375 protein-coding genes, 4 tRNA genes, 3 rRNA genes and 7 pseudogenes (2 of these 389 only partly in view) are annotated in these 461,373 nt (G+C 40.1%); 171 read left to right on the top strand and 218 right to left on the bottom strand.

Going from position 1 to position 461,373, the window contains the following annotated elements:
• The 5 genes from pabB to ABIS04_RS08765 form a co-directional block, all read left to right on the top strand.
• Window positions 1-369 carry the end of an aminodeoxychorismate synthase component I gene (gene pabB / locus ABIS04_RS08785; protein WP_350433207.1) on the top strand. The gene continues 1,062 nt to the left of window position 1, outside the view, so the window shows 369 of its 1,431 coding nt (coding positions 1,063-1,431); its start codon lies beyond the left edge, outside the window; its stop codon occupies window positions 367-369.
• Window positions 370-563: 194 nt separating this feature from the next.
• The gene (locus ABIS04_RS08780; RefSeq protein WP_350433206.1) at window positions 564-1,247 is read left to right on the top strand and encodes a glutathione S-transferase family protein; all 684 of its coding nucleotides are present in this window, start codon (window positions 564-566) and stop codon (window positions 1,245-1,247) included.
• 364 nt (window positions 1,248-1,611) lie between these two features.
• Complete coding sequence (locus ABIS04_RS08775) at window positions 1,612-3,333, top strand: phospho-sugar mutase (RefSeq protein ID WP_350433205.1); 1,722 nt, start codon at window positions 1,612-1,614, stop codon at window positions 3,331-3,333.
• 247 nt (window positions 3,334-3,580) lie between these two features.
• A complete protein-coding gene (locus ABIS04_RS08770) occupies window positions 3,581-5,974 on the top strand; it encodes a TonB-dependent siderophore receptor (protein WP_140234094.1) in 2,394 nt (797 codons plus the stop codon).
• Between the two features lie 265 nt (window positions 5,975-6,239).
• Entirely contained in the window at window positions 6,240-7,301 is a 1,062-nt protein-coding gene (locus ABIS04_RS08765) for an NAD(P)H-hydrate dehydratase (RefSeq protein ID WP_350433204.1), read from the top strand.
• A 253-nt stretch (window positions 7,302-7,554) separates the two neighbouring features.
• On the opposite strand, the gene ABIS04_RS08760 is transcribed toward ABIS04_RS08765, so the two are convergent.
• The 6 genes from ABIS04_RS08760 to malQ form a co-directional block, all read right to left on the bottom strand.
• Window positions 7,555-9,258, bottom strand: a complete 1,704-nt coding sequence (locus ABIS04_RS08760) for a glycogen/starch synthase (protein ID WP_350433203.1) — start codon at window positions 9,256-9,258, stop codon at window positions 7,555-7,557.
• A 9-nt stretch (window positions 9,259-9,267) separates the two neighbouring features.
• The gene (glgC, locus tag ABIS04_RS08755) at window positions 9,268-10,530 is read right to left on the bottom strand and encodes a glucose-1-phosphate adenylyltransferase (RefSeq protein WP_137220809.1); all 1,263 of its coding nucleotides are present in this window, start codon (window positions 10,528-10,530) and stop codon (window positions 9,268-9,270) included.
• A gap of 88 nt (window positions 10,531-10,618) precedes the next feature.
• Window positions 10,619-13,081: a glycogen/starch/alpha-glucan phosphorylase gene (locus ABIS04_RS08750; RefSeq protein WP_350433414.1), complete on the bottom strand. Its 2,463-nt coding sequence runs from the start codon at window positions 13,079-13,081 to the stop codon at window positions 10,619-10,621.
• Window positions 13,082-13,155: 74 nt separating this feature from the next.
• Window positions 13,156-15,255: a glycogen debranching protein GlgX gene (gene glgX / locus ABIS04_RS08745; RefSeq protein ID WP_137220813.1), complete on the bottom strand. Its 2,100-nt coding sequence runs from the start codon at window positions 15,253-15,255 to the stop codon at window positions 13,156-13,158.
• Window positions 15,256-15,296: 41 nt separating this feature from the next.
• A complete protein-coding gene (gene glgB / locus ABIS04_RS08740; protein ID WP_350433202.1) occupies window positions 15,297-17,531 on the bottom strand; it encodes a 1,4-alpha-glucan branching protein GlgB in 2,235 nt (744 codons plus the stop codon).
• A 58-nt stretch (window positions 17,532-17,589) separates the two neighbouring features.
• Window positions 17,590-19,776 carry a 4-alpha-glucanotransferase gene (gene malQ / locus ABIS04_RS08735; protein WP_350433201.1) on the bottom strand — a complete coding sequence of 729 codons (2,187 nt, stop codon included), beginning with the start codon at window positions 19,774-19,776 and terminating at the stop codon, window positions 17,590-17,592.
• A 497-nt stretch (window positions 19,777-20,273) separates the two neighbouring features.
• Here malQ and ABIS04_RS08730 point away from each other — a divergent pair, with 497 nt between their 5' ends.
• Complete coding sequence (locus ABIS04_RS08730; protein ID WP_350433200.1) at window positions 20,274-20,852, top strand: CoA pyrophosphatase; 579 nt, start codon at window positions 20,274-20,276, stop codon at window positions 20,850-20,852.
• Window positions 20,853-20,922: 70 nt separating this feature from the next.
• On the opposite strand, the gene ABIS04_RS08725 is transcribed toward ABIS04_RS08730, so the two are convergent.
• Complete coding sequence (locus tag ABIS04_RS08725) at window positions 20,923-21,258, bottom strand: hypothetical protein (protein WP_350433199.1); 336 nt, start codon at window positions 21,256-21,258, stop codon at window positions 20,923-20,925.
• A 180-nt stretch (window positions 21,259-21,438) separates the two neighbouring features.
• Between ABIS04_RS08725 and asnS the strand changes: the two genes are divergently transcribed.
• Both asnS and ABIS04_RS08715 read left to right on the top strand, forming a co-directional pair.
• Window positions 21,439-22,839, top strand: coding sequence for an asparagine--tRNA ligase (asnS, locus tag ABIS04_RS08720; protein WP_137220823.1), 1,401 nt, complete (start codon window positions 21,439-21,441; stop codon window positions 22,837-22,839).
• 446 nt (window positions 22,840-23,285) lie between these two features.
• Window positions 23,286-24,902, top strand: coding sequence for a methyl-accepting chemotaxis protein (locus ABIS04_RS08715; protein ID WP_140234085.1), 1,617 nt, complete (start codon window positions 23,286-23,288; stop codon window positions 24,900-24,902).
• Between the two features lie 233 nt (window positions 24,903-25,135).
• Here ABIS04_RS08715 and ABIS04_RS08710 read toward each other — a convergent pair whose 3' ends face one another.
• Entirely contained in the window at window positions 25,136-25,561 is a 426-nt protein-coding gene (locus tag ABIS04_RS08710; RefSeq protein ID WP_137220827.1) for an Hsp20/alpha crystallin family protein, read from the bottom strand.
• A 167-nt stretch (window positions 25,562-25,728) separates the two neighbouring features.
• Between ABIS04_RS08710 and ABIS04_RS08705 the strand changes: the two genes are divergently transcribed.
• The 3 genes from ABIS04_RS08705 (at window position 25,729) to ABIS04_RS08695 (ending at window position 29,002) form a co-directional block, all read left to right on the top strand.
• Window positions 25,729-25,908: a hypothetical protein gene (locus ABIS04_RS08705; protein WP_137220829.1), complete on the top strand. Its 180-nt coding sequence runs from the start codon at window positions 25,729-25,731 to the stop codon at window positions 25,906-25,908.
• A gap of 490 nt (window positions 25,909-26,398) precedes the next feature.
• Window positions 26,399-28,282, top strand: coding sequence for a DUF294 nucleotidyltransferase-like domain-containing protein (locus tag ABIS04_RS08700; RefSeq protein WP_350433198.1), 1,884 nt, complete (start codon window positions 26,399-26,401; stop codon window positions 28,280-28,282).
• A 3-nt stretch (window positions 28,283-28,285) separates the two neighbouring features.
• Window positions 28,286-29,002 carry a 3'-5' exonuclease gene (locus ABIS04_RS08695; protein ID WP_137220833.1) on the top strand — a complete coding sequence of 239 codons (717 nt, stop codon included), beginning with the start codon at window positions 28,286-28,288 and terminating at the stop codon, window positions 29,000-29,002.
• A gap of 75 nt (window positions 29,003-29,077) precedes the next feature.
• On the opposite strand, the gene ABIS04_RS08690 is transcribed toward ABIS04_RS08695, so the two are convergent.
• Window positions 29,078-30,658, bottom strand: coding sequence for a BCCT family transporter (locus tag ABIS04_RS08690; protein WP_350433197.1), 1,581 nt, complete (start codon window positions 30,656-30,658; stop codon window positions 29,078-29,080).
• Window positions 30,659-31,114: 456 nt separating this feature from the next.
• Here ABIS04_RS08690 and ABIS04_RS08685 point away from each other — a divergent pair, with 456 nt between their 5' ends.
• The 4 genes from ABIS04_RS08685 to ABIS04_RS08670 are packed head-to-tail and all read left to right on the top strand — an operon-like array spanning window position 31,115 to window position 34,740.
• Complete coding sequence (locus ABIS04_RS08685) at window positions 31,115-31,768, top strand: TetR/AcrR family transcriptional regulator (protein ID WP_350433196.1); 654 nt, start codon at window positions 31,115-31,117, stop codon at window positions 31,766-31,768.
• Entirely contained in the window at window positions 31,768-32,709 is a 942-nt protein-coding gene (locus tag ABIS04_RS08680; RefSeq protein WP_350433195.1) for an HlyD family efflux transporter periplasmic adaptor subunit, read from the top strand. Before ABIS04_RS08685 ends, ABIS04_RS08680 begins: the two co-directional genes overlap by 1 nt.
• Window positions 32,706-33,623: an ABC transporter ATP-binding protein gene (locus ABIS04_RS08675; protein WP_350433194.1), complete on the top strand. Its 918-nt coding sequence runs from the start codon at window positions 32,706-32,708 to the stop codon at window positions 33,621-33,623. Before ABIS04_RS08680 ends, ABIS04_RS08675 begins: the two co-directional genes overlap by 4 nt.
• Window positions 33,613-34,740: an ABC transporter permease gene (locus ABIS04_RS08670; RefSeq protein ID WP_350433193.1), complete on the top strand. Its 1,128-nt coding sequence runs from the start codon at window positions 33,613-33,615 to the stop codon at window positions 34,738-34,740. Before ABIS04_RS08675 ends, ABIS04_RS08670 begins: the two co-directional genes overlap by 11 nt.
• A gap of 438 nt (window positions 34,741-35,178) precedes the next feature.
• On the opposite strand, the gene ABIS04_RS08665 is transcribed toward ABIS04_RS08670, so the two are convergent.
• On the bottom strand, window positions 35,179-35,499 hold the full coding sequence (locus tag ABIS04_RS08665) for a chaperone modulator CbpM (protein WP_254693697.1): 321 nt from the start codon (window positions 35,497-35,499) through the stop codon (window positions 35,179-35,181).
• Complete coding sequence (locus ABIS04_RS08660) at window positions 35,499-36,446, bottom strand: DnaJ C-terminal domain-containing protein (protein WP_137220845.1); 948 nt, start codon at window positions 36,444-36,446, stop codon at window positions 35,499-35,501. The genes ABIS04_RS08665 and ABIS04_RS08660 overlap by 1 nt, the downstream gene beginning before the upstream one ends.
• Before the next feature lie 643 nt (window positions 36,447-37,089).
• Between ABIS04_RS08660 and ABIS04_RS08655 the strand changes: the two genes are divergently transcribed.
• The 3 genes from ABIS04_RS08655 to ABIS04_RS08645 are packed head-to-tail and all read left to right on the top strand — an operon-like array spanning window position 37,090 to window position 40,305.
• A complete protein-coding gene (locus ABIS04_RS08655; RefSeq protein ID WP_350433192.1) occupies window positions 37,090-38,391 on the top strand; it encodes an efflux RND transporter periplasmic adaptor subunit in 1,302 nt (433 codons plus the stop codon).
• Window positions 38,384-39,100 (top strand): ABC transporter ATP-binding protein, encoded by a 717-nt coding sequence (locus ABIS04_RS08650; RefSeq protein WP_240778464.1) that lies wholly within the window; start codon window positions 38,384-38,386, stop codon window positions 39,098-39,100. Before ABIS04_RS08655 ends, ABIS04_RS08650 begins: the two co-directional genes overlap by 8 nt.
• Entirely contained in the window at window positions 39,100-40,305 is a 1,206-nt protein-coding gene (locus tag ABIS04_RS08645) for an ABC transporter permease (RefSeq protein ID WP_350433191.1), read from the top strand. The genes ABIS04_RS08650 and ABIS04_RS08645 overlap by 1 nt, the downstream gene beginning before the upstream one ends.
• 19 nt (window positions 40,306-40,324) lie before the next feature.
• Here ABIS04_RS08645 and ABIS04_RS08640 read toward each other — a convergent pair whose 3' ends face one another.
• From ABIS04_RS08640 to ABIS04_RS08600, 9 genes are all read right to left on the bottom strand, one after another.
• Entirely contained in the window at window positions 40,325-42,175 is a 1,851-nt protein-coding gene (locus ABIS04_RS08640; RefSeq protein WP_350433190.1) for a bifunctional diguanylate cyclase/phosphodiesterase, read from the bottom strand.
• A 1-nt stretch (window position 42,176) separates the two neighbouring features.
• Entirely contained in the window at window positions 42,177-43,322 is a 1,146-nt protein-coding gene (locus tag ABIS04_RS08635; protein WP_350433189.1) for an FIST C-terminal domain-containing protein, read from the bottom strand.
• 591 nt (window positions 43,323-43,913) lie between these two features.
• Entirely contained in the window at window positions 43,914-45,539 is a 1,626-nt protein-coding gene (locus tag ABIS04_RS08630) for a methyl-accepting chemotaxis protein (RefSeq protein WP_350433188.1), read from the bottom strand.
• Window positions 45,540-46,039: 500 nt separating this feature from the next.
• Window positions 46,040-46,279: a hypothetical protein gene (locus tag ABIS04_RS08625; RefSeq protein WP_350433187.1), complete on the bottom strand. Its 240-nt coding sequence runs from the start codon at window positions 46,277-46,279 to the stop codon at window positions 46,040-46,042.
• A gap of 32 nt (window positions 46,280-46,311) precedes the next feature.
• The gene (locus tag ABIS04_RS08620) at window positions 46,312-47,049 is read right to left on the bottom strand and encodes a DNA-binding protein (RefSeq protein WP_350433186.1); all 738 of its coding nucleotides are present in this window, start codon (window positions 47,047-47,049) and stop codon (window positions 46,312-46,314) included.
• A 134-nt stretch (window positions 47,050-47,183) separates the two neighbouring features.
• Window positions 47,184-47,723 carry a core component of ECF transporter gene (locus ABIS04_RS08615; RefSeq protein ID WP_137220863.1) on the bottom strand — a complete coding sequence of 180 codons (540 nt, stop codon included), beginning with the start codon at window positions 47,721-47,723 and terminating at the stop codon, window positions 47,184-47,186.
• Entirely contained in the window at window positions 47,716-48,402 is a 687-nt protein-coding gene (locus tag ABIS04_RS08610; RefSeq protein WP_350433185.1) for an energy-coupling factor transporter transmembrane component T, read from the bottom strand. Before ABIS04_RS08610 ends, ABIS04_RS08615 begins: the two co-directional genes overlap by 8 nt.
• Window positions 48,392-49,768, bottom strand: a complete 1,377-nt coding sequence (locus ABIS04_RS08605; protein ID WP_350433413.1) for an ABC transporter ATP-binding protein — start codon at window positions 49,766-49,768, stop codon at window positions 48,392-48,394. The genes ABIS04_RS08610 and ABIS04_RS08605 overlap by 11 nt, the downstream gene beginning before the upstream one ends.
• 1 nt (window position 49,769) lies before the next feature.
• Complete coding sequence (locus tag ABIS04_RS08600) at window positions 49,770-51,722, bottom strand: TonB-dependent receptor (protein ID WP_350433184.1); 1,953 nt, start codon at window positions 51,720-51,722, stop codon at window positions 49,770-49,772.
• A 1,093-nt stretch (window positions 51,723-52,815) separates the two neighbouring features.
• Here ABIS04_RS08600 and ABIS04_RS08595 point away from each other — a divergent pair.
• From ABIS04_RS08595 to ABIS04_RS08585, 3 genes are read left to right on the top strand one after another with little or no spacing between them, the layout of a single operon-like run.
• Window positions 52,816-53,610, top strand: a complete 795-nt coding sequence (locus tag ABIS04_RS08595; protein WP_350433183.1) for a polyphosphate polymerase domain-containing protein — start codon at window positions 52,816-52,818, stop codon at window positions 53,608-53,610.
• 1 nt (window position 53,611) lies between these two features.
• A complete protein-coding gene (locus ABIS04_RS08590; RefSeq protein WP_350433182.1) occupies window positions 53,612-54,238 on the top strand; it encodes a DUF4956 domain-containing protein in 627 nt (208 codons plus the stop codon).
• On the top strand, window positions 54,235-55,314 hold the full coding sequence (locus ABIS04_RS08585; protein WP_350433181.1) for a porin: 1,080 nt from the start codon (window positions 54,235-54,237) through the stop codon (window positions 55,312-55,314). Before ABIS04_RS08590 ends, ABIS04_RS08585 begins: the two co-directional genes overlap by 4 nt.
• A gap of 165 nt (window positions 55,315-55,479) precedes the next feature.
• Here the strand turns inward: ABIS04_RS08585 and ABIS04_RS08580 are convergent, their stop codons facing one another.
• The 5 genes from ABIS04_RS08580 to ABIS04_RS08560 all read right to left on the bottom strand — a co-directional run bounded on the left by ABIS04_RS08580 (window position 55,480) and on the right by ABIS04_RS08560 (window position 61,101).
• Window positions 55,480-57,153 (bottom strand): methyl-accepting chemotaxis protein, encoded by a 1,674-nt coding sequence (locus ABIS04_RS08580; protein WP_350433180.1) that lies wholly within the window; start codon window positions 57,151-57,153, stop codon window positions 55,480-55,482.
• 375 nt (window positions 57,154-57,528) lie between these two features.
• Window positions 57,529-59,211 carry an AarF/UbiB family protein gene (locus ABIS04_RS08575; protein ID WP_350433179.1) on the bottom strand — a complete coding sequence of 561 codons (1,683 nt, stop codon included), beginning with the start codon at window positions 59,209-59,211 and terminating at the stop codon, window positions 57,529-57,531.
• A gap of 11 nt (window positions 59,212-59,222) precedes the next feature.
• A complete protein-coding gene (locus ABIS04_RS08570) occupies window positions 59,223-59,906 on the bottom strand; it encodes a DUF6781 family protein (RefSeq protein ID WP_350433178.1) in 684 nt (227 codons plus the stop codon).
• A 107-nt stretch (window positions 59,907-60,013) separates the two neighbouring features.
• Window positions 60,014-60,361 (bottom strand): carboxymuconolactone decarboxylase family protein, encoded by a 348-nt coding sequence (locus ABIS04_RS08565; RefSeq protein ID WP_350433177.1) that lies wholly within the window; start codon window positions 60,359-60,361, stop codon window positions 60,014-60,016.
• Between the two features lie 239 nt (window positions 60,362-60,600).
• A complete protein-coding gene (locus ABIS04_RS08560; RefSeq protein WP_350433176.1) occupies window positions 60,601-61,101 on the bottom strand; it encodes a YgjV family protein in 501 nt (166 codons plus the stop codon).
• A gap of 558 nt (window positions 61,102-61,659) precedes the next feature.
• On the opposite strand from ABIS04_RS08560, the gene ABIS04_RS08555 reads away from it, so the two are divergent.
• Window positions 61,660-63,129: a capsule assembly Wzi family protein gene (locus tag ABIS04_RS08555; protein ID WP_350433175.1), complete on the top strand. Its 1,470-nt coding sequence runs from the start codon at window positions 61,660-61,662 to the stop codon at window positions 63,127-63,129.
• 245 nt (window positions 63,130-63,374) lie between these two features.
• Complete coding sequence (locus ABIS04_RS08550; RefSeq protein ID WP_350433174.1) at window positions 63,375-63,914, top strand: NAD(P)H-dependent oxidoreductase; 540 nt, start codon at window positions 63,375-63,377, stop codon at window positions 63,912-63,914.
• A 274-nt stretch (window positions 63,915-64,188) separates the two neighbouring features.
• Here the strand turns inward: ABIS04_RS08550 and ABIS04_RS08545 are convergent, their stop codons facing one another.
• Window positions 64,189-65,442, bottom strand: a complete 1,254-nt coding sequence (locus tag ABIS04_RS08545) for a YeeE/YedE family protein (protein WP_350433173.1) — start codon at window positions 65,440-65,442, stop codon at window positions 64,189-64,191.
• A gap of 792 nt (window positions 65,443-66,234) precedes the next feature.
• Here ABIS04_RS08545 and ABIS04_RS08540 point away from each other — a divergent pair.
• The gene (locus ABIS04_RS08540) at window positions 66,235-67,167 is read left to right on the top strand and encodes a dihydroorotate oxidase (RefSeq protein ID WP_350433172.1); all 933 of its coding nucleotides are present in this window, start codon (window positions 66,235-66,237) and stop codon (window positions 67,165-67,167) included.
• 413 nt (window positions 67,168-67,580) lie between these two features.
• Here the strand turns inward: ABIS04_RS08540 and ABIS04_RS08535 are convergent.
• From ABIS04_RS08535 to ABIS04_RS08520, 4 genes and pseudogenes are all read right to left on the bottom strand, one after another.
• Window positions 67,581-68,048: pseudogene (locus ABIS04_RS08535) on the bottom strand (transposase); the annotation flags it as partial.
• Window positions 68,049-68,501: 453 nt separating this feature from the next.
• Window positions 68,502-68,906 (bottom strand): DUF4279 domain-containing protein, encoded by a 405-nt coding sequence (locus ABIS04_RS08530; protein ID WP_350433171.1) that lies wholly within the window; start codon window positions 68,904-68,906, stop codon window positions 68,502-68,504.
• 1,240 nt (window positions 68,907-70,146) lie between these two features.
• Window positions 70,147-71,529 carry a site-specific integrase gene (locus ABIS04_RS08525; RefSeq protein WP_350433170.1) on the bottom strand — a complete coding sequence of 461 codons (1,383 nt, stop codon included), beginning with the start codon at window positions 71,527-71,529 and terminating at the stop codon, window positions 70,147-70,149.
• 160 nt (window positions 71,530-71,689) lie between these two features.
• Window positions 71,690-71,779 (bottom strand) — tRNA-Ser (locus ABIS04_RS08520).
• 316 nt (window positions 71,780-72,095) lie between these two features.
• On the opposite strand from ABIS04_RS08520, the gene punR reads away from it, so the two are divergent.
• From punR to ABIS04_RS08490, 6 genes are all read left to right on the top strand, one after another.
• Window positions 72,096-72,998: a DNA-binding transcriptional activator PunR gene (gene punR, locus ABIS04_RS08515; protein WP_140234059.1), complete on the top strand. Its 903-nt coding sequence runs from the start codon at window positions 72,096-72,098 to the stop codon at window positions 72,996-72,998.
• 202 nt (window positions 72,999-73,200) lie between these two features.
• Window positions 73,201-73,860, top strand: coding sequence for a Bax inhibitor-1/YccA family protein (locus ABIS04_RS08510; protein WP_350433169.1), 660 nt, complete (start codon window positions 73,201-73,203; stop codon window positions 73,858-73,860).
• Window positions 73,861-73,925: 65 nt separating this feature from the next.
• Window positions 73,926-74,315 carry a sulfurtransferase complex subunit TusD gene (gene tusD / locus ABIS04_RS08505; RefSeq protein WP_140234057.1) on the top strand — a complete coding sequence of 130 codons (390 nt, stop codon included), beginning with the start codon at window positions 73,926-73,928 and terminating at the stop codon, window positions 74,313-74,315.
• A gap of 19 nt (window positions 74,316-74,334) precedes the next feature.
• Window positions 74,335-74,691, top strand: coding sequence for a sulfurtransferase complex subunit TusC (gene tusC, locus ABIS04_RS08500; protein ID WP_350433168.1), 357 nt, complete (start codon window positions 74,335-74,337; stop codon window positions 74,689-74,691).
• Window positions 74,688-74,996: a sulfurtransferase complex subunit TusB gene (gene tusB / locus ABIS04_RS08495; protein WP_350433167.1), complete on the top strand. Its 309-nt coding sequence runs from the start codon at window positions 74,688-74,690 to the stop codon at window positions 74,994-74,996. The genes tusC and tusB overlap by 4 nt, the downstream gene beginning before the upstream one ends.
• Window positions 74,990-75,328, top strand: coding sequence for a TusE/DsrC/DsvC family sulfur relay protein (locus ABIS04_RS08490; protein ID WP_350433166.1), 339 nt, complete (start codon window positions 74,990-74,992; stop codon window positions 75,326-75,328). Before tusB ends, ABIS04_RS08490 begins: the two co-directional genes overlap by 7 nt.
• 453 nt (window positions 75,329-75,781) lie before the next feature.
• Here the strand turns inward: ABIS04_RS08490 and serS are convergent, their stop codons facing one another.
• The 6 genes from serS to lrp all read right to left on the bottom strand — a co-directional run bounded on the left by serS (window position 75,782) and on the right by lrp (window position 82,825).
• The gene (serS, locus tag ABIS04_RS08485; RefSeq protein WP_350433165.1) at window positions 75,782-77,068 is read right to left on the bottom strand and encodes a serine--tRNA ligase; all 1,287 of its coding nucleotides are present in this window, start codon (window positions 77,066-77,068) and stop codon (window positions 75,782-75,784) included.
• An 18-nt stretch (window positions 77,069-77,086) separates the two neighbouring features.
• Complete coding sequence (gene crcB, locus ABIS04_RS08480) at window positions 77,087-77,461, bottom strand: fluoride efflux transporter CrcB (protein ID WP_137220902.1); 375 nt, start codon at window positions 77,459-77,461, stop codon at window positions 77,087-77,089.
• Window positions 77,454-78,785: a replication-associated recombination protein A gene (locus ABIS04_RS08475; RefSeq protein ID WP_350433164.1), complete on the bottom strand. Its 1,332-nt coding sequence runs from the start codon at window positions 78,783-78,785 to the stop codon at window positions 77,454-77,456. Before ABIS04_RS08475 ends, crcB begins: the two co-directional genes overlap by 8 nt.
• 8 nt (window positions 78,786-78,793) lie before the next feature.
• The gene (gene lolA / locus ABIS04_RS08470) at window positions 78,794-79,438 is read right to left on the bottom strand and encodes an outer membrane lipoprotein chaperone LolA (RefSeq protein WP_350433412.1); all 645 of its coding nucleotides are present in this window, start codon (window positions 79,436-79,438) and stop codon (window positions 78,794-78,796) included.
• A gap of 8 nt (window positions 79,439-79,446) precedes the next feature.
• On the bottom strand, window positions 79,447-82,056 hold the full coding sequence (locus ABIS04_RS08465; RefSeq protein WP_137220906.1) for a DNA translocase FtsK: 2,610 nt from the start codon (window positions 82,054-82,056) through the stop codon (window positions 79,447-79,449).
• A gap of 271 nt (window positions 82,057-82,327) precedes the next feature.
• Window positions 82,328-82,825: a leucine-responsive transcriptional regulator Lrp gene (lrp, locus tag ABIS04_RS08460; protein WP_140234050.1), complete on the bottom strand. Its 498-nt coding sequence runs from the start codon at window positions 82,823-82,825 to the stop codon at window positions 82,328-82,330.
• A gap of 178 nt (window positions 82,826-83,003) precedes the next feature.
• On the opposite strand from lrp, the gene ald reads away from it, so the two are divergent.
• On the top strand, window positions 83,004-84,119 hold the full coding sequence (ald, locus tag ABIS04_RS08455) for an alanine dehydrogenase (protein ID WP_350433163.1): 1,116 nt from the start codon (window positions 83,004-83,006) through the stop codon (window positions 84,117-84,119).
• A gap of 161 nt (window positions 84,120-84,280) precedes the next feature.
• On the opposite strand, the gene ABIS04_RS08450 is transcribed toward ald, so the two are convergent.
• The 3 genes from ABIS04_RS08450 to ABIS04_RS08440 form a co-directional block, all read right to left on the bottom strand.
• Window positions 84,281-85,495 (bottom strand): RsmB/NOP family class I SAM-dependent RNA methyltransferase, encoded by a 1,215-nt coding sequence (locus ABIS04_RS08450; RefSeq protein WP_350433162.1) that lies wholly within the window; start codon window positions 85,493-85,495, stop codon window positions 84,281-84,283.
• A 285-nt stretch (window positions 85,496-85,780) separates the two neighbouring features.
• Window positions 85,781-87,046: a sugar MFS transporter gene (locus tag ABIS04_RS08445; protein ID WP_350433161.1), complete on the bottom strand. Its 1,266-nt coding sequence runs from the start codon at window positions 87,044-87,046 to the stop codon at window positions 85,781-85,783.
• A gap of 101 nt (window positions 87,047-87,147) precedes the next feature.
• Window positions 87,148-88,791: an alpha-glucosidase family protein gene (locus ABIS04_RS08440; RefSeq protein WP_350433160.1), complete on the bottom strand. Its 1,644-nt coding sequence runs from the start codon at window positions 88,789-88,791 to the stop codon at window positions 87,148-87,150.
• A 505-nt stretch (window positions 88,792-89,296) separates the two neighbouring features.
• Between ABIS04_RS08440 and ABIS04_RS08435 the strand changes: the two genes are divergently transcribed.
• The 4 genes from ABIS04_RS08435 to ABIS04_RS08420 all read left to right on the top strand — a co-directional run bounded on the left by ABIS04_RS08435 (window position 89,297) and on the right by ABIS04_RS08420 (window position 97,854).
• On the top strand, window positions 89,297-92,017 hold the full coding sequence (locus ABIS04_RS08435; RefSeq protein WP_350433159.1) for a TonB-dependent receptor: 2,721 nt from the start codon (window positions 89,297-89,299) through the stop codon (window positions 92,015-92,017).
• A gap of 107 nt (window positions 92,018-92,124) precedes the next feature.
• Window positions 92,125-93,708 (top strand): tryptophan halogenase family protein, encoded by a 1,584-nt coding sequence (locus ABIS04_RS08430; protein WP_350433158.1) that lies wholly within the window; start codon window positions 92,125-92,127, stop codon window positions 93,706-93,708.
• Between the two features lie 125 nt (window positions 93,709-93,833).
• Window positions 93,834-95,747, top strand: a complete 1,914-nt coding sequence (locus ABIS04_RS08425) for a glycoside hydrolase family 13 protein (RefSeq protein ID WP_350433157.1) — start codon at window positions 93,834-93,836, stop codon at window positions 95,745-95,747.
• Between the two features lie 103 nt (window positions 95,748-95,850).
• Window positions 95,851-97,854, top strand: a complete 2,004-nt coding sequence (locus ABIS04_RS08420) for an alpha-amylase family glycosyl hydrolase (RefSeq protein ID WP_350433156.1) — start codon at window positions 95,851-95,853, stop codon at window positions 97,852-97,854.
• Window positions 97,855-98,032: 178 nt separating this feature from the next.
• On the opposite strand, the gene ABIS04_RS08415 is transcribed toward ABIS04_RS08420, so the two are convergent.
• The 4 genes from ABIS04_RS08415 to ABIS04_RS08400 all read right to left on the bottom strand — a co-directional run bounded on the left by ABIS04_RS08415 (window position 98,033) and on the right by ABIS04_RS08400 (window position 101,550).
• Window positions 98,033-99,346, bottom strand: coding sequence for a coproporphyrinogen III oxidase family protein (locus tag ABIS04_RS08415; RefSeq protein WP_350433155.1), 1,314 nt, complete (start codon window positions 99,344-99,346; stop codon window positions 98,033-98,035).
• A gap of 606 nt (window positions 99,347-99,952) precedes the next feature.
• Window positions 99,953-100,195, bottom strand: a complete 243-nt coding sequence (locus ABIS04_RS08410; RefSeq protein WP_137220928.1) for a YecH family metal-binding protein — start codon at window positions 100,193-100,195, stop codon at window positions 99,953-99,955.
• Window positions 100,196-100,478: 283 nt separating this feature from the next.
• Window positions 100,479-100,667: a hypothetical protein gene (locus ABIS04_RS08405; protein ID WP_350433154.1), complete on the bottom strand. Its 189-nt coding sequence runs from the start codon at window positions 100,665-100,667 to the stop codon at window positions 100,479-100,481.
• Between the two features lie 25 nt (window positions 100,668-100,692).
• A complete protein-coding gene (locus ABIS04_RS08400) occupies window positions 100,693-101,550 on the bottom strand; it encodes an STAS/SEC14 domain-containing protein (RefSeq protein ID WP_350433153.1) in 858 nt (285 codons plus the stop codon).
• Between the two features lie 620 nt (window positions 101,551-102,170).
• On the opposite strand from ABIS04_RS08400, the gene ABIS04_RS08395 reads away from it, so the two are divergent.
• The 4 genes and pseudogenes from ABIS04_RS08395 (at window position 102,171) to ABIS04_RS08380 (ending at window position 106,319) form a co-directional block, all read left to right on the top strand.
• Entirely contained in the window at window positions 102,171-103,364 is a 1,194-nt protein-coding gene (locus tag ABIS04_RS08395) for an MFS transporter (protein WP_350433152.1), read from the top strand.
• A 315-nt stretch (window positions 103,365-103,679) separates the two neighbouring features.
• Window positions 103,680-104,309 (top strand): annotated as a pseudogene (locus tag ABIS04_RS08390) (protein-L-isoaspartate(D-aspartate) O-methyltransferase); the annotation flags it as partial.
• Between the two features lie 45 nt (window positions 104,310-104,354).
• A complete protein-coding gene (locus ABIS04_RS08385; protein ID WP_350433411.1) occupies window positions 104,355-105,665 on the top strand; it encodes an erythromycin esterase family protein in 1,311 nt (436 codons plus the stop codon).
• Between the two features lie 219 nt (window positions 105,666-105,884).
• Window positions 105,885-106,319, top strand: coding sequence for a hypothetical protein (locus ABIS04_RS08380; RefSeq protein ID WP_350433151.1), 435 nt, complete (start codon window positions 105,885-105,887; stop codon window positions 106,317-106,319).
• Between the two features lie 116 nt (window positions 106,320-106,435).
• On the opposite strand, the gene ABIS04_RS08375 is transcribed toward ABIS04_RS08380, so the two are convergent.
• The gene (locus ABIS04_RS08375) at window positions 106,436-106,900 is read right to left on the bottom strand and encodes a GNAT family N-acetyltransferase (protein ID WP_350433150.1); all 465 of its coding nucleotides are present in this window, start codon (window positions 106,898-106,900) and stop codon (window positions 106,436-106,438) included.
• Between the two features lie 295 nt (window positions 106,901-107,195).
• Between ABIS04_RS08375 and trmY the strand changes: the two genes are divergently transcribed.
• The 6 genes from trmY to ABIS04_RS08345 all read left to right on the top strand — a co-directional run bounded on the left by trmY (window position 107,196) and on the right by ABIS04_RS08345 (window position 115,683).
• Window positions 107,196-107,792, top strand: coding sequence for a tRNA (pseudouridine(54)-N(1))-methyltransferase TrmY (trmY, locus tag ABIS04_RS08370; protein WP_350433149.1), 597 nt, complete (start codon window positions 107,196-107,198; stop codon window positions 107,790-107,792).
• Between the two features lie 154 nt (window positions 107,793-107,946).
• On the top strand, window positions 107,947-108,144 hold the full coding sequence (locus tag ABIS04_RS08365; RefSeq protein WP_350433148.1) for a CPXCG motif-containing cysteine-rich protein: 198 nt from the start codon (window positions 107,947-107,949) through the stop codon (window positions 108,142-108,144).
• Window positions 108,145-108,547: 403 nt separating this feature from the next.
• Window positions 108,548-110,533, top strand: a complete 1,986-nt coding sequence (locus ABIS04_RS08360; RefSeq protein ID WP_350433410.1) for a glycoside hydrolase family 97 protein — start codon at window positions 108,548-108,550, stop codon at window positions 110,531-110,533.
• A 501-nt stretch (window positions 110,534-111,034) separates the two neighbouring features.
• Window positions 111,035-112,594 (top strand): MFS transporter, encoded by a 1,560-nt coding sequence (locus ABIS04_RS08355; protein ID WP_350433147.1) that lies wholly within the window; start codon window positions 111,035-111,037, stop codon window positions 112,592-112,594.
• Window positions 112,595-112,651: 57 nt separating this feature from the next.
• Window positions 112,652-115,114, top strand: a complete 2,463-nt coding sequence (locus ABIS04_RS08350; RefSeq protein ID WP_350433146.1) for a glucan 1,4-alpha-glucosidase — start codon at window positions 112,652-112,654, stop codon at window positions 115,112-115,114.
• Between the two features lie 173 nt (window positions 115,115-115,287).
• A complete protein-coding gene (locus tag ABIS04_RS08345; protein ID WP_350433145.1) occupies window positions 115,288-115,683 on the top strand; it encodes a DUF805 domain-containing protein in 396 nt (131 codons plus the stop codon).
• A gap of 102 nt (window positions 115,684-115,785) precedes the next feature.
• Here the strand turns inward: ABIS04_RS08345 and ABIS04_RS08340 are convergent, their stop codons facing one another.
• From ABIS04_RS08340 to ABIS04_RS08330, 3 genes are all read right to left on the bottom strand, one after another.
• Entirely contained in the window at window positions 115,786-116,718 is a 933-nt protein-coding gene (locus tag ABIS04_RS08340; RefSeq protein ID WP_350433144.1) for a DUF808 domain-containing protein, read from the bottom strand.
• 147 nt (window positions 116,719-116,865) lie between these two features.
• Window positions 116,866-117,903 carry a LacI family DNA-binding transcriptional regulator gene (locus ABIS04_RS08335; RefSeq protein WP_350433143.1) on the bottom strand — a complete coding sequence of 346 codons (1,038 nt, stop codon included), beginning with the start codon at window positions 117,901-117,903 and terminating at the stop codon, window positions 116,866-116,868.
• A gap of 85 nt (window positions 117,904-117,988) precedes the next feature.
• Entirely contained in the window at window positions 117,989-118,699 is a 711-nt protein-coding gene (locus ABIS04_RS08330) for a DUF3334 family protein (RefSeq protein WP_350433142.1), read from the bottom strand.
• Between the two features lie 277 nt (window positions 118,700-118,976).
• Here ABIS04_RS08330 and ABIS04_RS08325 point away from each other — a divergent pair, with 277 nt between their 5' ends.
• From ABIS04_RS08325 to ABIS04_RS08265, 13 genes are all read left to right on the top strand, one after another.
• Complete coding sequence (locus tag ABIS04_RS08325; protein ID WP_350433141.1) at window positions 118,977-120,593, top strand: methyl-accepting chemotaxis protein; 1,617 nt, start codon at window positions 118,977-118,979, stop codon at window positions 120,591-120,593.
• Between the two features lie 386 nt (window positions 120,594-120,979).
• Window positions 120,980-121,237, top strand: coding sequence for an HPr family phosphocarrier protein (locus ABIS04_RS08320; protein ID WP_350433140.1), 258 nt, complete (start codon window positions 120,980-120,982; stop codon window positions 121,235-121,237).
• 12 nt (window positions 121,238-121,249) lie between these two features.
• Window positions 121,250-122,983: a phosphoenolpyruvate--protein phosphotransferase gene (gene ptsP / locus ABIS04_RS08315; protein ID WP_140234029.1), complete on the top strand. Its 1,734-nt coding sequence runs from the start codon at window positions 121,250-121,252 to the stop codon at window positions 122,981-122,983.
• Window positions 122,984-123,052: 69 nt separating this feature from the next.
• A complete protein-coding gene (crr, locus tag ABIS04_RS08310; RefSeq protein WP_137220963.1) occupies window positions 123,053-123,562 on the top strand; it encodes a PTS glucose transporter subunit IIA in 510 nt (169 codons plus the stop codon).
• A gap of 275 nt (window positions 123,563-123,837) precedes the next feature.
• Window positions 123,838-124,179: an ArsC family reductase gene (locus ABIS04_RS08305; protein WP_140234028.1), complete on the top strand. Its 342-nt coding sequence runs from the start codon at window positions 123,838-123,840 to the stop codon at window positions 124,177-124,179.
• Entirely contained in the window at window positions 124,179-125,312 is a 1,134-nt protein-coding gene (gene dapE / locus ABIS04_RS08300) for a succinyl-diaminopimelate desuccinylase (RefSeq protein WP_371833622.1), read from the top strand. Before ABIS04_RS08305 ends, dapE begins: the two co-directional genes overlap by 1 nt.
• Window positions 125,303-126,031 carry a M15 family metallopeptidase gene (locus tag ABIS04_RS08295; protein ID WP_350433138.1) on the top strand — a complete coding sequence of 243 codons (729 nt, stop codon included), beginning with the start codon at window positions 125,303-125,305 and terminating at the stop codon, window positions 126,029-126,031. Before dapE ends, ABIS04_RS08295 begins: the two co-directional genes overlap by 10 nt.
• 16 nt (window positions 126,032-126,047) lie before the next feature.
• On the top strand, window positions 126,048-126,896 hold the full coding sequence (locus tag ABIS04_RS08290; protein WP_350433137.1) for an alpha/beta hydrolase: 849 nt from the start codon (window positions 126,048-126,050) through the stop codon (window positions 126,894-126,896).
• A gap of 107 nt (window positions 126,897-127,003) precedes the next feature.
• Window positions 127,004-127,621, top strand: coding sequence for a carbonate dehydratase (can, locus tag ABIS04_RS08285; RefSeq protein WP_137220974.1), 618 nt, complete (start codon window positions 127,004-127,006; stop codon window positions 127,619-127,621).
• Between the two features lie 200 nt (window positions 127,622-127,821).
• Window positions 127,822-129,006, top strand: coding sequence for an 8-amino-3,8-dideoxy-alpha-D-manno-octulosonate transaminase KdnA (kdnA, locus tag ABIS04_RS08280; protein ID WP_137220976.1), 1,185 nt, complete (start codon window positions 127,822-127,824; stop codon window positions 129,004-129,006).
• A gap of 72 nt (window positions 129,007-129,078) precedes the next feature.
• Window positions 129,079-130,149 carry a 3-deoxy-alpha-D-manno-octulosonate 8-oxidase KdnB gene (kdnB, locus tag ABIS04_RS08275; protein ID WP_137220978.1) on the top strand — a complete coding sequence of 357 codons (1,071 nt, stop codon included), beginning with the start codon at window positions 129,079-129,081 and terminating at the stop codon, window positions 130,147-130,149.
• Between the two features lie 87 nt (window positions 130,150-130,236).
• Window positions 130,237-130,974 carry an 8-amino-3,8-dideoxy-manno-octulosonate cytidylyltransferase KdsB gene (gene kdsB / locus ABIS04_RS08270; protein ID WP_137220980.1) on the top strand — a complete coding sequence of 246 codons (738 nt, stop codon included), beginning with the start codon at window positions 130,237-130,239 and terminating at the stop codon, window positions 130,972-130,974.
• Between the two features lie 74 nt (window positions 130,975-131,048).
• A complete protein-coding gene (locus ABIS04_RS08265) occupies window positions 131,049-131,285 on the top strand; it encodes a DUF2897 family protein (protein WP_137220982.1) in 237 nt (78 codons plus the stop codon).
• Between the two features lie 228 nt (window positions 131,286-131,513).
• On the opposite strand, the gene ABIS04_RS08260 is transcribed toward ABIS04_RS08265, so the two are convergent.
• The gene (locus ABIS04_RS08260; protein WP_137220984.1) at window positions 131,514-132,596 is read right to left on the bottom strand and encodes an AI-2E family transporter; all 1,083 of its coding nucleotides are present in this window, start codon (window positions 132,594-132,596) and stop codon (window positions 131,514-131,516) included.
• A gap of 32 nt (window positions 132,597-132,628) precedes the next feature.
• Window positions 132,629-132,844 carry a sulfurtransferase TusA family protein gene (locus tag ABIS04_RS08255; RefSeq protein WP_137220986.1) on the bottom strand — a complete coding sequence of 72 codons (216 nt, stop codon included), beginning with the start codon at window positions 132,842-132,844 and terminating at the stop codon, window positions 132,629-132,631.
• Between the two features lie 163 nt (window positions 132,845-133,007).
• Here ABIS04_RS08255 and ABIS04_RS08250 point away from each other — a divergent pair, with 163 nt between their 5' ends.
• The 3 genes from ABIS04_RS08250 (at window position 133,008) to ABIS04_RS08240 (ending at window position 135,281) form a co-directional block, all read left to right on the top strand.
• Window positions 133,008-134,441: a M48 family metalloprotease gene (locus ABIS04_RS08250; protein WP_240778494.1), complete on the top strand. Its 1,434-nt coding sequence runs from the start codon at window positions 133,008-133,010 to the stop codon at window positions 134,439-134,441.
• A gap of 97 nt (window positions 134,442-134,538) precedes the next feature.
• On the top strand, window positions 134,539-134,895 hold the full coding sequence (gene arsC / locus ABIS04_RS08245; protein ID WP_350433136.1) for an arsenate reductase (glutaredoxin): 357 nt from the start codon (window positions 134,539-134,541) through the stop codon (window positions 134,893-134,895).
• A gap of 11 nt (window positions 134,896-134,906) precedes the next feature.
• Window positions 134,907-135,281: a DUF2069 domain-containing protein gene (locus tag ABIS04_RS08240; RefSeq protein WP_140234021.1), complete on the top strand. Its 375-nt coding sequence runs from the start codon at window positions 134,907-134,909 to the stop codon at window positions 135,279-135,281.
• A gap of 89 nt (window positions 135,282-135,370) precedes the next feature.
• Here the strand turns inward: ABIS04_RS08240 and hda are convergent, their stop codons facing one another.
• Window positions 135,371-136,081, bottom strand: coding sequence for a DnaA inactivator Hda (gene hda, locus ABIS04_RS08235; protein WP_137220996.1), 711 nt, complete (start codon window positions 136,079-136,081; stop codon window positions 135,371-135,373).
• A gap of 153 nt (window positions 136,082-136,234) precedes the next feature.
• A complete protein-coding gene (locus tag ABIS04_RS08230) occupies window positions 136,235-137,332 on the bottom strand; it encodes a DUF2066 domain-containing protein (RefSeq protein WP_140234019.1) in 1,098 nt (365 codons plus the stop codon).
• Window positions 137,333-137,583: 251 nt separating this feature from the next.
• Between ABIS04_RS08230 and ABIS04_RS08225 the strand changes: the two genes are divergently transcribed.
• Window positions 137,584-138,813, top strand: coding sequence for a uracil-xanthine permease family protein (locus tag ABIS04_RS08225; RefSeq protein ID WP_350433135.1), 1,230 nt, complete (start codon window positions 137,584-137,586; stop codon window positions 138,811-138,813).
• Window positions 138,814-138,913: 100 nt separating this feature from the next.
• Here ABIS04_RS08225 and grxD read toward each other — a convergent pair whose 3' ends face one another.
• Window positions 138,914-139,255, bottom strand: a complete 342-nt coding sequence (gene grxD, locus ABIS04_RS08220; protein ID WP_011637214.1) for a Grx4 family monothiol glutaredoxin — start codon at window positions 139,253-139,255, stop codon at window positions 138,914-138,916.
• A gap of 235 nt (window positions 139,256-139,490) precedes the next feature.
• On the opposite strand from grxD, the gene sodB reads away from it, so the two are divergent.
• Window positions 139,491-140,075: a superoxide dismutase [Fe] gene (gene sodB, locus ABIS04_RS08215; protein WP_350433134.1), complete on the top strand. Its 585-nt coding sequence runs from the start codon at window positions 139,491-139,493 to the stop codon at window positions 140,073-140,075.
• 300 nt (window positions 140,076-140,375) lie between these two features.
• Here sodB and fadR read toward each other — a convergent pair whose 3' ends face one another.
• A complete protein-coding gene (gene fadR, locus ABIS04_RS08210; protein WP_137227283.1) occupies window positions 140,376-141,095 on the bottom strand; it encodes a fatty acid metabolism transcriptional regulator FadR in 720 nt (239 codons plus the stop codon).
• A gap of 585 nt (window positions 141,096-141,680) precedes the next feature.
• On the opposite strand from fadR, the gene nhaB reads away from it, so the two are divergent.
• Complete coding sequence (nhaB, locus tag ABIS04_RS08205) at window positions 141,681-143,273, top strand: sodium/proton antiporter NhaB (protein WP_137221004.1); 1,593 nt, start codon at window positions 141,681-141,683, stop codon at window positions 143,271-143,273.
• Window positions 143,274-143,432: 159 nt separating this feature from the next.
• Complete coding sequence (dsbB, locus tag ABIS04_RS08200) at window positions 143,433-143,942, top strand: disulfide bond formation protein DsbB (protein ID WP_350433133.1); 510 nt, start codon at window positions 143,433-143,435, stop codon at window positions 143,940-143,942.
• A gap of 93 nt (window positions 143,943-144,035) precedes the next feature.
• Here dsbB and ABIS04_RS08195 read toward each other — a convergent pair whose 3' ends face one another.
• The 3 genes from ABIS04_RS08195 to ABIS04_RS08185 are packed head-to-tail and all read right to left on the bottom strand — an operon-like array spanning window position 144,036 to window position 145,820.
• Window positions 144,036-144,482: a YcgN family cysteine cluster protein gene (locus tag ABIS04_RS08195; protein WP_140234016.1), complete on the bottom strand. Its 447-nt coding sequence runs from the start codon at window positions 144,480-144,482 to the stop codon at window positions 144,036-144,038.
• A 59-nt stretch (window positions 144,483-144,541) separates the two neighbouring features.
• Window positions 144,542-145,510 carry a lytic murein transglycosylase gene (locus tag ABIS04_RS08190; protein WP_350433132.1) on the bottom strand — a complete coding sequence of 323 codons (969 nt, stop codon included), beginning with the start codon at window positions 145,508-145,510 and terminating at the stop codon, window positions 144,542-144,544.
• A 31-nt stretch (window positions 145,511-145,541) separates the two neighbouring features.
• Window positions 145,542-145,820, bottom strand: coding sequence for a YcgL domain-containing protein (locus ABIS04_RS08185; RefSeq protein ID WP_137221013.1), 279 nt, complete (start codon window positions 145,818-145,820; stop codon window positions 145,542-145,544).
• A gap of 118 nt (window positions 145,821-145,938) precedes the next feature.
• Between ABIS04_RS08185 and minC the strand changes: the two genes are divergently transcribed.
• Genes minC through minE form a run of 3 tightly spaced genes read left to right on the top strand, consistent with a single transcriptional unit; the run spans window position 145,939 to window position 147,704 of the window.
• Window positions 145,939-146,604 carry a septum site-determining protein MinC gene (minC, locus tag ABIS04_RS08180; protein WP_137221015.1) on the top strand — a complete coding sequence of 222 codons (666 nt, stop codon included), beginning with the start codon at window positions 145,939-145,941 and terminating at the stop codon, window positions 146,602-146,604.
• A 27-nt stretch (window positions 146,605-146,631) separates the two neighbouring features.
• On the top strand, window positions 146,632-147,441 hold the full coding sequence (gene minD / locus ABIS04_RS08175) for a septum site-determining protein MinD (protein ID WP_137221017.1): 810 nt from the start codon (window positions 146,632-146,634) through the stop codon (window positions 147,439-147,441).
• A 2-nt stretch (window positions 147,442-147,443) separates the two neighbouring features.
• The gene (gene minE / locus ABIS04_RS08170) at window positions 147,444-147,704 is read left to right on the top strand and encodes a cell division topological specificity factor MinE (RefSeq protein WP_011637201.1); all 261 of its coding nucleotides are present in this window, start codon (window positions 147,444-147,446) and stop codon (window positions 147,702-147,704) included.
• A gap of 99 nt (window positions 147,705-147,803) precedes the next feature.
• On the opposite strand, the gene rnd is transcribed toward minE, so the two are convergent.
• The 13 genes from rnd to ABIS04_RS08105 form a co-directional block, all read right to left on the bottom strand.
• A complete protein-coding gene (gene rnd / locus ABIS04_RS08165) occupies window positions 147,804-148,916 on the bottom strand; it encodes a ribonuclease D (RefSeq protein ID WP_350433131.1) in 1,113 nt (370 codons plus the stop codon).
• Window positions 148,917-149,004: 88 nt separating this feature from the next.
• Window positions 149,005-150,678, bottom strand: coding sequence for a long-chain-fatty-acid--CoA ligase FadD (gene fadD / locus ABIS04_RS08160; RefSeq protein WP_350433130.1), 1,674 nt, complete (start codon window positions 150,676-150,678; stop codon window positions 149,005-149,007).
• A 204-nt stretch (window positions 150,679-150,882) separates the two neighbouring features.
• Window positions 150,883-151,767, bottom strand: a complete 885-nt coding sequence (locus ABIS04_RS08155; RefSeq protein WP_140234013.1) for an alpha/beta hydrolase — start codon at window positions 151,765-151,767, stop codon at window positions 150,883-150,885.
• Window positions 151,768-151,787: 20 nt separating this feature from the next.
• Complete coding sequence (locus ABIS04_RS08150; protein WP_137221024.1) at window positions 151,788-152,657, bottom strand: class I SAM-dependent methyltransferase; 870 nt, start codon at window positions 152,655-152,657, stop codon at window positions 151,788-151,790.
• The gene (locus ABIS04_RS08145; protein WP_350433129.1) at window positions 152,654-153,331 is read right to left on the bottom strand and encodes a M50 family metallopeptidase; all 678 of its coding nucleotides are present in this window, start codon (window positions 153,329-153,331) and stop codon (window positions 152,654-152,656) included. Before ABIS04_RS08145 ends, ABIS04_RS08150 begins: the two co-directional genes overlap by 4 nt.
• Complete coding sequence (locus tag ABIS04_RS08140) at window positions 153,324-153,653, bottom strand: hypothetical protein (RefSeq protein WP_350433128.1); 330 nt, start codon at window positions 153,651-153,653, stop codon at window positions 153,324-153,326. The genes ABIS04_RS08145 and ABIS04_RS08140 overlap by 8 nt, the downstream gene beginning before the upstream one ends.
• Window positions 153,654-153,712: 59 nt before the next feature.
• Window positions 153,713-154,414 (bottom strand): tRNA (adenosine(37)-N6)-threonylcarbamoyltransferase complex dimerization subunit type 1 TsaB, encoded by a 702-nt coding sequence (gene tsaB / locus ABIS04_RS08135; protein ID WP_137221030.1) that lies wholly within the window; start codon window positions 154,412-154,414, stop codon window positions 153,713-153,715.
• A gap of 71 nt (window positions 154,415-154,485) precedes the next feature.
• Window positions 154,486-156,411 (bottom strand): ATP-dependent DNA helicase, encoded by a 1,926-nt coding sequence (locus ABIS04_RS08130; RefSeq protein WP_350433127.1) that lies wholly within the window; start codon window positions 156,409-156,411, stop codon window positions 154,486-154,488.
• Window positions 156,412-156,636: 225 nt separating this feature from the next.
• On the bottom strand, window positions 156,637-157,164 hold the full coding sequence (locus ABIS04_RS08125; protein ID WP_350433126.1) for a hypothetical protein: 528 nt from the start codon (window positions 157,162-157,164) through the stop codon (window positions 156,637-156,639).
• 34 nt (window positions 157,165-157,198) lie between these two features.
• Complete coding sequence (locus tag ABIS04_RS08120) at window positions 157,199-158,218, bottom strand: YHYH protein (RefSeq protein WP_137221036.1); 1,020 nt, start codon at window positions 158,216-158,218, stop codon at window positions 157,199-157,201.
• Between the two features lie 515 nt (window positions 158,219-158,733).
• The gene (locus tag ABIS04_RS08115) at window positions 158,734-158,964 is read right to left on the bottom strand and encodes a thioredoxin family protein (RefSeq protein WP_137221038.1); all 231 of its coding nucleotides are present in this window, start codon (window positions 158,962-158,964) and stop codon (window positions 158,734-158,736) included.
• 41 nt (window positions 158,965-159,005) lie between these two features.
• The gene (locus tag ABIS04_RS08110; protein WP_350433125.1) at window positions 159,006-160,007 is read right to left on the bottom strand and encodes a permease; all 1,002 of its coding nucleotides are present in this window, start codon (window positions 160,005-160,007) and stop codon (window positions 159,006-159,008) included.
• A gap of 371 nt (window positions 160,008-160,378) precedes the next feature.
• Complete coding sequence (locus tag ABIS04_RS08105) at window positions 160,379-160,741, bottom strand: Fis family transcriptional regulator (RefSeq protein WP_350433124.1); 363 nt, start codon at window positions 160,739-160,741, stop codon at window positions 160,379-160,381.
• A 187-nt stretch (window positions 160,742-160,928) separates the two neighbouring features.
• Between ABIS04_RS08105 and ABIS04_RS08100 the strand changes: the two genes are divergently transcribed.
• Window positions 160,929-162,272, top strand: coding sequence for a hypothetical protein (locus tag ABIS04_RS08100; protein ID WP_350433123.1), 1,344 nt, complete (start codon window positions 160,929-160,931; stop codon window positions 162,270-162,272).
• On the opposite strand, the gene ABIS04_RS08095 is transcribed toward ABIS04_RS08100, so the two are convergent.
• Window positions 162,259-163,161 carry a diguanylate cyclase domain-containing protein gene (locus ABIS04_RS08095; protein WP_350433122.1) on the bottom strand — a complete coding sequence of 301 codons (903 nt, stop codon included), beginning with the start codon at window positions 163,159-163,161 and terminating at the stop codon, window positions 162,259-162,261. The genes ABIS04_RS08100 and ABIS04_RS08095 overlap by 14 nt on opposite strands.
• A gap of 823 nt (window positions 163,162-163,984) precedes the next feature.
• Between ABIS04_RS08095 and hisG the strand changes: the two genes are divergently transcribed.
• The 8 genes from hisG to hisIE all read left to right on the top strand — a co-directional run bounded on the left by hisG (window position 163,985) and on the right by hisIE (window position 171,354).
• On the top strand, window positions 163,985-164,884 hold the full coding sequence (hisG, locus tag ABIS04_RS08090) for an ATP phosphoribosyltransferase (RefSeq protein ID WP_350433121.1): 900 nt from the start codon (window positions 163,985-163,987) through the stop codon (window positions 164,882-164,884).
• 5 nt (window positions 164,885-164,889) lie between these two features.
• On the top strand, window positions 164,890-166,176 hold the full coding sequence (gene hisD, locus ABIS04_RS08085; RefSeq protein WP_350433120.1) for a histidinol dehydrogenase: 1,287 nt from the start codon (window positions 164,890-164,892) through the stop codon (window positions 166,174-166,176).
• Window positions 166,177-166,256: 80 nt separating this feature from the next.
• Window positions 166,257-167,345 carry a histidinol-phosphate transaminase gene (hisC, locus tag ABIS04_RS08080; protein ID WP_350433119.1) on the top strand — a complete coding sequence of 363 codons (1,089 nt, stop codon included), beginning with the start codon at window positions 166,257-166,259 and terminating at the stop codon, window positions 167,343-167,345.
• A gap of 96 nt (window positions 167,346-167,441) precedes the next feature.
• Complete coding sequence (hisB, locus tag ABIS04_RS08075; RefSeq protein ID WP_350433118.1) at window positions 167,442-168,509, top strand: bifunctional histidinol-phosphatase/imidazoleglycerol-phosphate dehydratase HisB; 1,068 nt, start codon at window positions 167,442-167,444, stop codon at window positions 168,507-168,509.
• A gap of 9 nt (window positions 168,510-168,518) precedes the next feature.
• Window positions 168,519-169,181, top strand: coding sequence for an imidazole glycerol phosphate synthase subunit HisH (hisH, locus tag ABIS04_RS08070; RefSeq protein WP_137221056.1), 663 nt, complete (start codon window positions 168,519-168,521; stop codon window positions 169,179-169,181).
• Window positions 169,178-169,915 (top strand): 1-(5-phosphoribosyl)-5-[(5-phosphoribosylamino)methylideneamino]imidazole-4-carboxamide isomerase, encoded by a 738-nt coding sequence (gene hisA, locus ABIS04_RS08065; RefSeq protein WP_350433117.1) that lies wholly within the window; start codon window positions 169,178-169,180, stop codon window positions 169,913-169,915. Before hisH ends, hisA begins: the two co-directional genes overlap by 4 nt.
• On the top strand, window positions 169,897-170,670 hold the full coding sequence (hisF, locus tag ABIS04_RS08060) for an imidazole glycerol phosphate synthase subunit HisF (RefSeq protein WP_350433116.1): 774 nt from the start codon (window positions 169,897-169,899) through the stop codon (window positions 170,668-170,670). The genes hisA and hisF overlap by 19 nt, the downstream gene beginning before the upstream one ends.
• A 57-nt stretch (window positions 170,671-170,727) precedes the next feature.
• On the top strand, window positions 170,728-171,354 hold the full coding sequence (hisIE, locus tag ABIS04_RS08055) for a bifunctional phosphoribosyl-AMP cyclohydrolase/phosphoribosyl-ATP diphosphatase HisIE (protein ID WP_137221062.1): 627 nt from the start codon (window positions 170,728-170,730) through the stop codon (window positions 171,352-171,354).
• Between the two features lie 105 nt (window positions 171,355-171,459).
• Here hisIE and lpxM read toward each other — a convergent pair whose 3' ends face one another.
• The 12 genes from lpxM to speA form a co-directional block, all read right to left on the bottom strand.
• Entirely contained in the window at window positions 171,460-172,395 is a 936-nt protein-coding gene (gene lpxM, locus ABIS04_RS08050) for a lauroyl-Kdo(2)-lipid IV(A) myristoyltransferase (protein ID WP_140233999.1), read from the bottom strand.
• A gap of 319 nt (window positions 172,396-172,714) precedes the next feature.
• The gene (ihfA, locus tag ABIS04_RS08045; protein WP_137221066.1) at window positions 172,715-173,014 is read right to left on the bottom strand and encodes an integration host factor subunit alpha; all 300 of its coding nucleotides are present in this window, start codon (window positions 173,012-173,014) and stop codon (window positions 172,715-172,717) included.
• A 3-nt stretch (window positions 173,015-173,017) separates the two neighbouring features.
• Window positions 173,018-175,405, bottom strand: a complete 2,388-nt coding sequence (pheT, locus tag ABIS04_RS08040) for a phenylalanine--tRNA ligase subunit beta (RefSeq protein ID WP_350433115.1) — start codon at window positions 175,403-175,405, stop codon at window positions 173,018-173,020.
• Window positions 175,406-175,420: 15 nt separating this feature from the next.
• Complete coding sequence (gene pheS, locus ABIS04_RS08035) at window positions 175,421-176,404, bottom strand: phenylalanine--tRNA ligase subunit alpha (RefSeq protein WP_137221070.1); 984 nt, start codon at window positions 176,402-176,404, stop codon at window positions 175,421-175,423.
• A 597-nt stretch (window positions 176,405-177,001) separates the two neighbouring features.
• Window positions 177,002-177,889 (bottom strand): RimK/LysX family protein, encoded by an 888-nt coding sequence (locus ABIS04_RS08030; protein ID WP_137221072.1) that lies wholly within the window; start codon window positions 177,887-177,889, stop codon window positions 177,002-177,004.
• Between the two features lie 53 nt (window positions 177,890-177,942).
• Window positions 177,943-178,293: a DUF3802 family protein gene (locus tag ABIS04_RS08025; protein WP_137221074.1), complete on the bottom strand. Its 351-nt coding sequence runs from the start codon at window positions 178,291-178,293 to the stop codon at window positions 177,943-177,945.
• Window positions 178,294-178,375: 82 nt separating this feature from the next.
• Window positions 178,376-178,951, bottom strand: a complete 576-nt coding sequence (locus ABIS04_RS08020) for a YceI family protein (RefSeq protein WP_137227284.1) — start codon at window positions 178,949-178,951, stop codon at window positions 178,376-178,378.
• Window positions 178,952-179,001: 50 nt separating this feature from the next.
• Entirely contained in the window at window positions 179,002-179,499 is a 498-nt protein-coding gene (locus ABIS04_RS08015; RefSeq protein WP_137227285.1) for a YaiI/YqxD family protein, read from the bottom strand.
• Window positions 179,499-180,137, bottom strand: a complete 639-nt coding sequence (pdxH, locus tag ABIS04_RS08010; RefSeq protein ID WP_140233997.1) for a pyridoxamine 5'-phosphate oxidase — start codon at window positions 180,135-180,137, stop codon at window positions 179,499-179,501. The genes ABIS04_RS08015 and pdxH overlap by 1 nt, the downstream gene beginning before the upstream one ends.
• Window positions 180,138-180,239: 102 nt before the next feature.
• Window positions 180,240-180,368 carry a hypothetical protein gene (locus tag ABIS04_RS08005; protein WP_254693798.1) on the bottom strand — a complete coding sequence of 43 codons (129 nt, stop codon included), beginning with the start codon at window positions 180,366-180,368 and terminating at the stop codon, window positions 180,240-180,242.
• Between the two features lie 252 nt (window positions 180,369-180,620).
• Complete coding sequence (locus tag ABIS04_RS08000; RefSeq protein WP_350433114.1) at window positions 180,621-181,550, bottom strand: adenosylmethionine decarboxylase; 930 nt, start codon at window positions 181,548-181,550, stop codon at window positions 180,621-180,623.
• Between the two features lie 246 nt (window positions 181,551-181,796).
• Window positions 181,797-183,707: a biosynthetic arginine decarboxylase gene (speA, locus tag ABIS04_RS07995; protein WP_137221078.1), complete on the bottom strand. Its 1,911-nt coding sequence runs from the start codon at window positions 183,705-183,707 to the stop codon at window positions 181,797-181,799.
• Window positions 183,708-184,292: 585 nt separating this feature from the next.
• On the opposite strand from speA, the gene ABIS04_RS07990 reads away from it, so the two are divergent.
• The 4 genes from ABIS04_RS07990 (at window position 184,293) to ABIS04_RS07975 (ending at window position 187,652) form a co-directional block, all read left to right on the top strand.
• Window positions 184,293-185,126 carry a S1 RNA-binding domain-containing protein gene (locus ABIS04_RS07990; protein WP_140233995.1) on the top strand — a complete coding sequence of 278 codons (834 nt, stop codon included), beginning with the start codon at window positions 184,293-184,295 and terminating at the stop codon, window positions 185,124-185,126.
• Window positions 185,127-185,233: 107 nt separating this feature from the next.
• Window positions 185,234-185,887: a YceH family protein gene (locus ABIS04_RS07985; RefSeq protein WP_137221082.1), complete on the top strand. Its 654-nt coding sequence runs from the start codon at window positions 185,234-185,236 to the stop codon at window positions 185,885-185,887.
• A gap of 35 nt (window positions 185,888-185,922) precedes the next feature.
• Window positions 185,923-186,756, top strand: a complete 834-nt coding sequence (locus ABIS04_RS07980) for an ABC transporter permease (protein WP_137221085.1) — start codon at window positions 185,923-185,925, stop codon at window positions 186,754-186,756.
• Window positions 186,753-187,652, top strand: a complete 900-nt coding sequence (locus ABIS04_RS07975; RefSeq protein ID WP_137221086.1) for an ABC transporter ATP-binding protein — start codon at window positions 186,753-186,755, stop codon at window positions 187,650-187,652. Before ABIS04_RS07980 ends, ABIS04_RS07975 begins: the two co-directional genes overlap by 4 nt.
• 834 nt (window positions 187,653-188,486) lie before the next feature.
• Here ABIS04_RS07975 and ABIS04_RS07970 read toward each other — a convergent pair.
• From ABIS04_RS07970 to ABIS04_RS07960, 3 genes are all read right to left on the bottom strand, one after another.
• Window positions 188,487-188,693: a cold-shock protein gene (locus ABIS04_RS07970; protein ID WP_011637160.1), complete on the bottom strand. Its 207-nt coding sequence runs from the start codon at window positions 188,691-188,693 to the stop codon at window positions 188,487-188,489.
• Window positions 188,694-188,950: 257 nt separating this feature from the next.
• Window positions 188,951-189,772, bottom strand: a complete 822-nt coding sequence (gene rlmA / locus ABIS04_RS07965; protein ID WP_350433113.1) for a 23S rRNA (guanine(745)-N(1))-methyltransferase — start codon at window positions 189,770-189,772, stop codon at window positions 188,951-188,953.
• A gap of 24 nt (window positions 189,773-189,796) precedes the next feature.
• Window positions 189,797-190,603, bottom strand: coding sequence for a hypothetical protein (locus tag ABIS04_RS07960; RefSeq protein ID WP_350433112.1), 807 nt, complete (start codon window positions 190,601-190,603; stop codon window positions 189,797-189,799).
• A 164-nt stretch (window positions 190,604-190,767) separates the two neighbouring features.
• Here ABIS04_RS07960 and sbcB point away from each other — a divergent pair, with 164 nt between their 5' ends.
• From sbcB to ABIS04_RS07935, 5 genes are all read left to right on the top strand, one after another.
• Window positions 190,768-192,183, top strand: a complete 1,416-nt coding sequence (gene sbcB, locus ABIS04_RS07955) for an exodeoxyribonuclease I (protein ID WP_137221092.1) — start codon at window positions 190,768-190,770, stop codon at window positions 192,181-192,183.
• Between the two features lie 45 nt (window positions 192,184-192,228).
• Window positions 192,229-193,125: a cytidine deaminase gene (gene cdd / locus ABIS04_RS07950; protein ID WP_137221094.1), complete on the top strand. Its 897-nt coding sequence runs from the start codon at window positions 192,229-192,231 to the stop codon at window positions 193,123-193,125.
• 410 nt (window positions 193,126-193,535) lie between these two features.
• Window positions 193,536-196,706: a YdbH domain-containing protein gene (locus tag ABIS04_RS07945; protein WP_350433111.1), complete on the top strand. Its 3,171-nt coding sequence runs from the start codon at window positions 193,536-193,538 to the stop codon at window positions 196,704-196,706.
• A gap of 63 nt (window positions 196,707-196,769) precedes the next feature.
• Window positions 196,770-196,928, top strand: coding sequence for a YnbE family lipoprotein (locus ABIS04_RS07940; RefSeq protein WP_137227286.1), 159 nt, complete (start codon window positions 196,770-196,772; stop codon window positions 196,926-196,928).
• A gap of 14 nt (window positions 196,929-196,942) precedes the next feature.
• Window positions 196,943-197,275, top strand: coding sequence for a YdbL family protein (locus ABIS04_RS07935; protein ID WP_350433110.1), 333 nt, complete (start codon window positions 196,943-196,945; stop codon window positions 197,273-197,275).
• Window positions 197,276-197,324: 49 nt separating this feature from the next.
• Here ABIS04_RS07935 and ABIS04_RS07930 read toward each other — a convergent pair whose 3' ends face one another.
• The 4 genes from ABIS04_RS07930 to ABIS04_RS07915 all read right to left on the bottom strand — a co-directional run bounded on the left by ABIS04_RS07930 (window position 197,325) and on the right by ABIS04_RS07915 (window position 201,122).
• Window positions 197,325-197,729 carry a hypothetical protein gene (locus ABIS04_RS07930; RefSeq protein ID WP_140233989.1) on the bottom strand — a complete coding sequence of 135 codons (405 nt, stop codon included), beginning with the start codon at window positions 197,727-197,729 and terminating at the stop codon, window positions 197,325-197,327.
• 19 nt (window positions 197,730-197,748) lie between these two features.
• Complete coding sequence (locus ABIS04_RS07925) at window positions 197,749-198,369, bottom strand: GNAT family N-acetyltransferase (RefSeq protein WP_140233988.1); 621 nt, start codon at window positions 198,367-198,369, stop codon at window positions 197,749-197,751.
• Window positions 198,370-198,542: 173 nt separating this feature from the next.
• Entirely contained in the window at window positions 198,543-199,166 is a 624-nt protein-coding gene (locus tag ABIS04_RS07920; protein WP_137221104.1) for a 2OG-Fe(II) oxygenase, read from the bottom strand.
• 216 nt (window positions 199,167-199,382) lie between these two features.
• Window positions 199,383-201,122, bottom strand: coding sequence for a SulP family inorganic anion transporter (locus ABIS04_RS07915; protein ID WP_350433409.1), 1,740 nt, complete (start codon window positions 201,120-201,122; stop codon window positions 199,383-199,385).
• 421 nt (window positions 201,123-201,543) lie between these two features.
• Here ABIS04_RS07915 and ABIS04_RS07910 point away from each other — a divergent pair, with 421 nt between their 5' ends.
• The 3 genes from ABIS04_RS07910 to ilvN all read left to right on the top strand — a co-directional run bounded on the left by ABIS04_RS07910 (window position 201,544) and on the right by ilvN (window position 205,371).
• A complete protein-coding gene (locus ABIS04_RS07910; RefSeq protein ID WP_137227287.1) occupies window positions 201,544-202,713 on the top strand; it encodes a multidrug effflux MFS transporter in 1,170 nt (389 codons plus the stop codon).
• Window positions 202,714-203,158: 445 nt separating this feature from the next.
• On the top strand, window positions 203,159-204,877 hold the full coding sequence (locus ABIS04_RS07905; RefSeq protein WP_137221108.1) for an acetolactate synthase 3 large subunit: 1,719 nt from the start codon (window positions 203,159-203,161) through the stop codon (window positions 204,875-204,877).
• Window positions 204,877-205,371 (top strand): acetolactate synthase small subunit, encoded by a 495-nt coding sequence (gene ilvN, locus ABIS04_RS07900; protein ID WP_350433408.1) that lies wholly within the window; start codon window positions 204,877-204,879, stop codon window positions 205,369-205,371. The genes ABIS04_RS07905 and ilvN overlap by 1 nt, the downstream gene beginning before the upstream one ends.
• A 245-nt stretch (window positions 205,372-205,616) precedes the next feature.
• On the opposite strand, the gene ABIS04_RS07895 is transcribed toward ilvN, so the two are convergent.
• From ABIS04_RS07895 to ABIS04_RS07880, 4 genes are all read right to left on the bottom strand, one after another.
• A complete protein-coding gene (locus ABIS04_RS07895) occupies window positions 205,617-206,243 on the bottom strand; it encodes a class GN sortase (protein ID WP_137221110.1) in 627 nt (208 codons plus the stop codon).
• Between the two features lie 14 nt (window positions 206,244-206,257).
• Entirely contained in the window at window positions 206,258-208,426 is a 2,169-nt protein-coding gene (locus ABIS04_RS07890; RefSeq protein WP_350433109.1) for a marine proteobacterial sortase target protein, read from the bottom strand.
• An 88-nt stretch (window positions 208,427-208,514) separates the two neighbouring features.
• Window positions 208,515-209,276, bottom strand: a complete 762-nt coding sequence (gene pdsO, locus ABIS04_RS07885) for a sortase-associated OmpA-like protein PdsO (protein ID WP_350433108.1) — start codon at window positions 209,274-209,276, stop codon at window positions 208,515-208,517.
• Between the two features lie 23 nt (window positions 209,277-209,299).
• A complete protein-coding gene (locus ABIS04_RS07880) occupies window positions 209,300-209,488 on the bottom strand; it encodes a hypothetical protein (RefSeq protein WP_350433107.1) in 189 nt (62 codons plus the stop codon).
• A gap of 36 nt (window positions 209,489-209,524) precedes the next feature.
• Here ABIS04_RS07880 and pdsR point away from each other — a divergent pair, with 36 nt between their 5' ends.
• The 4 genes from pdsR (at window position 209,525) to ABIS04_RS07860 (ending at window position 214,242) form a co-directional block, all read left to right on the top strand.
• Window positions 209,525-210,214 (top strand): proteobacterial dedicated sortase system response regulator, encoded by a 690-nt coding sequence (gene pdsR / locus ABIS04_RS07875; RefSeq protein WP_140233985.1) that lies wholly within the window; start codon window positions 209,525-209,527, stop codon window positions 210,212-210,214.
• 3 nt (window positions 210,215-210,217) lie between these two features.
• Window positions 210,218-212,389 carry a proteobacterial dedicated sortase system histidine kinase gene (pdsS, locus tag ABIS04_RS07870; RefSeq protein ID WP_350433106.1) on the top strand — a complete coding sequence of 724 codons (2,172 nt, stop codon included), beginning with the start codon at window positions 210,218-210,220 and terminating at the stop codon, window positions 212,387-212,389.
• Between the two features lie 156 nt (window positions 212,390-212,545).
• Window positions 212,546-213,736, top strand: a complete 1,191-nt coding sequence (locus ABIS04_RS07865; protein WP_350433105.1) for a cystathionine beta-lyase — start codon at window positions 212,546-212,548, stop codon at window positions 213,734-213,736.
• An 80-nt stretch (window positions 213,737-213,816) separates the two neighbouring features.
• Complete coding sequence (locus ABIS04_RS07860) at window positions 213,817-214,242, top strand: hypothetical protein (protein ID WP_350433104.1); 426 nt, start codon at window positions 213,817-213,819, stop codon at window positions 214,240-214,242.
• Between the two features lie 550 nt (window positions 214,243-214,792).
• Here ABIS04_RS07860 and ABIS04_RS07855 read toward each other — a convergent pair.
• Together ABIS04_RS07855 and ABIS04_RS07850 are read right to left on the bottom strand one after the other, a co-directional pair.
• Entirely contained in the window at window positions 214,793-215,647 is an 855-nt protein-coding gene (locus tag ABIS04_RS07855) for a hypothetical protein (RefSeq protein WP_350433103.1), read from the bottom strand.
• Window positions 215,648-215,872: 225 nt separating this feature from the next.
• Window positions 215,873-216,271, bottom strand: a complete 399-nt coding sequence (locus ABIS04_RS07850) for an NAD(P)H-dependent oxidoreductase (RefSeq protein ID WP_350433407.1) — start codon at window positions 216,269-216,271, stop codon at window positions 215,873-215,875.
• 45 nt (window positions 216,272-216,316) lie between these two features.
• On the opposite strand from ABIS04_RS07850, the gene ABIS04_RS07845 reads away from it, so the two are divergent.
• Both ABIS04_RS07845 and ABIS04_RS07840 read left to right on the top strand, forming a co-directional pair.
• Window positions 216,317-216,505 carry a LysR substrate-binding domain-containing protein gene (locus ABIS04_RS07845; RefSeq protein WP_350433406.1) on the top strand — a complete coding sequence of 63 codons (189 nt, stop codon included), beginning with the start codon at window positions 216,317-216,319 and terminating at the stop codon, window positions 216,503-216,505.
• A 107-nt stretch (window positions 216,506-216,612) separates the two neighbouring features.
• Complete coding sequence (locus ABIS04_RS07840) at window positions 216,613-216,810, top strand: hypothetical protein (protein WP_350433102.1); 198 nt, start codon at window positions 216,613-216,615, stop codon at window positions 216,808-216,810.
• A gap of 125 nt (window positions 216,811-216,935) precedes the next feature.
• Here the strand turns inward: ABIS04_RS07840 and ABIS04_RS07835 are convergent, their stop codons facing one another.
• From ABIS04_RS07835 to aguA, 4 genes are all read right to left on the bottom strand, one after another.
• Window positions 216,936-217,619 (bottom strand): class I SAM-dependent methyltransferase, encoded by a 684-nt coding sequence (locus ABIS04_RS07835; RefSeq protein ID WP_350433101.1) that lies wholly within the window; start codon window positions 217,617-217,619, stop codon window positions 216,936-216,938.
• A gap of 1,000 nt (window positions 217,620-218,619) precedes the next feature.
• Window positions 218,620-220,296: an AMP-binding protein gene (locus ABIS04_RS07830; protein ID WP_350433100.1), complete on the bottom strand. Its 1,677-nt coding sequence runs from the start codon at window positions 220,294-220,296 to the stop codon at window positions 218,620-218,622.
• Between the two features lie 537 nt (window positions 220,297-220,833).
• The gene (locus ABIS04_RS07825) at window positions 220,834-222,543 is read right to left on the bottom strand and encodes an amidase (protein ID WP_350433099.1); all 1,710 of its coding nucleotides are present in this window, start codon (window positions 222,541-222,543) and stop codon (window positions 220,834-220,836) included.
• 80 nt (window positions 222,544-222,623) lie between these two features.
• Window positions 222,624-223,736 (bottom strand): agmatine deiminase, encoded by a 1,113-nt coding sequence (gene aguA, locus ABIS04_RS07820; protein ID WP_350433098.1) that lies wholly within the window; start codon window positions 223,734-223,736, stop codon window positions 222,624-222,626.
• A 265-nt stretch (window positions 223,737-224,001) separates the two neighbouring features.
• On the opposite strand from aguA, the pseudogene ABIS04_RS07815 reads away from it, so the two are divergent.
• Window positions 224,002-224,130, top strand: a pseudogene (locus ABIS04_RS07815) (IS110 family transposase); the annotation flags it as partial.
• Between the two features lie 71 nt (window positions 224,131-224,201).
• Here ABIS04_RS07815 and ABIS04_RS07810 read toward each other — a convergent pair.
• Both ABIS04_RS07810 and ABIS04_RS07805 read right to left on the bottom strand, forming a co-directional pair.
• Window positions 224,202-225,335: an HNH endonuclease gene (locus tag ABIS04_RS07810; protein ID WP_350433097.1), complete on the bottom strand. Its 1,134-nt coding sequence runs from the start codon at window positions 225,333-225,335 to the stop codon at window positions 224,202-224,204.
• 261 nt (window positions 225,336-225,596) lie between these two features.
• Window positions 225,597-226,067, bottom strand: a pseudogene (locus ABIS04_RS07805) (transposase); the annotation flags it as partial.
• A gap of 349 nt (window positions 226,068-226,416) precedes the next feature.
• Between ABIS04_RS07805 and ABIS04_RS07800 the strand changes: the two are divergent.
• Both ABIS04_RS07800 and ABIS04_RS07795 read left to right on the top strand, forming a co-directional pair.
• Window positions 226,417-227,163, top strand: a complete 747-nt coding sequence (locus ABIS04_RS07800) for an HAD-IIA family hydrolase (protein ID WP_350433096.1) — start codon at window positions 226,417-226,419, stop codon at window positions 227,161-227,163.
• Between the two features lie 158 nt (window positions 227,164-227,321).
• The gene (locus ABIS04_RS07795) at window positions 227,322-228,980 is read left to right on the top strand and encodes a M28 family metallopeptidase (RefSeq protein ID WP_350433095.1); all 1,659 of its coding nucleotides are present in this window, start codon (window positions 227,322-227,324) and stop codon (window positions 228,978-228,980) included.
• 119 nt (window positions 228,981-229,099) lie between these two features.
• On the opposite strand, the gene ABIS04_RS07790 is transcribed toward ABIS04_RS07795, so the two are convergent.
• Entirely contained in the window at window positions 229,100-229,498 is a 399-nt protein-coding gene (locus ABIS04_RS07790; RefSeq protein ID WP_350433405.1) for an ACT domain-containing protein, read from the bottom strand.
• Between the two features lie 444 nt (window positions 229,499-229,942).
• On the opposite strand from ABIS04_RS07790, the gene asnB reads away from it, so the two are divergent.
• Entirely contained in the window at window positions 229,943-231,607 is a 1,665-nt protein-coding gene (gene asnB, locus ABIS04_RS07785; protein ID WP_137221149.1) for an asparagine synthase B, read from the top strand.
• A gap of 113 nt (window positions 231,608-231,720) precedes the next feature.
• Entirely contained in the window at window positions 231,721-232,239 is a 519-nt protein-coding gene (locus tag ABIS04_RS07780) for a GNAT family N-acetyltransferase (RefSeq protein WP_350433094.1), read from the top strand.
• A gap of 3 nt (window positions 232,240-232,242) precedes the next feature.
• On the opposite strand, the gene ABIS04_RS07775 is transcribed toward ABIS04_RS07780, so the two are convergent.
• The 4 genes from ABIS04_RS07775 to ABIS04_RS07760 form a co-directional block, all read right to left on the bottom strand.
• A complete protein-coding gene (locus ABIS04_RS07775) occupies window positions 232,243-232,446 on the bottom strand; it encodes a DUF1289 domain-containing protein (protein WP_137221153.1) in 204 nt (67 codons plus the stop codon).
• Window positions 232,421-232,771, bottom strand: coding sequence for a VOC family protein (locus tag ABIS04_RS07770; RefSeq protein ID WP_350433093.1), 351 nt, complete (start codon window positions 232,769-232,771; stop codon window positions 232,421-232,423). The genes ABIS04_RS07775 and ABIS04_RS07770 overlap by 26 nt, the downstream gene beginning before the upstream one ends.
• A gap of 233 nt (window positions 232,772-233,004) precedes the next feature.
• Complete coding sequence (locus tag ABIS04_RS07765) at window positions 233,005-233,706, bottom strand: DUF445 domain-containing protein (protein WP_137221157.1); 702 nt, start codon at window positions 233,704-233,706, stop codon at window positions 233,005-233,007.
• Window positions 233,707-234,157: 451 nt separating this feature from the next.
• The gene (locus ABIS04_RS07760; RefSeq protein ID WP_350433092.1) at window positions 234,158-234,517 is read right to left on the bottom strand and encodes a GNAT family N-acetyltransferase; all 360 of its coding nucleotides are present in this window, start codon (window positions 234,515-234,517) and stop codon (window positions 234,158-234,160) included.
• A 291-nt stretch (window positions 234,518-234,808) separates the two neighbouring features.
• On the opposite strand from ABIS04_RS07760, the gene ABIS04_RS07755 reads away from it, so the two are divergent.
• The 4 genes from ABIS04_RS07755 to ABIS04_RS07740 all read left to right on the top strand — a co-directional run bounded on the left by ABIS04_RS07755 (window position 234,809) and on the right by ABIS04_RS07740 (window position 239,569).
• The gene (locus tag ABIS04_RS07755) at window positions 234,809-238,060 is read left to right on the top strand and encodes a DUF748 domain-containing protein (RefSeq protein ID WP_350433091.1); all 3,252 of its coding nucleotides are present in this window, start codon (window positions 234,809-234,811) and stop codon (window positions 238,058-238,060) included.
• A gap of 120 nt (window positions 238,061-238,180) precedes the next feature.
• A complete protein-coding gene (locus ABIS04_RS07750) occupies window positions 238,181-238,537 on the top strand; it encodes a glutathione S-transferase N-terminal domain-containing protein (RefSeq protein WP_350433090.1) in 357 nt (118 codons plus the stop codon).
• 171 nt (window positions 238,538-238,708) lie between these two features.
• Window positions 238,709-239,155, top strand: a complete 447-nt coding sequence (locus tag ABIS04_RS07745) for a hypothetical protein (protein ID WP_350433089.1) — start codon at window positions 238,709-238,711, stop codon at window positions 239,153-239,155.
• Window positions 239,156-239,371: 216 nt separating this feature from the next.
• Entirely contained in the window at window positions 239,372-239,569 is a 198-nt protein-coding gene (locus ABIS04_RS07740) for a DUF2986 domain-containing protein (RefSeq protein ID WP_350433088.1), read from the top strand.
• Window positions 239,570-239,682: 113 nt separating this feature from the next.
• Here ABIS04_RS07740 and ABIS04_RS07735 read toward each other — a convergent pair whose 3' ends face one another.
• Window positions 239,683-241,173 carry an MATE family efflux transporter gene (locus tag ABIS04_RS07735; protein ID WP_350433087.1) on the bottom strand — a complete coding sequence of 497 codons (1,491 nt, stop codon included), beginning with the start codon at window positions 241,171-241,173 and terminating at the stop codon, window positions 239,683-239,685.
• Window positions 241,174-241,216: 43 nt separating this feature from the next.
• Window positions 241,217-242,047, bottom strand: a complete 831-nt coding sequence (locus ABIS04_RS07730; RefSeq protein ID WP_350433086.1) for an ion transporter — start codon at window positions 242,045-242,047, stop codon at window positions 241,217-241,219.
• A 199-nt stretch (window positions 242,048-242,246) separates the two neighbouring features.
• Between ABIS04_RS07730 and ABIS04_RS07725 the strand changes: the two genes are divergently transcribed.
• On the top strand, window positions 242,247-242,717 hold the full coding sequence (locus ABIS04_RS07725; protein WP_350433404.1) for a L,D-transpeptidase family protein: 471 nt from the start codon (window positions 242,247-242,249) through the stop codon (window positions 242,715-242,717).
• A gap of 52 nt (window positions 242,718-242,769) precedes the next feature.
• Window positions 242,770-243,333, top strand: coding sequence for a VOC family protein (locus ABIS04_RS07720; protein WP_350433085.1), 564 nt, complete (start codon window positions 242,770-242,772; stop codon window positions 243,331-243,333).
• A 64-nt stretch (window positions 243,334-243,397) separates the two neighbouring features.
• On the opposite strand, the gene ABIS04_RS07715 is transcribed toward ABIS04_RS07720, so the two are convergent.
• Window positions 243,398-244,609, bottom strand: coding sequence for a YbfB/YjiJ family MFS transporter (locus ABIS04_RS07715; protein WP_350433084.1), 1,212 nt, complete (start codon window positions 244,607-244,609; stop codon window positions 243,398-243,400).
• A 101-nt stretch (window positions 244,610-244,710) separates the two neighbouring features.
• Between ABIS04_RS07715 and ABIS04_RS07710 the strand changes: the two genes are divergently transcribed.
• The 4 genes from ABIS04_RS07710 (at window position 244,711) to ABIS04_RS07695 (ending at window position 249,121) form a co-directional block, all read left to right on the top strand.
• Window positions 244,711-245,544, top strand: coding sequence for a LysR family transcriptional regulator (locus ABIS04_RS07710; protein WP_350433083.1), 834 nt, complete (start codon window positions 244,711-244,713; stop codon window positions 245,542-245,544).
• A 330-nt stretch (window positions 245,545-245,874) separates the two neighbouring features.
• Entirely contained in the window at window positions 245,875-247,383 is a 1,509-nt protein-coding gene (gene norV, locus ABIS04_RS07705; protein WP_350433082.1) for an anaerobic nitric oxide reductase flavorubredoxin, read from the top strand.
• A complete protein-coding gene (norW, locus tag ABIS04_RS07700) occupies window positions 247,380-248,525 on the top strand; it encodes an NADH:flavorubredoxin reductase NorW (protein WP_350433081.1) in 1,146 nt (381 codons plus the stop codon). The genes norV and norW overlap by 4 nt, the downstream gene beginning before the upstream one ends.
• A 260-nt stretch (window positions 248,526-248,785) precedes the next feature.
• Window positions 248,786-249,121: a DUF1971 domain-containing protein gene (locus ABIS04_RS07695; protein WP_350433080.1), complete on the top strand. Its 336-nt coding sequence runs from the start codon at window positions 248,786-248,788 to the stop codon at window positions 249,119-249,121.
• Between the two features lie 361 nt (window positions 249,122-249,482).
• Here ABIS04_RS07695 and eno read toward each other — a convergent pair whose 3' ends face one another.
• A complete protein-coding gene (gene eno, locus ABIS04_RS07690) occupies window positions 249,483-250,760 on the bottom strand; it encodes a phosphopyruvate hydratase (RefSeq protein ID WP_350433079.1) in 1,278 nt (425 codons plus the stop codon).
• Between the two features lie 373 nt (window positions 250,761-251,133).
• Complete coding sequence (locus tag ABIS04_RS07685) at window positions 251,134-251,979, bottom strand: endonuclease/exonuclease/phosphatase family protein (protein WP_350433403.1); 846 nt, start codon at window positions 251,977-251,979, stop codon at window positions 251,134-251,136.
• Window positions 251,980-252,252: 273 nt separating this feature from the next.
• On the opposite strand from ABIS04_RS07685, the gene cls reads away from it, so the two are divergent.
• Entirely contained in the window at window positions 252,253-253,707 is a 1,455-nt protein-coding gene (cls, locus tag ABIS04_RS07680) for a cardiolipin synthase (protein ID WP_137221190.1), read from the top strand.
• Between the two features lie 330 nt (window positions 253,708-254,037).
• Here the strand turns inward: cls and ABIS04_RS07675 are convergent, their stop codons facing one another.
• From ABIS04_RS07675 to ABIS04_RS07655, 5 genes are all read right to left on the bottom strand, one after another.
• Window positions 254,038-255,636: a PepSY-associated TM helix domain-containing protein gene (locus tag ABIS04_RS07675; protein ID WP_350433078.1), complete on the bottom strand. Its 1,599-nt coding sequence runs from the start codon at window positions 255,634-255,636 to the stop codon at window positions 254,038-254,040.
• The gene (locus ABIS04_RS07670) at window positions 255,633-255,932 is read right to left on the bottom strand and encodes a hypothetical protein (RefSeq protein ID WP_350433077.1); all 300 of its coding nucleotides are present in this window, start codon (window positions 255,930-255,932) and stop codon (window positions 255,633-255,635) included. Before ABIS04_RS07670 ends, ABIS04_RS07675 begins: the two co-directional genes overlap by 4 nt.
• Window positions 255,933-256,384: 452 nt before the next feature.
• Window positions 256,385-258,520 carry a TonB-dependent siderophore receptor gene (locus ABIS04_RS07665; protein WP_350433076.1) on the bottom strand — a complete coding sequence of 712 codons (2,136 nt, stop codon included), beginning with the start codon at window positions 258,518-258,520 and terminating at the stop codon, window positions 256,385-256,387.
• A 786-nt stretch (window positions 258,521-259,306) separates the two neighbouring features.
• Window positions 259,307-259,972 (bottom strand): DUF3047 domain-containing protein, encoded by a 666-nt coding sequence (locus ABIS04_RS07660; protein WP_350433075.1) that lies wholly within the window; start codon window positions 259,970-259,972, stop codon window positions 259,307-259,309.
• Between the two features lie 117 nt (window positions 259,973-260,089).
• The gene (locus ABIS04_RS07655; protein WP_350433074.1) at window positions 260,090-260,494 is read right to left on the bottom strand and encodes a GFA family protein; all 405 of its coding nucleotides are present in this window, start codon (window positions 260,492-260,494) and stop codon (window positions 260,090-260,092) included.
• A 377-nt stretch (window positions 260,495-260,871) separates the two neighbouring features.
• Between ABIS04_RS07655 and ABIS04_RS07650 the strand changes: the two genes are divergently transcribed.
• Entirely contained in the window at window positions 260,872-262,944 is a 2,073-nt protein-coding gene (locus ABIS04_RS07650) for a S9 family peptidase (RefSeq protein WP_350433073.1), read from the top strand.
• Between the two features lie 84 nt (window positions 262,945-263,028).
• On the opposite strand, the gene ABIS04_RS07645 is transcribed toward ABIS04_RS07650, so the two are convergent.
• The 4 genes from ABIS04_RS07645 to ABIS04_RS07630 all read right to left on the bottom strand — a co-directional run bounded on the left by ABIS04_RS07645 (window position 263,029) and on the right by ABIS04_RS07630 (window position 267,818).
• Window positions 263,029-263,850 (bottom strand): M23 family metallopeptidase, encoded by an 822-nt coding sequence (locus ABIS04_RS07645; protein WP_240778491.1) that lies wholly within the window; start codon window positions 263,848-263,850, stop codon window positions 263,029-263,031.
• Between the two features lie 126 nt (window positions 263,851-263,976).
• Window positions 263,977-264,849: a 6-carboxytetrahydropterin synthase gene (locus tag ABIS04_RS07640; protein WP_137221200.1), complete on the bottom strand. Its 873-nt coding sequence runs from the start codon at window positions 264,847-264,849 to the stop codon at window positions 263,977-263,979.
• A 762-nt stretch (window positions 264,850-265,611) separates the two neighbouring features.
• A complete protein-coding gene (locus ABIS04_RS07635) occupies window positions 265,612-266,316 on the bottom strand; it encodes a response regulator (protein ID WP_137221202.1) in 705 nt (234 codons plus the stop codon).
• Between the two features lie 2 nt (window positions 266,317-266,318).
• Window positions 266,319-267,818 (bottom strand): ATP-binding protein, encoded by a 1,500-nt coding sequence (locus ABIS04_RS07630; RefSeq protein ID WP_350433072.1) that lies wholly within the window; start codon window positions 267,816-267,818, stop codon window positions 266,319-266,321.
• 151 nt (window positions 267,819-267,969) lie between these two features.
• On the opposite strand from ABIS04_RS07630, the gene ABIS04_RS07625 reads away from it, so the two are divergent.
• The gene (locus ABIS04_RS07625; protein ID WP_137221205.1) at window positions 267,970-268,227 is read left to right on the top strand and encodes a hypothetical protein; all 258 of its coding nucleotides are present in this window, start codon (window positions 267,970-267,972) and stop codon (window positions 268,225-268,227) included.
• A 126-nt stretch (window positions 268,228-268,353) separates the two neighbouring features.
• Entirely contained in the window at window positions 268,354-268,719 is a 366-nt protein-coding gene (locus ABIS04_RS07620; RefSeq protein ID WP_137221207.1) for a hypothetical protein, read from the top strand.
• A gap of 85 nt (window positions 268,720-268,804) precedes the next feature.
• On the opposite strand, the gene ABIS04_RS07615 is transcribed toward ABIS04_RS07620, so the two are convergent.
• Entirely contained in the window at window positions 268,805-271,297 is a 2,493-nt protein-coding gene (locus tag ABIS04_RS07615; protein WP_350433071.1) for an EAL domain-containing protein, read from the bottom strand.
• Between the two features lie 225 nt (window positions 271,298-271,522).
• Window positions 271,523-272,386 (bottom strand): protease HtpX, encoded by an 864-nt coding sequence (gene htpX, locus ABIS04_RS07610; protein WP_350433070.1) that lies wholly within the window; start codon window positions 272,384-272,386, stop codon window positions 271,523-271,525.
• 267 nt (window positions 272,387-272,653) lie between these two features.
• On the opposite strand from htpX, the gene pepE reads away from it, so the two are divergent.
• Window positions 272,654-273,361, top strand: a complete 708-nt coding sequence (gene pepE, locus ABIS04_RS07605; RefSeq protein ID WP_350433069.1) for a dipeptidase PepE — start codon at window positions 272,654-272,656, stop codon at window positions 273,359-273,361.
• Window positions 273,362-273,458: 97 nt separating this feature from the next.
• Here the strand turns inward: pepE and ABIS04_RS07600 are convergent, their stop codons facing one another.
• On the bottom strand, window positions 273,459-273,881 hold the full coding sequence (locus tag ABIS04_RS07600; RefSeq protein ID WP_350433068.1) for a VOC family protein: 423 nt from the start codon (window positions 273,879-273,881) through the stop codon (window positions 273,459-273,461).
• Window positions 273,882-273,980: 99 nt separating this feature from the next.
• On the opposite strand from ABIS04_RS07600, the gene soxR reads away from it, so the two are divergent.
• A complete protein-coding gene (gene soxR, locus ABIS04_RS07595) occupies window positions 273,981-274,424 on the top strand; it encodes a redox-sensitive transcriptional activator SoxR (RefSeq protein ID WP_350433067.1) in 444 nt (147 codons plus the stop codon).
• A 416-nt stretch (window positions 274,425-274,840) separates the two neighbouring features.
• On the opposite strand, the gene ABIS04_RS07590 is transcribed toward soxR, so the two are convergent.
• Complete coding sequence (locus ABIS04_RS07590; RefSeq protein WP_137221220.1) at window positions 274,841-275,287, bottom strand: Hsp20 family protein; 447 nt, start codon at window positions 275,285-275,287, stop codon at window positions 274,841-274,843.
• A gap of 370 nt (window positions 275,288-275,657) precedes the next feature.
• On the opposite strand from ABIS04_RS07590, the gene ABIS04_RS07585 reads away from it, so the two are divergent.
• Window positions 275,658-275,888 carry a phage shock protein B gene (locus ABIS04_RS07585; protein ID WP_137221222.1) on the top strand — a complete coding sequence of 77 codons (231 nt, stop codon included), beginning with the start codon at window positions 275,658-275,660 and terminating at the stop codon, window positions 275,886-275,888.
• Window positions 275,889-275,972: 84 nt separating this feature from the next.
• Here the strand turns inward: ABIS04_RS07585 and ABIS04_RS07580 are convergent, their stop codons facing one another.
• The 4 genes from ABIS04_RS07580 to ABIS04_RS07565 all read right to left on the bottom strand — a co-directional run bounded on the left by ABIS04_RS07580 (window position 275,973) and on the right by ABIS04_RS07565 (window position 281,680).
• Window positions 275,973-277,097, bottom strand: a complete 1,125-nt coding sequence (locus ABIS04_RS07580) for an ABC transporter permease (RefSeq protein ID WP_140233938.1) — start codon at window positions 277,095-277,097, stop codon at window positions 275,973-275,975.
• A gap of 3 nt (window positions 277,098-277,100) precedes the next feature.
• Window positions 277,101-279,857, bottom strand: a complete 2,757-nt coding sequence (gene rbbA, locus ABIS04_RS07575) for a ribosome-associated ATPase/putative transporter RbbA (protein ID WP_350433066.1) — start codon at window positions 279,855-279,857, stop codon at window positions 277,101-277,103.
• 15 nt (window positions 279,858-279,872) lie between these two features.
• The gene (locus tag ABIS04_RS07570; RefSeq protein WP_140233936.1) at window positions 279,873-280,898 is read right to left on the bottom strand and encodes an HlyD family secretion protein; all 1,026 of its coding nucleotides are present in this window, start codon (window positions 280,896-280,898) and stop codon (window positions 279,873-279,875) included.
• A 539-nt stretch (window positions 280,899-281,437) separates the two neighbouring features.
• On the bottom strand, window positions 281,438-281,680 hold the full coding sequence (locus ABIS04_RS07565; protein ID WP_350433065.1) for a hypothetical protein: 243 nt from the start codon (window positions 281,678-281,680) through the stop codon (window positions 281,438-281,440).
• Window positions 281,681-281,756: 76 nt separating this feature from the next.
• Here ABIS04_RS07565 and ABIS04_RS07560 point away from each other — a divergent pair.
• Window positions 281,757-282,040: pseudogene (locus tag ABIS04_RS07560) on the top strand (transposase); the annotation flags it as partial.
• 115 nt (window positions 282,041-282,155) lie between these two features.
• Here the strand turns inward: ABIS04_RS07560 and rrf are convergent.
• The 6 genes from rrf to gmhB all read right to left on the bottom strand — a co-directional run bounded on the left by rrf (window position 282,156) and on the right by gmhB (window position 289,110).
• A 5S ribosomal RNA gene (rrf, locus tag ABIS04_RS07555) occupies window positions 282,156-282,271 on the bottom strand.
• Window positions 282,272-282,468: 197 nt separating this feature from the next.
• Window positions 282,469-285,373, bottom strand: a 23S ribosomal RNA gene (locus tag ABIS04_RS07550).
• Between the two features lie 352 nt (window positions 285,374-285,725).
• Window positions 285,726-285,801: transfer RNA gene (locus ABIS04_RS07545), tRNA-Ala, on the bottom strand.
• A gap of 136 nt (window positions 285,802-285,937) precedes the next feature.
• A tRNA-Ile gene (locus tag ABIS04_RS07540) sits at window positions 285,938-286,014 on the bottom strand.
• 216 nt (window positions 286,015-286,230) lie between these two features.
• Window positions 286,231-287,779: ribosomal RNA gene (locus ABIS04_RS07535) — 16S ribosomal RNA — on the bottom strand.
• Together the 16S, 23S and 5S rRNA genes with 2 tRNA genes alongside form the textbook arrangement of a ribosomal RNA operon.
• 770 nt (window positions 287,780-288,549) lie before the next feature.
• Window positions 288,550-289,110, bottom strand: a complete 561-nt coding sequence (gmhB, locus tag ABIS04_RS07530) for a D-glycero-beta-D-manno-heptose 1,7-bisphosphate 7-phosphatase (RefSeq protein ID WP_350433064.1) — start codon at window positions 289,108-289,110, stop codon at window positions 288,550-288,552.
• A 201-nt stretch (window positions 289,111-289,311) separates the two neighbouring features.
• Here gmhB and ABIS04_RS07525 point away from each other — a divergent pair, with 201 nt between their 5' ends.
• Entirely contained in the window at window positions 289,312-289,986 is a 675-nt protein-coding gene (locus ABIS04_RS07525; protein ID WP_350433063.1) for a GntR family transcriptional regulator, read from the top strand.
• 148 nt (window positions 289,987-290,134) lie between these two features.
• Complete coding sequence (locus ABIS04_RS07520; RefSeq protein ID WP_350433062.1) at window positions 290,135-291,217, top strand: ketoacyl-ACP synthase III; 1,083 nt, start codon at window positions 290,135-290,137, stop codon at window positions 291,215-291,217.
• 54 nt (window positions 291,218-291,271) lie between these two features.
• Here ABIS04_RS07520 and ABIS04_RS07515 read toward each other — a convergent pair whose 3' ends face one another.
• From ABIS04_RS07515 to ABIS04_RS07500, 4 genes are all read right to left on the bottom strand, one after another.
• Window positions 291,272-291,961: an exonuclease domain-containing protein gene (locus tag ABIS04_RS07515; RefSeq protein ID WP_137221240.1), complete on the bottom strand. Its 690-nt coding sequence runs from the start codon at window positions 291,959-291,961 to the stop codon at window positions 291,272-291,274.
• Window positions 291,961-293,808, bottom strand: a complete 1,848-nt coding sequence (locus ABIS04_RS07510; protein WP_140233933.1) for a DUF294 nucleotidyltransferase-like domain-containing protein — start codon at window positions 293,806-293,808, stop codon at window positions 291,961-291,963. Before ABIS04_RS07510 ends, ABIS04_RS07515 begins: the two co-directional genes overlap by 1 nt.
• Before the next feature lie 133 nt (window positions 293,809-293,941).
• Complete coding sequence (locus ABIS04_RS07505; RefSeq protein WP_350433061.1) at window positions 293,942-295,660, bottom strand: sodium:solute symporter family protein; 1,719 nt, start codon at window positions 295,658-295,660, stop codon at window positions 293,942-293,944.
• Between the two features lie 12 nt (window positions 295,661-295,672).
• Window positions 295,673-295,939, bottom strand: coding sequence for a DUF4212 domain-containing protein (locus ABIS04_RS07500; protein WP_188921825.1), 267 nt, complete (start codon window positions 295,937-295,939; stop codon window positions 295,673-295,675).
• 688 nt (window positions 295,940-296,627) lie between these two features.
• On the opposite strand from ABIS04_RS07500, the pseudogene ABIS04_RS07495 reads away from it, so the two are divergent.
• Window positions 296,628-297,083: pseudogene (locus tag ABIS04_RS07495) on the top strand (GGDEF domain-containing protein).
• Between the two features lie 9 nt (window positions 297,084-297,092).
• On the opposite strand, the gene ABIS04_RS07490 reads toward ABIS04_RS07495, so the two are convergent.
• Window positions 297,093-298,562 (bottom strand): alpha/beta fold hydrolase, encoded by a 1,470-nt coding sequence (locus ABIS04_RS07490; RefSeq protein WP_350433060.1) that lies wholly within the window; start codon window positions 298,560-298,562, stop codon window positions 297,093-297,095.
• Window positions 298,563-298,665: 103 nt separating this feature from the next.
• On the opposite strand from ABIS04_RS07490, the gene ABIS04_RS07485 reads away from it, so the two are divergent.
• Complete coding sequence (locus tag ABIS04_RS07485; protein WP_350433059.1) at window positions 298,666-299,250, top strand: DUF6942 family protein; 585 nt, start codon at window positions 298,666-298,668, stop codon at window positions 299,248-299,250.
• Here ABIS04_RS07485 and nadE read toward each other — a convergent pair.
• The 6 genes from nadE to recR all read right to left on the bottom strand — a co-directional run bounded on the left by nadE (window position 299,237) and on the right by recR (window position 306,290).
• A complete protein-coding gene (gene nadE / locus ABIS04_RS07480) occupies window positions 299,237-300,067 on the bottom strand; it encodes an ammonia-dependent NAD(+) synthetase (RefSeq protein WP_350433058.1) in 831 nt (276 codons plus the stop codon). The two genes, ABIS04_RS07485 and nadE, sit on opposite strands and share 14 nt — an antisense overlap.
• 115 nt (window positions 300,068-300,182) lie before the next feature.
• Window positions 300,183-301,487: an inosine/guanosine kinase gene (locus ABIS04_RS07475; RefSeq protein ID WP_137221250.1), complete on the bottom strand. Its 1,305-nt coding sequence runs from the start codon at window positions 301,485-301,487 to the stop codon at window positions 300,183-300,185.
• 298 nt (window positions 301,488-301,785) lie between these two features.
• Entirely contained in the window at window positions 301,786-302,430 is a 645-nt protein-coding gene (adk, locus tag ABIS04_RS07470; protein ID WP_137221252.1) for an adenylate kinase, read from the bottom strand.
• A 136-nt stretch (window positions 302,431-302,566) separates the two neighbouring features.
• The gene (locus ABIS04_RS07465) at window positions 302,567-303,430 is read right to left on the bottom strand and encodes a tetratricopeptide repeat protein (RefSeq protein ID WP_137221254.1); all 864 of its coding nucleotides are present in this window, start codon (window positions 303,428-303,430) and stop codon (window positions 302,567-302,569) included.
• Window positions 303,431-303,496: 66 nt separating this feature from the next.
• Window positions 303,497-305,410: a molecular chaperone HtpG gene (gene htpG / locus ABIS04_RS07460; RefSeq protein WP_140233928.1), complete on the bottom strand. Its 1,914-nt coding sequence runs from the start codon at window positions 305,408-305,410 to the stop codon at window positions 303,497-303,499.
• Window positions 305,411-305,690: 280 nt separating this feature from the next.
• On the bottom strand, window positions 305,691-306,290 hold the full coding sequence (gene recR, locus ABIS04_RS07455) for a recombination mediator RecR (protein ID WP_140233927.1): 600 nt from the start codon (window positions 306,288-306,290) through the stop codon (window positions 305,691-305,693).
• Between the two features lie 525 nt (window positions 306,291-306,815).
• On the opposite strand from recR, the gene ABIS04_RS07450 reads away from it, so the two are divergent.
• Window positions 306,816-307,667 carry a GGDEF domain-containing protein gene (locus tag ABIS04_RS07450; protein WP_350433057.1) on the top strand — a complete coding sequence of 284 codons (852 nt, stop codon included), beginning with the start codon at window positions 306,816-306,818 and terminating at the stop codon, window positions 307,665-307,667.
• Window positions 307,668-307,882: 215 nt separating this feature from the next.
• Here ABIS04_RS07450 and ABIS04_RS07445 read toward each other — a convergent pair whose 3' ends face one another.
• The 9 genes from ABIS04_RS07445 to ABIS04_RS07405 all read right to left on the bottom strand — a co-directional run bounded on the left by ABIS04_RS07445 (window position 307,883) and on the right by ABIS04_RS07405 (window position 315,852).
• On the bottom strand, window positions 307,883-308,116 hold the full coding sequence (locus tag ABIS04_RS07445) for a helix-turn-helix transcriptional regulator (RefSeq protein WP_137221262.1): 234 nt from the start codon (window positions 308,114-308,116) through the stop codon (window positions 307,883-307,885).
• Window positions 308,109-308,606 carry a hypothetical protein gene (locus ABIS04_RS07440; protein ID WP_350433056.1) on the bottom strand — a complete coding sequence of 166 codons (498 nt, stop codon included), beginning with the start codon at window positions 308,604-308,606 and terminating at the stop codon, window positions 308,109-308,111. The genes ABIS04_RS07445 and ABIS04_RS07440 overlap by 8 nt, the downstream gene beginning before the upstream one ends.
• 258 nt (window positions 308,607-308,864) lie before the next feature.
• Entirely contained in the window at window positions 308,865-309,197 is a 333-nt protein-coding gene (locus tag ABIS04_RS07435; protein WP_011637860.1) for a YbaB/EbfC family nucleoid-associated protein, read from the bottom strand.
• 143 nt (window positions 309,198-309,340) lie between these two features.
• Entirely contained in the window at window positions 309,341-312,178 is a 2,838-nt protein-coding gene (dnaX, locus tag ABIS04_RS07430) for a DNA polymerase III subunit gamma/tau (protein WP_350433055.1), read from the bottom strand.
• 150 nt (window positions 312,179-312,328) lie between these two features.
• Window positions 312,329-312,880 carry an adenine phosphoribosyltransferase gene (gene apt / locus ABIS04_RS07425; RefSeq protein WP_137221268.1) on the bottom strand — a complete coding sequence of 184 codons (552 nt, stop codon included), beginning with the start codon at window positions 312,878-312,880 and terminating at the stop codon, window positions 312,329-312,331.
• A gap of 134 nt (window positions 312,881-313,014) precedes the next feature.
• Window positions 313,015-313,380, bottom strand: a complete 366-nt coding sequence (locus tag ABIS04_RS07420; RefSeq protein ID WP_137221270.1) for a YbaN family protein — start codon at window positions 313,378-313,380, stop codon at window positions 313,015-313,017.
• 362 nt (window positions 313,381-313,742) lie between these two features.
• Window positions 313,743-314,504, bottom strand: coding sequence for a DUF2063 domain-containing protein (locus ABIS04_RS07415; protein WP_140233924.1), 762 nt, complete (start codon window positions 314,502-314,504; stop codon window positions 313,743-313,745).
• A complete protein-coding gene (locus ABIS04_RS07410; protein WP_350433054.1) occupies window positions 314,504-315,361 on the bottom strand; it encodes a DUF692 domain-containing protein in 858 nt (285 codons plus the stop codon). Before ABIS04_RS07410 ends, ABIS04_RS07415 begins: the two co-directional genes overlap by 1 nt.
• A gap of 125 nt (window positions 315,362-315,486) precedes the next feature.
• Window positions 315,487-315,852: a hypothetical protein gene (locus tag ABIS04_RS07405; protein ID WP_350433053.1), complete on the bottom strand. Its 366-nt coding sequence runs from the start codon at window positions 315,850-315,852 to the stop codon at window positions 315,487-315,489.
• 327 nt (window positions 315,853-316,179) lie between these two features.
• On the opposite strand from ABIS04_RS07405, the gene dusC reads away from it, so the two are divergent.
• The gene (gene dusC / locus ABIS04_RS07400; RefSeq protein WP_350433052.1) at window positions 316,180-317,130 is read left to right on the top strand and encodes a tRNA dihydrouridine(16) synthase DusC; all 951 of its coding nucleotides are present in this window, start codon (window positions 316,180-316,182) and stop codon (window positions 317,128-317,130) included.
• A 375-nt stretch (window positions 317,131-317,505) separates the two neighbouring features.
• Entirely contained in the window at window positions 317,506-317,877 is a 372-nt protein-coding gene (locus tag ABIS04_RS07395) for a TraR/DksA C4-type zinc finger protein (RefSeq protein WP_350433051.1), read from the top strand.
• 195 nt (window positions 317,878-318,072) lie between these two features.
• On the opposite strand, the gene ABIS04_RS07390 is transcribed toward ABIS04_RS07395, so the two are convergent.
• The 13 genes from ABIS04_RS07390 to trmJ all read right to left on the bottom strand — a co-directional run bounded on the left by ABIS04_RS07390 (window position 318,073) and on the right by trmJ (window position 334,514).
• Entirely contained in the window at window positions 318,073-320,712 is a 2,640-nt protein-coding gene (locus ABIS04_RS07390; RefSeq protein ID WP_350433050.1) for a TonB-dependent receptor, read from the bottom strand.
• A 1,603-nt stretch (window positions 320,713-322,315) separates the two neighbouring features.
• Window positions 322,316-324,835, bottom strand: coding sequence for a TonB-dependent receptor (locus tag ABIS04_RS07385; RefSeq protein WP_350433049.1), 2,520 nt, complete (start codon window positions 324,833-324,835; stop codon window positions 322,316-322,318).
• A gap of 809 nt (window positions 324,836-325,644) precedes the next feature.
• Window positions 325,645-326,076: a nucleoside-diphosphate kinase gene (gene ndk, locus ABIS04_RS07380; protein WP_137221284.1), complete on the bottom strand. Its 432-nt coding sequence runs from the start codon at window positions 326,074-326,076 to the stop codon at window positions 325,645-325,647.
• A gap of 174 nt (window positions 326,077-326,250) precedes the next feature.
• Window positions 326,251-327,147 carry a 30S ribosomal protein S6--L-glutamate ligase gene (gene rimK, locus ABIS04_RS07375; RefSeq protein WP_137221286.1) on the bottom strand — a complete coding sequence of 299 codons (897 nt, stop codon included), beginning with the start codon at window positions 327,145-327,147 and terminating at the stop codon, window positions 326,251-326,253.
• Between the two features lie 170 nt (window positions 327,148-327,317).
• Complete coding sequence (gene fdx, locus ABIS04_RS07370) at window positions 327,318-327,653, bottom strand: ISC system 2Fe-2S type ferredoxin (RefSeq protein WP_137221288.1); 336 nt, start codon at window positions 327,651-327,653, stop codon at window positions 327,318-327,320.
• 8 nt (window positions 327,654-327,661) lie between these two features.
• Entirely contained in the window at window positions 327,662-329,521 is a 1,860-nt protein-coding gene (hscA, locus tag ABIS04_RS07365; protein WP_350433048.1) for a Fe-S protein assembly chaperone HscA, read from the bottom strand.
• A gap of 68 nt (window positions 329,522-329,589) precedes the next feature.
• Window positions 329,590-330,114, bottom strand: a complete 525-nt coding sequence (gene hscB, locus ABIS04_RS07360) for a co-chaperone HscB (RefSeq protein WP_140233917.1) — start codon at window positions 330,112-330,114, stop codon at window positions 329,590-329,592.
• Window positions 330,115-330,169: 55 nt separating this feature from the next.
• Window positions 330,170-330,493, bottom strand: a complete 324-nt coding sequence (iscA, locus tag ABIS04_RS07355; RefSeq protein ID WP_137221294.1) for an iron-sulfur cluster assembly protein IscA — start codon at window positions 330,491-330,493, stop codon at window positions 330,170-330,172.
• Between the two features lie 14 nt (window positions 330,494-330,507).
• The gene (iscU, locus tag ABIS04_RS07350) at window positions 330,508-330,891 is read right to left on the bottom strand and encodes a Fe-S cluster assembly scaffold IscU (RefSeq protein ID WP_137221296.1); all 384 of its coding nucleotides are present in this window, start codon (window positions 330,889-330,891) and stop codon (window positions 330,508-330,510) included.
• 72 nt (window positions 330,892-330,963) lie between these two features.
• Entirely contained in the window at window positions 330,964-332,178 is a 1,215-nt protein-coding gene (locus ABIS04_RS07345; protein ID WP_137221298.1) for an IscS subfamily cysteine desulfurase, read from the bottom strand.
• Between the two features lie 82 nt (window positions 332,179-332,260).
• Complete coding sequence (gene iscR, locus ABIS04_RS07340) at window positions 332,261-332,722, bottom strand: Fe-S cluster assembly transcriptional regulator IscR (protein WP_137221300.1); 462 nt, start codon at window positions 332,720-332,722, stop codon at window positions 332,261-332,263.
• A gap of 232 nt (window positions 332,723-332,954) precedes the next feature.
• A complete protein-coding gene (gene cysE, locus ABIS04_RS07335; protein ID WP_137221302.1) occupies window positions 332,955-333,776 on the bottom strand; it encodes a serine O-acetyltransferase in 822 nt (273 codons plus the stop codon).
• A gap of 21 nt (window positions 333,777-333,797) precedes the next feature.
• Window positions 333,798-334,514 carry a tRNA (cytosine(32)/uridine(32)-2'-O)-methyltransferase TrmJ gene (gene trmJ, locus ABIS04_RS07330; protein ID WP_140233916.1) on the bottom strand — a complete coding sequence of 239 codons (717 nt, stop codon included), beginning with the start codon at window positions 334,512-334,514 and terminating at the stop codon, window positions 333,798-333,800.
• Between the two features lie 150 nt (window positions 334,515-334,664).
• Here trmJ and suhB point away from each other — a divergent pair, with 150 nt between their 5' ends.
• The 9 genes from suhB (at window position 334,665) to ABIS04_RS07285 (ending at window position 342,702) form a co-directional block, all read left to right on the top strand.
• Window positions 334,665-335,468 carry an inositol-1-monophosphatase gene (gene suhB, locus ABIS04_RS07325; RefSeq protein WP_140233915.1) on the top strand — a complete coding sequence of 268 codons (804 nt, stop codon included), beginning with the start codon at window positions 334,665-334,667 and terminating at the stop codon, window positions 335,466-335,468.
• 300 nt (window positions 335,469-335,768) lie between these two features.
• The gene (locus ABIS04_RS07320; protein WP_137221308.1) at window positions 335,769-336,173 is read left to right on the top strand and encodes a phosphate-starvation-inducible protein PsiE; all 405 of its coding nucleotides are present in this window, start codon (window positions 335,769-335,771) and stop codon (window positions 336,171-336,173) included.
• A gap of 240 nt (window positions 336,174-336,413) precedes the next feature.
• Window positions 336,414-336,716, top strand: coding sequence for a PilZ domain-containing protein (locus ABIS04_RS07315; RefSeq protein WP_140233914.1), 303 nt, complete (start codon window positions 336,414-336,416; stop codon window positions 336,714-336,716).
• A gap of 99 nt (window positions 336,717-336,815) precedes the next feature.
• The gene (locus ABIS04_RS07310; RefSeq protein WP_140233913.1) at window positions 336,816-337,484 is read left to right on the top strand and encodes an AAA family ATPase; all 669 of its coding nucleotides are present in this window, start codon (window positions 336,816-336,818) and stop codon (window positions 337,482-337,484) included.
• Window positions 337,471-337,821, top strand: coding sequence for a replication protein RepA (locus tag ABIS04_RS07305; RefSeq protein ID WP_140233912.1), 351 nt, complete (start codon window positions 337,471-337,473; stop codon window positions 337,819-337,821). Before ABIS04_RS07310 ends, ABIS04_RS07305 begins: the two co-directional genes overlap by 14 nt.
• A 393-nt stretch (window positions 337,822-338,214) precedes the next feature.
• Window positions 338,215-339,891 carry a sensor histidine kinase gene (locus ABIS04_RS07300; protein WP_350433047.1) on the top strand — a complete coding sequence of 559 codons (1,677 nt, stop codon included), beginning with the start codon at window positions 338,215-338,217 and terminating at the stop codon, window positions 339,889-339,891.
• Window positions 339,888-340,598 carry a two-component system response regulator BtsR gene (btsR, locus tag ABIS04_RS07295; protein ID WP_350433046.1) on the top strand — a complete coding sequence of 237 codons (711 nt, stop codon included), beginning with the start codon at window positions 339,888-339,890 and terminating at the stop codon, window positions 340,596-340,598. Before ABIS04_RS07300 ends, btsR begins: the two co-directional genes overlap by 4 nt.
• Window positions 340,599-340,771: 173 nt before the next feature.
• Complete coding sequence (locus tag ABIS04_RS07290) at window positions 340,772-342,235, top strand: carbon starvation protein A (RefSeq protein ID WP_350433045.1); 1,464 nt, start codon at window positions 340,772-340,774, stop codon at window positions 342,233-342,235.
• 110 nt (window positions 342,236-342,345) lie between these two features.
• Entirely contained in the window at window positions 342,346-342,702 is a 357-nt protein-coding gene (locus tag ABIS04_RS07285) for a VF530 family DNA-binding protein (RefSeq protein ID WP_140233908.1), read from the top strand.
• Window positions 342,703-342,807: 105 nt separating this feature from the next.
• On the opposite strand, the gene ABIS04_RS07280 is transcribed toward ABIS04_RS07285, so the two are convergent.
• The 3 genes from ABIS04_RS07280 to ABIS04_RS07270 are packed head-to-tail and all read right to left on the bottom strand — an operon-like array spanning window position 342,808 to window position 344,775.
• Complete coding sequence (locus ABIS04_RS07280; protein ID WP_350433044.1) at window positions 342,808-343,746, bottom strand: hypothetical protein; 939 nt, start codon at window positions 343,744-343,746, stop codon at window positions 342,808-342,810.
• Between the two features lie 26 nt (window positions 343,747-343,772).
• Window positions 343,773-344,381 (bottom strand): GTP cyclohydrolase II, encoded by a 609-nt coding sequence (gene ribA / locus ABIS04_RS07275; protein ID WP_350433043.1) that lies wholly within the window; start codon window positions 344,379-344,381, stop codon window positions 343,773-343,775.
• Window positions 344,382-344,418: 37 nt separating this feature from the next.
• Entirely contained in the window at window positions 344,419-344,775 is a 357-nt protein-coding gene (locus tag ABIS04_RS07270; RefSeq protein ID WP_140233906.1) for a YibL family ribosome-associated protein, read from the bottom strand.
• A gap of 444 nt (window positions 344,776-345,219) precedes the next feature.
• Between ABIS04_RS07270 and ABIS04_RS07265 the strand changes: the two genes are divergently transcribed.
• Window positions 345,220-347,667 carry a TonB-dependent receptor gene (locus tag ABIS04_RS07265; protein WP_350433042.1) on the top strand — a complete coding sequence of 816 codons (2,448 nt, stop codon included), beginning with the start codon at window positions 345,220-345,222 and terminating at the stop codon, window positions 347,665-347,667.
• Window positions 347,668-347,758: 91 nt separating this feature from the next.
• Here ABIS04_RS07265 and nrdG read toward each other — a convergent pair whose 3' ends face one another.
• The 3 genes from nrdG to rssA all read right to left on the bottom strand — a co-directional run bounded on the left by nrdG (window position 347,759) and on the right by rssA (window position 351,902).
• Window positions 347,759-348,238, bottom strand: a complete 480-nt coding sequence (nrdG, locus tag ABIS04_RS07260; RefSeq protein ID WP_350433041.1) for an anaerobic ribonucleoside-triphosphate reductase-activating protein — start codon at window positions 348,236-348,238, stop codon at window positions 347,759-347,761.
• Complete coding sequence (gene nrdD / locus ABIS04_RS07255) at window positions 348,238-350,355, bottom strand: anaerobic ribonucleoside-triphosphate reductase (RefSeq protein ID WP_350433040.1); 2,118 nt, start codon at window positions 350,353-350,355, stop codon at window positions 348,238-348,240. Before nrdD ends, nrdG begins: the two co-directional genes overlap by 1 nt.
• 602 nt (window positions 350,356-350,957) lie before the next feature.
• Window positions 350,958-351,902, bottom strand: coding sequence for a patatin-like phospholipase RssA (rssA, locus tag ABIS04_RS07250; RefSeq protein ID WP_350433039.1), 945 nt, complete (start codon window positions 351,900-351,902; stop codon window positions 350,958-350,960).
• Between the two features lie 186 nt (window positions 351,903-352,088).
• Here rssA and ABIS04_RS07245 point away from each other — a divergent pair, with 186 nt between their 5' ends.
• The 3 genes from ABIS04_RS07245 (at window position 352,089) to ABIS04_RS07235 (ending at window position 354,726) form a co-directional block, all read left to right on the top strand.
• Window positions 352,089-353,444, top strand: a complete 1,356-nt coding sequence (locus tag ABIS04_RS07245; RefSeq protein ID WP_137221336.1) for a DEAD/DEAH box helicase — start codon at window positions 352,089-352,091, stop codon at window positions 353,442-353,444.
• A 120-nt stretch (window positions 353,445-353,564) separates the two neighbouring features.
• Window positions 353,565-354,002 (top strand): DUF3010 family protein, encoded by a 438-nt coding sequence (locus ABIS04_RS07240; RefSeq protein WP_137227296.1) that lies wholly within the window; start codon window positions 353,565-353,567, stop codon window positions 354,000-354,002.
• A 121-nt stretch (window positions 354,003-354,123) separates the two neighbouring features.
• Window positions 354,124-354,726, top strand: coding sequence for a YgjP-like metallopeptidase domain-containing protein (locus ABIS04_RS07235; RefSeq protein ID WP_140235544.1), 603 nt, complete (start codon window positions 354,124-354,126; stop codon window positions 354,724-354,726).
• Between the two features lies 1 nt (window position 354,727).
• Here ABIS04_RS07235 and ABIS04_RS07230 read toward each other — a convergent pair whose 3' ends face one another.
• The 3 genes from ABIS04_RS07230 to ABIS04_RS07220 form a co-directional block, all read right to left on the bottom strand.
• Window positions 354,728-355,105 carry a VOC family protein gene (locus tag ABIS04_RS07230; RefSeq protein ID WP_350433038.1) on the bottom strand — a complete coding sequence of 126 codons (378 nt, stop codon included), beginning with the start codon at window positions 355,103-355,105 and terminating at the stop codon, window positions 354,728-354,730.
• A 290-nt stretch (window positions 355,106-355,395) separates the two neighbouring features.
• Window positions 355,396-356,493: an OpgC domain-containing protein gene (gene opgC, locus ABIS04_RS07225; protein ID WP_350433037.1), complete on the bottom strand. Its 1,098-nt coding sequence runs from the start codon at window positions 356,491-356,493 to the stop codon at window positions 355,396-355,398.
• Between the two features lie 199 nt (window positions 356,494-356,692).
• Window positions 356,693-357,070: a GNAT family N-acetyltransferase gene (locus ABIS04_RS07220; protein WP_350433036.1), complete on the bottom strand. Its 378-nt coding sequence runs from the start codon at window positions 357,068-357,070 to the stop codon at window positions 356,693-356,695.
• Window positions 357,071-357,264: 194 nt separating this feature from the next.
• Here ABIS04_RS07220 and yedF point away from each other — a divergent pair, with 194 nt between their 5' ends.
• From yedF to ABIS04_RS07205, 3 genes are read left to right on the top strand one after another with little or no spacing between them, the layout of a single operon-like run.
• Window positions 357,265-357,624 (top strand): sulfurtransferase-like selenium metabolism protein YedF, encoded by a 360-nt coding sequence (yedF, locus tag ABIS04_RS07215; protein WP_350433035.1) that lies wholly within the window; start codon window positions 357,265-357,267, stop codon window positions 357,622-357,624.
• Complete coding sequence (locus ABIS04_RS07210; protein WP_350433034.1) at window positions 357,624-358,742, top strand: aminotransferase class V-fold PLP-dependent enzyme; 1,119 nt, start codon at window positions 357,624-357,626, stop codon at window positions 358,740-358,742. The genes yedF and ABIS04_RS07210 overlap by 1 nt, the downstream gene beginning before the upstream one ends.
• On the top strand, window positions 358,735-358,962 hold the full coding sequence (locus ABIS04_RS07205; protein ID WP_350433033.1) for a DUF3343 domain-containing protein: 228 nt from the start codon (window positions 358,735-358,737) through the stop codon (window positions 358,960-358,962). The genes ABIS04_RS07210 and ABIS04_RS07205 overlap by 8 nt, the downstream gene beginning before the upstream one ends.
• 353 nt (window positions 358,963-359,315) lie before the next feature.
• Here ABIS04_RS07205 and ABIS04_RS07200 read toward each other — a convergent pair whose 3' ends face one another.
• The 6 genes from ABIS04_RS07200 to ABIS04_RS07175 form a co-directional block, all read right to left on the bottom strand.
• Window positions 359,316-360,293 (bottom strand): transposase, encoded by a 978-nt coding sequence (locus tag ABIS04_RS07200; RefSeq protein WP_350433032.1) that lies wholly within the window; start codon window positions 360,291-360,293, stop codon window positions 359,316-359,318.
• A gap of 349 nt (window positions 360,294-360,642) precedes the next feature.
• Window positions 360,643-361,002: a hypothetical protein gene (locus tag ABIS04_RS07195; protein WP_350433031.1), complete on the bottom strand. Its 360-nt coding sequence runs from the start codon at window positions 361,000-361,002 to the stop codon at window positions 360,643-360,645.
• Window positions 361,002-361,856, bottom strand: a complete 855-nt coding sequence (locus ABIS04_RS07190; RefSeq protein ID WP_350433030.1) for an RHS repeat-associated core domain-containing protein — start codon at window positions 361,854-361,856, stop codon at window positions 361,002-361,004. The genes ABIS04_RS07195 and ABIS04_RS07190 overlap by 1 nt, the downstream gene beginning before the upstream one ends.
• Before the next feature lie 342 nt (window positions 361,857-362,198).
• A complete protein-coding gene (locus ABIS04_RS07185; RefSeq protein ID WP_350433029.1) occupies window positions 362,199-362,543 on the bottom strand; it encodes a hypothetical protein in 345 nt (114 codons plus the stop codon).
• The gene (locus ABIS04_RS07180) at window positions 362,543-363,163 is read right to left on the bottom strand and encodes an RHS repeat-associated core domain-containing protein (protein WP_350433028.1); all 621 of its coding nucleotides are present in this window, start codon (window positions 363,161-363,163) and stop codon (window positions 362,543-362,545) included. The genes ABIS04_RS07185 and ABIS04_RS07180 overlap by 1 nt, the downstream gene beginning before the upstream one ends.
• Window positions 363,117-363,374 carry a hypothetical protein gene (locus tag ABIS04_RS07175; protein WP_350433027.1) on the bottom strand — a complete coding sequence of 86 codons (258 nt, stop codon included), beginning with the start codon at window positions 363,372-363,374 and terminating at the stop codon, window positions 363,117-363,119. Before ABIS04_RS07175 ends, ABIS04_RS07180 begins: the two co-directional genes overlap by 47 nt.
• A gap of 274 nt (window positions 363,375-363,648) precedes the next feature.
• On the opposite strand from ABIS04_RS07175, the gene ABIS04_RS07170 reads away from it, so the two are divergent.
• Window positions 363,649-364,692, top strand: a complete 1,044-nt coding sequence (locus ABIS04_RS07170) for an IS110 family transposase (protein ID WP_350433026.1) — start codon at window positions 363,649-363,651, stop codon at window positions 364,690-364,692.
• 760 nt (window positions 364,693-365,452) lie between these two features.
• Here the strand turns inward: ABIS04_RS07170 and ABIS04_RS07165 are convergent.
• The 9 genes and pseudogenes from ABIS04_RS07165 to ABIS04_RS07125 form a co-directional block, all read right to left on the bottom strand.
• Window positions 365,453-366,355 (bottom strand): RHS repeat-associated core domain-containing protein, encoded by a 903-nt coding sequence (locus tag ABIS04_RS07165; RefSeq protein WP_350433025.1) that lies wholly within the window; start codon window positions 366,353-366,355, stop codon window positions 365,453-365,455.
• Window positions 366,356-366,759: 404 nt separating this feature from the next.
• Window positions 366,760-367,737, bottom strand: coding sequence for a transposase (locus tag ABIS04_RS07160; RefSeq protein ID WP_350433024.1), 978 nt, complete (start codon window positions 367,735-367,737; stop codon window positions 366,760-366,762).
• A 243-nt stretch (window positions 367,738-367,980) separates the two neighbouring features.
• Window positions 367,981-368,109: pseudogene (locus tag ABIS04_RS07155) on the bottom strand (transposase); the annotation flags it as partial.
• A 400-nt stretch (window positions 368,110-368,509) separates the two neighbouring features.
• Window positions 368,510-369,286 carry an RHS repeat-associated core domain-containing protein gene (locus ABIS04_RS07150; RefSeq protein ID WP_350433023.1) on the bottom strand — a complete coding sequence of 259 codons (777 nt, stop codon included), beginning with the start codon at window positions 369,284-369,286 and terminating at the stop codon, window positions 368,510-368,512.
• Window positions 369,283-373,527 carry a hypothetical protein gene (locus ABIS04_RS07145; protein WP_350433022.1) on the bottom strand — a complete coding sequence of 1,415 codons (4,245 nt, stop codon included), beginning with the start codon at window positions 373,525-373,527 and terminating at the stop codon, window positions 369,283-369,285. Before ABIS04_RS07145 ends, ABIS04_RS07150 begins: the two co-directional genes overlap by 4 nt.
• 537 nt (window positions 373,528-374,064) lie before the next feature.
• Window positions 374,065-375,339 carry a peptidoglycan DD-metalloendopeptidase family protein gene (locus ABIS04_RS07140; RefSeq protein WP_140235543.1) on the bottom strand — a complete coding sequence of 425 codons (1,275 nt, stop codon included), beginning with the start codon at window positions 375,337-375,339 and terminating at the stop codon, window positions 374,065-374,067.
• Window positions 375,340-375,658: 319 nt separating this feature from the next.
• Window positions 375,659-379,357, bottom strand: coding sequence for an AAA family ATPase (locus ABIS04_RS07135; RefSeq protein WP_350433021.1), 3,699 nt, complete (start codon window positions 379,355-379,357; stop codon window positions 375,659-375,661).
• On the bottom strand, window positions 379,354-380,733 hold the full coding sequence (gene sbcD, locus ABIS04_RS07130) for an exonuclease subunit SbcD (RefSeq protein ID WP_350433020.1): 1,380 nt from the start codon (window positions 380,731-380,733) through the stop codon (window positions 379,354-379,356). Before sbcD ends, ABIS04_RS07135 begins: the two co-directional genes overlap by 4 nt.
• Window positions 380,734-380,806: 73 nt before the next feature.
• Entirely contained in the window at window positions 380,807-381,568 is a 762-nt protein-coding gene (locus ABIS04_RS07125) for a TSUP family transporter (protein ID WP_140233887.1), read from the bottom strand.
• 277 nt (window positions 381,569-381,845) lie between these two features.
• On the opposite strand from ABIS04_RS07125, the gene ABIS04_RS07120 reads away from it, so the two are divergent.
• Window positions 381,846-382,523, top strand: a complete 678-nt coding sequence (locus tag ABIS04_RS07120; protein WP_350433019.1) for an SDR family NAD(P)-dependent oxidoreductase — start codon at window positions 381,846-381,848, stop codon at window positions 382,521-382,523.
• An 82-nt stretch (window positions 382,524-382,605) separates the two neighbouring features.
• Here ABIS04_RS07120 and ABIS04_RS07115 read toward each other — a convergent pair whose 3' ends face one another.
• Complete coding sequence (locus tag ABIS04_RS07115) at window positions 382,606-382,809, bottom strand: hypothetical protein (RefSeq protein ID WP_140233885.1); 204 nt, start codon at window positions 382,807-382,809, stop codon at window positions 382,606-382,608.
• A 97-nt stretch (window positions 382,810-382,906) separates the two neighbouring features.
• Between ABIS04_RS07115 and ABIS04_RS07110 the strand changes: the two genes are divergently transcribed.
• Window positions 382,907-383,113, top strand: a complete 207-nt coding sequence (locus tag ABIS04_RS07110) for a hypothetical protein (RefSeq protein ID WP_137221371.1) — start codon at window positions 382,907-382,909, stop codon at window positions 383,111-383,113.
• 86 nt (window positions 383,114-383,199) lie between these two features.
• On the opposite strand, the gene ABIS04_RS07105 is transcribed toward ABIS04_RS07110, so the two are convergent.
• The 8 genes from ABIS04_RS07105 to smc form a co-directional block, all read right to left on the bottom strand.
• The gene (locus ABIS04_RS07105; protein WP_137221373.1) at window positions 383,200-383,592 is read right to left on the bottom strand and encodes a ribonuclease E inhibitor RraB; all 393 of its coding nucleotides are present in this window, start codon (window positions 383,590-383,592) and stop codon (window positions 383,200-383,202) included.
• An 11-nt stretch (window positions 383,593-383,603) separates the two neighbouring features.
• The gene (locus ABIS04_RS07100; protein ID WP_140233883.1) at window positions 383,604-383,837 is read right to left on the bottom strand and encodes an RNA-binding S4 domain-containing protein; all 234 of its coding nucleotides are present in this window, start codon (window positions 383,835-383,837) and stop codon (window positions 383,604-383,606) included.
• A 50-nt stretch (window positions 383,838-383,887) separates the two neighbouring features.
• Window positions 383,888-384,694, bottom strand: coding sequence for an SDR family oxidoreductase (locus tag ABIS04_RS07095; RefSeq protein WP_350433018.1), 807 nt, complete (start codon window positions 384,692-384,694; stop codon window positions 383,888-383,890).
• A gap of 40 nt (window positions 384,695-384,734) precedes the next feature.
• On the bottom strand, window positions 384,735-385,934 hold the full coding sequence (locus ABIS04_RS07090; RefSeq protein WP_350433017.1) for an HD domain-containing phosphohydrolase: 1,200 nt from the start codon (window positions 385,932-385,934) through the stop codon (window positions 384,735-384,737).
• A gap of 166 nt (window positions 385,935-386,100) precedes the next feature.
• Window positions 386,101-386,616 carry a DUF2919 domain-containing protein gene (locus ABIS04_RS07085; RefSeq protein WP_140233880.1) on the bottom strand — a complete coding sequence of 172 codons (516 nt, stop codon included), beginning with the start codon at window positions 386,614-386,616 and terminating at the stop codon, window positions 386,101-386,103.
• Window positions 386,617-386,667: 51 nt separating this feature from the next.
• Window positions 386,668-388,683 carry an NAD-dependent DNA ligase LigA gene (ligA, locus tag ABIS04_RS07080; RefSeq protein ID WP_350433016.1) on the bottom strand — a complete coding sequence of 672 codons (2,016 nt, stop codon included), beginning with the start codon at window positions 388,681-388,683 and terminating at the stop codon, window positions 386,668-386,670.
• A gap of 101 nt (window positions 388,684-388,784) precedes the next feature.
• A complete protein-coding gene (gene zipA / locus ABIS04_RS07075; RefSeq protein ID WP_350433015.1) occupies window positions 388,785-389,834 on the bottom strand; it encodes a cell division protein ZipA in 1,050 nt (349 codons plus the stop codon).
• 21 nt (window positions 389,835-389,855) lie between these two features.
• Window positions 389,856-393,284, bottom strand: a complete 3,429-nt coding sequence (gene smc / locus ABIS04_RS07070) for a chromosome segregation protein SMC (RefSeq protein WP_350433014.1) — start codon at window positions 393,282-393,284, stop codon at window positions 389,856-389,858.
• A gap of 160 nt (window positions 393,285-393,444) precedes the next feature.
• Here smc and cysZ point away from each other — a divergent pair, with 160 nt between their 5' ends.
• Window positions 393,445-394,218 carry a sulfate transporter CysZ gene (gene cysZ, locus ABIS04_RS07065; protein ID WP_350433013.1) on the top strand — a complete coding sequence of 258 codons (774 nt, stop codon included), beginning with the start codon at window positions 393,445-393,447 and terminating at the stop codon, window positions 394,216-394,218.
• A gap of 170 nt (window positions 394,219-394,388) precedes the next feature.
• The gene (locus ABIS04_RS07060) at window positions 394,389-396,734 is read left to right on the top strand and encodes a DUF5916 domain-containing protein (protein ID WP_350433012.1); all 2,346 of its coding nucleotides are present in this window, start codon (window positions 394,389-394,391) and stop codon (window positions 396,732-396,734) included.
• 257 nt (window positions 396,735-396,991) lie between these two features.
• On the opposite strand, the gene ABIS04_RS07055 is transcribed toward ABIS04_RS07060, so the two are convergent.
• Entirely contained in the window at window positions 396,992-398,113 is a 1,122-nt protein-coding gene (locus ABIS04_RS07055; protein ID WP_140233875.1) for a beta-ketoacyl-ACP synthase III, read from the bottom strand.
• A gap of 385 nt (window positions 398,114-398,498) precedes the next feature.
• Here ABIS04_RS07055 and cysK point away from each other — a divergent pair, with 385 nt between their 5' ends.
• The 4 genes from cysK (at window position 398,499) to pflA (ending at window position 407,388) form a co-directional block, all read left to right on the top strand.
• Window positions 398,499-399,464 (top strand): cysteine synthase A, encoded by a 966-nt coding sequence (gene cysK, locus ABIS04_RS07050; protein ID WP_140233874.1) that lies wholly within the window; start codon window positions 398,499-398,501, stop codon window positions 399,462-399,464.
• Between the two features lie 804 nt (window positions 399,465-400,268).
• Complete coding sequence (locus ABIS04_RS07045; protein WP_350433011.1) at window positions 400,269-403,136, top strand: TonB-dependent receptor; 2,868 nt, start codon at window positions 400,269-400,271, stop codon at window positions 403,134-403,136.
• A 1,155-nt stretch (window positions 403,137-404,291) separates the two neighbouring features.
• Entirely contained in the window at window positions 404,292-406,574 is a 2,283-nt protein-coding gene (gene pflB, locus ABIS04_RS07040; protein WP_350433010.1) for a formate C-acetyltransferase, read from the top strand.
• 76 nt (window positions 406,575-406,650) lie between these two features.
• The gene (pflA, locus tag ABIS04_RS07035) at window positions 406,651-407,388 is read left to right on the top strand and encodes a pyruvate formate lyase 1-activating protein (RefSeq protein WP_350433009.1); all 738 of its coding nucleotides are present in this window, start codon (window positions 406,651-406,653) and stop codon (window positions 407,386-407,388) included.
• 53 nt (window positions 407,389-407,441) lie between these two features.
• On the opposite strand, the gene yfbV is transcribed toward pflA, so the two are convergent.
• Entirely contained in the window at window positions 407,442-407,879 is a 438-nt protein-coding gene (gene yfbV, locus ABIS04_RS07030; RefSeq protein WP_371833621.1) for a terminus macrodomain insulation protein YfbV, read from the bottom strand.
• Between the two features lie 226 nt (window positions 407,880-408,105).
• On the opposite strand from yfbV, the gene ackA reads away from it, so the two are divergent.
• Both ackA and pta read left to right on the top strand, forming a co-directional pair.
• The gene (gene ackA, locus ABIS04_RS07025; protein WP_137221403.1) at window positions 408,106-409,332 is read left to right on the top strand and encodes an acetate kinase; all 1,227 of its coding nucleotides are present in this window, start codon (window positions 408,106-408,108) and stop codon (window positions 409,330-409,332) included.
• A gap of 38 nt (window positions 409,333-409,370) precedes the next feature.
• Window positions 409,371-411,518: a phosphate acetyltransferase gene (gene pta, locus ABIS04_RS07020; protein WP_137221405.1), complete on the top strand. Its 2,148-nt coding sequence runs from the start codon at window positions 409,371-409,373 to the stop codon at window positions 411,516-411,518.
• Between the two features lie 238 nt (window positions 411,519-411,756).
• Here pta and topA read toward each other — a convergent pair whose 3' ends face one another.
• On the bottom strand, window positions 411,757-414,393 hold the full coding sequence (gene topA, locus ABIS04_RS07015) for a type I DNA topoisomerase (RefSeq protein WP_350433007.1): 2,637 nt from the start codon (window positions 414,391-414,393) through the stop codon (window positions 411,757-411,759).
• 382 nt (window positions 414,394-414,775) lie between these two features.
• Here topA and astB point away from each other — a divergent pair, with 382 nt between their 5' ends.
• Window positions 414,776-416,110 (top strand): N-succinylarginine dihydrolase, encoded by a 1,335-nt coding sequence (gene astB / locus ABIS04_RS07010; RefSeq protein WP_350433006.1) that lies wholly within the window; start codon window positions 414,776-414,778, stop codon window positions 416,108-416,110.
• A gap of 115 nt (window positions 416,111-416,225) precedes the next feature.
• Here the strand turns inward: astB and ABIS04_RS07005 are convergent, their stop codons facing one another.
• Window positions 416,226-418,766, bottom strand: coding sequence for a hypothetical protein (locus ABIS04_RS07005; protein WP_350433005.1), 2,541 nt, complete (start codon window positions 418,764-418,766; stop codon window positions 416,226-416,228).
• Window positions 418,767-418,976: 210 nt separating this feature from the next.
• On the opposite strand from ABIS04_RS07005, the gene ABIS04_RS07000 reads away from it, so the two are divergent.
• Together ABIS04_RS07000 and ABIS04_RS06995 are read left to right on the top strand one after the other, a co-directional pair.
• Entirely contained in the window at window positions 418,977-420,302 is a 1,326-nt protein-coding gene (locus tag ABIS04_RS07000) for a dicarboxylate/amino acid:cation symporter (protein WP_140233868.1), read from the top strand.
• Window positions 420,303-420,461: 159 nt separating this feature from the next.
• Window positions 420,462-421,142: a LysE family transporter gene (locus ABIS04_RS06995; RefSeq protein WP_350433004.1), complete on the top strand. Its 681-nt coding sequence runs from the start codon at window positions 420,462-420,464 to the stop codon at window positions 421,140-421,142.
• A gap of 105 nt (window positions 421,143-421,247) precedes the next feature.
• Here the strand turns inward: ABIS04_RS06995 and ABIS04_RS06990 are convergent, their stop codons facing one another.
• From ABIS04_RS06990 to ABIS04_RS06975, 4 genes are all read right to left on the bottom strand, one after another.
• The gene (locus ABIS04_RS06990) at window positions 421,248-422,765 is read right to left on the bottom strand and encodes an ABC transporter permease (protein WP_350433003.1); all 1,518 of its coding nucleotides are present in this window, start codon (window positions 422,763-422,765) and stop codon (window positions 421,248-421,250) included.
• Window positions 422,766-422,837: 72 nt separating this feature from the next.
• Entirely contained in the window at window positions 422,838-423,515 is a 678-nt protein-coding gene (locus tag ABIS04_RS06985; RefSeq protein WP_350433002.1) for an ATP-binding cassette domain-containing protein, read from the bottom strand.
• Entirely contained in the window at window positions 423,515-424,369 is an 855-nt protein-coding gene (locus ABIS04_RS06980) for a putative selenate ABC transporter substrate-binding protein (protein WP_137221420.1), read from the bottom strand. Before ABIS04_RS06980 ends, ABIS04_RS06985 begins: the two co-directional genes overlap by 1 nt.
• Before the next feature lie 319 nt (window positions 424,370-424,688).
• A complete protein-coding gene (locus tag ABIS04_RS06975; RefSeq protein ID WP_350433001.1) occupies window positions 424,689-425,384 on the bottom strand; it encodes a 2OG-Fe(II) oxygenase in 696 nt (231 codons plus the stop codon).
• 116 nt (window positions 425,385-425,500) lie between these two features.
• Between ABIS04_RS06975 and ABIS04_RS06970 the strand changes: the two genes are divergently transcribed.
• Complete coding sequence (locus tag ABIS04_RS06970) at window positions 425,501-426,751, top strand: DUF3391 domain-containing protein (RefSeq protein ID WP_350433000.1); 1,251 nt, start codon at window positions 425,501-425,503, stop codon at window positions 426,749-426,751.
• A gap of 287 nt (window positions 426,752-427,038) precedes the next feature.
• Here ABIS04_RS06970 and corA read toward each other — a convergent pair whose 3' ends face one another.
• Both corA and yejK read right to left on the bottom strand, forming a co-directional pair.
• A complete protein-coding gene (gene corA / locus ABIS04_RS06965; RefSeq protein WP_137221426.1) occupies window positions 427,039-427,986 on the bottom strand; it encodes a magnesium/cobalt transporter CorA in 948 nt (315 codons plus the stop codon).
• Between the two features lie 459 nt (window positions 427,987-428,445).
• Complete coding sequence (gene yejK / locus ABIS04_RS06960; RefSeq protein WP_137221428.1) at window positions 428,446-429,474, bottom strand: nucleoid-associated protein YejK; 1,029 nt, start codon at window positions 429,472-429,474, stop codon at window positions 428,446-428,448.
• Window positions 429,475-429,657: 183 nt separating this feature from the next.
• Between yejK and ABIS04_RS06955 the strand changes: the two genes are divergently transcribed.
• The 3 genes from ABIS04_RS06955 to ABIS04_RS06945 all read left to right on the top strand — a co-directional run bounded on the left by ABIS04_RS06955 (window position 429,658) and on the right by ABIS04_RS06945 (window position 432,111).
• Window positions 429,658-429,870, top strand: a complete 213-nt coding sequence (locus tag ABIS04_RS06955) for a YejL family protein (RefSeq protein ID WP_137221430.1) — start codon at window positions 429,658-429,660, stop codon at window positions 429,868-429,870.
• An 83-nt stretch (window positions 429,871-429,953) separates the two neighbouring features.
• Window positions 429,954-431,753, top strand: a complete 1,800-nt coding sequence (locus ABIS04_RS06950) for a DUF3413 domain-containing protein (protein ID WP_350432999.1) — start codon at window positions 429,954-429,956, stop codon at window positions 431,751-431,753.
• 281 nt (window positions 431,754-432,034) lie between these two features.
• Window positions 432,035-432,111, top strand: a tRNA-Pro gene (locus tag ABIS04_RS06945).
• Between the two features lie 278 nt (window positions 432,112-432,389).
• On the opposite strand, the gene ABIS04_RS06940 is transcribed toward ABIS04_RS06945, so the two are convergent.
• The 5 genes from ABIS04_RS06940 to ABIS04_RS06920 all read right to left on the bottom strand — a co-directional run bounded on the left by ABIS04_RS06940 (window position 432,390) and on the right by ABIS04_RS06920 (window position 438,642).
• Window positions 432,390-434,456, bottom strand: coding sequence for a methyl-accepting chemotaxis protein (locus ABIS04_RS06940; protein WP_350432998.1), 2,067 nt, complete (start codon window positions 434,454-434,456; stop codon window positions 432,390-432,392).
• 538 nt (window positions 434,457-434,994) lie between these two features.
• The gene (locus ABIS04_RS06935) at window positions 434,995-435,399 is read right to left on the bottom strand and encodes a DUF1801 domain-containing protein (RefSeq protein WP_140233857.1); all 405 of its coding nucleotides are present in this window, start codon (window positions 435,397-435,399) and stop codon (window positions 434,995-434,997) included.
• Window positions 435,400-435,602: 203 nt separating this feature from the next.
• Window positions 435,603-436,109, bottom strand: coding sequence for a GNAT family N-acetyltransferase (locus ABIS04_RS06930; protein ID WP_137221434.1), 507 nt, complete (start codon window positions 436,107-436,109; stop codon window positions 435,603-435,605).
• 174 nt (window positions 436,110-436,283) lie between these two features.
• Window positions 436,284-436,688: a CBS domain-containing protein gene (locus ABIS04_RS06925; protein WP_350432997.1), complete on the bottom strand. Its 405-nt coding sequence runs from the start codon at window positions 436,686-436,688 to the stop codon at window positions 436,284-436,286.
• Window positions 436,689-436,935: 247 nt separating this feature from the next.
• Entirely contained in the window at window positions 436,936-438,642 is a 1,707-nt protein-coding gene (locus ABIS04_RS06920) for an AMP-binding protein (protein WP_350432996.1), read from the bottom strand.
• 494 nt (window positions 438,643-439,136) lie between these two features.
• Here ABIS04_RS06920 and ABIS04_RS06915 point away from each other — a divergent pair, with 494 nt between their 5' ends.
• The 4 genes from ABIS04_RS06915 to ABIS04_RS06900 all read left to right on the top strand — a co-directional run bounded on the left by ABIS04_RS06915 (window position 439,137) and on the right by ABIS04_RS06900 (window position 445,314).
• A complete protein-coding gene (locus ABIS04_RS06915; protein ID WP_350432995.1) occupies window positions 439,137-442,469 on the top strand; it encodes an MHYT domain-containing protein in 3,333 nt (1,110 codons plus the stop codon).
• Between the two features lie 14 nt (window positions 442,470-442,483).
• Complete coding sequence (locus ABIS04_RS06910) at window positions 442,484-443,479, top strand: two-component system response regulator (protein WP_206194448.1); 996 nt, start codon at window positions 442,484-442,486, stop codon at window positions 443,477-443,479.
• A gap of 117 nt (window positions 443,480-443,596) precedes the next feature.
• On the top strand, window positions 443,597-444,802 hold the full coding sequence (locus ABIS04_RS06905; protein ID WP_350432994.1) for an MFS transporter: 1,206 nt from the start codon (window positions 443,597-443,599) through the stop codon (window positions 444,800-444,802).
• A gap of 335 nt (window positions 444,803-445,137) precedes the next feature.
• Window positions 445,138-445,314 (top strand): DUF6435 family protein, encoded by a 177-nt coding sequence (locus tag ABIS04_RS06900; protein ID WP_350432993.1) that lies wholly within the window; start codon window positions 445,138-445,140, stop codon window positions 445,312-445,314.
• A gap of 34 nt (window positions 445,315-445,348) precedes the next feature.
• Here ABIS04_RS06900 and ABIS04_RS06895 read toward each other — a convergent pair whose 3' ends face one another.
• A complete protein-coding gene (locus tag ABIS04_RS06895) occupies window positions 445,349-445,798 on the bottom strand; it encodes a lysozyme inhibitor LprI family protein (protein WP_350432992.1) in 450 nt (149 codons plus the stop codon).
• A 389-nt stretch (window positions 445,799-446,187) separates the two neighbouring features.
• Between ABIS04_RS06895 and ABIS04_RS06890 the strand changes: the two genes are divergently transcribed.
• Window positions 446,188-446,517: a hypothetical protein gene (locus ABIS04_RS06890; RefSeq protein WP_350432991.1), complete on the top strand. Its 330-nt coding sequence runs from the start codon at window positions 446,188-446,190 to the stop codon at window positions 446,515-446,517.
• A 37-nt stretch (window positions 446,518-446,554) separates the two neighbouring features.
• Here the strand turns inward: ABIS04_RS06890 and msrQ are convergent, their stop codons facing one another.
• Together msrQ and msrP are read right to left on the bottom strand one after the other, a co-directional pair.
• A complete protein-coding gene (msrQ, locus tag ABIS04_RS06885; RefSeq protein ID WP_350432990.1) occupies window positions 446,555-447,160 on the bottom strand; it encodes a protein-methionine-sulfoxide reductase heme-binding subunit MsrQ in 606 nt (201 codons plus the stop codon).
• Complete coding sequence (gene msrP, locus ABIS04_RS06880) at window positions 447,160-448,197, bottom strand: protein-methionine-sulfoxide reductase catalytic subunit MsrP (RefSeq protein ID WP_350432989.1); 1,038 nt, start codon at window positions 448,195-448,197, stop codon at window positions 447,160-447,162. The genes msrQ and msrP overlap by 1 nt, the downstream gene beginning before the upstream one ends.
• Before the next feature lie 309 nt (window positions 448,198-448,506).
• Between msrP and rmuC the strand changes: the two genes are divergently transcribed.
• The 7 genes from rmuC to ABIS04_RS06845 all read left to right on the top strand — a co-directional run.
• Complete coding sequence (gene rmuC, locus ABIS04_RS06875) at window positions 448,507-450,000, top strand: DNA recombination protein RmuC (protein WP_350433402.1); 1,494 nt, start codon at window positions 448,507-448,509, stop codon at window positions 449,998-450,000.
• Between the two features lie 113 nt (window positions 450,001-450,113).
• Window positions 450,114-452,042: a transglycosylase SLT domain-containing protein gene (locus ABIS04_RS06870; protein ID WP_350432988.1), complete on the top strand. Its 1,929-nt coding sequence runs from the start codon at window positions 450,114-450,116 to the stop codon at window positions 452,040-452,042.
• A 278-nt stretch (window positions 452,043-452,320) separates the two neighbouring features.
• On the top strand, window positions 452,321-453,232 hold the full coding sequence (locus tag ABIS04_RS06865) for a MoxR family ATPase (RefSeq protein ID WP_350432987.1): 912 nt from the start codon (window positions 452,321-452,323) through the stop codon (window positions 453,230-453,232).
• Window positions 453,233-453,246: 14 nt separating this feature from the next.
• Window positions 453,247-454,365, top strand: a complete 1,119-nt coding sequence (locus ABIS04_RS06860) for a DUF58 domain-containing protein (RefSeq protein ID WP_350432986.1) — start codon at window positions 453,247-453,249, stop codon at window positions 454,363-454,365.
• A complete protein-coding gene (locus ABIS04_RS06855; RefSeq protein ID WP_350432985.1) occupies window positions 454,362-456,425 on the top strand; it encodes a DUF3488 and transglutaminase-like domain-containing protein in 2,064 nt (687 codons plus the stop codon). The genes ABIS04_RS06860 and ABIS04_RS06855 overlap by 4 nt, the downstream gene beginning before the upstream one ends.
• Window positions 456,426-456,528: 103 nt before the next feature.
• Window positions 456,529-460,320 carry an exodeoxyribonuclease V subunit gamma gene (gene recC / locus ABIS04_RS06850; RefSeq protein ID WP_350432984.1) on the top strand — a complete coding sequence of 1,264 codons (3,792 nt, stop codon included), beginning with the start codon at window positions 456,529-456,531 and terminating at the stop codon, window positions 460,318-460,320.
• Window positions 460,320-461,373, top strand: partial view of a UvrD-helicase domain-containing protein gene (locus tag ABIS04_RS06845; RefSeq protein ID WP_350432983.1) — the 5' portion only. The gene runs 2,744 nt beyond the window's last position; the window shows 1,054 of its 3,798 coding nt (coding positions 1-1,054); the start codon lies at window positions 460,320-460,322; the stop codon falls past the right edge of the window. Before recC ends, ABIS04_RS06845 begins: the two co-directional genes overlap by 1 nt.

Genomic DNA, 461,373 nt, shown 5'->3' with positions numbered 1-461,373 from the left:
CATCATTTAGTCAGTACCGTTACCGCCACATTAGCGGACCATAAAACCGGATTTGATTTACTTAACGCCGCTTTCCCTGGTGGCTCCATTACCGGAGCACCCAAAGTTCGCGCAATGGAAATTATTGAAGAATTAGAGCCATCACGACGCAACCTATATTGCGGTAGCATCGGCTATATCAGCCAAAACGGTAATATGGATACCAGCATTACTATTCGTACTTTAGTGACTGAAAACCAGCGTATATATTGCTGGGCTGGCGGCGGCATTGTGGCCGATTCAAATGGTGATGCTGAATATCAGGAAAGTTTTGATAAAGTCAGTAAAATATTGCCTTTATTGGCTGAACTTAATCAACCGGATAATTAATTCGGTTTATCTTCATGCTAACAATCCTGATATGACTTCCCCCCACCTGTGGACTAACAACAACCCTAACGAAACAGCACAAAATTTATATTATTAGATGCTACAGCAACTTTTATTTGAACGGATGCTCAAAACTTATTGAGCATCCGTTCAAAACCTGTTTAAATACACTTCTTACAGAATAAGGAGTTAACATGCTTAAATTTTATTTCCATCCTGGCCCTAACCCGATGAAAGTTGCTTTGTTTCTTGCTGAAACGGGTTTACCTTTCGAACTTGTTCCAGTTGATACCCTTAAAGGTGAGCAACATACCGCTGAGTTTAAAGCGATTAACCCTAACGCCAAAACCCCTGCCATTGAAGACAATGGTGTAAGAGTGTTCGATTCAAACGCCATTTTGTTATACCTAGCTGACAAAACAGGCAAGTTAGCATCAACACCAGAAAACCGTGGAGAACTGCTATCATGGTTAATGTTTATTGCTACTGGTTTAGGGCCCTATTCTGGTCAATGCGTCCACTTTACTCACCACGCACCTGAAAAAATTGACTATGCAGCAAACCGTTATCGACGAGAAACACAACGTCATTATGATGTACTCGATGCGCATCTTAATAACCGTGACTTTATTGTTGGTGATGAACTAAGCATTGTCGATATTGCAGCATGGGGTTGGGTTGATCGTATTGGTTTTGTATTAGGTGAAGATGCTCTAGCAACTTACCCTAATGTGCAACGCTGGTTTAATAACATCAACAGCCGTCCTTCGGTGGAACAAGCCAGAAATATGGGTAAAGATATTGAATTCAAGTCAGAATTTGATGACGTCGCCAAACGAGCATTCTTTCCACAAAATTATGCTGTAGCAAATAAATAGATAGATAGATTACCTGCACAATATCATCCAACACAAGGCTTGTGGATTAGACTCACAAGCCTTGTTTCTATTATTTAGACTGTAATTTTAGGTAAAGAACTTAAACTAATAAGCTATTACTCGACATATTTCATTACAGTTTGGAAATTCATCCAATCTCTTCTAATGATAACAAACAAGTTCAATATCGATGTTTTCTCATTACAACTCGTTGCTTATACGCTTATATTATTCATCACGCATGTAGACTTAATGTAAATCTTGAGTACGAATTGTAATTTTTATCCATTTTAAGACGAATTTACTTGTTCTAATCACTGAAACTTTCTACTGTTATTGAAAATGATTATCAGTGAGGTTACTCATGAATACCCATCTTCAGCACCAAATCAACCAATGGCTTAATAACGATCCAGACCCTAAAACTCGCTCACAACTGCAAATCCTTATTGATACCAACAATGAGGCGGAGTTAACTACACGCTTTTCTGGCCGTTTAGCCTTTGGTACTGCAGGGCTTCGTGGTGAAGTGGGTGTTGGCCCTATGGCAATGAATCGTTTGGTTATCCGTCAAACCACTGCGGGTCTAGGCGCCTACCTTCTCGATCAAATAGACAACGCTGCCGAGCGCGGTGTGGTAATTGGCTACGATGGCCGCCACGATTCATTAAGCTTCGCCCATGATGCTGCCAGTGTATTAACGGCGATGGGCATAACAGTACGTTTGACCCACAAAGTGGCCGCCACGCCTTTGGTCGCTTTTGGGGTAAAACATTTTAAAGCTGCCGCAGGTATTGTGGTAACCGCGAGTCATAACCCGCCTCAATACAACGGCTATAAGGTGTATTGGGAAAATGGCGCACAAATTATTCCCCCACATGATAGCGGAATTGCAGCACAAATTGCCCGAGCAGCAACCCAAGCGAACCCGTTTTTAGATCTAGATGATGCCATCTCACAACAAAAGCTGACTTGGTTACAAGACGATTTTTACCAAACGTATCGTCAAGGGGTATTTGATGCCAAAGAGCTACAACAACGCAGCGGGCAAGATAACGTCAGTTTGGCTTACACAGCAATGCACGGCGTTGGTGCCGACATGGCTGAAGCGGTATTAAAGGATGCTGGGTTTACTCAAGTCTATTCGGTAATGGTTCAACGTGAACCCGATGGTGATTTCCCGACAGTAAACTTCCCCAACCCTGAAGAAAAAGGCGCTATGGATTTAGTCATTGCAGAAGCAAAGAAGCACAATGCCACGCTTGCTTGCGCCAATGATCCAGATGCTGACCGTTTTGCCGTTGCGGTTCGTACTGAAGATGGACAATATAAAATGCTCACTGGCGATCAAGTTGGTGTGCTCTTTGGCCATTACTTACTCAGCCACGCGCCCAAAAATCAACGATTGACGGGGACAACGATTGTTTCATCGAGTCTATTATCTAAAATAGCCACTGAGTTTGGCACCCAAAGCTATACCACTCTAACGGGCTTTAAATGGCTAATGAACGTTGGCATTGCCAAAAACCAAGCAGACAATCAGTTTTTATTCGCTTATGAAGAAGCACTCGGTTACACCATAGGTAACTTGGTGTGGGATAAAGATGGTTTATCGGCCTTAGTTGCTTTTGCACAGTTAACCGCAGAACTTACCTCCCAAGGCCAAACCATTTGGGACAGACTAGAGCAGATTTATCGCCAACACGGATTTCACCTTAACGCTCAAGTGAGTATTGCGCTTAAGGCAGATACACCTAATATAGGTGCGTATTTACGTGAGCACCCACCGTTAAAAATTGGTGAGTATCCTGTGGTATCAACCGACGATTTAAAAAGCCTTCAACGTACTGCCGCCGACGGTAGCAAACAAAGCATTGATTTACCCAGCAGCGATGTATTGATTTATGCCTTAGAAGGTGGCGCACGCGTTATCGTTCGTCCATCGGGTACAGAACCTAAAATTAAATGCTATTACGAAGTCGTAGAAACCATGATGCCAACAGATACTTGGGCATCGGCACAAGAACGCGCACAACAAGCTATGACCACCTTTATAGAATCTCATCAAGCTAGTTTGCCAAGTTAACTGACTAGCCAAACAATACCCACTGTTTCACAATCAAAATGTTAAACGCCTGTTATCATTAACAGGCGTTTGTTTTTACATATAGTCAATTGTGAATAAGTTGAGTGCATTTTATTATTTAACTAGACCAGAGTGTCATGAGATATGACCGATTGAACTAACTAACCCCCTATTAAAGCCATCTATACGCCTACAAAAATGACTATAATGTTACAACATTTATTATAACGTTATCGCAGGATTGCTAATGTATAAAAGTATCGTATCTTTGGCCGTTGTTGCCAGTATTTCAGCCCCAGTAGCTTTTGCTGCAGAGGAAGGTCAAAACCTAGAACGTATTCAAGTTATCGGTTCACGTATCGCGCTTCGTACAGCGACAGATAGCCCTACGCCGGTAGACATTATTACTTCTGAGCAACTTGAAGCCACAGGTATTACTGAAACAGCTAAAGCATTACAATTTGCTGCGCCAAGTTACAGCTTCCCATTTTCATCCATTACCGACGGTAGCGATGCAGTTCGTCCTGCAAGTTTACGTGGCATGTCACCTGATCACACATTAGTGTTGGTTAACGGTAAACGTCGTCATGGTTCTGCGTTAGTTCACTTATCGGGCACTGTCGGTAAAGGTTCGTCTAACGTCGATTTAAATGCTATTCCAATGACATCAATTAAACGTATTGAAATTCTACGTGACGGCGCATCTGCATTATACGGTTCTGATGCCATTGCCGGCGTGATTAACGTGGTATTAAAAGACAGCGATCATGGCGGGAGCATCGCAACACAAATAGGCCAAACCTATGAAGGTGACGGCGAGCAAGTCCGTATTGGTGTTAACCAAGGTTTTAGCATTAGCGATGATGGTTTTGTGAACGTATCGTTAGAAGCCCATCAGAAAAACTCAACTAACCGTGCTGGTTTAGATACTCGTCAACAATATCCAACATTAGCAGACGGCAGCCTAGACCCACGAGAAGACACATTTAATCGTAAAAATCACCACGTAGGTGACAGCGATTATGAAAACTACGGTTTATTCGTTAATGCTGAACAAGCCACTACCGACACCAGTAAAGTATATGCATTTGGTGGGATCAGTAAGCGTACTTCAACATCTGGCGCATTTTATCGCCGTGCACTAGATTCGCGTAACGTACTTGAAGTGTATCCAGACGGTTATTTACCACAAATTAGCCCAGAAATTATCGATTATTCATTTTTAATGGGTTATGACGTTGAAGTAGGCAAATGGAACATTGATGCTTCTGCAGGTTATGGCAGTAACAGCTTTGAATACAAGGTTGAAAACACCATTAACGCTTCGCTAGGCCCAGACAGTCCAACCAGTTTTGATGCTGGTACCTTGTCTAACAGCGAATTGAACCTAAACATTGATGCTTCGACTTATTACGACTTTTATAATGATTCAGATTTAATGGTCGCTACAGGTTTAACCTTCCGTCAAAGCGGTTATCAAATAGAAGCAGGCCAAGAAGAATCATACATTCAAGGCGACTATGAAGGTAAGTCTGGTGGTAGCCAAGGGTTCGGTGGTTTTACTAAAGAGTCTGAAGTTGACGAAGACCGTACAAACACAGGTGTATATGTTGAGCTAGAAAACCAACTAACTGATGATTTTTATTGGGCTGCAGCTGTACGTTACGAAGACTATTCTGACTTTGGTGGCAACACGAGTTGGAAATTATCCGGCCGTTATAACCTAACAGATACCGTAGCATTTCGTATCACTACAGATACCGGTTTCCGTGCACCAAGTGTACAGCAACTATACTTCACAAACGTGTCGACCTTTTTTGATCCAGACCCAGTCACAGGCGAATTTATTCCACGTGAATCAGGTACCTTTAATCAATTGTCTCCAATTAAACAAGCATTGAATATTCCTGATTTGAAACCTGAAATATCGCACTCTATCAGTGCTGGTATAGTATATAGCGGTGACAATGGCTTTAATGCAACATTAGATGCATATCAAATTAATGTCGATGACCGCATTATTTTATCGGGTTCTGTTGACCAAGAAAGCTCACCGGTTATTGCTGCTGCACTTGCAGGCACTAACGCTGAATCTGCGCGATTCTTTATGAACGCAGTGGATACCCAAACCCAAGGTGTCGATTTAGTGATGACCCAAGACTTTGATTTAGGTCAGTTTGGTGATGTGATGGCGAACCTTGCTTATTCATACAAAGAAACCGAAATTAAGTCCGTTAACTTGCCAACTCTCTTGAATGGTTTAGAAGATGAATTGTTTGATCGTGTCGAAGAAATTCGTATGACTGAAGCGACATCAAAGCATTCGGGCAACATAGGTTTTACCCATAAGTACGATGACTTTACGACGAACTTACGTTTTAGCTACTTTGGTGACTACACAATAGGCTATTCATCGAGTGAAGTTAACTATGATGCTAAGTGGACAACCGACATCAGTACCCGTTACCAAGCCACTGACTCATTAGCGGTAACGCTAGGGGTTCAAAACTTGTTTGATACTTACCCAGAGAAACGTCCTGAAGATAATAACTTCAATGGCATATTTGTGTATCCGTTAACTAACACACCATTTGGTTTTAACGGCGGTTACTACTACTTAGATCTACGTTATACCTACTAATCTTGTAAAACTGTTTTTTACTACACAGCAACGATATTGTGGCTCCAATACAAGCCACAATATCGTTCATTTAATGATTAGCTCTTATGATTAACACTTATGGCTAATCAATCGTAATTCAACTTCATTTCACTCATCTATTTTACATATCATCACAGCTTGTTACCTATTCTACAAATCGGTCATTATTTGCTTGTTTTCGAGTAGATCATAGGCGATGCTGATCATTAGAGTTCCCCGCAAGAATAGTCTGATTGGAGTGAATATGGACATGCTGACGCTTGATTATATTAAAACACTACTGCCAACACGACCTGATGAAAGCCACAAAATGACCTTTGGTAATGTACTGAACATTGCTGGGTCGATCAATTATCGCGGCGCAGCATATTTATCAAGTATGGCAGCCCTACGAGTCGGTGCAGGCTATGTATCATTAGCCAGTAGTTCATGTGTATGTAACAGTATTACAGCACAAACGCCCAATATTGTGACCATTCCATTGGTGACACAAACGGCGTTAATGTCCTCCGCTATAACTTCTACTGCAAAAATAATGAGTAAACTAGATCAATATGAACATACTGATCCAGAAGCTATTTCTGTTGATGCCGTAAAACAATTATGGGTTAAATTACAGCAAACGAGTGTTGTCTCTGTGGGATCAGGACTAAGCTTAATGGGGACAGATGATCAACCGAGATCGCCAAACGAACCACAAAATGATTCAGACCCGCAGGTACAGCAAGACAATCTCCAACTGAAGGGGAATTTTGATTTTTTCTGTCATCTCATGAAGGCTATTGAAACCAGTGTTACCACACTTATTCTTGATGCTGATGGTATTAACTTTTACGCCAAAATGATTCACTCTCCCAACGACGAGACATTACCGTCATTTAAACTTCCCACTCAAAGCGTACTCACTCCTCATCCAAAAGAATTATCGCGTTTGCTGGCGGTGGATGTCACTGATATACAGCAGCAACGTGAACATTACGCGACGTTAGCAGCGACAAAGTTTGGTGCTGTTGTCGTATTGAAAGGACATCAAACCGTTATTACTGATGGCCAGCAAACCTTTATCAATTCCACAGGCAACAGTGTGTTGGCCAAAGCGGGAACCGGTGATGTGTTAACGGGAATGATTGCAGGATTTTGTGCTCAAGGAATGGCACCACTAGAAGCAGCTTGTTTAAGTGTGTATTTACATGGTTTAGCCGGCGACTTAGTTAGCAAGCAACAAAATTGTTATAGCTTATTGGCATCTGATCTGCTCGAATACATTCCTAAAGCGATACAGCTTGTGTTACAAAAAACAGCTTAACCAACCGCTTAACACGAGTTTGAATTAACCAATCTTTTAACCTGAGTTGGAATTAACGATAAAAAAACCAATCAACTTTGATTGGTTTTAATTGAATAGCCTAGTTAACTGACACTCTTATTAACTGAACACTCTTATTAACTGAACACTCTTATTAACTGCATGGCCTTCTTTATAGAGCAAAGTCTGCAGTTAACCGTCATAAGCTATCAAGATTATTTTTTTAACTTAAATGATCTGATTTCATGGGTATTTAATGGCTAACATACAGCTTTTCAATATACTGTTTGGCGACAACATCCCAAGTGAATCGTTGTTTGGCTGCGTTTTGTTTCACCTGTTGCCAAGTCTCGCTACCATACAATTTAATCACTTGGTTAAAACGATCAACTAAGGCTTGGCTTTGTGCTGCCAGCGTTTCACCATTAAATATCCAACCAGTAGTATTATCTTCTATTGTATCGTTCAAGCCGCCTACCCCATGTACCAGACACGGTTGCCCTTTGCGCATAGCGAGCATTTGACTGATCCCACAAGGCTCGAATGAACTGGGCATCAAAAACAAACTACCACACTGATAAAGCTCCTCAGCTAATACGTCATCATAACCATGTAAAAATACAAAGTTACTATAACGTACTGCAATAGCTTGCAGTACGTTAGCAATATGCTCATCGCCGCTGCCTAGCAACATAAATACACCGCCGGGTTGTTGCCGTTTAAGTGATTCTAATATCGCCTCTAACACCGTTTTAGCCGAAAATTGACCTTGAGGGTCGTTAAATGGCTGTAATAGAATCAACATTTTCTGTTCTGTTAAACGGCCAACATAAGTCACTAGAAAGCGATCTCCTTCGCGTTCAACTTGGCGTAATTCCGGAAAAATGGAGTCCATTAACAGCACATGTTTATACTGGCCAATTCGCGCGATGGCAATGGAATCGATAGCACTGAACTGAGTCGTTTTAGCTTGCCATTTGATAATGGTATTTTCAGCTTGCAACAATAACTCGGCATGGCTTGCTATATTGGCTAAAGGCTCAGAAACAGCATTTTTGTAGACACAGCCATTAATTATACCGATTAAATTATTTTGCTTAACTTTAGTCGCCAAATCATTTTCTAATCCTTCACCACCAAAAAAGCCTTTTTGATGATCGGACGGTATTAATACTTCACGAGCATAAGTGGGTGAAACTAAATGCACTTTATCGCTCAGTACAATACCCATTCTCATCGGGTTAACACAGTTATTATAGCGGGGGTCGAAAATACTCTCATCAGCAATTGAGTTTAATTTGCCCATGTATTGTGGAAACCAATGGCTAAATGAAGAATCGCTCCCAGAAAATGGCCTGATCCCCTGCAGTGCCAAATTGTGGATAGTAAATACACAAGGCAAAGCCTTAAGCGCAGAAAACTCTTTCACACAACTGCGAAGCATTGCCACCATTGCAGTGTGCCAATCATGCAGATGTAACACGTCAACACGCGGCAATAATTCTTTTACAAGGCTGGTGGCAACACAAAGAGAAAACAGGGCAAATTTTGTCGCATCTTCCGCAAAGGGTCTGTCGGCAGAGCCATTACAATACACTTGGCCTTGATGATTAAACAATGGATGATCAAATAAATATATTTGCGCCACTGAATCGTCAACAATATCTTGCTGCACTACAGCTATATCATCTTTGTGTTGTGGTCTTGGCATCCGATAAACCACCACGGTATGATGGTCACCTTCAAACTCAACCTCAATATCAACCATATGAACGGCACGGTATTCTTGAGCCAAAAAACCGTAATTAGGCATAGCAACATCAGCTATCACACCACATTTAGCTAATGCTGGGGGCAAATCACGAATAACATCCGCCATGCCACCTACCTTCGCGCCGTGCAGTGCATCATTTTCTGCTGCCACCAGCAATACTCGTTTTACACTCAATTGCGTCATTAATGCTCCTTATTCATAGCCAACAGGTAACCCCAGCATTTTACGTGTCACTAGAGTAATGCCTTTTTCGGATACCCTAAATCCTCTAGCCCTGTCATGATCGTGATTATAGCCAATCACCATTCCTTCAGGGATGATACAGCCACGATCGATAATGGCATTCTGGATTTTACAATTTTTTAATACCACTACATCAGGTAATAATACCGTGTCTTTTACAAACGAATACGAACATATCCGTACTTCGTCAAACAATACGCAACGTTTTACTTTTGCACCTGAAATAATACAGCCACCAGAAACAATAGAATCGACTGCCATTCCGCGCCTATCGTCATCATCAAATACAAATTTGGCTGGCGGTAACTGGGCTTGATAAGTCCAAATTGGCCACTTAGCATCATAAAGGTTTAACGGCGGTGTGGGTGACACTAATTCCATATTGGCTTCAAAATATGAATCTATTGTGCCAACATCCCGCCAATATGCTGGTTGTCCATCAACGGAACTGTCGAAAGGAAATGCAAACACTTTATGATTATCAATAATGGCCGGGATAATATCTTTACCAAAATCTCGGTTTGAGTTTTCGTTATCAGAATCTTTTTTCAACTGATCAAACAAAAACTTAGTATTAAATACATAATTCCCCATAGAAGCTAAACATTTGTGCTTATCATTAGGTGTGGGTTTAGGCTTGGTAGGCTTTTCTTCAAAGCCAATCACTCGATTAGTATTATCGACTTGTAGCACACCAAAAGCACCTGCTGCCTCTGCAATGGGGGTTTCAAAACAACATACGGTCATATCTGCGCCAGACTCCGTATGGGCAGCTAGCAAGCCCGCGTAATCCATACGGTAAATATGATCGCCAGATAAGACAATCACATACTTAGGGACTTCCTGACGAATAATATCGATATTTTGAAATACTGCATCAGCGGTGCCTTCATACCAGTTACCTGATGTTTGTTGTGATGCCGGTAATATTTCAACCGACTCTCCTAACTCCTTTTTAAAATGTCCCCAACCACGAGAAATATGCCGAATTAATGAATGTGACTTATATTGTGTCACCACCCCCACTCGACGTATTCCAGAATTAATACAGTTAGACAATGGAAAATCGATAATCCGGTATTTACCGCCAAAGTATAATGCTGGTTTAGCTCGCCAGTCGGTTAATTCATGCAAACGAGAACCTCGTCCTCCCGCTAGAATAAGCGCATAGGTATCACGAGTTAAATTGCTAATATAACGTATATCACTCATAAGCAGCTCCAATTATCGATTGAAAATAGCCATGAATAACCATTGCTCCATGGCCTACTTTAAGCGGCATTACGCCGCTATCCCTGTATTACTTTTTCATCCAAATTTCATCGCGGTAACCCGCTATAGTGTTGTCGCTTGAAAAACGCCCGCTAGCTGCGGTGTTTTTAATACTCATTTGTTGCCAGCTATCTTGATCAAGATAAGTCTTTGCCACTAGATCTTGTGTTAGGCAATAGCTGTCGAAATCGGCGGCGGTCATCCATTGATCATGGGGATCGACAATCGAATTAATAATATGGTCAAAAATACCCGGTTCTTCTAAATTGAAGTGACCGCTTTTTAGCATATTCATGACTCCGCTCAGAGCTTTAGATTGTTCGATAATTTGTTGAGGATTGTAATTAATTCGAGTCTGGCTGACTTGGCTAGCGTCTAATCCAAATAGGAAAAAGTTTTCTTTGCCTACCTCTTCAAGCATCTCGATATTAGCGCCATCTAACGTTCCAATCGTTAACGCGCCATTCATCATAAATTTCATGTTACCGGTGCCAGACGCTTCTTTACCTGCTGTGGATATTTGTTCAGATAAATCAGTACCCGGACAGATTTTTTCCATCGCGCTGACATTGTAGTTAGGTAAAAATGCCATGCGTAAATACGGTGTCACGTTAGGGTCAGAATTAATCATATGAGCAACATTATTTGCCAGCTTAATAATTTGTTTAGCCATGGCATACCCAGGGGCAGCTTTACCGCCAATTAATACACAGCGTGGCGCTATATTTTGTGTATCCCCATTGAGGATACGGCGATATAAATGGATAACATGTAAAATATTCAGTAATTGGCGTTTGTATTCATGAATACGTTTAACTTGCACATCAAACATCATCTTAGGGTCAAATTCGACGCCACATTGTTGTTTAACAAATTTGGTTAATACTTGTTTGTTTTCATACTTTATTTGCGCCCAATCTTTTACAAATGCCTTGTCATTAATAAAGGCATTTAACCCAGTAAGGAGAGATAAATCGTTAATCCATTTATCGCCTAATTGACGGCTAATTAAAGACGCTAATTTAGGGTTACAAAATGCTAACCAACGCCTAGGGGTTACACCATTAGTTTTGTTATTAAACTTGTTGGGCCATAATTGATAAAAGTTATTAAATAACCCCTCTTTGAGTAACTGAGTATGTAATCCTGCAACACCATTGACAGAAAAGCTGGCAACGATGGCTAAATAAGCCATGCGAATATGCTGTTCGCCACCCTCTTCAATAATCGACATCTCGGTAAGTTTTTGAATATCTTCAGGCCATTTATGTGCCACGACTTCTAAAAAGCGCGCATTTATTTCTAAAATGATTTCAACAATGCGAGGCAACATATTTTTCATCATGGGCACAGACCAACGCTCTAATGCTTCAGGCAATAGTGTGTGATTGGTATATGCCATACATTGAGTGGTGATCTTCCATGCTTCATCCCATCCCAGTCCATATTGGTCAAGCAACAGTCGCATTAACTCCGGCACCGCAATACTTGGATGAGTATCGTTAAGCTGCATCACGTTATAGGTACTAAATTGACTAAAATCTTTACCAAATTTGCGTACGTAGCGCGCTAACAAGTCCTGCAAACTGGCTGAAGACAAGAAGTATTGCTGCTTTAAACGTAATTCTTTGCCATTAACACTGGCGTCATTGGGATACAACACCATAGTGATTTGTTCAGCCAAATTTTTAGTGGCTACAGCTTCGGTATAATCACCTTCATTAAATTCAGATAAATCGAACTCATCGTTAGCTTCAGCCTTCCACAATCGTAATGTATTAATACGCTTATTTTTAAACCCTGGGATAGGCATATCGTAAGGAATAGCTAATACATTTTGGGTATTCACCCACACATGATGTCGATTTCCCGGCTTATTGACATGGGTTTCGGTATGACCGTAAAAAGGCACAGATACACTGTGATTAGAAATACGGACTTCCCATGGATTGCCATTACGTAACCAACGGTCTGGACGTTCCACCTGATATCCATCGATAATTTTTTGCACAAACATGCCGTATTGGTAACGAATACCATAGCCCGTAACTGGTAAATCTAAACTGGCACAACTGTCTAAAAAGCAAGCTGCTAGACGACCTAATCCGCCATTACCTAAGCCCGCATCATGCTCAACTTGTTCCATGTCTTCTAAATTGGTGGAATATTCAGTCAGTATTTTTTCTGCCTCTTCAGTCATGTCTAAACTTAATAATGCATTGCCTAATGCTCGTCCCATCAAAAACTCAAGCGACAAGTAAGCAATTTGTTTTTCTGGGTATTGATTGTCTTTTAATCGTGTTTGACGCCAATTTTCGAGCATTTGCTCCTTAACACTGAGTGCCAAGGCGTTAAATAATTCATGTTTATCATGTTCATCTCGACACAACTCATAATGAATATGTCTGGCTAATGATATCGATAAGCCGTCACAAGGTTCGCTAACCGAACAATTCGGGTGGTCAGCTAAAATTTCGGCTGCAACATTCATATGATTATTGCTTTTTGTGCCACTTACGCTGGCATTGGTGTTATCGACATTGGCGTTATCTTTCGCTGTAGTCATCAATTGCTCCTTGTAAATTCGGTATGAAATAACATTAAACTGTGGCTCATTAAATTCACTTGTTGGTTATCATCAACCACAGGCTCACAGTCTTGGGTATGTAATAAACACTGCCAATTTTGAAGATGGGGTAACTGTGGCAGAATAAAAGAATTGGTTAACTCACCTGCATTTATCATTAATAGCAACGCCTCAGTACTATCTTCAATCTCGCCTACATCTGCATGGCCTAAGTTACCGGTTATAATGACACTCAAGGTGCGGATTTGGTGTTCACCCCAATGTGATTTAGTCATAGGTTCACCTTGGCGATTAAACCAAGCTAAGCCATTGTCAAATAAGGCTTCTGGTTTATGAATAAACGCTTGATGGCACAACATCGGAAAACGTTTTCGCAAACTAATCAACTGAGCAGTGAAATTAACCAAAGGCCAATCTATTTTCTGCCAATCAAACCAACCTATTGGATTATCTTGGCAATACGCGTTGTTATTACCTTGCTGGGTTTGGCTAGACTCGTCTCCGGCCAATAACATCGGTACCCCTTGAGACAATAATAAGCAGGTTAATAAATTGCGTTTTTGCCGAGAACGAATGGCATTAATAATGGCATCGTCACATTCACCTTCAATACCATAATTGCTACTGCAGTTCTCTTGATGACCATCACGATTATCTTCACCATTAGCCAAGTTGTGGCGGTCGTGATAAGTGACAAGATCATGCAAGCTAAAGCCATCATGACTGGTAATAAAATTAATACTGGCTGCTGGCCCACGGCCGTTATGTTCAAAGAAGTCACTTGAACCATGGAAACGTTTGGCAAATTCAGGTAATAAACCACTGTCTCCACGCCAAAAACGGCGCATAGCGTCACGATAGCGATCATTCCACTCACTGAATGCCACCGGATAATTACCTAACTGATATCCACCAGGACCGATATCCCACGGCTCTGCAATTAACTTAACTTTACACAACACAGGATCTTGAGTTATTGCATCAAAAAAACCACTTCCAGGATCAAAGCCATAAGCTTCTCGGCCGAGGCAACTGGCTAAATCAAATCTAAATCCGTCAACGCCCATCACCTCAACCCAGTAACGAAGAGAATCCATGACTAACATCAACACTTGGGGATGATTCAAATTAAAAGTGTTACCGCAGCCAGTATCATTAATGTTGAAACGTTTTTCATTAGGCAATAACCGATAGTAACTCGCATTGTCAATGCCACGGAAACTGAAAGTTGGTCCCAAATGGTTTCCTTCCGCAGTATGGTTAAACACCACATCGAGGATAACTTCAATCCCAGCATTGTGGAGCTTTGAGACCATTTGTCTAAATTCTGATATATCACCCTCAGCAGTTAAATAACCCGAATGCGGCGCCATAAAAGCTATGCTGTTATACCCCCAATAATTAGTCAGGCCTTTTTCAATCAAAAAAGCTTCATCAAAAAAGTCATGCACGGGTAATAATTCGACCGCGGTGATGCCTAATTTTTGCAAGTATTCAATGATTGGTTGGCTGCCAAGCCCTGAAAAAGTGCCTTGTTGTGACAAACTGACATCGGGGTTTTGTTTTGTAAAACCCTTAACGTGGGTTTCAAATAAAATGCTTCTCGCAAGGCTAATATTAAGTGGTGCAATAGGAATATCATTAATAAATCCGCAATCGACAACCTGACATTTAGGCATGTATGGGGCGCTGTCTCTGATGTCAAATGACAAATCTTCATCCTTTGAATCAAAGTCATAGCCATAAAGCGCAGGATGATATGTCACCTCGCCGACTAATTTTTTTGCATAGGGATCGAGGAGTAATTTGTTATGATTAAAACGATGACCCAGTTCTGGTTGGTAGGGCCCATAGACACGGTATCCGTAGAGTAGTCCTGCTTGAGCACCGGATAAATGACAGTGCCAAATTTGTCGTGTTTGACCGCACATAATATAGTGCGCCGCCTCAACTTTTCCTGAGGAATCAAATATACACAACACCACTTTGGATGCATGCGCCGAAAATAACGAGAAATTAACCCCGTCGTCGTCAATTGTCGCGCCAAGTGGGTAAGCATAACCGCTGGTCATATCCATAACATGCCCTTATAAAATAAAAATCTGTTATCTTCGCCAATTTACGCTATTGGGTCGTCTAGACCTGCTTGTTCAGGTATCCACAAACTGCAGCCTAATGGCGGTACTGTTATCACTATACTTTGGGGCATTCCTTGCCAAGGTGTAGCGTGTGCTTTATAAATGCCATCATTGACCACATGACTGCCACCATAATGACGATGGTCGCTATTGAGACTTTCTATGTAGGGTTCGTCAGTTGGCACCCCGACTCTAAAATCGTGATAAACCTGTGGCGACATATTGACAACAATCACTACCGGTTGCTGTTTATCGTTGCCAAATCTGCAAAACACGAGAATATTATTATCGGCATCATTACAGTCGAGCCATTGAAAGCCGTCGCTATGATGATCGCGTTGATATAGTGCTGGATGCTGTTGGTAAAATTGGTTGAGATCGCGAACCCAATCTTGTACCCCTTGATGTGGCGCATATTGTAATAAATGCCAATCAAGGCTCTGGTTATGATTCCATTCATTGCGTTGCGCAAACTCATTGCCCATAAAGATCAACTTTTTACCTGGGTGCGCCCACATGAATCCATAATAGGCGCGTAAGGTGGCGAATTTTTGCCAATCATCACCAGGGATTTTATGCAGCAACGACCCCTTACCGTGTACGACTTCATCATGACTTAACGATAAAATAAACTGTTCGGTAAAAGCGTAAACTAAACTAAATGTCAGTTCACTGTGATGGTAACGTCGATAAAGAGGGTCGCAGCTGATATAACGCAGGGTGTCGTTCATCCAGCCCATATTCCATTTAAATCCAAACCCTAAACCATTATTGCTGGTTGCTTGTGTCACTCCAGGCCACGCCGTAGATTCTTCAGCAATCATATTAATGCCAGGGAAGCATTGATACATACGTGCATTTAACTCTTGTAAAAAACTGATAGCTTGAAGGTTTTCTCGGCCGCCAAATTCATTAGGGAGCCATTGGTCAGGGTTACGACTGTAATCGAGGTACAACATTGACGACACAGCATCAAGACGCAAACCATCAAAATGAAATTCATACAACCAGTAATAAGCATTACTGTATAAAAAACTACGGACTTCCGCGCGACCATAATTATAAATTAACGTATCCCAGTCAGGTTGCTCACCTTTACGGGGATCTTGATGCTCATACAAACAAGTACCATCAAATCGAGCCAATCCATGAGGATCCTTAGGAAAATGTGCAGGCACCCAATCAAGTAACACCGCAATATTCTGTTGATGGCAAGCATCAATGAAGGCTTTAAGGCCGTTGGCATCACCAAAGCGATAAGTAGGTGCAAATAACCCCACAGGTTGATAGCCCCAAGATCCATCAAATGGGTATTCGCTAATGGGCATTAATTGCAAATGAGTAAAACCCATCTCTTTGATGTATGGCACTAGCTCGGCAATGAGTTGTGGATATTCGATATAATCTTGGCCGTCTTCACCAGTACGTCGCCATGAGCCTAATTGCACTTCATATATGGACATAGGCTCTACATGTGGCTGATGACTAGCACGCTCTATTAACCATTGACTGTCTTGCCAATCATAGCTTTCTTGCACAGGTATTTTTGATGCATTTTGAGGTGATGATTGCATTGAAACCGCATAGGGATCGGACTTAATGATCTCATTGCCATTGGTATCGCAAATTGAGTACTTATAATGTTGGCCAGCTTCAACATCAGCAATGAAAATATCCCACAATCCACTAGCGGGGTGGCGACGTAATATATGACGTTGCTTATTCCATAAATTAAAATCACCGATCACTGACACCAGTTTGGCATTAGGAGCCCAAACACAAAAATGAACGCCTGTTACACCATGATGTTCTCGCCAATTAGCCCCTTGAAAATGATAGGTTTGCAGTTGGCTACCCTCACCAAATAGGTATACATCATCCGGATTCAATAAACTGTCAAATTGATAGGGGTCATGGATTAATTGTTCACATAACGGATATTGCACCCGTAATAAATAATTAAATGGTTTAACTCTGCGTCCCATTTTTCCAGCAAAAAGCCCCTGAGAATTAACTTGCTCAAGGCTGGCCACTTTACGAGAATCTTTAACGCTCACAACATCAACACTAAGCGCGCCAGGCAATAAACAACGAACCACTAAACCTTTAGCATCATTAGTACTGTGCATTCCAAGCAAGGAAAACACATCTGTGTATTCACCATTTAATAAGGCAATTTCACTACCTTGTTCAAAATACAGAGTCTCTACAGTCATATTCATTGATCCATTAATGAGCACGTTTATCGGAAGTAGATGGGGTACGCCGCCACAACTACTTGGTGGATTGTCTGGCTAATTTTATGGCATTAAGGCGCTGTTCCACCTTAGGGCTTTGGGACATTTGTTTGATTGATAGCGGTAATCTGCGCTGCCAATTTGGGAATTCTTTCCAAGTGCCTGGAATGTTTACCGCGTGCTTATCGGCGACCAAGTCACTTAATTGCACACTGAACATTTGCGAATTTCCTTTAGCGGCGACACTGATCCAAGCCAACAACACCTTGTCGAAATCTAATTGTTCTAATGATGCTGTTTGTTGTGGCAGTTCGAACGCGTGTTCGCGGATCAGTAAATCAATCAATTGCTGTTTATATTGCTGTCTCTGAGTAATAACGTGTTGCAACTTTTCATCAGTTTCAATCAAGTCAAGTTGACGCCTTAAGCGTAAATCAGCCCCAGTCCACCAGGCAGCAAGTGTGCATACATCATGATTAGCTAACATCATTAAGCTTTGGCGCTTATAATCTTGTGGTGACTTAAAACCATCATAATGTCGACAGAAATAGAATAATTCGTTTGAGAATATACCCGCATCACGTAAACGAGACACGATTTCTGGCGGCACTATGCCTAAATCTTCTCCGATAACAATACAGCGTGCACGCTGGCTTTCTAAACAAATAATCGCTAATAAGGTGTCCAACGGATAATATACATAACAACCATTACCGAGCACTTTCTCTAGTGGCCACCACCATAAACGCAGTAACCCCATAACATGATCAATCCTCAATGCACCGCAACTTTGCATATTGCTGCGAATTAATTGCACAAAATGACTAAAATCATTTTGCTTCAATTTAACCGGATCGACAGGAGTTAAGCCCCAGTTTTGCCCATGTTCGGCAAAAGGATCTGGAGGGGCTCCAATGCTAGCATTGGCACAAAACAAATCGGCATTGGCACTAATTTCGGCCCCATGACTCACCGCTCCCACGGCTAAATCACGTATGAGGCCAATACTCATACCACACTGTTTAGCATTAAGCTGACAAGCTTGTAATTGTTCATTAGCAACAAACTGTAAATACAAATAAAAACCTGCATCATAAGTGAAATATTTAGATGCTAACTTTATTTCCAGTTCAACAAACTGCATTAACGCTGCTTTATCTTGCTCTATAAAATACGAATACGCCTTAAACCTCGGGGTTTCACACTTTACGTGTTGCGAACAAAAAATTTGATACAACCTTTCAAAAGCTGCGTATTTAAGACTTTGTACTTCTTCATAATTAATTAAATTAGCCTGGTTAAGTACAAACTTTTTTTGTTGCCATTTTTGTGATAATAACTCGCCATTAAGCGCCTTATATTCATAAACAGCTTCAATTTGTATATACAATGGGTTTAACCGACGACGGTCAGTTGGGCTATAAGGACTTGGGTTTTCTGGTTGACCGATATCCAAAGCATGCAGAGGATTAAGAAGAATAAAATCTGCACCTGCTTGGGCGGCATAATCAATCAACTCAGCCAGATTACCAAAATCCCCAATCCCCCACTGGCTTTCGTTTCGAATTGCATACAGTTGAGCATTTAACCCCCAAGTTTGCTTGCTGCTTGTTGCTGTCTGCGCAAAACAACCTTGATAAGCCATAGACGGCGCAATCATCAATTGGCCTTGTAAAATCTCTGTTCGTGCGGGGTCATTTAAAAACGTAATCTTAACTTGATAATAACCGTTCTGAAATTTCGATTGATCAAGCGCTAGCTGATATTGGCAATAACGTAGATTATTGACAATATATTCACCAGTGATAACACAATCGCTTAAATCTGCATTAACTGTAACAGTGTCAATGTGATCACCACTAATGGTCACCATAAAAGAAAATGAATAATTATCTGGCAGATAGATATCAACATGTGGTTTATCGATATGACACCACTGAAACTTATGCAACGGCATCAACCAAGGTAATACATCAAGCTGTTCTATTCTGGAAGCAATCTGTTGATCTGATAAACAGTGTTGCATCAAGGCTTCTGCCGTTAATGCTGGTTGATTAGCTTGCTGTAGATCGGTTTGTTGATGTTGTTGATAAAATGAAGGTTCCAATAACATCGTCGTTAAAATACCCTGCCTGTCCTTAGCAGGAATGTGGACATGATTACCGACACAATCGATAAACTCTGCTCCTACGCCTTGCAAATACAGTAACTTCTCCAGTTCCATATTTGTCGCCCTCGCGTTAATTAACTGCGTTAATTCCAGCAGTTAACATGCCAGTTAATCATAACAAATTGAATACAGATTAATGGCAATAAAATGACAATAACTATTTATTTAAAATCAGTCGGTTATCATTATCGTTAAACTTGGAATGTTTGTTCAATATGAATATATTAAGACCATTTGACGCACCATGAACTGACATAGATCACAAAATGGTGCACTTAAGCAGACTAAGTCACTAAAAAATCTAACCTAACTGGTAGCGTAAATGTTAATGAATAAATGACACATAAAGCGTCTTTCAAGAACCATGACGATCCTATACATTTCTTTTAGCCTGACGCTGTCACTGCTAAGATTAATCTTACTGAAGCGAAATGTTATAGAGATTGATATCTATCATTGACTTGTTTCATGTGTGATACATTGAGTTGTGAGATGTTGTTAATCTTACAAGATAGCCTCTGTATTACCATCCGTTGGATACGAAGACCATAATGAATAAACACGAATTCACTTTACGTTATAATCTACATCGTTTGGGCTCTACAATTCCATCAGCCCCGCCATCGTATATCGGTCGACAAGCTGCGGTGTTAATACCCGTGATTGAAGTAAAGCAACAACTGCACCTTATTTTAACGAAACGCCCAATGCATTTACGTCACCATCCAGGACAAATTAGCTTCCCAGGTGGCAAAGTTGAGCCAGAAGATATTAATGCCATTTATACTGCACTGCGCGAAGCCCACGAAGAAATTGGTTTATCACCGGAAAATGTTGATGTGTTAGGCGTATTTCCACCCCATAAAACCTTTACAGGCTTTGAGATCACCCCGGTCGTCGCAATGGTAAAACACCCTTTTGAGTTAGTGCTCGATCCCGGTGAAGTGGAAGATTGTTTCTTAGTACCATTGAATTTTTTTATTGAGAGAGGTAATCATCATAAGTTAAGTTATTACCGCTATGGCGCACATTATCAAGTGCACTTTATGCCATTTGAAGACAAATTTATTTGGGGCGTAACAGCCGCCATCATTGATTTGCTGTGCCGTCATGTCGAAGTAAATGAATGAGCAAACACAGCAAGCTCGACTTCATAAACCATTTAGCCAAAACTAATCTCGACAATTTTCACTGTGTAAATTAGACCACATAGCGGATATATAAACCTGCAGACAACGATACTAACAATAGCAATGGTATATTGACCCAAAAACCTATTCGCGTAGTTGTTTTAGCATAAAAATTAACTAACAAATTTAAAAAGCTAATACCTGCACACCACCAAATTAAATACTCTAACTTAATGGTTAATTCGGGATCCCAGTTTAATCGCACCGACACCCCTTTACTTAAAAAATACCCAACTGCGCGATCAGGCCGAGCTTCGCCAAAAATAATCAACGCATAAATGGCTAAGCTCCAGCCTAATAACGACAAAATGGTCAACACCACTTGTATAATTCCTAACCGAGACATGGCATTTCCTTAATAAACGGGACAATAAAAGGCTAATTAGCCATATATTTAACCGACTTAACTAAAAGTATCATAATAATCACCATAGAATAGCGTTTTCAGCTTGAGAAAAGCCACCAGCAAGGTAAGATAAAGCCCAAATTTATATTTATATTCGATACGTTGGAGAAAAAAGCAACAATGAGCATTGCATCTGTCGCTTCTGTATTTAAAGGTGAACACGCCGTTGGTTCGCAAGTCACTGTCCGTGGTTGGGTAAGAACTCGTCGAGATTCAAAAGCGGGTATTTCTTTCTTAGCCGTGTATGACGGTTCATGTTTCGACCCTATTCAAGGTGTCGTGCCAAATAGCCTAGCCAATTACAATGACGATGTATTGAAATTGACTGCTGGCTGCTCTGTCGTTATGACGGGTGAAGTGGTTGCCTCTCCTGGTGCTGGTCAAGCATTTGAATTACAAGTATCTGAAATCCTAGTCACGGGTTTTGTTGACGATCCAGATACTTACCCAATGTCGGCCAAACGCCACTCGATTGAACATTTACGTGAACTGGCACATTTACGTCCTCGCACCAACATTATTGGTGCTGTTGCCCGTGTACGTAACTGTTTATCACAAGCCATTCACCGCTTCTATCATGAAGAAGGGTTTATTTGGGTATCGACCCCATTAATTACTGCATCTGATTGTGAAGGTGCTGGTGAAATGTTCCGCGTCTCAACATTAGACATGGAAAATTTACCTCGCACGGCCGATGGTAAAGTTGATTATGATAAAGACTTCTTCGGTAAAGAATCATTCTTGACTGTATCGGGTCAGTTAAACGCAGAAACCTATGCTTGTGCATTGTCTAAAGTATATACCTTTGGGCCAACATTCCGTGCAGAAAACTCAAACACCACTCGCCACCTTGCAGAATTCTGGATGGTTGAGCCTGAAGTGGCATTTGCCACATTGGATGATGCCGCTGAGTTAGCTGAAAAAATGCTCAAGTACGCCTTTAAAGCCGTACTTGAAGAACGCATGGATGATTTAAGCTTCTTTAACGAACGTGTTGATAAAACCGTTATCGAACGTTTGCAATCATTCGTTAGCAGTGATTTTGCCCAAGTAGATTACACTGATGCGGTTGAAATCCTTAAAAACTGTGGTAAGAAGTTTGAATTCGCAGTTGAATGGGGTATTGATTTACAATCTGAGCACGAACGCTATTTAGCAGAAGAGCATTTTAAAGCGCCTGTTGTCGTTAAAAACTATCCTAAAGACATTAAAGCTTTCTATATGCGCTTAAACGATGATGGTAAGACTGTTGCCGCGATGGACGTATTAGCACCAGGTATTGGTGAAATTATCGGTGGCGCACAGCGTGAAGAGCGTTTAGACGTACTTGATATGCGTTTAGCTGAAATGGATTTAAGCCAAGAAGATTACTGGTGGTATCGTGACCTACGCCGTTATGGCACAGTGCCACATTCTGGTTTCGGTTTAGGTTTTGAGCGTTTAGTGTCATACGTGACTGGCGTTAACAACATTCGTGATGTTATCCCCTTCCCTCGCGCACCTCGCTCAGCAAGTTTCTAATCATTTAAATAACAAACTTTTAAACGCGCCAATTGGCGCGTTTTTTATTGAAACTTTTTCGATTACTGACATATAGAATATTTTCTTTTTTATCATCCATTACTCACCCAACAGATCAAAACAATTTAGTCATTTTTATGTCCCACCTTAGAATATGTAAGTGTTGGTTTATTTACTGACTACAACTAAAAGTTGATTTTTCAATAAAAACAGTCACAATTAACCAACATAAAAGCTACCGATAAACAACCAAAGACAAACCTAAAAACATCCAAACAACAACATTTTAGGGTATAAAAATAACAACAATCTTCGCCCTACAAATAAAACTACTCTTTAATTAGACATAGGTTCAAAAAATCAACGCTGTTAAATGACAATAATTATATAACACGATATTCTCTTTACATTGCATGACATCATTTTATTTACGTTAAGGGTTATTTATGAATATAAAGTTCTCCATCAAGAGAATGCTCCAAATTACCATTGTACTAACGTTAACGTCACTAATGGTGTTGGCTTTGATAATGAGTGTTCAACAAGAGCGTATACATGTAAATATTGAAAAAGAAGAGCTACAAGTTCATGCAATATTTGCATTAAAAGATACTCGTTATTATGTCGTGCAAATACAACAATTTCTAACCGATGTGGGGGCAACCAAAAGTGATGAAGCTAAGTCTGAAGCACTTGAAAGCAAGAGCGGAGCCCTACAACAGATTGATGAGTTAATTAAATACGCTCCAGAATTTGCAGTGCAGGCACAAAATATTAAACGCCAAGTCAATTTATTGTACGATTCTGGTATAAGAATGGCCGACGCCTATTTAACCCAAGGTACTGAAGCGGGTAACGCATTAATGAAAGACGCTGGTGGCTTTGATGACTCTGCGGGAGAATTAGCAGAAAACTTAGATTTATTGGCTCAAGAACTGGATCAACAATTTGTTTCAACGGTAAATGAAACTCTTATTGCAACAACTTCGGCTTCGAGGGTGCAATTATGGGGAAGCATTGGCCTCGGGTTATTTATTGTGATAATGATGATAATTCTTTATCAACGTATTTTAACTCCACTTAACAAACTTGATGAATCAATGCGCAATGTGGCATCTGGAGCAAAGGATCTAACCGTAAAGTTAGACGATAGTAGTGATGATGAAATTGCTAAAGTGGCATCGAGCTTCAATGTGTTCGTGGCGAACATTCGTGAGTTGATCATTGATTTTAATGGCAACACACAACAATTAGGCACAACAAGTGTACAGTTAGCATCTGCTAGTAATGAAACCTTAAATGGTATGCAACGACTACAAAGTGAAACAGAACAAGTCGCCACGGCAATGAATCAAATGCAAGCAACCGTCATTGAAGTTGCAAACAATGCCGAGTTAGCCGCCCAAGCAGCACATGATTCAGATGCACAAGCGCTACAAGGCGACAAGGTTGTTCGCCAAACCATCGATTCAATTGATCATCTAGCAAAAGGTGTGGAACAAGCCGCGAGTGCACTCTATAAATTAGAAAGCGATACTAATAATATTGGCACTATTTTGGACGTTATTCGTGGTATTTCAGACCAAACCAATCTACTGGCGTTAAATGCTGCAATTGAAGCCGCACGTGCCGGAGAACAAGGCCGTGGCTTTGCCGTTGTTGCCGATGAAGTTCGCACCTTAGCTCAGCGCACTCAAGATTCAACCAATCAGATTCAAGAAATGATTGGTCGATTGCAAACAGGTGTAAAAGGCGCTGTAACCGTTATGGAAGCAAGTAGCCAACAAGCTAAAAATAGCACTGAGCAAGCAGCTCAGGCGGGTGAAGCACTGACTAAAATTACCCAATCTGTTGCTACCATTGCCAATATGGCGACTCAAATTGCAACTGCGGCGGAAGAGCAAACGGCAGTGAGTGATGAAATTAATCGTAACATTGTTAATATTAGTGATGAAACTCGCTTAACCGTTGCCAATGCCGAACAGTCACATACTGCGAGTGTTCAAGTTGACCAATTATCTCAACAATTAAAAGCACAGATAGGCCAATTTAAAACCCAATAAAAAACTATTTGATGATTAAACGTTAACAAAAAGCCCGCTAAATTAGCGGGCTTTTTAATCGCTATCAATAATGATTTATGCGACCACTACATGTATAAAGTTGATATATCTATTATTTGAGTTATTGCTTTATAAAACGTTTTATTAACCATTTTATTAAATATAGATGGTTAATACATTTCTAAGCTTTACCTCATTAATTTATTTTATAGCAACAATTTATACTGGCTTTGTTATTGAATGGGGATTAGTTTAGTTTCAGCTTTTTTCCCACCAAGTTTAGGCACTTTCAATTGAAGCACACCATTTTTAAATGAGGCTTTTATATCGGCTTCACTTGGTTTGCCATCTAAAGTGAAACGGCGGACATATTGACCTGTACGACGTTCTTTTCTGATCACTTGCCCGTGGTCTTTTACTTCATTATCTTCGGCTGTCGATGCCTCAATGGTTAGTACATCGCCATCAAGTGAAACATGAATATCCTTTTTATCTACACCCGGTAAGTCGGCGGTAATATCATAATGATCCTCATTATCATTAATATTTACCCGAGGACTAAAAAAATCTACATCCTTTTCACCCTCAACAGTGGGAGCATAAAAGTTGCCAAAAAAGTCTGTCACATCAAAAAGTGAATTTTTAGGAATTAAGTTCATAACAAAATCTCCTTACATCTTTAAATCTGCTAGTAAAATTGATTGATTCTGGCTTTACGTACAACCAAAATCTCAACCTACCCAACAATTTTAGCGCTCACATAACGAGCATCACTTGATCAAGATCAATTATCCTGATTGTTTTAATATGTCTTTTATAGACGTTTTTGATTAGGGCCTATTATGTAAACGAAGACGATGTTCTGGGCGTTATATGCCAAGAAATACTCGAAGAACCTGTAAAAGTCGATAATGAAGAACCAATGGAAGATTTTAAGTTAGAAGACTTGCCCCCCATTTCACCAGATGATCTGCTTGTAGGCCACCTTCCAGCGATTATGGCTTGAGATTTCCCTATACCTGTTGTGGATTTTAAGGCGATTTACAAGGTCAGGTTTCACGAGCTCATTTGGCCGAGGTATTATATGATTTTAATAGCGATACTGTCGACGACAGCGAGAACGAAGAAGCTGACAAAGACAACTCTAATTGTGAGGCAATGAAAAAGATAAGGATAAAAACTAATAGACATTTTTCAATATAAACAACCAATGCAGAGGGGTTATCTCAAGCTTAATATGAACCACATTATTTTTTTAAAAGTGACTGTTTTTCTAAATCAATCTTTAAAGCACCGTTAACAATATTAATAAAAACCATTTATAATCAATGACTTTTATTATTATCAATTGTAAACATCGCACAATCAATCAATACCAAATCAAAGGTAAAATATTCGCCTGTAATTATAGCTGCACATATTGCAGCTATAACTCGTATAATGTCTGTATAGCTATACACAAAAGCTCCAGTCAATACACATTAGCAGGCCTATTAATGTCAGCCGAATTACTCGAGATTCAAAGTTTTATTGCTCAGTATGCCCCTTTTGATCAACTTCCCGAAAAAGCGATACTTGAAGTGGCTCAAAGCGTTGAGATTTCATATTACCAAACAGATAGTATGATTATTAATTTTAATGACAAAATTAAAGAACTGTACATGATCCGCAGTGGCGTCGTAGAACTATTTAGACGTAAAGGTGAACTGTATAATCGTCTTGATCAAGGTCAGTTATTTGGACAAATGGGCCTGTTGACCAATAACAAAGTGCGTTTCCCAGCCAAAGCGGTCAAAGATACGCTTGTTTATTGTATTCCAGAGTCTGTATTCAATGATTTATGTGAGCAATATGATGATTTCGCTGATTTTGTAGAAGTGGAAGATACCACCCGTTTAAAGCAGGCGGTAAAAGGTAACACCGATGATCCCAATGCACTAACCACCTCAAAAGTTAAAACATTACTGACCAGAGAACCACTTATTCTTCCCTGTAGTAGCACTATTCAAGCTGTTGCTAAGACAATGGCTGAAGAGAACATTTCTGCCGTATTAATTAATGATCCCAATATAGATGATCCTATGGAAAACAGTTTTGTTGGTATTATTACTGAACATGACCTCTGCTCTAAGGTCGTAGCTGCTGGGATAAATGTTGATAGTCCTATTTCACAGGTCATGTCGACAAATTTAATCTATCTTGATCATAACGCTTATATTTTTGAAGCTATGTTACTCATGTTACGTCATAACATTGATCATCTGCCTATTATCAAAAATAAAAAACCCATTGGTCTGATTGAAGTTGCTGATATTATTCGTTACGAATCTCAAAATAGTCTGTTGTTTGTCAGCAGTATTTTCCAGCAAAAAAGTAGTGAGGATTTAGTACTGCTTTCTAGCCAGTTAAAAAACTGTTTTGTTCGAATGGTAAATGAAGACGCAAATTCTCATATGGTCGGACGGGCAATGTCTGAAATCGGCCGTAACTTTAAGCAGCGTTTATTAGAACTTGCAGAAGAAAAGTTCGGCCCGCCACCTGTGCCCTACTGTTTTTTAGCGCTCGGTTCGATGGCTCGTGATGAACAGCTCATGGTTACCGATCAAGACAATGCCATTATTCTAGATAATAGTTATCAAGTAGCATTGCATGGTGAGTATTTTGAAAAATTAGCCGATTTTGTTTGTGATGGTTTGGCCGCTTGCGGTTACAGTTACTGCACCGGTGATATTATGGCCAGTAACCCTGAGTACCGTAAAACCCGCTCCGAGTGGGAAGCGTGTTTTGGTGACTGGATAGACAATCCGAATCCTCAAGCGTTATTAAACTGCTCTATTTTCTTTGATCTAACGGGTGTATATGGCCGTATAAAATGGGCTAAGCAGTTAAATGCATTCATCCGCAAGAAAACTAAGAAAAACAACCGATTTTTAGCCTGTCTGGCCCATAATGCCCTTAATCGTAAACCTCCTTTGGGATTTTTTAAAGATTTTGTGATGGAAAAAGATGGCCGTCATAATAACTCGATTAATTTAAAACGCCGTGGAACAGCACCATTGGCAGATCTTATTCGAGTACACGCTTTGGCAATTGGTTCGTTATCACAAAACTCCTTTGAACGTTTAGAAGATATCATCGAAGCGGGTATTTTGCCCACATCAAAGGGCGAAGATTTACAGCATGCGATGGAGCTTATCTCTTTGGTGCGGTTGCGCCATCAGTCCTCTGATATAGAATCTGGAATCGAGCCTGATAATAATATCGAGCCGGAAAGCATGTCTAATTTTGAAAGAAGAAATCTTAAAGATGCTTTCTTAGTATTAAGCAATGCACAAAACTTTTTAAAATATCGGTATACGTCCAACAACATTAAAGGTTAACTCATGAATAACTTCAGTAACCAGGAGATTTTAAACTGGGAAGCCTTTCTAAAATTACAAGCAAAAAATAGTAAAGATCGACGCTTATGTGATTTTTATAATGTCGGAACCTATCAAAATGATACGCCATTAAGCGATATTGAATTTGTGGCATTGGATTTTGAAACCACAGGCTTAGATTCACAACAAAACAGTATTATTAGTATTGGATTAGTACCCTTTAATATACAGCGTATTTTTTGCAGTAAAGCAAAAGAATGGTATCTCAATCCGCAGGATAAATTACAAGAAGACTCGATTATTATCCACGGTATCACCCACTCTGATTTAAAAGGTGCACCCAATCTATTGCTGATATTGGAACAGTTGTTAGATGAACTCGCGGGAAAAGTCGTTGTAGTGCATTTTCGGCATATAGAACGTGACTTTCTTGATCACACTCTACGCTTGTTGATTGATGAAGGAATTATCTTTCCGGTTGTTGATACGATGCAGATAGAGGCTAATGTACAACGAGAGAAATCAAAGGGACTGTTTAACTTCTTTAAAAGAAGGCGCCCTGCGTCGATCCGTCTTGCTAATAGTCGTGAACGCTACAACTTACCCGCTTACTCATCACACGATGCCTTAACCGATGCAATTGCTACCGCAGAATTGTTTCAAGCACAAATTAAGTATCATTTCAGTCCAGATACTGCGATTAGAAAATTGTGGCTATAAATACTACCTCCATAAGATTAATTCTTAAAAAAAAGCCGATGAATAAATCATCGGCTTTTTAATACAAGTATAAATCTATCTTTTATTATGTTTTTCGGTGCGCATACCCATCAACAAACTGACACACATTACCAATAGAATAATGGTAAACGGTAGCCCAGTCGAAATAGCACCTGCTTGCAGTGCCTCAATAGCTTGAGTACCACCAACCCATAATAAAACCGCTGCAATTGCACCTTCTATAACGGCCCAAAAAATACGTTGTGGGATTGGAGCATCAATTTTACCGCCAGCAGTAATACTGTCGATAACGAGCGAGCCAGAATCTGAAGAGGTTATAAAGAACACCAGCACCAGTAGCACAGCTAGCATTGATAACAAATTACCTAATGGCAAGGCATCAAACATCTGGAACATAGCAAGCGGAACTTCAGTTAAGCCCTTACTGCCTAATGTACCAACATTATTGATAACTTGGTCAATGGCAACACCACCAAATACAGACATCCATAAAATAGTGACCACTGTTGGTACTATTAATACTGTGGCAAGAAACTCACGTACAGTACGACCGCGAGAAATACGCGCAATAAACATACCTACAAATGGTGACCATGAAATCCACCATGCCCAATAGAAGACAGTCCAGCCGTGCATCCAAGCTTCGTCTTCACGACCAATTGGATTACTTAATGGAATAATATTCTTAATATAACCCATTACTGTGGTCGGAATTGTTCCCATGGAAACAGCGAAAGTAACCAGTGCAACAAATATGAGCAAAGCAAAAGCAAGGAACATATTGATATTACTGATGACTTTAACACCACCTTCAAGGCCACGTACTACCGAAATTACTGCCAGCAAGGTTACCACCACAATAATAGTGATTTGCAAGGTGAGATCACCTTCAATACCAAACACATGCTGGAATCCTGCGGCGGCTTGCTGGGCACCTAAACCTAATGAAGTTGCTAGACCAAACAATGTGGCTAATACGGCTAGAATATCAATGATATGTCCAGGCCAACCCCAAGTGCGATCGCCTAATATTGGATAAAAAGCAGATCGAATAGAAAGCGGCAAACCTTTGTTATAAGCAAAGAAAGCCATAGACAATGCAACCACAGCATAAATGGACCAAGGGTGTAATCCCCAATGGAACATAGTTGCACCAAGTGCAAGCTCGGCAGCCTCAGGTGTATTAGCGGCCACATTAAGTGGAGTTTCATACCAACCGGTGTAATACGCTAAGGGTTCTGCAACCCCCCAAAACATCAAACCAATGCCCATGCCAGCAGCGAACAGCATTGCTATCCAAGAAAGTCTTGAGTAATCCGCTTTTGCGTCATCACCACCTAAACGTATTTTACCGAAAGGCGACACGATTAATGCCAAACAAAAAACCACAAAAATATTGGCAGACCACATAAATAGGCTGTCAAAGGTGCCTATAATCTGCCATTTCAAACCATCTAAAAACGTTTTAGATGTTGCTGGATCGATAATTAATAATGCAATTATAAACGCAGCGATTAAGCCTGCACTAATCCCAAAAACGGCGTTATGTATATCAAAGCCCCATTTTTGAATGTTATCCTGCCCAACAGTATAATCGGTATTATCTATACTGTATTTGTCCTTATTCATTTTCATATAACCTCGTTTAGAGCGACCTTGCCCTTTTAATTTGACAGTCGTTTCAATTTCACTGGCTGATTTTAACAAAATAAGCTAAATATTTCAGGATTTTTTAATCATTAACTTTAATTTAAAATAACAAAAATAAATAATAAACAAACATTTATATGTTAGAACATGATAAGCAAGCCAATTGAGCCATTGTAAATAAGTCAACGCCTTATGTTTACCTTCCGCCAACAATGAAAATATTCAATGCACAACATAGATTTTATTTCTCAATGGCTTTCAGTTTATTCTGCCAATCAATAAAACTGCTTAATATTTATCCTAGTTAATCGCCAAACTATAGTCTGTATCATATTAATTCGGTGTAATTCCTCATCGGATATTACTTTGTGGAATTAATGTCCTATTCTCTTTGCCAGTATTTGTTATTATTCATCAACAGATGAATTAATGGCATTAAACATGGCCGATAAACCGGGAAGACCTAAAGGGGTAACACAAACTCGTGCGGCGCTCATCGATGCTGCAAAAGAGTGTTTTCTACACAACAGCTATGAGCGAGTCTCTATCCGAGAACTAGCACGGCGGGCTAGTGTCGATGCCGCGATGATCCGTTACTACTTTGACTCCAAAGCCGGCTTATTTGAAACCATGGTCAGAGAAACGGTTGCCCCAGTTGCAAGTGCATTTAAACAGAATTTACATAAACAATCTGAATCTCCCGAAGAATTAATGGTTGCTTATTATCAAATAATGGAAAAAACACCTGCATTACCCCGATTACTATTCCAAGCATTAAATCAACAGTCTAGTAGCGAAGCATTCAAGATAGTATCTGATGTTATTGGTGAGATGCTTGGTTATGCCGATGATTGGATTAACGCATTAGCTGAACAACAAAAACTCAATCCGAATCTCGACCCACAATGGGTTCGTTTAAGTTTTATTAGTTTAATGGTGTTTCCATTAATTGCGCCCAAAGTGATACTCGAAGAGTTAAATTTACCACTCAGCCAATCAATGTTCGATACTCTGCTTACTCATAATATAAAAGTAATGAGTCAAGGATTATTCCAAGGCACATCAGTTCAATGTTCAGATTCAGGAGTTCAATAATGAAAAACCTTTTATTGATATTACCGATAATGGCTCTATTTACCGGATGTTCTGGTGAAGAAGGTGAAATCGCGATGGGACTGATTGAACGAGATCGAATAATACTTTCAGCACCTGTTTCAGAGCAAATTCGCACTATTGCTGTTGCAGAAGGACAGACGGTAAAGTCAGGTGATTTATTAATTCAACTTGATCCCCGGCACGCGCAATTGCTAATTGATCAACGACAAGCCTTACTTGTTCAAGCACAAGCAAAACTAAATCAATTACAAACAGGGGCTCGTTTAGAGCAACTTGCCGCAGCCAATGCAGCAATGCTTGCTGTACAGGCTCAAGCCCAAGATGCAGAAAGAAGCTACGTTCGAATGAAAGATCTTTGGATAAAAAAATTGGTGGCAAAATCTGAATATGATTCAGCCAAAGCCCTAAAAGATCAAACAGCCGCACAGTTAAATCAAGCAAAACAACAATGGTTAGAACTTAAAAATGGCACTCGTAGCGAAGAAATAGCACAAGCGCAAGCGCAAACTGACGCAGCGCTAGCATCATTGGCCGATGCACGACAATCATTAGCAGATCTAAGTATCATCGCGCCAAAGTCAGGTGTTGTAGACGTTTTACCCTGGAAGCTTGGCGATCGCGTTGCAGCCAATGTTCAATTAATAACACTCTTGGCCAGTGATCGTCTTTATGCCCGAGTGTATTTACCGGCAACGGCTCTTGGTAAAATAAACCAAGGTGACGCGGTGCAAGTATGGATTGACGGCCACAAACAACCTGTCACAGGAAAAGTACATAACATCAGAAGTACCCCAGCCTTCACACCTTATTTTGCACTTAATGAACGAGATCGTGCCCGGTTAATGTATTTAACTGAGATAGACTTGCCTGCTTATAAACACTTAGCAACAGGGATTGGCGTAGAGGTTCGTTTACCATGAATGAATCCTCTTATGTAATCGAAACTCAAGGACTCACCCGTCGTTTTGGTGATTTAGTCGCGGTAGACTCCCTGAATTTACAGGTGCCGAAAGGGTGTATTTATGGTTTTCTCGGCCCCAATGGTTGTGGTAAATCAACATTAATTAGGATGTTAACTGGCTTATTGAGACCCAGTTCTGGCGAAGCAACTGTTTTAGGATTATCACTACAAGGGAATGAAGAGTTACTCAAAAGCAGAATTGGCTATATGACTCAGAAATTTTCGCTGTATGACAATTTGACAGTATTAGAAAATATGCGCTTTGTTGCGTCTATTTATGGGGTGAAAGATAAATCTCGAATAGCAACATTACTGGCCCAATATGATCTTGAACCACAACAAAAACAATTAGCTGGAACCATGAGCGGCGGCCAAAAACAACGATTGGCACTTGCTTGCGCCATTATGCATCGTCCTGAATTACTCTTTCTTGATGAACCCACTTCAGCCGTAGACCCACAAAACCGTCGTGATTTTTGGGAACACCTGTTCGACCTCAGTGAAAATGGCACCACAATTTTAGTTTCAACCCACTATATGGATGAAGCAGAACGCTGCCATCAATTAGCCATTTTGGAAAATGGTATCAAACGAGCAGACGGAACACCGCGTGAGTTAATGCAATCCATGGGAGCCACGGTTATCGAAGTGACAGGCAATGATTTAAGGGCGTTAAAACAAAAACTAACTTACATAAAAGCGGTTATTTCCGCATCCCAATCTGGCACTCGGTTAAGGGTACTAATAGATGACTCCATAGCAGACCCCATTAAATTGCTGAGCCCTGTATGTCAGCAATATAAGCTTGAAATAGTTAGACCGAGTCTTGAAGATGTGTTCGTCACCAGTACTGGAGGTCGACATGTGGGGTAGATTAATTGCCATTGTCGTTAAAGAATTGAAACAGCTGTCAAGAGACCGAATGACTTTTGGCATGATAGTCATGATCCCTTTGCTGCAATTAGTATTATTTGGTTATGCCATCAATACCGATGTTCGTCATGTGCCCGCAGGTATTATCGACATGAGTCAAACGACCTATAGTCGAGCCATTACTCAGACTGTGGTAGCTACACAAGCAGTTGATTTTGTACATCAATACTACTCTATAAAGGAAGCCGAGAAAGCCATTACCAACGGAGAAGTCAAAGCAGTGCTCTATTTACCCGTTGATTTACCTCAACGACTGTTGATCCATCCCTCTTATGATTCAAAACGAGAATCATCACAAATAACTCGTCCGGTGGGGCAATGGTTATTGGATGGCTCGGATACTATGGTTGCCTCAACAATTAGAGCACTGAGAACCTTACCATTGAACGAAGTGGCTAACCGTGCAACTGTTATGAGCATACCGACATTCGAAGTAGTCGAATACTTTAACCCTGAGCAACGTTCAGCAGTTAATATTGTCCCGGGGTTACTGGCTATTATCTTAACGATGACCATGATTATGTTTACCTCCGCAGCTATTGTTCGAGAGCGGGAGTTGGGTAACATGGAGTTTTTAATTGTCACTCCAGTACATCCTCTGGAGCTGATGTTGGGTAAAATAATCCCATATATTTTAGTCGGATTAATCCAAGTTGCGATTATTCTCAGTGCTGGACATTGGATATTTTCAGTTCCCGTTCGCGGTGGCCTAGATTCTTTGTTGCTTGCTTCATTTTTGTTCATTTGTGCCAGTTTGGCTTTAGGATTGGTCATTAGCACCATAGTGAATACTCAGCTTCAAGCGATGCAATTGACCATTTTTGTATTAATGCCATCCATTTTGTTATCTGGCTTTATGTTTCCGTATGAAGCGATGCCCATTGGAGCCCAATGGGCAGCAGAAATGCTACCTGCAACTCATTTCATTCGTATGGTTAGAGGAATAGTGCTTCGTGAGGCTGAAGTGACATCATTAGGTAAGGATGCATTGTGGTTACTCGGCTTTACCTGCGTTGGCGTGTTGTTAGCGGCTAAACGGTTCAATAAACATTTGTAAACGTCATACACTATTGTAGCGGTTAACTAAATAAAACAGAGTCAGACTCAATGTTGATTTGGTTTTCAATATTGAGTTTGATTCAAGTAAACCTGCGGGAGTAAGAAATTACGGAGTAAGATTCAACCCTAAAGATTTAGCCTAACACTTTGAAATAGAATGATTATTTAACGAAAAACATCCATTTAACCAAAATAGTAGAACAACAATTCTGACTTATGTCTATCACGTTACCGATGACTGATTTTTGCTTCATTATGGTTTTTATTTAATACCAAAAAAACAGCTACAAATTCATCTTGAAAGATAAACGGGCGATAATAATGAACAAATGAACAAATGAACACGCTATTCAATATTGAGAGCACACTTGCAAACCGGACAATCATCGCTCAAACACCTAGATTTATTAGATGCTTAATTCTAAACAATATGTCGCTATGCTTTAAATCGTTTTAGTTGCTGTTTTAGCATTAATACTTGTCGTTCTAATTGTTCTCTTTCATCGAGTAATTGTAGAATTAACGCGGTATCTCCCCAATCGAGCGCAAGATCACGCTGAATTCGGGTCGCTTTTTGTACTACAAGCAAATTTTCCACACTAAATTGCCATTGTGCTAATTCAACGCCCTCAAATGGAATCGCGATACAGTGCTCTACAAGTTCAAGCAGCAATGCAGAACTAATATCACTGCACTCACACAGTTCATCGCTACTTAACCAACGGTCTTGTTCGCTTATATTAATTTGCAGCATCATTATTTACTCCAACTGTCACGTGGGTCGAATGTTGTTTTTTCGGCTAATTCAGTCCACAATTTTTTGCTTGTATCATCTGTTGATTTAGGAACAACAATCTTGAGTACCGCATATAAATCACCATGCGCTTTTTTGCTCAGTAACCCTTTACCTTTTATGCGCAAGCGTTGTCCTGATTGACTATTTACCGGAATACTAACTTGAATATTACCCGTTAAAGTCGGGATTTTTAGTTTAGTACCCAGCACCGCTTCCCATGGTGCAATGGGCACAACAATACTCAAATCTTTACCATCAACATCAAATAAAGGATGCGGCGCATAGCGAATTTGTAAATACAGATCGCCATTATCAGCTTTAGTTTGTCCGGCTCCACCCTGTCCTTTAAGGCGAATACGTTCACCATTAGCAACACCAGCAGGAATTTTAACTTTTAAGGATTTAGGTTGCTCAACAATATGACCTCGGGCATCACGCTGTTGCAAAGTAAACGACACGGGTTTGAGTGTGTCTACTAAGGTTTCTTCTAGAAACATCGGGAATTCCATTTCCACATCTTGACCTTTTGCACGTCTAGTTTGGCTACTACGTTGCTGGCCACCTTGCTCAAAACCTGTGTGTCGTCCACCGAAAATTGAATTAAAAAAGTCAGAAAACTCTTGATCCGTTTGTGGATCGTTTTGTTGACCCCAACCTTGACCAGCACTGCCCCTGCTTTGGCTTCTATTTAGGTGATGATGACGCAATTCGTCATATTGTGCACGCTCTTCACTATTGTGCAAAACCTCATAGGCTTCACCAATTTCTTTAAATTTTTCTTCTGCTTCAGGATGTTTACTTACATCTGGATGATACTTAACAGCGAGTTTTTTATAGGCTTTTTTTATCGTTTTATCATCAGCATCAGGTTCAACACCTAATATAGTGTAATAGTCTTTAAAATTCATTTTGTCTCCTAAAGAAACAAGTTTGTAATGGGTAATCAGACTGTCTAGGACTAATCAACATTATCTAACCAACATAAATAAGTTTAGTCCTTGAGATAAATAATACGCTTGATCTTGATCAAATCTACTACATTATATTAAGTTTAGTAAATAAGCATTATGTAAACCAAAAAACGATATATTCTTACTATAAAATGCCACAAGAGCAAAAATATTCTGTTGATTAAAAAGATAAAAAATACTTTCAACACATTTATATGTCTACGTATATGTCTACGGTTTCGGCTTTAATATTACGCTTGCTCATTAAAGTCTGCCATAGGACTATCGATTTATTATTTGATGCTTATTTGACACGATAAGTCCCTTTGTATCCTATCTCGCGATATAAAATGCATTTAAAAATACTGTTAACAACATCACTCTAGCTAGCATATGCTTTGAAAATGAGCGAATACTCGTCATGTTTATTAATCATGACTAATTTGCCTTGATATATCTCATTAAATTGACTGAGATCACATTGCTTGTCCAGCTAACCATTACACTATTTAAATAGCAGTCCTCGAGTATGTCGAGGACAATTGTCTAACGTAAAGGACCCCTGCCTTGATATATATTCTAATAATAAAAGGTGCATGACATGGCACCAGAGAGGCAAAAGCCGATAACTACACAGGGTAATGATATTCGTCAAACTCTGGGACTTGATCAATCTAATGGAAAGAAAAAATCCGTTAAAAAATGGTTTTGGGGCACTGGGGTCATTGTTGTTATCGCTATTCTAGTATGGCAAATGTGGAGTAGTAGTCAGTCACAAACGCTGCAATATAAAACAGCCAATGTCAGCCGTGGATCTTTAAGTATTACTGTTACGGCTACAGGTACACTACAACCCGTCAATCAAGTTGAAGTTGGCTCAGAAATTTCTGGTACGATTAAAACTGTATTGGTGGATTTTAACGATTACGTTAAAAAGGGCCAAATACTTGCCAACATGAACACAGACCAGTTGCAGACCAAAGTTAATCAAGCAAAAGCATATCTTGATTCGGCTAAAGCACAGGTTAAACAAGTAGAAGCAACTATTTTAGAAACTCACAAAGCCCTAATTCGTTACCGAGAACTGGTAAATAAAGGCTTGTATTCAATACAAGAGTTGGACATATCACAAGCGTCGTATGATCGAGCGATCGCGAACCTTACCAGTGCTAAAGCATTAGTAGCTCAATCTCAAGCAGCTTTAGATGCAGAATTAACAACTCTGGCGAAAGCCACCATACACTCACCCATTGATGGCATTGTATTAATTCGTGATGTTGAGCCTGGCCAAACAATGGCCGCTTCTTTTCAAACACCAGTCATGTTTACATTGGCCGAAAACCTCGCTCAAATGGAATTACATGTCGACGTAGATGAAGCTGACGTAGGCCAAATTATGGTTGGCCAAGAAGCATCGTTTACCGTTGATGCTTATGCCGATAAAAATTTCCCTGCCACAATCACAGATATCCATTTTGCTTCGCAAACTATTGACGGAGTAGTGACTTATGAAACGGTTCTCAGTGTTGACAATTCAGCATTATTACTGCGCCCAGGAATGACGGCAACAGCAGATATTTTGGTTAAAAAAATTGAAAATGCATTATTGGTACCTAATGCTGCATTACGTTTTAAACCGTCAAAAGAAGATAACAAAACCACTAACCAAGGAGGCTTTATGAAAAATATAATGCCTCGACCTCCGAGTATTTCCAAGACTCAAGTTGATACCAATGACATTGAAAAAGATCAGCAGCAAGTGTGGACACTGCGTGATAACCAACCGGTAGCGATTAATGTTTCAACGGGGTCAACCAATGGAATCAATACCGAAATCACCAGTGGCGATATTCTCGACGAGATGCCATTGATCATCGATACTGTCAGTAATCAAAGTGAATAATTCAATCGCTAGTCAACACCCTCTTATTGAACTCAGGGGGGTAAGTAAGATTTATGGCACTGGCCAAGCCGAGATGCAGGCTTTGGCTGGGGTGAATTTAACCATTGAGCGTGGTGATTTTGTTGCAGTGATGGGACCCAGTGGTTCAGGAAAATCAACATGTATGAATGTATTGGGCTGCCTAGATACCCCCACGGCAGGCCAATATCTGTTTGATGGTATAGATGTCGGTTCACTAAGCCGCGATCAATTGGCGCTTCTAAGGCGTAATTACCTTGGATTTATCTTTCAGGGATTCAACTTACTCAACAGAACCTCTGCATTAGAAAATGTCGAATTACCGTTAATTTATCGCGGTTTGCCAGCCGGCGAACGTCGTGAGCGTGCGTTAAACGCACTAAATATAGTGGGGTTGAGTGGTTGGGAACATCATACACCAGGTGAATTATCAGGTGGCCAACAGCAACGGGTTGCCATCGCTAGAGCTATAGTCACTCAACCATCAGTATTATTAGCCGACGAACCCACCGGCAATCTAGACTCTTCACGTAGCCGAGAAATTATGGAGCTACTTAGTAGGTTTAATCTCGAACAAGGTATTACCATTGTTATGGTAACTCATGAGCCAGACATGGCGGCATTTGCCAAACGTCAGATCCATTTTATCGATGGCCACGTTGTCAAAGATGATAGCAGAGGGGCACGCTAATGTTATGGAATGCTGTGTTACTGGCAATGAGAGAAATACGCCGTAACCTTATGCGCTCATTCCTCACTGTATTAGGTATTGTGATAGGTGTTGCTGCGGTAATCATTATGGTTACCATTGGCGGCGGCGCCACTTTACAGGTAACAGAACAAGTCGCCAGCCTTGGCAGTAATTTGTTATTGGTCTCACCAGGTCAGAGAATGGGCATGGGCCAACGCTCATCGGCATCAGCATTTCACTTAGCAGACGCTGAAGCAATTGCTCGAGATATCAGCAATATCAGTGCCGTCGCCCCTTCGTCATCTCAGGGTGCAACTGTGGTTTACGGTAATGAAAACTGGAGTACCAGCATTATGGGCTCCACCAATCAATTTTTCGTTGCTGGTAACTGGGTTTTCGAGTCAGGACGAGCATTTACCCAAAGTGAATTACGTGCAGGTAAAGCCATATGCGTTATCGGAGAAAGCGTTCGTAAACAACTGTTTGGTGAACAAAATCCATTAGGCCAAAAAATACGATTAGAAAAATTCTCATGTGAAATTATAGGGTTATTGAATGCCAAAGGACAGTCAACCATGGGTTCAGATCAAGACGATTTAGTGGTGATCCCCCTACGCACTTTTCAGCGCCGTTTAGCCGGTAACCAAGATATTAAACTTATTCAAATTTCGGTTAACGATGGCGAATCGACCCAAAAAGTAAAACAGGCCATTGGTGAATTATTGCGTGAACGCCGCCATATAGCGAGTAACGAAGAAGACGACTTTACCGTTATGGACATGAAAGAAATATCCAATATGCTAAGTGGTATCACAAAAGTATTAACCACTTTACTCGGTGCTGTTGCGGCAGTGAGTTTACTTGTTGGTGGTATTGGTATTATGAATATCATGCTGGTATCGGTCACCGAACGCACACGGGAAATAGGTATTCGTCTTGCCATTGGTGCTATGGAGCGAGAAGTGCTATTACAGTTTTTAGTAGAAGCTGTAATGCTGTCTTCATTAGGTGGAATTATTGGTATCGTATTGGCATTAATTGGATCTGTTGCGCTGGCGAACTTAATGCATATTCCCTTTGTCTTCAATCTAAGTATTGTGGTGGTGTCTTTCCTATTCTCAGCGGCTGTAGGTGTTATTTTTGGATACTTCCCTGCCCGTAAAGCCGCACAATTGGATCCTATAGAAGCCTTGCGCCATGAGTAAAGATGTAGAGACCAAATTTTTATTTTAACGTGTACTGCTCTGTGACTAACAAAAAGAAGTCATTTATTGATATTGGCTTATAGTAGAAATATCCCTGAAAAGCCTTACATCCCAAGGCTTTTAGAGTATTAACTTCGGCTTCTGTTTCTACTCCCTCTGCAATAAGGTCTAAATTAAACGTTCGCGCAATTAACATGGTGGCTTCAACAATGGCACGGCTATCATCGCGTTTATCGATAAGGGTAACAAAACTTCTATCAATTTTAATTTTATCCACGGGTAAGTGTTTAAGATAACTTAACGAGGAATATCCTGTTCCAAAATCATCAATGGATACTTCAAAGCCTATCTTTTTTAAAGCCGTTATTTTATCGACAGCCAAGTCGACATCTTCTAACATGGCACTTTCTGTTAATTCCAACTCTATATTACAAACGGTTATTTGATGTTTATTAATAATGGCAGTGATACGTTCAATCAAATCAGCTTGATAAAATTGTTTTGCACTTAAGTTTATTGCCAACGTTATTGGTTTTGTCAATGAAAGTGCCTGAAGATATTTTATACATAAGCAAGCCTGTTCAAATATCCATTCCCCAAGTGGAATAATGAAACCCGTCTTTTCTGCAATACCAATAAATTCCGTCGGAGCAATATTGCCAAGCTCAGAATGATTCCATCGAATTAATAATTCGGCCCCAATAATGTGACCATTATCGTCAACTTGAGGTTGTGCCACCATAAAGAAGTCATTTTGAGTCAATGCCTTACGCATATCGGTATCGAGTAAATATCGACGCCGAGTTTGTTTCTCCATATCTTGCTGATAAAAGACAGCACAAGTTCCCGTCGCAGCCTTGGCTTTTGACATGGCTAAGTCACCCTGCATAAACACAGTATAGGCATCACTGCTGTTTGCAGAAAAATAGGTAACACCAATGCTAGCATTCACATCAATACTGCGCTTATCAATAAGATAGTTTGTGGTAAAACATTGATTAATTTGCCTGAGAAACTCATCAATATATATTTTAAGATTTAACTGACTAGGGCACAAAATAACAAATTCATCACCGGAAAAACGTCCTAAAATTTCATGCTGTTTACAAATAAGTTGTAATCGTTGAGCCACTTGGCAAAGCAAATCATCACCAACGTGGTGCCCAAGAGAATCATTAATATCCCTAAATCCATCTAAATCGATATAAATTAAGGCTCCAGAAAATGCATTGCTACTACATTGTTCTATCTGTTGATTAAGCTCATTAATTAAACGGGTTCGATTAGGTAAACCTGTCAACTCATCATGAAATGCAATATAGGTTAGTTGATGCTCTGCTTGTTTTCGGCGCTCAACTTCATTAACCATCTGTGTGTGCTGTAAAGAAGACCTACATGCGTAAAAAAGATCTTTTACCGCTGGGGTAATAGCATTGATGACCTGAGGAGGCAATGATTTATCAGTGCGCTCAAGTACAAAAATGGCTTGATTGGAGAAGGCAAAAATATGATAAAAAGTATTCTGATGTATTATCTGCTTACTAACAACATAATCTGTAGGCTGTGTTCGAAATATTTGCTTAAAAAACAGGTTGATGGCAGAAACTTGTTCGGGATTACATGCCGTAATACTTGGCATACTTATCCTTCCCCAATCGTTGCAAACAACTTCCTCAGTGGTAAACAAATCGCCGGCTAATTTCCTTGGAATGTATAAATAAGCCGCCTTAACCGATAAACGACGAATACAAGTTTCCATATACTTTCGGCACAATGACCTAAAATCAGTATTAGCATTAAGACTTCGGGTAATTTCATACTGTATTGAAACAAGTTCTAATGTCGCTAGATTGGATGTAGAGTCACTCATGTTACATCCCTCCAAGCACAATCGTCTTATTCAAGAATTGAATTGCACCCTGGTTAGAATTTTTTATTTCCCCAATCGACAGCACGCCAACAATAATATTTCCACCAGCAAATTGGTTATTAATCGCGTCAAGTTCCAACTGGTAATCACTTTGTAAGTGAAATGCTCGAGAAATACAGTCAATTAAAAATACATGGCGTATTTTATCGGTTTTATTCGGGGATAATTTAGCTGCGAATTGGGCACCAGCATCACTGGCAGCAGAAATTAATACCTCTTTCGTAGCATGGAGTATATAAACCAAACTATTTTCAGCGACATTACCAACACAAACTAGGCTATTTTCATTAACTGACATAATGTCCCTGACTAAATATTCTTCGTCTAATTGCTTCAATCCAAAAGGATAACAGTGAAGATATTTATTTATATTTTCTTTGGTAATATCGATACCACTAAGTAAAGATATCGCTTCACTAAATATCTCAACAGCAGGTTGATAATTCAAACTATGGATAACATTTTCATAAGCTTCAGTAACAAGGTAGGGACCTGCAATCTTTGGTAAATCATGCTTACCGACTACTTGAATTTTGTAGGAGTTCGATAAACAAAATATAATAGCGGCATTTCTGAAACACCCCTGCTCATCGGCAATGCTCATATTAAAACGGTTATCAATATCGCCAACACCGGCACCAATTAAGGTTCTGTCACTCCCCAGTTTTTCATAAACGGTAGCAATGAATGGTTCAACAGCATGGCTTAACCCATCAACAAATATGAAAGCAGAACCGAAACTGCCGTTATCGGCCACAAACTGCTGCAGTTGATGACATAACACATCATGACTAGCTGCAATATTAGGAATAATTAAACTTGTTATAGGGTCTTTGAAACCAATGACGAGTACTCCCCGATAGCTATAATGGTTTCCGTATACTACCCCTGGAATGATACAGGCATTCAAGGGCACAGACGTTACTGCAGCAAGGTTAGGTATCGATTCGATTCGCACTGTTGACTGGCTGGCAATTAAAACGACGATATACTTTGCATCAGCACTTATTGAACGCTCTATGAGTTCCACGACATTTTCTTCTGTCGCATCGTCACAAAACTCTATGTTGGTAAACATCATTGTCATTATTTATCTGAGATCCCTATCATCAAATACACAACTAATCATAGTCGATAACAAAATAAATTTACTAATTAAAATAACTTATTGAGGGATACATCACATTAAACTGTTATTGATTCTGCAAAGCAATAAAGACTGTTATCTCATATGGTTGAATTATTCCAACGCCCAAACTAATTTAACCGCTCAGTGTCTTTGTTAATCATGCTTACACTACCTAGTATGACATCCATTTAGGTATCGTCATTACATCGATAAAGCATTGCGCTCACCCGATGTTTTCTTCTATATATTAAATGTTAACACTGACAGATTATTCAAAAGCCAATATCATTAAGGTTTCGACCGATGCATGATCGCATTAATATTATAATTAACTGCACTCACAAAAATTAACCATAACGTTAAAATAGTACTGATAAAATTATTCAACTTTCATCCAGTTTCAGCTTGGTTTGAAAATTAATATAAATGTCATTTATAAAGTTTTTTTATGGATTATTTGTTGAGAGGGTATAAATTCAAGCGGATTATTGTTAATACAGACAGATACCGAAAATGGTGTCTGTCTGCTTAGTGCTAACTGCGTTAAGCCTAGGTTCTAAATTGTTTGACGTTTAATTCTAACGTTTGAGCTAACTCTTCAAGTTGATGACTAGCTGCAGTAATTTTACTCGCCTCTTGCTGAGCCAACGATGAAGATTGGGTGATTTGACTAAAGTTTTGGTTTATTTCAGCGGCAACCACCGATTGCTGTTCAGCGGCAGTAGCAATTTGTGTGTTCATATCACTTATCTTTATGACAGAAACGTTGATTGCGGTTAACGATTCGCCAGCACATTTGGCCTGTTCCACGCTGGTATTGGCTTGATTTTTACCTTCATCCATAACCGTAACTGCTTTAACAGAACTGGTGCGCATATTTTCAATAACGACTTGAATTTGGCGAGTTGATTCTTGTGTACGTTGGGCAAGATTACGCACTTCGTCAGCAACAACAGCAAAGCCACGCCCCTGCTCCCCAGCCCGAGCAGCTTCAATAGCGGCATTCAATGCCAATAAATTTGTTTGTTCAGAAATAGCCTGTATTACATCTAACACAGAGCCAATCTGTTGGCTGTCTTGAGATAATAAATTAATGATATCTGCAGCTTCGCTAACTTTTATAGCTAACAAATTAATATCGGCTTGGGTTTTACTCACTTCAAGCTGACCAGCGTTAAATTCATTGGTTGCCGTTTGCGCTAACATTGCAGCTTCACTAGTGTGACTAGCAACTTCTGCCACTGTAGCCGACATTTGCGTAATAGCTGCAGCACCTTGATCAGTTGCTAGTTTTTGATTATTAATTAAATGCTCATTTTGTTTCGCCGTTTGGTATAAATCTTTAGACGATGATAATAATTTACTCGCGGCTGTCATTGAATTTTTGGTAATTTCAGCCAAATTAACGGCTAAGTCTTGTACTGCGCATAGAATACTATTGGGTGTTGTAACGTCTATTTTAACAGTAAGGTCGCCTGCGGCAATTTGTTGGATTACTTTCGCGGCATACTCTGGTTCACCACCAATAATATTTTTTAGTTGCTTTACAGAAGTGAAAGCAACGATGCTGCCTATAATTAATGCTATGACGGTAACAACAAGCATGACCGACTGGAAGCTAGTAGTTTGCTCTCTTGCAGCAGAAACTTGGTGTTGAATTTGTGATTCTTGATAATCAATGAGTTTATTGACTCTTTTTAACCAGTCGCTATATAAAGGAGAAACTGTCGTCAACAAATATTCCGCTGCCGCTTCATTACGATTTGTATTAATCATATCAAGCAAGGTAGAAGTTGAGGTTAAAGTAGTGATTTCAATTTCTTTGATGTTTTGTAACAGCGTTAACTCTTCATCATTGTGTTGCACGTTTTCATACATGCTATCGAGCTTTTTTGCCGCTATTTGGTAATAATTATTCAAGCGGACTATATCGTCCTGATGCTTCTTCGATAAACCTTTATTATTAACTAAAACAGAATCTCGAATTGAAATTGCTCTATCATGTACACTACCCCTAAAATTAATCGCTTGGCGCTGCTCAACAGCAGATTGCTCTGATAATTTGGTTAAATTGTTATCTGCGATACTAATTTTCACCAAACCAAACAAGGTTATACCAACCATAATTACCAGTAAGGTTGCAAACCCAAAGTACAAACGACTTATTATTCTCATTGTAAAAACCTTTGTATGTGATGATATTTTATCAATATATGTTACCAAACTTGGCTAAACGACATTGGTAGCCTAATGTGTTGTATTTATTAAATAAGAACTTCGAAAAAAACCAGATCAGATGTATTGTCAACCAAGCTTAGTTCATAATGATTTAATTGGAATTTTATTTTAAAGCTCTGCGATAATAGAGAAATTACCATTCCAACCCAACATTTTTTGCTGATATGTTTAACGGAGCATCAAAAACTTGGTCGGTAAGCTTAATGAACTCAGATACAGATGTATACTGTTAAGATACTAAATTGATAGATAATATTAGTCTATTTAATAAACAAACAAGAAATAATCGAGATTCCAGACAAACACAATTGAATCAAAATGGCTATTTCGGTTTTACAAAAATAGCCATTTGGATTCTATCTATTAGTGGTTTAAATAAATGAAAAAAATAGTGGTGACTGAAATAAAGAAGATGGTATTGAATACAGCATTTATCATTATTTAATGAGACCTTTATTTAATGCAACACATTCAAAGCTAGTCATTGTCCATCGGCGATATTGACAGTTATAACAAGAACGCAGTTCATCATCAATTTGTTCATCTTCATCATCAGCAGCAAAAAAATGACATAGCAGTGCCACTGCTCTAGCCTTGCCATATTGTCCTAATCCCGTCCGAAAAATCCATTGGGTTCCATTTTGCTCAAATTCCTTTCGGACTGATATTGGGTCCATTTTTATACCTCCCCCAGTGTCAGGATAGTTGTTCAATAATGTTGTAAAACTTGTTTACTGGCATTGCACCACACATTAGCGTCTCGATTAACTAACAATACGAACTTATGATTAAGATAAACCGCTTTCACTTTGCCTTTAAGTTGGACCGTCTCATCAAACTTGAGCTGATACTCATCCGTGCTCATAACCGCATCAAGACCTGTTTTTGAAAGAATATCAGCCACGCTTAATTCATGTGGAACCTCATCAGACTGCCCGAGTTTAATTTTTCCTTTAACGCGTCCATCATTGCCCAACAAACGTAAACCTAATCCGGCTAAAGCACCAATAATACCCTGGCCCGTTCCGCCATGTTCCGTCAAACTTATGTTCTGTTGCTCGGCCAATGCATAAGCCGTGGCTTTAGTGATAACTTCTGATTTAGCTTTACGGCCAAAGTCTATCAGCGCAGATGCATCAAATACGGAGCCAGTGTCAAGAATGGCAATCCCAGGGTCTGCTGCAGGTGCAGATTCAGCGACTAAATGAGCGACTGCAAGCTTAAGAATTTCATCTTGTGGTAATGGTGAACACAAATGAAAACACATAGCACTGTTGTGGGATGTATAGGGAATATCAGGATGTACAAACAACTGATGACGAGTGATAAAAGATGCTTTCCCACCTGAAACATCAGCAAGCATTTGTGCTATTTCTTCGGCAATTTCACCAGTGCCTTTAGTGCCTATATCATCGGTATCGTCGATACAAATCAGCCAGTTTTTCATTTTATATCCTGAATTTTGTTAATAACTCTATAGTATTTTTTCTTCTTAATTCGGGCTAAAAGATGAAATTTAGGAGCCGAAATCAGAATGTTTCACTGATTTGATATCAAACAGTTCTTTGTCCAGAATTAACGTTATCTATCTGTTTTTAGTAAATCATGAGCTTTCAGCCTAGCGAGTACCGGAGGCACCAATAATGCTCCCAATATGGCAAAGAAACCGCCTTGCAATATACTGATACCCCATTGAATGAACATTACATCCAGTGCCATTCCAGCAAGCATGTTAGCCAGTGCCACTTTCCCAGCCCAGGCAATACAGCCTGAAATTCCTAGAATCACACAGCGCCAATGAATATTCATACTCAATGGTAAAAGTAGCGCAACTAAATCCATGCTGATGGCGGGTAATATAAACTTCAAAAGGATCAACGGGCCTCCTTTACCAACACCCAGAGCCATGGCGACGAATCCCGCAATAGCACCACAGGCCGTAATACTTCCGAAACGGCCTAACACCCCATAACATATTAAATAGAAAAAGCTGGTTAAAAACATAGTATGCCCAGACAAACCAATATTCAGCCTTAGCAACCCAGTTAATGCAACCAGCAATGTGGCACAAAAACCTACAAATAGAGAGTCTTGGAGACTCAAAGAACGTTTATTATTCATCGTTTTCTCTAGGTGAATGCCAATGTGTTGGTCGTGGATGTTGACCAAAATGACGACTGTGTGCCGCTACTGCCATTTGGTGTGATAACTTTAATAACAGGATCAATGCAGGAAAGAGCACACAATAAACTAGCTCAGACCAATTTTTGGGGTTACGCAGTGCCTTGGGTGTGATACGCGCACCTCGTAGACACTGGATTTGATATATCTCGCGGATTTCATCTAACATATAAGGCAGTAGACTTAATGAGGCTGCGACCACAAAAGCCCATTTTTTGGGTAAAAATGAACTCAGCACTTCGCCAATGCGCTCTGGCGCAGCAGTAATACATAGCCACCAACTAGGAATGGTTGCCAATACAATGCGTACCACTACCACAGAACCATCAATTAAAGATTCAACACCATAAAGTATTAAATACAAACCCAGAGTGATGATCAGTTGGATTAAAGCAAGTTTGACCACGCCCCATATATTGCCGCGACATAACACCCCATGAACGACTAATAGTCCATTGATCCCGACTAGAAATAACAATAAAGATGTAGGTAGAACAAAAGCACAAGCAGATAGCACGCACACCAATAATAATGATAATGCACAACTCACGGTTTCCCGTCGTTCAGGATCCCATGTGTTAAACCATTGGACACGACCCAATCGGCCTCTAGCCTTCATTTTTATATCCCATTTCAATGATCTCCTCTTTAAACTGACCTTCACGCAAGCCAAATTGCCGAGAAACAACATGATGCTTAATGCTTCTATGACTACTCAGTAAAATAGTACTTCCTTGAGACTGCAGACGTTCAAGTAAGTACCACACTTTGCTGTAGTAATATTTATCCATTCCTGCCAGAGGATCATCTAATAACAATACCTTAGGCTGTAAACATGCTAACGATGCAAGGGCAATAATATGCTGTTGACCATATGACAATGTATGTGGTGACAAATTAGATAATGCAGTTAATTCAAGTTCCTCCAGCATTTTAGTCGCACGAATTTGGGGAAGATCAAACCGCTTTAAGCTAAATTGCATTTCAGCTAACACATTAGTTTCAAATAACTGTCTACTCGGCCTTTGCATTAAAAAACCCAGTTCAGATCCATAAATTCCAAGCTTTGGAGTCCGTTCTAAAACAGTTACAGGCAATTGTTGTCTTAAATTAAGTACGCCTGCTAGCGCTCTCAATAAGCTTGTTTTTCCCGAGCCATTATCCCCAATTAAGCTAACGATTTCTCCTGCATGTAATGTGAAGCCTTGTGGACAGGTAAATAACGCGGAACTACCATCAAATCTAAATTCAAACGCTTCAGCACTAATAACCACATCATGTTTCGTTTGATCATTCTCCACCTTTTTGCTTTGTTGCAAGTCGAGATGTGGTTGAAGATCATTGTTGACGGTATAAATACCTTCGGATAAACCCCCGTCTTCAAACTGCCAATAATATTGAATAATGTCAGCGAACGCATGAGGGTTGTGCTCTACCAACACAAGAGCCATACCATCTTGGATAAGATTGTGCAGTACAGCCAAAAGCTCACTTACCCCCTTGTCGTCTAATTGAGCCCAAGGCTCATCTAGCAAGAGTAAATTAGGTTCGCATACCAACTGAGAAGCCATTATAAGACGATATTTTTGACCAAGCGAAAGAGTGTTCACTTTAGTATCAAGGCGCATATGTAAACCCACACGTCTTAACGCTAATTGAACTTTCGGTAACATGTCCTTAGCAGGAACACCAATATTTTCCAGAGTAAATGCCACTTCGGCACCCACAGTATTGCGTAATAGTTGGGTTTGCGGGTCTTGAGTCACAAGACCCGCAAGAAGTTGAGGATTAGACCAAATGTCACCGTCATGTGGATGATTGAGCACACCTGCAAGCAAATTTAATAAACTAGACTTACCCGATCCTGTTGGACCGCTCACGCAATGGCATTGACCACGACTAATCACCAAGTTGATATTTTGCAATACCTTTGGTAAATGGTTCCCATAGCTAACGCTAACATTCTTTAGCTCAAGTAATTTAATCTTATATCTGCCAGTTCACGCCAACAAAGACCTGACGTCCCGCTTGAGGTAAAGACTCACTCTGATAATAATTCTCATCAAATAAGTTAGTAGAACGTATGTATAGCTCTAGCTTTTCATTAATGAGTGGATAAGCTAGATTAATATCAACTAATGTATAATTATCAAGGGATTGTTGTTGATATTGAGTTTTACCATCAATTTTCACCTTGGCTGCATATACTTGATCTAATATACGCTCTACATTTAAATTCATCTTAAGTTCAAACGGAAGCTCATAGTTTACTTGCCAACGAAGTTGGTGACGGGGGCGGTACTGTAATGAATCTAACGTATCATCATCTGCCATCTCCTCTGAATCAAGGAAGCTATATGAAAAACTTAAATCTAACTTATCAATGCTATTGTTATTAATTTGAAAATCAATCCCTTTAAATTTATAACGATCCATGTTTTGATAAAAATCATCGTTATCTTTAGCGATATAATTTTTAGCATCGGTGTAATAACCATAAAGTGAAAAATCCGTATCTGCAGGCAAATTCTGTTCTAAGCCAAGCTCTACGTGTTTAGACTCTTCTGCTTCTAAGTCACTATTACCAGCGGATAATGAATACAGATTTTCCATCGATGGGAAACGAACTTTACGGGCAACACTTAAACTTAAACGTGAATCTTTCGCAACTTGCCAATAACTCGATGCCATAGCTGAATAGTTATCATCAGTACTGTCTGAGTTATCTAGAGAATGAAAACTTGCACCTAATGTAAAACCATATTGCCTTTCAGAATGATATTGATACTCTGCAGCTGCTGTATATAGCCAAGCAGAATCATCTATGTTGTCCGGATCATCAATCGCAATCGTTGATTCCCAGCTTTGTTTTTCCGCAATAACAGACGTTGTCAATAAACCGACATTTTTCAAATCAGTAATCAGCTGTAAATTAATACCTTGCACAACTGAACTACTATCTTGGGTTTCTTTTAAATCTAGGTAGGTTTCATCTTTGTAAGACGCTTCTAACATATCGGTTTGATTGTGATAACCAAAGCCACGAATAATAAAAGTATCGTTAAATTCATGAGCTAGACCTAACTGTAAAGTATGTTCATCAAAATCATCAACACGTTCAAACTTCACACTTCCAGTACCTGTACCATCACGAGAAGGTTTGCCCCAATCGCCATTACGAAATGCCATATTGGTAATAAGTTGGGTTTTGTCAGATAACCAATAACTTCCTTGAGCATAAACGTTGGTGACTTCTTTATCTGAATTTTCACGCAAGTTATCGTCTTGATATTCTGTAGCTTCAAAATCATCTGACATTGGGTAAGCATCAGTTTGTTGTCGACTTACACTCATTAACCCCTGCCAATCATCACCTGAACCAGCGGCACTAATATCACCATTAAAGGTATCATTTTCACCTGATTCTAGGCGGCCTGATAACGCTGGTGCTGCATTGCCCTGCTTAGTAATAATATTAATAACACCACCAGCACCACTTGGCCCATAAAGTACCGATGTTGGACCTACAGATACTTCTATTGATGCAATTTGGCTGGTAGGAATAACGCTAGGATTAAATTGCCCGTCACCGGCACTGCTCATTGGCACACCATTAACAAGTAATGTTACATGACGACTTTTAAAACCTCGGATATCAACTCTTGGTGTACCATCTCCGCCCACACGAATGTAAACCCCAGGCACATTCTTTAGAACCTGTTCTAACGTTTGAGCTCCTGTAGCTCGGATCTCTTCATCATTGATGCTCCAATGAGTCGTAGCCATATCTCTGGGTTGACCACCGTCACCATGAACAACAATGACTTCATTGATATTAAGTAAAGGATCACGGCTAATTTCATCAGCCTGTACTGTAAAACAAAGTCCAATAGCCAAGGTTACAGTTGAAAGTTTAAAAGTAGTTTTCCTAGAGATCATATTAGTACTGCCATGTATATAATTTAATGATTAATCTATTTTAATACGTTATATAACAACTTCAATTGTAGCGATTATCGATATCGACTTAGATCTAATATTTTCTAAATACGTGATCACTACCTTGCACCCGACTAACCTATCATTAAATAAAAATCTGTGAGATATGTTTCATTTTTCATTAGTATTACGGTGTATTAACCATGTTATTAATAATGTAAATAAAAATGAAAATAGTTTTATTTACATTGTTAACATTAAAGCTGAGTAGCTAATTGATTAAAATATCTTATTTAAATATAAGTCTAGGATGTATTCCATTATTAAAAAGACCTTTAAGGATTATAAATAGAACAGTCAATAAATGACCCCGTATTGATTTTTAAATTAATAAAAAGTCAAACTAACGCTTTCATAAACTGTATTATAATTGTTGTATAAAAATGGTAAAGCAACGAAAAATAATCAAACAGGCTCATCAATATATAACGGTTATAATAGCTGTTACTGGAATAAAAAATGCTGATTGCAATCAATATAGCAGAAAGTTGTGATACTAAAGTAACCCACAAAATCGGGCTGTCTATGCTTACGATACTGACGTTGTTAACTGTGTTAATTTTATTGGTGTTTTTGTTGCCAATGTCGAGTAATAACAGTAACTCAATTTCTCTTTAGCGCCATTTTACCTCGATTGATTATACTGCTCACGTTTAAATTTAGCTCGCGAGTCAAAAAATCAATATAAGTTAAGTATTTACTCTCACACAGTCAATCGAGTTCCATTCTTACAATGACTAAGCACAACAAAGAATGCGATAGCACTATCATTTATCACTTTCTACAAGCTATCTCCACACTTCCCTCATCCTTTCTGCACAATCTATTTGTATGATTTAAATCAGATAACGGTTTCTTATCAAGCTATCGGGTAAAAGCTTAACTACATAAGGAAGGTAAATGTTTAATAGACAAGATAACAACACTCTACAAAATTTTCCCGTATGTGATGATCAATACCGTATTAAATGCGCTAGCGACCGGACAAACCTCAGCATAAAAAATCCAACACGGTTACAGGTAAACAACACTAATGAAAACTGATAACCATACCATCGAGCAATTGCTGACGACATATGAAGGACACAGTCTTGCCGATCTACATCATGCTAATTTGCAAGATAGAGTAGATTCTAAATTTATCTTACCGCTAGATGTTTTACCTGATCTACTCAAAGCGGCTCGCTCTCATTACAGCGTCTTACAAATCAATGGCAAACGTACGGCAAACTACTTCAACCAATACTTTGATACACAGGAGATGAATTTCTACAAAGATCACCACAATGGCAAGTTAAACCGCTTTAAAGTTCGTAAGCGTACTTATTTAGACACGGATACCCAATTCCTAGAAGTAAAATTTAAAAACAATCATAAAAGAACCATCAAAAGCCGTGTCCGTTGCGACGAAAGTATCCAGTGCGATGATGATAACCAATCATTTATTCGTAAACATCTTGGTGTCAATTTTGACGATTTAAGCGTGTCTCAACAAGGTGGCTATGAGCGTATTGCACTAGCCAATGAGGCCATCCCTGAACGCCTTACTATAGACTATAACCTCTGGTATCAGTCTTCTAATGGAGTGGAGCGCATTGAACTCGATGGTTTTTTTATCGTCGAGCTAAAGCAAAAAAAATATTCAAAAAATTCTCCATTTTATCAGATGATACCTACCCATAATTTTTCCCCTATCTCTTTCAGTAAATACTGCATCGGCTGTGTACTGCTTTATCAACAAGGAATTAAATATAACCGTTTTAAACCCACTCTGATGAAACTGTCCTCTTTAAACCAACAACATCATACTGCGCCATGGAGTTATTGATATGACCGAAATTACGTCTGATTTTCTTGTTCTATTTTTAGTGAATTTTATTTCCATCGTTATACTTTGCTACGGTTGCTATTACCGTATTAATAAGAACGCTAACGTGGCCGGATCCTTCGTTTTATTTGGCATTGGTATATTTTTAATCACGTTCTTGCTACACGGCATCGACATGTCGATGGAATTTGCTTTTGGTTTGTTTGCCGTGTTCGGCATGCTGCGCTATCGCACGGATACCATCTCCATAAAAGAGATGACTTACCTGTTTTTGGTTACTGCCATTGCACTGTTATCTGCTGTCAGTAAACTGCCTATATTAGAGTTGTTTTCAATCAATGGATCTTTGTGTTTTATTGCTTTTCTGGTCGATACCCGCTTTTTTCAAGGGCACAATCAAATACAGCGGATCTCATACGAACGTATCGATAATATTAAGCCTCAAAATAGGGCGCTATTGCTGGCCGATCTGCGTGAACGCACTGGTTTGCAAGTTACCAGCGTAGATATCGAACATATCGACTTTCTCAGAGATACCGCTGAGCTCATCGTGCACTACACTCCGTCCGATATACTACAGAAAGATCATGCCTCCATTCCTAGCAGCAAAATGGAGACGCACTCATGAAAAAACTCATATCTTATTTAACGCCAACATTATTGTTGTTGGCATCCAGTAGCTCAGCAGCCGATTACCCTGAATTCAAATGGGGAAGCTATATCATGCTCGATCATGATCAATTCTCAGATCTTTTCCTAGAAGATGATGAATCTGATAATTACGGGTCAGATGTGCGTCGGGCGCGATTAAGCACAAAAATCAAATTTAGTGACAACTGGAAAAGTAAATTTCAAGTTGATCTGTCTGATGGTGACTCTGTAGAGATTAAGGATGCCTATCTTCAATACCAAGGCTGGGACTGGGCGACTATTACAGTGGGTAAACAAAAAGAGCCCTTTGGTTTAGAGAAACTCACCGGCTCTCGTAATACCTTTATGATAGAGCGCAGTATGGTCACTGAAGCTCTGGCACCAGGACGCAGTGTTGGAGCTAATCTAAGCGGTAAAGAAGGTAACGTTAATTGGGATATTGGCTATTTTCAAGACGAGGATTCTGCAGATAACTATGGGGTTACGGGTAGACTGACATGGGCTCTAGTCGATCCCGATGATAACTTCATCCATCTTGGTGCCGCGTTAAGCGAACGCCGCTTAGGGGGCGATGAATTTCGGATTAATGAACCGTTAGAGGTTTATTCCAGTGATTCATTACTAGAAGGGACCCGACTAAACGCAGATGATGAATCGCTTGCGGGTATTGAATTGATGTGGCAGTACCAAGGCTTTGTCTCCATGGCGGAGTGGATACAAGCTGATATTGACGATCCTACAAAAGGACCCCATCACTATGAAGGTGGCTACTATCAAATGAGCTATCCCCTATCGGGTAAAAATCGCCACTACAAAAATGGCAAACTCAGCAGCATTAAAGCTAATAACGACTGGGAGCTTACTTGGCGACTGAGCCAGTTTAACTTAATAGAAGAAAACAGTAAGGCTCAAACCTTCTCCGTTGGTGTTAACTATCTGGTCAACGAAAATTTAATGTTCAAGGTCAACTATATTAGAGCCAAACTCGAAGATGATGGAGAGACATATAACGCTGACAATGCCTTTTCCCTCCGTGCTCAATATAGTTTTTAAATCGTGAACCTAAATAGGCATTTAGGGTTATCGTTGTCGATATTTAGTCGCACTTTCTCATATTTGGTCATATTTACACATTTAATGCAAAAAGCCATATCATTACCCATGATATGGCTTTTTGCTTCATTTTTACCCCAGTAAGAATTACCGAGCCAATCAATATTAGGTTTTAAAGTGTCCTACAAGTTCATTCAATTGACTGCCTGAGATTGCTAATGAAGAACTAATGGTTGCGGCTTTTTCTAGATCATCATTCAGTTCAAAGACAATCTCTTGAATATGAGTCAGATTTTTGGTGATATCCTCGGCCACGACACTTTGTTCTTCAGCTGCCGTTGCTGTTTGCATCCCCATATCATGAATTTCACCTACAACGTTTTGTATGTCAGATAATCGAGTTTGTATTATTGAAGAGTCATGAACCGCTTGCTCACCACGGTGTTGACTTGCAGACATGGTTGTCACGGCTTCTTTAACACCAATTTGTAAATTAGTTAGCATCTGATTAATTTCTTGAGTACTGGCTTGTGTTCGGCTTGCAAGAGTACGGACTTCATCGGCAACAACTGCAAAGCCTCTGCCTTGCTCGCCCGCTCTGGCGGCTTCAATCGCGGCATTCAGTGCCAAAAGATTTGTTTGTTCTGCAATACTACCAATGACGTCAGTAACACCGGTAATACGATCCGTTTGTTCACTTAATGATTTAATCGCATCAGAGGTCGTATTCACCTCTGACACAAGCTGATTAATACTATCAATCGCTTTTAGCACTTCTTGTTGAGCGCTACTTATCTCATTATTTGCAGAGCTAATGGCATCTGAGGTTGTATTGGTATTATTTGCCACTTCCCTTGCTGTCGCTGCCATCTCGGTAATCGCCGAGACGACTTTTTCTGTTTCTTGGCTGTGTATATGCATCGTTTTTACTGAGTTTTTGGTTTGTAAGTCGAGACTCTTTGCCGCTTGTTGTACTGAAACCGAACTATTTTTTACCTCTGTTATAATCGGTTGTAAGGTATCCATAAACTGGTTGAAAGCATCACCAAGTTCGGCAATTTCATCTTTACCTTGAGTTTGCAGGCGGCCAGTTAAATCACCATTACCATGTGCGATTTCATTGAGTTTATCGAGCATCGAACTTAATGGAATAAGAGAACGATTGACGACAAAAATAACGGTACTTGCAGTAATAACGAGTCCCAGAATGGCAATCATAATCGCAAAGCTTAAATCTTCAGTCAGTAAGGCTTGCCTCTTTTCAATATATATAGTGACTTGGTCATTAACGTCGTCGACATAGATACCCGTACCCAATACCCAATCCCATTTATCTAAGTATTCGGCATAGCCTAGTTTTGGTGCTTGCGCATTAATGGACGGTTTATTCCATGAGAAATCGAGGAATCCGTCGCCCTTGGTTGCAGCATCAATTAACCCTGCTATTACAGGCACACCATTTTCATCTTTTAGAGCATATAAATTTTTGCCTTCTAGTTCTGGCTTTACGGCGTGGAGAGTATTAACCCCTTTTGAATCATAAGCGAAAAAATAACCATCATCGGCAAAGCGCATATTTTTAAGAATTAGCTTGGCTTGCTCTTTATTATTACCGTTCACATCGGTGTCATAAAGAGCCTTTATGGCAGTTCGTCCCATGCGCAAATTGGCTTTGAGGAAGGTTTGATTTCTTGCCACCAACTCTTTTTTATAATCAATGGCTTGATTCTCAAGATCTGTAATTCCGTTTAAGTAAAAAGTGATTGTGACAAGTAAGGTAATAAGGATCAGTGGCAGCATTGTTAACAGAAGTAGCTTTCCACGACTTTTAAAGTCCATTTTTATTTCTCCAATATAAAGATCTACTTATCTATATAGGCTATATTCCTCAAAATTCCATGTTTTTTGTATTATTTTTAGTTCCTTATCGATTTCTAATCATTTTAATATTTATGATTCATATGCTGTTGTATATTTAAAAACATCTAATGACGCTTTGCTGAGACTAAAATAATTACAGAAATTCAATCGCTAATATGAGTAGAGTTAAATACCAACATTAGTCAGGCATTTTACCAATGAAAGGGATTTTTGATGGCTATAGAGTGATGTGTAAATACAGGATAAAAATCCTTGATGAGGTTAATGTAAAATAGTTACAAAACGACAATTATGCAAGGCTATGTTTATCTATGGGTATGAGTAATAATCTGCTTACCTCCAGCGTCCACTAGACCAAATAGAGAATAACAACCATATTCCACCAACCACAGCCCCCATAAATCCGAGTATGCCAAATAATGGCAAGCCAAATAACGTCGGACCTCCGTCAACGGTCATCACAATAGAAGAACCAATAATCATCGCCGCGACCACATTACCGACGGCCACTCTGCTAGCGGCACGATCAAGTTGATTGCCAAAGGTTTTTAAACGCGTGACATCAACATGTAACTGGAATCTGCCACTACGCGCGGAACGTAATAGTTGTTGTAAATCTTGCGGTAATCCGGTTATCAACTCAGTGGTGTCGACAATAGCTTGCCAACCTCTCTTCGCCATTGCATCTGGTGCATTTCGTTCTAACATTAGCTGGCGTAATAACGGCTTTGCTTCCGTCACCATATTAAAGTCAGGGTCTAACTGCAAAGCAACACCTTCGAGAGCTATCAATGCTTTAATCAATATAATGATATCCGGGGGTAAGCTAAGTCCATGTTCTCTAAGCAGTGACATCAACTCAGTAAGCATCATGCTCAAATGGAAGTTTTTTAACGACACACCATGATATTTATCAACAAACTCTTCTACTTCAAAAGTAAGACTTTCACAATTGAGCGGAGGATCGCCAGCCCACCCCAGCAATACATCAACAACACGAGGAGCATCAATCTCAACCATGCTATGTAAAAGTTGTACAACTTGATGTCGGCGATCCATAGACAATCGTCCAACCATACCAAAATCAATAAATGCGATGCGATTTTCAGGCAGATAAAAAATATTACCTTGATGAGGATCCGCATGATAAAAACCATCAATCAGAATCATTTTCAACGCAGCTTGACCGCCATACTTAGCTAACAGTTTTCTATCTAACCCAGCCTTCTCCACTGCTGCGATATTTCTTCCAGGGATGCCATCAATAAACTCTTGAACATTGACACGTTCACTGCACCACGACCAATATACTTTAGGAATAACAATATTTGGATCACCAATGAAATTTTTGCCCATCCTTTCAGCATTACGACACTCAGCTAATAAATCCAATTCACGCCGTAAAGAGTGGGTAAATTGACGTACCACCTCACGGGGTCTAAAACGTCGTAAAGCCGTTGACTCTGACTCCATTAGCTCAGCAATGCGGGCAAGTAAACGTAAATCTGCTTCCATTATCGGTCGGATCCCCGGTCTGCGAACCTTAATAATCACCTCAGTCCCATCTTGTAAGCGAGCTCGATGAACCTGTGCAATAGATGCGGCGGCAAAAGGTGTCGGATCAAATTCTGCAAAAGCTTCTTGCGGGCTGCATCCTAGATCTTGTTGAAGTTGTTTATTGATTAACTCAAATGGCACTGGGGGAGCTTGATTCTGTAATTTTTCAAATTCAGTCGTCCATTCAGGCGGAAACAGATCAGAGCGAGTGGCAAGAATTTGTCCTAGCTTAATAAAGGTAGGCCCCATCTCGGTCAATGCATGGCAAAATCTGACTGGAGATTCTAAATTGGTGATATCCGAAGTATGCTTCCAATTCAGCGCTTTACCTGCACCATTAAACATATTCGCCAAGCCAAGTCTACGCAAAACATCACCGAAACCATAGCGGATTAAGACCGAAGCAAGTTCATTCAGTCGGCCAATATCTCGTGCAGTACTTAAGGTCTCCAACAGCATGGCGCACCTATCTATTTATGTTTATTGTCTGAAGACTTGGACGCTAGCTTCTCATCCAACTTTTGTGCAATCGCGTCAAGAAAACCGGCTGCTGCGTAAGCAAGGTTGCTGGTTACTTTCGATGCAGAATCGACTCCGGCTGAAACGGTTTCGCTTAATCTCTCACTAAGTTGATAATTTAACAGTTTTGCAGTTTCTGTTGCTTTTTGACCAATTGCAGTGCCACTTAAGCGACCATGACGAACCAAATCATTGAGGGTTTCTGATACCGTCTCACTTGTCTCTTTAGCAACGTCTTTCAACGTATCTAAATACATGGTTTCAAGTTCACTTAGGTCATTAATGGCGTGCTGTAAATCTTGTTTACTGAATTTTTTTACGTGTGAGCTGGCTTCTTCAACGGCTAATTTGGATGCCTCTGCGGCAGAGCATAAGGCATCATCAAGACCCGCTACAGCATTTGCCAACTTGTCCTGACCTTCACGTCCATGAATACTAGCTCCTAAACCCGCGCCTTTCACCACGCTGCTGGTAACCTGAGTAATCTCATCAAGATCTAATTTACCATCGCTCAATGCTTTAAGGGTAATACGACGAACGTTTTCTCTAATATTAAGATCAGCCTCAACCGTTTCCTTAATAGCATCTTCAAGATGTTGACGATTACTTTTTGTATCATTTGTCACTGTATCCATTACGATTCTCCTATACAAAGTCAAACGGCTCGGCAAATCACTATATAAACGTTAATATTGTCGTTGTTGTTCTTACTTTCTAAGTGTTAGTGAATGCTAGGTTTAGGTTATAGCCCTTGCTCTTGATATTGACTAACAGCTTGCATGGCTTCAATGCCGTACATCAAAGAGGGACCACCACCCATAAGTATCGCTACACCCACGGTTTCGGCTACTTCCTCTTTACTGGCTCCAGCGTGCAAAGCGTCATGTACATGAAAGGTAATACACCCTTCACATCTAACCGTTATCGCAATACCAAGGGCAATGAGTTCTTTGGTTTTACTGTCTAATGCTCCGGGAGCAATAGATGCCTTATGTAATTCAGAAAATCCTTTCATGGTCTGAGGAATAGCCACCCCGAGTTTATCCATCCAGGTACTGAGTTCTTTATAGCGTTCGGGATAATTTGTCATAGGTTTGCCTCATGTTGTGTTGGCAGTGAATTAATCAGCTAGCTAACCGTTAAATAAAATAACGCTCACCTAATAAATCTAAGTCAAATATTTCAATGAAACCTTGACGTACCTCAATGATGTAGTGAATAGCGGACAACAAACACACACTTAATTAGTACCACTTAATAGAATTTTTATCGATGAGTAGTCCTATGCTTGAATTTTCTCCTAGAAATATATGTCCGACTATTTATGCTCTATGAAGACAATTTCATGCCATAAAAACGGTAGTAACCCACTAGATTGCTGCAGATAAATAATGATTCCATCATCACTGCCATTGGCGAACCAGCGAGCACATGATTAACCAACCATAAACTAATTCCCACCATCATGATTTGTCTGAGTCTTTGATCACTTTTAGAAAATGAAGCAATAGTTTGCAACGAACCACCAGCAAAACTGAACAAACTGGTTAATCCACCAAAAGTGACTACTGTTAACACTAAATTAGCCGCAAGAAACAAAAACATCAGATGTTTAGAGTAACTAAATATTGTTACGATATAACGAATTGCAGCAAGCAACATAAGTGCAGATGCAGTCCATTGGGCTAACAATGCAAAATGAATGCTGGTGAGCAATACCGAAACCGATAAACAAGTAACAATCATGCGCTTTTGTTTAAATTGAAATGACATCAGGTCAAAGCAAATGGCAATTACAATTAGCAACTGCGATATCATAAATACAGACATAGAAACCTATTAAGAAACCCATTTCGAGTTCAAACTTACTGACGACAACATAGTGAAAACACAACTAAAACATACAGATAAAATGTCAGATTGTAATAGTATTCAAAGATTAAATCGTGAGTAACACCACAATTTAGTATTAAAAAGTTCAGGAGAGAAATTGATTATAGGGTTTCATTAGCAATTGAGCTAGGCTGGTAAAACTCGCATTTATCTAAAAATAAAAAGCCAATCATTTTAATTATGCGCGTCAATGCACGACCTTCCCCCATAGCTTAATCATTCCACACAAAAGGCTTTACTGACGGCAGATAAACAACATCGGTAATATTGTGAGACATCTAAAAAAGTATCGTTTAGCTAAGTATTGCTAACTTCACATACCATTGAGAGCAGATGATGATAAACGAAATAAATGCTTAAATATCAGCTCGATTTGACACAAACCATAAAAATTCACTTCATTATTAGATTTAATATTCGATAGACTGTTATCATTAATGATAACAGTCTATTTTTTAATATTTGATGCAACGCATTCATCTACAAGAGTACATAATGAAGTTAAAAATACTAGCAGGGATAGCATTACTCAGCAGCTTTTCTACTCAAGCAGCATGGTGGATAGAACCCACGGACTTAGCTCTTCGCGCCGACATTCAACTTTTAGCCGATACTGGCATTATTCTACAACCTGTAACCACATTCCCCTTAATGTGGTCTGGTGTTAAATCTGATCTTGATAATGCAGCCAAAAGCCCAATGACAGCGTATCAACAAAATGCTTTTGATAGAGTCATGCAAGCCTACAATACAGATCATCAAGCAATGAATCTTAGTGCACGTTTGACTGGTGCCAGCGATCAAGCTCGCTTCATTGGCTACGGTAATGATTATCGCGATAAAGCTGAAGTTGAGTTTGCCGCAGAAGTCACTCAAGACTGGTTTAGTGGCCGTTTAGCCGTTAGCTATCATTATGATGCTATAGATGGCAATGAATCACGCCTTGATAATAGTTTTGCCGCGGTAAAACTCGGAAACTGGATCGTCACGGGTGGTGCTGTTCAAAAGTATTGGGGCCCAGGCTGGGATACAGGATTAATACAAACCACAAATGCCCGTCCGATCCCCGGCATTACGCTAACTAGAAACAATAGCAACGCATTTGAAACACCTTGGCTTAATTGGATTGGCCCATGGACCTTTACCACCAGCTTTAGTCAAATGGAGAGCGGCCGTTATGTACCCGACGCTAAGCATTGGGGCGCTCGTGGTACGTTGAAACCAATATCTAAGCTAGAAGTCGGTTTTTCTTGGACGATGCAATGGGGCGGTGAAGGTTATGGTAATAGCTTATCAGATTGGTGGGATGGATTAGCCAATGGCGGTGTTGTTGAGTCTGATGAAGTTAATGGTCAAGAAAACTTGCTCGCAGGGTATGATTTCAGGTGGTCGGACACTGCATGGGGCGTGCCATACGGAATTTATTATGAACGTATCCATGAAGATTATAATCATGGAACAAAACGCCTAATTAACGCCTCTAATCTGGGCGGCGTTGATGTGTATATTGAAGACATGAACACGCGTTTTTTTGCTGAATATTCTGATACAGCCGCATCATGTGGTTTAAGTTCAGATGTTTACAACTGTATGTATGAGCATGGATTTTACCAAGATGGCTATCGTTATTACGACAAAAGCATAGGCAGTACCTATGATAATGACTCTAGAGTTGTGGTTATAGGCGGTATTACTCATCTTGAACATGACCAAAACGTAACCACTAAATTCCGCTACGCAAAACTTAACTTTGATGGTGTTGATACAGGTAGCCCAACAGGCGGTAATCCTGTATCGCCAGGTCGATATGAATGCCTATATCAATTAGATACTAGCTATCATCGCCCATTTTACCAAGGAAAGTTAACTTTAGGCGGCACGGTTAGTTACAGTGAATATCCTGAAATTGATACTAGTAGCGATTGGGAAACCACGGTTTACGCCGGTTGGGAGCGAGATTTCTAAGCAAACTTAATGCAAATAATATTAGTGCCTAAAAAAACCATCGTTTGATGGTTTTTTTATTAATTTATTCGCCCCGCCTAAGGATAAATTGCACAGCTACAATGATGAACCTATGACCTATTTGACAGGTACCTCATTTTATCAAAGACCCCGATTGCAATGTGGTTGAATTTATAAAATATAAAGGTTTAAATCAGCTATGACAAAATCGATTTAATACGACTTAACTAACCAAAGGCAATAAAATGAAAATTTTAGCATTCGCAGCAAGCAGCAGTCGTCAATCAATTAACAAGAAACTGGCTCAATACGCTGCTAATCAAGCAGCAAAATTGGTTGAAGGCGCTGAAGTCGAAATGTTAGATATCAATGATTATGAAATACCGTTATTCAGTGAAGATAGAGAAAAAGAGTTAGGTAAACCTGCACTTGCTCAAGCCTTTTTCGACAAAATTGGCAGTGCTGATGCCATCATTATCTCATTTGCAGAGCACAACGGTTCTTATACGGCTGCTTATAAAAACTTGTTTGATTGGACCTCACGAATTGATCAAAAAGTGTTTCAAGGAAAACCAACATTATTGCTATCAACGTCTCCAGGACCCGGTGGTGCGGGGAGCGTTTTAGCCGCCGCGACAGGTTCTGCACCTTTCTTTGCAGCTGAAGTAAAAGGGTCAATGTCAGTACCGAATTTTTATCAGAATTTTAATGCTGAAACAGGTGAATTAACCGATCCTGAACTGTCAGCTGAACTCACCCAAGCGGTCAATCAGTTGCTAAGTTAACAGTGAGTTGACTGTAAACAGTTAACCGTTAACGCTGTATTATTGCCGCAGCGTTATCGGTTAACGGTCATTTTTTCTGATCATTTATTCCAATTCAGAAGGTTGCAAATGTCATGTTAATTCTTGGGTCTTTAGTTTGGTAAGTAGCACAGCGCAACCGTTCTATGCTACATATTAATCTTCACATTTCACACAAAGGCATAAAAAGATCGTTTATTAATTACCCCCCTTTATCAGTTTCAAATTAGAAATCCACACGGCACAGAAATCGATGTTATTTGATCAGTGAATGATGAAGTTTATTACCTAAAACACCCCCTGAAAGTAAAAATACCAAGTAAATCCAGCCGGATAATGAAAGATTAGCAATGGGTGTGAATAAGGCGCCAACATTACAACCGTTGGCAAAACGAGTACCGAAGCCCATCAGTAACCCTCCTAAAGCAAAAAGGGCAAATTGTTTTGCAGAATGATTGATTTTAAATGAGAATGAAAATTTACCCATCAGCAGAACAGCAATTAATGTCCCCACCATAATGGCAAAATTCTGCACTGAAATACTATGCTCGAAAAACGGAGTAGTAAACATACCGGCAGGTCGATAAGTAAAGTCAGCAATATCATTTGCACCCATGCCAAAAACCATTAACACTTTACCAAACCAGATGCCGAAGGGTGTTGATGCCCCCCACCCTGCACCCGTTGAGACCATCATAATACCGAAGATCAAAGATATCACCAGCGCCGCTGTTTTCATTTCCCATAGATTACCAATCCATCTATGATAGGTTTCAACACTAAATAAAGTAAAATGCTGCTGAGTATGTTTTTGGGGTATTTCTTGACGTGCAGTTTCACCGACAACACCCAAGAATGTCCCTTTCGCATGACGGTAATTTTGATATTTTTTAGCGAAAAAAACCACGATCAAAGCAAAAGCGATGCTCACTAGAATTGAAATAAAATAGCCGTTCAAAGGCCCCCAGGTAAATAGATCCGGCAGGAATACCCCTTTCCCAGCAAAACTACTGGAAGAGAATGACGTGGTTGTTATCCATGTTTGTGTCGCCTGCAATGGAAAACCAAAAAACACCCCAGCACCAAAAAAAAATAATGTCGTCAATGCACGCGGAATATCGCTCACCAATTCAACCATCACCCCCGTCGCACAGCAGCTTGAAAGACTCATTCCGGCACCAAACATGACGCCCCCCAGCACTAAGCCCAGGTTTATAGGGTTTACCCATAAATTATAGCTGCCGGGATTGGCATTCAGGAGTAAACCCGCATTAATAATGGCGGTAATAACAAACATAAACATTAATGTCTGCAACAATTGCGTTGAACCGCGGCGATACGCACGGTTAACACTGCCGGCAAAACCTATAGACCCCTTTGTTAAGGCAAAACCAAGGCTTAAACCGAACAATAAACGCAAAAAGAGCGATGAACTGTCAAGGAGCACTGCCCCTAAAAGGAGAGAAGATATGGCGATAATAATGCCAAATGAAGCTTGTTTTTTATCCATGGTGCTAATCCAGAAGAAATGAAAAGTAGGCATTCATACACTGCGCATTTTTGAGTTGGTATGAAATGAACCGTGGATTATTCTCTTGCAGTGGTTATAAGTCCAACCCTTCTTTATAACTTATTGGTCTATATTCATCGGTATATTTATATTGAATAATAAACCGACTGCAAAAAATCAATAATGATTGATTGTGGTTAGTACAATTTTGTTAATAAAAAAGCGTAACCTTACGGGCTTAGTGAAACATGAGGAGCTTCTACTGAATAATCAGATTGTGTCTTAACAATGCCATATATGGCATATTATCAGTCACATTGATCAATTAACTTTATTTGCAAATAGACGTTAGAAGCCTCTTTTAGAGAGAAATTCTATAGCCTCACCGCCCAAATCAGGTGTAACTTAAAATTGCCCCTCATAATTTTACTAAGCTAACGATTGTCTATTTTGGTCTGGCCATCTTTAAGTAGCATTTAGGAAGCATAAATAAAGCGTAGATTACTGCCTGTTATTTGACCAACTATTGTGGGTAGCCATACTAATCTGTTCTGAAGCAGTTGTATTTTACCTGCTAGGTAATGACAAAGCCCGTAACTTCCTGATCTGGTCAAGTTAACACTATTACAAATTTATTGTCTCTTTTGCTTCTTTCTTGTTTCTAATCAAAGTCTCTATTGTCTTGCTGAATAAACTATGACGCAATTTGACGGTGAATCTTTCTATAAGCTCTTATCACCACAAAGCGGTCGTATTGTTTTATCCATACTAATTCAGTCAAGAGGACGCTTCATGAACATCGATTTATCCACTCAAATTGCAGGAATACCGCTAGAAAGTTATTTGATGAATGCCTCTGGCCCTAAATGTACCACTTGGGATGAACTGCAAACCATTGCTCAATCAGCTTCAGCAGCAGTGGTAACAAAATCTTGCACTATTAAACCTCGCGAAGGAAACCCTGAACCTAGATATAAAGATTTACCTTTAGGTTCTATCCAATCAATGGGGTTACCTAACTTAGGTTACAAAGCCTATTTAGAAATGATTCCACAATTAAAAGCGCTAGGTAAACCTGTCATCGTCAGCGTTTCAGGTTTCAGTGTTGAAGACAATATTGAAATGGTCAGTGCTTTTCAAAATAGTGATGTTGATTTAATTGAAGTTAACTTCTCTTGCCCTAACATCCCGGGTAAAGCACAGGTCGCCTATGATTTTGAGCAAACTGATAAAGCCCTTGCTGCCATTACAGCACTAGGCAATAAACCGATTGGGATTAAATTAGCCCCTTATTTTGATATGTCACACTTTATTGCAGTGGCCAATATCATTAAAAAATATCCAGTTAAATTCATTACCTGCATAAACTCTATTGGTAATACTTTAGTGATTGACCCGTATACAGAACAACCGATTATCAAACCTAAGGGTGGTTTTGGTGGCTTATGTGGCGATTACATTAAACCTATCGGTTTGGCCAATGTCCGTGCCTTTCGTGAATTACTCGATGATGATGTGCAAATCATTGGTGTTGGCGGCATTAAAACCGGTATTGATGCATTTGAATATTTATTAGCGGGTGCAGATGCTGTGCAAATAGCCACCTGTTTTGAAAAAGAAGGCGAAAGCTGTTTTGAGCGAATTGAAACTGAGCTTGCTGAGTTTATGCAATCTAAAAACTACTTCAAAATTGCCGATGCTAAGGGCAAACTAAAACCACTATAACCACCCACTTTAGCAAATCAATTTACATCCAATAGCCAGTTCATTTGTTCTGGCTATTTTTATGGCCAATAGCAATTGCGAAAAGCTAATACCAATAACTAAAGTTAGTAAATATAGCCAATAACTATCGCCAACATCCCCCATTGCTTAGAACCGAAAACAAAATCACCCAATTTTTGAAAAATAACATAACTCGCTTTCATGGCTTTGGCGAGGGTTAAGATTGATGTGATTAACTCATCGGCTTTTATCGATACGACTATAGCGTAACGCTAAATAACTGGTTTATCTCTCATTTGAAGAATTCGGCACAGCAGAGAACCTTTTTAATATTCCAGTATAAGAATAATTGTCATTTAATTGGGGATGATGACTTAGGCACACAACCAGCGCTGGCAGTTCGATGCACCTTGTCATCGCTTTCGCTCTAGATGTTCGCAATATTCCGTTAATGCAGGTAAAGCCCCTACTGCACCTTTGAATAATGACCCAAACTCGGTAGTGATTTTTAGCCAGTTGTCGGCTGGAATATCTTGGCTAGTTGAGCTAATTGCACCGCGTTTATCTTCTCGAATAATTCGCCCGGTATCTTCCACCAGCACAATATAGTCTTTAACGTTGAACATCAGTCCATTAGGCATATCCTGACGCTCATTACCAACAAAAGGCAATAACGCTGCTGGTTGCTCACCTTTTATCGCTGAGGTTAGTCGCCGTTGAATACTGGTGTAGTCTGAGGTTTCTGGGGTGGCTGCCATCTTGGCGCGAATAGGGTTTAAATCGACATAAGCCAAACAACTCAGAACAGCGGCTTCGTCAAGTAACGCTTGGGATTTAAACCGTCCTTCCCAAAATCTGCCTGTGCACTTATCTTCTTTATTGACCATTACACTATCTTTCAGCCAATAAACGGTCATATCTTCCAATAAGTTTTTTATTGTATCTTGCGGAGGGATAGCTTGCTTGTAACAAAGAGGAACCTAGGGTTTAAATCCCTATCTTTCACCAAATGAAAAAGCCTCATCATTTCTGATGAGGCTTTTTCATTGAATGTGGCGGAGGGATAGCTTGCTTGTAACAAAGAGGAACCCTTGGGTTCAAAGTCCTATCTTTCGCTCAAACAAAAAGGCCTTATCTTTCGATAAGGCCTTTTTGTTTGAATGTGGCGGAGGGATAGGGATTTGAACCCAAGAAACCAGCCACAAAATAAAACTAAAATTCATTGTAATCAATAACTAATCGAAAAATCACATCTCAGATTGTGAACATTCGTAGTCGATATATGACATTTAAATATTTATTGGTTAGATTGTCAAGAAAGTCATAGTCTCTTGTTATGCAGATTCTTCGTCAAAGTACATATCCCAAGATATACTCAGATTTAACGCAACAAGCCTACTCATTAAATCTACTTTCATCGACGGACCTCCTTGACCATTAGAATCCCAAAAACAAAATATATCTGTTGAACAATTTAATTGATCGAAATTATTCATAACCTCCGATTTACCCTGAAGCTTATTAATAATTATCTCAAGGTGTTCCACATTATCGGTTGAGTTGGATAAATTTTTAGTGGAATAAGCCCAAGAGTTTAATTCACGTTCGTGTTTATATTTTGAATCGGGATTAATCGATTTAACCTTTGTAGGATTAAAACCAATTAGTTCTGTAATTTGTTCAGGCGACACCTCTGAAGAAAAAATTCTTAATGTCGCATACGTTAATGTACATGCCATAGTTTGAGTTTATCTTATCTGTATAACGTTTTAGTATTTATGCGTTGCGCTGTTTGCAAGGCATAAATCGCTTGTTGGACTTGGCCGATGCCTAGTCCATATTAATTGGCATGCTTCATGCTATAGGAATTTGCTTTTTTTGATGCTGGCTATGGGATACAGAGCAGTTTTAGTCTGTTGATATTGAGTAGCAGGTAAGTTTTTCATTGAAATTCCTTTTCATCATATTTTTCTATCTTACATCTTTAAGCCTAACGGTTTCAATGAGGATTATGTACTCAATTGAAGCCTCATTGGGCTCCGCGCAGCGGCTTAGTTCAACAGCTTATTGAAGGGCTTGCGCTGTAAAGCCAGTCCCTTAACTTATTGATTAATAACATCCTACATTTGCTATCTTATTGAAGTAAAGCAATTAATTGTGCCTAACAGACAAAAACAAACCGAGCTTGCGCGTAAAGTAGAGTTTGTGGTCACCGCCAGAAAAATTAAAAGCATTAATATCAGACGATTACGATTTTTCTATTTTCAATACGATACAACTAAAGAACGACTTTTATTCGTTTTTTAGCGTAAATCGATGGAACACCATTATAACTGTACATAAAAACAGTGCGTACCACATAAAAGTGTACATATTGATTTTATCTTTCACGCTTTTGATTTCTTCACATGCGCAGCATGTGGCTGTTGGGGTTAAGGGGTTTCCCCTTGCCCGAGCAACTATCCGACCTTTTGGGAACCAAAAGTGGGATAGTTGCGCACCGGGTTACGTACTAGCCCCACTTATTTAGTGGGCAGCTTTGGCTTCGCACTCACTGAGTGCGAAGCGATTTAAATTGCATTATTTACGTGAAAAGTTACGTGAAATTAACGCGAAAAAGGTGAAAATTCGATTTCTCAGCAAGATTTACTATCGATTTACGCCCGTAGGATTTGATAAGTTCGTCTGAGAAATGATGTCGCGGGTACGTTTCATCATTTCTCAGGCTGGTTATTGGTTCTGTGAGAGCAAATTTGGCGTATAAAGTCACTCAGGATTGACTGACTACTGTCATTTGCTCCATCCTACGGTGACCCATTAAGTCAAAAAAACGCTCATACAAATCAGTTTCCTCAATCCTACGGGCGAAAATTAGCACCAAAAGTGTAGAAACATACCGCTAGTGACCGACTAAGCGGTATGTCGTGCCTAATACCGCATCGACAAGTGTTCCCCTTGACCCCTTTTCAATCAAACGCTTTATATGGGTTGTAACAAATTCAACGCGTACTCAACTTTATCTACCATTGGCTTGAGTGTTTTGACATCATATTGCTTACCGTATCGCCCATAGGTGATGTTGTGATAAGCGTGTCCAACAAGCTGTGCCACCATCGATTCTTCAATTTGTAGTTGTTTAAGCTCATCAATAAAGGTGTGACGGAATGAATAGGCTCTAGGTCGTTTACCTGCAATAAAGTGTAGTTGGTCGAGTAATTTGCCAAATTCACGGCAAAACTTATGTGACCAAACACCATCGCTACTGGGTTGATAATGAAATAACGGACAGCTTGTTAACTGGCCGCTTTTTAACGGACTATTTTTTATGTGATAGCTTTTTGATGTTCGGTCAGTAATGGTGTGAACGAAATCTATAAAACCGAGTTCTATCAATTTTTGATGCAGCGGAACGGTTCGTTTTGACTGTGCGGTCTTGAGTTGTTGGCTCATGCCATCATTGGTGACGTGAATGACGTTGATACCATCGATGACGGTTATATCATTGCTGTGTAGTTGACAGGCTTCAGAAGGTCGTAAACCGTGATACAGCATCAATAGCGTTATCCATTTAAAGTCTTGGCTTTTGTCGATAAAGTCTTGTGATTGCAGTACGTGTTTTAATTGCTCAGGCTGCCAACGCTGACGCGCTAAATCATGCCCTGCTTGGTTGCTTGGCTTGGACAGTTTCACTTCATCAAATGGGTTAGCGCTGGTGTAACGCATCAGTTTGCACCATTTAAAGAACTGCGACACCGCCGCCAGGTAGTCTTTATTGCTTTTGTGGGTTCGGCCTTCTTCAAGTAAACAATCCTTGTATTCCATCGCCTCAGCGCTCGTTATGTCGAATACATCATCTAGATGGGTTCGCTCAATAAAGTGGCCTATACGTTGATTTAGCTGCTTTACCGTTAACACTGAGACAGACTGCTTTTGTTTAGACGCAATAAATTTAATTAGTGCATCCGTCAATGTGATGTTAGCGACTGAATTTGTTTGCTTTTTACTATCCGAACAATTTGAAAAAGCCAAGTTTGTTGATGAGGGATAATTGTCATATGTCGCACTCTTATGGGCTAATTGCGTTGGCCGAGTGGGCATAAACTGGGTAATTTCCCGCACTGGCTTGGCGTTATCATCAAGCGTATCTGATACCCCAACAAAGCCTACACGGGCATCATTAATCAATTGATTAACGTGTGCTTTAAATACATCTGGCTGTGATTGTGGCGTTAAGCTACTGATTAATGGTCGTAAGATACCCGCAACCACAAGGTTACGTCCAATAGCGATTGAGCGCTGTTTAGTGAGTAAGGATACTTTGATGTCGGCAGCGAAGCCTTTATCACGTAGAGAAGCAGGCAACACCATGCGGGTGTAATAGGTACAATTTGTGGCTCAGCTTTTATCTACAAATGCGGGTACATATGTCTCAGTCATCCGTTTTGGGTCTGAGAATATGATTTTTCAAATGCTAGAAAGCAAAAAAGCCATTGATTATCAATGGCTTTTTTGCTTTAGAATGTGGCGGAGGGATAGGGATTTGAACCCTAGAACGGGATAAACCGTTGCCGGTTTTCAAGACCGGTGCATTCGACCACTCTGCCATCCCTCCGAGCGGGCGAATAATATGCCAATGACTGTTTTGTGTAAAGGGTAAAATGCAAATATTTTGTTAAGTGGTGATTAAACACGCAAGTTAACGGCGATTGCGGTATCGAGGTACTGTATTCCTTATGGTTAAGCATCCACAACTTGCGAAGCGCTAAAACGAGTTCGATGATAGTCGAATATAGCTAATCAACTTAAGGTGAGCATTTTTACCATTAAAAATGCTATTAAAGCGCCGATAATGGTGACTTTGCTTGATTTGATTAGGCTTAATGTTTACCTTTACAGCAAGTAATTTTGCCAATGCCAAGGATAGCGAGATGCTTTCAGAACAAGCATTCGAAATGATAGATATTGTTGCCCGTGTGGGCAGTTTTACCGCCGCAGCCAATAAGTTGAATAAAGTGCCCTCTGCGGTGAGTTATGCCATTAAACAAATTGAAGATGATTTAGGGGTAATACTGTTTGAGCGCCACCATCGTAGTGTCAGTTTAACTCCTGCGGGTGAACATTTTGTCGCGCAGTCGCGCGAGATCATGACCAAACTAAATAACATTAAACGAGATACTCAAAAAGTTGCCAATGGCTGGCGTCCTTCGCTGTCAATTGCAATTGACAACATGGTTCGTGCTGACAAAATTAGTGGCTTAATTGCTGATTTTTATCGCCATTTTACCGATATCGAATTGATAATACGCTTAGAAGTGTATAACGGTGTGTGGGAAGCATTGTCCACAGGCAAGAGCGATATCGCCATAGGGGCAACCTCAAGCATTCCAGTGGGTGGCACCTTTAAGTCGCGTGATATGGGGATGATCCAGTGGTCATTTTTAGTCGGTAAAAATCACCCGTTAGCCAAAGCAGAACATGCGTTAACAGATGAAGAGTTATTACAATATCCGTCAATATGCTTGCAAGATACTGCTCATAATATTGCCCATAGACCAAATTGGTTGTTGAATAATCAACGCAGAATTGTGGTACCCGATTGGATCAGAGCGATAAATTGTTTCAGAGAAGGCTTAGGTGTGGGCTATATGCCATATCATTTGGCTGATATTTTTATTAAAGCCGGTGCGCTGATAGAAAAACAGCTCGCCACACCAAAGCAAGACACCGCCTGCTGTTTGGCATGGAATAATGCCAATATGACCCCAGCTATGCAGTGGGTGATTGATCACCTAGGCGATACCGAAAAATTAAAAAAAGAATGGCTTAGTTAATTTAACAACTTAAATATGTTTTTGTTAATAACATTACTTATACAAGCGTTTATGTTAAATTAGCGACTATTAAGATGATGTTTGTTATGAATTAATTTTTGTTTAATGTACATTGCTTACCCTATAAAAAAGGATTTAGCTTCAGAGTGAAAAATATTTTTTCTCGTTGAGCAAATCATTGAGTTAACACCTGGAGACGATAATGAATCAACAATCTGTAATATCACCCAGTCTATCGACGACCGAAGTCAATAAACTGTTAAAAAACACTTACATGCTTCTTGCGATGACATTGGCTTTTTCTGCTGTAACCGCGGGTTTAGCTATGGCTATCAACCTTGGGCCGATGATGTCTTTAGGCTTATCGCTAGGTAGCTTAGTGTTATTATTTGTCACCCTAAAAAAAGCCGACAGTGCTGCAGCTATATTTTGGGTATTTGCTTTTACAGGCATGCAAGGCGCGTCGCTCGGTTATATTCTTAACCATTATGCTGGTATGGCAAATGGTCCTGGCTTAATTATGCAGGCGTTAGGCTTAACTTCTATCATTTTCGTGTCGCTTTCAGCGTATGCGCTAACCACTAAGAAAGACTTCTCATTTATGGGCGGCTTCTTATTTGCGGGTTTATTAGTAATGATCGGTGCTATGGTCATCAATATATTCGTTGGTAGCTCAATATTATTTATGGCAATGAATGCCGGTATTGCATTGTTAATGACTGGCTTTATTCTATATGACACCAGTCGTATCGTGAATGGCGGCGAAACAAACTACGTTCGTGCGACGATTTCATTGTACTTAGACTTTTTAAACTTGTTCATAAGCCTGTTACATTTAATGGGTATTGGCAGCGACGATTAATCGTCGATAGAGTTCATCGGTAAATTACGTTAAAATGACCCTACATTAGGGTCATTTTTTTTATAATGAGCAAATTCATCATTCAAGTAAACGGCAGCGTTTATGGCTCTACAGCCAGTTTTCGCGCGTTATCATTTTGCCAAAGCGCATTAGCTAATGGCCATCAAATTATCAACGTCTTTTTCTATCAAGATGGCGTAACCAACAGTAACGCCCTCACCTGTCCTGCATCTGACGAAATTGATATGCATTCCAATTGGCGATCATTGTCATCACAACATTCAATACCACTAACCAATTGTGTGTCAGCGGCTCTGCGGCGCGGCATATTGTCTGCACCAGATGCGGTTGAGAATGGTAAACCACAATGGAATAGCAGCGAAACGTTTACAATGGGCGGTTTAGGTGAATTAGTGGTTGGTATTGAACAAGCAGATAGATTGATTAGCTTTTAAGGTATGAGTGGAATAGACGATGAAATCACTGGTGATTATTTTTAGGCATGCCCCTTTTGGCGCCACAAGTACACGTGAAGGGTTAGATTTTGCCATGCTTAGCGCAAGCTTCGAGCAACAAGTGAGTCTGGTATTTACCAATGAAGCTGTATTACATTTACTGGCAGGGCAAACGCCCGAACAGGCTGGGTCTAAAGATTATGTGTCGGCGTTTAAAGCGTTATCTCTTTATGATATTGATACCGTTTTAGTGTGTGCAGTATCTATGACCACATTAGGGCTACAACCCGATGATCTTAGTATTCCCGCTACAGTGGTCACACCAGAGGTGATAACCCAAACCTTGCAAGCGGCCGATGAGGTGTTAGTATTTTGATATTACATCATATCCAAACGTCTGCAATGACCGACGACGCCTTAACTACGTGCCTACGGTATATGCACCCTACAGACAGTGTTTTATTGTCTAGCGATGCGGTGAATTGTTTATTACAAACCCAGTGGCAACAAGCTTTAACAGACGTAAAGCTGTTTGTGTTACAAGATGATGTTGTAGCAAGAGGCTTAGTTGATCGCTTGATGATTATCTTTGCCAATAACACAACCAGCAGTTTTGATATTATTGATTATTCACAATTTGTTGAGCAATCTTTGTTACACGATAAGGTGATCACTTGGTAAAATTTTTTGAATTTAATGGCCAGAAAATTGAAACTGATCATCAAGGTTATTTAAAGAATGTATCAGACTGGCAAGAGTCAATGGCCGTTGTTATTGCAGCAACGGAGAATATTGAGTTAACCGAACAACACTGGGAAGTTATCCGTTTTGTGCGTGATTTTTATCTTGAGTACAAAACTAGCCCAGCCATTCGAGTATTGGTTAAAGCTATTGGTCAACGTTTAGGGGCAGATAAAGGTAATTCTAAATATTTGTATACCTTGTTTCCAATTGGACCTGCTAAGCAAGCGACCAAAATTGCCGGTTTACCTAAACCAGCAAAATGCTTATAACGCAGAAAACTTACAAAAAATCCCGCTTAAGGTACCTTAAGCGGGATTTTTTATGACTTATCAAATTTAATAACCCATTTGGGGTTATTTGGGAAAAATATTTTCTAGTACTATAAATGCTGCTTGAGCTAATTCAATAATTACCAATGAGAGAAAGAAAAAGATAACTAATGAATAGAGAAGCCTACGATTATCACGCCGACTTGAAGCCATGACTGGTTGTACCAATCCTTATAAATAAGTGATCGACTTAGAGTGTCACACCATTTTCAATACAATGTAGAATTAATATGCATGATGCGCTCTAGCATGCTTGGTTGCAACACCTATTTACGCCTTACAATATTAATAAATTACCATCAACACATCTGACTTTTACCACAAAGTGTTAAAAAGCTAGCCGCAACCAATATGGAATACGACTAGCAAAAATGCAATTTGCAAATAATACTATTAGCCAATCACACTTAACCCGCCCATGTATGGACGTAAAACGCTTGGTACTGTAATGGTGCCATCTTGATTTTGATAATTTTCAAGTACAGCCACTAATGTACGGCCGACCGCTAAACCAGAACCATTTAAGGTGTGCAATAAAGCAGGCTTGTTATCGATTTTACTGCGATATCTAGCTTGCATTCTACGCGCTTGGAAATCTTTCATGTTTGAACAAGATGAAATTTCACGGTAAGTATTTTGCGCCGGTAACCATACTTCAATATCAAAGGTTTTGCTTGAGCCAAAGCCCATATCACCAGTACATAACACCATAGTGCGGTATGGTAAATCTAACAACTGCAATACTCTTTCTGCATTGGCAGTAATGTCGTCTAGGGCTTGCATTGAATTATCTGGGTGAGCAATTTGTACTAATTCTACTTTGTCAAATTGATGCTGGCGGATCAAACCACGGGTATCACGACCATAAGAGCCCGCTTCACTTCTAAAACATGACGTTAAGGCTGTCATTTTCATTGGCAGTTCGCTTTCATCCACTATCATGTCGCGCACGTAGTTAGTTAACGGCACTTCAGCGGTTGGAATAAGTGAAAGACCTTGGCCTTCTTCTGTAGCAGGTTTAGTGTGGAATAAGTCTTCACCAAACTTAGGTAATTGCCCTGTGCCCAACAAGCTTTCTTCATTAACCAATAACGGCACATAGCATTCAGTATAACCATGTTCAGTGGTGTGCAGGTCTAACATAAACTGGCCAATGGCACGATTTAAACGGGCAATTTGCCCCCGCATAACAATAAAGCGTGAACCGGTAATTTTTACCGCGCTTTTAAAATCTAATCCGCCTAACGCTTCACCAAGATCGAGATGATCTTTGACTTCAAAATCGAATTCCTTAGGTGTGCCCCAACGACGTACTTCAACATTGTCATTTTCATCTGCACCAATGGGTACTGATTCATCTGGCAAATTTGGCATGCTCATCGCTAAGCTTTGAATTTGTTGTAACAACTCTGCCAGCTCAGCTTTTTTAGCATCTAGCTGTGCACCTAAATCACCCACTTGCGCCATAATCGAACTAGTATCTTCGCCGCGTGCTTTAGCTTGACCAATCGACTTCGATATCGCATTACGCGACGCTTGTAAGTCTTCTGTAGCAACCTGAAGCGATTTACGCTTTTCTTCAAGCTTGGTCAAATTATCGACATCAAGAATAAAGCCACGAGTGGCTAAACGCTCAGCGGTGATTTCAAGTTCATTACGCAAAAATTTTGGATCTAGCATGTTGTTAATTCTTTTAAGTTAAACGCGAGAAAGTATAAGTTGTTGACCTAAATACACCATAAAGAGACATAAGGTGACATTCAACAACACATTTAAAATAGCTTTAAACCATAAGCCTTCTTGCAATAGCAATAAGGTTTCATTTGAGAAAGTCGAAAACGTGGTTAACGCGCCTAATAGGCCTATGCCGACAAGCGATTTTATTTCAGGGCTAACATGACTCAGCTGCCCTAATGTATAAACGGCGCCCATTAAAAACGATCCCAATAGATTGACTAACAGTGTACCAAAAGGAAAACTGCTTCCAAATAGCTGGATCATAAAAATTGACAAAAGATAGCGTAAAACTGCACCAATTGAGCCTCCTAATGCAACGAGCAACACATTAATCATAGCGTTTGTCCTCACTTTGCTGATCAAGCAGGCTCAATTGTGCCATTTTGTCTTGAATGCGTTTCTCAAAACCTCTATTAGTGGGCTGATAAAATTGGCTATGTTGTAATGACTCAGGGAAGTAATTTTCACCTGCGGCATAAGCAGCCGGCTCATTATGTGCATATCGATATTCTTTACCAAAACCGATTTCTTTCATCAATTTGGTTGGCGCATTACGCAGATGATTAGGAACGGGTTCGTGTCCCGTTTGTTTGGCTAACTCTCTAGCTTGGTTAAATGCGCTATAAACGGCATTACTTTTGGGCGCACTGGCCATGTATAAAACAGCTTGTGCAATAGCACGTTCACCTTCGGCAGGGCCTATGCGGTGATAACAATCCCACGCGTTTAATGCAACCGTCATGGCAACGGGATCGGCATTACCAATGTCTTCTGAGGCTATAGCCAGTAATCGACGTGCAACATACAAAGCATCGCCACCACCTTCTAAAATTCGGCAATACCAGTACAAAGCGGCATCGGGTGCTGAGCCCCGTACTGACTTATGCACGGCTGAAATTAAATCGTAAAATTGATCACCATTTTTATCGTAACCCGCAGCTTGATGTCCAGCGACTTGAGTGAGCATTTCGGTGGTAAATTCGCCGCCATCGCTGACTAAATCACTCATGAGTTCCAGCAAGTTAAGCGCTTTACGAGCATCGCCATCGCTAATATCTGCAAGCTGCTTAGTGACATCGGCAGGTAGTGTTAACTGGCGTTTGCCTAAACCGCGTTCAACATCGGTTAATGCTTGAGTGACAATTAAACTAATTTCGTCTGAGGTTAAGCGATTAATAAGGTAAACACGCGCCCGAGATAATAAGGCGTTATTGATTTCAAATGAGGGGTTTTCGGTGGTTGCACCAATAAAAATAACCGTACCATCTTCAATAAAGGGTAGAAAAGCATCTTGCTGGCTTTTATTAAAACGGTGGACTTCGTCAACAAATAATAAGGTACGTTGACCACGACTTTGAGCGATAGCTTTTGCTTGTTCTATTGCTGCACGAATGTCTTTTACACCCGATGTGACCGCGGATATACGTTCAACATGGGCGTTGGCATAATGAGCAATTAATTCTGCTAAAGTTGTTTTTCCTGTCCCTGGCGGCCCCCACAGCAACATTGAATGTGCGCGGTTAGCTTCCAGAGCTTTACGCAGTGGCTGACCTTCACCCAACAAATGTGCCTGACCGATATATTCGCTAATGTCTCTTGGGCGCATGCGAGCAGCCAAGGGGCGAAAGTCTGGGGCAAAATCAAAACCTAAATTAGCCATCAAACAACCTAGTTAGTTTGCTTTAAACGTTGATCGTCTATATCAACGTTATCAGGCACGGCAAACTTAAAGATATCGGCTTCGTTATCTTTTACTAAGCGCTGCTGAGTTAATGTAAATTGGCTCAAGTTTCCTTGTTCATCAGTTAAGTTAAATTTAACTAATTGATCCGCGTCGAAACACACACTTACCGCAACCACATTGCTATTGAGCTTTTTAGGTTGGATATCAAAACAATGTAATGTGCCTTTAACGTCTTGCTTGATAACTGAGTATTTAGCCCATGTCGCTTCATCTCGATGAACCAATAAAGCCATTGGTGATGCATCGACCGCTTGGGCCACATCCATCACAGTGACTTCTTCGGCAAAGGGATTAAAAATCCACAAATTAGCACCGTCAGCCACAATCAATGACTCATCTGGCTGAGTTAAATGCCAGTAAAATTGATTAGGATACGCAAGCGCAAATACACCGCTTCCGATTTGAATGGGCTTATTGTTTATGTCTGTCACTTGCTGGGCAAATGTCGCATGTAAGCTATCAATCTTTGATAACTTGGCGCGTAATTCGGTTGCGTCATCAGCCGTAGCGGCAAAACAACTTAAACTTGTGGTCAATAATAGACTTAATACCGCAAAACGTTTGTTCATCATTACCATTAATTCCTCGGTGGTGGCGGAGCTAACACTTCACGATTACCATTGTGGCCTTGGGCTGTCACAATACCTTGGCTTTCCATCATTTCAATAATACGGGCGGCGCGATTGTAACCAATTTTAAATTTACGTTGCACGCTAGAAATTGAACCACGGCGAGTTTCGGTCACAAATGCCACGGCATCATCATATAAAGCGTCCAACTCTTCTTCGCTGTCTGAGGTTTCACCAGGTAACAACACCTGTTCACCATCGGTAGCGCCATTAAGAATTTCTTCAACATATTGCGGCTTACCACGAGCGCACCAGTCTGCAACAACTTTATGAACTTCGTGATCATCAATAAATGCCCCGTGAACACGATTTGGCAAACCCGTACCCGGTGGCAAATACAACATATCACCCATTCCTAACAGCGTTTCTGCGCCCTGTTGATCAAGGATAGTACGAGAATCAATACGTGACGATACTTGGAAAGCTATACGAGTCGGAATATTGGCTTTAATCAAACCAGTGATCACATCAACTGATGGACGTTGTGTTGCTAATATTAAGTGAATACCTGCCGCTCGAGCTTTTTGCGCGATACGGGCTATCAGTTCTTCTACTTTTTTACCTACGATCATGATCATGTCTGCAAATTCGTCGACAACAACCACAATAGAAGGCAGTTTTTCTAACGGCGGCGCATCGTCTAACATGCTTTCTGACGACTTCCATAATGGATCGGGAATGTACTCGCCTTTGGCTGCCGCTTCTTTAATTTTTATGTTGTAACCTTTAAGGTTACGCACCCCTAATGCCGACATTAGTTTATATCTGCGTTCCATTTCGCCTACACACCAGCGCAGTGCATTGGCCGCTTCTTTCATGTCGGTAACAACTTCACACAATAAATGTGGAATACCTTCATACACAGACAATTCAAGCATTTTAGGGTCAATCATAATAAAACGAACATCATCAGGGCCCGATTTATACAGTAAACTGGTGATCATCGCGTTCACACCCACCGACTTACCAGAACCTGTGGTTCCTGCAACCAATAGATGCGGCATTTTGCCTAAATCAACCACGACTGGATCGCCAGCAATGTCTTGGCCTAACACCATTGACAAGCTTGATTTACTTTCTTTAAAGGCTGCTGAATCTAGTACATCACGCATAAAGACTGTTTCACGAAATTTATTAGGTAACTCTAGGCCTACGTAGGCTTTACCTGGAATGACTTCAACAACGCGCACGTTTTCGGACAATAATGAACGAGCCAAATCTTTGGATAAATTAGTGATTTTAGACGCTTTAACCCCTGGCGCTAATTCAAGTTCAAAACGGGTAATAACAGGCCCAGGGTACACCCCTACTACATTGGCGATAATGTTAAAATCTGCCAATTTAAGTTCAACTAACCGAGCTACCTGATCTAACTCTGCTTCACTAATAGGGTTTTTCTTACGATCAGGAACATCGAGTAAGGTAATGCTGGGGAGTGGATCCATCTTTTGACGTACTTGTGGGCTTTGCCCATCAATCACCACAACGCCATCAACAATCTTGACTTCTTTTTTAGGCTGTTTTTGTGCGACTAAAGCGCCAGTTGAATGAGGTTTAGCAAAGGCTTCATCAAATGAATCGTCAGTTAAATCTGGGTTATTGATAGCGCCGTCATTGATGTCCTGGTCATCAATATTGACATCATCTTTACTGGCTATCCAAGGTGCAAATGGTGCTTCATCGTTATCAAGTTGCATCGACGGCTCTTGGCGCTCATCAATATCATCGACATCAAGCTCTTGGTCATCAATGTCTGAAACTATGATATCTTCTGTCGGTTTTGCTTTACGACTAAAAAAGCGGCGTTTCTTTTCAGCAATTGCAGGAATGTCCACAGCGGGTTCAACGTCTATTGACGGTTGATCATGTTGATCGATTTCATCACGACGCTGGGTAAACTTATCCACTAATGACATAAAACCTTTAGTGTCTTCGGTTTCACGTTCATGTTTAAATAATTGCGGTAGCGACCATAATTTTTTGGCACACCAAATAGCCCCTAACCCCGTTAACTCTATAATGGTTAACCAACTAATACCGGTAGCTAAGGTAAAGCCGGCACCAATAAAACACATTAATAATAATGTGGTACCTAACTTATTAAAGTAGGGCAACATTGCCTGACTGATCACATCACCAGCAACACCACCAGCAGAAAAAACAAACATATTATCGGCATTCATACTGAACAGCGCAGCCAAAGCCAACAACATGAGAATAAAGCCAATGATTCTTAACCCAACAGAAAAAAAGTCTATTTCGAATAAGCGATGTGCACGATTAAAAATAAACCAGCCTGTAGTGGCAATAATAATGGGAATTAAAAAGGCCATAAAACCAAAAAAATAAAACAGCACATCAGCGGTCCATGCGCCAACGGCACCGGTCCAATTGTGGATTTCACCTTGAAAATGCGACTGACTCCAGCCCGGATCATTCGGGTTAAAACTGGACAGCGCCAATAGAATGTAGGTTGCAACCATGCAACAAAGAATTAAACCACCTTCAAGTAACCGTTGTAGGCCACTGAGTGTTCTTAGACTATTTTCCTGAGTCAAACGAAAACATCCATAAAAGAGTGAAAAATAAGGAGTAATATAACAGAATATCACTGTATTTGCAGTGATTATGCACCTTGATTATATGAAGCTCAATCGATTGTTATGTCGAATTAATCCTAAAACTCAAAAGCATTACAAATAAATCTATACTTGGTTAGTTTTTCAGCACAAGCAATACAAAACAAAAATGGTGAATATGACTTCCAACAACGGAAGATAATTCACCATTCAGGGTTTGCTGGTTTGGCTGGTATTGCAGCCGAAGTCATTAACCTAAATTGTACAACGCAACTTTACTGGTTTGTTTAACCTCTTCCATTACAACATAAGTACGAGTATCTGATATTGAAGGAAGTTTAAGTAGGGTTTCACCTAATAAACGCCGATATGCCGACATATCTGACACTCTTGTTTTTAATAAATAATCAAAATCACCAGAGACTAAATGACATTCTTGAATATCATCAAGCAATTGAACCGCGCGGTTGAATCGGTCAAATATATCAGGAGTATCACGATTAAGGGTAATCTCTACAAACACTAATAACGATGCACCAAGAAAATGTGGGTTAACCGTTGCGGTATAGCCTGTAATAAACTTCTGTTTTTCTAGTCTTTTCACTCTTTCTAAACAGGGTGTAGGGCTTAATCCTACTCGTTTTGATAGTTCAACATTTGAAATACGACCATCCGTTTGCAGCTCATTCAAAATGTTACGATCAATGCGGTCTAAATCTTTCACTGAAAAGCTTTTATTATTTGCCATATATTTAACCTTGTTTTATCCATAAAACAATATTTAACTCTATTATTTTAGAAACTATAGCAGCATAATCTACTAAAGCAACACTATACTAGAGTTACCTGAAGGTAACACGATCAGGTCACAATTTATAACAACTAAACCCACCTGAGTGGGTTTTATTTCAATCGAGGCTCAAAAAATGATTATTGGTGTTCCAACAGAAATCAAAAACCATGAATACCGTGTAGGTATGGTTCCTTCAAGCGTTCGCGAATTGACCAATAAAGGTCACGATGTATTTATTCAATCAGAAGCGGGTTTAGGTATTGGATTTACAGATCAAGACTATATTGACGCAGGCGCCTCGATTTTAGCAACAGCTGCTGAAGTGTTTGTAAAGTCGGAGATGATAGTTAAAGTTAAAGAGCCACTTGCAATTGAACGTTCAATGTTACGTCAAGACCAAATTCTGTTTACTTATTTGCATCTTGCACCAGATTTACCACAAACAAAAGATTTAATCAGTAGCGGTGCTGTGTGTATTGCTTATGAAACAGTCACTGATGACCGTGGTGGATTACCCCTACTCGCTCCAATGTCAGAAGTAGCAGGCCGCATGTCGATTCAAGCGGGTGCCCGCGCACTTGAAAAATCATTGGGTGGCCGTGGTATGTTACTTGGTGGTGTTCCTGGTGTTGAGCCAGCAAAAGTTGTGATTATCGGCGGCGGTATGGTTGGTACTAACGCAGCACAAATGGCTGTTGGTATGGGTGCCGACGTAGTGGTATTAGACCGAAGCATTGATGCTTTACGCCGTTTAAATGTTCAATTTGGTTCTGCAGTTAAAGCGATTTACTCAACAGCTGATGCGATTGAACGCCATGTGTTAGAAGCCGATCTTGTTATTGGTGGTGTATTAGTCCCAGGTGCTGCTGCGCCAAAATTGGTGACTAAAGACATGATTAAGCGTATGAAACCAGGTAGTGCGATTGTTGACGTTGCTATTGACCAAGGTGGTTGTGTTGAAACATCACACGCTACTACTCACCAAGACCCAACGTTTATTGTTGATGACGTAGTACATTACTGCGTAGCTAACATGCCAGGTGCTGTTGCGCGAACGTCTACATTCGCATTAAACAATGCCACTCTACCTTATATTATTAAGTTAGCTAACTTAGGTTACAAACAGGCATTATTAAATGACAAACATTTATTAAATGGCTTAAACGTTATCCACGGTAAGATAGTTTGTAAAGAAGTAGCTGAAGCATTAAATCTTGAGTTCACTGAACCTACAAGCATGCTTAACTAATTTCAGGTCGAGATAATAAATACCTATCTAGATTGACAAAAATGCCGCATATTTAATGCGGCATTTTTATTTGAGTAAACATTACATGCTCAGAGATAATATTGACAATAATTAGAAAATCATCTTATTACAAAGCATAAAAACCAAAGTCTATATAACGTTTATTCAGATAGACGTTCCATTTTGGCCAAATAGAAACCATCAAATCCACGCTCTGACACCAAGATATTTTCATCTTCGATAAGGGTAAACTGCGGATTTTCTGCTAGAAATGCATCGATTTGATTACGATTCTCTTCTGGCATAATGGAGCAAGTTGCATAAATTAATATGCCTCCTACTTTGACCATGCGACTGTAGCTTTGCAAAATATGCTTTTGCAGTTCAACCAATATTGGCAAACGCTCTGGGGTATCACGCCATTTTGAATCTGGGTTTCGTTTTAATACCCCAAGCCCTGAACAAGGCACGTCTAACAACACTCGATCAGCAGAAAACTTAAGGCGTTTAATGGTTTTTGAACTGGCAATAATACGTGTTTCAACGTTATGTGCACCAGCACGTTTAGCACGGGTTTTAAGGTTATCGAGTTTCCATTGCTCTATATCCATGGCTAATAAACGGCCCTTACCTTGCATTTGTGCTGCAATATGTAATGTTTTACCACCCGCGCCAGCACAAGCATCAACAACACGCATACCCGGTTTAGCATCCACTGCATTAGCAACTAACTGCGAACCAGCATCTTGTTGTTCAAACCAGCCATCTTTAAATGCATCTGTACGGAACAATGCTGAGTCTGATGTCACCTCAACCGCAGAGGCTACATCACTTAACGGTACAGAGGTTACGCCTTCTTTTTGCAGACGAGCAATCAGTTTTTCTCGATCACATTTAAGTTCATTCACACGTAGATAACGCTTAGGTTGCTCAGCAAGTGCTGCGCGTTCAGCAGGCCACTTATCACCAAGTTGAGCTTGCCCAAGTTCATCCAACCATTGTGGACAGCCATCCCACAACACTGGATCAGCCTTTGCGAGTTCAAGGTTAGCATCAAACACGGCTTGTTCAACTTGCAACGAATACTGCATTTTAGGTAAATCTAAGCCGTGAAAAATATGCCAGCCATTGAGTAGTTTAGATCCTAAACGATCAAATTCTTCTGGTTTAATATCAACCAGAAAACAATATAAATTTAAACGACGTAAAATATCGCCAGTGACTTGGGTGATCCGAGCTTGTTCTGATGGATTAAGGGTTAAACCAGAAAAATGCTCTGAATAGGCTCTATCTAATGGTTTTCCTCGGGTTAACACCATAGTGAGTACATTTAATACTAACTCTGATGAACTGCCTGACAGCGGATAAGTCAACATGGGCTCTCTCATAATATTACGGTCAATTTAAAAACGTGCTGATCATAGGGATTAACGCTGCTGATAGCAAGGCAATATCGGCCTTTAGTCCCCACAGCTACTGCTTAAAATAGATAAAAATTGGTCTATATACAGTTTTATGTGACCAAGGTATTGAGACATCAAAAAGTCAGTGATGTACTGATTATTAAATCGTCGTTGTTAGCGTAACAGTTTTAAGATGACACAAAAAAGCGGCCCGAAAGCCGCTGATCATTAGAATTAAAATATATTGTCAATACGGGACTACATTCTTGAGCCTTTAGCACCATAAAATAAAATAAACGCGTAACACACAACGGGTAAAATAAACGCTATTTGCAGGCCCATACTATCAGCCATCACCCCCTGTAATAACGGTACAATTGCGCCGCCAACAATGGCTAAACATAATATACCGCTACCTTGTGATGTGTGTGGTCCTAAATCTCGCAGTGCTAAGCTAAAGATGGTTGGGAACATAATAGAATTAAACAGTCCTACAGCCAAGATTGACCACATGGCCACGGCACCTGTACTGTTCATTGCCACAAGCACCAGTGCAGCTGCAACCAAAGCGTTAAACGCTAACATGGTTCCTGCTGGGATTTTTTGCATAATCACAGAACCAACAAAGCGACCTATCATCGCCCCGCCCCAATAATAGGTAATGTATTTAGCCGCATCAGCTTCTTGTAAGCCTGCCACATTTTGTTCGCCTAAAAAGCTCACTAAAAAACTGCCAATAGACACTTCAGCGCCAACATAAACAAAAATACCAATCGCGCCCAATACCAAATGAATGCTTTGTAAGGCGCTGGTTTTGCCATTATGAGTGACCACACCACTATCAGAATTATCATTGTGTTCAGCAATTGTAGGTAAATTCAATTTAGAAAATATCAATGCAAGTAAACCTAGCATCCCGGCCAGAATAAGGTATGGAAGCTTAACCACTTCAGCTTCGGCTTGTGCATGACTCAGTCCATCAACGGCACCAGAGGCGACCGACAAGATCAACACTGCGCCAAAGTAAGGTGCAACCGTAGTGCCTAATGCGTTAAATGCTTGAGTTAGGTTTAAACGACTAGATGCTGTTTCAACTGAGCCCAAGGCATTCACAAAGGGATTAGCTGCCACTTGAAGAATAGTGATCCCAGATGCTAATACAAATAAGGCCCCGAGAAACAATCCATAAGTAGCAAAGGCTGCTGCAGGATAAAACAGTAGACAACCAATGCAGGCAATAACCAATCCTGTCACGATACCTTTTTGATAACCTAATTTTTTAACCAACTTACCCGCAGGTAATGAAACTAAAAAGTACGCCCCAAAGAAGCAAAATTGAATCAACATAGCTTCGGTATAATTTAATGAGAACACCGCTTTTAAATGCGGGATCAAAATGTCGTTTAAACAGGTAATAAATCCCCACATGAAAAACAGTGACGTCAACGACACTAGTGCAAATCGGTAATTACCATTGCCTCCAGTAGCCGTTGTTTGATGTGTACTTTGCATTGCTGAAGCCATAAGGTGCTCTCTTCTTGTTAGTTATTGTTAGCTGTTTTTATTTACGGTATTTCGGATTTTTATAATGATTTAAAAAAACCGAAATACCTTAGTATTTCGGCTTAGTCATATAAATTTGTAAGCAATCCATAAAAGCTGGCAAAACTTGGTAGCACTATAGTTTCCGGATGTTGCTTATCTTGTAAGCCACAGGTTAACCCATGACCTTGTAAAATCGAAGATAATGTTAGCTCATCTAATTCAAAGGTTTGTTGATTATTAGACAAGTTAAACAGGACTAACATTTGTTGCTGACCTTTGCTGCGGATAAACGCAAGTACATCAGGATGACTATCAACAAAGTTAATATCACCGTCAATCAACAAATTTTGCTGTTTGCGCCACTGTAAAAAATGCCGGTAACTGTTCAGTATTGAATCTTGATCGGCTTCTTGTACATCAACAGCACTATTATTGTGTGCAGGATCTATCGGTAACCAAGGTGTTGCTTCACTAAAACCCGCATTAGGTACATCTTTTTCCCAAGGCATGGGTGTTCTACAACCATCACGGCCTTTAAACATCGGCCAAAAAGCAATACCAAATGGGTCTTGTAACTGATTAAACTCAATCGATGCTTCGGTTAAGCCTAATTCTTCGCCTTGATAACTGCACACACTGCCACGTAGTGAAAATAACATCGCGTTGAGCATTTTTATCATCGTTGTGTTAGTACTGTCTTTCCCCCAACGGGAAGCAACCCGTTTCACATCATGATTACCTATGGCCCAACATGGCCAACCATCACCAATACTGGCTTCAAGTTCTTCAACCGTTTGGCGAATATAAGCCGCATTAAAATCATCAGTTAATAGTTCAAAACTGTACGCCATATGCAAACGGTCATCGCCCTGAGTATATTCCGCCATGGTGGCTAATGAGTCTTCTGATGACACTTCACCTAAAGTGACAGCACCTGGGTAACGATTAACTAATGCTCGCAGTTGTTCTATAAAGACAACCGTTTGCGGTCGAGTATTGTTGTAATAATGATATTGGTAGGCATAAGGGTTATCTTCACTAAAGCCGCGACCTTGACGCTTATCTTTGGGTTTTGCTGGGTTATCACGCAATTTTTCGTCGTGATAACAGAAAGTAATCGCATCAAGACGGAAACCATCCACACCTTTTTTAAGCCAAAACTCAACATTGTCTAATACCGCTTGGCGTACTTCTGGGCAATAGAAATTAATATCAGGTTGGCTTTTAAGAAAGTTATGTAAATAATATTGCTGACGCCGAGGTTCCCATTCCCATGCACAACCACCAAAAATGGCCAACCAATTATTAGGCGCACTGCCATCATCTTTCGGGTCGGCCCATACATACCAATCTGCTTTATCATTATCACGACTTTGGCGACTTTGCTCAAACCAAGCATGTTGATCTGAGGTGTGGCTTAACACTTGGTCAATCACCACTTTAATATTTAATTGATGAGCTTTGTCGATAAGTTGATCAAAGTCGGCCATGGTGCCAAACATTGGATCAATTTCAAGATAATCACTAATGTCATAACCGAAATCTTTCATTGGCGATTTAAAAAAAGGTGAAATCCAAATCGCATCTACATTTAGGCTGGCAATATAATCAAGTTTATTGATAATGCCCTGTAAATCACCGACACCGTCACCATTAGAATCTAATAAGCTACGGGGGTAGACTTGATATATCACTCCGCCGCGCCACCAAGTTACCTGATCCATTACTTCCCCTTAGAATTAAGCCAACCCAAAAATTAATCGGTGAGTTACCTTGATGTTGCGACTGAGTAACAGCCATCCGTTATTTTGTATTACCCCGAGGATACGTGAATAAGGAAATCCGGTTCAATACACCTGCATACGTATGCAAAGAAATCATTAGCTGAACGCACATGAAAAATACAAATAATATCTCATAAATACAATAAACTAACTGTGATATCGAGCATCTTTAAGTTGTTTCAAATTTGTAAAATTCAGCTAATAATTAGCGCTTAATAACGTTGAATACGTATGCATAATATTGTCGGCAAAACAGTACTGGGAGTAGTATCGTCACTGTTGCGCAACAATTTGGTCATAACTTCAGCACTTATGCAGTCACTTATAAAGTTAATTAAGCATGCTGAGGAAAAACACAAAAAAGACTGTAACCAAAAATTCAAAAGGACACTAACACTCGACCTGAACATCTAGGTGTTAAGTATCCACAAAAGGGGAAAGATGAATGTTGCTATTTAAACCGAGCCTACTTACGCTGGCGTTAGTTGCCGCAGGTGCAAGCATGAGTGCTTATGCCGCTGATGACATTAACATTACAGAAGCTGCCGACGAAAATATTGAAGTGGTAAAAGTCACTGGTATTCGTCGCAGCTTACAAGAATCACAATCACTAAAGATGTCTTCGTCATCCATTGTTGAAGCCATTTCTGCTGAAGATATTGGTAAATTACCTGATGTCAGTATTGCAGAATCACTTGCTCGCCTACCCGGTGTATCCGCACAGCGTTTAGATGGACGCGCCAACGTTATCTCTATCCGTGGCTTAGGTCCTGATTTTACTACAGCGACGTTAAACGGTCGCGAACAAGCCTCGGTTAACGACAACCGTGGTGTTGAGTTTGACCAATACCCTTCTGAATTATTAAATCGTGTTGTGGTGTATAAGACCCCTGATGCTTCTGTAATGGCTCAAGCCATCGGCGGCACGGTAGATATGCAAACCATTAGCCCGCTAACCCATGGTGAGCAAACTATTGCCATGTCATTGCGCGGAGAAATGAACGATTTAGGTTCATTAAACAGTGGTTCTAGCGACACTGGTTATCGTGGCAGCATTTCATACATCGACCAGTTTGCAGACGACACTATCGGTATTGCGTTAGGTTATGCCCGCATGATGTCACCAAACCAAGAAGAACGCTGGCAAGCCTGGGGTTACCCAGAAAATGATGCTGGTGACAGTGTATTAGGTGGCGCAAAACCGTTTGTGCGTTCAAGCGAATTAGAACGTGATGGCGTGTTATCCGTTTTCGAATATGCACCTAACGATAAATTTACTTCGGTAGTCGATGTGTATTACACCAAGTTTACTGATGACCAACGTTTACGTGGTATCGAAATCCCTGCCGCTTGGGGTACTAATGGTGGCGTAACATCCACTGCTACTGAAGATGGTTTAGTGACTCAAGGAACCATTATTGGTGCCGAAGTTGTTATCCGAAACGATGTCAATAAGCGTGATGCCGAATCACTTTCAATTGGTTGGAACAATAAGTACACCATCAATGACAGCTGGAGCATTGAAGCCGATATCGCTTTATCAAAAGCTGAACGTACTGATATTGGTATGGAAAGTTACACAGGCACAGGCCGTGGAACAGGTGTTGGTGCCGTTGATGATCTTGGTTTTAACTACAATGGTAATGGCGGCTATGACTTCACTCATGATCTTAATTATGCTGATCCTAATCTGATTAAGTTAGGCGATCCACTCGGTTGGGGTAGCCCGCTTGGTGCCAATACTCAAGATGGTTTTATTAATAAACCAGAAATTGATGATGAATTAACATCATTCCGTTTAAGTGCAGAATACGTGTTTGACCAAGGTGATGTGCGCAGCGTCGAGTTTGGTGTTAACCGCACTAATCGCGATAAAAGCAAGTTAGACAAAGGTTATTACCTAACGTTAGCGGGTTATGACGGTACTGATAACTACTTAGAATCTGTACCAGAACAGTATTTGTTATCACCAACCTCACTCGACTTTTTCGGCATGGGCGACGTACTAAGTTATGACTCATTAGCGTTTTATAACGACGGGGGTTATACCGAAACAGACGTTGCAGATGTCGATTTATCACGTGCAACCAACTCTTGGTCTGTTACAGAAGAGGTCTCTACCTTTTTTGTTAAAGCAAACTTAGAATCTGAGTTATTTGGTTTACCTTTGATAGGTAATATTGGCTTGCAAGCCGTCTATACAGATCAAAGTTCAGACGGCACTGCAGCTAAAGTTGAAAATAATATTGTTGAGTTACTTCCTCGTACCGCAGGCGATACATATCTTGAATGGTTACCAAGTATTAACTTAGGTTTTGAAGTTGCCGATGGCCAAATGCTACGCTTTGCCGCAGCACGTACCTTAACCCGTGCGCGTATGGATAAAATGAACGCTAACGTAAACTTTAGCTACAACGAAAATCCAAACGACGGTGTTAATTGGTCTGGTGGTGCAGGTAACCCTGAACTACGCCCATGGTTAGCACGTCAATATGACATCAGCTACGAAAACTACTTCAGTGATCAAGGTTATTTCTCATTGGCGGTTTTCTATAAAGACTTAGAAAACTACGTTTATGATCAGCAAACTAACTTTGACTTCAGCACTATTTTGCCACAAAACCCAGGTGACAACCCAATTGGTAATGTCAGCCAACCTCTTAACGGTAATGGTGGTTATGTACAAGGTATTGAAGCCTCGCTATCTATCGACTTCGGTATTTTTGTTGAGCAATTAAGTGGCTTTGGTACCATCTTAAGTGGTTCGTACAACGACAGTGAAGTAAAAGAAACGGCTGACAGTGATCCAACAACGCTACCAGGCCTTTCAGAAAAAACCTTCAATGCGACGGTTTACTATGAAAACTCTGGTTTTGAAGCACGTATCAGCTCACGCTATCGTAGTGACTTCTTAGGTGAAGTCACTAAAATCAGCCTACAACGTGAAAACGTTAACATTAAAGCTGAAACGGTTGTTGATGCACAAATTGGGTATGACTTTACTGAAAGCGGTATCGATGCGTTATACGGTTTATCGGTACAGTTCCAAGTAAACAACTTAACCAACGAGCCATTTACCTCTTACACAGGTGATGATCAACGTTTAGTCCGTGATTATCAAAACTACGGTCGTAACTTTATGTTAGGCGCAAACTACAAGTTCTAATGGGCTTGTAGAATGAAGTAAATCGACTAAAAGCCTCTGTAACCTTTTACAGGGGCTTTTTTATAATATCTACAATAACGTTTATCAGTGCGACAAAGGCGATAGCAATGAATCAAAATAACATTAAAAACATTGTCATTGTAGGCGGCGGTACCTCAGGCTGGATGACCGCTGCCATGCTCATAAAACTGTTTAAATCCCAACTCAATATCACCCTTATCGAATCCGACGCTATAGGCACCATTGGTGTGGGCGAAGCCACTATTCCGCCATTACAGATTTTTAATAGTGTATTGGGGATCAGTGAAAGCGACTTTATAAAAGCAACCCAAGCAACCTATAAATTAGGTATTGAGTTTGAAAACTGGTATCAACAAGGCGATGCTTATATGCACGCTTTCGGCAATATTGGTCGTGACTTAGGGTTTACTGCATTCCACCATTATTGGTTAAGCTCGCGAGCAAATAATGTAAAAACCAATGGTTCAGAAACCAATAGCCCTCATGCCAAATATCCAGAAATAAATCGTTCACAAGTCGAAGGCAGCCAATACAATCCAAATGAATTTTGGCAATACTCACTTAATTATCAAGCAGCTAAACACAATAAATTTCAACCGATTCAAACTATTTCACAAGCTCAAATGAGTGGTATTACTCATGCTTATCATTTTGATGCCAACTTATACGCCAACTTGCTACATCAATACAGTGATCAGCGCGGCGTAACGCGAGTTGAAGGCACGATTGCCAGCACCGAACTTACCATCGATGGCAATATTGAAACGGTTACCTTACAAAATGGCCAAAGTATCCGCGGCGACTTATTTATTGATTGTTCAGGATTTTCGGCGATCTTAATTGGCCAAGCTCTGGGTGTGGATTATGAAAACTGGCAACATTGGTTACCGTGCGATAGCGCATATGCTGTGCCTTGCGAAAGCGTATCGCCCATTATTCCCTACACTAAAGCAATAGCACACGATACTGGTTGGCAATGGCGTATCCCGCTGCAACATCGGACGGGTAATGGCATTGTGTATAGCAGTCAATTTATGACAGACGAGCAAGCAAAGCAGTTATTGCTGACAAACTTAGATGGAAAATCGTTAGCCGAACCACGTAAAATTAACTTTCAAACTGGTAGACGCACCAAGCAATGGCACAAAAACTGTGTTGCTATTGGCTTATCGAGTGGTTTTTTAGAACCATTAGAGTCCACCAGCTTACATTTAGTCCAATCGGCTATCATTCGTTTGACCAAATTATTTCCACAAAACGGTATTACCCTTCAGCACATTGATGAGTTTAACCGCCAATCACAAACTGAGTTTGAACAAATTCGCGACTTTATTATTTTGCACTATCACCTTAATGCAAAACAATCTGCCGACGGTGAACACGGTTTATGGCAGCAATGTCGCGACATGGACATTCCCGAAAGCTTGCAACGTAGAATCGATTTATTCAAATCGACTGCAACGGTTTTCAGGCATCAAGATGAATTATTTACCGAAGCGGCATGGGTACAGGTGATGTTAGGACAAGGCATTACGCCAACAGATTTCCATCCCCTTACCCAAGCGGTTAGACAAATTGATCTCAACGACTACTTAGCCAATATCCGTAAAGTCATTGCCAGTACCGTTGACCAGATGTCTAGTCATGAAGACTATATTGCAGCTCTTTAATAAATTGCTGTAATAGACTGATTTTAAATATATTTAACGACTTAATGTAAGCTATTGGCTCAAGCTGTTAATTTAGTAAGCCAATAATAAAACTAATAACAATAAATACTATAGGATGATCAACTATGTCATTACCTTGCTCACCCCAAACCTGCCAGCACCGCGTAAGCAAGCTAGTATCAAGCTTATTATTCGGTTTTGCCCTTAGCACTTGCGCCATGTCGGTGAGTGCTGCCCTCAGCGTAGAGCCCATGTCATGGTGGACAGGGATGCAACAAACCCAGTTACAACTGTTGATTACTGGGGATAATATTCGCGACACCCAAGTGAAATTAATCAAGGCTCAAGGTGTCACCCTTAGCAGCATCGATAAAACAGACAGCAATGACCATTTATTTGTTAATTTAGATTTAAGCCAAGCCACACCACAACAGCTTACCTTGGGTTTATTTAAAGACGATCAATTGCTCGAGCAATTTGACTATGCACTACAAGCCCGCAAAAAAGGCTCTCGTGATCGTCAAGGATTTAGCAATAAAGATGTGATTTATTTAATCACTCCAGACCGTTTTGCTAATGGCAATCCAGATAATGACAACCATCCCGATATGCTTGAACAAGCTAATCGTGGTTTTGATGGTGGCCGTCATGGTGGTGATATTATGGGGATCCGCAAAGCGCTGCCCTACTTATATGACTTAGGCGTTACTCAGTTATGGATTAATCCTTTGCTTGAAAACAACCAACAAAAATATTCATATCATGGCTATTCCACCACCAATTTTTATAAAATTGATCCACGCTTTGGCAGTAATCAAGAATATCAAGCCTTAGTGGAAGAAGCACAAACCTTTGGCATTGGCATAATCCAAGATGTCGTAGTTAATCACATGGGGTCTGGTCATCAATGGATAACCAGTATGCCAAGCAGCACTTGGATAAATGACCAATCTCGTTGGCTAAAAGATCCAATCGATGTTAGTTACTCAAGCCACAGACGCACCACGGTACAAGACCCTTATGCTGTTAGCGCAGATATTAGCAACTTCAGTGATGGCTGGTTTGACGTCACTATGCCAGATTTAAATCAACGCGATCCCCACATGGCTACCTACCTAATCCAAAATAGCATTTGGTGGGTTGAATATGCAGGATTAAGTGGCATTAGGGAAGATACCTATTCATACGCGGATAAACATTTCCTTAGCGATTGGTCAAAAGCCATTATGAATGAATATCCTCATTTTAATATTGTGGGTGAAGAGTGGACGGCTAATCCTGTTACGGTTAGTTATTGGCAAACAGGTAAACAAAATACCGATGGCTATCAGTCATTTGTACCCAGCATGATGGATTTTCCAGTATATGAAGCCCTAATATCGAGCTTAACCGACAAAGAACAGTGGGAGTCAGGTTTCATTAAACTTTATCAAATGCTGGCAAATGATTTAGTTTATTCCAACCCAAGCAATTTAGTGTTATTTGAAGGCAATCACGATACCAATCGTATCTACAGCTTAATGAACAACGATATTGAACTGTATAAAATGGCCATGGCCTATGTGCTTACCAGTAACCGTATTCCACAAATATTTTACGGGTCAGAAATACTAATGCAAAGCCCAACAGGAAAACGTAACGACGGTGCTGTGCGTGCCGACTTTCCTGGTGGATGGCCGCAAGACAGCGTCAATGTCTTTAGTCATCAAGGTTTAAATGCAGATCAAAAACAAGCGTTGAATTTTATGCGAACGCTGTTGAATTACCGTAAAACCTCGCAAGCGATACAGCAAGGAGACTTACATCATTTTGTACCTAAAGACGGTATTTACGTACAAAGTCGTCATTTTGGTGATGAAACCTTATTAATTGTTTACAACAAAAATGAACAAGCTGTTGAACTTGACCTAAGCCGTTTTACCGAAGTCTTTAACGGCAATACTCAAGGCATCGACATCATTAACAAACAAGCACAAGCACTGAATCAACCGCTAAAACTGGCACAAAAAGGCGTAACAATATTGGCACTTAGTCATTAAGGCCAGCGCAGTGTGAGTCAATCATAATGAATTGACTCGCACTGAATGTTTAAGCTAACCCCGTTGCCTTAAGGCTCAATAATTAGAATAATAACGAGAACCCATGCGATTACTTTTACCTGTTTTTTCATTGCTTAACCCCAACCCTCTAACCTGTGCTATTGGTTTAAGCATCAGCATAACAATCAGTGGGTGCCATCCTGCGAACACATCAACACAGTCGATGAAGTCGATGAAGTCGGCATCAGTAGAGTCCACTCATCAACAGCCAGATATCAACACAGATGAAAACAACAAAGCCATCAACACAATAACCAAACCTGTGGTTTATCAGGTGTTCACTCGCCTGTATGGCAACACCAATACCAGCAACAAACCATGGGGCACTATTGCAGATAACGGTGTAGGCAAATTCAGCGATTTTACTGATGTAGCATTACAAGATATTAAGTCACTTGGCACCACCCATGTTTGGTATACCGGCGTACCACACCATGCATTAATCAATGATTACACGGCTTATGGTATTAGTAATGATGATCCTGATGTGGTAAAAGGCCGCGCGGGCTCACCATATGCGGTAAAAGACTACTACAACGTCAATCCTGATCTGGCTGACAATCCGGCTAATCGTTTGGCCGAATTTGAAGCCTTAATCGCCCGCACTCATGCCAATGGCATGCAAGTGATTATCGATATCGTACCTAACCATGTTGCACGGAATTATCATTCTATTTCAGCACCTAAAGGCGAGTCAGACTTTGGCGCCAACGATGATAAGACTCAGGTCTATAGCAGGCACAACAATTTCTATTATGTGGTGGGTGAAGACTTTCAAGTCCCAGATGCGTCAAAGGGTTATCAACCTCTAGGTGGTGAAACACATCCCCTCAAAGACGGTCAATTTCATGAGTCACCTGCCAAGTGGACCGGCAATGGTTCGCGCTTAGCCAAACCTGACATCAATGATTGGTACGAAACAGTCAAAATTAATTATGGAGTGAAACCTGATGGTAACCATGACTTCCCTGCACTGCCTAATGTTTATGCTAATAAAACCGCAGCCGATCATTTAGCCTTTTGGCAAGCACAAGCGGCCGATGATATCCCAGATTCATGGCGTAAGTTTGAGCACATTGCCCAGTATTGGCTAACCAAAGGCGTCGATGGATTTCGCTACGACATGGCTGAAATGGTACCGGTAGAATTTTGGAGCTATCTTAACAGCCACATTAAACACACTAACCCAGATGCGTTTATTTTAGCTGAAGTGTATAACCCCAATTTATATCGCAATTATATTCACTTAGGTAAAATGGATTACTTGTATGACAAAGTTGATTTGTACGACACCTTAAAAGCCATTATGCAGGGTAAAGCAAGCACGGCAACCATTGCGACAGAACAAGCCAAAGTCAGTGACATAGACCAGCATATGCTGCACTTTTTAGAAAACCACGACGAACAACGTATTAACACTGCAGACTTTGCAGGTAATTCACGCAATTCCCTGCCAGCAATGCTGATATCAACCACCTTAAGCCGTTCGCCTACCTTATTATATTTCGGCCAAGATGTTGGCGAGCCAGGCGCTGAAAATGCAGGCTTTGGTCAAGCTACTCGAACAAGTATTTTTGATTATGTTGGCGTACCTGCACATCAACGTTGGATGAATAACGGTAAGTTCGATGGCGGTCAATCAACCGCTGATGAGAAAGCCCTGCGCGCATATTATCAAACGCTATTAAATCTAAGCCACACAGCATCAGCTCTCAGCGGTAACTATATGGAATTAGATAGCTTTCAACGCCAAAAACAGGTTGTTGGGTATGACGACAATGTATTCGCTTTCAGTCGTTTTAACACTGATCAACAGTTGATCATTGTCAGTAATTTCAGTCAAAGCCAAAGCAAACAATTTACCCTTAAGTTACCAAAAACATTAAAACAAACTTGGCATCTTACCGGAAATGCAAAACTGACAGATTTGTTAAAAAACGTTCAACTCGGTCAACAACTTATACTTAATCAAGATGGCAGTGTCAGTGTTGATATTAAATTGGCCCCATTGCAATCTGTCATTCTTGAAGTGATGAATAAGGGATAACGTCGACACTCAAAAACCTTACGTCGATAAAAATTATTTCAAGCTACAATTTAGAGAATGACTTATAGTGCTATTTGCATCATTAGCCGATGTTGCAATTAACACAAACGAAACAGTTAATTAAAAGCCACAGAAATCATCTGTGGCTTTTTGATAATATTAATTGATCGCGCGTATTCTATGCTCTCACCAAGGTGTCTATTGTATTGATTGGTAACTCTCTGGCTTGTTCGCGTAAATAGTCCATTCCAGATAAAAATCCTGAGAACATTTTAAGCGCAATAAACTGCCCTTCATCGGTGGTAATGTAATTATCACCTTGTTTTCTGAGCGCCCCTGCTGAAATTAAAAAGCTCATTTCTAATGGAAATGCCTGCCATAAAGACTTACCAGTATGGGCTTTACACTGTTGATTATCCAGTAAGCCATAGCCCATCATCATCATAAAATAATGTTGTGATAGTGCTTTATATTGTAATGGCTTGGTATAACAGGTACCAGATAGTCCGGTGTTAATGCGATCAATATAATCTGGAATATCAAAACTAGAGATCCTAAATTGTTCACCAAATCGACCAAAAGCGCCAGATCCAACGCCGAAGCAGTCTTCGCCATCAAGTACGTATTTATTTTCAACAGGCTGACCAAAATTACGACTAAAGGTCCACGGAAACTCCATCACATAATGCTCAGCCAATGCTGCTTTTACCGCCAGAAATTGAGGCCATAACGCTTCGGGTTCGCCAGCAAGACAACCAGCTTTTTTACGATTTTTTCCAATACCGAGCGTTAATGGATACGTGGTGATTTGATCCGGGTGTAACCGAATGGCTTGTGCTAAATCAATCGCTACTGCCTCAGGTGTTTGAACTTTAAAGCCATACATCATGTCAATGTTGACCGTAGGTATTATCTCGATAGCACGACTGACATACTCAGCTTGTTGTAACCCACTGCCAAATTTTTCAAAGCGACCAACCATTTTTAAAATATTATCGTCAAAGCTTTGTATTCCAATAGACATACGGTCGACCAAACCTTTGAGTAAATGCGGATTACCTTCTTTAAAATAAATGGGATCGCTTTCACAAGTGACCTCACGCACTGTTGTTAATGACTTAATGAGCTCAATGGTTTCGATTAATTCATCTTCTAAAATAGTCGTGGTTCCACCACCGATATACACCCGATTAAAACGAAAGCCTTGGGTTATAACTTGCCTAATTTCTTGTCTCAGTGCCTTGAAGTATTCTCTGGCTAGAGATTCCTTAAATTTGATTTTATGAAATGAGCAATAGCGGCACAATGTATGACAGAAAGGAATATGGATATACAGCGTTTCAATGGGGTTGTCTGGCACACTAAGCTGCTGTAATTCATCAATTGCGACAGCATCATTCAAATTTAAGGAATGCCTTATGGTTTGACCCATAACCCAATCTAGGCTATTGGTCGCAATATTCAATCTTGAGGATGAAAGGAATTTATTCATGAGTTAGCCTTAATGTTAACAATATAGCCAATGGCATGCGTTTTTAAGTAACAAACCATGTCTGGCTTTTGCACAACGATGTAAATAACGATTAATAAAAGACGAAGAGTAAATGGCTACTTAATCGATAAATGTCTACAAAAGCATGCAGTTAAACAGAAATATTTTGGGCGATGTAATAAATCAATATCTAAATGTAAAATCACACCTACACCCTTCTCTACACAATACGAGTCTTCTTCTTACTAAAGTTTGACATTGATCACATAGTGAATTGTAAATGATGATGGATATTATTTATTCATCATTAATGACAGTCATTTACCCTCACGAAAAAATCAAGTGTATTGAATGAAAGTCATAACTAGGACTAAAGTTAAATAACCTCATAAAGTTCAAATAGGGCTAGTTACACTGGACTGATGACTAGATCCAAATAATGTGTAGATGTGAGCATAATGTTGCAGATTATTAGCGCTTCTATAGAAATGGTAAATGTGACCTAGGTTTTGAGTCCCAAATGATTTTTTAAGCTTGTAAATAATGTTGCATTAGACCTAATTAAATTAAACTAGGTCTGCGCTACATTGTGTCACTGTGAATGATTTAGTGATTACAGATTTTATCTTCAGCAGTGGTAATGCCGCCTTCACTCGGGATGAACTTACCTTTACCTTCTAAAAACTCAATAAGCATTTCAGCATCCATCTCGGTTGCAGAACAAGTATGATAACGAGTATCAGCACCAAACTCAGAATGCATCATAGTCTTAAGATCTTGCTTTGTTAACGCAGAGCCATGGGTTAGCATCATTTCCATTACTTTATGGCCGTGTACTGATTCAGACATTATATCTCCAATTAAGGTGTAAATATTTTATACTTTATAACTTATTATTTTTTTGTAAATACAGATCTTATCCACAAAATCTGAAAATACCTTTTTCGGTACCAGTATTAACATTAATATGACCCGCCCTCACAACTAGTCTATAAGGAATAAAGTAGTACAAAATCAATAATCAACTTAACAAAGTTGAATTAACAAATAGACAATAAAATCAACCGCCATGCAGATATAAAAATGCAGCTGCAGCTATTTCTATTAAATGACCTTTTTCACAGTTTCGGCTTTATTGGCTTTTTTCAATGCCTGCTATTGCAGAATGAATTGCTTTTAATATAAGCCTATCAGCTTCCACTGTGTCATTTTCAGGCACATCCCACGCCATAATTTCACGATATTTTTCGACGACTTTACGTATATCTTCAGTGATATTGTCTTGGTAACGTTCAATTTCTATATTTTGTACATCAGACATATGAATACTCCTTAGCTGTAATAAGTTAGAACACAGACTCTTGAACCGGAACGATTAATATTTCACAACGACTATGATTTTGAACATAATGTGGCACTGAGCCCAATAACTTGTTTATGCCTTTTTTCTTTTTTGCCCCAAAAATGGCTAAATCAACATGTCGTGCTTCCAAAAATGACACAATGCCATAATTTACCTCACCACAAATTACTTTGGCCTCAATGGGAAAATCTGCATCTAGATCATTTACAAAAGCTTTCATCTGAAACTGAGCTGCATCAATACCTTGTTTATTTTGTTCTTCGATGATGTTTAGATCAACAAAGTTGTTACCCACTGGATCACCATAGAGTGTGTAAGGGATAACTTCTTGAACAACATTTAACAATGTTAATGACGCTTGATAGTATTTAGCGAGTTCAATTGCACGTTTACATGCATGTTTTGAATACAAGGAAAAGTCAACCGCAACCACAATATTTTGATAAGGTTGCAATTGTTCTGCAGACTTTTCAAACTCTTGTCTTTCACGCAACCAATCCCAAGCATCTTGCAGGTTTTCTCGGTCAAAATAACGCACTTCACTGGATAGTAAGAAAGGCTTGGCGATAAAAGCCATCCAATATTCCCATGACTTATCGCCAACCATCGCTATGCGTTCAAAATCACTAAGATGCTTCATACCAAACTTAAAATCATCTACGGCGGCATCTAAATCCCAACCTGAAAAATTATCAAACTCAAAAAGTAATGAGATTTTACCTAATCGTTTAATTTGAGTTTCTAGTTGGGGTAAAAATTTCTGGTAATCTTCAAGAGTTAATTTACCAGAAGCTCGCACAGCGATGGTATTGCCATCAAATACAGGTATAAATTGCAACATGGAATTTTCCTTCTATTTATGGATAGTTCACATCGAGAATCATGTTAAAACATACTGCTCGTTAGGGTCTGTTGATCTTTGCAGGTTAAATTTTGTTCGAGATAAAAACGTTTTAATCGAGGCGAGCGAGTTGCTGCCTAGCAATCTAAGCTAAATTCGCTCAACAAAGAGTAAAGCGTTTTTAGCCGAACCCTTCGGGCAGCGTTTGTTGGTCATTTTTACTGCGTTATCGACTTTTTATGTAGAATAACTACACCACAAAGTCTCTGCCTTGTACAAATGACCAACAACTCGCTGCAAAAACAACCTTGAAAGATCAACAGGCCCTAATCTCATTTTAAAACCTTTTTTTATACTGCTTATTGATCAATGACATCATTTTATAATTCAATTCCGTCTATTTTTTATACTCATCAATTACAATTTATTACTTGTTGTTATCTGTATTTCAATCCCATACATAGTGCTATATTTGAATCAATGATAACAATCTAAAACCATTGACGATTAGGTTCGCTATTCAAGGAATACTGATCTTATTGTGTCTTTGATGACTTGTCGGTCAAAGTAGGTATATAAAGATTTATCGTACAATTCACGAGGATGATAATTCAACGACTATGCGGCATATTAACAACAACATCATCTATCTCGGGTGGGTCAGTTTTTTTACTGATTTCGCATCGTCTATGGTCACAACGCTACTGCCTTTATATGTTGTTTATATCCTCAACGAAGGCGTCGATAAGTTAGGCATTATTATCGCTGCGGCAAGCTTTATCTCTTATTTCTTTAGAATATTATTTGGTTATCTAAGTGACCGTTTTACGCTAGTGAAACCTTTGGTCGTAAGCGGTTATTTTATCTCCGCACTTACCAAGCCAATGTTGGCATTGACGCAGGGTTATCTAGGAGTAGCAATCATCCGTGGCGTAGAGCGTATGGGTAAAGCCGTCCGCAGCGCCCCCAAAGATGCATTAATCAGCGCCTTCAGTGAAACAAATAGCTCCGGCAAAACCTTTGGCTTTCACAAAACAATGGATATCGCAGGAGAACTTGGCGGCGCTATCTGTATTTTCCTCATCTTCACGTGGTTTACACTGGATAAAGACAGCATTCGACTAATATTCGCCGCCACTTTGATCCCAGGTCTCATGGCCAGCGCTATTGCGTTATTTTTGGTCAAAGATATTCCTGTTTCAATTAAAGCTAAAGATGAAAAACGCAAAGCGGTAATCAATCAACAAGACATGCGCTTATTGCCTTTGATTATCATTTATTTTGCTTCCCTATTTTTTATATTGAGTGATCAGTTTCTGATCATTAAAGTTAAAGAAGCGGGTTATTCCATCTCCACTATTCCCTTATTTATCATCACCCTGACGTTAACGCAAACCTTATTCAGTTATTATAGCGGTGTCATAACGGACAAAATTGGCAACCATAAAATGCTGTTAATTGCCTTTGTATTTGGCACCCTATCCATCCTAGCCTTATGGCAAGAATGTTTATGGCTGTGTTTTATTTTATTGGGAATGTTTACGGTTATGTCACTCAATACAATCAGAGCCTATATATCACAATATGCTATTAGCAAAGCTTTTGTATATGGCATCTTCTATGGTGGTGTTGCATTAACCAGTTCGCTCGGAGCCATTATGGTTGGCCAATTGTGGACACAATTTGGATTTGAAACGGTTATCCTATTTTCGCTTTCTGGCATGACCATACTTTTGTTGGTACTGGCTTTTTGGATTTGGAAGAAACCAACTTATAAACATGAAAATAATCCTATTACTTCTTTCAATATATAACCCTCACGGTTACTCATATGATCTGGAAATCCTTGGCAGACAACGCAAATACATTATTTTTAGTTAAATGATCCATCTACATTAAGATGGAGTTTATCTTGGTTCCTCGTTCATGCATGAAAATAACTAAAAGTAACTCAAAACGACTAAAACGGTTAAATATTAGTCAACCAATTGGGTTGGCAGTGTTAATGATTATGCTTTGATTTCACTAAACCTGCCTATTTTATACACTAATCTTTATCGGGTTAAAGCAACTGATATAGTTAATTATCAATGGTAAAAATTGACTAGTTAACATTAGGAGAATCAACAATGAATAGATTCGAAAGCCTAAGAAAACAAATGATAGATTATCAGTTAGAGGCTCGTGGTTTACACGACCAAGCGGTACTAGATGCCGTCAACGCTGTACCACGAGAGAATTTTGTACCTACAGAACTGGTTGAGTTTGCTTATAGTGACTCCCCACTCCCTATTGAGGCTGGACAAACAATCTCGCAGCCTTATATCGTTGCCCTCATGACTGCGGCACTAGAATTACAAGGCGATGAACGCGTACTTGAAGTAGGGACCGGTTCCGGTTATGCAGCAGCCATTTTAGCGGAAATAGCTGATTACGTGTATACCATTGAGCGACATAAAATTCTTGCCGATTCAGCACGTATCAGACTGAAAGACCTCGACTACAAAAATGTCCAAGTGTTATATGGCGACGGCACGCTGGGTTGGCCAGAGCACGCTCCTTTTGATGCCATTATAGTGGCTGCTGGGGGACCAGAGGTTCCCGAAACACTTAAACAACAACTCGCTATCGGTGGACGTTTGGTCATTCCAGTAGGTACTAATTTACACTCGCTGTCATTGCTTCGCATTCGACGGATTAGTAAAGATGAATATCAACAAGAAAACTTAGGAAGTGTGCGGTTTGTTCCTTTAATTGGTGCTGCTGGTTGGGAAGATGAAGCAGCAACGAAACCTACACAAAATATGTCCGAAGCAAGCTTGCCCGAATTGATTTATCAATCTAGCGAACATTTTGCCCGTATTGATGATGTTAATCTGGATAATTTAATGACACGCATCGGTGATAGCCAGGTGGTATTACTCGGTGAAGCGTCACATGGTACTGCCGAATTTTACGAAATGCGGGCACGTATCACACAAGAACTCATCGAAAAGAAAGGCTTTACCATTGTTGCGGTAGAGGCCGACTGGCCAGATGCGGCACATTTAGATCACTATATACACGGAACAGAGCCCGACCCTTTACTTGAAAGCAAACCATTTTCTCGCTTCCCAACATGGATGTGGGCAAATCATTCTGTACTGGAATTTAGTCATTGGTTAAAAGCGCACAATAAAAAAACTAAGCAATCTACTCATCAAGTGGGTTTTTATGGTCTGGATCTTTACAGCCTATTTAGTTCTATCGAAGCCGTATTGAACTACCTAGACAAAGTAGACCCTAAAACAGCAGAGGTGGCTCGAGTGCGTTATGGCTGCCTAATGCCATGGGCAAGTGATCCCGGTATGTATGGACAAGTCACCATGACCAAGCAATACAGAGAATGTGAAACAGATGTTATTGCCACTCTGAAGGATTTATTGCATAAACGCATGGAATATTCGCAAGCCGATGGAGAGCTGTTCTTTAATGCTGAACAAAATGCCCGTCTTGTAACCGATGCTGAACGTTATTATCGCACCATGTATTATGCCGAAAATAGCTCATGGAATCAGCGCGACCAGCATATGTTTGACACCCTACAATCGGTTATTAAGTTTAGAGGGCCACAATCAAAAGCCGTGATTTGGGAACATAATTCACATGTTGGCGATGCAAGAGCGACACAAATGAGTGCCCGTGGAGAGTTAAATATAGGCCAACTTGCAAGACAAGAATATGGTGACAAAGCCTATAATATCGGCTTTGGCACTGACCATGGAACGGTAGCCGCCGCCTCTGAATGGGGTGGACCGATGGAAATAAAACAAGTACAAGCCTCACACATCGACAGTTATGAACGCCTTTGTCATGAAGTCGCTACCGATAACTTCTTGCTGCCCTTACGCAAACCTCTCAAGGAAATGACACGTCAAAAATTGCTTGCCGAACGACTCGAACGTGCCATTGGGGTGATTTATCGTCCTGAAACCGAACTACAAAGCCATTATTTTTATGCGTCATTACCGAATCAGTTTGATGAATACATCTGGTTCGATGAAACCCGTGCAGTTGAACCATTGGCAAAAGAAACGCTGCAAGGCATGCCCGATACTTTCCCATTTGGCCTTTAGCCACTAATGATGGTGATAATAGATAAATGAATAGCAAACCCGTTTGCTTGTTTGGTTAAAGGTAATACAAAGCCCCAATGGAATGGGGCTTATAAAAATAATAACTGTTAATGAGATTAACCAATAACTCGCGGCAAAAAATCTCGAAAGTTAAACCTGCCCTTAAGCCTTTTGTATCAAGGCCGATATAAGTATTATCTTCTTGTAAAAGGCTTAACAATGAATGTCTCTGGCTTAGGCTCAACCAATTCGATTACTGATAATCTGCAAAAAGCAGAGGTCAGATTAACATCTGATTCTACTCCATCAAACTCGTCAGGTGCTCAGGTTACACAATCTGATACTGTGTCTATTTCAGACGAAGGTCACAAAAAGCTATCCACAGAACTCGGTGCCACTATGCATAAAAATGCCTCCACCGCCGAAGCTCAACAAAGTGAACAAGCTGATACCCGCACCGACAATGAAAAAAAGATTGATAAACTTAAAGAGCAAATAAAAGAGTTACAAGAGCAACGTCGAGAGCTTTTGGGTGATAATTCACAAGAAACGCTAGATAAGCTTAAAATGATCGATAATCAAATTATGATGCTCAATACACAGCTATTGGCCTTACTTGAAGTACAAAAACAAGCCGAAACGCCTTCCTCATAACGTATTGACATCATGTACTTGTTCATTGTTAAGTTAGGTGAAAAAGTCTGTAGATAGCTAAACCAAGACTTAAAATCATAGAAAAAGCCGTGTAACAGCTTCTGATTTACCAGTGGTTATAAATACTTTCGCATAGGAATACAATCCAAAGTAATCCCTTTAGGTGAATGATAAGTCGACACTTCATCCCCCACAAAACCACAAGCATGATAAAATCCTGCGGCATTAAGCGTGGATTCAAGTTGTAATAAGTCCAGATCATTTTCTAACGCAAGCCTTTCGAGAAATGCCAACATCAATTTAGCCGCCCCTAGTCCAAAACAGTCAGGATCGACAAAAACTGCATCAATCATGCCGGTTTTGAGGTTCACTTTGCCACAACCGATAACGTTATCATCCAGTGTTGAAACGTAAAAAGACTCAACAATATCATCGCTCAAAGTTTGTGAAATATCACCTTGAGTCCATAACGCCAATTGCTCTGAACTGTAAAACCCTGAGCATTTTTCAATAATAGCTCGGTTTCTCATGGTGTAAATCGCTTGAACATCAGTATTTAATGCTTTTCTAATAATAATCATAAATCCCCATAGACCAGTGATTTCATGAAATGAGATTTATTGGTTTGAACACCAACATTAACTTTTGCCTAAACGACTAACGACAGCATAAGGTGTAATCATAAGTTCAACAAACTGATTAAATTATTCTGCTATCCAATATATTCTGTATTATGAAAAATAAACTAATAGATTAAACGCGTTACACGCAAGCACAAAACTGTGATAATACCCAAATGTCATGGGCAATGGCTAACTAATTAACCAACTTAGTTTTCATTTTAATTGACACCCATTTTCCACATTAGGATTTACAATGCGCGCTTTTGTCGTTCGAGCCAGAGCTGCTCCAGTTGATAGTCAGCAATTTTTGGCGGGTATAGGCCATGAGGCTCACACTGAAATTTTAGCTCATACCTTAATGAATACTATTTTTGTCGCCCAATCTCATCGTGACGATGTGGTGGTGTATTTAGTGCTAGAAAGTACCCAAGATTATTCACGCACAATCTGCTTTCGTTCCAGTGAGCTAGGTCATATCGGCGGATTTCACGAGCAAAATCTTACTAATAAAATTGCCAAAGCATTAACAGCATCAAAGGGCATGACTAAAGAACAATTGCGTGAAGTTGAGCCTGGCATTACGGTGCGCACTGTGAGTTTTGAAAAGTTAATCCAAGAGCTAGCCGAAGATTATCAGCTGTATATGTTAGAGAAAAAAGGCACCCCAGTGCGAGATATTGAGTTTGCTGCCAATCCTTGTTTTCTACTGACTGATCATATCCCAATGCCTAAAAAGAGCTTTAACAGCTTAAAACGTCTCGGCACCCAACACATTAATTTGGGCCCTAGAATGTTGTTCGCATCACAGTGCGTGGTGTTGATCCACAATGAGTTAGATATGAGATTGTAGTCAAAATGGCCTGCAGTTATTCACTAGAATATGGCATGGTCGATTTTGTTGTTTTTATGGCCTACGGCCAATAACATCATTAATTGCTTGTCGCCAACAATCCTGAGTGTTCATGTTAATTTCATGTATTTAAGTAAACGAGGAGAATGTTGAATTGAACCAATTAACAGAAAAGCTTATAGATTGCCCTTATTGCGGTGAAACGCTCGAAATTCTCATTGATTCGTCCGACATGGGACAGCAGTACATTGAAGATTGCCAAGTATGTTGTAAACCGATTAATTTCTTGGTTTCTGAAAGTATTAATGGCGAGCTTACTGTGAGTGTTTATAGTGAAGATGAAGCATTTTAATCAATAATAAAATGATGTATTTTCCCGTTTTAAATGCCACGTTGAGCTGTAACATTAAACTTAACTGACACACTATTAAATTAGCTTTCAAGAAAAATGCTTTCATACCCTTTTCCCTAAAACAAGTTAATCTAAACTTTCAGTAACTATCTGATTCAAAATATAACTGTAGCGGTCATTCATTAGCTCATTATTAGAGTTTACCTTCTGAATACGTATGCAGATCTTTGCTGTAAAATCTAAAAGCGTCATATATTGCTTGTTGAAAAGATAAAATAATAAACAACAAGGATTTTGTATGGTGCGCGTTAACTCAACAGCCTCAACAGCTCATGTAAACTTTATTCCCAATATTATCGTGTTGTCTAGTGCAATAGCATTTGCAACGCTTACCGTCCCTAGCATGGTGCAAGCTAAAACGGTTAATGTTGAATCCCCAGACAAACACATCAACATCAGTTTGACTGACGACAATGGTCGTCCTGAATATCAAATACAATTTAACGGTAAAACCGTGATCAACCCGAGTAAACTTGGCTTGGTGTTTCAACAGTTAGGTGAATTTGGCGTAGATTTCAGCATACAAAACGTCACCAACAATAGTATTGATCAGACCTGGCAACAACCTTGGGGTGAGCGTGAAAATATACGCGACCATTACAATCGCATCGTCGCAACCCTGAGTAACGGCAAAGTCGATTTTGATATTGAATTTAAAGCCTTTAATGACGGTATTGGTTTTCGTTACCTAGTACCTAAGCAAACTGGGCTCGCCAACACACCCAAACTCGATATTACCGAGGAATTAACTGAATTTTCAATACCCGACCCACAACACACAACCACATGGTGGATCCCCGGTCGCGGCTGGAACCGATACGAATATTTATACCGTACAACTTCGCTTGATAAAATCGACAGAGCCCACACGCCAATGACCTTCAGAACAGTAGACGGCGTACATTTAAGTATTCATGAAGCTGCCCTCACCGACTATGCCGCTATGGTGCTTAATCAAGGTCGCGATGGAATTTTACATGCCGATTTAACGCCTTGGTCTGACGGTATTCGCGTTAAGACTCAACCTGGCTTTTCAACACCTTGGCGTACGATTCAAATCGCTAAAGATGCCCCAAGCTTACTTAATTCAGACCTGATCCTTAATCTTAATGAACCGAACAAATTAGGAGATGTGTCTTGGGTGCAACCAGGTAAGTACGTTGGGATTTGGTGGGGAATGCACCTCAATGAAAACACCTGGGGAAGCGGCCCTAAGCATGGCGCAACCACTAGCGAAACCAAGCGTTATATGGATTTTGCCGCCCAATATGGGTTTGATGGGGTATTGGTTGAAGGTTGGAATGAAGGTTGGGATGGTAGTTGGTTCGATAACGGCGACGTGTTTAGCTTTACCCAAGCCTACCCTGACTTTGATATAGATGAAGTGACGCAATACGGAGACAGTAAAAATGTCCGATTAATTGGCCATCATGAAACCTCTGGTTCAGTCACTAATTACCGAAATCAAATGAGTGATGCTTATGATTTATATCAAAAACATGGCGTGACTCAAGTGAAAACCGGTTACGTAGCAGACGGTGGCAATATAAAGCGTGTAGATGAAAATGGCATTATTAGGCATGAATGGCACGACGGCCAATTTATGGTTAACGAATACCTACACAGTGTAACTGAGGCGGCAAAACGCAGCATTAGCATTAATACCCACGAACCGATTAAAGACACAGGCTTGCGCCGTACTTACCCTAACTGGATTGCCCGTGAAGGTGCCAGAGGCCAGGAGTTTAATGCATGGGGAAGCCCACCTAATAACCCAGAACACACCGCAATATTACCGTACACTCGCATGTTAGCCGGACCGATGGATTTTACTCCGGGGATTTTTAATTTAGCACCACAAGGTTTAGATGCCGAAAACCGCGTACAAACCACGTTAACAAAACAGTTAGCGCTTTACGTCGTGTTATACAGCCCAATTCAAATGGCGGCAGATTTACCACGTAACTATGTACAACACTTAGATGCATTTCAATTTATTCAAGATGTACCGACAGATTGGAGCAACAGTATCGCCCTTGCGGGTGAAATTGGCGATTACGTTGCCGTGACCCGCAAACAACGTGGTACTGAAGATTGGTATTTAGGTGCACTCACTGACGAAAAATCACGCGAACTGACGATCAAACTCGACTTTTTAACGCCAGGAAAACGTTATCAAGCGCAAATATACCGTGACGGCAGTAAGGCTAATTGGTTAACAAATCCCTATGATTATGTTATTGAATCTAAAAATGTCACCGCAAAAGACAGCCTAGATTTATCGTTGGCAGCCAGTGGCGGTACCGCAATTCGTTTTAAAGCGCTATAAAAAGATCAACCCGCAAAATGTTACGCAAACGTTTGCGTTAGGTTACTAAAAAAGCATGAATACGTATGTATTCAGTTGTACCCACAACGAGCTCGAGGATAGGATATACCCACGCTATTTCATCTGTGATTGCAGGACGAAATAGTTTAGGTTGTTGCTGATGTGTCTTCGACCATGGAGACCAGCAGTTTTTAAGTACCTTCATTGGCTCCGTATTTCTTAACTGCCATCATAAAATATATGATCACAGTTAACAGTGAAAAAGTGAAGGTCCTGGCGAATACCCGTCTTAGGGAGATGAGTATTCGCTATTTTTTTAGCTATTGCTGACTCAATTGTTAAGGCCATTTACTAATAGATTAGCGGTAAACCTTTTGACTAAAGCAGGTAGCCTAAAACTGCTTATCTAAAACAACTGAACCAAAACCAGCAAGACTTGCATTAGTATTAAAATCAAAATTAAAAGAAGTAAGCCCAACGACTTACCAAAAAGGATGTCACATGTCTGCCAATAATCATAAAAACGTCACCCAACAACCGCAACTGAATTTTTGGCAAATTTTCAATATGTGTTTTGGCTTTTTGGGGATCCAATTTGGTTTCGCACTTCAAAATGCCAACGTTAGTCGTATATTTCAAACTTTAGGTGCATCTATTGATGATATTCCCATTTTATGGATTGCCGCACCGCTCACGGGGCTCATCGTACAACCTATTATTGGTTACTTAAGTGACAATACTTGGAATAGCCTTGGCCGTCGTCGCCCCTATTTTTTAATTGGTGCAGTATTAACCACATTGTCACTCTTTATCATGCCGCACTCGCCGACTTTATGGATTGCTGCGGGTATGTTGTGGATTATGGATGCGTCGATCAATATTGCCATGGAGCCATTTCGTGCTTTTGTTGGCGATAATCTACCAAAAAACCAACGGACCCAAGGCTATGCAATGCAAAGCTTTTTCATTGGTATTGGCGCGGTGGTGGCATCGGCCTTGCCATATATTTTAACCAATGTATTTGATGTGGAAAACACCGCACCAGCGGGCGAAATTGCAGACTCTGTGCGCTATGCATTTTACTTTGGTGGCGCGGTACTAATGCTAACCGTAGGTTGGACCATTATTTCAACCAAAGAATATTCTCCAGAGCAACTTGCTGAATTTCATCAACAAGACACCACTGACACACAAGACACTAACGTCAATACGCGTACAGCCAAACAATATCAAAATGGCGCGATTATATGGATGGCGATTGGCGCCATTTTCACCCTCGCAATTGTTAGCCTGGATCTAGATAAGCAACTTTATATTTTAAGTTTGGGCATTTTTACCTTCGGACCGCTGCAACTTTACTGTTCGCGTAAGTTAGCAAAACTGTCAAACAGCAACACTGAATCATCAGCAACTCGCGACAGATTAGGCATGACGTTTAATGTTGTCGATGATTTGTTTCATATGCCCAAAGCCATGCGTCAGCTAGCACTGGTGCAGTTTTTTGCTTGGTTTGCCCTATTTGCTATGTGGATTTACACCACAGCGGCCGTTACTTCATACCATTACGGCACCACTGATGTAGTATCCCAAGCCTATAATGACGGTGCAGATTGGGTCGGTATGTTGTTCGCGTCGTATAACGGCTTTGCTGCAATTGCTGCGATTATTATTCCGTTTCTAGCCAAGGCCGTCGGCATTAAACTCACCCATACCATCAACATGTTTATTGGCGGTGTGGGTCTCATCAGCTTTATGTTTATTGAAAACCCTAACTTGTTATGGATACCTATGATTGGCGTCGGTTTTGCTTGGGCATCTATTTTATCGGTTCCTTACGCCATGTTATCTGGTGTATTACCCCCGAAAAAAATGGGCGTTTACATGGGGATTTTTAACTTCTTCATCGTAATTCCACAGCTATTAGCGGCCAGTATTCTTGGCTTATTGCTTAAGGTATTTTTTGATGGACAACCAATTTACGCTTTAGTATTAGGCGGGATATTTATGATGTTGTCGGGCATTGCGGTGCTATTTGTAGATCAAGACAAGCAAACACAATAACGATTACCAGTCTTTGTCACTGGTAACTAGATTGAGATTACTATTTTGGGGAATTCCATGTTAAAACCACATTTACTCAGCCATCGCAGCATCATAGCGAAAGCTGTTACGACCAGCATGATGGCTCTAGCCTTAAGTGCGTGCACACCTGTTGATAGTCAAGTAAACACACAAGCTCAAATTGTTAGCGTTGCAACAGGTGCACCAGGCATAGAACCTACTTGGGCTTTCTCAGGAAAAACTGGCATAGGTACATCTTACGAGCCCTATGTTAACGGCCATTATCAAGACACCGCGGCAAACCCGGTCAGTAAAGTATGGTTTTCGATTGCTCAAGGCGTATTAACCGAAACCATGTTTGGCCTTATTCACAATGCCCAGCTTAAAGAGCTGCAATTTATTATCTCTGGCAATGGCTTTGTCGATACTGAAAAAGACAATACTATCAGCACTATTGAATATTTAGATACTGATGATATGGGACGACCATTATCGCTAGCTTATAAAGTCATTAATAAAGATGTTGAAGGTAAATACCAAATAGAAAAACATATATTTACCGATCCCGATAGAAGTAGCTTGATGATGAAAGTCACCTTTACTGCTTTTGAGGCTGGCATTACACCACACCTTTATGTCAATCCGCACATTGATAACAGTGGCGCCAATGACATTGCTAGTGTTGAAGGCCAATCGCTAGTGGCTTACACAAGTGACACTAATTCAACGGTAATGATTGTTAAAACAGATGTCGATTTTGTCGCCGCTAGCGCTGGGTTCGTCGGCACATCAGATGGTATTGTCGATTTACAAGATAACGGTAAACTTGATTCTTATTTCCAAACCACTAGCGACACCAATCAAGGCGGCAACGTCGCGCTAACGGCACAATACCCTACCCTTGCCAATGCTAATGATAACCTAAGCTTTAATTTGGTGATCGGTTTTGGTAAAGACAAAGCAAGCAGCTTAGCCACCACTCAAGCCACATTAGATGCGGGTTATGACGCCGTTAAACAAGCATATTTAGGCGACGATAAACATCTTGGCTGGAAAGATTACTTAGCCTCGCTGAAGCCATTAAATGACATGAGTACCAACACTACAGATAACGGTAAATTACTCTATGTCAGCGCCTTAGTGTTAAAAGCTCAAGAAGATAAAACCCATGCTGGGGCGTTAATCGCATCACTTTCAAATCCTTGGGGCGACACGGTGTCAGCTAAAGTAGGCAGTACAGGCTATAAAGCGGTATGGCCACGTGATTTTTACCAATGTGCAATGGCATTTCTAGCCATGGGCGATATTCAAACACCAAAAGTGGCTTTTGAATATTTAAAGCAGGTTCAAGTTCAACAACAAACACCTGGTTTTGCCGGTACTCCTGGATGGTTTTTACAGAAAACTCATGTCGATGGTGAAATTGAATGGGTTGGCGTGCAGTTAGACCAAACCGCTATGCCAATCATGCTCGGTTGGAAACTTTGGCAAGCTGGTGTGCTTAGCGATGCAGAAATAACCAAATGGTACAACGACATGCTTAAACCAGCTGCTGACTTTTTAGTTAAAGGTGGCAACGTAAAACTGGATTGGAATGACACTAAAATCACTCCTCCAAGTACTCAACAAGAGCGCTGGGAAGAACAAGCCGGATTCTCTCCATCCACAACTGCAGCCGTAATTGCCGGTTTAGTGGCTGCCAGTGATATTGGAGTGCTAGCGAAAGATGAACAAGCGCCTAAATATGCCGATTTAGCACGTAAGCTACAACGTCAGCTCGAAACAACGATGGTCACCACCACAGGCTTATTAGGTCAAACAGATGCCAAAGGTAAAGTTGCACCTTACTATGTGCGCATTAGCCCAAATGGTAACCCTAATAACACCGACAAGCTCATCGATAACAATGGTAAACCTGGTTTAGATCAGCGTTTGATCCTCGATGGTGGTTTTTTAGAATTAGTCCGTTATGGTGTGGTTAACGCCCAAGACCCTGTTATTAAAAACAGCGTCATGCTAATAGACAGGCAAGGTCTTGAAGATAACTTACGCGTTAAATACCAATTTACCGCCAAAGATGGCAGTAAATTTCCAGGTTATCGTCGTTATGGTAATGATGGCTACGGTGAAGACACTGTCACCGGACTTAGTTATGCAGAAAAAGGCAATACTGAACATCAGCGTGGACGAGTTTGGCCATTTTTTACTGGCGAGCGCGGACATTACGAATTAGCCCTAGCCAACGCCAACGGTACATTATCCGCCGACAGCAAACACAAACTTATCAATACCTATGTTCAAGGCATGGAAACCTTTGCCAACCAAGGGTTAATGTTACCAGAACAAGCTTGGGATGGTGTCGGTAATGCCACTCGCTATGACTACAAAATGGGCCAAGGGACTAACTCAGCCACCCCACTGGCTTGGACCCATGCGGAATACGTTAAATTGGTACGTTCAATGACCGACGAACAAGTGTGGGACTTTTACCCGGTTGTACAACAAACACTCGCTAAATAGCACTGTATTAATCGCAGTATATTGATGGCACTGTTATTAGCTTGTTCAATAAGCCGTTGTGACTCACAACGGCTTTATTTTTTGTGTGTATTCTGAAACAAAATCTTGTTAATTCAACACTATCTTGTTACTAATACCGCAGATTAAACAAGGTTAACGTTAAGGAATAACGAATGGATTGGTATTTAAAAGTTTTAAAACAGTATTTTGATTTTAGTGGCCGAGCACGTCGTAAAGAATACTGGATGTTTGTATTGATCAGTACAATCATTAGTATTTTACTGACTTTGGTTGATATGGGCGTTGGTTTATACAGTGATATTTATGGTGCAGGCTTACTTAGCTCTGTTTATTCACTGGCGATATTAATCCCAAGTTTAGCGGTGAGCGTACGCCGATTACACGACACAGATCATTCTGGTTGGTGGTTGTTACTAATATGTATTCCATTACTCGGAGCATTAATTATTTTAGTGGTAATTTGCTTTAACAGTAAAGATGATAACGAATATGGCCCAAACCCAAAGGCGATGCCTAACCCAGAAAATAATGATAACTTAGCGATTTAAACTTAAGCTACCTATTAATATCGTTATCAAGGGTATTATTGCTAAAAAGAGCATAGTCACTGACTATGCTCTTTTTGTTATTACAGCTTAGTGGATAATAATTTAGGTTTTGGATGGCATCAATTTCATCACACCATTCATAACTAGCACAGCCAACCCACCAGCAACAACACCAAATAATGCATTGAGCACACTTGGGGTTAACATGCCTAGAAAACCTCCTACGACATTGATTTGATTGACTGCAGTTTGCGCATGTTCAATCCATTCAAACACCACATGAATACCGTGGGTCAAAATGCCGCCTCCCACCATAAACATCGCAATAGTGCCGACAAAGGTGAGGATTTTCATTAAATAAGGTGCTGCAGATATCAACCCTAATCCTATTTTATGGCCTATTCCGCTTGGCTTACGTTTCGCGAGATATAAACCAAGATCGTCAATTTTAACTATACCGGCCACTAAGCCATAAACTCCCACCGTGATAACAACAGCAATCACCGATAAAGTTAAAAACTGAGCCAATAAATCCATGTGGGCTGCCACACCTAAACTGATAGCAATAATTTCAGCGGATAAGACAAAGTCGGTACGAATTGCCCCTTTGATTTTTTCTTTCTCAAAAGCAGCTAAGTCTTCTATATCTGCTTTTGCTTTGGCTACCACGGCGTCGTCATCAATCTCGGCGCTACGTTTATGAGTAAGTGAATGATAGACTTTTTCAAAGCCCTCATAACATAAGAATAAACCACCAAACATCAATAAAGGCGTTATAGCCCATGGAATAAATGCACTGATTAGCATGGCCATTGGCACTAAAATCACTTTATTTTTAAAAGAGCCCTTAGCGACTGCAAACACCACTGGAAGTTCACGTTCAGAGGCAACACCAGACACTTGTTGCGCATTTAACGCTAAATCGTCTCCTAGCACCCCAGCCGTTTTACGGGCCGCCACTTTGCTCATTGCCGCGACATCATCCAAAATAGTCGCAATATCATCTAATAGGGTTAATAAACTAGCGCCTGCCATAAATAGTTTTATCCTTAAAAACAATCTTATCAATATGATTGAGATACATTATCTATCTCAAGCTTTGACTCACTAAACCAAGGTGATTTTTTGTTACACCTTTTGTTCAATATTAATCTATAACATCATCAATCAGTCATATCGGTACTAATTATTATCAGTGGGTGTGCCACAAGAATGACGGATAACAAGATTAGTTTGAATTAATCGTGGGCTAACCTCTTGACCGCGAATCAATTTGAGCACACTTTCGACTAAAATTTCACCAGCAAATCGAGTATCTTGTTTAACGGTAGTGAGCGCTGGGTTTGCAAAGCTGGCGATTGGAATATCATCATAACCTACAACAGCAACCTGCTCGGGAACCAATACACCACGTTGTTTAAGCGCTCGAATAGCGCCAATAGCAATCAAATCACTGGCAGTAAAAATGGCATCAAATGCAACGCCTTTATCTAACAGCTCATTAGCCGCCTCATATCCCGATGCCTCAGTGTTAATGGCATCGTACTGCAGTTGTTTATCTTCATTAATCGCGACTTTTATTAACGCATCGATATGGCCTAAATAACGGTCTCTGAACTCTGGACTTCTACTTGATGAGTCACCTAAGAAGGCAATCTGTTTACGCCCTAACTTTAGTAAATGTTCAGTGGCAATGAAGCCACCTTGATGATTGTCGCAACCAATCGATAATACCGCTTTATTATTGTGCTCTGCGCCCCAAATAACAAAATGAGTACTTTGTTCAATCAGTTTATCAAGCTTATGGGCATAGTCTACATAGTCGCCATAGCCCAGCAAAATAATGCCATCGGCCTTGTTACTGTCTTCATAGTCAGCATGCCAGTCACTGGAGAGCTGTTGAAATGATACGAGTAAATCATATCCTTGCTGAGCTGTCGCACGAGTAATTGAACCTAGCATTGATAAGAAAAAAGGATTAATCATTGAATCATCGTTTGTCGGATCTTCACAAATTAGCAGGGCTATTGTTTGACTATTCTGCATCCGCAAATTACTGGCATTTTTGTCGACTTTATAATTAAGCTCTTTTGCAATGACTTGAATACGCTGGCGGGTTTCTAAATTGACCAACGGGCTGTTTCTTAGCGCGCGAGACACAGTCGATTGAGACACTCCTGCACGGTAAGCTATATCAATAGAAGTCGCTTTAGATGTCATTGTTATAGTTAGCCCTTTATTTTTTCTCGTTGCCACTAAAAGTAAACCACCAAATCAACTAGTGAAAATGGTGGTATTACTGTGATTATAGGCCTAATTGGTTGAGCAAGTCATCTGAATCATCTACAACAAGGCCTTTTACATTAGGATCATTTAACACATCTTTTGTTTTATCGGTTTTGGCTTGCGATGGTTGACCGTGAGTTTCGATTAACGAATCAAGGTCAAATTCTTCATCAACTTCAAAATCTGCTGAGCGAATAAATTCGGTTTTATCCATAGCAAATTCAAGATAAAAAATATGATTATTTTCAGTCTTAAATGATACTCGTCTTGCGACGGCATTATCGAGGTTAGTATCAACTGAAATAGTTAGCTCTTTATTAATAACCAGCATTTTAGGCTGACTTTGGCTAATTGATGTTTGTAATTCTTTAGATATTTTGCCAATAAAATCACCTAAAATTTGGTTCATTAATTCGCCCATCACATTACTGACATCATCTGAAGTATGCGAAAAGGCTAATTCTGTTTCTGGCATTCCCATGTTGATCATATAACGACGGTAAATCTCAATCGCTGATGCTGCGGAAAAGTTAATTACCACTAAACCAGAAAAACCGCCATCGAAAATAGAGAAACAAGACAAATCCGGTTTTAAACGCGTTCGAGAAATACTTTGAACCATGCCAGCATGACTAATTTGACTTGCACTAGTGCTTGACAGCACATGAGAAACGGAATGACAAAGTTTAAGCAAAATATCATCATTGTTGACGGTTAAAGATGCATTCATAGTGATGTTACCTTTTTCATTATTTGACCTAATCTTGCGGGTAAAACAAAAAAAAATCAAAATTAAAACAATCGATTAGCATGTTAATTAATCAATCAATCCAAATATTTCACTAATCAACTGATAATCAATAGCTTTTACATTCTGGATACATTTGACTCACAAATGTAAAAATGTGTAGTCTGCTCACAAAAGCAAGCCATTGGACTTACGTTATTTTATATCTCAGATATAATTTACTTACGTTTTGTATGGATACATTAAATTAGGATTAATAATGATTAAATTATTAAGGCGCTTAACAATTTTCAAGCGTTTATTCATTATGTTAGCTTTGGCTGCTATAGGCACTGTTGTTTTCGGTTCGTTTTCGATTAAAGAACAATACAATCATTTAATTGAAGAAAAATTTAAACAGATTTCAGGGCAAGTCAAGCAATTAAGCAGCACACTTGATGCTTTCAATTTAGCCAAGCCAAATGCTACGTCCGAAGAATTAAGCCTGTTTGCTAGTCACATTCAAGTCAGTGACAATCAGGGATTTATCATTGTCGACAGTCAACATAACATTATTGTCAATCCATTAAATCAAAGCTCTATAGGTAAACCTGTAGGCAATTTAACAAAATCAAATGATTCAGATTCTTATCAACAATTAATTGCTACCGCCAAAAACAACCAAAATGCGCAAGCCGAATTCTCTTTTGTCGATCAGCAAAATCAATCCCAGACAGTATTAGTTGCAGCACAGCAGTATCCAGCACAAAACTGGACCATAATGACACAGTCGAATGTTCACGATGTCAATCAGAGTATGACCGAGATCATCATTGATATCTTTATTATCATGATGGTGATTGCTGTTCCTATTTTTGTATTCTTTTTATTACTGAATCATTCCATCACTCAGCCTCTCAAGATCACCATTGATGCAATGGAACAAATCGCTAAAGGAGAAGGTGATCTTACTCAGCGTTTGTCTACAGAAGGCAATGATGAAGTGGCGGCATTGGCAAATGCATTCAATGATTTCGTGATTAAAATTGCCAACATGGTGGCCACATTACAGCCACTTGGGCATACATTAAGCGATGAAGCAGTGCATTTATTAGATACCGTTAAATCGTCGAATAAAAGTGCCAACCAAATACACAGTGAAACCCAAAGTGTTGCTGCCGCGATTAACCAAATGCTATCGACCAGTCAAGAAATGGCTCGAAATACTCAGGATGCTGCAGACGGAGCGGCTAATGTGAAACATCAAGCAGAACAAAATCACAAATTGATGCAGCAAACCGTTGAACAAACAGAAAGCTTAGTCGACGAATTACATCAAGCAGAAACAGTATCGCTAACATTGAGCCATTCATCAGCTGAGATTGGTAGTATTCTTGATGTGATTGGCAGCATTGCAGATCAAACTAACCTTCTCGCACTTAATGCCGCTATTGAAGCAGCAAGAGCTGGTGAACATGGTCGAGGATTTGCTGTTGTGGCTGATGAAGTGCGTGCGCTGGCCAACAGAACTCAGTCTTCAACCAATGAAATTAATAAAATTATTAGTCAGATCCAGACAGGCATTAAATCAGTAATGGACAGTATTGCCCATACACAAAACCAATCAGGTCAGTTGCAATCAAAAGCAGTACAATCTAGCGATGCAATTATCGAAATCTTAGCGCTTATTGATAATATTAGTGGTATGACAACACAACTTGCTAGTGCCACTGAAGAACAAGCATTAGTAACCGAAGATATTAACAAAAACATTAATACCATTTCTGAACTAACTGAGTTGTCGTTAGCGGCTAACGAAACCCACAGTCATGCGGCCCAATCACTACAAACAGTTAGCGTAGATATGAGCCAGACACTAGGACAATTTAAAATATAATGCTAACCAACACTTTCTACGTTTAGGCTAAGTCCTAGGCGTAGAAAGTGTAATTACCTTCCTATAACACTTCTATATATCTTCTAATATTATTATTAGTCAATGTTGGCTCATTGACTAGAAAATGCTCTTGGAACGATTTCGAATAGAACATCACTTTTAGCCATTATCACTTTAGGGTATATTAAGCCCGTCAGGTTAAATATCTGAGCACTAATCTGAATCCTATAACGTATTATTCAAGCGTAAGTGACAGCACGTTGTTGCACTAAACAATTGAAATTAAAATGTTAATTAGATGAATATTGATACCAAACTGATCCATTATCAAAACATAATGGATCAGTTACGTAGTTAGTTGTCATTCATTACAGAGTATGTTGTCTATGTATCAAAAAACGGTCACTATTGTTGCTCCACACGGTATTCACACTCGTCCAGCGGCATTACTGGTTAAAGAGGCCAAAGAATTTGATTGTGACATTATAATCGAATGTAATGGTAAACAAGCCAGTGCCAAAAGTTTATTTAAATTACAAACCTTAGGTTTATATCAAGGTGTATCCGTTACGATATTAGCCTCTGGGGAACATGCCGAAGCGGCCGTTGATAAAATTGCCTCACTATTGATTACCCTCTGCTAATAGGATAACTGTATGTCAATCAATGGAATAGTTGTTTCTGCAGGTATCGCATTTGGTAAAGCACTGACGATTACGACTCAACTACCACCACTGGATTTTAAACTGCTATCTTCTGAAAAAATTAACCTCGAGCAGCAGCAACTCACACAGGCTATAAACAATCTAATTGCTCATTTACGCCACTGTCAACATCACCTGTGTCCAGATTGTGATCATTTCCAATTAATTGATAGCGACATTATGTTGCTTGAAGATGAAGAGCTTCAGCAACAACTATATCTCCATATTAGCCAATTTAGAGTGGGGGCAGCGGTTGCAGTTGATCGCATTTTTAATCAACATGCAGCAAAAATGTCAGCACTAGACGACCCCTATTTAGCCAATCGAAGTGACGATATTATCTGTTTGGCAAAACGCCTTACCAGTGCATTACATGGTCATTTACAATGGGATTTATCTACTCTCACCGAAGACACTATCTTACTGGCAGATGATTTAACTCCTGCAGAATTTGCCATATTGCCACTAACCCACATAACAGGAGTTATCCTCGAATCTGGCGGCCTCACCAGCCATACTGCTATTCTCGCTCGGGCTGCAGGTATTCCAGCATTACTCAATTATCAATTTTCACAATCTAAAAACACCATTAAAGATAACACTCAGCTTATTCTTGATGGTATATCGGGTGAGCTACATATTGCTCCATCATCTGAGCTTTTTGACCAATTAAAACAAAAACAACAACAAGAATTACAGCGTCGCCAAGCATTGATGATCTATAAAGACAAACCCAGTCAAACTCTTGATGGTCATCGGGTTACTTTGCTGGCTAATGTGGGCAATCTAAATGAAATATCTCATATCACTGATGTGGGGGCCCAAGGTATTGGTCTATTCCGTACTGAATTTTTGCTGATGAATGCCAAGGCATTGCCTGATGAACAGCAGCAATACAAACTCTATTGCGATGCTGTGCATAGCTTAGAAGGCAATGTACTCACAATCAGAACGTTTGATATTGGTGCAGATAAAGAGATCCCTTGCTTAACCCAAGATAATGAAGATAACCCAGCACTTGGTATTCGAGGTATTCGTTATAGTTTGACACACCCTCGCACTTTTATTACCCAAGTTAAAGCCATACTCCGAGCAGCAAGTCATGGCAACATTAGATTAATGTTTCCTATGGTAAGCCAAGTAGAGGAGCTAGAAGCCGCCTTTGTGTTAATTGAACAGGCTAAAGCTGAATTGATTGAACAACAAAAAAGTTTTGGATCTATAAGTTATGGGATTGTTGTTGAAACACCTGCAGCGGTACTCAACCTGCCAAGCATGTTGCCACACCTCGATTTTATCAGTATTGGCACCAATGACTTAACCCAATATACGTTAGCCGCCGATCGCACCAATCCAAATTTAGCCAAAGAGTATCCGCCATTGTCCCCGGCGGTAATACAACTCATTACCTTAACCATCAGCCACTGTAAACAGACTGATGTGAGTGTGTCATTGTGTGGTGAACTTGGCAGTGACCCGCAAGTATTGCCTTTATTAATAGGACTTGGACTTGACGAGTTAAGTATTAATCCAACGAGTTTTTTAGATGTGAAAGTGGCATTAATCAAAGGTAATTATCAACAATATGTCGAGCATGCACAACACGTAGCTTCGTTAACCCGTATTGATGATATTGCTAAAGCGATTAATGCTTTTGCACACGATTACGATTCAATATGCAAATAAAGTTGGTAAAATTAACCTAGGCGTTTACAATTAACCGCATAAAAATATTAATAAAAGAGGCTTGTTCTTATGGGATTTTTAAGCCGTATTCGACGACTTATATCTGGTCAACCGCCATTAACGGGCGGCATTGCAATTTATGCTCCTGTATCTGGTGATATTGTTGCCATTGAAAAAGTACCAGACGTAGTATTTGCTGAAAAAATTGTCGGCGATGGCATCGCTATCAATCCTAAGGGCGAATTTATTGTCGCTCCAATCGATGGCACTATCGGTAAGATATTTGAAACAAATCATGCATTTAGTATCGAGTCTCCTCAAGGCTTAGAGTTATTTGTCCACTTTGGTGTTGGCACTGTTGAACTTAGAGGAAATGGCTTCAAACGCTTAGCCGAAGAAGGACAACAAGTTAAAGCTGGCGAGCCCATTTTGTCTTTCGATTTGGCGTATTTGCGCGGTAAAGTCGACAGTTTATTAACGCCTGTAGTATTAGCCAACATGGAAGACGTTAAACAATTGGATAAAGCTCAAGGTAGCGTAATTGCAGGCAAAGACATTATTTTTACCGTGCAAATGTAGCAATCTATTAATATTGGCAATGTAATTGGCCTAATCAAGGGTTATTGCCAATATTTATCCACACAATAATTTGCAATCTTACGGCTAATTTACCCTAGGCTACAGATTGTGAAATATGTTCAAAACATCGTCTTCGGCTTGTTCAAGCCGCTTCACAATGCCACAATGTTGCTAACGCATTCAATGAAATCCATGTTACCTAAGGTACTTATCAGGCTTATCTAAATAGCCAGTCCTTGTGATGACAACCCAATTGACATTAATGGAGTATTCTTTTGACCTTATATGGCATAAAAAATTGCGATACGGTTCGTAAAGCTCGTAAATGGCTTGAAGCTGAAAAAATAAATTATACATTTCATGATTTTCGTGAAGACGGCTTAAGTGAAACAACGGTTGCACAGTGGGCTAATGTCGTCGGTTGGGAAACCTTATTTAATAAACGCAGTACCAGTTTTCGTAACTTAACCGATGCTGAAAAAACGGATATTACCCAAGACAAAGCGATTGCCTTAATGGTGCAATACCCTACCCTGATCAAGCGCCCAGTATTAGTCAACAACGATAAGATACTGGTTGGCTTTAAAATAGCAGAATATCAAGCGTGGTTCGCATAATGAATAATGACGTAGTTGAATTAGCAAAAGATCTGATTTCACGACCATCGGTAACACCATTAGATGAAGGTTGCCAAACCTTGATGGCCAATCGACTCGCCGCTATTGGTTTTAATATTGAACCTATGGTTTTTGAAGATACCACTAATATGTGGGCAAGGCGTGGTAATAGTGAGCCTGTGTTTTGCTTTGCTGGTCATACTGATGTAGTCCCGACAGGCGACCTTAGCCGTTGGCACACCCCACCGTTCGAACCGACTATTATAGATAACTATTTACATGGTCGCGGTGCGGCGGACATGAAAGGTTCATTGGCCGCTATGATAATCGCTACCGAACGTTTTGTGGCTAAAAACCCCAATCATCATGGTTCGATAGCATTTCTCATTACCAGTGACGAAGAAGGTCCATTTATTAATGGCACCACTCGCGTTATTGATACCCTTGAAGCACGTAACGAAAAAATGACGTGGGCATTAGTTGGCGAACCTTCCTCAACCCATAAGCTCGGTGATGTGGTCAAAAATGGTCGTCGTGGCAGTTTAACAGGCAACTTAACTGTTAATGGTATTCAGGGCCATGTCGCTTACCCGCATCTAGCCGATAACCCAATTCATAATGCAACGCCTGCACTAACAGAACTGGCACAAATACATTGGGATAATGGTAATGAGTTTTTCCCACCAACTAGTTTTCAAATAGCCAATATTAATGGCGGTACAGGTGCATCAAATGTGATCCCGGGTGATCTTAAGGTGATGTTCAATTTCCGTTACTCAACTGAAGTCACCGCTGAAGAATTAATTACCCGTGTTGTTAACATTCTTGATGCCCACGGTTTAGACTACGATATTAACTGGATTTTTAACGGCTTACCCTTTTTAACTGGCGATGGCCCATTGCTTGATGCCACTCGAGAAGCCATACGTGAAGTCACGGGTTATGACACCGACCCTCAAACATCTGGTGGCACATCAGATGGACGCTTTATTGCACCAACGGGCGCGCAAGTTATTGAGTTAGGCCCCGTTAATGCCACCATTCATAAAGTGAATGAATGCGTAAAAGTATCTGATTTAGAAGTATTAGCCAATTGCTACCAAAGCATTTTGGAAAAACTATTGTGCAATTAAACCAACAATTCAATGTTGATATTCCACAACTGCAACGTAAATTGTATGGCCTAGATGGTCAATTTATGTTGTCTGTTGGGGACTTTTTGCTTGAAAAACAAACGGCCGCTGCATTTTGCACTATGCAACTTGCAGCGGCAAAAGCGGGCTTAGATTTACAGTTGTGTTCGGCTTACCGACCTTTTGACCGCCAGGTACATATTTGGAATGCCAAAGCTAAAGGTGAACGTACATTATTAAATAATGCGTCGCAGCCTATCGATTTTGCCTTACTAACCAATCAACAGTTAATCGACGCTATTTTAATTTGGTCGGCACTTCCTGGTGCATCAAGGCATCATTGGGGCACAGATATTGACGTGTTTGATGCCAAACAAATTAATAAGCAGTCTCTGCAGCTTATTAGTGCTGAATATCAACCAACAGGCCCTTGTTTTGCTTTGCACCAATGGCTTATTCAACATGCAAACACTTATGGGTTTTATTTCCCCTATCAAGCACAACAAAGTGGTGTGAGCCCTGAACCCTGGCATTTAAGTTATTACCCCGTAGCCGACCAATATTTAAGTCAATTTCGCACTGACGAGCTAACAAAAGTATTGTCTGTTGCAGAAATAACATTACAATCGTCGTTACTTGAACGATTGACCGAATTGGTTAATCACTATGTATTTTTTGTCGCGCCCTCTCCGGCTCAATGCCTGCGTGAATTAACTTGAAAATGAGCCATCCTTTATGTCAACGTTATTACCCTGCAAGATCATCGATAACCAACCACTGCATTATGTCGATAAAGGTGACGGCCCAGCACTGATTTTTTGCCATGGCTTATTAGCTAACAGTCAAATGTGGCAGGTTCAAATTGCCGCGTTATCGGCGCATTATCGCTGTATTGCAATTGATTTTTGGGGCCATGGTCAAAGCCAAACGATCCCTAAAGCCTGTGAAAACTTACAAGATGTTGCTCAGCAAATATTAAGCTTGATGGACATGCTCGAAATAAAAAATTCCGTGCTAATCGGCCACGGAAGTGGCGGCGCGATCGCGACAGAAATGGTATTACTGGCGCCTGCTCGGATCCATGGTTTAGTCATGCTCAATAGCTTTGTTGGCTTTGAACCACAAGTTAACTGTATTAAATATCAAGGCTATATGGCACAAATAGCCAACCAACAAGCCATTTCAACTGAATTAGCAACGACACTTAGTGAAATGTTTTTCAGTAAAAACGCTGGTAAATTAAGTCACCAAGATTCGACTTTAGCCATTGAGATGTCGCTGTTTACCGAGCAACTTACTCAGGTAAATCCAGCACAAATTGCGCCGTTACTCAAGTTTGCCAATATGGCTATTTTTAAACGCGATACCCTAGAGTCGGTCGAGGCATTAACACTACCGACATTGATAGCGGTCGGTTTACAGGGTCATTTGCGAACGGCACTGGAAAGTTATCTAATGCACGATTGCATTGATGGCAGCCAGTTATTGCACATTGAACACGCTGGCCACTTAGCTAATATCGAAAAAGCTGATTTTTTTAACCAGCATCTTGTTGATTTTCTGAGCAAAGTGAATTTTAATTAATCAAAGCAATGGATAGACCAGATAGACAAACATTGCTGATATACTCGTGAAAATGACATATTACCAGTAAGCCCTTACTGGTAAAATACTGAATAATCTGAGCACCAATGAAACTTCTTAAACCATTATTTGATAATAATCGCCGTTGGGCTGAACGGATCAATAAAGAAGATCCAACGTTTTTTGAACAACTTGCCAAACAACAAAATCCTGAGTACTTATGGATTGGCTGTTCAGATAGCCGAGTGCCATCAAACCAAATTATTGACCTATTACCCGGCGAAGTCTTTGTTCATCGTAATATCGCTAATATGGTCATTCACACCGATTTAAACTGCTTATCTGTACTACAATATGCTGTCGATGTGTTGAAAGTAAAACATATTATGGTTGTAGGTCATTATGGTTGTGGTGGCGTTCGTGCAGCCATGAATAATGAACGTTTGGGCCTAATTGATAATTGGCTTGGCCATCTTCGTGATATTCATCGTATTTATGAAGCTGAGCTTGAACCCATGACAGAACAACAACGCTTTGACCGTTTGTGTGAACTTAACGTGATGGAGCAAGTCTCTAATGTGGTGGTGACCAATATCGTGCAAGAAGCTTGGGACCGAGGTCAAGAAGTCGCCATTCACGGATGGATTTATGGTATTGATAATGGTTTATTGACCGATTTAGATGTGACAATAGATCGTGCTAACGGGCGTAATATTGCACCATAAAGCTTACCGTATAAATGTCTATTTGCTATTAGCCTCACACCTTGAATGAAATAAAAGATATTTAGGCCTGCTTTTTAGCAGGCCTTTGTTTTTTGTTATTAAAAATATGCAATAAAAGTCGCGAACCACCTTAGAGGGCGTTATAATTAGCGCGTTTATTTGGCGCTATAATGCGCAAAAAATTTTAGGAGATTATTTCCATGCCTGGTTTTGAATTATTTGGTCCTGAAGAAAAGCAGGAAGTTGCTGACGTAATGGAGAACGGTTTTACCTTCCGTTACAACTTCGACCATATGCGCAATGATCGCTGGAAAACCCGCGACATGGAGCAACTGCTTTGCGAAAAGATGAACGTTAAACACGCTCACCTTGTATCAAGCGGTACAGCAGCATTGCAAACCGCGATGGCAGCAGCAGGCATTGGCGCAGGCGATGAAGTGATTGTTCCTCCATTTACCTTTGTGGCTTCTGTTGAAGCTGTATTTATGGCCGGCGCAGTACCTATTTTCGCAGAAATTGATGAAACATTGTGTTTATCTCCAGAAGGCATCGAAGCCGTTATCACGCCACGTACTAAGGCAATAAACCTAGTTCACATGTGTGGTTCTATGGCAAAAATGGACGAAATCAAAGCCGTCTGTAAAAAGCATAACTTGCTCATTTTAGAAGATGCCTGTCAAGCTATTGGTGGTAGTTATAAAGGCCAAGCATTAGGTACTATTGGTGATGTGGGTTGTTACTCATTTGACTCAGTCAAAACCATCACCTGTGGTGAAGGTGGAGCAATCATTACCAATAACAGCGACATTTATAATTACTCGCACATGTTTTCTGATCACGGTCACGACCATGTAGGAAGCGATCGCGGTGCTGAAAGCCACCCTATTATGGGATTAAACTTCCGTATCTCTGAAATGAATGCCGCGATGGGTTTAGCTCAGTTACGAAAATTAGATAAGATCATTGCGATTCAACGCAAGAACAAGAAAACCATCAAAGATGCCATGGCAACAATTCCAGAGGTCACTTTCCGCGAAATCCCTGATCCTGAAGGCGATTCAGCTGGTTTCTTAACCTTCTTCTTACCGACTGAAGAACGTACCCAAGAAATTAATAAAAAGCTGGCAGCCAACAAAGTTGATGGTTGTTTTTATTGGTATATTAACAACTGGCATTACCTAAAGAATTGGAAACACATCCAAGAACTTAAATCGCCAGCGGCACTGCCAATTATGCTAATTGAAAACCGTCCTGACTATACTCAAATCAAGACACCAAAATCTGACGCTATCATAAGCCGCACCATTTCGATGCTAATTAAGTTATCTTGGACTGAAGAACAGATTGCTGAACGTATTGAAAACATCAAACGAGCTTTTGCCTAGCATTAATGCCCTTCACCCAATGATGTCTGTGGGGCACTTTTTACAGTATTTATCTCAATGGAGACTGTTGTAATGAGTTTTAAGAATTTTAAAGTAGTTGAAAAAATGATCTTCGGCCGTGGCTCTTTTGCTCAGCTTGATGATGTATTAGCAGCACAACGTACTAGTGATGATAGTTTTGTAGTCTTTTTAGTCGATGACGTACATAAAGGTAAAGCCTTAGAAGCTCGTATTCCCACTAAAGACCAAGACGTTATTATTTGGGTTAATGTTGATGATGAGCCAAGCACAATACAAATCGATACATTAACAGAACAAGTTCAAGCCTATAACAGACAAAACCCAGTGAGTGTAGTCGGTTTAGGCGGTGGTGCAACAATGGATGTGGCTAAAGCCGTATCATTAATGTTGACCAACCCAGGCGGCTCAGCAATGTATCAAGGTTGGGATTTAATTAAAAATCCTGCCATCCACCACATTGGTATACCGACTATTTCAGGTACTGGTGCAGAAGCATCTCGTACAGCGGTATTATGCGGACCGGTACGTAAATTAGGATTGAATTCTGATTACACTGTATTTGACCAAATCATCATGGACTCAGAGTTAATTGATGGTGTTGAAACTGATCAATGGTTCTACACAGGTATGGATTGTTATATCCATTGCGTTGAATCATTGCAAGGCACATTCTTAAACGAGTTTTCTAAATCTTATGCTGAAAAAGCCATGGATTTATGCCGTCAAGTTTACATTGAAGATCATCCAGAAAAAGATGACAAGCTAATGATGGCGTCATTTATGGGCGGCATGAGTATAGCATACAGCCAAGTTGGTGCATGTCATGCTGTATCTTACGGCTTATCTTATATCCTAGGTTATCACCATGGTATTGGTAACTGTATCGCCTTTGACGTATTAGAAGAATTCTATCCTGAAGGTGTAGCGGAATTCCGTAACATGATGAAGAAGCACAACATCACGCTGCCAAAAAACATCTGCAAAGATTTACCAGATGAAACCATTGCTAAAATGGTTTCAGTGACCAAGAGCATGGGACCATTATGGGAAAATGTTTACGGTAAAACTTGGCAAGAAAAAGTGACTGATGAAATGCTGACGACGTTATTCCGTCGTATATAATAAACGACAAGTTCATTCATAAAGGGCTCTTATGAGCCCTTTTATTTATTGTCTATACCATTGTACAACTACAAGTAGGTTATATTAATGAAAGTTATTCTATTAATCCCGGCGCGTTATGGTTCAAGCCGTTTCCCGGGCAAGCCGCTAGCCCCGATTAATGGCAAACCCATGATCCAACATGTTTATGAACGCGCCTCATTGGCAAAAGGATTAGACGGTATCTATGTTGCCACTGATGATGATCGTATTAAAGATGCGGTTGAATCTTTCGGCGGTAAAGTCGTAATGACCAGCCCTGATGCAGCCTCAGGTACCGACCGTATTAATGATGCTATTGAACAACTTGGTCTTAGCGATGACGATCTAGTTGTTAATTTACAAGGCGATCAACCGCTTATTGATCCTATATCAATTGAACAAATTGTCACTCTTTTCAAACGTCACCCTGGTGAGTTTGAAATGGCTACCTTAGGTTTTGAAATTGTAGATAGAAAAGAGTTAGACGATCCATTGCATGTAAAAATGGTATTCGATAATAACTTTAATGCATTATATTTCTCTCGGGCTCGTATCCCATTTGGTCGAGATACTAATGATTATCCTGTTTACAAACATTTAGGTATTTATGCCTACACTAAGCGTTTTGTAAATGCCTTTGCTAAGTTACCTTTAGGTAAGCTTGAAGACATAGAGAAATTGGAACAATTACGTGCACTAGAATACGGTCACACAATTAAAATTGCTATCAGCGCATTTGATTCTCCAGAAGTTGACACCCCTGAAGATATACGTAAGTGTGAATTACGCTTAGCCGTTGATTAAGAAAAATGTAATATCTAGCCGTGCTTTTATGTTAAACACGGCTAAATAATACCAAGATTAAACTGGAGTTTGCTATGAATTTAGAAGGCTATGAAGTATGGCTAATTATCATTTTAGTCATCGGTGTTATCGCCAGTAATATTGCAGTATTAAAGTATTCGGCAAAATTTAAAATGCCACAATTTGGCGAACACAAAGACAAAACACTTAAACCAGTGCAAAAAGATAGTTCGGAAAAACCTGCTGACAAGCCACTTCCTGAAGAACCTTCTACAGAAGACAATAAAGACAGCAAAGATAAAACGCTATAGTGATCGATAGATATATCAAGGCAGCATAAATAACACATTACAAATGCAAATTACCCAGTAATCAATGAGCTATTATTTATTGTTTTTATCACGGCTATAACCATATTAGCGACACCATAAATATGGCATACCTACTCAGCATTAAAATAAAAAAGCTAACCCCATAATGGCGTTAGCTTTGATAGTTATAATGCTATATCAGGTTAATTTAATAGTACGTCAGAACCATTACTCACTGTCTAATCTGACTCGTTGATATTCTTGATTATTTGGCCACGAATTTATCACGGCTTTCACCAATGAAGCCAACGGTATGGCAAAAAACACTCCCCACACGCCCCATAAGCCACCAAATACCAACACGGCAGCTATGATCACCACAGGATGTAAATCTACTGCATCAGAAAATAATAATGGTACTATCAAGTTTCCGTCTAAGGCCTGAATAATACCATAGCCCAACATTAAGTAACCAAACTCAGCACTAAATCCCCACTGGAAAAAAGCCACTAACAGAATAGGCAATGTCACCAATGTTGCACCAACATACGGAATTAACACTGACAATCCGGTTAGAACGCCTAATAATGCTGAATATCGCAGTCCCATGATGGCAAAAAAGATATAACTGGCTACGCCAACAATCACAATCTCTATCACCTTGCCGCGAATATAATTGAAAATTTGTTGGTCCATTTCAAACCATACTTTACTGGCTAAACCACGGTTAGTCGGGAAAAAACGTTTACTGCCTTTAAGCAAATAGTCTTTGTCTTTTAAAAAGAAAAACACTAATAATGGTACTAAAATCACGTACACCATTAACACTAATAATGACGCAGAATAACCTAAAATTTGTTTACCTAAATCAATAAGATGTTGTGTATCAAGCATCTTGTTGATTTCTTCCATCATCGAATCCAGTTGTGATGAACTCACAAATTGAGGGTGTTCGGCACTAAACTCTCTAACGATTAACATGCCTTTATCGATCATAGAAGGTAAATCAGTAACTAATGACACTCCTTGGCGCCAAATACTCGGCACCAACCCCAACATTAATATCAGCATTAGCCCCAAAAAAACCACCAAAACAATTGAGGCAGCCGCCGTTCTACTTATACCCAACCGCGACATCTGGGCTACTGGCCACTCTAATAAAAAAGCTAATACCAATGCGACAAGTAAAGGTGCAAGCAAACCAGCACCAAAGTATAATGCAAGACCAATCCCGATAATGATAAACATTAATGTAATAGCTTGGGGATCACTAAAACGGGTTTTGTACCAATCAGATAAAAATTCCAGCATTGAAAAACCTTTTTTATTTAAACAATATCAATTTATTTGGTGATGATAAATGACAAGCAATGCGTTTGATCTGCAATGATTTCAATACCAAAACCCATTTTTTTTATCAACAGGGGAACATCTCGACGTGAACCGGGGTCTGATAAGAGTATATGTAATTGTTCACCCACTTTCATTTGCTTCAGTAAAAGTTTAACTTTTACCAAAGGATAAGGGCAAACATAGGGTGTTAAATCAATTAAAATCATTATCAACTTGCTTTACACAATCTATGGCTATTATCCTAGCTTGGACAATAAACCACAAGCAATGTAATTTAAGCAAACTTGTTGGTTAAGCTTAAATTTTCGATTCAATTATCATTAAAGGTTTCGCTTGAGTAAATTATCATTATCAACCTTTTCAAAATCACTGACCGCTAGTGCCATTAGCGTGTTATTTGCCGCCAGTATCGGTCACAGCTTTGCCAACAATGATCTTCCAGATCTTGGCACTGCTGCGGTAAATACTTTTAGTTTGGAAAAGGAAACCGTTTACGGAGACGCCTATATGCGCGTTATTCGCTCATCGGCTCCAGTACTCAATGACCCGGTGCTAAATCAATATTTATCAGAATTGGGTAATAAGCTGGTTGCGAATGCCACCGGAGTTAAAACACCTTTTTACTTTTTTCTACTCCGCAATGATGAAATTAACGCATTTGCATTTTTTGGTGGTCATGTTGGCGTTCATACTGGCTTATTTTTAAATGCAGATAATGAAAGTGAATTAGCATCAGTACTAGCTCACGAAATTACCCACGTCACTCAACGCCATCTAGCTCGATCGCTAGAAGCACAGCAAAAAACGTCGACAGCGACTATTGTGGGGATGTTAGGGGCTATTTTATTAACCATCGCAGCACCTCAAGCAGGTATGGCTGCATTAGCGACAACCCAAGCTTTATCTTCGCAAGCAAAAATTAACTATACTCGTTCAAATGAACAAGAAGCTGACCGTATTGGAATGCAAATTCTTGTCGACGCCGGATTCGATCCCAATGCTGCAGCAACATTTTTTGGTCAACTAGCCATTCGTTATCGCTTTACGACCACACCACCACAAATGTTACTTACCCACCCTTTACCAGAATCTCGTATTACAGAGGCGCGTAACCGAGCGGCTCAGTATCCGAAGCACTATATACCCAATAGCCTTAATTTTCAGTTAGCTAAAGCCCGTATTCAAGTACGATTTTCAAGCTTAAGTGATGATGCTGCGTTGTCTTTATTTGAACAACAGCTAAAAAAGAACGAATATGCTTTTAAAGAAGCGGCACTTTATGGCAAAGCCTTAGCCCTTTTCCGACTAGAAAAGTTTGATCAAGCTGAAATAATTATCGATCAATTACTTAAACAAGATGACAACAATTTATTTTACATCGACACCAAAACAGACTTACTCGCTCAGAAAAAAGACTATATAAACGCAATAGCATTATTAGAAGCTCAGCAAAAATTAAAACCAACTTCTCAAGTGATCAACACTAACTTAGCTAATATTTATGTCGAAGCCGATCAACCTAAAAAAGCGATCCCACTTTTAGAGGAGCTGATCTTTTTCGATAAACAGAATATGCTTCCGTATCAAATTATGGCCGATGCATACCGTAAGCTCGACAATAAAGCACTCGAATACTACAGCAATGCTGAACTAATGGCTTTATCGGCCAACTATAAAGGTGCAATTGATCAACTAAATTATGCTTATCGTTATTCTGATGGACAAACGTTACAATTAGCCCGAATAGAGGCACGTATTAGACAATTTAGACAAGCAGATAGCGCAATGGAAGCATTAAAATAACCGTGATAATTTCACGTTATAAGTGATTCTTTGATAGAATAATGGCAAACAATAAATCAACTTATTGTTTGCCATTATTTAATGACGGACTATGACCATGACAACTACAAAAGCAACGATATACCATAATCCCCGCTGCTCAAAAAGCCGTGAAACGCTAGCATTACTGCAAGAAAATGGAGCGGATATTACTGTCGTTGAATATTTAAAAACACCGCCAACGATTGCTGAAATCCATACGATGTTAAAACTACTTGGCTTAACGGCTCGTCAGCTCATGCGCACCAAAGAAGACGAGTATAAAGCACAAAATTTGGCGGATACTTCGTTATCAGAAGAGCAACTCATCGCTGCAATGGTGGCAACACCTAAATTAATTGAACGTCCGATTGTGTTAGCAAACAACAAAGCTGCAATTGGTCGTCCGCCTGAAAATGTTTTATCTATTTTGTAACGAGTAAAATAATGACCTCTCAAACTTTGTTTCAATTAAGTCGTATCGGTTACCTTGCATTACTCTTACTATTAAGTGGCTGGTTTATTCAACAAGGCTTAAACGGAACCTACTCACTGGGTTTTAGCCTAGTTTGGATTGTACCCTTACTGTTCCCACTAAAAGGTGTATTAACAGGTAATCCATACACTTATGCATGGGCGAGTTTTATTCTGTGTTTGTATTTATTACATGGATTAACTCTGGCTTATATCACTACCGACGCCCTAGTATTTGCGGTAATTGAATCGGTACTTATTGGAGTGTTATTAGTCACTTTTCCATTTTACGCCCGTAAACGCGGTCGAGAACTGGGGCTAGGATTAAAGAAAAAGTCCGAGAAATAGCCTAATAACGACGGTTTACAACAAATAAATAAAAACGCCAAATGTATTCATTTGGCGTTTTTGCTATCAGTAATAAAGATGAGTAATGTTTAAAGCCTAAGCATTTCTTTAATAAACGGAATAGTCAGTTTACGTTGATGTACCATAGACGCTTTATCAAGCTTATCGAGTACATCAAACAGGGTGCGTAAATCACGAGCCATACGTGTTAGCAAAAAGCGCCCTACTTCATCAGATAACTGTAAGCCACGCATAGCTGCACGGCGTTGCAAAGCAACGAGTTTTTCTTCGTCCGCCATTGGTTGCAGTTGGTAAATCAATCCCCACTGCATACGAGAGACCAGATCTGGCAATAAAAAACCCGTTTCAGAAGGTGAAGCTTTACCGCTGACAATCAAGCGACAATCTTGTTGCTCTGCAATACGATTATACAAGTGAAAAATAGCCTCTTCCCATACCGGATGGCCAGCTATGGCTTCAATATCATCAATACAAATCAATTCAAGAGATTCTAGACCTTCAAATAAAGCTGGGGATATACTTGCATGGATACCCAATGGAATATATAAAGTGCGACGTTCTAAATCGTTGGCAAGAGCACAAGCTGCATGCATTAAATGAGTTCGGCCAGATTTTTCTGGGCCATAAATATATAAAGAAGAAGCCAATGTTCCTTCAGCAACCGCCTGAAGTTTTTGGATCAACTCATCATTACCCGAGGCAGGATAATAACTTTGAAAGGTTTCATCGTCAGGTAAATAAACGGGTAAAGATAATTGTCTCGGTGAGTTTTGTGTCACTCAGATAGGTCTCAAAATCATAAACGAACTAACATCATTATACCTAAGTCATTTCATTATGCGAGTTTAGGTAATAAGACTACACATAACACTAACTAGATATAGCATTTCACTCTGTACAAATATACTGCACAGAGTGACTATTGATAAACCTTATAGGCTTAACCATTGATAAATCAACTTTGGTTTAGAGTCGCCATCTTTAGGCTCATAAAATGAATCTACGTTACCCACAGTATCCAATTGTGATAGTCGACTATCAATATTAAGTAAGCGTTGTAAATCATCTACACTGCTAAACAATTCTATTGTATATGTAGCAGAGTCCCCCTTAAACTGGCTGATTTTTATCGACTTTACCGCACTTAATTGACGAAGATAAGTTTCAACATGTACCAATTGAGTCATGTTATTTACCCCAGTAAAGCTAACTCGGGTTGCAACATCACGGCCTGTAGAGGCAATAGCATATTGACTAATATAATAATCAGCCAATGCATTCATCATTCGCTTAGTTGCTTGTTTATAATCAACAGCATTATCTTGCAATGAAACTAATGGTTGTAACACACCATTAGTTCTATTTTTATCAAATAATTTGATAGAAAAACGCACTTCATTGCCAAATGCATCTATATTTGCAATAGCAAAATAATCCGCTTGATAACGAGTCGATGCATTGGCTAATACATCAGTAAACATACCGCGCACATCAGTAATACTGACTCGCATAACATCATCTAAGTCCATAATAGGCAGTAATAATGGTATACCTTTATTACTGGATTCTTGAGCCAACTCAGCGCGAATATCAGCCGAGGACCCATCCGCTAAAATAGTGGGTTCATTGTTTTCTTCAACTGACATCCACAATAGGGTTAATGGACGTTGGCTCCCCCAAACAGGTAAGCCTGCTTGGCGTAATGTTGAAATGACTCTTTGATGATCAAAATTAGCCTTTAGCATTAATTGACCATTTTTTTCATAATAACCATATTGAGTCAGAATAACTTCAGGTGTATCAATTTGAGCTTTAATTAATGGATTTAATACAACACTCGGCAAACCTGAATTTTTCAAAAAAATGGCCGCTAACGCCTCTTTTAAGGCATTATTTTTAACATCGTTTGCACGTGAACTGACCGCAATATCGGCTTCATCCAGTTTGCCAACTTCAGCAGCATGTACAGTCGCAATAGCAGTTAATGCAACCAAAGATAACACAATGAGATTAATTAGTTTTTTCAGCATCTGATAACATAAACGCAGCAAATATAAGTGAACAAATTATATCATAATAAAATTCTATCGAGTAATGAAGAACGTAAACTCTTTTTCATAATACGATTGCAGTAAGGTCACTTTGACCAAACATTGTAGCCATATCGAATAACTATAATCGCTACAGAGTCCTCAAAGTTGTTATGAATATTAATGTTTTTATGTGACAATTCGCGCCGTTTAACCACACGCTAACTTTCTAAATAATGATGGAGAACAATATGAAACGCGTGTTAATTCCGCTACAAGGCGCACAAATGCTATTTGTCGCTTTTGGTGCGCTAGTGCTAATGCCGTTATTAACCGGTTTGGATACAAGTGTTGCCTTATTCACTGCCGGTTTCGGTACCCTACTGTTTCAATTAGTCACTAAACGTCAAGTCCCTGTTTTTCTAGCCTCCTCCTTTGCCTTTATTGCTCCTATTTTATATGGTGTACAAACATGGGGTATTCCCGCCACCATGGGCGGTTTAATGGCTGCCGGTGGCGTCTATATGCTACTGGGATTAACAGTAAAACTTCGTGGTACAGGGTTCATTCATACCTTACTCCCTCCCGTTGTAGTGGGGCCAGTGATTATGATCATTGGTTTAGGTTTAGCCCCTGTTGCAGTTAATATGGCATTAGGTAAAAGTGGCGATGGCGGCATTATCATTGTTGAACAAAATACTGCATTAATGATTTCTCTTTCGGCATTAATAACAACGATAGTGGTCGCCATTTTCGCTAAGGGATTGGTTCGTTTAATGCCTATTCTTGCCGGTATTCTTGTAGGTTATGGTGTCAGCCTTGCTTTTGGTATTGTCGATTTTACCCCAGTAAGCCAAGCAGCTTGGTTAGCTATGCCAAATTTTGTTGCCCCAGAGTTTAACTGGCATGCCATTTTATTTATGATCCCTGTGGCTATTGCGCCTGCGGTAGAACACATTGGTGATATTTTAGCCATTTCCAATGTAACGGGTAAAGACTATTTTAAAAAGCCAGGTTTACACCGTACTCTTATGGGAGATGGTATTGCTACAGTTGCAGCATCGGCATTGGGTGGTCCACCAAATACAACATACAGTGAAGTCACTGGTGCAGTCACATTAACTAAGAGTTTTGATCCTCGGATCATGACTTGGACTGCTATCACTGCTATCACGTTGGCATTTGTCGGCAAATTAGGCGCCATGATGCAAACTATTCCCGTTCCGGTAATGGGCGGTATTATGTGCTTATTGTTTGGTTCAATTGCCGCTGTAGGATTAAATACCTTAATTCGTAATCAAGTCGATTTATCAGAACCCCGTAATCTGAGTATCGTCGGGGTCACGTTAGTATTTGGTATTGGCGGAATGGCGTTTGGTATTGGCTCATTTAGCCTAACAGGTATTAGCTTATGCGGTATCGTCGCTATAATGATGAACTTGATTTTACCTGCCGTGAAAAAGTCGCAAACTGAGGCGTAAATTTTTCACCGTTGTACCATGAAATAAATATTAAAAAAGCCCCAACGCTATATGCATTGGGGCTTTTTATTGAGAGTGCAATACACTCGTTTATTGGCAATTACTCTGCGGCATCTTCTGTACGAAATTTGTCAGCAGTTGCTTTAATAATTGGTTGAAGTTCACCTTTTTGGAACATTTCAGTGATAATGTCACAACCACCAATCAACTCGCCTTCTACCCATAATTGTGGGAATGTTGGCCAGTTAGCAAATTTTGGTAATTCAGCACGAATATCTGGATGCTGTAAAATATCTACGAACGCAAATTGTTCACCACAGTTGATCATCACTTGAGCAACTTGAGATGAAAATCCACAGCTTGGTAATTTAGGTGAACCTTTCATGTACACAATAATTGGGTTTTCGCTAATTTGCTGTTTAATCTTTTCTACAGTTTCCATTTGATTTCCTAAGTACGACGACTGAACACATAGTAGCTATTGTACGACACCTAGACAAAGAACAAAATGCCACTGTTTGTAAGGTTAATCTAAAATCCATAAAATCGATTAGTGCAATCCACATAATTCCCTAAACAATGATTCACATCACAAAAATAATCAGTACAATAGCAGTAGAGCAATGTTACCTGATGGGTAAACAAAAACGATAACCTGAATCCATGGAGAGATACTAATGGCTTTCGAACTACCAGCATTACCTTTTGCAAAGAACGCACTTGAACCGCACATTTCACAAGAAACCCTTGAATACCATTATGGTAAGCATCACAACACGTATGTGGTTAAACTAAATGGTTTAGTTGAGGGAACTGAATTCGCTGGCAAAACATTAGAAGAAGTTATTAAAACTTCAACTGGTGGTATGTTCAACAATGCAGCTCAAGTTTGGAACCACACTTTTTACTGGAACTGTTTAGCACCTAACGCTGGCGGCGAAGCAACTGGCGATATCGCTGCTGCTATCAATGCTTCTTTTGGTTCTTTTGAAGAATTTAAAGCTAAATTTACTGATTCTGCAGTCAACAACTTCGGTAGTGCTTGGACATGGCTAGTGAAAAAAGCTGACGGTTCGTTAGCTATTGTTAACACAAGCAATGCAGCAACACCGTTAACTGATGAAACGGTAACACCTTTATTAACTGTAGATGTGTGGGAACATGCATACTACATTGATTACCGTAACGCGCGTCCAGATTATTTAGCTCACTTCTGGCAGCTTGTTAACTGGGAATTTGTTAATAAAAACTTTGCTGCTTAATTTAGATTAACAGCAAAAACTAAAGGAGCCTTTTAGGCTCCTTTTTTATGTGCTTTCCGACCATAAGTACGATGACTTATCCGCTTATATTAACATTCACCTCAGTACTTCCCGGTTAAATGCTTTAATCAGCATACACAATCCCACTGTTTGTCGACTACTCAAGTACTAACTCAACATTAATCACATAAAAAAACCAATCAATGTGATTGGTTTTTAGATATGAATTGATATCCCAAGCGGGTAAATCAAAAAGTAGTATTCGTAATTAACGATTAATGCATCACGATTAACGACTCGTTAACTGTTGTCATGACCCATTTCAGCGGGTAAATCATCACGTAGCTTTTGCCACATTTTACCGCTTTCAATACCATTAGTGCGCATTAATGCGGGCACATCTAGATAATTTTTATCCTGAGCCAATTTCTCTAATTTAAGATAAAAACGCATTGTTAATTCACGGGCTTCTTGGCTTGAAAAATAATAGCGGCCGACTCGATTATAAAGACCTTTGAATCCGTTTAAAATTAACACATATAGAGGGTTTCCAGATGCGAAAGCTAATGTATGGTGAAGCTTGTAATCGAATGCGGCATACGCTTCTGCATCATTTTCTAAGCTGTGAATACCAGCCAATACATCAACCACTTTTTCAGGATTGTGACGGATTGATGCACGGAAATATATATTACTTACATTACCTCGCGCAGCCATCAACTGATCGACTAATAATGGAAAACCATCAGGATTTAAATCTGCAATGGTTTCTAAAATATTTAATCCAGATGTTTCCCAAAAGTTGTTCACCTGGGTAGGTTTACCATGTTGAATTTTCAACCAGCCGTCACGTGCTAGGCGCTGCAGTACTTCTCTTAAGGTTGTACGAGTAACACCGATAAGTTCAGAGAGTTCACGTTCAGCAGGTAAAATTGATCCGGGTGGAAATTTATTTTCCCATATAGAACGAACAATATATTTCTCGGCAAAACTCGCGGGCCCTTTGGCATTGATGATCATCAACCTTTATATCCTATTGCAAAAGAATGGCGAACTATTACATCTGATCATACCAGAGCGGTAGAAAATAAAAACCATTGTTTATCTCCATGTTCATTACGGCTGATTTTCGAACAGCTCTGTTATTTAAATATCACAAAAGTTGAATACTTATCACATTACACCATCACTATCATCAACAGATATTCAATTTTAGTGATAATAGTCAATAAGTTTAGTATATACTCATGTAGTTGTTTTGTTAGCATTACGTAATGTTCCCCACAGTGACAACAAGGTTACAAATTATTTTTTTACGTTATATGACAAAAAATACAATATAACCGTTGTCAATTTAGGCAAATTTGTTGTTAACACATTATTCGCTATAACAAGATATTTTATTAATAAGAGAAAAAGTTGGCTAAAGCCCTCAATTCGATTGAATTGAATGTTTAAACTCATTTAACGAAAAGTTGATATTTATCAAGTTTTCAATGTTAAGTTGCCTCTATTCTCCCAAACCTGTTGAAAATAATAATGTGTTGTTAGTTATCAAAACTGGTTGCTATACAAACTTTCACAATCATAATATCGGAGACTGCTATGCAGGTAACCAAAAGCCAGGCGCTATTTGTCAATTTTTTAGGTAATTCACCTGGATGGTACAAATACGCAATTTTGGCATTTTTAGTCATTAATCCCCTGCTGTTCTTTTATGTCAGTCCATTTGTTGCTGGATGGGTGCTGGTGGTTGAATTTATTTTCACCCTTGCTATGGCATTGAAATGTTACCCACTTCAACCTGGTGGACTGTTAGCCATTGAGGCCGTCATCATAGGAATGACCTCGCCTTCGCAAGTGTTACACGAAATAGAAGCCAACTTAGAAGTGCTTTTACTTTTAGTGTTTATGGTTGCGGGTATTTACTTTATGAAACAGCTATTGCTGTTTGTATTTACTAAAATGATCACTAAGGTACGCTCAAAAATCATTGTGTCTTTGATGTTTTGTATCGCATGTGCATTTCTCTCCGCGTTTTTAGATGCACTTACTGTCATCGCCGTCATTATCGCTGTTGCTGTTGGGTTTTATTCTATTTACCATAAAGTAGCGTCAGGCATGAGCTATAGCGACACTGATGCACATGATCACACCTCCGATACTAGCGCTCAGCTTAACGAAGAAGAATTAGAATCATTTCGTGCATTTTTACGTAATTTGTTAATGCACTCTGGTATTGGTACTGCTTTAGGCGGTGTTTGCACTATGGTTGGCGAACCACAAAACTTAATTATTGCAGCACAGGCCCATTGGCAATTTGGTGAGTTTTTCTTGCGTATGTCACCCGTGACGATGCCGGTATTATTTGCGGGTATATTCACTTGTTTTCTGGTAGAAAAATTCAAAGTCTTTGGATATGGTGCGCAATTACCTGATGTAGTACATCGTATTCTTTCTGATTACGCCGCTCATGAAGACGCAAACAGAACTAACCAAGATAAAATGAAACTGGTTATCCAAGCCCTTATTGGTGTGTGGTTAATTGCAGGCTTAGCGCTTCACTTAGCCTCTGTTGGTCTCATTGGGTTATCGGTCATTATCTTAGCAACTGCTTTTAACGGTATCACAGATGAACATTCGTTGGGTAAAGCGTTCGAAGAGGCTTTGCCATTCACAGCGTTGTTAGCAGTATTTTTCGCCATTGTTGGCGTAATTATTGACCAAGACTTGTTTGCTCCAGTTATTCATTGGGCATTAGGTTATGAAGGCAATATGCAGTTGGTGATTTTCTATATTGCAAACGGTTTACTATCAATGGTGAGTGATAACGTGTTTGTGGGTACGGTGTACATTAATGAAGTGAAATCTGCATTAATGAGTGGCCAAATTACTCGAGACCAATTTGACTTACTAGCAGTGGCAATTAATACCGGTACTAACCTGCCTTCTGTGGCAACCCCGAACGGGCAAGCGGCATTCTTGTTCTTGCTAACCTCAGCCATCGCCCCACTGATCCGTTTATCATACGGTCGGATGGTATGGATGGCATTACCTTATACCATCGTATTATCCCTTGTTGGCGTAATGGCAATTGAGACTGGGTTTTTAGTCGACATGACGGATATGCTTTATGAAACTCAATTAATTATCCATCACTCGGCCAAAGACCTTAGTGGGTTAACTAACGGGCATTAACTACCTGTTACCTTTACGAAACAATTGTTTTGATAGAGTGTAAAAACGATAGGGTATTGGACTTAATAGATAAATTATCTTAAAGTCTTGACTACTCACTCAAACACCCTCACTTGAGGGTGTTTTTTTATCTATTAATACGTTTATTAGGAACTGAAATTGTCGCAATTACAGCAGTTTTGTCATAGTCGTCTCTCTTGGGGATTATTGTTATTATCCGCTATAGGGCTGGAACTAGCGGCCCTATTCTTTCAATATGGTATGGAGTTAGCGCCGTGCGTGATGTGTATTTATATTCGTGTTGCGGTACTCAGTATTATGCTGGCAGGGCTCATTGGTATATTACAGCCTAAGGTGTGGTTACTACGCTTAGTCGGTATGGCTGGTTGGGGAGTTGCTGCGATTTGGGGCTTAAAACTTGCGTATGAACTCAACAATATGCAAGTTAACCCATCACCTTTTGCCACATGTTCTTTTTACCCAGAATTCCCTAATTTTATGCCATTAGACACTTGGTTGCCTTCGGTATTTTCTCCAACGGGTATGTGCAGTGATATACCATGGACTTGGCTGTCAGTTAGCATGGCGCAATGGATGATGGTTGGTTTTGCGATTTATGGTGTGATTTGGCTATTAATGTTATTGCCTGCACTTAAACTAAAAAAATAAATTGGAAATATTATTGCGAAGATTGAATAAAAAAAGACCTCAATGAGGTCTTTTTTTATTCAACTTAACACCCAATCGATAGATATACTTACATCATTCAATATCCAACATCGGCCACAAAACAATACAGTCTTCTAAATACTTCACTTTCATTTCGTTAACGGTTTTGCCTTGAACAGAAATACCAGCTGCATGCATGGCATCTTTACTCCCTGTGATCAACGGATGCCAGCTAGGTAAACCTTTGCCAACATGCAAGCGACGATACGCACAACTGTCCGGCAACCAAGTAAGCTCTGCGATATTGTCAGGCGTAATGGCGGTACATTCAGGAACATAAGTAAAACGATCAGGGTATTGACGGCAACTACAACTCTCATCATCTAATAAATGACACGCAGCATTGGTGTAATATAACTTGTCAGTATCATCATCGATAATTTTATTTAAACAACATTTACCGCAGCCATCACAAAGTGACTCCCATTGCTCAGGTGTCATATTGTCTAAAGGCGTTGAGGTCCAAAACTGAGTCATCATTTTTATCTAAAGTGGTTTTATTAATATTTGCTCGCATTTTACACCTAAACCACGGCAATTTATGGTTTAATTTTTTCAGACAGATAGGTTATTGCTAAAGTATCGTGCAATGTGTCTGTAAATTGGTTCAATAAACGAAAGTTGTCATACACCAAATAAAAGCGGCCTTGGACTCCATCAGGGGCAATTAAAGACACTTTCATGTCATTGCGTTGAGGTAAATCATTACCATCAAAACGACTGACACCAAAGGCTTGCCACTGTAAAAATGAATACTGAGACTCTAAGCCAAGTAAATTTGGATCTAACTTGATGGTGATTTTTACTTGTCGCCCCCATGTAGAATCATATTGCCACCCTTGTTGATGCAACATGTTGGCGGTAGACGCAAATGCGTCATCCATGCTGTTCCAAACATCAATCACACCGTTTTTATCCGCATCGACACCGTATTTCAGTAATTGGCTTGGCATCATTTGCATCTGCCCCATTGATCCTGATGAGGTACTACGCAATAAATTTTCACTTATTTTTTTCTGTTCGATCAATTTAAGTGCGGCAATAAACTCATTAATATACTGCGCTTCGTTATCACCTTGATATGCAAGTGAAGCTAATACCGATAAACCAGAGAAACGTCCTGAACGTTCTCCAAAATGGGTATTCATGGCCCACAACGCCATCAAAAAACGTGATTGAACTTGATAAGTTTGACTCAGAAGTTTTATTTGAGATTCATGTTGCTGAAACATGGCTCGAGCAGTACTGACAGTAATAGCAGGGACAACTTGGGGAATAAAATTTTCTAGTGTTTTTGATTTGTCTAAATGGGTGGTGAGATTGGCTTTCTTGAAGGTTTTAATATTGGCAATATAACGTTCAGCAATACGTTGATTTACACCAGCGGCTATCGCCTTCTGTTGAAGTTCCAACAGATAGTCAGAAAAATCACGAGTGCTATCATTAGCCATAACCAAGCTAGCAAAAAAGAAGTAACAAAATACGCTTAAAATGACTTTTTTAATCATATTCGTTTCGATTACTCCTTTAAGATTGCGCTTATTTATTAAGCCCTAATTCTTGTTTATGTTGCTCAAGTAAATTAATTTGTGGAGGTGGTATTTGTAAATAATAGCCTTGTTCAATTAAAGCCGACTTCACTTTAGTAATATCTGCAATACCTAGATGATCTCGTTTAGATAATGGCACAACCATTATTAATGCTGGAGTACCAAACATTTCCATTAACTGCTCAGGAACCTCATCAAAAACATCGCGTTTTTTGACAAAAAGGTAAGTATCTGCTCTACGACCGCTTTTATATACTGCACATATCATTTTAGTGTAAATTTCCAAAGGTTCAAACTTGATAGTCAACTAAGCACACTATAACATGGTGGCACTAAAAAATAATTGTAAATCAGTTATCGCTCAAGCATTGGAGAATCACGCCGAGATGGCTAAACAAAATCTCGAATTAAAGGCCACGTCTTTTACATTATCAGTGCTGCATATTAATCATAATGATCTTGATATCATTGCGACTGAATTAGACAACAAATTGGCTCAAGCACCGCAGTTTTTTTTAGGTGCACCATTGGTATTGAACCTATCAGCTGTTAAACAAGCTCACGTAGACTTTAATGCGTTAAAACAATTATTAATTGATCGAAACCTTATTATTGTGGGCATTACCGATGCCAGTCCTGCGCAAGCTGAACAAGCTAAGAGTATGGCTATTGCGGTCGTTAAGTCGGGCAAACAAGCTGCTAAAGCTGAGTTACCCAAACGAGCGACTAAAATTGTTAAACAAAATGTGCGTTCTGGACAACAAATATACGCAAAAAATGCAGATTTAGTCATTTTTGGTGCGGTTGGTAATGGCGCTGAAGTCATTGCTGATGGTAGCATTCATATATATGGCGCTCTTCGTGGCAAAGCCATGGCGGGAGCCGCGGGAGATAATCAAAGTGTGATTATCGCTAACTCGTTAGAAGCAGAATTAGTGTCGATTGCGGGACAGTATTGGTTGACTGAGCATTTGCAACAATACGATCTAAGTCAAAGAGGTTGTGTTCGCCTTGAAGGCGCATCCCTCACTGTTGAAACATTGCCCCAATAATCGGCAAATACAAGGATATTAAAATAAATGGCGCAAATTATTGTTGTCACATCAGGTAAAGGCGGTGTGGGTAAAACAACATCCAGTGCAGCAATTGCTACCGGGTTGGCCTTAAAAGGAAAGAAGACTGTCGTTATCGATTTTGATATTGGTTTGCGAAATCTCGATTTGATAATGGGTTGTGAACGCAGAGTCGTATATGACTTTGTTAACGTTATTAATGGTGAAGCCAATTTGAACCAAGCGTTAATTAAAGATAAACGCTGCGACAAACTGTTTATTTTACCTGCGTCGCAAACACGCGATAAAGATGCTCTAACAAAAGAAGGCGTGGGCAAAGTACTTGAAAATTTAGCTAAAGACTTCGACTACATTGTTTGTGATTCGCCAGCAGGGATTGAACAAGGTGCAATGATGGCACTTTACTTTGCCGACATAGCGATTGTAACCACAAACCCAGAAGTGAGCTCTGTTCGCGATTCAGACCGTATTCTAGGAATGTTACAAAGCCGTTCACGTAGAGCAGAGCTATCGCTTGAACCGATCAAAGAATATTTATTGTTAACTCGCTACTCACCAGCAAGAGTTAAAACAGGTGAAATGCTCAGTGTTGAAGATGTGAAGGAAATTCTGGCAATTGAATTACTCGGTGTTATCCCCGAGTCTCAATCAGTACTCAAAGCGTCAAACTCTGGTATTCCTGTCATTATTGATCAAGAAAGTGATGCCGGTTTAGCATATGGCGATACGGTTGCGCGCTTATTAGGTGACGATGTGCCGGTTCGATTTATTACAGAAGAGAAGAAAGGATTCCTTAAAAGGATATTTGGGAGCTAATTATGTCGATACTTGATTATTTTAGAAGCAGTAAAAAGCCCAATACCGCATCATTGGCAAAAGAACGATTACAAATTATTGTGGCCCATCAGCGTGGAGAACGCGGTGCACCTGATTACTTCCCAAAGATGAAACAAGAAATCATCGAAGTGATCCGCAAATATGTACAAATTTCAGATGACCAAGTTTCTGTGCAACTTGATCAAAACGATGACAATTTATCGGTACTCGAGTTAAACGTCACCTTACCTGATTCAAAGTAATTAGCTAAGCTAGCGAGTTAGCACCGCTAAATATAAAAAGGATACTGGCATTATGCGAGTATCCTTTTTATTGGGCGTTATTTAGTTAAATCATTATCGTTAACTAAAACGCACATCTGCAAGTAAGTCTCCAATAAGTTGACCTCGCCACCCCGTTAGCAATAGCGGCGTCGGCGTTTGTTTATTGTGATACAACCAGAGTAAAAATTCATGAATATGGCGTTTAGATCCCACAAACTCTAATGCAACATCTTCACGTTCACACAATTCAATTAATGTTGTTTTAATTTCTTTAAATGCCGATTTATAACCAGATTTAAGTGCAACAACATCGACTTCTTCGGGTAAATTAGTTAAATCGGCTGTTGCCATTACCGTTAATAACTCTTTGCCATGAATGCGTTTCTCTTGCTCAGTTAAATCATTTAAACTACTTAATTCTGCTAATGTGGTCGGTTGTTTTTTGGCTAATGCAATTAATGCATGGTCCTTTACCACAAAACCAAGCGCGAGATTACGACTTACCGCCTTGTTTAAGCGCCATTTAGCCAATACTTTTAAGTAAGCTAACTGTGGGCTCGATAACTGGAAAGCATTTTTTACTTTAAGGTAAACACTGTCACCTTCTGGTAATGATAAACGCCCTTCTGTCATACGTTGGCTTTCTTCAAACAACCATTCTAGGCGATTATTGGCAGCAAGCTTCTCTTGTAACTGTGGGTATAATTGGTACAAATAATACACATCATTAGCCGCATACTGTAATTGTGCATCCGACAAGGGGCGTTTCATCCAGTCGGTACGCGATTCGCCTTTATCAATTTCAACTTGTAAACAGGTTTCAGCTAATTTGGCATAACCTAAGCCATACCCCAACCCAGATAGACTAGCAGCAATTTGACTGTCAAAAAGCGGGTTTGGTTGACAGTCACCATAATGAGCAAACACTTCAAGATCTTCACTACAAGAATGTACTAATTTAACAATCTTAGGATCAGTCAATAACTTCCAAAATGGGCTAAGATCTGTAATGGCAACAGGATCTATCAAAGCCAATGTTTTCCCATCGTAAGCTTGAATAAGCCCCAATTTTGCATAGTAAGTACGAGTGCGGACAAATTCAGTATCGAGCACCAATAAGGTGCTTTGTTGGTATTGTTCAACTAATGATAATAAGCTGGCGTTATCACTGATATATTCAAACGTTAACAAAATAGGCTCCGCTATAATATGAATGAGGGCGGTGACAGGTTATCAGATTAACCTCAATAAAAAGCCGGCTAAAGTGCCGGCTATCATTTTACGCTTGCTTAACTTCGTCTCGAAGCTCTCGGCGTAAAATTTTACCCACATTGGATTTTGGTAATTCGTCCCTAAATTCTACCAGCTTAGGTACTTTATATCCCGTTAATTGATGTCGGCAATGCTTAATCAACTCTTCAGCGGTCAGAAATTTGTCTTTTGCGACCACAAAAATCTTCACTAATTCACCACTAGCCTCATTTGGAACCCCTACCGCGGCAACTTCAATAACTTTTGGGTGCATGGCGACGACTTCTTCTACTTCATTCGGAAACACGTTAAAACCAGACACTAAAATCATGTCCTTTTTACGGTCAACAATGTAAAACAAGCCCTTTTCATCCATATAACCAATATCACCCGTCGCTAACCAGCCATCTTTATCAATAACTGTCGCCGTCTCTTCTGGTCGCTGCCAATACCCTTTCATCACTTGTGGGCCTTTAGCAAACAATTCGCCAGTTTCACCTTGAGGTAACACATTAGATTCATCGTCACGAATTTGGATCAATGTTGAAGGCGCAGGGAAACCAATAGAACCGTTATAACCGGCTAAGTTGTATGGACAACAAGTCACCAAAGGTGATGCTTCCGTTAAACCATAACCTTCTAGCAAACGTGTTTTAGTGATTTGTTGCCATTTATCAGCAACTGCACGCTGAACAGCCATGCCTCCACCAATTGAAAATTTCAAACCTGAGAAATCAAGTTGAGCAAATCCATCATTATTAACCAAGGCATTAAATAACGTATTAACACCCGTTAACGCGGTAAATGGATATTTCTTAAGTTCAGCCACAAATGCAGGAATATCACGTGGATTTGTGATCAGTAAGTTTTTACTGCCTTTATGTAAAAACAGTAAGCAATTAACCGTTAATGCAAAAATGTGATAAAGCGGCAGTGCAGTTACCACAAACTCGACACCGTCTTTTAATGCTGGTGAATACGCGCCATTAGCTTGTAACACATTACTGACGATATTTTCATGAGTTAACATTGCACCTTTAGACACACCGGTTGTACCGCCTGTGTATTGTAAGAAGGCTAAATCATCGCCGGTAATTTCAGCTTTGATATATTGTAAACGTCGCCCTTTTGTTAAGGCATCACGAAATGATAATGCATGTGGTAAATGGTATTTAGGTACCAATCTTTTGATGTACTTTACGACAAAGTTAACTAAGGTGCGTTTAGGTGCACTAAGTTGATCACCCAAGCTAGTAATAATCACTGACTCTACCGGAGTTTCATCAACGACTTCTTCCAAAGTATTAGCAAAGTTTGACACCACAATGATGGCTCTGGCGCCAGAGTCGACTAATTGATGCTTTAATTCTCTTGGTGTATACAGCGGGTTAACATTAACTACCACCATACCTGCGCGAAGAATACCAAATAGTGCAATAGGATATTGCAATAAATTAGGCATCATAATGGCGACACGGTCACCTTTGTTTAAATGCAGTTCGTTTTGTAAATAAGCTGCAAATGCTCTACTTCTCTCTTCAAGTTTGCGGTACGTTATCGTTGCCCCCATATTTATAAACGCAGGTTGATCGGCATATTTTGCCACTGCATTTTCAAACATATGTACTAAAGAGCTGAATTGAGATGGGTCGATTTCGGCCGGCACATTTTCAGGTAAGTTATTAATCCAAGGCTGGTCCACAGGTGTCTCCTAATAATTACCACTGTGCTAAGACGTGCATTCCCCGTCAGTGGTAAAATTTTTTAGCGACTGCGTATCATTAATTTTGTTATCGCAGGCTTTTTTATGTTTCTTGTAGTGATAAAAATCATACAAGCGTTTTAATTTTTGACCATAATCACATAAATGAATTAAAAATAACAGCGATTTCAGTTAACAGACCGACTAATTTAGAATAAAAGCTCCAATCGTTTCTGCGACTTGATTGGCATTCCCCATATGTAAATGGTGATCCCCCATTAATGTTAGCATTTTAATGTTGGTAAACCAGGCATTTGCATGTTGTTCTGACAAAGTGAGTTGCTTGTAACCATCTTGCGCTGCAATAAATAAAGTATCGGTATCGCTAGTGGTCATTAATGCATCAACTTGTTCAAATGTGAAACGATTCAATGAATCAAGTTTTAACCTAGGGTCACTTCTCCAAGCATATTTATCACCAACTAATTGCATATTACGCTCTGTAATCAATTTACACCAAGGCAAGGCTAATCCGGTTAGTTGATGACGCGCATGAATTGCAACATCAAGAGAAGAATAAGTGGGAATGGGCCGAGCTAATTGACGATTAAAACGTTGTTGTTGCAGTAAACCTTTACGCAAACGGGATTTAGCATTATCTGCAGATTCTGATAATGGTGCTAAAGCTTCTATTAATACTAACTTAGCAATATTTTCACCTAAACAAGCGTTATAAGCGGAAGCAATAATGCCCCCTAAAGAATGTCCCATCAAAATAATAGGTTGATTATCAGAAACAAGTTCAATGACGGCTTGTAAGTCATAAATGTAATCAACCCAATGCAAAGGATAACGTCCAGGACGGTGTTCTGACAATCCATGTCCGGGCCAATCAATACATAATAATTGATACCGTTCAAACAACCCTTGTTGCGAAAAAGCCTCCGCTAAAGGGATGAAGCTGTCGGCATTATCAAGCCAACCATGCAAAGCCAGTATGATTGGCTTATCTGCTTGACCATAGCGTTTAGCTGCGAGCGTAATATGAGCCAACGGCAATTGAATTTGTTCTACGTTAACGTTCAACATTGTTGGCTCACTTTACAGATTTATTTAGCAGCAGTTTTAGTAAACTTAAGTGTCATGCGGTCACTTTCACCTATATCAAGATACTTCTGCTTATCTTGATCGCCCATGGCTAAACTTGGTGGTAATGTCCACACGCCTTTCGGATAATTTTTACTGTCTTTGGGATTGGCATTCACTTCAGAGCTAGCGGTCAGTTCAAAACCGTATTTGTTAGCCAATTCGACCATTTGATTTTCATCCATATAACCACTTTCTGCAGCCATACCGATATTTGCACGGTGTTCAACAATGCCTAATGAACCGCCGACTTTTAACACATCATGAGCGGCTTTAAACACACCTTCTAACTCCCCTTTCATTGCCCAATTATGCAAATTACGGAATGTTAATACCTGGTCGGCAGAATTATCTTTACCCAGTGAAAGCTTAGCCGGTGGATCAAGGGTAACAAACTGAACATTACCAACGCTGGCTTTATTGTCATTGACCCACTTTTCAAATTTTAAACCTGCTGATTTATAATAAGCTGCTCTAGGGCTATCTACTGTAGGCTTAGTTTCAAAATTAGCAGCCACATAATGGCCCTTATCAGCTAAGTAAGGCGCTAAAATTTCAGCATACCAACCACCACCTGGCCATAATTCAATAACAGTTTGATCTGGCTTTACATCAAAAAAAGCCAACGTTTCTGCAGGATGGCGATATTGATCACGCAGCTTATTATCTTCTGAACGAAATTGACTCGCGACGGCTTGTGCAAGCGCAGCATTAACCTGCGGCACTGCGACTGATTGGTTTTGCGTGTTATCTGTGCTCGCAGCAAATGCAGCTGCTGACATACCTAAACTTGATAAGCCAATTAAGGCTCCTAACATCATGTTACGTTTCATTTTGACACTCCCTTTTTTCGATTAACTTTACGCCAACAGAGCCACAACATAAACCCACTAAATGCGAGCCATGTCATTACCCACAACCATGCCGGCAACCATGTTATTTTAGCTAACATCACCGCATCGCCTTGGCCACTTAACCCTAATAACACCATAGGGCTGGCCATGGCGTTTAACATAATCATTAAGCCTAATATACGCAATAAACTATTGAGCAGACCACTGTTTTTTAATTTAAGTGGTAACAAAAAAAGTATTATCAAGACGCTAAGAATAATAATGGTTAGCACATCTCGAGCCCAGAAAAGTAGTGAAGCCACCACCGTTAGGCCTAACAGAGACAAAGTAAATCTGATAGTGTGTTTTTGAGTCGCCAGTAGAAATATCGCATAACCCCATAACGCGGCGCCGAAATAGCCTGCATAAGCAATTAATATACTATTACCGCCTTGACTAAAACAAAGGCCTGCACCGTTTGGAAATAACTGGATATGACTCACAGTGCCACCCGTCAATAACGTCGCGATGCCATGAGATAATTCGTGAAAATAGCTTTCAAACCATTTAAAAGGAATAGAGATATAAGGAAATCGAGTCAGTAAAAAGGCCAATAGTAATTCGATCATAAAACGGCTACGACTGGGGATTGCAGACAAAGGCGGGTTAGGCATACAAATCAATACCAACCATTTGTTGAATTTCGTCTCTTTTAGCAGAATGTTGAGTAGACAAATATTGCGCTATTGCACCACGTTGGCCATTGGTATCACGATCATATTCAACGCGGGCTTGTTGTTTGGCTGACAAGGTTACATCATCAACAATGGCCACATCATTGCTTTCAATACTTTGCAGCTCAATATCATCAGCTGAAGTGTTAACAACTATGGGGTCTTGGGGTGGAGTAATCGGTCGATTTCCAGCAACAGCTTGGCTCAAGCTGACTGGGCCAGATTGATTATTTGCCATTGACAATGCTGCATTTATCGTCATTAACGACACCGTTTACCTATAATTCTATTATACACTTTATGTCAAATTAACCTGAATGGCTATTCTCGACCCGGAAGTTTTTTCCATGTGACTGTGTCACGAAGGTAAACAGGGGCGAGTTCATCAACTGTAGTGTGCAAACCTTGTTGATATCCAAGTTGGGCTAACACCAGCATAGATTTAGCATCAGGATATGTAGCTTCGAAGCAACGACTGATACTTGGCGCCAGAGTTAATAACTGCGGATAAACGTCAAACCCAGTTCCACAAGCCGCTATGTTTTGTTGTGAGTCTAAAACCAATGTTACCATTTCTGGCGTTGTAACATGTTCTTCCCCAACCAAAATAGCAATACCGTCTTTAGCAATGTACTGAGCCCAATAGACTTCATTCATTCTAGCATCAATACAACACAATACCTGAGAAGCACCATGTTGACTGACGGCCATTTGAGCCATTGCTGTTAACGTAGAAATACCAATGACGGGTAAATCAAGTCCCAATGCTAACCCTTGGGTCATACTGGTACAAATACGGATACCCGTAAAACTGCCCGGGCCGCGTCCATAAGCAATCATATCGATATCGACGAGAGTCACTTTAGCCTCGGCTAAGACATCATCAACCATAGGCAGCAAACGTTGGCTGTGTTCACGCGGCGCATCTTCAATACGAGCATAAACATCACCATTAATGGTTAATGCAACAGAGCAAGTTTCGGTACAGGTATCAAGAGCAAGAATGGTTAACGGCTTTGGCATTGTGTTGGGTTACTCAATAAAAACGACAGATAATTTTGTAATGATAACTGATGAGCCGTGTTTTAAAAAGCTTAAGGGATGTGTTTTAAAAATTGCAGCGCTCGGTCTAAATCACGAGTACGCTGCATGGGGGGCAATGAATTAATAAATGCTTGTCCGTAAGCACGATTCACAATGCGGTTATCGCACAAAATAAGTACTCCACGATCTTTTTCATCACGAATTAATCGTCCAACGCCTTGCTTTAAACTAATAACCGCTTGCGGCAATGAAATAGAAGCAAAAGGATCAAGTCCTTGACGCTCAGCATTGGCCGCACGAGCTTTATATAATGCATCATCAGGGGACACAAACGGTAATTTATCTATAATCACACAACTGAGTAATTTACCGCGTACATCGACGCCTTCCCAGAAACTGCTAGTACCTAACAGCACGGCATTACCTAGCTGCCTAAACTTATTTAATAAACTTTGCTTACTGGCTTGGCCTTGTACTAAAAGCGGATATTTCACCTTGCCTTGTAACATCATAGCCACCTGTTGCAACATCTGATGGCTGGTAAATAGAATAAACGTACGCCCTTGTGCGGCATTAATGGCTTGAACACTGATATCAACCAGTTGTTTTGCTGAATGTTTCGACTGCCCTACTTTACCTAAATGACGTGGTACACAAAATACTGCTTGGTTGGGGTAATCAAATGGGCTGTCTAAAATAAGTTGTTTAGCATCACCCAACCCCATCTCTTTGGCAAAAAGCGCTAGGCTACGATTAACTTGTAATGTTGCCGAGGTAAAAATCCAACGGGTGTTGTGATCAAATAATTGCTGACATTGTTTGGCGACATTAATGGGGCTCATGCGCAGCATAATAAACCGGGGACCAAGCTCAACGCTGTAAGCCGCCTGGGGGTCTTGGCACTCAAAATAATTGCGTAATGTATCAGCCAACGTGAGTAATTGCTCAAAGGCATTATCGAGCTGATCATCACGACCAAGATGATGTTGCATATTATTAGCTAAATCGACTAATGATTGATGCAAGGTCCACGAGGTGCTTGCAAGTATTTTTATTGCCAGTACTTTGCGCCAATCAGACACTTGATGTTCAAACATCATATTGTGCCATTCACTGAGTGCAATTAAGCCACGTTGAGCCAATTGTTCAAGCTGAATACTGTCGCGGATCACCTCTTTATGCAGTTTAATTATCGCGTTGAGTGATTTATCTATTTCGCGGCTGGAAATATGACTGCCAAAATAACTAATACAAATATCGGGCACTAAATGTGCCTCGTCAAATATCACCACATCAGGATCTGGCAACAACTCCGCAAATCCAGTGTCTTTTAGTAATCGATCGGCAAAAAATAAATGATGATTAACCACCACCACTTTGGCATCCATTGCCCGAATACGCGCTTTACGAGTAAAGCAGTCATCGTAATGGTCGCATTTTTTACCCGTACAACTCTCTTTAGTGCTCACCACAGTAGGGATAACCTCAGAATGTTCTGCCACCGAGGTTAAATTACCTATATCGCCGTCTTTGCTTAAATGTGCCCATTGGTTAATTTTTAGCAAGTCATCAATGTAATATTCGCTAAACTGACTGGCATTTTGCATTTGTTTTTCTAGGCGTAATTGGCATAAATAGTTGTTACGCCCTTTTAATAACGCTATAGGCACGTGTACATCTAACATGGTTAACAATGCTGGTAAGTCTTTTAAAAACAGTTGCTCTTGTAAATTTTTACTACCGGTGCTCACCACCACTTGCTTGCCACTAAGCAATGCAGGCAGTAAATATGCAAAGGTTTTGCCTACACCCGTACCGGCTTCTAAAATCAGATTATGTTTTTTAGCAATAGCATCACTCACCGCAACAGCCATATCGGTTTGACTTTGTCGGTGGTGATAGTGATGAACATGTTTTGCTAACGCACCGCGTTCGCTAAATTCATGGATAACGGATTGGGTAAGTGTCGAGCTCAAAGCGTCCTCAAATTATTGCGGTCATGATGGTGTGATGTAATTTGGGCTATTATGCTGATAACGGCTTCATCTTCCAACTCTTTATCGTCAAAAGCACAAAAGCATGTCGATTACACAACAAACATGATGCGCTTAAAAGGCGACATATCAAATAATAAAAAATGCTGACCACCTAAGTGAAACAGCATTTATTGGACTAACATAAAGGTGCGCTATCTTATCGGATTATAGAGAAAAAACTTTTTGACTAGAATTATTCGGAGTAAGTTCAAATGCCATTTTTTGATTAGTTGCTTTGCGCTTAACACTCATACTCATGACTTTCTCCTCTGCAGATTCACCAAATAAGCCAAATAAAAATGTCCAACCGGCTGATTTTTCATCAATAGCAAAGCGGCCCATCACAATCAATTGAGTTGCAGTATCTGCATTATGATGATCGTCGCCCAATGAAAACATTAACCCTTCTAAGGGACGCAAACCATTATTATCGTGCAATTGCACTTTTGCCAAAATTTGAGCCATTATTTCAGCTCGATGCGAATTAAACTCAACCGTTGATAAGTGGCCACTATTGTCATCATCGATATTATCAAATGCACTGATAGGCAATGACAACACCATAAAAGCACCATTGTTAACCATATTAATGGTGCCGTGTTGAGCCACCATCATGTGCGACTGCGCCTCTGTTGCCATCAATAAACTCACTATAAAAATAATCACCATGGAATGGTTTCTCAACACGCGCATTTGAGGTCCTCCTTAAGATTGATATAACGCATTATTAAGCTGGAGGTAATTGTCCTGTTGATTCAACTTCACCTTTTACGCAACGTTGAAAAAATGGATAACTATCTGTTGCATAATAATGATAAATGCCATTAGGAAACTCAGGAGTGACACCAACTCGGCCATTACATTCATCCAAATCGCCAGAGCCTTCTACATATTCCCAGTCTTGTTTAAACGTACCTAAGGCATATAAATCGGTTGAAGGTCTGCTATCACTTACCTCTGTGACCAACTGGTAACTGCCTGTGACAACTTTAAGTTCGGAAGTCGCATCATCTGCAGTGGTATAACCATAACGGGCATAAATAGGGAATCCATCAGAAGCCCATGCAATTAAGGTCATGGTGTCACTACTGCCGCCGTGGAGCGTAATAAAACCTTCTGGTATTCCATGGTAATGATATTCGCCACTAGGCTGAACATGAGCATTGTTGTCGTCAGTACCAAAATCAAAACTAGATTGACCCAGTGCCTCAATGTTCCAATTACCGACATTCATAGCTGCATCACAAATTAAACCTGAATCATCACAAGTACCGGCGGTACTGGCATCTATTTTCACCCCGTTTAATACATAACCCTGCGGTCCTGAAGGCCCACCTAATTGAGTAGCCACATCGGTTTGAACTGGCAACAAGGTAATACTCGCTGTGATCACTTGCTCTGTGATCATGTTGGGATTGCCATCATTAGGAAAGGTACCTACTTCGTGGTCTGGAATTCCATTGGCGACTAACTCACGCATATCATCAGCACATGTCCATTGCGATTCGCTGTTATAGCCAACTGACTCAGAATCGTTAAATTCGCTGTATGAATAATCACATATCACACCATCGGTGCTGTTGTCGGTACTCACACCATTATCTGTCGAAGTGTCTACCACAGTTGTACTGTCATCGGTTGACACTGTGTCATCATCACTGCTGTCACAGGCCGTTAATAAACCTGCTAATACCAAAGTACACAATATAGATTGAGTAAACTGACGATGTTTTACGAATAGTTTCATGTCATCGATTCCTTTTAGTGGATCGTAAAGTGGTTTAACGAACGAAATGCTTAATTACCTATCGATGATATAGAGACAATGTGCAGAAAGTGCGCAGAAAAACCACAATAGTGGTGGATATGGTAAATAAGATGTTAATGGAGTAATCCGGTGGGTAATTTTTATGGTTAAACGTCAGCAGTATGATAAACAATAGTTGACGATATTCCTAAGAATTAGCGGTAAATTAATATTAAAAACAATAGATTACAATTAAAAGTGGGTAGGCAGAATATTCACACACCTATTTTTATTTCTAATGGAATAAGATAGCCATAAATGTGAACCGCGTAGACTTGAGTAGAAAGTTTAAAACTAACTTGAGGGTCATCGTCATATCAGTAAGGTTTTAACTTCATAGCTCTGTAATTTAGTCATTGTGCAGCACAATGCCAAGGGCAATAACTGTGTTTTTACAGTTAATTACCCTTAGTCCTTTAATTGCTCAGTCACTCAATTAATGACTTTAGCAGCATTTATATCCACGCTGACATCTGTTCTTTAGTGGGTTTACTGCCTTTATGAACCACTTTCTCATCAACCACCACTGCTGGCGTACTCATAACGTCATAATCCATAATTTTAGCCATATCAGTGACTTTTTCGATTTTTATTGCAACACCCTTTTCATCCGCAACAGCTTGGGCAAGCTCTGCGGTTTCAAGACACTTTTTACAACCAGAACCCAAAATTTTAACCGTCTTCATTGTTTATCCTTATTGATGTTGTTGATGTTGTTGATAAAAAATCATAATACCGGTGCTAACGCATTAAAGATCCAACCGACGAGAGTGAATGCTACTAATAACACACAAAATAATATTGCCAGCAAACGCCATTGCATCACTTGTTTTAACAAAATAAACTCAGGAAAACTGGCTGCAACCGTGCTCATACAAAATGCCAATGTAGTTCCTATCGGTAGACCATTAATAATCAGACTTTCCATAACCGGAATAACCCCAGTCGCATTGGAATAAAGTGGAATACCCAACAACACCGCAGCAGGAACTGACCACCATTGTCCGTCCCCCAAATGCTCGCCAATCCATCCATCTGGTACAAAACCGTGTAATGCTGCGCCTAAACCGACACCAATAATGACCCATTTCCACACTCGGCCAAAAATATCCAGCATTTCAGTTTTGGCAAACTGGTGTCTTTGTGGGAACGACATTTTTTGCGCATTGGCACCATCAGCAATCGTTGCTTCACCGCCCTTTTTCTGACCGCGCTTTAACGCTTCAGCCGCAAATGATTGCAGCCAACGCTCAGCCTTAATACTGTCGAGAAAGAAACCGCCTAACATACCCACACTCATGCCAACGACAATATAAAGTAAGGTAAACTTAAGCCCTAATAAACTCATCAACAATAATATCGCGACCTCGTTAATTAAAGGTGAGGTAATCAAAAAGCTCATGGTGATCCCCAAAGGGATCCCTGCAGACGTAAAACCTAAAAATACCGGAATACTCGAGCAAGAACAAAATGGCGTCACGACACCAAAGCCAGATCCCATTAAGTAACCTAATCCTCTATGTTTACCGGCTAAATAATCCCTGACACGTTCCACATTTAACGACGCCCGCACTAAGGCGATGAGATAAATCATTACCAGAAGCAAGGCAAAAATTTTAGTCACATCTTCAACAAAAAAATGTAGCGCGTCGCCGAGTTTAGTCTCTGCAGACAACCCTATGACACTGAAAACCAGCCAAGATGCAAAATCAGAAAAAATCTGAAACATAACTCAGTACCCCGCATTTACTTAGTACAAAGATAACGGATTTTAACGATAAGAGATTAGAGTTAGATCTCGATTTTGTGGATGGTAGGATGAAACAGAGACGATAGTAATTAACATTTTATGATTTGCTTAATAGACTAGACGGTTTGTATCTTACGATGATTGAACTATTTTTAAATTAACATAATACAGCAATAGCTTGGATTAATTTTGCTTTGACAATAGAACTAAGTGGATACTGAGTTGTGGGCAATGAACAATGATAATGCAGCCTAATACATCTTAAACAAGATAATAGTAGTAGAGTAATACTTCATTAATAGGATCAAACAGCCTCTACAGTAAACATTACGACGGCTTAATGAAGCCGATTATTTAATGCTGTGGGTGCTGCCACTTAAGCGCAATGCCCAGTTACCATTATGTTGCTGTTCACAAGCCGTTTCGGTATCAAAGCTCACATGCTGACTGATATCTTTTAGGTCAATACCAAATTGACTGAGTGTGCGTTTAATCAAGTTTAATAACGTCGTTTTATGGTTCTCCTGCTTAAACTGCCTGAGTTGCGGCTCAGTATCGAAAACACAGACAATGCGTAAACTTTTAGGAAATGCAGTGTAATCAACTTTATGGGTAATCCATACAAAGCCAGGATAAACCTCGATTGAATGTTCGCACACAAGGGTTAATCCTTGTCTTAATTGATTGTCTATTTTTTTGTCAGTTTTACGCATTATTACTCGCTTGAGGTCACATAAATCTAAGATTACAATAGTGAATTTACGATGAAAGTTAATAAGTTAACGGCTATTCTATCATATCAATGATCGAGCTTTTCATTGCAATATTAACAGCATCATAATAACGTAAGCCAACTAATAGTGATTTGAGCGCAGGCAGCAAGCTTAAGGAAAAGCAATAATGAAATGGGTAATTGTGGTGGTAATAAGTTGGGGTATCGGATTTATCAGTTATCCGTTTATCTGGCCTAATGAGACTACTGTTGCAGCTGACAACCGAGGAACAATCTCCTCTACAATACAAAATAATTCTGCTGAATCTTTATCGAATGTCAATGCTTCGATTATCTCAAACAATGCCCCTAGCCTAAGCACTCTCGACCGAGAAGCGTTTAAAGCTTCATTAAACACTGATGAAACGCCTTACATGTCGATTTTTCGCATTATGCAGTTGGCAGAGCATGATCCTCAGGAAGCTTTACTCGTTGCTCAAGAGACTGAACATGAAGACTTATATGGTTTAATTTTAGAAATTGCCGGGAAAATGCAATTTACAAACGTAATATCATGGCTAGATCAGTTTAAGTCGACACAACAATATGAATCATTACTCGACAGTTATTTAAGGGGTTTAGCATCAGTTAATCCGCAACAGGCGTTAAGCGATATTGAACGACTGGCCGCTGAGCCGATGAAGTCATCAATAATGATGTCAATTGTCGATTCATGGGCCAGCAACGACGCTATAGCAACATTTGAATGGTTAAAACAGCAACCTGAAACCCAATCAACATTAAAAATGTACTTAAATACCATGTATTATTATATTGAACAGTCTCCAAATGAAGCTGCAAATTTAATTTCATCCTTGCCATTAAATGAGTCGACTAATTACTTGATTACGTCAATGGTGTATCAATTAGTTGAAAAGAATACTCAAGAGGCTATTGATTGGTTAGATAGTATTGCTGTTGAACAGCGTGCCAGTGGGGTATTTATTATTTCTCGAAAAATGGCAGAAACAGATCCCGAGGCGGCTTTAGTGTTTTTAAACAATCAAAAACAAGCCTATGATTTAAATCAGGACTATTTTAACAGTGCATTAGCTGAAATCGCCAGTGTTGAACCCAATATGATGCTAGCGCGAATTGATAATTACGATACAAATGTTCAACGAGATATTATAATCAACGCCAGCTACGCCCTCGTGGAACAATCTGAAAGTGATTTTTTGCAAGTCATAAACTCACTATCAGATGACAATAAAGACATTGCTTTTAATCAACGTGCAGCTCAGCTAAGCCAAACCGATCCACAACAAGCTTTTAATGTGTCCGAACGTATTAATGATGCTACTACTCGCGTAGAGTCAATTATGAGTACAGTTAATGTGTGGAGTAGTTTTGATAAACGCGCGGCATTAACGGCCATTGATAACTCAGCCTTATTAACTGCCAATCAAAAAGCCGAGATAACTAATCAAATACAATTACAGCTAACATCATCGAATATTATTTACCCATAAATGGCTGTTTTGTTGTGTAGTTAACAGCCTCAACTCTATTTCCGCCTGCTATTTTTGCTTTATACATTGCTTGATCTGCATGCTTAAGTAATTGTTGTTCATCTTTACCGTTATCAGGGTATCGAGCAACGCCAATACTCGGCGAAAGTTGCAAATATAGCCTATCTATTTGATAAGGTCTCTCAAGTTCTACACGAATAGTTTCCGCAATAACAAGTACATCATCAAACAAATCAATTCCATTTAACAACACAACAAACTCATCACCACCAAAACGTCCTACCGTGTCAGTTTGACGTACACAAGCATTTAACCGTTGGGCAATAATCTTAAGTAACTTATCACCAGCAAGATGTCCGTAACTATCATTTACATGTTTAAACCCATCAATATCAATAAATAACAATGAAAGATGACAGCCTTCTCGACGAGCTAATCCTAGCGAAGTTTGTAAACGCCCAAACAACAATGCCCTGTTGGGTAGTTCAGTTAATGGATCGTGTCCTGCAATGTAATGAAGTTGCTGTTCCATTAGCTTTCGTTCAGTTATATCGTGGGCAATGGCTATTCTGAACTGGTGATCTTCAGACCAACGAGCAGACCACAGCACATGGATTATGCTGCCATCCTTACGGATCCAACGATTTTCAAAACGAGGTTGAAGGTTGCCGTTCAATAAACCTTTCACAACATTAAGCGTTACTTCACCATCATCGGGATAAACATGGTCAATCATAGGCTTACCAATAACTTCATCTGGGGTATAGCCAAAAATATCTTCAAATGCTGCACTAACAAAAACAAAATCACCTTTTTTATCGACGATACAAACAGCATCCAACATTAAATCCATAACATCTCTAAGGGCCACTAGACCAAAGGTCTTCATACTGTTGATACCTCGAGAAGGTAGTTAAATAAATAAAGCGTAATACACGCCAGATTATAAGTAGCATTGAATAAACTCAATGGCTTATAACGATTTGATTGGGCCATTGCGATGAGTAAAGTCAAAAATGATAAGGTTTATCACACCAAAGCATAGTGTATCCATTGAATAAATAACGAACTCATGGTTCTAGTTGCATAAAAATCAACCGATTAATCAATGTTTTTACTCAATTGATGTAAAGTTCTAAACAGGTGCGACGTTAAGCTAAAGTACAAATTTTGTATTTTTTGTGCTCTTAAAGTCATTTACTTTCGAACAATTGCTCGAGATTAATACCCAAGACCATTAACAGTTCAACTGTTAATCCATTTTATTTTTTATGATTTTTCTTAAGTAAGTCTTATTAGCAGTAACAAAATTAGCAGCAACAAACAATAATTCACATCTTATGAAAATAATTCGTAATAAAATGACATTAATGCTTTATCACCTCTTGCAAACAAGCATAAATGCAGTTAAGTTAACTGCAAGTCGTTAAACGCGACATAAATGAGTGCATAAACCCTCATTTAAACTGATTAATTAATACAGCATTAAGAGAACAATTATGAACATCCAAGTGACTACATTCCATCATCATCACCATTTGCGGTAGCCTTCGGATGCTTACTGCCGAAGGACGTTATCCTTCTGGTGGTGAACAATATTTCACATAAACCCCTGGAAGGAATTTCAGGGGTTTTTTGTTTTTCTAAATTTATTTTTTATTTAAGCTTTTAAATTTACAACATTTTATATTTAAACCATAAGGAAGTATCACATGAGTGAATCAAAGCGTTTACGTATTGCCATCCAAAAATCAGGCCGTTTAGCTAAAGAGTCTCAAAAATTACTAAAAAGCTGCGGCGTTAAATTTAACGTTAATGAGCAACGCTTGATTGCACACGCAGACAACATGCCAATCGACCTATTACGAGTACGTGATGATGATATCCCAGGCTTAGTGATGGACGGCGTGGTTGATCTAGGCATTATCGGTGAAAACGTATTAGAAGAAGAGCAAATTGAGCGTCAACTAGCAGGCAAACCTGCCGAATGTATTAAATTACGTGAATTAGACTTTGGTTCTTGTCGTTTATCACTTGCTGTACCCAATGAATTCGATTATCAAGATTCTACATCTCTTGAGGGGCTTCGGATTGCAACCTCTTATCCCAACCTGCTTCGACGCTTTATGCAAGAAAAAGGCATTAACTACAGCGACTGTATGTTAAAAGGATCTGTTGAAGTTGCCCCTCGCGCAGGATTATCTGATGCCATTTGCGATTTAGTTTCTACTGGTGCCACTCTTGAAGCGAATGGTTTATATGAAACCGAAGAAATTTACCGTTCAATGGCGTGTATTATCCAATCAGATAATGCCCAATCTACTGAAAAACAAGCTTTGATAGACAAAATATTATCTCGTATGAATGGTGTTATTCGTGCCCGTGAAAGTAAGTACATCTTATTACACGCGCCACTTGAAACCTTAGATCAAATCGTTGCCCTACTCCCTGGTGCTGAAAACCCAACAGTATTACCACTCAATGACGACACTAATCGTGTGGCTATCCACGTTGTCAGTACTGAAGATTTATTCTGGGACACAATGGAAGAGTTGACCGTATTAGGTGCAAGCTCAATTCTGGTCATGCCTATTGAAAAAATGATGGGGTAACACAAATGCAAATTCTCAATTGGGCATCTTTATCTACAGAGCAGCAACAACAAACCTTGGCACGTTCTCCACTCATTGGGGATGCCAGTGCCTTGCAAGGTGTTCGCGACATTATTGAGCAAGTTAACAGTCAAGGCGATACAGCCTTACTGAAATTTAACCAGCAATTCGATGGCGTTGATCTTACTGAATTGGCATTAACTGCAGAGCAAATTAGTGCCGCATGTTCACGAGTCAGTAGCGACGTGAAGCAAGCGGTAGCGCAAGCAGTAGCTAACATTGAAACGTTTCATAAAGCGCAGGTGTTTCAAGGTGTAGATATCGAAACTCAAGCGGGAATTCGTTGTGAACTCAGAAGCGAGCCTATCGAACGTGTAGGCTTATATATTCCTGGCGGTACAGCACCACTTATCTCTACCGTGATGATGCTTGCTTTACCTGCCAAAATTGCTGGTTGCGAAAAACGCGTTTTAGTGAGCCCTCCACCCATTAATGATGCGATTATCTATGCTGCCAATGTTTGTGGGATTACCGATATATTCCAGGTCGGTGGCGCTCAAGCAATTGCGGCATTGGCATTTGGTACCGAATCTGTGCCAAACGTCGATAAAATTTTTGGCCCAGGAAATCGATATGTCACCGAAGCCAAACGTTTGGTGTCGCAAGACAATCGTGTCAGCGTGTCGATAGATATGCCAGCTGGCCCCTCTGAAGTGTTGGTCATTGCCGACAAAGACGCCAATCCAGCATTTGTGGCATCTGATTTGCTATCACAAGCAGAGCATGGGGTTGATTCACAAGTTATGTTAGTGACTGACTCAGTTGATTTAGCAAAAGCGGTCAACCAAGCGTTAACTGAACAACTTGCGCAGTTGAGCCGTAAAGATATTGCCGCAACCGCACTTGAATGCAGCCGTAGTATTATTGTCAGTGACATGAGCGAAGCAGCAAAAGTGTCTAACTTATATGGTCCAGAGCATTTGATTATTCAAACCAATGCGCCCCGTGATGTGCTTAAGCAAGTACGCGGTGCTGGCTCAGTATTTTTAGGTGCTTATACCCCAGAGTCGGTAGGTGATTACGCCAGTGGCACCAACCATGTATTACCAACCTATGGTTACAGTCGCTCAGTTTCAAGTTTATCGCTCGCTGATTTCAGCCGCCGTTTTACGGTGCAAGAGCTCAGCAAACAAGGACTGCAAACCTTAGGTCAAAGTGTCATGGTATTAGCTGAAAACGAACTGTTAGATGCGCATAAAAATGCCATCGCCATTCGTTTAGCCAGTTTGTAATAGGGACTATTTTTAAGCTTTAAGCAGAATCTGAAGTGATGAGTTAACACCTTATATAGAAAAAAGTAGAGAGCATAGCCATGAGTCAGACCCTAGCAGCGCCTTTTAATCCAAACATGTTAGCAAGACCCGAATTACTGACCTTAACACCGTATCAAAGTGCCAGACGTATCGGTGGTAGAGGTGATATTTGGATCAATGCTAACGAATCGCCATTTAATAATAGCGATCTTGATAAAGTAAATCGTTACCCAGAATGCCAGCCTCCTGAACTCATCAATGCTTACAGCCGTTATTCAGGCGTTAAGGCGAGTAATATTATTGCCAGCCGTGGTGCAGACGAAGCGATTGAATTACTCATACGTACATTTTGTATCCCTGGTGTCGACAGTATTGTTTGTTTTGGCCCGACCTATGGTATGTATTCAATTAGCGCAGCAACTTTTAATGTGGCGGTTACGGCGCTAAGTTTAACCGATGACTATCAATTACCGGATGCCTGGCCTTCCCTTATTAAAAAAGCACAAATAGACAATGCCAAAATTGTGTTTATTTGTAACCCAAATAATCCAACCGGAACCGTTATTGCTAAAGATAAAATTGAACAAGCGATTCAAGCGGCACCAAATTCAATTGTAGTGGTAGATGAAGCCTATATTGAATTTTGCCCTGACTACAGCGTGGCTGATTTATTGGGTAAGTACCCTAACCTCGTTGTGTTACGCACCTTATCTAAAGCGTTTGCGTTGGCCGGTGCTCGCTGTGGTTTTATGCTCGCTAATGATGAGATTATAGATTTAGTGATGAGAGTAATCGCGCCGTACCCAGTGCCGTTACCAGTATCAGAGCTTGCGACTAAAGCCTTAAGCCAAGATGGTATTGACACCATGCAAACTCAAGTAGCGACGTTAGTTGCACAAGGTAAACGTTTAAGTGATGCACTACAGGCTTATGGTGCCAAAGTGCTACCAGCAAACGGCAACTACGTGCTGGCTAAATTTGACGATGTCGGCGCTGCCGCTAAACGCTTAAGTGATTCAGGCGTTGTCGCTCGCGCCTATAAAGATCCGCGTCTTGCTGACGCTATTCGCTTTAGCTTTACCAATGAACAACAAACAAATTTGATTATCGCTTTGTTTGAAAAAAGTCTCTCTGAGTCAGTAGCATAGCGTGCAAAAAATCGCTTCGACAGACCGAGTGAACAACAGATTGATAAACGCTTAAATTAATACTAATAAAATTACACCCTATTTAAGGCAGTAAACATGAAACAGAGCATATTATTCATCGACCGCGATGGCACCTTAGTTGAAGAACCTGCAATCGATAAGCAGTTAGACAGTTTGGCTAAATTGGTTTTTGAACCACAAGTTATTCCTGCGTTACTTAAATTACAAAAAGCGGGATTTCGCCTCGTAATGGTCAGTAATCAAGATGGTTTGGGCACGCCTTCTTTTCCAAAAGAAGACTTTGATGCACCACATAACATGATGATGCAAATATTCGAAAGCCAAGGGGTTAAATTTGATGATGTGTTGATTTGTCCTCACTTTAATGATGAAAACTGCAGCTGCCGTAAACCGAAGCTAGGTCTAGTAAAAGACTATTTAACCCAAGGCAAAGTCGACTTTACGACTTCTGCTGTCATTGGCGATCGCGACACTGACGTTGAACTCGCCAATGCCATGGGCATTAAAAGCTTTAAATACCAACGTGACAGCTTAAACTGGGACGATATTGCCAATGCTTTACTCAGTAAAGGCCGTATTGCGACTGTTGTTCGCACCACTAAAGAAACCAACATCAAAGTCACCATCGATCTTGATAGTCAAACCAAAGGTGAAATTGAAACCGGAATTGGTTTCTTTGACCACATGCTTGATCAAATTCAAACCCACGGTAACTTTAGAATGGATGTGAATGTCGACGGCGATCTAGAAATCGACGACCACCACAGCGTAGAAGACACGGCATTAGCAATTGGTGATGCAATTCGCCAAGCTTTAGGTGATAAACGTGGTATCGCCCGTTTTGGTTTTAGCTTACCAATGGACGAAGCCAGCGGTGAATGCCTCATGGACATTTCTGGTCGTCCATTCATTAAGTTCAGTGCTGATTTCGACCGTCAAATGGTCGGAGAGATGGCCACCGAAATGGTGCCACATTTCTTCCGCTCATTTGCTGATGGCCTACGCTGCACATTACACATTGGCTCACAAGGCGATAACGATCACCATAAAGTTGAAGCCTTATTTAAAGTGCTAGGCCGTACACTTCGCCAAGCGGTGAAAGTTGAAGGTGACATATTGCCATCAAGCAAAGGTGTGCTGTAAGGAGTTCATGTGACACAAGTATCTAATGCTTCAAACGCTGCCAATGATCTTACGGTGATTATTGACACCGGTTGTGCCAATTTAAGCTCAGTACGGTTTGCTTTTGAGCGCCTAAAAGCGAATGTGATTGTCAGCGCTGACTTTGATGTTATTCGCAGCGCTGCAAGAGTGGTACTGCCAGGTGTTGGCACCGCTGGTGCGGCTATGGACGCCCTAAAACAAAAGAACCTAATAGAGCTAATTAAAAGCTTAACGCAGCCAGTTATGGGCGTATGTTTAGGCATGCAAATGCTAGCATCTTTGTCTAATGAACATGGCGGCCGTAGCGAGCAAAACATCGCCTGCTTAGGGCTAGTGCCCACTGACATTGGCGACTTAGACAGCAAAGGCTTACCTTTGCCCCACATGGGCTGGAATCAAATCGAAGTGAGCGATCACCCATTATTTGTCGGCATAGAAAATGGCAGCTACGTGTATTTTGTTCACAGCTACCGTGCGCCAATCAGCGAATATACTTTAGCTAGCAGCACATATGGAGAATCATTCAGTGCCGCCATTGGTAAAGGCAATTTTTTTGGGGTGCAATTCCACCCAGAGAAAAGTGCCAAAGTGGGCGCACAAATTTTACAGAACTTTTTACAGATGGGGTTAAACATGAGGACACCACAGTGATTATTCCTGCCATTGATTTAATTGACGGCCAAGTGGTGCGTTTGTACCAAGGTGACTACGATAAACAAACCACCTTTGACTTAAGCCCGTTGGCACAGTTGCAGTCTTACCAAGCCCAAGGGGCAAAACTGCTGCATATAGTCGACTTAACGGGTGCAAAAGATCCTAATAAACGTCAAACCCAATTAATTGCTGAACTTGCCGCTGGACTTGATGTTGATATTCAAGCCGGTGGTGGTATTCGTAGCGAAGAGCAAGTTGCCGAGCTCCTCAATATTGGTGTTAAGCGTGTGGTTATAGGCTCGCTTGCCGTTAAAGACCCTGAACTGGTTAAAAGTTGGTTTGTAAAATACGGCAGTGATGCCATTTGTTTAGCGCTTGATGTCAATATCAATGACGCAGGCGAAAAAATTGTGGCGGTTTCAGGCTGGCAATCAGGTGGCGGTAAGTCACTGGAATCGTTAGTCGCCGAATTTGAAACAGTCGGCCTTAAACATGCTTTAGTCACTGACATCAGTCGTGACGGTACCCTAACAGGCGCCAATACCGAGCTTTATACTGAACTGGCTTCCACTTATCCTGACATTCTGTGGCAAGCCTCTGGTGGTATTGCCACACTCGATAATGTTGCTGCCGTGCGCGACAGCAAAGCATCGGGCATTATTATTGGCAAAGCCTTGTTGATTAATCAATTTACCGTTGAGGAGGCAATACAATGTTGGCCAAACGCATAGTTCCGTGTCTTGATGTACGCGAAGGTAAAGTGGTTAAAGGCGTGCAGTTTCGCAATCACGAAATTGTTGGAGATATCGTTCCCCTCGCCGCCCGTTATGCCGAAGAAGGTGCTGATGAATTAGTATTTTATGACATTACCGCCAGTGCGCACAACAGAGTCATTGATAAGTCTTGGGTTAGTCGCGTTGCAGAACAAATCGATATTCCGTTTTGTGTTGCCGGAGGCATTAAAACTATCGAACAAGCACGTGAAAAATTGGCCTTTGGTGCAGATAAAATATCAATTAATTCGCCAGCATTAAGCGACCCGAGTTTAATATCACGCCTGCAAGATGAGTTTGGTCGCCAGTGTATTGTTATTGGCATTGACTCATTTTACGACGCTACCAGTGATAGCTACAAAGTAAAACAGTTTACCGGTGACGAAACCGCGACCAAAGATACCCAATGGTATACCCAAGATTGGGTCGAAGAAGTGCAAAAACGCGGTTGTGGTGAGATAGTATTAAACGTCATGAACCAAGACGGCGTGCGCGGCGGATATGACATCAAACAGCTCAGCATGGTTCGCGCCATTTGCGACGTACCGTTAATAGCCTCAGGCGGTGCAGGCACTATGGAACACTTTAAAGACGTGTTTGAACTCGCCAAAGTTGATGCAGCATTAGCTGCAAGCGTATTTCATAAAGGCATTATAGATATTGGTGAGCTAAAGCAATATTTGCACGCCAATCACATTGCGATTCGTTTATAAGCTTAGGCTTTAACGACGAAACCAAAAAATATAGCCTCATCCAATAAGAGATTACACATGACAAGCATTACATTTGATAGCACAAACGTGGACTGGGAAAAACAACAAGGATTAATCCCTACTGTTGTACAAAATCACCTAACTGGCAAAGTGCTCATGCTAGGTTACATGGATCAAGCAGCATTAGAAAAAACCTTAGCCACTAAACAAGTCACCTTTTTTAGTCGATCTAAACAACGTTTGTGGACCAAAGGCGAAACCTCTGGTAACACACTTGATCTCATTGCTATTGACAAAGACTGCGACAACGACAGCTTTTTAGTGCAAGTTATCCCTAACGGCCCAACTTGCCATACTGGTACTGAAAGCTGCTGGTCAGATGGCAACGCACACCCTTTTATTGATAATCTGACCAAGTTGATTATTTCTCGTAAAGGTCAAAGTGCAGACTCAAGCTATACCGCATCGCTCTTTGAGCGTGGTACTAAACGTATGGCCCAAAAAGTGGGTGAAGAAGGTCTTGAAACCGCCCTTGCAGCAGCAACTCATGACAAGGAAGAACTTGTTAATGAAGCCTCTGATTTGATGTATCACTTAATAGTGCTACTTGAAGACCAAGGTTTGTCGATGGCAGATATCAATAAGAATTTATTGGATCGCCATAATAAAGCCACCAAGTCTTAAATCGTTTAAGCAACTTTTTTAGCTGCTAGAATAGCGAGTTAACATAAAAAAAGACGCCGCGGCGTCTTTTTTATTATTAATAAAATATCATCAATAAGGTAATTGTTAATAAAGATTTTCTTCACCTGGTGGGCGGGTTTTGAGTAATTTCAAAAACCACATATATTGTGCGGGGTAAGCGTTAATCACTTGCTCAACCGCTTTATTTAGCGCGATAGCTTCGTTCTCTTTGCCAACCATTTCATCAGGATTAATCGCAGGCATCACTGTCATAATAAACTGTTTAGCTTGCTGATCGTATCCAATTTTAACGGGCATGACTTGCGCGTTGCCTGCATGAGCTAACCTCCCAACAACTGGCAATGTGGCTTTAACAGTACCGAGAAAAGGTGTAAATATACTGTGATCTGGGCCTAAATCTTCATCCGGTAAATAGAAAAAACTATTGTCTTTTTTTAACTCGGCCAACAAGGCTCTGATCCCTGCTTCACGCATATATACTCGGCCATTTTGGCTACTGCGCATTCGGTTACTGAACCAATTGAATAATCCATTCTTGTGCGCCTTGGCCATAGTCACAATTGGAATGTCCATGTTGACTCTAAGGCCAGCATACTCCATAGGCCATACATGAGGCATGATAAAAATAATCGGCTGTTTGGCATCTCGTGCGGCCTGAATATGCTCAAAGCCATTGCATTGGATCCGGCGTTTTAGATGAGCATTAGAACGAATAAGCAACTCGGCCTGCGATAATAATGTAATAACAAACAACTCAACATTTTGTTTTATTAACAAATCGACATTTTCAGGCGACATGTCTGGAAAACAATGAGTTATATTAATTCTTGCTATTCGTATTGGCTTTTTAGCAACGATCAATACCCCTCGAGCCAATAATCTCGCAATGGGATCACGTACACTTGCGGGAAGTGCGCCAAAGAAAAATAGCACGCCAATGGCTAACCATGATCCCCAATAACGAGGATGTAATAATGATTTATTAAAACGAGTATCAAAATGTTTTGCTTGTCGTGCCAAAAGAAACTCCGAATAAACTGACCGTGAACCACGGTAAAAAAATAATATTATAACAATGTCATTATACTAGGGATTAATATGTGTGAAATAGAAATTATCCTAAACGACATCAAAACATCAACATCGCATAGTAGGCGTTTTCATATTTATAAAACCGTTTCTGAACGATTTTTCTACCGAGTAATGACAATCTGACCAAACTAATTGCTATAAAACAATAGATTGAAGCTAATGAAATTCAAAAACAAAAGAGCCACTCAATTAAGAGTGGCTCTTCGTGATACAGATCCAAATTGGATTGGCATACTTAACTAATGAGTTATTTTTTACCCAAGTTTGCTGCTTCAACTCGTGCTTTTAACTTCTGTCCAGGACGGAAGGTAACAACACGACGTGCAGAAATAGGTATATCTTCACCAGTTTTCGGGTTCCTTCCCGGTCTTTGATTCTTGTCCCTAAGGTCGAAGTTGCCAAAGCCAGATAACTTGACCTGCTCACCACTTTCGAGTGCTTCACGAATTTCTTCAAAAAAAGACTCGACCATCTCTTTAGCCACACGTTTGTTAATGCCTAATGTTTCAAAAAGATGTTCTGCCATTTCGGCTTTGGTAAGTGCCATACTTTAATCCCTCAACGATGCGTTGAACTCGGTCTTTAGAGCCAATACAACTGAATCCATAGTTTCAGTAATATCTTTATCTTCAAGTGTACGAGTAGTGTCTTGTAATGTAAGTGCGATAGCGAGGCTCTTTTTGCCAGCCTCAACACCTTTACCTTGGTATACATCGAACAAGTTTAAGCCAACCAACTGATTTTCGCCAACTTTTCTTATCAAATTCATAACATCAGTGGCAGAAACTGCTTCATCTACTACTAACGCAATGTCGCGACGATTAGCAGGAAACTTAGATACAGCTTGGGCTAGCGGCAAACGGGCGTGCAATAATGCATCCAGTTCTAACTCAAAAACAATTGTTTTTCCATTGAGTCCAAACGGCTTTTCCAAACTAGGGTGGACAGCGCCGATGTAACCAATGACTCGATTATCTCTTAATATTTCAGCACATTGACCTGGATGCAGCGCAGGATGTGTTGCCCCTTTAAAACTAAATTCTGTTGAGGCAACTGTCAAGCCGATTATTGCTTCTAAATCACCTTTTAAATCAAAGAAGTCGACAGTTTTCGATTCCATTGACCAATGTTCTTCGTTTTGAACACCAGAAATAACCGCGCCCAGCATAGCTTGTTGACGAACACCAGAATCTGCTTGTACATCAGGAACAAAGCGTAAACCAGTCTCAAATAAACGTACTCTATTTTGCTGACGACTCTGGTTATAGCCAACTGCAGTCAATAATCCAGTAAACATTGATAAACGCATTGCTGACATTTCGATAGAAATCGGGTTTGGCAACACCATGGCTTCTTCGCCTGGGTGAACAATATTCTGCATTTTAGGATCAACAAAGCTGTAGGTAACCGCTTCTTGGAAACCTCGAGCGACAAAAATACTGCGCACACGCTTTAACGAAATATCCGCTTCATTGTGTTCTGGCATGCTTAACGCCGCTTGGGGAGCGGTATTAGGAATATTGTTGTAGCCATAAATACGGGCAACTTCTTCGATTAAATCTTCTTCAATCGCCATATCAAAACGGTAAGTAGCCGTTGTTACATTCCATACATCACCGGTGGTTTGTACGCTAAAACCTAAACGCTCTAAAATTTCAACCACGTCAGAATCAGGAATAAAGTGACCTAAGGTTTTATCTAACTTGCTTCTACGCAAGGTGATATTAGCAGCTGTTGGTAAATGCTCAGCAGACACAGTCTCAATCACTTGCCCTGCTTCACCACCACAGATATCTAACACAAGGCGAGTGGCGCGGTCCATCACCTTGTGTTGCAACTCAGGGTCTACACCACGTTCAAAACGGTGTGACGCGTCTGTGTGTAAGCCTAAACGACGAGATTTACCCATGATGGCTAATGGTGCAAAGAATGCACACTCTAAAAGAATGTCTTGAGTGTTTTCATTCACGCCAGTTCTTTCGCCACCAAACACACCCGCAAGCGCTACAGGTTGTTTATCATCAGCAATCACTAAGGTATCGCTAGGTACGGTAATTTCGTTGCCGTCAAGCAAGGTTAGCTTTTCAACACCGTCAGCTAAACGCACGGTAATTCCGCCGTTTAAGGTATTTAAGTCAAACGCATGCATTGGCTGACCATATTCGATCAACACATAATTGGTGATATCAACGATTGGATCAATTGAACGAATACCACTGCGACGCAATTTTTCTTGCATCCATAATGGTGTAGCAGCCTTAACATTGATATTTTTAACCACACGACCTAAGTAACGTGGGCATAAATCTGGCGCAACAACATTAATGCTAAATGGCGCGTCAATGGTGGCCGTTACTGCTTCCCAAGAAGGCTCAGTCACTGCTTGGCGATTTAATACACCAACTTCACGAGCAAGACCTGCCATGCCTAAACAATCAGCACGGTTAGCGGTTAAATCAACATCAATAATGGCATCATCTAATTGCAAGAATTCACGAACATTGACACCGATTGGTGCATCTTGAGGTAGCTCAATAATGCCATCGCTTTCGATGTCCATACCTAACTCGCCGTATGAGCACAACATGCCCATTGACGGTTGACCACGCAACTTAGCTTTTTTAATTTTAAAATCGCCAGGTAACACAGCGCCAACCATTGCTACAGCAACTTTTAAGCCTAAACGGCAGTTTGGTGCGCCACAAACGATATCGATCAGCTCATCGCTGCCGACATTAATTTTGGTGACCCGTAATTTGTCTGCATCTGGGTGTTGGCCACATTCAACCACTTCGCCGATGATCACACCGCTAAAGTCAGCCGCGACTGATTCGATACCGTCGACTTCAAGACCGGCCATGGTAATTTGGTGTGATAATTCGTCACGACTTACTGATGGGTTAACCCACTCACGAAGCCAAGATTCACTGAATTTCATCTAATTTTTGCTCCGTTATTTGAATTGCTTAAGAAAACGTAAATCGTTTTCAAAGAAGGCACGTAAATCATTTACGCCGTAGCGCAACATGGTTAAACGCTCAACACCCATACCAAAAGCAAAACCAGAGTATTTTTCAGGGTCGATCCCCACACTGCGCAATACATTTGGATGCACCATGCCACAGCCTAATACTTCTAACCACTTACCGTTTTTCCCCATCACGTCTACTTCAGCAGAAGGCTCTGTAAATGGAAAGTAAGATGGGCGGAAACGTACTTCTAAGTCTTCTTCAAAGAAGTTCCGTAAAAAGTCATGCAAAATGCCTTTAAGTTCAGCAAAGTTGACGTTTTCTGCAACCATTAAGCCTTCAACTTGGTGGAACATTGGCGTATGAGTTTGGTCGTAATCGTTACGATAAACACGGCCTGGAGATATAATTCTCAGCGGTGGCTTTTCGTGTTCCATCGTGCGAATTTGTACGCCCGATGTTTGGGTGCGTAGCATCACTTTAGGATTAAAGTAAAAAGTGTCATGGTCGGCACGAGCAGGATGATGTTCAGATATGTTTAACGCATCGAAATTATGGAAATCATCTTCAATTTCAGGACCTTGCTTAACCACAAAACCAAGTTCCCCAAAGAAAGTTTCAATACGTTCAATGGTACGCGTAACCGGATGTAAACCACCGATTTCTAAGGTACGACCGGGTAAAGTTACATCAATTTTTTCAGCAATTAATTTCGCTTCTAGTTCCGATGCTTTTAATCCGTCAATACGCTCAGTCAACTTTTGTTGTACGGCTTGTTTAGCTTGATTGACGGCTTGACCAAAGGCAGGTTTTTCTTCTGCGCTTAATGATCCCATCATTTTCATCATGTCAGTGATTTTACCTTTCTTACCAAGGTATTCGACACGGATATCATCCAATGTTTTTAGATCACTGGCCTTGTCAATGACCTCTAAGGCTTGTTCTACGATCTCGGTTAACTGCTGCATGTTATCATCCACTGCATTTGTGCATATCAATGCGATTGGGCGTCTGGTCTACTATATTAAAATCGATAGTGACGACGCGGTAGTTTAACTCTTGTCAAAAGCCACAAAGAGCTAAAACTAAGGTTAAAAATAAAGAGTGAAATTTTACGTTAGCGACTACCATTTTACTAGTCATTATTGGTATTTTTAATGGCAAATAGTTGTATTTACCTGCAATTTCCTCTTCTAGATTAGCCGTGATTGCTCATAACCCATCATTCTTAAATAACAACAAAGCTGTTTTTGCCCACTAGCAACAAAAAACTGGCATTATTTAACAGTAAAAATATCAAGTCCAAAGTGAGAAAGTTCAAACCATTCAAAGATTCTGATATTTGTTAGTTTCACCTATTCAATATGTTCATTGAGGGAAGTAACTCATTTATATTGTTAATATAATCTATTGATATTTAACGTTATCATTTTATCGTTGTGATTATTGATAAACCGAGGCTGACTAAATCTATAGCCGATGACCATTAACTCGCAGAAATGGGTAAGAAGATAAAAAATACCGCTCTGTGTGAGCGGTATTGTTGGGATCCGTTATCTTAAAAATTAATGTTTCTTCGACACATCTACCAAGTAATGACCTTGTAACCAGTTACGGCCGATCAATAATTTATAGCCCATTTTAGAGCGGTCCTTTAAATTAACGTCGACTAGAAATTCCTTACCCGGTTCACCAACACTCAATCGCACCATGTAACGAGCTTCTGTTCCTTGAGCATTACGGATAAGTGAAGTACCTCGAACTTTTGTGCGCACCTCCACTTTTTCACCTTTTTCATTTTCGGTGGTAAAAGTGATCATTTTGCCGATGTTGTTTCCCATGTCTGTTTTGTTTTCTTTTTCAACATGAATATTAACAGCGTGCAATGAATTTTCAACCGCTCCGGTGTCGATACGCGTATTGAACATCAAACCTGTTTGTTTAACGCTTAGATCAGCAATCGGACCTATGAGCTTTTTATGAGATACATCGACAACATAACCGCGCCTTAAGAAGTTTCGTCCAATGAGTAATTTGTAATTCATGTGGCTACGATCACGCAAATTGACATGGACATTGTGTTGCTTTCCGACAAAGCCAACATCTAATTTCACCATATAACGAGTTTCAGTACCTTGGGAGTTTTTAACCGAAGAGGTGCTGACAATCTCAGCCTGCATTCGTTGTTTTTCACCTTTTTCATTTTCAGTCGTGAATTCAATAACTTTACCAATATTGTTTTTCATCTTTTTTGATGTGCCACCAATAATTTTTAAATCGACAGCATGCAAAGAGGTATTCACTGCACCAGTATCCATACGGGCTTGAAACATTAATCCAGATTTTGCCACTGTCATCATTTCAACTTGACCAACAATGGTCGTTTTATTGCTTGCAAACACCGACATAGACAGCAAACACAACACAGCAGAAATCACAATTTTTTTAAACATGATCAATCCCAAAAATCCACAAATCGCCTCAATAGCGGTCAGTTTATGTGCGTTTATCGCGACAAATGATCAACTTCTTGATCAAATAAATTTTTAATCAAGCCAGAAAACTCAGTAATAAAGATACTTTGTTCAGCTGTGGCTTGCTGATTAGCGACAGAGGCTAAAATCTCTTCCAGATCGTATACTATTGCATCAACTTCTCGAATCACCATATTACGCTGCGCAAATGATAATTGTGGATTTTGACCACATACCATAATGATCTGAGCAGACAATTGCTCTTCAAACAGTTCCATAACAGTTTCAGTTGTAGCCGCATTATTCTCAGACGCCTCAAAAAGCCCTAAATGTTCAGTTAAATACTGAACTAAATGCATATACCCTTCTTTGTCGGTAACCATTTTATCCCACCTTTTTTAATACAACTTAACTGAAAATGGCTCTCAATCTTTATGATTGAAAGCCATTCTTAATCACAAATGACTATTGCGCTAAGGTTAGCACAAATGACACTGGCACTGCCAAGCTGATGCTTGGCAATCCTGCCATTTCTTTGAGTTTTTCGACACCGGACACTAAACCAAATTCATTTGCCTGAACAATCACTGGCGCTAAACTTGTCACTACCATTTTTTTATCCGACAATTTAGCCACTAACACTTCAAAACTCTTCTGTTGTTTCTGACCATGTAAATTAATGGTAGCTTCAATTTGAGTGGTTAAGGTGTCACCGACTTTTAATCCGGCTAACAATTTGGGATTTACTATTGCGTCCAAGGTTAACTTTGGATACTGAGCGACTTCAAATAATACTGTCTGTAATCGCTGATCTCTAATTTCAACTCCAGTATCAACACTGCTTAAATCAATGGATAACGAAAAAGCCCCCGCATCCGTTAATGACCCAGCAATTTGTTTAAAATGATTCACTTCGGCAATATCAGCTTTCTTTATAGAAATAAAGCTCACCCGAGAATGATCTTGATTGATTTGCCAGTCGCCAGCCATCACAGATGTACTCAGCAAACTCGCAGCGAGAAAAGGTAACCATTTTTTCATCATAAAGTCCTTTGTATAGAAAGTAAGATTAAGTATAGTTTAATCTTTGGTTATAACTTGCTGGGGATCAATCTAGCCAGCCATTTGTCTAACGCTTGTGCAAACGCATGTTTATCCGTTTGCGAAAAACTATTCGGACCGCCTGTATGTATACCACTACTGCGCATCTCTTCCATAAAATCACGCATAGTCAGAATCTGTTTAATATTTTCAACTGTATACACAGTACCTCGAGGGTTTAATACTAGTGCGCCTTTATCAACCGCATCCGATGCAAGAGGAATGTCCGCTGTAATAACTAAATCCCCTTTCACTACTTGTTCCACAATGTAGTTATCAGCTTCATCAAAACCCGAACTCACTCGTATCATACTAACTAATGGTGATATAGGAACTTTAATCATTTGATTAGCTACTAACACTAATCGTACCGACTTACGCTCAGATGCCCTAAATAGCATTTCTTTAACTGGATTGGGACAAGCATCAGCATCAACCCAGATTTTATTGGTTATCACAGCTAATTGCTCCACTTCATTAACACTCATTAAGGTGCCAACCGATCTATATTCCAATCAGCATCATTTTTAGTGTAAATAAATCGGTCATGTAACCGATGTTCACCACCTTGCCAAAACTCAATACTGGTTGGACGCACCAAATATCCCCCCCAAAATTTCGGTAATGGCACATCACCTTGGGCGAACTTGGCTTTCATTTCGGCAAACTTCCCTTCTAGGGCTTGTCTGGCTGAAATTTTACTGGATTGTTTAGATACCCATGCCGCAATTTGACTGTCTTTGGGTCTGGACATAAAATATTTTGCTACATCTAACATAGACAATGGCTCAGCCTGGCCAAGTACAGCCACTTGGCGCTCAAGTGGATGCCAAGGAAACAATAAACTAATTTTGCTGTTAATAGCTATCTGTTTTGCTTTGCGACTTTCTAAATTAGTAAAAAACACAAAACCGTTATCATCAAATTTTTTGAGTAACACAATACGCTGAAATGGCTGACCATCTTCATCAACCGTCGCCACACACATTGCAGTTGGGTCAGTTAATTCAGCGTCTTTGGCTTGTAGCATCCACTTTTCAAATAAATCCATTGGATTGACGGGTAAATCACTACGCCTCAATCCACCTTGGCTATATTCACGGCGAATATCACTTAAATCACTCATCTTGGTTCCTTATTAAACCTTGTATGACCTATTCTACGCTGAGGATACACAAAAAAGCCAACGTCTACAGGTTGGCTTATTAACTTAATGGCAAAGTTTAAATCACTTTTTAATTAAGCCTTTACCTTCTACCCAAACGTGCAGCATTTCAAGTCCCAGAGTGGCCTCTGCGAATGCAGTAATATTAGCTGAGTTATAAGCTGGGGCAACTTCAACCACATTCATACCCACAATATTCAACCCAGGTCATCCACGAATGATTTTTCATCGTTTTATCACTGGTTGAACCATCATTCGACCACCAGAACAACCTGATGTTGCCATGTCAAAAGGTAAAACAACGACCACAACATCTGCGTCAGATTCTATGGTTTAAAATTAAATTATTGGCGTAAACAGCCAAATGCGTTTGAATAAAGCGAATAATCAGCTTTTTCTGCGCAGGTCGTCATAGACTATCCCAAACATGGTAAATGCCGATAATTACAATAATGTGGGTATTAGTACTTCTAAGCTATCTTGCTGATAATGGCTGAAATGTATGTTGTAGCCTTGTTTAATTGTCATCGCGCAATGGCTTAAACACAAGTAATTTAAAAAGGGCTTATCGGCAATATTACTATTAAAGCCAATAAGGTCGCAGCTGTTAGGCTGCAATAATGTTACCAGTTCAGCAAAAATATTAACCTGAGTTGAGTTCATATCAATGTTAGTTTCAACACTCACATAAGAACTGTTTTCTTGGGGTGTAATGTGTATTGTAAAATATTCAGAACCACGAATACCGTTGATCGAATAACCTAACGGACTGAATAAATGCTGATCAATACTAAAACCATCAAATAATTGGTTCAGCTGTAGCATCTGACTAATCTGAACAATTGATTGTTGATCGCCACGTAAATAGTCCGCTACCGTACCAGAAATATGATACATCAGCAGTTCATTGGTGGTATCGAGCTGGCTGGCTTGATAGTTTTTATCGGTGGTAAAAATATAGTGATGATGGCTATCTAAATGACCCATTCGATAGGCTTGTCCGGCGATAAAATGCCTTAACCTAAGTACATCATCACCAAAAGAACTTGCTTGTAAATGGGCATAATATTCATTTTTGCGTTGATAACACACATACGCAATAGCTTGCTCACCTAAACTTTCAATGCAGTAACAAGCCGATTCGACCAAGGTGCTAGCCCCACAAGTGAGCATGACGATATGATCATCCCATACAAATAAACTCGATTCACTCAGTAAATAAGCATCACAATATTCATTACTTATACTAGATAAAATATCTGCATTTGAGGCAGCAACAAGCTCCAGCCAAAATGCTTGATCTAAAGATCGTAATTTAGGCGCGGATGCAGTAACAATAATCTCTAATTTTTTTTCTGAACCTTCAAAAAACATTTGTAACTACTCAGTACCGATTCTAATTAAAGATGTTTGTATTAAGATGCAATGTAAATACTTACGCTAACTTAGTTCAAGGTAAAAAACCTAGTTTAGTGGTTCAAATGAGCACTTTTCAACGATGAAATAGACATAAGTGATAGCTATCTGAGTCGTTACAAACATCTTAGCAACTTAAAAGCCTAGCAACCTGAGGTCACTAGGCTTTTTTAATCACAAGTTAACATCACTTAGTCGATAAGATTAAAAATCTTCTAAGTAAGTGTAACCCTTAAGACCTAACTGTAACTCTTCTAGGATGCTGGCACGCTCTTCTTCAACAATATGTTGATTCACAAGCTCTTCATATGTGCGCATAAAGTCAACCGCATCTAAGTTTACATAACGTAAAACGTCAGCTACTGTATCGCCTTCTAAAACAGATTCGATCTGGCTTAATCCCCGCTCATCAATACGCACAACCGCAGAGTTGGTATCACCAAACAAGTTATGCATATCGCCCAAAATTTCTTGGTATGCACCCACCATGAAGAAACCAATCAAATATGGGCTGTCTGCGCTCCATGCTGGCACAGGCAAGGTAGTTTCGATGCCTTGACCATCAACATATTGATCAACAATACCGTCAGAGTCACAGGTAATATCTAACATAACCGCACGCCTCTCTGGTGCCTTATCTAAACCCGATAACGGCAACACTGGGAACACTTGATCAATACCCCATGCATCCGGTAATGATTGGAATAATGAGAAGTTAACGAAAAACTTATCGGCTAACTTTTCATTTAATTCATCGATCACTGGGCGATGATAACGGTTATTGTTACTTAATAACCCCTTCACTTCATGGCAAACACGTAAGTTAGTTTGCTCGGCCCAAGCGCGATCCGCTAAACTCAATTGGCCCACGGCAAACAAAGAGTGAGCTTCAGAAATATCACTCTGACTGTCATGATAAATTTCAATGATTGCACGCTGATCAGAACCACTGCAGATTTCTAACCAAGATTGCCACATGTTATGAAGCAATTGTGGTGAGTCTTCATTTGGTTGCTTAATCTCTTCAGGTATATAGGTTTCAGTTCCAATCACATCAGTAATCAACACCGCATGGTGCGCGGTTAAATGACGACCAGATTCTGAAATAATACGAGGCATTGGTTGCTCGTATTCATTACATAAATCCGTTAATACATTGACGATATTGTTGGCATACTCATTCAAGCCATAGTTCATTGAGTTATTGCTTTGGCTTCGGGTACCATCGTAGTCAACCGCTAACCCGCCGCCGACATCGAAACAATCAATGCTGGCACCAAGTTGGCGTAATTCACAGTAAAAACGACCAGCCTCACTCACACCTTGGCGAATGTCGCGGATATTGGCAATTTGCGAACCTAAGTGAAAATGTGATAACTGTAAAGAATCAAGCATATTAACGCTTTTCAGTTCGGCAACCACTTTCAATACTTGTGCAGCAGACAGGCCAAACTTAGACTTTTCGCCACCACTGGCTTGCCACTTACCTTTGCCTTGGAAAGCCAAACGTACACGTAAACCTAAACGTGGTGTGATACCGAGATTTTTAGCTTCAGCTAATACCATTTTTAGTTCTGACATTTTTTCCAGAACGATATAAACCTTATGGCCAAGCTTTTCGCCAATTAATGCTAAGCGAATATATTCTTTATCTTTGTAACCGTTACATACAATTACTGAGCTGGCTTTTTGTGCCATCGCAAGTACAGCCATTAATTCTGGCTTACTGCCAGCTTCAAGTCCTAACTGTTTTACTTCTTTCGATTTTTGGCTGGCTAAAATTTCTTCAACCACCGTTTTTTGTTGGTTTACTTTAATCGGATAAACCAGCAAGTAATCATTTTGATAATCGTACTTCTTAATTGCATCATTAAATGCTTCGCATAAACTTTCCACTCTATGGTGTAAGATTTGCGGGAAACGGACTAATACCGGTAACGAAACACCTGCTTCAACCATACTTTTGGCTAATTCATTTAAGCCAACTTTATGATCTGGATTTTGTGGGTTAGGTGACACTGTCACTTCACCATCTTCACGAATACCATAAAAACCTTGGCTCCAGTGAGTCACGTTATAACCCGAGCGAGCATCTTCGATAGACCAATCAGACATAATTATTTTCCGTATTTGTATCAAAGTTAGCAGCGCCTTAATTGGTGGCGGCTGCTTGTTAAAAATCCAGATAACCCAAAAGGCTACCTTAGAAAAAAATAGTTTATTCAGCATTGTGATTATGACTGAAAAACCTGTGATAGAAAAAACAAAGGCGCAATGTTATTGCCTAATCTCATATAATCTTTTCTATCATCTTTGGCATCTTCTTACATAGAGCATCTTACGCAGATATTCACAAAGCATGCAAATTTGGCTAACTGAACATCAGATTAAGGCAGTAACAAGTATTTTACTGATTAAGCTCATGCTTAGTTCACTTTACAATAGAAAACGAGTCACCGTATCGCCTTTATAAAAACGGCGCAATTAAAACCTGCAATGAGGTGTATTGCAAGCAAATTACCACGTTAATCATCAGAAAAATTCATCTACAATCGTTGTCATAAACATCAACCAAGATGCAGATAACCACAAATGATTTTAGGTAGTGAATAATTGACACAACGCGATCTAAATTTACGTGTATAATTACGTGTTTTTGCTGCGATCATCTTTTCATTTTTAACTAAAGTAGAGTCATTCATGATACAAATCGGTAAACGTTATTCATTGGAAGTCATTAAACAAGTCAATTTTGGGGTTTATCTAAATGCTCAAGAGCTTGGACAAGTCTTGCTTCCTAATAAATTTGTCCCTACCGGATGTAATGTCGGGGATATGGTAGATGTATTTCTTTACCTAGACTCTGAAGACATTGTGATTGCTACCACCCAAAAATCATTAGCCCAAGTAGGTGAATATGCTTATTTAAAAGTGATTGCCACTGGACCATTTGGTGCCTTTTTAGATTGGGGCTTAGACAAAGATTTGTTACTTCCCTTTGGTGAGCAACACAAACCTGCTGAAGAAGGTCATTCATACTTAGTCTATGTTCATGCTAACCATGCCGATGAGCGCATTATGGCCTCTTCTAAACTGGATAAGTTTGTCGACAAAACTGAAGCTCACTATACAGAAGGTGAACAAGTTAACTTGATCATCGGTGGCACCACAGATTTAGGTTATAAAGCCATTATCAATAATGAGCATTGGGGTGTCATTTATGCTAATGAAGTATTTCAAAAACTTCGTTTTGGTCAGAAGGTGACTGGCTATATTAAAACCATCCGCAGTGACGGTAAAATTGATCTTGTGCTTCAAAAAGGCGACAAAGACGAGCTAGACAAAAATGCCCGTTTAATTATTAATAAACTGCGTAGTGCAAATGGTTTTCTGCCACTGCACGATAAAACCGATGCAGATGTTATTTATGACAAACTCGGTATGAGTAAAAAAGCGTTTAAAAAATCAATTGGTGGCTTATTTAAAGCAGGTGAAATTACTATCGAAAGTGACGGTATTCGGTTAACTGTGTGAACAATAATCGATTAACCTTGCTAAACTAGTCCAATCCTTTGAGAAAAAGCATGGCTCTGTTATAAAAGTAATAGAATCATGCTTTTCTATATAAAAGGATACTGTGTATGGAATTAACCCAACTAGAAGCTAGAGTTATCGGTTGCTTACTCGAAAAAGAACTCACTACTCCAGATCAATATCCTCTGTCATTAAATTCACTCACTTTAGCATGTAACCAAAAAAGCAGTCGTGAACCTGTTATGTCACTTAGCGAATCCCAAGTGCAAACAGTGATAGATGACCTTACAAAAAAACGCCTGATCAGTGAGCAATCAGGTTTTGGCAGCCGAGTGGTAAAATATAAACATCGTTTTTGTAATACCGAGTTCAGTGAGTTGCAATTAAACAGTGCTGAAGTTGCATTAATTTGTGTCTTACTGTTGCGTGGACCACAAACACCTGGAGAGCTCAAAACTCGCACTAATCGTCTCCACGACTTCATTGATATGTCACAGGTTGAAACAGCATTACTGGCATTAAGCCAACGAGAAAAACCGTTAGTGGTTCAACTTGCTAGAGAAGCCAATAAACGTGATTGCCGCTTCCTTGAGTGCTTTAGTGGTAACGTTGAAGACTATCAAGTGAACAGCAGTGATGCCATTGTAGTGTCAACTCACACTCAACAAACTTTACAGCAAGATTCTCGGATTGTTGAACTAGAACAAAGAGTTGAATTACTTGAACAGAAACTCGAAAAACTAGAAAGCTTATTAAACTAATTTACGCTTTCCGTTAAACAGGCAAGGAAAACATTATGGATCGTACCGCCCCACCATCGACACTTACTCATATTTGGTTATTAGCCAAATATGAGCTAACCAAACGTTTTACCAATAAAAGCGGTATGGTCGCATTAATTGCTTTCATGTTAATTTGGGCTATTTTACTTATTTATCCAATTAAAAGTGCCTCTGAATTCATCATGCAGCCGAACTTTAAAGACTTTACAGAAGCTCTCTTTGGAACAGGAAGCTTACAGCATCTGTTCGAATGGCCAGTTGCTGAATTTGCGGTATTCTGGCTAGCGGCACTCTACTTGTTTCCAATGTTCAGTATTTTTATCGCCGCAGATCAATTTAGCTCAGATAAACAACGTGGTAGCTTGCGGTTTTTAACCTTAAGAGTAAGTCGTACCAGTTTGTTCTTTGGTCGTTTTTTAGGTCAAATGTTTATCCAACTAATGCTTATTGTTTTAACATTGTTAGCCACCATTGCATTGGCCTTAACCCGTGACATGTCCTTGTTAGTACCTTCAATAACCACCAGTTTATTAGTCATGATTAATCTTGTGATTGTGTTACTACCTTATACTGCAGCCATGGCGGTATTGTCGTTATATGCAAACTCTGCGAGACAGGCGAGTATATTTGCGATTATTTTATGGGCTGTAGTATCGATTGTTATTGCCATAATTAATATGAATTTCCCACAACTAAGCTGGTTAAACTGGATACTCCCAGGTTCACAAATTTCGAGTTTGATCAATACTCAAGGGTTAAGCTCTTTAGCACTTGCCCCCATTCCCTTACTGCAAACTGTGGTTATTTTATTTATTGGTAAAGTATTAATGAGCCGGAGTGCGCTATGAGTATTATTCAATGTGACAACCTTTCTAAACAATATGGCAATAAACTTGCGCTCGACACCGTATCGTTAACTCTTACCGAAGGTGCCCCTATTGCATTAGTGGGCCCAAATGGAGCAGGTAAAACTACGCTATTTAGTTTACTCTGCGGTTATATTCAACCCACCAACGGTAGTATTAGTATTTTAGGCCATAAGCCCGGTAGCAAAGCATTACAAGGGCTATTGTCGGCATTACCACAAGATGCAGCACTAGATCCCAATTTTAGTATTGTGTCGCAACTACAGTTTTTTGCACAATTACAAGGCATGACCGCATCGGCAGCAAAGCAAGAAGCATTAAGAGTTCTCGCGCTTGTCGACCTTAGTGAATCCGCTGAGGCTAAACCTAAAAGTTTAAGTCATGGGATGAGTAAACGAGTCTCTATTGCGCAAGCACTAATAGGTTCACCTAAGATTGTTTTGCTCGATGAACCGACCGCTGGACTTGATCCGGCGAATGCTAAAAAAATTCGTCAAATTGTGAAAGACTTATCTGACCATACAACCTTTGTGATCAGTTCACATAACCTTGATGAACTTGAAAAACTATGTGATCAAGTTGTCTACCTTGAACGTGGTAAGTTGCAGCAATCGGTATCAATTAAAGCAAGTCAAGCGACTGACTTCATCACACTAACAATGAAACAATGTGACATGGACAGCCTCCATCAGCAGTTATTAGGCCTTAATGATATTATTGAAGTAAGGCGCATCGGTGATGAGCAGTATGTTATCGAATACCAAAAACAATCTGGCTTTGCTATTGAAATGCAGTTGTTTGAGCTGTTTACAGCTCACCATTGGCAATATAAAGCATTACTTAAAGGCCGGACATTAGAAGAAACCTTGTTTTCTTAACTCATCATCAAATGTAAAACCACGTATTTGTATTGGTTAAAATAAGTTTGCGTAAAAAGGCCTAACAAAAACGTCATAAGCATCAGTATCTAATGCCATTGTTTATTAATAAGTGAAACTCACCAAATTAATAAACGATGGCATTTTTTGTTTATTACTGACGTATCTTGTCAATATGATTACCCCTTAAACGCCGAAAACTAATACTCAATAAGGCGTCTAAAAAGTGCAATAAAGTGTTCTATCCCTCAGTACCTATAGTAAAAAATAAATACTCTACCCTTAACATCACACTATAGCTCATAGACAAAGTAATCTGAATGACGAGAAGCCTCATAAGCTGACTCAATGCTATGAAATTAACCCAACCCCATTCATACCAGCAAGCTTAATGTTGAACAAGACCTTATTTTATCGGAACATTAAACAAAGGCACTGGAGCTAGGGATGTAAAGGTCTGCCCTGCTTGCTCCCAAAGCAACTGAACTATATTTACCATTTTTGAACGAGGAACTTGAGTGTTTTTGAAACGATCAGTTACCAATGTGCTACAACAATTATTTGGGCGAACGATAAGATGAATAGATTATAAAATGAGGAACAACAAACGATTAGATGATTAGACGATTAGACGATTAGACGATTAGACGATTAGACGATTAGACGATTAGACGATTAGACGATTAGACGATTAGACGATTAGACGATTAGACGATTAGACGATTAGACGATTAGACGATTAGCATGATGACAATACATATTAAAAACACAAAAAAAACTGCAGCAATAAATTGCTACAGTTTTAAATCTTTAACACTTAGCAGAAGCTAAATACTAAACGATTGAAACGTTCTCAGCTTGAGGACCTTTCTGACCTTGAGTCACAGTGAAAGAAACTTTCTGACCTTCGTCAAGAGTTTTAAAACCGTCTGAGTTGATAGCACGGAAGTGAACGAATACGTCTGGACCAGACTCTTGCTCAATAAATCCGAAACCTTTATCAGAGTTAAACCACTTAACAACACCAGTAACTTGAGACATAATATATAAATCCTGTAAAAAAAAATAGTTAAAGCCTTAACGGCAGTAAAGCTGGAAAATGCCGGTATTACTTATGTTTACAGGACGAAACTGATCGTATTGATAAATATAAGCCCAACCTTCAAGCTGAGTAAACTATAAACCATTTTTAGGATAAGTCAACAAACATCCACAAAACAATGGCATTTATTTAGTGACTTGAAAAAATGGTTTATCTTTGAGCATCAAATAGTTATTTATATCAATCATCTGATTGTTTATTGTTCGCGTTGATGAATTTCAATTTTGAAATCTATCTCACACTCGAGTCCTTGCTCTATTATCTGTGCCTTCTGTGAGTCACTTAACTTCCAAGCGTAGGGAGTCATATTAAGAAAGTGATCAATATCTTCCGCACGAGTTAATGTTAATGGATAGGCTAACGCTTGGTGAACTAAGTAAGTAAAACCATCTAACACCATAGGTTCTTGTGGGTGCAATTTAGGTTCACTATAAATTTTTTGTTTTAAAGCATAGTGATGCATCGGTCCAGGAGAAACAGTAATGAGTATTCCACCCGGTTTGATTACACGCTGTAACTCTTCAATTTTAGACGGCGCATAAATACGGATGGCTAAATCAAAACTATCATCAGCGAAAGGCATTTCAAAAGCACTCGCCACACAAAAATGTAATGCTGAGTAGCGCTTAGCCGCATAACGAATTGCAGACTTAGAAATATCAAGTCCATAAAGCTCACAATTGGGTTTTACCACCGACTGTAGCGTTTCGAATAATCGATGGCTGTAATATCCTTCGCCACAACCGATATCGAGTATTTTTTGTGCCTCACTCGTGTACTCAAGCGCTAACTGATTAACTTTATCGCTTAAGGGTTGATAAAAGCCTTGATTAAGAAACTCTCGTCTGGCGAGCATCATTTCTTTGTTATCGCCGGGATCTTTAGTTTTCTTTTTTTGTACAGGCAATAAATTAACGTAACCTTCTTTAGCACAATCAAATTGATGGCGCTGTTCACATTGCCAAGTGTTCTGTTTTTGTACTAATGGGGCGTTACAAATAGGGCAAATATAAGACATGGAGGACTCTAAAGTTACTCAAAATTAAAAATCGTCATCGCATAGTTGATTGACCATATCCGACAAATCTTTAGGGGCTAATAGCTCAAAACAATCTAATTTACGTTGTAGTTGTTCAATATTGTAAAGATGTTCATTCGATGGGCGTCCCAAATTGGGACGTTCCAACGATTGATGATAAGTATGTAACAACCATTGATGCTTATTTTGCAATAAATGATCGAGTTTTAATAGTTCCGTTGACACTCCAGGATGGATTTTACCCGATTCGCCACTAAGATAATCACGTAAATCTCGACGAACTTGTTCTAACTCACTGATATGAACAGCCAGCATGTTAGATGGCTCATCATAGTCAAACTTACGCCCTAATATTGCTTTGGCCATCACGAGTGCTTGAGGCTCGCTCAGTAATCGTAAGTCATTTTCTAGTGTCACTAATTCAAAACGAGCGTCTGCAGGTAAATTAAAATACACATTTTCATCAGCGTGAATATTAATAGTCAAACCTTTCCTGAGCTGTTCAATACACACTCTAGGTGCTATTCCCATTGAAGGGTATAACTTGATCGCTTGCCCTATACACCGTTGCTGTTTACGCGTGTCAACCAATGGCTGCGAATGTTCAAAAATAGATGTTAAGAACGGTTGAAAACGAATAATTAATGTTGCTTGAGTGTGATTAACTTGGCTAACGGCAAACTCAACCAAAGGATTGCCCATCGATGATAATACCAATAAATCACTCACACTGTCGGGTAAGCGAAGTGTCAACACTGTCGGTTGAGTGATTTCAATAACGCACGGTTGAGTATATACATGATGATGCATTGGAAATTCCTTTATTACTTCACCAAACTGTAACGAGTAGAGCGTCATTTGTCATCAATATATAAAGCTATCAAGAAACATTGTATTGATCATTATCTCATTATCATTTTTATGTTGAGAAATGTTAACATGGTTTTAATCGCGAAAAGGATCTTATATTGACTATGACTAACGCAATTCAGCCAACATTATTTTGGCACGATTACGAAACATTTGGGGCAATTCCAAGTAAAGATCGTCCATCACAGTTTGCGGGTATTCGAACCGATCTTGAACTTAATATTCTCGGCGAACCTGAAACCTTTTATTGCAAACTCGCACCCGACTACTTACCGTCTCCTGAAGCTATTTTAATTACAGGTATTACCCCGCAACTGGCTAATCTTAAAGGCGTGCCAGAGGCTGAGTTCATGAAACGTATCAATACGTTATTCAGCCAACCCAATACCTGCGTAGTCGGCTATAACTCATTACGTTTTGATGATGAAGTGAGTCGTTACGGCTTTTACCGTAATTTTATTGATCCATACGCTCGAGAATGGCAAAACGGTAATTCACGTTGGGATATTATCGATTTGGTTAGAGCTTGTTATGCATTTCGTCCAGACGGGATTAATTGGCCATTAAAAGAAGATGGTTCACCCAGTTTTAAATTGGAATTATTGACCCAAGCGAATGGTTTAAGTCATGAAAAAGCCCATGATGCGATGTCAGATGTATATGCAACCATTGCTATGGCTAAATTGATAAAGCAAAAACAACCCAAACTATACGAATACTATTTCAATTTAAGACGTAAACAAGCGGTTGCGGACCATATTGATGTATTAAAAATGCAACCCTTGGTTCATGTCAGCTCAAAAATTAGTGCATTACAAGGTTGTACTACGTTAATCGCGCCTGTTGCATACCATCCGACTAATAAAAACGCGGTTATTTGCGTTAATTTGGCCATGGATATCTCGCCATTGTTGGAATTGTCAGCTCAAGAAATAAGCGACCGCATGTACACGTCTCGTCAAAACTTAGCCGAAAACGAGCTTGCTATTCCATTAAAACAAATCCATCTCAATAAATGTCCATTCATTGGTTCGCCAAAATTACTTGACGACGAAGTGGCTGTAAAATTACAGTTTGATAAAGCATTTGCGCGTGAACAATATAAACGCTTAAAAAACCATCCCGAATTGCGTGAAAAGCTTAACCAAGTGTTTGAACTTGAATCAGATCGTAAACCCATTACGGATCCAGATTTAATGCTTTATAGCGGGGGATTTTTCAGCCATGCCGATAAAGCTAAAATGGATATAATTTGCCACACGGCACCACACAATTTAGCGGCATTAGCATTACAATTCGATGATCCGCGGATCAATGAAATGTTGTTTCGTTTCCGGGCTCGTAACTACCCAGAAACATTAAGCGACAATGAGGCACGCAAATGGCGTGAATTCTGCCAACAACGATTATCAGATCCCGATTATGTGATAAAACTCGAGAACTTGGTCGAAGAAACCAGCGAGAATGAACATAAACAAAAGCTATTAAAAGCCCTATATCAATACTTACAGTCATTATAGTGAACTTTCACTTTACCCGATTTATTTCATCTAAGGATTAAGGGAATGCAAAATAGATTTTTAGACAGCATTACTCAACTAGACAAACCTTTGGCAACTGCACTTGTGCCATTATTGAATGACCAATTTTGCGGTCATATTGCTAAAGAACAATTTGCGATTTTGGTTAACGCCAGTGGTCAAACAGAGCAACAAGTACTCATGGCGTTATTACCTATTGCTGCTGCACTGGCCAATCCACCTATAAGTGAATTTTATGTTGGCGCTATTGTAAAAGGTGCCAGTGGCGACTTTTACATGGGGGCGAATCTAGAATTACCCGGTGAAGCATTATTCCACTCAGTACATGCTGAACAAAGTGCCATCAGCCATGCTTGGTTAGGTGGTGAGACAGAAATTGTAGATATTATTATTAATTTCAGTCCCTGCGGTCACTGTCGTCAATTTATGAATGAACTTGTTAACGGCAGTAAAATTAACATTCATCTACCACAACAAGAAACTCAAACCTTGGCACATTACTTACCCTATGCCTTTGGACCTGCCGATTTAGACGTGACCGTGCCACTATTATGCAAACGTGAACAAGAATTCTGCTGCGATTCTGATGACCCAATGATCATAGAAGCCATTGACCAGATGGGACTCAGTTATGCTCCCTATACCAATTGCAATGCAGCAGTGGTATTAGAGACCAGCGATGGAGCCACTTTTTGCGGCCGCTATGCCGAAAATGCGGCATTTAACCCATCAATGCAACCGATGCAAATGGCATTATCCAATTTAATCCGCCATAACCGCCAATACTGCGAAATAAAGCGTGCTGTATTAGTAGAATCATCTGTTGGAAAAATCAGTTTAGTCGGTGCAGCAATGGATGCCTTGCATGCAATCGCACCCGTTGAACTGCAACATGTTGTTGTAGAGCCATTGCAAGAATAAATAACTGCAAGCTCGTTATCTAAAAGAGTACCCTCCTTAATTCCGACAAACTAAAGGCGCTAATCAGCGCCTTTTTTATTTGGATTAACACTACATTAAACCTAAATTAATAATGTATTATATTTTGCAATATGTTGCTAATACCATGCTAAGCTAATGAATGTTTTTAATGGTCATAATATTAGACAACTAACTGTTTATTAGTTGAATTGAATTATTCACTAGCCAATAATTTCGCATTTACAAAAGCGGTTTAATCAACAACCGCATATGGATAATTTATTTCGTTTAATAATCAGATAACGACTAGAATTGTTAACATGAGAGATGTTAATCAATCTTATATAACAACAATATTATTGACGAGCACATCGTTATCAATGAACAAGAAAATGTAAAGCGAGTCACTATTGCGCATATTTACCCTTAACAAGATTTTACTCTTTATCCTGTTTTGCACAGTCGCTTTAGTGTGGGTCATTATTGAAAATGCCAAACCACTTACGGTTAAAATACTCAACAACTTATTAGCCGAAAATCATATTGAAGTGCTCAATTTCGATGCTGAATATGTGTCATTAGATCATATTCACATTCCTCGACTCATTCTAAAAGTCGAAGACAGCCATATTGCCATCCAAGAATTTAATCTTGAATTACGAGACAGTCTCGAAGTCCTTAAAAATCAACAAATCAATGCCGAAGATATTGTCAGCATCAAAACCCAAAGTGTCTATGTTGATTTAGGTGATAGCTTTTTTATTCGTCAATCACAACAAACAGAAGAATCCCCTGCCACATTACAACTTAACCTCGCCAAATTACCCATGATAGATCTAGGCGCGATTACCATTAAGTTACCTGCATTAGATAAAGATAAAACACAGCAACATACTTTAAAGATGGATAAATTAACGTTGACCCAAAATGGCCAGCTCGATACGTTATGGCGTTTTAACGATTTTCCGCTATTCAGTCTCGATGCCAGCTTAGGTAAACAAGCTTGGCAATTTAATACACTTGTTGATTTAGGTTTAAGTTATCAAGGACTTGAGTCATTAGAACAATATTTAAATCTATTAAGCAGTAAGCAAAACTCACAGGGTCAACAAAGCAATAATATGCTTTATGGTTTGCACAAACAGCTTTCAAAAATACTGCAACCCATTCATCAACAGCAAGTGACCATTGAAGGTCAATGGACTGCCAACAGTAAAATTGACTTAATCAGCGGCGAGATGAGCAGTCAACAATCAATAGATGGATTATCCCTGCACTCACCACTGTGGCCCAGTGTTTATTTTACGCCGCAACAACCGGTTAAAGCGATGCTTAATTTAGGTAACTTCCCTGTAGCAGCCTCTTTAGATAAGAGTAAAACCACTGATGCGTTCGCGATAAAGCTTGATATTGCCCCGCTAAACTATCAACTATCGCCCTCACAAGAAGACAGAAATAAGTTAATTTCATTATTAGCCGATGAAAACGCTAATCAAATAGTTCATATCATTGATAAGTTAACCCCAAAATCAACTTCTCAGTTAGCCAGCATCGATGTAGCTATGGCTTATCCTATTGAAGTCGTAATCCCGCTACAAAATGATGATCTACCAATACAAGCGTCAATCCCTGACTTGAGCGTTAGCATTAAAGGGTTATTACTCCAAAGCAAATTGAAACTGGCGCACACTATATTCAACAGCCACCAACAATTTAGCAGTGATTTCGACTGGGGTATGACATTGTCGCCCCTTGAAACAACAGACAAGCCAGAACAACCACTAGTTCAAACTCTCAGCAAAAACGACACTACCGTAACCGTTAGTGAAAATACTCCCGTATCGGCATCTCTAGTGACTCCAATTACTATTGATATTAAAACTTTATTTCCTGAGATCCCTTTTGAACAGTTATCCTTGTCAGATGCGAAGGTCAATTTAGTTGGTAAAATATTCCAGCGACAACAACATCTACTCGAACTGTCATTACTGCCAAGCTCCAACGTAGCCGTGAATAACACCAGTATCTTTAGCAGTATGACCAGTGATAATGAACAACATAACAAACAGACCAAAAAAACGTCTGCACAATTGGGGTCATTCTTACTTGTTCTTAATGACACTTCGACCATGGCATTCAAACAAAAAAATACTCAACTGAATCTGTCTCCGTTTACGCTGCAAGTTGGCCAACTTATTGTCCAGCAAACAACCCAAACGGACAAAAGTAAACTGTCGACCATATTAGCCTCGGTTAATAAAACCGATATAGCTATCAATCAAGGCATAGCGCTAGCAATACATCTGGATGAATCCATCGAAAAGTCGCTAGAACGTTGGTTACAAAAACCTACAACTAATGACATCACTTGGCGTATCAGCAAACTCGATATCACTAAGCAACAGGGAAAAAACCGCCGTCAACCACTGCTTGCTCTTAATAATATAAAAGTCACTCAGCAGCTCAATTTGTCCAAAGGATTGTTAGTGGGAAGTGAGCAGTGGCAATTAGATACGCTTAACTTAAGCAGTTATCACTTATTGAAATTTGCAGATAGTAAAAGTCCGTTATCACTCGCAGGCCAATGGACCTTTGATACCGACATTGAAACCGCACTAAAAACATTGCAAAAAGTCCAACCTTTACCCAATGATTTTACAATTCAGGGTCACAGTAAACTCGTGGCTGGTTTTGCACTGAGTGAAATAGACAACACCAGCCAGTTTGAAATGAAAATTCAACAACAGTTATCATCCTTGTCAGGACAATGGCAAGATAAGTCATTTAATGGCGGTGACGTATTTGCCCAATGCCAATTTAATTGGCAGCAAATTCACGATGGTCCCAATACTCCTGCAGCCGAAAAACACTTTGCTCACAGTCAATTAGTTTGCCCACAGACAGCAATCAGTTTACAGCAAGCCAAGTTGGGGTTGTCGCTGACAAACCTGAATTTAAATGCTGATATAGAACTCAATAAAGACGGAAACAAAACCCCGACCAACTGGTTACAACAAGTTACTGGATTAAGTGAAACGAATGTCAGTCTTACCGCCAGTGGTGATATGTTAGATGGACGTTTTTTATTACCTGAATTTGTACTCAAGCTGCAAGATAAATCCTATGGATACCTATTGTTACAAGGCTTAAGTTTAGAGAAATTTTTACAAGAGCAACCTCAGGTAGGCGTTAAAGCAAATGGTTTATTTGATGGAGTATTACCTGCTGAACTGGTTGATGGTAAAGTCACTATTGCAGGCGGGAAACTCGCAGCACGAGCACCAGGTGGATTAATTGAAGTTGCCGGAAACCCTGCAATTGATCGACTAGAATTATCTCAGCCTTATCTTGAATTGGTCTTTACCGCCCTTGAGCATTTAAACTACAGTGAACTAGCAAGCACGTTTGATATGACGCCCAACGGGGATGCAGTGATCAACATTGGTGTAAAAGGAAACAGTCGTGGGGTTGAACGCCCTGTTCATCTTAATTACACCCACCAAGAAAACTTAATTCAATTGTACAGAAGCACGCAAGTTGGCAATAAGATACAGAACCAAATTGAAATCAAAGTTCAATAGCAGCATAAAAGGATAGCCCACGTGAAATACTCATCAATAATTTTACTCAGTTGCACCACCGCAATGGCATTGTTGTGGCTAACCGCCTGTACGCCCACGGTAAAAATAGAACCACCGGATAAACCTATTGTGATCAATTTAAACGTTAAAATTGAACACGAAATTAAAATCAGAGTGGAAAAAGATCTCGAGAATCTACTTGGTAATGAAGAGTTATTTTAACGGGAGTTTCTTAAATGAAATCATCATTCACTTTAATAACCGCCATATGTTTCGCGAGTATCTTCTGGTGTGCCAATGCATGGGCTATGACATTACAAGACGCTAAGAATGCGAGAATCGTGGGTGAGCAACCTAATGGTTACTTAGGCATTGTTGTCGACTCACCAGAAGCGAAACAGCTGGTATTAAGCGTCAATAGCAAACGAAAATACTATTATCAAATCATCGCTAATCGAAATGGTCTTAGCCTTAATAATGTTACTGCACTTGCAGCACAAAAGGCCATTGAAGCAGCAGAACCAGGACATATGATCCAAACAAAACAAGGCGAATGGATAAAAAAATAACCACTTGAATAACTTCAATGTGGTTATTTTCTAAAGACTTAGTAACCCATTACATTGTTGCCATAGTCCAATAATCTAAACGTTTTTGTGGGTCAGTCACTATCGATTTACAAGAATCTTTGTATTTTGACATCAAGCCGCCTAAGTTATTAGACCCACCTAGTTGAGCAATTTGTTTTTGTTTAGCTGTTACTACATCTTTATCAACTTGTGCAGGGTCACGATACTTACCAGCAATCTTCACGGCATCAACTGCAGAGGTTTTTAAACGCTCTCCCACAGCTTTCATTTGTGGAGCATTCATCGCGCCTATCGCTTCTGAACTAATTTGATAATATGCTGCACATTCAAGTAACTCATCAGTAAATGCTTTTTCTGCTGCACTTTCCGCTTGTGCAGTGATACTCACACACATAGCCGATACCGTAAAAATCCACATAGCAGGTTTGTTCATGGTTGTTTCCCTTCGTCTTTTAGAAAGTAGTAGATAATGTTAACAATTGATAATGCGCTAAACGAGATGTTAAAAAATGTTCAACTTGAGGCCATTCGGTTTCAATAATCGAAAATATCACCGTGTCACGAATAGTCCCGTCTGCTTGAATTTTATGATTGCGTAATATGCCATCTTGCTTTGCCCCCAAACGCTCAATAGCATTTCGAGAGGCGTGATTGCACCAATGCGTTCTGAACTCAACGGCAATTGCATCTAAAGTGTTAAATGCATAACGGAGTAACAATAATTTGGATTCAGTATTAATGGCACTGCGTTGATAGGATTTCGCATACCAAGTGTAGCCAATTTCGAGTCTGCGATTCGGTTGGTCCCAGTGGCAAATGCGAGTACAACCGATGATATTTCCAGAGACTTTATCACGCACTGCAAACGCAACCGCTTCACCATTATTTTCGCAGGTTAAAGCATATTCAACATACGCTTTCATGCCTTCGGCATTGGGAATTTGTGTAAACCACAGCTTCCATAACTCACCATCGCTGGCAGCTAGAGTTAAACCAGGAACGTGATCTAATGACAGCGGCTCTAAAATCACATGTTCGCCTATCAAGCAATCTAGTCTATTAATCCAGCTCAAATTAACGTTCCTCTAATGTAAAAGGTTACATTACCTTAACTGCATATAGATTTACAGCTAGTAACAGCAATGTTTTTCATCAATAGTGTAAAACAGTATTCTTATCGTAAGATTAAATGCTATTAATAAATAGCGATTGCCAAATAGGTATCGAGAAGCACGTAATCGCTTGATCAAAAACCGTGATTGGCGTGACTCACTCTAAACCAACCAGCAATACTATTGCGGGTTTTCATTGTCGGCCTAACTTCATGTGGGAATCGTTCACTTAAAAACAGCACCAAAGTGCCCATTTGCGGATTAATCACTTCTAAGGGGAAATCGGCTTCATCATAAATAATCAATTCACCGCCGTCATTGTTGTGCCAATCAGGATTCAAAAAAAATACTGTTGATAAAATACGATTTTGGCTACCACTAAGTGCATCGACGTGTTTTTTATAAAAACCACCCGGTTCATAAACAGCATAATGACTTTCAAAATCAAATAACCCCATAAATAGACGTCGGTTTAAACCATCTTTCAATTGGCTCATAATCGCTAAATATTCACGGTCAACATGATCTTGTTCTTCTAACCAACTGATTTTATCCGAACGAATGTCACTGTTGATTTGTTGTTCAACACCACGTCCGATAGCGGCTTTTTTAAAATTTATGTCTTGTTCAGCATGCATTTTTACAAGCAAAGCTGAGCTTACATACTCAGGAATGATGTCAGATAAAAGGATGTAACCCTTTTCGACTAACGCATCTGCGATCACATCCAGCATTGCTTCACTTACTTGCGAAACCATACATGCCATATCCAATAAATAGACTACGCTTTTTACTGTACTCAAGGGCTCAGAAAGGACATCAAGGGCCTGATTTTCGAGGGGGCGTCATAACTCAGTATGATTGCCATACTCAGATCGTTTGCAGCGAGTGTATAGAATAAAGCCACCTGCGACAACACATATAAAAAACTTTAAAATTCAGAAGTTTAAAACAAAATATTTAATATCAAACAGTTAAATCTGACTATGAGTCAATACCGACTCGGTAGATTCATTATCCGAAGCCTTCTTTAATTCCAGCGCTTCGGTTGCAGCAATATGACTTTGGTGAAGTTTTAATGCTAAATATAAGTCAGAACGAATGGTAATCCCCTCGTCCCCAGATACCATATCAGTTTGCTCAAACCAGCTAATCAACTGACGCTTTCGCCCAGCCAATACTAAACTGACACCGCGCTTTCGCAGTAACACGTCTATATCAGCCAGCATCGCCATTACACTTAAATCTAAATGAGTAAAACATGGTACTGCATCAATAATCACACAATCGATGCTTTCCAACTGATTTTGCCTTGCAAAACGCTCAAGTAAACGTCGTTTAAAGTAAGTCGCATTAAAATAGGTTAGCGGAGAATTAAACCGGTAAATAAATATTCCAGGGATCGGAGCGGCTTTGTCACTGCTGTCGATACTGCGAATAATTCCTTTGGCATCAAGCCCAAGTACTTGGTCTGTTGGGCGCATTACGGTTCTAAGAAATTGAAATAAACCCAATAAAACGGCTAAGGTAATACCTGGAATAACGCCGATAAACAGTACGGCAAAGAAAGTCGTTAATGCGAGATAAAATGCTTGGCGGTCGCGTAAACGTAATCCCCAGAGAGATTTCAAATCAATTAAATGTATGGACGCAATCACCAATACAACCCCTAAGGCTGCGCTGGGAATAAACTCTAATGGCGCAGTTAAAAATATTGCCACAAAGGCAATCAACACTGCAGCTATTACCGAGACCAATTGGGTTTTACCACCATTTTCATCGTTCACTGCGGTACGAGAATCTGCACCACTCACCGCAAAACCTTGCGATAAAGCAGAGGCTATATTCGCTAACCCTAATGCTTTAAACTCTTTGTCGGCATCAATTTCGTAACCATTTTTAGCGGCAAAACTACGGGCTGTCAGCATCATACTCACAAAACTAACCATAGCTAAGTTAAGTGCTGGCATCACCAGTTCACGCGCAATACCAATATTAAATACCGGCGCTTGGAAGGTGGGCAAACCAGCCGCTACACTGCCAATAACCGCAATATCATAATCCGTTAAATGGAAAGCCCACACGAGTGCTGCCCCAGCAGAAATAGCAAACATGGACGCTGGCCAATTAGGCTTTAAGCGTTTCATCACAAAATAAACAATGACAGTAAGAATCGCCATTAATAGTGTTGGTATATGAGTTTGCGATAAATAGCTTGGCGCACCACCTAAACGTTCAAGTAAGTATTTTTCATCAAAGGTAAAACCGAAAATTTTAGAAAACTGCCCTACTATAATAGTAATAGCCACACCGTTAAGAAGCCCCATTAAAATCGGCTTAGACAGAAAGTCAGCTAAAACGCCTAATTTAAACCGGCTGGCAATTAAACACCAAAACCCCGTCATCACGGTCATGGTCATCACTAATTGCCAATGTTTAAGGCTGTCTCCAGCGGCTAGAGGTGTTACAACAGCCGCTATAACTGCACACGTTGCAGCATCAGGGCCAACGATAAGTTGTCTTGAGGTGCCAAATAAGGCATAAATTATCATCGGCAATACACAGGAATACAAACCCACCGCAGCATTAACACCCGTTAATTGTGCATAAGCAATGGCCACAGGTAAAGCGACAGCGGCAACAGACAAACCTGCGCGAACATCATCTTTAAGCCAGCTTCGCTCGTAACGAGAAAAGGTCTCTAACCCAGGCATAACACCATACAACCGACTCAGTATCACAACCACCTCAATGATAATTATTTAGACAGTAATCATAGTTTTATTTCAAATTAATTACGACATATTCACGAGTGATTACATCATATTGTATTAAAAATAGAATATTAAGCGTAATTAGGCTTAACTTTAGGTTCAATCACTAAGTCAGTTAACAGAGAGTATTAATTAAAAAATGGGTATTTATGTGCCGTAAATATCCACAGTCAATACATATAAAGACACCACATTTCAACATTATTCATTACAGAATCAACATCAATAAATGTTATTTATCATGTTAAACTAACGCCTGACAAACCGAAATTTCTGCCGTAACGACAAAGCACACGAGGTTCACTTGGTATCGCCATTAAAGCCCAATTCTTCAATTCCTGTTGGTATACCTCATTTAGCAATGCTAATTCCTATGCTTGCCGCCATTGTTGCAATAACGCCATTAGCTATCGACATGTATTTACCAGCAATGTCGGTTTTGGCATTGGGCTTCGACACTGATGTCACCACAGTACAACAGTCTCTCAGTATTTACCTGGCGGGTTATGCATTAGGTATGCTGGTTTTTGGTCCTTTAGCCGATAAAATTGGTCGTAGACCACTGGTCATATTTGGATTATTAGGCTTCACCCTAATCAGTTTGTTAATTTCACTCAGTACCAGTATTGAACAATTTTTAGTATTACGTTTTGCTCAAGCACTCATAGGTGCTGCTGCCACGGTTGTGGTTCCGGGTTATATTAAAGAAATTTATGGTCAAAATACCGCAAAAGGCATGTCTTATGTCAGCTTAATTATGATGTTAGCACCATTACTTGCCCCAACATTGGGCAGCTTAATCATGGAAGTTGGCGATTGGCATATGATCTTTTTAAGCCAAAGCTGTTATGCCATAACCTTATTGGCGTTAATATTGTTTAAACTTAAAATGCCCAGCGATAAAGACCTAGGTGGTCGCAGTCAAAAATCATTTTTAGGGGGCTATTACACAGTGTTTGCCCGTAGCGGCGTTAAACTTAATTTATCTAGCGGCGTATTAACTTCATTTGCATTTTTCTGCTACTTAACCGCTTCACCATTTATCTACATGGAAGTTTTTAAGTTAGATAAGTCATTGTTTGCTATATTATTTAGCACCAACGTGGGAGCCCTAATGCTCGCCAATATTGTGAACTCTAAAGTAGTGACCCAATTCGGCTCAAAACGGATGTTACATGTAGCAACATTTTTCGGCATCCTATCGGCAACAGGCTTGTTAGCGGTTAATGTATTTGAATTAAGTTATCATTTTACGGTGGCAATGCTGATCCCATTAATGGGTTCTCTAGGGATTATGTCGGTTAATGCCGATGCCATTGTGTTAATGAAATTCCAGAAAGAAACCGGTACCGCAACGGCCGTCATTGGCACCCTCAGATTTGGATTTGGCGCCGTTGCAGGGCCCTTGCTAGCATATTTTTATGACGGCAGCGCAGTACCTTTTTCAGCGTTAATGCTTGGCGCAGTAGTATTAGTCGGGGTATGTCAGTTTTTTCAAAGCACACTGCCAAAATCACCTCAACTAGATTAACGCTAATCATTTAAATACTCACCACATTACCAATAATAACCACACATAAAAAGACCACTATTTAGTGGTCTTTTTATGTGTGGTTAAACGTTTTCAGTCTTAAGCATATAACGTATAAGGTAATTTATAGACGTTAATACAACACAATCCAATTAGGTACAGTCATTGCCTTTCGTTGGCCATAACACTCCTACCAAAAAAATCATAAACATGAAACTATTTCAACCTTTAAAAATAATTAACTAAAGTGGTTGCAGTAAATTTAAATTTACATAAGATGGAGGCTAGTTACTTAGTAAGTAGCAATGAAACCCACTATTGAATATTGCGATGGCAACTTCAATCTACGAGTTTGAATTACCCTTCAAACTTATTTTTTAAAGCGATTACCGTCGTTGTATACAAGATACTGTTTACCATACGGTAACTTAAAAGGACTCATTTCATGGAAAAGCTTTCTGGCGCGAGTATGATCGTGCGCTCATTAATAGATGAAGGTGTCAGCCATATCTTCGGTTATCCCGGCGGTTCGGTGTTAGACATCTACGATTCTCTGCATAAAATATCCGGTATCGAACACATCCTAGTTCGTCATGAACAAGCAGCCGTACATATGGCTGATGGCTATGCCCGCGCTACAGGTAAAGTTGGAGTTGTGTTAGTGACTTCAGGCCCCGGTGCTACCAACGCCATTACAGGTATTGCTACCGCTTACATGGATTCAATCCCATTAGTGGTGTTATCAGGTCAAGTACCGAGTAATTTAATTGGTAATGATGCCTTCCAAGAATGCGACATGATTGGTATTTCTCGCCCTATCGTAAAGCACAGCTTTTTAGTCACCGATGCTAAAGACATACCTGAAACAGTTAAAAAAGCTTTTTTCATTGCCGCAACAGGTCGCCCAGGCCCTGTGGTCATCGATTTACCAAAAGACTGTTTAAGCCCAGATATACTGCATGATTATGTTTACCCAGACAGCGTTAAAATGCGCTCATATAATCCAACAACGGTAGGCCATAAAGGTCAAATTCGCCGAGGTTTACAAGCTCTGTTAGCTGCTAAAAAACCGGTATTATACGTTGGTGGTGGCGCGGTTATTTCTGGTTGTGATGCACAGATTCTTGCCCTTGCTGAACGCTTAAACATCCCCGTCGTGAGTACCTTAATGGGCTTAGGCGCGTTTCCTGGCACTCATAAGCAGAGTTTAGGCATGCTAGGGATGCATGGGTTATACGAAGCTAACATGGCAATGCACAACACCGATTTAATTTTTGGTATTGGAGTCCGTTTCGACGACCGTACAACAAACAATGTTGAAAAGTATTGTCCTAATGCGACTATTTTGCACATCGATATTGATCCATCGTCTATTTCAAAAACCATTAGAGTCGATATTCCGATTGTTGGTTCAGCAGACAATATTCTAGACAGCATGTTAGCGCTGCTTGATGAAACCAATAAAACCAATGATGCTGACGCTATGGCTGCATGGTGGAACGATATTGAAATTTGGCGCTCACGCAAGAGTTTAGAGTTTGATCGCACAACAGATAGAATCAAACCACAGCAAGTGATTGAGACCTTGTATAAACTCACCAATGGTGATGCTTACGTGGCTTCAGATGTCGGCCAGCACCAAATGTTTGCCGCCTTATATTACCCGTTTGATAAGCCTCGCCGATGGATTAACTCTGGTGGATTAGGCACCATGGGCTTTGGTTTACCTGCGGCGATGGGCGTTAAAATGGCGTACCCTGACGCTACGGTTGTTTGTGTCACTGGTGACGGTTCTATTCAAATGAATATTCAAGAGCTTTCAACTGCGCTGCAATACGATACTCCGGTTAAAATCATCAATTTAAACAATCGCTTCCTTGGTATGGTGAAACAATGGCAAGACATGATTTACTCAGGTCGTCATTCACAATCTTACATGGACTCAGTACCTAATTTTGCAAAAATCGCAGAAGCTTATGGCCATGTAGGAATGAACATTGATCACCCAGATGAACTTGAATCTAAGTTAGCTGAAGCGTTGGCAATGAAAGACAAGTTAGTATTCGTTGATATCAGCGTAGACGAAACTGAACACGTCTATCCAATGCTCATTCGCGGCGGTGCAATGAACGAAATGTGGCTAAGCAAAACGGAGAAAAGCTAATGCGTCGTATTATTTCTGTATTACTTGAAAACCAACCAGGCGCATTGTCACGAGTCGTGGGATTATTTTCTCAACGTGGCTACAACATCGAAAGCTTAACCGTTGCGCCGACTGAAGATGTGACCTTGTCACGCTTAAATATTACTGTGATTGCCAATGAAAATATCCTTGAGCAAATTGAAAAACAATTGCACAAGCTTATCGATATTTTGAAAGTGGCTAACATAACTGAGTCGGCTTATATTGAACGTGAAATAGCCTTAATTAAAGTCAAAGCCCAAGGCGAACAGCGCGAAGAAGTTAAGCGCACAGCAGATATATTCCGTGGTCAAATTGTCGATGTAACAGCAAGCCTGTATACCATCCAAATGGTGGGAACCAGTGATAAAATTGATGCGTTTATCCATGCTATTGGCGATACCACCAAGGTGATTGAAATATCACGTTCTGGTGTAGTGGGATTAGCTCGCGGTGAAAAATCAATGAAAGCTTAATATCAATAACGAAAGCGTAGTTGTCGCTTTCTGATATCAAAAAAGCAGAGCCCATTAGCGCTCTGCTTTTTTATTGCCCATTTAAGCGAAACACCTTATAAACATTAGCCGCCTAACCTTAGGTTTTACTTTTCCTTCCATTTGTCATTCTCTCAAACGACTCAATATTTAAAATACACATATTTATTAGCCACAGATTTATCAAGTTTTGGGTATCGCAATTATGGTTAACTGTATAACTGGAGTTAACTGTATAAAGGGTTGCTCACTACTGGCTTAGCTTCAACAATATAGCGGTATTCGGCATTACCACTCAATTGATCGAATGGATAACAGGTTATCAAGGTTAAGTGACTTTCGGCTGTAGGTGCCAGCACATCTAAGTCGGTTTCATGCACTACATGGGTGGTAGTAATTTGATATAACACTCGCTCCCCTGCAGTGCTATACAGTTCAATCATGTCGCCGACCTTAACGTACTGTAAACGCATAAAATGACTGTCTCGATGGCCAGCAATAATCATATTGCCCTGCTCACCCAACGAAGCTCCCGCTAACATCAACCCAGGTCCAAACGCTAAATTGCGCCCAGATGCCCCTGCTAATACGTACAAGTCACTGCCTAAAGGTTGCAAGCTATCATTGTGTTGTTGCAACACACGCATCTTAGCCACCGGATGAGTGTCGGCCCAAGACCAGGGTTTATGAGGTTGGCTATCTACCAAGGTTTTTTCAAAAGCACGTTCAATTAAAAATTGGGCAAAATGGGCTTTAGCTTGCATATAACCTCCCTGTAATAATAGTGCGCATCCCACTACGCTTATCAGCGCAATCACAATCCAATGTTTGGTCGGTGATATTGTTTGCGACATATTTACGCTCCTGTTTAATCATGTGATTCAATCACTAACAATTGGCCAGGTAAGCGTTGTCTTAGCCATAAATAATGCAACAAACCTAAGCCAAGCAAACTAAAACCAATTAATAACCATAATCGACTAGCTGTACCGGTTTGTGGCAATACTTGCGACGACTGAGCAGCATTTAAACCATGGGGCATATGCGGTTGTAACTGCACATCTATAGGATTATCAATCAATGGATTAACCGGAGTGACATCCACAGCAACTAAACTGGTTTGGCTGGTCACTAAGTGATACAACAAGCCTAATGCTTCAACTTGCTTATTGACGCGATCTCGGCTGGCATTGTCTTTATAAAGCTCAAGTGATGTTATTTGTGCATTTGCCCATAATAAATCGATGCCCTTAGCAGCCTGGTTTTCTTCAAAATCAAGTTGTTGCTGCCAATATTGACCATTAATATTGCCAGACACTATGATGGGCTGTTGTTGGTGTGACGCCGATTTAATGCTTACCCAAAGTGGTTCATTTTGGTATAAATCGCTAATAGTCGTCGGCCAATAATCCGGTACGCTGCCATCAAGATAATACAAGCCAATATTGGTCAACACGGGTTGTTCAATTTTATTAAGTAATTGTTCAATTTTTTGCTGCACTTCAGACTCATTGCCAATGTAGGTAAATGTCCCTCGCCCCATTGTTGCCGCCCGACGCATAAAATCTGAGTTAGGCGCAGAGCCAATACCGACCGTGAATAATCGGCTGGCACCCAACTGATCGTTAATAAGCTGATACAACTCATGTTCATTGCCAACGGCACCGTCTGTCATAAAAATCACTTGGCGCAACATATCACTGCGTGTATCGGTTTGATCTGAATCTTGCTGTACGCTATACACCAGCGCAGTTTGTAATGCACTGCGCATTTCGGTGCCGCCGTCGGCCTCTAATGACTGAATAAATCGGTTTGCTTTACCAATATTACGGCTATTAGCAGGCAATGGCGTTGCAGATAAAAGGGTTACGTCACTATTAAATTCAATAATATTAAAGCTGTCGATGTCACGCAGTCCTGCAAGGGCAAATTGCAATGCTTGCTTAGCTTGAGTGATTGACTGTCCAGACATAGAACCAGAGGTATCGATGACTAAAATTAGCTCGCGGGCAATAAGGTGTTGCTCGCTGACTTCCACACTCGGCGGCATTAACATCAAGAGTGAGTACATATTATTATCAACGGGGTTAGGCTGTCGTTGTGCTGTCTGTTCACGTTCAATACTATTGTCTTTCACATGGGTTTTACCGGTTTGATAAAATGTCGCCGCTTGTGGTACTGCGCCAACATTAGCTTGCCATTGCAGCACAAAATCACGGTCGGCAATTTGTTTGCTGGCAAAGTTCACACTGTAATGATTGCCTACATTAGATTGCTTAATCGGATGATAAAGACTGTTTAATGACGTTAGTTCAAAACCAGCATCAATGTTCACCTGCATCTTCACATTTAGTTCAGGCCTGACGTGTTTAACAGTCGTCGCCGTATTAGCGCTCGATGGCATGGCCAATTGCGGTTGCTCGGTAGTGCGCTCAGCTTGCGGGTTATAACGCGGTGTTATTGCTAATGGAAAACGTAAGCTAAATAGCCCATCACGATACTCAACCTTTTGTTGATAACTAATTTCCACCACGAGTTGTTCATGTGGTCCTAAATTGGCCACATCTGAAGTAAACAAGTTGCGTCGTTGTTGCTGTAACAAACTCGCTTGTTTACCTTGTTTTTTGGCGGTTTCAAACGTTTGTAATGCTTGTTTTTTAGGTTGAATTTGTCCGGCGATGACTTTGTCGCCAATGCGTAATTTCATACTATCGACCGCAGCCGTTTCCGGTAACGGAAATAAGTATCGTCCATTAACCCATTGATCGGAGTCATTGATAAACACTTGCTTAACCGTGACCCGATTGAGTAATCCCGACACATCCATGCTCACTTGTGTATCTAGCGCAAAAGCTTGTATCACTTGATTTTGTTGAAAATACTCTAATGTGCCTTGGGTGATATCGTCATCTTGATAGCCAGACGGAGATGCAAATGCCGTTGTGATACTGGCATAAACGACAAACAACAAACCGAAACACAACAATTTACCAATATAATTAACAGACAAACGTGAGATCAAAAACAACGGGCGCATACTCGCTCCTTACCCATTTAGGCTACAACATCAATGTTTACGCCTAGATGGGTAATATCAAAACAAAAAGGAAAATCGACGGGTAGATTTAGTTAGCAGCAAGTTCAGCACCGGGTGCCAATAACTTGAGCGTAACGCGACGGTCAAAAAAGTCGTTTTCAAAATTTTGTTCTTGATGCATTGGCAACGTTGAACCATAAGCCTGTCCGTGCAAACGCTCACGAGCAATACCTTGTGCAGCTAGGTATTGGGTCACTTCAGCTAAACGCTGTTCAGACAAGGCTTGGTTGAAATCATTATCACCACGGCGATCGGCATAGCCCGTTAAATCAATGGTTAATTCTGGTGACAAGCTCATCATGTAAGCCACATTATCTAACTGTTGTTCAAATAACGGCTCAATATGGCTCGATCCGGTTTTAAACTGTACATTCATCCCAATGGTTAATTCATTAAGTATTTGTTGTTGATTCGCATTTTGTTCTGCCAAGCTAGACTGTAATTGATAATACTTATCCGACACTTGCTCCAATGACTGCTGCTTAGTGGTCAGAGCCATTAATTGCTCATTGGTTTGAGTTAATTGTTGCTCTTGCTCCACCAATTGTTGTTTCTGGACGGTGAGCTCTGCTTCATCACCAACTGATTTACCAATAAAGGTGCCCGTAAATGCACCAATAATGGCACCAACAGGCCCAGCAATGACTGCGCCAAGTAAAATGCCCGAGCTCAAACCCACTAACTCTTCAGTATGTTCTCGTTCTTCGGGCAAGTCAGTGTCATTGGCCCAGCTGACGTTTGAAATCATCATGGTAGAAATAATTGTTGCTGCGATAAGTTGCTTTTTCATAAAGAGTCCCGTTTAGCGGTTAGTTAAAAAATGATAGTTATCATCAATACATGAGTTAATGCGTTGCTGATTAACTCTATGTCGCTATTAAACACTTCATTGGTGGCTTTATTGGGGAGCAAAAATGGCAATGTGGCGATCAAATGTGGCAACAATATGGCAATTGCCGTCAACGGCTTTTTTGGACCATAAAATCCTGTATAGTCAGCCATGTACCCATTTATCAACTTATTAATTGAAATCATCCCATGAAACGAATTGCCATTGTTGAAGACGAAACCGCTATCCGCGAAAACTACAAAGATGTTCTGCAACAGCATGGTTATAGTGTCCAAGCCTATGCCAACCGCCCAGCAGCCATGCTCGCCTTTAATGCACGCTTACCTGACTTAGCCATTATTGATATTGGCTTAGAGCATGAAATTGATGGTGGATTTACCCTATGCCAAGCACTTAGGGCGATGTCGAGCGGCTTACCTATTATTTTTTTAACCGCCAGAGACAGCGACTTTGACACTGTGTGTGGCCTACGTTTAGGTGCCGATGACTACTTAACTAAAGATGTCAGCTTTCCTCACTTAATGGCCCGTATTGCAGCCTTATTTCGCCGCTCTGAATTAATCGGTTCAAGTGCCATTGAAGACAACTTACTCGAACGCGGTCACCTCACTATTGATGGCAACCGTATTCAGGTGTATTGGAAATCGCTCCCAATAGAACTCACCGTCACCGAATTTTGGATGGTACATGCCATGGCAAAACACCCAGGACATGTACGCAGTCGACAAGATTTAATGCAAGAAGCTAAAATTTACGTCGACGACAGCACTATTACTTCTCACGTAAAACGCATCCGTAAAAAGTTTATCGCCATCGACACCGAGTTTGACTGTATCGATACCGTTTATGGCATGGGTTACCGCTGGGACAATATCTAACAGATGAATTTACCGATAGGGCTACGAGCCAAAGTTGTCATTTTGTCGCTGTTTTTACTCTGTCTACCTTGGCTGGGGTATGAATATGTGTGGGAAATGGAAAAGTACTTACGTTATGGCCAAGAAAAAACCCTTGAAGGCACCACTCAAGCTCTTGCGACTGCCTTGCATGAACGGCCTAAATTATTTGACAACCAAGCCAGTTTTTTAAAGCAAGTAGAAAAAGGCCGTGACTTATATGCCTACCCCCTAGCAGGGCCTATTCAACTGGACGGTAAACTGAGTGACTGGGACTTATACCGACATCGCACCCTTAACTATTCTGACGAACATGTTATTTATCAACGTAATAAAGCCGACCCTGCCAATATCAGCTTTAGCCATATGGTGGGCAAATACGGCGGCTATTTATACGGCTTTTTTAAGGTCAATGATCCAAGCCTAATTTTTCGTAACCGTAAAAGCTTACGAATTGATAGAAACGATCACTTAGTTATGGCAACTCAATCACCAGACGGTCAGTTTAGGCGTTATATTGTTGCCAATACTAAAAGTGGTTGGCTCAGTGCATTTGAACTACCCGCTGATCCAAGCCAATCAATGCCTGTTACTCCTGAGTCACGTATTCAAGGCCAGTGGTTAAAAACAGATAAGGGATACAATATTGAATTCAGGCTGCCGCTCGAAATGGTAGGCAGCAAATTAGGTTTTGCCATTCATAATGTTAACGATAGCAAAACACGGCAATTAGTGAATGTCATCGGTACATCGGCCACCGACTCAGTAGCCAGTTTAGGCACGGTATTAGTGCCCTCGCCTGAAATTGAAAATATCATTAAAGGCATGAGCCACAACAGTTCACGTATTTGGGTGGTCGATAATCATGGCCGCGTACTGGCAAAATCTGGTGATATTCGTTCATCGTCCAACACCTGGGCAGATGATATTGAGGTCAATCAACCGGACTCATTGTGGTTGCACTTTAAGCAACAATATATTCTGCCCTTGTACTACAAAATATTGACTCGTCCGCCACAAGACTTTATCGATTCGCTGCAAGACTCAACCGAACTGACTGGCAGCCACATTGAAAAAGCCTTAAGTGGCAAACAAGGCTCTACATGGCGCTTAACGCCAGACAACAAAGCTGTAGTATTAGCCGCTGCAAGCCCAATATGGATTGACGATAAAGTCATGGGAGTGGTTATTGCAGAAGAAACCACTCATGGCATTCGCAGCCTGCGTAACCGCGCACTGGAAAAACTCTTTAACGTTATTTTGACCATTATGAGCATGGGCACATTAGCCTTGTTTATTTTTGCATCGAGTATTTCAAGCCGCATCCGTAGCCTACGCGATCAAGCTGAATTAGCCATCGACAGCCAGGGCCGCGTAAGACAACAAATTGTGGCATCCAAAAATCGAGATGAAATCGGTGACTTGTCACGTAGCTTTTCTAGCATTGTCAGCCGCTTAGGGCAATATACTCATTATTTAGAAAACATGTCATCACGTTTATCGCACGAACTTCGTACCCCTGTAGCCGTGGTGCGTAGCTCACTTGAACATTTAGGCTTACAACAACTGGATGAGCAATCACAAAAGTATGTCAGCCGCGCCCAAGAAGGTGTGAGTCGCTTGCATCTTATTTTAAACAACTTAAGCGAAGCAACTCGTCTCGAAGCCAGTTTAACCCAAGCTGAAAGCTGTCGTTTTTCATTAAAGAAAGTGATTAGCGGTTGCATGCAAGGCTATCAAATGACTTATCCAGATCAGCTCTTTAGCATCCACATTGAAGATAAAGCCATGTATTGCGACGGTGTACCAGAATACATCGCCCAGTTAATGGATAAGTTAATCAACAACGCAATTGAGTTTCATCAGCCCAGCAGCGCCATTACAGTCAGCCTAACCCAGTATCAAAAACAAGCGATATTAACCGTCAGTAACATTGGTCCTTTATTGCCAAAAGACATGAACAGCCAGATTTTTGAATCGATGGTGTCAATCAGGCCTCAAGGCATTAATGGTAAGCCACATCTAGGATTAGGCTTGTATATTGCGAGACTAATCAGTGATTTTCATCATGGCACCATTAAAGCGACTAACATGGCAAAAAATGGGGTCGAGGGAGTTGAAATAAGCCTCAGTTTACCGCTCAGTGATGAAAAATAGTCAAGCTTGCCAAATAGGCACTTTTATTTAAACAACTTGGTGCTAGGATGACACAAGGATTAAATCTCTTACCGCAGCGCATTTAGTCATATTGTTAAAGCCTTAACACCGCTTATATTAATAGTATGAACTCTGCCCAACATTGGAAATATTTACATGAGCAAAGACGATAAGTTAGCCACCCAAATTGTTAGCGTTGGCCGCGAAAAAAAGTTCACTAAAGGCATTATCAATCCGCCCGTATTCAGAGCTTCGACAGTGGTGTTTGACACCATGGACGAGATGCGTTTTGCGATAAAAAACAAAACCAATGGGGAAATGTTTTATGGTCGTCGTGGCACCCCTACTCATTTCTCATTCCAGCAAGCCATAAGCGAACTTGAAGGAGGTGCCGGCACCGCATTGTACCCTTCTGGTGCGGGCGCGATCAGTAGCGCTCTATTGTCATTTTTAAAAAGTGGCGATCATTTATTGATGGTCGACACAGCATACGAACCCACCCGCGACTTATGCAATAAAATGCTCGCAGGTTTTGGCATCGAAACCACCTATTACGACCCGATGATTGGCGAAGGCATTCGCGAATTAATTCGTCCTAACACCAAGGTATTATTTTTAGAATCACCAGGTTCAATCACCATGGAAGTGCAGGATGTACCGACGCTTAGCCGTATCGCTCACGAACATAATGTCATTGTAATGCTAGATAATACCTGGGCATCACCGATTAATTCTCACCCATTTGATATGGGTGTCGACATTTCCATTCAAGCCGCCACCAAGTACATTGTCGGCCATTCAGATGTAATGATGGGTACCGCCACTGCCAATGAACAGCATTGGGAGCAACTGCGCGAAAACAGTTACTTAATGGGTCAAACAACCTCACCGGATGACGTTTATTTAGCTGCGCGAGGCTTACGTACCTTAGGAGTTCGTATGGCACAGCATAATAAAAATGCTTTAAAGGTAGCCAATTGGTTAGCCAGCCGCCCTGAAGTAGATCATGTCCGTCATCCTGCATTTGATACTTGCCCAGGTCACGCGTTTTTTAAACGCGATTTTAGTAGTGGTAATGGTTTGTTCTCGTTTGTACTTAAGCAAGGCGACTTATCCGCTACCACTGCTTTTGTAGAAAACATGAATCATTTTAAAATGGGCTTTTCTTGGGGGGGATTCGAAAGCTTGATTTTAGCCGTGTCTGGTATTAACAATATCCGCACTGCCACCCAATGGGATAGCAGCAAACCATTAATACGCTTACATATTGGACTTGAAGATACTGACGATTTAATTGCCGATCTTGATGCGGCCTTTAGTCGATATAATGCAATATTACAGAAATAGCCATTACTCACTATTGACGGTAAAATCTGTACACTGTTTCAAAAAAACGTTTATGAAATATTCACATTAAAAGGAAATAAATGAATATCATCAAATTGGTCATACTCAGCCTGTGCCTTAGCATAGGCTATTATGCATTAAGTATCATGGCAATCGGCCAGTCTGCTGCTGGCAACTTATTGTGGCGATTAAATAGCAGTGAATATCCATTGCTATCTCACCTTGCGCAGAACTTTATTGGTATCGGCTTAGCCGCGTTAATTCCTGCGTTTATAGTGAAAAGTTACGAGCCTGCAAGACAATGGATAGCCATTACGATTGTGATTTTAGGTGCCATGTTATTGCACGGCAATATTCATTACATGCCATGGGATCCTATGGGCATTGTGAGGTTTATAAACAACACCTTGTTCTACGGTGATATCGGGGCGAAAGTGCTATTTTTCTATATATTACTGTTGCCTATACTGTGGTTGTTATTACTTAAACGCATGGCACGTATTTAAAAAATCCGAATTTGAGCGCTAAAAAAAGCAAGTTGAACATACTTTGTTAGTTAAGATGACCAACAATCTAAGCCCTGAGTCGTTATCGCCTCAGGGCTTTTTATTATCAATAATAATAATTTAAACAATGGCTGAACATACTTGGTGATGTCGCCCACCAAATGTAAATACTCAACCAATGAAATGTTATCTCACTCTTTTCGGTCTTATTAAGTACACCAGCATTTGCCAACTAGAGTATGACTATGTGTAGCACACCAAAAACCAATCTAGCCGCTGCCACACCTAAAGTTCCTTTTCGGAGCTTTATGGCAAGTATGACATTGGCACAAAGACAACAGTTCGCCGAAGTCGCGAACCGTGCTGATGAAAGGCGAAAAATAAGAGAAGATCGACTCAAAGGTCAATCTAATAGCAAAAATGCAGCAAGTACATCAAACACGACAGGAATCCAAAACAGGCCATTGATGAAAAAACTGCTTCAATTTTGTAAGCAACACATTGTGATATAAGCCAATATGCCGTTAATGGCTAAACGGCTTAATCCAGATTAGTCTTCTAGTACTGAAATGAAAATTCTGTCTGCATTCCACAGTTCAATTATCTTTCGAGTCTTTTTTGAGTTCCAAAAGCATTTTCCAAATAGAATAATTCCCGCACCTTCTAGCTGACGCCCTTCCGATACATTAAAGCGTTCTAATATTGCGGATTTATATTTAGAGATAGGAATGCCAACATCATTACAATCAGATGGGTTTAACCAATCAAGTTCTTTATCTAGATGTGAAATCGTACCCCAATACATTTTAGGCTTTGCTTCTTTGGCATTAGCACTTGGCTCAGCCTCGGCAAAGTTAACAAATAAATTCTTGGCTTTGAATTTGTAACCAGTATCAAGCTCAATCAGGGTACTCGATTCAGCTAAATCGCTGCCACGCATTAAGCTATTGAGTATTTTCTCCAGCCCTAATACTTTGACCTTGGTTTGTTCAATATTGCTAGTGTGTTTGCCACTTGTATTAGCGTTTTTTGTGGGAGGTGTTGAGGTTGATCTCGGGGCAACAGTTTGCGCCTCTGCGATTGACGTTTTGCTGTTTAACAACATGAAATCAATGCTAATAACATCAGCATCAGAAATGACTTTATTCACTTCTACACTATGCCGAGTCTCACGGTCTCGTTGAGTTGAAGGATGGCCTTCATCGCATCCTGCAATATGATATCGAGAGCCAAAACACGCCGCTTTACCGTCTGAGCTTCTCTTACGATAGTAAGCTTTTCCTTCGCACTCAGGGCATTGTAAAAACTGCCTAAATTTTTCAATTTCAGTTTCAGGTAACACCTGAAATTTCAAAATTGAAAAAGTGTGCCTTTCACCACCATAAGTACAAACAGCATCAATCATTTAATATCCACATCTTCTTTAAAAGCGTACCTTTAACATTAGTGATAAAGGTACTTTTAACCCCTACAGAACAATAGCAAGTTATTAATAGGAATACTATTTTACAATAATGCTAATCGCTGTCGCAGACTTTATAGGTTGAGCTAAACACGCCAGAAATAGCGTCGATTTAGACCATTGGCTCCATCAGGGCGTAGGTATGTGCAGACTAATGCCATCGTTACATTACGAAGCAAATAAACGAGTTAAATGGGCTTTATAACGGCTCGTATCGCTTTCAATATCTGGATTCTTAATCACATCATTACTCGTAAAGGTTTCAAGTTGTGACATACCTAAAAACTGATGCGCTTTGTGCATAGCCAAATAAACCCCATCAACACCAACACCTTCAAAGAACTGGTTCGGATCGGTAAAGGCTTCTACAGGCGCGTTCCACGTAACGCTAAGCATGTATTGTTTGCCTTGTATTAGCCCAGCAGAGCCATATTTGTGCTCGGCATTTTTACGGGTGAGTCCGTCACTTTGATACAGACGACCATGGCCAATGGTAAATACTTCATCAATATATTTTTTAACAATCCACGGTGCGCCCATCCACCAAGCAGGTGTTTGTTGAACTATGCTGCCGTAAGCTCACTAATTGAGTTAGTAAATAATTAAAATCTCATCGATTTATTAGAGCAGCGAACCGATATTGCCATTCGAATAGGTGAACTTAAAGACTCGACGTTAACAGCATCTCCACTGGGGTTAAGTCAAATTAGGATCTTAGCTAGCTTTGATTACTTAGCTAAACACGGTACACCAACAACCGTCGAAGATTTAACGCAACATCAGTTATTAGGTTTCAGCTAGTTAGAAAAGTTAAATCATTGGCCGATTTACGATGCATTTAATAACCTGCTGCATATTCAAACCAATATTAAAGCCGACAGTGGAGAAACGTTAAGGCAGCTCGCGTTGTGCGGTGCGGTGCGGGAATTGTGTGCTTATCAGACTTTACACAACAAGATATTAAAGCAGGACGCTTGGTGCAGTTATTCACGACTACTACACTCAAAATTGAACAACCTATAAATATTGTTTATTACCGAAATAAAGAGCTGTCAAAGAGGGTCAGCTCGTTTATTGAGTTCATGAAACAAGCGGTCAAATCCTAAAAAACGATTCAATTATTATGTTGAGGGAATATTGGGGATATTTTTGCTAATAGGTATTTTGCTAATGGTCATTAATACCGACATGCTGATTTTTTACTATTAAGTCGTTAGGTAACTTCCATCCGCTATGACTTCCTCAACGTTACACGAAATAACTTTCTTGGTAACGAACCTTCTTCGAATTCATCAACGGAAACCAATTCATACCCTTTAGCTAATTGTCTTACCTTTTCTTTTGAGAAAAAATGCACAATAAAACCGCCAACTTCATACATATCCTCTCCTATACGGGTTCCTGTTCCATAATCAGAATCTCCAGTATGCCTTACTGTGTATATGTTAAGCCCGCTCGGCTTTAACACTCGTTTTATCTCACTTGAGAGAAACTCAAGCTCATTGGTCGTTAATGCCATGCAATAAAGCATATGGGAAAAACAAGCATCAAATGAGTCATTTTCATAAGGAAGTGGATTTCTGATATCATGACATCTCGCGGTGACCAATTGAGAAAGCGCATTATTTTCTGCTTTTTTTGTTATAGCATGCACACCTGACTGGCAATAATCTAGCACCTGAACACAAATACCATTTTCGGCAAAGAACATGGTATCTCGCCCCTGACCACCGCCAATTTCAAGGACATTAGTTTTACCTTCTTTTTTAAATATTTCTACAGCTTTTACAGCCGCATCACTTGGGGATTCTCCAAACATATTGGGTTTACCGGAAAATATACTTTCCCAGTGTTGTTCTTGCTTGTTTAGATGTTCTACATCCAAATTCGTGTTTACCATTTTTCTATTTGTCACAAAAAGCCTCCTTTCATGTGTTCAAATTTATTCTTCGATATTCCGCCTTTGGCGTAATGTGTAGAAGAAACTCAATGCTGATTACGAATCTTTTGACATGAAGTGATATTGTTTAGAACCTTTATACCAATCCTTATTAGAATATGATCTATTTTAGGCTGCGTCACTAGGCCCAGTACAATGAAAATGACTGTAGGTGTAGTCTTCTACATCAAAGTCATTTGAAGCAGTAATGGGGGTTGTGACACTGCCCCGAAGGGCGAATTTATCAGAGTGGTCTTCTTTGTTAGCCTTTCTTAACGTACGACTGCATGGATGCAGGAGGTAGAGCAACGCAGGAGCAGTTGCCGAGAACGACTATGTCTTCAAAAGGCTGCCTCGAATACCTCTCTGATAATTTTCGCTAAAAGAGCAAATTCTAATGCGGATTGGTATTAGTTATATTACAGCGAACGACATATTTAAATCCTTTCTCATCTGCTCTGTGAGCAATAGCGCTTTATCTTTGGTTCCCTCACTAGGGTGCCTTCAGGCTTTCATTAGCAAGCTTCGTATTTCTGAAGTATGACGAGTACAATATTGTGGCAAAATGAAATTGTACACCGACATGAAATCAATGAGCCTTAAGATAAAACGGTGTGAAAAGTGTTGTAACGACTCACTTTGCCTACCTAAAAGCGCACCTTATTTTATCGTTACATTATCACTGGCCGTTACAACAAAATAAATCAGAAATAAATCAAGCCAGCCATTGTAAGACAATGACAGTTGCCAACCAGAAGCGTTGGCATGACTGATTATAATGTTATTAAAAGGGATCTCGTTACATGCGGCAGAGGGAGCAACTAAAGAAACTAAAGACGAGTTGCACCAAATTGCTGAAATTGTCGTTGACGGGGTCCTCGGTCAACATGTGAATGAGGTTTAGTCGGATTTGCTCGGCTGCGCCTCATATCTATGTCAAATATAGTGGTTATTCTTAGGACGTCAGTAATAGCTCTTATGAATCTCGCAATTCTCGACGTAAGATCTTTCCTACATTTGATTTTGGCAATTCATCTCTAAATTCGATTATCCTTGGGTTTTTATAACCGGTAAGATATTTTCTACAATGTTTTTTTATTTCATCAACGGTCACATTACCTTTGCGTACAATAAATAATTTAACTTTTTCTCCTGTAGCGTCATCAGGAATGCCAATGGCCGCAGCTTCGATGATGTGAGGGTGAAGTGTTGCAACTTCTTCAATTTCAGTTGGAAAAACATTAAATCCCGAAACGAGAATCATATCTTTTTTACGGTCTTCAATATAAAAAATCCCATCGTCATCCATTCTTCCTATATCGCCAGAGCTTAACCAACCTCCGGCATGCGTTACAATATTGGTTTCGGCTTCTTGTTGCCAATAGCCTTTCATCACTTGGGGCCCTCTAATTTGGATTTCACCAATTTGGTTAGGACCTAAAGGTTCATTTTTTTCATTAACGATACGGAGTTCAGTGCTGGGTAAAGGGACACCAATTGAAGAAATAAATGATTGTTGTTGATGAGTACCTGCAGCGACCACTGGGGAACATTCAGTTAAACCATAACCTTCTATTACTGGCATTCCAGTGAGCTCTTGCCAACGATCAGCAATATGTTTCTGCGTCGGCATTCCACCTGCAATAGTAAAACGAGCGTGACTAAAATCTAATTTTTGAAAACCAGCATGATTGTTTAGACCATTAAAAAGTGTATTTAAACCAAAAACCATTGTGAATGGATATTTACTTAAATCTGCTACGAAACCATCTATATCTCTTGGGTTGGTAATGAGTAAATTCGTTGCACCGAGAAAGAGCATAAACATCATACTTACTGAGTTGGCAAAAATATGATAAAGCGGAAGTGGGGTTACTGCATATTCCTTATCATATAAGGTTCTTGGGCTAAAATGAGCATGAACCTGTAGAACGTTAGAAATAATATTACTATGAGTAAGCATTGCCCCTTTCGAAGGACCCGTCGTTCCACCTGTATATTGGAGGTATGCTAAATCATCTACTGTTATTTGGGGATCAATAAAGGGAAGTTTCTTGCCTTCGGTTAACGCTCTACGCAATGATATAGCGTCGGGAATATGATATTTAGGCACTATTTTTTTGACATGTTTGATAAGAAAGTTAACCAATGTACGCTTATGAATCGCTAACTCATCGCCGATTTTGGTTAAAATAACATGCTTAATATTAGTCTCATGCAGTATTTGCTGAAGGTTATTACCAAAATTTGTTACGGCAACAATAGCACTGGCCCCTGAATCTCGTAATTGATGTTTTAGCTCTCGAGGGGTATAAAGTGGATTAACATTGACAATAATGAGTCCTGCTTTTAATGCTCCTAAAATAGTGATGGGATATTGCAATAAATTAGGCATCATCAAGGCGATTCGCTCACCTTTTTTCATTTTTAGTTCAGATTGTAGATAAGCAGCAAAAGCGTTACTTTTACTTTCGAGATCTTGGTAGGATAAGCTATGCCCCATATTAATATATGCTGCTTTTTTAGCATGCGCACTAAAAGACTCTTTAAATAAATCATTGATATTATTATACATACTTGAGTCTATTTTTGTGGGCACATCCTCAGGATATTGTTTTAACCACGGTTTATCATTTGTCATTATAGCCATCATTAATGTTGTTGTTTAAACACCACTATTGTAAATTAATTTACCTAATTAGTATAAAAATAATAGGCTTAATCCAATGAATTAACTACTGTTCTAGGGGGTTAGCAGTAGCAAATTTCTCGGAGTGTGACTCGTCCCTGCTTTTATCGCTTTTCCGGTTAACTTTATCGTTCTTCAACAATGAAAAAAGCATTCAGCGACTGCATTATCATGACAGTTTCTACTGTGTATTGTGACTTAATGAAACTGTACACCGATATGAAGTCAATGAGCCTTAAGAAAAAATAGTGTAAAAAGTATTGTAACGACTCACTTTGCCGACCTAAAAGCGCACCTTGTTTTATCGTTACATCATCACCGGCCGTTATAAGGTACTTAGCACAGGATGATTAGACTTGTTATTCAAAACACCAACGCCATTTGTTATCAGCGATATCACTGCATCATGTTGATGTTAAGCATGTATTTACGTTGAAATAAAAAAACGAGATTGGCATGCTAGAGCCAATCCCGTTTTCAGTTTTTAATGCTTAGTGCTTGTTACTTATTGCTTAGCACTGGCGTACGTGGAGGAATAACGCGTTTGCTGCCAGTGGCCTCAAATGCACCTGCAAAACGAAGCAAGTCGTTGTCATTATAAGCGCGGCCTGCAAAAGTTAAACCTACTGGCATGCCAATATCAGCCATAACGCCCATTGGTACAGTCACAGTCGGAACACCTAAGTGGCGAATAGCAAGGTTACCGTTGGCAACCCAAACACCATTACTCCACGCAATATCGGCAGATGCTGGATTAACCTGCGCATCTGCTGGCCCCAGATCTGCCACTGTAGGGAACAGCACTGCATCAAGTTTTAACTCATCCATCCAGTCTTCCAGATCCAGTTTGCGTGTCTTTTCTAAGCCGCGCAGACCGTCTGGTATACTGTCTATTTGGTTATACGACTTAAGCCCTCTTTTGGCCATGTTGACGTACTCATCCATGCCAGCAGCAAGGTCGCCCTCACGATTGGGCAAGGTGCCAAGATCATGCGGGAAAATCAAATGCCCGTTGACGTCTGCCAGTTTGTTCAGTTTAGGATCATTATTGGCACGCAAGAACTCATCTAAAGCCCAACCTGATAGAGCCCATAGTTCATCGTCGAGAAACTCAGGTGTGACGATGCCGCGATTAAACACGGTCGGCGCACCAGGGCGGTCACCTTCACAGTTAGAAACCAGCGGAAAGTCCACTTCAATGACTTCAGCTCCGGCAGATTCCAGCGCTGTGCGTGCGGCTTCCCATAGGTCGATAACTGACGCACGAGTATTAATGCGCTGACCAGTCGGGCCGCCGATGCCAGGGTTTTCGCTGGTGCCAGCTAATTCATCTTTATTAATGTACATGCGCGGCACCCCAAAACGCTTGCCTTTAAGCGTGTCAGCTTGAGCGGCAAGATCCAGATAAGATTTTGGACGCACGGTTGATGCTTTTGGGATCTCTACCCAAGGTTGCAAACGCCATAAATCGCCGCGAGTAATAGGGTCGTCAGCCACGATAACGTCAAGTACTTCTAACATGTCTGCCATAGTACGAGTGTAAGGCACCACAACATCCATGGTCGGTGTTAACGGCCAGTTGCCGCGAACAGAAATGACCCCACGTGATGGAGTATAAGCACACAGGCCGTTGTTCGATGCTGGTCCACGACCGCTCGACCATGTCTCTTCGGCTAAGCCAAAAGCAGAATAACTTGCCGCGGTCCCCGTTCCAGCACCATTGGAAGAACCAGAGGCGAAAGGAGCAGTAAGGTAATTAGCATTATAAGGACTTTCAGCACGACCGTAATGACCGCGTTGCATACCACCATTGGCCATAGGTGGCATGTTGGTTTTCCCTATGCATATGGCACCGGCTTTACGCAGCTGCTCAACGGCAAATGCATCGTATTGAGCAACCAAATCTTTAAATGCTGGGCTACCAGAAGCCGCAGTCAGTCCCTTAACGAGGTAACTATCTTTAGTAGTGTAAGGAATGCCATCGAGTGGGCTCAGTATTTCACCACGAGCTCGGCGCGCATCAGAAGCCTCGGCCTCCTTCAACACATCTTGATTGCGAACCACTAATGCATTCAACTTGGTGTCTGTCGCTGGGCCGTCGTAAGTATCAATCCGTGCTAAATACGACTTCACCAGTTCAACTGCTGTGGTGCGACCCGATTCAAGCGCGGCACGCAGTTCGGAAATAGAAATCTCAGTGACTTCGAACATGTTACGACCTCTTAATTGAAAGACAATTGTGTTGCAACAACAGTGACATAAATAGTCACTGTGTTCTCGTTAGTTTTTATTTACTGCCCAGCGGGAATTTGTTGGGTAATACAATGGATATTACCCCCACCTAATAAAATCTCACGGGCAGGCACACCGACAATCTCATACTCAGGGAAAATTTCCTGCAATTTTTGTGCAGCAATATCGTCGGTTGCCGGGTCGAGTAACGGGAAAATAATACGATTATTGGTAATTAAAAAGTTTGCATAAGAACCCGCTAAGCGTTCACCAGCGGTGCGTGGAACACCAGTTCCTTCTACTACACCTTGCGCTTCTTCTTCTGTGCAATACAAAGGGCCTGGCTGAGGTAATAAATGGACTTTTAACTTACGCCCTTGTGCATCAACAGTATTTTGCAAAACATCCAACGCGGCTTTTGAACGAGGATACTGCGGATCGGTTTGTTCGTCAGTCCAATGTAAAACCACTTCGCCTGGGCGAGCAAAACAGCAAATATTATCAATGTGCCCGTCGGTTTCGTCCATGAACACGCCGTCTGGTAACCAGATAAACTGCTGCACATTTAAATATTCAGACAATAATGCTTCTATCTGTTCACGAGTCAAATCTGGGTTACGGTTGCTGTTAAGCAAACATTCAGCCGTAGTCATGCAGGTGCCTTCACCGTCGACATGAATAGAACCACCTTCAAGAATAAGCGGAGCCTGATAACGCTCAAAACCATGTTGCGCGAGCATCTGTTGTGCTACTTGCTCGTCCTTATCCCATGGAGAATACAAACCACCGTTATTACCCCCCCAGGCATTAAAGCCCCAGTCAACACCACGGCATTCACCCTTGGCATTGACAACTACTGAAGGTCCGGTATCGCGAGCCCAGCAATCGTTGCTATCTATTTCGACTAAGGTAACGTGAGAAGGCATGACCGTCTTGGCTTGTACCAAAAAGGCCTTGGGTACACCCATATAAACGGGGGTAACAGCACCAATGGCATCGGCCACTGTAGCAAATGTCGCCTGAGCATAAGCTCCTGCAGAGCGCCAGTTATCGGGACGATATGGCCAAAGCATCCACACAGCTTGCTGCGGCGCCCATTCGGCCGGCATGCTAAAACCATCTTGGGATGGTTTAGTCGTTAACTGCGTGGCATCCACATTCACGTTTGTCATGAGTTTTGTCTCCGGTAATGCTGAAAAACTATAAGGGAGTGCGCCCTAACATAGGACCACAGAATATAAATACGCCTAACATTAATCAAATGAATAAATCGAATTACCACATTCATCATGCGGAGCGTTAGGCCGTAATTGCCACGTCTACACTAATTGAGTTTTAGCTTCGATGAAATATCACTGTATATCATATCATTTAAGACTGCTTGCGCTAAAGAATTGAATACAGGGCGTAGATTGTAGATGATAGATGATAATATAATCTAATCCCGTTTATAATAAGACTTATCAGCGATTAGTGGCGGTAGGAAAACCAAAGAAAGTGGCTATTATTGCCTGTATCAGGAAGATGGCCATGTTATTGCACTCTGTGTTAAATAGCACTGCCTAATATCGTCTTACTAAACACATCAGCTTTTTGTTGTTATAGTAAGGTTTAACCCATTTTGGCAGGCTTGCCCATTACAGCGGTTTACTTCGTTTAGTATGATGCTCAATAAAAGGTGTAACGATTTTTTGCACTAAATCTTTGAATTCAGCTAGTTGCTCTAACGTAGGTTCTTCACCTTCTTTTACAATCCAATTATTTTTAACCTGTTCGTATGCCTGTTCTATAACTCTTGCCAGTTCATTTTCAAAAGCTTTCTGCTGGCCTGTTGGTATCACTTTATTGACTGCTTCAATATGTTTTTCTACTGTATATGCTTTGTAATTATACGCATCTTCAATATCTTGCGGTGATAGTTCAAGCTTGCAATCTAGCTGAAGTTGCTTCCCTGTCATTGGATTTATGGCATACATATTTTCAAAATGATCGCCTTTGTATGATGAAGATAAACTCAGCACCATTTTGTAAATACCGAATAACTCCACATAACCGAGAATCTGCCTAGTTTCGGGTTTACCTATTACATAAACACAGTGAAGCGGGACACTAGTTGGTCTATTCACAATGATGTCTTTGATGTAGTAAAAGCCATAGCAAGCTCCATTGTCTGGATTTTTAAGGTAAGAAATAGCATGCTCACAACTCAAATGACTAACACCAGCTTCAACTGCTAAGCTAAGTGCAGATTTTACAATAGACCTGCCAACATCATGCCCTCCAATAGACAAATTAATATCTATTGGGTCATCATCGTATGTTCTAATCATTGATACTTGTTCTAATAGGGGCTCAATATCTATACTTGGATACTCTGATTTAGCACGTTGAATTAACTGCTTTGCTTGCTTTGTTGTTTTTGCTTCGATATTGATATCAACACCTAACTCATTAGATATTGTTGAGTATGAATGTTCAGCTAAAGTAAGCTTACCATCATGATGTAAATCGTAACTCTTACCTGATTTAGATTGAACTCTTGTTGGTGGAGGATTTTTACGGTCACGCTTAATACTAAAAAACACACTCAATGGATTAAGCTGCCTTGCTAATGCTGACTCCCATTTATCACCAGATTTTTTATTACAAGGATCACATATAAAACCGTTAACGGTTTTAAACCCGCCTATCGAATTTGGTAAAACATGTTCATTTGAGTCATTTTTAGCGGTGATTAAATCGTCACATAAAGCACAAATATGGTTCGTCATTCAGTTAATTCCAAAGTAGTCCATTAAACAAATAAACCTAGCCACCCATTTTAATTATGGATTAACATAACGCCTTTTCACTTTGATTGCGATAGCCCTAACTAAGATTCAAATGTAAAAATTGACTGAAAATCATCAATAAACTGAGCGAGTTGGGGGAAAAGCAAGCAATACTGCAGATTCAAAGCAGCACTAGTGGCTGGATATCAATCAAGCTGGATATGAGATTATTGTTGTAGTTTGTATTTTAAACGTTAACGCTTAAGCACATAACCAACGCTGGCAGTTTGATACACCTTGTCGTCGCTTTGGTTCTAGATGCTCAAATATTCTGTTAAGGCTGGTAACGCCCCGACAGCACCTTTAAATAATACATCAAACTCAGTGGTGATTTTAGCCAGTTCTCGGCGGGAATATTGAGTTTATTGAGAATATCTTGACTACTGGCACTAATGACACCGCGCTTATCTTCTCGAATAATACGACCCGTATCTTCCACAAGCACGATATAGTCTTTTACACTAAACATCAGTCCATTTGGCATATCTAGCCGTTCATTACCGACAAAAGGCAGTAACGCTTTGGGTTGTTCACCTTTTATCGCTGAACATATTCGACGTTTAACGCTGGTGTAATCAGAGATTTCGGGGTATTGGCCATTTTGGCGCGAATTGGATTCAAATCGACATAAGCCATGCAACTTAACACGGCAGCCTCATCTAATAATAACTGTTAAAAGAAACAATATATTGATGTTAAAAGGGCCAAACACAACTCTGAACCAGATGCGGTTGAAGACTCTTTACAAAAGAATGCTTGAATCTATTCACATCAGGGCGGCTGGGCTAATTTTTTATAAAGAGTAAAGTCGGAACAGGGTTGGTTTCCTCTTGTTTTGGTGTGGTTGAAGCGCCACGACGTTAGTGGCCGCAACCATATTCAATAACCACTACAAACCAGAAAATCTAGCTGATACTTAACCTTAATCACTAAACAGGCATTTTTTATATTTAATCGTTGTTTTCTGAAATGAATTAGCATTAGATATCACTAGGTTGTATTAGAAGGAAGAAATGACTGAATGAAAAATATTATTTGCGATATAGATGGTGTGTTACTGCACGACAACAAGCTCATTCCCGGAAGTGACAAATTTATTCACCGCATACTTGAACAAGGTAATCCGCTAGTTATTCTCACAAATTACCCAGTACAAACCGGCATAGACTTACAAAATCGACTCGGTGCTGCAGGCATTAATGTGCCAGAAACCTGTTTTTATACATCAGCCATGGCCACTGCAGATTTTCTTAAACACCAAACCGGCAATAAAGCCTATGTTATCGGTGAAGGAGCCCTAACTCACGAACTCTATAATGCAGGTTTTACCATCACTGATATAAATCCAGACTTTGTGATTGTTGGCGAGACTCGGTCTTACAACTGGGACATGATCCATAAAGCATCTCGCTTTGTTGCTGGCGGCGCACGCTTTATTGCCACCAACCCAGACACTAATGGCCCTGCTTATAGCCCCTCTTGTGGCGCATTATGTGCTCCAATTGAACGCATAACAGGTAAAAAGCCTTTTTATGTGGGTAAACCGAGTTCATGGATTATCCGTTCGGCCCTAAATCATATTCAGGGGCACTCTGAAGATACTGTGATTATTGGCGACAATATGCGTACTGATATTTTGGCTGGCTTTCAAGCGGGTCTGGAAACCATTCTGGTAACCAGTGGTGTAAGCCAATTAACCGATATCGACAAAGAACCTTTCAGACCAAACCACGTGTTTGCCTGTGCGGGTGATATCGACGTCGTATAATCAATATTTGTTGATTTCTCGCTTGTTAATTAACACATTTTTCAAGACAAATTTACATTAGGTAACACAATTCCAAGCCAGTGACCTTGTTTTCAAGCACTGGCTTGGCTCATTATGCTTGTCTAAAATAAAAATAAATAACAATAACAGGACATAGCATGAAACGATTATTCCCTTTTTGCGCCATTGCCTTACTGTCAGCATGTAACGGCGATGATGCTAAGCACACTGTAACCGACGATATTATTCCGGCTAAAGTGACAGCAGTAACCTTTGATGAACAACGCTTTAGAACCGATATTGAAACATTGTCGTCAGATAAATTTGAAGGTCGTGCGCCGACGACCCGAGGCGAGAAACTCACTCTAGATTATTTAACTGCCGCATTCACCCAAATGGGCCTAAAAGGTGCCTACAAAGGAAGTTTTTTACAACCGGTCCCAATGGTAAGTTACACCGCCAGCGAGCAACAACAGGTTAATTTAGCCGGTTTGGATATGCAGTATCGCCAAGATATTGTGTTAGGCAGTCGTCACGATAACAACAAGGTCAGTATTAAAGACGCGCCGTTAGTGTTTGTGGGTTACGGTATTAATGCCCCAGAATACGGCTGGAATGATTACCAAGACCTTAACATGCAAGGCAAAATTGCCATCATTTTAGTGAATGACCCAGGCTTTGCACATCCTGACGGTGCCAAGTTCAATGGTAAAGCAATGACTTACTATGGGCGTTGGAGTTATAAGTTTGAAGAAGCAAGCCGCCAAGGCGCATTAGGCGCGATTATCATCCATGATACAAAGCCTGCCTCTTACCCTTGGTCGGTGGTTGAAAATAGTTGGACCGGAGCTCAACAAGATTTAGTTCAAAGCAAAGCAAAACAAGACCAACGTGTCCAAGTTGAAGGTTGGTTAACCTTAGACAGTGCTACAGCATTATTCGACAAATCGGGACTGTCATTAACATCGTTAATGGATCGCGCCGCCAACAGTTCACTTAATGTCGATTTAGCCCAAACAGCTAACATTGAATTTGCCAATAAAGCGGATTATGCCGACAGTTATAATGTGGTTGCGACATTACCGGGTAGCACTCAAGCGGACGAACAGATTTTATTCACTGCCCATTGGGATCATATAGGTAAAGATGAAACCAAAGACGGTGACCAAATTTATAATGGTGCATTAGATAACGCATCTGGCACAGCAGGTATTTTAGAAATTGCCCGACAGTTTGACCAGCAAGCCAAACAAGGTCACGGCTTAGCCCGTTCTTTAACCTTTATTGCCACTACCGGTGAAGAACAAGGTTTATTAGGTTCACGTTATTATGCAGCAAATCCAATTTATCCGATTGATAAAACCGTGGCAGTATTTAACCTAGACAGCACTAACATTTATGGCAAAACTAAAGATTACACCATTGTCGGCAAAGGCCAGTCTGAGTTAGAAAACTATTTAGACCGCGCTGCCGCTAAACAAAATCGTACCAGTCAAGGTGAGCTTAATCCTGCATCAGGCGGCTTTTTCCGTTCAGATCACTTCAGTTTTGCTAAATTAGGCGTACCAGCCGTATTTGCCGGTGGTGGTAATAAACCGCTTGATGAAGCCACGGCACAATACAAAATAGCCATGAGCAAAAAAATGAAAGGTTGTTATCACAACGTTTGCGACCATTATCACCCTGAGTGGGATTTATCTGGCGCATTACAAGATTTAGACGTGTATTACCAAGCTGCTGCAGAGTTAGGTAATAATCAAGATTGGCCAGGTTACTTTGCAGGTTCTGAATTTAATCAGTTACGTCCAGCAGATTAATACTGCACCACCCTACGCCTTCCCACCCAAGGATTGGCCCATCATGTATTTGATGGGCTTTTTTATCGATATTTATGGAGGGCGCTATTACTTGAGTTAAGACGTTAGATAAACCGCCGTTACTCTTGACTAAATTCATTCAACGCATCGATGGCTAAGGCCGCCTTTTCTGTTTGCACAAAAATATGGTCATGATAATAAGCTGCAATAACATTGGCGCTAATGCCTTTTTCGGTGAGTTTATTGGCCACAGCGGCCGTTAAACCAACGGCATCAAGACTAGAATGCACAGTTAAGGTAATGCCTTTAAAAACTGATTCAAAAGGTAAGCCACCTTCAATTGCTGCCGCTTTTGTTAACACTAATGTTAGCCCTTCAGATTCACGAAACGTCGCGAGTGGCGATAGGTTTTGATAATCACCATATTGGCCCAGTACTGAGCAAAACACATATTCGTCATCTAATAATACCGGTGACATCGATGCGAGTAATGCCATTAAGTCTGTTTCACCAACCATCATGTTTCCTTTAATATGTTTCCGTTAACAATGTGTTTTATTAAAAGTAAGTCGCTTTTAGCTAACAAATTTAAGCCCTGTTATCGTGCATAAACATGCCACACAAGCTTTATTATGACTAGGTTAAAGCCGTAAAATAACCCTTTCGCCCCATTTATGTTCAATTAAGCGTCAAAAGCACTGCTTTAGTGCAATTATGATTTTAATTGTATTTGATTATGAAATCTTAAAAAAAATCGCCATAAACATAAAAAAAATAAAGTTTCATCAATAAAAACACGAAATCGTTAAACATTAATCAAACAAAAAGATAATTGAACGAGATAAAATCACTAAAATGGTCATATTTATAACGTTATCTTAAAAATCATGCTTGGCAGTTAACGAAAATGCTGGCAAAGTAGGAACCAGATAAAGATTAGCCAACGCTGCCGGAGCCGTATTATGTGTTCAATATTTTCAATTTTAGACATCAAAACTGATGCAAGCAAACTTCGCCAAGTGGCGTTAGAAATGTCAAAACTGTTGCGTCACCGCGGCCCAGATTGGTCTGGCATATATGCTGATGACAAAGCCATTTTAGCTCATGAACGTTTATCAATTGTTGACGTTGACCACGGAGCACAGCCGCTTATCAGCCTTGATGGCAACATAGTGTTAGCCGTAAACGGTGAAATTTATAACCACAAGCAGTTAAAAGCTCAGCTAGGTGATAAATACCAATATCAAACCAACTCAGATTGCGAAGTGATCTTGTCACTTTACCAAGAATACGGTTGTGACTTTTTAGACAAGCTGAACGGTATCTTTGCATTTGTACTGTATGACAAAGCCAAAGACACATATTTAATCGGCCGCGACCATATGGGCATTATCCCACTTTATACTGGCCTCGATTCGTCAGGTAACTTCTATGTTGCCTCTGAAATGAAAGCTCTCATGCCTGTGTGTAAAACGGTTGAAGAGTTTTACCCTGGACAGTATTTATATTCTGCCGATGGTAAACCAACACAGTATTATCAGCGTGATTGGCAAGATTTTGATGCCGTTAAAGACAACCCAGCCAGCATTGAAGAATTACGTGAAGCACTAGAAGCTGCAGTGAAGCGTCAGCTAATGTCAGATGTTCCTTACGGGGTATTATTGTCCGGTGGCCTAGATTCATCAGTGATTTCTGCCATTACTCAAACATATGCAAAACACCGTATTGAAAACGACGGCGAAACTGGCGCATGGTGGCCACAACTGCATTCATTTGCAGTAGGTTTAGCCGAGTCACCAGATTTGGTAGCAGCGCAAAAAGTGGCCGATGCAATTGGTACTATTCATCACCCTATTGTGTATACTTTCCAAGAAGGTTTAGATGCAATTAAAGAAGTGATTTATCACTTAGAAACTTACGATGTCACCACTATTCGTGCGGCAACGCCAATGTACTTAATGGCGCGCAAAATTAAAGCCATGGGCATTAAAATGGTGTTGTCTGGCGAAGGTGCTGATGAATTATTTGGTGGTTATTTGTATTTCCACAAAGCGCCTAATGCTCAAGCATTCCATGAAGAATTAGTCCGTAAGCTAGACAAACTACATTTATTTGATTGCTTGCGTGCTAACAAATCCATGGCGGCATGGGGACTTGAAGCTCGGGTGCCTTTCTTAGATAAAGAGTTTATCGACGTGGCAATGCGCATCAACCCTGAAGCCAAAATGTCTAAAGATGGCCGCATCGAGAAGCACATTTTACGTCAAGCATTTGAAGATAAATTGCCAAAAGAAGTGGTATGGCGTCAAAAAGAGCAGTTCAGTGACGGCGTTGGTTACTCGTGGATTGATGGCTTAAAAGCCCACGCAGCAGAAAACGTAGATGACGTACAGTTTGCTAATGCAAAATTCCGTTTCCCTTACAACACGCCTGAGTCAAAAGAAGCCTATTTCTATCGCAGCTTCTTTGAAGAGTTTTTCCCATTAGCCAGCGCAGCTGAAACAGTGCCAGGTGGAAAAACAGTAGCATGTTCAACACCTGAAGCACTATTGTGGGATGCGAGTCTACAAGGACTTAACGACCCATCAGGCCGTGCAGTTAAAAACGTTCACGCTAGCGCATATTAATTTTGCACAACGATTAAACACCACCCAATTGGGTGGTGTTTTTGTTAGGTTTCATCTTGTAAAATGATGATATTCGTCACTCTAATAAAATAACAATAACAATGAGGTTCACCATGACAGACATCAGCATTTTTAACCTTGAGATGACCGACCGCAGTCAATTAAAACCTAAGCACGATGCCAACGGCTTAACCGTGGTTGAGGCGAAAATAAAACAATATCAATTCAATCGTTTTTTATATCAATTTGTGGGTGCTGCCTGGGAGTGGACAGACAAATTAGCATTGTCCGATAGCCAATGGCAGGAATACAGCGAAGCAGATAATTTGCATTTATTTGTGGCGTATAAAGACGGTGCACCAGCGGGTTATTTTGAATTGCAGCAACAAGATAACGATAATGTCGAAATTATGTATTTTGGCTTAGGCGAGCGCTTTATCGGTAAAGGCTTTGGCGGCTATTTACTGACTCAAGCCATTGAACAAGCGTGGTCGTTACCGAACACTCACCGAGTTTGGGTACATACTTGCTCGTTAGATCACCCAAGCGCGTTACAAAACTATCAAGATCGCGGATTTAGCTTATTTAGAACCGATATCGAGTCAACAACAAATCAAACTCTAGCTGACTAACTACTATCGATTTTTATAAGCTATTGCACGTTGTTTGATTATTTCAAGCGACGTGCTTTTTTGTTGTTCATCCATAGTATGCCAAGCTAGAATTTCGTCTAATGAACGATGACATCCTAAACAGATGTCCTCGGCATCTAAACAACAATTTCTCACGCAAGGCGAGTCAAAAAAGTTTGGTTTATTCTGACCATACGGCATATTCATTACCATTAACGTCTGTAAAATGAAAACGTCTACCACCCGGAAAACTAAATATCGCTTTGGTGATATGTCCACCAGCCTGAATGATTTTTGCTTCTGTAACGGCTAAGTCTTGGCTATAAAGCACGATTAATGGACTGCCTTTTGCTAAGGTAAATTGAGTGTCAGCTTGATAAAAACCGCCATCAATACCCACCTGTAAAAAGCAGCTATATTGAGGACCATAATCCTGAAACTGCCAGCCAAAAACCTGAGTAAAAAAAGCTTTGGTTGCAATGATATCTTTCACGGGTATTTCTAAATAGTTAATACTATGATGCTTACTCATGCTCACCTCTGTTACTCAGGGTTATCATTTAAACTATGCTTATAACAATATCCAATAGTGTCTATTATTTACTTACACTGAGTTAATCGTTCAGTTCTAATAAAAGACATCAAGACCATGACTAAATGCATAATCTAAACTAGGGTCTGCAAAAATAACCTTGAAAGATCAACAGCCCCTAATACTATGCCGTAAAGTATAGCGTGTCGCGCTATTGCTGCACTATTGCTAAACTATTGTTGTACTAAGGCCGCAACTGCGCCAATAATCCCGCCGAATACCCCGCCCCACACGACTAACCAGCCTAGATGGGTTTTAATCATATCTTGAACGATTTGCTTAACCAATTGAGGTGTCAGCTCATTTAAGCGTTGTTCGACAATATTGGCCACTTTTTCTTGCATATCAGCAATAATATTTGGCTGCTCAAGCTCATTCACTAATATTGCATTAAACTCTTCGCTTTGAGCCAATTCCACTAAAGACAGTTTCATTTTTTCAATAAACGGTTCTTTTAAAGGGATCAATGCTTCTGTACCACCAAACATCGCTAACATGCCGCCAAAAGATGATTTTTCAATGGTATCGACTAATGCGTCAAATGACGGTGCTAAATCAATTTTTTCAATCACTGGGCTTAAATCAATACTGCTAGCGCTGCTGGTTGTTAAAAAGCGATCAATATTCTCTTGAGTAAAAAATTGATCCATCATTAGATGTTTAATACCCACTTTAAACTCTTCAAAACGAGATGGAACCACTCCAGAACCATACAAACCAGGGACTTTTTCAAATAACATATAAATCGCCAACCAGTTGGTTAACGCACCCGATAATGCAAATAATCCTATCGTTAGCACAATATGTTGATCTAACACATACCCGACCAGCATAAATATGGCCGCTATAAGGTTGGTTAATACGCTCTTATTCAATCTCTTGTCCTTAACATCTATAATGGAAAATCAATAAAAAACCTCAGTTATTTTACCAGAAAATAACTGAGGTCTACATAACTGATCTTTCATCACGTCACAGAACCTGACTTTTGACTTAAAGGAATAACAACGACTTTACTGCGAACAACTGACTTGTTCAGGCTCGGCAAGCACTTCTGCGCGAGGGTCTGCTGATCTTTGCTGGTTAAATTTTGTTCGAGATAAAAACGTGTTAATCGAGGCGAGTGGATTGCTGCCTAGCAATCTAAGCTAAATTCGCTCAACAAAGAGTAAAACGTTTTTAGCCGAACCCTTCGGGCAGCGTTTGTTGGTCATTTTTACTGCGTTATCGACTTTTTATGTAGAATAACTACACCACAAAGTCTCTGCCTTATAGCCCATGTTTAAGTAATGACCAACAATTCGCTGCAAAAACAACCTTGAAAGATCAACAGACCCTAAAATGATTAATTAATAAAACGCCAATGCTTTGTGCCAGAAACTGAGCTTTTTGAAACATCTGGCTCACAACATCCTCATGTTGATACAGAGGTTTTACAAAAACATCTTCCAAATACCATACTGGCGCAAGACATAATGAAGAAAATGAAGGATACAGTTGAATAAAGCCCACCATTTCATCATCTCTAATGGATACAAAGATCATCGAATCATTTTCAGATAAGCGGGATTTCAAAAATGCATGACACGCTGGGTAGTCAGATGGTTGGTTTAATTGCTGCCGATACAGATCAAATAGCAAACTTAATGGTTCTAAATCGATACTCGAAGCGAGGCGAATTTGCATTTATCATCCTTGAAATTGAAAAATGCCCAGATTAAATATCACAAGATGAGATAGTTAATCGAGGTTAAAATAACGACATATAATTATAAGCTATTAGTTCATATCATAAAAACATCAGACGTAAATACAATAAATAAAAACGATTAATTACATGATCTTAATTTTAAAGCTAACACCAATGTCATTTAATGTAAATTAATCCGTATTTGAACAAAAAATTATCCTTAAAAGGGATTTTTTTTGGTAAAATGCACAGATATTCCCTCTGTTTATACATCAAGATTAGTTTATATGACCTCGTTTTTCACTCAACTTTACTCGGCGATTAAACCGCGCTCTCGTCTGCAAAAAATCAGCTATTATATTGTCGCTATCTATTTATTAGGCTGTGTCTTATTAGGTGGATTAATTCCGTATATTGCCAAACAACAAGCTCCGGCATTTTTAACTGAACAGTTGGGTCGAACTGTAACCCTACAAGATATAACTATTAATCCATTTTCATTAGAGTTTTCCTTATCCGGATTAACAATCAAAGAGCTCGATAGTCAACAAACCTTTGTTTCTTTAGCTAATCTATATGGCAATATTCAATTATGGCAATCTATGACCTCTTGGTCATTTGTGATTGAAAATATCAGAATAACCCAACCTAGTATTAGCGTTTCACGCACTCAAAAAGATAATCAACCCGTCATTTTTAACTTCAGTGATATTATTAAGCGCTTTGGTCAAACATCACCAACAACAGAGAGTAATGAACCTTCAATTATTCCCGCTATCAATATCGGCAAAGTTGAAATAGCCCAAGGGGTATTTACCTTAAATGACAATGTCACAGACACTCATATTAACTACCCAAACATCAATGTTTCATTATCACATTTTAACAGCCTCAGCACAGCAATAGAGACTCAACAAGATGGCGTGAATCACTACACGGTGAGTATCCAAGACCAATTTAAAGGTTCGGTAACACTGCAAGGGCAATTTCAATTAACCCCATTGGCGATACAAGGTGAACTCGACGTTGCAAGTATTGATTTATCGCATTATTGGTCTTTTGTTGATGAGATGTTTGACATTAATTTATCCCAAGGCTTACTGAGTTTAAATGGTCAGTACAAAGCAGATCTGCAAGATAAAAACTTAACGCCCATAAATCATATTAATGTTTCAAATGGACAAATTGTCATTGACCATTTTAAAGCGACGCATCAACAAGATGAAAAAATTGCCATTGATTTACTTGCCATCAAAAACATCAATCTAGACAGTCAAACTAAACGGGTTAGCATTGATGAGTTTCATACTGAAAACGGTAAAATAAAACTTAATATCACTCCGACAGGTGCTGATCTCGTTGCCCTATTGCTGCCAAAAGAGACAGAGCTTACAACAGCAGTAAATCCTAGCCCTCCGGCTGTTTCAGATACAACACTAGCCGACTCGTTAAACACCGACATTGAACACTCAAAGACAGTAACATCAGACAATGCTGGCAGTACAACTTCGTCTCATGATGGCGCTGGTAATGATATTGCAGCAACCACAAACGAAGCTACAGCAGAAAAAGTACAACCGGCCCTAACCGAAAACGTGGCAACACTTAACAAAACTAATGCCGAAACACCTTGGTTAGTGACGCTTCATAAAATCAGTGTAGCGCAATACCACGTCGCTCTGGGAGAAGGCATTGCCAGTGATAACATTATCCTTTGGCAACTGGGTCCTATTGATATCAGCACAGGTATCATTAACTCAGATCTATCAACGCCTATTGACTATCAATTTTCCACCGGGATAAATGCACAGAGTGTATTAACCTCTACAGGGCAAGTTGATCCATTAGCCCAAACGCTCAATGCTGAAATTGATTTTAGTAATATGCTGTTGTCACGCTTACAACCTTATATCGCTCCTTTTATTAATATCACTTTAGTTGATGGTATGTTTTCTACTAAGGGCCGGTTACACGCAGATGCCAAAGACACTCTTACCTATTCCGGCAGCGCAAACATCAGCCAATTGCACATTAACGATAATGTGTTACATCAGCCTTTGCTGACATGGCAAGCTATGGACATCAATCAGTTATCGTTTGATCGTCAACAGGCCAAAATCGATATTGATGAAATAAACTTTGATACCCTCTTTAGCCGTATCATTATTTCTCCGGACCGAAGTACTAATATTAGTGCGTTAATTCACAAGGACGACACTTCAACTGACGCCAAACAAGTTACTGTGAAGGTAGGCAAAGATGCAGATGAGGTTGTAACAACGCTATCGACTGAAAGCGATCCAGCAATGGACGATTCACCGAAACTACAACTCAGCATTAATAAAATTGGCATAAAAGACAGTTCAGCATTTTTTGCTGACAACTCGTTAACGCCCAATTTTGCTTCAGGCATTGAAATGCTTAATGGCCAAATAACCAACTTATCGTCTAACCCACAAACTACTGCATCTGTTGATATAGCAGGGAAAATAGATAAATACGCGCCAGTAACCTTAAAAGGTGACGTTAACCCACTACTGCCACAACCCTATTTAGACCTTAATTTAAATTTTGACAAAGTAGAGTTAACCTCAGTTAATCCTTATTCAGGCACTTACGCTGGCTATTACATTGATAAAGGCCAGCTGTCATTAGATCTAAAATATCAACTGAACAATAATTTATTAGTCGGTAGTAATCATCTGGTCATTGATCAACTCAAACTGGGTGAACCAAGTAACAGCAGTTTAGCAACCAGCCTACCGATCACATTAGCGGTGGCATTATTGCAAGACCGTCACGGCGTGATTGATTTAGGCGTTGATGTAACGGGTGATTTAGATTCACCGAGCTTTGGCTTTGGTAGCATCATCATTAATGCATTAGGTAATATTATTACCAAAGCAGTGACCTCACCATTTTCATTTTTAGCGGGACTTGTCGGTGATGATGAACAAATGGATAAAATCAGTTTTGATTATGGTCTCAGTAGCATATCGACTAAACAAAAACACACCTTAGATAAACTGGCCGAAGCATTAAAAGACCGACCTCTGCTTAATCTCAGTATCAAAGGTAGCATTGACCTAATTAACGATAAACAAGTGCTAGCAGAAACAAAACTGCATCAACAATTGGCAACCACAGCTGGGATAAACTTTAGCGATTTACCCAACACGTTATCCGCCAGTAAATACCCCACTACAGGGCCGTTAACTGATGCGCTTTATCAATTATTTGAACAACAGCTGGGGCAAAAACCGTCTGAGATAAAACAAAATATACAACAACAAACACCAGATATTACAGCACCTGATCTCGATACTCGCTGGCACATTGGGCTATATAATATGCTCATCAATCACCAACAAATCACTACCGAAGAGTTTGGTCGATTAGCACATAATCGTGCCAAAGCGGTAAAAGCTTATTTAATTGATCAAGCAGGTATTGATGCGAGTAAAGTATTTGTACTTGAAAGCCGAATTAACACCGAAGAAAATGCCGCAGAAGCATTACTTGAACTACAAGTAAAATAAGCTGTCTATACCTGTTAACCGTTACCAACATCGGGTAGACTGCATGCAGATTACAAACGTTAAATAACAAGCGTTTGTAATCATATCGTATCATTATTATTGTTAAGATTGAGGTTATCTATGTTTATCGTTCGCTGGATTTTAGGTCGAATTATATTGTTGTTAAATTTTGTGTTTGCCCCTAAAAAGCGCCAACGTTCGCAAGATGAGCAAGCCATTGTTGATCAACAAACTCAATCACTGGCCTTGTATCAATACGCGGCCTGTCCTTTTTGCGTAAAGGTGCGTCGTGACATGCGTCGTCAAAATTTAACGATTAATTTAGTCGACGCCAAGCAAGATGCTAACCAAAGTGAATTAGTAAGCCAAGGAGGCAAGCTACAAGTGCCTTGTTTACGCATAGAGCAAGACGGCAACACCCAATGGTTATATGAATCAAAAGCCATTAGCAATTACCTCAACGAGCGTTTTGCCTAAATTACTGGTATCGTCATTTGCCACAGCTTATTTCAATGCTGTGGCTAACCTATTGCTATAGAAATCATTTTTTCTCTAATTACGCCATTAGTATTTCAATCGATGGCTGATCAATGTCTTCTAAAGCAGCCTTTTGGCTATTATGTCTTATAAAAAATGATGAGGTTATGTGTGTCAAAAATCAGTTTAATCATCTGCAGTATGATACTTCTCAGTGCTTGTAGTGCCAGCGAACCAGATCCAATGGATTTTGTAGGGCAATTCCGTGACTCATTCAGTACTGAAATTAAAGGAAAAGGGATTAAGTTATTTGTCTATAAAGCCAAATTAGCCACTGCGCTTGATCGCAGTATTCCAGGAGCTCCACGCGATCTCAATATGCGTCGCAGTAAACAAGATGCTCAAAGTTACCTAGTACAACAGCGTAATGCAGAAGATCGTTTAGAGTTATGGAATCGACAAATCGATCTCGGGCTTAAAAAAACCATTGAAATGAACGGATATTGTCAAGCAGGCTTTATCGAGTTAAGTCGTTACGTTGAAGCTGAACGCGGTGAAATTCGTGGTGAGTGTAACGATGGTGCCACCGATGAAGACATCAAAAAGTACGGTGTGTAACGTTAAGGCCCATGACGTTTTAACCATGGATAAAAAGCAAATAGTGCTACTGACGGATAAAAAACTATATCCCGCTGTGCAATTAAGCTAAAATTAGCGTCCAAATTTCCTCGTGATGTTGCCGTTGGCTCCTAGACCAGTGTCATCACGCTTCGATAAGCTGTTTATCATTAAACAATGAAATAAATAGTTGTCGTTTTAAAAGTAAGAAATCAGATGAACAGAAAGCAAGAGATGATTAAAAAGCTAGCCAAGCGTGCCAAGGCTCGTAAAAACAAAGTGGTGCCGTCTAACCCTAGCAATAAGCCTGTTGAGCGTTATATCTCTAAAGCTGAACGCGAAAAGATCGCGTTAGCAGAAGAAGCTGAACAGACTACAGCAACAGAAAATAACACCGAATCAGATAAAGACTAACAACGAGTAATAAGCTGTTAGTAACAAAAAGCCCCTTTCTTGGCCTTGGCCTGATAGGGGCTTTTTAATTGCCGTAAATTGGGATAATTCATCACAACTATTTAGAACTTGTGCTAACTTTTGTCGCTGTTCTCTTGTTGGCCTAATTGTTTACACAAGGGGTCTTCATCTAATTGCGCCATTAAAGTTCGCCCTGGCATTGGAGACGGCGCAGCCACCATATCAATATTAATAGCATCATCTTCTAACAGTTGTTGATTTACGCTAGCCGACAATAAACCTTGGCGACTGATTTTATCGACTAACCGATAAGCACATAAAATACCTATCACCCCAAAGATAACCGCGCCAATAACCTGACCAATCAATACGCCAAACACACCGCCCCATTGCGCACCAAAATACACGAATGGTATGGTACCAATAGTGGCTTTACCTACATTAAATAAAGTGGAGTACTTGGCCTTACCTAAGTTGTTAAACGAGGCATTAGCAATAAACAACATTCCCGAGAAAATAAAGAACACTGCAATATACTGACAGAAAAATAATATAAGCTCTGCAGCATCGCCTTTCATGTCAAAACTACTAATAATGACATTACGTAATAAAAACAGTCCCAGTGACACCACCAATACATAAGCAACACAAAATTGAATCGCTTTGGTTAAACTCAGCCTAACACGCTCAATTTCGTTGGCGCCAAAGTTCTGCCCCACTATCGGCCCAACCGCACCAGATAGCGCAAATATCATCCCAAACGATACGGGGATCAAACGTCCCAATACAGCCCAACCTGCTACATAGCTATCACCAAAATCTGCAATAGCACGCGTTACCACCGCATTACCAATTGGAGTGGCTACATTGGTGAGCATGGCGGGTGCAGCAATGGCAAAAATAACCCCAAGGTCTTGTTTAAACTCGGCAAACGAGAATCGACCCAATAATTTATGTTTTATCACTACTCCACGGGCTGAGATGATAAACACCGCAATACGCGCCAAAACAGACGCGGCAGCCGCGCCTTCAATGCCCATTGATAAAGAAAAAATGAATATAGGATCTAATATGGCATTAACCCCACCGCCAGCTAAGGTCGACATCATCGACAATTTAGCATCACCCACAGCACGTAATGCACCACCAAGCGCCATGGCTAAACAAATAAACGGTAATGAAGGCACTAAAATATACAAGTAACTTTGCGCTAACTCCGCTGTGCGCCCCGTAGCACCCACTAACGCTAACAATTCAGGAATAAACGCGATAACAATTGCAGCCACCAGCACACTGGTCAATAACGTCACGATGGCACTGTTTAAAAACAACCGTTTAGCGAGCTTAATATTTTTCGAACCCACCGCTTTTGACACCAATGCACCTAGTGCAATAGATAAGCCGATGCCAATTGAAGTGGTAAAAAATGAAATAGTGCTGGCATAACCTGCAGCGGCGGCAAGTTCAACTTCGCCGAGCAGACTTAAAAAGAAAATATCGAGTAAATCGACGACAAACAACGCCGAAATCCCCACTGCAGCAGTAGAGCTCATGACCAATATATGGCGTAAAATTGAGCCCTCAACAAATTTAGCGGCGGTCATAACATCCTTGGGGGTCAATAAAGTGAGTATCAAAAACCATTATTTAGAGCTTCTCCAGTTCACTGCCACAGTGATTACAGTAATCGGCATCGTTATCGTGGCCTTTTTTACCACAATTACTGCACTTACGTAAATCTCGGGTTCTCACCATTTCGTGTGAGATCTCAGCCGTTAAAATGCCTGTCGGTATCGCTATTATCGAATAACCAATCAGCATGGTTATTGCAGCAATCCCCTGACCTAGTGCTGTTTGTGGCGTAATGTCACCGTAGCCCACTGTGGTAATAGTCACCACGGTCCAATACATAGACTTAGGGATAGACGTAAATCCGTTATTAGGGCCTTCAACCACATACATAATCACACTTAGCACCATGATAATCAGACTGACCGAAAAGAAAAAGATAAACACTTTACGGCTTGACTGCATCATAGCTTTAATCAATAAGTTGCCATCACTTAAATAGCGCAGTAGCTTTAACACTCTAAAAACGCGGAATAAACGCAGAACCCTAACAGCTAAAGCAACATTGGCACCGGGGAAAAACAATCCTAAATACGTGGGCAAAATAGACACCAAATCTACTAAGCCAAAAAAACTACGCACATAGTGTAACCGATTAAGCGAACAATAGATCCTTAATATGTACTCAACGGTAAAGATTACCGTAAAGGTCCATTCACCGATACGAATATAGTCGCCATATTGTGAATGAAACCGCTCAATGGTATCGATAAAAATCAACATCACGCTAAACACAATACATAGCATAAGGGCGATATCAAAATATTTTCCAGCTTGGGTTTCGGTCCCAAAAATCACACTTCTTAGCTTTTGTTTTAGCGGACTATCGGCTTTTTCTTCGATATTCATCTTATTATTCACTTTCTTGGGCAATAAATTGCAAATAAACTGGGTTAATTAATATCAATTAATCCTTGTTGTCGTTAAAATCTAACATTGACTGGCGAGTTTTAACATTCGAAATTAAGTCATTCTACAATAAAAATTAAAAAGGTCATTGGTTTACGGAGTTTTCATGCGCGCGTTGTACATATCATTTATAGCATTAATGTTCTGCCCGTTATTGGCCGTTGCTTCAGCAAGCCAAACAACAGCAAAAGTCGATTTAGTGGTCGTCAATAAATCCGAATCTCGCTTATCTGTTATGCGCGATGGAAAAGTAGTAAAAAGTTATCTCATTGCCATGGGCGACGTTCCTAGCGGTCATAAGCTTAAAGAAGGCGATCAACGTACTCCCCAAGGTCGTTATATATTAGATTACAAAAAATCTGATAGTGCATTTTATAAATCTATTCATATTTCGTATCCCAATGAAGAAGATAAATTACGCGCTGATGCCTTAGGGATCAGAGCTGGCGGAATGATAATGATCCACGGTGAAAATCCTCGCTCATCATTGCCACCAAAAGAAGCACAAAAATACAACTGGACCAATGGCTGTATTGCTGTGACCAACAAAGAAATGGATGAATTATGGAAAATGATTGATGCAGGTACACCGATTGAAATATGGCCATAAGCTTATTCAGTCTCATCGATACCATTTTTTGCTTTGTTTTTTGGGTTATTAAATGAATTACCAACACTTACTTCAAACATGGCCAGACTTTAGTCAACGTATTACTGCGTTTATACACCGTTTGGGTCTAGATAACTTATCACTGCAGAGTGATCATGCCGCCTTACGGGTGAACGATAACCACTTAGCACAATTACTAGCAGATGAATTTAGCCAACATGGCAAAATAATTTCTAATAATATGATTAATGGCAGACCCATTTTAATCATTAAACTAATCGAGCCATTAGTTATCGGCACGATGAAAATTCAATGTGTAGAACTGCCCTTCCCATCCGACAAAGCTTATCCCGTTGAAGGCTGGGAACATATCGAATTAGTATTTCCATCACAGGCACAAACCTGTGACCAATTAGTCGCAGAGCTTATCGAAAAAGCCCCTCAGTTGGCAGATGTAATAACAGGCAACAGTGATATTAAAGTAAAGCAGAGTTCGCCTAAAAGCGATAAAGAACGTTTAGCAAACCCAACCATCGCATTTAAAGCTAATGGCATTTGCGTAAAAGTGCATACGCACGATATTCAAAAGATTATTACCAGTGAACAGGCAAGCTAACCTAAGTTCGTTAGCTCTTTATCTTGATAAAGAGCTAAGTACATTGTAAATGAGTAATCTTTTATTAACCAATAACGCTCTTGGTTTCTATGTTAATGGTTTTATTTTTTATAGCTTCTTTATCGAGATTTAACAATCCAAACAAAAATAACGTACCAATCATCACTACCGTGGCAGATAGGTATAAGCCAACATCATAGCTTCCAAGTGCTTCAGTAAGATATCCGGTAGATACGGGTGCCATAATTTGTGCCGCACCATAAGCTAAAGTCATTTTTCCCATAAACTTAGCCGGGTTACTAGGATAAAACTTGCCCGCCATAGTTAATACTAAGCTAACACAGGCGATAAAAGTGCCACCAAACAACAGCGCGCTTAATATTACGACAGGTAAACTATCATTTATTGCAGGAAGAATAATGCCTACGGCCTGTAAGATATATGCTGCTAGTAATGCTTTTACGTAACCCGTTTGACGTGCGACTCGATCCCATATTAAAGGTGCTGGGGTTGCCGCAACGCCTACCAATAGAAAAGCGAATCCTCCTTGCCCTTGCAAGCCCTCTACCCGCTCGACAATATCAACAATAAAAGTTGAGCTAACAGCATAACCATAACCAGCACAAAAATAGGCCAGCATCATTAGCGTTTTAAAAGCTCTACTGGGTGGATTATCGTTAGTACTCACACTCTCTTTTCCATCGACCAAAGGATGTGGCACCCATAACCACGCCGGAATCGCGAATATTGCAGCCAATACCGCTAACGCTATCCACTGTTGTTGCCAATCTGCTGACATGGTCAACATGGCCTCTACGAGTATTGAGGTGACAATGATACTCAAGCCTGCACCTGCGAAATGAATACCTAATTCTGCTCGGTGATTATTATTCACTAACCATTTTAATATCAAACCAGAGGCAATAATAAAACCTCCAGAGGCACAGATACCGGCAATAAAGCGCAATACCGCCCAAGTAACCATATCTGTAGTCGTCAGCATGGCTGCTGAAGTGACAACACTTAATATTAGATACACTCGGTGTAAATTATATTTGTAGTTTAGGTTGTGCATACTTGCAGCCAGTAACACCCCACACATGTACCCCATAAAATTAGTGCTCGCTAACCAACCTCCACCAGATTCAGTTAGGCCGGCACCATCCTGCATTATCGGTAATAGCAAGCTATAGGAGAATCTAGCCACACCAACAGTGACAATTAAACTACAGATGCCTGCAAAATATACCCGGTTCCTCGTTAGCGCTAATAACATTTAAATCACTTTTCATCGGAATTATTAACAGAGAATAACGCAATCTGTTACTCTTAAAAATTGAATTATTTAGAACAAAAATTTCTTAATATGAGAACTATATGGAAATATTAACCCTAAAGACTTTTAAAGCCGTAGTCGATGAAGCAGGCATTAAAGGTGCTGCCGATAAACTGCATACGGTTCAATCCAACATCACCAACCGAATAAAAAAGCTCGAAAAAGAACTCGATACCAAGCTATTCAACATCATTGGCCGAAAGTTACAGTTAACACCTAGTGGGCAACAGCTTTGCGAATATGCCGATCAGATTTTACAGTTGGAATATCAGGCTACTTCCGCCATTTTACGTAATAAAGGCACTTACGAGTTAAGAGTCGGTATGCCAGAAACATTTGCAGCTGTTCATATGCCTTTGGCGCTCAAACAGCTCAAGCTGAATCACGCTGAAATTCGAACAAAAATCCATACTGACACCAGTGAAAGACTAGTTTTTTCTGTATTAAATAATAAGGTTGATTGCGCAGCTATCGGTAATGCACCTAAACATGAAAACCTTATTGTTATCCCGATAGTGAAAGAAGAGCTGATTATGGTGACTCCACGAGACAGTGAACATGATCCCGTGTTGTTTGTACGAGATGAAGGCTGCGGCTATAGAAAACACGCCATTCTTTGGCAACAAAAGGCCGGGCGAGGTAATGATGAGCTCATGGTAATGAGTAGCGCTGATGGTGTTTTAGGTTGTATTGCTGCGGGTTTGGGTTACACCATTATTGGCAAGAATATGGTTGCTGGTAGTCGATACGAAAAATCTCTGGTCATGACGCCAGTCAGCCATGGGCCCAAACATGTTCAGCTATCGATTGTCTACCGTAAAGGTAGCCCGTTAGAGTCAGGTATATTAACCCTTGCAAAGCTGTTAACCAAGTAATGAACTCATACACATTAAGCCTAAATAACAGCTTATTAAGTACAGGAACGGCTATGGCTTTATCATAGAAATCAGTTAACCATTCATAAAATACAACAGTAATCCAGATGATCATTTGTTTTGGTAATATTTTCACCGTAGTCAATATGACACCCAGTGTGTCATATTGACAAAGCGATAAGTGTCAACATGACAATTTATACTTTAGAAATATCATAATACCTATATTAATCAGCCTATTAAATAAGTGGCACGCCACCTGCAATAGCTAAGTTAACTTTTGAAACTTTATCTTCGAACTTTAACTTTTAATTTATTACAGGTGTACATATGACAATTCACATTAAAAATAACATCGATTGGGTTGGACAACGTGACTGGGAAATATTGGACTTTCACGGTACTGAATATAAAACCACTAAAGGGACAAGTTATAATAGTTACCTTATTCGTGAACAAAAAAATGTCTTAATCGATACTGTTGATCATCGTTTCAGCCTGCAATTTATTCAAAACCTTGAGATGGAAATTGATCTTGATAAAATTGATTACATTGTCATTAACCACGCTGAAGAAGATCATTCAGGCGCTCTAGCTGCTTTGATGGCTAAAATCCCTAACACCCCAATTTACTGTACCGAAAATGCTATCGATTCAATTACTGGATTACATCATCATCCAGAATGGAATTTCAATATTGTCAAAACGGGCGATACCTTAGATATCGGTAACGGCAAGCAATTAGTATTTATAGAAACCCCTATGTTGCATTGGCCTGACAGTATGATGACCTATTTAACAGAAGATGCAGTGTTGTTTAGTAATGATGCCTTTGGTCAGCATTACTGCGATGAGCATCTGTTTAATGATGAAGTTGATCAGATTGAATTGATGGATCAATGCTTACGTTATTACTCCAATATTTTAACCCCATTTAGCTCATTGGTTACCGCTAAAATTAACGAGGTGCTGAGTTTTAACTTGCCTGTAGATATTATTGCCACTTCCCATGGTGTGGTGTGGCGCGATAACCCAGCTCAAATTATTCATCAATACTTAGCATGGGCTGACAATTATCAAGAAGATAGAATCACTATTTTTTATGATTCGATGTCTAATAATACTCGTATGATGGCCGATGCTATTGCTCAAGGCATCCACGACGTTGACCCAGTTGTATCAGTTAAAGTGTTTAATGTGGCCCGCCATGATAAAAATGACATCTTAGCTAACGTATTCCGCTCTAAAGGTATTTTGGTGGGTTCATCAACAATGAACAATGTCATGATGCCAAAAGTCGCAGGCATGCTGGAAGAAATCACTGGCCTGCGCTTTAAAGATAAAAAAGCCGGTGCATTTGGAAGTTATGGTTGGAATGGTGGTGCGGTTGACCGTATTCACACTCGCCTTACGGATGCCGGATTTGACACCATTGTTGGCTTAAAAGCAAAATGGCGCCCTGATGGTAAAGCAATGCGTGAATGCCGTGAGCATGGCCGTCAGATAGCCAAAAGCTGGGCATGGCATGATTTAAGTAATGTAAAATCCATTTCACCAGCATCGCTAGCTAAAAGCGCTCAAGCGACTGTAATCACTAAGCTAGCTACTCCAACGTCACAGGAAACAAAACCTGCATGTACAACGGCTACAGCAATTGATGATTCACAAAATATGCTCTGCACTGTGTGTAATTGGGTTTATGAGCCAGTATTGGGTGAACCAAATCAAGATGTTGAACCAGGTACTCCGTGGAACGAAGTCCCAGACTTTTTCCTTTGCCCAGATTGTGGACTTGGTAAAGAAGTCTTTGTTCCTATTGCTGCAAGGAAAGTATCATGAGTGCACCCATCATCATTATTGGTAGCGGCTTTGGTTCATATCAGTTAATCAAAACCATTAGACGTACAGATCAGCATATACCGATAACCGTTTTTACCCTTGACGAGGGCCACGATTATAATAAGCCTGATTTAAGCCATGTATTTAGTAATCAACAAAGCAGTGCGGATTTAATCCGCCTCAGTGCGCAAGACTTTGCCAGCGAGAATAATATTACCCTGCATGCTTTTACCCAAGTTGACTGCATTGATAGTGAACAACAAGCGGTTTTTGTTAATGGTGTCGCCTACCCTTATGCACAACTGGTATTGGCAACAGGCGCAAAAACATTTGTCCCACCGATGCTTGGCAATGCAACTGACTGTGTTATCACGTTAAACAGTCTGCGCGAGTTTGATAGCGCGCAGCAGCAACTACAAAATGCACAACGAGTTTTGGTCATTGGTGCGGGTATTATTGGTACTGAAATAGCGATGGATCTTAACTGTAGCGGTAAAAGCGTGGTAGTGGTAGATCCCAGTAGCGGTTTAATGGCCAATATGTTGCCCGATTTAGTCGCCAGTGTATTACAAAAAAAGATGGCTGAAACAGGGGTTGAGTTTGAATTTGGTCGCACGATTAGCTCCTTAGACCAAACTAATTCAGGTATTTGTGCCACGCTCAGCTCGGGCAAAACACATATCGTGGATTGTGTCATTTCTGCTGCGGGGTTAAAAGCTAATGTTGGTTTAGCTCGTAAGTCAGGCTTTAAAATCAACAACGGCCTAGTGGTTAATCAGCAACTGCAAACTTCAGTGAACAATGTTTATGCCTTAGGGGATTGCGCAGAGATAAACGGTAAGGTGATGTCGTATCTGCAGCCTATTATGTTAAGTGCTAATGCCTTAGCGAAAACCTTATTAGGCCAACCGACAGAGCTGAAACTTCCAGCGATGTTAGTTAAGGTTAAAACGCCACAAATGCCTATTCAATTGGGCGGTAATACCGTAACCGATGTAGCCTCTTGGCAGGTGGATATTGATGCTCTGGGGTGTTCAGTAAAAGCCTATAACGAGCAAAAACAAATTATCGGCTTTGTCGTAACCGAAGGACACATGAGCAATACCTTCCCACTACTTAGAGCCTTACCAGCAAGTCTTTAGCATTTAATCGAGTAGGCTTTACTCATAAAGCCTACTCATCAATCAATTTAACCTGAATTTGGGATAAGGGATGAAGTTATGCTATTTAAAATCAGCATGTTAACCAAGCTCACATTCAAGCTTGTCATTTGTTATGCTAACAAGGCGAATTGACGCGTCAATAGCTAGCCTATTGTAAGTCGATTCAACGCAGTTAGCAGGGCAAAGGACTGTTTGAAAGGCGTTTATTATCCCGAGTTCAGGTTATTTAGGAGAACACTATGTCTCATCAACGTATTCCAGCAAACTGGACCATTCAACGTTCTACACCCTTTTTTACCACTATAAGTGTGCCTGATGCGCTACTAACTCACCACAATACCGCCGAAGGTGTATTTGGGCAGTTATGCGTAATGGAAGGTGTAGTGACATATTTTGGTTTTGCTAACAGCGAAGCGACTGAACCTGAAGTGAAAGTTGTGATTAATGCCGGACAATTTGCCACCAGCCCACCAGAGTACTGGCACCGTATTGAATTAAGCCCTGATGCTCAGTTCAATATCAATTTCTGGTCTGAAAAAGATAAAACTGGCCAAGCTATGTTTAATAAAAAGTAATAGAGTAGTTTCATAATACTTTATTCAAAATGCAGCTTAATAATACAGATTGGGCTGCATCAAGATTAAGTTAATAGCTGGAAGAGCATAGTGTCATATACCGTGTAATATTATGATCTTGTCTTGGTAAGGTTAACTAGAACAAACAGCAAAAACCATTATAAAAAGGCTATTTAAACTGGTTTCTCGCAAATACTGTTCACTACTGTCAAAACTATCTTCATAAATTATCGTCATAAAACAGCCATCATTAACTATCGCAATTAACTAAACGCTGCCTAGCACTACACGTTACCTTTAGCAAAACCAGAGTGTATAACACCACTCCGTTTTGCTACTCACTTTTTGATTACTGTATAAACTACTTCCAGTAATAAAGCGCATCCTCTCCAAGCTGTTGCTCAATTTCTAACAAACGATTGTATTTTGCGACCCGTTCGCTACGACTGACAGAGCCACTTTTTAAATGCCCGCCGTCCATTGCCACGGCAAAGTCAGCTAAGAAAGTGTCTTCTGTTTCACCTGATCGATGGGAAATAAAGTAACGCCAACCAGCATCACGGCACATACGCACCGCTTCAATAGATTCTGTTACTGTCCCTATTTGATTTAATTTGATCAACGCTGAATTAGCCTCTTTATGCGCAATGCCGCGGCTAATATATTGAGTATTGGTAACGAACAAATCGTCACCGACCACTTCAATTTTATCACCAAGCCGAGCAGTAAACTGCTTAAAACCATCAATATCTCGTTCAGCAAGAGGGTCTTCCCAAAGTACAATGGGGTATTTGTTTACCCATTCCTCAGCAAGGTTAATAAGGTCATTACTCTTCATCGCGCCGGTGCCGGACCATTTAAGATCATAGTTATTACACATATCAGTTGAGAATGAATTAGCCGCGCTATCGAGTGCAATAGCAATGTCTATTCCAGGTTTATAACCTGCTTTCTCAATCGCTTGAATAATGGTTTCGATGGCATCTTCGTTACTGTTAAGATTAGGAGCAAAACCACCTTCATCACCTACACTGGTTGCTAAGCCACGGTCTTTAAGAATGCCTTTAAGCACGTGAAAGGTTTCGGCAACATAACGTAAACCTTCCCTAAAATTAGGCGCCCCCAAAGGAACAGCCATAAACTCCTGAAAATCTACGTTATTATCTGAGTGTTCTCCGCCGTTAATAATGTTCATACAAGGAACCACTAACCTTCTGGCACCTGTACCGCCGAGATATTGATAAAGAGGAATGTTGCTAGATTTTGCCGCGGCGCGAGCGACCGCCATGGAAATTCCTAAAATGGCATTGGCGCCAAGATTAGATTTGTTGACAGTACCATCCAGTGCAATCATGGTGTGATCAATTAAGGCCTGTTTAAACGGGTCCATGCCAAGCAAAACAGGAGCAAGTTTGTGATTCACATTAGCTACCGCTTTCAATACCCCTTTGCCAGCATACCGAGTCATATCACCATCGCGTAATTCGATTGCTTCATTGTCACCCGTACTTGCACCCGAGGGAACGGATGCAACAGAAGCAGTTCCATCGCTCAGTTCAACGAATACACGGACAGTAGGATTGCCACGAGAATCTAGAATTTCCATGGCCTGAATAGTTGAAATGGTTATTGACTTCATTTGTTGCCTCCATCGTAGTTTTCGCTACATGCACTAACACCTCATGATCGGGCTAAGTAATGTTGGCAAAATATGTTTACTCCGAGCGAAACCAACGTTAGGTATCCCAATTGAACGACTTGATACTGATTGAGCCATCATCTTCACAAACCGCATGAACGCTATATGTAAGCTGGTAGAGCTATGTCTTAAAAACTCAATCAAACTTTATAATAACGCACATTTATACCGGCGTGTGATTAATTTTTACACACATTTGCTTTAGGCATTTATCGTTAATGTTGGGGGGCAAAACCGTCGCTAAAAAAATTCGATAATACGGTAATAATACCTATTTAGAAGTGCAATATTTATATTTTTGAGCGGAAAATGATTAACTTTCGCCTAATCTAAACTGCGCCAACAGAGGATGATGATCTGATGTTTGAGTATTGATAACTCGAGCAGACTCTAAGGTCAATCCACGATAAAAAAGATGATCAATTGCATAACCCATCACGGTTGTGCGAGTGTCATCGTTAGGTGTTACCGCTTTCAATCCTAATGTCTTTGTCATCTGGGCTAACATAGACAATCTTGCTTGGCGCCATGTGTTTAAATCACCACCAAAAATTATCGGTCCTTTATGCGCTTTTAACGCGGGTAGTACCTGCTGTAACTGTTCAGCGTAACTGTCGAGTGCATACTCAAAATTAATACTGTGCAAATTAGCCACCAGCAGAGTTTCACCATTAGACAAGGGGAAGTAGCTTAATAGACTCGATTTTGGAAACTGTATAAAAGGTTCGGAAGTCAAATAACCACAACTTTGACTCGCGGTAACCTGAGATAAATTCATTACTCCAAGCGGTATATCACCTTGACGAAATGCTTGTACCATTGCCAATTGTTGATGGTTTTGTTGGCGCCACTGTTGGAAGGTGTCAGAGAGCTTAACTTCTTGCAGTAACATTAATTGGTTCTGCTTGGCTAACTGGCTTAACTGCGTTTGCCAACCATCATTTTGTTGTTTATAGATATTCCAACTCGCGACAGCCAGTTGACCATCAATATCCAATTTGGTGTCAGATGTAGCATCAACACATTGAGCAACAAACTGCTGTTGTTCACTATTAATCACTTGAGGCTCAGTCGAAAAATGCACAAACATTGGCACAACCACAACTATCGCCATGATGAATATGACGATAATAAGGCTCCCCCATTGAGCAAGCCCCAAGAGCTTACGCTTTGGTGTCAATGTGACTGTCGATGTTGGCTTTGAGCTAAAAATGGCGATAGATAAATGCCTCTATATAATGTTGAACGTATTGCTGAAAGTGAAACTTTTTGTTCAGTTAAAGTATGCAAATGGAATAAGTCTATAGTATCTATATTAAAACAAACTGTTTGATATACCCAGCCGTACAGACGGATGAAGGCAGATCATATCAATTAAAAAACTGATATGATAAACACATGTTTTTCTGTGGGATTAATATACTGGCTTGTTATGGTTGAACTTTACAAAATATTAACGCTGATCAGCGTATTAGCTTATTGGTTGATAATTGCCGGTATCACCACTCGAATTGTCTATAAACGACGCTCCATTGGTGTCTCCTTAGCTTGGATGATGCTTATCTATGTGGTTCCCATCATAGGTATTCTGCTTTATTTTATGGTTGGCGAGATGAATCTTGGCAAAAAGCGTGCTGTCAGAGCCAAAGAAATGTATGCACCCTATCGACAATGGTTTAGTCGACTTTTTACCATCCAGCAATATCGTCCCCATAATTTAAGTGATTACGCGGTGACCATAAGCCATTTATGCGAAAAACGTCTTGGGATCCCTACATTATCCAACAACCAACTCACACTTAAATCATCGACAGATGTTATTCTATCGACCCTAATCCAAGACATCCAACAAGCGCAGACCTCGATTCACATGGAGTTCTATATTTGGCATCCTGGTGGACTTGCAGATCATGTAGCTGAAGCACTTATTCAAGCTGCTCAGCGTGGAATTGTAGTAAGAATATTATTAGATGCTGCAGGAAGTAGAACATTTTTCAACAGCAAATGGCCAAAGCGGATGCGCTTAGCCGGTATCAATCTTATTTCCGCACTATCAGTCTCCCCTTTCCGGATGTTCTTCCGCCGCTTAGATTTACGGCTTCACCGTAAAATAGTCGTGATAGACAACCAAATCGGTTATACCGGTTCAATGAATCTTGTCGACCCCAAGATTTTTAACAAAAGCGCTGGTGTGGGTGAATGGATTGATGTCATGGTCAGGATCACTGGCTCCAGTGTGCCAGTGCTTAATTGCATTCTCGCCTGGGATTGGGAAACCGAAACAGACCAAAGAATGTTACCCGAACAGCCAAAGTGTCAACCGCATGAAGAAAAACCATCAGACATGATTCAAGTCATCCCTTCTGGGCCAGGTATGCCTGAAGATATGATCCAGCAAGTTTTATTACTCAGTATTTATCAAGCAAAACAAAGTATCACCATCACCAGCCCTTATTTTGTTCCCAGTGAAAACCTACTGTTTGCCTTGACTGCAGCGTCTTTGCGAGGTGTAGAGGTTAATTTAATCATACCCGACAAAAATGATTCACTGATGGTGGAATGGGCGAGTCGATCTTTCTTTGGCGAGTTACTTAATGCGGGGGTGAATATCCATCGTTTTCAGGGCGGGTTACTGCACACCAAGTCAGTAGTCATTGATCTGCACCATAGTCTCATTGGCACTGTTAACCTTGATATGCGCAGTTTGTGGCTTAACTTTGAGGTCACTCTATCTGTGGAAAATTTGGAATTTACGCAGTCACTCAGTGAAGTCCAACATCAATATATGGCCAACTCGATAAAAATGGATGCACGCGAGTGGCGTAAAAGACCGTTATTTAAACGATTAGTGGAGCAGTTTTTTTATTTATTCAGCCCACTACTTTAACGATATAATGTTCATCTGAATTAGCCTGTTTAATACATTGTTCAATTCAGGATGCATAAATGAAGAAGACAGTGTTGATATATCCACCGAACGTTAAAATTTTAGGATCTTAATTGATATTTAACTAGTATTTAATTTAATGAAGCTTAATACATTGTTTTTTAATTAAACGGGCTTCAAGAGGAAATTAAATAGACGTTATAATAATGGAGTGTAACATTCTTTATTATACTCCACTATCATTTTTAATATTACTTTTTATTAGCAAAGTGATTAATCATAGCAACATAATAACCACCAGCTTAATAACGAGAAACTTAACTTATCCCATTATTTATGGCTATCTGCTACGATTTTTAAGGGCAAAGACCATATACTATTAGTTTCACCATAATAAACTCGCTGCTTGGTTTTTACCGCGCCATAATAAAATACTCCAGCGAAGAATAGTGCAATAAGCTCCACCACCATGCTAGGAAAGTATACCGGACTCCATAACCCTACACTTGGCATAATCAGAGAAAGAACTGAGGTTAATGGTATTAATAAACAAGCTATAAATAATATATATTGTAAATGAATAGCACTTTTAGCCGCACCACCAATAAAGCTATATATTAATGCTATAAAGAATACTAAGTAATAACATATTAGGTAATTGATATTAACCTGAGCACTTATTAGGTATAACCATTTACTTGATAACAAAGTAATGACTACCGCTAAAATTGACCCTAAACACATACCGATTGTAAGTGATGCCATAATACGGCTAGATTTACTTTGTATGGGCTGCTTTTGACGACGTTTTTCTAACCATAATAAATTGCCACTGTAGAAAATAAATGCCCCTAATAAACCTAAGGAAAAATATATCCAGCGGCCTAAGTCTCCACCATAACCGCCAAAATGCAAAGAAAACAAACCTGCTACAAGTGGTGTATAAATATCACCTTCATTCAACGGTATACTACTGTAACTCACGTCGAAGGTATAAGGATTCATATAGATAAAATCACCAGAACTCACCCGCATCATTTCATGTGGGTTAGTCATTGCTATCCCAACAACTGGATTAGTTGATGATAAATTAGAAAAATCCATTGATTTAACGAGATAACCATCGGTCATGTCATCTATTTTTTTAAGATAAGTTGAAATTGGTGGTAATTGTTCAATCGTATACTCTATTGCTGGTTTCTTACCTCGTTCAAACATAGCTTCATCGCTATAAATCAGGCTCAAACCATCATAAAAAAAATCATGGAAAGCAAAAACAATAACAGACCAAGCAATAATTAAATGAAACGGTAAACTAATAATACCGACTAAATTGTGGCTATCAAGCCAGAAACGATTAGCACCTTTATGTTGTCTTAACGCAAAAAAGCTTTTAACTAACGTTGGCAATAAAATAACAACACCCGACACTAATGCTAAGAAATACAGTATTGATGCAACACCTAAGATTAACACCCCAAGGTCTTCATGCCCTACCTTACCGGCAATACCGGCAGTACGATGGAGCATATCAATCAATTCACCCAGCTCATTAGTTGGGTTAACTTGAGTGATCAATTCACCATTCTCGGATAGGGTTGCGTGCCGCATGACATTATTTAAATGTAATCCCCGCTCCCCACCCTGCTCAAACCACGTGAGCGGCGATAATTCCTCATTAAAATTAACGATAAAACCTTGTTGGGCTTTATCAAAAGTTGATGATGCTTGTAAAATTAGATTATCAAATTGGTCTATGGATATTTGTGGTAATTGATGGCTTGGCGGTGTCGCCCATTGGGTAATTTCATGCTTGAACATTGTCAGTGAACCTGCATAAAAACCAATAAAGAGTACTAAACCCGCAATAATACCGGTCCAGGTGTGAATAGACTGATATGTACGTAGAATATCTCCGCGAATTCTCATGATAACCACCTTAAAAAAAAGAAAACGCTATAAACAATGATATTTGCTGACGTTAAATAAACAATGGCATTGATACCCGTTTTAAATAAGTAACAAAAGGATAGAACTAGCATCCAAATTGGACTGATCATCCACATGTTAAATTGCACCTTTATTGGTGCATTAATCCCGCCATAACCATACCAAGCAAAAATGCCAACAAATGCATATGCTAAAGTTAAACCCAATATGATGCCCGCTAAGGTTTTTACCCACCAATGAGGTTGAATTTTTTCATCCGCAGAAAGTCTAGTCATCAATGGCCCCTTTTTTCTTGAACAGAGCTCTTATTGAGACTCAATAATGGAGGGCATATAAGTAGAATTGTCATCGTAAATAACCACATAAAAACAGCCGCACTAATAACGTACAGTTGTAACCATATATATAATGCCAACAACCAACAAACTAACGTTATTAATCGCCATAATTTCGCCAATGGCTTATGAATTAAACCTTGATTTTTACTGGTAAGGTAAATGATTATTGCACCAACATTGGTTAACATTAATGCCAAAAATGGCCACATTTCTATATTCCTTTAAATAGAAAACTCATCATCTCAATTTTAATTAATAATTTATATCTACATTCAATCACTAATGAATGAGTCTAAATAACATTATATTAATGGCCGCAAAATAAAATAATTGGTTTTGCGGCCATTTCATTTCCAATAAATAATTATTAGAAAATATTATAATGAGTCTTAAAAGCTCATCTTAACTTTAACGGCAAAAGTACGTGGCTCACCAATACGTAATGCACCATACGCATCACCGGCAGCCCAAAACTCTTCGTCAAATAGGTTATCCACAGTACCTATAACCGTTAACGTCTTGTCATCGAGCATAGTGCTATAACTAACGCCGGTATAAAATAAAGTATAAGCAGGTAATTCCCAGGTATTATTAGAATCTAATGTGGTTTCACCAAAGTATTTAGCGCCTAAATTAACAGCCAAACCAGGTACAGCATCGACCTCATAGTTAGTCTGTAAGCTAAACTGTTGACTTGGTGTACCAGCAACATCATTACCTTCCACTGCTGAATTTGTTTTATCATAGGTAGCATCTAATAACATCAAATCGCCATATAAAGATAAATTATCAGTGACTTCCCATGCACCACTAAATTCAAGGCCTTGATAAATACTCAGTCCATCCTGTATTAAATAATTATCATCAGTAACAAGTGTGGCGCCTCGCTCGATGCGAAATAGTGCCGACGTTAAAGACCAGCCATCACCAGCAGTTTTAACACCCAATTCATATTGTTTACTTTCTAATGGCTCTAGTAGCTCATCAGCATTTGCATATGTCTCGCCAACATACGAAGTTGTTCCCTCGAATGATTCAACGTAACTAACATAATAAGTTGTTTGATTATCAGGTTTAAACATCAATGCAGCAGTAGGACTTAGGGCGCTGTCTTCGTTGTAAGCTTGATATGAAGAGAAATATTCGCTTGGTGTATGTTCAATTTGATTTGATCGAATACCAAGTAATACTTCCCATTGATCTGTTAGCGAAATAAAGTCACTGAGATAAACAGATTGTTGTTTATCAATCCAAGCCATAGATAGATTATCTTCTAAGGTTGAATTATAGGTTGGAAGCTCAACAGGATTATACAGGTTATCGGTTCCATAACCCCAAGTGACTTTGCGGTCTGGATCATTGCGATACGTTGTCGACTTCTGATAAGAAGCACCAATTAATAGATTGTGACGAATACTACCAGTGTCGAATTCACCGTTAATAACGGCCTGTACTTGGTCATAATTAACATCAAAATACTGATCATATAAGGCTATATCAACATCACCAGTACTATTTTGCAAATAGGCTAAGGTTTTTACCCAACGAGTCTCATTCTTAGAGTAATCGTACTCAAGACGAGCACTCCAGTTGTCATTAATATCCCAATTTAAACTAGTAAGAGCAACGATATTTTTGTAATCATCGAAGGTACCATCAGCACCAATACTGCGAGTACCGTTAACGGGATCTGGAAGTGAATCAGTACTGTCCATTGAATTACTCATCGTCGTCCATGAGTTTTCAGTTAAACGATCATTATAAATTACATCAACAGTCCAATACAGTGAATCAGTAAGTTGTGCATCAAATGCTAACGCAGCAGTTGTACGATCAATTGTGCCATCATCTAAATAAGTATCCCCTTCCTCTTTAACAAGGTTAACTCTTACACCATACTCATCGTTATCACCCAAGCGCTTACTGGCATCAATATGACCACTAAATACACTGTCACTTCGCATGCCTACATCAACAATAAGTTTATCGTCAGTTGCTTTTTTTGTCACATAATTAACGACCCCGCCAGGTGCCGCCATCCCATACATGAAACCAGAGGCTCCTTTTAGTAAGGTAACTTGCTCAAAGGCTTCATAAGGCAATTCACCACTAAAATTATTGATGGACATACCATTAATTTTAAAACTATTGGTGTAATCTAAAGGTAAGCCACGAACACGTATCGTTGAACCGAAAGTACTATAGGCACTCCCATCAACCGATACCGACGCTTCTCTACTAAAAAGACTATCCAGAGTATTAACCTGGCGGATTTCCATATCTTCAAGTGAAATAACATCGACCGAAAAAGGTGTTTCTAATAAGGTTTTATTCCCTAATGCTCCACCATTATTATTAGAACTCAATTCTGTCAGTTTATGCCCAACCACACTAATCGATTCAATATTGCTTTTATCTACTTCCGCGTTTTCCTCAGCTAAAGTTGAGTAGCTATTCAAAGAAAGTGCAGAAGCACATACAACAGCCAGTTTACATTTATTAAACTGTAAAATATTGATTTTCATTACATGTTCCATTTAGTATTTATAAAAGATAACTACGCTTCAAAAAAGCGATCCCTTAATTTACTTACCCGAAGTAATAGTCGGAATTTACACTTAATGAGAATCATTATCAATCGTATTTACAAATGGGTTTACCTCTATTTTATATAGACAACTATACTGTTTAGTATTTTTATCTGGATTTTTTGATTTATGGACTAGGGGTAAAACGTTAAACAATCTTTAACACAAAACTGCTTAACAGATTGTAATATGAGAAAATATTCCTGACATTTAGAATATTTATAACTTTAAATAAATAATAAAGAGTGTAGTTTTATGGTCCTTAATTAATACCTTAAAAGTGACATTACTGTCCCTAAACTATAAGAGTTGCTTTACATTGCAAACAATATCCTCAGTCCTTAGTCGCTTTGTATTACTTTCGTTTTAATGAAATTGCGAGCGGTACTCGTATTAAATGAGGCTTTTTACTTCGACATTTACTTGCTAAATAGCATACCACTACAACCAGATGTATTATGCAGACTCATGATTATCGTCACCATTATCAATGGTAAATTTGACTCATTCTTAAGTACGGTTTGTTTGGCTGTATTTTTAGGGCACTCAGTGATCACGGACCTAAATTTAATAAAGTTACGCAGTTAAAATATCCCAGGTTTATGTAGTATTCGTTAAGTAATTATCGTCGTTAATAATGCCCCTATAAGAGCAGAATATTATATAAGTTTATATCTAACAGTATTGTGATTAACGCCATTTAAAGTACTAGTTTACAAGTGGCTACTTTGCACTGAATATTATGTCTCCATAATAAGATTCAGCTTGTTTTCCACTGTTATCGGTATCGGTCATAATCGCTATAATATCTATATATTGATAGGCTTTACGGTTGGCTTTATCACTACCTTTGTCACCAAAGGTGTCAATCAAGTCTTGATACACATTGCGCTTTTCTTCATACCACAGACCCGTTTGAGATTCTTTTCCTCTAATAGACATCATTTTGACACTTGAACCAGCAAAGGCGTTGTCCCAAGCCAAGCCTATATCTTGATTACTCGACCAAACATAGTTTAATGATTTGGTGTTCCACACCCAAAAACCGCCATCAATAACTACGTAAATTCGAGCCACAAAGTCATCACCATTTTTACTTCGTTCGTTTAATTGCACTAGCTTGTTTTCGGCTAACCAACTCCAGTTTAGGTAAGGCGATGCAATAAGATCTATTTGCTGTTCTAACACTAAACCAGATGCGGCGTTTTGACTAAGTGCTTTTAGCGCTAGACGCCCTTTATATTCGCCTATGCTGTAAATCGTTTTACCTGAAAATATTTTCGGTTGCCAACGATTAATCCCATTATCATTTAAAGAGGTCAAATTGGTGGCAGCTGCCACTGGCAAATAAAAGCTGACGCTAAAAAGTAAAACAATCCATCTAAACATAACATTCACCTATTAAAATATTACATTAAATAAGTTTATATACAGCCACTTAATACGAAATACACTTTGTAAATTCAATTGTGATGTCCGGACGTACAATCAAAAGCAACTGTGTATTTATTGTTCAACCCTATCAGCGGGATGATTCACGCCATCGCCAGTAACCACATTCCTTAACTCAAATGGATTGACACCAACTAGACAACCAATGTTATACCCATATTCAGTTGGATTTGATCGTCGTTGGTGATGGGTATAAATACCACAGTGGGAGCAAAAATAGTGTTTTGCTGTCTTGGTGTTAAATTGATAGAGCCTTAGTGCATCTTGACCTTTTACCACACGGATCCCGTCTAATTTTACAGAACCAACAATCGCCCCTTTTCTACGACAAATTGAACAATCACAACGTCGTGGATTTTCGATGCCATTTGGCAAGGTGAGTTCAAGTTCAACGGCGCCACAATGACATGTTGCTTTGTGTTTCTGTTGAATGTCAGTATTTCCAACTCGCTTTATCATGAATAGATCCCTTTGCGATATCAATGCAAACATTTTGTCGTATTGAGTAAGACGTTAACTCAATAGAAGGTTGAAAAACACTAGTCTGATTCATACTAAAGAACACTTACATAATAAGACACAACAAAGCTGTTATTAATAAACTAATAACGGTGATATTTCATTTTTTTGTTAATAATTATGTCAAACATTTATCATGATCTTTTTACGTTTGTCAGATGCGACGGAGGCTACAGATGGTATTGACTCAGGAAGTTCAACATACCTAAGTAACTTCAATTATAGATACCAATTTTCAAATGTTCGTAATTTACTCACCTTGTGTTAATTTCATGATTACTTCATCTTCATGCTGAATTTATGCTTATAGGAATAAAATGAAAATATACATCCACATAGGTATTCTAATCGCGACAAGCCTCACTGTTACAACCGCTGGTGCTGCGAAAATTAATAATGCCAATAACAATCAAACACAACAAGACAATACATTATTAAAACTTGAAGATGTTTTTACCTTAGAATATGCATCGGGAACAGACATAAGTAACGATGGCCAAGAAGTCTTTTTTGTGCGTAATTATATGGACATCAATAGCGACAAAAAGCTCAGCAACATATGGAAAGTGACTAATAAAAAGAAACTTACTCCGGTTACCGATGGCCTCAATGTTGAGTATTCACCAACATTGTCACCTGACAATACTAAGCTAGCTTATATATCAACAGCGAGTGGAACAGCCCAAGTGCACATGAGCTGGTTAAATACCGGTAAATCATCACAAATTAGTCATCTAGCTCAAACACCCAATAACCTGAGCTGGTCTCCTGACGGTACTCAACTGGCTTTCACCCTATTTGTACCCACTAAACCCAAGTCGGTCGTCACGCTTCCAGGGAAACCAGAAAAGGCTAATTGGGCCGAACCGGCTATTTACGTCGATGATATGTACTATCGTACGGATGGTGTGGGGGTGAATAAGTCTGGTAAGCATCACATCTTTGTCATGTCTGCTGATGGCGGTGCCCCGCGTCAACTAAGTTTTGGTCAACAAGATCACACCAGCAACCTAAGCTGGAGTAAAAATGGCCAACAGATTATCTACTCCTCGAACAATCGCGATGACAGCGATCTTGAATGGACTGACACCAATGTGTTCAGTATTGATATCAACACATTACACGTTAACCAATTAACTGACCGGACTGGGCCAGACACCTCCGCTAAAGTATCACCAGATGGGAAATTAATTGCTTATCTAGGATCAGATCAAAATAATAAAAACTACGAAAACACTGAGCTGTATGTCATGCAAATTGATGGTACCAATAAGAGTACCTTAACGGCAGATTTAGATCGCTCAGTAAATGACATAAAATGGGATAATAATAGTCAAAATATATACATAAGTTATAACGACAAGGGAGAAACCTATGTCGCCAAACAACCTTTAAATGGTAAACGGGTCATTGTTGCTAAAAACCTTGGTGGTCTTGCGTTTGGTCGACCGTACACAGGAAGCGACTTTGATGTTGCCAATGATGGTAGCATTGCTTTTACCTACTCAACACCTCAACGTCCTGCTGATGTAGCCATAACAAAAAACAATAAAACGACAGTACTCACCTCCTTAAATGAAGATGCTCTGGGCCATAAGACATTGGCTAACATTAAAGCAATTAACGTTACATCGTCATTTGACCAAAGGAACATACAAGCCTGGGTGGCTTATCCACCTGGTTTTGAACAAGCTAAAAAAGCAGGGAAAAAATATCCACTCATTCTTGAAATTCATGGTGGCCCGGTTGCCAATTATGGTCCTCATTTCGCCGCTGAAATACAATTAATGGCAGCCAGTGGTTATGTTGTTGTTTATGCCAATCCAAGAGGCAGTGACAGTTATGGTAAAGAGTTTGCCCAAACTATTTATAATAATTATCCCAGCCAAGATTACGATGATTTGATGTCAGTTGTTGACACCGTAATTGCACAAGAACCCATCAATAACGATGAATTGTATGTAACAGGAGGTTCTGGCGGAGGGGTACTGACGGCATGGATAGTTGGACACACTGATCGTTTTAAAGCTGCTGTGGTCGCCAAACCTGTCATTAATTGGGTTAGCTTTACACTAACAACAGATATACATTCATTTGTGATTAAGAATTGGTTTGAAAAAATGCCTTGGGAAGATACTGCACATTACATGAAACTCTCCCCGCTGAGTTACGTTGGTAATGTGACAACGCCGACAATGCTATTAACTGGTGAAGCCGACCTGAGGACACCAATAGCTGAAACCGAGCAATTTTACCAAGCCTTAAAATTACAAAATATTGATACTGCAATGGTGAGGATCCCCGACTCTTTCCATGGCATCTATAAAAGACCGAGTAACTTAATGAGTAAAGTTGCCCATATTTTATGGTGGTTTGAACAACATCCATAAAAACTGCATTTTAAAATAATAAAGGGATGCTAATTAGCATCCCTTTATATTTATAACTATGTCCCGTCCTGAGATAAGTTAGTATTACTGAACTTTCTCAGCAGCTAATACGCTCGCCATTGATGGCACTATTGATACTGGGTCAAGACGCATTTGAAACCAGTTTAAGCGCCAATCTAGATGCGGCCCAGTAACACGTCCTGTTGCGCCAATTTCTGCAACTTTATCACCCTGTGCGACTTTGTCTCCGACTTTTAAATACAGTTTACTCAAATGCAAAAACGTTGAGCTAACTCCATAGCCATGATCGATAATAACAGTGCCACCCGAATAAAACATATCGGGTTCTGCTAGGGTAATAACCCCATCAGCAGGAGCAACTACAACCGTACCTGTTGGACGCGCAACATCAACACCAAAATGAGGATTGCCTGGCACATCGTTATAAACACGTTGACTGCCATAAACACCTGAAATTCTGCCTGTTACAGGCCAAATAAACGATTGCATAAACGCCACTTGCTCGCTAAACAGGCCTCGGGCGGTGCGAGTCTGTTTGGCATCTTTAGCGGCCCTTGCTTGGGCGACCGGATCGGGTTTCATTATTTTTTGGCTAATACCGGTTACCCGATCGATTTTGTAATGTCTAGCCGCTATTTTTAACGGTTTAATTTCAGTTAATCCGTCTGGATAAATGACTTTAAATACTTGTTCTGGCTTAGCGTCTCTATCAAAACCTATCGCAAACTGACCGTTTGGGGTGACTTTTACCGGTTGACCATTGAGCAAAATTTTACTGCCTGCTGGCACGCCTCCTCGCACTAAAGCCCCTTGCTCAAACTGACCTTGAAATGTCACCGCAGCGACTGCGCTTGCATTTAGCCCACATAAACTGACCACCAGCATTGCCGCCGTTGAGATTGACTTTAAAATCGTATTGTTTAATAACATAATTGAAACGCATTCCTTGTTAATAGCGACAAAAAATATAAAAAAAGGGCCACCTAAAGGCAGCCCATTAATAATACGTGATTAACCTCTTACCGCAATGGCCCCTTTGCCAATACCTTCATAAGCGATAACTTTAAAGTGACTTTTAGGCTCTTTACTAGCCAATGTTTTCGCCATGTATTCTGCTAATAGCTCTACTGTGGTGTCATGGGGAATTAAGTCGCAGCAATGCTTAGGCATCGCTAATTGAAAATCACCTTGAGGCGCAACATAGTGAAAACCAAAATGAGTTTCGTCACTGATTTTAGTTTGCTTTGATAATTCAAGAGTATTAACAGGCACTAGGTCTTCTTCGGTGCCAAGGTAAATATCATTCCAACGCTCTGCCCAATATTGGTCCCATTTGGGTTCTGCGATGCCGTTTTCAAATATCGTTACTGGACTACGATGACCATGAGCAATACGTTGGCAATTACCGTCATGTTTACGTAATCCGTGGCTGTAGTGATAAAACGGGGTGTCGAGCACTTCACAGCGTAATGTCAGGCTGATGCCCTGAACATTTTCGGGTAATACTTCACGTAAGGCTTTTTTCAAAAAGTCATTCACACTTTCATAGTCAATCACTTCTGTTGGTATCAGCGCGAATGCTTGAGACGGACAGGCTAAATGTATATCACCTTTTTGACTGCTAAAATCCATCCACACTCGGTCGCCCTTTTGCTGCCAGCGCACTTCGCTACAAGCTGTAGGGATTAACAAGCGATGATCGGCAACGTCATCAATGGTGTTTTTGATGGTACGTTTTACTTTGGCAAAGTCGAGCACCATATTTTGCTCATCTAAACCGCCATCTAGTAGCACATCGACAATCCAGCTTTCACCTACCATGCCTCGAATTGGGCAAAGATAAGAAAAATCAATAACAGTTAAATCTTTTACAAACAGTTGCATTAAAGCTCCTAGGCAGAAAAACAGTCCACCTCAGTATAAATGTATTCCAATCAGCGCATGCCAGTGGAAGGTCTATCTTACGTGATCGATATTCGTACTACTATCAACTCTTCGTCTAATATTAATCTACTATTTTCGAGCAAATAATCAAAGAGAATAAGTCATGCGCTAGTATCCATAATACCGAAATAAGACCACGTTGATACCATAAAGGCTATTAACAACATTCTAAACAAAAGCTAAGCTTTGAGCGAGCGAACATTATCAATAAATGTAATAAATCAATAATGTCGCTTCAATAGACCACAATGTAGATAATATATTGATTTGCAAAAGACAACACCTACAAAAGGATGAGTGTTTTTATCGTTTATTTGGGGGGGGATTAGGTATTTACTTCCTAAACTCTTAGGTTGATGGTTACGTGTTGCGTGTTGTATCTTGCGAGTAAATTATGACGGTTCTTGGGATCCGCCAATAAACATCACGATTAAGGCAATAGTGAAAAAAATCTGACAACACAGTAATAAAAATAATAGAAGTGACTGCATTACACTGCTCCTTGCTAACCTATGCTGTTAAAATCTATTGTGTATGCTGATATTAGCAATCTAATACGCAAAAATTGTGCAGATTCAAAGGAGTTTTCTATACTAGTAATCAAGGGCCGTGATTCTTAATGCTCGGCTAAGAGAGCATGACTTTGGTCACCAAAGCATTAAAAAAACGACCGTCTTAATCATATTCTACTAAGTAGAAGAATTACTCTACTTTATAACCCACTCCATAAATGGAGTGTAATAACTCTTTTTGTTTACTCGCTTGAGCTAATTTATGACGTAGATTTTTCACATGACTATCAATGGTACGTGAACTAACAATACGATCGTCAACATAACAAACCTGCATTAGACTATCCCGAGAATGCACGACTCCAGGTCTTTTCATCAAAGTGTGCAATAATCTAAATTCAACGGGTGTTAATTCAACGTCTTGCTGATCGACATGACATTTAAAGCGTTCAATATTTATCTGCAAGTGCTTATAACTAATCGATTGTTCACTTTGATTACCGTGAGTATTTTCAACTCTTCTTAAAATCGTTTTAACTCGAGCGACGACTTCCCGAGCTGAAAATGGTTTACAAACATAATCGTCAGCCCCAAGCTCTAAGCCCATTAAACGGTCTATTTCATCAACCCGTGCTGTAAGCATCAATACTGGCAGCATTGAAAATTGCCTTAATTCACGACAAATTGTTAAGCCATCTTTATAGGGCAGCATAAGGTCTAAAATCATAAAGTCGATTTGTTGAGATTTTATGGTTTCAATCACATCACGACCATCATGCTGTACTAAAGTATTAAAACCTTCAAGGGTTAAAAAATCGACCAAAATCTGGGCGATTTTGGGTTCGTCTTCCACCACTAATATGGTTAATGGTTGTTGATGAACATGTTCACTCATACTCACTCCCTATGCGTAGGTAATCGAACTTCAATACAAAGTCCACCCAATAATGATGGCTTAGCTTTAATGGTGCCATCATGGGCTTCGACAATGTTTTTACAGATGGTCAAACCGAGACCAGCCCCGCTACCTCGACGAGTACGAGCACTGTCTTGGCGATATAATGGTTCAAATAAATGTTCGCATTCTTCAACACTGGCACTGGGTTTTGTATCGTTGATAGTTAATATAACCGTTTTGGCTTGCTGCGATAATTGTACGTCAATTGTTCCTGGAGAGTCAGTGTAGGCCATAGTATTCATTAACAAATTAATAAATAATTGTTCAAGGCGATGCACATCAGCAGATAAATATAAGTCTGCCTTAATCTGACTTTGTATCATTAAGCCTTTATCTTGTGCACTAGCAGCAATGCTATTAAGCGTGCTTTGTAAAGATTCACTGACGTTAACTCGTTGAAAATGATAACGCAACCCGCCAACATCTGATAAGGATAATTCATACAAATCATCGACTAAGTGTTTCATCCGTAATACTTCTTGTTCAAGTGACATTAACTGAGTGTGATCAAAGCTTCTTATCCCTGCTTTAATGGCATCAATCTCCCCACATAAAATACTTAACGGCGTCCGTAATTCATGAGAAATATCTGCTAACCAACGATTTTTGGCACTGCGGTTTTTCGATAATGTCATTGCAAGATGATCAATATTAGCCATTAACTGGCCTAATTCATCGGCACGAGTTGGTGTAAGACGCTCATCATAATTACCTTGCGATAAATACGACACACCCAACATAACTTGTTTAACCGGAATAAGTAAAAACCGTGATAACCACCAAGCAATTGTACTGGCAAGCAGTAAACACAATAAACCAATCCACAAACTGGTCCAACGTTGTTGCTGAGAAAATGCCGTAGCCGATGATGATTCCACCTGTCGAATAGGTTTACTGTATAAATAACCCACGATGCGACTATCTAGTACCAAGGGTAAGCTTATACGGTCATCGGCATAATCAATGTCAGCCCCAGCTATAAACTGTAGATCTGCAGAATATAACCCAGTGGGTGGACCAGAATGTTGTGCATCAAGCGTTGGCCGTTGTCTAGGAGGGCCCAAACGAGACTCAGGTCCCATTGGGGGACGTTTATTGGCAGGCCTTGGTGGTCTATGTGCCCCATCATCTGGACGGTTATTTCTTGGAAACGGTGAATTTTGGGCAATGGTTTGTATTAATAACGTTTGATTAATCGATTGCCAGACCAATGTGGATTGTTGCTCTTTTTCAACTGCGTTATCGATTTGTGAACCATTGCTGTCAGCATAGAGAGTTAATAAGTCATCAGATAAGTGCTGTAAACGCTCTTGTTCTAAACCATTAATATAATCTAAAAACCCTTGGTCAAAACTCCACCTCGCTAATGATAACGTGGCAATAAGTACAATACTTGTGAGGCCAACAAAGGCCAAAAAGAGTTTTTGAGATATTTTCATAAAACACAGTATAACCAGCTATATAAACGCAAACTAGTCGCAAAAAAATAACTAATTCTAAACTCCTTAAAATCTGCACAATTACTTCACATTGTTGGGTTATATTGTAAAAATTATATTGTAATACATTACCTAGCATAGGACTGTTATCATGACCCTTAACCCAATTAGTATTGGTATACTTACCCTTAGTTTATTCACATCAGCAGCTGTTTATGCCAATCCCCATGATGGCAAGCCACCTAAAGAAGCCATTGAAGCATGCGCTAATAGTGCAGAAAACGACCAAGTTAGCTTTGAAACTCCTCGAGGTGACACAATAGAGGCTACCTGTACGTTAATGGATGGCGAACTAGTTGCGGTACCCGCTGGTGGACCAGGCGAACGACCAGAAAAATCACGCAATTAATCTTTACATAAGCGAAGGTTAATCATCATTATGATAACAATGTGATTAACGGCACAATAAATGTTGCATGGTTTGAACTGATCAGCAATTTCTTTCATAATGAAAAGCCAACACCAAGGAGCCGATATGCAAGTAAGCAGTGGTAACACCATGACGCAAATGTCATCAACTGAAAGTGCCCAAAGACCTCCTCGTCCAGACGGTCCACCTCCACCACCGCCAGGAAGTGTCCCTCCGGGGTTAGAGGATGCCGTTTCATCATTGACTGATGAAGAGCAGGAATCCACTACAGAGATGTTGGCTTCATTATCATCTGAGCAGCAAGACTCATTAAAAGCCATGTTAGATGAGTTAAAGCCAATGACTGATGGTTTGAGTGATGAAGATATTGGTAGCATCTTTTTTGAAGCACTGAGCAGTATTTATAATAGTGACAGCAGTGAAACTGCCAGCAATAGCTCGACGTCAATTCAAGTCGACACTTATGCATAGTACGTCAGTATTTTTGTATTAAAAACAGCCAACGTTATACGTTGGCTGTTTTATTCTGCCTTTTATAAGCTGAATATTATACTCACTATATTGTTTTGTTTTGCGTAAACACGGGTAAAAAATCATTAAGATCTTCCGGCAACCGTGGTTTACTAAACAAATACCCTTGTACCAAATCACAGCCATGGAGCCGCAGAAAATCTGCTTGTTCGGCAGTTTCTACGCCTTCGGCAATTATCTGTAAATTCAAAGCATGCCCCAATGCAATCACTGCTTTTGCAATCGCAGTGTTATTAGGATCATGAGGAATATCCCGCACAAACGACTGATCAATTTTCAACTTGTCAATGGGTAATTTTTTAATATAATTGAGTGACGAATATCCGGTACCAAAATCGTCAATACTCAAGGCTATCCCCATCGCCCCTAATAATTTTAAGTCACGAATAATTGCATCAGGATCTTGCATCATACAAGACTCTGTTACTTCTAACTCTAAATGTTTAGCGGGCAATCCTGTTTCTAACAAAATCGATCGAACTTTATCGACAAAATCATTTCTTTGCAGTTGTAAACTAGCCACATTGACGGAAATGCGTTCAAAAGTTTTTCCTTGAGTCAGCCATTCAACCCCTTGTATACAAGCTGTTTTTAATACCCATAAACCAATATCCCAAATTAACCCAATTTTCTCAGCTAACGGAATAAACTCCCCTGGAGGGATATTACCTAAAACAGGATCGGACCAGCGAATTAACGCTTCAAACCCACAAGGTGACAAATCAGATAATTTCAATTTTGGTTGATAAACTAAATAAAAATCTTTATTAACCAACGCTTGATGCAATGCCGTTTGCAGTTTTAATTGCTCCACTGCCTGCTTGGTCATCGACTCCGTATAAAAGGCATAATTATTACGCCCATTTAATTTTGTACGATGCATAGCAGCATCTGCATGACGTAATAAGCTGTCATGGTCATCGCCATCACTAGGATAAATGGCAATACCCATACTGGCAGTTAAACGCACCGATTGAGAATTATCAAGTATAAATGGCTGCTCAAACACACTACGAATACGGTCAACCGATAAAGTCACTGAATCTGTCCCCATAATACTGGGTAACATCACAGCAAACTCGTCGCCACTTAATCGGGAGAGAACATCAAAATCAGACAATGCATAAGACAGACGCTTGGCAAGCTCAATTAAAATTTCATCACCAATCATATGGCCTAAGCTGTCATTGATCTGTTTGAAAAAGTCGATATCTAAAAAGATTATTGCTAACTGTTTTTTTGCACGGTTAGTATGATTAACTTCTTGTTCAAGTAACGACATAAACTGCATTCTATTCGGCAGTTGGGTCAGAGGATCAAAATAAGCAAGATTTTTAAGTTTTTCTTCATTTTGCTTTTGCGCTGAAATATCGGCAAATACCGCTACATAATATTGAATGAAATTGAGCTTATCGTATACGGCACTAATGGTAATCGATTGCGGAAAGATGGCACCATGTTTACGTCTGTTCCAAATTTCACCATGCCATTTACCTTGAACAAGTAATGTGTTCCACATACGCTCAAAAAAACTCTTGGGATGACGCCCCGAATTAAGCAGTCTTGGATTTTGTCCTAAGACTTCTTCACGGCTATAGCCAGTAATATCCGTAAAAGCCTGATTAATTTCAGTTATCCGCCCATTTCTGTCAGTAATGACCACACCTTCAACCGCATTTTGAAACACATTGGCTGCTAAAACTAACTGCTCTTCAGCCTCTTTGTGTTTGGCAATATTACGAGTCATACCGATAACACCACTTAAATCACCATGGGCATTACGGATCGGCGATTTAATGGTTTCAATCCACACCTTATTGAAATCGATATCAACTTCTTGGCATTCTGATACCACCACAGTTTTACCTGCATTAATCGCTAAATTATCACCCTCGAGAAATTCATCTGCAGTACGCTGATCAAAAAGCTCAATATCGGTTTTACCGACTATTTGTTGTTTTGTTTTCTGCCAAGCCAATTCAACACTTTTGTTACATGCGACATATTGACCGAGAGTATCTTTAACCCAAATATGTTCATCAAAAGCATCAATAAAAGATTGCAAACTAACATCTAGAAGCACTGAACCATGTCTATCTAAGTCAAAGTCGTTTATATGATAACGAATGGCATTACTTAACATATTTGCTATGCGTGTTTGAATTTTTGTTAAAGGCTGGAGCAATGTAACTTGAGAAGATTCAATATTTTTAGCGCTAAAACTGATCACACCAATAATATTATCTTGGGACGAACGAAGAAGTTGATGAAATACGACGGTATCTTGTTTTATTGATTTTTCAGAGTGATATTGTGCAACATTAAAAAGTTGCAATAAATTCGCCTCATGCAGTAATTCGGTTTTTTTATCTATATTATTGCTTGTACAAATAGCTTCAAAACTATTTTCAGCGTTGACTTGGTAAAAAATGATAGCAAGATGAAACTCGACAGAAATATCATTGATTTCGAGCTGCCATTCTCTTAATTTCGCTTGAGAAATAGCTTTTTTCAACATACTACCTTCCTAAATTCGTGTTTATTGAGCAATGTTCGATGCGGCAAGTATAAGGTGTTAATGTGTTATAAGGCGATAATGTGTAAATTATATCAGAACCTATCCTATTAGTTGTATTTAAACAACTAGTACATCAAAAATAACATATTAAACCCACAATAAAAAAGGAGCCAACAGGCTCCTTTGAATATCATCGCGATCAAATAGATGGTAATAGACTGAATATTAGCTATTTTTCAATGCCGCTATGCGTTTTTCCAATGGTGGATGACTCATTAAAAGTTCTGTCATAGAGCGTTTACCATTAATACCAAAAGCAGACATTTGTGCAGGCATTGCACCAGATTCGGGACCTTGACGCAAACGCTCTAACGCAGCAATCATTTTTCCTTTACCCACTAGACGCGCCGAGCCTTCATCAGCTTTATACTCTCGAATACGTGAAAAGTAAGCCACTATTATTGAGGCCAAAATACCAAACAACATATCCAGTACAAAAACTACCGCCATATAGGCAAACATGCCTAAACCTTCGCCTTCATCATCGTTACTGGCAACAAAGTTACTAATAATTCCGGCAACAACACGCGCTGCAAAAATAACAAAGGTATTCACTACACCTTGGATTAAGGTTAAGGTCACCATGTCGCCGTTTGCCACATGACTGATTTCATGCGCAAGTACACCTTCGATTTCATCCTGCGTCATGCCGTAGAGCAACCCTGAACTCACCGCAACTAATGCATTGTTTTTGCTCGGGCCTGTGGCAAATGCGTTCAACTCTGCTGACTGGTAAATAGCCACTTCAGGCATCTTTATAGCTGATTTTTCAGCTAAACGCGCAACGGTTTCAACTAGCCAGCGTTCGGTATGATCACGTGGCTGAGTAATAACCTCACAGCCCATGGTTTTTTTCGCCATCCACTTTGAAATGGCTAAACTGATAAACGAGCCACCAAAACCAAAAATGGCAGCAAATACTAACAATCCACCCATTGTTGAAGTATTCACTCCAAGAATAGACATCACAATTGAGGCAACCAATAAGATGGCGAAGTTGGTTGCGATCAATAAAAATATACGCTTCATTTAAGCTCCTGTAAGGCAATATGCCGATTTTTCATTATTACTATGGAGACATAATATGTCAAAAAATTTAAGTTTCAAGTAGAGTTATATTAAAAATTATTTATGACTCTTATATAGGTATGTAAAACATACAGTTGAATATTTAGCAAACAAGCTCTAGCCACAGATGATTAAATAAAACTCTGCATATTCTGTAATTGATAACCCTGTGTCAGCAACGATTAATCTTTGATAAACTATAATAAATATAACCACAAAGGATTATTCATGGCTATCAATGCACTAATGTTAAGTGCTTCACGTGTTGGCAATTCAACATATCTAACCCATACCGTTGAACTTATACGTCCATTAACTCAACCTGGGCAACAATGGCTGTTTATTCCTTATGCTGGCGTTAGTATGAGTTACGATGAATATTTAACTAAAGTTCAAACGGCACTTGAACCACTTAACATAAACATCTCTAGTATTCATCAATTTGCCGATCCCAAACAAGCGATCCAAGATGCGGCAGGGATTTTGGTTGGCGGTGGCAATACATTTCAATTACTTAACGAACTGTATCGATATGACCTTATGCATTTAATCCGCGAGCGAGTTGAAAATGGCATGCCATATGTGGGATGGAGCGCAGGTTCAAACATTACCGGTTCCAGTATTCGTACTACTAACGATATGCCCATTGTTGAACCACCCTCTTTTACTGCCTTAGGTATACTACCGTTTCAATTAAATCCTCATTACACTAATTACCAAATGCCGGGTCACAATGGTGAAACTCGTGCACAACGCTTATTAGAATTTACGATAGTCGATCCATTAACCCCGGTTATCGCCATTCAAGAAGGCAGCGCACTGTGGCGTCAAGATGATACATTACAGCTAATAGGTAACGAAGTGGCTTACTTATTCCATGGAAAGCAACAGGAAATAGAAATTGCTGTTAACAGCGATTTGTCAGACTACCTATAATAGTTTTCTGCTACGCCTCATAATGATGTGAATTGTCATTAGCACAAATAAACCCGTTATACTTGGTAAATAAGTCCAACGGGTTTATATCCATTAGTTATTCACTAACGTATTGATTTCTTTCACTCGGGATATCGGTTAAATACTCGATAAACTCCACTTCAAATCCATTAGGGTCAATAAAATAACGACTTTTATAAGCAAGATTTTCAGCCCCCATAATGGCAACGTCAAACCCCACCAATGCTAACCGTGTCACTAACGCATCGATATTATCCACCACATAGGCAAAGTGAGCTAAACCCAAAGCGTTACTTTTAACATCACGAATCTGACCTGTACCAGAGTCATTCAATGATAAATAATGGTAATCATCTCCAAAATGTAACCATTTCCTTGGTGTGCCATGCCAAGTGGACTCACCTCCTCCACGCACTCGCCAATGGGGAAATGCTGCTTGATAAAAAACCAATGTTTCCTCTAAATCATTTACCACCAAATTTAAATGTTCTAATCGCATTACGTATCTCCTTATGATTAATGCTACATAGCTTAATACCTCAGGTTAACTTGAGGTAAAGCGCTAATTTTGCCAAAATAATAAAAATTTGAGGTGTATATGTCAGAAGAAGCAGTATTGAGTGTTGGCCAAGTGGCAAAACGTTGTGGAATGAATGTTTCGGCGATTCACTTTTACGAACAAAAAGGCCTGATAAAGAGCTGGCGAAATCCAGGTAATCAGCGGCGCTACCCACGAGAAGTGATAAGACGAATTTCACTGATAAAAGCCGCTCAGCAATTAGGGATCTCACTCGATGAAATACGCCTAGCCTTTGCCAGCCTGCCAAATGGAAGAACTGCCACTAAACAAGATTGGATAAATTTATCTAACCTTTGGAAGCAAACCCTGACGTTGCGAATTCCCAAGATGCAAAAATTGAAAGATTCACTCGAAGGCTGCATCGGTTGTGGTTGTTTATCCATGCAAAACTGCCCACTGTATAATCCCGATGATATTCTTGGTGAACAAGGCCCCGGTCCGGTATTGTTAAATAAAATATAAAAAAGCCTAGCTTCAAAAGAAACTAGGCATCCGCAAAAAAAGCGTAAATAGGGGAGATAAAATAACGGATTAGGAACACGGCTTAAATGATAATTAACACTTAAGCCGCTAAGTTTATAAACCTAGGGCCTGTTGACCTTTCAAGGTTGGTTTTGCAGCGAATTGTTAGTCATTTGTACAAGGCAGAGACTTTGTGGTGTAGTTATTCTACATAAAAAGTCGATAACGCAGTAAAAATGACCAACAAACACTGCCCGAAGGGTTCGGCTAAAAACGTTTTACTCTTTGTTGAGTTACTCTTCGTTAAGTAAAAGTAACTTAGATTGCTAGGCAGCAATCCGCTCGCCTCGATTAAAACGTTTTTATCTCGAACAAAATTTAATCTGCAAAGCTCAACAGACCCTAGCAATAACAGCCTAACTAAGCGTATTGGTTGTGGTGATATCAATTTTACGAGGTTTCATTGCCTCTGGGATTTCACGCACTAAATCAATATTCAATAGCCCGTGTTCTAATTCCGCACCGATTACTCGTACATGATCCGCTAATTGAAAAGTACGTTCAAACCCACGCTCTGCTATGCCTTGATGAAGGTATTTCCGCTCATCACTATTAGGTGATTTATTACCTTTAACCAACAGGTTGTCGCCTTCACTCATAATATCTAATTCTGACATTGCAAAACCTGCAACAGCCATGGTGATGCGATAACGATTCTCACCTAAAAGCTCAATATTATAAGGAGGATAACCACTGTTTGTATTACTTGCAGCGGCATGTTCCGCAAGTTGTGCTAAACGATCAAAGCCGATTGCACTGCGGTAGAGAGGGGTTAAATCTGGAGAAATATTAAAATTACGCATGTTCATATCCTTGTCTAAAGCAATATGTAAAAATGACCACTTTATATATTTAGTGGTGTAATGTTTTTCACAGCCCTTTCGGCACTGTGGTAGCAAGTTTACTGAAACCTCAATCGAGCATTTCGTTAATCATTCCTGCTACAAAATTAGATATATGGACCGCCTGTAATATATCAAGTGTTGCCAGTAAATTATTTATCTAGTTGTTATTGCGCGTTAATCATCATGAATAAAATCAATAGCAAAATAATCGTTAATTTCTAGTACTATGGATTAATATTGATTTCACACTGATGACTTTTGTCACTGGTAATTTTGTTTTAAACCGTCACAATAATAGACAATAAATAAAGATAAATAAGGACACATTATGAACCCAGCAACAATGGTATTATTAATCCCTATATTGGCAATTTTAGGTAGCTTTATTGTTAGTATAATGAAGCTGAAGCAACGACAATCGCATACGACTGCAGAACAAGAAACTAACAATAAAGCACTCCACGATGAAATTAACGCCCTGCGTCAACGAATTGAAGTACTTGAACGTGTTGTTACCGAAGATGCTTATGACCTAAAGCAAAAAATTAATAACGCTTAATCAAATGACCGACATAACAAAGCCACCGTATTGGTGGCTTTGTTATTTAAAAACGTTGCTAGTCATTAAACTCGTTAAAGCCTACTACTGACTAACGGCAATTGAGCGGCGGAAAAGTGCAAGGCTGCAAACAAAAAAGATAACCCCTAATCCAATGATATTGAGTAACTCTGGCCACACAATACTAATATCGGCACCGCGAAACACAACTGCCTGAGAAAAAGCCATAAAGTGACGCGAAGGGAAAATCCATGTAAACGGTTGAATGATGTCTGGTTGGCTCTCAATCGGAGTGATCCCCCCCGAGAGTAACATCATGGGTATTATGACAATCATCAAAAGAAGTGCAAACTGTGCCATAGTACGGGCAATGGTACCGAGAAAAATCCCAATAGATGCAGCTGCAAATAAGTAGATGGTCGTACCGCCAAGTAATAACCATCGAGACCCAGCAATGGGTACATCTAATACGGTTTCGACCATGAAGAACAGTGACAACGAAAATGCAACCAACACTATCAATCCGTTAGCCCATACCTTTGACATGATAATTTGAAACGAAGTCAATGGCATCACAAGTAAATGCTCAATGGTGCCATGCTCACGTTCACGCAATAATGCTGCGCCAGTCAGTATAATAGCCAATAAGGTTACATTATCGAGCAGAGCACCGATTGAGCTAAACCACGTCATTGTTCCATTAGGGTTAAACGCCCGCCGCTGGACTAATGTCACTGGATAAGTTGTCGTTTCGTTAGAGCGATTAACAAAAAAGTTAACTTCCTTGGTTATGATGCTTTGAATATAACTGTTACCTAAGCTCGCTTGAGTCACTGCGGTAGCATCTACATCTATCTGTACACTAGGTAGGCGCCCATTACGTACGTCAGCTTCAAACCTAGGTGGAATAGTAACCACAAACATAAAGCGATCTTGATCCATTACTTGGTCAACCTCAGTAGACGAAATTTGCTCGGCTAAATTGAAATAAGGCGGATAGAAAGCGTTGGCAATGTTGCGAGAAAGCATTGAGTGGTCTTCATCAACTATGGCAATAGACGCATTATTAACTGACTCGCTGATGGCTGTTGACCGCGAATAAATCTGAGCGCTGAAGAGGAAAACGATAAGCACTACCATTACCCCGTCACCTAGAACGCTACGTAACTCTTTAGTACCGAGCCAGAAGATGTTACTCCAAGTTTTCATCAATTAAGCCTCCTGTTTTTTCAAACATACTGCAGCTAACACGACAAAGATAGGGCCGTAAATCGATAACATCATTAGGTCGCCTGTTAGGGCAAAGAAACTCAATCCTTTAGTAAATGCAGCAACACTCAAATGCATGTAATAGGTAGCAGGCCACATCATACCGATAATATATCCACCGCCTTCCAACGTTGATGTTGGCTGAACCAGTCCAGAGAAAAGCGCGGTTGGCAATAGTGACACAATCGTGGTGGCAAAAACGGCGGTAACCTGAGTTTTGGTCAGCGCTGAAACAACTAGCCCAATACCTGTTGAAGCGCAAACGTAAAAAAATGCTCCTACGGTGAGGCCAAGTAGACTTCCTTTCAACGGTACTTGTAACAAAAAAACCACCAAGAAAGTCAAAATAAAAAAGTTAATCATACCAATACCGATATAAGGGATTTGCTTACCAATCAGGTATTCAAATTTATTGGTTGGCGTAACATAAAAGTTGGTAATGGTGCCGACCTCTTTCTCACGAGAAATACTCACGGCCATCAAAATGGCAGGAAAGAAAAGCAACAGCAAAGCGGGCGTTTTAGGCCCAATGGAATAAATACTCTCAAAAGAGGGGTTATAACGATAACGTGATTGGAGATCGACTTTATACAAAGCACTTGCATTAATACCAGCATCTGTCGCTAATTGTGTAAGATATCGAATATAACCGCCAGTGACATATCCCTCGATTGTGCCGGCTCTGGTAGTATTAGCGCCATCAATCCATGCAGAAATACTGGGTATCTCGCCTTTTTTTAAATCATGGCCAAAACCTGCGGGAATTTCTATCGCTAGGGTTATATCATTAGACTGAAGACGCCTTTCGAGTTCATCCTTGCTTTGTAACGCTGGCCTTTCGATAAAATAATGTGATCCTTGAAAGTTACTTATATACTGGCGACTCTCAGGTGTATGGTCAAAATCAAGCACCGCAAAAGTAAGATCCTCAATATCTAAAGATATACCATAAGCAATAACAATCAATAAAATAACACTGCCAAAAAAAGCAAAAGCCAAGCGTATCTTGTCACGCATTACCGCCATCATTTCAAGATAACTGTATGCCAACAACCTAGATAAACTAAAACCATGCTGCTTTACTTTAGTTGGCTGTGAATCAGTTAACCTTGATGATTCTCCAACTTGCATAGAATCCAAAACGGTAGGTTCTTCAGTAGTTGTTCCAATCGCTTCTTCCAGATAACTGATGAATGCCTCTTCGAGTGAGGCTGCACCTTTGGCCTCTACTAGATGTTGCGGTTCATCATAAACAAGTACTTCACCAGCATGCATCAGAGAAATACGATCACAACGCAAAGCTTCATTCATAAAATGGGTAGAAATAAATATGGTCACTTTATCTCGACGTGATAACTCAACAAGTAGCTCCCAAAACTCATCGCGGGCGACGGGGTCTACACCTGAAGTAGGTTCGTCAAGAATGAGCATTTCGGGCTCGTGAATAACCGCAACAGCAAGTGAAAGACGCTGACGGATACCAAGTGGTAACGATGAAGCAAGCTCATCCATTTGATTGCGCAGCCCAAAACGGTCAACCAGTGTATTTATACGTTCTGTTGTCTTTGATGGTGAGAGATGAAACAAGCGGGCATGCAAGGTTAAGTTTTGTGAAACAGTTAATTCGCCATATAGCGAAAAAGCTTGTGACATAAATCCGACACGCTTGCGCATTTCCAGATCGTTCGCATCTACAATCTTACCGAATAAGAAAGCCTGACCTTCAGATGCAGGCAAAAGACCTGTTAGCATTTTCATCGTAGTGGTCTTGCCACAACCGTTAGAGCCAAGAAAACCAAAAATCTCGCCAGCTTGAATTTCAAAGCTAACGTTGTTGACTGCTGTAAAATCCCCGAAACGTCGCGTTAACCCCTTGGCAATAATAGCTGGTGATGCTTCCGTTTTGTTAAAAGGTGGGATAACAAGCTCTTTACCACTTCCCCGTTTTTCTTCAGGAAGCAGCCGCACAAACGTTTGTTCTAAATTTTTGGAGTTTGTTTTGATTTTTAGTTCCGCTGGTGTACCCGTATCGAGAACATGTCCAGCATCCATGGCAACCAGCCAATCAAACTCTTCAGCTTCGTCCATGTAAGCAGTAGAGACAATCACGCTCATGGTTGGCCTTTCACTACGGATCGCTTTGATTAATTGCCAAAATTGTCGTCTAGATAACGGGTCTACGCCCGTTGTTGGTTCATCCAATATCAATAGATCAGGATCATGAATAAGCGAACAGCAGAGCCCAAGCTTTTGTTTCATGCCACCAGATAACTTACCTGCTGGCCTTGATAGGAAAGCATTAAGTCCCGTTGCTTTAGTCAAGCGATCGATACGCGTTTTACGCTCAGAAGATCCTTGACCAAATAACTTGCCAAAAAAATCTAAGTTTTCGGCGACACTCAGCTCGCTATAAAGGTTCTTACCCAGACCTTGGGGCATATACGCAATACGAGGGCCAACTTCGGAGCGATGACGTGCCGAGGACATATCACCACCAAGCACCTCAAGGCTACCATGCTGCAATTTCCGAACCCCCGAAATAAGTGCTAGCAACGTCGACTTACCAACACCATCGGGACCGAGCAGGCCAACCATCATCCCAGAAGGAATGGTCAGTGACACATCTTCGATAGCATTCACTTTCTTATAGGTATGTGAAACACCCTTAATGCAGACGATAGGATAATCTTGTTGGTCCATGGTACTGCACCCACATTAGTTATTATTGACTGAGACGGGTTCGGCTTCCGGTGGTAATTTCTGAAGAAAGTCCGGCCACGGAGCAGGATTTTCTCCGGATTTAGTTGTCAGACGAATGTAAGCTACTCCACGCACCCCAGTCTTTACATCATCAATATGGCTCTTCACTAAATCTTGTGGGATACGCACCTTGACGCGAAACATAAGCTTTTCGCGTTCACTGAGAGTTTCAACCTGTTTTGGTGTAAATTGGGATTCGGGTGACACAAAACTGACTGATGCCGGAATAGCGAAATCTAAGATATCCAGTTTAATTCGAGCCTCAGCACCGATGGCAATATTATTAGCCTGGGCTGACGGTAAAAAAACTTCCATATACACATCGGCAAGGTTCACTACAGTCAGAACTTTACCACCACTCCCTAGGACTTCTCCGGGTTCGGCAAGTCGATAAATAACTCTACCAATAACAGGTGATTTGAGAACGCAATCGTCGATTTGAGTCTGGATCTCTGTAGTACTAGCTCTTACAGCGTCAACCATACGTTCTCGGTACACAAGTCCTGCTTTGGCGGCCACTAAGGCTGCTTTGGCAACGGCAACCTGGCTTACACGAGTATCATAGGTTTCTTTGCTGATGTGATTATTTTTTATCAGTTCCTGTGCGCGATACAACTCTTGTTCAGCCAATACCAGTTCAGCCTTTGCCTGCTCTATGGCTGCCAAAGCTGATGCAACTTGGCTTTCAGCGCTGGCGACGTTTGCCTCTGCACCGATTAGCTGAGCTCGCAATTGATCAGTATTGATTTTAGCGACAACCTGTTCAGTTTGAACAAGGTCTCCCTCTTTCGCTAAAATGGTATCGACTCGCCCAGCTATTTTAGTTGATATATCAACCTCTACAGCTTCAATTCTTCCGTTACCGGAGGCGAATCCAGCAGCCAATGGTTGTACTTGAAAATATTGCCATAGAGCCCAACATGCAGCGATGACAATTACTAAAAGGCCACCATATATTGCTTTCTTCATAGTGTTATTCATTGTCTAAAAATCCTTCTTTCTGTAACAATAACCATTGTTTCAAAGCCGGAAACCAACTGCGCGTCGTCTTCAGCTAAAAGTATCCAATATCTTCCACTAAGTTGAATCAACTATCTTCATTATATGCCTATTAAATGACTATATCGGACCGTTGAACAATTAAATAATCGGCCAAGAAAGCCTAGATATGCAAAAATCTGTTATACATAAAATGAGGAGAGATAACAATGCGGTGTAATTGACCAAGCACCAATCAAAACGGAAAAACCATCCGGTGCGAGATTGTAAAACTGTCATCCTCACAGATAAATCCAGATATAATTTGTCGATGTTTTTATTTTACTCGCAATATCTGCAATTGATAATAATTTTACTCAGTAGCTAGCTTTAATCAAACCTAACACTACTAAAACAGTAAATAAGATCATAAACCTAACCAAATTTTGTAACAACGAGTTCAGTTAAACTTTGATATAGATCTCATTATTAGCTTAAAGCGATCAAGTAACTAGAGTTAACACGAGCTAAACAGAACTATCTTATTCAACTTGATTAAGCATTTTACCCAACAACCTATCTAAAAGTTCTATCTCATAAACCGAAAAATTTACCAGTAAGCCACGCTGTATTTCTAACCATTCTATTACTCCATTTTCGATACGTTTCTTCCATACACCAGTAAACCAGTAAACCAGTAAACCAGTAAACCAGTCCATGTGAGCACATTTATCGTTAATAAAAGCAACACCTAATATCGTGCCAGCACCCTCTAGTCGTTTCATTAATCCTATTACTTGCCTAGAAGGCGCAGAACTCACGCTGAACTATGTGGCAACACTTGAAGCAAACCATTCGGATAGATATGCGCTTGTTATCATAGATGGCGCGGGGTGGTATACGGATGATATAGCCAAAGACTTCAATAATTTATCGGTCCTAAATTACCACCCTATTCTCCAGAGCTAAATCCAATAGAACAGGCATGGCAATGGCTAAGACAGCACTGTTTAGCCAATAGGTGTTTTGAAGGTTATAACGATATTGTTGAGCAGTATTGCAGTGCTTGGAATACGTTTATTCAGTGCAAGGACAGAGTAAAAAGTTTGTGTACAAGAGACTGGGCTAATATGGGCAAAGTCTAATGCGGATTGGTATTATGTTCAGATAAACCAAGCCCTAATTTCAACTAATTGCAGATGTAAAAAAGCCCGCTACATAGTAGCGGGCTGTTTCACGACTCTTTCAAGTCAATTAGGCGCCTGGAAATGACCTACTCTCACATGGGGAGACCCCACACTACCATCGGCGATACTGTGTTTCACTTCTGAGTTCGGAATGGGATCAGGTGGTGCCACAGCTCTATGGTTTCCAGACAAATTTTGCTTATCTAACGCATTATTCTTGATGCATTAAATAATAATTCGGAAAGCTGATTGCTTTTTGAGTCTCTCACACTGTCTAAGCGCTCTATTCTAACACTAAGGTCATGCTCCCTTTAGTACGACCTCCATGGAAGGAGGAAGTGCTAGAAAATGTCGGGAACATTTTCAGTAAAACCCATCTGGGTTGTATGGTTAAGCCTCACGGGTCATTAGTACAAGTTAGCTCAACGCCTCACAACGCTTACACACCTTGCCTATCAACGTAGTAGTCTCCTACGGCCCTTTAGAGAGCTTAAAGCTCTAGGGATGACTCATCTTAGGACTCGCTTCCCGCTTAGATGCTTTCAGCGGTTATCGATTCCGAACGTAGCTACCGGGCAATGCTATTGGCATAACAACCCGAACACCAGCGGTTCGTCCACTCCGGTCCTCTCGTACTAGGAGCAGCTTCCTTCAATCATCCAACGCCCACGGCAGATAGGGACCGAACTGTCTCACGACGTTCTGAACCCAGCTCGCGTACCACTTTAAATGGCGAACAGCCATACCCTTGGGACCGACTTCAGCCCCAGGATGTGATGAGCCGACATCGAGGTGCCAAACACCGCCGTCGATATGAACTCTTGGGCGGTATCAGCCTGTTATCCCCGGAGTACCTTTTATCCGTTGAGCGATGGCCCTTCCATTCAGAACCACCGGATCACTATGACCTACTTTCGTACCTGCTCGACGTGTATGTCTCGCAGTTAAGCTGGCTTATGCCATTGCACTAACCGTACGATGTCCGACCGTACTTAGCCAACCTTCGTGCTCCTCCGTTACTCTTTGGGAGGAGACCGCCCCAGTCAAACTACCCACCAGGCACTGTCCCGAACCCCGATAAGGGGCCGCGGTTAGAACATCAAAACTACAAGGGTGGTATTTCAAGATTGACTCCACTCTGACTAGCGTCAAAGTTTCAAAGTCTCCCACCTATCCTACACATGTAGGTTCAATGTTCAGTGCCAAGCTATAGTAAAGGTTCACGGGGTCTTTCCGTCTAGCCGCGGGTATACGGCATCTTCACCGCAATTTCAACTTCACTGAGTCTCGGCTGGAGACAGCGTGGCCATCATTACGCCATTCGTGCAGGTCGGAACTTACCCGACAAGGAATTTCGCTACCTTAGGACCGTTATAGTTACGGCCGCCGTTTACCGGGGCTTCGATCATGAGCTTCTCCGAAGATAACCCAATCAATTAACCTTCCGGCACCGGGCAGGCGTCATACCGTATACGTCATCTTGCGATTTTGCACAGTACTGTGTTTTTGATAAACAGTTGCAGCCACCTGGTATCTGCGACTGCCGTCAGCTTAGGGAGCAAGTCCCATCACCGACAGCAGCGTACCTTCTCCCGAAGTTACGGTACCATTTTGCCTAGTTCCTTCAGCCGAGTTCTCTCAAGCGCCTTGGTATTCTCTACCCGACCACCTGTGTCGGTTTGGGGTACGATTTCTACTAACCTGAAGCTTAGAAGATTTTCCTGGAAGCATGGCATCAACTACTTCATCACCTTAGTGACTCGTCATCAGCTCTCAACCTGTACATTTAAGTACGTATTCCCGGATTTGCCTAAGAATACAGCCTACTACCTTAAACGCGGACTACCAACGCCGCGCTAGCCTAGCCTTCTCCGTCTCTCCATCGCAGTTAGCAGAAGTACAGAAATATTAATCTGTTTCCCATCGATTACGCCTTTCGGCCTCACCTTAGGGGTCGACTCACCCTGCCCCGATTAACGTTGGACAGGAACCCTTGGTCTTTCGGCGAGGGAGTTTTTCACTCCCTTTATCGTTACTCATGTCAGCATTCGCACTTCTGATACGTCCAGTGTGGGTTACCCCTTCACCTTCAACCGCTTACAGAACGCTCCTCTACCGCGCACACCTAATGGCATGCACCCGTAGCTTCGGTGGTATGTTTAGCCCCGTTAAATCTTCCGCGCAGGCCGACTCGACTAGTGAGCTATTACGCTTTCTTTAAATGATGGCTGCTTCTAAGCCAACATCCTAGCTGTCTAAGCCTTCCCACATCGTTTCCCACTTAACATACACTTTGGGACCTTAGCTGACGGTCTGGGTTGTTTCCCTTTTGACAACGGACGTTAGCACCCGCTGTCTGTCTCCCGAGTAGTACTCATTGGTATTCGGAGTTTGCAAAGGGTTGGTAAGTCGGGATGACCCCCTAGCCTTAACAGTGCTCTACCCCCAATGGTATTCGCTCGAGGCGCTACCTAAATAGCTTTCGAGGAGAACCAGATATCTCCGAGTTTGATTGGCCTTTCACCCCCAGCCACAAGTCATCCGCTCATTTTTCAACATAAGTCGGTTCGGTCCTCCAGTTGATGTTACTCAACCTTCAACCTGCCCATGGCTAGATCACTCGGTTTCGGGTCTACGCCTTGCAACTAAACGCGCAGTTAACACTCGGTTTCCCTACGGCTCCGCTATTCGCTTAACCTCGCTACAAAACGTAAGTCGCTGACCCATTATACAAAAGGTACGCAGTCACGGTCTCAAGAACCGCTCCCACTGCTTGTACGTACACGGTTTCAGGTTCTATTTCACTCCCCTCACAGGGGTTCTTTTCGCCTTTCCCTCACGGTACTGGTTCACTATCGGTCAGTCAGGAGTATTTAGCCTTGGAGGATGGTCCCCCCATATTCAAACAGGATGTCACGTGTCCCGCCTTACTCGTTTTCATCTATGGTTAGTTTTTATGTACGGGGCTATCACCCTGTGCCGCTGAGCTTTCCAACTCATTCCACTAACACCCCATAGACTTAAGGGCTAATCCCCGTTCGCTCGCCGCTACTAGGGGAATCTCGGTTGATTTCTTTTCCTCCGGGTACTTAGATGTTTCAGTTCCCCGGGTTTGCCTCACTACACTATGTATTCATGTAGTGATAACAGCTTATGCTGCTGGGTTTCCCCATTCGGATATCGTTAGCTCAAATGCTTATTACTAGCTCGCCAACGCTTTTCGCAAGTTATTACGTCCTTCATCGCCTCTGACTGCCAAGGCATCCACCGTATACGCTTAGTCACTTAACCATACAACCCAAATGAGTTTCACTTGCGTGAACCACCTGCGTTATATCGCAACTAGCTGGTTTTTACTTGTCTCACCTCCAGGGTAGGAAGTGGACTCGCCTTAGTTTTTAGAATATTCAAGACACTTAAACAGTGTTTTGAGAACTCAAGATACTGATACTTTCGCATCAGTATTATTTTCGCACTAACGTAATCACATCAATAACAACGGATCGTTATCAATGCGCCTTTAGTTAGTACTATCAGCTTTCCAAATTGTTAAAGAGCGGGCTTAAAAAAGCCAAAGATAAAATTTCATTTATCTTTGGCATCTCTAACCTATGCATATGCTTATCGTCATGATAAGTGTAAATGGTGGAGCTATGCGGGATCGAACCGCAGACCTCCTGCGTGCAAGGCAGGCGCTCTCCCAGCTGAGCTATAGCCCCATTTACATGCAGTGAGATTAATATCCAGTATCCAATCATAAGATTGGCGAAGCCAAATCGAATTTTAACAAGTTAATTCAATGCGACGTTTAGTTCACTAAACGAGTATTTAATTAACGCAGATAAAATGAAGATTTGGTGGGTCAGAGTGGACTTGAACCACCGACCTCACCCTTATCAGGGGTGCGCTCTAACCAGCTGAGCTACAGACCCATTCTTTTTGGTCTTTTAACTGTTACTCAGCGTTGCTTTCGTCGTTCGGTCGTCATGTAGTAAACTACACATCCTCCCTCTCTTCTCAAGCGCCTTGATTAACAATCAAAATCCTCAAAAATACCTTTCGATATCTTTCTCTTTCTTTCTATCAAGTAATCTGTGTGAACACTCACATGCATCGCTGCACTTTAGGTATTGAGTTAGTCGTATAGGTAAGGAGGTGATCCAGCCCCAGGTTCCCCTAGGGCTACCTTGTTACGACTTCACCCCAGTCATGAACCACAAAGTGGTGAGCGTTCTCCCGAAGGTTAAACTACCCACTTCTTTTGCAGCCCACTCCCATGGTGTGACGGGCGGTGTGTACAAGGCCCGGGAACGTATTCACCGTAGCATTCTGATCTACGATTACTAGCGATTCCGACTTCATGGAGTCGAGTTGCAGACTCCAATCCGGACTACGACGTACTTTGTGAGATTAGCTCCACCTCGCGGCGTTGCAACCCTCTGTATACGCCATTGTAGCACGTGTGTAGCCCTACTCGTAAGGGCCATGATGACTTGACGTCGTCCCCACCTTCCTCCGGTTTATCACCGGCAGTCTCCCTAGAGTTCCCACCATTACGTGCTGGCAAATAAGGATAGGGGTTGCGCTCGTTGCGGGACTTAACCCAACATTTCACAACACGAGCTGACGACAGCCATGCAGCACCTGTCTCACAGTTCCCGAAGGCACACCAGAATCTCTTCCGGCTTCTGTGGATGTCAAGAGTAGGTAAGGTTCTTCGCGTTGCATCGAATTAAACCACATGCTCCACCGCTTGTGCGGGCCCCCGTCAATTCATTTGAGTTTTAACCTTGCGGCCGTACTCCCCAGGCGGTCTACTTAATGCGTTAGCTTGGGAGCCCAGTGACTAAGTCACCAAACTCCGAGTAGACATCGTTTACGGCGTGGACTACCAGGGTATCTAATCCTGTTTGCTCCCCACGCTTTCGTACATGAGCGTCAGTCAGTTTTTGTCCAGGGGGCCGCCTTCGCCACCGGTATTCCTTCAGATCTCTACGCATTTCACCGCTACACCTGAAATTCTACCCCCCTCTACAAGACTCTAGTTCACCAGTTCTAAATGCAATTCCCAGGTTGAGCCCGGGGATTTCACATCTAGCTTAATGAACCGCCTGCGTACGCTTTACGCCCAGTAATTCCGATTAACGCTCGGACCCCTCGTATTACCGCGGCTGCTGGCACGAAGTTAGCCGGTCCTTCTTCTGTAGGTAACGTCACAGCAGCGTGCTATTAACACGCTACCTTTCCTCCCTACTGAAAGTGCTTTACAACCCGAAGGCCTTCTTCACACACGCGGCATGGCTGCATCAGGGTTTCCCCCATTGTGCAATATTCCCCACTGCTGCCTCCCGTAGGAGTCTGGGCCGTGTCTCAGTCCCAGTGTGGCTGATCATCCTCTCAGAACAGCTAGGGATCGTCGCCTTGGTGAGCCATTACCTCACCAACTAGCTAATCCCACCTAGGTTCATCCAATCGCGAAAGGCCCGAAGGTCCCCTCCTTTCCCCCGTAGGGCGTATGCGGTATTAGCAGTCGTTTCCAACTGTTATCCCCCTCGACTGGGCAGATCCCTAGGCATTACTCACCCGTCCGCCGCTCGTCAGCAAAGAAAGCAAGCTTCCTCTCTGTTACCGCTCGACTTGCATGTGTTAGGCCTGCCGCCAGCGTTCAATCTGAGCCATGATCAAACTCTTCAATTAAAGTTTTTTGAAACCTTTCTGTTAGGAAAGACTTCGGCTCAATGAATTCTGATTACATCTTATAAACTCGGAAGAATCTATAAAACGTTTGTTACATATTACTATGAACATTCATCGTTGCATTGAGTTGAAATTTTTTGATTACCTAAAGCAGTTAAACTGATTTAAGTAATTTCGAATAACTCAATACCTGTGAATGTCCACACAGATTACTTGATAAATTGTTAAAGAGCGGACCTGGTAACTAGCGTTAGACGCCGTGTTCCGTGTCAGTGGTGTGTATTATAGGGAAAACATTTTATAGCGCAAGAGCTTTCTGTTTTTTTATTACGAATTCAACTCAACTGCGCACAATTTAAACTCAAAGCCACATTTGAGCATGTTTCTGCTGCCTTTATGAACAAAAACGGCTTACTACAAACAATGTTGATTTTATTTTTCGTATTTTAATATGGCTAATTATAGAGTTCAAAGAGATCTAAGTATGTAATTCACCCCATTAAGGCTAAAAAATTGCTGAAACAAGGTTAAATCAATGTTAACTCAACAGAGTCTAAACAATATAGCCATTTAAATTGAACATATCAGCTTATCTTAAGAGCATTTGTTGTGGATAGACAACAAGGGCTACTTATTTATGGGAAGGACATGCTAAAACGGAATAATGAGAAATAACCAAATAGTTTATCAATAGTCGATGTTCATATATAAGTGGACTAATGCTTACACATGAACCGACTATAAACCAAAAGTGGTTATGTATATTGTAATTATTGTGTCAGTAATTGACTCAATAGACTAGGTACATCAGCAATACTGTCAACCACGGCGCTGGCAAGTGCAATGCCTGTTTCATCTACCACTTTACCTGAACGAACTAAAATAGCAGTGTTAATACCCGCAGCTTTCGCTGCACGCATATCATCAGCCTTGTCACCCACCATCACAGACTGGCTCATATCGATTTCCAAAAAATCAGCCGCCGAAGTTAGCATGCCGGGTTTTGGTTTACGGCAATCACAGTCTTGCTTATATTCACCTAAACCTTTTTCTGGGTGATGTGGACAATAGTAGATACCATCAAGCTCGATACCTTTATCTGCAAAGTTCCAATCCATCCATTCCGTTAAATGATGAAAATCGTCCTCACTGTACATGCCACGCGCAATACCAGATTGGTTAGTGACGACTATTAATAGGTAACCCATTTGCTTTAGCGCTAAGCAAGCTTCAAATACACCGTCTATATATTCAAACTCGTCCACGTTATGGACGTAACCATTGTCTATATTGATGACACCGTCACGATCTAAAAATACTGCTTTATTCAACCTTACACTCCTTAAACGCTTTCCTATTCTTATTATCCCATTGAGATGATTTTGGTGCCAGACAATCTGTATATTTTTAAATATTTGTTTAAATGGTCACTTTTTCTGACGTTAATCAGCTCAATTGCATAGGTTTCACTTTATAAAACTGCTGCTAAGCGGTACCCTTGCTCGAATAAATTAGTAATGACAATATAATACATGAACAATATACCGCCTATTATTCATAAAACTCGCACTCAACTTGTCGTTGAGGCGCTAAGAGAGCGGATTCTTTCTGGTGACATACAAGGAGGAGAACCGCTAAGACAATCTGCAATTGCAGAACAATTGAATGTAAGTCGCATTCCTGTACGTGAGGCTTTAGTACAATTAGAAGCTGAAGGCCTGATCAATTTCGAGCCACATAAAGGTGCAACAGCAACCTTGTTGTCTGTTGAACAAGTTACCGAATTATTTGAGTTACGCGCTATGATTGAATCAGATTTATTGGCTAAAGCTATTCCAATGTTAACTGATACCGATCTTATTGAAGCAGAGACGATTTTGGTTCAACTTGAATTAGCATTTAAACTGAAAGAATCTGTGGCCAGTTGGAGTGAACTTAATACTCGCTTCCATACTCGTTTATATGCAGCGGCTAATCGTCCCCATACTATGGATGTGGTTAACGGTTTAAACACTAATTGCGATAGATATATTCGTCTACAGCTCCTTTTTACTGGCGGGATCCCTGTCGCAGAAAGAGAGCATCGAGTGTTGCTCGGATTATGTAAAAATCGAGATATCGAAAAAGCGACGCTATTGTTGCGTGAGCATATATTGCATGCCTCAACTTCGATAAAAAAACTGGTAGAACAAAAAGTTAAGCCATAAAAAAACAATAGCAAATTTTAGTAACGACTATTTAAGTCCGCATTTTGAAAAACTTGCCATCAAGAGCTTCTCAGTTTACTTTGAAAGCCAAGCTATTGATGTTGAATTTAAATTTTATTAATTATTGAAACATATTGAGAGAATTCTTATGCAGTATGCACATATTACCGGCTGGGGTAAATCTGTTCCACCCGCGACATTAACCAATGAAGATTTAGCCACATTCATGGAAACAACCGATGAATGGATTAAAACACGTACTGGCATCAGTAAGCGTAATATTAGTCATGTTAATACTTCAGAAATGGCATCGGTAGCCGCTAAGCATGCACTTGCTGCTGCAGGGATCGACGGCAGTGAACTCGATTTAATTATTTTAGCAACCGCCAGTCCTGATACTTTAATCCCCAACATTGCATCAAAAGTACAAGCCGATATTGGTGCAACATGCGGTGCATTTGACATTAACGCCGCTTGCAGTGGATTTTTGTATGGTGTTGGTTTAGCCAGTTCAATGATTAAAAGTGGTCAAAGTAAAAAAATCCTCATTATTGGTGCTGAACGTTTGTCGTTTTACTTAGACTGGTCTCGCCGCGAAACAGCTGTTTTATTTGGTGACGGAGCAGGTGCAGTGGTGCTTGAAGCTAGCAACCAACCTGGCGGCATATTGGGTTATGAGATTAATAATGATCCAGAAGGTCGTGACATTTTAAAGTCTGACTTTGGTTCCAAGATGGATAGACTCGATACTGACTCTTTAGACTTTTATATCCACATTAATGGTCAAGATGTATTTAAACGTGCGATTCATGGCATGGGCAGTTTAAGCAATACAGTATTAGAAAAATGTGGAATGGGTATCGATGATGTCGATTTTGTTATACCGCACCAAGCAAATGAACGGATTATAGATACTTTAATAAGCCGGATGAAAATTCCGAAAGAAAAAGCTTTCGTTAATATTGCTGACTATGGCAATACATCGGCTGCAACAATTCCTATTGCGATTTGTGATGCGTTGTCTCAAGGTAAAATTGTCCCTGGACAAACGATTTTATCATGTGCATTTGGTGCAGGATTAACCTCTGCAGCTGTACTATTTAAATGGGGAGAAAGAATAACCCCTATCTCAGTAAGTGATGCAAATTTACCACCTTGTGATAAAACCGCACTTGAATTGATTAAACCTGCAGTTGACTATTTTTTCAATAAAGCTAATAACCCAAAATAAGCTTTATTCAGTATCTAATAAAAAGCCAGTCTCGATGATTGGCTTTTTTATTTGCTAAGCAGACACCTTGATTAAGTCTTTAACATATAATTTTTTAATATCGCCCATCGCTGCCACTTGAGCCAACAATAATTCAGCACATGATAGTGCATCGACAAGCGCATTGTGCGCCGAATAAACAGGTAAATGATATCGTTCTCGACTCGCCCCTAATCGTAGCGAACCTTCCTTTAATACAGGTTGTTGCATTAAACAACGTTTCTTTTCTATTGCTAGCGTATCAATAAACACTAACGGAATAGATTGACCAAAGCAGCGTATTAACTGCTGTTGAATAAACTGTATATCTAACGGTGCATGATGAGCCACCAAAATATAGCCTTTAGTTTGTGATAAAAACCAGTCAATGGCCTCGTCTAACGTTAATGCCATATTCAATTGATTATCAACAATACCGTGAACCGTCGCGCTATGACCGACACTACCGTTAATTGCAATCATCATATGTTGTGCTTTCTCTAGTGGAATAACGCCCTTGATAATCGGTACCATGCCAATACTAATGACTTGATCATTGATGGGATCCAATCCTGTCATTTCTAAATCGATTGCCATGAGTGGCGCATCGAAAAATGGTTTTGTTAATGCTGGAGTAATTGCTTCTAAATAAGAATTGAGTGACGAAGGTAAAGTGGTAATTTTGTTACGCCACAACACGACTTTTATCCACCACAAATTAGACACTAAAAACTCCTCATAAACTTAAGTTTTATACCAGCTTGTGCATCATGGACCACTTTAAAAGCATCACGCAGTTGATGACGCATTAATGAAGAAAGATGTTGTGGTTTTAAAAAATTATTAACAGGTAAATTATTGGTCGCTTGGTAACCTTGATTAGCTAAACGCATATGCGCAATAAACTCATGGGCATCCGCCAAGTTAAGGGCATCTTTACGATTCATAATATTCGAGTCCATCAATACTCTAATTCGTTTGGCAGTATTCACCTCTTTTATCCCTGCACTTAACGCATACACTCTAGCAATGTCATTAATTAACGCACTGCCCTTATGCTTTAAATCCATGCCTTTAACTTCTGTTCCATCACGCTCAAGCACAAACTTTCTAAAAAATCCCAGTGGTGGAGATTCTGTAAGCGAATTACCCGCCATGCCAGCCAGAAAGATATCGTTATTTTTTGTTGAGGCTAAAACATCATCTTGAAGTTCACTAAATAAATTCTGTGGCCCAAATACTGATCGCATATCGAAAAAAATACTGGCATGCATTAAGGCTTTTGGTTCTGGGGTATTAACCCATTTTGAAAACAGCCCTTTCCATTTCACCAGTGATAATCGCCATTTAGGATTTTGCGCCATAATGTCGCCGGGACAATAAATATAACCACATTCATCTAATCCCTTACAGACTGCTTTGGTTAAGGTTTCAAAATAAGCAGCAGCGAATTCATCAGGCTCGTGAGCAAGTAATAAACCATTGTCTTGATCCGAACAGGCCACTTGATCTTGGCGACCTTGGGAACCAAAAGCCAACCAACAAAACGCCATCGGAGCCTGTCCTAAAATCTGTTGGTTCAGCTCAATAAGACGACGAGTTAATGCATCGGTTACTGAGGTTAATACCCGACCAATCTCTTCTGCTCTGGCATCGGCACTAATTAGGTTTTGTAATAGTAATGGGATCTGTTTACTCACTTGAATAAGTTTTTCTATGTTACCTTGTCGCCCTATTTCGCCAATAAGCAAAAGTGGCTGAGAGCTTTGAGAGCGTAATATATCAGTGCTAGTGATCATCCCTAACGCATGACTACCATCAACTACTGGTAAGTGGTGAATATTATGCTCGCTCATCGCTAACATTGTTTCGAACACTAACGCATTAGCGTGGGTTGTCACTGGATTGATTGTCATAGCTTGACTCACCAGTGTATTAACATCTAATCCTTCAGCAATGACACGATTACGTAAGTCCCGGTCAGTCAATATACCGGTTAATTTTCGGTTATCGGTAACTAACACCGATGACACTCTGTGCTCACGCATCATTTTAGCTGCATCCATCACACTGGCATGCGCATCAATCATAATGGGCTGAGATGACATAATTGAAGTAATACGACTAGTTGCAGTCAAGTCTTTAGCAGTAAATTTAGCTTCATTGCGCAAGCGTTTAGCAAAAGCACGGGCAAAAAACTGATCAAAGCTTCGATGCTCGGAACGCAATTTGGCAAACACGGATTGTGGTAAATGATAAACTAAACTGTCTTCAAGGATGGCTACTTTATTAACCACTTTCTCACCAGATAATAAGGTGGAAAATCCAAAACATTCGCCTTCTGCGACTCTATCAACCAGCACCCCTTCGGGATCGCGCACTTCAAATGCGCCACTACGTACAATGTATAATTTAGGATTGTCTTTATCAAACTCAACAAATGCAGAGGCTTTACTGTAATAACCAACTGTAATCAATTTTGCGCACCGTTGGATCACATCAACGGGTAATGAATCAAACGGTGAATGAGCCGCTAAAAACTGCTCTACTGGTTGTAACTCGCTGGCATCCATTAATCATTTCCCTATTGTGCATAAGCGAACAATATCACTATAGCAAAGCGTTTCGCTTATCTGCTATAGGACTAAAGCCCAACAAAAAGAGCGCCGAAGCGCCCTTTTGTGAACTGTATTGATTAAAGCTTAATTAGTGATCGTGAGCTTCACCTGATCCTTTAGGGAAACGAATCGATTCAACCATTGCAACTATTTCGTCAGGAATTTTAGTGGTCACTTTACTAACAGCAAAAGCGACACCAAAGTTAACCATCATTCCCACCATACCAATACCTTCAGGAGAAATACCTAAGAACCAATTCTCGGATGAATTAGCAGCCGGATTGATAAACTTGAAATAAGCAATATAACTGGCAGTAGATAATAAGCCAATCACCATACCTGATATGGCACCTTCTTTATTCATGGTTTTAGAGAAAATACCCATGATAATAGCTGGAAATAACGACGCTGCTGCAAGGCCAAATGCAATGGCCACCACCGCAGCGACGAATCCTGGAGGATTAATACCAAAGTAACCCGCCATAACAACGCCAAAACCTGCGGCTATTCGTGCATACATCAACTCTTTCTTATCCGAAATATCCGGCATTAGATTTTTCTTGAGTAAATCGTGTGACACAGATGTTGAAATTACCAGTAATAAACCCGCAGAGGTAGACAATGCTGCGGCTAAACCACCCGCGGCAACTAATGCTATAACCCATGCTGGAAGGTTAGCAATTTCAGGGGTGGCCAGAACAATAATATCGCGGTCAATGTTCATTTCATTTTTTTCACCACTGGTGTAAAAAATCTTGCCATCGTTATTCTTGTCATCCCACTTAATTAACCCTGTTTTTTCCCAGTTTTTAATCCAAGTTGGCGCCGTTTCATAAGGCACCCCTGTTGAATCTGGTCCATTAATGGTTTCAATCATATTAACTCGAGAGAATGCTGACAATGCAGGAACGGTGGTATACATAATGCCAATAAACACTAATGCCCAACCCGCTGAAATACGTGCATCTTTTACTCTAGGAACAGTAAAGAAACGTACAATTACATGCGGTAAGCCCGCTGTTCCGAACATTAATGCACCGGTAATAAAGAATACATCAATCATCGATTTGGAGCCTTCGGTATATTGGGAGAAACCGAGCTCTGCCGATAATCCGTCGAGCTTATCAAGTAAGAACACCCCCGTGCCATTACCAGCAGCATCAATCATTTCCGCACCAAAACCAATTTGCGGTAGGATATGACCTGTCATCATTACTGAGATAAAGATAGCGGGAACCATAAAGGCAAAAATAAGAACACAATACTGTGCTACCTGTGTATAGGTAATCCCTTTCATGCCACCTAATACAGCATAAAAGAACACCACTGCCATACCAATATACACGCCTGTTTCAACGTCAACTTCTAAGAAGCGAGAAAACACCACGCCAACACCACGCATTTGCCCTGCAATGTAAGTAAAACAAATAAAGATGGCACAAATAACAGCTACAGTTCGTGCTGTCTGTGAATAGTAACGATCACCAATAAAATCTGGTACCGTAAATTTGCCAAATTTGCGTAAATAAGGGGCCATACATAATGCTAATAGTACGTAACCGCCCGTCCAACCCATTAAGTAAACTGAGCCATCATAACCAGTAAAAGAAACAATACCAGCTAATGAAATAAACGATGCTGCTGACATCCAGTCAGCTGCAGTTGCCATACCGTTAAGAACGGGGTGAACGCCACCACCTGCAACATAAAACTCTTTGGTTGAACCTGCTCGAGACCAAATGGCGATCCCGATGTACAGCGCAAAAGTCGCGCCGACAATTAAATATGTTAGTGTTTGAACATCCATTTTTAGTGCTCCTTAGTCTTCCTGAACATTGTATTTTTTGTCTAATGCATTAGCTTTCGCTACATAAACAAAAATCAGCGCCACGAATACATACATTGCACCCTGCTGCGCAAACCAGAAACCCAGTTTGAATCCCATAAAGGTAATTTCGTTTAACACATCTACTAATAAAATACCGCAGCCAAATGACACTGCAGCCCAAATTGCAAGCAAGCTAAGTACTAAACGTAAATTCTCACGCCAGTAACCCGCTGCCTTATCGTTATTTTCAAAACTCATTGTGACTCCCCATAAGTTATTTTTTCTAAAGTCATAGTTAATTTAGCAACTCAGGGGGGCACCACAATCAAGACCTTAGTCGTACTTAATTAACAAACGTTAACGTAAAACATAAAATATCATATAAAACAAGATGTTAAAAATAACAAATTAAAAATAACTTATTGTTTATTCAATTGAATTAGACCAAGGTCGAACAAGATTTCGCCATTAAAAGATTGGGATCTGCATCACAAAAGATAAAAAGGGATATTTGCGAGTAAAAATTTTCCGTTTGCGTTGAAATCTGTACTATTTCCAGAGATAAGTACTTAGATAGAAGTAAATTTTTTAGAATACAAATAATAAGGATATTTTTTGACGTTGCCACGGATTAATCAACAACACCTATTATTCTCGATTCTTTTGGGAGTAATCGGATTTATCATCAATTGTCATCCAATACAATTTTTCGCCAACATGCAATTTGTATTAGGTAACACGGTCACTGTCATTGCAGCCGTTTGGATCCTTGGTACACATTTTTGACAGCCATGATGGCATCTACAGAATTAATATTGATATAAGATAGCCCGCATGTGTATTTGTTTTTGGGGATTGAAGCATTATTGTTAGGCTATGCTAATAAGAAGCTCACTGAACAGGCTTATATAATCGTCGTTTTGCTGAACGTAAATTTGGTGAATTAGTGGATTTTTGTTTGCGCAGCAAACAGAGCATAACGGTTGTATTGCTTGATTTAGATTTCTTTAAAAAGGTTAATGACAATTATGGTCATTTAGCTGGAGATGAGTGTTTACGGAACGTGTCGCAATTATTATAGAAATATTTTAAACATGACATTGATATTGCGGCCCGTTATGGCGGAGAAGAATTTTTACTTATTCTGCCTTTATCCAACACCTTACATATTGAACATCATCTCGATGGCTTTAGAGAAACACTGTCACAGTTAACATTCACATCACCCGAAGACAAACAGTCATTTAATGTAACTGTCAGTATTGGTGCTATTACGGCAAAGCTGATTATGAAGCTGAACTCGATAAGTGGATTAAAGTCGTGGATGAGAACCTCTACCAAGCAAAGCAACAAGGACGTAACCAAACTATTATTAATATCATTAGCGACTAATATTGAGTGATTTACTGTCTCATGGTGTCTCAGATTGATGTCCAAGAGTAAACTCATCAATTCGAGACAACATATAAGGATAAAACGGATTCCATTTCTGACGTAGCATGTCATTGCCCGATATACTAAAAATACCTCGTTCACCTTGATAAATAGCTCTTCCTATTTGGATTTTTTCAGGATTATCATCGAGTAATGGCCCATAAAGTGTATCTTCAATCGGAAAGTTTAACGCCACATGGGATAAAGAATACACATCTTTAGGCCAAGTTAAATTTAATGCTAATACATCATCCGTTTTCGACTTATCAGTTAGCTCCCTCACCTGCACCTGATTATCATGTTGTGGATCATTCTCAACTAAGCTTAAGCGGTACGGCAACAGTTCAGGTAACCAAAAGGGAGCAAAAGATGCCAAAGGATCCTGAAACAGCAGTTGGTTGTTACTCCGTGTCCGATTCACGTCAAATAACACTAATTGATGATCTTTTTTTGCTGGTAATCTTTGATATAACAAATCGACCACAGCCAGCGATGAAACAGTATCATCGACGACAGACTGAAACGTTAATATTGCAGGTATAGCATTAAATTGTTGTGCTGTTAATGATGCTAATAGAGTCTGATTACGTTGTGTTAATTGGTAAACAACATCGCCAGCATTAACTGCAAAAGATTGATATTTGAAAGGATCGTATTCAGTTTGAATGCTATTCCAATACAACTTATCTTGTCCAAGTAGCTTACCTAACTGTGCTTGCCAGTAAGCGCCTGCAGCAATAGGCGCTAGACCAATGGCTGGCGATAACATTATTATGCCATCAAAGCTCGTAGGTTTATCTAAGCTGATATTCTCTAGCTCATGATTTAACGCTAATGCCGCTCCAGTAGAAAATCCCACCACATAAATCGGTTTATTAGGTAGTTGTGCAGAGAGATGCGCTACAGCAAGTGAAACAGCCCCAGCAAGATCTGGCCAACTGATATCGGTTAATCCTGAAGGAATAGTTCCGTGTCCAGGTAAACGCAACCCTAATACATGCGCCTGATGCTCATAATGCTGAGCTATATGCGACAACATATAAGGTGAGTCAGACATACCGTGCAATAATAATAAACCAAACTCTGCTTGTGGATTTGTCCATTCGAATGACCGGTTCCAATTTTGCTGCCATACCCCTGGATCAGACAAACTGTTACGTTCATAACGATTAATAGGAGATGCTATTTCAGGTTGGTATTGACGGTAAATTTGCTGCTCTACTTCAGCAAATAGTTTATCTTCTAATTGTAAATATTGATTAAAATTAGTTAAGCCTGACTGTTGATGATATTCAGATGTAAGATGTGTTGTGTGCCACAATGATAAATTAGGTCGTGCATTGAGCATCCAAACAGCGGTAATAATCAACGCTAAACCGATACCAACGGCGCCATAAAATGCGGCAAATAAAAAATGTTTAGTCGACCCAATGACAATTGCGCGCATAATAACCTTAGAAAATAGAGACAAAATATAAACAAAGAACATTGGGTAACATTTACCGCCAAACCGCTAGTCATTCAACATACATAACGATACAGGAAGTAATATGTCATCTGATTTATTTAGCCATGTATGGGGACCGATGAACCCCGAGATCATTTTTTATTTGCCTACTCCTCCAGAATTACCCACACACTGGCAAGCCTATCATCCCGATTCAATCACCCAACTGATTACATTAAATGGCAATCACTGGCGTAAAATTGTCACCATTATGGCGAAGATTTGTTGTTTAGAGCACGATATGAATGCCAACAAAGGGATTAGTTGGAAACAAATTCGTGACCAATTGTTTAATGAACCTTATGATCAAAAAACCGATAAACCCATAAACACTCCATCACACTTGCATTGCCAATTGTGTATTGTTAAACCAAATGTTAATCAGAGCGAAGAGGTAGTATTTCGTCCTGAATCTTGGCATATATTATGTGGCAAAGAAGTCCAGCAACGAATGGGTATAACAGAACCTCGGCTGTATACATCACTAGATGCCAAGCAAAAAATACGGCACCAGCACACAGTGCTACTGACACCATATTTAGATTATCGACAATATTCTAATGCGCTTATTGAACTAACGCGACAACATATTGCCACTGAAAAATGTTATTCCATTAATCGTAAATAGTTGGAATAGATTCGCGTTTATGTTGAGTACGTTTATAGATACTCACCAGTTTATCTTCCACTGATTGCGCAACATCTTTGCCTTCTAAGAAGTCATCAATTTGATCATAAGTCAGCCCTAACGCAACTTCATCTTCAAGTTGAGGTTTGTTATCTTCTAAATCGGCAGTTGGGGCTTTTTTCACTAATAAAACGGGAGCGCCCAAATACGCTGCTAACTGGCGAACTTGACGTTTATTTAAACCAAACAATGGCGCTAAATCACATGCGCCATCTCCCCATTTAGTATAAAAGCCGGTAATATTTTCAGCGCTATGATCCGTACCTACAACTAACCCGCTGACTAATCCTGCAATATTATACTGAGCAATCATCCGCATTCTTGCTTTAGCATTACCTTTAACAAAATCAATTTTATTCTCATCTGGTAACGTAATACCGGCTTCTGATAATCCGCTTAACGTCGCATGATGTATTCCAAGTACGCCATCGGCTATATTGACAGTAACTTGTTTTGAAGGCTGAATAAACAGACAAGCCATTTGAGCTTCATCTTCATCTTTTTGAATTTGATAAGGTAAACGAACCGCAATAAATTGATAAGTAGATCCACCATATTCCTGATTAAGAGAGTCTATCGCTAGTTGACACAAACGTCCCGCTAAAGAGGAATCAACTCCACCGCTAATCCCAAGTACTAAAGAGTGAGTCTGGGCTTCTTTCAATTTAGCTTTAATAAAGGCAATTCGGCGCTGAATTTCAAACTCAGGCTCAATGGCTTTGAGTACATGCATCTCTCTTAAGATTTGTCCTTTCACGTTTCGCTCCTGATTGCTTATTAATATTCTGGCTTTCGATACCTATTCTATAAAAATTTACACAAAAAAAAACGATAATGATGCTTCATTATCGTTTTATTTTATCGACGATAAATTATCGTTCCCAATATGACTCTTCTAAACTGTCTTCCCGCTCAGGTAAACCACGAGATAAACGCGGGCTGTGTTGAGCTAACACCTCGTATGCAACGCGATTAGCGTATTTGCACAACTGTGAAAATGACGAATAACATAAACCGTCTCGTTTGTGCTTACTCGAGCCGGGTATATTGGTTTTATGAAACGTATTAGCTGATAAATCATGCAACAGCGCAGACAAGGCTCCATCTCCAGCGCCATTAGTATTACGGATTAATTCCGGCCCGCCCATATATGGCGCAATATGAGCATACACTTTTATCGGAGTGTCGCAATCTGCTTGTAATTTAGGCCGCGAAAACTCATAGCGATTAAACTCAGGAATGGTACCAGGTAACAAAGTATGACTTGTTTCGCGTTTTTCATTATCATCAGTATAGCCTGCGGTATAAAGCCCAATAGGTCCTGCCGTAGTTAATACCATATCACACCATTCAAGCGCAGCTTCGCTGGCCAGTAATGGATCTTTAAAACCGGTTAATGCTTCACCTTCGTCTTCATTCATCGCTAAAATAGTGACGTGATCATTAATAAAGTTTTGCCACCATTGCGGATCTTCTTGAATCAAAAAACGCGTGCCTAAAGTTAATACCACTGGCACATCGGCTTCTTTAGCGTAATTAATCGCCGTCATTGCCGCATCGGTAATACCATCACCTTCGCTTGCTCGCATCAGGTAAGCGGTTAACACTAACGCCGAACTGCCCTGCACCACCTCTTTATCAATATACTCAGGTGTCAGCTTATCCATAGAACCTTTACTAATAGCAAATGTGCGTTCGCCACAGTCTGAAATCAGTGTAAAGCAGCGACCGATAGGGCCATCAACAGGTTGTAAAAAGTTAAGGTCAACTTTAGATGAAGTATGACATAAATAGCAGTATGCGTAGCTACCCACCATAATGTGTTGACTCATGACCCCAAAAAGCACTGAGCGATCGTCGGCTAAAATAGAATAATTATGTACTGTGTTGCCAATAGTGCCACCAGCAAACTCGTCACTGATCATGTCATTGGACTTTAGTTCATTGTATAGATTGTGGGCAAGTTCATCATTGATAAGAGTCGAGTTACCCTTAGGTAATCCGTAGCGCTGAAGTAGGTCATCCTCAACTTTTGCTTCAATATCCACCAGCGTCTGATCGATCCCACAAATATAGGTTGAAATAGGTTGTGGTTGTTGAGTGAGTTGAGCCAATAAAGGATCACGACGGTTTACAGGGAAATAGTGTTTAGACTTGCGTTGACCAGGAAACTTCATATTGGGCTCTCATAGCTTGGCATCCATGCAAGTGTGGAAATAATTACCACTGGCACTCTTTCAACGTTGAAAAAATGATTATCTGCGAAAATGGCGGCAGATTTTATCATAGGTCAGTATTATTTCTATATTACTTTTATCAACTAGCCAGCTTAATTACGGACTTATCTTAATTCACATCACAGTTCTATGATTATCCGTGGTTTTGTTGATACCAGAGTAGTGACGTGAATGCTCACTGGCTAGATACGAAAAAAGCCTGCTAGGCAGGCTTTTTAAATATGTAACTTATCAGCGACTATTTTAAAACGTTAGCCAATTGTTCACTGACTTTAGCAACAGATTGAGTACCGTCAAACTTGTTATATTGAGTTCGACCTTCTGCAGCCACTTTGCCATAGTAATCGACTAATGGCTTAGTTTGCTCATGGTAAATACCTAAGCGCTTACGCACTGTGCTTTCTTCGTCATCTGGACGAATAGCTAAGTCTTCACCAGTAACGTCATCTTTACCTTCCACTCTAGGTGGATTAAATTCTAAATGGTAAACACGGCCAGAACCAGGATGAACACGACGTCCACTCATGCGCTTAACAATTTCTTCGTCTGGCACATCGATTTCGATAACATGATCAATCTCAATACCATTTTCAGCCATTGCATCAGCTTGAGGAATTGTGCGAGGAAAACCGTCAAGTAAGAAACCTTTAGCGCAATCGTCTTGAGCAATACGTTCTTTCACTAAACCAATAATAAGGTCATCAGACACTAATTGACCTGCATCCATTACTTTCTTAGCTTCTAAACCTAATGGAGTGCCTGCTTTAACTGCGGCACGCAACATATCACCGGTTGAGATTTGTGGGATACCATACTGTTCCATAATGAACTGTGCTTGGGTACCTTTACCGGCACCAGGTGCACCCAATAAAATAATGCGCATCTCAAAAGTCCTCTTTTAAGTTTATGTTCTTTTTAGGGCGGCGATTTTCGCACATCTGCCACTCTTTTAATAGCGCTTTTGTTATGACATTAGACCTAAATCTAATAAGGCTTGTAACAAAAAGGCTTCAATTTGTTTAATACAGCAAAGTATATAATTTACGACGATATTGATTCGCTAACGCGTTACCCTGCCCTATTGCCGTCAAAATTTCCATGAAGACTTGTTTAACTTTGCCATCTGCGGCGTTCAAGTCTTTTTGTAAAATAGTGAACAATAACTCAAGTGCTTCTTCGTTACGTTGAGCCGCATTGAGTGCTTTAGCTAATAACACCACTGCATCAAGATTATCTGGTTGTTCGGCAACATTTTGCTGTAGTTGACGAATTTCTGGAGTATCAGCGGCATCTTCGGCAAGTGCCAATTTAGCCTTTAAATTCTGATAATAACTATCTTGATCCGCTAAACCAATACTGGCTAATAAACTTTTGGCATCCGCTAATAAACCTTGCTGTAATGCCACATCTGCCATCACCAATCCCACTTCAGCGGACTGCTGTGCATCGATAAAAATTGTTTTTAACTGATCAGAAATTTTAGTTAAGTCTTCTGGCGATAACTCGCCTTGGGCTAATTGTTGCTTAACATCATCAAACTCTTGTATCCACATCGGTGGCAAATGCTTATTCAATAAGTCGCTAACTTGCTCTTGACTTTGAAGCCCGGCAAAACCGTCAATAGGACGACCTTGGTCCAAAATTAATGTGGTCGGTAAATCTTGGATTTGAAAATAATTAGCAATTTCTAATTCAGTTTCGCAATTAACTTTAGCGAGAATAAATCGCCCAGCTTGAGCTGACGCTAACTGTTCCAACGTTTGCAACATCTGTACGCTTTCTGGTTGCTGTTGAGTCCAAAATGCCAATACCACCATTTTTTTCATTGAGGTATCAACAACTTGTTGAATATTGTCTTTAGTAAGATTAATGAGGTAGTCCATAAAGCCTCCGCAGCATGACAAAAACAAAAGCGGACATACAGTCCGCTTTTATGGTTTAAATCGAGTTTATTTTACGCTCGCCAATAACATTTGATTGGTTAGCTTAATAAACGCTGATGGATCAGCCAAACTGCCTTTTTCTGATAATAACGCTTGTTGTAATAACAAGTTAGCCCAATCAGCAAACAATTTCTCGTCTGTTTCTTTATTAAGATGTTCAACCAAAGGATGGGTTGGATTAATCTCAAATATCGGTTTAGACTCTGGTACTGGTTGACCAGCTGCTTCCATCAATTTAATCATCTGAGTCGACATTTCACCTTCACCGGCTACCACACATGCAGGTGTGTCAGTTAAACGCGAAGTGACACAAACATCTGAGACTTTGTCTGCTAAAGCAGCTTTAACGCGTTCAACAAGATCTTTAGATTCTTCGGCTACTTTGTCGTGAGCTTCTTTATCAGCCGCATCTTCTAGCTCACCTAATTCTAAATCACCACGAGTAACTGAATGTAATTTTTTACCTTTAAATTCAGTTAAGTGATTCACTAACCATTCATCGATACGCTCAGACATTAATAGTACTTCAATGCCTTTTTTACGCAATAACTCAAGATGTGGGCTGTTAGCTGCGGCTTCATAACTGTCGGCAACTATATAGTAAATCTTGTCTTGGCCTTCTTTCATGCGCCCAATGTAATCTTCCAAAGATACGGTCGTTGCTGCTGAGTTGTTATGAGTAGAGGCAAAACGCAGCAGTCCAGCAATACGTTCTTTGTTAGCAAAGTCCTCTGCAGGACCTTCTTTTAATACTTGACCAAACTCAGCCCAGAAAGATTGATATTGTTCAGGCTCATCTTTAGCTAATTTTTCAAGCATGCCTAATACGCGTTTAGTAATACCCACACGCATTGCCGTTGTGACATGGTTATCTTGTAAAATTTCACGAGAAACGTTTAGTGGCAAATCATTCGAATCGATTAATCCTCGAACGAAGCGCAAGTATGTCGGTAAAAACTGTTCTGCATCATCCATAATAAAGACACGTTGGACAAATAGTTTCAAGCCATGTTTATGATCACGGTTCCACATATCCCAAGGTGCTTTGGCTGGAATATACAACAAGCTAGTGTATTCTTGCTTACCTTCAACCCGATTATGAGACCATTTCAGAGCATCATTAAAATCATGAGAAATGTGCTTATAAAATTCTTGATATTCTTCGTCAGTAATATCTGATTTATTACGAGTCCAAAGCGCAGTGGCTTTGTTCATCACTTTCCATTCACCTTCGGTCGCAGCAATTTTTTCGCCATCAGGACCTTCAGACTCAGGAGTACCTTCATTCCACATTTGTACCGGAACAGAGATATGATCGGAGTACTTGGTAATAATTGAGCGTAAACGGTGATCATCTGCAAACTCGAGTTCGTCATCGCGTAGTTGCAAAGTAATTTCAGTACCACGTTCATTTTTAGTAATACTTTCTACGTTAAATGAACCTTCGCCTTCAGACTCCCACAATACACCTTCGCTAGCAGGATGCCCTGCAGCACGGGTTCGTACGGTCACTTTTTTGGCTACGATAAAAGCTGAATAAAAGCCAACACCAAACTGACCAATTAATTGAGAATCTTTTGATGCTTCGCCGGAAAGGTTGTTAAAAAATTCTTTAGTGCCAGACTTAGCGATAGTTCCTAAATGTTCAATAACGCTATCGCGCGTCATACCAATACCATTATCAGAAATGGTGACAGTGCCTTTTTCTTTATTGGCACTGACTCGAACGCGTAAATCGCCGTTACCTTCATATAAAGCATCATCAGTTAACGCTAAATATCGTAATTTATCTGCTGCATCGGCTGCATTTGAAACCAGCTCACGTAAGAAAATCTCTTTATTTGAATACAGAGAGTGGATCATCAATTGCAGAAGTTGTTTGACTTCGGTTTGAAAGCCATGAGTTTCTTGTTGTGACATGAGTATTTCCCTTGGTGTTACGTTAAAACGATCACGAGTCGAAAAATCTACTCGCCTTAAAAATCTATGTTAACCAAGAGATGGGGGGACATTACAACCTTTTCAAGGGCCAAGGTTACCTTGTTGAATAATAAATCGTCAGTTAAGCCCACATCCGCTCTATATGGGCATTTTTACAACATATACTCCTCATAATTCACCTAAAATGAAATAAAAAATGCCAACAAACCTTATTAAGGGTCTGCTGGCACAATGTTGTTCTCAATGAATAATAGCTTTGTTACAAAGGAATACGGCCATTGAAAGATAATGCTAAGGTGGTGCTATCGACGTATTCAAGCTCCCCACCTACCGGAACACCATGAGCAATACGACTAATCACAACATTGTGTCTTCTAGCCATATCAGCAATGAAATGTGCAGTAGCATCACCCTCAACGGTCGGATTAGTCGCCAAAATAAGCTCACTCACCTCATCAGAGGTTAAGTGGCGCTCAAGTAACGCTAAACCCAACTCTTCAGGACCAACACCGTCTAACGGTGACAAATGCCCTAACAACACAAAATAACGACCATTAAAATGTCCACCGGCTTCAATAGCAAGCACATCGGCAGGTGTTTCCACCACACAAATAATCCCTGAATTAATTCGACGGTGACTACTGCATATCGGGCATAGGTCTTGTTCGGTAAATGTCCGGCAACTTTGGCAATGACCAACTTCAGACATGGCTTTTTGCAATGAATCGGCAAGCTTAAGACCTGCTTTTCGCTCACGCTCAAGTAGTTGAAATGCCATGCGCTGTGCAGACTTAGGGCCGACACCTGGCAAAGCACGTAAAGATTGAATTAATTCATCAACCAAAGGACTAAATTTCATAAAATTGCGAATACCTTAAATAACTAAACTCATTGTGATGTCACGGATGAAGCCGTCTTGTGATCAGCTAAGCCAAAATGCGGAAACACCAAAGCAGTGCGATTATTGTCTGTGCAGGGCTCGAATGCAAAGATTAATGCTTTTGTAGTAAGAAATGAAGCCAACAATTTTTAAATTACGCAGTATTTTTTGTTTAATGCTTAGGTAAAAACCCCTCATCGAAGACGAGTGACATGTTATAGCGGGCTTAAAGGTGAAAGTCCGATGCGGGTAAATAGGTTATCTTCACACAGCAAAGAATAACTAACCAACCGAATGACAACAATATGCACTCACTTTAATGGCAAGCAACATAACCAGCTAAATAAGAGAATGCTCAAGTTTTGAAAGCCATCACCTTTCTGTCTGGCTCATCTGATATTCTATTAAACAAGTATTTAACATTTTCGGTTGACCCGAGAAAGAGATTCACAACGATATTGAAAACATCTCAAAAAGAGACATTTCCAAATTAAAGTGTCACCAATGCAAGGACTCAAAATGCTCGATACTTTACCATTATTAGGCAGTGGATTCGTTATTTGCGCCGCGATATTACTGGCAATGGCAATCGCACCAGTTTGGAAGCTATTTAGCCAACTACCAACAGGCGGATTACGCTATAGCTGGGGATTTCTTATTCTGCTGATATTGTTCTTCATTGTAGGTTATATTGTATATGCACAATTTAACTTGATGACATTTTCTCAACCACTTGATCTAGTGGTGCCGGTTATATTTTTTTGCGGTGCTATTTTTGTATTGGTTGTTTGTACCCTGTCCCTCAAAACCACCAGTGACATCATGCAGATGAACGCACTCAAGCAGGAAAATATCACCGACCCACTAACAGATATATTTAACCGGAGATACTTAGAACGTCGCCTCAAAGAAGAAACACAAAAGGCACAAAGTTATTCTAACCCACTATCCATCTTCCTTATCGATATAGATCATTTCAAGATTATTAATGATAATTATGGTCATCAGATTGGTGACTTAGTTTTGAAAAATATAGCCCAAAATATTAAAATGTCGTTAAGAGAGTCAGATTTAATTGCTCGTTATGGTGGTGAAGAGTTTATTGTCATCCTCCCTCTAACCCAAGTATTCACATCTTATACTCTTGCTGAACGACTCCGAACGGTTGTGGAAAACTCAAAATTGGCAATCCCTAGCGATACTGGCATAGATATTATTTCAATTGGAGTTACAGTAAGTATTGGTATAGCAGGACTTACGTCTGAATGTAAAGACTACCAATGCCTGATTAAAAATGCTGATACAGCACTCTATCAAGCAAAACAAAATGGCCGAAACCAAGTCCGTATGGCGTAAGCGCTATAAACGCTGCGTTAATAAACTGCCTTTATCTAGTAAACCGTCACAGTACTCTCATTGTAATAGTCAACGATAACCCAAGCGTTTCAGAATGACATTTCATTCAAATTCGGTTTCGATATACAGTCGACTAACGAATAACTTAACTCACTGACAACACCCGAATGACAGATTAAAGGGGGGGGGTATGAGTTATATGATGCAAAGTTTCGCTACTTATCTGAACGATAGCTAAAGACGTTATCAAGCGGTAAATTAAACACCTCTGCAATTTTAAATGCGACTTCAAGTGTTGGTGAGTATTTATTTGACTCAATGGCCATCACAGTTTGGCGCGTCACACCGATTTGTTCGGCGAGCTGTTTTTGGGTCATTTCATTATGTAAAAAACGTAAAGTACGGATAGAATTTGAAATGCCTATTTTACTGTCATCAAGGTTACTCATAAATCTCACCGGTTCGGCCCTTGTACAACTGCACACCATAATAGGCTAGTTCTGCCAGTAAAAATGCCACCAATAATATATGCAGCGGCAAGTGGGGAACATATTGCGGCATAAGGGTAAAACCTTGCGAATCAATATTATATTGAACCATGGCAAAAATCACTCCAACTTGCAAAATGATAGCGGAATACTTATAGCCTACCAAATTAATTTGTTTCTCTCTGACATCCATCGGTTGTGACAGTTCATCATCACTGATCAGGGCAAGTAATATATAACTCACTACCATCAATACAATGGAGTAAATAATAATTTGCAATAACAAGGACGACAACCATTCAATAGAGGCTAATTGCTCCGGAGACGCACTCGCTAACTGACTAATATAATGGTAAAAAATATAAACTGTGATTAAAAAATCAACCGATAACATTAGCTCTCGAAAACTGGTTTCTTGTAACCATTGATGTACTTTATGCTTATCTACCATGTTAACTCCAATCAACTTTATGTAAAAAATATTTAACTTAACAATCATATCGACAGGAAAAGAGATGTCAAATATTTTTAACTCGGAGTTAATAATTAAGTACTTTATGTTGATGGAGAATTTACATTAATATAATGGAATAACTGTATCGAATACCTATTGTGTAAAAGATCAATACTAGTTAATTCTTCTACACTATAACGAAAAAGGCTCAAGCATAATGCTTGAGCCTTTTTAAGTTGTTGTATCAGACAACCATTAAAACGGCATTTTCATTCCAGGTGGTAATTGCATACCACCAGTCACTTCGGCCATTTTAGTTTTTTGATTTTCTTCAATGCGACGAGCGGCGTCATTGCACGCTGCAGCGATGAGATCTTCTAACATCTCTTTATCGTCTTCCATCAAGCTTGGATCAATTTCAACTTTACGCACATTGTGGTTACCTGTCATGGTTACTTTAACCAAGCCAGCACCCGCTTCACCCGTCATTTCGGTGCGCGCAATTTCTTCCTGCACTTTAGCCATTTTATCTTGCATCATCTGGGCTTGTTTCATTAAATTGCCCATACCGCCTTTTCCACCAAACATAGTCATATCTCTCTAATTTAGGTTGTTAGCAAGTCGCCATAATGGCGCTAATATTACTGAAATAAAATCGATTGGCAATCTTGCAAATACATTTTTGGGATGAAGATATATTCATCTTAAGCTAAATTACCGCATTTGTTCATTTATGAAGCATTAATGAGTGCAATTTCTTGTGCTATTTGCCCCAATTGTTCTGCCGGATATTCAATACTGTCACTGTCTAATTGAGCGGATAAACGCTGAACCATCCACTTAACGTTATCATCTATCAAAATAGACTGTTGTGCTTGTGCAATAAGCTCACGATGAAAACGTTTACGTAACTCTAGTGGCGTTTCACGTTCAGGCACAACCCCTATCTGAATTTGAACTTCTGTCGGTTGCTCGAGATATTCAGATAACGCCTGTTGCAATTGTTCGATCGCCGTTTGAGCTGACAAATGTTTTTGATTGGGTTTCAATACCAACACCATGGGATTTGACAATGCTGAGCACACTGAGTTTACACCTAGTTGTCTAACCCTACCGCCAACAGACACATTCGTCATCACTTTATACCAATGCAAATCAACCTCATCACCTTGAATACTGTGTGGTTCAAATGCAGTAACCTCATGGGATTGAGTTGTTGCAGGTTCAACACTCATGTTCAGCGGATTAGCCGCCAACGAACTTGTAGTGAGAGTGCTAGCAGGCTTTTGATGCTGATTATCGATTGGATGACTGTTTGTACTCGGTTGTTGAATAGTTGCTTCAACAGCAGGTTTGATATCCTCATTGATATCGGCAAACGTGTTAACTTGCTCATCCTCCTTAGGCTTAACCCAAGGCGGTCTATCATAATCGACTATTGCCTGCTCTTCCGTTACAGAGCTTGGCTTTGCCTCTACAGATCCAACAGATGATTCATTAGCCGCAGTAACGGGTGTCGATACCGGTTTTACTTTTCTAGGTGTAATGACTTTTGCTGGCTCTTTTTTGGCAAGTTCTTCTTTTAAATGCAATGCCCCTACATCCGCTATGAGTAAATCACGGCTAGCTAACACCTCATCAAGAAAGTCGTCTGCAGTATCCTCAGAACGAGTGAGTTCTTGATTAGTCCCATGGTCAATAATGTCAGAGTTTTGTTTATTCACAATATCACGACTATCATCGTTGATATTGTCAATGTCATCACTTATCCGTTGTGGCTTTTGTACAGCATCAGTAACGTTACCAATATTGTTAGCTTCAGTTGCCTCATTTAAAGCCGAAAAAGCCATATACTCGTCATGATCTAGTGGCTCATATTCCATTGATGCATCACCTGAGGTGTCATAATCCATAAAAGCATATGCACTTAGCGAATCATCAACATTGTCACTTTTTTCTACGTCATTGGTGTTTGCAGTACTCACTGCAGATTGTTGTTCACTATTTTGATCAGAGGTTGGCTGGTTACCATGTTCAGTGCTGAGGTTCGCCGAAGCCGTTACATCAAGATTAGCTTCAGTCTTGGCATCTACATCTTTCGCATCGCTAGTCTCTTGATGCTCGGCTTGCTCAATGACATGATTAGCCTCTACTGCAGTAGCGGGTTCAGCCTGCACTACATCGCTTTGTGGCGATGAGCTGTTAAAGCCTAAGCTTTGTGCTTGACTCATGACCAAAGTTTGTTCGTCTACCAGTGAGGCTATAACAGATTCATCGTCGACAATATCACTATCTTGTTTCTCAAGATCTACCGTTGAAACAATTTTCACCGGCGCTGTGCTCGAAGAAGATGGAAGAGTGTCTACTTTAGATTGAAGAGCTGACTTTGGGCCTGTTTCATTGACCTCTTGCCCTGGAGGTGATGAATGATCAATAACGCTTAAATCAATATTAGCGGGTGTCGTTGTTACCCAACGCTTCACTTGTTTTTCTGGGGTAAAGGCTACAGCTCGAAGTAACGCCATTTCCAAGCCAGATTTAGGATCGGGAGCAAAGGGTAAATCTTTACGACCGTTAAGTAACATTTGGTAATAAAGCTGGACTTGTTCCGGCGCTAATTGCTGCGCGAACGCTAATATTTGCTCACTAAACAGCGATTGTTGTGCCGCGGCTGGTGCAAATTGCGTCAAGGTGATTTGATGTAATAGCTCTAACAGGCTTCGCAGTACTTCTTCTGCATCTGCACCAAATGCCAATACTTTGGCCACCGTCTGCATTAATGGCCCAACCTCAGCGTCACACAAGGCTTTTAATAACGCTAACACATGTTGCTCATCAATACTGCCCAACATGGTTTGCACTTGTGTAAGCATCACTTGGCCACTGCCAAATGCTATCGCTTGATCCGTTAAACTGAGCGCATCACGCATACTGCCATTAGCCGCTTTAGCTAATAAACTCAGTGCTTGCTGCTCAAAGGGTAATTGTTCTTGGGTGATGACATATTCAAGTTGCTTGCTGATTTCATCTTGCGACAAACTTTTTAAATTGAACTGTAAGCAACGAGATAACACAGTAACAGGCAGTTTGTGCGGATCGGTAGTCGCTAATAAAAACTTAACATGCTCTGGAGGTTCTTCTAATGTCTTTAGCAGTGCGTTAAAACTGCTGCGCGACAACATATGTACTTCATCAATTAAGTACACCTTAAAACGACCACGGGATGGACGGTACTGTACATTGTCGAGAAGTTCACGAGTATCGTCGACTTTGGTACGCGACGCCGCGTCAACTTCAATTAAATCGACAAAGCGACCTTGGGCAATTTCAATGCAACTAGAACATTTACCGCATGGATTAGCCGTTATACCCGTTTCACAATTGAGGCCTTTAGCAAATAAACGCGCCAAACTTGTTTTACCCACACCGCGGGTTCCAGTAAACAAATAAGCATGATGTAAACGTTGTTGACTCAATGCATTGGTTAATGCCATTAATACATGGGACTGACCAACCATTTGTTCAAATTTAGCTGGGCGCCATTTGCGGGCGAGTACTTGGTAAGACATGAAATTCCCCACAGAGAGCTATCGGGAGTCAATCCCTTTAAAGGGGTTAACAATAACATGCCAAAGGCTGGCATGCTATTGTTGAGCAAGCATTTGATAGCGTAAAATATAGTTAACTGCTTAATAAAATAGCTGTTTATTTTACATTAATTACTCGCCTTCAAACTCGCATAAACTTAACACTTCAATTCCCAAATTTTGTAAGCGCTTCTCGCCACCAATTTCTGGTAATGAGATAACAAATGCAGCATGACTCACTTCACCGCCTAATTGACGAATAAGTTTTACAGTCGCTTCAATCGTGCCACCTGTTGCTAATAAATCATCAATAACGAGCACTTTATCATTGGCATTTATCGCGTCGACATGAATTTCTAAAGTATCTTTACCGTATTCTAAATCATAGGTTTCGCTAATGGTTTTACGGGGTAATTTACCCGGTTTACGCACAGGGACAAAACCAACGCCTAACTCTAACGCGAGTGGTGCGCCAAATAAAAAACCACGCGCTTCAGTACCCACCACTTTGGTGAAACCTTTTGATTGATAATGAGCCACTAGAATCGCAATAGTCGCTTTATATGCTTCGGCATTTTCAAGTAAGCTGGTGACGTCACGGAACATGATGCCTGGGATTGGATAGTCAGGAATGGTTTTAATGCTCTGCTTAATAAGCGCTAAACTGTCTTGGTTCATCATAATGTAGTTAACTCTGTCTGAAAGTGATTACGCAATAAAAAAGTCCACGTTATGGGTGGACTCTGATAAAAAATACTGGAGTGATCTTATGCCCGTTTAATCTCAGTTGCAACAAGCTTACTTTAACTGGCCGTTTATTATTCTAACTCTGGGATCCGCCACAAAAAAAACAATAATATAAGCATCATGCACAGCAACATAAACTTCACCCATATAATTGGCACTATCACAATGCTGATAGCAAAACTTAGGCTACTCATTATCATGGCTTTGCGTTTTAAAGTTCGGCTTAGGGCACGTTTGGATTGCCACTGATGAATGCCTTCGGCAAACCATGGGTGATTGACTAACCATTGATGAAGACGATCATTTGAACGGGCAAAGCAAAACGCAGCCAATAAAATAAATGGCACTGTAGGTAATAAAGGCAGAGCAATGCCAATTAAGCCTAATACTAGGCTACATAACCCTATAATCAGAAAAAAACCACGTTTTACAGCCATGTGGGACCCTATATAAAACAAAAACCACTCTGTTTGAGTGGTTTCATCATACGTCATATTTGCACGTTAACCTGAAATAAATGTTAAATTAACCCTGCAAATTTCAACCATGCTAGCGTCGCGGGTAATGTTGGAATTAATAACACCAAAATAAAACCAAAAAGATAAAAAATGTTGAACGGGTCTTTAAACGGCTGACTCATGATTATTCCTAGTTAAGGTTATGCGACTACGGTATACCTGCGTTCCTCTGTATCAACTGTACACAGAAATGGGTCAAGCCCAATGTGAAGCAGATCACAAAAAGCGGCTTATTTTAGTCACATCTACACAAAATAAAAACCCTAAATTAAGTAAGCTTATTATTCAAAGACAGATGAGATCACAATTCCCTTTTGGGCAAATTGCTGCAATAAAGGTATACAACCAGCCAATAATGTCTCACGGGACATTTGCGGATAGTGTTCAGCTAACCATTCGATAATAGCATCTACCTTTACGCCTTGTGGTGAATCACTCATTTGTTCAATATAAGCCAACACTTGCGCACTTAACGGTGTGAGTTGTAAAAACGCCACTTCGTCATCAAGATCTCGATAGACACAAAAAAAGTTCGCTTGTGCTGTCGGCTCTATAGGTTGGTAGTCAACACTAATATGCTGAACATCAAAGGCATATTGCGCCACCTTAGCACAAGCCGCAAGGCATAGCTGATGGTTATTTAGATCATCAATATGAATTATCTGAGATGTTGGCGTATCTGGCGCGACTGCCACACACAATTCTAACCATTCATAATGCGCTAACTGCAACATAAAAACTGGATCATGTTCAGTTACTTGATATTCGTGTTGTAAAAACCCTAAAAACTCACCGGCAATTTCAACAAATATTGGTGTCTTACAATCATGCGTTACAAAAAATTGTTGTACTAAGGCCTGCCACTGTTCATCTTGATACAAACTTTTCAGTACAGGAAATGCACTCGATACAAAACCTGCGATATTATTAAAAAACAATTCGCGATAGATTTTCATCCGTCTAGACTCAATACCCTCAGGTAATGGCAAACTAGGATCACGGATGTAGTCCATGAATTGTTGTTGTACTTCAATGAAACCCATTATGCTTTCCTCAATACAGACTGCGATGCTAGAGCATTTTGTTGATATTGATGAATTTGATTAATCTCATTAAGGAGTATTTCAGTTTTAGGAATATTAAAATCACGTTCAAGCAATGTCGGATGCACCCCATGTAATTGATAACACTGCTGCAATAAATCCCATACTGGATCGATAATATCCGCACCGTGAGTATCGACCATTAAGTCAACCTCTTCTTCATAGTGCCCTGCAATATGCAGATAAGCGATTCGTTTGGTAGGCATAGCGGCTAAGAAAGCTTTGGCATCGTATTGATGGTTAATTGAATTAACGTAAATGTTATTCACATCAAGCAATAATTTGCAGTTAGCCTCTTGCAGCACGGCATTGACAAATTCTTGTTCCGTCATTTGTGCGCCTGGCGCTGCATAAAATGACACATTCTCTAAAATAAATGGTCGTTCAAGTATATCTTCAACTAGTTTTATCCGCTTAGCAATATGGATAACCGCATCGTCAGTAAATGGGATAGGCATCAAATCATACATATGGCCAGCGCCCGAACAATAACTTAAATGCTCTGAATAAACATCAATATTGTGCTCATCCAAAAAGCGTTTTACGTTTTGTACAAATTGAGTATCGAGCGTCTCTGGACTGCCAATGGATAACGAAAGCCCATGGCAGAAAAAAGTATGTTGTTCAGTTAATTGCTTAAATTGACGGCCAAACTTACCGCCTAATGTCATCCAATTTTCAGGTGCAACTTCGAAAAATTCAATGGCCGATGGCACCTGCTGACAAAATTCATCGAGCATTTCACGCCGAAGCCCTAATCCAACATTGGCTAAGCCATGAACATGATTTGTCGTCATAATGTGTATCCTTGAATTAATCAGTAATGCTAAAAATTAGCTAAAAGGCAGATAAAATTAAGGCCTGAATCTCAGGCCTTAATTGTGTCAGATAAGCCTAGGCATTATCAAATAGATGCAGCCAATTATTTATTGCCGCCACATTTACCTTCACCACACTTGCCTTCTTTAACTTTCTCTGCAGACTTTTTCATGTCGCCGCCGCACTTGCCTTCGCCACACTTACCTTCAACCGCTTTCTCTGCAGACTTTTTCATGTCGCCGCCGCATTTGCCTTCGCCGCACTTACCTTCAGCCGCTTTTTCAGCAGACTTTTTCATGTCGCCGCCACATTTGCCTTCGCCACACTTACCTTCTCCGCCATCAATTTGATAACCAGAAGTTAATTGTTGAAAACCAAATGGGTTAGCTTCTACTTGAGCAGAAAAACCAGCAGTCATTACAACAGAACCTAATGCAACCGCTAAAGTAGTTTGTTTGATTGAATTCATAATAATTATCTTCCTATATCTTGATTGTGTATGGTGACCAACATCATTGCCGGCTTGGTTAAAGAGACCCGCAATAAGTAAATTTTATTGCAAATAAATTTAAAAAATGTGAAAAAAATCTATTTATTTAACATAAATACTTGCTAGATAAGCCCTAAAACTGACGCCACATATATTTAACACAATTACAACATAAGTGCTATCGATATGATTATTATTAATAATTTGTTTAGTTAATCGACAAAATAACTCGCATTGTCATTTAGTACTGATATCAGATAATAAACACGCTAAAATGGCCCACTTTTGACTTCAACAAGGTGTACTGTGCGCGTTATTTTAGCTCCAATGGAAGGTGTGGTTGATGACCATATGCGTGAAATATTATCTGCCATCAACCCATTTGACCTGGTTGTGACTGAATTTGTCAGGGTAGTCAATCAACTCATACCAGACAAAGTATTCTACAAATTATGTCCTGAGTTACATCATCAAGGCTTTACCGCATCTGGAACTCCAGTACGAGTACAGTTATTAGGCCAAGAACCTGAATGGATGGCACAAAATGCCGTAAGAGCTGTAGAGCTAGGTTCAAATGGCGTTGATGCAAACTTTGGCTGTCCAGCCAAAACCGTCAATAAAAGCAAAGGCGGCGCCGTATTGCTGCAGTATCCAGATAATATTTACAATATCGTCAAAGCCATGCGCGATGCCGTGCCATCTGAACACCCTGTTACCGCCAAAATCCGTTTAGGCTACGAAGATAAGTCATTATTTATGGAAAATGCCTTAGCAGTGTACGAAGCTGGCGCAACTGAACTTGCGATCCATGCGCGCAGTAAAACCGACGGTTACAAACCACCGGCTTATTGGGAGTACATTACTGAAGTGAGACAACGATTACCGATCCCTGTTATTGCTAATGGAGAGATCTGGAATGTGGCTGATGCACAGCGTTGTATCGATATTACCGGTTGTGACAGTGTGATGATTGGTCGCGGCGCCATATCGCTACCTAATTTAGGGGATACCATTAAAACAGGAGCAACCCCATTCAGTTGGCAACAAACCCTAAGCTTACTAATCGACTACACCGACAAAGAACTGAATGGACGTAAGTCTGACTATTACCCCTCACGGATTAAACAGTGGTTTAGTTACTTGAACCGCCAATATCCAGAAGCAGATACATTATTTAGAGAGTTAAGAGTATTTAAAACCACTGAAGAGATAGTTAAAGTAATACAGCACGCCCACCGAACAATAAACGAAGACTAACATTCTGTTAACGTAACAGCCTTAGAATCCGATTAAGGCTGATATAAAATAAACCATCAACTTTTTGCTGCGCTGTGATTAATGCTAGCCATACACAGCAACAGTTTCATTGTGTTTTTTAGCTTAGAAATACTCAATCCCCCCTGTGTCAGGATGGTTAGAACACAATGCTAAACTAAACTTTTAGCTGAAATAAGGTCTAACTAAAATGAAATTAACATGGTTAACCTTGTCAGGGTTGAATAAACCATAAATTATTATTTATCTTTTTATCGCAGAAATCTTATTGAGAATTGATCTTCATCATAACGTCTGACTTTTTTGTGCCTAGAATAGAATTTATACATTGGTTTAGACAGTTGAAGGTTATCTCAGTTGCACAACACTCAAGACACATTGCATGAACTTGAACAACTCGAACGTATTTTGAGATGTGAATTAATGCAACTTATCAAGAAGCCATTACAAGCCACTGATGTTGCTCATATCTCGATGAAAACGCCTCTTGGGAACGTTATTGACTACTTGTCACAAATCAAACTATCTAATACCGATACTTTCTCTAAGCTAATGCGGCTCGAAGCGGCTTATTGTCAACTTGAACTCGGTCTCTATGGCATTTGTTCCGATTGTGAGATGGACATAGAACCGTCACGCTTAATCTCCGATCCCACTGAGCAACGCTGCGCTCACTGTGAACAAAAATTCCTTAGTGAACATAGACATGAGTTACGTTTAAATCACTAACGAAATTTCACCATAATACTTTTTACCCAACTGCTAATTCATTCAACACAATTTTTATGACTCATGAGTAAATTCATTTAATTGTCTAGTCCTGAGATAAGTCTCTAATGTGTCAACTTATCTCAGGACGGGACAATACATAAAAAAAGCCGGCTAATTAATTAGCCGGCTTTTTTATTAACAACAAATGTTAGATTAGAACTTCACACTTGCACGAACGAAGAAGTAACGACCTAATACATCATAAGTATAAGGATCGGTATTTGAATCTAAGTTACCAGTGTAGTAAGGAGGTTCTTTATCAAAGATATTGTTAACACCACCAGATAGACGAACAGTTTCGGTTAAATCATAAGAACCTGAAAGGTCATGATACACGATACTATCTACTGAAGGAGCATAGCACGCTGAAGGATCGTCTTCACAAGCGAATGAATCCATGCCATCAATATAACGTACTTCGTACGTAGCACTCCAATCATCACCGCTGGCTGTTAAATCAAGGTTTGTTTTGATTTTAGCAAAACTACCAGCATTACCAGTAATGAACCCTCGGTAATCAACTGCAGTACCGTCTTGGTCAAATTCTTCATATTCTGAAAGTAGCGTGGTATCTAAGTTAGCTTTCCAGCTTAAGCCTGCTGCATCAAATACATACGCTATGTTGATATCGTAACCTGAAGTATTAGTTTCACCAATATTTTGTAAACCGTTATCAAAACTGATACGTCCACTGCCATCAATTTCAATATTTGCAGCTTGACAAAGAGCTGTATCGGCATTGATTTTAGCACCATTAGCATCCATACACTGATTAGCCACATAGTTCGAATCAACAGCAGTAATAGTGTTAGATATTTCAATGTCGTAGTAATCAACAGTTAGTGATAAACCCTCTACAAAGCTAGGAGAGTAAACAAAACCAAGCGTTGTAATATCTGCTTCTTCTGGTGTTAATAAATCATTGCCACCAACAGTTACTTCAGCTTGATCTTGGTCGGTTGCAGGGTGAACAATATAATCAAATGATGGTGATGCTCCACCATATAATTCATTTACAGTTGGAGCACGGAATGCTGTAGAAAGACCACCACGGAACATTAAGTCGTCAGTCATGCGCCATGTTAAGCCCAATTTCCATGTTGTATCATCACCAAATGTATTGTAATCGAAATAACGCATTGCAGCGCTCAAATCAACTTGTTGTGCAAATGGTAAATCACTTAATAATGGAATAGCTAATTCTGCATATACTTCATCAACTTGAAAACTACCAGCCGTAGCTTCAACACGCGGATCATTAGCTAAACCTTGTGCGGTTAATGAATCTGGCGTGTAATAAGCAGACTCTTCACGATGCTCAATACCCGCAGCAAAACCTAATACACCGGCAGGTAAATCAACAATATCACCAGAAAGTGTTGCAGCAAAGATGTCTAGTTCACTACCACCACTATTAACTTCTGTATAGATGTAAGGTTCAATGCTATCACCTTCCCAAGAAGACTGTAGGAATGGATCAAAAGTGCCCTCTAATACTGCATCACTAATTGAACCTAAGTTATGTAGATTTGCAAGGGTGTCAACTGAATCGTTTTTACCTTTGTTGTATGAAGCATCCCAAGTCCAACCATTGTCGAACTCACCTTCTAAACCAAGTACAATACGAACTGTATCAACATTTTGACTAAAGTCACGGGTACCAGACTCAACCATACGACGGCCATAACTGACTTCTTCACCCGCGGCAATCCAAGGCAATAAATCATCAGTCATGAAACCACCCGCTGATTCTGGCTCATATGTCCATACATCGCTGTTCCAAATAGGCTGTGGAGCCATTTGTTGTGATGACCAACGCTTAGAATACATTGCTTCAGAGAAGAATAAAATACTGTCTGATAACTCATAAGAGCCAGAAAAACTTAAGTTAATACGTTCCATTGGTGTAGATAAATAACTGTCTTTGGCATAGTTATACTTATCTTCATCCGTAAATTCATGATATTCGCCACCAAGACCACTTAATGAGGCTGTTTCCCCCCAAATATGTCCACCTTCACTGTATGAGCTACCACCACAATATAATTCTATACTACCTGGATCACCTTTTTCAGAGATAGGACAGTCTGAGAAATCACGATCGGCTTGGCTTGCATCACCACGATTTGTGTACTGCGCGTTAATAACAACGTTACCTTTGTCGAACGTGTTACCCATAGTGAAATCAAGACTTGTTTCGTCTGCGTCACCTTGTCCACTCATACCCGTTTGAACATTCATTTCAAAACCGTCAAAATCACGCTTTAAAATAATGTTAACCACACCAGCGATGGCATCTGTACCATAAATAGCTGAAGCACCGTCTTTTAGGATTTCCACACGTTGGATGATTGATACAGGAATGGTATTCAAATCGACTGTTGATGCAGCACCGGTACCAGATGCAATCATACGGCGACCGTTGACTAATACCAGTGTACGGTTACTGCCTAAACCACGAAGGTTGATAGATGCATCACCACCAGAACCATTGTTCACGGCTGCGTTAGTCATTGCGCCGCCAGTAGAGGTCATTTGTTGTAAAATGTCATCGATAGACGTCGCACCAGAAGAAATAATTGCTGAGGCATCAATTACACTTACAGGGCTAGCAGTTTCCATATCTGCACGCTTAATACGTGAACCTGTTACTTCTATTCTTTCAACTTTCTGAACTTGTTCTTCTGCTGAAACAGCAGCTGAAGCGAATAAGCCGGTTGTCACGACACTTGTTGTTGCTACAGCTAATAGACTACGACGAATAGCCTTAGCGGTTAATGTTACTGAACTCATGGATAATCTCCCTATGACTTATATAAAACACATACAAGTAATTATAATTTTTATATGGATAATTGGTGAAACCAATTACCGAGCACCATTATTAATGAATAAAAAACATTTAGTCAATATAGGCAACATGTAAACAACATATAACACAAAGCTTAGTTGCAAAATTAATTTGACTTGCAAATAACTACCATAAATCAAATGCTTACAATTAATGGCGAAGAAAACAAGAATAAATAGACTCAACAAAATGTTAAAACAAACGAACAATACACCAAATAAAAACAAAAAACACACAAAAAATCACATACAAGGATTTAAGTTAACGCAAGTAAAGTAATATAAAAACAACAACCTATAAATAACAACATTAATAAAATTTTAATATTTTAAAAAAAAATCTGATTGTCGCAAAAACAACCACAATCACATTTCGAAATTACTGATTATTTATTCAATAATTATCTAAATAAGATTAATAAAGCAATATATATTCAGTAATGAAGTAGTAATTTCACTTTCTCAACACAATGTTTGTGCATAAACAACGACTAATACAGCTCTATTTCATTTAAATTTAGCCTTATTCAGACTGAGATCTGCGTCATATTTCATAAATTCTTAACAACACTCATTACAGCAGCAATGTTAATGAAATGTAGCTTATGATAGTGACCAATGAATCTCACCAATGCCCCCTCACCCCACAATAGATTTCACTAACCATTGTGAATATAAAGATAAATTATCAAACTATATCTTATGCATTCCCTTTTTTGTAGAACAGAATCAAGTAATAATCATTCCTGTTTCATGATAACTGGAGCCACAATGTGTGAAGTTCTGTATTGATGATAATCAGGGTATAAATTAATCAATGATAAACATAGGAATAAGCATTTATAAAGCAGAAGGAACAATGGCACCAAAGACAAAAGTATCGATAAAGTACACTATTACAGTAAATATCTTTTCATTGGGTATGTGCAGATCTTAGCAAACAGAGGGGCTGGACTATGTCTCTATTGATTTAGAGATCTAATGTAAATGAGTATTTTAATAAAATATAATCAACACTCAACATTTCTAGCCCAATTACCTCATAAAAATGATGTTGTTTTTCTACTACGCGGCAGTATGTTCGAATAAGCATCTTAGCTGTTAAACTTAACACTGTGATGTAAAACTTTTTAAAAGATCATTAACGCTTAAAGGATGTAGATTTAGCATCAGGTAAAATATAAGGTAAAGTAACTTCCAACAATTCAATAGCAAAAATAAGCTATACTCCTTAGTTGCTCTGCAAAAAACGATCTTGCGTATGGAGGCTCTAAACCGGTTTGTAAACCCTTTGAACCTATTCCAAAGGGATGTGTTTACCATAAATAACAATATGTGGTAATAACGAGATCCAGCAGTAATGTACAACGGTCATAATCTTCTGACATAGAAATAGGCCACAACAATTGTTGTGGCCTATCATGAAACATCAAAAAATTGTACGAATAAGGACTATTTGTGTTAGCAGCCAGATAGAAATTTACTGCAATAGACTGCGCAAATTAATCACACTGCCTTATTTGTTAAGATACAACTGCACTTTAGTTTAGAACTTAACTGTTACGCCACCGTAATACTGGCGACCAATAGTGTCATACACTTCTGGTACAGTACCACCGTCACTACCATTAGATACACTTGATGGCTCTTCGTCAGTGATATTTTTAACACCAGCACTTAAGGTAATCATATCAGTAACATAATAAGTACCAGCTAAGTTATGATAAAGAATGGCGTCAACGTCATCACCAGTACTCAAGTCTTCCATTTGACCAATATAACGGTTTGAGTAGATAATATTCCAACTGTCTTGACCGGCTTGGATATTAAAGTTATTACGAACTTCAGCGTAAGCACCAAAGTTACCATCAATCATATTGGTATAATCGATACCTTCTTGCTCGAAGTTTAATAGGTAAGTGGTATCATTGTTAATTTTCCAGTCCAGTGATAAAGCAGCAAAGTGATAGGCTAAGTTAAAGTCTATACCGCTAGTATCTTGACTACCTACGTTCGTTAACGTGCTTGTTAAGTCAGATAAATCACCATTTGAACCAATGTTAAAGGTTTCACAAGCAGAGTCAGAAGCATCGGCATAGCATGCATCAAGTCCGGCTTGAACGTCTAAATAAGTGATTGCATTTTTCACTTTAAAACGCCAGTAATCAAGTGTTAACGATAAACCATCAACATAACTTGGCGAATAAACTAAACCTGCAGTGTAAGAGTCTGACTCTTCAGCTTCTAAGTCTTCATCAGAGGTATAACGCACTAGAATTTGAGGATCTTGTTCATTACCCCAAGGATCTGTTAAATAATCGTAAGATCCTGAGTCCCCACCGAATAACTCACTAATGCTAGGCGCGCGGAAACCTGTTGCAGCAACTGCACGAAGCATTAAATCATCAGTTGCTTCATATGTTAAACCCACTTTCCAAGTAGACGCTTTACCAAATGTGGAGTAATCATCATAACGAAGAGCAAATTCTCCGGTTAATTTTTCAGTGAAAGGTACACTAACCTCTTCAAACACGGAAAATACATCGTAATTGCCGCTCGTTGCATCTTGTTGTGCTGCCGTACTGTCACCAGCAATAGTTATTTCATCTGGATTATAATAACCACTTTCATAACGGTATTCGGCACCAATTGCAAAAGCTACAGCACCTGCACTTACGTCGAACAATTCACCATTTAAGCCTGCAGAAACAACATTTAATTCATTACCTCCATTCGAATTATCGGTATAACTTATGTCATTAACAATGGCATCCGTTAATGAATCACCACTGAACCATGCATCCTGATTAGCATAAACTGATTCAGACAAAAGGGTTGCATTGATTGAATTATCAATACTCGAATCGGCTTTGTTCTTACCGTAGGTATAATTGATATCCCAATTCATGCCAGTGTTGATATCAAGCTCACCTGCGAGGCCTGCTGATATACGGTATGTGTCGGTGTCTTGAGAATAGATTCGAGGACCTGCATCCGTTATACGACGACGATATTCAACACGACCAGTATCATCAGCAGCAATGCCACCATCGGTCATTGCATCGGTAAGTGTTACACAAGAACTGTCAGTATCAGTGTCACATACATCTAACATTACGGATGCAGGCTGTGGCGCGAGTTGTTGGTTAGATTTACGTTTAGTGTAAAGTGCATCAGCAGTTAACACTAAGTTATTGTCCAACTCTTGAACCATGTTAGCAAACAAACTATAGCGTTCATTAGGTGTTTGGTAATAACTGCTAGTGGTGTAATCGTATCCAGTTGTACGATCAACCCACTCACCAGCATCGTTTTGAACCATACCATCTAAAGAACCTGTAGGTATAAAAGAACTATAACCAGGTTCAGTCCAGCTACGATCTGATTGAATAACACTTTCACGTTTAGAATATGCTGCACCAAATGTGTAATTACCGCCATTAGTGTTAAAACCGTATAAACCACTGATTTCGCCAGTTTCACCATCGTTTTCGCTGCTGGTACTACCGTTAAGATCTAATTGAAAACCATCGAAATCTTTCTTGGTAATAATATTAACAACACCAGCAATTGCATCAGAACCGTATACTGCTGATGCACCATCTTTTAAAATTTCAACACGAGAGATCATCGCAACAGGAATAGAGTTCAAATCAACAGAACTATCAGCACCTGAACCAGAGTTAACCATACGACGGCCATTTAACAACACTAACGTACGTTGTGAACCCATACCGCGTAAATCGACCTGTGCGACACCATCAGATCCATTATTGGAACTTGAACCTAGAGCGGCACCAGCCATTGACGTTTGAGCTTGAAGTAATTGGTCAACTGAAGTGAAACCTTCAGCGCGAATGGCTTCAGCAGAAATGATGGTTACTGGAGAAGCTGTTTCCATGTCTTGACGTTGAATACGAGAACCGGTGACTTCGATTCTTTCAACTTTCTGTTCATCTGCTGCAAATGCTAATGAAGAAAATAAACCTGTTGTCACTACACTTGTTGCTGCTACAACCAATAAACTGCGACGAACAGCCTTAGCGGTTAATGTTACTGATATCATGAATAACTCCCTATAACTTGGAATAAAATAAAACAAGTCGTTATATTTTTAATTATAAATAATTGCTGAACGCTAATTATTGGGAAACATTATTAATGATAAAAAAACCTTTAGTCAATAAGGGCAACAAGTAAACAACACCACATCAATCCCAAACAAAGATAATTAATTTGACAATAATTATATCCATATAAATCAATAACATAGCAAATATAATGACAGTTCTTTAATTAACTTTACTTTCAACGATAAAATATTAGACAGATATTAAACATATACAGTTAAATATTTTAATAATTAGATACATTAATAAATCATAAATATAACATAAGATTAAATAGACTCACAATTTAAAACAATTACTCATGAAATTTACATTTAATAAAATTATAATATTAAAAAAATTTTAATGTTATTCATAAAAACATACGGAATAAGACCACAACTTACTTGATTATTTATTTATTAAATATAGATTTTTACCATCAAATGCTATTCCAAATCGCTAGTTGAGACTTTTTTATGGGAGCTGATACATCTAACAAAATTGAAAATATTGTTTACTTTCCGTACTACACAAGTGGCATTTCAAAGAATTATAAAAGTTAGCTTGATTAACGATAAAACATAACCTCAACAACAAGCGCTTGATAGATAATGTTAAATCGATGTCTTTCAAAGCAGAAATAATTTGAACAGATGAGAGTTACTTCTACATTGCTAGCAAGCTAATTTAGAAAGATGAACACCGAACAAAGAAGCACAAAAAAAGGAGCCGAGGCTCCTTTTTTATCAACTTACAGCAATAATTAACGAGTGCGTGGGCACACTTCGTCAGCGCTGAAGAAGTAAGCGATTTCACGTGCTGCTGATTCAACTGCATCAGAACCGTGAACAGCGTTTTCGTCGATGCTTGCAGCATAGTCAGCACGTAAAGTGCCACGAGCAGCTTCAGCAGGGTTAGTTGCGCCCATGATTTCACGATTAGCTAAAACAGCGTTTTCGCCTTCTAACACTTGAACCATTACTGGACCAGACGTCATGAAAGAAACTAAAGCACCAAAGAAAGGACGTGCGCTATGTTCAGCGTAGAAACCTTCAGCTTGCTCTTTAGACAGGTGTACCATTTTAGACGCGATGATCTTAAGACCAGCGGTTTCAAAACGGTTGTAGATAGCGCCAATGTGGTTTTTAGCAACTGCATCTGGCTTGATAATAGAAAATGTGCGTTCGATGGTCATAACTAGCTTCCTTAATGTGAGCAAGTTTTAAAAAATTCGCGCGGATTATACGTAATTTAAGTGTATATTCCTAGCCTTATCCGCACTCGTCAGTATATTTCATCATTTAATTGCGTCACATTTATTAATATGGCGTAATTTATGCTTTATGTGATTGAAGATAGAGCTTATTGCCTAAGGTCTCGACTTAACAGCCTTATCTATATTCTTTTCCATGAAGCATATAATGGCGTCGGCTACATCCTTCTGAGTGGCTTTTTCAATGCCTTCTAAACCAGGAGATGAGTTTACTTCCATCACAACTGGACCATGGTTAGATCGTAATAAATCAACCCCAGCGATATTTAATCCCATTGTTTTTGCAGCACGAAGCGCGACTGAACGCTCCTCTGGAGATAGTTTAACAAGCGTTGCGCTACCACCACGGTGTAAGTTAGAGCGAAATTCACCGGGTTTAGCTTGGCGCTTCATCGCAGCAATTACTTTATCCCCTAGCACAAAACAACGAATATCCGCACCTTGCGCTTCTGCAATATACTCTTGCACCATAATATTGGCTTTTAAGCCCATAAAGGCTTCAAGCACGCTCTCTGCCGCTTTTCGAGTTTCAGCTAATACCACGCCTATACCTTGAGTACCTTCTAACAATTTAACCACTAATGGCGCGCCGCCGACCATATCAATCAAATCAGGAATATCACTGGGTTTGTTGGCAAAACCAGTAATCGGTAAACCAATGCCTTGTCGTGACAAAAGTTGCATTGAACGTAACTTGTCTCGTGAACGCGCAATCCCAATTGAACCATTAACCGCATATACACCCATCATTTCAAATTGGCGTAGTACAGCTGAACCATAAAAAGTCACAGAGGCACCAATTCGCGGGATCACCGCATCAAAATGGCCTAAGTTTTTACCCGCCATATGAATACTCGGTTTGGTCATATTGATATTCATATAACACTTTAGTGGGTTGATAACCTTGACTTCATGTCCTCGGGCAACGGCTGCCTCAACTAAACGTCGAGTAGAATATAATTGCGGGCCTTGAGACAGTATTGCGATGCGCACAGAGTGCTCCAAAATTGTAATTTTCCGGCATCATACTCTGAGTTTTTTTTAAATCAATAACTGGAATGAACACAAATAAAAAAAGAGTCAATCTGATCAGATTGACTCTTTTTTTGTGATCAATTACTCGTTAGAAGTGAGTGATTGAGACATTAATAAATCAACAAAGACTAGCCTTCGCTGACCATATTGACTGTGTATTTAGGAATATCGATAACCAAATCACAATCAACCACTTTGGCTTGGCACGATAAACGACTTTCTGGCTCTAGGCCCCACGCTTTATCAAGCATGTCGTCTTCTAGCTCATCACTTTCTTCCAGCTTATTGAAGCCTTCACGTACAACAACGTGACACGTGGTACAAGCACATGACTTTTCACACGCGTGCTCAATATTGATTCCATTGCGCAGTGCAACGTCTAAAATAGTTTCGCCAACTTCGGCCTCAAGAACTGCGCCATCAGGACAAAGCTCTTTATGGGGTAAAAATACTAACTGTGGCATTATTTCACCTATATGTTATCGACCGACTGCCCTTTTAGCGCCGCTCTAATAGAATTATCCATGCGTCGTGACGCAAAATCTTGGGTTTTATCATCTAGACTTGCAATCGCTTTCTCAATGGCATCTACATCATCTTGTTGTGCAACGGCATCAAGATGTCCAATCGCCACCATTAATTGTTCACGCTCTTGCTCATCGAGTAAATCAGAATCTTTAGCTAAAGCCGCATTAAGCGATTCTATCACCCGTGCAGCTTCAACTTTTTGCTCAGCCAACATACGACGAGTAATGTCTTCTTTAGCATACTTCATCGAATCTTTTAGCATGGTGGCAATTTCAGTGTCAGACAAACCAAATGAAGGCTTAACTTGAATGGTCGTTTTCACCTTGGTGGATTTCTCCATGGCGGTGACACTTAACAAACCATCAGCATCAACTTGGAACGTCACCCGAATATGTGCAGCACCTGCAGCAAGTGGCGGAATACCGTGTAAGGTAAAACGAGCCAATGAACGACAATCTTCAACAAGTTCGCGCTCACCTTGCACCACGTGAAATGCCATTGCAGTTTGGCCATCTTTAAACGTCGTGAATTCTTGTGCTCGAGCTACCGGAATAGTGGTATTTCGAGTGACGACTTTTTCCACCAAACCGCCCATTGTCTCAACGCCAAGTGATAACGGAATTACGTCGAGCAGCAGTAAATCTGACTCAGGTTTATTACCCACCAAAATATCAGCTTGAATAGCGGCACCAATAGCAACAACTCGATCAGGATCAATTGAGGTCAGCGGTGTTTTCTTGAAGAAGGCTTCAACTTGTTCACGCACTAAAGGCACTCTAGTTGAACCACCCACCATCACGGTTTCAATGACTTCATCTATACTGACACCGGCGTCGCGTAATGTGCGGCGACAGCTGCCAATGGTTTTTTTAACTAATGCGCCAATTAACTGATTAAATAAGCTCTTATCAACAGTACACGTTAAGATTTTTTCGCCTATAACAACTGATGCTTCAATATTGTCATTATTGGTTAATGCTTCCTTAACTCGACGAGCTTCAATCAGTAATTGTCGTGCCAGTTGATTGTTAGGCTCGGTAATGCCCCACACTGTTTGTAAATGGCTAACAAGCAGATGATCGAAATCATCACCACCTAGTGCAGAATCGCCGCCAGTGGCTAACACTTCAAACACGCCACGATTTAAACGCAGAACGGAGATATCAAATGTGCCACCGCCTAAATCATAAATGGCAATCACACCTTCTTGCTTTGAATCTAATCCATAAGCAATTGCAGCGGCGGTAGGTTCGTTCAGTAAACGTAATACCTTAACGCCCAACAATTCAGCGGCATCTTTAGTGCCTTGACGTTGTGCATCATCAAAATAGGCTGGCACGGTAATCACCACACCTTCTAACTGACCACCTAAAGTCGTTTCTGCACGCGCTATCAAGGGTTTTAAAATTTCGGCAGACACTTGTATGGGATTAACCGGCCCCATAGGAGTAGAGAATACGGGTAAGCCATTTTCACTCGCATTTAATGCGTAGGGTAACCGATGTACACCAGACTGAATATCAGTCAGGCTACGCCCCATAAAACGCTTAACAGATACGATAGTATTTTGTGGATCTAAAGCAGATATTTCTTGAGCTTCATAGCCAACAAGCACTCCGCTATCGCCATAATGCACCACAGAAGGCAACGAATGACGACCTTGTCCATCAGGTAAAGTCAACGCTTGCGCACTTCTTACAGCGGCAACAAGTGAGTTGGTGGTACCAAGATCAATCCCTACCGCAAGACGATGCTGGTGCGGTGCGGCGCTTTGGCCAGGTTCTGCAATTTGCAACAGTGCCATAATGTTCCAACTTGTTGTGTTATCGATTAGCTGAACTAATCATAAATAAGGTTAAATTTTAGGTCTATTTAGTCAAGAAAGCGGTCTTCTATTCGCGCCAACTCATCTTGCAATTTTGCCATAAACTTCAATTTACGAATTTGATCTGCCGCTAATAATGCATCAGCAACATCTTCACTTGCCAATAGAGTCGCTAATTTAGCAAATAATACCGACTCAAATTCAGCAAATGATTCATACAATTCATCAATGGATGCTTGCGGATCGCTACTTTGTTGTATGTCTTCCAGCGCTTCACGCCACTCCATTTGCTGCATCAAAAATGCACCATCTTTTAATGTGGTGGTTTCGTGGCTTAATTCAATACCACGTAAGCTCAACATATGTTCAGCACGACGTAAGGGATTTTTTAACGTTTGATAGCCATCATTAACTTGTGCAGTACGCTGAACTGATAACAACTTTTGTTGTTCGGTATCATTAGCGAATTTATCGGGATGTACCGCCCGTTGCAGTTCGCGATAGCGCTCTGCAAGTAAGGCGGTGTCGATATCAAAGGCAGGTACAACATTAAACAGATTGAAATAATTCATGGGCAGACATCATGCTTACTGTTTGATATAAAACGGCTTAACAGTTAAATAATAGTTAAACGGTGAAACTCTCACCGCAACCACATTCACCCTTTGCGTTTGGATTATTGAACTGAAAACCTTCATTAAGGCCTTCTTTGACAAAATCAAGTTCAATACCTTGCAAATAAATTAAGCTTTTAGCATCAATGATGATATTCATACCATCGATATTATAAACTTCATCATCGTCATTGAGTTCGTCAACGAACTCAATGACATATGCCATACCTGAACAACCTGATGTTCTCAATCCTAGGCGCAAGCCAAGGCCTTTCCCGCGATTAGCAAGAAACGATCTTACTCGATCAGCCGCTGCAGGGGTCATTGAAATTGCCATCTTAACTCCAGGTATTACTTAGCTTGTTTACTTTTATACTCTTCAATTGCTGCTTTAATGGCATCTTCAGCCAAAATTGAACAATGAATTTTAACCGGTGGTAATGCTAATTCTTCAGCGATGTCAGCATTTTTAATGGTTGCGGCTTCATCAACACTTTTGCCTTTAACCCACTCAGTAACTAATGAGCTAGATGCAATTGCACTGCCACAACCATAAGTTTTGAATTTTGCATCTTCAATAATGCCATCAGCATTAATTTTAAGTTGCAACTTCATTACGTCACCACAAGCGGGTGCACCAACCATACCAGTTACTACTGATGGATCGTTTTTATCAAATGAACCTACGTTACGTGGGTTTTCATAATGATCGATTACTTTTTCGCTATAAGCCATGATACTGCTCCAAATTCTGTGTCGTTGTCCGTTTACGATTAATGGTATTACACTTAATTCAACTCAATCGAATTAGTGATGTGCCCATTGAACTTCGTTCAAGTCGATACCATCTTTGAACATCTCCCATAATGGAGACATTTCGCGCAACTTATCGATAGATTCAGTTATCGTTACGATAGCGTGGTCAATTTCTTCATCGGTAGTAAAACGACCTAAAGAGAAACGAATTGAGCTATGTGCCATTTCATCATTTAAACCCAATGCACGTAATACGTAGCTTGGCTCTAAACTTGCTGAAGTACAGGCTGAACCTGAAGAAACGGCTAAGTCTTTTAAGGCCATCATTAACGACTCGCCTTCAACAAAGTTGAAACTTACGTTAAAGATGCCGCTGTAGCGATGTTCCATATCACCGTTAATATAGGTTTCTTCGATATGTTTAATGCCATTCCACAATTTATCGCGTAAACGAGTAATACGTGCACCGTCTACAGCCATATCTTGTTTAGCAATAGCAGCAGCTTCGCCTAACCCAACAATTTGATGGGTTGCTAATGTGCCACTGCGCATACCGCGTTCGTGTCCGCCACCGTGCATTTGCGATTCAAGACGAATACGTGGCTTACGACGAACATATAACGCGCCGATGCCTTTTGGTCCATACATTTTATGGCCAGAAATCGAAATCAAATCTACTTTAGTGGTTTGTACATCAATCGGTATTTTACCTGCACTTTGTGCAGCATCCATATGGAAGAAGATACCTTTTGAGCGGCATAATTCACCAATCGCATCGATATCTTGAATCACACCTATTTCGTTGTTAACGTGCATAATACTGACCAAAATGGTGTCGTCGCGCATTGCTGCTTCTAAACGTTCCATTGGAATAAGGCCGTTAGCATCGGGTACCAGATAAGTCACTTCATAACCTTCGCGCTCTAACTGACGGCAAGTGTCTAACGTTGCCTTATGCTCAGTTTTGCTGGTGATGATGTGTTTGCCCTTTTTACTGTAAAAATGAGCAATACCTTTAATAGCAAGGTTACTTGATTCTGTAGCGCCTGAGGTAAAAACTATTTCACGGTGATCAGCATTAATTAAATCGGCAACTTGATTACGGGCGACATCAACCGCCTCTTCAGCTTGCCAACCATAACGATGTGAACGCGATGCTGGATTACCAAACACGCCGTCCATTGTCATGTGTTGCATCATTTTTTCTGCGACACGCGGATCTACAGGGGTTGTTGCGGCATAATCTAAATAGATAGGAAGCTTCATAACACACTCCGTACTTAGCAGTCTCAGGTGAGGCTACATACAACGTACAAATAATTATTATATATCAATCAACATAGTTGAGTTACAAACTCACTCTATGTTCCTTTTGTATTTCGTCTTGCTTTAGCGAGATAAATTGAACGTCTCGTTTTTGCATTAAACCTGCAAGCGAAATACTGTTTAAAAAATCAGAAATTTGTTTACTTAAGTCGCCCCATAAAGAATGGGTTAGGCAACGTGTACCGCTTTGGCAGTTACCTTGTCCTTGACAACGAGTGGCATCTACAGATTCATCAACAGCATGCACGACCATGCCAACTGAGATATCGACGGCATCTAAACCTAAACGATAACCACCACCAGGTCCGCGGACACTCGACACCAAACCATTTTTACGTAACTTTGCGAAGAGTTGTTCAAGATAAGACAAAGAGATACCTTGTCTTTCAGAAATATCGGCTAAGGGCACGGGACCAGTAGCTGAGTGAATCGCAACATCCAGCATAGCTGTCACTGCATAGCGACCTTTTGATGTAAGTTTCATAACTTGTACTGCTCCCAAAAAGTATGCAGTAATTTCAACATACCCTAGTAATTTAGTCAAGTATTAATCCTACTAAAACACTCGGGTATTATGGTCTTGCTTATAACAAAAAGGTCCATATTTTCGCAGAGAGTATTTAACCTTTTTATGTCATAAAATTCAATGCCAACAGGATAATTAATCGTATTATCGGTCGATTTATTGACTTGAATCTACAATGACTTATTTATTTCTAAATACTAGGGTCGAACTTGTTAATGTCTTGTTTACGAATAGTGGCAGCTTTTCTAGAAGCATCATCAAATGCATCAACGTTCAACTCTGGTAATTTTTTGGTACACACCTCGCCACCCATAGATTGAATGGCACTACACACTTCTTGTACTTTTGAGTCCATTAAATGCATATGGTCCAGCATTTGACCAATAGCATTTGCTACTGGATCAGGATTATCTGGCGATACGGCATATGCATCAAAGCCATATTTTTTAGCCATCTCAGTGCGACGCTCAGTTTTCTCTTTTGATTGATTCGTCGGCGAAGACACCACTCGTCCAGGTATACCTACCACGGTATTATCACTGGCAACATCTTTAACAACGACAGAATTTGACCCCACACGCGCACCATCATGCATAGTGATCGGCCCAAGTATCTTAGCCCCAGCACCAATGACCACATTATTACCTAAAGTTGGATGACGTTTGCCTGGCTGCCAGGTTGTACCGCCCAAAGTAACACTATGATAAAGCGTGCAATCATCACCTATTTCAGCGGTTTCACCGATAACAACACCCATGCCATGGTCAATGAAAAAACGGCGACCAATGGTGGCGCCTGGATGTATTTCAACACCAGTTAACCAACGAGAAAATGTCGATAAACAGCGCGCAGTAAAGCGCCAGTTGGCGAGCCAAAGTTTATGACTTATACGATGGATCCAAATAGCATGCATACCAGGATAATTAAACAATATCTCGATAGTACTGTTTGCAGCAGGATCACGATGATAAATTGATTCTATATCTTCTTTTAACCTAGCGATAACGGCCATGATGTGTTCCTTACTACTAATCTATTTATCCATTTTCTTATCAATGGAGGTCAAAATACCCCGAAGAATATTCATCTCTTGCGCTTCAATACGTGCTCGAGTATACAAACGACGAAGTTTAGTCATAACTTGCCCTGGATGATTTTTAATCACAAAACCAGTTTTAGACAAAGTAGACTCTAGGTGAATGAAGAAACGTTCTAGCTCATCAGTCAATGGATATGCCTCTGTTTCAGCCGGAGTTTCAGTTTGTGCTAAATGGGCAACTCGGGTTTCATAACAAATAATCTGTACAGCTTGAGCAAGATTTAACGAACTGTATTCAGGGTTAGCAGGAATCGCCACGTGATAAGTACACTTTTGTAACTCTTCATTGCTTAAACCATGATTTTCACGTCCAAATACGATGGCAACAGGGCCGTTTAAACTTTCCTGAGTCAATTTTTGACCCGCCTCACGGGGATCTAGCATAGGCCAATCTAATGTACGACTGCGTGCACTGGTTGCAATGACTAAACTACAGTCAGCAATGGCTTCTTCTAATGAGTCAACTCGAGTTAGATTCTTAAGAATATCTGACGCACCTGCTGCAAGCGCTATCGATTGTCCATCTGGCTCAGTTCTTGGCTCAGCGAGATATAAATTAGATAACCCCATAGTTTTCATTGCTCTTGCTGTAGAGCCAATATTACCAGGGTGCGAGGTACCAACTAAAACAACACGAATATTACTGAGCATGTAGCACTTTCTTTTAACTAAAAATATTATCCGCATGTTAACACAATCATTAAAAATTACGTTATATGAAAATCTGCATTTGATATAACCCTCAAATAAAGTATAATGCGGGCGCTATTTTACTCGTTCTTTAACATCCAGGGGATTGCAATGCATCCGATGCTGACTATTGCCACGCGCGCTGCACGCGCTGCGGGCCAAACTATTATGCGCGCCTATACTGAACTTGACCGTGTTGAGGTAAGCAGTAAAGGTATTAATGATTTCGTGACTAGTGTAGATAAGGAAGCAGAAGCAACTATTACTTACCAAATTCGTAAATCGTACCCAGACCACACTATCATTGGTGAGGAAAACGGTGAAAACCGTGGCGATAATAATGATTACATTTGGATAGTAGATCCTTTGGATGGCACCAACAACTTCGTTCGTGGCATACCTCATTTTGCAGTATCTATCGCACTTCAATATAAAGGCAAAATTGAAGTTGCTGTTATTTACGATCCTGTCCGTGAAGAGTTATTTTCAGCGGTTCGTGGTAAAGGCGCTAAGCTGAATGATTTCCGCATGCGCGTAACCAACGTAAATGATTTAACCAGCACTATGATTGGCACTGGTTTTCCATTCAAAGCACGTCAACACACCGAAACCTATATGGCTATTCTAGCGGAAGTATTTCCGTTGTGTGCTGATATCCGTCGTGGTGGTTCAGCTGCTCTAGATTTAGCTTATGTTGCTGCTGGTCGTTTAGATGGTTTCTTTGAAATTGGTCTTAAGCCATGGGACATTGCTGCGGGCGACTTAATTTGTCGTGAAGCTGGCGGCACTGTTACCGACTTTATGGGCGGACACAACTATATGGTTTCAGGAAACATTGTGGCTGGTAGTCCAAAAGTGACCACTCAATTGGTTAAGACCATGCGCCCTTTGCTTAATGAAGCCCTAAAACGTTAGTCGTTTTATCCACATTGAGGTAATTGTTAATGTTAACAATTACCATCACAATTGATAAAAATCGCTAAAGCAGACTTTAGCGATTTTTTTATACCTTTATATTGTAACAGCTCCCCATACTTCTCATATTTTCCAACATTATGCACCCAGGTTGTTACTGAAATATCAGTGATACCCAAGTGTTACTATTCATAATCTCTAAATAAGCTATGACACATCTTGCAAAATCGAATCAGAACACTGGGAAAACATCCAAAAGTCATCAATAATGGTTTTTTAATTTTTCAAATGAAGATGACTATGCAATTACTACGCGGTTTAGGCCTAAAATCCTTAAAAAGTATCGAACACTTAGTATTATTTATTATTGCACTGGCGACAATATTTGCCATTGGCGAAGAAATTTTTCATATGATTGACATTCGCACAGTAGAACTAGCAGATTTACTCCTGCTGTTCATATATCTTGAAGTGTTAGCCATGGTCGTCAATTATATTGAGTCGGGTAAATTACCTATCCGTATGCCACTTTATATTGCGATTGTTGCATTGGCTCGATACTTGATTTTAGACATGAAAGGTATGGAAGATTGGCGTATTTTAGCCATCTCACTTTCAACAATAGTGCTCGCCAGTACCGTTATAGTGATCCGCTGGGGCCAATTGAAAATGCCTTACCCTAAAAACCAAGACTATGATAATTAATCACGTTAACTGCCACTGAAAATACCAAGTATCGATTACTCAGTATTATAATCGTAATTTTATCTTGCTTAACAAAATAGTTATGCTAAAAATTATTATAGGGTAGAAAATTACTGGAGGTTAAAAATTTATACGTTAATATAAAAGGTTAGCACTCAACACTAAATTTTAAAGACAGCAATAATGAGCTAAACAACAATTCAAGTTGCCGATAGACGGATCATTTCAAGGAGAAATACGATGAGCCAAGAACCAGCTGGATTCGAAGAAAAACGCGGTTCGTTACGTGTTGATATGGAAGCCGAGCGGATCCGATTGGATTGGATTAATGCACATGGTGAATCATGTATCGACCATGGTATTTGTATTGATCTTGCTCGCAAAGGGGTATTATTTGATTTTAAATTGTCTTTTAAACTAGGTGATTTGATAGCCTTAACCTTCAATGAAAATACCGACAAACAAAATACCATAAAAGGTCAAGTTTGCCGTTGCACCGAATGCTCACCTCATAGTTACCATATTGCTTTACAGCTAATTTAATTGATAATTTTTGCAGTCCCCTATGACTGATCTATACTCAAGCTAAAATAGTAATCAATATTTCAGTGCTATAAAGCTTCTAGAATCAAGGAATACAACATGATATTGCTGGTTGGTGGAGAAAAAGGTGGCAGTGGCAAAAGCTGTTTAGCACAAAATATTGCTGTGCATATTAGTCAAAAAAATGATGCAAATGTGCTCATGGTTGATTGTGATCCACAACGAACCACATCAGACTGGATCCAAGCTCGCAATAATGACCCCAATCTAAAAGCCATCAATTGTATTCAACTTTATGGCAAAATTCGCAACGATTTGCTAAGCCTAAATGATCGATTTGACTATGTTATTGTTGATTGTGGAGGTCAAGATAACCTAGCAATGCGCGCCGCCATGTCTGTCGCAACCTATGTTGTGCTGCCACTTCGTCCTAAGCGACGCGATCTTAAAACCTTACCTCATATGGAAGACATGCTCAGTACTTGTAAGATGGTAAATCCTAAAATGATTGCCGCCATCGTGATAACACAATGCCCTGCACTACCGTCTCAAGGTAAACGTATTTTAGAAGCTAAAGAAGTGGTTGAGTCTTTTGGTTTACGCGCACTCAATTCAGTAACATTTAGTCGCAATATCTATGATGATAGCGAAGAAAGTGGCTCTTCTGTGCTTGAAATCGATCCGAGCGGTAAAGCGGCTGATGAAATTAGAGCCATTACCGATGAGCTTTTTGCCATCCCACCAGAAAATAGTTATGAGTTTAACTGATCTTAAACGTAAGAAACGCAAAGATACCCAAGTCAAGGTATCTGTAGACGACTTTATTGAAGATGCTAATAATTATGCATTTGGTATAGGGACATCACATGATCAACCCGATATCACATCAACGGCTCAAGAATTTTTATCAGGACTCGATAAAAAAAGTACCAAAATTTATCGTCATGCCACTTTTACACTAACCGAGAAAAGCATTTCACAATTAGATGAAATAGCTAAAACCAGTAAAGTGGCTAAATCCAAAATTCTTAGAATACTCATTGATCAGTTTTATCAGCAAAGTGGCGCTAAACAATCTGATTTATTGCGTAAAGCGTCACGTTAACAACAACATTTTTCGATTAAAATCATCAGATATGTCGACATAAACTCTATGCAATAATGCATGATATTTACTTTTAAAGCCTGGCCTCTTGGAGTACTGATATAGTTTGTTATATTGACAATTTATCATGGTCGACTTATTACAATCGATAAAAAATGATAAGTTAGCTGAGTATCTAAACACATTAGTCTCAGCTCCCTCATAGCCTTGCGTTGATAATCGATTTCTACTGTTGATGGCTTTTTATATCATACTAAAATTGAGGTAATATGATTTTTCATTACACGGTTTCTCTGTGAACGAGATGCAACTAACGAGGCTTGACGGGCCAATGACTACTCTCTAACAATAGTCAAAAAATCATTTATCTACCATGTAATCCAAAGAGAATATATGTCGTTAATATTACTGCTAACGCAACAAATGTGCGTCTACTTAGTGATTGTTTACTTAGTCAGTAAAACGCCATTGTTTAAACTTTTCGCTGAAACATCAAAACGCCTCCCTCATAAAGTCTTTATCTATCTGGTTTTTTCCTGCTTTTGTATTTTGGCAACTTACTTTGGTGAGCAAACATCTGGAGCCATTGCCAATACTCGCGCTATGGGTGCTGTGTTAGGCGGGTTGCTTGGCGGCCCAATCACTGGATTATTGGTTGGTTTAACGGGTGGATTACATCGTTATTCGATGGGCGGATTTACAGATATAGCCTGTGCCATATCAACCGCCTTGGAAGGATTGTCGGCTGGAATAATCAGTTATTATTTTACTAAAGCCGGAAAATCAGAAATGGCTTATCAACCCATAGTCGTATTTGGGGTGACATTTATGGCTGAAATAATGCAGATGTCGATTATTTTACTCATCGCTAAACCCTTTGACCAAGCTTGGGAACTGGTCAAATTAATCGCGCCGCCTATGCTTCTAATAAACTCACTGGGCGCAGCAATGTTTATGAGCATCCTTCGCGACCAAAAAGCCATGTTTGATAAATTATCATCCAGCTTCTCAACCAAAGCGCTAAAAATAGCAGAGCGCAGTGTAGGCTTACTTTCAAAAGGATTTGATGTCGAATCGAGTAAAAAGGTCGCTCAAATCGTTATCGAAGAAACTCAAGTCGGGTCTGTTGCTATTACTGATAGACATAAACTACTGGCATTTATCGGTATTGGGGCCGATCATCATCTCACTAATACCCCCATTTCATCGCAAATCACACTTGATGCTATTGCACAAAATAAGGTGATGTTTGCCGATGGCGTCTACACCCCTTATACCTGCTCTATATCAGCTCATTGCAGATTAGGTTCAAGCTTAGTTATCCCACTGCGCAGTAATGATGAAGTCATTGGTACCATTAAATTATACGAACCTAAAAATAAATTATTTTTGAATATTAATCGCACCTTAGGTGAAGGGATAGCAAGATTACTTTCAAACCAGATTTTGTTTGGCCGCTTTGAACAACAAAAGAGTTTATTGATGCAGGCGGAAATCAAATTATTACAAGCCCAAGTCAATCCTCACTTTCTATTTAATGCGCTAAACACTATCAGCGCAATCATTAACCGTGATCCTCAGATGTCTAAAAAGTTATTACAACAATTGTCTCAATTCCTACGGATAAATCTTACTCGAACCACTGGACTAGTTACCTTAGCCGATGAGTTGGAACATATTGATGCATACCTTGCCATTGAACATGCACGTTTTATTGACAAACTAAAGGTCAGTATTAGTATTCCAAAGATATATCATCACCTAAAAATGCCAGCATTTACCCTGCAACCTCTTATTGAAAATGCGGTTAAACATGGCACCTCACGAATGCTTGAAGCCGGTATGATTAGAGTAGAGGCTTCAATAGAAGGTGATGATTTGTTACTGAGTGTCACAGACAATGCTGGGTTGTATCACCCCTCAAAAAATACTGAAGGATTAGGCATGAACTTAGTCCATAAACGGTTGCAAAACTTATTTGGTGAACAATATGGCATTGAAGTCCAAAGCCAAGCTGATGAGTTTACTTGCGTACAAGTACGCATACCGTTAGAGGAGCAAGTCTCATGATTTCATGCTTAATTATTGACGATGAACCTTTTGCCCGCCAAGAAGTGGCTGACCTTCTCGAAAAACATCCAGATATTAAAATATTAGGGCAATGCAGTAACGCCATTGAAGCCCTACAACAAATTAACGTGTTAAAGCCTGATCTAATTTTTATTGATATTCAAATGCCGCGGATTAATGGCATGGAACTCATTGCCATGCTTAATCCCGAACAAGTGCCAAGAGCGGTGTTTATTACGGCTTTTGATGAGTATGCAATAAAAGCATTCGACAACAATGCCTTCGATTACTTACTTAAACCTATAGACGAAAAACGCTTTAACCAAACGCTAGAAAAAGTACGCGCAAATATGACGCCGCTACCAATGACACAAATACTGCCCGCACAACTAGCTCATTTGCCCTGTTACAGTGGCAATAAACTCAAAGTGGTTGCCACTGCGGATGTCGAATTTGTTGTCAGTGATGTTGGCGGTATTCATGTACACTCAAATAAAGGCAACAGCCACACCCAATTAACCCTTAAGGTATTAGAACAAAAAACCGCTTTATTTCGTTGCCATAAACAATATTTACTAGCCCCAAGTGCAATTTGTGAAATTGAAATAACCGACACGGGCGCGAAAGTCACCACCCATAGCGGTGCTAATGTGCCAGTTTCACGTCGTTACCTCAAAGAATTAAAGCAGTTGCTTGGCTTTCAATAGCCCTGTTCAAAATAAACTCAGCGTGATTTCTACCACACTTGTCGAGTATGTAGCACCGCTCAAGTCAGCTATTTACCGCTTACCTTGCCTTTTTAACCTGTTACTCAGTTAGCCTGCTTTTCATATTGCCGATGTTTTAAAATGACCCCAATATAAAAATGGGGATATAAAAAATGACTTGGTTTCTACTCTGTGTTGGATTACTCATTGGCGGCTATTTTATTTATGGGGCCTTCGTCGAGAAAGTATTTGGGATTAGCACCCAAAGACAAACACCCGCATACACTCATACAGACGGGGTCGACTTTGTGCCTATGTCTAAAGGTAAAGTGTATTTAATTCAATTGCTCAATATTGCAGGTGTAGGTCCAATTTTTGGTCCAATTTTAGGTGCTCTATACGGTCCAGCCGCCATGCTATGGATTGTATTTGGCTGTGTGTTTGCTGGCGCCGTTCACGATTATTTCTCAGGTATGCTATCGGTACGAAACAATGGTCAATCAGTACCAAATTTGGCGGGTAAATACCTAGGTAAAAACGCCAAACACTTTATGAATTTTTTTGCGATTATTCTACTATTGTTAGTCGGAGTGGTATTTATCTCTGCTCCAGCAGGCTTACTCAGCAAATTAACCGGATTTGATGTTGCTATTTTTGTTGGCATTATTTTCTGTTATTACTTAATTGCGACCATAGTGCCAATCGATAAAATCATCGGTCGCTTCTATCCCTTCTTTGGCGCGTTGTTAGTATTCATGTCACTTGGTTTAACCATCGCATTAATGCTTTCAAGCGAACATACCATGTTACCGGGCTTTGAAATAGGTGACTTCTTTACCAACCTTAACCCTAACGATATGCCATTATGGCCGGCATTGTTCATCACGATTGCATGTGGTGCTGTATCTGGTTTTCATGCAACACAATCTCCACTCATGGCCCGTTGTGTTCAAAATGAATCAAATGGTCGTTTTGTATTTTTTGGTGCAATGATTGGCGAAGGCGTTATCGCCTTAATCTGGTGTGCTATTGCATTGTCATACTTTGGTGGTGTAGAAGGTCTTAATGCAGGTATGGCTGGTAACCCTGCTAACGTAGTATATGAAGCATCTAACGGTCTGCTTGGTACCTTTGGTGGTTTCTTAGCCATCCTTGGCGTGATTGTATTACCTATCACATCTGGCGACACCGCATTTCGTTCAGCACGCTTAATCTTGGCAGAGTTCTTTAACATCAAACAAGTCGCGTTACCTAAGCGGTTACTGCTAGCGTTACCATTATTTGCTATCGGTGCAATGTTAACTCAAGTCGATTTTGGCATTATCTGGCGTTATTTTGGTGTCGCAAACCAAACCACTGCTGTATTGATGCTATGGACCGCGGCAGCTTACTTACTTCGCCATAATAAATTTCATTGGATTTGTACCGTCCCTGCTATGTTCATGACCTGTGTTGTTATTAGCTTTATGTTGAATTCATCAACATTAGGTGCAGGCTTACCTATGGTAGTGTCTACGGTAGCGGGTATGGTCACAACATTCATTATTGCTGCAATGATTATTATTAATACCAAAGGCAAAGGTGACATTGATATTGATGATGACGAAGAAAAAGTTGAATTAGCAAATGAACTATAACAATTAATATTGGACAACAAACGGCAGCTTAAGCTGCCGTTTTTGTGTTGATATCACTTTGACAGCAATATGGGTATAATATTACCAAACTCAATTAGCTCGCACGGTCCATGACACAAGCAAACAACCCGCTTCACGGCATAAAACTGGAAACCATTGTTACCGAACTCGTTGAAAAGTACGGTTGGGAACAATTAGGATCTAGAATCAACATTCAATGTTTCAAAGACAACCCGAGTGTAAAATCAAGTTTGAAGTTTTTACGTAAAACACCTTGGGCTCGTGACAAAGTTGAATACTTGTATCTTAAAGCCAACAAATTACCATTACCGCCGCCAAAAGATAATTCTCGCAAACCGGCTAGTCCAAAAGCCGTCACTGCCAGAAAAACACCCACAACCAAAGTCAGTGAGCAAAGCGATAAGCCAAGCAAACCCGTTAATGCTGATATTTGGGGGAATGGTTAACATCATATAACCAATGCAATAGAGCTAACAAATGAGTGTTGTTGTTGCAGCACTTATATGTAGCCTTTATAGTAATGTCAACGCGAAGCGCTACTAACGGAAATGTTAAAGTGGAAATTCGAAAATGATTCGCCACACCTTCAAGCCACCGCCAACCTGATAACTCAAGCCTAAGTGTTTTATTTCGACACTATCCAAGCCAATAGCAGCAAAATTAATCGGTTTTGAAAATGCCAGAGTGGCGCCTATTTCGTAGGTATATGAGGTCAGTACATCTTTGCCAACAGGGGTAACAAACTTGAGTTGGTTAAAATACCAATGTCCGGCAACAAACATCCGTGGCTCAACCCGCATATCATCCCATTGCCAATCATAATTAAAGCCAAAGTCGACACCACTTTTTAAAACAGAGTACCCTTCCGTACTGTCGTTTTGATTACTTTTGTAACCGGCATAGTAAATTCGATTAACCCATACAGGGCTATAATCAGCTGAGCCAAAGCGATACAAGGTCGATAAGCCAGTCGAAAAAATACCCACATGGCTATAAGTGGAGAAATTATGTCCGTAACCTAAGTCAACATAGGATTCGACCGTTAATTTATCGTCCACTAGCCAATGGTATTCAATCCCTGGTGTTAAGGTAATCGTACCAACATTTTTCGGTAAACTGCCACCGGGCAAATCATTAAATGAATAATCAAAAAAACCAAACGATGTGGTAAATCGCAGTTTTAATAAATGGTCTGCAGATTTTTCTAGCTCAAAGCCTAACGGCACATTAACCACCGCGGCACTTTGGCCTGAGGTACGGTAAATACCACTGCCTAAATAACTAGCAAAAGCATAATGGGAAGCGTCAGGTTCACTGGTAAGCTCATCAGCAAATGCAGAGTGTGTTAGGCAACTTAAGCATAAAATAGTCGCCACAGATAAACACAAGGAGGTTAATAAAGAAAATACAGCGGAAGGTTGGCAATGCAACAAACGTAAACGACGACACGATGATAAACCTAAAAGCCCAATTATTTGCCCTTGCTCCATCACCATACCGTTATTATTTCGTCACTTTATTCATCGTGAAAATGGTATTCCGACATCAGATGACCGAGTTCAGTCGACTTAGTCTTTAAATATGATTCGTTATAACGGTTTTTACCCACTTGCAATGGAATACGTTCAACGACTTCAATACCAGCATCTTGCATAGCGGTAACTTTACGAGGATTGTTGGTCATCAACCTCACTTTAGTCACACCAATTTTCTCTAGCATTGGTAAAATCATATCGTACTTACGCATATCAGCTTCAAAACCTAACTGCAAATTGGCTTCGACCGTATTGGCACCAGCATCTTGTAACTCATAGGCTCGAATTTTATTGAGTAAGCCAATGCCTCGACCTTCTTGACGCAAGTACAACAAAAAGCCTTGACCTTTTTCTGCCACATTTTGCATTGCCGCTTGTAATTGAAAACCACAATCACAACGTAAACTAAATAACGCATCACCAGTCAAACATTCAGAATGAATACGACCTAGCATAGGTTGAGTAGGATCCAGCTGACCAAATGTCAACGCAACGTGTTCTTTACCTGTGGCGGTATCTTCAAAACCGTGCATAGCAAAAACACCCCAAGGAGTGGGTAACTTAGATGTTGCGATATATTTTATCGACATGAATTAACCTTACGACGACTAACTGTAAAAGATAATATTAAAACTTTGCAGGAGCAAAACCAGTGACTTCTTTAATGCCCATTTCTCGGCCTAATGCCGTCAAAGGGTGAACGACAATTAAGCCTTTAACTGATTTATTTAATTTTCCCATATCGGCTTGTTCAGCTTTGGTTAGTGGACGTTTAAACCCTAACGCTTTTAATGCTGAGCCTTCTTGGCTAAATTGGCGAGTTTGTTGGCCTTTAATACTTGCTATTCGCTTAGTAACAGCTGCCACTTCTTTTTTAAACTGCACGACAACAGCGGCGTCGCCACGTTGTTCAGCCGCAGCCAACTTGCGACGAAACTTGTCTAATTTATCATTCAATGTTTGCAGTTCTAGCTTTAAATTCATTTGATTACCTTAAATGCTTTGGTGTGTTTAGTGAATCGTTACACTTAAACGTTTATCACAACACCGTTTCGGAGGCAGATTATATACCCAAAACCACCTAAGATGCGAATAGCAAACGCTTCATATATGAATGTACTGGTAAAGTATTTCATCTCGAACATATATTCCAAGTATCGTTGCATTATATCAAACAATCAATGCCACCTTAAAGCACATCTCATTCATTAATCGCAGCAATGTGTGTTTATTCACAGTACCGAACGTTACCTCAGAGTTTATAGCCTTGAACCTACCTACAGTCATGTTTAAATCTTACTCAATCCGCTTGATTTAACAGCATTCAAATCATTTCCGCTTGTTTTTTTTACATATAGCGCTAGAAATTATTGTAATGATTATAATAATCGTTATCATTCGCAATACAATTAACAAAGGCCACACATTATGAAGCCACTACACCTCTCTTTACTTGCTATTGCATGCCAAAGTGTCTTGTTTCCTTTTTATGCCCAAGCACAAGCACCAATTAATACTGCAGAATCTCAAGCATCATCAACCGATTATGAACGCATTACCGTATATGGCCGACAAAACCAAGTGGTGAGAAATTCTGGCCTTGCCACTAAATCAGACATGTCACTAATGGAAACACCCGCTGCGGTTGTGATTGTTGATGAAGCATTGATCGATGCCCAGGGTGTCAGCAATATGCAAGACCTAGTACGAAATATCAGTGGTGTGACTCAAGCCGGTAACAATTATGGTATTGGCGATAATTTAGTGATCCGAGGATTAGGCGCTAACTATACCTATGACGGCATGTACGGCGGCGCAGGCCTTGGCAACACTTTTAACCCAACACGCTCGTTAACTAATGTTAACTCAGTCGAAGTATTAAAAGGCCCTGCAACGGGCTTATACGGCATGGGGAGCGCCGGTGGCGTAATTAACTTAATTGAGAAAAAACCTGAGTTTGACAGCCAACACGTTTTTGAAGCCGAAGTGGGACAATGGGATACTTATTCATTAATGGCCGACAGCACGGGCGGGATCACTGATGATATAGCCTATCGTGTAGTAGCTAAAAGCGCGCACAGTGATGGCTACCGCAATTTGGGTACCGACAGAGATGAAGTATATGCCTCAATGAAGTTTGTATTAGACGATAACCAAAATCTGATGCTGTCTGCTGCTTACATTAACGATGCGATCCCCGTTGACTCTATTGGCCACCCTATCCGTATTTACAATGCAGAGTCAGCAGATGGTAAAACAGCAGGAGAAGTTAATTGGCAAGATCTCGTCAATGATCCCACTAGCAATGGTGTACAACTCACCGATGCACAGCGCCAACAACTTGCAGACTCACTAGATGCCAGTGATGGGCAAACACCTTATGCATTTGGCCATAATGGTTTAATTTCACCAATGGCAAAAGACAATGAAGGTGAAGAGCTTCGCTTTAAGCTAACTCATAATATTTACCTTACCGACAACCTCTTCTTAAACCAGCAGTTACAATACCGTAATTATGAAACTAGCTTTGCTCGTCAAACAGGAGCTTATAACTACGTATATTCGGAACGTAATGGTGTGATTAACCAAAATCCACGAGCACCACTTGTTGAGAACGATGTGCTGTATCCTTATGCCGCTCGACGTCAGGAATACCGTAAAGTCTCAGCTGATGAAAAGTCATGGCAGTACTTTGCTGATTTACGCTACGACTTTGATATAGGTAACATTGAAAACGAATTATTGATCAATGCAAACTTTGAAGATCGCGATATTAGCTTTAAACAATATTCGATTTGGGATGCTGACTATACGCTGAAAGATAGCAATGGTGATGTGTCTTATCAAGGTACCCTGCCCTACATTTATGACATCCGTAATCCTAATTGGGCCGATGGTGAATTTGAAGATTACGACCCATTACTCACCAGCAACTATAACAAGTCTGTTACTGCATGGGGATTAGGAGTGCAGCATGTTGGTTACTTGGGAGCAGGTTTCACCAGCCGTATTGGCGTAGCCTTTAACGAAATAAAGCAAAGTTATGAACACTTAGGCGTTGATTCTCGTTACAGCAGCAGTTTAGCTGCACCACAACCAGAAGCAGATACCACTGATAACGGCATAACTTACAATTTAGGCCTAACCTATATGCCTACTGACGATATCTCTATTTTCGTTAACCACTCTAAAGGCCGTACGGCATACAGTGTGTTAGGTGATGTAACAGGCAATGAAGCTGACCGTGAAGATTCGCAATCAATTAGCAATGATTTAGGTATTCGTGTCAAAGCGTTTGATGATCAACTATTAACATCATTGGTGTTCTTTAAATCATCACGGACTAATATTGCTTATGCGAATCCAGATTATGACAGTAGCGCGGTCACGCCTGACATTGACCCGTACTTTTATGATGGTAGCGAAGACACCAAAGGGGTTGAGTTAGACCTTAATGCCTACCTAAGTGAACAATGGAAAGTGAATCTTAACGCGGTATACCAAGATGCTAGAGACAACCAAAACCCAAATAGCAGCAGCTATGGTCAACACCAAAAAGGTGTTCCTTATGTTACCGCAAGTGCTTGGGTGACTTATGCTGCAGAATTGGGATTGCCAGCGCCCTTATCGATTAGTCTTGGTGCCGAGCACGTTGGTGAACGCAGCACTAACTCTAGCTCATTCGGTATTCCAGACGGTTATGTGCCTGGTTATACCGTGGTCGACACAGCCATTAGTTATGATGTTGAACGTTATAAAATTCAGCTGAATATTAATAACTTATTTAACAAGTCATACTACGAAAAAGCAATGTTTTTGGGTGGTCTACCCGGCGAAGAGCGTAATGCAAAGTTAACCGTAACGTATCGTATTTAAGAACGTGACAATTAGGTAATAAAAAGCACTGTCTTTGACAGTGCTTTTTTATGCCAATCTAAGACTGACCCGAACGTTTAATAAAACCCTATTAACTAGGATCATCATGATTAAAGCGATGAATCACCTGATTGCTGCTTCCGCGCCACAATAGCGCGGGGTCAGCTTTATCTTGTTCAAACTTACCGTCAATCATCACATCAACTAAATTGATTATATTTTGCTGTGCGACACTAAGATCGGCCAATTGATAACCGGTCCACAGCCAAATGTCCTTACCAGGGCATTCATTCTTTACTCGCGCAACCAGTTTTAATATAGCATCGAGATTAGCGGGATGCAGTGGATCGCCACCACTTAACGATAAGCCTCGGCGATAAATACGACTGTCGGTTAGATCTTTAATGATTTGATCTTCTAACGCTTGGCTAAATTCATGCCCAGCATCCACACGCCAAGTGCTTTGGTTATAACATCCCTTACAAGCATGCTCGCACCCACTGACAAATAACGTACAGCGGGTGCCCTCACCGTTGATCACATCAATACTATGATAAGCACTGTAATACATTATAAATGCTTCACTCTGCGTTTGACTTCTTCTTGCTTGCCAAAATTGAATGGTCTTGCATCTGGGCTGCCCAGATAACCACACACTCGACGAATAACGGATACTCGGCTAGGCTCATGGTTTCCACATTTAGGGCACACAAACCCCTTACTTGTACAATTGAACTCACCAATGTAACCACAATCATAACACTCATCAATAGGCGTGTTAGTGCCGTAATATGGCACTCGGCTGTAGCTATAATCCCAAACATTTTCAAGCGCTTCTATATTATTTTGCATGTTGGGGTATTCGCCGTAGCAAATAAATCCACCATTGGCTATAGCTGGATATGGTTGTTCAAAATCAATTTTGTCATAAGGGTTTACACTTTTTTCAACATCAAGATGAAAACTATTGGTGTAATAACCTTTGTCTGTTACCCCTGCCACTACACCAAATTGCGCGGTATCAAGCTGACAAAAACGACTGCATAAGTTTTCACTTGGTGTACTGTATAAACTAAAGCCATAACCTGTTTCTTGCTTCCAAGATTCAGTCGCTTGCTTTAAATGATTAATGATAGCGACAGCTTTTTCACGTAATTCTATGTTATCAAACACATGCTTTTCATTGCCATACAAAGCATTTATGGTCTCATGCAGGCCGATAAAGCCTAATGAAATTGATGCTCGACCATTTTTGAAGATTTCACTAACATCATCATCAGCATTTAAACGCACGCCACAAGCACCTTCCATATACAAAATAGGTGCAACACGGGCTTTGACTCCCGCTAAACGTGCAATGCGAGTATCTAATGCTTTGCGAGCGATTAACAAACGCTCATCAAGTAACTGATAAAAACGCTGTTCATCTTTACCCGCTTCTAAAGCAATGCGCGGTAAATTGAGGCTTACAACACCTAAATTATTACGACCTTCGTGCACCAATTGACCATCCTCTTCGTAAGTACCTAAAAAGGATCGACAACCCATTGGAGTTTTAAATGAACCAGTGACTTCCACCACTTGGTCATAATTTAAAATATCAGGGTACATGCGCATAGTTGAACAAGTTAACGCCAACTTTTTAATATCATAATTAGCGTCTGTTGCTTTATGATTAACACCGTCTTTAATGGCAAAGACCAATTTAGGAAATACTGCAGTTTTACGATTTTTACCGAGGCCAGCCATACGTACAGTTAACATTGATTTTTGAATTAAGCGACACTCCCATGACACGCCTAACCCAAAACCGAAAGTAACAAACGGTGTTTGGCCATTAGCGGTATGCAAGGTATTGACTTCATATTCAAGTGACTGAAATGCGTCATGACATTCTTTTTCGGTTTGCGTCATCGCATAACCTTCTACGTCAGCCACTTGCCATTTTTTTGCCACAGCAAGATGTTTTTGATAGCTGATTTGTACAAACTCAGCTAACACTTCATCAATACGGTTAATCGTTGTGCCACCATAAATATGACTGGCCACCTGAGCAATAATTTGTGCCGTAACCGCCGTTGCGGTAGAAATAGATTTTGGCGGCTCAATTTCAGCATTACCCATTTTAAATCCATGGGTTAACATGCCGGCCAAATCGATTAACATGCAGTTAAACATTGGGAAAAACGGTGCGTAATCTAAGTCGTGATAATGAATTTCACCCTTTTCATGTGCTTCGACAACATCTTTAGGTAGCAAATGAGTTTTAGCGTAATGCTTGGCGACAATACCAGCGAGAAGATCACGTTGAGTTGGAATAACTTTGGCATCTTTATTGGCATTTTCATTTAAAATTGAGTTGTCTGATTGCTCAACTAAACCTCGGATCGCACAGTTTAATTTACTTTGTGCTTCACGGTGTTTGTCTCTGTCATGGCGGTACTCGATGTAATGACGCGCCACAGATTTAAAAGGCCCCGACATCAGTAAGTTTTCAACAGCTTCTTGTAGTTCGAGAATATCTACTTCGGTTTTCGCAGCCATTTGCTGTTCAACCGTTTGCGCTAACTGCAGTGCATATTGGTCATCAGCTTGCCCCGCAGAGTCCATTGCAGCCACCACAGCCTCTTTAATACGACATCCATCAAATGCAGTACGGCATCCATCTCTTTTCACTACAACAAGCATACAGCTATCCTCGCAAGCACTACATATAGCGCTAAAATTCAACACAAACACAAGATAGAGGGTATTAGACACGCTAATCAGGAGTGTTACTTTGATCCAGATCATAATTGTCGGCAGTACTTATTGTGAAAAACACCTTGCTGTTAGCCATAAATAATGTAGGGATTTACAGAGAACAAATACCACAGAAAAATTTAAAATTGTTTAACGAGATGGATGTCTTTAGCGATAAAGCCTGCCATCTCCAAACATCATCAGCGTGTTAGCCTACGGCCATATTAATTACTATTAGCTGAACATTCCTAATCGATCACTAATAGCTAGTGGATTTGTCTTTAGTAGCAAGCATTTAGGGCAAGGAAATAAAACCAAATAGAAAGGTAATAATCAATTGCAATTCTCGGTAACGATATGCCTATAGAGAAGAGATAGATAAGTTGTCCGACAGAAAGGTAAAAAGTAACCTAGAACAATGATGTACATTGGATAATAAATTTGATGTATAACAGGGCCTAATCGTGTCATACAAACATTTATAAAATGTTATAGACTTCAAAATAGCCGTGCCACACAAATGCAAGCACGACCAAAATAGTAAACCGCTATTTACTATTTAACGTTGCTTTGAGTAAATGTTGAATATCCATTACAGCTTGTTCGCCGGCAATAATGGCTTCTTTGGCACGGTGAAACTCCATAGTGCCAATATCACCGACATCAGGCACAATACAAATATCAGGTGGCTCCCCCATTAAACGTGAGCGTTTATGGCGTTGCTCTAAAATATCCATTGATTGCGACATAACAGCCAACATACCTGGATGGGATTTTGAACTGCCAAGAGCAAACTTATCAGATAAGCCATTCATGTAATCTTTGCCTTTACCCCATAAATCCATAAAGCCAGATTCAAGCTCGCGCTTTTCATCGATAGGCTCAGACTTAGTCGCTTTTCGGCTTTTTACTTGCTCTGGAATTAAGTGCATTTGCCCACGACGATGACCGTTTAAATCCACCGCAATAACGATATCGACTCCCATAGAACGCGCTAATGACACTGGCACAGGGTTAACTACGGCACCATCAACTACCCAGCGGTTTCCTTGCTGAACAGGCGGCAAAAAACCCGGCATTGAACACGAGGCTCGAACCGCATGGCGTAAGTCACCTTCTTTAAACCAAATTTCTTGACCAGAATATAAATCTGTTGCCACCGCAGCAAAGGGGCGCTTCAATTGTTCAATATTGAGATCACCAATACGATTAGCCAATACATCAAATACCTTTTCACCACTGATTAAGCCGCCTTTACGCCAACCCAAATCCATTAATCCAAGAACATCCCAACTCGAAAAGCCGCTCACCCAAGTTTCAAGTTCTGCCAAATGATTATTTGAATAAGCTGCACCGACTAAAGCTCCAACAGAACAACCAGCAATTTTATCAGGATAAATATCTAATTTTGCTAAACCATTTAACACCCCAATGTGGGCCCAACCTTTCGCCGCTCCACTGCCTAGCGCTAATCCCACGGTGAGCTTTGTCATCTTAATTCCTTTCATGCTCGATATATTAACTCTTTACAATATTATTTGGTTCAATAAACCACTAGTGATGCCAAGCAAAGACAAAAATGTAAAGCTAAAAAATAGCATAACTAAAGCGACTCTTGTTGGCTATAGCAAGGTGAAACCGTTATAATCCTTGGCTAGCATTTTTTAGGGGATTTACCTTTGCAATTTACCGATTTTTCGTTGGACAAGCGCCTGCTTGACAGTTTAAAGCACCTTGGCATAACTACGCCTACCGATGTTCAAGCGCAGGCACTGCCCATTGCCTTATCAGGTAAAGACTTAATGGCATCTTCTAAAACGGGATCGGGTAAAACCTTAGCGTTTTTATTGCCTGCTATGCAACGGGTAATATCCACCAGAGCATTGTCTAAAAAAGATCCTCGGGTACTTATCTTATTACCGACTCGTGAATTGGCCCAGCAAGTTTATGGCCAATTACGTTTATTAGTCGCCAATACCCAATATAAAGCCATTAGCGTACTCGGCGGTGAGAACTTTAACGACCAAGCTAAAGCCTTGTCTAGAGATCCACACTTTATTGTCGCCACCCCAGGACGTATTGCAGATCACTTACAACAACGTCATTTATATTTAAACGGCTTAGAGTTATTGGTTCTTGACGAAGCTGACCGCATGCTCGATTTAGGCTTTGCACCACAATTAAAAGCCATTAACGATGCCGCAGATCATAAACGTCGTCAAACACTGATGTTTTCGGCCACATTAGATCATGACAGCATTGGCGACATTGCAGCAACCTTGCTCAAAACGCCCAATCATGTGTCTATAGGCGAATCTTACACCGAGCATAAAGACATTGAACAACGAATTATTTTGGTTGATCATTTAGACCATAAACAAGCCTTGCTAAAACACATTTTAACGCAAGAACAACACAAGCAAGTCATTGTGTTTACTGCCACTCGCTCTGACACAGACCGAATTGCGACATTATTGGCCGCAGAAGGTTTTGTCACCTCAGCACTCAGTGGCGACTTAAAGCAATCGGCCCGTAACCAGATTATGGACCAATTTGCTCGAGGCCAATCACAGATACTTGTGACGACAGATGTGGCATCACGCGGCCTCGATTTAGTTAACGTATCGTTAGTGATTAACTTTGATATGCCAAAGTTTGCCGAAGAATATGTACACCGTATAGGCCGTACAGGTCGCGCAGGCGCTAAAGGCGACGCGGTATCATTTGTAGGCCCTAAAGATTGGGACAGCTTTAAAAAAGTACAATTATTTTTACGTAAAAACTTTGAGCCTACTGTTATTGAGGGCTTAAGAGCTAAATTTAGCGGTCTAAAAGATAAGCCTCAAGCAAGCAAAGCGGGTACAAGTGCAAAAGCTGCTGTCATCAGCAAAAGAGTTAGTGCGCCTAAAAAACCTAAAGCTGCACCAAAGAGTGATAAACGCTTTATTACTGGCGTTGATGTCGGCGACGCGCCAGTACGTCGTAAAGTCAAACCGATTCAAATTATTGAAGACGACAGCACAGTAGAAGATTAACTCGCACTCAAACAGCTATAGCCAAATAATGAATGTAGGGTAATCCATTACCTTACAACAAATGAACGATAACGAGCATGCCAATGGCACTCTCGAATGAATAAACTAGTAAGGATTAACATGAAAATTTGTGGTGTTGAATTAAAAGGCGGCGAAGCCATTATTTGTTTACTGACCTATGAAGGTGAAACATTTAATGTACCAGCATGTCGTAAAGTGTCATTCAGTATTTCACAATCGGCAACGACTGAATCAATTCGCGAATTCAACTTTGCGTTTCAAAAACTCATGACCGATTATAAGGTCGATGAAATTGCGATTATTGAACGTGAACAAAAAGGTAAATTTGCTGGCAGTGCTACCAGCTTTAAACTTGAAGCAGCAATTCAATTAAGTGATATTCCTGTATCACTTATTTCTCCTGTGATAATCAAAGAGCAATTAAAACGTAACCCGCCACAAGTTGACTTTGATTCATTGGATCTAAAACGCGTCCAACTTAATGCTTTTGACGTTGCTTATGTTCAGCATAATAGACTCATCTTCGGTAAAGTGTAACTTACTGCTGCCAATGTTCTTATTGGCATTACCGATATCCATACAGACATCGGTAATGCCAACATAAATCAGTTAATCTATGTCAGACACTAAAGCTAAAGCTCCTAAAGCACCTCCTAAAATGCCGATTAAGTCGGCAAGCCAAGCATTAAAACCCAAAACCGACATAAGTCAGTTAATCACCAGTGCCGACATCAAAAAAAGGCAGAGTGAACAAAGCGCGTTACGTTATTTGAGTGGTTATCAGCCAGATATTGTAGATAAAATTAGCCAATTAGTGGATACCAAAACATTAGGCGCCCACTTTTTAACCCGTTACCCAAAAATGCACGACATTCGTACCGACAAAGCCTTATACGATATGGCCATTGAATTAAAAAACACCTATATGCGTCAATCAGACCCATTAGCCAAAGTGATTTTTGATGACAAAATTAACTTAAGCCATCATGCCTTAGGTTTACATTCTTATGTTAATCGACGTCAAGGTAATAAAGTCAAAGCTAAAAATGAAATTAGGATTTCATCTCGCTTAAAGCACATCCCATTTGAACTCCTGCAAATGGTGGTAGTACACGAACTGGCTCACCTGCGCGAAAAAGATCACAACAAACCATTTTATCAACTGTGCACTTTTATGCTGGCAGATTACCACCAGTTAGAATTTGATATGCGAGTTTGGTTAGTTGCAGAAGAAGTCGGCCAATCGCCCTACGCGAAATAAATTATACAGTTTGAACCCACCAAGGTGGATTTAAACGGTTATCACCCGCCCAATACAGTTTGAGCTTATTGCCGCTGGGATCGAATAACACCGCTTCACGCCATAAATAAGTTTCATCTGTCGGCATTTGGCTAAATACGATGTCTTTCTCTAGTAATTCATTCACCCACTCATCAAGTTTAGAATGTTCAAAGTAAATCACCGCGCCATGAGTCATAGGCTCAGACTCTAATGACAGCGAAAAAGAGCTCTCACCCATTGGGCATTCAAAACGAGCGTAATGCGGCGTATCCACGATTAAGGTAAAGCCTAAAATTTGATAAAAGCTAACGGCCTTATTCATATTCGACACAGGCAATGTCACTTGATTGAGATTCATATCATGCCCCTGATATCAGACCAACGTTTTTGATAAAAAATACTGTTTCATCATAAAATATCTTGCTGGGCTACCGGCAAACTTAATGATAATAAGCCGTGTCCTCTAAACGAACAATGGCTTTTCTAGGCATCGTCATCTTAAAATATCATTTCCAAAGAGTAAATAAATCGTAGTTTAGCTGTTAATATTTAGTCGATAAAAATAGATATCCGTATAATTGAGCCATATACATTAATTAATGCATATGCATTATAATTTTAATGACAACATTAGTTCAACATGCAATATCACTTAATTAATAATTTAACATACCCAACACTTATATATTTTAGGATAAATTGAAAACGCTTTGATGGTACTTTTTTTAGTGAAAAATTAATACGACAAATAAAGTAAAAGAAAAATAAAATCAATAAATATAACAAAAATGTAAACTGATACTCATCATAAATCGAGTATAATATACAATTTCCAAAACTAAAAAGTATTAACGATGACGAACCAAACAAAAGTAATGGACTTAAATAAATCTGCTTCACATAGTGAGCAGTTAAAAGAGAAAATTCAATAAATAAAATAGAAGACAAACAACCAAATAAAAAATATGGGTAGGCATTGCTATTACGTAATGACATCCCCGACAAATCATCAATAGTCATATTACCAGTTGCATAAAGTGCAAACAAAGATGACAACAATACAACGCAAGCCATTAAAATATGACGGTTTTTATCATGTTTAATAATACTTGAACGTGAACCTTCATTTTGCAATACAACTGAAAGATAAAATCCTAATAAAATAAAAACAAAAGAATGTAAAACTGAGGGACCAGCAACGATTTCACCTCCACCATAAGTCATAGCAGATAAGTAGTGGCCAAAAGGTATAAAGGTAATGGGTTTTAATAGTGAAAAAAAGCTAAGTATATGAGGAATAAAACTTAAACCAATCGCGTATTTTAAACCATATCGAGAAATAAACAGTAATAAATACGGTGCAGAAATTAAAATTAAAGTGTAATATTTTAAAATATCAGTAAAAGGTGTACCGCCTAAAAAAATCATCATTCTTAATGTATAAGCAATACTATATTGCATAGACAGACCTAATAAAACGCAACTTAACGCATATAAAACATAACATTGAACCGCCCTTGTCCAAAGTTTTATTTTAATAAATGCAAATCCAGACTCATTCATTTTTCGTAAATATATTCGATGCAAAAAAAATCCAAAAACAACAATAAATAGTGGGGTAGAAGTTCTGAATACAAGATTCATAGACAATCCTGCATTATAATGTAATGCTGAAAATGTATGTGATGTCATCGCAAAAAAAATCGCAATACCTCTAGCGAGATCTAACCCGATAATACGATTCATAATATATTTCTCTTTATATTCACGAGCCTGTAATAATCGCCTTTAAAAATTATTCTCTTAACTGTAAACATAAGTAGAAAAATCACAAAGTATCGAAAATTTGTTTATTGTTCATGTAAATGGTGAGTATACAACGTTTGAAATTGTTACACCATTAACTAACTTTACTCCTGAACATATGTGGAATAATGATGTTTTATCATAAATACTGTTTCATCATAAAATATCTTGCTGGGCTACCGGCAAACTTAGGTACTGTACCTATGATGTTAAACCCTAGCTTTTGGTAAAAACGCGGCGCTTGAAAATCTAACGTATCAAGTTGCGCAATCAGGCAACCGCGCTTAATCGCTACGACTTCGGCAATTTTCATTAATTCTTGACCTAATCCCTTACCCCTATATAAATCATCTACCCAAACCACATTGATAAGAAAGTTATTATAAATGGTACGACCTGCTACACCTCCGATGATTTCACCCTCATCATTACGCGCAACGATGGTGAGTGGCTCAGTGGTTTTATCACCTAAATGTTCAACGTTAAATTGACATAAACCAGTAGTGAGCAAAGCCAATCATTATATACGTTTTGAACAATATAAAATCTTTTCACAAATAAAGCATAACCAATTGTAAATTAATACATTTAAGTGAGTTAGCGGGGAAAAATCCAATTGTATTGTCTGTGTCGCACTTGTGACAATAGACATATATGATAATCAAATAAAAATATATAATGTTCCAAACTCATTAGACAATTGGAGTCAAAATGAAACAGAATAAAGATAAATTAGTAAGAAGTGTTATTAACATCAGCTCAAGTAAAATGGGCGCTGGTGATGACGACTTAGGTGATATTCTAATGCAGTCATTTATTAACTCTCTTATTCAATTAGACCCATTACCTTCCACCATTATCTTATATAACTCTGGTGTTCTATTATGCACCAACGATTCTGCAGTTATAGAGTCTCTTAACGCCTTAGAAGCTAAAGGGGTTAATATTTTGTTATGTGGAACATGTGCTGATTTTTATAATATAAAAGATAAGATTGGTGCTGGCACAATTTCTAACATGTATACCATTGTAGAAACCTTAAACCGTTCAGATAAAATTATTAATCCTTAATGATGAATTTATATTTTGATAACGGTGCAACCTCTTTTCCAAAACCGCCACAAGTGTCTCAAGCTATAGCTCAATATTTAGATGTCGATGGGGCGCCCTATGGTCGATCTTTCTATGAAAAAGCTTTTAAGGTGTCATCTGAAGTAGAAGAGTGCAGAGATTTACTGGCTGGTACGCTATCAATCCCTAACCCAGAAAGATTGTCTTTTACCCCAAATGCAACATTTGCTTTAAATTCAGTTATTAAGAATTTTAACTATAAACATAAACGCGTATTGGTATCACCTTTAGAACATAATGCTGTCATGAGGCCTTTACATTATTTAAAAGAAAAAATGGCAATAGAGGTTGAATTTCTACCAGCAAGAAAAGATGGCACTATCGATATTGATAAAGTGAATATTAATAAGTGTGATCTCGTCATCATTTCCCATATGAGTAATGTAAATGGTGTTATACAACCAATTAAAGCCTTAAAAAATATTCTCGAAGATGTTCCCATACTGTTAGATGCTGCACAATCTGCTGGGCATATTCCTATAGATGTTAAAGATTGGGATATCGACTTTTTAGCGATTACGGGTCATAAATCTCTGCTAGGTCCAACAGGCACCGGAGCGCTTTATACATCACCGAAATATACCATTGAGCCTTTATTACATGGTGGAACAGGAAGTCATTCGGAATTTTTAAGTATGCCAGAGGATTATCCAGACTTATTTGAAGCAGGAACACCCAACATTGCGGGTATTTATGGGTTACATGCCGCACTCAAAAATAGGCCTCAACCACTCCATTCTCAAGATGCTTTTAATACACTGTTAAACAAACTAGCCGCTATTGATATCATAAAACTGTATGTATCTACGGATAGAAATAACCAAGGTGAATTGTTTTCATTTAAATCCAAGGATCACAGTGTTTCTGAATTAGCGTTTAAGTTATACAAAGATTTTGGGATCCAAACTAGAGTCGGTCTACACTGTGCTCCGGTTGCTCACTCATATTTAACTGGTTCTCCAGAAGGATTGATACGTATTGCGCTGTCACCGTACCATAGTGATGAAGATTTAGACTATTTGTACAACGCTATAAAAAGATGTGTTAACCATGGATAATAATATTTTATACCTCTTCAATAATACAAGGGCGGTCATTTTAGCTCACAAAGCTATTCGTCAAATGAATCTTAAGAGCTTAATCATACCCGTTCCTAGAAGTATTAGTTCACAGTGTGGTATGTGTATTGAGACTACAAAAATCAATGAAATTGATATAGATACTACCCTAGAAGAATTAAATATCGCCTTTAAAAAGTACTCTGGCTATAGCAAGTAGTAATCGCTTAATTACTTGTTGATTGAAATAATCACCAATCAACATACATAAACAGAATATTTAAAGACCCCCATTTTAAACGATGATAAAAAGTCATTTAATAAATACAAACTATAACGTTTGTTAATCGACAAATATGGACAGCCATATTAAAACAATAACATAGTGTCATTTTGATTGGCGATCAAACAAGAGAAGTAACTTAAAAGCGAAATGACCGATTAACCGTGATTTAAATGAATGATGAGTAACGAAATAAGTAAATATCAGTGAAAAATAGAGATTTCTGGCAGTAGTATCCTAACCCATATAATTTGGAGCCTTAAGCGGTTATGGATTCGATATGATTTAAGTTAACCCGCTTTTAAATGCTGACAACAACTCGCGAAGTGTCGTCGGCGTTTCTCTAAATGTTCACAATAGTGAGTCAGCTCTTGAAGTGTGCCCACTGGGCCGTGAAATAGCTTGCCAAATTCAGTGGTGAGTTTAAGCCAGTTATCTTGGGGGATATTTAATCTTGCGAGTAACTTAGTGCTATTGGCACTGATAGCGCCACGCTTATCGTTACGAATAATACGCCCTGTATCATCAACCAATTCAAGATAATCTTGCAGCGAAAATGCAATCCCTTTAGGTTGGTTGTTTCGCTCATTACCAATGAAAGTCAGTAGACTTTTGGGCTGCTCGCCTTTTAATGCCGCCTTAATACGCAGTTGAATGCTGGTATGGTCTGATTGCTCCGGACTCTCTACCATCTTGGCTCTGATAGGGTTGAGGTCAACATAAGCCATACAAGCAAGTACTGCGGCTTCATCAAGTAGCGCTTGAGATTTAAATCTACCCTCCCAGAAGCGCCCCGTACAGTTATCTTCTTGATTTGCTTGTCTTGCTATTGGCTCATTTAAACAGCGCATGAACCAAGAAATATCACATAAACGACTGCGATAAGTCGCAATAGAATGTTTCAACCTGAGCACTTCATGGGCTTCAACTAATTCACCTTTAACAAATTTTTGAGTTAATTCATCACCGTTAAACAGTTTATGCCACTGCTCAAGTACCTCACGGTCACTCCAGCAATTTGCAGTTTCGATATCAATCCGTAATACCACGTGTAGATGGTTTGACATCACAGCAAAGGCGGCAACATCAATAGCGAAAACATCAACTAATTCAAGTAATAGAGATTCGACCCAACCACGGCGATGATTGTAGTTCCGACCAGAAATTTTATCATCGCCACAAAGGTAAGCACGCCGTACTACACGGCTACAACAGTGATAAAATGGCGTGTCTTCGACACTAATCTGGGTTCTACGAGGACGTGGCATAACAAACTCCTACATTTAAAACTTTTTTGAGTTTAGTAGAAGATGTTAAATCACGCGATTTATTGTGGCTGTCCACTTTTGTTACTTTATTTATTGTGGCTGTCCACTTTTGTTACTTTTGTTATTGTGGCTGTCCACTTTTATTATTGCGCGTAGTAGAAGATGTTAAATCACGCGATTTATTGTGGCTGTCCACTTTTATTTGGCACCAAACGGATTTTTTCATTGAGGCGCTCAGCCATCCTTGAAAACAAATCCAAGCCAGCTACGCCAACTAGAATGGTTCATTGAAAAACAAAGCCCCGCTCCCATCAGAGGGCGAGGCTTTGGATTCAAATGAAATTAAAAATTATTTATCGTTTGCTACATCTTCATCAAACCACACATGTTCTTCTTTTCCTCCCAACATAAACCTGTAGCCATAAGGAAGTGCCATGTATATTGCAACTTCTGGACGGTGTTCAATAATGTGGGAGAAATGCACAGTTATTAAACTCTCGGTATTTCCATCGTACTGATCAGTAGTCAACCACCACCCACTCATATGTTCTGGTGAAGGGTATCTGACACCTTCAAGTGGGTCTCCTTCATAAACCCCTTTAGAGATGACCACTAGTTGCTCTTGATCGATTGGAGAATATTGCGACTTAAAGTTCTCGCAACACTCCTGCTGTACACTTAATACTTCTGAATATCTATCTTTCATCATTATTGATTCATTTTTCTTTTCGCCTGAGTAACTTCGCCAGCTTGTTTTGCACTGCACGATTTACAATGAGGCATTAATTTCTGTGGGTTGTTGGAGGTATTTAATGCATTTGGTGGTTGATGGTCTGGTATAAAATTACCACTTTTGGTTCCCGCATCGGTACTACCACAGGTATGACAACCACTTTCACTCCCCATTTTATTAATTTCTGTCCTTTCCGACTTCGTGAAGTTTCTTTCAGGCCCACGAGCTGGAATCGAACCATTTGCAAACTTTCCGGGCTTCAAAGTATCTGATTTCTTAATTGCTTGAGCAAGCTTTTTAATCTTTTGAACTGACTTTGCAGGGTTTAGAATCCCTTGAGCGGACTCTTTAATCGCTCCCGAAAGGTTTACCGAACCAGTCGTTACATAATTTAGTGCTGCTCCAACAGCCACATCAGCTACAAACTTAACAGCAAAATTTAAAAATTCACCGTTAGGATCGGTATATTTGTACGGATTATTATTAACGTATAAGTAACGGTTAAACGACATTACTGGGTTAGATGCAGTAAACCCAACTGGATCATTCGAATAGAAACGACCTATAACTGGATCATAGTATCGTGCCTGCATATAACTCAGGCCCAAATCAGCATCATATTTATGACCGGTATAACCTACGTCATCACGCTTCTGTTCGATTTCTTCACCAAAGGCTTTGTAATGTGAAAGCGTAACGATTTGTCCTGCACTATTGGTTTCTGCAACCGGTGAGCCTAATAAATCGCTGTGTACAAATGTCACTCCCGCAACCGCAATGCTACTGGGAAATAATATCAACATCGCTAAAATTTGTAATAGATTTTTCATAGCTCGATACCACCGCCTGATACTTTGCACGTTATTGTGAGTGATTTAGATACGGTAATTAGAATGAGTGGCCATATGCTTCTGTGGTCTTCACACACACACAGGAAGCGTTTATCAAATACTCGGTGAAGGTTCAAAAGCTGAGGTCCAGATGAAAGACTTTGAACTCCTTCGCCACGGCTTCAGTCCTGAGCAGATCACCCAATTGAATTTGGCACCAAACGGATTTTTTCACTAGACGCTGAGTTAAAAATAAAAATCTCGCTAGTTCGAAGCTAATTCGATCCATTTTGCTTCAAAAGCAGCCCAAAAAAAAGCCCCTTTCGGGGCTTTGGATTCAAGCTATTTTTCTAATTCAGTTAAGTAGTTTTGGCAGCGATCTTTAGTTAGTTCACCTTCCAATTTGGGATTAGCTAACTTATAAACTGTATCATTAATTAGCGTTTCGAATTCCTCATCAAAATCTATATCCTCCCTCATTTCGATAAGGTTTGCCCAGTGCTCTAGCTCCTCAGCACTTTTGTTTCCAGCTAAAAATGAGCAAAGTGATGATACTAATTCATTTCTTGTTAAGATCAGAGGCTCACCTTCGAAATCCCAATCCAATGTATTCAATTGAGAAGAAATAATATCTAGCGGCTTTTCAAAATCAAAAAGGTCTTGCAAGAATTTATATCTATTTTCCATTAATGAAACTCCTGATCTGTCATTTTGTCTTTTACGTGGACAATCTTATCATCTGGCGCGTAAGTTGTTTTCGTTGCTTGAATCGTTTTACCACTAGAGTTAATTTGTTTTTCATACACAGCTTTTGATCCCGGAATATTAGCAGCAGGTGATGTAGCCTGTGCAACCACTCCTCCGTTTGGCAACTTACCGACAGTAATTTTATCTTTAGCATTACTCGGTGCGCTTTTTATAAACCTGTTGAGGTTGGAGCCTAACTTCTCAACTTCACCACCAAATCCTGTAACGATATCGATAGCAGCAAACACATCATCAGCAGTAAACTGTCCATCGGCTAGTGTCGCAGCATTATTTACAAAATCAGCAATTTCATCCTTACCTGCTTTTTTAAAGTCCCAACCATTTTTTGATGCTTTTCTAACTACATTAAAAGCAGCCTTTACCAGTTTTGCAGCCTGCCCATCGGGATCAACATACTTGTATGGATTGTTGTTAGCATATACATAGCGATTGAAGTTATGCACATTAGAAAACCCTTTCGGATCATTAGAATAAAACCGTCCTATAACTGGATCATAGTATCGTGCCTGCATATAACTCAGGCCCAAAATCAGCATCATATTTATGACCGGTATAACCTACGTCATCACGCTTCTGTTCGATTTCTTCACCAAAGGCTTTGTAATGTGAAAGCGTAACGATTTGTCCTGCACTATTGGTTTCTGCAACCGGTGAGCCTAATAAATCGCTGTGTACAAATGTCACTCCCGCAACCGCAATGCTACTGGGAAATAATATCAACATCGCTAAAATTTGTAATAGATTTTTCATAGCTCGATACCACCACCTGATACTTTGCACGTTATTGTGAGTGATTTAGACACCTTCGTCGTTAGTCCCGTCGAATTATCTGTGATGATTGCCCCAACGGTACCCGTTTTACTTTCACTTACATTACGACAGTAGTAACTGAACGTTTTTGGACTAACCACACCCGTAGTGTTGAACAGCCAATTAAAATGGGTGATGAGATGGACGCTCCCTAATACGGCGTCAATGCGCCAAACTGATGTTGAACCATACAGTTACTTAAGGAGCGTCCACCATGAAAGTTACCACTATTGCGATTGATTTGGCAAAAAATGTTTTCCAAGTTTTAGGAATGGATAGCCATGCAATGCAAGTCTTCAATAAACGTTTAAATCGCACTCAACTGGTTGAGTTTATGTTGCAACAACCCCATTGCGATGTGGTCTTTGAGGCTTGTTATTCATCCCATTACTGGGGACGAAAATTTCTTGCTATGGGGCATAACGTTAAACTCATTCCAGCACAACATGTCACCCCGTTCGTGCGAGGCAGTAAAAATGACAACAATGACACAATGGCGATTTTTGAAGCCAGCTTTAGGCCAAACATTCGTTTCGTGCCAGTGAAAACCGAAGAGCAGCAAGAAATATTGATGTTACACCGAGTCAGAGAACGATTAGTGAAAGAGAAAACTGCCTGCACTAATCAAATTAGGGGGGTATTAGTCGATTTTGGGATTTGCTTTTCCCAAGGTTATAAAGCATTTGAAGTGGCTATGTGGGACATCATTAACGATGCGTCACAACGTCCCATTATTAAACTGATGGCTAATGATTTCAGGGATGAATATCAAAGTGTTAATACACGTTTAGACAGAATTAATACCTTGATAAAAAAGCTTGTCGAACGTGACCCTAATGGCAAAATTTTATTAAGCATTCCAGGTGTCGGGCCCATTATCGCGTCAGCGTTCGTCGCGTCAATTGGCAGAGGTCAGGCGTTTAATACTGCTAAAGAACTGGGTGTGTGGCTGGGGTTAACCCCAAAGCAATTTGCCTCTGGCCATCGAAGTGTTAATGGCAGTATTACCAAACGAGGTAACGGCTATTTACGCAAACAGCTTATTCATGGAGCCAGAACCGTCGTCAGCCATGCGAGTAAAAAACAAGATGATTTAAACCTCTGGATAACGCAGCTAAGAAGCCGAAAAAGCATCTGCAGTACGGTGGTTGCCACGGCTCATAGACTCGCCAGACTGATATGGATTTTATTACAAAAACAAGTGTCTTATGCTCCGCAATATGCAGCAAATCAAGGAGCAAATCATGGTACTTGTTAACACTGTTGTCGCTATCTTGCAGAGCTCGGTCTGGCCAAGGACTCCGAGTCCGACTGGGTGATAAGAGCCGCAAGATAGCACATTAAATACTCACCAGGGTTGTTGTGAACGATGAAGAAATGGCTCAGTCCAACCAGTGCTAGCCCGAATAGGCCAAGGATAGGAAAAACCTAATCCGCATGGGTGTTTCAATTGACCGGCGCAGTGGTACGGATTTCATTAGGGGCGCAGCTTGGCTGTTAAGCCCGTATATATGGCAGTACAACCGCTTCTAGCGGTAAATGAGCACATCGAAAGCAACGATAAGAGTGAGAATGTTGTACAGAAAACTAAGGCCAAAAAGCCTTCGGTGAGCAGAGTATTATCTTGACTCACTGGGAGCGTCCATATATGGCCATATTATTCTAAGGAAAATAGCCGCTAACAAAAAAGCCAAGGCAGCTAAGAAATTAACTGCTTTGGCTTTTTGCATTTTTTTATTTAATAAAAGAGTAAGCAACAATTAAATGAGATCTATTCTCAAGTGTCACCGACCCCTTTTATTTTACTTAATGTCTCTTTTTCCATATTTTGAAATACTTTTACGGTAAGAAAAGTATGATATAGAGGTTAAAAAAACTAGACAGACCACAGTAAAACCTAAACCACGAATTAAACCATTTTCAATTGATATTACTCCACCGCATATTAATGATAAGAGGAAATAAGCTATTAATTGAACTTTATATAATCTAAAAAAATTCATTCACATTTAACCTTTTTATAAGTTTTCTTTTACTTTCTTATCCGCAACGGAAATCCCTAGATCTGTGGCTTTATTTGCTAAGCCTGTTGCAGCAGAAGTAGTTTGCCCAGCAGTATTACCAACCATAGCGCTTCTTGTAGTGCTAGAAATTTGAGAAGCAATACCTCCAGCATTAGACATGCTATCTAACTTACCAGCAAAAGAATTACCAACCTTACCACCGACTAATCCACCAGTAGCGCCACTAACAGTACTTATAGCTGCCTTAGAAACAGAAATGGAATCTCCATTTGCTACATCTTGTCCCATAGAGCCAACACCACTTGCAGCAGCACTCACAGCCGTTGTCTGTTTAACTGCTTTACTGGCAGTTATAGCTCCTTTAACAGCTTGGGTTGCAGCTCTCCCTGCAAAGCCACCTGTAACAGCACCTACAACACCCGCTATTGCTATATCTGTCATATCTATATCTTGACCTGTCGAAATTTGAGCGACTAACTCTATCCCTGCTCCAATCACAGCGCCCCATAAAAACTCACCGTTAGGATCGGTATATTTATACGGATTATTGTTCACATACATATAGCGGTTAAATGACATAACAGGATTTTTTGCTGTATATCCAACAGGATCATTCGAATAAAAATGCCCGATAAGTGGATCGTAGTATCGTGCCTGCATATAACTCAGGCCCAAATCAGCATCATATTTATGACCGGTATAACCTACGTCATCACGCTTCTGTTCGATTTCTTCACCAAAGGCTTTGTAATGTGAAAGCGTAACGATTTGTCCAGCACTATTGGTTTCTGCAACTGGTGAGCCTAATAAGTCGCTGTGTACAAATGTCACTTCCGCAACCGCAATGCTACTGGGAAATAATATCAACATCGCTAAAATTTGTAATAGATTTTTCATAGCTCGATACCACCACCTGATACTTTGCACGTTATTGTGAGTGATTTAGACACCTTCGTCGTTAGTCCCGTCGAATTATCTGTGATGATTGCCCCAACGGTACCCGTTTTACTTTCACTTACATTACGACTATAAAACGATGCTATAAAACGATGCCACTATAAAACGATGCCACTATAAAACGCTAAAACGATGCCACCCATTTCTTGAACAAATAACATAACTCGTTTTCATGGCTTTGGCGAGGGTTACGGTCGATGTGATCAACGCATCAATTTTTATCGATATGGCTAAAATATTATCGTTAAATGAATGATTTATGGTCATCTAAGACATTCAGCACAGCAGAAAATCTTGATATCAATCAATTGTAAGGAAAATGGTGGTTTTTCAAGAATTAATGCTTAAGCGCACAGCCAGCGCTGACAATTTGCAGCGCCTTGTCGTCGTTTTCGCTCTAAATGCTCACAATATTCGGTTAATGCGGGTAATGCACCGACTGCACCTTTAAATAAAGCACCAAATTCAGTGGTGATTTTAAGCCAATTCTCTGCTGGGATGTTTAGCCTATTCAGTATGCCCTGACTGCTTGAGCTAATGGCGCCACGCTTATCTTCTCGAATAATACGGCCTGTATCTTCAACCAGTATAATGTAATCTTTCACGCTGAACATGAGCCCGTTAGGCATATTGATTCGCTCATTACCCACAAACGGTAATAACTCAGGTGGTTGCTCGCCTTTTATTGCTGAATTGATACGGCGCTGAATACTGGTGTAATCGGAGGTTTCAGGGGTTGCTGCCATTTTGGCTCTGACAGGGTTTAAATCGACATAAGCCATACAGGCTAAAACTGCGGCTTCATCAAGCAATGCTTGAGATTTAAACCTCCCTTCCCAGAATCTTCCGGTACATTTATCTTCTTTGTTGGCCATTCTGGCTATAGGCTCACTGAGTGAGCGCATAAACCAACTGATATCAATTAAGCGCTTACGGTATTCGGTAATGCATTCATTAACCGTTTGAAGTTCAAACTGGTTAAGGTCTTCTTCTTTTAGGTACTTGTGTGTAAGTAACGAGCCCTTAAAGCCTTTGTGCCATTGAATTAGCACTTCTTTATCTGACCACTTTTTTGCTTTGTCAGCATCGACTTTCAACACTACATGTAAGTGATTACTCATCACGGCGTAAGCACAAATGTCGATGGCAAAGATGGTCGCTAACTCAAGAATACGTGAATCGACCCACTCACGCCGATGCTCAAAGTTTTCACCTGTTGAATTATCAAAACCACATAAAAATGCCTTACGCACCACACGCGAACAGCAGTGATAGTAAGGCGTATCTTCTAAACTCACGATAGTTTGTCTTGGTCTGGCCATCTTCAAGTACCGTTTTAAAAAGGGTAAATAAAGCCTAGCTCACTGTTGAATATTTCACCAATTAGAGTGGGTGGCCATATTATTGCCACACGCGAACAGCAGTGATAGTAAGGCGTATCTTCTAAACTCACGAGGGTTTGTCTTGGTCTGGCCATCTTCAAGTACCGTTTTAAAAAGGGTAAATAAAGCCTAGCTCACTGTTGAATATTTCACCAATTAGAGTGGGTGGCCATATTATTGGTGGCGATGATTGTAGTTCCGACCAGAAATTTTATCATCGCCACAAAGGTAAGCACGCCGTACTACACGGCTACAACAGTGATAAAATGGCGTGTCTTCGACACTAATCTGGGTTCTACGAGGACGTGGCATAACAAACTCCTACATTTAAAACTTTTTTGAGTTTAGTAGAAGATGTAAAATCACGCGATTTATTATGGCTGTCCACTTTAGCCGCCTCTCTTTGCCCCCTAGCCAGAAAAACAAAGCCACGCTCTCGTTATGATGGCGAGGCTTTGGATTCAAAATAAGGAACTTTTATAGCTACCTTTTGTTTCTAATACCCCTATATCGAAGATAATATGACATCATCCCTATTGAATTTAAGCCAACAATAATCCACTTGGCTTTATCCATATCACTATGAAAAATAGCAGTGATTATAGCGGCACCAATAAAACAAGAGGAGATGCTTAACAATAAACGACTATCGCTATTTAACTTTATCGGTACAACAATAGATATTATTACTAAAAGAACATATAAGAAAATACTAGTTGTCATGATTATGCTCTTGAGTTGTCTTCACTTCAATTTTCGGTTTATCTGTTAAACTGGTTGCTTCAATAGAAACCTCTGTTTTGAATACATCACCTTTATGAACTGGTTCAACTCCGCCAGTTGCCGCAACAGCTATTCCAGCGGCCGTAACGTAAGGTACTGTTGGCGGAGCTAAGAGAGTAAGAGCTGCGCTACTTACAGCTAAAGTAGTATTTGTTACCGCTTCTTTAGTAGATTTCATGTTGTCAGCTTGTTCCACAGTTTCCATTTTATTTTCTATTGTAGCCTTTAATTTAAATTCAAACTTCGGGGAAGACTTAACTACATCTGAAGGATCTGCTACAGCTTTATCTTTTGGATATAAGCTAGCATCTTTTCCATCAGGATCAGTATACTTATAAGGATTATTGTTTGCATATGCATATCTATTGAATCCATGGACTGCATCTCCTTTAGCTAATTGTTTTATGTAATCCATAGGATCATTCGAATAGAAACGACCTATAACTGGATCATAGTATCGTGCCTGCATATAACTCAGGCCCAAATCAGCATCATATTTATGACCGGTATAACCTACGTCATCACGCTTCTGTTCGATTTCTTCACCAAAGGCTTTGTAATGTGAAAGCGTAACGATTTGTCCTGCACTATTGGTTTCTGCAACCGGTGAGCCTAATAAGTCGCTGTGTACAAATGTCACTCCCGCAACCGCAATGCTACTAGGAAATAATATCAACATCGCTAAAATTTGTAATAGATTTTTCATAGCTCGATACCACCACCTGATACTTTGCACGTTATTGTGAGTGATTTAGACACCTTCGTCGTTAGTCCTGTCGAATTATCTGTGATGATTGCCCCAACGGTACCCGTTTTACTTTCACTTACATTACGACAGTAGTAACTGAACGTTTTTGGACTAACCCCATCCGTATTGTTGAAAATCGAATGGCCTGTGTAATACCATTCGGTTTCACACCCCTTAGGACAACTTTTGCTTAAGGTTAGGGTGATTGATGCAGTACCAGACCCCGTCTTAGTGGTTTGACATGAACTTGGGTTACAGGTCATGCTGGCCGTTGGCGCTGAAAGTGCGGCCGTGTTTGTATTTCCTGTACCATCCTTTGCAATAAGCTTGTCGTTCAGGTAGACATAGTTAGTACCACCACTGGGGGTTTCACGATAGAGCAACTTTCCTGCTTTCGAGTAGAAACTGTAGCTTGTTCCTTTACTGTCAACTTGTTTAATACGGCGATTTTGTGCATCATAAATATAGGAATAACTTCCTGATTGGGTCATTTGCCCCGCAAGATTGTAAGTAAATCCTCGATAGCTGTTGTTACCGATATTACCTCGCGCATCATAACTAAATGATGAGTATGATTTAGCCGCAGCCCCCGTACCTGTGATGGATGACAAGCGATTTTTACTGGTGTCATAGTGATAACTCAAGTTGCTATTTAGTGAGTTATACTGAGTAATGTTACTCAACGTATCGTAGTTCACTGAAATGTTACCGATGAATGAACCACCACTTATGCTCTTTAGTCGGTCAAGTCCATCATAGCTGAGACTATTAAGTGAGTACCGACTGTTACGGTTATCTAGATAACGGCTTACATTGCCGCCATCGTCATAATCATAACTATGGTCCAATGCAACCAAAGTAGTACTGCTAGCTTTCATTGCCACGGGCATATTTCGGTCATTGACATCAACCGTTTGCACAATACCATTACCATAGGTGAATTGTGATGGCATTCCTGCTGCGTGATAGACAATGCCAGTGGCGTAATTAAGTGCTGATGCATAACTGTTGCTCGCACGCTGAACGGAGCGGTGATACCCCATGGCATCAGGCGCGAGTGTGACTTTGTAGCCATTAGGGTACGTTATACTGGTCATATTGCCGTAGTTGTCGTAACTATACGACACGTTCATGGTCTTTCCACTGACAACTGTGGTTTCAGTTGTAGGCTTGTTTTGTGAATTATAACTGAATGATTGTGTAAAACTGCTTGCTGAAATAGAAAGTGGATTATTATTTTTATCATAGCTATACGTCAAATCTGGCGTCGAGTCACCATAATTTACCGTGCGGATATTCCCAAGGTTGTCATAGCTATAACTCACCTTATCGGTTGAAGAAATGACCGTATCGCAACTGTTGGTGTCAATGCTAATCGAATTTCCTTTCCCTTCGTAGGACAGCTGAGCAAGAGCATCATAGCGGTAGGAAAATGCACCATATTCAGGCCTAATTATCTTACATAACTGCTGATAAGCATCATAAACGTGAGATTCAACCGCCCCCCCCTGACTGATGCTGGTGATGTTGCCAAATTCGTTGTAAATAATAGAGGTGTCCACACTTTCTGGTGAATCAATCTGAGTCTCTGACTCATATGAGGGGACTGCGTACGCAAGATAGGTATTTGTCGTCGAGTTACCATTAAAATCAACATGTACTATTTTATTGCCATTAACATAATTAAACGTTTGGGTCGCACTGATGGTGTTATCTGTCGCCGATATCTGTTGCCCCAGGGCATCAAAGGTAAAATCAATGCCTTTCGTAATATCTCCATCGTCAAGAATATAGCTTACAAACGTGACATTGTTCATTGAATCATAGGACTTAGCGGATAACTTAATGGTGTCCGATTTGGTAATATCTCGCTCACTGACAAAAACAGGTCTCACAAATGCGTCAAAATAACTATCCTGTAGATGGTTACCTGTTTTGACCGTTTGTTTCAACATGCCAGTTTCAACATTCGCATACCCTTCAGAGCTAGACGTGTAATCATAGCTAATAGTGGTATTTAATAAGGCAGCATCACAAGGGTCGAATAAGGTCATTCGGCCAAGGTTATCATAGGTTACGTTGGTACAATTACCTTTAAAATCAGTCTGTTTAGTCACCCAGCCGTTATTATCTACCACGTTATACGCATATTGTAATGCTGTACTAAGACTTTGTGGCGTTTGAATGGTCTGCGGTATTCCGCGTTTATAGTTACTGAATTGATGCCAACGATTGGTTGCGTTATAACTCACCTTCTGCTCCAAACCTGCTTGAGTTCCCGTTGTGTAATAACTATCGTATTGCTTATACCAACGACCAAAGGCGAGTTTTTGATAAGGCAGCGATTTATAGTTGCTGGTTGCAGAATAGTAGGAGGTCTGTTTAGTTGGCTGATAACTACTACCATCGGTCGAAACAAATGTTGTGTCTGGTAATCCTAAAAGCCAATTTGTAACATCATGATTGTATGTCTGTTTCACATAACGTTGGGTATTACTGAAATCATTATACTCATGGGTGATGGCACCGAAACCATAAAGGTCAAAACTACTGTTTGACTGAATATAAGTATCAGTATTTGTACCATCGTAACGAATAGTTTTCCCCTGAGTTGGACGCAATTGATATTCACTGCGGATACTGGACTCATTGTATACCGCAGCAAATGATTGTCCGACATCATTCCCTTGGGCAAACGAATATTGTATCTGTTCTAATACATCACCACTGCGGTCATAAGTTTCTTTGACGACAAGACTCCCTTCGGCAACACTGTCATATTTTCGATCGAAATAACGCACATAAACATTGTCTTCTGGTGTCGTTTCGGTAGAAGAATTGAAATCTATATCATTAATATTGCTAGGAAGTGTGCCAGTAAGACGCATTCCATTCGTAATGGAAGCACCCTGAAAATACCCAATATTGGTAGAGTAATCATAAGTCCAATCTAACGGTGTCAGCCCAGGTCCGGTTACCGTTTTTTGTACTAAGGCATGATTCGCTGAGCACCGCTTAGTGAGGGTCGAACCATCATCAGCACCAGTGTCCATGTAGAAAACATTGCTCCTTCCATGTAATTTTGGGGAAAATTTATACGTTGCCTTAACCCCATTGGGTGCGGTGACAGAGGCGATAATATCATCCATAGTCTGATGATAATGGTCAATAGAAGCACTATAATCAAACCCACATCCCCCATTGGATATGGTTGGATAAGTATTGTAAGTGGCATATTTATCAAGATCATACAACCAGCGTTGATTTTCTGGATCATCAACTGAGGTTAGCGTGCCAGCTGCATAGGTGTAATTCCAAACCCGACCGTTATAGTTCATAGTGGCGATTTGGTTACCGGCATAGGTAAACGTCACAATACGACCATCATTTGCTGTAATATTAGTGAGATGATTAGTGGTATCATAGTTATACTGAATATAGTTCCCAAATCGGTCTTCAATTTTCGAAGCCCGTAGGCTTATGGTCAGCTTACTAATCACACCATGAGCCTTCCGTATTGTTCTAGGGTTACTAAGGTGAGACTTGTTAAAGGTGATTTTTAACCCATTAGGAGAATATCCAACAAAGCCTTCCCCTGCACCGTTATCCCGCGAAATACAGGAAAACTTCCAATTTTCATTCGTCACCCAAGGATAAGTCGATGTATTACTCTCAATCATACCTGCAGCATTCTTAATCACTGTCTGCTTTTGACCATCACCAAGTAGCATCGTAATACCATCAAAGTACTCTTCAGGCTTATAAGCATCACCATTTTGATAAATAGTCGAAGTCGTATAGGGCGACCCTGAACACTCTTGCCCACTCGACCAGTCACCTGATGACAGACCCGAAGCATTGGTTATGATGGTTGTCTGAATAGATGGGATGTTTAATGCCCAATCACCAAAGTCCAAATGAGCCTGAAAGGGATACATGGCACCAGAATAAAAGGTTCGGCTGACAACTATCGGAATACCATTGCCAGAGGCTTCAAGGTCTGTTTGTTCAAAACCAACGTTACCATGATGGAAATCGATTTTCTCGCCGAAAATCGCAGAATCATTCATTTGTAATTCGAAATCAAGTGCTAGTTTGGTGTAGGGTTCATCAGTTGTAGGACGAACCGTTTCGGTAGATTGGCCAGCAAGCGGAAAGAATAAAAAGGCAAGTAGAAGCCCCTTGAGCAGATTTTTCATATACAATCCTTGTAAAAAACGATGCTAATAAATGTAAGCTAATATATTTTCTCCGCAAAAAAAAAATCAACAACCTTTACAAAAAAACAAACACCGTTAACAATTTACCTCTCTGTAGTTCATTATTCAATTGATGTCATTGATACCATATTCATTGAACTTAGCTATGTGTTACTCGACTAGATACAAAAGCGTAGCCCTAATGGATTTCATGAATTTAACAGGAAAAATTTAAGCTTAGCTTCCGAGGCACAGGTCGTTCATTGGCATCTAATTCCCATCAAAAGCGCTAGCATTTTCGAATAAGGCTGGAGCCAAATACTAATGAAGGTAGAAGCGAGAGCAATCCCCACTGCGAGCATTTCGCTTCTGTTAGTTACTTAATTGGGGGAGTATTGCAGGACGACAGTGGAAATCCTATAAAATAATGAGACGTAAATAACCATTGTATAGCCATTAAATACTCATAAAAAAATGCAGCCAACTGGCTGCATTTAATATCCATCACCACTAATCTGTATAAGAAGTCTCTGTTAATTAGCCTAGATCCATCATCATGCTACGGCTGCGAACTAATGTTTGAAAAGCTTGTAGTTGTTTTTGTGGTAATACTTTAGCTTCTGCAATTTTGGCTTTCATCGCATCAACTGGATGGCCATTAACAATATATTCATAATGTAAGTGAGGACCCGTTGAAGCTCCAGTATTACCCGATAATCCAATCAACTGACCTCGTTTTACCCGTTGACCACGTTTAACCAAAAATTTTGATAAATGCAGGTAACGAGTACGTACCTTATTATCATGCTCAATGACAATATAGTTACCCGCAAAAGCATGCTTCTTCACCAGTGTCACGACACCATCACCAGGCGCGACCACTTGAGTTCCTACTGGAACAGCAAAGTCAGTACCATTATGAGGACGAACACGACCCGTGATTGGGTGTTTACGATTAGGATTAAAACGCGAGCTTAAACGATACTGTCTTTTTAAGGGAATACGTTGGAAAGCCGGAGTTAAACTCTGGCCATTCATGTCGTAATAGTTGCCATCGGTATTTTGAAAAGCGGTAATATCTCGACGACCAGTATTAATACGAATACCTTCAATCGAGGTGATCCCTGATGGTTCTCCTTCAACAAACTGATCATTGACTAATACAGAGAAAGTATCACCGGCACGTAACTCACGAGAAAAGTTTAATTTAGTCTTTAATACTGATTCAACTTTTTGAATTTCAGCGGCGCTTAAGCCAGCATTTTTAGCTGAGACATAAAAAGAACCGTTAATTTCGCCACCGACAATGCGATTTTGCCAAACACCATCAATATTAATGTCTTTTACTTCATAGCTACCATCTTGAAAACGGGTAAAAACCACTTGATGTGCAGGATTAAAATACAGTTCTAACTTTTCCAACTCGCCGTTAGCATTGCCCCAAAATTGGATACGATTGCCCGGCAATAATGTATCTAAAGCCAGAACCTCTAAATCGGCTTCAAGTACTTTATACATAGTGCGTTGGTCTATTCCCGCTAATTCGAAGATTTTACTTAAGGTATCTCCGCTTTCGATCACGTGATTTAAAATCGGTTTAGCTTGATAAACAATTACAGGTGATTGATCTTGTTGGGCAATATGTGGCAATAAAGAATCGATATCGATTGCCACTGGAATACGTTGTGATGAAAACTCTTGTTGTGTTGGCCATAATAATGCAGCCCCGACAACAAACACACTTGCTAGCAATATTTTCTTGTGCAAGTTTGGCAAGTTCAACGAACTTACATCTGGCCTTTGGAAGCCCATAATCTTACTTATTAGCAATGTCTAATCCACCCTAAAAGATGACGCTTATATTTATTGTTTTTCTTTTACTGCAAATTGTTATTGCGATATTGAGGATAAAGTCAGTTAACGCTATGCCTTCATGGCTTTTTATCATCCATATGACCCAATATTTGACTTTTTACGTCTGGCTAAAAAGCTTAAAACACCGACTTTTGCAGTCAAATTGCACATCAACGCTCTTTTATATCAAAAAATAATCATAATACAAATATAAAATGTCATTTAATTCATAATTATTTTGTACTCGATTACAGTAATCACGGGAGTTAGCGGTAAATCAACTTCCGTTGACAGCAAATTCATTTTGTAATTTGCTAATGCCCAGCCCATTCATTTTATTCACTTTCACTTGCACGTTGATCCGCTCTTTCATCGCTTCAACGTGGCTAATCACACCGATCATTTTACCTGATGCATTTAAGTTATCTAATGCATCTAAAGCGGTATCTAGCGTTTGGCTGTCTAAAGTACCAAAGCCTTCATCTAAAAACAGTGAGTCAATACTCGTTTTATGACTAACAAGGTCTGATAACGCCAAGGCAAGCGCTAAACTAACAAGAAAGCTTTCTCCACCAGACAAGGTTCGAGTGTCTCTCACTGCATCACCTTGCCAAGTATCAAGCACTTGTAATTCTAATGCATCTGACTCTTTGCGCTCCAATAAATAGCGCCCCTGTAAACGTTCAAGTTGCCTGTTCGCCAATGCCACTAAATGATCTAAAGTGAGGCCTTGGGCAAATTTACGGAACTTATCACCTTTTTGTGAACCTATTAACGAATGTAAATAAGCTAAGTCATCGTAATCTTGCTGCATTTGCGCCTGTTCGACTAACAATTGCTGCTGCCCGACTCGTTTACTGGCATCTTGTTCTAATTCAAGGCTTAAACGCCAAACAGTTTGCTTGTCTTGTTGAAGTTTGGTTTCTATGGTTTGATGTTGCTGCGCAATCTCGGCATGTTGAGCGGCATTGTATCCTTGTAGCTCCCCAATCTGCATAAGCTCGGTTTGTCGCATTAAGGCTTGCTCCACTATGGTGTTAGCTTTAACAATGTCGTTATCAAGTTGCCGTTTAAGTTGCTGCAATGCCTGTCTTTCTTGTGGTGTTAATATCGCTTGTTCAAACGCTTGTTGATCGGCAAATGGACTAGCTTGCAACGCTGTTTGCCACTGACTTTGCAGTTGCTGACATTCTTGACTGGCTTCACTCGCTTGCGTCATCAACGATTGTTGTTGTACTTGCAAACTGGCCAGTTGTTTGTCTGCCGCTTGTAACTGCTGTTGAATTACGTCAAAAGCTTGTTGAGCCTGTTCCAATTGATGTTGGCTGAGCTGTTTTTCATCTTCAATCACTTTATCGGCAAACAATGCTTGGCGTTGTTGCTGCACAGCTCTTAGCTGCGTATTGGCTTTATCAACTTGCTCGCTAACCGAAGTTAGTTGAGCACTAAACGCAGCAACTTGTAACTGGTTTGTCGCCAACTTTTCGGTTGTAATACTCAATTGCTGTTGATTATCGGTAGCTTGCTGCTGCGCCTGACTCCACTGTTCAAGTTGTTGCTGTAATTCATTTAGCCACACTATGGCTTGCTCAATTGATGGTGGCGTTAGTCCGGTGGCAGTAATTTGTGTTTCAAGTGCGGTGATTAATTGAGTTTGCTGCCCACTAACGGTGTCAATTTGTTGTTGATAATTGAGTAATCCTTGTTGCAAATTATCAAGCTGTTGCTGCAACAAACCTTGTTGATTTACCTGTTTGGCGAGAGTCTGCTCAGCTTGCGCAAACGACTGTTGATGCTGATGCACGTTTTTTTGACATTGGTTAAGCAGGCTTATGGTCGTGGCTAATTGTTGCTGTTTGGATTCTGCCTGAGCCATAAATGTGTTTAAGGCATCTTGTTGCGCTAGGTCTAATCTCAGGGTGACAGACAACAACTGAGTCTGCTGCTGCCATTGTTGTTGTGTGTCATGCAAATCGATTTGAACTTGGCTCAGTTGCTTAAGCGAATTGTCATAGTTCACTTGCAATGCTGTTTGCTGATTTTTAAGCTGCTCACCTTGCTGTTTAATCGCATCAAGTTCGGCTTGTAATTGCTGTGCTCGTTGTTCAGTAGCTGACACATTCAGCGCTTCATAACGCTCAACTAATGGATGCTCGGTGGAGCCACACAAAGCACAAGGTTCACCGGCTTTGAGTTTGGCGCGTTCTAAGGTTAAATTGGCAATGTGTTGCTCTTGTTGCAGAATGGTTTGTACATCTTTAACCTGCTGATTTTTTTCACTCCATTGGGTTCTCACTACACTAAGTGACTCTGCCAGTGCCTGTAATTCAATCTTAAATTGCCCCGACTCAGTGGTTAACTGTTGGCATTGCTGTTGTTGGCGAGCAAACTGACTAAACAGTTGGCTTAATTGATAACGCCCAGCTTGTTGGTCAAGCAACTGTTGATAATCACTATTCAGTTGCGACTCTTGTTGGCCAGCCAGCAACACTTTTAATGCTTGTTGGCTATCGCTCAACTGCACCGTCGCTTGAGTCAGTGCCACTTGTCCTTGAGTTACCTGAGGAACAACATCTGTTAATCTGCTTTGAGTTTGCTTAATACTGTCTTGCTGAAGTGCGATTTGACTATGGGTTTGGCTGAGCTGCTGATTTAATTGAATTGCCTGATTGTATTGGGTTTGCCAAGCGGCAAACTTTTTAGCCACTTCTTGACCTTGTGGTAAACTTTCTAGCTGCTGCTGGATCTGTTGTTTAGCCAATGTCAGGCTCTGTTGCTGGGTCAATAACTGTTGCTGTTTTTCTGCAGCCTGTTGTTGCTGCTGTTCGGTTTGCTGCTGGGTTAATTTGACTTGAGACAACTGATAATTCAACTGGTTTATTTGTTGATCTAATGGCTGCACTTGTTGGTCAATTAAACTCAGCAGGGTTTTATGAGCTTGGCTGACTTGTTCAAACTTTAGCTGACTTTGGCTTTGCTTGTGTTTATGGCTTTGCAACTCGACTTCAGCTTGGCCGGTTTGTTGACTTAACTGATCAATTTGCGTGGTTAATAGTTGAACTTTTTGCTGCACTTTTTGTTGTTGTTCAAATAAAGGCAATATTTGCTGTGCGGGTTCACTGTGTTCAAGTTGAATTAATGCATCACGGTGTTGCTGCTGACGAGATAACGCCTGTTGCTGTTCATCATTAGCTTTAGTTAACAACTGTTGGGCTTGTTGGCTATTGTCTGCCCACGCAATAAATTGGCTTAACTCAGACAATTGTTGCTGTTGGTGCACTATTGCTTGATTAAGTTGTTCAATCTGTTGTTGTTGTGCCACTAGTTGTTGTTGATCGAGTAATTCAACGCTACCAAGCTTTGCCTCTAACACCTTCAAATTGGTTTTAGCATCACTAAAGTTTTGGTGTACTTTCGCTGAAATTAACCCATAAATTTCAGTGCCTGTGAGTTCTTCTAATAATTCTGCTCTATCATTGGCATCGGCATTTAAAAAGGCCGCAAATTGTCCTTGGGACAACATCATCGACTTGGTGAAACGGGCAAAATCGAGCCCAGTGATTTGTTCAATTAATTCTGTTTTACGTTTGATTTGGCTAGCAAGAATTTTGCCATCACTGAGCAGGGCTAACTCTACTTGCGCATCTTGTAAATTACCGTCGGCTTTATCACGCGAGCGGCGCTGACTCCAAAATGCGCGATAGGCAACACCTTTAACTTCAAATTCAACTTCGGCTAAACATTCTGCGGTGCCACGGGTCATTAATTCATTGGTGGTTTTAGAGATATTACTTAATCGCGGGGTGCGGTGATAAAGCGCTAAACAAATCGCATCCAGGATAGTGGTTTTGCCTGAACCAGTTGGACCAGTAATAGCAAATAAACCATTTTCAGCAAAAGGAGATTGGGTAAAATCAATTTTCCATTCATTTTTAAGCGAGTTAATATTTTTAAAACGAAGGCTTAATATTTTCATGATTGCTCACCATCCGCCATATCGTCTTTTATTATTTCAATGCTGGTTTCAGTACTCATTGCTATGGGCTCTTTCGCATCGTCGTTATGAACCATGGTTTCTTGCAGCACATGGCTAGCAGCAGTTTCTTGGGGATGTCGCTCTGCCTCAACATCGGAAACTACTTGGCTAAAGCATTGTTTAATGCGAGTTAACTGCGCTTGTTGTGCCTCGGTTTCAAATTGCTCTTGGGCTAAACGACGAGCAAATACATCATTGACGCTGAGTTCAGATAAGGTTTCATTATCGAGCTGTTTAATGTGTTGTTGCCGCTGACTGCGAGCTCGTTTTAATTGCAATACTTCAACCGTTTTATCTTGGGTCATGTCGGCAATACGTGACTGTAAATCTGATAAGTAATCTTGTTGCGACACTTCAATGCTTAACCAGGTCATTGGGGGCGTTTCTGCTTGTGGAGCAAATGCCTTCAATTGTTGCTCAATACTGTCTAAGTCACCATTTATGACTTGCATAGGTTGAAATATTGGCACCATTAATGGCGTCACTTGGCTAAGCTTTGCATCAGTAAACTCAACTAAGAACACTGATTTATTGGCTTCATTATGAGTAGAAAGTTCATCAAAACTAAGCGCTATTGGTGAGCCGCTATAACGGATATGTTCAGATTTCGCCACCACTTGTGGACGATGAATATGGCCTAATGCAATGTAGTCTGCGGCAGGGAAAAGCGCCGCATTAAAGGCATCTAAACTGCCAATATAGATATCACGCACTGACTCTGATGTACTGGCACCCACTGTGGTTAAATGACCTGTTGCTATAATGGGCACTGGCGTTGCAAATGTACTATTGAGTTGCTCCGCTTGCTCAAAACAGCGCTGATATAACTCGCTAATGGCATCACCAAGTTTACGTTGCTTATCAACGGACGATTCGCCCGACTCACTGAGGACGACATCGCGAGGACGAAGAAAAGGTAAACCACACAATATCGCCCCAACCTCACCTTGGCGATTGAGTAACGGCATAACATGCTCATTAACATTATCGAATGCCCCTGGAATAACAGTGGTGTTAAGACAGGCTAATAAGTGCCTCGATTCGTTTAGCGTCGAGACTGAATCATGATTGCCACCTAATATGATGAGTTGGCAGCCAGTTTGCTGAATTTGAACAATAAATTGATTATATAACGCACGGGCGTAACTTGGTGGCGTACCCGTATCGAAAATATCACCCGCGACAATAAGGGCATCAACTTGATGGAGCGTTATTTGCTCAAGTAACCATGCCATAAAAGCTTGGTGCTCAGCTGCGCGGCTTTTACCATAAAAATATTGGCCAAGATGCCAATCTGATGTGTGAATAATGCGCATAACATCCCTTTGAATGAGAAAAATCAAAAAACACAATAATGGTGTTTGTAAAATTAAATTATCACTTTTACGATTACATATACTGCGACCACAATAATTTACCGCTCATACCCAATGACATAACCACTACTAACGGTTTAATAATTTTAACCCCTTTGGTCACCACTAAGCGTGAGCCTAACGTCGCCCCAATCGATTGCCCCACCAGCATAATCAAGCCTAATACCACCACAACTTGACCACCAATTAAAAAGAAAATTAATGAAGCTATATTCGTCGCAAAGTTTAATAATTTAGCATGTGCGGTTGCCTTAGCTAAGCCAAAACCAGCCAGAGAAACAAACGCTAGGGCGAAAAAACTTCCCGTGCCAGGACCGAAAAAACCATCATACAAACCAACACCTAATGCTGCGGTAAAGGCAAATACGCTTGGGGTGAGCACTTGTTGGCGATCGAGTTCACTGATTTTTTTAGAAAACAGAAAGTAACAACCTATGGCTAAAATCAAAAATGGCAAAACCACTTCTAATAATTTAGCATCTATCATTTGCACCAATATTGTACCAATTGCCGCGCCAATAAATGCACATAACAAGGATAATTTTATACTGCGTAAATCAACTAAGCCATTACGCACAAAATATAAACTGGCAAAGAAACTACCACCACACGCTTGTAACTTATTGGTTCCTAATGCCGCAGCGGGAGGTAAGCCCGCCCACATTAATGCCGGAATGGTCAGTAAACCGCCCCCGCCTGCTATTGAGTCAATAAAACCAGCAATCAAGGCAACAGCAAATAACACAACAGCGAGTTGGAGCGTGAGTTCAAACATGGAGGCTCTCGTATATAACAATAAACGTGAAGTCAGTAAGACATTAGGCAAGGCGTTATTAGACATTCTTTAACGTCAGAATACAAAATGTTATGGGTAATTTATTCCAATTAGCTTAATTAACCACAACTTGCGCTAATAAGCAGTTACCAAATAGTCTATTGTTCGGGTATCTATCTGAACATCGATTGGTATTTACACCTCACTATCACTTTGCTGCTCATTGAGTCATTGATATAGTAGCTAACTCAATGGAAATTTGGCAAAAGGTTTTATTATGATGGTGATTACTGGCGCGAGTAGCGGCCTAGGTGCTGCGCTAACCCAATTGTATGCTGCAGAAAATCATCCACTGTTGATCACGGGTCGCAGTGAGCAAAAATTAGCTGATGTTATGGCTCTGCTAACCCCTTCACAGCAAAACAACATCCATACTCACACTGCAGACTTATGTGTGGCTGAAGATGTCAGTCAGTTATTTTCGCGTTTATCAACGCCACCAAGTAGTGTAATTCATTGTGCTGGCAGTGGTTATTTTGGCCCAATAGAACAGCAAACTCCGCAGGCTATTAATCAGTTGATCGACAATAATCTTACCTCAAGCATTCTGGTGTTGCGTGAGCTTGTTAGTCGTTATCGTGACCATAAGGTCAATGTGGTCGTAGTGATGTCAACTGCAGCACAAGCAGGCAAAGCCAATGAGTCGACTTATTGCGCGGTTAAATGGGCTGTTAAGGGCTTGGTTGAATCTCTAAGACTTGAACTGAAAGGCTGCTCAATGAAGTTGATTGCTGTATACCCAGGAGGAATGGCGACAGACTTTTGGCAAACCAGTGGTAAAGACATTGATACATCAAACTTTATGACGGCAAAAGAAGCCGCCTTAATGCTTAAACAAGCTTTAATCGCTACTGAACATGGGTATGTCTCTGACATTACTATCAACCGAGGTTAATATTCCATGGCTAGTTAACCTCAAATCGAGGGAATGGCTTATTAATCCGAATTGAAGTTAGTGATTTTTTTTGAATGATATTTTATTTGGGTAACAACGGTTTGGTTGACCAATACCAGCAATATATCCACCCAGCGGGAGCAAAAATGAGATTTAACACAATCGCGTAAAAACCAACCAAGGGTAAATTAGTGGTTTTTCCCTTGGCAAACTTTAAAGTAAAGTACACCACGACTAAGGTTAAAACGAAAATAATTTGACCAATCAATGTTGCATTTAACGCCATGATTTCACCCGTTAACCATCAAACCCGTTATGCTGAAATAGCAACGACGTTAAGCTGATGATACATCTCATATTAGATTATTGATAAGGCTACTACAATGTGTAAAAAAGTCATCGAAATACTGGTGTCGATTAGTATTATTCTGTCCTTATCAGCTTGCGCTGAATTAAAACAGACTGGCAAAGAAATCGGTCACACTACAAAAAAAGTAACCACTGCAATCGGTCACGGGACGCGCGATACCGTTAAAGCCATTGGTCATGAAACCAAAGAAGTCATTAATGAGATAAAAGAAAGCGATTAATACTGCGATAGCTTTTTTTGTAAATATCTCAAAAATAAAGGCCGTTAATGCAGAGCATCAACGGCCTTTATTATGCAAATATGATTTTAGTGATGACAATGCTCGGTGCATTCATGATCATCATCTTCATCTGCAAACTCACCATCATCGGCTTGATTTTGCATCACGCCCCAACCGTCAGAAATACCGTCAAACTCTTTGGCAAAAGTATTCAATTCTATTTCTTTGGCAACAAGGGCTGCATATTCAGGCACCATCTGGAGACAAACAATCACTTCCCACTTAGTACTTTCTTCTTCAAAGTTAAGCTCAAGCTCACCTTGAATGTCTGTTTGACTCAATGCTTCTAATGCAGACTCAGCATCACGTTGGTCGTCAAACACTAAAAAGAAATCGACTTCAAGTGATTGCGTTAAATCAATACCGGCTTCAGCCATTGCAGCCAACATTTGGCCATTGTCATCATCTGGGAATTGCATTTATAAATCCTTTACTGAGCAGGAACAATTTCAATGTTTGCGCCATTGAACGAAATAAGATCGCCAACAACACACTTTTTACGTTTACGAGTATCAACTTCACCATTAACGGTAACTTGACCTTCGGTGATAACATGCTTTGCTTCGCCACCGCCGTTCACTAAACCTTGTACTTTTAATACTTTGTACAGTTCTACGAATTCATCACCTTGAAGTAATGCAAACGCTTGAGTTTCAGTCGTCACAATAATTGCCTTTTAATCAAAAGATGTCGGTTATTATAGCCTATGCCAGTTTAGCAAGCATCAAGCATTTTGAATGGACTATCAAACCTATATTGAAATCCTAACTGTTGGCTGATTAACTGACCGTCGATAATTTTGCTTGGTTGTTGCACTTGATTAAACTGCGGTGCCATTAACTCAAGGTGCTGAGTGGCCGCGGTATAAAATACATCTCGAGTAGGATGTTCATTAGCTGCAAGATTATAAATGGGTAAAGTATCCGTTCGTGAAAGGATTAAGCTAACGGCTGCAACACAGTCATCTAAATGCACCAGATTAACCGCGACGTTGGCACCGCTAATATCCGTTTTACCTGCAAAAAAACGTCCGGGATGACGCTTAGGACCAACTAAACCCGAAAATCGTACTATACAGCTGTTTTCCATAACAGAAAATATAGCCTCAGCTTGCAATAATGTTGCACTGGTATCATTGAACGCGGCGGCATCTTGTTCTGTGACGGTTTGGTCTAACGACGGATAAACACCTGTGGTGCTAATAAAAATCACTTTTTGATATTGGCGATCACCTATTAAGCTTTTCAACTGAGTTAAATGACTTATATAGTCATTTTCACCACGCCTTAGTCCTGGCGGTATATTTATCACAATGGCATCAGCATCGAATAACGACGATTTTTTTGCTTGAATCGTCACATTGGCCAAATCTAATTGATAAGCCTCAATACCCGCTTGCTGTAATGGGGCAAAATCATCTGGATGACGTTTTGATGCTTTAACCTGAAATCCTTGGTTAACTAACTGTTTGGCTAGCGGAAAACCAAACCAACCGCATCCTATAAGGGTAATTGTGTTCATGTATTCTCAATGTGACAAGGTTAAATACTATTGATAAGAGTTATTGATTAAAGTTATTAAAATAAAAACTGATTGGGCTATTAGCTTGTAATGTTTTTATAGCGCCTTCAGTTAATTCATCTAACTTAATAACCTCTTCAACTTGGACATCTTCATTAATTAAAAAACGAAAACTAGGCTCTGCACCGCTAACATGACATGACCACACATGAGGTTGCTTAACATCAACGGTCGTCATCATTACTTTAGCAATATTGCCATCGGTTAAACGCACAATGGCACCTGGAGGGTAAATACCTAATATTTTGACCAACACCGAAATTAATTTATCACTGTGTTTGCTGCTATGATTTTTAAACAGAATGCCTAATGCAATTTGCGGGGTCTGGTATTGATGTAACAAGGTTTCGTAGTCATTTGCTAGTGACACAATCTGGGTCGTAAGTAGGATTTTAGCTTCGCTCAAATGATCAGGAAAACCACTACCATCAATAAACTCATGGTGATGCAATACGATATCTAACATGGCCTCAGGGAATAACCCTGTGCGGTTAAGCATGTCATAACCAAAATTAGGGTGCATTTTTAAGAAGTTATTCTCATGGTCGGTTAACTCACCACGCTTACGCCTAATAGCTTCTGGTACTTTAAGCTTACCGATATCATGAAACAAACTGCCTAATGCAATATCACGGACCTCTTTTTTAGACAGTGATAATGTGTGGGCTATCATCATTGCAAGTACCGCGACTGAAATACCATGTTGAGTCACACTAACATCCGCCTCGCCACTACCCACTAGCGTTAAATGAGGAGTTTCGCTTTCATATAAACTATCCACTAAGTCTTCTACTAAAGTGGCAGCTTCGCGATAGGCGCCTTCAGGATCGCTGACAATTTTACCAAATACGGTTCGGCTATCGTTAACTGATTTAACAAAACGTTGTTGACTCACTCGCATACTTTTTTTAGCTAGCGTTCGAGAATCAACTTCTTGAGGAACAACGGCATCAGTTTGCTCCGTTTCAATATGGTCATCAATTTTTGGCAATAAATCATGGCCACTAATTAAGTAAACAAATGACACATCAAGGCCTTTAATCATCTCGATTTGAACTTGTTTTTCAAGTTTAACTTTACTGCGAAAAAAAGGATGTTTTGTCCATGACAAAGGCAGCTTAACGGTTAACCCGATAACCATTTGCGAAACAGGTATTTTTGTTAATTCTGCTTTAGCCAAAGTATTGTCCCTTTTCACATTAGTCGTGCTATGGCTGAGATGGTAATGCCATTCTTGCACAAAAATCTAAGTCTATAGCGCGATGTTTATGAATGTCTTACATTTTCATTTTTTATTGTTGGGTAAATATAGTGCATTTATACCAAGACGTATATTATTTAGTACCTTACTTGAGACAATCATCATTGTTAGGAGGCATTTCAACTTGTTCAGCAGGATCATTCCCCGTCCAGTCAGCAAAGTAATAATATAACCGCTTCGATTTGAACACATAAATAATTGACCAAAAAAGAAACAATGCATCAATCGAATAGCCTACTTTAAACAGAAAATCATCGTGCATCATCCGTTGGAATAAAAATAACCCATCAATAATGAGTAATATCCATAAAAACCAGCGACTACGCTTAAACAGAGGTATGAATATTGGCCAACTGCGTTTACGCTCGGCAATAATAAGTCCATAAATCAACAAAGCACCGACACCAGCGACCAAGGCCAATATAAAATCGCCTTTTTCAGGATAAAATAATCGCACTAAACCGGCTCGGTCGTTAAACTGGGTTAAGGATGCAATAAAAATACACCACCCACGAGCTAAAAAAACCAGCATTAAATACAAAAATAATGGGGGCTTTATATGACCGTGATCATCAAGCCAAGTAATATTACTAAAGTTCACAAAATACTCTTATCGGCGGCTACAAGTATAAATAAAACATAAATATCAATTCTATTCGTTTGATGCATTCAACAAATCCAACAAACCTTGTTCATCAAGGACTTTAATACCCAACGCTTCTGCTTTTGCAAGCTTAGACCCTGCGGCCTCACCCGCTACAACACAATCAGTATTTTTGGACACGCTGCCAGCCACTTTTGCCCCTAACGCCTGTAAGCGTGCTTTGGCGTCATTACGATTAAGTTGCGTCAATGTGCCGGTTAACACCCAAGTTTGGCCTTTAAGGCTTAATTGTGATTCATCAGCTTGTTCAACGACAGGCCAATTGATTCCCGCTTCAAGCAGTTGCTCAATCACCTCAATATTATGTGGTTGAGCAAAGAATAACGTAATGTGCTTTGCAACAATCTCGCCAACATCTGCCACTTCAAGTAACTGCTCGACGCTGGCATTACGGATCCGTTCAAAATCGCCAAAGTGTTGCGCTAAGTTAGCTGCTGTTGCCTCGCCAACCTCACGAATACCTAAGCTATATAAAAAACGAGCCAAGGTAGTGGTTTTAGCATATTCAATTGCCGCAACTATATTGGTCGCTGACTTCATAGCCATCCGATCTAACATAGTAATAGAAGATGCAGTGAGCTTAAATAAGTCTGCAGGGGTTTTAACCAATTCTTTATCAATTAATTGCTCGACAATTTTGTCTCCCATTCCGTCTATATTTAATGCTTTACGGGAGGCAAAATGCTTAATTGCTTCTTTACGTTGTGCTTCACAAAATAATCCGCCACTGCAACGTGCTGTAGCTTCGCCTTCTATGCGCTCGACTGAACTTTGGCAAACAGGGCAATGATCTGGGAAGACAATATCTTGGGCATCATCTGGACGCTTTTCTGGAACGACTGCAACAATTTGTGGAATGACATCTCCGGCACGACGAATAATGACAGTGTCGCCAATCTTAACGCCGAGACGCTCTATTTCATCAGCATTGTGCAAGGTTGCATTCGATACAGTTACACCACCGACAAATACAGGTTTAAGGCGGGCAACAGGCGTTACCGCTCCGGTTCTACCTACCTGAAAATCAACCGACTCTAATAAGGTCATTTCTTCTTGCGCGGGAAATTTGTAGGCGATAGCCCATCTTGGCGCTTTGGCAACAAACCCTAGAGTTTGTTGCTTAGCAATATCATTGACTTTTATTACCACACCATCAATTTCATATTCAAGCGCACTGCGTCTGGCCATAATATCTGCATAATACGCATAGACTTGCTCTAATGAATCAGTCACTTTTACTTCACTGCTGACTGGGATCCCCCATTGTTTTAATTGAGTCAACTGGCCAAAATGAGTATCTTGCATTGGCTGTGATTCGCCTTCTACCACGCCTAATGCATAAGCATAAAACCCTAATGCGCGTGATGCCGTAATTCTACTGTCGAGTTGACGCAAGCTACCTGCTGCGGCATTACGAGGATTAACAAACACCTTGTCACCTTTACCGATTTGACGCTGATTTAACGCTTCAAATGCTGCTTTAGGCATAATGACTTCACCACGCACTTCGACTAAATCTGGAAATCCTCCACCACGTAATTTAAGCGGAATAGATCGGATAGTACGCACATTTTCAGTAATGTCTTCACCGACATTGCCATCACCTCGTGTCGCTGCGCGTTCAAGAATACCTAAACGATAGGTTATGCTCACAGCTAGGCCATCGAGTTTAGGTTCGCAAACATATTTAACACTGCCAACTTTATCTGTTACGCGTTTATTAAATGCTGCAAAATCAGCTTGTTCAAAAGCATTGTCGAGGCTTAACATCGGCTTAAGGTGAGTAATTTGGGCAAATTTTTGCAATGCCATGCCACCCACTCTTTGGGTCGGTGAATCCGCAGATTTAAATTGCGGATAATCATGTTCAAGTGCCGTTAAGCGTTTTATTAATCTATCGTATTCAGCATCGGGTATCGACGGAGCATCATCAACATAATAACGAATATTATGTTGATTAATTGTGTCTGTTAGTTGATCCATTTCAGTTTGAATAGCGTGCATTGTGATATCCGTCATACGAGTTATAACTGTGATTTTATTGATTAAAAGTAACTGCCTAGAACAATTAAGGCCGCTGCTGCGGCCTTAATGAATATATTAACCTACGCGGCATTCAGTCGTCGTAGATAGTCTTTTTTAATGTCTTCGGACCAAGGTTGACGTTGTCCGTCTAATAATTCAGCACCGAGATCCTCTGCTATTTGATAAGCCGAGTTTAACATTATAGTGAAATTCATTAACGGATCACCATAACAAGGTAGTGTCATAAACAACACCACACCTTGAGTCTCAAATTGTTCCATATTATCAGGGTCAAACACACCAGGCTTTAGCATGTTAGCAACCGAAAATAACACTTTGCCTGTACCGGCGTTGTCAATGTGACGATGGAAAATATCCATGTCACCAAACTTAAAGTGAAGAGACAATAAACTGGGCAATAGTTCTGCACCTTGAACTTGTTCACCTGCTTTAGCGACTACGTGAAGCACCAAAACATCTGTTGGTTCAACGGATTCATTTTCAATTGTCACTTTCGGCTCTGCGGTTTCAACTGGCTTAGCCGGTTCCATAGCAACTGTTTTTTGTGGTTCAGTTTTTGGCGAAGATACTGCAGAAGATGCGCTTGCTGTAACACCAGAGTAACTGGATAACGGGCCGCGAGTAGTTGAAGCATTAACTATTTTTTTGGGTGTATTTATAGACTCATGAGAATGATAGCTAGATGTTGGAGCTTGAATATCTTCTTCGTCTTCAATAAATAATGTTTGTTGAGTCGGTTGCGCCGTTTTAGTCGCTTCCGTTGGCTGAGTCGCTCCCGATTTAGTCAATGAGTCTTTTGATGAAGCATGAGATAAGGTTGGTTCAACATGAGTTGTCGAAGCCGGCTCTGGTGTACCATGGTCATTTATAGTTGATTTGATCACGGGTTCATCAACATCACCAGCTTTACGCACCCGAACGGTACCAATACCATCTGCGTCGAAACCTTCTGAGTCCCGACGTTGAGCTTGGTCTTTGTAAAATCCAGCCATCGGACTCTGCTTGGTTGATTTAGGTTGTTGTTTACGAATCGACCAAAAACCGTGCACTAACACCGCAATAATTGCGATTGCGCCTAATACGAACAACACCAGTTGTAGATCTTTCATTAGATTCCCTGTCTTCCTAATTTATACCGCGTCAACCATAGCAACCGCAGCTTCAATATCCACTGCCACTATTCTTGAAACGCCCGGTTCATACATAGTAACGCCAATAAGTTGATCTGCCATTTCCATGGTGATTTTATTATGACTAATATAAATAAATTGCACACTTTGTGACATTTCTTTTAATAAACGACAAAAACGCTCAACATTGGCGTCATCCAAAGGTGCATCTACTTCATCGAGCATACAAAAAGGTGCTGGATTGAGTCTAAAAATAGCAAAAACCAATGATAAAGCGGTTAACGCTTTTTCTCCACCACTAAGTAAATGTATGCTGCTATTCTTTTTACCTGGTGGCTGCGCCATGATGGTAACACCCGTTTCGAGCAGATCATCATCGGTTAACGCCAAATAAGCCTTACCGCCACCAAAGACTTTAGGAAATAGCAATCCTAAATCGTGATTTACCGTTTCAAATGTGGCCTTAAAACGGCTGCGTGTTTCTTTATCTATCTTACGGATAGCGTCTTCTAAAATTGCTAACCCTTTATTTAAGTCGTCATCTTGGCTGTCTAAATAGGCTTTTCGTTCTCGTTGCGATTCAAACTCTTCAATAGCGGCAAGGTTAATAGCCCCCAAACGTACAATTTTTTGTTTTACTTTATCAAGCTGTTGCGACCATTCGCTTACCGAAGCTTGCGCAGGTATGTCTGCTATCACGTGTTGCAACTGAATTTGCTGCTCTTGCAACAATTGCAACTGCGCATTCGCCTGCCCTTTTAAGCCCTCACGACGTAACTTTAACGTGCTTATCGTTTGAGTCAAGTCCTGTAACACCACAAGCTGTTGTTTTTGCATCAATACTGAACTGTCTAAACTGGTTTGCAACTCAGCTTGTTGACCTCTATTTTGTTGCAATTGCTGTTGTAAGGCTTGCTGTAGCTCAAGTGCATGGGTTAGCTGCGCTGATAATTGGGCTAACTGTTGCTCACCACGTTGTTGTTGATTATCTTGCAATCGTTGTTGTAACTGAGCGTACTGGCTTGATAATTCAATCTGTTTTTCAGTTTGCTGCTGTAATTGTTGCTGACTTAATGCTTGTTGAGTAGCGTGTTGCTGCAACCGCGCGTTTTGCTGAGTTAACGTCACGGCTGCTTCAGAGCGTTTGGTCTTGGTTTCGCGAAGTTTAGCTTGGCTATTTTGCCAAGCATGTTGCGCGACTTCATGTTGATTAATAGCGGTAGACAGTGTCTCTTCTTGAGTCATTACCTGCGACTCGTACGCCTCTATCTGCATTTTCTTATGGCTATAAGCCTGTTCAAGCTTGGACAGCGTATCATTACACCGTTGTTGTTTTTGTCGTTTATCAGCATTTTGCTGGGACAGACTAGCCACTTCAGATTGCGATTTAGTTTGGCTTATTTGCAATTGATGACACGCTTGTTGAAATTGACCTAATGCTAATTGGTGCGATGCAGCTTGTTGAGTAGCATCGGTTAATTGCTGTTGCGCCACAATCAGTTTACGTTCAAGTTCTCTCAATTGAGTGGTTAACTCAATACGCTCTTGACTAAGTACAATGGCAGATTGGCCTGCCTGGGTGTGATTTAACACAAAACCATGACCCACTAAGTACCCTTCTTGGGTTGCAATGTATTGATCGTTATTTAGCTGTGATAGTTGCTGCTTTGCCTGATCTAAGTTTTCAGCCCACACCACTGACTTAAGCCATGGAGCAAGATTAACCTTAGTACTCAGGGCAATATGATTAACTTGTTGTGATTGAGGTATAAAGCCTATGTTGGTTTGTTCAACGGGAATAATATCAGCGGTTAATACCGGCAATTGACTTAGCCCGTGTAGCACCATATCAACAGCTTTCTCCCAACCCGGCTTAACCTCAACCACTTGCCATAACTGTTGCCCTTCGGACTGAATATGACCTGCAAGTAATTCATCTATCAACTGTAAGCGTGAATGGCGATGAGTTAGGGTTTGCTTAATAGTTTGATAGTCTTCACGGCATTGTTCAACAACTCGTTGCGCATTCTCCAACAGTTGTTCTTGTTGCTGCTGTTGCTGTTTCGTGCTGGTTAGTTGCTTATCTATGTCAATCAGTTGTGTTTGAGCATCAGACAGCTGAGTTTGATTGTCTTGCTGATCTAGCGCCGCTAGGTCTTGAGTCACCTGTTGTTTTTGACGTTCATCTTGCTGCAAACTTTGTTGTTGATGACTTAAGCTCGATTGCGACAAAGCCAATTGCATTTTATTTGCCGCTAGAGTTTCTGCATATTGAGTTAATTGCCATTGTTGATCGTCGCAAGCGTCTTCGATCACACTCAACTGCTCATCAATCAATGCTAAAGCCTCTTCAGCTTGTTCGCATTCAGGATTGATAACATCCGCTTGAGCGACCAATGTTTGATAGGTTTGGGTTAAGCTGGCAACAGTCTGCTCTGCAGCACTCAACTGTTGTTGAATCACATTTATTTGTTGTTGTAACTGCGAGTCTTGTTGCTGTTGGTGCTGAAGTTGTTGCTCTAACTTGGTAATGTTATTACCGGTTAAATAATACTGCTCAACTAGTTTGTGTTCAGCATCACTTAACTCGGCAAGTTGTTGTTTAAGCTGAGTCACAATGGTATCGGCATGAAGCGATGTGGTTTGCAGTTGTTGTGCTTGAGTCTCTAATGCCACGGCTTCAATATCGAGCTTGTCGGTTTGACTTAGCAACTCTTGATAACGCATCACTAGCAACTGGCTATGTAACAGACGTTCACTACTTTTTAATTCGCGATACTGTAAAGCCGCTTTAGCTTGTTGGGATAATTTATCAAGTTGTGCGCCTAATTCGACCCTAATATCATTTAAACGCTCAAGATTTTCACGGGTATGACGGATCCGATTCTCAGTTTCACGGCGGCGCTCTTTATAGCGCGATATGCCGGCAGCCTCTTCAATAAACACCCGTAAGTCTTGGGGTTTAGACTCGATTAAACGTGAAATAGTGCCCTGTTCAATAATGGCATAGCTACGAGGACCAAGGCCTGTTCCCATGAATAAGTCGGTAATATCTTTACGACGGCATTTTTGGCCATTTAAAAAATAAGTTGATTCACTTTCTCGGTTAACTTGGCGTTTAACTGAAATCTCTTGATAACTGGCATATTGACCAGCAAGCCTACCTTGGGTATTTTCGAATACGAGTTCAACACCTGCAACAGAAATGGGTTTACGCGCCGATGAACCGTTAAAAATAACATCGGTCATCGAATTGCCACGCAAATTCTTTGCTGAACTTTCACCCAGCACCCAACGCACGGCATCAATCACATTGGATTTTCCGCAGCCATTAGGGCCGATAATCGCTGATAAAGCATTATCAAATGGGATTTTAGTTGGGTCTACAAACGACTTAAATCCAGCAAGTTTTATTTGTTTTAATCTCATGTTGCCAGTTCAGGTACGCATTAAAAGGAAAAAGCAGCTCACTTTATCAATTGAGCTGCATTTTGTAACGATTTTTATCCTGTTGATACAGTTTATCACTTGTTTTATTGTCTTTGGCTAGTCAAAATCGAAGCTATGAGTCACAAAATAGGCGGGTTATATGGTAAACAACTCTCAGACCGTTAAAAAAAGCGGTGTAAATTATTTTCTTCAAGGCTTTCAATTGATTAAAAAACCGGGTTTACGTTCATTTGTGTTTATCCCTTTAATGATCAATTTAGTATTGTTTGCCGGCGCAATGTATTTAGCGTTGGGCCAACTGACAGAACTCTTCGATTGGATGAATGGCCAACTACCCGACTACTTAAGTTGGTTACATTTTTTATTATGGCCATTAGCGGTGTTAACCATGCTAGTGGTGATGTCATTTATATTCAGCTCGGTAATGAACTGGTTGGCAGCACCCTTTAATGGTTTGTTAGCCGAAAAAGTTGAACAATATTTAACGGGGAAAAACTTAAATACTGGCACTTCTATGGATATGGTCAAAGATTTGCCTCGTGTATTAGGTCGTGAATGGACAAAACTGAAATACTACTTACCTAGAGCATTGATATTTTTGGTGTTGTTTTGGGTTCCGGTGATAGGTCAAACAGCGGCACCTATTTTATGGTTTTTATTTACCGCATGGATGATGGCGATTCAATATTGTGATTATCCATTTGATAACCATAAAGTCAGCTTTAATGATATGAAATTTGCCCTTAAAAACACCAAAGGGTCGAGTTACAGTTTTGGTGCGGCCGTGACATTGTTTTCAATGATCCCCATCGTTAACTTTATCGTTATGCCAGTAGCGATTTGCGGGGCAACCTCGATGTGGGTTGATAAATACCGTGAAGCCTACAAAAACCCAATGATTGCACCTGATTAATTATTTAGGTTCGCCATTATCAAAATAGCCCGATCAGTGTATTGGGCTTTTTTATACTCACTCAACATTCTGTAACAATTTAGATACATTCACAGCACAAATCAGACCTATCTTTGAACCGTTTTTTTGCGACAATAAACAAAATAACAACCAAATATAATAGAGTGTCTGTGAAAAACTTTTTTCTCCTCGCGCGAGTATTCTGCTTAATCTCAAGCATTGTGTCACTGTCTGTTTTCGCAGGATCTAGCCAACAATTTCATTTAGATATTCCCACCATTAATGAAGATATTGAAGTAGACGGTGAATTTAACGAACCAGCATGGCAACAGGCCGCACAGGTGATGTTGAAATATGAAACGTCTCCAGGTGAAAATATCGCCGCGCCAGTGACCACTTATGCCAAAGTGTATGCGTCAAAAACCAGCTTATATTTCGCGTTTATCGCCCATGACCCTTCACCGGATAAAATTCGCGTCAACCTAAGAGACAGAGATAAATCTTGGGGAGATGACATGGTGGGCATTAAACTTGATACTTTTAACAATGCTCGCTTGGCTTATCAGTTTTTTATTAACCCTTATGGGGTACAAAGTGACTCAATAGAAAATGAGCTTACAGGCCAAGAAAGTGATGCTTGGGATGGTATTTGGTACAGTAAAGGCAAGCTAACAGATCAAGGCTATCAGGTTGAAATACAACTACCGCTGCGTTTATTTAACTTTGATGATCGCAATCCTTTGCAAACATGGGGTATCGAATTAATTCGCTTTTATCCTCGTAACGAAACCCATCGCATATCAACTCACCAAATAGATCGCAACGTGTCATGTCAGTTGTGTCAATTAGGTACAGCATCGGGCTTAGCAGGAGCAACGCAAGGTAAAGATTTACAACTCACACCGTCATTAGTGGCAGATCAAAGTAGTCAACGTGATGTTGCACCGACTCAGCCATGGAGTGATGAAAACAACGTAGAAGTAGGACTCGATTTACGCTGGGGGATTACCCCTACAACCTTACTTAACGCCACAATTAATCCAGACTTTTCTCAAGTAGAAGCAGATGCAGGTCAATTGGATGTTAACAATACTTTTGCATTATTTTTTCCTGAAAAACGGGCCTTTTTCTTAGATAACAAAGACTATTTCGATACTCAACTAGACTTACTACATACCCGTAATATTGGATCGCCAGATTATGGATTAAAACTCACCAGCAAAACCGACGATCATACGTTTGCGATTCTCGCCGCCAATGACACTCAAAGTCAGTTTTTAGTTCCCGGTAATTTAAGCTCCGACATTGCTGTTATTGACGAGCAGAGCCATAACGTAGCCACTCGATACCGTTTCGACCCGAGTAAGCAATTTTCAATTGGTGGTTTAGTGACCTTAAAGCAAGCTGATGAATATCATAATTATCTTGCCAGTGCCGACATAAAATACCAACCGACTAAACACGATACCTTTACGGCACAATATGCTCATTCACAAACTGCCTACCCTGATGATTTATTCAATCAATTTTGTGGACGAGACGATTGCAGCAACGACATTGATGTTTGTTATATAGGAGATTGTGCCATTAATGAGCGCGTACTTCGCACGAATAAAGACGGTGAGTTTAGCGGTGGAATGTTCAATCTATCTTATAAACATGAACGCCGTAATTGGTACGCCTCAACAAATTACGAATCTATCGGTAGCGACTTTAGGGCTGACTTGGGCTTTATCGATAAAGTCGATATCAACAAATTTGTAGCTGGCGGCGGCTATATTTGGTACCCAGAAAATAACTTTTTCAACAAAATTGACTTAGGTGGCGATTGGGACATCACTCATAACCAAAACAATGAACGGCTTGAACAAGAAACTGAAATGTATATTGAGTTTGACGGAGGCCTGCAAAGTTTTATCGGCGCGGGGATTGTCCAACGAGAAAGAGTGGGCAGACGCCATAACCCAAGTATCATTGATATTGATGATAACACCAGTATATATAACCAAACATTAGGGTGGTTTTACACCAGCTTCACGCCCATTGGCTCTCTCAAGCTTGAACTGGATAGCAGCTATGGCGATGATATTGATTTTGCCAATGACCGCCCTGCCACTACCACTATGTTAAACCCTGGTATTGAATGGAAATTGACTGAGTCATTAGTACTGGACATTTCTCATCGATACCAAACATTAGATGTTGATGATGGTCGCTTATTTACGGCTAACCTTAGTGATATGCGCTTAAATTGGCAGCTCAGCTTAAACAGTTTTATTCGCCTAAGTAGTGTTTACACTCGTATTGAAAGAGACCCTGATTTATACAAATATCAACAGCCAGACAAACTTTATCAAGATATAGGTAATGAACTACTCTATGGATACAAACTTAACCCACAAAGCGTTTTTTATCTTGGTTATTCGGATGCGTTTATTGCCAATGATGACATTGATTCATTAACCCAAAACGAAAAAACTTACTTTATGAAACTCAGCTACGCTTGGCTACTTTAAGTAATACACACTCAAAACGAAGTCTTTAGTGTTGTGTAATTGATGATATTTATAATGAATTGTTTATACAACTAACGCTTTAGGATCTGTATTGGGTGTCGTTGTAGATACAGTAGTAGAAATAACAATGCCGTTGATATATAAACATCAACGGAATTGTTATTATTTTTTTACGTTAGCAGATTACGCTGTAATACATTCATAATCGCAACTGATTAAATACATTCGACTTTAATTATAGCCATAACTCGAAGCGACTAACATTTCTCAAGCACAATACTGCCAATAGAATAGCCTGCACCAAATGAACACAATAAACCTAAATCACCGGTTTTAAAATCTTGGTTAAATTTATGAAACGCAATGATAGATCCGGCCGACGCAGTATTGGCATACTCATCCAATACAATAGGTGCTTTAGTTGGCTCAACATTATCACCAAGCAGTTTCTTAACGACAAATAAATTCATATTTATGTTGGCTTGGTGAAGCCATAAGCGCTTAAACTCTTCTGGTTTTATTTGTTCTTGGGTGAATTGCGTATCTAAATGGTGATATATCATCGGTAATAGTTCTTTAAACACTTTACGGCCTTGTTGGTGGAATAATTTATCCGCCGTAGTGGCATTTTCAGGGTCGCAACGATTAACAAAACCAAAATTACTACGGATATTACTGGAGTAATCGGTAAAACAACGTGTAGACAATACATTAAAGGCATGCGTTGATGTAGATAACTCTTCACGTTCAACCACAACCGCAGTGGCAACATCACCGAAAATAAAGTGACTATCACGATCGCGGAAATTGATTTGTGGTGACGTTAATTCAGGATTGATGACCAAAACCCGGTTAGCTGTTCCACCGCGTATGGCATTAACAGCATTCACAATAGCAAAAGTCGCTGATGAACAAGCTACTAACATGTCATAGGCAAACCCTTTGGTTCCCATGGCTTGTTGAATTTCAATCGCAATTGCAGGATAGGCTCGTTGAGTGTAAGCACAGGCAACAATCACTAAGTCGATGTCTTCACTCGTTAAGTTTGCTTGTTGTAATGCTTGATTTGCTGCAGCAATCCCCATTTCAGCTTGCATAGATAATACTTCAGAAGGCTTATCTGCAATTAATGGCATCATGATATTAGTATCAAGAATACCGTCTTTGACCATAACATAACGACTTTTTATTCCAGAGGCTTTCTCGATAAACTCACTTGAAGAATACGCTAAAGCTTGTGTGCTACCCGTCTCAATGTCGTTAGCATGCTCCAGATTAAACTGATCAACATAGCTATTATAACTGTTAACTAATTCGTCGTTAGAAACGCTGTAAGGTGGTGTATATAAACCACTGCCTGAAATCACAACTTTATTCATTTTACTCTACCATTTTTAGTGAATGAGTTAGCTAAAGCTCATTGAGCGCCATATATTTCGACATACATGAAAGAAGGTTTTAACATCGCTTATTGACAACCTTGCTCATAAATATGGATGGCACAAATTAGAACATCTCGCTGATTAAGCCTATTCTAGTATTTTATGATTTATTCTCGTCATACTAAATTAAATTTACTTGATGGTCAGACCATTGAAAGATGACCTTTTACCACAAAAGACTAATATAGCGACATCTTTGACAGTTTTAGAATAAATATCAAGTCATTTATAACTAAAAAGCATAAAGAAGAACAAACTTTCACTTCTAAATCCTGCTGAGCAGATTATGATTAGGCAATGCAACCATAGGAGCAAATAATCCATGAGCAAAATTTTCGAAGATAATTCATACACTATAGGCAATACACCACTCGTTCGTTTAAACCGTGTCAGTAATGGCAAAGTATTAGCAAAAGTGGAATCACGTAACCCAAGTTTTAGCGTGAAATGTCGTATTGGCGCCAATATGATTTGGGATGCCGAGAAAAAAGGCACATTAACTAAAGATATTGAACTAATTGAACCAACGTCAGGCAATACCGGTATCGCACTTGCTTATGTTGCTGCTGCTCGTGGGTACAAACTAACCTTAACAATGCCAAACACCATGAGCTTAGAGCGTCGTAAGCTGCTAAAAGCACTCGGTGCAAATGTAGTATTGACTGAAGGCGCTAAAGGCATGAAAGGTGCCATTGATAAAGCTGAAGAGATCCGTCAGTCAGCGCCAGAAAAATACCTGATCCTTGGCCAATTCGATAACCCAGCCAATCCAGAAATTCACGAACAAACCACTGGTCCAGAAATTTGGAATGATACCGATGGTCAAGTTGATGTATTTGTTGCAGGTGTGGGCACTGGTGGCACATTAACAGGTGTAAGCCGTTATTTAAAAGCACAGGGCAAAACCATTACCTCTGTCGCGGTTGAACCTGTTGACTCACCCGTTATTGCACAGGCTCTTGCAGGCCAACCAATTCAACCTGGTCCACATAAAATCCAAGGTATTGGTGCTGGTTTTATTCCAGGCAACTTGGACTTATCAATTATTGACCGCGTTGAAGCTGTATCGAATGAAGACTCTATCGAAATGGCTCGCCGCTTAATGAAAGAAGAAGGTATCTTAGTGGGTATTTCTTCTGGTGCTGCGGTTGTAGCCGCTAATCGAATTGCTGCATTACCTGAGTTTGCCGGTAAGACAATTGTGGTTATCTTACCATCGGCTGCTGAACGTTATTTATCAACTGCATTATTTGCAGGTGAATTTGGTGATAGCGAAAACGTGCAATAATGATTTAAGTGACTCTACATGAGTCATTATTGTCATAAATAAAAATGCCAGCAGATTTGCTGGCATTTTTTGATCACCAACATGTTAATCTTTATTGTTATACTACCTTTCTTAATAAAAAATTTCCTTGTTATAATATTGACAATGTTATCAACTTTGAGGTTGATGTTAATCTTTATTGTTATACTACCTTTCTTAATAAAAAATTTCCTTGTTATAATATTGACAATGTTATCAACTTTGAGGTTGATTTAAATACAATTAAAACTATCTTTCCGCTACCCCTTTACAGAATAATTATTCAAAAACATGCATAAATACCGAATGAATTATTATTCATAACAAAAAAACTCATTTAAAATTAGATATATCAATTCATAATCAAGTTATCGAAAATATACTCTTTAAGTTAGATTTATATGATAAAACCCATCGAAATACTCATCATTAATTAATTTCATCATTAATAATAACAACCATCACAACACAATTAATTAACACTAACAAATTCAAACACTCTCCATAACCTCAAAAAAACACAGTAATCCAACAAATAACTAACACCTTAAAGTTAAGTAAACTTATTACTTTACAATTTAAAGCTTTGGTCATCGAAATGTCTAATAAATGTTAATGAAAGTAGCTTAAGAAGTTAACACTAAATTGGCTAAGCCATTGATTTTTAGGTATTGTATTTCATTCCAGTAATGGTTATACCCGTGTTGGTGTAATTTTATTTTATGTTTACATTCAAAATAATCTCAACAATTACCACATAATAAAAAACATTTCTGGGAGTGATAAATGCAAGTTAATTCAAAATTGGCCAATGCGATCCGCGTTGCGCTAATCAGTGGCGTGGCTCTTTCTGCTGCGACATCATTAAATACGTTTGCTGAAGAAGTGACAGTCGCGTCACCTGTAGAACGTATTTCAGTAACTGGTTCACGAATTATTCGTGAAGGTGCCGTGGCACCAACACCAGTAACTGTAATTACTGGCGATGAGTTATTATCAACGGGTGTAACTAACATTGGTGAAGCGCTAAACCAATTACCAGCACTAGGTAATACCTATTCATTAGCTAACTCAGGCCGCTTTATTGGTACTTCGGGTCTTAATTTACTCGATTTAAGAAGCATGGGTTCTGATAGAACACTCGTACTTGTTAATGGCAAGCGTCATGTATCAAGCTCAGCAGGTACTTCTTCAGTCGACGTCAATACCATTCCAAGTGTGTGGATTGATAGAGTGGAAGTCATTACTGGTGGTGCATCAGCCATTTACGGTGCCGATGCGGTAACCGGTGTAGTTAACTTTATATTAAAGAAAGATATTAACGGTTTAGATGTCTCTGCAACCAAGGGTTGGGCAGATGACAGTGACCACAATAAAGATCGTTTTTCTTTGTCTTATGGTACTGATTTCGCCCAGGGTGATGGTAATGTTGCCTTTGCGGTTGAATACAGTGCTCAAGAGCAATTAAAAGCATTTGATCGCGACCAGACTTCAACTGCTTTTACGAGCCTTGCGAATTCAAGTCGTACTACCGATAACAATGATCCTTCTGATCCTGACAAGATTTGGACACCTAATGCGGGTCACTACACGATTAGTAATGCTGGTACTTTTAATTTAGGCGGTTGGAAAAGCTTTAATCCAGACGGTTCATTAAGAGACGTTTACTCTGGTCAAAATGTTGATGGTATTCGCTGTGCGGATTGTGACTTAACTAACTTAAACCAATTTGTTGAATTACAGCCAGAATTTGAACGTTACAATCTTAACTTTAAAACAAATTATCAACTTAACGATGACCACAACGTCTATTTTGAAGCTAAATACGTTAACAGTCAGTCTACTAATGAAGGCCAACCCGCTTTCTTCTTTGGTAATCCAGTTAACGATATCAAAATTGATAACGCTTTTATCAATCCTGAACTTGTTGCATTAATGAAAGCAAACAAAGATAGCGATGGTAATTCTGCACCATTAGACTCTCTCAACATTCGCCGCTTTATGACTGACTTGGGTGCGCGAATTGAAGATGACACCCGCGAAACCCAACGCTATGTGTTAGGTCTTGAAGGTGTAGTATTTCAAGATTGGGATTACGACGCCTATGCCATTTATGGCCAAACAGATTTGGAACGTGTTAACAAAAATAACCTAGTGTATGACAATTACACTAACGCCCTTGATTCAGTATTAGAAGACGGTGTTGCGGTATGTCGTGACCAAGATGCTAGAGACGCAGGTTGTGTTCCAGTAAACATTTTTGGTTTTGGTGCCCCAAGTCAAGATGCAATCGATTACATTAATACAACGTCAACAGGTACCTCAGTTATCAAACAAACCGTGTTAGGCGGAACCATGACTAACTCTGGTTTGTTTGAATTGCCTGCTGGTTATGTTGGTTTCTCTACGGGTGTTGAATACCGTAAAGAAGAAAGTGAAATTTTTGAACCAGACAATGCAGAGGGTACTTTTTTCAATGCATTAGGTGAAGACAAAGGCGATTTTGATGTCAGCGAAGTGTTTGCTGAAATCACATTACCTTTACTCGCAGATTTACCTATGGTGCGTCAACTAGACTTAGACCTTGCAATTCGCTTTGCTGATTACAGTACTATTGGTAATGCAACAACTTGGAAAGCTGGGCTAAGCTGGGAAGTTGATGATCAACTCCGAGTTCGTACCACTTATTCAGAAGCAATTCGTGCGCCAAACATTAGCGAGCTTTATGGCGCAGCTAGCCAAACTTTCTTTTCTGTTAATGATTCTTGCCGTGCTACAAACTTAAATGATCTTGCAGACCCTACCTTACGCCAAACTAACTGTGCGGCCTTAGGTATTCCAGCGGGGTTTGATGCTGACTATGACGACAAAACGCTTGAAGGATTAAGTGGCGGTAATCGTGAACTAAAAGCTGAAGAATCAAAAAGTTATACTTTAGGGATTGTTTATCAACCTGATTATATCGATGGATTATCAATCACCACTGATTATTGGAATATTGAAATAGAAAACGCTATCAGTGCAGTTGGTGCTCAAGATATTATCGACCGTTGTGTTGATTCGCCATCTGGTGTGAATAACGAATATTGTAGTTTGATTACTCGTGATGCAACTACCCACGAAATTACTCAAATTAGACAATTCTCGCTAAACATTGCATCACTAGAAGCTGCTGGTATTGACTTTGATATTGGCTACGTGTTTGAAGCCTTTAATGGTGATGTACGCACTAACCTTATTGCGACTCGCCTACTAAAACGTAAAGATTTCTCATTCCAAGACGAGCCTGATACATTTGAGGAACTTGCAGGTACTGCTGGTTATGCTAAATGGCAAGCGAACTGGAGCATCGGTTATTCAATTGATAGTTGGGATGTTAACTGGAGAACACGCTACATTGAGGGTGTAAGCCTTTATACCGATAAGGAATTAGCATTAAATGCAAATCCTAATAGCAACATGGAATTTGACGATTACTTTATTACCGATATAGCGGTTGCATACAACTTCGATTCTGGTATTACCTTGAAATTTGGTATTGATAACGTGTTTGATCGTGATTTACCTTACGGCTATACAGGTACTGATACCACAAGTTCAGCTTACGATAACGTCGGTCGTTTCTTCCACACAACAGCTACCTATAAGTTCTAACTGATTAACTTATTTGTTTATTCAACGGCATCCTCGGATGCCGTTTTTTATACTCCGGCTATTAATATTTTGGTGGTGTAAACAACAAAATAAGCCTAGATAATATTGAGTTATCTACCCTAACATTGGTTCCACTATATTTTTAATCCTTGATCAACTGTAGAAAACATACTGATTTTTATACTCTAACCTCACACTCATACTGATATTATCAATGTCTAAAATGCAGTTTATTAATAATACATAGCACTATTTAATCACTTACCAAGAAACATGAAGTACATTGGTCTTACCAAGTTAACAGTCTGTAATGATGGTTTCATTCTACTAACTATTACAGTTAACCCGCATTAAACCGCTCATAAATAAAGCGATTTCAGTTATCATCACTTCAATATCCGTAATCAAGCTTTATAGCTGAATACAGGTATTTTCGATTCGACATGTTATAGCAAGTTATATTGCCAAAGTGATAAGTCGTAAACGCGAAAAGAATCTAAACAATGAGTTAGTGATATACAAAGACTCAATACCCTATGGCATGTAGACCTATTTAATGGGAAAACTAAACCTCAAAAAACTAAGGACCATTGCACTTACGAGATAACCTTAACAATGATAACGATTCACGTTAAGGTAACTGTATTTTCGAATTATTTATGTCAACTAACCTATTCAATTAGGCCTTAACAATTCTGCTTGCTGCAATGTGATTAGTCACTAGTCACAAAGAAGAATGAACTAAGAGCTAACTACATTGCCTTAATCCTTAGTTGAACATCAATTATTAAAGCAAGAGCATAAACTGCGATGCTTTTAAATGAATGTTAATGGCCTGTGCTACTCTTAATTCTAAACAGATTTGTTAAGCAGTTAACACTTTTACCATTCAATTAACAAAAGCCGCCGATATCGTCACTAAGTTATGCTACTATCACTACATGGACAAATGGTCTTACCAATTTAAATAAGCAAAAACGATTAGCGTCATTACAGAAAATAGACCGAACACTTCACCACAAAATGACGCATATGATGTAAACAGTTCAGTCTAGCGAATAAACCTAGATCACAGAATGTAAATACTCAACGGATAGCATCACCTCGAATACCTAGGGATGATACCCGTAGATAATCAACCAGAGGGTTAAGTGAATGACAGATAAAACCGAACTATTTGCCAACGCGTGGGAAGGTTTCGTAGCTGGCGATTGGAAAACAGAAGTTAACGTACGTGACTTTATCCAACAAAATTACACTCCATATGAGGGTGATGAATCATTCTTAGCTGATGCTACTGATGCCACATTAGCTTTGTGGGACAAAGTCATGGAAGGCATCAAGCAAGAAAACCAAACTCATGCCCCTGTCGATTTCGACACAGAAATGGTTTCAACAATTACCTCTCATGAAGCTGGTTACATTAATAAAGACCTTGAAACCATCGTTGGGTTACAAACTGATGCACCATTAAAGCGTGCCATGCTACCTAATGGTGGTATTCGTATGGTTGAAGGTTCATGCAAAGCTTATGGTCGTGAACTTAACAGTGATGTTAAATATACTTATTCTGAACTGCGTAAAACTCACAACCAAGGCGTATTTGATGTTTATACCCCAGAAATTATGGCTTGTCGTAAATCTGGCATATTAACGGGCTTACCTGATGCTTACGGCCGTGGCCGTATTATTGGCGATTACCGCCGCATTGCTTTGTACGGTATCGACTACCTAATGCAAGATAAGTTTGCTCAATTCAGCTCTTTGCAAGCACAGTTTGAATCTGGTGAAGATTTATCAAGCGTGATCCAATTACGTGAAGAAATATCTGAACAACATCGTGCGTTAGGTCAAATGAAAGTGATGGCGGCCAAATATGGTTGCGACATTTCTGTACCTGCAAAAAATACTAAAGAAGCTATCCAATGGACTTACTTTGGTTACCTTGCTGCAGTCAAAAGCCAAAATGGCGCGGCAATGTCATTAGGTCGTACTTCAACTTTCTTAGATATCTTTATTGAACGTGACTTAAAGAGTGGCGCTATCACAGAGCAACAAGCTCAAGAAATGGTTGACCATTTCGTGATGAAATTACGTATGGTGCGTTTCTTACGTACACCAGAATACGATGAGCTTTTCTCTGGTGACCCAATTTGGGCAACTGAATCTATCGCGGGTATGGGTCTTGATGGTCGCACTCTAGTGACTAAATCTAGCTTCCGTTTCTTACATACTTTATACAATATGGGCCCAAGCCCAGAGCCAAACATTACCGTATTGTGGTCAACTAAATTACCACAAGGTTTTAAAAGCTACTGTGCAAAAGTGTCAATTGACACTAGCTCAATTCAATACGAAAACGATGATTTAATGCGCCCAGACTTCGAGTCTGACGATTACGCCATCGCTTGTTGTGTTAGCCCAATGATTTTGGGTAAACACATGCAGTTTTTCGGTGCTCGCGCTAACTTAGCAAAAACCATGTTATATGCCATTAACGGTGGTGTTGACGAAAAACTGAAAACCCAAATCGCGCCAAAAGCAGACCCAATTACAGCCGATGTTCTTGAATTTGATGATGTCATGTCACGTCTTGATGGATTAATGGACTGGCTTGCCACGCAATATGTGTCTGCACTAAATGCGATTCACTTTATGCATGACAAATATTCTTACGAGTCTGCGTTAATGGCATTACATGACCGCGACGTACGCCGCACAATGGCTTGTGGTATTGCCGGCTTATCAATTGCTGCCGATTCATTATCAGCAATTAAGTATGCTCAAGTTAAACCTATTCGGGACGAAGACGGCATCGCTGTTGATTTTGATATCCAAGGCGACTATCCAAAATTTGGTAACAATGATGCTCGTGTAGATGACATTGCTTGCGACTTAGTTGAACGCTTTATGGCTAAAATTCGCGATAAGAAAATGTATCGTAATGCGATTCCAACACAGTCAATCTTAACCATCACTTCAAATGTAGTTTATGGTAAGAAAACCGGTAACACTCCTGATGGTCGTCGTTCAGGCGCACCATTTGCTCCTGGTGCTAACCCAATGCATGGTCGTGATGAAAATGGTGCTATTGCTTCATTAACATCAGTGGCTAAGCTTCCTTTTGCCCACGCACAAGATGGTATTTCTTATACTTTCTCTATAGTGCCAAATGCATTAGGTAAAGATGACACTGGTCGTCGTACTAACTTAGCGTCGTTGATGGACGGCTACTTTTTAAGTAGACCAAACCGTGAAGGTGGTCAACACTTAAACGTTAACGTCATGAACCGTGAAATGCTAGAAGATGCGATTGTTAATCCTGATAAATATCCGCAATTAACCATCCGTGTATCGGGCTATGCAGTTCGCTTTAATGCGCTTACCCCAGAGCAGCAACAAGACGTTATTACGCGGACATTCACTAAAGGTCTGTAGTATCTGTTAAATTGGCTGTATCGATGTTTTAATCATTATCGATACGGCCTTTTTTATAGACATGTAAGGAACAACAATGACGTTAGGTCGCATACATTCAGTGGAATCATTTGGCACCGTTGATGGTCCAGGTATTCGCTACATCGCTTTTATGCAAGGTTGCCTTATGCGCTGTCAATATTGTCATAATCGTGATACATGGGATCTTGATGGCGGTAAGGAAACTTCTGTTGATGAAATAATGAGTCAAGTCATTGCTTATCAACCTTTCTTAGAAGCCAGCGGCGGTGGTATTACAGCCAGTGGTGGCGAGGCCATTTTACAAGCTCAATTTGTGAGTGAATTATTTAAAGCCTGTAAAAATCAAGGCATACACACCTGTTTAGACACCAACGGTTTTGTCCGCAAATATGAACCTGTGATTGATGAATTACTCAACAACACCGACTTAGTATTACTTGATATAAAACAAATGGACGATGCTAAGCACATCGAGCTGACTAAAGTCAGTAATCATAGAACATTACAATTTGCACAATATCTGACTAAACGAAATATAAAAACCTGGATCCGTTATGTCGTCGTCGCCGGATTTACCGAAGATGTTGAATCTGCCATCGCATTAGCAGACTTTATCAAACCGATGAGTAATGTCGAAAAAGTTGAATTATTGCCATATCACCCGTTAGGTGAACATAAATGGCAAGCCTTTGGTGAAACGTATACTTTGGCGCATATTTCACCACCAAGTAATGAAATAATGCAGAAGATTCAGCAGGTTTTTGTCGATAGAGGTATTAATGCGACATTTTAATGATAACAAACATAAGCATAAGTAAATTAGTAACCGTTTATGTACAGGATGAATTACAATTCATCCCAAAAACTTTGATCCAAACGTTCAAAGGCCAGCTTCAAAATAGCGGCCATATCTAAATAACAGGCACTTGGGCCTAAAGGTTGGCAATATGTCCCCATATCAGTCAATGTTGAACTGAGTTGATTGCCCCAATCAAATAACGATAAAGGCAATGGATGGCGCGCTCGCCAACCTAGCCATAATAAGCCTTGCAATGGCAGGCTGATGAAAAACAACAACATAGTTAATGCTTGTGGTAAATAATCCCAGCCAAAAACATACAGCTGGCTGGCCGAAACCACTAATGCCAACACTGGCATTGCAACAATAGCTAATTGAGTTGCTTTGACAACACGGTACTCTGGGAAATAATACCCTAGTTGCCTAACCATTGGCCAAGTCTTCATATAACGTTGACCATCGCCAAGTAGTTTAACCAGATTCATGTTCAATATTAAGCTACCTTTACTGCTTAGGACGTGAGTGTTACGTTTATATAATACAGTGTCATGCCAAAAATGCACTGGTCGATTTGCCACTATGTTAAGTTAACTTATCAGTTGCAAATCCCCATAAGAACAACAAAGTGTGATGTTTAAGCATGCTCATAAACCTTAACAGAAAATAAAATTGTACAATTTATTTAGTTTTATCGACTTAGAAGGCGTTAACATGTCAGACAAATTAGTGCTCGTAATCAACTGCGGTAGTTCATCATTAAAATTTGCCATCATTGATGCTCAATCAGGCGATGAACAAATTTCTGGTTTAGCAGAATGTTTTGGTTTAGATAATTCTCGCATTAAGTGGAAATTTCATGGCAACAAACACGAAGCCAAACTAGGTGCATTTTCATCTCACCGCGAAGCGGTAGAATTTATTGTTAATGATATCTTGGCAGCACAACCGCAATTAGCGGAGAGTATTCAAGCCATAGGCCACCGTATTGTTCATGGTGGAGAAAAGTTTACCCGCTCAGTTATTATCACACCAGAAGTCATTCAAGGTATTGAAGATTGTGCATCACTAGCACCTCTGCATAATCCAGCACATTTAATTGGTATCCGTGCCGCGATAGCCTCTTTCCCAGATTTACCACAAGTTGCAGTATTTGATACCGCATTTCACCAAACCATGCCTGAAAAAGCCTATGTTTATGCCCTACCTTACAAATTGTATCGTGAACATAGTATTCGCCGTTATGGTATGCACGGTACTAGCCACTTTTTTGTCAGTCATGAAGCGGCAAAAGTATTAGGTAAAAACATTAACGACACTAACCTTATTTGTGCGCATTTAGGTAATGGTGCATCAGTAACTGCTATTAAAAACGGAATAAGTGTCGACACATCTATGGGATTAACCCCATTAGAAGGTTTAGTCATGGGCACACGTTGTGGCGATATGGATCCATCTATTGTTTTCCATTTAGTTAAGCAACTCGGTTATACTCTTGATGAAGTCAATAACCTGTTGAATAACCAAAGTGGATTACTTGGTATTTCAGAACTCACCAACGATTGCCGCGGTATTGAAGAAGCTTGTGAATACGGGCACAAAGGTGCCACATTAGCATTAGAGATTTTTTGCTATCGCTTAGCCAAATATATCGCCTCATACACAGTACCATTAGGCCGTTTAGACGCTATTGTTTTCACTGGTGGCATTGGCGAAAACTCAGATGTTATTCGCAAGAAAGTGCTTCACTTATTGGAAATCTTTAACTTCAAAGTTGATGAGAGCTTAAATAAAGCCGCCCGTTTTGGTCAACAGGGGATCATAACCAAAGCTGATAGCCCTATCGCTATGGTGATACCAACCAATGAAGAATGGGTCATAGCTAAAGATGCAATCAAGTTGCTTGTTACTGAAGAAGCAAACTTTGCCCTATCAAATTAAGTTTATTTATATGAACAAAACCTACAAAAGAGGTTGTCATGTCTCGTAATATTATGCTTATTCCAATTGGTATTGGAGTAGGATTAACGTCTCTGAGTTTAGGGATGGTTCGTGCATTAGAACGTAAAGGCGTTAAAGTGCAATTTTTTAAACCGATTGCACAAATTAGGTCGGGTGATACGGGTCCAGAACGATCGACAACTATTTTAAGTACTTCTCCAACGGTCAATCCGCTAGAACCTTATACAATGGTACATGCTGAAGCGTTAATCCGCTCAGAGCAAATAGATGTCTTAATGGAACAAATTATTGCGCGTGCCGCAGACTGTGCCGACAATACCGAAATCCTCGTTATTGAAGGACTAGTACCAACACGTAGCCACCCTTTTGCTGATGACATCAACTATGAAATAGCCAAAGCTCTCGATGCCGATATTATTTTCATCGCAACCCCCGGAGTCGATACGCCGAATGGCTTAATGAATCGATTAGAAATTGCCTATAATTCATGGGGTGGGCACAAAAATAAGCGCTTAATTGGCGCCATAATTAATAAAATTGGTGCGCCAGTCGACAGCGAAGGCCGCACCAGACCAGACTTATCTGAAGTTTTTGATGACAAAAACATCAAAAGTATTGATAGCTCGGACATGTTCCAACTGCCAGGTAAGAGCCCACTGCGTATTTTAGGTAGTGTGCCATATAATTTAGAACTCATTTCTCCACGAGCATCTGATTTAGCAAAACACTTAAATGCCAAAATCATTAATGCCGGTGAAATGCATACTCGCCGTATGCGCCGAGTGACTTTTTGTGCTCGCAGTATTCCAAATATGGTTAGTCATATCAAAAACAACTCATTGTTAGTGACTTCAGGCGACCGCTCTGACGTAATAGTGTCAGCCTGTTTAGCCGCCATGAACGGCATTAAAATTGGTGCCCTGTTACTGACTGGCGGCTATGAACCAGAACCCGCAATTATGAAGCTGTGTGAACAAGCTTTTGAAACGGGCTTACCGGTATTTTTAATTGAATCAAACACATGGCAGACCTCACTCAACATACAACGCTTTGATCACGAAGTACCTGTTGATGACGCCGTGCGTATTGAACGATTACAAGAGTATGTTGCCAGCCATATTGACCAAACATGGATTGAAAGCGTCACTCAAGACTCTCCTCGTGAACACCGTTTATCGCCACCAGCATTCCGTTATAAATTAACAGAACTCGCCCGTGCTGCACATAAAACCATCGTGCTTCCTGAAGGCGAAGAACCTCGAACAGTTAAAGCGGCGGCAATTTGTGCTGAACGTGGGATTGCTCGTTGCGTTTTACTTGGTAATCGTGAAGAAATTCTACGCGTAGCATCACAACAAGATGTTATTTTAAGCGAAGACATCATCATTATTGATCCTAAATCTGTGCGAGAAAAATATGTTGAACCTATGGTCGAATTGCGCCGCAACAAAGGATTAACTGAAGTCGTTGCCCGCGAGCAACTAGAAGACAACATGGTGCTTGGCACTATGATGCTTGCACAAGATGAAGTTGACGGTATTGTTTCTGGCGCCATTCACACCACAGCACACACTATCCGCCCACCACTGCAATTGATCAAAACAGCACCGGGTTCAAGCTTAGTATCATCGATTTTCTTCATGCTGATGCCAGATCAAGTGTTAGTGTATGGTGATTGTGCTATTAACCCCGACCCAAACCCTGAACAGCTAGCCGATATTGCGATTCAATCAGCAGAGTCAGCCAAAGCCTTTGGTATCGAGCCTCGCGTTGCAATGATCAGTTACTCAACGGGTACCTCTGGTACTGGTTCAGATGTTGATAAAGTGCGCGAAGCCACACGAATTGCTAAAGAAAAGCGTCCTGATTTAATCATAGATGGCCCATTGCAATACGATGCAGCTGTGATGCCAAATGTGGCGCTTTCTAAAGCTCCTAACAGCCCTGTTGCAGGTAAAGCGACTGTATTTGTATTCCCAGATTTAAACACGGGTAATACAACATACAAAGCGGTACAGCGAAGTGCTGATCTAATCAGTATCGGGCCCATGCTTCAAGGTATGCGTAAACCGGTAAACGATTTATCTCGTGGTGCATTAGTCGATGATATCGTCTACACCATTGCGTTAACCGCCATTCAAGCGGCACAAAATAGTGCAAAATAATATTCGAAATATCGGTCTTCAATAGATCCTAATTCGTATAATTGACCACGAAAAAAGCACTGATTATCATCAGTGCTTTTTTGTGTATGCCTGTTGTCGGCTGATTTATCTTACCTTTAAAGGAATTTGCTAAAATCCTTATTTTTACAAAATGCAGCGAATGTATTTGAGACACAAAAAAACGCTATCCAATCGGATAGCGTTAATGAAGAGTTTTATGTTTCAACCAAGCTAAAAATTATTTTTTAGCTTTTTTCTTAGTTGATTCACTTACCCATTTACCGCCTATAAATTTCGAAGACCAGCCAGTGGCTTTGCCGTCAACCTCAGTAGCAACATACTGCTCTTTAGTTTTACGGCTAAATTTAACCTGAGCTTTATTACCTTCATCGTCTTCCACCGGTGCATCAGCAAGAAACTTATATTTAGGCCATAACAAATCACGATACTGAACTAATTCTTCTACTAAAGGCGCACGAGTTTCTCGTGATTTAGGGAAAGTACTGGCCGCTAAAAATATTCCAGCAGCACCATCACGGAGCACAAAGTGGGCATCCGATTTTGTACATTTCAATTCTGGTAGAAAAATAGGGTCTTCTTTTGGTGGCGCAGCTTCGCCACTTCGTAACAACTTGCGAGTATTTTTACATTCGCTATTGGTACAACCAAAATACTTACCAAATCGACCGTTTTTAAGTTCCATATTATTGCCGCAACGATCGCACTCAATAATCGGTCCTTCATAACCTTTAATCTTAAAATGTCCAGCTTCTACTTCGTAGCCATCACATGAAGGGTTATTACCACAAACATGTAATTTACGTGTCTCGTCAATGAGATAACTGTCCATTGCGGTGCCGCACTTTGGACAACGATGTTTAGCACGTAGTGCTTCAGTTTCACCGTCTTCATTGTCACCAACAGCTTCTTCACCTGGGGTTAGGTTAAGCGTAGTTTTACAACGTTCTTTTGGTGGCAAAGCATAACCAGAGCAACCAAGGAATACCCCAGTTGAACCCGTTCTAATCCCCATTGGGCGGCCACAAGTTGGACACTTAATGTCTGTTAGCACCATCTCATTAGGGCGCATACCACCTTCATCTGGATCTAATTCAGCTAACAATAGTTGTTTGGTAAAATCACCATAAAAACCATCTAACACTTTTTTCCAGTCCAACTTTCCTTGGGCAACATCATCTAATGTTTGCTCCATGCTGGCGGTAAAGTCGTAACTCATTAGGTCTTTGAAACTGTCAACTAAACGTTCGCTAACAATCTCACCCATTTTTTCAGCAAAGAAACGGCGATTATCAACTCTGACATAGCCACGATCTTGAATAGTTGAAATAATAGTCGCATAGGTTGATGGACGTCCAATACCACGTTTTTCAAGCTCTTTCACTAAAGACGCTTCGCTATATCTCGCTGGCGGTTTCGTAAAATGCTGTTTCGATAATAATTCATCAAGAACAAGCTTATCGCCTTTCTCAACAACTGGCAGTGTCTTATCTTCTTCGTTTTTCTTACTCATCGGTGGTTGAACACGCGTCCAACCATCAAAACGTAATGTACGACCTGATGCTTTTAGTTCATATTCACCCGCTGTCACAGTTAAACGTGTTGCGTCATACTGTGCAGGTGTCATCTGACAAGATACAAATTGACGCCAAATGAGCTCATACAAGCGCTGAGCATCTCTTTCCATGTCGGTTAGTGATGCTGACTGAACACCAACGTTTGACGGTCTAATCGCTTCATGCGCCTCTTGAGCGCCCTGTTTACTTCCATAACGAATAGGATCTGCCGGTAAATACTTTTCACCAAACTCAGAAGCTATCATTTCACGTAAGTTTTCGACCGCTTCTTTACTCAAATTAGTTGAGTCAGTACGCATATACGTAATATGGCCCGCTTCGTACAAGCGTTGAGCCATCATCATGGTTTTCTTTACCCCGAAACCAAGACGTGTACTGGCCGCTTGTTGCAATGTAGAGGTAATATAAGGCGCTGATGGCTTGCTTGACGTGGCTTTATCTTCACGTGCAGTAACGACAAATTTAGCATTTTGTAATGCATCCACCGCCACTTGTGCTTGCGCTTCATTTATCGGTTCAAATGCAGCCGATTGAAATTTCATCACCTGCATTTTTAACGTGGCAGCCGTTGGGGTATTTAATTCAGCATGGATATCCCAAAACTCTTCTGGAACAAAAGCTTTAATTTCACTCTCACGTTCGACTACAAGGCGAACAGCAACCGATTGAACACGTCCAGCCGATAAACCACGAGCGACTTTTTTCCATAATAATGGTGACACCATAAAGCCAACAACACGGTCTAAAAAGCGACGTGCTTGCTGAGCATTAACCATATTAGTATCAAGTACCGATGGTTTGCTGAATGCTTCTTGAATTGCTGTTTTAGTAATTTCGTTGAATACCACACGTTGATACCGTGAAGCGTCGCCACCAATAATTTCCTGTAAATGCCAGGCAATGGCTTCCCCTTCACGGTCCAAATCCGTTGCGAGATAGATATGGTCAGCAGTTTCTGCTAACGCTTTTAATTCTTTAACCACTTTCTCTTTACCAGGCAGTATTTGATACTTGGCTGCCCAGCCTTTATCTGGGTTCACACCCATGCGCGCTACAAGCGCTTGCTTGTTTCTGATCAGCTTATATTTAGCTTTTTCTTCAGGCGATAATTTTTTTACTTCTGCAGCGGTTTTAGTCGCAGTGGTGCCATCAGAAGTAGACGAAGTTGGTAAGTCACGAATGTGACCTACACTCGACTTCACAATGAAGTCTTTGCCAAGATATTTATTAATTGTCTTGGCTTTGGCCGGCGATTCGACAATAACTAGCGATTTACCCATAGTTTTATTTGCGCCAAAAAGTCTCGAAATAAAGGAAATTAGGTCCATATATAGAGGGTTGAGACGATAGTTTCAAGTTAAACCCTCTTTTATATAGGTTAATAAGTCATTTTTTAATCAAATATAAAAAAATGTAAAATATAATATGCGTTTTTTGAACGTAATTTATCATTTAATGATACTTGCGAGCATATTCAGTGCATTTTTAGTCATTAATATACATCTGTACAAAATAACCACACCTTGTTAACCCTAATAGCTTAAGTATACTGGCGTTAAATTAGCGTTAACTGACATGAGCGATCACGTTCCTTTTTTATAAGTAACACAAATAAGTGCAACTACAATAATAATTATTCACAAAAATTCTCAAGGATCACAAATGAAGCATTTTGAAGCCAACTTTGATGGCTTGGTAGGACCAACTCATAATTATGCCGGATTATCATTTGGTAATGTAGCCTCATTTAGTAATGCGGCTCAAACCTCGAATCCTAAAGCGGCAGCCAAACAAGGTTTACAAAAAGCCAAAGCATTAGCCGACCTAGGTATGGTTCAAGGCGTATTAGCACCGCAAGAGCGCCCAGACCTGTATACATTGCGTCGAATTGGTTTTTCTGGGTCAGACTCAGAGGTTTTACAAAAAGCGGCTCAGCAAGCCCCTGCTTTACTTAATGCCTGCTGCAGTGCTTCTAGCATGTGGACAGCAAATGCCGCTACAGTATCACCAAGTGCAGACACTCGTGATGGCAAGGTGCATTTCACACCAGCAAATTTAGTTGATAAATTACATCGCAGCATTGAACCTGTTACTACTGGCAATATTTTGCAGGCGACATTCAACAATGATCGTTATTTTAAACATCATCAACATTTACCTGAACACACTAGCTTTGGTGATGAAGGTGCCGCAAACCATACGCGTTTCTGTGCTGAATATGGTCACGCTGGAGTGGAGCTTTTTGTTTATGGTCAGTCAGCAACTGATCCAAACTCGCCAAAACCGACTAAATACCCCGCCCGACAAACATTAGAAGCTTCTCAAGCGGTGTCTCGTTTACACCAACTTGAAGATGAAAGCTGTGTATTTATGCAACAAAATCCAGCAGTAATCGACCAAGGTGTATTCCACAATGACGTGATTTCTGTCGGTAATCAAAATGTACTTTTCTACCATGAACAAGCTTTTTTAGATACCGAGACTAAATTTGACGAAATCCGTCAGAAAATGAACACTAATATGCATTTTGTGAAAGTAACAACCGAACAAGTGTCTATTAATGATGCGGTACGTAGTTACTTATTTAATACTCAAATAATCACTTTGCCTAATGGTGAAATGGCTATTATTGCGCCAACAAATTGCCAAGAAAACCCAGCAGTATTTGCTTATTTAAATGAACTAGTGACCTTAGGTACACCAATTAAACAAGTGCGTTATTTTGATGTAAAACAAAGTATGCAAAACGGGGGGGGGCCAGCATGTTTGCGCCTACGCGTAGCAATGAGTGAACAAGAAATTGCCGCAGTGAACCAAAACACATTAATGAATGAGGGTTTATTTACTAGCTTAAATACTTGGGTTGATAAACATTATCGCGACCAACTAACCGTTAGCGATCTTGCCGATCCGCAATTGATTATTGAGTCTCGCACCGCATTAGATGAACTTACACAAATCCTCAAATTAGGCAGCGTGTATCAGTTCCAGAGATAATTTTTGACGTTCCGTTCATAATAAAGTTAATGTTCACATACTTTCACAATCGAACACAAAAAAACAAAAAAAGGGTGCTAAATGCACCCTTTTTTACTGCTTCAATATCGATAAACTATTCAATATTTACATTGATTGATAGCACTGGAGTCACTAAACCATTTGGTGATTCAACTTCAACAAGAAATACTCCAGTATTCGCTTCGTCTTCACCTTTGATTGTTGTGGTAAATTCACGGCCACCGTTATAATTAGAGCTTGGCCATGTGTATTCACTTGAGCTAACCACTGAGCCTGCAGAGGTCGTAAATCGAACAACCGAACCGGCTGGCATTTGTTGATTATGCAAATCAGATATGGTAAATGTTGCTGTAGCAGAGCCTTTACCAATAATAGTCATATCACCACCATAGTGCAGGTCATCAGAGTCATTTATCAATACATAATCATAACCATTTGCTGCGATGTAAGCTGGTGTAACTGACTCAAACACGTCTTTGTTTGCTGTTGCATAAGCTGTACTTCCTGACATCACCATGGTTAGGCTGCGACGAACATACAAAGATTTTGAATCAGTAACACCATCGGCACAAGCACTGTGGACAGGATCTGAGCAAAGCACACCATTGTATTTACTGTCTTTGAGGTCAAATACACCATTAGCATTAAAATCAACCAACTCTTCTAATGTTCCACCAAGTTGACCGCCCGTTTGTTGCGGGTTAAATAATCCATCTTCGTTGTAGTCATTAAAGGCATCGTTTAAATCAAATGATTGACCAGTAACGTCTGTACCAGAAGTAAACTCTGTGGCTTCTGAAGCATCAAAACGACCGTTACCATTTAAATCAGGGAAAGATTCTTCACCTATTGCTGTTGCAGTAATCGTTGCGCGACCACCATATTTTTGGTCATAAAAATTGCCATAAACGATATTGGTATTAAGGCAAGTGGTATCTTCTGAACCGTCGCTTAGGTTGTAACATTTTAAGCTAGCTTCAGGATTATTAACTTGTTCACCTAACCCATTAAAAAGTACAACACCTTCAGGTCTTGGAAGTTGGCTTATCCAAGAAACAGAACAGGTACCATTTACGGTTTGACATGCATCTTCGATAGAACCACCTTCAGTAGTAAAAGAGACGGTTGTTCCATCTGGAACTGGGTTGTTAAAGGCATCTGCCATACGCGCGGTTACAATAACTTCGGTACCGTCGCGGCTCCAACCTTCGGCATTTAATAGCTCAGCTGATAACGAAAAACTGTCTTGGTCTGGAATACCAGTAGACACAATCAACTGACTAGATTGACTCGACACAGCAGGCACCACGTCATTATCAACAGTTGCAGTAACCCGTAAAGAAGTCGCAACAGTACCGGTAGTCACGACAGTTTGTACAATGCCATCATTGTCTGTAGTGGCTTGCAGAGGATCAATTTTAATTCCACCTACACTGGTATTAAGTGAAAACTTAACATTTTGGTTAGCAACCACATTGCTATTGTTATCTAATACTTTAAATTTAACCACTGACGCTTCAGTACCGCCTGTACCTAAAATACTAATATTTTCAGGAACGGCTGATACAAACACAATGCTGCCAACATCGGCTTGAAGTACATTAATAGTCCCCACAGCAGATAAACTGATGCCGCCAGCATTGGCTGTGACATTAATTTGATCTTCTCCAACACATCCCTCTGCACGGTAAGTTGAGGTTGCAACACCATTACTTGACGACACAGGTGAACTAATCACAGCTTGTGCAGGGCTTTTAGTCGCGCAGGTAGATGAAAAATTTACGTCTACGGGTTGGGTAAAGGCATTACCTGAATCGTCTTGAATTGACACAGTAACAGTAGCGGTTCCGCCCGCAGATAAATCAGTTGTACTAATTTCTGCCACACCTTCAACAAAAGGTGTACCGCTACCCATAACAACATTCGTTGCCCCGACAACAACAATCGTTGAACCGGTTTCATTGGTAGACAATGTCGCTGTTGCTTCACCAGCACCTAACGAACTGCCAGCATAAATATCAATGGTGGCTTTGCCTTGAGCATTGGTTACTGCTGTTTTAACAGGCAAATCACCGATAGGGCTATCAAATGTCACAATAGAGGACTTGGTAATACCCGTAACAGTCGCGGTTAATTTACCCGGCGATAAGGTACTGATAGATTGAATAGCATTGCCAGCGGCATCGGTTAACACCAATGAGACTTGCGCTCCGCCTCCGGCTACACCACCGTCACCTGTCATTGTGACAAATAATGACGCGTTCTCACCTGTTGTGGTGGTAGCGGTCACTGTTGCTCCGGTATTAATCTCTGCAGTATTGAGCTGGATAGTCGCCACACCGCTTGAGTTAGTGACGACTTCACCAGTACTGGGTGAAAATGTACCATAATCATCATTGTTGAGCGTAAATGTAACAAGGGTACTGACAGCGGCACCCGTTGAATCTTTTACTGTTGCAGTAATGATTGCCGGCTCTGCAACCGAAACCTGAGAATTGTCGATAGCTAATGTAATTGTAGTAGTATCAGTATCGTCTCCTCCAGCACCATCATCGGTTATACTGCCGCCGCCGCCACAGGCGACGAGAAAAAACGAACACAAAAGTACGAAATAAACCTTAAACGCTGACCTCATTGTCAGACTCCCTGTGACATTAAAATAAAACGGAATAATGATTATCGTTAATGACAACTTAACAATACGCAAACATCTTATAACTTTAGCATAACTCTAGTCTTTTCTTAGCGATTTATCCGCTAAAACTTTCACTTTTAGATCATTTCCTAAGTGACCGATTCCTGCTAGTCTTTAGCGTTAACAATAAAGATATAGCATAATAAAATAATGAAGGAACACTCTGTGAGTAAACAACGTAAGCTCGGACTCACGAGCAAGATTTTAATAGGCATGGCTTCAGGTATTATTTTAGGCCTTCTTTTAAGGAACGTGTTTCCTGACAGTCTATTTATTAAAGAATACATTACCGATGGTTTTTTACATGTTATCGGCACCATCTTCATATCAAGCTTAAAAATGCTTGTCGTTCCACTGGTCTTTATTTCACTTGTGTGTGGTACAAGCTCATTAAGCGATCCATCTAAATTAGGACGTTTAGGCGGTAAGACAATTGCTTTTTATTTATTCACCACAGCAATCGCTCTTACTATCGCTATTTTAGCCGCAGTGCTTATTCACCCTGGTAATGCCAGCCTTGCGGGTAACGCATTAGAATTTACGGTCAAAGATGCGCCTAGTTTGTCTGAGGTCATTATTAATATTGTACCGACAAACCCAATGCAAGCGATGAGTGAAGGAAATATGCTGCAGATCATCATCTTTGCAGTTATTTTTGGCTTTGCTATCTCACACATCGGTGATAAAGGTACTCGTGTTGCGACCTTTTTTAATGATTTAAATGACGTCATCATGCGCGTTGTCACCTTGATTATGCAATTAGCACCTTACGGTGTGTTCGCATTAATGGCCAAACTGAGCTTAACCTTAGGATTAGAGACCTTTGGTAGCGTAGTCAAATACTTCTGCTTGGTCGTCATCGTGCTCTTTATCCAAGGGTTAGTTGTTTATCCTACTCTGCTAAAATTATTCTCCGGTCTCAGTCCGTTAATGTTTTTACGTAAAATTCGCGACGTACAGCTATTTGCTTTTAGTACTGCAAGCTCTAATGCAACATTGCCAGTTACCATTGAAACTGCTGAACACAGAATGGGCGTTGACAACAAAATAGCGTCATTCACCTTACCACTTGGTGCCACACTCAATATGGATGGCACCGCCATTATGCAGGGTGTTGCAACGGTATTTATTGCCCAAGTATTTGGTATCGAATTGAGCATCATGGATTATGCTACAGTTGTGGTGACTGCCACACTAGCTTCTATCGGTACTGCAGGTGTGCCAGGTGTAGGTCTTATTATGCTGGCAATGGTACTTAATCAAGTGGGTTTGCCAGTTGAAGGTATTGCGTTAATTATTGGCGTCGACAGAATGCTAGACATGATCCGCACTGCGGTAAACGTAACTGGCGATGCTGTTGCTACTGTTATCATCGCCAAATCTGAGGGTGAATTTAATGAAGATATATTCAATGATTCGCAAGCAGGTAAGGCAGCAAAAAGCTTTGAAGAGCAAGTGCTTAATGCCAAGAAATAATGGTTAAGTTTACGTAATAATAAAAAAAGCGCTAATTTAGCGCTTTTTTATTATCTTTTCCTTGCATAAACATGCCATTATCATCAACTTACAATAATATTAGCGCTTATAGATATACCCAAGGTATCACCAACTTTAATTGAAAAAAACGGAATCAATATGGACATTACTTTATTGGCTAGTTTAGCGGTTATTCATATTGTGGCATTAATGAGCCCAGGACCAGACTTTGCCATTATTGTCAGAATGGCAACCCAACAAACCCGCTTAACGGCACTTTATTGTGCCTTAGGCATTGCCGTCGCCATATTAGTTCACACCTTTCTATCCTTAATGGGGATCAGTGTGATGATCCAACAATCGCATGTTGCCTTTATGGTAGTGCAATTGATTGGCAGTAGCTATTTAGCCTGGATGGGATATGGGGCGCTCAAATCTGCACTCACCAGTATCATCAATAAACGTGAAATTTCATCAGCAGAATTATCCGCTCAAAGCCAACCAACAACGACCGGATTAATATCATCAATAAAAGGCTTTAAAGTCGGCTTATATACTAATTTACTCAATCCAAAAGCACTGATTTTTTTTATCACCCTGTTTTCAGTATTGATCACCCCACAAGTCAACAATTCAACCAAAATAGCCGCAGCGATATTATTATTTGTCTTATCATTAGCCTGGTTTAGTTTATTGGCACTTGTTCTATCTAAGCCGCAAGTACAGCAAAAGTTGCTGGCGGCCAATACCATTATTGATTTACTGGTTGGAATTATCTTTATTGCAGTAGCTCTTACCATTGCCAACAATGTTGTTGAGAAAATAATGAATACATTTTAAATATCATACAGCTCGCACACCAAACGCGTTAAACCATAAATGGATTGATTCAGTGATGTTTTTTAGCTGAGTAATATTGCTAATGAACTAAATGATGGAATGGTGTTAGCAAGCTTGTAAACGACTACGGGGATGCTGTAGTAATCGACGCGCAAAATAGTCCACTACCACATTGAGCCCTGCAGTGAATACTAATAGTAATAAAGCACCACTAAAACGAATTTCAGAAAAATTACTATCGACATAAAATCCTAACGTCATGACTCCAAGCATCCCTAAAATAGCCGTTTCCCGGATAATCACTTCAAAACGATAAAACAACAGGCCCATAAAATGAGGGTATATGGCAGGAACAACCAAATAACTGTATTGGTCAATCCTAGGTTGATAAGTCAGCGGCACGGTCACACTGTCAGCTTGGCGCGCCATTAAAAATACCATCAGGCCGCTATTGTGTAATGCTAATGCGATGATCGCAGGTAACATCGAAGGTCCCAACAACATCATAAACACAAAAGCCAACAAATATTCGGGCAGAGAACGTAATATTAAATTCACCGCCCTCATGATTAAGATAATCACTTTTGGCATCATCAGTCGAGTATTAAAAGGTAATAATACCAATGTGAATAAATAGGTTAACCCTAAGGCACAAAAAGCCAGCACTAAGGTGGCAATCATCCCTGGAATAACTTGTTGGCTTATTAGCTTATAGCTCCAATCAAATAATTTTGACAAGTGTTCAGTATCAAACCAACTTAAAAAGGCTTGCCCTTGTAACATTGGTGGTAAAATATCAACACTAAGAAAGCGCCAAATAAGCTGACCATCAATTGTCGGAATTGGCGGTAAAAAATACACAGCAAGAGGTAAATACAGCCAAAACAAAATCGGTCTAGCCCAATAACGTATGCTACCAATTAACAATACGAATAAGATTAATAATGCCCCACCTTGCTCATAATGCCCTTGGCGAAAGGCAGATTCTAAATAGAAGCCTAATGTCGGCATACCAATAAAACCCAACACCGCACTACTGCGTAACGCACATTCGAAACGGTAACGAATATAATCGACAATCTGCGGATACATATGCATCCAGCGACCATAAATAAAAGTAGACAGTTTATCGGTGCCTTTTGGCAGTGAAAACAGGGTGTGTAAGGGCGCTTGCTGTAAAATATCCGCAAAGACGCGGGCAAACGTAGCGGCATAAGGAAGGGCAATGGCTAAAATACCCGTAATCGCCGATAAACCAAATATTTGTAAAAATATTAACGCCCAAAATATCTCATGGATAGCGCGAATAAATGCACACATTGCCGCAATCAAAGGGTGTTGATACCACAATGCTAATGGGAACCCTAATAGCAATCCAACCGTAATACCGAGTAAAGCAAAACTGATAGTTTGCCAAAGAGCCTCAAATAAATATTCTGTCGCAAAAAAATCTGGATGAATAAAACCCAGACCCATACGGCCAAGTTCGATCCAAGGATCGAGCGCGATTACTTCGGTATCAGCAAAAAACCAGCACACTGAAACCATCAATAAAAGCAACAGAGTGATTTTCTGCCAGTGGCCTACAAAAGAGAATCCACTAAAGAGCATGGCTTTAGGCATAATAGAAAGGATTGTTACTAAATGGAAAAACGTAAGTAATATGAGGTATTTTTAATAGCGATTGATTCATATTTATATCACAACATTTTTTGCAGCATCAGTTAATGCATAGTGCTGCGACAAATGAGCCAAAGTTAATTGTTCAGCTTTATCATCTAATACGACTTTTCCATCGCTAATCACAATAATACGATCAAAATGTGCTAATGCTAATTCGGCATCATGTAGCACACAAATCACACTCGGATGTGCTTGCTTAATCAAATTTAACAGTCGTAAGCCCATTAATGGATCCAATGCAGAAAAAGGTTCATCACCCATAAACACTGACTGTTGCTGAAATAACGCTCTAGCGAGCGCTACCCGTTGACGTTGACCACCAGATAACTCGCTAACTTTCTGCTGCAATGGCACCACTAGCTCCAACTGTTGGCAAATATCGCTAATGTGAAGTTGCGGCTTTTTAAACGGCAACAACAAATTAGCCAAATTATACCAACGAGAATGGCGCGCTAATCCACCAATAAACACGTTGTGATAAATCGATAAGTTATCGACAAGTCCTTGGGCTTGAGAACACAAACAGGTTTGCTCAGACAATTGTTGATACAAATGATGCAACAGCGTGGTTTTACCCACGCCTGAAGGACCTAAAATAGCCACATGCTCATTGGCATTAAATGACAAATTAACTTTAGATAATATAATCTGTTGGTTATAACCTAAATCAACATCAACCAACGACAACATTAATCAATCATTCCAATTGTTTTAGCCACACGCTCAATCGGTTCATAATCACTATTTTTGGCAGGTACGAATGATTCACGAGGAAAACTGGCCAATAAATCTTTATCAGTCATGCCAATTAACACTTGAGTGAGTTTATCTTTAAAACCAGCACCAAAATCGTTGTCAATGCCTGAATGAACAGTCCATTGATAATCCTGGTAAGTCGGACTTTCCCAAATGACTTTTACTTTACTGGTATCAACTTTACCGGTTTCAACGGCGGTGTCCCACACTTTGTAATTCACTGCACCTACTTGATATACACCCGCTTCAACTTGGCTGATAGTACGGCTATGGTCACCAGAAAAACCAATGCGTTTAAAAATCTGCTCAATTGGCTTGCCAGTATTTTTTTCAATAAAATACTGTGGCATCAAGCGCCCTGAGGTTGAATCTTTAGATCCAAACGTAAAGGTATAATTATTAAGTGTAGGGAAATTATCAGATGGCATAAGGTCAATTGAATGATTTGCAATCAAATAGCTTTTAAAAAATTGATCTTCAAAACCCTGTGCTATGGCTTCAGAACCGGGCACTAAACGACGAGCTTGCACCCCAGATAAGCCACCAAACCATGCTAATTGCACTTGGTTATTACGAAACGCCGTTACTGCAGCAGAATATGACTTGACCGGAATATACTTGACTTCCACACCCAATTGCTCAGATAAATAAACCGCCACTTTATCAAAACGAGTACGAAGCTGACTTTCATCTTCATCCGGTATAGCAGTAAACGTAAAAGTGGCACTTAATGCAAACGTCGAAAATAAACTCAATAAGCTAGCCGATAATATATGTGTTAGTTTCATCTTAATCTTAAGGGTAGTGAATTAATGTGGTTATTCTAACTTACCTAACACCCGATCACATAGACAAAGCAATCGGAATGTGACAAATATGGAAAAAGACAATTATAATTATTCCTATTTAATCAGCAAGATTCAAATAAATGTCCCCCTGATATTTGTTTATAAATCCACAGCCCGCCTTTTTACAGCATAATAAACAAGCCAATTTTAATATAGAAAATTGTAGACACGGCGATTTTTAACATCAATTTACATTCAGCTAAGGCCTCAAGTACAAATTTAATTAACCGCTAAACGAAAAATATTACCAAGGCATAAACTAACTCAGCGCTGCATAAAGCTGTTCAGCCCGATTAAACATAACCCATGAAGTGGCAATATACTTATCATTGCTAATGGGCACATTGCCGCGATGACTGTGAGTAAAACCGGCAGGGGCAATCACCATAGTGCCTTTTTTAGGGCTTATTTTACGCTGTTGATAATAAAACTCCGTTTCGCCGCCCTCTTCAACATCATTCAAATAGAACATATACAAGGCTACACGATGTAAGGCTTCATTATGATCATTTTGAGGAAACTGTTCTGAATGCCAATGGGGGTAACCACCAACACCCTGTTGATAATGCTGTATATTTATCGTACCACTTCTATACAAGTACTTAGTTAACGCCGCAGCTCTTGGTCGACCTAATTTATCAAAATTAGTAGGCGTTAAGGTCTGTGGTTGCCCATTTTCATCCGCTACTTGTACTGACACAGCCCCCATAAAACAGAGTGAATACTGAGTTAAATATTCAGTAACACGAGTTAGTGTTACATCGAGTAATTCATTTTTTAATTCAGCTAAATCATCAAAAGCATCTAACATTAAATCACGGCTGTGCTTTTTTTGGGTATCAACACCAAAGCCAGTTTGTCCAAGAGCTACACTAGGATGTGCTTCAAATGCAGCAATTAAACGGTCACATAAATCATTACTCATCGCATTGGGATATACTTCAATAAAATCCATCGTAGGCTAACTATTGTTAATCAATTTATAGTAGTATGCTGCCACGTGATTCAGGTATCTGTAAAGGGCAATGCTGAACATAGCTTTTTGTTCTTTAAAGTAACTATCTATTGAATATGAAAAAAAATAAAAAAATCTCTGTAGAGCAATTAGAAGTTGGTACATTTATCCGTTTGCCTGTTTCTTGGAAAGATCATCCCTTCCTGTTTGGCAGCTTTAAAATCAAAAATACGGCGCAAATTGAAATTATCAAAGGATTAGGGATAAAAGATGTTTTCTTTGACCCTGACAAAAGTGATATAGAACCTGTCACATCAGATAATATTAATACTCCCAAAACGGATGAGCATACCTTAGCCGCACTTAAGGAAGAAATGCTTCTTCAAAAGTCAGAAAAAATTGATCAACAACAAAAACTCAAACGCGATTTAAAGAAAACAGAACAGCAATTTACTCGTTCTGTCGCCATGATGCGGTCAATGGTCTCTAAAGTGAGTAGTAGACCACTCAATGCGGTAAACGAAGCTAAAGAGCTCATTAGTAACATGACCAATATGTTACTTAATAGCGATAACTTAGGCTTGCATTTAATGGCCGATGCAAAAAATGATGAACACATTTACCATCATTCTCTCAACGTCACCATGCTGTGTATGTTAATGGCCAAAGAGCTAGGTTGGAGCCGTGAAGAAGTTGAAATCATTGGGATTGGAGGGTTATTTCACGATATAGGTAAACTTAAAGTTCCGAGTACTATTATCAATAAACGTGTGCCGCTTACCACACCAGAACAAAATTTCATTAAACAACACCCATTAATGAGCATTAACTTTCTGAAACTGGCTGACAGCTTCCCTGAAGAGGCTAAACCACTAATTGCCAACCATCACGAATTTTTAGATGGTAGTGGCTACCCACAAGGCCTCAAAGCCGACAAATTAGACAAGCTATCACAATTGATAGCCGTAGTTAACGAATACGACAACTTGTGTAATGGCGCCAACCACAACAAGGGCAAGCCGCCAAGTGTCGCGTTAGGTCTATTGTATAAAAACTATAAAACAAAATTAAATACTGAATATATTAGCAAATTAATCAAGATGTTAGGGGTTTACCCGCCGGGTAGTATTATTGAGTTATCAAGTGGTCAATATGCCATGGTCATGTCAGTAAACTTACAACAGCTATTATTCCCCAATATTGTGGTTTACGATCAACTGGTACCTAAAGAGTTAGCTCCTATCATTAGTTTACAGGATGAAGGCCTGAGTATTGTCCGCAGTCTACCTGCTGCCGCATTACCAGAAAAAATCCATAACTATCTAAATCCTCGAGAGCAAATAAGTATTGGTATTAGCCAAAATTAGTAGAAGAAAGGTAAGACTATTCTAATGAATATAAGGGTTGTTTTATCCCGGCAAAGCCCACTTACAGCAAAACCTACCAGTCCTCACTTTCAATGGTAAAATTCAGTTAGATCAATAACATTGAAATAAGTCGTGCGATTAGATTCAGCTAAATCATAAGTCGAAATAAGGCTACAAATCATCGAAGTTAATGGGATTGGTATAATACTATCGGCTGTTATCTAAGGGATAAAAAAGCCATCAACTGACAACAATTGATGGCGTTAATTTTGTTATTGAGAGAACTGCTACAACCACCCTTTTCTTTTAAAGAAAAAGTAGGTCCCTGCCGCGCTGGCAAGCATTAATACCACAGCTAAAGGGTAACCAAAGCGCCAATCAAGCTCAGGCATAAGGTGAAAGTTCATCCCATAACTGCTGGCAATTAATGTCGGCGGCAGAAACACCACTGCCGATACTGAAAATATTTTAATGATTTTGTTTTGTTGCAAACCACTGAAACCCATTGCCGCATCCAGCAAGAATTGTAATTTATCGAAAATAAACTGGCTGTGTGGCATTAATGATTCAATATCCGACAACATCTCACGGATGCCTTTTAAGTTTTCATCGGACAAATTATCACGATAATAACGTTGCATATAACGTAATGAGCGCTGCGTATCCAACAAACTTAAACGAATTTTACCGTTAGAGTCTTCTTGTAAGGTGATAAGCTTAAATACATCATCAAGCTCTTCGTCATTAAAAACTTGCTCGCCGACATTTTCTAATATGCTATAAACATCTTCAATTAAGTCAGAGAGATAGTCCACTTTTAAATAGAATAACTCTAGCATCAACCCTTGTGGTGTCGTCAAATCAAGACGACCTAAACGTAAGTAGTTACGCAACAGACGAATAAGACCGACGTCCTCTTCGCGTATGGTCAGTAAAAACTGTTCGCGTAAGTTAAATGACACGTTTACGGCGCGAACATCAGAACCCACACGCTGTGGAAACAGTGAGTTAATGTGTAAACCGTCTTGGTTTTGGTAGAAACGCGCTGAGGCCTCAATTTCTTTAACATCTTCTTCATCAGGGACTTCTTCAGTAGAGAACAAGCTCAACCATTCACGTTCTTCATCTTCGGGTCTTAATAAATCCAACCACAATGTCGACTCTGGCACTTTATCGCCAACGCTTAATTCGGTGATGATGAGTTGTCTATTTTGATAGGCGTATGCAGTGATCATCGCTCCCCCAAAGTTTGTTATGCCTTTAATAACATAGCAAACAAAAATACTGAAAAGTGGCGCTAGTTTACTCAACTACCCATGAATGAAAAGTAAAAAGTTTCAACCACACCAAAAATCATACCAGTTATTGCTAACGTTCATTAACAATCTAATCAACACAATAAAGTCATATGCCCTGCTTTAAAGCGATGTTAAGACCACAAATAAATCTCATCTTTTTTAAAGGAAGCATCTATATCTATAAAAGTGTTGAATAATATCAGCTTATATACTGCATCAAAGCATTCTGTACACATGTATACGTGTTGTTAAAAATCACATCCGTTGTCAACTATTTCACTAATTATCAAAAAGACACTCAATTGACCAAGCGTACATGGTTACTATCAATAATATTATAAAAAAAGCGCCGTTATAGGACGCTTTATCATCAAGGATATTAACGTTTATTCGCCATTATTCACCTTTCAGGCGACGATCTAGTTGATCTTTCAAATTGGCTGGTACACCTTTAATTAAAATGGTGTCAGAAATAGGATCGTAAATAACTCGCTCGCCTAAATGGCCACCATCAAAACTCAAGGTTACGCCACCGCCAGTGCCAGAAAATTTCTTTAAACTGCGTAAACTGGCTTTGTCAGCCGGAAACTCATCGTCCAACTCATAACTGCCACCACAAGCAAAATCATAAAACGAATCCATACCAGAATCAGCTAATTCGTCGGCCAAATCTTTAACTTCAATGACATCTCCAGAATCCGCTCGCTCAGCACAATATTCAAATACCTTATTGCGGCAATCTTGGCGCTCGTTTTTGGTTAACTCACTGCCCGCGACAAAGTCTTCAACCGCATGGATTAAGGTTTTATTTTGCGCTTTGGTGTTAACACCCTCAACACACCCCATAAAGTCTAAAAAGAAATCAGCAACTTTACGGCCTGCACGACCACGAATAAACGAAATATACTTACGTGAACTTTTATCAGCTTGCCACTCAGTTAAATCAATGCGCGCAGCTAATTGAATATTGCTTAAATCTAAATGGTTATTTTGTGACAACTCCATATCATCTAATACCGTCATCGACGACTTCGCACTTAATAACGCCACAAATAAATAGTCGCTGGTCATGCTGGTGTAGCAAGACATTAACAAAAAACCACCCTGACTAAAATCATACTTAGACAATTCTTGCTGTAACAATTCGCTGGCTTGCCCGGTAAACTCTACAAAACCTAATTCACCACTGCGGTAGCCCGTTAACGCATTAGAAAATGCATCATTAGCATCACCGTCATCGCCATGAGTACCAAAAAAACCAAAACCCTTACCCGCTTTCCCTGAATAAGTCTGGTGTAACTCTTCTAACATGGTTTCAACAGCGTGAGTATTTAACAACGGTTGCGGACGTAAACGACAATGCATTTGGCCTTGTCCGTCTTGAGAAATTTCGTGAATAATTGCTTGTTCAATGCTAATACTCATAAGCCTTGTTAATCCTAGTCGGTCGCAGATGATAATTTTAAAAAGAATGATATCAGACCAATCGTATAAATCGAACAAGGGTTTACGAAATTCCTCGTATAGACCAAATAAAACTTGAGGCGATTAGCCACTAAATCCGTTATTATGTGCAGCTAATTCATTCTTTATTGACGTTTTCTGACTATGGCAATTCAATCTAAATACACAAACACCCAAGTTGAAGCACTTATCAGCGAGTTGCTTGCTGTACTGGCTAAGCACCAAGCGCCTACCGATTTAAGCCTAATGGTATTAGGTAACTGCGTGACTCATTTACTCGACAAAAAAGTCCCAAATGAATCTCGCCAAAAAGTCGCAGAGCAATTTGCCAAAGCACTAACACAATCAGTTAAGTAGCTGGTTAAATAAATTTATCACTAACGCTAACAATCAGTTACACTGAGATAGTCTGTGATAATAACGTAGGAATACGAGTTAAAATGATCGAGCGCAAAAAGCAGCAAATGACGCGTGATAAAGTGTCACGCTTAGTTAATTGGGGTCACTGGTTTGCCTTCTTTAATGGCATATTGGCGATGTTAATTGGCGCTCGATATATTGGCAGTGTCGGCTACCCTGATACCATAATAGGTTGGTCATATCTTGCCATCAGCACCATAGGTCATTTTACCTTTTTGGCCTTTATTGGTTACTTAATTTTTATCTTCCCAATTACCTTACTACTGCCTTATTCTAAAATATTACGTGGCTTTGCAGCGTTTATTGCCTCTCTGGGATTATATACCCTACTCTATGACACCATTATTTATGACGACTATGGTATTCATTTAAGTCCATTTGCATTCGATTTGGCCTGGCAAGACCTCAATGCTTTATTACACAGTACATCCTACATTATCACCCCTATCGTTATTGTGATTGTCGAACTTACCGCGGCCAACTTTTTGTGGAAACGCATCGACAAAATTCAGAAAAAACAATGGGGCAATAAAGTGGTACTGTTTGTCGGTATCTGCTTTGTCAGTAGTCACTTAATCCATATTTGGGCCGATGCCACCAACATGACCGAAATAACCCGTTTCGACGATGCCTACCCTGTGTCATATCCAGCAACGGCACGTTCGTTTATGGAAAACCACGGCATAGATAGCAGCATGCAACCAACGGAATCACGTAGCAATAAATCACGTAAACTCAGCTACCCAATAAACCCAATGCAGTGCACGGCAGACAGTGACAGCCAGCCAAATATATTATTTATCAGTATCGACAGTTTGCGCGCAGACATGCTTGATAGTGACACTATGCCTTTTTTAAGCCAATATCGACTTAAAAACCAGCGATTTATGAATCATTATGTGGGTGGAACCGACTTTGACACCAGCATGTTTACCCTCATGTATGGCTTACAAGGCAACTATAGCGATCGCAAAGAATTTGATAATACTAGCCCAATATTGACTAATATCCTTACGCAACAAGGTTATCAATTAGCGATGTTTGCACCACAAAATGATGGCTACACAGCAAAAAGCGCCATGTTTAACGGCATTAACATCCACATCAGCGAAGGCAATAATGGCAGTGCAGACGCCGACATCAACACCATTAACGCGGTGAATGCATGGCAACCAAATCAAACTCAACCTTGGTTTGCACTGGTAAACCTAACGGCACCAAAAGATTACGACACCCCGGTAGGATTTTTAGGGGTACAAACCATTAAACCACATATGCCTTTAAAACCAGCGCAAAAAGTGTTGTTTAATCAATATCGTCAATCGCTAAACTTTATAGACCAACAACTCGAAACCCTTCTCAATAATGTCAGCGATGATACAGTAGTGCTGATTACAGGCACTTACGGTCAAGTCTTTACCAGTAACGCCAATGATGCGCGCAATGACTTATCACCAGGTAACGTCAAAGTACCATTAATCATTCATTGGCCAGACAGCACCCACGGCAACAAAGTCAACTATCGCACCAGCCATTACGGCATTGCGCCAACCTTACTTAGCCATGTTTTAGGTTGTACTAACCCAAGTACAGATTATAGCTCTGGTCGCAACTTGCTAGAGCCTAACGACCAAACATGGGTATACATAGGTGACAGCCGCCGCTTTGCTATTTATCAAAAATCTGAGATAACCGTATTAGACCGATTCGGCAAGTACAGCATCTACGATGTAGACTATAAAAAACGCTTGGATAAAAAAATGAGCGCGCCAGAGTTGATCCAAGTCATGCGTGAAGGCCGTAGACTCTACAATCAATAAGGCCGTCTTTAGAGTAATCAATAGAGCCTTGATTATCGGTTGAGATTTTAGCTTGGTTGCTTATTACAATACTGAATCATGTATGCTTTTCAGCAACTGGATAGTTTATAATCAATCGATAAGCGGCTGATAACTAACTGCTTGCACTCATTTATTACTGTTGATAAAGTGCTAATCCACTTAGTCACCCCAAAGCCAATAGACTAACTAAGTGATGCTTCACAAGCTGACTTAAATATAAATATTATAGTTGTCCATATTTGAAGCAGTTGCACAAAATTCGGTATGTAGCGCAGCCCGGTAGCGCACTGTCATGGGGTGTCAGGGGTCGGAGGTTCGAATCCTCTCATACCGACCAAATTCGATATTTATTTCGATGGGTTATCGGAATTAAACCAAGTAAAACCCCGTTTCAGCAATGCTGAAACGGGGTTTTACTTATGTACTGTGGGTACTGATATCGGGGCACTTTGCCTATACCAGATCAAGGGTAATCAATGACTATTCCCGCTTACTCTTTATAAAAAAATTAGCCCAGTCGCCCCGTAATATTGTTCTTATTAGCTTAAAAACACATAAACAAAAAAGTCACCATGTGGATCGTCATTCGGCTATCAATAGCCAGCAAAACAGCCCTTAGGCTAATTTGAACTTATTAACCAACAAATTGAGGCGTTCATTGGCAATCGAAAGGTTTTGAGTACTCACAGCAGTTTGTGTGCCATTTTGTAACAGCTCAAGCGCCATCGTTTCTATGGTGTGTATATTTCGACTTATCTCACTTGTTACCGCACTTTGTTCCTCAGATGCTGTGGCTATTTGACCGCCTAAATCGTTAATTACCACTATAGAGTTTGTCATTGAATCAAGGTTAGAGGTCACTTTAAACGTGTTATCTGCCACCTTCTGACAGCTATCTTTAGTTTCAACCATCACCTTTACTGCTGATGAGGCGTCATTTTGTAACCTTGTTAAGATTTGTTCAATTTGAGCGGTACTCGATTGTGTACGGGAGGCAAGTGAGCGAACTTCATCAGCTACAACTGCAAACCCACGTCCTTGCTCTCCTGCTCGAGCGGCTTCTATTGCAGCATTGAGTGCTAACAAATTAGTTTGATCAGCTATCCCCTTAATTACGCTTAAAATCGATACGATTTGGTCAGTATTCTCACTCATGGTATTAATTTTATTGGTCGCCACATTCATATCTTCTACAAGGGCTATTACGCTATTTGACGCATCAACAACGGTGATTTTAGATACTTTAGCTTCTTGGTTGGCTTGTTCGCTTCTCGATGCTGTTTGCGCTGCACTGTTAGCCACAGCTTCTGCTGAGCTGTTCATCTGAGTGATTGCTGTAGCAGCGAGACGAGTTTCTGAACTGTGATTATTGAGTGCGATAGTATTACTTTCTGACTGACTGTTAAGCTGTATTATCCCTTCTGTGATTTCTTTAGATGAACTTGAAATATCAAGCATCATGGTTTGAAGGTAACCAATAAAATTATTAACTGAATGGCTTATATCTCCAAGCTCATCATGATTTATGATTTCCAATCGAGAAGTAAGATCGGCTTCACCAGTGGATAAGGTGTCTATACGTGTTTTTAACACCACCATATTGGAGATTATTTTGTTTATAACCCAGACACAAAAAAAGAGTGCAACGATGATAATCATGGATGCCACGGCAATACTCTGGAAAGTTTTATTGTCGAATATCTCACGAGTGCCATCCGAAAGTCCCTCTTGAATCGAGATGACATTAGATTCAAGAGTTCCAGTTCCAATAATCCAGCCCCATTCAGGTAAAATCTTTCTTACATATGAAATTTTTGTTTTATTAACATTCGTTACAGAGGAAACTTCAGATAGTAGAATAAAGGCATCAGATTTGTCCCCTAATACTTGCTTAACGTTAACTGTGTTGTCTGTTTGAGTACCAATGAGATTTTTTTGCGAGTGTGCCAGAATATTACCATTTAGATCCTGCACCCAAAATTCTCCATTTTCACCATACTTTGCTGCCATGATTGTTTGTAGTGCAGCAGTGACATTTCCCTGCTTTAGTGTGCTGATATACTCGCCTGTGGCAATCACTAAATTAAGCGGTTCAAAATAGAAAGAAGCTGATATTTTTTCTTCTATTTTTCCAGTAGATGGATTTGAAAAAAAGTAGTTGGTAAAACCTATCTTGTTTTCTTTGGCTGCGGCAACAATATCCCGAGCATAATAATTGCCTTTTTCATCGATAGCATCACGACCATCGCCTACTGAAACGCTACCATTGCCAGCGGCTTCATTCGTTAAAGTGTCTGCATCATAGGCAAACAGATAGCGACCCTTTCCCCATTGATATTCATTGAGAAAAGTATAGATCATCATATCGGGATCATCGGTAAGATTATTTTCATAAAGATTATTAATTGTATTACGCAAAACGACAATCTCATCGCCCAGGGCTTGCCTGATATTTTCAACTTTGGATTGTTGATAGAAATCATTAACTGAACGGCTGAGAGTATCTACCTGGCCGATGAGGTTGTCCTTGACTAAACTTTCAACTTTATCATTGATATTTAGCTTTTCTTGCTTAAGAACAGCCTTTTCAATCATTAGTAAGTTGACGATAAAAAAGCTAGATACAAAGATTAGTAAAGTGCCAACTAATATAATTAATTTAGCTTTAATAGTTTTTGTCATAATCAAACCTTAGATAAACCCAATAATACATAAGAAAAATCTAATGGTATTAGGTGGTAAAAAATATCTAAGTTCAACATGGGTCTTTTGGATGTGTGATCTAAACGTTAATATATTAGCAAAAAATGGGAGCTTACTAACAAAAAAACAACCCCAATATTCATCATTAATAATATACTTTTCATAAACTTAAACACTTGACCCAGAAGCTAGGTTGGAGTAGATAGCCCAACTCAAGGAGTAGTAACCAAATGGAAAAGAAATGAAAATAATGACTTTCAATCTCATTATTTAGGGTGTGTTGGATCTCAAAATCACTTATTGTGGATCAGTAGATTTAACCTGTCATTTGTAGATAATTGAATTGTTTTCCATAATAGAATTTGGCCGAAATTTGAGAGCTATCCGAAATTCGTAATACACTTCAGCCCAACTTTGAGTCAACAAGTATCCGTTGTCGATAAATTTAATCAAGCTTCTCAGCACAACCCATTTGGCTAATGCGCCTATCTCAATGATTTTTAGTTGATGATATTGTTTATGCACCGAGCGATACTAAATGCTTTATTTTTTTATAGCGTAATGACATTGATATGCAATGCGTTAACTCGGTTAAAGGAATAATATCATTTTTGTTAAAGATGATTGATCTATTGCCTCCATAAACGAAAGTATCACCATAAATTTCTTTGAAAGTATCAATAAGGTTAGTTTTACAATTAAAGAAAATACAATATTGGTTTGGACTTTTAGCTTTCCAATCAAATCTTATTGTACTGCCTATTCTAGAGCTATAGCTGGGCTCTCCCCATTTTAAGGTTTCTTCAATATCAACAATGCCTTCTTGTTGCGCGACACTTAAAATAAGCGTTCTTAGTTGCATTAAGCAAACAGATATATCTTCTGGATATGTTTCAAATTTTTGTTTTACATTCACATCCATAATAGACATCCATTCATAGATAAATACATATCGCTTTAGTTTTTGTATGTTGTGTGGTTTACCTAAGTTAAATCGCATATTAAACGGGGTCGATACCAATCACAGTAATGAATAAAAAATCGATAGTTTACCTGCCACCATTAACCTGCATCATAAAGATGACTGTAACGCTAATTTCAAGATTTAGCGCTCTTATTGCCCGTTTAGGCTCTGTACTCATACATGTTATTTTGAGCGCCATATAGATCAATTGTTTCTGTTAAATGAAAGCCTATTTTGTTCAACAAGCTATTGGAGCTTAAGTTTTCAATTAACGTAACGGCCAAAACGATACTCAAAGAATGAGTAATAATACCTTCTTTAAGGACTGAGTTAGCGGCCTCGGCAGCATAACCTTGTCCCCAAAATTCTGGTAAGAATGCATAACCTAAGTCTGGATAATCCAGTTCATCTCTTTTCAGTAAACCGCATATACCGATTGGCGTATCAGTGCCTTTGAGTAACACTACATTTAAACCAAATCCATAAACTTGATAGCTCAATATTGGACCATTGGTGAGATAATCAATGGCATCGGCATGAGTTCGGACTTTCTTATCAGCGATATAACGAATAAAATACTTATCATTTAATAACTGCACAATAAACGCAGTATCATTAACATTAAGATGTCTGATCATTAATCTTTCGGTTTCACATACTATTGTCATTAATAATCCATCTCTAGCACTTTACGTACTCATCTAATGAAAAGATTTCAACGTGTTAACTTAATTAGGCTTAGTCATAAATGATATAATAACCTGCGACATAAACCTTAATAAGAGTATCTCTCAAGCTTAAATTAGCTCTGTTTTGATTTTATGAACTTAATTACTTTTGTGTCAATAATAAGCGCTGACAAAATCTGATGAGGTGACAATTCCCAGCACTTTGTTTTGCTCATCTACAACCGGCAGACAGCCAAGTTTATTGTCGATAAAATATTGCACGACTATGGTAAGCGGCTCATCTAACCCTAGTTTTTGCACTTGAGTATCCATAATATCGGCAATGGGGGTATAGCGCTCTTTTCGGTCTAATGCTCCTTGACCATATTTATTGAGCATACTCAGTACACTGGCAATCATCTTTTTGTGGGTCAGCATGCCCATGAGTTGTCCAGTTTGCTCTGAAATAACGGGTAGATGGCGCACGTTGCGACTTTGCATCAATTGGTGGGCATCTTTAAGGCTAGCTTCGTGACTAATACACACTGGACTGGGGGTCATGATGTCGCAAACTTTCATCGTATTACTCCTTTATCGACTATAGATTAAATATTATTCAAAACTGACATGAATAATTAAGGGGACCTAGATTGTCTATGAAGAATCCAAAGTTCAAGGTTATCGTTTATCTCATTGTCGCGCTCATTTAATCATAAAAATGATTAAGATAACCACGTTAAAATCTCTATTGCCCCCCGGTTTCATTAATACAGAGCATTAACCACGTAAATTAACGTTAATACGTCAAATCAATTCAACTCAATGATTAATTTATCGCTTGATGTAACTCTTGATACATCAACTCGCGCATTTTAAATTTTTGGATTTTCCCGGTAACGGTCATGGGATATTGTTCAACAAATTTGATATAGCGCGGCACTTTAAAATAGGCAAACTTTTCAGTTAAAAAATGACGAATATCGTCTTCGGTAATATCGGCATTGGCGCGTACTTTAATCCATGCGCAAACTTCCTCACCGTATTTGTCACTTTGTACTCCAAACACTGCGGCATCTTGTACGTCCTTATGGCTGTAGAGTTTTTCTTCTATTTCGCGTGGATAAATATTCTCACCGCCACGGATGATCATATCTTTAATGCGGCCAACAATTTGCACATAACCAAGCTCGTCCATTTGACCTATATCGCCCGAATGTAGCCAGCCGGTACTGTCGATAGTGGCGGCAGTTTTAACCGGATCGTTCCAATAACCTTGCATGATGCAGTAACCTCGACTGCACACTTCACCTGGTTGCCCAATAGCAACCACATCGCCAAACTCATTGATAATTTTCACTTCTGTGTGCGGCAATGCTCGACCAACGGTGAGCACTTGTTTTTCGATTGGTGAGTCAATTTCAGTGATGTGATTTAACGGACTACACTCGGTTTGACCGTAACCAATTAGCACTTCTGTCATATACATTAACTCTTGTACACGGCGCATGACTTCTTCGGGGCATGTGGCCCCCGCCATAATACCAGTACGCAGTGAGCTAAGGTCAAACTGGTTAAATTGTGGATGTTCTAATTCGGCAATAAACATGGTCGGTACGCCATGTAACGCTGTACAGCGCTCATTGTCTATTACTTGCAAGGTGGTCAAAGGATCAAAAGACTCACCGGGATACACAGCTGCTGAAGCATGAATAACACAAGCAAGACTGCCCAATACCATGCCGAAGCAATGATATAAAGGAACCGGCATACATAACTTGTCTTTTGAGGTAAAACTCATGGCATCAGCCACTAAATAAGCGTTATTTAAAATATTGTGATGAGATAACGTCGCGCCTTTAGGGCTACCTGTAGTACCAGAGGTAAATTGAATATTAATCGCATCATGGGTATTGAGAGAGTCAGCAATGGTGGCCAACACATGTTGAGCATTGTCGTTTACCTCCAACAGCAAATCATTAAAGTTGAGCATGCCGGGAGTACGGTCTGTGCCCATTCGAATCACAAACTCGAGTTGAGGCAGTGAGAGTGTAGTGAGCTTACCTGCAGTGCTGGTGCTTAACTCTGGCAGCAACTCATTTAACATCTGTAAGTAATCACTGGACTTAAATTTATCTGCACAAATAACTGCTCGGCAACCCACATTACTCAAGGAGTATTCCAGCTCTTCAGGGCGATAAGCCGGATTAATGCACACCATAATAGCACCAATTTTAGCAGTAGCAAATTGGGTTAAACACCACTCAATATTGTTAGGAGACCAAATGCCGACTCTATCGCCAGGCTCAATACCAAGCGTTAATAATCCAGTCGCAAGGGCATCAATCTTTGCTTGATACTGACGGTAATTCCAGCGAATTTGTTGATGGTGAACGACTACCGCAAGATTGTCTGGGTAAGTATTAGCAATATCATCAAAATATTGACCAATGGTTTTATCGGTAAGCGTCGTTGAAGTGACACCATGATATTCACTTTGAGTAAGCGGTAGTTGTGCCTGATGTTGTTTGACCATTAAAGCCTCCTTGCATGCGTTTCGTCATGTTCAAGCTAACCAATTAACGGCCTGACTCACAAGTAAAAAAGCACTACATTAGACTAAAGATGCATGGTGAGTAATGTTTACAGTAAAAGCTAATGTATCGAATGAAGGTTAATATTTACACTGAAGACTTAGCTCAGACAGTTTGATAAATATCATTAGAGTAATAATGCCTCAACAATCCTATTAACGGTTATCTAAACACCGGCCATAAACAGAAGTGATAATAATTAATCATAAAACCAAAACACTCCCCCATAATAACCACAATTTTATAACGATTGTAGCGAGCAAACCACAAAGTCTCGCAAAAAAGTAAACTTTTAATATTAACTCAACGTATATTAACTAAACATTGATTTAGCACAGGCTTTAGTTATAAATGAGACGAATTACTGCGGTTTTTCACTTTCAGGCCGATAGCCTATTTAATTACTTATTTTAATAGCGACATTCATCTAATTATTATGCTTGAAACAATCCGCACCCTATTTGCCGTCACAGATGAAAACCTGTTAATTGTTGGTAACTTTCAGCCTATGGTGGTGTTTATTTCTATCACCATTGCAATATTAGCCTCTTTTATGGCATTGCAAGTGGCGTCTCAAGCAGCGCTAACCCTTAATAAATATAAACGATATTTATTAACCAGCTGCGGCAGCATAGCCTTAGGCGGTGGTGTATGGTCAATGCATTTTATCGGTATGTTGGCATTTAGCTTATGTACACCGGTGAGTTACGATGTAGGCTTAACCGCTTTGTCTTTTGTCCCTAGCATTGCTGCTTCTTGGGTAGCATTAAATGTCATTTCTACTCCTAAGCCTAAACTTAACCATTTCATATTTGGCGGCATTCTTACTGGCTTAGGTATTGGTACCATGCATTATGTCGGCATGGCGGCTATGGAAATGGCCCCTTTGCTGCGTTACAACTTATTCTATTTTGGCTTATCGATTATTGTTGCTGTTATTTTGGCAATTTTGGCGTTGTGGATCCGTTTTAGCTTAAATCATTTAGGTCGCTTTACGTTAAGTGACTTACATAAAAATGCCATTGCTGCTGTGGTTATGGGTCTAGCCGTTTCAGGTATGCATTACATCGGTATGGCTGCAGCACGCTTTGTCCGTCCACCAGGGTTTGAATTTTCAGAACAAACCGAAATGATGTCGTTCTATTTAGCGATTGCGGTAGCAACCATTACCGTTTTTATCATTATATTGGTATTGGTCGTCAATATGTTGGTTAAATACCAAACGTCTTTATATCAAGCCAAATTAAGCGAAGCTCGTTACCGCGCTACCATTAGCACTGCCGTTGATGGGATCATTACCTTTAATGCCAAAGGGCGTATAGAAAGCGGCAACCAAGCAGTCGAATCTTTGCTCGGCTGGAACCTCGAAAATCTGTGCCACCAAAATATTCGTGACTTTATCCCATCTCCATTTATTGCCGACTTCAATTCTTACTTAAACAGTTACTTAGATAATAATAAACCACAACAAAAAAGTGATGGACGTGATGTTGAAGCACTACACATCAGCGGCCAATCAATACCCGTTAGGGTATCGATTGGCCACACACGCATAGAAGGCAAAAGCTTATTTGTAATGTACATAAGTGATTTGCGTAATCGTATTGAAATGCAACGTGCACAGATTAAAAGCGAAGCCCAGTTTCGCTCACTAATCTCGAATATCCCGGGTATTGCCTATCGCTGTTTAAATGCAGAAGACTGGCCTATGTTATTTATTAGCGACGCGGTTGAACAAATAACCGGTTACCCAGCAAGTGATTATGTAGGTACAGGTAAAAAACGTAATTTTTATGAACACGTACACCCTGACGACTTGATTAATATTACTGAACAAGTGAATCATCAACAGTTTTACCTAGAGTACCGTATTTATAATGCCAATGGAGAAATCCGTTGGCTATTGGGTTATGGCATTCATGTTGATGGCTTGGATACAAAAGATAAATGGCTCGACGGTTTTATTATGGACATCACCGAGCGCAAAGAAATGGAACAATCATTATTAATTGCCAAAGATAAAGCCGAGCAAGCCGCATCTGCACGAGCAGCATTTTTAGCTAATATGAGCCACGAAATTCGCACCCCAATGAACGCCATTATTGGTTTTAGCGATATTTTGCTCGACGACTCGCTCCCTGTAGAACAACGTAAGCACTTACGGACCATTAATCAGTCCGCAAAATCATTATTGCATTTACTGAATGATATTCTCGATAGTGCAAAATTAGACAAAGGTAAGTTTTCATTAGAGTTCAGAGACTTTTCATTAATAGAAGAAATCGACTCAGTGGTATCGACATTATGGTTACAAGCTAGTGATAAAGGCTTGTGTTTAAATGTTAATGTGTCAGCGGATGTGGCTCCATTTTATCACGGTGCACCTGACCGAATACGCCAAGTATTAACCAATCTTATTGGTAACGCTATCAAGTTTACTGCCGATGGTGGGGTTGATATTAATATTGATATCAAGCCAAGCGGTTGTATCGATTTTGAAATCAAGGATACCGGCATCGGCATGACAGAAGAACAATTATCTTTAGTCTTTGATGCTTTTGCTCAAGCAGATGCCAGTATGAGCCGTCGCTTTGGTGGCACAGGACTTGGTACAACTATTAGCAAACAATTGGTTGAGTTAATGGGCGGAACAATCACTGCCAATAGTATTTTCGGCAAAGGTAGCTGTTTTAGATTTGGATTACCGTTAACAGCACCGAAACATCAAAAAGCTCCAGCAATTACCGATGATTCAAATCACCTTATCCCACTCAGCATTTTAGTTGTGGATGATATTCAACAAAATATTGACCTATTAACTATTATGTTAAAACGTCAGGGACATACGGTCATCGCTGCCCGAGACGGAAAACAAGCCCTACTGCGAATGCGCAGCGACAATATTGATATTGTATTAATGGATATACAGATGCCGATAATGGACGGACTAACCGCCTCGCGCACACGTCGGGAACAAGAGCAAAGTGAACAGTTACCACACATGCCTATTATTGCATTAACAGCCAGTGTGTTGCCTGAAGATCGCAAAGCAGCCTTAGATGCCGGCATGGATGGTTTTGCCAATAAGCCTATCGATATGATATTGCTTAATCATGAAATAGCCCAAGCATTAACACTTGAGCAAGACAATCTAGTCGTCGATAATACCACTGTTGATACCGACAACAAGCAAGTTGTTAATGAAAAAAAAGGCATCTCGATGTGGGGAGACAAACCCACTCTTATCAAAGAAATTTATGCCTTTATGGCTAAGCAACATGATAGTGGTCGACGTATTCAAAAATTGACAGCTGCAGCCGATTGGCAAAGTATTCAGACTCTCTTACATGGACTAAAAGGCTTGTCAGGTAATTTAGCACTTTCACAGCTAAGCAGACTATTTCTCGATGCTGAACACTTAGCCATGACAAAGTCGCAAACAGAGTTGTCGGCTTTATTGCCCATTATTGAACAAGCTTTTACTGATGTAACGACGTATCTTAGTCGGCAACAAAACAGTCAAAGTAGTCAACACACACAATCAGGCGACACGATGAGCAGCGAGGAATTACTGCACATCATCACTCGTATTGAAATGGCCGCTCGAAACAATCAATACAATGAACCAGATGTAGAGTCTTTGATTGCAGCTACCCCATCGGCTTATCAACACCAATGTATTACAATACAAAATGCTCTAGACAACTTTGAATTTGAACAAGCAGTAACCGCACTCAGTGCCCTTGAGTCTCATATTACCGCACAGTAAAAAGACTGAATTGAATGATATATAGCAACCAAGACCGTATGCCGACAATTCTTATTGTCGACGATGAACCCGCTAACCTCAGAGTGTTAAAGAAAATGCTAGAGGATCAGTACAGACTAATTTTCGCTAAAAGTGGCGAAGAAGCTCTGCGTTTAATTGAACGCGACTTGCCTGATCTGATTTTGCTCGATGTGATGATGCCGGGTATGACCGGTTTTGAAGTCTGCCAGCAACTTAAAACAGAGCAACGCACCAAAGCTGTACCTGTCATTTTTGTGACGGCGTTAAGTGACGAAGTAGACGAAGCTAAAGGCTTTGATATGGGCGCAGTAGACTACATCACTAAACCCGTGTCACCTGCAGTGGTTAAAGCACGTGTTCGTACTCATTTGTCTTTAGTGCAAGCTGAAGACCTGCGCCGTACCCGCTTACAAGTCATTCAACGTTTAGGCCGTGCGTCAGAATACAAAGACAATGAAACCGGTATGCATGTGATGCGCATGAGCCATTTTTCTAAAATTATTGCTCTTGCCTATGGCCTATCAAAATCGGCCGCCGACAATTTACTCCATGCAGCGCCAATGCACGATATTGGTAAAATAGGTATTCCCGACAGCATTATGCTTAAACCGGGTAAGCTAACCGTTGAAGAATTTGCCATCATGAAAAAACATCCCGAAATCGGCGCCGAAATTCTAGGTGAATCAGATTCAGATTTAATCGCCTTAGCCAAATTAGTCGCGATGACTCACCATGAAAAGTGGGATGGCAGCGGCTACCCTCATGGACTTAAAGGTGAAGATATTCCTATTGAGGGACGTATTGTGGCAATTGCCGATGTATTTGATGCTCTCACCAGTAAACGCCCTTACAAAGAAGCATGGACTGTCGACAAAGCCATGGCATTTTTACATGACCAAAGCGGCATACATTTTGACCCGCAGTTAGTGACACTATTTCAGCAATCTTTGCCCAGCATTTTATACATTAAGCAGCGCTGGCAAGATTAATCTGTCATAACAGACCGTTTATGCCGCCGCGCAATAATGGGCTTAATCGACTGATTTAGCCCTTCAACCGCTTTACTTTCAATTAACCGCATCGCTTTATCGCCAACAGGATTTTTTATGACATCGGCTGCTGCATTACCAAGCCAACTGAACACCACCGCCATTTTACTAGTATTAGCTTTAGGCACATTTATATTAGGATTATCAGAGTTTTCGATGATGCCAATGCTGCCATTAATTAGTGAGACATTTGCCTCAACACCGTCACAGAGTGGTTATGCCATTAGTGCTTATGCAATAGGGGTTGTTGTGGGTGCACCTATTTTAATGCTGGCAACTGCCAACATGAAAAAACGCCATGCCTTGACAATATTTTTGACATTAATGTTTATTTCTAATGGCTTAAGTGCCATGGCAACCTCACTTGAGCAGCTTATTGTATTTCGCTTTTTAAGTGGCCTGCCCCATGGCGCTTATTTTGGTGCCGCTATTTTATTGGCTGCCGATATTGCCCCTCAAAATAAACGCGCAAGTTACATGTCTAAAGTCTTTATGGGCCTAACCATAGCCACCATTGTAGGGGTTCCAATTGTCACTTTAGTCGGCCAAAACTTAAGCTGGCGTTATTGTTTAGCGGGTGCATCTATCCTCGCCTTAATTGCATTAGTATGCGTACATGTGGTGATCCCAAAAATTGAAAACAACCAACCGTCAAATTTAATCAATGAGTTTAGCGTGTTAAAGAATAAATTGGTCTGGTCAATTCTTGGCATTGTCATTATTGGCTTTGGTGGCGTATTTTGTATTTACACTTACATCGCCGATACCATTTTAGTGGTGACTGAAACACCGGCATACACAATTTCAATCGCAATGGTTATGTTTGGTATTGGTTGTACCTTAGGTAACTATGTATTAGGCAAAGCAGCCGATCGCGCCGCCTTAAAAACCACCGGTATCGCTTTAGTTTGTACGATTATATTTTCGCTTGCCTACGTCAGTGCCAGCCATAATATTTGGCTATTGTATGCAGTGATTTTCCTTATTGGCTGCAGTGTGGGTTTAGCCACATTAATTCAAACCTTACTGATGGACGTTTCGCCAAATGGTCATGCAATGATAGGTGCATTAGTACAATGTTCATTTAACACCGCCAATGCTATAGGACCTTGGGTAGGCGGCATGTTTATCGCACAAGGGGCAATGCCTAACGAGACTGGTTATGTGGCAGCAGTGCTATTTGCCGGCGGCTTAATGATGTGGCTGTTAAGTTATCTGCAAATGAGTAAGAAAAATGCTCAACTAGAGCAGTGTTCTGCGTAATCTCATTGCCAATAACAAGATGTAATACGAGCCGAAAATGATTTACTTTGGAGTGAAATACACTCCAAGGTAAAGTAACAATCTGATAATTAAAGCTTAAACAATCCAGTTTAAACTTCTAAAAAATAACATTTTCACCAGCATTCCTTTTGCATAGCTTACCAAGTAATGACATTTTTATTGATAATGCCAACAGTTAATAATTTTATGTAAAGTATAAAAAGCAAATATAAAACTAACTATAAATCGCATCGAATTATTGAACTAAGAGCTAATTTACGTCGTATTTAAAAACAAGATTCATCAGTAGATTCACAATTACATAGAGGCAAAATATGTTGTCATTCTTTAAGCCTAATCCAGCCAAAAAATTACGTAAAAGCTATGATTTAATACTTGAACAAGCCATGCAAGCCCAGCGTAAAGGCGATATCAAAACCTATTCATTACTCACGGCTGAATCAGAACAGATTTGGGATAAAATAGCGGCTTTAGAAGCTATCAGTAAATAACAGTCGTTTAGAAAAATCGGATTAACGTAATTAATTAATGCGGCTCAGGTAATATCGACGCACTAGAGTCCATAAACGTTAAATAGTCTTGCCAAATATTATGGGTGCGTTGCACTGTAAGTTGCAGCATACATCCTTGGTACATTACGCCCCTGATGCTGCCATCTCGCCACAATTGATACACGGCATTACAATAAGACTCTCGATACGTTAACCAGTCTCGTTGCGACAGTTGAAGTGCTTCTACCGCCTTTGGATCATCATGATATTGTTCTTTGGCTTTAGCGAAATATTTATCTAACCTAAGCTGTGCTTCATCGGTTTTTTGCCTAGCGCAGTCATTCATTTCACGCGTATTAACGGGATCATTACAATCAGCCATTGCTTTATGAGCCATTTCTTCACGAACGACTTCTTGCGCCCAACTCTCACCAACTAGCACAGTGATGCAAACCAATAGTCCAAAGATTACAACATTTTTCATTATTGAAACTCCATATTGTTTTTGAATCTATTTAACCTCAATTTGAGTTAAGAGATAGGTTACTAAAGAAACAAATAATTCAGCTATTGCATATTAAACTCGCCATTAGATTGATTAACAATAGTAATGCGGGTTAATTCCATCAAGTGACGCAATACTAAGGCAGATTGACATTATTAATGATGAAAATTAATCAATCAAAAAGGGGATAAACATACTAATTCAACAATCTGTGACTAATAGTCAAGAATGGCTTTTTATTCGGCGCTATGCTGTATGAATTAACCTCAACTATGACGTTATTTGAAGAAAGATATTACGTCAATGAGTACACATTTTATGTTGTTAGTTATTGCATTCGTTATGGCTGGTTATTGAGGAGAATTTGTATGTGGTGGCGAGTAACCATTATTAGCTTAGCTTACTTATTGTTAGGCGCACATTTTTTACGATTTGATCAACCTATATTGGCTATCATAGCCGTGAGCTTACCCTTGCTGTTATTAATTAGGCATGCATTTATACACACATTACTCAAATTAGGTTTACTGATCAGTGTGGTCTTTGTATGGTCAGTGTCTACGTTTAACTTTATCGATATGCGTATGTCACTTGAACAGCCTTGGTTGAGACTAGCCATTATCATGATATCAGTAATGGCATTTACTGTGTTTGCGGCGTTTTCAACTAACGGCCTCAATCATAAACTGAGACGTTAGCATAAACGATGATGCTAGCAGAAAAGCTCTGCTAATATTATTTGCTCGGTTTCAACCATTTATAAATACTGTCTTTGCGGTAAAATAACAAGGCCGCAAAAAGTACAATATAAATACTGGGTTCGATAATTTCCGACTTTACTGACCAGTAAAAGTGGATTGGTGCCAGTATTGCAGCCACATAAATCCAATTATGCAACGATTGCCAGCGCTTACCCATACTACGTTTTATGCGATTGGGAGAGGTTATAGCCAATAATAAAATGATAATCAAGGTTGCAGCGCCAACCAAAATATAGGGCCGCTTAATCACTTCTTCGAATAATAATCTCCACGCAAATAACAAATCTAAACTAATAAACGCACTAATATGCAATAGCGCATAAGCAAATACATACAGGCCTACCAAGCGGCGAGTTTGCATCAGCGCCGCTATTTTAAAACGTTTGGCAATGGGTGAAATAAGTAACGTCGCTAATAAACTATTAATCGCCCCCATGCCAGTGTAGTGAATAATATACTGCACTGGATCGCCACCCGCATTATCAGTTAACACTAATGCCACGAGATATAAGATTGGCAATAAAAAGCTTATGTGTAATAACACCTTTAGCCAAAACAGGCCTCGAGGACTAATCCGCATTAATAAAACTTCCTCAGGTCGATATTTTTGTACAAGTCGGCCACTGAATTACCATAACCGTTGAACATTTGGGTTGGAATACGCTTAGCAGAAAATAAACCGCCTTCACCTATGCTACGTTCAGATGCCTGCGACCAACGAGGATGATCTACTTCTGGGTTTACATTGGCGTAAAAACCATACTCACTTGAAGCTAATTGATTCCAACTGGTTGGAGGTTGTTTATCCATTACTCGAATCCTAACTACGGATTTAATACTTTTAAAACCATATTTCCAAGGCACCACTAAACGGATTGGCGCACCATTTTGTGGCGGCAAGGTTTTACCGTATAAACCTACCGCTAAAAACGATAAGTCATTCATTGCCTCGGCAACCGTTAACCCCTCAACATACGGATAGTGGATCCCCCCGCCCATTAAGCGACTCTTTTGCCCAGGCATTTGGTCTGGATCAAATAGGGTTTCGAAGGCAATGTGGGTCGCATTACTTTGCACGCCAGCTTGCTTAAGTAAACTGGCTAACGAAAAGCCGACCCAAGGCACAACCATCGACCAAGCTTCCACACAACGTAAGCGATAAGTGCGTTCTTCAAGGGCAAAACGGGTCGTCAATTCATGTAAATCTAGGGTAATCGGTTTATCAACTAAACCGTCAATCGTTAACGTCCAAGGATCAACCTTAAAATTTTGCGCATTATCAACCGGGTCTGATTTATTGGTACCAAATTCATAGAAGTTATTATGACGAATCACTTTATCTTCAGGTGTTTTCGGATTAGGTAATACAAACTTGGCTGGGGTGGCATATTGTAGGCCTTGAGTCACAAAAGGGTTTTGTGCTTTTTGCTCGCCAAACAAATCAAAAATACCGGCTTGAACTTGGCCAGGCAAACTGGCGCCCAATGCTCCTAACCCAAGGGCCTTAACAATATTACGACGATCATTAAATACCGACTCTGGCGTAACTTGGTTATCAGGAATATGCCAAGAAGCACGTTTTTGTATGCCTTGAGTAAAACCTTTTTTACCCGCCATAAATCACCTCTTAAAATTGTTTGTCGGCAACTAATTGGTTACCAAATCTTGCTTACTTACTCAATAGACAGGCAAAATCAGGCTTTTATTGCAATTGATTGCCCAAAAAGATTAAAAATAGCTCCAATCTGTCTCTAATCAGTAAAGATCACATAAATGTCTGTCGCTTTACTACCACTACGAATCGATATTACGCTTAGATTTAAATTTAAGCACCTATAACACTATTTCATTAATTCCTAAGTTTACCCCTTGCAGGCGTTTATTAGCCGTGCGACCCTTAGTCATTATTTTCTATCGGGTTTTGTTATGCCTTTTGTTGTGTCGTTAACTCCTCCACAAATTGCAGCATTTGTAGCTGTCGCATTTGTTGCCTTTTTATTTGGTGCATTAATTAATCAAAGGCTAACGCGTAAACGTTGGGAGCAGCTCAAACTTCAACATGAACAGCAAACGCTTCAACAACTCAATGAAGCCCAAATTGACCTGTCACGATTGCAAGATAATCTCGATGATAAAATTGATCACAGTAATCATCTACAACACAAACTAGAAACGCTTATAGGTCAACTCTCTAGCGCGGAAACTAAGGCCGATAGGGTTAATCTGGTTGAACAACAAATGGTTGAAATTCAACATCGCTTGATGGAATCACAGCTCAATTTAGCCAAATCGAATGCGCTACAACAAACCATTCAGGTCAAAGCAGAAACAGAGCAAAAATCATTACAAGATAAAATTGCCCTGCTTGAATCAGCTGAAGAAAGACTAAAATTACAGTTTGAAAACCTTGCCAATCGAATTTTTGAAGAGCGCAGTGAAAACTTTAAACAACAAAATGTCTCGCAAATGGACGGTGTACTCGGGCCGCTAAAACAGCAATTAGAAGGCTTTAGAAGGCAAATTCAAGAGTCGTATACTCATGAGCAATCTGAACGCAGCGCATTGAAACATCAATTAGATAATTTACGCGATCTCAATTTAAAAATGAGCCAAGACGCGATTAACCTCACTAAAGCGCTAAAAGGTGACAACAAGCAACAAGGTAATTGGGGCGAAGTCATTTTAGAGCGCGTATTACAAGAAAGTGGTTTACGCGAAGGCCACGAATACCAAACCCAACAAGATTTAAAAGACGACAATGGCAAACGATTTAAGCCTGACGTTATCGTCCATTTACCCGAGCAAAAAGACGTGGTAATCGATGCCAAAATGTCGTTAGTCAGTTATGAACGTTATTTTAATAGCGAAGACAAAGACATTCGTGACCAAGCGATAAAAGAACATGCATTATCGATTAGGCAACACATTAAAGGCCTTAGCCAAAAAGATTATCATAAACTACATGGTCTCAAAAGTTTAGACTATGTGCTAATGTTCATTCCCATTGAGCCGGCATTTTTACTGGCCATAGAATACGACCCAAGCTTGGTTAATTTTGCCCTAGAGCAAAATATCATGCTGGTAAGCCCAACCAATTTACTGGTGGCATTACGCACAATTAATAATATATGGCGTTATGAATATCAAAACCAAAATGCGCAAAACATTGCTAAACAAGCCAGCCGTATTTACGATAAATTGTGCGGTTATTTGGAAGATATGGAAAAGCTAGGTCGCGCCTTAGACACCGCAGATAAAAGTTATCAAAATGCGATGTCTAAGCTGTCGTCAGGTAAAGGCAACCTCATTAGACAAGCACATTACATGCAGCAATTAGGCGTAGACACCAGTAAACAGATAGACAAACAGTTGCTTAATCGGGCTCTTGATGAGTCGATCGAAAAACAACAAAATAATTGATGACTAATGAGCGCTAATTAATCTTTGTTTAATCAACAAATCTCATTATCACTTAATAACGTAACCATAATACTGATAGCAAACGAAATACTGAGGCGGAGATTCTCATTTAAATGCGTAACACTTTGGCGAACACTTTAATTACTGGCGCATTATTACTTAGCACATCGTTGGCTTTTCTTAGCCAAGCGCATGCGTTGACATCGCAGCAGCAAACTTACCTTGATGCTCGCAAAGCTTTGGATAAAAAACAACACGATAAATATCAAGCCTTACGCAAAAAACTCGCCGACTATCCATTAACGGTTTATCTTGACTACCACGCAAATGTAGACAGCATAGTGCAATCTCCTGGTGACAAAGCGCTCAATGCAATCAACCAATTCGATACCACGCCACTTTACAATAATCTGCGTTATCGATACCTGCTTAATGCCGGTAAAAAACAGCATTGGCAAGATTTCTTAGTGATTTCGCCAGACACACCAAATGATATCCGCCTGCAATGTTATTACTACCAAGCACAACTTGATGCGGGTAATAAAACCTCTGCTTATCAAGGCGTCGAACGTTTATGGGTTCACGGTTATTCTCGTCCTAAAGAATGTGATGATGTATTCAAAGAATGGACAAAAGCAGGTTTCCGCACCCAAGAATTAGTCTGGGCTCGCATGTTACTGAGTTTCAATGCTAATCAATCAAGTTTACTGAGCTATTTATCGCAAAAAATCACCCAACATAAAAGTGAGGCTAAATTACTATTATCAGTGTATCGCGATCCCAACATTTTGCGTCACATGAAGAAATTTTCCAGTTCTAAGCCTATCATTGGCGATATTGTTGATGCCGGTTTGCGAAAGTTGGCCCGTAAAAATTTACATCAAGCGATTAAATTGTATGTTAAATATCAAAAGACCAATCGTTTTAGTGATGCTGAAGGTCGCCAACTTAACCGCTACTTAGTTCGTCGTGCATTAATAAAACAAGACCAAAAATTGGTATCACATATTGATGCCATGCTGCCATTACTCCAATCTGATGATTTATATGAAATGCGCCTGCGTTGGGCCATTCGAGAGCAAGACTTAGACACCATAGATAAATATTTATCCCTATTGAGCGATCAAGGTAAAGCCGATCCACGCTGGCAATATTGGCAAGCTAAGATGACCTCTCGCCATGACAAAAACCGTGCGACTCAATTACAGTCAATCTTAAGTGGTGAACGTAATTTCTACGGTTTTAATGCAGCAGAAGCTTTAGGTAAACCCTTGGCGATGAATGATGATAATTTAGCGCCTAATCCAGAGTTACAAGCGGCATTAAACCAAGACCCAGGGCTTGCCCGCGTGGTTGAATTAATGGCCTTAGATAAGCAAATTGATGCCCGTAACGAATGGCTGTATTTAATGCGCCGCCATACTCCAGAAATGACCGCACAATATGGTTTATTTGCCTTAAACAACGGCTGGCATGGATTTAGTGTTGAATCCAGTATTCAGGGCAAATTATGGGATTCAATAGCACTGCGTTTTCCTGAGGCATCCAACGATGAATTCGTCAAAGCCAGTAAAAAGTATGCAGTGAATATTGATGAAATTCGGGCAATTTCTCGCCGGGAAAGTGCATTTTATCCATACGCGACGTCTGGCGTAGGTGCGCGTGGATTAATGCAGTTAATGCCAGCTACCGCCAAACAAACGGCTAAAAAGAACAAAATCCGTTTTAATAACGTAAAAGATCTATACGACCCTAAAGTGAACATTATGCTAGGCAGTGCTTATTACAGTGAGTTACTTAAACAGTTTAATCAAAATAGAGTACTCGCTACCGCAGCCTATAATGCTGGCCCAGGTAGCGTTAGACGTTGGTTAAGACAGTCTAATGGCAGCTTAGATGTAATGAGTTTTATTGAAACTATTCCTTACACTGAAACACGCGAATATGTCCAAGCGGTACTGAGTTATCGGATGATATTCCAACAAAAAAATGCAACCAAAGATGGAATGTTTAGCGAAAAAGAGTTTAGCTATCGTTATTAAAGCTTATTAAGTGTGACTAATACCGCCAAAATATGGCGGTATTTTTGGCTTAATACTGGTGAGCAAGGTAACGTATGATTTTATCGCACAATAAAAACATTACCCCCGTATGTGTAAGATTTATTGATGGTTTACCCCATCACTTTTATAAAACGTTAATCACTAAATACAATCAACAATTACGATAGACCTTACCAATAAGCCATAATGATAAACCATCACTACTCAGTAATCGCTAATAAACCCATAATGGTTTATTACCAACAGTTGGAGCTTTCGTGTCGCAATCAAATATTCAAACATTACTCAACCAACTAAGCCAAGTCCTGTTAGGTAAGCCTGAGCAAATAAAACTGGCTGTCGCGTGTATCCTCGCTAAAGGTCACTTATTAATTGAAGATTTACCGGGCATGGGCAAAACCAGCTTATCTCAGGGCATTGCCAGCAGTTTAGGCATGAGTTACCAACGGATCCAATTTACCAGTGACATGCTACCCGCAGATATTCTTGGGGTATCCATCTACAGTAAAGAGCAACAACAGTTTATATTTCATAAAGGTCCGGTGTTTAATCAAATGTTGTTGGCCGATGAAATTAACCGCGCCAGCCCAAAAACCCAAAGTGCTTTACTCGAAGCCATGGCAGAACAGCAAATTACTATCGATGGCATCACCCATCCACTGAGTTCACCGTTTTTTGTGATTGCCACCCAAAACCCGGTTGATCAAGCCGGTACCTTCCCGTTGCCAGAATCGCAACTCGATCGGTTTATGATGCGGATTTCCATCGGTTACCCCAGTGCAGAAGCCGAGTTAGCCATGTTAAAGTCGCAAACTCAAGCCAGTAAACCGATTTCATTATCACAATGTTTAACACCACAAGAACTCATACTATTGCAACAACAAGTGGCTCAAGTGTCGGCATCGGATGCTGTACTGAATTATTTAATTGCCTTGGTAGATTTTTCTCGGCAGCATAATGTCGCCAACGGTTTATCACCACGGGCCAGTATTGCTTTGCTTCAAGCCGCTAAAGCATGGGCCTTTATCAATCAACGGCAGTACGTGGTACCCGAAGATATTCAGGCAGTATTTGCTTCTGTTGCCGAACATCGCATTCGCAGTAGTAGTCAATTCCAAGGCCAAGCTTTGTCTGACACCATACTCGCCAGCGTCAACCCAATACGTTAACGGCGCGGGCACACATGGCTAAATCGACCGCATCAACCAAATCTGTTTCCCCAACTTATGCCAATGGCGTTATTAAGCCGTCTCGGTTACGTCGGTTAATTCCAACATCGGTAACTCGACGCTGGTCAAGGTGGATAAGTAAACGCTTACCAGCGCAAAAACAGATTACCCTCAGCCATAGAGGCATTTTTATTTTACCCAGTGGTTTTGGGCTAGTGTGGATTGGCTTGATCGTTTTACTGTATTTGTTTGGCACCAATTATCAAAACAACTTAGTGATTGGTTTAAGCTTATTACTCGCCAGCGTGTTTCATACTTGCATTATATATAGCTATAAAAACCTTGCGGGCTTAACATTTAACGCTGTAACACCGCCATCAGGTTATGCTGGTGACAATATGCCATTTCCCATTATGTTAACTGGCCATACTCGGCAGAATAATCCCGATACCACCCACCAGCAGATTTGCATGCAGTTTAGTTATCAGCGCCATGTACGTGTTAAACAAATGCAAGAACAAACAATTGCCATCGTGCCATTTGAACAGCCTAAACGCGGCAAGTTAAACCCTGGACGAATTAAAGTCTCATCCTACTTCCCGTTAGGATTATGCCGTGCTTGGTCATATGTCGATTTAGATATTCAGCATGTTATTTTCGCCAAACCAGAAATATGTAATATTGAATTAGCCAGCCACAGCAGCGACAACGACACCCCAAATGAACACGGTAAATTACGCCCAGGTGTTGACGACTATAAAGGTCTACGCAGTTATATTCCGGGCGAATCACTTAAGCAAGTGGCTTGGAAACAATGGGCCCAAGGCAAAGGCATGTTATCTAAAGAGTTTGCCGAACCAGAAGGCTTACCTGTTTGGTTAACCTTAGCCAATACCTCTGGCAATAACATTGAACAAAAACTCAGCAAATTAGCTTGGCAAGTGGATAAGCTTAGCCAGTCGCAACAAATATTTGGTTTAATTTTAGATGATAAAATCATTAACCAACAAACCGGAGAAGCGCACCGCATAGCCTGCCAAACTACCCTTGCGACTTACCATATGCCCGCTAATATGAATCCAGATTTTAGCCCTAGTCATGTATCAGCATCATCAATAGGTGAGCCATCATGACCGATAACTTTGACACCCTTATTAGCCGTAATACTCTGTTTTGGCTATTAATCACCAATGTAGCGATCCTCACGCCATTATATGGTCAAGCCACTTTATGGAGCATTGGTATCTGTGGGATTTGCTTTGTTTGGCGAGTGGGGATTTATCTCGGTAAAGTGGCCGCGCCACCTAAAATGCTGGTCACTTCTTTAGCTATCGGCGCCGCAATTACGCTCGCATTAGTGTCGAGTCAAATAGGTTTACTTAATGCTTTGGTTAACTTATTAATTTTAGGTTACGCGTTAAAATACATTGAAATGCGCGAGCTTAGAGATGTTAAAGCCATTGTATTAGTAGGCTATTTTCTTATCGGCCTAACCCTACTCGATCAACAAAGCATGTTAAATACTGTGCATTTATTAGCCGTGACGATTATTAATACCGGCGTGCTGATCAGCGTATATCAAGACAAATCTAACAAAATGGCTAATCTCAGTTTTAGTCTCAAAATAATATTGCAAAGCCTACCCTTGGCAATATTACTGTTTGTGGTGTTTCCACGCCTTGGGCCATTGTGGTTAGTGCCTAATATGAACACAGCCAAAACAGGTTTATCAGATGAAGTATCGTTTGGTGATATTAGCAAGTTAACTCGCTCAGCAGACTTGGCCTTTAGGGTCGGTTTTGACAATCCAAACGGCAGTACACTAGGCCCCGCCAACCAGGAGTTATATTGGCGCACGTTAGTTATGGAAAATTATGACGGCAAAACCTGGCGCCAAGACCCGAGTATTCAACAAATTCAGCGTCAGGCATATTTTACTAAACCGGAGCGTCAAGCCCCTAAAAACGATGCCAAGACTGATGCTAGCAGTAAAAAAATAGCCTATATGGTCATTAGTGAACCCAGTCATCGAAAATGGTTATATGGTTTAGATGAAGCGTTTAGCGACAATGATCAAGTAGTCGAGTTGGCAGATTATCGCTTATTTTCCTTAAGAGCGGTCGACCAGCGAATGAGTTATAGAGTTACCTCATATCCAGACACCATCATGGATTTAAAACTCGACCCACAAACCAGGCAGATAAACCTCGCGCTGCCAGCCAATAGCAACCCTAAAACCCGTCAACTTGGTTTGCAATTTGCCAAAGATTATCCCGATCCACAGGCGCGTATTAATGCAATGATGAACTACTTTGCACAACAAGCTTATTTCTACACTTTGAGCCCTCCCCGTGTAGGAGAGCAGCAAATTGATGACTTTATGTTTGAAAACCGTGCAGGATTTTGCGCCCATTACGCCTCAGCGCTGGTATTTATGGCACGCGCAAGCGGTATTCCCACCCGCATGGTAACGGGTTATCAGGGCGGCGAATATAATGCCAACGCGGGCTATTACAGTGTTTATCAATACATGGCCCATGCGTGGACCGAAGTGTGGTTTGAAGGACAAGGATGGCAACGCTTTGATCCTACGGCAATGATTGCACCGCAACGGGTGTTAGATGGCTTTGATGCCACCTTTGACAGCCAAAGTAGCTACTTACAAGACAGCCCTTTTAGCACACTGCACATGAAACAATACCCATGGTTGAACGAATTACGCCAGCAGTTTGCCAGTGTCGATTATTATTGGAGTGTGTGGGTATTAGGTTTTGATGAACAACGAAAACAGCAGGTATTAGCAAAATTATTGGGTGATGTTAGCAATACTAAAATCGCCCTATTGATGATTTTCAGCTTTATTATTATCGCATTAGTTATTGCTTATTATGCTGGCTTATTCAATGTTGATCGCCAACAAGATCCGCTTAATAAACGTTATAACCTCATTTGCCAACGCTTAGCTAAAAAAGGCATCTTCCGTCAACAAGGCCAAGCACCGTCAGATTACGCGGCTGCGGTTAATGCCCATTTTAACGCGCTTCAACCCAAAGTTGCTGCCGACTTTACTGCGTTAAGCAATGCCTTTGTGGCACTTAAATATCAACCGTTAACGGCGGCGCAAACCCAGCAACAGCAACAACGATTTATACAATTATATCGTCGCTTACGCCTGCGACTGCTGCGCAATTGAGCTTGTACACAACATCAGCAATCGTCCTGATTATTAACGGTTTTGATTGATGAATTAACCTAGAGTCCATAGAATGAATTAATCTCAAATTAGCGGGTCGAACATGCTTACTTTAATTCAATCTAATCAGATGGAAGTGTTATCTGAACAATTGGCCAAACTATTGGCAATTCGTTTAGATAACGTCAGTTTATTAGCCAGTGAGCATGTGTTAGTACAAAGCCCGGGAATGTCGACGTGGCTTCGCTTAGAGATAGCCAAACACAATGGTATCGCCGCTGCATTATCGTTCCCGCTACCCTCAAGTTTTACCTGGCAGTTATGCCATGACCTGCTGCCCAATGTGCCAAAAGATAACGCCTTTACCAAAGCCGCGATGACCTGGAAATTAATGGATTTATTGCCCAGCTTATTAGATGACCCCGATTTTAGTCCGTTAAAGCAATACTTATCACCCCAAGTAGATGACACCCTAGATCCATCAACTGATAATGCTAATGCCAATGTTGAGGATAAGCTTGAGCTTGAGGTTAAAGTAGATCAAGCCAGCGTAAAAAACCTATTGCCACTCAACCAGTCGCTTGACCCATCACATGATGCCATTAAGCTATTTCAATTATGTGGCCGCATTGCCGATATTTTCGATCAATACTTAGTCTATCGCCCTGAATGGATTTTAGCCTGGGAGCAAAACCAGCCATTATCGAGCCTAGATAATCGCCTCGCATTAGATGAAAACCAGCAATGGCAACCTATTCTGTGGCGAGCATTAATCGACTATAACCAACATCATTTGCACGCCAGCCATTATCATCGCGCTAATTTACATGCCGACTTAATTGCGACCCTAGCTAATCCAGACACCGATTTATCCATGTTACCCGCTCGGTTATACGTGTTTGGTATTTCATCCATGCCGCCGCAAACCCTCGATGTGCTTTACCATTTAGCCAGCCGTATTGATGTGATTATGTTGTCGCTCAGCCCCTGCCAGCACTATTGGGGCGATATCGTTGAGCCGAAAACCCGCGCCCGCATGGCGTTGCAATATGCCAATAAAAAACAACTCGACCAAGACTGGGAAGACAAGCTAGAAGTGGGTAACCCGATATTGGCCAATAATGGTCAAATGGGCCGTGAGTTACTGGATTTACTCCTCTCTTTACCGCCAGAACACACTGACTTTGGTTACGATTGTTATGTTGAACCCGAACCAAACAATCTACTGCACGGGGTGCAATTCGATATCCTGCAAATGGAAACCCTCGGTCAACCTTTGGGGCCAAATGCAGATTTATACCAAGATATTCATGCGCGCCGTACGCTATTACCCAATGATGACTCGATAACTTTACGCAGTTGCCACAGTGCCCTGCGCGAAGTGGAAACCTTACATGATCACCTTTTAGAGCTGTTATCAAACAACAGCGACTTAAGCCCTAAAGACATCGTGATCATGATGCCCGATGTCGCAGCGTATGCTCCGTATATTGATGCGGTATTTGGCACAGCCAACAGTCAGTATTTTGCCGACAAAAATCCGCAAAAAGGCGACTATTATATTCCCTACGCTATTGCCGACAGAGGCGCGGCGCAAGAATCACCGTTAATTAATAGCTTTTTAAGCTTGTTAAACATCAATCAAAGCCGCTTTGGTCTAACAGATATTATTGGTATTTTAGAAGTGCCGGCAATTTTGCGCCGCTTTCAACTCGATGATGACGAGCTATCATTAATCCGCGGCTGGTTAGATGACGCCAATGTGCGTTGGGGCCGCAGCGAACAAACCCGTAGCCAGTTAGGCGTGCAACCTTTTACGCAAAACTCATGGGCATTTGGCATTAAACGTTTAATACTCGGCTACGCCTTTAACGACGACGCCGACATTTATCGCGACACCTTAATGGTGCAAGGTATTGAAGGTCAGTCATCGCAGGCATTAGGAAAACTACTCAACTTTTTAGAAACCATCGACACTTATTTTGCACTATTCGCCAGCGACTACAGCACCAGCGAACGCCTTGAACAATTACAACAGTTTTTAGTCGATTGCTACGACACCGACGATGATGAACGCGAACAGATCCAAGCCATTCGCGATGCTTTAGTCACCCTAGACACAGAACTTGAAAGTGCCGGCCATCAAGGCCAGGTTAATATAGAAGTGTTAAAACAGTGGTTTAATCAACGCTTAACTGAATCTCGTGTCGGCCAACGATACCTTGCTGGCAGCGTCAACTTTTGTACATTAATGCCAATGCGCTCTATCCCTTTTAAAGTGGTGTGTTTACTGGGCATGAATGACGGTGTTTATCCGCGGGTACAACATCCGGTTGGATTTGATTTAATGGCGCACTTTGGCCCTAAAAAAGGTGACCGTTCACGCCGATTAGACGACCGCTATTTATTTTTAGAAGCGTTATTATCAGCCAGAGAGCAACTGTACATCAGTTATATTGGTCACAGTGAACGCGATAACGCTGAACGTATAGCGTCAATGTTAGTCTCTGAATTAGTGGAATATTGTCAACTCAGTTACCTACCACAATCCTTACAGCAACAGCTTGAACAACAAGCTGACATCAATCTTGATGACGCCGATAAAGCCGTACTAGCGCAGCTTATACAAGCACAGCCCTTGCAGCCTTTTGACGCTAAATTATTTCGCGACACACCGCCATCTGCCAGTGGCTTAGGTAAATTACAACACAGTTTTAATGCCCAATGGTGCCCGCCGCCAGCAAACGCGACCATTAACAATCACTTTTTTGAGCAAGCATTACCTTTATCGGCCGAACAAGCAGATGAAGTCTTTGCTCACACTCAAGTGAATAGTGACGGACAAAAAGTGGTCGAGCTTGAGTTATCGTCATTAATCCGTTTTTATCGTAATCCGGCGCAATTCTTTTTCAACCGAAGCTTAAAGGTCGATTTATCGCTCAATATTCAAGCCGATGACAACGACGAACCTTTTAGCTTAAATGCACTCGAGCGCTATTTACTGCAATCACGCATGCTCGACAATGCCATTGAGCATCAACTCGACGGTCCAGATCTCGAATTACTTAGTAAGCTCAAAACCAGCGGTGAATTACCCATGGCACCGTTTGACGACTTGTTAATTAATCAATATTTACGCGATATATCGCCGTTGATTAATCGAGTGCAATTTTTACAAGACCAACAAGCCATGCACACGCTGAATGTTGATCTTAACTTTGATCTACCTGCGCATGTTCTATCTGTGCAGGGTTTACCAGCACAAGCAGATCCAACCCAATCGTCCACAGTGCGAGTCAATCTTGTCGGCCGTATTGATGATATTTTACCTAAAGGCTTAGTCAACTACCGCCCGGGCACTGCCCACGGACGAGATTTTATTCGGGTATACCTACGCCACTTATGTATTCATGCCATGGCTAATTCATCTAGCTCAGGCTTAGGTAAAAATCAATTTAGTTACCTACTCGACATTGGTCATTTTCATGCCTTTGCGCCAATAACGGCCGAGCAAGCCAAGGCGCAGCTAATGCGCTTTATCAGTGGTTTTATTCAAGGCCAAGCGCAACCTTTGTGTTTTATGCCTAAAACCGCTTTCGCCTATGTTGAAGCAGATGGCGACCATAACGAGAAATTGCTCAAAGCCGAACAAAAATGGGATGACGGCCAAAACCAATTCGGTGAAGGTCACGACCCGCATAACCAACGTTTATTTCATTTTCCAGACGACTTTAGCGAAGCCAACTTTGGTGCATTAGCCAACCATTTACTGCAACCCATGTTAAGCCTGTATCACAAAGAAAAACTGGCAGAATTAGACACCTTTGTCACCGACACTGCGGTAGACATTCAAGCGCAACTCATTGCCAGCGCTGCACAACAAGGAGCGCAATAATGGAGCCTATTAACGTCACACCACTCAATGCCCTCACCTTACCGTTTAGCGGCTCTAGTTTAATTGAAGCCAGTGCAGGTACAGGCAAAACCTATACTATTTCGGGTTTGTATTTACGTTTATTGTTAGGTCACGGTGGTAAAGCGCCGTTAAGTTGCGAACAAATTTTAGTGGTAACCTTCACCAACGCCGCCACAGAAGAACTGCGAGACCGAATTCGTAAACGGATTAACTTGGCGTTTAAGCGCTTTTTAGGGCTAGCGGTCAATGACGATTTTATCGAACAACTTTACCAAGACACCACTGAGGCTGAGCGCCCAATAGCGTTAAGACGGCTAGATTTAGCCCTAAAATCGTTAGATGAGGCAGCCATTTTTACTATCCATGCCTTTTGCCAACGGGTGTTGTCCGACATGGCATTTGAATCGTCATTGCTATTTGAGTCCGAATTCACCCTCGATGATAGTGAGTTTTTACACCATGCGGTGCGCGATTTCTGGCGTGAAGTCTGTTATCCATTACCGCCCTTTTTGGCGCAAGCCATTAGTGATGTATTTGCTGAACCGGATGTTTTAGCCCAAAAACTGCGACCGTTATTAGGTGCAAGCCAAGCGGTGTTATCAAAACAGCCACCAGCCTTTGAAAAACTACAACAACAGTTAACCCAGAGCATCAGCCGCTTTAGCTTATTGTGGCAAAGCCTAAACGCTAGCACATTGGAATTATTACAAACTCTACCGTTAAACGGTCAGCGTTTTGGTAAAGCCGCCGATGGCTACCCTAAACTCAGCCAATTGTTTGATAGCATAAGTAACTGGGTTAAGTTTGGACAGGGATTACCGCCATTAAAAGCGCTTGAACAATTGGCATTATCCGAACTTAAACTCAACAAAGGCGGTGTTATTCCGAGCGCTGCCGAAGCACCATTACTCGAGTATATGGAGCGTTTGCTGGAATTAATTAATCAGCTTATTCCGTCATTTTTAGTTCGCGCCCGTGAAGGCATCCGTCAACGTTTTGCAGGCCAAAAACAGCAACGCAACTTAATGACGC

The sequence above is a fragment of the Shewanella sp. H8 genome (genome assembly GCF_040285065.1).
Classification (GTDB): Bacteria; Pseudomonadota; Gammaproteobacteria; order Enterobacterales; family Shewanellaceae; genus Shewanella; species Shewanella polaris.
Note: the sequence above shows the minus strand (reverse complement) of the source record. Positions and strands in the feature narration are given on the sequence as shown.

Excerpts from the sequence above, each read along its gene's own strand:
- ABIS04_RS07695 (WP_350433080.1), top strand. The coding sequence starts at position 248,786 with ATGTCTCATCAACGTATTCCAGCAAACTGGACCATTCAACGTTCTACA.
- ABIS04_RS08725 (WP_350433199.1), bottom strand. The coding sequence starts at position 21,258 with ATGTCTCGGTTAGGAATTATACAAGTGGTGTTGACCATTTTGTCGTTA.
- hisD (WP_350433120.1), top strand. The coding sequence starts at position 164,890 with ATGCAAATTCTCAATTGGGCATCTTTATCTACAGAGCAGCAACAACAA.
- ABIS04_RS07270 (WP_140233906.1), bottom strand. The coding sequence starts at position 344,775 with ATGAATTTAAAGCTAGAACTGCAAACATTGAATGATAAATTAGACAAG.
- ABIS04_RS07990 (WP_140233995.1), top strand. The coding sequence starts at position 184,293 with ATGATACAAATCGGTAAACGTTATTCATTGGAAGTCATTAAACAAGTC.
- ABIS04_RS06980 (WP_137221420.1), bottom strand. The coding sequence starts at position 424,369 with ATGAAACTAACACATATATTATCGGCTAGCTTATTGAGTTTATTTTCG.
- tsaB (WP_137221030.1), bottom strand. The coding sequence starts at position 154,414 with ATGCCAAAGCCGTTAACCATTCTTGCTCTTGATACCTGTACCGAAACT.
- ABIS04_RS08120 (WP_137221036.1), bottom strand. The coding sequence starts at position 158,218 with ATGAAACTATTCGTAAAACATCGTCAGTTTACTCAATCTATATTGTGT.
- asnS (WP_137220823.1), top strand. The coding sequence starts at position 21,439 with ATGAGCATTGCATCTGTCGCTTCTGTATTTAAAGGTGAACACGCCGTT.
- ABIS04_RS07420 (WP_137221270.1), bottom strand. The coding sequence starts at position 313,380 with ATGGCTGTAAAACGTGGTTTTTTTCTGATTATAGGGTTATGTAGCCTA.
- ABIS04_RS07120 (WP_350433019.1), top strand. The coding sequence starts at position 381,846 with ATGATGGTGATTACTGGCGCGAGTAGCGGCCTAGGTGCTGCGCTAACC.
- ABIS04_RS08580 (WP_350433180.1), bottom strand. The coding sequence starts at position 57,153 with ATGGACTTTAAAAGTCGTGGAAAGCTACTTCTGTTAACAATGCTGCCA.
- ABIS04_RS08640 (WP_350433190.1), bottom strand. The coding sequence starts at position 42,175 with ATGAGTGACTCTACATCCAATCTAGCGACATTAGAACTTGTTTCAATA.
- ABIS04_RS06900 (WP_350432993.1), top strand. The coding sequence starts at position 445,138 with ATGTTGTCATTCTTTAAGCCTAATCCAGCCAAAAAATTACGTAAAAGC.
- ABIS04_RS08430 (WP_350433158.1), top strand. The coding sequence starts at position 92,125 with ATGAATCAAAATAACATTAAAAACATTGTCATTGTAGGCGGCGGTACC.
- topA (WP_350433007.1), bottom strand. The coding sequence starts at position 414,393 with ATGGGTAAATCGCTAGTTATTGTCGAATCGCCGGCCAAAGCCAAGACA.
- ABIS04_RS06950 (WP_350432999.1), top strand. The coding sequence starts at position 429,954 with ATGATCGAGCGCAAAAAGCAGCAAATGACGCGTGATAAAGTGTCACGC.
- ABIS04_RS08775 (WP_350433205.1), top strand. The coding sequence starts at position 1,612 with ATGAATACCCATCTTCAGCACCAAATCAACCAATGGCTTAATAACGAT.
- ABIS04_RS08555 (WP_350433175.1), top strand. The coding sequence starts at position 61,660 with ATGAAGTTAAAAATACTAGCAGGGATAGCATTACTCAGCAGCTTTTCT.
- ABIS04_RS08190 (WP_350433132.1), bottom strand. The coding sequence starts at position 145,510 with ATGATTAAAAAAGTCATTTTAAGCGTATTTTGTTACTTCTTTTTTGCT.
- ABIS04_RS08400 (WP_350433153.1), bottom strand. The coding sequence starts at position 101,550 with ATGTTGCAATTTATACCTGTATTTGATGGCAATACCATCGCTGTGCGA.
- ABIS04_RS07960 (WP_350433112.1), bottom strand. The coding sequence starts at position 190,603 with ATGCATCATCATGTATATACTCAACCGTGCGTTATTGAAATCACTCAA.
- crr (WP_137220963.1), top strand. The coding sequence starts at position 123,053 with ATGGGATTTTTAAGCCGTATTCGACGACTTATATCTGGTCAACCGCCA.
- rssA (WP_350433039.1), bottom strand. The coding sequence starts at position 351,902 with ATGACAAAGCTCACCGTGGGATTAGCGCTAGGCAGTGGAGCGGCGAAA.
- ABIS04_RS07565 (WP_350433065.1), bottom strand. The coding sequence starts at position 281,680 with ATGAAACGACTAGAGGGTGCTGGCACGATATTAGGTGTTGCTTTTATT.
- ABIS04_RS08030 (WP_137221072.1), bottom strand. The coding sequence starts at position 177,889 with ATGTTTAAAAAAATTGTGATTTCTGCTGTGTTGTGTTTGCTGTCTATG.
- glgX (WP_137220813.1), bottom strand. The coding sequence starts at position 15,255 with ATGGATATGACCAGCGGTTATGCTTACCCACTTGGCGCGACAATTGAC.
- ABIS04_RS07410 (WP_350433054.1), bottom strand. The coding sequence starts at position 315,361 with ATGACGACAAATCATGTTCATGGCTTAGCCAATGTTGGATTAGGGCTT.
- pepE (WP_350433069.1), top strand. The coding sequence starts at position 272,654 with ATGGCTATCAATGCACTAATGTTAAGTGCTTCACGTGTTGGCAATTCA.
- yfbV (WP_371833621.1), bottom strand. The coding sequence starts at position 407,879 with ATGAATCTGGTTAAACTACTTGGCGATGGTCAACGTTATATGAAGACT.
- ABIS04_RS07715 (WP_350433084.1), bottom strand. The coding sequence starts at position 244,609 with ATGTTATTAGCGCTAACGAGGAACCGGGTATATTTTGCAGGCATCTGT.
- ABIS04_RS07730 (WP_350433086.1), bottom strand. The coding sequence starts at position 242,047 with ATGAATATCGAAGAAAAAGCCGATAGTCCGCTAAAACAAAAGCTAAGA.
- hisF (WP_350433116.1), top strand. The coding sequence starts at position 169,897 with ATGTTGGCCAAACGCATAGTTCCGTGTCTTGATGTACGCGAAGGTAAA.
- ABIS04_RS07865 (WP_350433105.1), top strand. The coding sequence starts at position 212,546 with ATGAGCAAAGACGATAAGTTAGCCACCCAAATTGTTAGCGTTGGCCGC.
- ABIS04_RS08265 (WP_137220982.1), top strand. The coding sequence starts at position 131,049 with ATGAATTTAGAAGGCTATGAAGTATGGCTAATTATCATTTTAGTCATC.
- ABIS04_RS08680 (WP_350433195.1), top strand. The coding sequence starts at position 31,768 with ATGAAAAACCTTTTATTGATATTACCGATAATGGCTCTATTTACCGGA.
- ABIS04_RS06975 (WP_350433001.1), bottom strand. The coding sequence starts at position 425,384 with ATGGATTTTATTGAAGTATATCCCAATGCGATGAGTAATGATTTATGT.
- ABIS04_RS07880 (WP_350433107.1), bottom strand. The coding sequence starts at position 209,488 with ATGGCTGACTATACAGGATTTTATGGTCCAAAAAAGCCGTTGACGGCA.
- ABIS04_RS07795 (WP_350433095.1), top strand. The coding sequence starts at position 227,322 with ATGAAACGATTATTCCCTTTTTGCGCCATTGCCTTACTGTCAGCATGT.
- ABIS04_RS07235 (WP_140235544.1), top strand. The coding sequence starts at position 354,124 with ATGCCGATTAAGTCGGCAAGCCAAGCATTAAAACCCAAAACCGACATA.
- ABIS04_RS07825 (WP_350433099.1), bottom strand. The coding sequence starts at position 222,543 with ATGTTCGAAGTCACTGAGATTTCTATTTCCGAACTGCGTGCCGCGCTT.
- ABIS04_RS07135 (WP_350433021.1), bottom strand. The coding sequence starts at position 379,357 with ATGAAAATATTAAGCCTTCGTTTTAAAAATATTAACTCGCTTAAAAAT.
- fdx (WP_137221288.1), bottom strand. The coding sequence starts at position 327,653 with ATGCCACAGTTAGTATTTTTACCCCATAAAGAGCTTTGTCCTGATGGC.
- ndk (WP_137221284.1), bottom strand. The coding sequence starts at position 326,076 with ATGACCATCGAACGCACATTTTCTATTATCAAGCCAGATGCAGTTGCT.
- ABIS04_RS08260 (WP_137220984.1), bottom strand. The coding sequence starts at position 132,596 with ATGCTGGAATTTTTATCTGATTGGTACAAAACCCGTTTTAGTGATCCC.
- ABIS04_RS07635 (WP_137221202.1), bottom strand. The coding sequence starts at position 266,316 with ATGAGTGAACATGTTCATCAACAACCATTAACCATATTAGTGGTGGAA.
- lrp (WP_140234050.1), bottom strand. The coding sequence starts at position 82,825 with ATGGCAAATAATAAAAGCTTTTCAGTGAAAGATTTAGACCGCATTGAT.
- ABIS04_RS08760 (WP_350433203.1), bottom strand. The coding sequence starts at position 9,258 with ATGACGCAATTGAGTGTAAAACGAGTATTGCTGGTGGCAGCAGAAAAT.
- eno (WP_350433079.1), bottom strand. The coding sequence starts at position 250,760 with ATGAAGTCAATAACCATTTCAACTATTCAGGCCATGGAAATTCTAGAT.
- ABIS04_RS08225 (WP_350433135.1), top strand. The coding sequence starts at position 137,584 with ATGAAACGCGTGTTAATTCCGCTACAAGGCGCACAAATGCTATTTGTC.
- ABIS04_RS06940 (WP_350432998.1), bottom strand. The coding sequence starts at position 434,456 with ATGACAAAAACTATTAAAGCTAAATTAATTATATTAGTTGGCACTTTA.
- ABIS04_RS07630 (WP_350433072.1), bottom strand. The coding sequence starts at position 267,818 with ATGAAAATATCTCAAAAACTCTTTTTGGCCTTTGTTGGCCTCACAAGT.
- ABIS04_RS08625 (WP_350433187.1), bottom strand. The coding sequence starts at position 46,279 with ATGGACCCAATATCAGTCCGAAAGGAATTTGAGCAAAATGGAACCCAA.
- minD (WP_137221017.1), top strand. The coding sequence starts at position 146,632 with ATGGCGCAAATTATTGTTGTCACATCAGGTAAAGGCGGTGTGGGTAAA.
- ABIS04_RS08665 (WP_254693697.1), bottom strand. The coding sequence starts at position 35,499 with ATGATGCTGCAAATTAATATAAGCGAACAAGACCGTTGGTTAAGTAGC.
- ABIS04_RS07930 (WP_140233989.1), bottom strand. The coding sequence starts at position 197,729 with ATGAACAAACCTGCTATGTGGATTTTTACGGTATCGGCTATGTGTGTG.
- ABIS04_RS07665 (WP_350433076.1), bottom strand. The coding sequence starts at position 258,520 with ATGAAAATCAATATTTTACAGTTTAATAAATGTAAACTGGCTGTTGTA.
- ABIS04_RS08630 (WP_350433188.1), bottom strand. The coding sequence starts at position 45,539 with ATGAGAATAATAAGTCGTTTGTACTTTGGGTTTGCAACCTTACTGGTA.
- ABIS04_RS07650 (WP_350433073.1), top strand. The coding sequence starts at position 260,872 with ATGAAAATATACATCCACATAGGTATTCTAATCGCGACAAGCCTCACT.
- ABIS04_RS08765 (WP_350433204.1), top strand. The coding sequence starts at position 6,240 with ATGGACATGCTGACGCTTGATTATATTAAAACACTACTGCCAACACGA.
- ABIS04_RS07505 (WP_350433061.1), bottom strand. The coding sequence starts at position 295,660 with ATGGATGTTCAAACACTAACATATTTAATTGTCGGCGCGACTTTTGCG.
- ABIS04_RS07780 (WP_350433094.1), top strand. The coding sequence starts at position 231,721 with ATGACAGACATCAGCATTTTTAACCTTGAGATGACCGACCGCAGTCAA.
- ABIS04_RS08150 (WP_137221024.1), bottom strand. The coding sequence starts at position 152,657 with ATGAAACGTAACATGATGTTAGGAGCCTTAATTGGCTTATCAAGTTTA.
- ABIS04_RS07590 (WP_137221220.1), bottom strand. The coding sequence starts at position 275,287 with ATGCGTAATTTTAATATTTCTCCAGATTTAACCCCTCTCTACCGCAGT.
- hisB (WP_350433118.1), top strand. The coding sequence starts at position 167,442 with ATGAAACAGAGCATATTATTCATCGACCGCGATGGCACCTTAGTTGAA.
- ABIS04_RS08110 (WP_350433125.1), bottom strand. The coding sequence starts at position 160,007 with ATGTTTCAGATTTTTTCTGATTTTGCATCTTGGCTGGTTTTCAGTGTC.
- ABIS04_RS07435 (WP_011637860.1), bottom strand. The coding sequence starts at position 309,197 with ATGTTTGGTGGAAAAGGCGGTATGGGCAATTTAATGAAACAAGCCCAG.
- ABIS04_RS06905 (WP_350432994.1), top strand. The coding sequence starts at position 443,597 with ATGACATCGGCTGCTGCATTACCAAGCCAACTGAACACCACCGCCATT.
- ABIS04_RS07145 (WP_350433022.1), bottom strand. The coding sequence starts at position 373,527 with ATGAAAAATCTGCTCAAGGGGCTTCTACTTGCCTTTTTATTCTTTCCG.
- yejK (WP_137221428.1), bottom strand. The coding sequence starts at position 429,474 with ATGAGTATTAGCATTGAACAAGCAATTATTCACGAAATTTCTCAAGAC.
- ABIS04_RS07580 (WP_140233938.1), bottom strand. The coding sequence starts at position 277,097 with ATGAAAACTTGGAGTAACATCTTCTGGCTCGGTACTAAAGAGTTACGT.
- ABIS04_RS08240 (WP_140234021.1), top strand. The coding sequence starts at position 134,907 with ATGACCTCTCAAACTTTGTTTCAATTAAGTCGTATCGGTTACCTTGCA.
- ABIS04_RS06930 (WP_137221434.1), bottom strand. The coding sequence starts at position 436,109 with ATGACAATAGTATGTGAAACCGAAAGATTAATGATCAGACATCTTAAT.
- dnaX (WP_350433055.1), bottom strand. The coding sequence starts at position 312,178 with ATGTCTTACCAAGTACTCGCCCGCAAATGGCGCCCAGCTAAATTTGAA.
- ABIS04_RS08610 (WP_350433185.1), bottom strand. The coding sequence starts at position 48,402 with ATGAAGGCTAGAGGCCGATTGGGTCGTGTCCAATGGTTTAACACATGG.
- ihfA (WP_137221066.1), bottom strand. The coding sequence starts at position 173,014 with ATGGCACTTACCAAAGCCGAAATGGCAGAACATCTTTTTGAAACATTA.
- ABIS04_RS08715 (WP_140234085.1), top strand. The coding sequence starts at position 23,286 with ATGAATATAAAGTTCTCCATCAAGAGAATGCTCCAAATTACCATTGTA.
- ABIS04_RS07915 (WP_350433409.1), bottom strand. The coding sequence starts at position 201,122 with ATGCCTGGGTTAGAGACCTTTTCTCGTTACGAGCGAAGCTGGCTTAAA.
- ABIS04_RS07585 (WP_137221222.1), top strand. The coding sequence starts at position 275,658 with ATGAACCCAGCAACAATGGTATTATTAATCCCTATATTGGCAATTTTA.
- lolA (WP_350433412.1), bottom strand. The coding sequence starts at position 79,438 with ATGAACAAACGTTTTGCGGTATTAAGTCTATTATTGACCACAAGTTTA.
- ABIS04_RS07300 (WP_350433047.1), top strand. The coding sequence starts at position 338,215 with ATGTCGTTAATATTACTGCTAACGCAACAAATGTGCGTCTACTTAGTG.
- ABIS04_RS08530 (WP_350433171.1), bottom strand. The coding sequence starts at position 68,906 with ATGGCATGTACATTAACGTATGCGACATTAAGAATTTTTTCTTCAGAG.
- ABIS04_RS07615 (WP_350433071.1), bottom strand. The coding sequence starts at position 271,297 with ATGTTGAAAAAAGCTATTTCTCAAGCGAAATTAAGAGAATGGCAGCTC.
- astB (WP_350433006.1), top strand. The coding sequence starts at position 414,776 with ATGAAGCATTTTGAAGCCAACTTTGATGGCTTGGTAGGACCAACTCAT.
- ABIS04_RS07640 (WP_137221200.1), bottom strand. The coding sequence starts at position 264,849 with ATGCAACTGTTTGTAAAAGATTTAACTGTTATTGATTTTTCTTATCTT.
- ABIS04_RS07315 (WP_140233914.1), top strand. The coding sequence starts at position 336,414 with ATGAGCCAAGAACCAGCTGGATTCGAAGAAAAACGCGGTTCGTTACGT.
- ABIS04_RS07195 (WP_350433031.1), bottom strand. The coding sequence starts at position 361,002 with ATGATGAAAGATAGATATTCAGAAGTATTAAGTGTACAGCAGGAGTGT.
- zipA (WP_350433015.1), bottom strand. The coding sequence starts at position 389,834 with ATGAAAGATCTACAACTGGTGTTGTTCGTATTAGGCGCAATCGCAATT.
- ABIS04_RS08590 (WP_350433182.1), top strand. The coding sequence starts at position 53,612 with ATGACCGAAATTACGTCTGATTTTCTTGTTCTATTTTTAGTGAATTTT.
- ABIS04_RS07150 (WP_350433023.1), bottom strand. The coding sequence starts at position 369,286 with ATGAAAAATCTATTACAAATTTTAGCGATGTTGATATTATTTCCTAGT.
- ABIS04_RS07620 (WP_137221207.1), top strand. The coding sequence starts at position 268,354 with ATGCAAGTAAGCAGTGGTAACACCATGACGCAAATGTCATCAACTGAA.
- ABIS04_RS07655 (WP_350433074.1), bottom strand. The coding sequence starts at position 260,494 with ATGATAAAGCGAGTTGGAAATACTGACATTCAACAGAAACACAAAGCA.
- ABIS04_RS07240 (WP_137227296.1), top strand. The coding sequence starts at position 353,565 with ATGAAAATTTGTGGTGTTGAATTAAAAGGCGGCGAAGCCATTATTTGT.
- trmY (WP_350433149.1), top strand. The coding sequence starts at position 107,196 with ATGCGCGCTTTTGTCGTTCGAGCCAGAGCTGCTCCAGTTGATAGTCAG.
- rlmA (WP_350433113.1), bottom strand. The coding sequence starts at position 189,772 with ATGTCTTATATTTGCCCTATTTGTAACGCCCCATTAGTACAAAAACAG.
- ABIS04_RS07445 (WP_137221262.1), bottom strand. The coding sequence starts at position 308,116 with ATGAGTAACCTTGATGACAGTAAAATAGGCATTTCAAATTCTATCCGT.
- ABIS04_RS07720 (WP_350433085.1), top strand. The coding sequence starts at position 242,770 with ATGAATTACCAACACTTACTTCAAACATGGCCAGACTTTAGTCAACGT.
- hisG (WP_350433121.1), top strand. The coding sequence starts at position 163,985 with ATGAGTGAATCAAAGCGTTTACGTATTGCCATCCAAAAATCAGGCCGT.
- ABIS04_RS08670 (WP_350433193.1), top strand. The coding sequence starts at position 33,613 with ATGTGGGGTAGATTAATTGCCATTGTCGTTAAAGAATTGAAACAGCTG.
- ABIS04_RS07055 (WP_140233875.1), bottom strand. The coding sequence starts at position 398,113 with ATGAATAAAGTTGTGATTTCAGGCAGTGGTTTATATACACCACCTTAC.
- sbcD (WP_350433020.1), bottom strand. The coding sequence starts at position 380,733 with ATGCGCATTATTCACACATCAGATTGGCATCTTGGCCAATATTTTTAT.
- ligA (WP_350433016.1), bottom strand. The coding sequence starts at position 388,683 with ATGCACGCTATTCAAACTGAAATGGATCAACTAACAGACACAATTAAT.
- recC (WP_350432984.1), top strand. The coding sequence starts at position 456,529 with ATGCTTACTTTAATTCAATCTAATCAGATGGAAGTGTTATCTGAACAA.
- recR (WP_140233927.1), bottom strand. The coding sequence starts at position 306,290 with ATGAAATTTAGTCCTTTGGTTGATGAATTAATTCAATCTTTACGTGCT.
- ABIS04_RS07415 (WP_140233924.1), bottom strand. The coding sequence starts at position 314,504 with ATGGGTTTCATTGAAGTACAACAACAATTCATGGACTACATCCGTGAT.
- ABIS04_RS06895 (WP_350432992.1), bottom strand. The coding sequence starts at position 445,798 with ATGAAAAATGTTGTAATCTTTGGACTATTGGTTTGCATCACTGTGCTA.
- ABIS04_RS06920 (WP_350432996.1), bottom strand. The coding sequence starts at position 438,642 with ATGGTCAAACAACATCAGGCACAACTACCGCTTACTCAAAGTGAATAT.
- ABIS04_RS08570 (WP_350433178.1), bottom strand. The coding sequence starts at position 59,906 with ATGGATACAGTGACAAATGATACAAAAAGTAATCGTCAACATCTTGAA.
- ABIS04_RS07975 (WP_137221086.1), top strand. The coding sequence starts at position 186,753 with ATGAGTATTATTCAATGTGACAACCTTTCTAAACAATATGGCAATAAA.
- ABIS04_RS07890 (WP_350433109.1), bottom strand. The coding sequence starts at position 208,426 with ATGCGCCCGTTGTTTTTGATCTCACGTTTGTCTGTTAATTATATTGGT.
- ABIS04_RS07385 (WP_350433049.1), bottom strand. The coding sequence starts at position 324,835 with ATGATATCAGTAACATTAACCGCTAAGGCTGTTCGTCGCAGTTTATTG.
- ribA (WP_350433043.1), bottom strand. The coding sequence starts at position 344,381 with ATGTCGATAAAATATATCGCAACATCTAAGTTACCCACTCCTTGGGGT.
- ABIS04_RS08375 (WP_350433150.1), bottom strand. The coding sequence starts at position 106,900 with ATGATTATTATTAGAAAAGCATTAAATACTGATGTTCAAGCGATTTAC.
- pdsR (WP_140233985.1), top strand. The coding sequence starts at position 209,525 with ATGAAACGAATTGCCATTGTTGAAGACGAAACCGCTATCCGCGAAAAC.
- norV (WP_350433082.1), top strand. The coding sequence starts at position 245,875 with ATGACAATTCACATTAAAAATAACATCGATTGGGTTGGACAACGTGAC.
- ABIS04_RS08635 (WP_350433189.1), bottom strand. The coding sequence starts at position 43,322 with ATGACAATGATGTTTACCAACATAGAGTTTTGTGACGATGCGACAGAA.
- ackA (WP_137221403.1), top strand. The coding sequence starts at position 408,106 with ATGTCAGACAAATTAGTGCTCGTAATCAACTGCGGTAGTTCATCATTA.
- fadR (WP_137227283.1), bottom strand. The coding sequence starts at position 141,095 with ATGATCATCAATGCCAAAGGGCCCGCGAGTTTTGCCGAGAAATATATT.
- ABIS04_RS08475 (WP_350433164.1), bottom strand. The coding sequence starts at position 78,785 with ATGGCTAATTTAGGTTTTGATTTTGCCCCAGACTTTCGCCCCTTGGCT.
- ABIS04_RS07510 (WP_140233933.1), bottom strand. The coding sequence starts at position 293,808 with ATGGATGCCAGCGAGTTACAACCAGTAGAGCAGTTTTTAGCGGCTCAT.
- kdnA (WP_137220976.1), top strand. The coding sequence starts at position 127,822 with ATGCCTGGTTTTGAATTATTTGGTCCTGAAGAAAAGCAGGAAGTTGCT.
- ABIS04_RS08360 (WP_350433410.1), top strand. The coding sequence starts at position 108,548 with ATGGTGCAAGCTAAAACGGTTAATGTTGAATCCCCAGACAAACACATC.
- ABIS04_RS08615 (WP_137220863.1), bottom strand. The coding sequence starts at position 47,723 with ATGAATAATAAACGTTCTTTGAGTCTCCAAGACTCTCTATTTGTAGGT.
- cdd (WP_137221094.1), top strand. The coding sequence starts at position 192,229 with ATGCAAAATAGATTTTTAGACAGCATTACTCAACTAGACAAACCTTTG.
- ABIS04_RS08675 (WP_350433194.1), top strand. The coding sequence starts at position 32,706 with ATGAATGAATCCTCTTATGTAATCGAAACTCAAGGACTCACCCGTCGT.
- ABIS04_RS07045 (WP_350433011.1), top strand. The coding sequence starts at position 400,269 with ATGCAAGTTAATTCAAAATTGGCCAATGCGATCCGCGTTGCGCTAATC.
- ABIS04_RS07895 (WP_137221110.1), bottom strand. The coding sequence starts at position 206,243 with ATGTCGCAAACAATATCACCGACCAAACATTGGATTGTGATTGCGCTG.
- sodB (WP_350433134.1), top strand. The coding sequence starts at position 139,491 with ATGGCTTTCGAACTACCAGCATTACCTTTTGCAAAGAACGCACTTGAA.
- ABIS04_RS07810 (WP_350433097.1), bottom strand. The coding sequence starts at position 225,335 with ATGACGAACCATATTTGTGCTTTATGTGACGATTTAATCACCGCTAAA.
- ABIS04_RS08195 (WP_140234016.1), bottom strand. The coding sequence starts at position 144,482 with ATGATGACTCAGTTTTGGACCTCAACGCCTTTAGACAATATGACACCT.
- minC (WP_137221015.1), top strand. The coding sequence starts at position 145,939 with ATGGCTAAACAAAATCTCGAATTAAAGGCCACGTCTTTTACATTATCA.
- adk (WP_137221252.1), bottom strand. The coding sequence starts at position 302,430 with ATGCGCATTATTTTATTGGGTGCACCTGGTGCCGGTAAAGGTACCCAA.
- ABIS04_RS07490 (WP_350433060.1), bottom strand. The coding sequence starts at position 298,562 with ATGCGCGCAATTGTCATTGGGTCGACTAAACATTTTTTATTTGCCGCA.
- ABIS04_RS08435 (WP_350433159.1), top strand. The coding sequence starts at position 89,297 with ATGTTGCTATTTAAACCGAGCCTACTTACGCTGGCGTTAGTTGCCGCA.
- ABIS04_RS08425 (WP_350433157.1), top strand. The coding sequence starts at position 93,834 with ATGTCATTACCTTGCTCACCCCAAACCTGCCAGCACCGCGTAAGCAAG.
- ABIS04_RS08700 (WP_350433198.1), top strand. The coding sequence starts at position 26,399 with ATGTCAGCCGAATTACTCGAGATTCAAAGTTTTATTGCTCAGTATGCC.
- ABIS04_RS08355 (WP_350433147.1), top strand. The coding sequence starts at position 111,035 with ATGTCTGCCAATAATCATAAAAACGTCACCCAACAACCGCAACTGAAT.
- ABIS04_RS07860 (WP_350433104.1), top strand. The coding sequence starts at position 213,817 with ATGAATATCATCAAATTGGTCATACTCAGCCTGTGCCTTAGCATAGGC.
- ABIS04_RS07570 (WP_140233936.1), bottom strand. The coding sequence starts at position 280,898 with ATGAATAACACTATGAAGAAAGCAATATATGGTGGCCTTTTAGTAATT.
- ABIS04_RS08325 (WP_350433141.1), top strand. The coding sequence starts at position 118,977 with ATGATTAAATTATTAAGGCGCTTAACAATTTTCAAGCGTTTATTCATT.
- msrQ (WP_350432990.1), bottom strand. The coding sequence starts at position 447,160 with ATGCGGATTAGTCCTCGAGGCCTGTTTTGGCTAAAGGTGTTATTACAC.
- ABIS04_RS07450 (WP_350433057.1), top strand. The coding sequence starts at position 306,816 with ATGCAAGGACTCAAAATGCTCGATACTTTACCATTATTAGGCAGTGGA.
- ABIS04_RS08230 (WP_140234019.1), bottom strand. The coding sequence starts at position 137,332 with ATGCTGAAAAAACTAATTAATCTCATTGTGTTATCTTTGGTTGCATTA.
- htpG (WP_140233928.1), bottom strand. The coding sequence starts at position 305,410 with ATGTCACAACAAGAAACTCATGGCTTTCAAACCGAAGTCAAACAACTT.
- ABIS04_RS08395 (WP_350433152.1), top strand. The coding sequence starts at position 102,171 with ATGCGGCATATTAACAACAACATCATCTATCTCGGGTGGGTCAGTTTT.
- kdnB (WP_137220978.1), top strand. The coding sequence starts at position 129,079 with ATGAGTTTTAAGAATTTTAAAGTAGTTGAAAAAATGATCTTCGGCCGT.
- ABIS04_RS07800 (WP_350433096.1), top strand. The coding sequence starts at position 226,417 with ATGAAAAATATTATTTGCGATATAGATGGTGTGTTACTGCACGACAAC.
- iscU (WP_137221296.1), bottom strand. The coding sequence starts at position 330,891 with ATGGCTTATAGCGAAAAAGTAATCGATCATTATGAAAACCCACGTAAC.
- malQ (WP_350433201.1), bottom strand. The coding sequence starts at position 19,776 with ATGGAACTGGAGAAGTTACTGTATTTGCAAGGCGTAGGAGCAGAGTTT.
- ABIS04_RS08660 (WP_137220845.1), bottom strand. The coding sequence starts at position 36,446 with ATGAATTTTAAAGACTATTACACTATATTAGGTGTTGAACCTGATGCT.
- ABIS04_RS08730 (WP_350433200.1), top strand. The coding sequence starts at position 20,274 with ATGAATAAACACGAATTCACTTTACGTTATAATCTACATCGTTTGGGC.
- ABIS04_RS07165 (WP_350433025.1), bottom strand. The coding sequence starts at position 366,355 with ATGAAAAATCTATTACAAATTTTAGCGATGTTGATATTATTTCCCAGT.
- ABIS04_RS07200 (WP_350433032.1), bottom strand. The coding sequence starts at position 360,293 with ATGCCACGTCCTCGTAGAACCCAGATTAGTGTCGAAGACACGCCATTT.
- ABIS04_RS08335 (WP_350433143.1), bottom strand. The coding sequence starts at position 117,903 with ATGACATCTAAAGCGACTTCTATTGATATAGCTTACCGTGCAGGAGTG.
- ABIS04_RS08620 (WP_350433186.1), bottom strand. The coding sequence starts at position 47,049 with ATGAAAAACTGGCTGATTTGTATCGACGATACCGATGATATAGGCACT.
- iscA (WP_137221294.1), bottom strand. The coding sequence starts at position 330,493 with ATGGCAATTTCAATGACCCCTGCAGCGGCTGATCGAGTAAGATCGTTT.
- ABIS04_RS08290 (WP_350433137.1), top strand. The coding sequence starts at position 126,048 with ATGTCAACGTTATTACCCTGCAAGATCATCGATAACCAACCACTGCAT.
- ABIS04_RS08020 (WP_137227284.1), bottom strand. The coding sequence starts at position 178,951 with ATGAAAAAATGGTTACCTTTTCTCGCTGCGAGTTTGCTGAGTACATCT.
- hisIE (WP_137221062.1), top strand. The coding sequence starts at position 170,728 with ATGACAAGCATTACATTTGATAGCACAAACGTGGACTGGGAAAAACAA.
- ABIS04_RS07185 (WP_350433029.1), bottom strand. The coding sequence starts at position 362,543 with ATGGAAAATAGATATAAATTCTTGCAAGACCTTTTTGATTTTGAAAAG.
- ABIS04_RS06955 (WP_137221430.1), top strand. The coding sequence starts at position 429,658 with ATGGCAATTCAATCTAAATACACAAACACCCAAGTTGAAGCACTTATC.
- ABIS04_RS08560 (WP_350433176.1), bottom strand. The coding sequence starts at position 61,101 with ATGTCTGTATTTATGATATCGCAGTTGCTAATTGTAATTGCCATTTGC.
- rmuC (WP_350433402.1), top strand. The coding sequence starts at position 448,507 with ATGCCTTTTGTTGTGTCGTTAACTCCTCCACAAATTGCAGCATTTGTA.
- ABIS04_RS06915 (WP_350432995.1), top strand. The coding sequence starts at position 439,137 with ATGCTTGAAACAATCCGCACCCTATTTGCCGTCACAGATGAAAACCTG.
- ABIS04_RS07500 (WP_188921825.1), bottom strand. The coding sequence starts at position 295,939 with ATGAGTTTTGAAAATAACGATAAGGCAGCGGGTTACTGGCGTGAGAAT.
- msrP (WP_350432989.1), bottom strand. The coding sequence starts at position 448,197 with ATGGCGGGTAAAAAAGGTTTTACTCAAGGCATACAAAAACGTGCTTCT.
- ABIS04_RS07230 (WP_350433038.1), bottom strand. The coding sequence starts at position 355,105 with ATGAATCTCAATCAAGTGACATTGCCTGTGTCGAATATGAATAAGGCC.
- nrdD (WP_350433040.1), bottom strand. The coding sequence starts at position 350,355 with ATGCTTGTTGTAGTGAAAAGAGATGGATGCCGTACTGCATTTGATGGA.
- ABIS04_RS07265 (WP_350433042.1), top strand. The coding sequence starts at position 345,220 with ATGAAGCCACTACACCTCTCTTTACTTGCTATTGCATGCCAAAGTGTC.
- ABIS04_RS07320 (WP_137221308.1), top strand. The coding sequence starts at position 335,769 with ATGCAATTACTACGCGGTTTAGGCCTAAAATCCTTAAAAAGTATCGAA.
- ABIS04_RS07115 (WP_140233885.1), bottom strand. The coding sequence starts at position 382,809 with ATGGCGTTAAATGCAACATTGATTGGTCAAATTATTTTCGTTTTAACC.
- ABIS04_RS07905 (WP_137221108.1), top strand. The coding sequence starts at position 203,159 with ATGGAAAAGCTTTCTGGCGCGAGTATGATCGTGCGCTCATTAATAGAT.
- ABIS04_RS08550 (WP_350433174.1), top strand. The coding sequence starts at position 63,375 with ATGAAAATTTTAGCATTCGCAGCAAGCAGCAGTCGTCAATCAATTAAC.
- ABIS04_RS07175 (WP_350433027.1), bottom strand. The coding sequence starts at position 363,374 with ATGAAAAATCTATTACAAATTTTAGCGATGTTGATATTATTTCCCAGT.
- hisC (WP_350433119.1), top strand. The coding sequence starts at position 166,257 with ATGAGTCAGACCCTAGCAGCGCCTTTTAATCCAAACATGTTAGCAAGA.
- ABIS04_RS08385 (WP_350433411.1), top strand. The coding sequence starts at position 104,355 with ATGTCCGAAGCAAGCTTGCCCGAATTGATTTATCAATCTAGCGAACAT.
- sbcB (WP_137221092.1), top strand. The coding sequence starts at position 190,768 with ATGACTAACGCAATTCAGCCAACATTATTTTGGCACGATTACGAAACA.
- ABIS04_RS07190 (WP_350433030.1), bottom strand. The coding sequence starts at position 361,856 with ATGAAAAATCTATTACAAATTTTAGCGATGTTGATATTATTTCCCAGT.
- ABIS04_RS07210 (WP_350433034.1), top strand. The coding sequence starts at position 357,624 with ATGATGAATTTATATTTTGATAACGGTGCAACCTCTTTTCCAAAACCG.
- ABIS04_RS08185 (WP_137221013.1), bottom strand. The coding sequence starts at position 145,820 with ATGATATGTGCAGTATATAAAAGCGGTCGTAGAGCAGATACTTACCTT.
- ABIS04_RS07790 (WP_350433405.1), bottom strand. The coding sequence starts at position 229,498 with ATGGTTGGTGAAACAGACTTAATGGCATTACTCGCATCGATGTCACCG.
- ABIS04_RS08575 (WP_350433179.1), bottom strand. The coding sequence starts at position 59,211 with ATGCTGTTGGAGACCTTAAGTACTGCACGAGATATTGGCCGACTGAAT.
- serS (WP_350433165.1), bottom strand. The coding sequence starts at position 77,068 with ATGCTAGATCCAAAATTTTTGCGTAATGAACTTGAAATCACCGCTGAG.
- ABIS04_RS08565 (WP_350433177.1), bottom strand. The coding sequence starts at position 60,361 with ATGACAAATTATCCCGAACGCTATAAAGAACTCAGTACCTGGATGGAT.
- pdsS (WP_350433106.1), top strand. The coding sequence starts at position 210,218 with ATGAATTTACCGATAGGGCTACGAGCCAAAGTTGTCATTTTGTCGCTG.
- speA (WP_137221078.1), bottom strand. The coding sequence starts at position 183,707 with ATGTCTGATTGGTCTATCGAAGATGCTCGCTCGGGTTATAACGTGACT.
- ABIS04_RS06890 (WP_350432991.1), top strand. The coding sequence starts at position 446,188 with ATGTGGTGGCGAGTAACCATTATTAGCTTAGCTTACTTATTGTTAGGC.
- ABIS04_RS07280 (WP_350433044.1), bottom strand. The coding sequence starts at position 343,746 with ATGGAGCAAGGGCAAATAATTGGGCTTTTAGGTTTATCATCGTGTCGT.
- minE (WP_011637201.1), top strand. The coding sequence starts at position 147,444 with ATGTCGATACTTGATTATTTTAGAAGCAGTAAAAAGCCCAATACCGCA.
- hscB (WP_140233917.1), bottom strand. The coding sequence starts at position 330,114 with ATGAATTATTTCAATCTGTTTAATGTTGTACCTGCCTTTGATATCGAC.
- ABIS04_RS07285 (WP_140233908.1), top strand. The coding sequence starts at position 342,346 with ATGACACAAGCAAACAACCCGCTTCACGGCATAAAACTGGAAACCATT.
- ABIS04_RS07735 (WP_350433087.1), bottom strand. The coding sequence starts at position 241,173 with ATGACCGCCGCTAAATTTGTTGAGGGCTCAATTTTACGCCATATATTG.
- ABIS04_RS07105 (WP_137221373.1), bottom strand. The coding sequence starts at position 383,592 with ATGCAATTCCCAGATGATGACAATGGCCAAATGTTGGCTGCAATGGCT.
- ABIS04_RS08450 (WP_350433162.1), bottom strand. The coding sequence starts at position 85,495 with ATGTTGACTTATCCGCTGTCAGGCAGTTCATCAGAGTTAGTATTAAAT.
- ABIS04_RS07740 (WP_350433088.1), top strand. The coding sequence starts at position 239,372 with ATGAACAGAAAGCAAGAGATGATTAAAAAGCTAGCCAAGCGTGCCAAG.
- tusD (WP_140234057.1), top strand. The coding sequence starts at position 73,926 with ATGAGCAAATTCATCATTCAAGTAAACGGCAGCGTTTATGGCTCTACA.
- aguA (WP_350433098.1), bottom strand. The coding sequence starts at position 223,736 with ATGACAAACGTGAATGTGGATGCCACGCAGTTAACGACTAAACCATCC.
- corA (WP_137221426.1), bottom strand. The coding sequence starts at position 427,986 with ATGATCACTGCATACGCCTATCAAAATAGACAACTCATCATCACCGAA.
- ABIS04_RS08685 (WP_350433196.1), top strand. The coding sequence starts at position 31,115 with ATGGCCGATAAACCGGGAAGACCTAAAGGGGTAACACAAACTCGTGCG.
- ABIS04_RS06935 (WP_140233857.1), bottom strand. The coding sequence starts at position 435,399 with ATGGATGTGAATGTAAAACAAAAATTTGAAACATATCCAGAAGATATA.
- ABIS04_RS07855 (WP_350433103.1), bottom strand. The coding sequence starts at position 215,647 with ATGATTGATGCTGTTTGTACTTATGGTGGTGAAAGGCACACTTTTTCA.
- ABIS04_RS07935 (WP_350433110.1), top strand. The coding sequence starts at position 196,943 with ATGAAATCATCATTCACTTTAATAACCGCCATATGTTTCGCGAGTATC.
- ABIS04_RS08545 (WP_350433173.1), bottom strand. The coding sequence starts at position 65,442 with ATGGATAAAAAACAAGCTTCATTTGGCATTATTATCGCCATATCTTCT.
- cysE (WP_137221302.1), bottom strand. The coding sequence starts at position 333,776 with ATGGCCGTTATCGCTAGGTTAAAAGAAGATATAGAATCAATTTATCAT.
- ABIS04_RS08095 (WP_350433122.1), bottom strand. The coding sequence starts at position 163,161 with ATGAAGACCTTTGGTCTAGTGGCCCTTAGAGATGTTATGGATTTAATG.
- ABIS04_RS07290 (WP_350433045.1), top strand. The coding sequence starts at position 340,772 with ATGACTTGGTTTCTACTCTGTGTTGGATTACTCATTGGCGGCTATTTT.
- ABIS04_RS07525 (WP_350433063.1), top strand. The coding sequence starts at position 289,312 with ATGAACAATATACCGCCTATTATTCATAAAACTCGCACTCAACTTGTC.
- ABIS04_RS07940 (WP_137227286.1), top strand. The coding sequence starts at position 196,770 with ATGGCATTGTTGTGGCTAACCGCCTGTACGCCCACGGTAAAAATAGAA.
- pflA (WP_350433009.1), top strand. The coding sequence starts at position 406,651 with ATGACGTTAGGTCGCATACATTCAGTGGAATCATTTGGCACCGTTGAT.
- cls (WP_137221190.1), top strand. The coding sequence starts at position 252,253 with ATGGTTGAACTTTACAAAATATTAACGCTGATCAGCGTATTAGCTTAT.
- ABIS04_RS06855 (WP_350432985.1), top strand. The coding sequence starts at position 454,362 with ATGACCGATAACTTTGACACCCTTATTAGCCGTAATACTCTGTTTTGG.
- ABIS04_RS07775 (WP_137221153.1), bottom strand. The coding sequence starts at position 232,446 with ATGAATATGCCGTATGGTCAGAATAAACCAAACTTTTTTGACTCGCCT.
- ABIS04_RS07760 (WP_350433092.1), bottom strand. The coding sequence starts at position 234,517 with ATGCAAATTCGCCTCGCTTCGAGTATCGATTTAGAACCATTAAGTTTG.
- ABIS04_RS08440 (WP_350433160.1), bottom strand. The coding sequence starts at position 88,791 with ATGGATCAGGTAACTTGGTGGCGCGGCGGAGTGATATATCAAGTCTAC.
- ABIS04_RS08770 (WP_140234094.1), top strand. The coding sequence starts at position 3,581 with ATGTATAAAAGTATCGTATCTTTGGCCGTTGTTGCCAGTATTTCAGCC.
- opgC (WP_350433037.1), bottom strand. The coding sequence starts at position 356,493 with ATGAATCGTATTATCGGGTTAGATCTCGCTAGAGGTATTGCGATTTTT.
- ABIS04_RS07660 (WP_350433075.1), bottom strand. The coding sequence starts at position 259,972 with ATGTTTAGATGGATTGTTTTACTTTTTAGCGTCAGCTTTTATTTGCCA.
- ABIS04_RS07000 (WP_140233868.1), top strand. The coding sequence starts at position 418,977 with ATGAAGGAACACTCTGTGAGTAAACAACGTAAGCTCGGACTCACGAGC.
- suhB (WP_140233915.1), top strand. The coding sequence starts at position 334,665 with ATGCATCCGATGCTGACTATTGCCACGCGCGCTGCACGCGCTGCGGGC.
- pheT (WP_350433115.1), bottom strand. The coding sequence starts at position 175,405 with ATGAAATTCAGTGAATCTTGGCTTCGTGAGTGGGTTAACCCATCAGTA.
- ABIS04_RS07770 (WP_350433093.1), bottom strand. The coding sequence starts at position 232,771 with ATGAGTAAGCATCATAGTATTAACTATTTAGAAATACCCGTGAAAGAT.
- ABIS04_RS07170 (WP_350433026.1), top strand. The coding sequence starts at position 363,649 with ATGAAAGTTACCACTATTGCGATTGATTTGGCAAAAAATGTTTTCCAA.
- ABIS04_RS07305 (WP_140233912.1), top strand. The coding sequence starts at position 337,471 with ATGAGTTTAACTGATCTTAAACGTAAGAAACGCAAAGATACCCAAGTC.
- cysZ (WP_350433013.1), top strand. The coding sequence starts at position 393,445 with ATGGTAAACAACTCTCAGACCGTTAAAAAAAGCGGTGTAAATTATTTT.
- pta (WP_137221405.1), top strand. The coding sequence starts at position 409,371 with ATGTCTCGTAATATTATGCTTATTCCAATTGGTATTGGAGTAGGATTA.
- trmJ (WP_140233916.1), bottom strand. The coding sequence starts at position 334,514 with ATGCTCAGTAATATTCGTGTTGTTTTAGTTGGTACCTCGCACCCTGGT.
- ABIS04_RS06860 (WP_350432986.1), top strand. The coding sequence starts at position 453,247 with ATGGCTAAATCGACCGCATCAACCAAATCTGTTTCCCCAACTTATGCC.
- ABIS04_RS07110 (WP_137221371.1), top strand. The coding sequence starts at position 382,907 with ATGTGTAAAAAAGTCATCGAAATACTGGTGTCGATTAGTATTATTCTG.
- ABIS04_RS08345 (WP_350433145.1), top strand. The coding sequence starts at position 115,288 with ATGGATTGGTATTTAAAAGTTTTAAAACAGTATTTTGATTTTAGTGGC.
- htpX (WP_350433070.1), bottom strand. The coding sequence starts at position 272,386 with ATGAAGCGTATATTTTTATTGATCGCAACCAACTTCGCCATCTTATTG.
- glgC (WP_137220809.1), bottom strand. The coding sequence starts at position 10,530 with ATGAGTGATATACGTTATATTAGCAATTTAACTCGTGATACCTATGCG.
- arsC (WP_350433136.1), top strand. The coding sequence starts at position 134,539 with ATGACAACTACAAAAGCAACGATATACCATAATCCCCGCTGCTCAAAA.
- ABIS04_RS08645 (WP_350433191.1), top strand. The coding sequence starts at position 39,100 with ATGTTATGGAATGCTGTGTTACTGGCAATGAGAGAAATACGCCGTAAC.
- punR (WP_140234059.1), top strand. The coding sequence starts at position 72,096 with ATGCTTTCAGAACAAGCATTCGAAATGATAGATATTGTTGCCCGTGTG.
- nhaB (WP_137221004.1), top strand. The coding sequence starts at position 141,681 with ATGCAGGTAACCAAAAGCCAGGCGCTATTTGTCAATTTTTTAGGTAAT.
- ABIS04_RS07390 (WP_350433050.1), bottom strand. The coding sequence starts at position 320,712 with ATGAGTTCAGTAACATTAACCGCTAAGGCTATTCGTCGTAGTCTATTA.
- pflB (WP_350433010.1), top strand. The coding sequence starts at position 404,292 with ATGACAGATAAAACCGAACTATTTGCCAACGCGTGGGAAGGTTTCGTA.
- ABIS04_RS08445 (WP_350433161.1), bottom strand. The coding sequence starts at position 87,046 with ATGGCTTCAGCAATGCAAAGTACACATCAAACAACGGCTACTGGAGGC.
- yedF (WP_350433035.1), top strand. The coding sequence starts at position 357,265 with ATGAAACAGAATAAAGATAAATTAGTAAGAAGTGTTATTAACATCAGC.
- ABIS04_RS08695 (WP_137220833.1), top strand. The coding sequence starts at position 28,286 with ATGAATAACTTCAGTAACCAGGAGATTTTAAACTGGGAAGCCTTTCTA.
- ABIS04_RS07725 (WP_350433404.1), top strand. The coding sequence starts at position 242,247 with ATGTTCTGCCCGTTATTGGCCGTTGCTTCAGCAAGCCAAACAACAGCA.
- ABIS04_RS06985 (WP_350433002.1), bottom strand. The coding sequence starts at position 423,515 with ATGTTGTCGTTGGTTGATGTTGATTTAGGTTATAACCAACAGATTATA.
- ABIS04_RS07600 (WP_350433068.1), bottom strand. The coding sequence starts at position 273,881 with ATGCGATTAGAACATTTAAATTTGGTGGTAAATGATTTAGAGGAAACA.
- asnB (WP_137221149.1), top strand. The coding sequence starts at position 229,943 with ATGTGTTCAATATTTTCAATTTTAGACATCAAAACTGATGCAAGCAAA.
- ABIS04_RS07670 (WP_350433077.1), bottom strand. The coding sequence starts at position 255,932 with ATGACTAGACTTTCTGCGGATGAAAAAATTCAACCTCATTGGTGGGTA.
- ABIS04_RS08710 (WP_137220827.1), bottom strand. The coding sequence starts at position 25,561 with ATGAACTTAATTCCTAAAAATTCACTTTTTGATGTGACAGACTTTTTT.
- ABIS04_RS07985 (WP_137221082.1), top strand. The coding sequence starts at position 185,234 with ATGGAATTAACCCAACTAGAAGCTAGAGTTATCGGTTGCTTACTCGAA.
- ABIS04_RS08585 (WP_350433181.1), top strand. The coding sequence starts at position 54,235 with ATGAAAAAACTCATATCTTATTTAACGCCAACATTATTGTTGTTGGCA.
- ABIS04_RS07475 (WP_137221250.1), bottom strand. The coding sequence starts at position 301,487 with ATGAAGTTTCCTGGTCAACGCAAGTCTAAACACTATTTCCCTGTAAAC.
- ilvN (WP_350433408.1), top strand. The coding sequence starts at position 204,877 with ATGCGTCGTATTATTTCTGTATTACTTGAAAACCAACCAGGCGCATTG.
- ABIS04_RS08340 (WP_350433144.1), bottom strand. The coding sequence starts at position 116,718 with ATGGCAGGCGCTAGTTTATTAACCCTATTAGATGATATTGCGACTATT.
- can (WP_137220974.1), top strand. The coding sequence starts at position 127,004 with ATGAAACTTCTTAAACCATTATTTGATAATAATCGCCGTTGGGCTGAA.
- iscR (WP_137221300.1), bottom strand. The coding sequence starts at position 332,722 with ATGAAACTTACATCAAAAGGTCGCTATGCAGTGACAGCTATGCTGGAT.
- ABIS04_RS07675 (WP_350433078.1), bottom strand. The coding sequence starts at position 255,636 with ATGAGAATTCGCGGAGATATTCTACGTACATATCAGTCTATTCACACC.
- ptsP (WP_140234029.1), top strand. The coding sequence starts at position 121,250 with ATGTCAATCAATGGAATAGTTGTTTCTGCAGGTATCGCATTTGGTAAA.
- norW (WP_350433081.1), top strand. The coding sequence starts at position 247,380 with ATGAGTGCACCCATCATCATTATTGGTAGCGGCTTTGGTTCATATCAG.
- ABIS04_RS08145 (WP_350433129.1), bottom strand. The coding sequence starts at position 153,331 with ATGCCTAACCCGCCTTTGTCTGCAATCCCCAGTCGTAGCCGTTTTATG.
- ABIS04_RS08025 (WP_137221074.1), bottom strand. The coding sequence starts at position 178,293 with ATGGTTACCGACAAAGAAGGGTATATGCATTTAGTTCAGTATTTAACT.
- ABIS04_RS07485 (WP_350433059.1), top strand. The coding sequence starts at position 298,666 with ATGTCATCTGATTTATTTAGCCATGTATGGGGACCGATGAACCCCGAG.
- ABIS04_RS06995 (WP_350433004.1), top strand. The coding sequence starts at position 420,462 with ATGGACATTACTTTATTGGCTAGTTTAGCGGTTATTCATATTGTGGCA.
- ABIS04_RS08750 (WP_350433414.1), bottom strand. The coding sequence starts at position 13,081 with ATGAATGTTGCAGCCGAAATTTTAGCTGACCACCCGAATTGTTCGGTT.
- ABIS04_RS06970 (WP_350433000.1), top strand. The coding sequence starts at position 425,501 with ATGAAAAAAAATAAAAAAATCTCTGTAGAGCAATTAGAAGTTGGTACA.
- btsR (WP_350433046.1), top strand. The coding sequence starts at position 339,888 with ATGATTTCATGCTTAATTATTGACGATGAACCTTTTGCCCGCCAAGAA.
- kdsB (WP_137220980.1), top strand. The coding sequence starts at position 130,237 with ATGAAAGTTATTCTATTAATCCCGGCGCGTTATGGTTCAAGCCGTTTC.
- ABIS04_RS08510 (WP_350433169.1), top strand. The coding sequence starts at position 73,201 with ATGAATCAACAATCTGTAATATCACCCAGTCTATCGACGACCGAAGTC.
- nrdG (WP_350433041.1), bottom strand. The coding sequence starts at position 348,238 with ATGTATTACAGTGCTTATCATAGTATTGATGTGATCAACGGTGAGGGC.
- ABIS04_RS07970 (WP_011637160.1), bottom strand. The coding sequence starts at position 188,693 with ATGTCTCAAGTTACTGGTGTTGTTAAGTGGTTTAACTCTGATAAAGGT.
- ABIS04_RS07310 (WP_140233913.1), top strand. The coding sequence starts at position 336,816 with ATGATATTGCTGGTTGGTGGAGAAAAAGGTGGCAGTGGCAAAAGCTGT.
- ABIS04_RS06990 (WP_350433003.1), bottom strand. The coding sequence starts at position 422,765 with ATGCCTAAAGCCATGCTCTTTAGTGGATTCTCTTTTGTAGGCCACTGG.
- ABIS04_RS08595 (WP_350433183.1), top strand. The coding sequence starts at position 52,816 with ATGAAAACTGATAACCATACCATCGAGCAATTGCTGACGACATATGAA.
- ABIS04_RS06870 (WP_350432988.1), top strand. The coding sequence starts at position 450,114 with ATGCGTAACACTTTGGCGAACACTTTAATTACTGGCGCATTATTACTT.
- ABIS04_RS07910 (WP_137227287.1), top strand. The coding sequence starts at position 201,544 with ATGCTAATTCCTATGCTTGCCGCCATTGTTGCAATAACGCCATTAGCT.
- pdsO (WP_350433108.1), bottom strand. The coding sequence starts at position 209,276 with ATGAAAAAGCAACTTATCGCAGCAACAATTATTTCTACCATGATGATT.
- ABIS04_RS07520 (WP_350433062.1), top strand. The coding sequence starts at position 290,135 with ATGCAGTATGCACATATTACCGGCTGGGGTAAATCTGTTCCACCCGCG.
- hscA (WP_350433048.1), bottom strand. The coding sequence starts at position 329,521 with ATGGCACTGTTGCAAATTGCAGAACCTGGCCAAAGCGCCGCACCGCAC.
- ABIS04_RS07755 (WP_350433091.1), top strand. The coding sequence starts at position 234,809 with ATGACCTCGTTTTTCACTCAACTTTACTCGGCGATTAAACCGCGCTCT.
- ABIS04_RS07160 (WP_350433024.1), bottom strand. The coding sequence starts at position 367,737 with ATGGCCAGACCAAGACAAACTATCGTGAGTTTAGAAGATACGCCTTAC.
- pdxH (WP_140233997.1), bottom strand. The coding sequence starts at position 180,137 with ATGAGTGATTTAAGTGATATTCGCCGTGAATATAGCCAAGGTGGATTG.
- ABIS04_RS08690 (WP_350433197.1), bottom strand. The coding sequence starts at position 30,658 with ATGAAAATGAATAAGGACAAATACAGTATAGATAATACCGATTATACT.
- ABIS04_RS08655 (WP_350433192.1), top strand. The coding sequence starts at position 37,090 with ATGGCACCAGAGAGGCAAAAGCCGATAACTACACAGGGTAATGATATT.
- ABIS04_RS08015 (WP_137227285.1), bottom strand. The coding sequence starts at position 179,499 with ATGAGTGTTAATGAAGTGGAGCAATTAGCTGTGATAACCAATAAAATC.
- ABIS04_RS08155 (WP_140234013.1), bottom strand. The coding sequence starts at position 151,767 with ATGTTGAACGTTAACGTAGAACAAATTCAATTGCCGTTGGCTCATATT.
- ABIS04_RS06910 (WP_206194448.1), top strand. The coding sequence starts at position 442,484 with ATGATATATAGCAACCAAGACCGTATGCCGACAATTCTTATTGTCGAC.
- ABIS04_RS07095 (WP_350433018.1), bottom strand. The coding sequence starts at position 384,694 with ATGAACACAATTACCCTTATAGGATGCGGTTGGTTTGGTTTTCCGCTA.
- ABIS04_RS07405 (WP_350433053.1), bottom strand. The coding sequence starts at position 315,852 with ATGAATTCAATCAAACAAACTACTTTAGCGGTTGCATTAGGTTCTGTT.
- tusC (WP_350433168.1), top strand. The coding sequence starts at position 74,335 with ATGAAATCACTGGTGATTATTTTTAGGCATGCCCCTTTTGGCGCCACA.
- crcB (WP_137220902.1), bottom strand. The coding sequence starts at position 77,461 with ATGATTAATGTGTTGCTCGTTGCATTAGGAGGCTCAATTGGTGCAGTT.
- ABIS04_RS08330 (WP_350433142.1), bottom strand. The coding sequence starts at position 118,699 with ATGAATGCATCTTTAACCGTCAACAATGATGATATTTTGCTTAAACTT.
- ABIS04_RS07830 (WP_350433100.1), bottom strand. The coding sequence starts at position 220,296 with ATGATGGCTATAATGACAAATGATAAACCGTGGTTAAAACAATATCCT.
- ABIS04_RS07920 (WP_137221104.1), bottom strand. The coding sequence starts at position 199,166 with ATGGTTTCGCAAGTAAGTGAAGCAATGCTGGATGTGATCGCAGATGCG.
- ABIS04_RS07625 (WP_137221205.1), top strand. The coding sequence starts at position 267,970 with ATGACCCTTAACCCAATTAGTATTGGTATACTTACCCTTAGTTTATTC.
- dapE (WP_371833622.1), top strand. The coding sequence starts at position 124,179 with ATGAATAATGACGTAGTTGAATTAGCAAAAGATCTGATTTCACGACCA.
- ABIS04_RS07345 (WP_137221298.1), bottom strand. The coding sequence starts at position 332,178 with ATGAAGCTTCCTATCTATTTAGATTATGCCGCAACAACCCCTGTAGAT.
- ABIS04_RS08600 (WP_350433184.1), bottom strand. The coding sequence starts at position 51,722 with ATGATCTCTAGGAAAACTACTTTTAAACTTTCAACTGTAACCTTGGCT.
- ABIS04_RS08350 (WP_350433146.1), top strand. The coding sequence starts at position 112,652 with ATGTTAAAACCACATTTACTCAGCCATCGCAGCATCATAGCGAAAGCT.
- rbbA (WP_350433066.1), bottom strand. The coding sequence starts at position 279,857 with ATGGACCAACAAGATTATCCTATCGTCTGCATTAAGGGTGTTTCACAT.
- ABIS04_RS07750 (WP_350433090.1), top strand. The coding sequence starts at position 238,181 with ATGTTTATCGTTCGCTGGATTTTAGGTCGAATTATATTGTTGTTAAAT.
- ABIS04_RS08105 (WP_350433124.1), bottom strand. The coding sequence starts at position 160,741 with ATGCGTAAAACTGACAAAAAAATAGACAATCAATTAAGACAAGGATTA.
- ABIS04_RS07440 (WP_350433056.1), bottom strand. The coding sequence starts at position 308,606 with ATGGTAGATAAGCATAAAGTACATCAATGGTTACAAGAAACCAGTTTT.
- ald (WP_350433163.1), top strand. The coding sequence starts at position 83,004 with ATGATTATTGGTGTTCCAACAGAAATCAAAAACCATGAATACCGTGTA.
- ABIS04_RS07205 (WP_350433033.1), top strand. The coding sequence starts at position 358,735 with ATGGATAATAATATTTTATACCTCTTCAATAATACAAGGGCGGTCATT.
- ABIS04_RS06925 (WP_350432997.1), bottom strand. The coding sequence starts at position 436,688 with ATGAAAGTTTGCGACATCATGACCCCCAGTCCAGTGTGTATTAGTCAC.
- ABIS04_RS08255 (WP_137220986.1), bottom strand. The coding sequence starts at position 132,844 with ATGATTTTAATTGATTTAACACCCTATGTTTGCCCTTATCCTTTGGTA.
- ABIS04_RS07180 (WP_350433028.1), bottom strand. The coding sequence starts at position 363,163 with ATGATGCTGATTTTGGGCCTGAGTTATATGCAGGCACGATACTATGAT.
- ABIS04_RS08125 (WP_350433126.1), bottom strand. The coding sequence starts at position 157,164 with ATGCGCGTGTTGAGAAACCATTCCATGGTGATTATTTTTATAGTGAGT.
- ABIS04_RS08780 (WP_350433206.1), top strand. The coding sequence starts at position 564 with ATGCTTAAATTTTATTTCCATCCTGGCCCTAACCCGATGAAAGTTGCT.
- cysK (WP_140233874.1), top strand. The coding sequence starts at position 398,499 with ATGAGCAAAATTTTCGAAGATAATTCATACACTATAGGCAATACACCA.
- ABIS04_RS08420 (WP_350433156.1), top strand. The coding sequence starts at position 95,851 with ATGCGATTACTTTTACCTGTTTTTTCATTGCTTAACCCCAACCCTCTA.
- ABIS04_RS08405 (WP_350433154.1), bottom strand. The coding sequence starts at position 100,667 with ATGTCTGATGTACAAAATATAGAAATTGAACGTTACCAAGACAATATC.
- ABIS04_RS08140 (WP_350433128.1), bottom strand. The coding sequence starts at position 153,653 with ATGACGATAAATGCAGCATTGTCAATGGCAAATAATCAATCTGGCCCA.
- ABIS04_RS07710 (WP_350433083.1), top strand. The coding sequence starts at position 244,711 with ATGGAAATATTAACCCTAAAGACTTTTAAAGCCGTAGTCGATGAAGCA.
- ABIS04_RS07140 (WP_140235543.1), bottom strand. The coding sequence starts at position 375,339 with ATGGGCTTCCAAAGGCCAGATGTAAGTTCGTTGAACTTGCCAAACTTG.
- ABIS04_RS08540 (WP_350433172.1), top strand. The coding sequence starts at position 66,235 with ATGAACATCGATTTATCCACTCAAATTGCAGGAATACCGCTAGAAAGT.
- ABIS04_RS08380 (WP_350433151.1), top strand. The coding sequence starts at position 105,885 with ATGAATGTCTCTGGCTTAGGCTCAACCAATTCGATTACTGATAATCTG.
- ABIS04_RS08000 (WP_350433114.1), bottom strand. The coding sequence starts at position 181,550 with ATGTTTTTTGAAGGTTCAGAAAAAAAATTAGAGATTATTGTTACTGCA.
- grxD (WP_011637214.1), bottom strand. The coding sequence starts at position 139,255 with ATGGAAACTGTAGAAAAGATTAAACAGCAAATTAGCGAAAACCCAATT.
- ABIS04_RS08100 (WP_350433123.1), top strand. The coding sequence starts at position 160,929 with ATGAAATGGGTAATTGTGGTGGTAATAAGTTGGGGTATCGGATTTATC.
- ABIS04_RS07645 (WP_240778491.1), bottom strand. The coding sequence starts at position 263,850 with ATGCTGGTGGTCAGTTTATGTGGGCTAAATGCAAGCGCAGTCGCTGCG.
- ABIS04_RS07465 (WP_137221254.1), bottom strand. The coding sequence starts at position 303,430 with ATGGACTACCTCATTAATCTTACTAAAGACAATATTCAACAAGTTGTT.
- ABIS04_RS07980 (WP_137221085.1), top strand. The coding sequence starts at position 185,923 with ATGGATCGTACCGCCCCACCATCGACACTTACTCATATTTGGTTATTA.
- glgB (WP_350433202.1), bottom strand. The coding sequence starts at position 17,531 with ATGACTGTAGAGACTCTGTATTTTGAACAAGGTAGTGAAATTGCCTTA.
- ABIS04_RS07005 (WP_350433005.1), bottom strand. The coding sequence starts at position 418,766 with ATGAGGTCAGCGTTTAAGGTTTATTTCGTACTTTTGTGTTCGTTTTTT.
- soxR (WP_350433067.1), top strand. The coding sequence starts at position 273,981 with ATGTCAGAAGAAGCAGTATTGAGTGTTGGCCAAGTGGCAAAACGTTGT.
- ABIS04_RS08415 (WP_350433155.1), bottom strand. The coding sequence starts at position 99,346 with ATGAATAAATTCCTTTCATCCTCAAGATTGAATATTGCGACCAATAGC.
- ABIS04_RS08320 (WP_350433140.1), top strand. The coding sequence starts at position 120,980 with ATGTATCAAAAAACGGTCACTATTGTTGCTCCACACGGTATTCACACT.
- smc (WP_350433014.1), bottom strand. The coding sequence starts at position 393,284 with ATGAGATTAAAACAAATAAAACTTGCTGGATTTAAGTCGTTTGTAGAC.
- pheS (WP_137221070.1), bottom strand. The coding sequence starts at position 176,404 with ATGCAGCAGTTAACCGAGATCGTAGAACAAGCCTTAGAGGTCATTGAC.
- ABIS04_RS08115 (WP_137221038.1), bottom strand. The coding sequence starts at position 158,964 with ATGAAGACGGTTAAAATTTTGGGTTCTGGTTGTAAAAAGTGTCTTGAA.
- ABIS04_RS07125 (WP_140233887.1), bottom strand. The coding sequence starts at position 381,568 with ATGTTTGAACTCACGCTCCAACTCGCTGTTGTGTTATTTGCTGTTGCC.
- ABIS04_RS08410 (WP_137220928.1), bottom strand. The coding sequence starts at position 100,195 with ATGTCTGAATCAGTACACGGCCATAAAGTAATGGAAATGATGCTAACC.